At 70.9% G+C, this 461373-nt stretch carries 428 protein-coding genes, 3 tRNA genes and 4 riboswitches (2 of these 435 only partly in view); of the genes, 301 read left to right on the top strand and 130 right to left on the bottom strand.

Translation table 11 applies throughout. From position 1 onward, the window contains the following. From glyA to EXU32_RS10525, 15 genes are all read left to right on the top strand, one after another. Window positions 1–209, top strand: the end of a protein-coding gene (gene glyA, locus EXU32_RS10595) for a serine hydroxymethyltransferase (RefSeq protein WP_130629876.1). It extends 1069 nt beyond the left edge of the window; 209 of the gene's 1278 nt are visible here — the last part of the coding sequence; its start codon lies beyond the left edge, outside the window; the stop codon is at window positions 207–209. 28 nt (window positions 210–237) lie between these two features. Next, on the top strand, window positions 238–1374 hold the full coding sequence (locus EXU32_RS10590) for an MraY family glycosyltransferase (protein ID WP_130629875.1): 1137 nt from the start codon (window positions 238–240) through the stop codon (window positions 1372–1374). Between the two features lie 118 nt (window positions 1375–1492). After that, complete coding sequence (locus EXU32_RS10585) at window positions 1493–1912, top strand: hypothetical protein (protein WP_130629874.1); 420 nt, start codon at window positions 1493–1495, stop codon at window positions 1910–1912. Next, a complete protein-coding gene (locus EXU32_RS10580) occupies window positions 1909–2292 on the top strand; it encodes an AtpZ/AtpI family protein (RefSeq protein WP_130629873.1) in 384 nt (127 codons plus the stop codon). Before EXU32_RS10585 ends, EXU32_RS10580 begins: the two co-directional genes overlap by 4 nt. Beyond that, entirely contained in the window at window positions 2289–3101 is an 813-nt protein-coding gene (gene atpB / locus EXU32_RS10575) for a F0F1 ATP synthase subunit A (protein ID WP_347400274.1), read from the top strand. Before EXU32_RS10580 ends, atpB begins: the two co-directional genes overlap by 4 nt. Window positions 3102–3198: 97 nt before the next feature. Beyond that, window positions 3199–3408 carry an ATP synthase F0 subunit C gene (locus EXU32_RS10570; RefSeq protein WP_174522284.1) on the top strand — a complete coding sequence of 70 codons (210 nt, stop codon included), beginning with the start codon at window positions 3199–3201 and terminating at the stop codon, window positions 3406–3408. A gap of 48 nt (window positions 3409–3456) precedes the next feature. Continuing rightward, window positions 3457–4107 carry a F0F1 ATP synthase subunit B gene (locus EXU32_RS10565; protein WP_130629872.1) on the top strand — a complete coding sequence of 217 codons (651 nt, stop codon included), beginning with the start codon at window positions 3457–3459 and terminating at the stop codon, window positions 4105–4107. A 23-nt stretch (window positions 4108–4130) separates the two neighbouring features. Next, on the top strand, window positions 4131–4916 hold the full coding sequence (locus EXU32_RS10560) for a F0F1 ATP synthase subunit delta (RefSeq protein WP_347400273.1): 786 nt from the start codon (window positions 4131–4133) through the stop codon (window positions 4914–4916). A gap of 70 nt (window positions 4917–4986) precedes the next feature. Next, complete coding sequence (gene atpA / locus EXU32_RS10555; protein ID WP_130629870.1) at window positions 4987–6621, top strand: F0F1 ATP synthase subunit alpha; 1635 nt, start codon at window positions 4987–4989, stop codon at window positions 6619–6621. A 132-nt stretch (window positions 6622–6753) separates the two neighbouring features. Next, entirely contained in the window at window positions 6754–7665 is a 912-nt protein-coding gene (locus EXU32_RS10550; RefSeq protein WP_130629869.1) for a F0F1 ATP synthase subunit gamma, read from the top strand. Window positions 7666–7682: 17 nt separating this feature from the next. Further along, complete coding sequence (gene atpD, locus EXU32_RS10545; protein WP_130629868.1) at window positions 7683–9137, top strand: F0F1 ATP synthase subunit beta; 1455 nt, start codon at window positions 7683–7685, stop codon at window positions 9135–9137. A gap of 113 nt (window positions 9138–9250) precedes the next feature. Then, entirely contained in the window at window positions 9251–9763 is a 513-nt protein-coding gene (locus EXU32_RS10540) for an NINE protein (protein WP_130629867.1), read from the top strand. After that, entirely contained in the window at window positions 9760–10239 is a 480-nt protein-coding gene (locus EXU32_RS10535; protein ID WP_130629866.1) for a DUF2752 domain-containing protein, read from the top strand. The genes EXU32_RS10540 and EXU32_RS10535 overlap by 4 nt, the downstream gene beginning before the upstream one ends. A 74-nt stretch (window positions 10240–10313) precedes the next feature. Further along, window positions 10314–10580 carry a F0F1 ATP synthase subunit epsilon gene (locus tag EXU32_RS10530; RefSeq protein ID WP_130629865.1) on the top strand — a complete coding sequence of 89 codons (267 nt, stop codon included), beginning with the start codon at window positions 10314–10316 and terminating at the stop codon, window positions 10578–10580. Between the two features lie 6 nt (window positions 10581–10586). After that, complete coding sequence (locus EXU32_RS10525) at window positions 10587–11018, top strand: DUF2550 family protein (protein ID WP_130629864.1); 432 nt, start codon at window positions 10587–10589, stop codon at window positions 11016–11018. A 74-nt stretch (window positions 11019–11092) separates the two neighbouring features. Here EXU32_RS10525 and EXU32_RS10520 read toward each other — a convergent pair whose 3' ends face one another. Next, window positions 11093–11725 carry a cob(I)yrinic acid a,c-diamide adenosyltransferase gene (locus EXU32_RS10520; protein ID WP_130629863.1) on the bottom strand — a complete coding sequence of 211 codons (633 nt, stop codon included), beginning with the start codon at window positions 11723–11725 and terminating at the stop codon, window positions 11093–11095. A gap of 175 nt (window positions 11726–11900) precedes the next feature. Between EXU32_RS10520 and EXU32_RS10515 the strand changes: the two genes are divergently transcribed. The 5 genes from EXU32_RS10515 (at window position 11901) to EXU32_RS10495 (ending at window position 16806) form a co-directional block, all read left to right on the top strand. After that, the gene (locus EXU32_RS10515; RefSeq protein ID WP_242612977.1) at window positions 11901–12239 is read left to right on the top strand and encodes an STAS domain-containing protein; all 339 of its coding nucleotides are present in this window, start codon (window positions 11901–11903) and stop codon (window positions 12237–12239) included. A 217-nt stretch (window positions 12240–12456) separates the two neighbouring features. After that, on the top strand, window positions 12457–13539 hold the full coding sequence (locus EXU32_RS10510; RefSeq protein WP_130629861.1) for an acyltransferase family protein: 1083 nt from the start codon (window positions 12457–12459) through the stop codon (window positions 13537–13539). A gap of 581 nt (window positions 13540–14120) precedes the next feature. Continuing rightward, complete coding sequence (locus EXU32_RS10505; RefSeq protein ID WP_242612976.1) at window positions 14121–16136, top strand: protein meaA; 2016 nt, start codon at window positions 14121–14123, stop codon at window positions 16134–16136. Then, the gene (locus EXU32_RS10500; protein WP_130629859.1) at window positions 16133–16396 is read left to right on the top strand and encodes a hypothetical protein; all 264 of its coding nucleotides are present in this window, start codon (window positions 16133–16135) and stop codon (window positions 16394–16396) included. Before EXU32_RS10505 ends, EXU32_RS10500 begins: the two co-directional genes overlap by 4 nt. Before the next feature lie 23 nt (window positions 16397–16419). After that, the gene (locus tag EXU32_RS10495) at window positions 16420–16806 is read left to right on the top strand and encodes a hypothetical protein (RefSeq protein WP_130629858.1); all 387 of its coding nucleotides are present in this window, start codon (window positions 16420–16422) and stop codon (window positions 16804–16806) included. 9 nt (window positions 16807–16815) lie between these two features. On the opposite strand, the gene nucS is transcribed toward EXU32_RS10495, so the two are convergent. Then, window positions 16816–17511 (bottom strand): endonuclease NucS, encoded by a 696-nt coding sequence (nucS, locus tag EXU32_RS10490; protein WP_130629857.1) that lies wholly within the window; start codon window positions 17509–17511, stop codon window positions 16816–16818. 107 nt (window positions 17512–17618) lie between these two features. On the opposite strand from nucS, the gene EXU32_RS10485 reads away from it, so the two are divergent. After that, a complete protein-coding gene (locus tag EXU32_RS10485) occupies window positions 17619–18827 on the top strand; it encodes a 3-hydroxyacyl-CoA dehydrogenase NAD-binding domain-containing protein (RefSeq protein WP_130629856.1) in 1209 nt (402 codons plus the stop codon). A gap of 142 nt (window positions 18828–18969) precedes the next feature. On the opposite strand, the gene EXU32_RS10480 is transcribed toward EXU32_RS10485, so the two are convergent. Further along, window positions 18970–19536, bottom strand: coding sequence for a DUF421 domain-containing protein (locus EXU32_RS10480; RefSeq protein WP_242612756.1), 567 nt, complete (start codon window positions 19534–19536; stop codon window positions 18970–18972). Between the two features lie 74 nt (window positions 19537–19610). Between EXU32_RS10480 and EXU32_RS10475 the strand changes: the two genes are divergently transcribed. From EXU32_RS10475 to EXU32_RS10465, 3 genes are all read left to right on the top strand, one after another. After that, window positions 19611–19895, top strand: coding sequence for a hypothetical protein (locus EXU32_RS10475; protein ID WP_130629855.1), 285 nt, complete (start codon window positions 19611–19613; stop codon window positions 19893–19895). A 129-nt stretch (window positions 19896–20024) separates the two neighbouring features. Further along, on the top strand, window positions 20025–21758 hold the full coding sequence (locus tag EXU32_RS10470; protein ID WP_130629854.1) for an ABC transporter ATP-binding protein: 1734 nt from the start codon (window positions 20025–20027) through the stop codon (window positions 21756–21758). Beyond that, complete coding sequence (locus tag EXU32_RS10465; RefSeq protein ID WP_130629853.1) at window positions 21755–23746, top strand: ABC transporter ATP-binding protein; 1992 nt, start codon at window positions 21755–21757, stop codon at window positions 23744–23746. Before EXU32_RS10470 ends, EXU32_RS10465 begins: the two co-directional genes overlap by 4 nt. Before the next feature lie 199 nt (window positions 23747–23945). Here the strand turns inward: EXU32_RS10465 and ccrA are convergent, their stop codons facing one another. Both ccrA and mce read right to left on the bottom strand, forming a co-directional pair. Further along, on the bottom strand, window positions 23946–25286 hold the full coding sequence (gene ccrA / locus EXU32_RS10460; RefSeq protein ID WP_130631154.1) for a crotonyl-CoA carboxylase/reductase: 1341 nt from the start codon (window positions 25284–25286) through the stop codon (window positions 23946–23948). 159 nt (window positions 25287–25445) lie between these two features. Then, a complete protein-coding gene (mce, locus tag EXU32_RS10455) occupies window positions 25446–25877 on the bottom strand; it encodes a methylmalonyl-CoA epimerase (RefSeq protein WP_130629852.1) in 432 nt (143 codons plus the stop codon). Window positions 25878–26097: 220 nt separating this feature from the next. Here mce and EXU32_RS10450 point away from each other — a divergent pair, with 220 nt between their 5' ends. Next, window positions 26098–27297 (top strand): acetyl-CoA C-acetyltransferase, encoded by a 1200-nt coding sequence (locus EXU32_RS10450; protein WP_130629851.1) that lies wholly within the window; start codon window positions 26098–26100, stop codon window positions 27295–27297. Window positions 27298–27299: 2 nt separating this feature from the next. Beyond that, window positions 27300–28262: a methylmalonyl Co-A mutase-associated GTPase MeaB gene (gene meaB, locus EXU32_RS10445; RefSeq protein WP_130629850.1), complete on the top strand. Its 963-nt coding sequence runs from the start codon at window positions 27300–27302 to the stop codon at window positions 28260–28262. A gap of 65 nt (window positions 28263–28327) precedes the next feature. On the opposite strand, the gene EXU32_RS17345 is transcribed toward meaB, so the two are convergent. Beyond that, on the bottom strand, window positions 28328–28801 hold the full coding sequence (locus EXU32_RS17345; RefSeq protein ID WP_207233956.1) for a hypothetical protein: 474 nt from the start codon (window positions 28799–28801) through the stop codon (window positions 28328–28330). Window positions 28802–29039: 238 nt separating this feature from the next. Here EXU32_RS17345 and EXU32_RS10435 point away from each other — a divergent pair, with 238 nt between their 5' ends. The 5 genes from EXU32_RS10435 to EXU32_RS10415 all read left to right on the top strand — a co-directional run bounded on the left by EXU32_RS10435 (window position 29040) and on the right by EXU32_RS10415 (window position 33530). Further along, window positions 29040–30482 carry a serine/threonine-protein kinase gene (locus EXU32_RS10435; protein ID WP_130629849.1) on the top strand — a complete coding sequence of 481 codons (1443 nt, stop codon included), beginning with the start codon at window positions 29040–29042 and terminating at the stop codon, window positions 30480–30482. A gap of 14 nt (window positions 30483–30496) precedes the next feature. Beyond that, complete coding sequence (locus tag EXU32_RS10430; protein ID WP_130631153.1) at window positions 30497–30799, top strand: thiamine-binding protein; 303 nt, start codon at window positions 30497–30499, stop codon at window positions 30797–30799. A 107-nt stretch (window positions 30800–30906) separates the two neighbouring features. Continuing rightward, the gene (locus EXU32_RS10425; protein ID WP_130629848.1) at window positions 30907–31548 is read left to right on the top strand and encodes a hypothetical protein; all 642 of its coding nucleotides are present in this window, start codon (window positions 30907–30909) and stop codon (window positions 31546–31548) included. Then, window positions 31545–32528 (top strand): hypothetical protein, encoded by a 984-nt coding sequence (locus EXU32_RS10420; protein WP_130629847.1) that lies wholly within the window; start codon window positions 31545–31547, stop codon window positions 32526–32528. Before EXU32_RS10425 ends, EXU32_RS10420 begins: the two co-directional genes overlap by 4 nt. Window positions 32529–32561: 33 nt before the next feature. Next, window positions 32562–33530 carry a tetratricopeptide repeat protein gene (locus EXU32_RS10415; protein ID WP_130629846.1) on the top strand — a complete coding sequence of 323 codons (969 nt, stop codon included), beginning with the start codon at window positions 32562–32564 and terminating at the stop codon, window positions 33528–33530. A 158-nt stretch (window positions 33531–33688) separates the two neighbouring features. On the opposite strand, the gene glgB is transcribed toward EXU32_RS10415, so the two are convergent. From glgB to EXU32_RS10400, 3 genes are read right to left on the bottom strand one after another with little or no spacing between them, the layout of a single operon-like run. Next, window positions 33689–35878 carry a 1,4-alpha-glucan branching protein GlgB gene (gene glgB / locus EXU32_RS10410; RefSeq protein ID WP_130629845.1) on the bottom strand — a complete coding sequence of 730 codons (2190 nt, stop codon included), beginning with the start codon at window positions 35876–35878 and terminating at the stop codon, window positions 33689–33691. Continuing rightward, entirely contained in the window at window positions 35875–37287 is a 1413-nt protein-coding gene (locus tag EXU32_RS10405; RefSeq protein WP_130629844.1) for a maltokinase N-terminal cap-like domain-containing protein, read from the bottom strand. The genes glgB and EXU32_RS10405 overlap by 4 nt, the downstream gene beginning before the upstream one ends. After that, window positions 37287–39338 carry an alpha-1,4-glucan--maltose-1-phosphate maltosyltransferase gene (locus EXU32_RS10400; protein WP_130631152.1) on the bottom strand — a complete coding sequence of 684 codons (2052 nt, stop codon included), beginning with the start codon at window positions 39336–39338 and terminating at the stop codon, window positions 37287–37289. Before EXU32_RS10400 ends, EXU32_RS10405 begins: the two co-directional genes overlap by 1 nt. A 70-nt stretch (window positions 39339–39408) precedes the next feature. On the opposite strand from EXU32_RS10400, the gene glgP reads away from it, so the two are divergent. Further along, complete coding sequence (gene glgP / locus EXU32_RS10395; RefSeq protein ID WP_130629843.1) at window positions 39409–41979, top strand: alpha-glucan family phosphorylase; 2571 nt, start codon at window positions 39409–39411, stop codon at window positions 41977–41979. A 436-nt stretch (window positions 41980–42415) separates the two neighbouring features. Here the strand turns inward: glgP and glgX are convergent, their stop codons facing one another. Further along, the gene (gene glgX / locus EXU32_RS10390) at window positions 42416–44584 is read right to left on the bottom strand and encodes a glycogen debranching protein GlgX (protein ID WP_130629842.1); all 2169 of its coding nucleotides are present in this window, start codon (window positions 44582–44584) and stop codon (window positions 42416–42418) included. Window positions 44585–44618: 34 nt separating this feature from the next. On the opposite strand from glgX, the gene EXU32_RS10385 reads away from it, so the two are divergent. The 11 genes from EXU32_RS10385 (at window position 44619) to EXU32_RS10335 (ending at window position 55209) form a co-directional block, all read left to right on the top strand. Beyond that, a complete protein-coding gene (locus EXU32_RS10385; RefSeq protein ID WP_130629841.1) occupies window positions 44619–45134 on the top strand; it encodes a T3SS (YopN, CesT) and YbjN peptide-binding chaperone 1 in 516 nt (171 codons plus the stop codon). Further along, window positions 45131–45910 (top strand): enoyl-CoA hydratase/isomerase family protein, encoded by a 780-nt coding sequence (locus tag EXU32_RS10380; RefSeq protein WP_130629840.1) that lies wholly within the window; start codon window positions 45131–45133, stop codon window positions 45908–45910. The genes EXU32_RS10385 and EXU32_RS10380 overlap by 4 nt, the downstream gene beginning before the upstream one ends. Then, window positions 45910–46872, top strand: a complete 963-nt coding sequence (locus EXU32_RS10375) for a class I SAM-dependent methyltransferase (protein WP_130629839.1) — start codon at window positions 45910–45912, stop codon at window positions 46870–46872. Before EXU32_RS10380 ends, EXU32_RS10375 begins: the two co-directional genes overlap by 1 nt. A gap of 13 nt (window positions 46873–46885) precedes the next feature. Next, a complete protein-coding gene (locus tag EXU32_RS10370; protein WP_242612754.1) occupies window positions 46886–47527 on the top strand; it encodes an acyltransferase in 642 nt (213 codons plus the stop codon). A gap of 1 nt (window position 47528) precedes the next feature. Beyond that, window positions 47529–47858: a hypothetical protein gene (locus tag EXU32_RS10365; protein ID WP_130629838.1), complete on the top strand. Its 330-nt coding sequence runs from the start codon at window positions 47529–47531 to the stop codon at window positions 47856–47858. Between the two features lie 163 nt (window positions 47859–48021). Further along, window positions 48022–48801: an electron transfer flavoprotein subunit beta/FixA family protein gene (locus EXU32_RS10360; RefSeq protein ID WP_130629837.1), complete on the top strand. Its 780-nt coding sequence runs from the start codon at window positions 48022–48024 to the stop codon at window positions 48799–48801. 31 nt (window positions 48802–48832) lie between these two features. Next, window positions 48833–49774: an electron transfer flavoprotein subunit alpha/FixB family protein gene (locus EXU32_RS10355; RefSeq protein ID WP_130629836.1), complete on the top strand. Its 942-nt coding sequence runs from the start codon at window positions 48833–48835 to the stop codon at window positions 49772–49774. Between the two features lie 205 nt (window positions 49775–49979). After that, complete coding sequence (locus EXU32_RS17490; protein WP_130629835.1) at window positions 49980–50924, top strand: hypothetical protein; 945 nt, start codon at window positions 49980–49982, stop codon at window positions 50922–50924. A gap of 206 nt (window positions 50925–51130) precedes the next feature. Continuing rightward, window positions 51131–52297, top strand: a complete 1167-nt coding sequence (locus tag EXU32_RS10345) for a tyrosine-type recombinase/integrase (protein ID WP_242612753.1) — start codon at window positions 51131–51133, stop codon at window positions 52295–52297. Next, on the top strand, window positions 52285–52611 hold the full coding sequence (locus tag EXU32_RS10340) for a helix-turn-helix domain-containing protein (RefSeq protein ID WP_130629833.1): 327 nt from the start codon (window positions 52285–52287) through the stop codon (window positions 52609–52611). The genes EXU32_RS10345 and EXU32_RS10340 overlap by 13 nt, the downstream gene beginning before the upstream one ends. A 1413-nt stretch (window positions 52612–54024) precedes the next feature. Continuing rightward, a complete protein-coding gene (locus EXU32_RS10335) occupies window positions 54025–55209 on the top strand; it encodes a hypothetical protein (RefSeq protein ID WP_130629832.1) in 1185 nt (394 codons plus the stop codon). Window positions 55210–55576: 367 nt separating this feature from the next. Here EXU32_RS10335 and EXU32_RS10325 read toward each other — a convergent pair whose 3' ends face one another. The 3 genes from EXU32_RS10325 to EXU32_RS10315 are packed head-to-tail and all read right to left on the bottom strand — an operon-like array spanning window position 55577 to window position 57647. Beyond that, window positions 55577–56068, bottom strand: a complete 492-nt coding sequence (locus EXU32_RS10325) for a hypothetical protein (RefSeq protein WP_242612752.1) — start codon at window positions 56066–56068, stop codon at window positions 55577–55579. Window position 56069: 1 nt separating this feature from the next. After that, the gene (locus tag EXU32_RS10320; protein WP_130629831.1) at window positions 56070–56942 is read right to left on the bottom strand and encodes a cytochrome c biogenesis CcdA family protein; all 873 of its coding nucleotides are present in this window, start codon (window positions 56940–56942) and stop codon (window positions 56070–56072) included. Next, on the bottom strand, window positions 56943–57647 hold the full coding sequence (locus EXU32_RS10315; RefSeq protein ID WP_242612751.1) for a DsbA family protein: 705 nt from the start codon (window positions 57645–57647) through the stop codon (window positions 56943–56945). It abuts the gene before it with no gap. Window positions 57648–57739: 92 nt separating this feature from the next. Between EXU32_RS10315 and EXU32_RS10310 the strand changes: the two genes are divergently transcribed. Further along, window positions 57740–58498 (top strand): GntR family transcriptional regulator, encoded by a 759-nt coding sequence (locus EXU32_RS10310; protein ID WP_165399645.1) that lies wholly within the window; start codon window positions 57740–57742, stop codon window positions 58496–58498. 45 nt (window positions 58499–58543) lie between these two features. On the opposite strand, the gene EXU32_RS17485 is transcribed toward EXU32_RS10310, so the two are convergent. Genes EXU32_RS17485 through EXU32_RS10285 form a run of 5 tightly spaced genes read right to left on the bottom strand, consistent with a single transcriptional unit; the run spans window position 58544 to window position 61776 of the window. Then, a complete protein-coding gene (locus EXU32_RS17485) occupies window positions 58544–58696 on the bottom strand; it encodes a rhodanese-like domain-containing protein (protein ID WP_242612974.1) in 153 nt (50 codons plus the stop codon). A 38-nt stretch (window positions 58697–58734) separates the two neighbouring features. Then, the gene (locus EXU32_RS10300) at window positions 58735–59325 is read right to left on the bottom strand and encodes a rhodanese-like domain-containing protein (RefSeq protein ID WP_130629828.1); all 591 of its coding nucleotides are present in this window, start codon (window positions 59323–59325) and stop codon (window positions 58735–58737) included. A 39-nt stretch (window positions 59326–59364) separates the two neighbouring features. Continuing rightward, the gene (locus EXU32_RS10295; protein WP_130629827.1) at window positions 59365–60174 is read right to left on the bottom strand and encodes a sulfite exporter TauE/SafE family protein; all 810 of its coding nucleotides are present in this window, start codon (window positions 60172–60174) and stop codon (window positions 59365–59367) included. A 13-nt stretch (window positions 60175–60187) separates the two neighbouring features. Then, on the bottom strand, window positions 60188–60367 hold the full coding sequence (locus EXU32_RS17480; RefSeq protein WP_130629826.1) for a hypothetical protein: 180 nt from the start codon (window positions 60365–60367) through the stop codon (window positions 60188–60190). 32 nt (window positions 60368–60399) lie between these two features. Then, window positions 60400–61776, bottom strand: a complete 1377-nt coding sequence (locus EXU32_RS10285) for an MBL fold metallo-hydrolase (RefSeq protein ID WP_207233776.1) — start codon at window positions 61774–61776, stop codon at window positions 60400–60402. A 75-nt stretch (window positions 61777–61851) separates the two neighbouring features. On the opposite strand from EXU32_RS10285, the gene EXU32_RS10280 reads away from it, so the two are divergent. Both EXU32_RS10280 and EXU32_RS10275 read left to right on the top strand, forming a co-directional pair. Beyond that, entirely contained in the window at window positions 61852–62262 is a 411-nt protein-coding gene (locus EXU32_RS10280; protein WP_130629825.1) for a DUF302 domain-containing protein, read from the top strand. Between the two features lie 19 nt (window positions 62263–62281). Continuing rightward, a complete protein-coding gene (locus EXU32_RS10275) occupies window positions 62282–62548 on the top strand; it encodes a metal-sensitive transcriptional regulator (protein WP_130629824.1) in 267 nt (88 codons plus the stop codon). 817 nt (window positions 62549–63365) lie between these two features. Here EXU32_RS10275 and EXU32_RS10265 read toward each other — a convergent pair. Continuing rightward, window positions 63366–64820: an MFS transporter gene (locus tag EXU32_RS10265; protein WP_242612750.1), complete on the bottom strand. Its 1455-nt coding sequence runs from the start codon at window positions 64818–64820 to the stop codon at window positions 63366–63368. Further along, entirely contained in the window at window positions 64817–65377 is a 561-nt protein-coding gene (locus tag EXU32_RS17475) for a TetR/AcrR family transcriptional regulator (RefSeq protein WP_165399644.1), read from the bottom strand. Before EXU32_RS17475 ends, EXU32_RS10265 begins: the two co-directional genes overlap by 4 nt. Window positions 65378–65477: 100 nt before the next feature. Here EXU32_RS17475 and EXU32_RS10255 point away from each other — a divergent pair, with 100 nt between their 5' ends. Genes EXU32_RS10255 through EXU32_RS10235 form a run of 6 tightly spaced genes read left to right on the top strand, consistent with a single transcriptional unit; the run spans window position 65478 to window position 70510 of the window. After that, entirely contained in the window at window positions 65478–66482 is a 1005-nt protein-coding gene (locus EXU32_RS10255; protein ID WP_165399643.1) for an ABC transporter permease, read from the top strand. Between the two features lie 51 nt (window positions 66483–66533). After that, on the top strand, window positions 66534–67718 hold the full coding sequence (locus tag EXU32_RS10250; RefSeq protein WP_130629822.1) for a cysteine desulfurase family protein: 1185 nt from the start codon (window positions 66534–66536) through the stop codon (window positions 67716–67718). Further along, complete coding sequence (gene mnmA / locus EXU32_RS10245) at window positions 67718–68893, top strand: tRNA 2-thiouridine(34) synthase MnmA (RefSeq protein WP_130629821.1); 1176 nt, start codon at window positions 67718–67720, stop codon at window positions 68891–68893. The genes EXU32_RS10250 and mnmA overlap by 1 nt, the downstream gene beginning before the upstream one ends. A gap of 44 nt (window positions 68894–68937) precedes the next feature. Next, a complete protein-coding gene (locus EXU32_RS17160) occupies window positions 68938–69180 on the top strand; it encodes a hypothetical protein (RefSeq protein WP_165399642.1) in 243 nt (80 codons plus the stop codon). Continuing rightward, on the top strand, window positions 69177–69536 hold the full coding sequence (locus EXU32_RS10240) for a type II toxin-antitoxin system PemK/MazF family toxin (RefSeq protein ID WP_165399641.1): 360 nt from the start codon (window positions 69177–69179) through the stop codon (window positions 69534–69536). The genes EXU32_RS17160 and EXU32_RS10240 overlap by 4 nt, the downstream gene beginning before the upstream one ends. After that, a complete protein-coding gene (locus tag EXU32_RS10235) occupies window positions 69533–70510 on the top strand; it encodes a methionine synthase (RefSeq protein ID WP_130629819.1) in 978 nt (325 codons plus the stop codon). The genes EXU32_RS10240 and EXU32_RS10235 overlap by 4 nt, the downstream gene beginning before the upstream one ends. Window positions 70511–70588: 78 nt before the next feature. Here the strand turns inward: EXU32_RS10235 and EXU32_RS10230 are convergent, their stop codons facing one another. After that, window positions 70589–72085, bottom strand: coding sequence for a long-chain-fatty-acid--CoA ligase (locus EXU32_RS10230; protein ID WP_130629818.1), 1497 nt, complete (start codon window positions 72083–72085; stop codon window positions 70589–70591). 122 nt (window positions 72086–72207) lie between these two features. Here EXU32_RS10230 and ligA point away from each other — a divergent pair, with 122 nt between their 5' ends. From ligA to EXU32_RS10205, 5 genes are all read left to right on the top strand, one after another. Then, on the top strand, window positions 72208–74364 hold the full coding sequence (ligA, locus tag EXU32_RS10225) for an NAD-dependent DNA ligase LigA (protein ID WP_431603026.1): 2157 nt from the start codon (window positions 72208–72210) through the stop codon (window positions 74362–74364). Window positions 74365–74450: 86 nt separating this feature from the next. After that, window positions 74451–75014: a hypothetical protein gene (locus EXU32_RS10220; protein WP_130629816.1), complete on the top strand. Its 564-nt coding sequence runs from the start codon at window positions 74451–74453 to the stop codon at window positions 75012–75014. Next, the gene (locus tag EXU32_RS10215) at window positions 75011–75487 is read left to right on the top strand and encodes a DUF664 domain-containing protein (protein WP_130629815.1); all 477 of its coding nucleotides are present in this window, start codon (window positions 75011–75013) and stop codon (window positions 75485–75487) included. The genes EXU32_RS10220 and EXU32_RS10215 overlap by 4 nt, the downstream gene beginning before the upstream one ends. 55 nt (window positions 75488–75542) lie before the next feature. Then, window positions 75543–77294 (top strand): DEAD/DEAH box helicase, encoded by a 1752-nt coding sequence (locus tag EXU32_RS10210; RefSeq protein WP_130629814.1) that lies wholly within the window; start codon window positions 75543–75545, stop codon window positions 77292–77294. After that, complete coding sequence (locus EXU32_RS10205) at window positions 77294–78298, top strand: class I SAM-dependent methyltransferase (protein ID WP_130629813.1); 1005 nt, start codon at window positions 77294–77296, stop codon at window positions 78296–78298. The genes EXU32_RS10210 and EXU32_RS10205 overlap by 1 nt, the downstream gene beginning before the upstream one ends. Window positions 78299–78441: 143 nt before the next feature. Here EXU32_RS10205 and tpx read toward each other — a convergent pair whose 3' ends face one another. Genes tpx through EXU32_RS10190 form a run of 3 tightly spaced genes read right to left on the bottom strand, consistent with a single transcriptional unit; the run spans window position 78442 to window position 80228 of the window. Continuing rightward, on the bottom strand, window positions 78442–78936 hold the full coding sequence (gene tpx, locus EXU32_RS10200; RefSeq protein WP_130629812.1) for a thiol peroxidase: 495 nt from the start codon (window positions 78934–78936) through the stop codon (window positions 78442–78444). A gap of 57 nt (window positions 78937–78993) precedes the next feature. Continuing rightward, window positions 78994–79788 (bottom strand): hypothetical protein, encoded by a 795-nt coding sequence (locus tag EXU32_RS10195; RefSeq protein WP_130629811.1) that lies wholly within the window; start codon window positions 79786–79788, stop codon window positions 78994–78996. Continuing rightward, window positions 79785–80228 carry an HIT family protein gene (locus EXU32_RS10190; protein WP_130629810.1) on the bottom strand — a complete coding sequence of 148 codons (444 nt, stop codon included), beginning with the start codon at window positions 80226–80228 and terminating at the stop codon, window positions 79785–79787. Before EXU32_RS10190 ends, EXU32_RS10195 begins: the two co-directional genes overlap by 4 nt. A gap of 22 nt (window positions 80229–80250) precedes the next feature. Here EXU32_RS10190 and EXU32_RS10185 point away from each other — a divergent pair, with 22 nt between their 5' ends. Both EXU32_RS10185 and EXU32_RS10180 read left to right on the top strand, forming a co-directional pair. After that, window positions 80251–80787 (top strand): type II toxin-antitoxin system RatA family toxin, encoded by a 537-nt coding sequence (locus tag EXU32_RS10185; protein WP_130629809.1) that lies wholly within the window; start codon window positions 80251–80253, stop codon window positions 80785–80787. Next, complete coding sequence (locus EXU32_RS10180) at window positions 80784–81623, top strand: carbon-nitrogen hydrolase family protein (RefSeq protein ID WP_130629808.1); 840 nt, start codon at window positions 80784–80786, stop codon at window positions 81621–81623. Before EXU32_RS10185 ends, EXU32_RS10180 begins: the two co-directional genes overlap by 4 nt. 72 nt (window positions 81624–81695) lie before the next feature. On the opposite strand, the gene EXU32_RS10175 is transcribed toward EXU32_RS10180, so the two are convergent. After that, entirely contained in the window at window positions 81696–82628 is a 933-nt protein-coding gene (locus tag EXU32_RS10175) for a DUF559 domain-containing protein (protein WP_130629807.1), read from the bottom strand. A 243-nt stretch (window positions 82629–82871) separates the two neighbouring features. Here EXU32_RS10175 and gatC point away from each other — a divergent pair, with 243 nt between their 5' ends. The 4 genes from gatC to EXU32_RS10155 are packed head-to-tail and all read left to right on the top strand — an operon-like array spanning window position 82872 to window position 87250. Further along, complete coding sequence (gatC, locus tag EXU32_RS10170; RefSeq protein WP_130629806.1) at window positions 82872–83168, top strand: Asp-tRNA(Asn)/Glu-tRNA(Gln) amidotransferase subunit GatC; 297 nt, start codon at window positions 82872–82874, stop codon at window positions 83166–83168. Window positions 83169–83182: 14 nt separating this feature from the next. Beyond that, the gene (gene gatA, locus EXU32_RS10165) at window positions 83183–84697 is read left to right on the top strand and encodes an Asp-tRNA(Asn)/Glu-tRNA(Gln) amidotransferase subunit GatA (RefSeq protein WP_130629805.1); all 1515 of its coding nucleotides are present in this window, start codon (window positions 83183–83185) and stop codon (window positions 84695–84697) included. A gap of 3 nt (window positions 84698–84700) precedes the next feature. Further along, window positions 84701–86275, top strand: coding sequence for an Asp-tRNA(Asn)/Glu-tRNA(Gln) amidotransferase subunit GatB (gene gatB, locus EXU32_RS10160; RefSeq protein WP_130629804.1), 1575 nt, complete (start codon window positions 84701–84703; stop codon window positions 86273–86275). Between the two features lie 57 nt (window positions 86276–86332). Then, window positions 86333–87250 carry a 2-hydroxyacid dehydrogenase gene (locus EXU32_RS10155; protein ID WP_347400272.1) on the top strand — a complete coding sequence of 306 codons (918 nt, stop codon included), beginning with the start codon at window positions 86333–86335 and terminating at the stop codon, window positions 87248–87250. A gap of 7 nt (window positions 87251–87257) precedes the next feature. Here EXU32_RS10155 and EXU32_RS10150 read toward each other — a convergent pair whose 3' ends face one another. Then, window positions 87258–88667 carry a hypothetical protein gene (locus EXU32_RS10150; RefSeq protein WP_130629803.1) on the bottom strand — a complete coding sequence of 470 codons (1410 nt, stop codon included), beginning with the start codon at window positions 88665–88667 and terminating at the stop codon, window positions 87258–87260. A 54-nt stretch (window positions 88668–88721) separates the two neighbouring features. Next, window positions 88722–89816, bottom strand: a complete 1095-nt coding sequence (locus EXU32_RS10145; RefSeq protein ID WP_130629802.1) for a PQQ-dependent sugar dehydrogenase — start codon at window positions 89814–89816, stop codon at window positions 88722–88724. A gap of 55 nt (window positions 89817–89871) precedes the next feature. On the opposite strand from EXU32_RS10145, the gene EXU32_RS10140 reads away from it, so the two are divergent. The 4 genes from EXU32_RS10140 (at window position 89872) to ilvC (ending at window position 94172) form a co-directional block, all read left to right on the top strand. Further along, window positions 89872–90393 carry a SixA phosphatase family protein gene (locus EXU32_RS10140; RefSeq protein ID WP_130629801.1) on the top strand — a complete coding sequence of 174 codons (522 nt, stop codon included), beginning with the start codon at window positions 89872–89874 and terminating at the stop codon, window positions 90391–90393. A 310-nt stretch (window positions 90394–90703) separates the two neighbouring features. Further along, window positions 90704–92539 (top strand): acetolactate synthase large subunit, encoded by a 1836-nt coding sequence (locus EXU32_RS10135; protein WP_242612972.1) that lies wholly within the window; start codon window positions 90704–90706, stop codon window positions 92537–92539. Window positions 92540–92550: 11 nt separating this feature from the next. Further along, window positions 92551–93060 carry an acetolactate synthase small subunit gene (ilvN, locus tag EXU32_RS10130; protein WP_130629799.1) on the top strand — a complete coding sequence of 170 codons (510 nt, stop codon included), beginning with the start codon at window positions 92551–92553 and terminating at the stop codon, window positions 93058–93060. 83 nt (window positions 93061–93143) lie between these two features. Then, entirely contained in the window at window positions 93144–94172 is a 1029-nt protein-coding gene (gene ilvC / locus EXU32_RS10125; protein WP_130629798.1) for a ketol-acid reductoisomerase, read from the top strand. A gap of 523 nt (window positions 94173–94695) precedes the next feature. Here the strand turns inward: ilvC and EXU32_RS10120 are convergent. After that, window positions 94696–98223 (bottom strand): ATP-binding cassette domain-containing protein, encoded by a 3528-nt coding sequence (locus EXU32_RS10120; RefSeq protein ID WP_130629797.1) that lies wholly within the window; start codon window positions 98221–98223, stop codon window positions 94696–94698. A 434-nt stretch (window positions 98224–98657) separates the two neighbouring features. Here EXU32_RS10120 and ilvD point away from each other — a divergent pair, with 434 nt between their 5' ends. The 6 genes from ilvD (at window position 98658) to cimA (ending at window position 106122) form a co-directional block, all read left to right on the top strand. After that, window positions 98658–100499 carry a dihydroxy-acid dehydratase gene (ilvD, locus tag EXU32_RS10115; RefSeq protein ID WP_130629796.1) on the top strand — a complete coding sequence of 614 codons (1842 nt, stop codon included), beginning with the start codon at window positions 98658–98660 and terminating at the stop codon, window positions 100497–100499. 56 nt (window positions 100500–100555) lie between these two features. Further along, window positions 100556–101602, top strand: a complete 1047-nt coding sequence (locus tag EXU32_RS10110) for a 3-isopropylmalate dehydrogenase (RefSeq protein ID WP_130629795.1) — start codon at window positions 100556–100558, stop codon at window positions 101600–101602. Window positions 101603–101658: 56 nt separating this feature from the next. After that, on the top strand, window positions 101659–102759 hold the full coding sequence (locus EXU32_RS10105) for a branched-chain amino acid aminotransferase (protein ID WP_130629794.1): 1101 nt from the start codon (window positions 101659–101661) through the stop codon (window positions 102757–102759). 28 nt (window positions 102760–102787) lie between these two features. Beyond that, window positions 102788–103603 carry an HAD family hydrolase gene (locus EXU32_RS10100; RefSeq protein WP_130629793.1) on the top strand — a complete coding sequence of 272 codons (816 nt, stop codon included), beginning with the start codon at window positions 102788–102790 and terminating at the stop codon, window positions 103601–103603. After that, window positions 103600–104250, top strand: coding sequence for a GNAT family N-acetyltransferase (locus EXU32_RS10095; RefSeq protein WP_130629792.1), 651 nt, complete (start codon window positions 103600–103602; stop codon window positions 104248–104250). Before EXU32_RS10100 ends, EXU32_RS10095 begins: the two co-directional genes overlap by 4 nt. 291 nt (window positions 104251–104541) lie before the next feature. Continuing rightward, the gene (cimA, locus tag EXU32_RS10090; protein ID WP_130629791.1) at window positions 104542–106122 is read left to right on the top strand and encodes a citramalate synthase; all 1581 of its coding nucleotides are present in this window, start codon (window positions 104542–104544) and stop codon (window positions 106120–106122) included. 186 nt (window positions 106123–106308) lie between these two features. Here the strand turns inward: cimA and EXU32_RS10085 are convergent, their stop codons facing one another. Continuing rightward, window positions 106309–109731 carry a bifunctional proline dehydrogenase/L-glutamate gamma-semialdehyde dehydrogenase gene (locus tag EXU32_RS10085; protein ID WP_130629790.1) on the bottom strand — a complete coding sequence of 1141 codons (3423 nt, stop codon included), beginning with the start codon at window positions 109729–109731 and terminating at the stop codon, window positions 106309–106311. 82 nt (window positions 109732–109813) lie between these two features. Here EXU32_RS10085 and EXU32_RS10080 point away from each other — a divergent pair, with 82 nt between their 5' ends. Next, window positions 109814–110968 carry a PucR family transcriptional regulator gene (locus EXU32_RS10080; protein WP_165399640.1) on the top strand — a complete coding sequence of 385 codons (1155 nt, stop codon included), beginning with the start codon at window positions 109814–109816 and terminating at the stop codon, window positions 110966–110968. A gap of 132 nt (window positions 110969–111100) precedes the next feature. Here EXU32_RS10080 and EXU32_RS10075 read toward each other — a convergent pair whose 3' ends face one another. Both EXU32_RS10075 and EXU32_RS10070 read right to left on the bottom strand, forming a co-directional pair. Then, the gene (locus EXU32_RS10075; protein WP_130629788.1) at window positions 111101–111913 is read right to left on the bottom strand and encodes a DUF1353 domain-containing protein; all 813 of its coding nucleotides are present in this window, start codon (window positions 111911–111913) and stop codon (window positions 111101–111103) included. A gap of 31 nt (window positions 111914–111944) precedes the next feature. Next, window positions 111945–112814, bottom strand: coding sequence for a 3-methyladenine DNA glycosylase (locus EXU32_RS10070; protein WP_130629787.1), 870 nt, complete (start codon window positions 112812–112814; stop codon window positions 111945–111947). 36 nt (window positions 112815–112850) lie between these two features. Here EXU32_RS10070 and EXU32_RS10065 point away from each other — a divergent pair, with 36 nt between their 5' ends. The 3 genes from EXU32_RS10065 to EXU32_RS10055 are packed head-to-tail and all read left to right on the top strand — an operon-like array spanning window position 112851 to window position 114865. Next, entirely contained in the window at window positions 112851–113627 is a 777-nt protein-coding gene (locus tag EXU32_RS10065) for a fumarylacetoacetate hydrolase family protein (RefSeq protein WP_130629786.1), read from the top strand. Between the two features lie 2 nt (window positions 113628–113629). Continuing rightward, complete coding sequence (locus tag EXU32_RS10060; protein WP_130629785.1) at window positions 113630–113965, top strand: YnfA family protein; 336 nt, start codon at window positions 113630–113632, stop codon at window positions 113963–113965. A 3-nt stretch (window positions 113966–113968) separates the two neighbouring features. After that, window positions 113969–114865 (top strand): aminoglycoside phosphotransferase family protein, encoded by an 897-nt coding sequence (locus EXU32_RS10055; RefSeq protein WP_130629784.1) that lies wholly within the window; start codon window positions 113969–113971, stop codon window positions 114863–114865. 46 nt (window positions 114866–114911) lie between these two features. Here the strand turns inward: EXU32_RS10055 and EXU32_RS10050 are convergent, their stop codons facing one another. After that, window positions 114912–115691, bottom strand: a complete 780-nt coding sequence (locus tag EXU32_RS10050; protein WP_130629783.1) for an enoyl-CoA hydratase — start codon at window positions 115689–115691, stop codon at window positions 114912–114914. Window positions 115692–115751: 60 nt separating this feature from the next. Here EXU32_RS10050 and gltX point away from each other — a divergent pair, with 60 nt between their 5' ends. The 3 genes from gltX (at window position 115752) to EXU32_RS10035 (ending at window position 117642) form a co-directional block, all read left to right on the top strand. Then, the gene (gene gltX, locus EXU32_RS10045) at window positions 115752–117302 is read left to right on the top strand and encodes a glutamate--tRNA ligase (protein WP_130629782.1); all 1551 of its coding nucleotides are present in this window, start codon (window positions 115752–115754) and stop codon (window positions 117300–117302) included. Window positions 117303–117396: 94 nt separating this feature from the next. Beyond that, window positions 117397–117468: transfer RNA gene (locus tag EXU32_RS10040), tRNA-Gln, on the top strand. A 101-nt stretch (window positions 117469–117569) separates the two neighbouring features. Beyond that, a tRNA-Glu gene (locus EXU32_RS10035) sits at window positions 117570–117642 on the top strand. Window positions 117643–118017: 375 nt separating this feature from the next. Here EXU32_RS10035 and EXU32_RS10030 read toward each other — a convergent pair. Further along, window positions 118018–118767: an IclR family transcriptional regulator gene (locus EXU32_RS10030; protein WP_055992452.1), complete on the bottom strand. Its 750-nt coding sequence runs from the start codon at window positions 118765–118767 to the stop codon at window positions 118018–118020. A gap of 119 nt (window positions 118768–118886) precedes the next feature. Here EXU32_RS10030 and leuC point away from each other — a divergent pair, with 119 nt between their 5' ends. The 3 genes from leuC (at window position 118887) to EXU32_RS10015 (ending at window position 121952) form a co-directional block, all read left to right on the top strand. After that, window positions 118887–120314: a 3-isopropylmalate dehydratase large subunit gene (gene leuC / locus EXU32_RS10025; RefSeq protein ID WP_130629781.1), complete on the top strand. Its 1428-nt coding sequence runs from the start codon at window positions 118887–118889 to the stop codon at window positions 120312–120314. A 9-nt stretch (window positions 120315–120323) separates the two neighbouring features. Further along, complete coding sequence (gene leuD, locus EXU32_RS10020) at window positions 120324–120917, top strand: 3-isopropylmalate dehydratase small subunit (RefSeq protein WP_130629780.1); 594 nt, start codon at window positions 120324–120326, stop codon at window positions 120915–120917. Between the two features lie 303 nt (window positions 120918–121220). Further along, on the top strand, window positions 121221–121952 hold the full coding sequence (locus EXU32_RS10015) for an HU family DNA-binding protein (RefSeq protein WP_165399639.1): 732 nt from the start codon (window positions 121221–121223) through the stop codon (window positions 121950–121952). Window positions 121953–122018: 66 nt separating this feature from the next. Here EXU32_RS10015 and EXU32_RS10010 read toward each other — a convergent pair whose 3' ends face one another. After that, window positions 122019–122228 carry a hypothetical protein gene (locus EXU32_RS10010; protein ID WP_130629778.1) on the bottom strand — a complete coding sequence of 70 codons (210 nt, stop codon included), beginning with the start codon at window positions 122226–122228 and terminating at the stop codon, window positions 122019–122021. A gap of 88 nt (window positions 122229–122316) precedes the next feature. On the opposite strand from EXU32_RS10010, the gene EXU32_RS10005 reads away from it, so the two are divergent. Then, a complete protein-coding gene (locus EXU32_RS10005) occupies window positions 122317–123078 on the top strand; it encodes a lysophospholipid acyltransferase family protein (RefSeq protein WP_130629777.1) in 762 nt (253 codons plus the stop codon). After that, window positions 123075–124073, top strand: a complete 999-nt coding sequence (locus EXU32_RS10000) for an NAD(P)H-dependent glycerol-3-phosphate dehydrogenase (protein WP_130629776.1) — start codon at window positions 123075–123077, stop codon at window positions 124071–124073. The genes EXU32_RS10005 and EXU32_RS10000 overlap by 4 nt, the downstream gene beginning before the upstream one ends. A 6-nt stretch (window positions 124074–124079) precedes the next feature. Here the strand turns inward: EXU32_RS10000 and EXU32_RS09995 are convergent, their stop codons facing one another. Beyond that, complete coding sequence (locus tag EXU32_RS09995) at window positions 124080–125186, bottom strand: trans-sulfuration enzyme family protein (RefSeq protein WP_130629775.1); 1107 nt, start codon at window positions 125184–125186, stop codon at window positions 124080–124082. Window positions 125187–125217: 31 nt separating this feature from the next. Here EXU32_RS09995 and EXU32_RS09990 point away from each other — a divergent pair, with 31 nt between their 5' ends. Then, on the top strand, window positions 125218–126345 hold the full coding sequence (locus EXU32_RS09990; RefSeq protein WP_130629774.1) for a D-alanine--D-alanine ligase family protein: 1128 nt from the start codon (window positions 125218–125220) through the stop codon (window positions 126343–126345). A 24-nt stretch (window positions 126346–126369) separates the two neighbouring features. On the opposite strand, the gene EXU32_RS09985 is transcribed toward EXU32_RS09990, so the two are convergent. Beyond that, the gene (locus tag EXU32_RS09985) at window positions 126370–126828 is read right to left on the bottom strand and encodes a DUF3515 family protein (protein ID WP_130629773.1); all 459 of its coding nucleotides are present in this window, start codon (window positions 126826–126828) and stop codon (window positions 126370–126372) included. Window positions 126829–126884: 56 nt separating this feature from the next. Here EXU32_RS09985 and thiL point away from each other — a divergent pair, with 56 nt between their 5' ends. Next, entirely contained in the window at window positions 126885–127889 is a 1005-nt protein-coding gene (thiL, locus tag EXU32_RS09980) for a thiamine-phosphate kinase (protein WP_130629772.1), read from the top strand. A gap of 164 nt (window positions 127890–128053) precedes the next feature. On the opposite strand, the gene rpmB is transcribed toward thiL, so the two are convergent. Continuing rightward, a complete protein-coding gene (gene rpmB / locus EXU32_RS09975) occupies window positions 128054–128248 on the bottom strand; it encodes a 50S ribosomal protein L28 (protein WP_130629771.1) in 195 nt (64 codons plus the stop codon). Between the two features lie 196 nt (window positions 128249–128444). Between rpmB and EXU32_RS09970 the strand changes: the two genes are divergently transcribed. The 9 genes from EXU32_RS09970 to mutM all read left to right on the top strand — a co-directional run bounded on the left by EXU32_RS09970 (window position 128445) and on the right by mutM (window position 136601). Then, window positions 128445–130097: a DAK2 domain-containing protein gene (locus EXU32_RS09970; protein WP_130629770.1), complete on the top strand. Its 1653-nt coding sequence runs from the start codon at window positions 128445–128447 to the stop codon at window positions 130095–130097. Next, entirely contained in the window at window positions 130097–132316 is a 2220-nt protein-coding gene (locus EXU32_RS09965; RefSeq protein ID WP_130629769.1) for an ATP-dependent DNA helicase RecG, read from the top strand. Before EXU32_RS09970 ends, EXU32_RS09965 begins: the two co-directional genes overlap by 1 nt. A gap of 75 nt (window positions 132317–132391) precedes the next feature. Continuing rightward, a complete protein-coding gene (rsmD, locus tag EXU32_RS09960; protein WP_130629768.1) occupies window positions 132392–132967 on the top strand; it encodes a 16S rRNA (guanine(966)-N(2))-methyltransferase RsmD in 576 nt (191 codons plus the stop codon). Between the two features lie 50 nt (window positions 132968–133017). Next, window positions 133018–133575, top strand: coding sequence for a hemerythrin domain-containing protein (locus EXU32_RS09955; protein WP_130629767.1), 558 nt, complete (start codon window positions 133018–133020; stop codon window positions 133573–133575). Continuing rightward, a complete protein-coding gene (gene coaD, locus EXU32_RS09950) occupies window positions 133572–134054 on the top strand; it encodes a pantetheine-phosphate adenylyltransferase (RefSeq protein WP_130629766.1) in 483 nt (160 codons plus the stop codon). The genes EXU32_RS09955 and coaD overlap by 4 nt, the downstream gene beginning before the upstream one ends. 104 nt (window positions 134055–134158) lie before the next feature. Beyond that, window positions 134159–134755 carry a YceD family protein gene (locus tag EXU32_RS09945; protein ID WP_165399638.1) on the top strand — a complete coding sequence of 199 codons (597 nt, stop codon included), beginning with the start codon at window positions 134159–134161 and terminating at the stop codon, window positions 134753–134755. Window position 134756: 1 nt separating this feature from the next. Next, complete coding sequence (gene rpmF, locus EXU32_RS09940; protein WP_007927847.1) at window positions 134757–134951, top strand: 50S ribosomal protein L32; 195 nt, start codon at window positions 134757–134759, stop codon at window positions 134949–134951. Window positions 134952–134964: 13 nt separating this feature from the next. After that, entirely contained in the window at window positions 134965–135711 is a 747-nt protein-coding gene (gene rnc, locus EXU32_RS09935) for a ribonuclease III (protein ID WP_130629765.1), read from the top strand. Between the two features lie 17 nt (window positions 135712–135728). Then, complete coding sequence (gene mutM / locus EXU32_RS09930; protein WP_130629764.1) at window positions 135729–136601, top strand: bifunctional DNA-formamidopyrimidine glycosylase/DNA-(apurinic or apyrimidinic site) lyase; 873 nt, start codon at window positions 135729–135731, stop codon at window positions 136599–136601. 15 nt (window positions 136602–136616) lie between these two features. Here mutM and EXU32_RS09925 read toward each other — a convergent pair whose 3' ends face one another. Continuing rightward, window positions 136617–138536: an acyltransferase family protein gene (locus EXU32_RS09925; protein ID WP_130629763.1), complete on the bottom strand. Its 1920-nt coding sequence runs from the start codon at window positions 138534–138536 to the stop codon at window positions 136617–136619. A 70-nt stretch (window positions 138537–138606) separates the two neighbouring features. On the opposite strand from EXU32_RS09925, the gene EXU32_RS09920 reads away from it, so the two are divergent. From EXU32_RS09920 to ftsY, 9 genes are all read left to right on the top strand, one after another. After that, window positions 138607–138897: an acylphosphatase gene (locus EXU32_RS09920; protein WP_130629762.1), complete on the top strand. Its 291-nt coding sequence runs from the start codon at window positions 138607–138609 to the stop codon at window positions 138895–138897. Between the two features lie 93 nt (window positions 138898–138990). Further along, on the top strand, window positions 138991–139521 hold the full coding sequence (locus EXU32_RS09915; protein WP_130629761.1) for a DUF4262 domain-containing protein: 531 nt from the start codon (window positions 138991–138993) through the stop codon (window positions 139519–139521). 21 nt (window positions 139522–139542) lie between these two features. After that, the gene (locus EXU32_RS09910; protein WP_130629760.1) at window positions 139543–139860 is read left to right on the top strand and encodes a chorismate mutase; all 318 of its coding nucleotides are present in this window, start codon (window positions 139543–139545) and stop codon (window positions 139858–139860) included. After that, window positions 139857–140618: a type I methionyl aminopeptidase gene (gene map, locus EXU32_RS09905; RefSeq protein ID WP_130629759.1), complete on the top strand. Its 762-nt coding sequence runs from the start codon at window positions 139857–139859 to the stop codon at window positions 140616–140618. The genes EXU32_RS09910 and map overlap by 4 nt, the downstream gene beginning before the upstream one ends. A 112-nt stretch (window positions 140619–140730) precedes the next feature. Beyond that, window positions 140731–144354 (top strand): chromosome segregation protein SMC, encoded by a 3624-nt coding sequence (gene smc, locus EXU32_RS09900; protein ID WP_130629758.1) that lies wholly within the window; start codon window positions 140731–140733, stop codon window positions 144352–144354. 48 nt (window positions 144355–144402) lie between these two features. Beyond that, window positions 144403–144687 carry a hypothetical protein gene (locus tag EXU32_RS09895; protein WP_130629757.1) on the top strand — a complete coding sequence of 95 codons (285 nt, stop codon included), beginning with the start codon at window positions 144403–144405 and terminating at the stop codon, window positions 144685–144687. Continuing rightward, the gene (locus EXU32_RS09890) at window positions 144684–146672 is read left to right on the top strand and encodes a M13 family metallopeptidase (protein ID WP_130629756.1); all 1989 of its coding nucleotides are present in this window, start codon (window positions 144684–144686) and stop codon (window positions 146670–146672) included. Before EXU32_RS09895 ends, EXU32_RS09890 begins: the two co-directional genes overlap by 4 nt. A gap of 7 nt (window positions 146673–146679) precedes the next feature. Then, window positions 146680–147135, top strand: coding sequence for a DUF309 domain-containing protein (locus EXU32_RS09885; RefSeq protein WP_130629755.1), 456 nt, complete (start codon window positions 146680–146682; stop codon window positions 147133–147135). A gap of 191 nt (window positions 147136–147326) precedes the next feature. Beyond that, window positions 147327–148781 carry a signal recognition particle-docking protein FtsY gene (gene ftsY, locus EXU32_RS09880; RefSeq protein WP_130629754.1) on the top strand — a complete coding sequence of 485 codons (1455 nt, stop codon included), beginning with the start codon at window positions 147327–147329 and terminating at the stop codon, window positions 148779–148781. A gap of 103 nt (window positions 148782–148884) precedes the next feature. Here ftsY and EXU32_RS09875 read toward each other — a convergent pair whose 3' ends face one another. After that, the gene (locus EXU32_RS09875) at window positions 148885–149616 is read right to left on the bottom strand and encodes a DUF4333 domain-containing protein (protein WP_130629753.1); all 732 of its coding nucleotides are present in this window, start codon (window positions 149614–149616) and stop codon (window positions 148885–148887) included. A 202-nt stretch (window positions 149617–149818) separates the two neighbouring features. On the opposite strand from EXU32_RS09875, the gene EXU32_RS09870 reads away from it, so the two are divergent. The 7 genes from EXU32_RS09870 (at window position 149819) to EXU32_RS09840 (ending at window position 158395) form a co-directional block, all read left to right on the top strand. Next, window positions 149819–151258 carry an ammonium transporter gene (locus tag EXU32_RS09870; protein ID WP_130629752.1) on the top strand — a complete coding sequence of 480 codons (1440 nt, stop codon included), beginning with the start codon at window positions 149819–149821 and terminating at the stop codon, window positions 151256–151258. After that, entirely contained in the window at window positions 151255–151593 is a 339-nt protein-coding gene (locus EXU32_RS09865; RefSeq protein ID WP_130629751.1) for a P-II family nitrogen regulator, read from the top strand. Before EXU32_RS09870 ends, EXU32_RS09865 begins: the two co-directional genes overlap by 4 nt. 13 nt (window positions 151594–151606) lie before the next feature. Continuing rightward, window positions 151607–153961 (top strand): [protein-PII] uridylyltransferase, encoded by a 2355-nt coding sequence (locus tag EXU32_RS09860; RefSeq protein ID WP_130629750.1) that lies wholly within the window; start codon window positions 151607–151609, stop codon window positions 153959–153961. Window positions 153962–153998: 37 nt separating this feature from the next. Continuing rightward, entirely contained in the window at window positions 153999–155618 is a 1620-nt protein-coding gene (gene ffh, locus EXU32_RS09855) for a signal recognition particle protein (RefSeq protein WP_130629749.1), read from the top strand. 7 nt (window positions 155619–155625) lie between these two features. After that, window positions 155626–156426: an alpha/beta fold hydrolase gene (locus tag EXU32_RS09850; protein ID WP_130629748.1), complete on the top strand. Its 801-nt coding sequence runs from the start codon at window positions 155626–155628 to the stop codon at window positions 156424–156426. Window positions 156427–156525: 99 nt separating this feature from the next. After that, window positions 156526–157167, top strand: a complete 642-nt coding sequence (locus EXU32_RS09845) for an SDR family oxidoreductase (RefSeq protein ID WP_130629747.1) — start codon at window positions 156526–156528, stop codon at window positions 157165–157167. A gap of 139 nt (window positions 157168–157306) precedes the next feature. Next, a complete protein-coding gene (locus EXU32_RS09840) occupies window positions 157307–158395 on the top strand; it encodes an amidohydrolase family protein (protein WP_130629746.1) in 1089 nt (362 codons plus the stop codon). Window positions 158396–158437: 42 nt separating this feature from the next. Here EXU32_RS09840 and EXU32_RS09835 read toward each other — a convergent pair whose 3' ends face one another. Further along, a complete protein-coding gene (locus tag EXU32_RS09835) occupies window positions 158438–159361 on the bottom strand; it encodes a sulfite exporter TauE/SafE family protein (protein ID WP_130629745.1) in 924 nt (307 codons plus the stop codon). Window positions 159362–159526: 165 nt separating this feature from the next. On the opposite strand from EXU32_RS09835, the gene EXU32_RS09830 reads away from it, so the two are divergent. From EXU32_RS09830 to trmD, 5 genes are all read left to right on the top strand, one after another. Then, entirely contained in the window at window positions 159527–159988 is a 462-nt protein-coding gene (locus EXU32_RS09830; RefSeq protein WP_130629744.1) for an RrF2 family transcriptional regulator, read from the top strand. 226 nt (window positions 159989–160214) lie between these two features. Continuing rightward, on the top strand, window positions 160215–160748 hold the full coding sequence (gene rpsP / locus EXU32_RS09825; protein ID WP_130629743.1) for a 30S ribosomal protein S16: 534 nt from the start codon (window positions 160215–160217) through the stop codon (window positions 160746–160748). Window position 160749: 1 nt separating this feature from the next. Next, window positions 160750–160992, top strand: a complete 243-nt coding sequence (locus EXU32_RS09820; protein ID WP_055992297.1) for an RNA-binding protein — start codon at window positions 160750–160752, stop codon at window positions 160990–160992. A gap of 94 nt (window positions 160993–161086) precedes the next feature. After that, a complete protein-coding gene (gene rimM, locus EXU32_RS09815) occupies window positions 161087–161635 on the top strand; it encodes a ribosome maturation factor RimM (protein ID WP_130629742.1) in 549 nt (182 codons plus the stop codon). A gap of 3 nt (window positions 161636–161638) precedes the next feature. Further along, window positions 161639–162838, top strand: a complete 1200-nt coding sequence (trmD, locus tag EXU32_RS09810) for a tRNA (guanosine(37)-N1)-methyltransferase TrmD (RefSeq protein WP_130629741.1) — start codon at window positions 161639–161641, stop codon at window positions 162836–162838. A 9-nt stretch (window positions 162839–162847) separates the two neighbouring features. On the opposite strand, the gene EXU32_RS09805 is transcribed toward trmD, so the two are convergent. Continuing rightward, a complete protein-coding gene (locus tag EXU32_RS09805; protein WP_130629740.1) occupies window positions 162848–163207 on the bottom strand; it encodes a hypothetical protein in 360 nt (119 codons plus the stop codon). Between the two features lie 187 nt (window positions 163208–163394). On the opposite strand from EXU32_RS09805, the gene rplS reads away from it, so the two are divergent. The 9 genes from rplS (at window position 163395) to EXU32_RS09760 (ending at window position 170736) form a co-directional block, all read left to right on the top strand. Beyond that, window positions 163395–163751, top strand: coding sequence for a 50S ribosomal protein L19 (gene rplS, locus EXU32_RS09800; RefSeq protein ID WP_130629739.1), 357 nt, complete (start codon window positions 163395–163397; stop codon window positions 163749–163751). Window positions 163752–163785: 34 nt separating this feature from the next. Continuing rightward, a complete protein-coding gene (gene lepB / locus EXU32_RS09795; protein WP_130629738.1) occupies window positions 163786–164466 on the top strand; it encodes a signal peptidase I in 681 nt (226 codons plus the stop codon). A 108-nt stretch (window positions 164467–164574) separates the two neighbouring features. Next, window positions 164575–165396 (top strand): signal peptidase I, encoded by an 822-nt coding sequence (gene lepB / locus EXU32_RS09790; RefSeq protein ID WP_130629737.1) that lies wholly within the window; start codon window positions 164575–164577, stop codon window positions 165394–165396. 89 nt (window positions 165397–165485) lie between these two features. After that, window positions 165486–166178 carry a ribonuclease HII gene (locus EXU32_RS09785; protein ID WP_130631143.1) on the top strand — a complete coding sequence of 231 codons (693 nt, stop codon included), beginning with the start codon at window positions 165486–165488 and terminating at the stop codon, window positions 166176–166178. Beyond that, window positions 166175–166489, top strand: coding sequence for a DUF2469 domain-containing protein (locus EXU32_RS09780; protein ID WP_130629736.1), 315 nt, complete (start codon window positions 166175–166177; stop codon window positions 166487–166489). Before EXU32_RS09785 ends, EXU32_RS09780 begins: the two co-directional genes overlap by 4 nt. A 106-nt stretch (window positions 166490–166595) precedes the next feature. Then, window positions 166596–166973: a YraN family protein gene (locus EXU32_RS09775; RefSeq protein ID WP_130629735.1), complete on the top strand. Its 378-nt coding sequence runs from the start codon at window positions 166596–166598 to the stop codon at window positions 166971–166973. A 2-nt stretch (window positions 166974–166975) separates the two neighbouring features. Further along, a complete protein-coding gene (locus tag EXU32_RS09770; protein ID WP_130631142.1) occupies window positions 166976–168523 on the top strand; it encodes a YifB family Mg chelatase-like AAA ATPase in 1548 nt (515 codons plus the stop codon). Further along, window positions 168520–169707, top strand: coding sequence for a DNA-processing protein DprA (gene dprA, locus EXU32_RS09765; protein WP_130629734.1), 1188 nt, complete (start codon window positions 168520–168522; stop codon window positions 169705–169707). Before EXU32_RS09770 ends, dprA begins: the two co-directional genes overlap by 4 nt. Before the next feature lie 87 nt (window positions 169708–169794). After that, entirely contained in the window at window positions 169795–170736 is a 942-nt protein-coding gene (locus EXU32_RS09760) for a tyrosine recombinase XerC (RefSeq protein ID WP_130629733.1), read from the top strand. A 94-nt stretch (window positions 170737–170830) separates the two neighbouring features. Here EXU32_RS09760 and EXU32_RS09755 read toward each other — a convergent pair whose 3' ends face one another. From EXU32_RS09755 to EXU32_RS09745, 3 genes are all read right to left on the bottom strand, one after another. Continuing rightward, window positions 170831–171328, bottom strand: a complete 498-nt coding sequence (locus EXU32_RS09755) for a murein hydrolase activator EnvC family protein (RefSeq protein ID WP_130629732.1) — start codon at window positions 171326–171328, stop codon at window positions 170831–170833. Window positions 171329–171415: 87 nt separating this feature from the next. After that, on the bottom strand, window positions 171416–172573 hold the full coding sequence (locus EXU32_RS09750; RefSeq protein ID WP_130629731.1) for a pyridoxal phosphate-dependent aminotransferase: 1158 nt from the start codon (window positions 172571–172573) through the stop codon (window positions 171416–171418). 10 nt (window positions 172574–172583) lie between these two features. Beyond that, complete coding sequence (locus EXU32_RS09745; protein ID WP_165399637.1) at window positions 172584–173798, bottom strand: PucR family transcriptional regulator; 1215 nt, start codon at window positions 173796–173798, stop codon at window positions 172584–172586. 209 nt (window positions 173799–174007) lie between these two features. Here EXU32_RS09745 and EXU32_RS09740 point away from each other — a divergent pair, with 209 nt between their 5' ends. From EXU32_RS09740 to tsf, 7 genes are all read left to right on the top strand, one after another. Next, a complete protein-coding gene (locus EXU32_RS09740) occupies window positions 174008–174856 on the top strand; it encodes an ABC transporter ATP-binding protein (RefSeq protein WP_130629729.1) in 849 nt (282 codons plus the stop codon). Next, window positions 174849–175553 carry an ABC transporter ATP-binding protein gene (locus EXU32_RS09735; RefSeq protein WP_130629728.1) on the top strand — a complete coding sequence of 235 codons (705 nt, stop codon included), beginning with the start codon at window positions 174849–174851 and terminating at the stop codon, window positions 175551–175553. Before EXU32_RS09740 ends, EXU32_RS09735 begins: the two co-directional genes overlap by 8 nt. A gap of 12 nt (window positions 175554–175565) precedes the next feature. Further along, entirely contained in the window at window positions 175566–176441 is an 876-nt protein-coding gene (locus EXU32_RS09730; RefSeq protein ID WP_130629727.1) for a branched-chain amino acid ABC transporter permease, read from the top strand. Beyond that, window positions 176441–177517: a branched-chain amino acid ABC transporter permease gene (locus tag EXU32_RS09725; protein ID WP_130629726.1), complete on the top strand. Its 1077-nt coding sequence runs from the start codon at window positions 176441–176443 to the stop codon at window positions 177515–177517. The genes EXU32_RS09730 and EXU32_RS09725 overlap by 1 nt, the downstream gene beginning before the upstream one ends. Further along, window positions 177514–178845, top strand: coding sequence for an ABC transporter substrate-binding protein (locus EXU32_RS09720; protein ID WP_130629725.1), 1332 nt, complete (start codon window positions 177514–177516; stop codon window positions 178843–178845). Before EXU32_RS09725 ends, EXU32_RS09720 begins: the two co-directional genes overlap by 4 nt. 263 nt (window positions 178846–179108) lie before the next feature. Further along, on the top strand, window positions 179109–180068 hold the full coding sequence (gene rpsB / locus EXU32_RS09715; protein WP_130629724.1) for a 30S ribosomal protein S2: 960 nt from the start codon (window positions 179109–179111) through the stop codon (window positions 180066–180068). Window positions 180069–180120: 52 nt separating this feature from the next. Continuing rightward, the gene (tsf, locus tag EXU32_RS09710) at window positions 180121–180951 is read left to right on the top strand and encodes a translation elongation factor Ts (protein ID WP_130629723.1); all 831 of its coding nucleotides are present in this window, start codon (window positions 180121–180123) and stop codon (window positions 180949–180951) included. A 65-nt stretch (window positions 180952–181016) separates the two neighbouring features. Here tsf and EXU32_RS09705 read toward each other — a convergent pair whose 3' ends face one another. Both EXU32_RS09705 and EXU32_RS17615 read right to left on the bottom strand, forming a co-directional pair. After that, window positions 181017–181595 carry a TetR family transcriptional regulator gene (locus tag EXU32_RS09705; protein WP_130629722.1) on the bottom strand — a complete coding sequence of 193 codons (579 nt, stop codon included), beginning with the start codon at window positions 181593–181595 and terminating at the stop codon, window positions 181017–181019. Beyond that, entirely contained in the window at window positions 181592–183052 is a 1461-nt protein-coding gene (locus tag EXU32_RS17615; RefSeq protein WP_278044448.1) for a fatty acid desaturase, read from the bottom strand. The genes EXU32_RS09705 and EXU32_RS17615 overlap by 4 nt, the downstream gene beginning before the upstream one ends. Window positions 183053–183276: 224 nt before the next feature. On the opposite strand from EXU32_RS17615, the gene pyrH reads away from it, so the two are divergent. From pyrH to EXU32_RS09655, 9 genes are all read left to right on the top strand, one after another. Beyond that, on the top strand, window positions 183277–184005 hold the full coding sequence (gene pyrH, locus EXU32_RS09695) for a UMP kinase (protein ID WP_130629720.1): 729 nt from the start codon (window positions 183277–183279) through the stop codon (window positions 184003–184005). Window positions 184006–184081: 76 nt separating this feature from the next. Next, the gene (frr, locus tag EXU32_RS09690) at window positions 184082–184639 is read left to right on the top strand and encodes a ribosome recycling factor (RefSeq protein ID WP_130629719.1); all 558 of its coding nucleotides are present in this window, start codon (window positions 184082–184084) and stop codon (window positions 184637–184639) included. A gap of 1 nt (window position 184640) precedes the next feature. Then, window positions 184641–185516, top strand: a complete 876-nt coding sequence (locus EXU32_RS09685) for a phosphatidate cytidylyltransferase (RefSeq protein ID WP_130629718.1) — start codon at window positions 184641–184643, stop codon at window positions 185514–185516. Window positions 185517–185529: 13 nt separating this feature from the next. Further along, window positions 185530–186756: a 23S rRNA (adenine(2503)-C(2))-methyltransferase RlmN gene (gene rlmN / locus EXU32_RS09680; RefSeq protein ID WP_431603025.1), complete on the top strand. Its 1227-nt coding sequence runs from the start codon at window positions 185530–185532 to the stop codon at window positions 186754–186756. After that, window positions 186753–187628 (top strand): formyltetrahydrofolate deformylase, encoded by an 876-nt coding sequence (gene purU, locus EXU32_RS09675; RefSeq protein ID WP_130629716.1) that lies wholly within the window; start codon window positions 186753–186755, stop codon window positions 187626–187628. Before rlmN ends, purU begins: the two co-directional genes overlap by 4 nt. Before the next feature lie 51 nt (window positions 187629–187679). Next, on the top strand, window positions 187680–188849 hold the full coding sequence (locus EXU32_RS09670) for an ROK family transcriptional regulator (protein WP_130629715.1): 1170 nt from the start codon (window positions 187680–187682) through the stop codon (window positions 188847–188849). A gap of 115 nt (window positions 188850–188964) precedes the next feature. Then, the gene (locus EXU32_RS09665; protein ID WP_242612749.1) at window positions 188965–190068 is read left to right on the top strand and encodes an ABC transporter substrate-binding protein; all 1104 of its coding nucleotides are present in this window, start codon (window positions 188965–188967) and stop codon (window positions 190066–190068) included. A gap of 32 nt (window positions 190069–190100) precedes the next feature. Beyond that, complete coding sequence (locus EXU32_RS09660; RefSeq protein WP_130631140.1) at window positions 190101–190889, top strand: ATP-binding cassette domain-containing protein; 789 nt, start codon at window positions 190101–190103, stop codon at window positions 190887–190889. Further along, window positions 190886–192178 carry a sugar ABC transporter permease gene (locus EXU32_RS09655; protein ID WP_130629714.1) on the top strand — a complete coding sequence of 431 codons (1293 nt, stop codon included), beginning with the start codon at window positions 190886–190888 and terminating at the stop codon, window positions 192176–192178. The genes EXU32_RS09660 and EXU32_RS09655 overlap by 4 nt, the downstream gene beginning before the upstream one ends. A 167-nt stretch (window positions 192179–192345) precedes the next feature. On the opposite strand, the gene EXU32_RS09650 is transcribed toward EXU32_RS09655, so the two are convergent. From EXU32_RS09650 to EXU32_RS09640, 3 genes are all read right to left on the bottom strand, one after another. After that, the gene (locus EXU32_RS09650; protein WP_130629713.1) at window positions 192346–193500 is read right to left on the bottom strand and encodes an LOG family protein; all 1155 of its coding nucleotides are present in this window, start codon (window positions 193498–193500) and stop codon (window positions 192346–192348) included. A gap of 315 nt (window positions 193501–193815) precedes the next feature. Further along, window positions 193816–195207, bottom strand: coding sequence for an aspartate aminotransferase family protein (locus tag EXU32_RS09645; RefSeq protein WP_130629712.1), 1392 nt, complete (start codon window positions 195205–195207; stop codon window positions 193816–193818). Beyond that, complete coding sequence (locus EXU32_RS09640) at window positions 195204–195662, bottom strand: Lrp/AsnC family transcriptional regulator (RefSeq protein ID WP_130629711.1); 459 nt, start codon at window positions 195660–195662, stop codon at window positions 195204–195206. The genes EXU32_RS09645 and EXU32_RS09640 overlap by 4 nt, the downstream gene beginning before the upstream one ends. Before the next feature lie 169 nt (window positions 195663–195831). On the opposite strand from EXU32_RS09640, the gene EXU32_RS09635 reads away from it, so the two are divergent. The 6 genes from EXU32_RS09635 to EXU32_RS09610 all read left to right on the top strand — a co-directional run bounded on the left by EXU32_RS09635 (window position 195832) and on the right by EXU32_RS09610 (window position 202835). Next, the gene (locus EXU32_RS09635; RefSeq protein WP_130629710.1) at window positions 195832–197277 is read left to right on the top strand and encodes a gamma-aminobutyraldehyde dehydrogenase; all 1446 of its coding nucleotides are present in this window, start codon (window positions 195832–195834) and stop codon (window positions 197275–197277) included. A gap of 83 nt (window positions 197278–197360) precedes the next feature. Next, on the top strand, window positions 197361–198617 hold the full coding sequence (locus EXU32_RS09630) for an ABC transporter substrate-binding protein (RefSeq protein WP_130629709.1): 1257 nt from the start codon (window positions 197361–197363) through the stop codon (window positions 198615–198617). Further along, on the top strand, window positions 198617–199792 hold the full coding sequence (locus tag EXU32_RS09625; RefSeq protein WP_130629708.1) for an ABC transporter ATP-binding protein: 1176 nt from the start codon (window positions 198617–198619) through the stop codon (window positions 199790–199792). The genes EXU32_RS09630 and EXU32_RS09625 overlap by 1 nt, the downstream gene beginning before the upstream one ends. After that, the gene (locus EXU32_RS09620) at window positions 199789–200697 is read left to right on the top strand and encodes an ABC transporter permease (protein WP_130629707.1); all 909 of its coding nucleotides are present in this window, start codon (window positions 199789–199791) and stop codon (window positions 200695–200697) included. Before EXU32_RS09625 ends, EXU32_RS09620 begins: the two co-directional genes overlap by 4 nt. Continuing rightward, the gene (locus tag EXU32_RS09615; protein ID WP_130629706.1) at window positions 200698–201513 is read left to right on the top strand and encodes an ABC transporter permease; all 816 of its coding nucleotides are present in this window, start codon (window positions 200698–200700) and stop codon (window positions 201511–201513) included. A 14-nt stretch (window positions 201514–201527) separates the two neighbouring features. Next, the gene (locus EXU32_RS09610) at window positions 201528–202835 is read left to right on the top strand and encodes a saccharopine dehydrogenase family protein (RefSeq protein WP_130629705.1); all 1308 of its coding nucleotides are present in this window, start codon (window positions 201528–201530) and stop codon (window positions 202833–202835) included. Between the two features lie 34 nt (window positions 202836–202869). Here the strand turns inward: EXU32_RS09610 and EXU32_RS09605 are convergent, their stop codons facing one another. From EXU32_RS09605 to EXU32_RS09595, 3 genes are all read right to left on the bottom strand, one after another. Next, window positions 202870–203763, bottom strand: a complete 894-nt coding sequence (locus EXU32_RS09605) for a phosphatase PAP2 family protein (protein ID WP_130629704.1) — start codon at window positions 203761–203763, stop codon at window positions 202870–202872. Window positions 203764–203832: 69 nt separating this feature from the next. Further along, window positions 203833–204918, bottom strand: coding sequence for a threonine aldolase family protein (locus EXU32_RS09600; RefSeq protein WP_130629703.1), 1086 nt, complete (start codon window positions 204916–204918; stop codon window positions 203833–203835). Continuing rightward, the gene (locus tag EXU32_RS09595) at window positions 204915–207116 is read right to left on the bottom strand and encodes a DUF6421 family protein (RefSeq protein ID WP_347400271.1); all 2202 of its coding nucleotides are present in this window, start codon (window positions 207114–207116) and stop codon (window positions 204915–204917) included. Before EXU32_RS09595 ends, EXU32_RS09600 begins: the two co-directional genes overlap by 4 nt. Before the next feature lie 111 nt (window positions 207117–207227). Between EXU32_RS09595 and EXU32_RS09590 the strand changes: the two genes are divergently transcribed. From EXU32_RS09590 to EXU32_RS09580, 3 genes are read left to right on the top strand one after another with little or no spacing between them, the layout of a single operon-like run. Then, a complete protein-coding gene (locus tag EXU32_RS09590) occupies window positions 207228–208691 on the top strand; it encodes an NAD-dependent succinate-semialdehyde dehydrogenase (RefSeq protein ID WP_130629702.1) in 1464 nt (487 codons plus the stop codon). 18 nt (window positions 208692–208709) lie between these two features. Further along, on the top strand, window positions 208710–209156 hold the full coding sequence (locus tag EXU32_RS09585; protein WP_130629701.1) for a ribonuclease domain-containing protein: 447 nt from the start codon (window positions 208710–208712) through the stop codon (window positions 209154–209156). Next, window positions 209153–209512, top strand: coding sequence for a barstar family protein (locus tag EXU32_RS09580; protein ID WP_207233772.1), 360 nt, complete (start codon window positions 209153–209155; stop codon window positions 209510–209512). The genes EXU32_RS09585 and EXU32_RS09580 overlap by 4 nt, the downstream gene beginning before the upstream one ends. 129 nt (window positions 209513–209641) lie before the next feature. On the opposite strand, the gene EXU32_RS09575 is transcribed toward EXU32_RS09580, so the two are convergent. Continuing rightward, entirely contained in the window at window positions 209642–210382 is a 741-nt protein-coding gene (locus tag EXU32_RS09575; protein ID WP_130629700.1) for a ZIP family metal transporter, read from the bottom strand. 60 nt (window positions 210383–210442) lie between these two features. On the opposite strand from EXU32_RS09575, the gene EXU32_RS09570 reads away from it, so the two are divergent. From EXU32_RS09570 to EXU32_RS09550, 5 genes are read left to right on the top strand one after another with little or no spacing between them, the layout of a single operon-like run. Then, the gene (locus tag EXU32_RS09570; protein WP_242612748.1) at window positions 210443–210946 is read left to right on the top strand and encodes an acyl-CoA thioesterase; all 504 of its coding nucleotides are present in this window, start codon (window positions 210443–210445) and stop codon (window positions 210944–210946) included. Then, on the top strand, window positions 210943–212118 hold the full coding sequence (gene dxr, locus EXU32_RS09565) for a 1-deoxy-D-xylulose-5-phosphate reductoisomerase (RefSeq protein WP_130629699.1): 1176 nt from the start codon (window positions 210943–210945) through the stop codon (window positions 212116–212118). The genes EXU32_RS09570 and dxr overlap by 4 nt, the downstream gene beginning before the upstream one ends. A 43-nt stretch (window positions 212119–212161) precedes the next feature. Beyond that, on the top strand, window positions 212162–213496 hold the full coding sequence (locus EXU32_RS09560) for a M50 family metallopeptidase (protein ID WP_130629698.1): 1335 nt from the start codon (window positions 212162–212164) through the stop codon (window positions 213494–213496). A gap of 47 nt (window positions 213497–213543) precedes the next feature. Continuing rightward, a complete protein-coding gene (gene ispG, locus EXU32_RS09555) occupies window positions 213544–214701 on the top strand; it encodes a flavodoxin-dependent (E)-4-hydroxy-3-methylbut-2-enyl-diphosphate synthase (RefSeq protein WP_130629697.1) in 1158 nt (385 codons plus the stop codon). Between the two features lie 58 nt (window positions 214702–214759). Further along, window positions 214760–215605, top strand: coding sequence for a GNAT family N-acetyltransferase (locus tag EXU32_RS09550; RefSeq protein ID WP_130629696.1), 846 nt, complete (start codon window positions 214760–214762; stop codon window positions 215603–215605). Window positions 215606–215651: 46 nt separating this feature from the next. On the opposite strand, the gene EXU32_RS09545 is transcribed toward EXU32_RS09550, so the two are convergent. Further along, on the bottom strand, window positions 215652–216623 hold the full coding sequence (locus EXU32_RS09545) for a zinc-binding dehydrogenase (protein WP_130629695.1): 972 nt from the start codon (window positions 216621–216623) through the stop codon (window positions 215652–215654). Window positions 216624–216786: 163 nt separating this feature from the next. Between EXU32_RS09545 and poxB the strand changes: the two genes are divergently transcribed. The 7 genes from poxB (at window position 216787) to EXU32_RS09510 (ending at window position 222231) form a co-directional block, all read left to right on the top strand. After that, entirely contained in the window at window positions 216787–218529 is a 1743-nt protein-coding gene (gene poxB / locus EXU32_RS09540) for a ubiquinone-dependent pyruvate dehydrogenase (protein ID WP_130629694.1), read from the top strand. A gap of 11 nt (window positions 218530–218540) precedes the next feature. Next, window positions 218541–218933, top strand: coding sequence for a DoxX family protein (locus EXU32_RS09535; RefSeq protein ID WP_130629693.1), 393 nt, complete (start codon window positions 218541–218543; stop codon window positions 218931–218933). Window positions 218934–218937: 4 nt separating this feature from the next. Next, the gene (locus EXU32_RS09530; RefSeq protein ID WP_130629692.1) at window positions 218938–219813 is read left to right on the top strand and encodes a GNAT family N-acetyltransferase; all 876 of its coding nucleotides are present in this window, start codon (window positions 218938–218940) and stop codon (window positions 219811–219813) included. A 70-nt stretch (window positions 219814–219883) separates the two neighbouring features. Continuing rightward, entirely contained in the window at window positions 219884–220354 is a 471-nt protein-coding gene (locus EXU32_RS09525; RefSeq protein WP_130629691.1) for a nucleotidyltransferase domain-containing protein, read from the top strand. 20 nt (window positions 220355–220374) lie between these two features. Next, window positions 220375–220674, top strand: a complete 300-nt coding sequence (locus EXU32_RS09520) for a HepT-like ribonuclease domain-containing protein (RefSeq protein ID WP_130629690.1) — start codon at window positions 220375–220377, stop codon at window positions 220672–220674. A gap of 149 nt (window positions 220675–220823) precedes the next feature. Then, complete coding sequence (locus tag EXU32_RS09515) at window positions 220824–221600, top strand: SIR2 family NAD-dependent protein deacylase (protein WP_130629689.1); 777 nt, start codon at window positions 220824–220826, stop codon at window positions 221598–221600. Between the two features lie 4 nt (window positions 221601–221604). Beyond that, window positions 221605–222231, top strand: coding sequence for a M23 family metallopeptidase (locus EXU32_RS09510; protein ID WP_130629688.1), 627 nt, complete (start codon window positions 221605–221607; stop codon window positions 222229–222231). Between the two features lie 24 nt (window positions 222232–222255). Here the strand turns inward: EXU32_RS09510 and EXU32_RS09505 are convergent, their stop codons facing one another. Beyond that, window positions 222256–223176 carry an EamA family transporter gene (locus EXU32_RS09505; RefSeq protein WP_130629687.1) on the bottom strand — a complete coding sequence of 307 codons (921 nt, stop codon included), beginning with the start codon at window positions 223174–223176 and terminating at the stop codon, window positions 222256–222258. A gap of 71 nt (window positions 223177–223247) precedes the next feature. On the opposite strand from EXU32_RS09505, the gene EXU32_RS09500 reads away from it, so the two are divergent. From EXU32_RS09500 to EXU32_RS09490, 3 genes are read left to right on the top strand one after another with little or no spacing between them, the layout of a single operon-like run. Next, a complete protein-coding gene (locus EXU32_RS09500; protein ID WP_130629686.1) occupies window positions 223248–224156 on the top strand; it encodes a LysR family transcriptional regulator in 909 nt (302 codons plus the stop codon). A 51-nt stretch (window positions 224157–224207) separates the two neighbouring features. Next, window positions 224208–225983: a proline--tRNA ligase gene (locus EXU32_RS09495; RefSeq protein WP_130629685.1), complete on the top strand. Its 1776-nt coding sequence runs from the start codon at window positions 224208–224210 to the stop codon at window positions 225981–225983. Beyond that, on the top strand, window positions 225980–226786 hold the full coding sequence (locus EXU32_RS09490) for an HAD family hydrolase (protein WP_130629684.1): 807 nt from the start codon (window positions 225980–225982) through the stop codon (window positions 226784–226786). The genes EXU32_RS09495 and EXU32_RS09490 overlap by 4 nt, the downstream gene beginning before the upstream one ends. Window positions 226787–226793: 7 nt before the next feature. On the opposite strand, the gene EXU32_RS17155 is transcribed toward EXU32_RS09490, so the two are convergent. Together EXU32_RS17155 and EXU32_RS17150 are read right to left on the bottom strand one after the other, a co-directional pair. Then, window positions 226794–227216, bottom strand: coding sequence for a DoxX family protein (locus EXU32_RS17155; RefSeq protein WP_165399636.1), 423 nt, complete (start codon window positions 227214–227216; stop codon window positions 226794–226796). A gap of 3 nt (window positions 227217–227219) precedes the next feature. Then, the gene (locus EXU32_RS17150; protein WP_165399635.1) at window positions 227220–227921 is read right to left on the bottom strand and encodes a M50 family metallopeptidase; all 702 of its coding nucleotides are present in this window, start codon (window positions 227919–227921) and stop codon (window positions 227220–227222) included. 62 nt (window positions 227922–227983) lie between these two features. Between EXU32_RS17150 and EXU32_RS09480 the strand changes: the two genes are divergently transcribed. Beyond that, complete coding sequence (locus EXU32_RS09480; protein WP_130629683.1) at window positions 227984–228739, top strand: cobalt-precorrin-6A reductase; 756 nt, start codon at window positions 227984–227986, stop codon at window positions 228737–228739. Between the two features lie 13 nt (window positions 228740–228752). Here EXU32_RS09480 and cbiB read toward each other — a convergent pair whose 3' ends face one another. From cbiB to EXU32_RS09445, 7 genes are all read right to left on the bottom strand, one after another. Beyond that, entirely contained in the window at window positions 228753–229736 is a 984-nt protein-coding gene (cbiB, locus tag EXU32_RS09475; protein WP_165399634.1) for an adenosylcobinamide-phosphate synthase CbiB, read from the bottom strand. Then, window positions 229733–230278 carry a bifunctional adenosylcobinamide kinase/adenosylcobinamide-phosphate guanylyltransferase gene (locus tag EXU32_RS09470; protein ID WP_130629682.1) on the bottom strand — a complete coding sequence of 182 codons (546 nt, stop codon included), beginning with the start codon at window positions 230276–230278 and terminating at the stop codon, window positions 229733–229735. The genes cbiB and EXU32_RS09470 overlap by 4 nt, the downstream gene beginning before the upstream one ends. A gap of 2 nt (window positions 230279–230280) precedes the next feature. Beyond that, entirely contained in the window at window positions 230281–231057 is a 777-nt protein-coding gene (locus EXU32_RS09465) for an adenosylcobinamide-GDP ribazoletransferase (protein ID WP_130629681.1), read from the bottom strand. Beyond that, entirely contained in the window at window positions 231054–231812 is a 759-nt protein-coding gene (cobA, locus tag EXU32_RS09460; protein WP_130629680.1) for a uroporphyrinogen-III C-methyltransferase, read from the bottom strand. The genes EXU32_RS09465 and cobA overlap by 4 nt, the downstream gene beginning before the upstream one ends. Beyond that, entirely contained in the window at window positions 231809–234442 is a 2634-nt protein-coding gene (locus EXU32_RS09455; protein WP_207233770.1) for a cobyrinate a,c-diamide synthase, read from the bottom strand. The genes cobA and EXU32_RS09455 overlap by 4 nt, the downstream gene beginning before the upstream one ends. After that, entirely contained in the window at window positions 234436–235050 is a 615-nt protein-coding gene (gene cobO, locus EXU32_RS09450) for a cob(I)yrinic acid a,c-diamide adenosyltransferase (RefSeq protein ID WP_130629679.1), read from the bottom strand. The genes EXU32_RS09455 and cobO overlap by 7 nt, the downstream gene beginning before the upstream one ends. After that, on the bottom strand, window positions 235050–237143 hold the full coding sequence (locus EXU32_RS09445) for a VWA domain-containing protein (protein WP_130629678.1): 2094 nt from the start codon (window positions 237141–237143) through the stop codon (window positions 235050–235052). The genes cobO and EXU32_RS09445 overlap by 1 nt, the downstream gene beginning before the upstream one ends. Beyond that, a riboswitch (cobalamin riboswitch) is annotated at window positions 237139–237323 on the bottom strand. Its footprint overlaps the gene before it by 5 nt. 20 nt (window positions 237324–237343) lie before the next feature. Between EXU32_RS09445 and cbiE the strand changes: the two genes are divergently transcribed. Continuing rightward, window positions 237344–238561, top strand: coding sequence for a precorrin-6y C5,15-methyltransferase (decarboxylating) subunit CbiE (gene cbiE, locus EXU32_RS09440; RefSeq protein ID WP_207233769.1), 1218 nt, complete (start codon window positions 237344–237346; stop codon window positions 238559–238561). Beyond that, entirely contained in the window at window positions 238558–239343 is a 786-nt protein-coding gene (cobM, locus tag EXU32_RS09435) for a precorrin-4 C(11)-methyltransferase (protein ID WP_130629676.1), read from the top strand. The genes cbiE and cobM overlap by 4 nt, the downstream gene beginning before the upstream one ends. Before the next feature lie 11 nt (window positions 239344–239354). Here the strand turns inward: cobM and EXU32_RS09430 are convergent, their stop codons facing one another. Together EXU32_RS09430 and EXU32_RS09425 are read right to left on the bottom strand one after the other, a co-directional pair. Then, window positions 239355–240650 (bottom strand): class I SAM-dependent methyltransferase, encoded by a 1296-nt coding sequence (locus EXU32_RS09430; protein WP_165399633.1) that lies wholly within the window; start codon window positions 240648–240650, stop codon window positions 239355–239357. Window positions 240651–240694: 44 nt separating this feature from the next. Next, window positions 240695–241312 carry a dihydrofolate reductase family protein gene (locus EXU32_RS09425; RefSeq protein ID WP_130629674.1) on the bottom strand — a complete coding sequence of 206 codons (618 nt, stop codon included), beginning with the start codon at window positions 241310–241312 and terminating at the stop codon, window positions 240695–240697. A gap of 63 nt (window positions 241313–241375) precedes the next feature. Here EXU32_RS09425 and EXU32_RS09420 point away from each other — a divergent pair, with 63 nt between their 5' ends. After that, complete coding sequence (locus tag EXU32_RS09420) at window positions 241376–241933, top strand: acyl-CoA thioesterase (protein WP_130629673.1); 558 nt, start codon at window positions 241376–241378, stop codon at window positions 241931–241933. A gap of 89 nt (window positions 241934–242022) precedes the next feature. On the opposite strand, the gene EXU32_RS09415 is transcribed toward EXU32_RS09420, so the two are convergent. Genes EXU32_RS09415 through EXU32_RS09405 form a run of 3 tightly spaced genes read right to left on the bottom strand, consistent with a single transcriptional unit; the run spans window position 242023 to window position 245392 of the window. Beyond that, the gene (locus EXU32_RS09415; RefSeq protein WP_130629672.1) at window positions 242023–243594 is read right to left on the bottom strand and encodes a precorrin-2 C(20)-methyltransferase; all 1572 of its coding nucleotides are present in this window, start codon (window positions 243592–243594) and stop codon (window positions 242023–242025) included. Continuing rightward, on the bottom strand, window positions 243591–244259 hold the full coding sequence (locus EXU32_RS09410) for a precorrin-8X methylmutase (RefSeq protein WP_130629671.1): 669 nt from the start codon (window positions 244257–244259) through the stop codon (window positions 243591–243593). Before EXU32_RS09410 ends, EXU32_RS09415 begins: the two co-directional genes overlap by 4 nt. Next, window positions 244256–245392: a cobalamin biosynthesis protein CobG gene (locus EXU32_RS09405; protein ID WP_130629670.1), complete on the bottom strand. Its 1137-nt coding sequence runs from the start codon at window positions 245390–245392 to the stop codon at window positions 244256–244258. The genes EXU32_RS09410 and EXU32_RS09405 overlap by 4 nt, the downstream gene beginning before the upstream one ends. A 49-nt stretch (window positions 245393–245441) precedes the next feature. Further along, a riboswitch (cobalamin riboswitch) is annotated at window positions 245442–245504 on the top strand. 79 nt (window positions 245505–245583) lie between these two features. On the opposite strand from EXU32_RS09405, the gene cobN reads away from it, so the two are divergent. Together cobN and bluB are read left to right on the top strand one after the other, a co-directional pair. Beyond that, on the top strand, window positions 245584–249255 hold the full coding sequence (cobN, locus tag EXU32_RS09400; RefSeq protein WP_130629669.1) for a cobaltochelatase subunit CobN: 3672 nt from the start codon (window positions 245584–245586) through the stop codon (window positions 249253–249255). Next, a complete protein-coding gene (gene bluB / locus EXU32_RS09395) occupies window positions 249252–250994 on the top strand; it encodes a 5,6-dimethylbenzimidazole synthase (RefSeq protein ID WP_242612747.1) in 1743 nt (580 codons plus the stop codon). The genes cobN and bluB overlap by 4 nt, the downstream gene beginning before the upstream one ends. A 7-nt stretch (window positions 250995–251001) precedes the next feature. On the opposite strand, the gene EXU32_RS09390 is transcribed toward bluB, so the two are convergent. The 3 genes from EXU32_RS09390 to EXU32_RS09380 form a co-directional block, all read right to left on the bottom strand. Further along, window positions 251002–251562, bottom strand: coding sequence for a hypothetical protein (locus tag EXU32_RS09390; RefSeq protein WP_130629668.1), 561 nt, complete (start codon window positions 251560–251562; stop codon window positions 251002–251004). Window positions 251563–251970: 408 nt separating this feature from the next. Continuing rightward, window positions 251971–252804 carry a precorrin-6A synthase (deacetylating) gene (cobF, locus tag EXU32_RS09385; protein WP_130629667.1) on the bottom strand — a complete coding sequence of 278 codons (834 nt, stop codon included), beginning with the start codon at window positions 252802–252804 and terminating at the stop codon, window positions 251971–251973. Beyond that, the gene (locus tag EXU32_RS09380; RefSeq protein ID WP_130629666.1) at window positions 252801–254270 is read right to left on the bottom strand and encodes a cobyric acid synthase; all 1470 of its coding nucleotides are present in this window, start codon (window positions 254268–254270) and stop codon (window positions 252801–252803) included. The genes cobF and EXU32_RS09380 overlap by 4 nt, the downstream gene beginning before the upstream one ends. 38 nt (window positions 254271–254308) lie before the next feature. Between EXU32_RS09380 and EXU32_RS09375 the strand changes: the two genes are divergently transcribed. After that, window positions 254309–254911 (top strand): histidine phosphatase family protein, encoded by a 603-nt coding sequence (locus tag EXU32_RS09375; RefSeq protein ID WP_165399632.1) that lies wholly within the window; start codon window positions 254309–254311, stop codon window positions 254909–254911. On the opposite strand, the gene EXU32_RS09370 is transcribed toward EXU32_RS09375, so the two are convergent. Next, window positions 254908–256734, bottom strand: a complete 1827-nt coding sequence (locus EXU32_RS09370; RefSeq protein WP_130629664.1) for an alpha/beta-hydrolase family protein — start codon at window positions 256732–256734, stop codon at window positions 254908–254910. The genes EXU32_RS09375 and EXU32_RS09370 overlap by 4 nt on opposite strands. A 164-nt stretch (window positions 256735–256898) precedes the next feature. On the opposite strand from EXU32_RS09370, the gene EXU32_RS09365 reads away from it, so the two are divergent. From EXU32_RS09365 to EXU32_RS09355, 3 genes are all read left to right on the top strand, one after another. Continuing rightward, window positions 256899–258131 carry a sensor histidine kinase gene (locus EXU32_RS09365; RefSeq protein WP_165399631.1) on the top strand — a complete coding sequence of 411 codons (1233 nt, stop codon included), beginning with the start codon at window positions 256899–256901 and terminating at the stop codon, window positions 258129–258131. Between the two features lie 4 nt (window positions 258132–258135). Continuing rightward, window positions 258136–258801, top strand: a complete 666-nt coding sequence (locus EXU32_RS09360) for a response regulator (RefSeq protein ID WP_130629662.1) — start codon at window positions 258136–258138, stop codon at window positions 258799–258801. Window positions 258802–258870: 69 nt separating this feature from the next. After that, entirely contained in the window at window positions 258871–259893 is a 1023-nt protein-coding gene (locus EXU32_RS09355; RefSeq protein WP_130629661.1) for a pirin family protein, read from the top strand. On the opposite strand, the gene EXU32_RS09350 is transcribed toward EXU32_RS09355, so the two are convergent. Continuing rightward, window positions 259881–261860 (bottom strand): thioredoxin domain-containing protein, encoded by a 1980-nt coding sequence (locus tag EXU32_RS09350; protein ID WP_130629660.1) that lies wholly within the window; start codon window positions 261858–261860, stop codon window positions 259881–259883. The two genes, EXU32_RS09355 and EXU32_RS09350, sit on opposite strands and share 13 nt — an antisense overlap. Window positions 261861–262053: 193 nt before the next feature. On the opposite strand from EXU32_RS09350, the gene EXU32_RS09345 reads away from it, so the two are divergent. Next, window positions 262054–262977, top strand: coding sequence for an endonuclease domain-containing protein (locus EXU32_RS09345; RefSeq protein WP_130629659.1), 924 nt, complete (start codon window positions 262054–262056; stop codon window positions 262975–262977). A 120-nt stretch (window positions 262978–263097) separates the two neighbouring features. Here EXU32_RS09345 and EXU32_RS09340 read toward each other — a convergent pair whose 3' ends face one another. After that, window positions 263098–263997 (bottom strand): aminoglycoside phosphotransferase family protein, encoded by a 900-nt coding sequence (locus EXU32_RS09340; protein ID WP_130629658.1) that lies wholly within the window; start codon window positions 263995–263997, stop codon window positions 263098–263100. Next, window positions 263994–264845 carry a hypothetical protein gene (locus tag EXU32_RS09335; protein ID WP_130629657.1) on the bottom strand — a complete coding sequence of 284 codons (852 nt, stop codon included), beginning with the start codon at window positions 264843–264845 and terminating at the stop codon, window positions 263994–263996. The genes EXU32_RS09340 and EXU32_RS09335 overlap by 4 nt, the downstream gene beginning before the upstream one ends. Window positions 264846–264930: 85 nt before the next feature. Here EXU32_RS09335 and rimP point away from each other — a divergent pair, with 85 nt between their 5' ends. The 23 genes from rimP (at window position 264931) to proB (ending at window position 292312) form a co-directional block, all read left to right on the top strand. Next, window positions 264931–265491, top strand: a complete 561-nt coding sequence (gene rimP, locus EXU32_RS09330) for a ribosome maturation factor RimP (RefSeq protein WP_130629656.1) — start codon at window positions 264931–264933, stop codon at window positions 265489–265491. 3 nt (window positions 265492–265494) lie between these two features. Beyond that, complete coding sequence (gene nusA / locus EXU32_RS09325; protein WP_130629655.1) at window positions 265495–266592, top strand: transcription termination factor NusA; 1098 nt, start codon at window positions 265495–265497, stop codon at window positions 266590–266592. Then, entirely contained in the window at window positions 266589–266939 is a 351-nt protein-coding gene (locus EXU32_RS17650; protein WP_130629654.1) for a YlxR family protein, read from the top strand. The genes nusA and EXU32_RS17650 overlap by 4 nt, the downstream gene beginning before the upstream one ends. A gap of 134 nt (window positions 266940–267073) precedes the next feature. Further along, entirely contained in the window at window positions 267074–269956 is a 2883-nt protein-coding gene (gene infB, locus EXU32_RS09315) for a translation initiation factor IF-2 (RefSeq protein ID WP_130629653.1), read from the top strand. A gap of 190 nt (window positions 269957–270146) precedes the next feature. Beyond that, entirely contained in the window at window positions 270147–270653 is a 507-nt protein-coding gene (locus EXU32_RS09310; protein ID WP_130629652.1) for a DUF4190 domain-containing protein, read from the top strand. A gap of 80 nt (window positions 270654–270733) precedes the next feature. Next, window positions 270734–271222, top strand: coding sequence for a DUF4190 domain-containing protein (locus EXU32_RS09305; RefSeq protein WP_130629651.1), 489 nt, complete (start codon window positions 270734–270736; stop codon window positions 271220–271222). Window positions 271223–271314: 92 nt separating this feature from the next. Next, entirely contained in the window at window positions 271315–271770 is a 456-nt protein-coding gene (gene rbfA, locus EXU32_RS09300; protein ID WP_130629650.1) for a 30S ribosome-binding factor RbfA, read from the top strand. Beyond that, a complete protein-coding gene (gene truB, locus EXU32_RS09295) occupies window positions 271767–272687 on the top strand; it encodes a tRNA pseudouridine(55) synthase TruB (RefSeq protein ID WP_130629649.1) in 921 nt (306 codons plus the stop codon). Before rbfA ends, truB begins: the two co-directional genes overlap by 4 nt. Window positions 272688–272698: 11 nt before the next feature. After that, window positions 272699–273667: a bifunctional riboflavin kinase/FAD synthetase gene (locus EXU32_RS09290; protein ID WP_130629648.1), complete on the top strand. Its 969-nt coding sequence runs from the start codon at window positions 272699–272701 to the stop codon at window positions 273665–273667. 4 nt (window positions 273668–273671) lie between these two features. Next, window positions 273672–274796, top strand: a complete 1125-nt coding sequence (locus EXU32_RS09285; protein WP_130629647.1) for an FtsW/RodA/SpoVE family cell cycle protein — start codon at window positions 273672–273674, stop codon at window positions 274794–274796. Between the two features lie 109 nt (window positions 274797–274905). Further along, window positions 274906–276762: an AMP-dependent synthetase/ligase gene (locus EXU32_RS09280; RefSeq protein ID WP_130629646.1), complete on the top strand. Its 1857-nt coding sequence runs from the start codon at window positions 274906–274908 to the stop codon at window positions 276760–276762. Between the two features lie 148 nt (window positions 276763–276910). After that, on the top strand, window positions 276911–278890 hold the full coding sequence (locus EXU32_RS09275) for a TIGR03960 family B12-binding radical SAM protein (protein ID WP_130629645.1): 1980 nt from the start codon (window positions 276911–276913) through the stop codon (window positions 278888–278890). Window positions 278891–278952: 62 nt separating this feature from the next. Then, entirely contained in the window at window positions 278953–279138 is a 186-nt protein-coding gene (locus EXU32_RS09270) for a hypothetical protein (RefSeq protein WP_130629644.1), read from the top strand. Between the two features lie 58 nt (window positions 279139–279196). Further along, window positions 279197–282070, top strand: coding sequence for an FAD-binding and (Fe-S)-binding domain-containing protein (locus tag EXU32_RS09265; protein ID WP_130629643.1), 2874 nt, complete (start codon window positions 279197–279199; stop codon window positions 282068–282070). A gap of 86 nt (window positions 282071–282156) precedes the next feature. Continuing rightward, window positions 282157–282888 carry a TIGR03936 family radical SAM-associated protein gene (locus tag EXU32_RS09260; protein ID WP_165399630.1) on the top strand — a complete coding sequence of 244 codons (732 nt, stop codon included), beginning with the start codon at window positions 282157–282159 and terminating at the stop codon, window positions 282886–282888. A gap of 159 nt (window positions 282889–283047) precedes the next feature. Then, window positions 283048–286059 (top strand): Rne/Rng family ribonuclease, encoded by a 3012-nt coding sequence (locus tag EXU32_RS09255; RefSeq protein WP_130629642.1) that lies wholly within the window; start codon window positions 283048–283050, stop codon window positions 286057–286059. Between the two features lie 111 nt (window positions 286060–286170). Then, complete coding sequence (locus EXU32_RS09250; protein ID WP_130629641.1) at window positions 286171–287658, top strand: WXG100 family type VII secretion target; 1488 nt, start codon at window positions 286171–286173, stop codon at window positions 287656–287658. 10 nt (window positions 287659–287668) lie between these two features. Next, window positions 287669–288250 carry a hypothetical protein gene (locus tag EXU32_RS09245; protein ID WP_130629640.1) on the top strand — a complete coding sequence of 194 codons (582 nt, stop codon included), beginning with the start codon at window positions 287669–287671 and terminating at the stop codon, window positions 288248–288250. Next, complete coding sequence (locus EXU32_RS09240; protein WP_130629639.1) at window positions 288235–288825, top strand: hypothetical protein; 591 nt, start codon at window positions 288235–288237, stop codon at window positions 288823–288825. Before EXU32_RS09245 ends, EXU32_RS09240 begins: the two co-directional genes overlap by 16 nt. A gap of 157 nt (window positions 288826–288982) precedes the next feature. Further along, entirely contained in the window at window positions 288983–289291 is a 309-nt protein-coding gene (gene rplU, locus EXU32_RS09235; protein WP_130629638.1) for a 50S ribosomal protein L21, read from the top strand. 33 nt (window positions 289292–289324) lie between these two features. Further along, complete coding sequence (gene rpmA / locus EXU32_RS09230) at window positions 289325–289588, top strand: 50S ribosomal protein L27 (RefSeq protein WP_130629637.1); 264 nt, start codon at window positions 289325–289327, stop codon at window positions 289586–289588. 94 nt (window positions 289589–289682) lie between these two features. Next, window positions 289683–291191 (top strand): GTPase ObgE, encoded by a 1509-nt coding sequence (gene obgE / locus EXU32_RS09225; protein WP_130629636.1) that lies wholly within the window; start codon window positions 289683–289685, stop codon window positions 291189–291191. Continuing rightward, on the top strand, window positions 291191–292312 hold the full coding sequence (gene proB / locus EXU32_RS09220; protein ID WP_130629635.1) for a glutamate 5-kinase: 1122 nt from the start codon (window positions 291191–291193) through the stop codon (window positions 292310–292312). The genes obgE and proB overlap by 1 nt, the downstream gene beginning before the upstream one ends. Before the next feature lie 3 nt (window positions 292313–292315). On the opposite strand, the gene pdxY is transcribed toward proB, so the two are convergent. Beyond that, the gene (pdxY, locus tag EXU32_RS09215; RefSeq protein ID WP_130629634.1) at window positions 292316–293170 is read right to left on the bottom strand and encodes a pyridoxal kinase PdxY; all 855 of its coding nucleotides are present in this window, start codon (window positions 293168–293170) and stop codon (window positions 292316–292318) included. Between the two features lie 38 nt (window positions 293171–293208). Between pdxY and EXU32_RS09210 the strand changes: the two genes are divergently transcribed. The 8 genes from EXU32_RS09210 (at window position 293209) to EXU32_RS09175 (ending at window position 298732) form a co-directional block, all read left to right on the top strand. Then, complete coding sequence (locus tag EXU32_RS09210) at window positions 293209–294474, top strand: glutamate-5-semialdehyde dehydrogenase (RefSeq protein WP_130629633.1); 1266 nt, start codon at window positions 293209–293211, stop codon at window positions 294472–294474. Between the two features lie 461 nt (window positions 294475–294935). Next, on the top strand, window positions 294936–295139 hold the full coding sequence (locus tag EXU32_RS09205) for a hypothetical protein (protein WP_130629632.1): 204 nt from the start codon (window positions 294936–294938) through the stop codon (window positions 295137–295139). A gap of 17 nt (window positions 295140–295156) precedes the next feature. Continuing rightward, a complete protein-coding gene (gene nadD, locus EXU32_RS09200; protein WP_242612745.1) occupies window positions 295157–295729 on the top strand; it encodes a nicotinate-nucleotide adenylyltransferase in 573 nt (190 codons plus the stop codon). A gap of 10 nt (window positions 295730–295739) precedes the next feature. Then, window positions 295740–296129, top strand: coding sequence for a ribosome silencing factor (gene rsfS, locus EXU32_RS09195; protein ID WP_130629630.1), 390 nt, complete (start codon window positions 295740–295742; stop codon window positions 296127–296129). Then, window positions 296126–296800, top strand: coding sequence for a histidine phosphatase family protein (locus tag EXU32_RS09190; RefSeq protein WP_130629629.1), 675 nt, complete (start codon window positions 296126–296128; stop codon window positions 296798–296800). The genes rsfS and EXU32_RS09190 overlap by 4 nt, the downstream gene beginning before the upstream one ends. Window positions 296801–296880: 80 nt before the next feature. Continuing rightward, window positions 296881–296956, top strand: a tRNA-Ala gene (locus EXU32_RS09185). A 65-nt stretch (window positions 296957–297021) separates the two neighbouring features. Beyond that, the gene (locus EXU32_RS09180) at window positions 297022–298194 is read left to right on the top strand and encodes a benzoate/H(+) symporter BenE family transporter (protein WP_165399629.1); all 1173 of its coding nucleotides are present in this window, start codon (window positions 297022–297024) and stop codon (window positions 298192–298194) included. Between the two features lie 7 nt (window positions 298195–298201). Next, window positions 298202–298732, top strand: coding sequence for a DUF488 domain-containing protein (locus EXU32_RS09175; RefSeq protein WP_130629628.1), 531 nt, complete (start codon window positions 298202–298204; stop codon window positions 298730–298732). Window positions 298733–298751: 19 nt separating this feature from the next. On the opposite strand, the gene EXU32_RS09170 is transcribed toward EXU32_RS09175, so the two are convergent. Beyond that, window positions 298752–299327 (bottom strand): peroxidase-related enzyme, encoded by a 576-nt coding sequence (locus tag EXU32_RS09170; RefSeq protein ID WP_130629627.1) that lies wholly within the window; start codon window positions 299325–299327, stop codon window positions 298752–298754. A gap of 66 nt (window positions 299328–299393) precedes the next feature. On the opposite strand from EXU32_RS09170, the gene EXU32_RS09165 reads away from it, so the two are divergent. After that, window positions 299394–299726, top strand: coding sequence for a cupin domain-containing protein (locus EXU32_RS09165; protein WP_130629626.1), 333 nt, complete (start codon window positions 299394–299396; stop codon window positions 299724–299726). Continuing rightward, window positions 299723–300154, top strand: a complete 432-nt coding sequence (locus EXU32_RS09160) for a hypothetical protein (RefSeq protein WP_130629625.1) — start codon at window positions 299723–299725, stop codon at window positions 300152–300154. Before EXU32_RS09165 ends, EXU32_RS09160 begins: the two co-directional genes overlap by 4 nt. Here the strand turns inward: EXU32_RS09160 and EXU32_RS09155 are convergent. Further along, window positions 300137–300994 (bottom strand): amidohydrolase family protein, encoded by an 858-nt coding sequence (locus tag EXU32_RS09155; protein ID WP_130629624.1) that lies wholly within the window; start codon window positions 300992–300994, stop codon window positions 300137–300139. The two genes, EXU32_RS09160 and EXU32_RS09155, sit on opposite strands and share 18 nt — an antisense overlap. Before the next feature lie 30 nt (window positions 300995–301024). On the opposite strand from EXU32_RS09155, the gene EXU32_RS09150 reads away from it, so the two are divergent. From EXU32_RS09150 to leuS, 3 genes are all read left to right on the top strand, one after another. After that, window positions 301025–301660 carry a YgjV family protein gene (locus EXU32_RS09150; protein ID WP_130629623.1) on the top strand — a complete coding sequence of 212 codons (636 nt, stop codon included), beginning with the start codon at window positions 301025–301027 and terminating at the stop codon, window positions 301658–301660. Then, on the top strand, window positions 301657–302652 hold the full coding sequence (locus tag EXU32_RS09145; RefSeq protein ID WP_130629622.1) for a DUF2804 domain-containing protein: 996 nt from the start codon (window positions 301657–301659) through the stop codon (window positions 302650–302652). The genes EXU32_RS09150 and EXU32_RS09145 overlap by 4 nt, the downstream gene beginning before the upstream one ends. 61 nt (window positions 302653–302713) lie before the next feature. Then, window positions 302714–305623, top strand: coding sequence for a leucine--tRNA ligase (gene leuS / locus EXU32_RS09140; RefSeq protein WP_130629621.1), 2910 nt, complete (start codon window positions 302714–302716; stop codon window positions 305621–305623). A gap of 33 nt (window positions 305624–305656) precedes the next feature. On the opposite strand, the gene EXU32_RS09135 is transcribed toward leuS, so the two are convergent. Beyond that, a complete protein-coding gene (locus EXU32_RS09135) occupies window positions 305657–306124 on the bottom strand; it encodes a carboxymuconolactone decarboxylase family protein (protein ID WP_130629620.1) in 468 nt (155 codons plus the stop codon). 62 nt (window positions 306125–306186) lie between these two features. Here EXU32_RS09135 and EXU32_RS09130 point away from each other — a divergent pair, with 62 nt between their 5' ends. From EXU32_RS09130 to EXU32_RS09110, 5 genes are all read left to right on the top strand, one after another. Beyond that, window positions 306187–307044: a DegV family protein gene (locus EXU32_RS09130; protein ID WP_130629619.1), complete on the top strand. Its 858-nt coding sequence runs from the start codon at window positions 306187–306189 to the stop codon at window positions 307042–307044. A gap of 90 nt (window positions 307045–307134) precedes the next feature. Continuing rightward, window positions 307135–307995 carry a ComEA family DNA-binding protein gene (locus EXU32_RS09125; protein WP_242612744.1) on the top strand — a complete coding sequence of 287 codons (861 nt, stop codon included), beginning with the start codon at window positions 307135–307137 and terminating at the stop codon, window positions 307993–307995. Further along, the gene (locus tag EXU32_RS09120) at window positions 307992–310388 is read left to right on the top strand and encodes a DNA internalization-related competence protein ComEC/Rec2 (protein ID WP_130629618.1); all 2397 of its coding nucleotides are present in this window, start codon (window positions 307992–307994) and stop codon (window positions 310386–310388) included. The genes EXU32_RS09125 and EXU32_RS09120 overlap by 4 nt, the downstream gene beginning before the upstream one ends. Before the next feature lie 200 nt (window positions 310389–310588). Then, window positions 310589–311761, top strand: coding sequence for a DUF1611 domain-containing protein (locus EXU32_RS09115; RefSeq protein ID WP_242612743.1), 1173 nt, complete (start codon window positions 310589–310591; stop codon window positions 311759–311761). Beyond that, window positions 311758–313377: an ABC transporter transmembrane domain-containing protein gene (locus tag EXU32_RS09110; protein WP_130629616.1), complete on the top strand. Its 1620-nt coding sequence runs from the start codon at window positions 311758–311760 to the stop codon at window positions 313375–313377. Before EXU32_RS09115 ends, EXU32_RS09110 begins: the two co-directional genes overlap by 4 nt. A gap of 38 nt (window positions 313378–313415) precedes the next feature. Here the strand turns inward: EXU32_RS09110 and EXU32_RS09105 are convergent, their stop codons facing one another. Beyond that, complete coding sequence (locus tag EXU32_RS09105; RefSeq protein ID WP_130629615.1) at window positions 313416–314330, bottom strand: LysR family transcriptional regulator; 915 nt, start codon at window positions 314328–314330, stop codon at window positions 313416–313418. A gap of 240 nt (window positions 314331–314570) precedes the next feature. Here EXU32_RS09105 and EXU32_RS09100 point away from each other — a divergent pair, with 240 nt between their 5' ends. The 7 genes from EXU32_RS09100 to EXU32_RS09070 all read left to right on the top strand — a co-directional run bounded on the left by EXU32_RS09100 (window position 314571) and on the right by EXU32_RS09070 (window position 319702). Beyond that, complete coding sequence (locus EXU32_RS09100) at window positions 314571–316250, top strand: recombinase family protein (RefSeq protein ID WP_130629614.1); 1680 nt, start codon at window positions 314571–314573, stop codon at window positions 316248–316250. Window positions 316251–316253: 3 nt separating this feature from the next. Beyond that, complete coding sequence (locus EXU32_RS09095) at window positions 316254–316640, top strand: hypothetical protein (RefSeq protein ID WP_130629613.1); 387 nt, start codon at window positions 316254–316256, stop codon at window positions 316638–316640. A 337-nt stretch (window positions 316641–316977) separates the two neighbouring features. Then, window positions 316978–318069 (top strand): HTH domain-containing protein, encoded by a 1092-nt coding sequence (locus EXU32_RS09090; protein WP_130629612.1) that lies wholly within the window; start codon window positions 316978–316980, stop codon window positions 318067–318069. Then, complete coding sequence (locus tag EXU32_RS17680; RefSeq protein WP_130629611.1) at window positions 318066–318500, top strand: HNH endonuclease; 435 nt, start codon at window positions 318066–318068, stop codon at window positions 318498–318500. Before EXU32_RS09090 ends, EXU32_RS17680 begins: the two co-directional genes overlap by 4 nt. 79 nt (window positions 318501–318579) lie before the next feature. Then, window positions 318580–318846, top strand: a complete 267-nt coding sequence (locus EXU32_RS09080) for a hypothetical protein (RefSeq protein WP_130629610.1) — start codon at window positions 318580–318582, stop codon at window positions 318844–318846. Beyond that, complete coding sequence (locus tag EXU32_RS09075; protein ID WP_130629609.1) at window positions 318843–319049, top strand: hypothetical protein; 207 nt, start codon at window positions 318843–318845, stop codon at window positions 319047–319049. Before EXU32_RS09080 ends, EXU32_RS09075 begins: the two co-directional genes overlap by 4 nt. Then, window positions 319046–319702 carry a hypothetical protein gene (locus tag EXU32_RS09070; RefSeq protein ID WP_130629608.1) on the top strand — a complete coding sequence of 219 codons (657 nt, stop codon included), beginning with the start codon at window positions 319046–319048 and terminating at the stop codon, window positions 319700–319702. Before EXU32_RS09075 ends, EXU32_RS09070 begins: the two co-directional genes overlap by 4 nt. Window positions 319703–320400: 698 nt before the next feature. On the opposite strand, the gene EXU32_RS09065 is transcribed toward EXU32_RS09070, so the two are convergent. Further along, window positions 320401–321282 (bottom strand): hypothetical protein, encoded by an 882-nt coding sequence (locus EXU32_RS09065; RefSeq protein ID WP_130629607.1) that lies wholly within the window; start codon window positions 321280–321282, stop codon window positions 320401–320403. 98 nt (window positions 321283–321380) lie between these two features. Between EXU32_RS09065 and EXU32_RS09060 the strand changes: the two genes are divergently transcribed. Beyond that, window positions 321381–322346, top strand: coding sequence for a Sir2 family NAD-dependent protein deacetylase (locus EXU32_RS09060; protein ID WP_242612742.1), 966 nt, complete (start codon window positions 321381–321383; stop codon window positions 322344–322346). Here EXU32_RS09060 and EXU32_RS09055 read toward each other — a convergent pair. Together EXU32_RS09055 and lexA are read right to left on the bottom strand one after the other, a co-directional pair. Further along, a complete protein-coding gene (locus EXU32_RS09055; protein ID WP_242612741.1) occupies window positions 322327–322746 on the bottom strand; it encodes a glutaredoxin domain-containing protein in 420 nt (139 codons plus the stop codon). The genes EXU32_RS09060 and EXU32_RS09055 overlap by 20 nt on opposite strands. 28 nt (window positions 322747–322774) lie before the next feature. Next, on the bottom strand, window positions 322775–323524 hold the full coding sequence (gene lexA, locus EXU32_RS09050) for a transcriptional repressor LexA (protein ID WP_130629606.1): 750 nt from the start codon (window positions 323522–323524) through the stop codon (window positions 322775–322777). Between the two features lie 222 nt (window positions 323525–323746). On the opposite strand from lexA, the gene EXU32_RS09045 reads away from it, so the two are divergent. The 7 genes from EXU32_RS09045 to EXU32_RS09015 all read left to right on the top strand — a co-directional run bounded on the left by EXU32_RS09045 (window position 323747) and on the right by EXU32_RS09015 (window position 332844). Then, complete coding sequence (locus EXU32_RS09045) at window positions 323747–324121, top strand: LysM peptidoglycan-binding domain-containing protein (protein WP_130629605.1); 375 nt, start codon at window positions 323747–323749, stop codon at window positions 324119–324121. Between the two features lie 297 nt (window positions 324122–324418). Continuing rightward, complete coding sequence (nrdR, locus tag EXU32_RS09040; RefSeq protein ID WP_130629604.1) at window positions 324419–324880, top strand: transcriptional regulator NrdR; 462 nt, start codon at window positions 324419–324421, stop codon at window positions 324878–324880. Window positions 324881–325006: 126 nt separating this feature from the next. Continuing rightward, window positions 325007–327919 (top strand): vitamin B12-dependent ribonucleotide reductase, encoded by a 2913-nt coding sequence (locus tag EXU32_RS09035; RefSeq protein ID WP_130629603.1) that lies wholly within the window; start codon window positions 325007–325009, stop codon window positions 327917–327919. An 80-nt stretch (window positions 327920–327999) separates the two neighbouring features. Then, window positions 328000–328911, top strand: coding sequence for an HNH endonuclease (locus EXU32_RS09030; RefSeq protein WP_242612740.1), 912 nt, complete (start codon window positions 328000–328002; stop codon window positions 328909–328911). A 46-nt stretch (window positions 328912–328957) separates the two neighbouring features. Next, on the top strand, window positions 328958–329806 hold the full coding sequence (locus EXU32_RS09025) for a DUF3883 domain-containing protein (protein ID WP_130629602.1): 849 nt from the start codon (window positions 328958–328960) through the stop codon (window positions 329804–329806). Window positions 329807–329890: 84 nt separating this feature from the next. Continuing rightward, a complete protein-coding gene (locus tag EXU32_RS09020) occupies window positions 329891–331549 on the top strand; it encodes an HNH endonuclease signature motif containing protein (protein ID WP_130629601.1) in 1659 nt (552 codons plus the stop codon). Window positions 331550–332202: 653 nt separating this feature from the next. Then, entirely contained in the window at window positions 332203–332844 is a 642-nt protein-coding gene (locus tag EXU32_RS09015) for a nuclease-related domain-containing protein (protein WP_242612739.1), read from the top strand. 57 nt (window positions 332845–332901) lie between these two features. On the opposite strand, the gene EXU32_RS09010 is transcribed toward EXU32_RS09015, so the two are convergent. Beyond that, window positions 332902–333672: a hypothetical protein gene (locus EXU32_RS09010; RefSeq protein ID WP_130629599.1), complete on the bottom strand. Its 771-nt coding sequence runs from the start codon at window positions 333670–333672 to the stop codon at window positions 332902–332904. 89 nt (window positions 333673–333761) lie between these two features. Between EXU32_RS09010 and EXU32_RS09005 the strand changes: the two genes are divergently transcribed. The 3 genes from EXU32_RS09005 (at window position 333762) to EXU32_RS08995 (ending at window position 337402) form a co-directional block, all read left to right on the top strand. Then, complete coding sequence (locus EXU32_RS09005) at window positions 333762–335447, top strand: nuclease-related domain-containing DEAD/DEAH box helicase (protein ID WP_130629598.1); 1686 nt, start codon at window positions 333762–333764, stop codon at window positions 335445–335447. 14 nt (window positions 335448–335461) lie between these two features. Further along, on the top strand, window positions 335462–335962 hold the full coding sequence (locus EXU32_RS09000) for a hypothetical protein (RefSeq protein WP_130629597.1): 501 nt from the start codon (window positions 335462–335464) through the stop codon (window positions 335960–335962). Between the two features lie 111 nt (window positions 335963–336073). Next, window positions 336074–337402 (top strand): DUF2510 domain-containing protein, encoded by a 1329-nt coding sequence (locus EXU32_RS08995; protein WP_165399628.1) that lies wholly within the window; start codon window positions 336074–336076, stop codon window positions 337400–337402. A gap of 111 nt (window positions 337403–337513) precedes the next feature. On the opposite strand, the gene EXU32_RS08990 is transcribed toward EXU32_RS08995, so the two are convergent. Then, a complete protein-coding gene (locus EXU32_RS08990; RefSeq protein ID WP_130629595.1) occupies window positions 337514–338887 on the bottom strand; it encodes an L-serine ammonia-lyase in 1374 nt (457 codons plus the stop codon). 130 nt (window positions 338888–339017) lie between these two features. On the opposite strand from EXU32_RS08990, the gene EXU32_RS08985 reads away from it, so the two are divergent. Next, window positions 339018–339509, top strand: a complete 492-nt coding sequence (locus tag EXU32_RS08985) for a hypothetical protein (protein WP_130629594.1) — start codon at window positions 339018–339020, stop codon at window positions 339507–339509. A 42-nt stretch (window positions 339510–339551) separates the two neighbouring features. Here EXU32_RS08985 and EXU32_RS08980 read toward each other — a convergent pair whose 3' ends face one another. Then, window positions 339552–341030 (bottom strand): carboxyl transferase domain-containing protein, encoded by a 1479-nt coding sequence (locus EXU32_RS08980; RefSeq protein ID WP_130629593.1) that lies wholly within the window; start codon window positions 341028–341030, stop codon window positions 339552–339554. Window positions 341031–341071: 41 nt separating this feature from the next. Here EXU32_RS08980 and EXU32_RS08975 point away from each other — a divergent pair, with 41 nt between their 5' ends. The 9 genes from EXU32_RS08975 (at window position 341072) to EXU32_RS08935 (ending at window position 351750) form a co-directional block, all read left to right on the top strand. After that, window positions 341072–341440, top strand: a complete 369-nt coding sequence (locus EXU32_RS08975; RefSeq protein WP_130629592.1) for a hypothetical protein — start codon at window positions 341072–341074, stop codon at window positions 341438–341440. Then, complete coding sequence (locus EXU32_RS08970) at window positions 341427–341840, top strand: hypothetical protein (protein ID WP_130629591.1); 414 nt, start codon at window positions 341427–341429, stop codon at window positions 341838–341840. The genes EXU32_RS08975 and EXU32_RS08970 overlap by 14 nt, the downstream gene beginning before the upstream one ends. 47 nt (window positions 341841–341887) lie before the next feature. Beyond that, a riboswitch (SAM riboswitch) is annotated at window positions 341888–342000 on the top strand. An 18-nt stretch (window positions 342001–342018) separates the two neighbouring features. Continuing rightward, entirely contained in the window at window positions 342019–343335 is a 1317-nt protein-coding gene (locus tag EXU32_RS08965) for a bifunctional o-acetylhomoserine/o-acetylserine sulfhydrylase (protein ID WP_130629590.1), read from the top strand. Window positions 343336–343468: 133 nt separating this feature from the next. Further along, the gene (locus tag EXU32_RS08960; protein ID WP_130629589.1) at window positions 343469–343771 is read left to right on the top strand and encodes a hypothetical protein; all 303 of its coding nucleotides are present in this window, start codon (window positions 343469–343471) and stop codon (window positions 343769–343771) included. Then, entirely contained in the window at window positions 343771–345018 is a 1248-nt protein-coding gene (locus tag EXU32_RS08955) for a hypothetical protein (RefSeq protein WP_130629588.1), read from the top strand. Before EXU32_RS08960 ends, EXU32_RS08955 begins: the two co-directional genes overlap by 1 nt. 52 nt (window positions 345019–345070) lie before the next feature. Then, window positions 345071–346333 (top strand): GNAT family N-acetyltransferase, encoded by a 1263-nt coding sequence (locus EXU32_RS08950; RefSeq protein WP_130629587.1) that lies wholly within the window; start codon window positions 345071–345073, stop codon window positions 346331–346333. 31 nt (window positions 346334–346364) lie between these two features. Beyond that, window positions 346365–350186: an ATP-dependent RNA helicase HrpA gene (gene hrpA / locus EXU32_RS08945; RefSeq protein WP_130629586.1), complete on the top strand. Its 3822-nt coding sequence runs from the start codon at window positions 346365–346367 to the stop codon at window positions 350184–350186. Window positions 350187–350254: 68 nt separating this feature from the next. Next, window positions 350255–351166, top strand: a complete 912-nt coding sequence (locus EXU32_RS08940; RefSeq protein WP_130629585.1) for a proteasome assembly chaperone family protein — start codon at window positions 350255–350257, stop codon at window positions 351164–351166. Beyond that, window positions 351166–351750, top strand: a complete 585-nt coding sequence (locus EXU32_RS08935) for a hypothetical protein (RefSeq protein WP_130629584.1) — start codon at window positions 351166–351168, stop codon at window positions 351748–351750. Before EXU32_RS08940 ends, EXU32_RS08935 begins: the two co-directional genes overlap by 1 nt. Window positions 351751–351753: 3 nt before the next feature. Here EXU32_RS08935 and EXU32_RS08930 read toward each other — a convergent pair whose 3' ends face one another. Further along, window positions 351754–353427 (bottom strand): DNA polymerase, encoded by a 1674-nt coding sequence (locus EXU32_RS08930; RefSeq protein WP_130629583.1) that lies wholly within the window; start codon window positions 353425–353427, stop codon window positions 351754–351756. Window positions 353428–353495: 68 nt separating this feature from the next. On the opposite strand from EXU32_RS08930, the gene EXU32_RS08925 reads away from it, so the two are divergent. From EXU32_RS08925 to EXU32_RS08895, 7 genes are all read left to right on the top strand, one after another. Further along, window positions 353496–354236, top strand: a complete 741-nt coding sequence (locus EXU32_RS08925; RefSeq protein ID WP_130629582.1) for an EcsC family protein — start codon at window positions 353496–353498, stop codon at window positions 354234–354236. A gap of 107 nt (window positions 354237–354343) precedes the next feature. Then, window positions 354344–355879, top strand: coding sequence for an alanine/glycine:cation symporter family protein (locus EXU32_RS08920; RefSeq protein WP_130629581.1), 1536 nt, complete (start codon window positions 354344–354346; stop codon window positions 355877–355879). 101 nt (window positions 355880–355980) lie between these two features. Then, window positions 355981–356412 carry a YkvA family protein gene (locus EXU32_RS08915; RefSeq protein ID WP_130629580.1) on the top strand — a complete coding sequence of 144 codons (432 nt, stop codon included), beginning with the start codon at window positions 355981–355983 and terminating at the stop codon, window positions 356410–356412. A gap of 86 nt (window positions 356413–356498) precedes the next feature. Continuing rightward, window positions 356499–357566, top strand: coding sequence for a DUF4192 family protein (locus EXU32_RS08910; RefSeq protein ID WP_130629579.1), 1068 nt, complete (start codon window positions 356499–356501; stop codon window positions 357564–357566). An 85-nt stretch (window positions 357567–357651) separates the two neighbouring features. Then, a riboswitch (SAM riboswitch) is annotated at window positions 357652–357761 on the top strand. Between the two features lie 13 nt (window positions 357762–357774). Continuing rightward, a complete protein-coding gene (gene metX, locus EXU32_RS08905; RefSeq protein ID WP_130629578.1) occupies window positions 357775–358935 on the top strand; it encodes a homoserine O-acetyltransferase MetX in 1161 nt (386 codons plus the stop codon). 73 nt (window positions 358936–359008) lie between these two features. Then, window positions 359009–359407, top strand: coding sequence for a universal stress protein (locus EXU32_RS08900; protein WP_130629577.1), 399 nt, complete (start codon window positions 359009–359011; stop codon window positions 359405–359407). 177 nt (window positions 359408–359584) lie between these two features. Next, the gene (locus tag EXU32_RS08895) at window positions 359585–361129 is read left to right on the top strand and encodes an RNA polymerase sigma factor (RefSeq protein WP_130629576.1); all 1545 of its coding nucleotides are present in this window, start codon (window positions 359585–359587) and stop codon (window positions 361127–361129) included. A gap of 105 nt (window positions 361130–361234) precedes the next feature. Here EXU32_RS08895 and EXU32_RS08890 read toward each other — a convergent pair whose 3' ends face one another. From EXU32_RS08890 to EXU32_RS08880, 3 genes are read right to left on the bottom strand one after another with little or no spacing between them, the layout of a single operon-like run. Next, window positions 361235–363529 (bottom strand): transglutaminaseTgpA domain-containing protein, encoded by a 2295-nt coding sequence (locus EXU32_RS08890; RefSeq protein WP_130629575.1) that lies wholly within the window; start codon window positions 363527–363529, stop codon window positions 361235–361237. After that, window positions 363526–364740: a DUF58 domain-containing protein gene (locus EXU32_RS08885; RefSeq protein ID WP_130629574.1), complete on the bottom strand. Its 1215-nt coding sequence runs from the start codon at window positions 364738–364740 to the stop codon at window positions 363526–363528. The genes EXU32_RS08890 and EXU32_RS08885 overlap by 4 nt, the downstream gene beginning before the upstream one ends. A gap of 10 nt (window positions 364741–364750) precedes the next feature. Further along, on the bottom strand, window positions 364751–365746 hold the full coding sequence (locus tag EXU32_RS08880; RefSeq protein WP_130629573.1) for an AAA family ATPase: 996 nt from the start codon (window positions 365744–365746) through the stop codon (window positions 364751–364753). A gap of 323 nt (window positions 365747–366069) precedes the next feature. Between EXU32_RS08880 and mraZ the strand changes: the two genes are divergently transcribed. The 21 genes from mraZ (at window position 366070) to EXU32_RS08775 (ending at window position 387750) form a co-directional block, all read left to right on the top strand. After that, window positions 366070–366501 (top strand): division/cell wall cluster transcriptional repressor MraZ, encoded by a 432-nt coding sequence (mraZ, locus tag EXU32_RS08875; RefSeq protein ID WP_055991904.1) that lies wholly within the window; start codon window positions 366070–366072, stop codon window positions 366499–366501. Between the two features lie 231 nt (window positions 366502–366732). Further along, the gene (rsmH, locus tag EXU32_RS08870) at window positions 366733–367674 is read left to right on the top strand and encodes a 16S rRNA (cytosine(1402)-N(4))-methyltransferase RsmH (RefSeq protein ID WP_130631127.1); all 942 of its coding nucleotides are present in this window, start codon (window positions 366733–366735) and stop codon (window positions 367672–367674) included. A 3-nt stretch (window positions 367675–367677) separates the two neighbouring features. Next, complete coding sequence (locus tag EXU32_RS08865; protein ID WP_130629572.1) at window positions 367678–368253, top strand: hypothetical protein; 576 nt, start codon at window positions 367678–367680, stop codon at window positions 368251–368253. A gap of 58 nt (window positions 368254–368311) precedes the next feature. Continuing rightward, window positions 368312–370360 carry a peptidoglycan D,D-transpeptidase FtsI family protein gene (locus EXU32_RS08860; protein WP_242612738.1) on the top strand — a complete coding sequence of 683 codons (2049 nt, stop codon included), beginning with the start codon at window positions 368312–368314 and terminating at the stop codon, window positions 370358–370360. An 11-nt stretch (window positions 370361–370371) separates the two neighbouring features. Next, window positions 370372–371913: a UDP-N-acetylmuramoyl-L-alanyl-D-glutamate--2,6-diaminopimelate ligase gene (locus EXU32_RS08855; RefSeq protein ID WP_130629571.1), complete on the top strand. Its 1542-nt coding sequence runs from the start codon at window positions 370372–370374 to the stop codon at window positions 371911–371913. Continuing rightward, window positions 371910–373313: a UDP-N-acetylmuramoyl-tripeptide--D-alanyl-D-alanine ligase gene (locus EXU32_RS08850; RefSeq protein WP_165399627.1), complete on the top strand. Its 1404-nt coding sequence runs from the start codon at window positions 371910–371912 to the stop codon at window positions 373311–373313. The genes EXU32_RS08855 and EXU32_RS08850 overlap by 4 nt, the downstream gene beginning before the upstream one ends. Further along, window positions 373310–374392: a phospho-N-acetylmuramoyl-pentapeptide-transferase gene (gene mraY / locus EXU32_RS08845; RefSeq protein ID WP_130629570.1), complete on the top strand. Its 1083-nt coding sequence runs from the start codon at window positions 373310–373312 to the stop codon at window positions 374390–374392. The genes EXU32_RS08850 and mraY overlap by 4 nt, the downstream gene beginning before the upstream one ends. Further along, window positions 374371–375888 (top strand): UDP-N-acetylmuramoyl-L-alanine--D-glutamate ligase, encoded by a 1518-nt coding sequence (gene murD / locus EXU32_RS08840; protein ID WP_130629569.1) that lies wholly within the window; start codon window positions 374371–374373, stop codon window positions 375886–375888. Before mraY ends, murD begins: the two co-directional genes overlap by 22 nt. A gap of 2 nt (window positions 375889–375890) precedes the next feature. Then, a complete protein-coding gene (ftsW, locus tag EXU32_RS08835) occupies window positions 375891–377165 on the top strand; it encodes a putative lipid II flippase FtsW (protein WP_130629568.1) in 1275 nt (424 codons plus the stop codon). Then, entirely contained in the window at window positions 377162–378274 is a 1113-nt protein-coding gene (gene murG / locus EXU32_RS08830) for an undecaprenyldiphospho-muramoylpentapeptide beta-N-acetylglucosaminyltransferase (protein ID WP_130629567.1), read from the top strand. The genes ftsW and murG overlap by 4 nt, the downstream gene beginning before the upstream one ends. Further along, window positions 378267–379727 (top strand): UDP-N-acetylmuramate--L-alanine ligase, encoded by a 1461-nt coding sequence (gene murC, locus EXU32_RS08825; RefSeq protein WP_431603024.1) that lies wholly within the window; start codon window positions 378267–378269, stop codon window positions 379725–379727. The genes murG and murC overlap by 8 nt, the downstream gene beginning before the upstream one ends. 10 nt (window positions 379728–379737) lie before the next feature. Beyond that, the gene (locus EXU32_RS08820) at window positions 379738–380481 is read left to right on the top strand and encodes a cell division protein FtsQ/DivIB (RefSeq protein WP_130629566.1); all 744 of its coding nucleotides are present in this window, start codon (window positions 379738–379740) and stop codon (window positions 380479–380481) included. A 148-nt stretch (window positions 380482–380629) separates the two neighbouring features. Further along, complete coding sequence (ftsZ, locus tag EXU32_RS08815; RefSeq protein WP_130629565.1) at window positions 380630–381919, top strand: cell division protein FtsZ; 1290 nt, start codon at window positions 380630–380632, stop codon at window positions 381917–381919. 137 nt (window positions 381920–382056) lie between these two features. Then, window positions 382057–382788 (top strand): polyphenol oxidase family protein, encoded by a 732-nt coding sequence (locus tag EXU32_RS08810; RefSeq protein WP_242612737.1) that lies wholly within the window; start codon window positions 382057–382059, stop codon window positions 382786–382788. Then, window positions 382785–383495, top strand: a complete 711-nt coding sequence (locus EXU32_RS08805) for a YggS family pyridoxal phosphate-dependent enzyme (RefSeq protein WP_130629564.1) — start codon at window positions 382785–382787, stop codon at window positions 383493–383495. The genes EXU32_RS08810 and EXU32_RS08805 overlap by 4 nt, the downstream gene beginning before the upstream one ends. Window positions 383496–383543: 48 nt before the next feature. Continuing rightward, complete coding sequence (locus tag EXU32_RS08800; RefSeq protein WP_130629563.1) at window positions 383544–384014, top strand: cell division protein SepF; 471 nt, start codon at window positions 383544–383546, stop codon at window positions 384012–384014. A gap of 59 nt (window positions 384015–384073) precedes the next feature. After that, window positions 384074–384349, top strand: coding sequence for a YggT family protein (locus EXU32_RS08795; protein ID WP_130629562.1), 276 nt, complete (start codon window positions 384074–384076; stop codon window positions 384347–384349). 73 nt (window positions 384350–384422) lie between these two features. Next, entirely contained in the window at window positions 384423–385544 is a 1122-nt protein-coding gene (locus EXU32_RS17610) for a DivIVA domain-containing protein (RefSeq protein ID WP_207233768.1), read from the top strand. A 205-nt stretch (window positions 385545–385749) separates the two neighbouring features. Beyond that, the gene (locus tag EXU32_RS08785; RefSeq protein WP_130629561.1) at window positions 385750–386265 is read left to right on the top strand and encodes a TraR/DksA family transcriptional regulator; all 516 of its coding nucleotides are present in this window, start codon (window positions 385750–385752) and stop codon (window positions 386263–386265) included. Then, window positions 386238–386822 (top strand): signal peptidase II, encoded by a 585-nt coding sequence (lspA, locus tag EXU32_RS08780; RefSeq protein WP_242612736.1) that lies wholly within the window; start codon window positions 386238–386240, stop codon window positions 386820–386822. Before EXU32_RS08785 ends, lspA begins: the two co-directional genes overlap by 28 nt. Further along, a complete protein-coding gene (locus tag EXU32_RS08775; RefSeq protein ID WP_130629560.1) occupies window positions 386815–387750 on the top strand; it encodes an RluA family pseudouridine synthase in 936 nt (311 codons plus the stop codon). The genes lspA and EXU32_RS08775 overlap by 8 nt, the downstream gene beginning before the upstream one ends. A 64-nt stretch (window positions 387751–387814) precedes the next feature. On the opposite strand, the gene EXU32_RS08770 is transcribed toward EXU32_RS08775, so the two are convergent. Then, the gene (locus EXU32_RS08770) at window positions 387815–389347 is read right to left on the bottom strand and encodes an AMP-binding protein (protein WP_242612735.1); all 1533 of its coding nucleotides are present in this window, start codon (window positions 389345–389347) and stop codon (window positions 387815–387817) included. A gap of 171 nt (window positions 389348–389518) precedes the next feature. On the opposite strand from EXU32_RS08770, the gene dnaE reads away from it, so the two are divergent. Both dnaE and EXU32_RS08760 read left to right on the top strand, forming a co-directional pair. Then, entirely contained in the window at window positions 389519–394465 is a 4947-nt protein-coding gene (gene dnaE, locus EXU32_RS08765) for a DNA polymerase III subunit alpha (protein WP_130629558.1), read from the top strand. Next, window positions 394462–396609, top strand: a complete 2148-nt coding sequence (locus tag EXU32_RS08760; protein WP_130629557.1) for a S9 family peptidase — start codon at window positions 394462–394464, stop codon at window positions 396607–396609. The genes dnaE and EXU32_RS08760 overlap by 4 nt, the downstream gene beginning before the upstream one ends. A gap of 50 nt (window positions 396610–396659) precedes the next feature. Here EXU32_RS08760 and EXU32_RS08755 read toward each other — a convergent pair whose 3' ends face one another. From EXU32_RS08755 to EXU32_RS08725, 7 genes are all read right to left on the bottom strand, one after another. Continuing rightward, window positions 396660–397187, bottom strand: coding sequence for a TetR/AcrR family transcriptional regulator (locus EXU32_RS08755; protein WP_242612734.1), 528 nt, complete (start codon window positions 397185–397187; stop codon window positions 396660–396662). 68 nt (window positions 397188–397255) lie between these two features. Beyond that, window positions 397256–398038 (bottom strand): enoyl-CoA hydratase family protein, encoded by a 783-nt coding sequence (locus tag EXU32_RS08750; protein WP_130629555.1) that lies wholly within the window; start codon window positions 398036–398038, stop codon window positions 397256–397258. After that, window positions 398035–400077 (bottom strand): biotin carboxylase N-terminal domain-containing protein, encoded by a 2043-nt coding sequence (locus tag EXU32_RS08745; protein ID WP_130629554.1) that lies wholly within the window; start codon window positions 400075–400077, stop codon window positions 398035–398037. The genes EXU32_RS08750 and EXU32_RS08745 overlap by 4 nt, the downstream gene beginning before the upstream one ends. Window positions 400078–400084: 7 nt before the next feature. Next, entirely contained in the window at window positions 400085–401683 is a 1599-nt protein-coding gene (locus EXU32_RS08740; RefSeq protein ID WP_130629553.1) for an acyl-CoA carboxylase subunit beta, read from the bottom strand. After that, window positions 401680–402849: an acyl-CoA dehydrogenase family protein gene (locus EXU32_RS08735; RefSeq protein ID WP_130629552.1), complete on the bottom strand. Its 1170-nt coding sequence runs from the start codon at window positions 402847–402849 to the stop codon at window positions 401680–401682. The genes EXU32_RS08740 and EXU32_RS08735 overlap by 4 nt, the downstream gene beginning before the upstream one ends. After that, the gene (locus tag EXU32_RS08730) at window positions 402846–404579 is read right to left on the bottom strand and encodes an acyclic terpene utilization AtuA family protein (RefSeq protein WP_242612733.1); all 1734 of its coding nucleotides are present in this window, start codon (window positions 404577–404579) and stop codon (window positions 402846–402848) included. Before EXU32_RS08730 ends, EXU32_RS08735 begins: the two co-directional genes overlap by 4 nt. Further along, window positions 404576–405343, bottom strand: coding sequence for a TIGR03084 family metal-binding protein (locus EXU32_RS08725; protein WP_130629551.1), 768 nt, complete (start codon window positions 405341–405343; stop codon window positions 404576–404578). Before EXU32_RS08725 ends, EXU32_RS08730 begins: the two co-directional genes overlap by 4 nt. 77 nt (window positions 405344–405420) lie before the next feature. Here EXU32_RS08725 and EXU32_RS08720 point away from each other — a divergent pair, with 77 nt between their 5' ends. The 3 genes from EXU32_RS08720 (at window position 405421) to EXU32_RS08710 (ending at window position 409149) form a co-directional block, all read left to right on the top strand. Then, a complete protein-coding gene (locus EXU32_RS08720; protein ID WP_130629550.1) occupies window positions 405421–406566 on the top strand; it encodes an acyl-CoA dehydrogenase family protein in 1146 nt (381 codons plus the stop codon). A 130-nt stretch (window positions 406567–406696) separates the two neighbouring features. Beyond that, a complete protein-coding gene (locus tag EXU32_RS08715) occupies window positions 406697–407521 on the top strand; it encodes an SDR family oxidoreductase (protein ID WP_130629549.1) in 825 nt (274 codons plus the stop codon). A gap of 23 nt (window positions 407522–407544) precedes the next feature. After that, the gene (locus EXU32_RS08710; protein ID WP_130629548.1) at window positions 407545–409149 is read left to right on the top strand and encodes a class I adenylate-forming enzyme family protein; all 1605 of its coding nucleotides are present in this window, start codon (window positions 407545–407547) and stop codon (window positions 409147–409149) included. 1 nt (window position 409150) lies between these two features. On the opposite strand, the gene EXU32_RS08705 is transcribed toward EXU32_RS08710, so the two are convergent. Genes EXU32_RS08705 through EXU32_RS08685 form a run of 5 tightly spaced genes read right to left on the bottom strand, consistent with a single transcriptional unit; the run spans window position 409151 to window position 413780 of the window. Then, on the bottom strand, window positions 409151–410236 hold the full coding sequence (locus tag EXU32_RS08705) for a DUF4185 domain-containing protein (RefSeq protein WP_130629547.1): 1086 nt from the start codon (window positions 410234–410236) through the stop codon (window positions 409151–409153). Window positions 410237–410282: 46 nt separating this feature from the next. After that, entirely contained in the window at window positions 410283–410888 is a 606-nt protein-coding gene (locus EXU32_RS08700; RefSeq protein WP_130629546.1) for a response regulator transcription factor, read from the bottom strand. Then, entirely contained in the window at window positions 410885–412030 is a 1146-nt protein-coding gene (locus EXU32_RS08695; protein ID WP_130629545.1) for a sensor histidine kinase, read from the bottom strand. The genes EXU32_RS08700 and EXU32_RS08695 overlap by 4 nt, the downstream gene beginning before the upstream one ends. Then, window positions 412027–412785 carry an ABC transporter permease gene (locus EXU32_RS08690; RefSeq protein ID WP_130629544.1) on the bottom strand — a complete coding sequence of 253 codons (759 nt, stop codon included), beginning with the start codon at window positions 412783–412785 and terminating at the stop codon, window positions 412027–412029. Before EXU32_RS08690 ends, EXU32_RS08695 begins: the two co-directional genes overlap by 4 nt. Further along, on the bottom strand, window positions 412782–413780 hold the full coding sequence (locus EXU32_RS08685) for an ABC transporter ATP-binding protein (RefSeq protein WP_130629543.1): 999 nt from the start codon (window positions 413778–413780) through the stop codon (window positions 412782–412784). The genes EXU32_RS08690 and EXU32_RS08685 overlap by 4 nt, the downstream gene beginning before the upstream one ends. A gap of 162 nt (window positions 413781–413942) precedes the next feature. Here EXU32_RS08685 and EXU32_RS08680 point away from each other — a divergent pair, with 162 nt between their 5' ends. The 8 genes from EXU32_RS08680 (at window position 413943) to EXU32_RS08645 (ending at window position 420443) form a co-directional block, all read left to right on the top strand. Continuing rightward, window positions 413943–414308: a hypothetical protein gene (locus EXU32_RS08680; RefSeq protein WP_130629542.1), complete on the top strand. Its 366-nt coding sequence runs from the start codon at window positions 413943–413945 to the stop codon at window positions 414306–414308. A gap of 27 nt (window positions 414309–414335) precedes the next feature. Beyond that, on the top strand, window positions 414336–414872 hold the full coding sequence (locus EXU32_RS08675; protein WP_130629541.1) for a hypothetical protein: 537 nt from the start codon (window positions 414336–414338) through the stop codon (window positions 414870–414872). A gap of 50 nt (window positions 414873–414922) precedes the next feature. Further along, window positions 414923–415747, top strand: coding sequence for an MOSC domain-containing protein (locus EXU32_RS08670; RefSeq protein WP_130629540.1), 825 nt, complete (start codon window positions 414923–414925; stop codon window positions 415745–415747). 102 nt (window positions 415748–415849) lie between these two features. After that, window positions 415850–417055, top strand: coding sequence for an ABC transporter substrate-binding protein (locus tag EXU32_RS08665; RefSeq protein WP_130629539.1), 1206 nt, complete (start codon window positions 415850–415852; stop codon window positions 417053–417055). 34 nt (window positions 417056–417089) lie between these two features. Next, window positions 417090–417956, top strand: a complete 867-nt coding sequence (locus tag EXU32_RS08660; protein WP_130629538.1) for a branched-chain amino acid ABC transporter permease — start codon at window positions 417090–417092, stop codon at window positions 417954–417956. Beyond that, complete coding sequence (locus EXU32_RS08655; protein ID WP_130629537.1) at window positions 417953–418960, top strand: branched-chain amino acid ABC transporter permease; 1008 nt, start codon at window positions 417953–417955, stop codon at window positions 418958–418960. The genes EXU32_RS08660 and EXU32_RS08655 overlap by 4 nt, the downstream gene beginning before the upstream one ends. After that, window positions 418960–419739 (top strand): ABC transporter ATP-binding protein, encoded by a 780-nt coding sequence (locus EXU32_RS08650; protein WP_130629536.1) that lies wholly within the window; start codon window positions 418960–418962, stop codon window positions 419737–419739. Before EXU32_RS08655 ends, EXU32_RS08650 begins: the two co-directional genes overlap by 1 nt. After that, complete coding sequence (locus tag EXU32_RS08645) at window positions 419736–420443, top strand: ABC transporter ATP-binding protein (protein ID WP_130629535.1); 708 nt, start codon at window positions 419736–419738, stop codon at window positions 420441–420443. Before EXU32_RS08650 ends, EXU32_RS08645 begins: the two co-directional genes overlap by 4 nt. Before the next feature lie 147 nt (window positions 420444–420590). Here EXU32_RS08645 and EXU32_RS08640 read toward each other — a convergent pair whose 3' ends face one another. Together EXU32_RS08640 and EXU32_RS08635 are read right to left on the bottom strand one after the other, a co-directional pair. Next, window positions 420591–422339 (bottom strand): HNH endonuclease signature motif containing protein, encoded by a 1749-nt coding sequence (locus EXU32_RS08640; RefSeq protein ID WP_130629534.1) that lies wholly within the window; start codon window positions 422337–422339, stop codon window positions 420591–420593. Window positions 422340–422417: 78 nt separating this feature from the next. After that, window positions 422418–422777 carry a hypothetical protein gene (locus EXU32_RS08635; protein WP_130629533.1) on the bottom strand — a complete coding sequence of 120 codons (360 nt, stop codon included), beginning with the start codon at window positions 422775–422777 and terminating at the stop codon, window positions 422418–422420. A gap of 87 nt (window positions 422778–422864) precedes the next feature. On the opposite strand from EXU32_RS08635, the gene EXU32_RS08630 reads away from it, so the two are divergent. Then, window positions 422865–423665, top strand: a complete 801-nt coding sequence (locus EXU32_RS08630) for an alpha/beta hydrolase family protein (RefSeq protein WP_165399626.1) — start codon at window positions 422865–422867, stop codon at window positions 423663–423665. 2 nt (window positions 423666–423667) lie between these two features. Here EXU32_RS08630 and EXU32_RS08625 read toward each other — a convergent pair whose 3' ends face one another. The 3 genes from EXU32_RS08625 to EXU32_RS08615 are packed head-to-tail and all read right to left on the bottom strand — an operon-like array spanning window position 423668 to window position 427211. Then, on the bottom strand, window positions 423668–424930 hold the full coding sequence (locus EXU32_RS08625) for a kynureninase (RefSeq protein ID WP_242612732.1): 1263 nt from the start codon (window positions 424928–424930) through the stop codon (window positions 423668–423670). Then, window positions 424927–425712: a tryptophan 2,3-dioxygenase gene (kynA, locus tag EXU32_RS08620; protein WP_130631119.1), complete on the bottom strand. Its 786-nt coding sequence runs from the start codon at window positions 425710–425712 to the stop codon at window positions 424927–424929. The genes EXU32_RS08625 and kynA overlap by 4 nt, the downstream gene beginning before the upstream one ends. A 53-nt stretch (window positions 425713–425765) precedes the next feature. Beyond that, entirely contained in the window at window positions 425766–427211 is a 1446-nt protein-coding gene (locus EXU32_RS08615) for an MFS transporter (RefSeq protein WP_130629531.1), read from the bottom strand. A gap of 74 nt (window positions 427212–427285) precedes the next feature. On the opposite strand from EXU32_RS08615, the gene EXU32_RS08610 reads away from it, so the two are divergent. After that, window positions 427286–427855: a DapH/DapD/GlmU-related protein gene (locus EXU32_RS08610; protein WP_130629530.1), complete on the top strand. Its 570-nt coding sequence runs from the start codon at window positions 427286–427288 to the stop codon at window positions 427853–427855. Between the two features lie 3 nt (window positions 427856–427858). Here the strand turns inward: EXU32_RS08610 and EXU32_RS08605 are convergent, their stop codons facing one another. Then, entirely contained in the window at window positions 427859–429214 is a 1356-nt protein-coding gene (locus tag EXU32_RS08605) for an MFS transporter (protein ID WP_130629529.1), read from the bottom strand. Between the two features lie 114 nt (window positions 429215–429328). Between EXU32_RS08605 and EXU32_RS08600 the strand changes: the two genes are divergently transcribed. Beyond that, entirely contained in the window at window positions 429329–430552 is a 1224-nt protein-coding gene (locus EXU32_RS08600; RefSeq protein WP_130629528.1) for an FAD-dependent monooxygenase, read from the top strand. Here the strand turns inward: EXU32_RS08600 and EXU32_RS08595 are convergent. The 8 genes from EXU32_RS08595 to EXU32_RS08560 all read right to left on the bottom strand — a co-directional run bounded on the left by EXU32_RS08595 (window position 430542) and on the right by EXU32_RS08560 (window position 435789). Further along, on the bottom strand, window positions 430542–431693 hold the full coding sequence (locus EXU32_RS08595; protein WP_130629527.1) for a PucR family transcriptional regulator: 1152 nt from the start codon (window positions 431691–431693) through the stop codon (window positions 430542–430544). The genes EXU32_RS08600 and EXU32_RS08595 overlap by 11 nt on opposite strands. A 128-nt stretch (window positions 431694–431821) precedes the next feature. Beyond that, window positions 431822–432784: a cation diffusion facilitator family transporter gene (locus EXU32_RS08590; RefSeq protein ID WP_130629526.1), complete on the bottom strand. Its 963-nt coding sequence runs from the start codon at window positions 432782–432784 to the stop codon at window positions 431822–431824. Continuing rightward, complete coding sequence (locus EXU32_RS08585) at window positions 432781–433152, bottom strand: ArsR/SmtB family transcription factor (RefSeq protein ID WP_130629525.1); 372 nt, start codon at window positions 433150–433152, stop codon at window positions 432781–432783. Before EXU32_RS08585 ends, EXU32_RS08590 begins: the two co-directional genes overlap by 4 nt. Before the next feature lie 37 nt (window positions 433153–433189). After that, window positions 433190–433519, bottom strand: a complete 330-nt coding sequence (locus EXU32_RS08580) for a type II toxin-antitoxin system PemK/MazF family toxin (RefSeq protein WP_130629524.1) — start codon at window positions 433517–433519, stop codon at window positions 433190–433192. After that, window positions 433516–433752 carry a DUF2191 domain-containing protein gene (locus tag EXU32_RS08575; RefSeq protein WP_130629523.1) on the bottom strand — a complete coding sequence of 79 codons (237 nt, stop codon included), beginning with the start codon at window positions 433750–433752 and terminating at the stop codon, window positions 433516–433518. The genes EXU32_RS08580 and EXU32_RS08575 overlap by 4 nt, the downstream gene beginning before the upstream one ends. Beyond that, window positions 433749–434453, bottom strand: coding sequence for a DUF411 domain-containing protein (locus EXU32_RS08570; protein WP_130629522.1), 705 nt, complete (start codon window positions 434451–434453; stop codon window positions 433749–433751). Before EXU32_RS08570 ends, EXU32_RS08575 begins: the two co-directional genes overlap by 4 nt. Before the next feature lie 147 nt (window positions 434454–434600). Then, window positions 434601–435245, bottom strand: coding sequence for a DUF305 domain-containing protein (locus EXU32_RS08565; RefSeq protein WP_130629521.1), 645 nt, complete (start codon window positions 435243–435245; stop codon window positions 434601–434603). A 91-nt stretch (window positions 435246–435336) separates the two neighbouring features. After that, a complete protein-coding gene (locus tag EXU32_RS08560; RefSeq protein ID WP_130629520.1) occupies window positions 435337–435789 on the bottom strand; it encodes a hypothetical protein in 453 nt (150 codons plus the stop codon). Window positions 435790–436018: 229 nt separating this feature from the next. On the opposite strand from EXU32_RS08560, the gene EXU32_RS08555 reads away from it, so the two are divergent. Further along, window positions 436019–437959, top strand: a complete 1941-nt coding sequence (locus EXU32_RS08555) for a heavy metal translocating P-type ATPase (protein WP_431603065.1) — start codon at window positions 436019–436021, stop codon at window positions 437957–437959. Window positions 437960–438276: 317 nt separating this feature from the next. Beyond that, window positions 438277–439503: an IS110 family transposase gene (locus EXU32_RS08550; protein WP_130628815.1), complete on the top strand. Its 1227-nt coding sequence runs from the start codon at window positions 438277–438279 to the stop codon at window positions 439501–439503. On the opposite strand, the gene EXU32_RS08545 is transcribed toward EXU32_RS08550, so the two are convergent. The 12 genes from EXU32_RS08545 to EXU32_RS08495 form a co-directional block, all read right to left on the bottom strand. Next, a complete protein-coding gene (locus EXU32_RS08545) occupies window positions 439490–439831 on the bottom strand; it encodes a type II toxin-antitoxin system VapC family toxin (RefSeq protein ID WP_130629518.1) in 342 nt (113 codons plus the stop codon). The two genes, EXU32_RS08550 and EXU32_RS08545, sit on opposite strands and share 14 nt — an antisense overlap. Beyond that, entirely contained in the window at window positions 439828–440097 is a 270-nt protein-coding gene (locus EXU32_RS08540) for a type II toxin-antitoxin system VapB family antitoxin (RefSeq protein WP_130629517.1), read from the bottom strand. Before EXU32_RS08540 ends, EXU32_RS08545 begins: the two co-directional genes overlap by 4 nt. Before the next feature lie 155 nt (window positions 440098–440252). Further along, window positions 440253–441500: a fumarylacetoacetase gene (gene fahA / locus EXU32_RS08535; RefSeq protein ID WP_130629516.1), complete on the bottom strand. Its 1248-nt coding sequence runs from the start codon at window positions 441498–441500 to the stop codon at window positions 440253–440255. A 75-nt stretch (window positions 441501–441575) separates the two neighbouring features. After that, window positions 441576–442439, bottom strand: coding sequence for a hypothetical protein (locus EXU32_RS08530; RefSeq protein ID WP_242612731.1), 864 nt, complete (start codon window positions 442437–442439; stop codon window positions 441576–441578). Continuing rightward, window positions 442436–443656, bottom strand: a complete 1221-nt coding sequence (locus EXU32_RS08525; protein WP_130629514.1) for a homogentisate 1,2-dioxygenase — start codon at window positions 443654–443656, stop codon at window positions 442436–442438. The genes EXU32_RS08530 and EXU32_RS08525 overlap by 4 nt, the downstream gene beginning before the upstream one ends. 71 nt (window positions 443657–443727) lie before the next feature. After that, entirely contained in the window at window positions 443728–445617 is a 1890-nt protein-coding gene (locus EXU32_RS08520) for an FAD-dependent oxidoreductase (protein WP_130629513.1), read from the bottom strand. Next, window positions 445614–446969, bottom strand: coding sequence for an MFS transporter (locus EXU32_RS08515; protein WP_130629512.1), 1356 nt, complete (start codon window positions 446967–446969; stop codon window positions 445614–445616). Before EXU32_RS08515 ends, EXU32_RS08520 begins: the two co-directional genes overlap by 4 nt. Window positions 446970–447061: 92 nt before the next feature. After that, window positions 447062–447700 carry a LysR substrate-binding domain-containing protein gene (locus tag EXU32_RS08510; RefSeq protein WP_207233896.1) on the bottom strand — a complete coding sequence of 213 codons (639 nt, stop codon included), beginning with the start codon at window positions 447698–447700 and terminating at the stop codon, window positions 447062–447064. Beyond that, window positions 447601–448026, bottom strand: a complete 426-nt coding sequence (locus EXU32_RS17330) for a LysR family transcriptional regulator (RefSeq protein WP_207233895.1) — start codon at window positions 448024–448026, stop codon at window positions 447601–447603. Before EXU32_RS17330 ends, EXU32_RS08510 begins: the two co-directional genes overlap by 100 nt. 51 nt (window positions 448027–448077) lie before the next feature. Continuing rightward, entirely contained in the window at window positions 448078–448755 is a 678-nt protein-coding gene (locus EXU32_RS08505; protein ID WP_130629511.1) for an IclR family transcriptional regulator, read from the bottom strand. Between the two features lie 12 nt (window positions 448756–448767). Continuing rightward, window positions 448768–449643: a MerR family transcriptional regulator gene (locus EXU32_RS08500; protein WP_130629510.1), complete on the bottom strand. Its 876-nt coding sequence runs from the start codon at window positions 449641–449643 to the stop codon at window positions 448768–448770. A gap of 22 nt (window positions 449644–449665) precedes the next feature. Then, complete coding sequence (locus EXU32_RS08495; protein WP_130629509.1) at window positions 449666–450103, bottom strand: SRPBCC family protein; 438 nt, start codon at window positions 450101–450103, stop codon at window positions 449666–449668. Window positions 450104–450242: 139 nt separating this feature from the next. On the opposite strand from EXU32_RS08495, the gene EXU32_RS08490 reads away from it, so the two are divergent. The 9 genes from EXU32_RS08490 to EXU32_RS08450 all read left to right on the top strand — a co-directional run. Beyond that, complete coding sequence (locus EXU32_RS08490) at window positions 450243–451529, top strand: NAD(P)/FAD-dependent oxidoreductase (RefSeq protein WP_130629508.1); 1287 nt, start codon at window positions 450243–450245, stop codon at window positions 451527–451529. Further along, window positions 451526–452290 (top strand): DUF1365 domain-containing protein, encoded by a 765-nt coding sequence (locus EXU32_RS08485; protein ID WP_242612934.1) that lies wholly within the window; start codon window positions 451526–451528, stop codon window positions 452288–452290. Before EXU32_RS08490 ends, EXU32_RS08485 begins: the two co-directional genes overlap by 4 nt. Beyond that, window positions 452287–453564: an SAM-dependent methyltransferase gene (locus tag EXU32_RS08480; protein ID WP_130629506.1), complete on the top strand. Its 1278-nt coding sequence runs from the start codon at window positions 452287–452289 to the stop codon at window positions 453562–453564. The genes EXU32_RS08485 and EXU32_RS08480 overlap by 4 nt, the downstream gene beginning before the upstream one ends. Continuing rightward, window positions 453561–454316, top strand: coding sequence for an SDR family NAD(P)-dependent oxidoreductase (locus EXU32_RS08475; protein ID WP_068260344.1), 756 nt, complete (start codon window positions 453561–453563; stop codon window positions 454314–454316). Before EXU32_RS08480 ends, EXU32_RS08475 begins: the two co-directional genes overlap by 4 nt. Further along, window positions 454313–455704: a cryptochrome/photolyase family protein gene (locus EXU32_RS08470; protein WP_207233894.1), complete on the top strand. Its 1392-nt coding sequence runs from the start codon at window positions 454313–454315 to the stop codon at window positions 455702–455704. The genes EXU32_RS08475 and EXU32_RS08470 overlap by 4 nt, the downstream gene beginning before the upstream one ends. Then, entirely contained in the window at window positions 455701–456423 is a 723-nt protein-coding gene (locus EXU32_RS08465; RefSeq protein ID WP_130629505.1) for a CPBP family intramembrane glutamic endopeptidase, read from the top strand. Before EXU32_RS08470 ends, EXU32_RS08465 begins: the two co-directional genes overlap by 4 nt. A gap of 5 nt (window positions 456424–456428) precedes the next feature. Further along, window positions 456429–457850, top strand: a complete 1422-nt coding sequence (locus tag EXU32_RS08460; protein WP_130629504.1) for a tryptophan-rich sensory protein — start codon at window positions 456429–456431, stop codon at window positions 457848–457850. Window positions 457851–458029: 179 nt separating this feature from the next. Beyond that, the gene (locus EXU32_RS08455; protein WP_130629503.1) at window positions 458030–459583 is read left to right on the top strand and encodes a M20/M25/M40 family metallo-hydrolase; all 1554 of its coding nucleotides are present in this window, start codon (window positions 458030–458032) and stop codon (window positions 459581–459583) included. A gap of 109 nt (window positions 459584–459692) precedes the next feature. After that, on the top strand, window positions 459693–461373 hold the 5' portion of the coding sequence (locus tag EXU32_RS08450) for a LuxR C-terminal-related transcriptional regulator (protein WP_130629502.1). It continues 1091 nt past the right edge of the window; the window shows 1681 of its 2772 coding nt (coding positions 1–1681); its start codon is at window positions 459693–459695; its stop codon lies beyond the right edge, outside the window.

Genomic DNA, 461373 nt, shown 5'->3' with positions numbered 1-461373 from the left:
CGCAGAAGCCCTCGATCGCCTCGGGCATCCGCGTGGGCACCCCGTGCGTCACGACGCAGGGCATGGGCGCCGACGAGATGGTCAAGATCGCCGAGCTCATCCACACGGCCGTGACCACGGGCGACGCCGACCCCGACCACGAGGTGTCGCGCGAGGTGCGTGCTCAGGTGACCGACCTGGTCACCCGCTTCCCCGCCTACCCGCGCTGATCCTGCTCGGAGCAGGAGCAGGGGCGCCATGAGGGAGTACGTCTTCGTCTTCCTCGTCGCGCTCGCGACGACCTATCTGCTCGTCCCGCTCATGCGGGCGGCGGCGATCCGTCTGGGCGCCTTCACCGAGGTGCGTGAGCGGGACGTGCACGTCGTGCCGATGCCCCGGCTGGGCGGCGTGGCCATGTTCCTCGGCTACGCCGCCGCCACGCTCGTCGCGTGGCGGATGCCCTTCCTGCGGCAGGTCTTCGACTCGGGCGAGCTCATCGGGATCCTCATCGGTGCGGGCGTCGTCTGCCTCGTCGGGGCCATCGATGACATCCGCGAGCTCGATGCCCTGACCAAGCTGGGCGGGCAGATCGTCGCGGCGGCCGCCATCGCCTTCGGCGGGGTGCAGTTCTTCTCCCTGCCTCTCGGGGTGGTCACCGTGCTGCCAGCGCCGATCCTCGTGCTGCTGACCGTCTTCGTCGTCGTGCTGTGCATCAACGCGGTGAACTTCATCGACGGCCTCGACGGTCTGGCCGCCGGGCTCGTGGCCATCGCGGCGGTCGCCTTCTTCATCTACAGCTACGTCATCTCGGCCAGCTATGCGCCGCCCAATGTCTTCTCGTCGGCGACCTTCGTCTCTGCCGCTCTGGCCGGGGTCTGCCTGGGCTTCCTGCCGCACAACGTCTTCCCGACCAAGCTCTTCATGGGGGATTCGGGGGCCCTGACCCTCGGTCTGCTCCTCGCCGCGGCGACGATCCTCAACGTGGGGCAGATCAACCCCACCCAGGTGAGCACGAACCAGCTCGCGGCCACGATCCTCCCGCTGCTCGTCCCGATCTCGATCATGATGCTGCCGCTGCTCGACGTCGTGTGGGCCGTGGTGCGGCGGACCGCTCGTGGCCAGCGCCCCTGGCAGGCGGACAGCCAGCACCTGCACCACCGGATGCTCAAGATCGGCCACGGCCACCGGCGAGCGGTCATGCTGCTGTGGCTGTGGGGCTTCGTCATGGCCATGGGATCGGTGAGCTTCGTCGTGCTGCCGCCCCTCGTGGCCGGCATCGGGGGAGCGGTCCTGCTGGCCCTGGCCGCCGGCCTGACGACCTGGCTGCCCCGGTTCTCCGCCCCCGGTCACCGGCCCAAGACGTACGACCGGGGCGGCCGACGGGTGGACACGTGACCCAACGGGTGGGCGGATTGGTGGCCCTCCCGGCGCTTGTGTAAACTTTCACAAGCGCCCACCGATCGCGGTCGGGCCACCCCACGAGCACTTCCTGCTCCCGTCCCGAAGAGAGCCGATGTCGTCGACCTCCCGCCGCAGCCCCGTGCAGGGCATGCGCCGAGGTGTCCTCGTTGCCGGGGTCGTCGGGACCGCGCTGCTGACCATCGCCGGAGCCGTGGCGAAGGGGGCTGACGGTGCCCTCAGTGCACTGGCCGGCTCCTTGCTCGCCTTCGTCGTGATGCTCCTGGGCGTCATCGCCATCTCGCTCGTCGTCGCCGGTGATCCCGGCGCCTCGATGGCTGGTGCAGGCCTGGTCTTCATGGGCCAGATCATCGTCCTCATCGCTGCCATCGCGGTGCTGACCCAGATGGGTTGGCTCCAGGGGCCGGTCGCGGCCGCCGCCACGGTGGTCGAGGTCGTGCTGTTGCAAGTCGGCCAGCTGGTCGGCTATGTGCGTGCCCGCCACGAGGTCTACCCGCAGGGTGGCCACGCATGAGGGCCCAGGCACGACGCGCACACGTGCCAGCACCACGTCTGGTCACCAAGGCATCGGCGACGCCGGAGCAGGCCGCCGCGAGATCCGAGCGGTACACCGCAGACCCGAGCCTGCCCAGCCCCACGGCCAAGGCCGATGCGATGGGCTCGACGGTTCTCGCCTACCTGATCACCGGGCCGATCGTCTTCGGCGGGCTCGGTCTGCTGGCCGACCGCTGGCTCGAGGTGACCGGCCTTGTCGCGCTGGGGATCATCATCGGGATGGCCCTGTCGCTCTACATCATCTGGCTCCGCTACGGTACGTCCCAGGCACCCCTGACTGTTGACACCCGCAAGGGGCCGACGACGGCTGCCCAGCCACACAACGAGGAGATTCAGTGACCCTGACTGCGCTTGCTCCCGCGCTGCTGCCCGCTTCCGGCGGCGGCGAGAGCTACCAGCCCCCGACGCCGGCGATCTTCTGGCAGCCCCTCTTCGAGGTCGGTCCCATCACGGTGACCAACCAGATGGCCTGGGCCGCGATCATCACGGGCGTCCTGTCGCTCGTCCTCATCGTGCTGAGCAAGAACGCCGCCGTCGTTCCCAGCAAGGGCCAGTGGCTCCTCGAGGGTGTCTACAACTTCCCCCGCAACTCGGTGGCCCGCGACATGATCGGGACCAAGGAGTTCAAGAAGTTCGTGCCCCTGCTGGTCACGCTCTTCCTGATGGTGCTCTTCTACAACCTGGCGGGTTCCTTCTTCCTGACGATGAATCCCGTCACCGGCAAGGTCGGGTTCCCGATCGCCCTGACGCTGGTGGTCTATGTCGTCTACCACTGGGTCAGCATCCAGAAGATGGGCTTGGGCGGCTACTTCAAGCACATGATCCCGCCGGGCCTGCCCGCGTGGATCGTGCCCTTCGTCTTCCTGCTCGAGCTGATCACCTACTTCATCACCCGCCCGCTCACCCTCGCGCTGCGACTCTTCGGCAACATGTTCGCCGGGCACATGGTGATCTACCTCTTCGTCACCGGAGCCTTCTACTTCCTGCTCCAGGGTGACGGAATCCTCCTGCAGGCCCTGTCCGTCCCGACCTTCCTCATGGCGGGCGTGATGGTCATCTTCGAGATCCTGGTGCAGTTCCTGCAGGCCTTCGTCTTCACCCTCCTCGCGGCCAGCTACATCGCCGCAGCGGTCGCCGACGACCACTGATCGTCGGAACGCCAGACCTACAACTTCATAGCCCACCAAGAACTTCCCCTCGGGACGAACCCGTGGCGGATCACAGAAACACGAAAGAGGAATCATCGTGGAAATCACCGGCTCGCTTTCCCTCATTGGTTACGGTCTGTCCGCCATCGGCCCGGCCATCGCCGTCGGTCTGATCTTCGCCGCCTACATCAACGGTGTCGCCCGTCAGCCCGAGGCCCGTGGCCTCCTGCAGCCGATCGCCATCCTCGGCTTCGCCCTCGCCGAGGCACTCGCCATCTTCGGTCTGGTTCTTGCCTTCGTCCTCTGACTCGCCGGTAACGGCTTTCGACATCGGCACCAGTAACTAGGAGTACCCGTGCACATCACCGCAACCGTGTCATCGGTCGTGGCGCTCGCCGCGTCGGGCGGAGAGGGCGAGACCATGCCCCTCATCCCGGAATGGGAAGAGCTCGTCTTCGGTCTCGTCATGTTCGCGATCCTCTTCTGGGTCGTCGCGAAGAAGGTCGCCCCGAACCTCGAGAAGGCCTACGAGGAGCGCCACGCCGCCATCGAGGGTGGCATCGCCCAGGCCGAGAACGCCCAGGCCGAGGCCGAGGCCGCCAAGGCCCAGTACGAGGCACAGCTGGCCGAGGCCCGTGCCGAGGCCGCGAAGATCCGTGAGGACGCACGCGCCGAGGGCGCTGCGATCGTCGCGGAGATGCGCGGGCAGGCCCAGGACGAGTCCAACCGCATCACCGACTCGGCGCAGAAGCAGATCGCGGCCGAGCGGCAGCAGGCATCCGTGTCGCTGCGCAGCGAGGTGGGTCGTCTCTCGACCGACCTGGCCGGGCGCATCGTCGGTCACGAGCTGCAGGACTCCTCGAGCCGTCAGGGCCTGATCGACTCCTTCCTCGCCGAGCTCGAGTCGGGCAAGGTCCAGCCGGAGAAGGTCGGGGCCGCCGCAGCGCCCTCGGCCGCCGCCGAGCAGGGTCAGCTCGACCTCGGCGATGCAGGTCGTGACGCCTGATGCGAGGTTCTTCGCGCGCCGCCGTGATCGAGGGACGTCAGTCCTTCGAGACGGCACTGATGTCCGGTGACCCGGCCGTCATGGCGGACGAGCTCTTCGCCGTGACCGGGCTTCTCGACGACAACGCGACCCTGCGTCGCAGCGTCGCCGACCCCTCCCGTGAGGGCAGGGACAAGTCCGAGCTGATCACGCGACTGCTGGACGGCAAGGTCTCGAAGCAGGCCTCCGACGTCGTCTCGGTGCTGGTCGCCCAGCGCTGGGCGCGGGAGCGCGACCTCACCGACACCATCGAGCGGTTCGCCGTGGAGGCCTCCCTCAAGGGGGCCGAGGCCGGCGGCGCGCTCGACCAGGTCGAGGACGAGCTCTTCCGCTTCGAGCGGGTGGTGGCCGGCAACCCCGAGCTGCGCGACGCCCTGGGCAACCGCCTCGGCGACGCCGGTGGCAAGGCCGAGCTGGTCAACACCCTGCTGCAGGGCAAGACGCGCCCGGAGACGGTGCGACTGGCCCGCCAGTCCGTGCTCGCCCCCAGGGGCCGGCGCTTCGACGCGACGATCGAGGCATACCTCGACATCGCCGGCGAGCGCCGCCAGCAGCTGACCGCTGTCGTGACCACCGCAGTCGACCTGACGCAGGAGCAGCGCACCCGCCTGTCGGACGCCCTGCAGAAGATCTACAGCAAGCCCGTCCTGCTGCAGATCATCGACGACGAGGACGTCATCGGCGGGATCCGGGTCCAGATCGGCGACGAGGTCGTCGACGGGACCATCCTGCGACGTCTCGACGAGGCGAAGCGCCACCTGGCCGGCTGAGTCCGCTCAGACATCCCATGCAGACCACATATTCGGCCCGTAGTGCGGCCGGCAACGAGGAGAAGACAACATGACGGAGCTTTCGATCCGTCCGGAGGAGATCCGGGACGCCCTGGACGGCTACGTGCAGTCCTACAACCCGGGCGCGGCCTCCCGTGAAGAGGTCGGCCGCGTCACCGACGCCGGTGACGGCATCGCCCACGTCGAGGGACTCCCTTCGGCCATGACCAACGAGCTGCTCGAGTTCGAGGACGGCACCCTCGGCCTCGCGCTCAACCTCGACGTCCACGAGATCGGCGTCGTCGTCCTCGGCGACTTCTCCAAGATCGAGGAGGGGCAGCAGGTCAAGCGCACCGGCGAGGTCCTCTCGGTCCCGGTCGGTGACAACTTCCTCGGCCGCGTCGTCAACCCGCTCGGTCAGCCGATCGACGGCCTCGGCGACATCGAGTCCGCCGAGCGCCGCGCCCTCGAGCTCCAGGCCCCCAGCGTCGTCGACCGCAAGTCGGTCCACGAGCCGCTGCAGACCGGCCTGAAGTCCGTCGACGCGATGACCCCGATCGGCCGTGGCCAGCGTCAGCTGATCATCGGTGACCGCCAGACCGGCAAGACCACGGTCGCGGTCGACACGATCATCAACCAGAAGCAGTTCTGGGAGACCGGCGACCCGCAGAAGCAGGTCCGCTGCATCTACGTCGCCATCGGCCAGAAGGGTTCCACGATCGCGTCCGTCAAGGGCACGCTCGAGGAGGCCGGCGCCATGGAGTACACGACGATCGTCGCTGCTCCCGCGTCCGACGCCGCCGGCTTCAAGTACCTCGCCCCCTTCACCGGCTCGGCCATCGGCCAGCACTGGATGTACCAGGGCAAGCACGTCCTCATCGTCTTCGACGACCTGAGCAAGCAGGCCGAGGCCTACCGCTCGATGTCGCTGCTGCTGCGCCGCCCGCCGGGCCGCGAGGCCTACCCGGGTGACGTCTTCTACCTGCACTCGCGGATGCTCGAGCGGTGCGCCAAGCTCTCCGACGAGCTCGGTGCGGGCTCGATGACCGGTCTGCCGATCATCGAGACCAAGGCCGGGGACGTCTCGGCGTACATCCCGACCAACGTCATCTCGATCACCGACGGCCAGATCTACCTGCAGGCCGACCTCTTCAACTCCGACGTCCGCCCGGCCATCGACGTGGGTGTCTCCGTCTCCCGTGTCGGTTCTGCCGCGCAGACCAAGGCGATGAAGTCGGTCTCCGGTCGACTCAAGCTGGACCTCGCGCAGTACCGCTCGCTCGAGGCCTTCGCGATGTTCGCCTCTGACCTCGACCCCGCGTCCAAGCAGCAGCTGGCGCGAGGCGCTCGCCTCGTCGAGATCCTCAAGCAGAAGCAGGCCGACCCCTACCCCGTCCCGGAGCAGGTCGTCACGATCTGGGCCGGCACCACGGGTGAGCTCGACCCGATCGCCGTCGAGGACGTCAAGCGCTTCGAGGCCGAGTTCCTCGACCACCTGCGTCGCAACAAGCGGGAGCTGCTGGACGGCATCCAGGAGACCGGCAAGTTCGAGGACTCCACCCGGTCCGCGCTGGAGACCGAGATCGCCTCCTTCCGCGAGACCTTCCGCCCGACCGACGCGGACAACGTGCCGGTCGCCAACGAGGAGACCGGCGAGGACGCCCAGGAGTCCGAGCAGGTCCAGATCGTCAAGCAGAAGCGCTGATCCACCACCGGTGGGGCGTCGGCGACGACGCCCCACCGGGGAGCAGCACCGCAGCATCCGACCAGGCGGCGGCACCGGCCCTTCAGCCGATGACCACCAGCCGACCACGACCCACCAGAGAGGCGGCAGCACATGGGAGCACAGATCCGTGTGTACCGACAGCGCATCCGGTCCGTCACCGCGACCAAGAAGATCACGCGCGCCATGGAGCTCATGGCGGCCTCGCGGGTTGTCAAGGCCCAGCAGGCTGTGCGTGAGTCCACGCCGTACGCCCGTGCGCTGACGCGCGCGGCCTCGGCCGTTGCCACGTACTCCGACGAGGACCACCCGCTGACCACCGAGCCCGAGAACGTCACGCGCGCTGCGCTCGTCGTCGTCGCGGCAGACCGTGGTCTGGCCGGCGGCTACAACTCCAACGTCCTGCGGGAGGGGGAGCGCGTCGCCGCTGCCCTCCAGGCCGAGGGCAAGGAGGTCGTGCCCTACCTCGTCGGTCGCCGTGCGGTCTCCTTCTACTCCTTCCGCAAGCGCGAGTACGCGGCGGAGTGGACCGGTAGCTCCGAGAAGCCGACCTTCGAGAACGCCCGCGAGATCGGCGAGCGCCTCGTCGCGGACTTCATCAAGCCGACCGAGGAGGGCGGTGTGGACGAGGTCCACATCGTCTCCACCCGCTTCGTCTCGATGGTCAACCAGGAGGCCGAGGTCATCCGCCTGCTGCCCCTCGAGGTCGTCGAGGGCGTCGAGTCCGTGGACGAGAGCGGTGAGGACGCCGAGCTCTACCCGCTCTACGAGTTCGAGCCGAACCCCGAGGAGCTGCTCGACACGCTCCTGCCTCGCTACGTCAACGCGCGCATCTTCAACGCCCTGCTGTCGGCGGCAGCCTCCGAGCTCGCGGCGCGCCAGCGCGCCATGAAGTCGGCGACGGACAACGCCGAGGAGCTCATCAAGAAGTACACCCGGCTGGCCAACCAGGCCCGCCAGGCCGAGATCACCCAGGAAATCTCCGAGATCGTCGGCGGCGCCAGTGCCCTCGCCGATTCCAAGTGAGAAGGTAGAGAGAACAGATGACTGCCACCGTCACCGAAGACACCACCACCACCACAGGCGGGGTCGGACGCATCACCCGCGTCATCGGCCCGGTCGTCGACGTCGAGTTCGGCGCTGACACCATGCCCGAGCAGTACAACCTGCTCACCACCGAGGTCACCCTGGACGGGGTCGGCCGCAACCTGAACCTTGAGGTCGCCCAGCACATCGGCGACAACATGGTCCGCGCCATCTCCCTCCAGCCCACCGACGGCCTGGTCCGCGGTGCCGCCGTGCAGGACACCGGGGGCCCCATCTCGGTGCCCGTCGGCGATGTCACCCTCGGCAAGGTCTTCAACGCGACCGGCGACTGCCTCAACCTCGAGGAGGGCCAGACCCTCGAGGTCACCGAGCGCTGGGGCATCCACCGCCAGGCCCCGGCATTCGACCAGCTCGAGTCCAAGACCGCCATGTTCGAGACCGGCATCAAGGTCATCGACCTCCTGACGCCCTACGTGCAGGGTGGCAAGATCGGCCTCTTCGGAGGTGCCGGGGTCGGCAAGACCGTGCTCATCCAGGAGATGATCGCGCGTGTTGCCCGCAACCACGGTGGTGTCTCCGTCTTCGCCGGTGTCGGCGAGCGCACCCGTGAGGGCAACGACCTCATGGTCGAGATGGAAGAGGCCGGCGTCCTCGGTCAGACCGCCTTGGTGTTCGGCCAGATGGACGAGCCGCCGGGCACGCGTCTGCGCGTGGCCCTGTCCGCCCTGACCATGGCGGAGTACTTCCGCGATGTGCAGGGTCAGGACGTGCTGCTCTTCATCGACAACATCTTCCGCTTCACGCAGGCCGGGTCCGAGGTCTCCACGCTGCTGGGCCGCATGCCCTCCGCCGTGGGGTACCAGCCGACCCTCGCCGACGAGATGGGCACGCTCCAGGAGCGGATCACCTCGACGCGTGGTCACTCGATCACCTCGATGCAGGCGATCTACGTCCCCGCCGACGACTACACCGACCCGGCGCCGGCGACCACCTTCGCCCACCTCGACGCGACGACCGAGCTCAACCGTGAGATCGCGTCCATGGGTATCTACCCGGCCGTGGACCCGCTCACCTCGACGAGCCGCATCCTCGACCGTCGCTACATCGCGGAGGACCACTACACCACCGCGGTGCGCGTCAAGCAGATCCTGCAGAAGAACAAGGAGCTGCAGGACATCATCGCGATCCTCGGTATCGACGAGCTGTCCGAGGAGGACAAGATCCTCGTCAACCGCGCCCGTCGCATCCAGCGCTTCCTGTCGCAGAACACCTACGTCGCCAAGCAGTTCACCGGCATCGAGGGCTCGACCGTGTCCCTGCCGGACACCATCGAGGCGTTCACCAAGATCTGTGACGGCGAGTACGACCACGTCGCCGAGCAGGCCTTCTTCATGTGTGGTGGCCTCGACGACGTCGAGCGCCAGTGGGCGGAGATCCAGAAGAACCTCTGATCCCACGATCACGTGCACGGCTGCGGCCGCTCCCTTCGTCACGAAGGGGGCGGCCGCTCCCTTCGTCCGGACGGCATTGGGGTGCCGCCGGGCCGCGCACCTACACTGGCGCCATGACGAACTCTGGCGAGCAGTACAACGCGCCGGGCCCGCAGGGTCCGCCGCCCCCGCCCGGTCAGCCGCAGGGCGGCTACCAGCAGCAGGGCCAGCCTCAGCAGGGCCCCCAGGGCGGGTACCAGCCGGCACCCGTCCAGCAGCCGGCCAGCGGGCGCTACCACCTCAACGTCATGGGCCAGGAGTACGGGCCTTACGGGATCGGCGACCTCGCGGCCATGGCGACCAACGGCCAGCTCAAGGGCGACAGCCCGGTGCGTGGTGAGGGCCAGGCCAACTGGTTCCCCGCCTCCCAGGTGCCCGGTCTCTTCTCCAGCCGTGAGTGGATGACCACGCTCCTGCTGTCGATCTTCGTCGGCGGCTTCGGCGTCGACCGCTTCTACCTCGGCCAGACGGGCTTGGGCATCCTCAAGCTCATCACCTGTGGTGGCATGGGCATCTGGACGATCATCGACGTCATCTTCGTGGTGATGCGCAAGATGGTCGACGTCGACGGGCGCCCCCTGCGATGACCGTCCCGACCGCCCCGCCGGCCGAGCGCCGGGTCCACCTCGCCCGAGGCATCAGCCTCGGGCAGCGGGCCATCGTCCCGGTGCTTGCGCTGATCAGCCTCGTCGGGCTGATCGTGGCGCGGGTCTGGCCGGTGCCGTCCGTGGACTCGGGGGAGCCCACCTGCATCCTGCGCATCCTCACCGGGCTGCCCTGCCCGGGCTGCGGGATGACCCGCTCGTGGGTGCACCTGGCGCACGGCGACGTGGCGACGGCCTTCGAGTACAACCTCTTCGGGCCGTTGGCCATGGCAGCTGCAGCCGGGCTGGTCGTCTACACGGCCGTGGCTCTGGTGCGGCGACAACCCACCGAGAGACTCTTCGACCAGCTCAACCCCAAGGTCCTCATGGTCGTGATGGGACTGTGGCTGGGCTACTCCGCGATCCGCATGGTCAGCATCGGGATCGGCCAGGACTACTTCGCGCTCGTCGTCGCCTGAGGCGTGCGCGGACCCATCAGCGCGGCGGGCTACCATGAGAGCCTGCCGCTCTACCGAGACGAAGGATCCCCACCGTGAGCTCCCTCAATGTTGAACTCGTCGCCGCCGACCGCAAGGTCTGGTCCGGCGAGGCCTCCATGGTCCGTGCCCGCAGCACCGAGGGCGAGATCGGCATCCTGCCAGGTCACACCCCGCTGCTCGGCGTCCTCATCGAGGGTGACGTCGTCATCCACTCCGCTGAGGGCGACCAGACCGCGACCATCGATGGTGGCTTCCTGTCGGTCGACCACGACAACGTGACGATCGTCGCCGAGACCGTCCAGGCTCCGGTCAAGGCCTGATCCATCATGTCGACCCTGCAGGTGGTGGAGGTGGTCCTCCTTGCAGGGTGTCTGGTCGTCGCGCTCTGGTTGGTGCTCCTCTGGCTGCGCCGTCGAGCCCTCTCCGCACATGGCCCAGTCAGTCCCTGTGCCGTCCGACTGCCCGGGTCGCATCGATGGCGACTCGGGCTGTTGCGTCTGAGCTCCGGTCAGCTCGACTGGTTCAGCGTCAGCGGGATGACCACCAGCCCGACGATGTCGTGGTCCCGTGAGGGCCTGGACATCTCCACGCCGTCCACCGAGCTGGTCTCGATCCCCGGGCTGATGTCCGCCGTCTCCCTGACGCTCTCCGGGTCGTCGGGCGATCTGGCCGATCTCGCGCTCGAGCCCAAGATCTACCCGGCCGTGCGCTCCTGGCTCGAGTCGGCCCCGCCCGGCCGTGGGGTCAACGTCACCTGACCCACCGCATGTCCTTGAGGTCGTGCCAGGACGTGCGCATTTCCTTGAGGTCGTGCCAGGACGTGCGCATTTCCTTAAGGTCGTGCGGACTTCTCGGGTCGGTCCTCGCGGCCGCCGCCCGGCTGCCACAGGACGTCGCCGCCCACTGAGAGGTTGGCGACGCGGGCGAGGATGAAGAGCAGGTCCGAGAGCCGGTTGAGGTAGGTCGTGGTCAGGGGGTTGATGCCGCCCACGCCCCGCTCGTCGGCGACCTCGGTGCCGTACTCCTCACGGGCTGCCCAGGCCGAGCGCTCGGCCCGACGCACCACGGTCGTCGCGTGGTGCAGGTGGGCCGAGCCGGCGGTGCCGCCGGGGAGGATGAAGGAGCGCAGCTTCTCCACCCGCGTGAGGTACTCGTCGCAGTCGGCCTCGAGCTCGTCGATCCACTCCTGCTTGACCCGCAGCGGCGGGTACTCGGGATTGGCGAGAAGGGGGGTGCACAGGTCCGCGCCGACGTCGAAGAGGTCGTTCTGCACACGCGTCAGCGTGCCGACGAGATCCTCCTCCAGGCCTCCGGTCGCGACGGCCACCCCGATGACCGCGTTGGCCTCGTTGGTGTCGGCGTAGGCCTGCAGTCGGGAGTCGGTCTTGGAGGTCCGGCTGAAGTCACCGAGCGCGGTCGTGCCCTCGTCGCCGGTGCGGGTGTAGATCTTCGTCAGGTTGACCATGGGACCCATCGTGGCAGAGCCCTGGTGACGGGTCGGTGGCACGTCCGTGACCGGACGCTGGTCATCGTGTGATCACATCGTGATTGCGAGGTGGGTGCGCTCGCGTGTCACCCCCGTCACACTGGATGACAACGGACGCAGCAGCCAGGGGAAGCAGGTGACCGTCTTGAGCGCAATGACCGCGCTGACGCCGGTGGGTGGCGTAGGGGCCACCCGAGTGCGAGTGCACGTGCCCTTCGACCTGCGGCACAGCGCCGACCTACGACAGGGCTTCGTGACCGCGATCCGCGAGGGCAGCGAGCTGCTCGTCGACATCTCGGACTCGACCGTCGTGGACCAGGTCGGCTTCGCGACGCTCGTCGGAGCGCACGCCCGCGCCGCCCGTGCAGGTCGCCGGCTGCGCTTCACCGGTGCCGACGAGCGGACCACCCGGCTGCTGCGACGAGCCGGTCTCGTGCGCCTCCTCGACGACTCTCCCGCGCCGAGCCGGCTGCGGCCCTCGCTGGCGGGCTGACTCCGGATCCTCCCTTCGTCCTGGGTGGATGCCAACTCGCCGAGGATTCGTCCGCGCGTTGACCTCCACCCCGGTCTCGGTCATTGGGAGTGGATGCCGACTCGCCGAGGATTTGTCCGCGCGTTGACCTCCACCCGGGCTTGGGGCGCTCTCGAACGACAAGGAGCGGGGCGGCGGGCCACGTCCTAGACTTCGGCCAGACCCGACCGGCGGCACAGTGAGCCAGCAGACCGCGCGTCTCAGCGCGACCCAGATCGACCGCGACCACGTGGCCTACCCGTGGGAGCGCCGGCGGGACCCAGCGGTCGATCTCGTCCGGGGCGTGGCGATCGTGTGCATGGTCATCGCCCACGTCCGGGTCTGGGCGCCTGTGGACTCGACGCTCGTCACGGTCGCGCTGCTCGTCGTCAACAACGTGGCCTCCCCGCTCTTCGCGACGGTCATGGGGATCTCGGCCGGGATCGTCCTCACCCGGGGCAGCCACCGGTTGGTCGGCGCCACCTTCGTCGCCCGCAACCTCGTCCGCGGTCTCATCCTGATCGGCATCGGCGTGCTGCTCCAGCAGCTCGGCACCTTCGTCGCCATCGTCCTGATGTCCCTCGGCGCGACGCTCGTGGTCGCCTCGCCGCTCGCGCTGCTGCCCGTGCCGGCGCTGGCCGCGACCACCGTCGTGACCTTCGCCGTCGGACCCTGGGTCAACTCCGCCGCGCGTGCGGGGCTCGACCCGGCTCGCGTGTACAGCACTGCGTGGGTCGACCAGGTGCTCCAGTGGTTCGTGCTGTCCACCCACTATCGGGTGGTGAGCCTGCTCCCCTTCGTCCTGGCGGGGGTGCTGCTCGCCCGGTACCGGCTCACGGTCCGCACGGCACTGATCAGCATCGGCGTCGCAGTGATCGCCGGTGCCGCTGTCATCGTCCTGCGGCTGCTCGGCCACGGCCTGGGGGTGAGCGAGGTCGTCTCGGGAGGGGTGCCCGACGCCCTCCTCGACGTCGCGCTGACCGGCACCGCGCTGGGGATCATCGTCCTGGCCGCCCGCTCGTCCGTGCTGCAACCCGCGGTGACCGCGCTGGCGCCGGTCCGTGCTGCTGGCGCCATGGCGCTGACCTGCTACGTCCTGCACGTCGGCCTCATCGCCATCGCGCAGCGGGTCGGGGACCCTCGAGCGCCGTACGAGCACTGGCTCGCCTACGGGGGAGGGATCCTCGTCGTCACCGTGCTGGCCTGCTGGGCGTGGTGGCAGGTGATCGGCAAGGGACCGATCGAGCGGGTCATGGGGCTGGTGACCGACCGGATCGGGTGACTCCCCTCGGGCGCTGGAGGCTGCTCCCTTCGAGGTGACCGGGGGAGGAGGCGCGAGGAGGCGCGGGGATCTCCCTTCGTCCTGGGTGGATGTCGACTCGCCGACGAGTCGTCCGCGCGTATACCTCCATCCGGGTCTGGGTCATCGGGAGTGGATGCCGACTCGCTGACGATTCGTCCGCGCGTTTACCTCCACCCGGGGCCGGGGCGCGGGCGCGGTGGGCACTCTCCAAGGCGACCGGGGGAGGAGGCGCGGGGATCTCCCTTCGTCCTGGGTGGATGTCGACTCGCCGACGAGTCGTCCGCGCGTATACCTCCATCCGGGTCTCGGTCATCGGGAGTGGATGCCGACTCGCTGACGATTCGTCCGCGCGTTTACCTCCACCGGGGTCTGGGGCGCGAGGGACTGGGGCGCGAGGGACTGGGCGCGGGGAGGGGTGGCGGGCGGTGTGGCGGTATTCACCGCGGACAGGCCTGTGACACAAGGCGGCGCGAGGGTAACTTGCCACCATGGCCGACAGCATCGATGCCCCCACCCCTGCAGCCGAGGCTGCGCGCCCCGAGCGTGACCGCCCCTGGGTGATGCGCACCTATGCCGGGCACTCCAGTGCCGCGGCGTCCAACGAGCTCTACCGCCGCAACCTGGCCAAGGGCCAGACCGGTCTGTCCGTGGCCTTCGACCTGCCCACGCAGACCGGCTACGACCCCGACCACGTGCTCAGCCGCGGTGAGGTCGGCAAGGTCGGCGTGCCGATCAGCCACATCGGGGACATGCGCCGTCTCTTCGACCAGATCCCGCTGGACGAGATGAACACCTCGATGACGATCAACGCGGTCGCGATGTACATGCTCGCGATGTACCAGGTCGCCGCCGAGGAGCAGGCCGAGGCCGCCGGCCAGGACCCGGCCGAGGTGCGCGCGCGCCTGGCCGGCACGACGCAGAACGACATCATCAAGGAGTACCTGAGCCGCGGGACCTATGTCTTCCCGCCGGCTCCCTCGATGCGGCTGATCACCGACATGGTCACCTACACGGTGAACGAGATCCCCAAGTGGAACCCGATCAACATCTGCAGCTACCACCTGCAGGAGGCGGGGGCGACCCCCGTCCAGGAGATCGCCTACTCCATGTCGACCGCGCTCGCGGTCCTCGACGCCGTCCGCGACTCCGGCCGGGTGCCTGAGGAGGAGTTCGGCAAGGTCGTCGCCCGCATCTCCTTCTTCGTCAACGCCGGGGTGCGCTTCGTCGAGGAGATGTGCAAGATGCGCGCCTTCGTCGAGCTGTGGGACGAGATCTGCCGCGAGCGCTACGGCGTCACCGACGCCAAGCAGCGCCGGTTCCGCTACGGCGTCCAGGTCAACAGCCTGGGCCTGACCGAGGCGCAGCCGGAGAACAACGTCCAGCGGATCGTCCTCGAGATGCTCGCGGTCACCCTGAGCAAGGACGCCCGCGCCCGCGCGGTGCAGCTCCCCGCGTGGAACGAAGCCCTCGGCCTGCCGCGCCCGTGGGACCAGCAGTGGGCGCTGCGCCTGCAGCAGGTCCTGGCCTTCGAGTCCGACCTGCTCGAGTACGACGACCTCTTCGCCGGCTCGCCCGTCGTGGAGAAGAAGGTCGCCGAGCTGGTCGAGGGCGCCAAGGCCGAGATCGAGCGCATCCAGGACATGGGCGGCGCCGTCCCGGCCGTCGAGTCGGGGTACATGAAGAACGCCCTCGTCGCGAGCCACTCCCTGCGCCGTCAGCGCATCGAGGCTGGCGAGGACATCGTCGTCGGCGTCAACAAGTTCGAGACCACCGAGCCCAATCCGCTGACCGCCGACCTCGACACGGCGATCCAGACGGTCGACGCGGACGTGGAGGCCAAGGCCATCGAGGCCGTGCGCGCCTGGCGCACCCAGCGCGACGCCGACCCGGAGGGCGCCAAGGCGGCCACGGACTCGCTGGAGCGGCTCAAGGAGATCGCGGCCACCACGGACAACCTCTTCGAGGCGTCCATGGTCTGCGCCCGCGCGGGTGTCACCGTCGGCGAGTGGGCCCAGGCCCTGCGCGAGGTCTTCGGCGAGTTCCGCGCACCGACCGGTGTCTCCGGCTCCGTGGGCGTCGCCTCCGGCGGGTCCGCGGACCTCGCCGCAGTGCGCGACCGGGTCCGGGCCACCAGCGAAGAGCTCGGTGGCAGCCTGCGCGTGCTCGTGGGCAAGCCGGGCCTGGACGGCCACTCCAACGGCGCCGAGCAGATCGCGGTGCGGGCGCGTGACGCCGGCTTCGAGGTCATCTACCAGGGCATCCGCCTGACCCCCGACCAGATCGTCTCTGCCGCCGTGGCCGAGGACGTCGACCTCGTCGGCGTCTCGATCCTCTCCGGCTCGCACATGGAGCTCGTCCCCGACGTGATCGAGGGCCTGAAGGCACAGGGCGCGGGCGACATCCCGGTCATCGTCGGCGGCATCATCCCCGAGTCGGACGCGGCCAAGCTGCGCGAGATGGGGGTGGCGGCGGTCTTCACGCCCAAGGACTTCGGCCTCAACGAGATCATGGGGCGCTTCCTCGACATCATCCGCGACAACAGGGGCCTGCCCGCGCTCGAGACCACGGACGCGTGAGCGGCCGGGGCCGATCGGTCTCCTGGGGCCACGCGGTCGCGGCGGTCCCTGCCGCGGCGATCGTGTGGACCCTCCTCGCGCTGCTGCTGACGGGGGTCCTCGCTGACCTCGCGCTCGGCGGGTTGGTCGCGATCGGCATCATCGCCGCGGTCAGCTGCCTGCTGCTCCTCCTCCCTTCGCCCGCGACGAGGGGGAGTGGTCTCGGGGCCATCGTCACGATGATCCCGTGCGCGATCGGGCTGGCCCTCAGCCTGGTCTGACCCGGCGGGTCTAGTCTCGAGGTATGCCCCTGCACTGCCCGGCGATCCTGCTGGTCGCCGCCTCACCCCGTGACGCGAAGGGAGCCGACGAGCTCGTCGCAGCCCTCGCCGGTGAGCGGGTGCTGGCTGTCGTGCGGGCACCCGCTGATGATGTCGGTGGTCGGCTGGCGCAGACGCTCGACGTGCCGCTGGAGGACGAGCCCGGGCTCGCCGAGCCCACGCCGGGCAGGGTCGTGCTGGGGGAGATCGCCGACCTGCACCGCGGTGAGACGGTGCTCGTCCTGACCTCCGAGGGGGCGGGGGAGACGCCCTTCGAGACGGGCGCTGAGCGCCCTGCTCAGGGAGCGGTCGTGAGGAGGGGCGCTGAGCGCCCTCCTCAGGGAGCGTTCGTGAGGATGGAGCTGGACTGAGCCCGCTCTCTAGAAGAGGCGGTGCATGCTCGTGTCGATGCCCTTGAGCTCGTCGTAGTCGAGGGTGACGCAACGGATGCCGCGGTCCTCGGCGAGCGTGCGGGCCTGCGGCTTGATGACCTGGGCGGCGAAGACCCCCGTGACGGGACGCAGCCCGGGGTCGCGGTTCATCAGCTCGAGGTAGCGGGTGAGCTGCTCGACGCCGTCGATCTCGCCGCGGCGCTTGATCTCGATGGCGACGGAGACCCCCTTCGCGTCCCTGGCGAGGATGTCGACCGGGCCGATGGCCGTCATGTACTCGCGGCGCACCAGGGTGTAGCCGTCGCCGAGGGTCTCGATGTGCTCGGCCAGCAGCTTTTGCAGGTGGGCCTCGACGCCGTCCTTGACCAGGCCGGGATCGACGCCCAGCTCGTGGGCCGAGTCGTGGTGGATCTCGTGGAGCTTCACCCGCAGGCGGTCCTCGTTCTTGGCGTGCTGCACATTCCACACTGCGGTCACCCCCTCGGTGACCTCGGTCTCGTCCGGCTCGATCTCGGCCATGGAGCACGGGGGCGCCATCCAGTTCAGCGGCTTGTAGGAGCCGCCGTCACTGTGGATCAGCACCGATCCGTCCGCCTTGACGATGAGCAGACGGGTCGCCAGGGGCAGGTGGGCGTTCAGCCGCCCCTCGTAATCGACGCTGCAGGTCGCAATCACCACTCGCACCCCGCAGACCCTACGCGCACAAGGGAATTGTGTCGTGATCGTCCTGTGCGGACCGTCACGCCGCGAACCCCTACCAGCGGGTCATCCGGACTGCGATAGTGCCTGTCATGTCTGACTCCCGCGCCCTCGCCGACGCCCTCGTCTTCCCGTACCTGAACCACGCCGCCTCGATGTTCGAGGAGAAGTACGCGTCCCGTGAGGACGTCGACAACGGCATGCGGTTCGGCTGCGGCCTGCCCAAGGGCCCCCTCACCGTCATCGACGAGCTCGGTCTCGAGAGCGTCCGCGACGCGCTGGCCGCTCGGTTCGCCGAGACCGGCGACCCGCGCCACCAGCCCAACCCCGCCATCGAGCGGCTGATCTCCGAGGGGCGCACCGGCAAGGCCGCCGGGAAGGGCTTCTACACCTACGAGGGCGACGAGGTCGTCGACGACGAGCTCACCCCCGCCAAGACCGGCCAGGGCGACGCCCGCCCGATCAAGACCGTCGGTGTCGTCGGCTCCGGCACGATGGCGACCGGCATGATCGAGGTCTTCGCCGCCAACGGGTTCCCCGTCACCTACATCGCGCGCAGCCAGGACAAGATCGACGCCGTCGCCGCCAAGATCGCCAAGAACCTCGGCCGTCAGGTCACCAAGGGCCGGCTCGAGCAGGGTGACGCCGACGCGATCCTCGGCCGCCTCACCGGCTCCACCGAGCGCGAGGCGCTCGGTGACGTCGACATCGTCGTCGAGGCCATCGCCGAGGAGATCGGCATCAAGAACCAGCTCTTCGCCGACCTGGACCGCATCTGCAAGCCCGGCGCCGTGCTCGCCACGACCACCTCGTCGCTGTCCATCGCCGACCTCGCGGCGCAGACCAAGCGCCCGCAGGACGTCGTCGGCATGCACTTCTTCAACCCGGCACCGGTGATGAAGCTCGTCGAGGTCATCAACCACCCGAGCACCGGCCAGGACGTCCTCGACACCGTCCAGGACCTGTGCCGCAGCACCCGCAAGGTCGCCGTCAGCTGCGCCGACCGCTCCGGCTTCATCGTCAACGCGCTGCTCTTCCCCTACCTCAACGACGCCATCAAGGCGCACGAGGACGGCGCCGAGCTGGACGTCATCGACGGCGCCATCACCGAGCACTACGGCTACCCGATGGGTCCCTTCGCGCTCCTCGACGTCGTCGGCAACGACGTGGCCCTGGCCATCGAGGAGGAGCTGCTCGCCGAGTTCGAGCACGAGTCCCTGACCCCCGCGCCGCTGCTGCGCGAGGTCGTTGCTGCGGGCAAGCTCGGTCGCAAGACCGGTGAGGGCTTCCGCTCCTACTGAGCCTGATCACACGAGGGACTCCTGGTGCATCTCGTGGCGGACTCCGCCACAGATTGCACCGGGAGTCCCTTGTGTGTGCACAGCCTGGACCCGGGTACCGAGGACGGTCCGGCCCAGTTCGTCCCGGCCAGCCCGCCCTGTCTCACTCCGAGGGCGGATGGGGACGGTCGATCAGCAGGTCCTCAGGGACCAGGGCGGCGCCGACGACGCCGCTGAGCAGCAGCGGATCGATCTGCTCGCCGCGGCGCAGGACGCTGATCGTGCCTGAGGGCTCGAAGATCACTGCCACGACCTGTTCGTATCGGCTGACACCGGCCAGCCGCAGACGGGACTGGAGCTCCCCGGGCAGCACGTGGCAGCGGCGCATGTGCTCCTCGATGACGCGGGGCCCGGCCATGAGCAGGACCGGAGCGTTGACGACGGCGTGCTGGACCCACCCACGACGGCGCAGCATCCCGAAGAGCCCCTGGACGACGACGAGCGTCACCAGCGCCACCAAGCCCCCGCCGAGCACGGGTGCCTGACCGAGGGCCGCCCGCCCGATGATCGAGCCGAAGCCGATGACGGCGATGAGGTCGAAGCTGGACATGCCCGACAGCACGCGCTGACCCAGGATGCGCACCAGCACCACCATCGCGAGGTACATCCCCGACGTGGCGGTCGCCACGGCCAGGGCCTCGAGCGGGCTGATCCAGAGCAGGTCGTACACGGGGGGTCCTCGATCCGTCAGGTGAGTCAGCGGCGTGGCCCATGGTGCCTCAGGACATTTGCGAGACTGGACCCATGCCCAGGTCCAACCGCCGCCGTCGGGACGAGCACCGTCCGCTCGCTCTCGGAGGCTCCCCGCAGACGCGGGAGACGTGGATGGGGCGGGCATGGATCGTGCGCCGGCTGACCGGGCAGACGTCGACGCGCGTCTACACCTGCCCGGGGTGCACCCACGAGATCCAGCCGGGCACCCCGCACGTCGTGGTCTGGCCCGACGACGGACTCGGGGGAGCGGACGACCGTCGGCACTGGCACTCGCGGTGCTGGCAGGCCCGCGACCAGGGGCGCTACGGACGGTGAGGGTCCTCCCTTCGTGACGGCCGCGGGCGGCCTCCTCAGGGATCGGTGGTCGAGGTCGCGGACTGGCCTCCTCAGGGACCGGCGGGCAATCCGGTTGGGCAGAAGCCTGCACGGTGCAACAATCATCGAGTGCTCCTACGCCTCGTCCGCAACCACCTCAGCGGCACCGGCGGCCGGGTCGCGACGCTGCTCGTCCTGCAACTGACCGCGACCCTCGCCTCCCTCTACCTGCCCAGCCTCAACGGCGAGATCATCGACAACGGTGTCGCGACCGGCAACACCAGCTACATCGTGGGCCACGGCGGGCTGATGCTCGCGGTCTCCGTCCTGCAGATCATCACCACCATCGCCGCGACCTGGATCGGCGCCGGCCTGTCCGCCGGCATGGCCGCCCGGCTGCGAGCCGCCGTGTTCTCGCGAGTGGGCAGCTTCAGCGCCCAAGAGGTCGCCCGCTTCGGGGCGCCGACGCTCATCTCGCGGACGACCAACGACGTCACCCAGGTGCAGCTGGTCACCAACGTGGCGCTGACAATGATGGTCACCGCGCCGATGATGATGATCGGCGGCGTCATCATGGCGCTGCGCGAGGACGTCGGTCTCAGCTGGCTCGTGGCCGTCGCGGTGCCGCTGCTCGCCGTCTCGGTCGGCCTGGTCATCCGGGCGATGATCCCCAACTTCCGACGCATGCAGACCAGCGTCGACACGGTCAACCGGATCCTGCGTGAGCAGATCACCGGGGTGCGCGTGGTGCGGGCCTTCGTGCGCGAAGGGAGCGAGCGCGAGCGCTTCGAGGTGGCCAACACCGAGTACACGGGGTCGGCGATCGCGGTCGGCCGCCTGATGTCGCTCGCCTTCCCGATCGTCATGGTCATCCTCAACCTCTCGACCGTCGCGGTCCTGTGGTTCGGCGCCCAGCGCATCGACAGCGGCCAGATGCAGATCGGGTCCATGACGGCCTTCATGACGTATCTCATGCAGATCCTCATGTCGGTGATGATGGCGACCTTCATGTCGATGATGATCCCGCGCGCCGCCGTCTCGGCCGGACGCATCGACGAGGTGCTCTCGACCCGGTCCAGCGTCGTGCCGCCGAGCGACCCGCTGCCGATGGCGCAGGCCCGTCCCGACGTGGTGCTCGAGGACGTCGAGTTCTCCTACCCGGGCGCCGACTCGCCGGTGCTGTGCGACGTGAGCCTGCGGGCCCAGCCCGGGCGCACCACGGCGATCATCGGCTCGACCGGCGCGGGCAAGACCACCCTGCTCGACCTCGTGCCTCGGCTGCACGACGTGACCGGCGGGCGCGTGCTCGTCGGCGGCGTCGACGTGCGCGAGCTCGACCCCGACGCGCTGTGGGGCACCATCGCCGTCGTCCCGCAGAAGCCCTTCCTCTTCACCGGCACCATCGCCACCAACCTGCGTCAGGGGCGGCCGGAGGCGAGCGACGACGAGCTCTGGGACGCGCTGCGGATCGCCCAGGCCGAGGACTTCGTGCGCGACCTCGAGCTGGGTCTCGACTCGCCGATCGCCCAGGGCGGCACCAACCTCTCGGGCGGTCAGCGGCAGCGTCTGTCCATCGCGCGGGCCCTCGTGCGTCGCCCGGCGATCTACCTGCTCGACGACGCCTTCTCGGCGCTCGACCTGACGACCGATGCCAGGCTGCGCGCCGCCCTTCGTCCCGTGGTCGCCGACAGCGTCGTCCTCGTCGTCGCACAACGGGTGTCCTCGATCATCGACGCCGACCACATCGTCGTCCTCGACGACGGCCGGGTCGTCGGCGACGGCACCCACGAGGAGCTCCTCGCGAGCTGCCCGACCTATGTCGAGATCGTCGAGAGCCAAGCAGCACGGGAGGAGGCAGCATGAGCGAGGTCCCCACCGCCGAGGAGAAGGCGGCCCAGGCACGAAGGGGGCCGCCGCGGCGTGGCCCCATGTCCGCCGGGACGCCGGGGGAGAAGTCGAAGAACTTCCTCCCCTCGGCCAAGCGGCTCGTCGCGCGGCTGCGGCCGGAGCGCACCCGGGTGCTGACCGCGATCGTGCTGACCATCGTCTCCGTCGCGATGAGTGCGGTCGGGCCGCTCATCCTTGCCCGGGCCACCGACCACATCTTCGCCGGCTGGATCGGCTCGAAGCTGCCTGCAGGTGTCCCGCTGCCCACCGTCGTCGAGCAGCTGCGCGCGACGGGCGAGGGCAAGCAGGCCGACATGATCGCCTCGATGCCCTACCTCGTGCCCGGGCAGGGCATGGACTTCGGTACGATCGGCCGGATCCTGCTGCTGGCCCTCGGTCTCTACGTCGTCGCAGCGCTCCTCTCCTGGGTCCAGGGGCGCGTCATCGTGGGCGCGGTCAACCAGGTCGTCTTCGACCTGCGCGCCCAGGTCGAGGCCAAGCTGCACCGCCTGCCCCTGCCCTACTTCGACCAGCAGCCGCGCGGCGAGCTGCTCAGCCGGGTCACCAACGACATCGACAACGTCGCGCAGTCGCTGCAGCAGACGCTCAGCCAGCTGCTGACGAGCCTCATCACGGTCGTGGCGATGGTCTCGATGATGATCTGGATCTCGCCGCTGCTCGCCGTCATCGCCCTCGTGAGCATCCCGATCTCGATCGCGCTCACGGCAGCGATCGGCAAGCGCAGCCAGGGGCACTTCGTCCAGCAGTGGAAGTCCACCGGTGAGCTCAGCTCGGTCATCGAGGAGACCTACACGGGCCACTCGCTCGTCAAGGTCTTCGGTCGCCAGGCCGAGGTCGACGCCGCCTTCGCCGAGCGCAACGAGGAACTGCGGGCGGCCGGCTTCGGCGCGCAGTTCGTCAGCGGCATCATCATGCCGGCGATGATGTTCGTCGGGAACCTCAACTACGTGATCATCGCCGTCATCGGTGGTCTGCGCGTGGCGTCCGGCACGATGACGCTCGGCGACGTCCAGGCCTTCATCCAGTACTCCCGCCAGTTCACCCAGCCGCTCACGCAGGTCGCCTCGATGGCCAACCTCATGCAGTCAGGCGTGGCCTCCGCGGAGCGGGTCTTCGAGGTGCTCGACGCCCCCGAGCAGGTGGCCGACCCGACTGGTCCCGCGGGCACCGGCGAGGGTCACGGGCGGGTCGTCTTCGAGGACGTCTCCTTCCGCTACGACCCCGCCCGTCCGCTCATCGAAGGACTCAACCTCGTCGTCGAGCCGGGGCAGATGGTCGCCATCGTCGGTCCGACCGGCGCCGGCAAGACCACCCTGGTCAACCTGATCATGCGCTTCTACGAGCTGGACTCGGGCCGGATCACGATCGACGGCATCGACATCACGCAGATGTCCCGGGCGGACCTTCGCTCGCGCACGGGCATGGTCCTGCAGGACACCTGGCTCTTCGCGGGGACCATCGGCGACAACATCGCCTACGGGCGTCCCGGTGCCACCCCGGAGCAGGTGCGGGCGGCGGCGGAGGCGACCTACGTCGACCGCTTCGTCCACTCGCTCCCACGCGGGTACGACACCCACCTCGACGACGAAGGGGGCAACATCTCCGCCGGCGAGAAGCAGCTGGTCACGATCGCCCGCGCCTTCCTCGCCGACCCCAGCCTGCTCATCCTCGACGAGGCGACCAGCTCGGTGGACACCCGCACCGAGCGCCTCGTGCAGCAGGCGATGGCGGCGCTGCGCGGCGACCGGACGAGCTTCGTCATCGCCCACCGGCTCTCGACGATCCGCGACGCGGACCTGATCGTCGTCATGGAGGACGGGCACATCGCCGAGCAGGGCACGCACGAGGGGCTGCTCGCGGCTGACGGCGCGTATGCGCGGCTCTACCGCAGCCAGTTCACCGCGGCCGTCAACGAGCTGGACACCTCGGTCAGCCTGGCCTGACCCCCTTGACCCCGTCGCGACGAAGGGCGAAGGGGGATGGCTGCGCACATCAAGCCGAAGTCGGGAACGACAACGGGAGCGACCAGCGAACGAAGGACTTCGGCGGGCGCAGCCACCCCCCTTCGACCGGAGGTGACATGACGAAGGGGCCCCACCGGCTCGAGCCGGCGGGACCCCCCTTCGTCGGATCAGGCGGTGATCAGTTGTCGCGGAAGCGGTTGATCTGCTTCTCGAACTTCGCGCGCTTCTCCGGGTTGGTGACGCCCAGGCCGGCCTCGGGGGCGAGGGTGAGCACGCCGACCTTGCCCTGGTGCTTGTTGTGGTGCACGTCGAGAGTGGCCTGGCCGACCTCCTCGAGCTTGTAGGTGCGGCTCAGGGTCGGGTGCACGAGGCCGCGGTTGATCAGCTCGTTGGCCTCCCACGACTCGCGGTAGTTGGCGAAGTGGCTGGAGATGATCCGCTTGAGGTTCATCCACAGGTAGCGGTTGTCGTACTCGTGCATGTAGCCCGAGGTCGACGCGCAGGTGACGATCTTGCCGCCCTTGCGGGTGACGTAGACCGAGGCGCCGAAGGTCTCGCGACCCGGGTGCTCGAAGACCATGTCGACGTCGTGGCCGCCGGTGAGCTCACGGATCTTCTTGCCCAGGCGCTTCCACTCCTTGGGGTTCTGCTCGGTGTTGTCCTCGTTCCAGAACTTGTAGTCCTCCGCACGGCGGTCGATGATCAGCTCGGCGCCCATGGCGCGGCAGATCTCGGCCTTCTCGGGGGAGGAGACGACGCAGACCGGGGTGGCGCCGGCAGCGAGGGCCATCTGGACGGCGTAGGAGCCCAGACCGCCGGAGGCGCCCCAGATCAGGACGCGGTCGCCGAGCTTGAGGGCGCCACCGTTCTTGGAGATCAGCTGACGGTAGGCGGTGGAGTTGACCAGACCGGGGGAGGCGGACTCCTCCCAGGTGAGGTGGTCCGGCTTGGGCATCAGCTGGTTGGCCTTGACGATGGCCAGCTCGGCGAGGCCGCCGAAGTTGGTCTCGAAGCCCCAGATGCGCTGCTGCGGGTCCATCATCGTGTCGTCGTGGCCGTCAGCGTCCTCGAGCTCGACGGACAGGCAGTGGGCGACGACCTCGGTGCCCGGCTTCCACTTCGACACGTGCTCACCGGTGCGCAGGACGACGCCGGAGAGGTCGGAGCCGACGATGTGGTACGGCAGGTCGTGGCGCTTGGAGTACTTGTTCAGCTTGCCGTACCGCTCGAGGAAGCCGAAGGTGGAGACGGGCTCGAAGATCGAGGTCCACACGGTGTTGAAGTTGATCGCGCTGGCCATGACGGCGACGAGCGCCTCGTCGGGGGCGAGCTCCGGGATCGGCACGTCGTCCAGGTGCAGGGACTTGCGCGGGTCCTTGTCGCGGCTGGCCAGACCCTTGAACATCTCGACCTCGTCCTTGTGGACGGTGGTCGCGCGGTAGGTGTCCGGCAGGGGCAGGTTGGTGTAGGTCTCTTCGCTGCGGTCACCGGAGAGGATCGCGTCGCGGATCTGGTCGATTGCCATGTGAAGTGGGCTCCTCGGCCTCGTGGGGGGAAGGGTCAGGGGCGTGCGTTGCGTGCAACCTAGGTCGTCATGACGCCGAGGTGAGCGGTGTCATGACTCAGTTCACACGCGAGATCGTGGTGCCCGGCAACACCTCGGCGCCGGGCGAAGGGGTCAGTGCCCGGCGTCCGCAGCGGGCTCGACGAGCTCCACGAGGATGCCGCGGGCGTCCTTGGGGTGGATGAAGTTGACCCGGGAGTTGCTCGTGCCCCGCTTGGGGGTGTCGTAGAGCAGCCGCAGGCCGCGCTCGCGCAGAGTCGCGCAGACGGCGTCGATGTCCTCGACCCGGTAGGCGAGCTGCTGCATGCCCTGCCCGCTGCGGTCGAGGAACTTCGCGATCGTCGACTCGGGGGAGAGCGGGGCGAGCAGCTGGATGCAGGAGCCGGAGTCGCCGACGCGCATCATCGCCTCGCGCACGCCCTGCTCCTCGTTGGTCTCCTCGTGGGCGAGTTCCATGCCGTAGACGTCGCGGTAGAAGGCGATCGCCTCGTCGAGGTCGGGGACGGCCACGCCCACGTGGTCGATGGCAGTGAAGAGATCAGTCATGGCGGCAGCCTAGAGAGGCGAAGGGGGCGCGCGCGCCCCCTTCGCCTGTGGTCCTGCACACCCGGTCCGGCCGGGCCGAGGTCCGGCACGCCGGGCCGCGCTGTGGTGTCCACCACGAAGGGAGGCACTGCCCTCCCTTCGTCCTCGTCGCTAGGGTGAGACACAAGAGCCGCGACGTCCTGCCGGGCGCGCGCACCCCACGAATGTTGGAGGAATCCACATGTCTGACCGTCCCGTGTCCGTCATCGTCGCCGGCGCCCGCACCCCGATGGGCCGCATGAGCGGCTCCCTCAAGGGCTTTTCCGGATCCGACCTCGGCGGCATCGCCATCAAGGGCGCCCTGGAGAAGGCCGGCGTCAACGGCGAGGACGTCGACTACGTGATCATGGGTCAGGTGCTCACCGCGGGTGAGGGCCAGATCCCCGCCCGCCAGGCCGCGATCAAGGGCGGCATCCCCAAGGACGTGCCGGCGCTGACCGTCAACAAGGTCTGCCTCTCGGGCATCGACGCGATCGCCCTGGCCGACCAGCTGATCCGCGCCGGTGAGTTCGACGTCGTCGTCGCCGGTGGCCAGGAGTCGATGACCAACGCCCCCCACCTGCTCCCCAAGAGCCGCGAGGGCATCAAGTACGGCGACACCAAGCTCAAGGACTCGATGGCCCACGACGGCCTCTACGACATCATCACCGACCAAGCGATGGGCTCGCTGACCGAGAGCAAGAACGCCGAGAACTCCGAGTTCACGCGCGAGGAGCAGGACGCCTTCGCCGCCGCGAGCCACCAGAAGGCCGCCAAGGCCTGGGCCGACGGCAAGTTCGCCGACGAGGTCGTCCCGGTCGAGATCCCGCAGCGCAAGGGCGACCCGATCGTCTTCGCCACGGACGAGGGCGTGCGTGCCGACACCACGGCCGAGTCGCTGGGCAAGCTGCGTCCCGCCTTCGCCAAGGACGGCACCATCACCGCCGGCTCTGCCTCGCAGATCTCCGACGGTGCTGCCGCGGTCGTCGTGATGAGCAAGACCAAGGCGCAGGAGCTCGGTCTGACCTGGCTCGCCGAGATCGGCGCCCACGGCGTCGTCGCCGGCCCGGACTCGACCCTGCAGGCCCAGCCGGCCAACGCCATCGAGGCGGCCGTCAAGAAGGAGGGCATCTCCGTGTCCGACCTCGACGTCGTCGAGATCAACGAGGCCTTCGCCGCTGTCGGCCTGTCCTCGGCCAAGCAGCTCGGTCTGTCCGACGAGCAGGTCAACCCCAACGGTGGCGCGATCGCGATGGGACACCCGCTCGGCATGTCGGGCGCCCGCATCACCCTCGCCCTCGCGCACGAGCTCAAGCGTCGCGGTGGCGGCGTCGGCGCGGCCGCCCTGTGCGGCGGTGGCGGTCAGGGCGACGCCCTGATCATCCGCGTGCCGAGCGCCTGAGCTTGATCCGCACCGTCGACGTCCCCGCCCTGGTCGCTGAAGCCAGGGCGGGGACGTCCCGCGCTGTCGGGCGACTGATCTCCCTCGTCGACGACCAGCACCCCGCGCTCCCGGAGGCGATGGCGGCCCTCGCGCCGCACACCGGTGGAGCGCACGTCGTCGGCCTCACCGGGGCGCCCGGGGTCGGCAAGTCCACGACGACCAATGCCCTCGTGCGCGCACTGCGCGAGCAGGACCAGCGGGTGGCCGTCCTCGCGGTCGACCCGTCATCCCCCTTCTCCGGCGGTGCCCTCCTCGGGGACCGCATCCGGATGAACGAGTCCGCGAGCGACCCCGGCGTCTACATCCGCTCGCTCGCCAGCCGCGGACACCTCGGTGGGCTGTCCGTGGCGACGCCGCAGGCGATCCGGGTGCTCGACGCGGCCGGCTTCGACACGATCCTCGTCGAGACCGTCGGCGTCGGGCAGTCCGAGGTCGAGATCGCCGGCGCGGCCGACACGACGCTCGTGCTGCTCGCTCCCGGGATGGGCGACGGCATCCAGGCGGCCAAGGCGGGGATCCTCGAGATCGGGGACGTCTTCGTCGTCAACAAGGCCGACCGCGAGGGCGCCGACTCGACCGTCCGCGACCTGCGGCACATGATCCAGCTCGGTGAGGGGCTGACGCCGGGCGGTTGGCGCCGCCCCGTCGTCAAGGCCGCGGCCCTCGACGGCACCGGCGTCGACGAGGTCGTCGATGCCATCGCTCGGCACCTGGACTGGCTCGCCACGAGCGGCGTGCTGCGGCAACGCCGTACGGCTCGAGCGCGCGACGAGATCACGGCGCTGGTCATCGCCCGGCTGCGTGCCCGCATGGGCGATCTCGGCTCGGGCGGGACTCTGCAGACCCTCGCGGCACAGGTCGTCGACGGGGCGAGCGACCCCTACGCCGCGGCGGAGGAGCTGCTCACCACCCTCGGCGTCTGACGGGGTGACGACGACGAGCGCCGCCGGACCCCGAGGGGCCGGCGGCGCTCGTCGTGCGTGCTGGGTCAGTAGCCCTCGCGGACGCGGATCTCGTCGGCGTCGGAGACGTCGTAGACCGCACCGATGCAGGTGGGCGAGTAGTCCGTCGCTCCCGCATCGAGGTAGGTCGTGGTGCAGCTGACGTCGTCGATGACGTTGCCGTCCTTCATGAAGTAGAAGGTCAGGTAGAAGGAGTCACTCGTCCCGCTGTCGTTGCGCACCGTCAGGCCGCTGATGTCATCGGAGGTGACGCTCCAGCCGGACTGGACCGAGGCGCCGTCGACGACCACGGAGCCGCCCTCGCTGACCGCGAGCCCACTGGCAGCATCGGCGCTCTCGGAGGCATTGATCGAGGAGCTGAAGTCGGAGTACGAGTCGTCGGCCTGGTTGGCGCCCCAGACCACCGCGCCGGCGCCGGCGCAGCAGCAGAGCAGCACGACGCCGGCGATGATGCCGAGGATCCACCAGAGGGTGTTGTCCTTCTTGGGCGGCACGCCCACCGGCCCCCCTGAGCCATACGGCGCCCCTGAGCCATACGGCGCCCCTGAGCCATACGGCGCCCCTGAGCCATACGGCGCCCCCGCGTACGGATTGGGGTTGCCGGCACCGCCAGGCGGTGGCGGAGCTGGGTACGACATGGTGGATCCCCCTGCATGATGTGGCGACTGGAGCGGGCGATCGCCCGCGCGGTGGAGTCTACGTGCCGCTCACGGACCGAGCATCTACGCTGGCCGGGACATGACTGACGACACCACACCCGGGCTGATCGGCGACCGCTACGAGACCGTGCGGCCGATCGGGCGTGGGGGGATGGGCATCGTCTGGCTGGCCCGCGACACGGTGCTGGGTCGCCAGGTCGCCGTGAAGCAGATCGGTGACTTCCCCGGGGAGAGCGAAGGGGAGACCCGTCGCGCCATGCGTGAGGCCCGGGCTGCGGCCGCGCTCAACCACCCCAACGTGGTCGCCGTCTACGACGTCACCGAGCACGAGGGCACTCCGTGGCTGGTCATGGAGTACGTGGCCGGCCCCACCCTGGCCTCCGTGATCCGCGAGCGCGGACCGATGACTCCGAGGGGGGCTGCCGACCTGGGCGCGCAGCTCGCCGGTGCCCTGGCAGCGGCACACAAGGCCGGGATCGTGCACCGCGATGTCAAGCCCGCCAACGTCCTCATCGGCGGCGGCCGGCCCAAGCTGGGTGACTTCGGCATCGCGCGCTCCGGGACCGATGACCAGCTGACCCAGACGGGTCTCGTGACGGGCACCCCGAGCTACATGGCACCGGAGGTCGCCGTCGGCGACGACCACGGCGAGGCCGCAGACGTCTGGGCGCTCGGAGCCACGATCTACTTCGCGGTCGAGGGCAAGGACGCCTACCCGAGCCAGGGCAACGCACTGGCGACATTGCGCAGCATCGCCGCGCACCCGCCACGACGGCCCGACCGCGCCGGTCAGCTCGAGCCCGTGCTGGCGGACATGCTCTCGCGTGACGCCACCCGTCGTGGCTCGATGGCCCAGGCCTTGCGACGGCTGGAGAGCATCGCTGCCGGAGGGACGGGTGGGGCTCCTGCCACCGCCACGCACGTGATGCCGGCGGCCGCGCCTGCCGCGGCTCCCGCCCAGCACCACCCGGATCCCCTGGCGGCGCAAGGGGCGCCGCGACGGGGAGGCGGGTGGTTGTGGGTGCTCCTCGTGGCCGGCCTGGTCGCGCTGCTCGTGGCGGGCATCGCCTTCGCCATGTCCAGGGGTGCCGGCTCTGACGGCTCGACGGGGGCCTCGGGCACCGACCGGACCACCGAGACCACGACGACCAGCACGACGACGAGCGGGACCTCGACGACCTCGTCCGACACGACGTCCAGCACGACGTCCGGCACGACGTCCGAGGACGCCATCACCGAGGCCGAGGGGCGCCGCTTCGTCGAGGACTACTTCTCGACGGTCACATCCGACCGTGACGCCGCCTGGGCGATGCTCGCACCTGAGCGGCAGACCAACCGGGCGGGTTATGACGACTTCTGGAGCGACATCGACTCGGTCACGACGAGCGACATCAGCGTGGCCGAGGCGTCCGGCGAGGTCGCCGTGACCCTCACCTACCGGCCCAAGGGCCGGGACACCAGCGTCGAGCAGCACACCTACGATCTGACCCGCATCGACGGCCACATCCGCATGACCAGATGACCTCGGAGGTCCCTGTGCTCCTCGCCTTCTCGATCGCCCCGTCCTCGCCGGACGCCCATGGCTCGTACGCCGAGGCGGTGGCCGCTGCGCTGCGCGTCGTCCGCGACAGCGGCCTGCCCCACGACCTCGGCTCGATGTTCACCACCATCGAGGGTGAGTGGGACGAGGTGATGGCCGTCGTCAAGGGATGCGTCGACGCCATGGAGCCCTACGGCGACCGCGTCGGCCTGGTGATGAAGGCCGACATCCGGGCCGGTCGGACCGGCCAGATGGCCGCCAAGGTCGAGCGCGTCGAGGGCCTCCTCGGGCAGGACTGAGCACCACACGCTCCGTGACCGATTTGTGACATTCGGGCAACATTTGTCATGGTGGGTCGTCCGCTGCAGTCGGCGGACCCTCCTGATCTCCCACGGAAAGCACTGATGTGAGCACGCTCATCCAGCGCGTGGCCGGCGCGGCACTTGCCCTCGTCGGCCTCGTCGTCGCGATCGTCGGCGGTTGGTTCCTCGCCAACCTCGGCACGTCCGGCACGGCAACCTTCACCGCCGACCCCGGCCAGCGCGTCGTGGTCCTCGGACCCGACGTCCTCAACCGGGTCGACCACCCCGTCACGGTGACCGCGACCGGGACGGGCGACATGTGGGCCGGCACCTCACGTCCCTCCGATGTCGAGGCACTCCTCGGCGACGGTGCACGCGTGCAGGTCACCGGCGTCGAGGTCGGCGACTGGGCCCTGACGACCGCTGCGGCGGGCAAGGGCGATGCCGTCTCTCCCCGTGGCCTCGACATCTGGCAGGAGTCGGACAACGGCTCGGGCGAGATCACGCGCACCATCGAGCAGGCAGACGCACCGCAGTCGCTCGTCATCACGGCCCCCGAGGGAGCCGAGGTCGACCGGGTGACCATGACCGTCGAGGACGGAGGCTGGGGCACCACGGCCCTGACCACGCTCGTCGTCGGCCTCGTCCTCGTCATCGTGGGCCTGGCCCTGCTCGTCCGCACCGGGGCGCTGGGCGCCACCCGGGCGCGCTTCGCCCGCACCACTCGTGAGGAGGGCTCCTCATGAGCCGCACCAAGACCCCCTTCGTCGCGACCATGATCGCGCTGCCCGTCCTGCTGGGCGGCTGCGGTGTCGGCAGCTCGCTGGCCGGCATCCACGACGCACCCGCGGAGCAGACCGGCGGCGCATCGATCTCCGCCGACACCGCGAGCACGGTGAGCAAGCGCGTCATCGACGACGCCGTCTCGGTCTCCCGCACGAGCGGCGCCGCCGACGACGCGGAGCGCGACAAGACCCTCTCGGGGCTTGCCCTGCGCGAGGTCAACGCCTCGGTCGCGAGCAAGGACAGGGGCAGCCGCGCGGGCGAGGAGGTCGACGGGCTGAAGGTGCTCGCCGTCAGCCGTGGCAAGGACTGGCCCCGGGCCGTGCTCGCCACCTCGCAGACCAAGGACGTGCAGTACCTCCACGTCCTCGTGTCGCAGGCCGCCGACCAGCCGTACACGCTCTTCGCCGACGTCCCGATGGCCGCCGGGGCCAGCGTGCCGGCGCTGGCCCCCCTCGAGGAGGGCACACCGGTCAAGCTGACCAAGGCTCCCTCGCAGGACGTCACCTCGGCCGCCAGCTCCTGGGCGAAGGGAGTGGCCTTCCCCGCGGCCAAGAAGGCGCCCAAGGACGTCTCCGTCAGCGACGGCTTCTCCGCGGCGCTGAAGAAGAACGCGAAGAAGACCGACAAGGAGCTCGGCGCGCTGGCCGACTACAGCCAGAGCCAGGCGGTCGCCTCGGGCGAGAGCGTCGAGTTCGAGCTCGCCGACGGGGGCTCGCTCACCTTCATGCCGATGACGCGGACCGACACCATCACGGCCACCAAGAAGCTCAAGGAGCTGAAGATCAAGCAGCCCGCGCTCAAGCACGTGCTCGACGCGTCGACCGTCAAGAAGTCGCTGACGGTCAAGCACGTCGAGACGATCGGCTTCGTCACGCCGGCGGAGGGCAAGTCCCGGGTCGTCGCGGCCAGCGACGTGCTGCACTCGGCCAAGGGCCGCTGAGTCGCGCCACCTCCGGTGGGGGACAATGTGGTCATGAGTGATCCGACCCGAGCCCTGCGCGGAGCCGTCGATCTGTCCGGTCTCGGCGGCCCCGCCCGCCCCGCATCCACACCCGCTCCTGCGGGTGGTCCCACCGCCGCCGGTGGTGGCGCGCCCGCGGGTGCGCCACCTGCTGACGGTGGCGAGATCGACGGACTGGTCGTCGAGGCGAGCGACGCCAACTTCAACCAGATCGTCGGCCGTACGAGCATCGTCCCCGCGGTGGCCGTCGTCTGGTCCTCGCAGCAGCCCCAGAGCCGGGCGCTGCTCGACGACGCGATCGACATCGCCACCGCGCTCGAGGGGCGGGTGCAGGTCGTCGGGATCGACGTGGCCACCAACCCCGGCATCATGCAGGCCGTCCAGCCGCCCGAGGTCCCCCTGGCGCTCGGGCTCGTGAGCGGTCAGCCGGTCCCGCTCTTCAGCGGGATGGTCGACAAGGAGCAGTTCCGTGCGGTCGTCGACCAGCTGCTCCAGGTGGCCGTCCAGAACGGCGTGACGGGACGGGTCAGCGCGAGCGACGTGCCTGCCGAGTCGGAGGCGGACGAGCTCCCGCCGCTGCACCAGGAGGCCTACGACGCGATCGAGCGGGACGACCTCGACGCCGCGACCGCGGCCTACGAGAAGGCCATCGCTGCTGACCCCAAGGACACCGACGCCCAGCTCGGTCTGGCGCAGGTGGCGCTGATGAAGCGCACCCGGGACGTCGACCTGCAGGCCGCCCGCGAGGCGGCAGCCAGCGACCCGTCGGACGTCGACGCGGCGCTCGTCGTCGCCGACCTGGACGTCCTGGGCGGGCACGTCGAGGACGCCTTCGTGCGGCTGATCGACCTCGTCCGCGTCACGGCCGACGACGAGCGCGAGCGGATCAAGACGCGCCTGCTCGACCTCTTCGCCGTCGTGGGCAACCACGACGAGCGCGTCCGCAAGGGCCGCACGAGCCTGATGAGCGCGCTCTTCTGAGCCTCCGCCGTGCCACCCCTGAGTGCGCATGACCTCAAGGAGATGCGCCGGGGGTGCGCATGACCTTAAGGAGATGCGCCGGGGGTGCGCATGACCTTAAGGAGATGCGCCGGGGGTGCGTACGACCTTAAGGAGATGCGCCGGGGGTGCGCACGACCTCAAGCAGATGCGGGGGTGAGGTAGACGGCGCTGAGGGCGGCGACGTGGACCTCCACGGACCACGGCTGGTCCTGCCAGGCACGCGGCTCGGCGTCGAGCACGAGGCCGGCCTGGCTCGGTGAGCCAGCCGCGTCATAGCCCGAGGTGTCGAGACGGACCTCCCAGCGACCCCCCTTCGGCACCCCGATGCGAAGGGGGGAGCGCGCCGCCCCGCCGAAGTTGACGACGACCGCGACCACGTCGTCGCCCTGCTCGGCGAAGCGCAGGAAGGCCACGGTGTTGCCCTGGTTGTCGTCGGCGTCCAACCACCGGAACCCCGCCGGGTCGGCGTCGAGCGCCCACATCGCCCGGTGGCTGCGCGCGAAGGTGTTGAGCTCCGCGACGAGCTCGCCGGTGCGGCGGTGGACCGCGTGGTCGAGCAGGTGCCAGTCGAGCGAGCGACCGTCCGCCCACTCGCTCGTCTGCCCGAACTCGGTCCCCATGAAGATCAGCTGCTTGCCGGGGAAGGCCCACTGGTAGGCGAAGAAGGCCCGCAGCGTGGCGAAGCGCTCGTCGTCCCCGCCGGGGATCTTGTAGGGCATCGAGCCCTTGCCGTGGACGACCTCGTCGTGGCTGATCGGCAGCAGGTAGTTCTCGGCGTAGGCGTACATCATCGCGAAGCTGAGCAGGGTGTGGTGGTGCTCGCGGTTGACCGGGTCCTCGCCGAGGTAGCGCAGGACGTCGTTCATCCAGCCCATGTTCCACTTCAGGCCGAAGCCGAGCCCCCCTTCGTCGGTGGGGCGGGTGACGCCGGGCCAGGCGGTCGACTCCTCGGCCACCGTGACGATGCCGGGGGAGCGCCGGTAGGCGGTCGCGTTGACCTCCTGGAGCAGCGAGACGGCCTCGAGGTTCTCCCGGCCACCGTGGACATTGGGGATCCACTCGCCGGGCTCACGTGAGTAGTCCAGGTAGAGCATCGAGGCCACGCCGTCGACGCGCAGCCCGTCGATGTGGAAGTCCTCGAGCCAGTACAGGGCGTTGGCGACCAGGAAGTTGCGCACCTCGGGCCGCCCGAAGTCGAAGACGTAGCTGCCCCAGTCGGGCTGCCACCCCCGCCGCGGGTCCGGGTGCTCGTAGAGCGGCAGCCCGTCGAAGCGCACCAGCGCCCACTCGTCGGTCGCGAAGTGCCCCGGGACCCAGTCGAGGAGGACGCCGACGCCCGCGCGGTGGAAGGCGTCGACGAGGTGACGGAAGTCGTCGGGCGAGCCGAAGCGCGAGTTGGGCGCGAAGTAACTCGTCACGTGGTAGCCCCACGACGGCGGGTAGGGGTGGTCCATGACCGGCATGAGCTCCACGTGGGTGAAGCCGTGGCGCACGACGTGGTCGACGAGCTCGGTGGCCATGTCGCGCCAGCCCAGCCCCTGCCGCCACGAGCCCGGATGCACCTCGTAGATGCTCATCAGCGACGTGTGCGGGTCACTGCCCGCGCGCTGCTCCAGCCAGGCGTCGTCCTGCCAGACGTGGGTGCTGCTCGTGACCACGGAGCCGGTCGCGGGAGCCGTCTCGGCCAGACGGGCCAGCGGGTCGGCCTTGTGCCGCACCACGTCGTCCGCGCCGCGCACCGCGAACTTGTAGACGTCCCCGACGACCGCACCGGGCACGAAGACCTCCCACACGCCCGAGGCGCCGAGGGCGCGCATGGGGTGCGCCAGGCCGTCCCAGCCGTTGAAGTCGCCGATGACGTGCACGGCCTTGGCCCGGGGCGCCCACACCGCGAAGGAGACGCCGTCGACCCCGCCCATGGGGCCGTCGTAGGAGCGCGTGTGCGCTCCGAGGACGGTCCACAGCTGCTCGTGACGGCCTTCGTTGATGAGGTGCTGGTCGACCTCGCCCACGGTCGGGGCGAAGCGATAGGGGTCATCACCCAGGTGCTCGACGCCGTCCTCCCACGTGGTGACCACCCGGTAGTCCATCGTCCGCGTGCAGCCCGCGCGCACCCCGGAGAAGATGCCTTCGCCGTCGTGCTCGAGGTCGAGGTGCACACCGTCCTCGAAGCGCACGGTCACCCGCGTGGCGAGCGGTCGCCGCACGCGCACCCGCAGGCCGGCCTCCTCGAGGTGCTGCCCGAGCAGGTCGTGCGGCTGGGCGTGGCGGCCGTGGGCCAGCGCCCACAGGGCGCCGGTCAGGGCGGGGTCGGGGGTGGGGTTCACGAGCGGTCCTCCTGGAGGAGTCGGTCGATCGCGGTCGTGGGCAGCGAGAGCCACCCGGGTCGGTGGTGCGCCTCGTAGACGACCTCGTAGAGCGCCTTGTCGAGGACGAATGCGGTGAGCAGGTCACCGTACCCGCGCGGGTCCGGGCCGACCTCGGCGTAGCCGTCGAGGAAGGCGGTCTGCATCGCGGTGCACCACGCCCGGGCGTCGAGGCCGGAGTCCGAGCGCTCGAGCGTGCCCGCGGCGTAGTCCAGCGAGCGCAGGATCCCTGCGACATCGCGAAGGGGGGAATCCAGCTCGTTGCGCTCCGCCAGCGGGCGCAGCGGCTCACCCTCGAAGTCGATGAGCATCCAGCCGCGGCCGGGTACGTCGAGCACCTGTCCCAGGTGCAGGTCGCCATGGATGCGTTGCAGCGCAGGCCAGTCGGCTGTGGTGGCGGCGTCGAGGACGGCCGCGACGCGGGCGTCGTGGGCGGTCAGGCCGGGGACCTCGCTCGTCGCGCGGGCCGCCCGCCGTCGCATCGCGGCGACGCGTCGCTCGACATCGCCGGCGTCGGGAGCGCGGCTGGGCAGGGCCCGGGCGAGCGTCGCGTGGACGTCGGCGACCACGCGCCCGAGCTCCCGAGCGCGCTCGCGGAGGTCGGTGCCGGAGGCAGCCGTCTGCAGCGTCTCGCGCCAGGCGTCGGTGGCGCCCTCGAGGTACTCCTGGGCGAAGGCCAGCTGACCGAAGTCCCTGGCCTGACCGTCGGGTCGCTGCCAGGCGCCGGCGACGTGGCCCACGCTCGCCGGGACGGAGGGGGAGCCGGAGGCGGCCAGTGCGCCCTGCAGGGTGATGTCGGGGTTCTCCCCGGGGGAGAGGGTGCGGAAGACCTTGACGATGATCGGGGCCCCCGTGCCGGGGGCGGGGGTGACGATGATCGAGGTGTTGGACTGCTCGCCGCCCAGGACCCGGCTCGAGGCCATCACCGGGTCGCTCGGCCAGGCCGGGTGCGGAGCGCCGACGATGTGGGGGTCGGGGGTGTCAGAGGTCGAGCCTGCTTGCGCGGCAACGCGTCCGCAGAGCAGCTCGAGGAGCTGGGTGACGTAGACGGGGTCGTGCGGGGCGTCGTAGACCCATCGGTGCCCGAGGACGGAGTGCTCCATCTCGCCGACGAGCGCGGCCTCGGCACCCTCCAGCGGAGCGTCCCGGTAGGTGAGTGGGACCTGGTAGACGACCGGGGTGCTGCCGGCCTCGTCGAGCACGATGACCGTCTCGATGCCGACCTCGCCGCTCGGGTCGTCCAGGCGCCAGGAGTCGAGCCGGCGCAGCCGGGGCCGACTCGTGCCGACGAACCAGCGCTGCCCGCCCATCCACTCGGTGAGCAGCTCGAGCTTGGAGGGATGCAGCTCGGCCCGATGGATCGTGGCCATCAGGCGTGCCGCACGGAGACGATGTGCACCGGCTCGGTCTCGACGCCGACGCGCACATAGGTGGCCTCGCCCCAGACCCACTGGGCTCCGGTGACGAGGTCCTCGACGTGCAGCTGGGCGCCCCAGTCGAGGCCGAGGGCCTCCATGTCCAGCCGCAGCGTCGACTCACGGGTCGAGTGCGGGTCGACATTGGCGACGACGATGACCGTGTCGGTCGTGCCGTCGGCGAGGGTGCGCGACTTGGAGTAGGCCAGCAGGTTCTCGTCGTCGACGTGGTGGAAGGTGAGGTTGCGCAGCAGCTGCAGGCTGGGGTGCTCGCGACGCACCCGGTTGAGCATCGTCAGCCAGCCGATGAGCGACCCTCCGGCCTCGGTGACGTCATCCCACCGGCGGTCCTTGAGCTCGTATTTCTCGTTGTCGATCTGCTCCTCCGCGCCGGGACGGGCGACGTGCTCCATGAGCTCGTAGCCGGCGTAGATACCCCACGTCGGGACCATCGTCGCGGCGATCGCGGCCCGTACCTTCCACGCCGCGGGGCCGCCGAACTGCATGTAGGGCGTGAGGATGTCGTGGGTCGTCGGCCAGAAGCTCGGCCGCATGTAGGCCGCCGCCTCGCCGCTGAGCTCGGTGCCGTACTCGACTAGCTCGGGAACGGTGTTGCGCCAGGCGTAGTAGGTGTAGCTCTGCTGGAAGCCGGCCTTGGCCAGCGCGTGCATCATCGCCGGCAGGGTGAAGGCCTCTGCCAGCCAGATGACGTCGGGGTGCGACCTCGCGACATCACCGATCAACCACTGCCAGAACTCGACCGGCTTGGTGTGCGGGTTGTCGACGCGGAAGATCTTGACCCCGTGGTCGATCCACACCTGCACGACGCGGCGGACCTCGGCATAGATGCCGGCCGGGTCGTTGTCGAAGTTGATCGGGTAGATGTCCTGGTACTTCTTCGGCGGGTTCTCCGCGTAGGCGATGCTGCCGTCGGCACGCGTGGTGAACCACTCGGGGTGCTCGGTGACCCAGGGGTGGTCGGGCGAGCACTGCAGCGCCAGGTCGAGCGCGACCTCGAGGCCCAGACGGGTCGCGTCCGCGACGAAGGCGTCGAAGTCCTCGAAGGTGCCCAGATCGGGGTTGATCGCCTCGTGCCCGCCGTCGGGCGAGCCGATCGCGTAGGGGGACCCGGGGTCCTCCGGCCCGGCCTCGAGGGTGTTGTTGGGGCCCTTGCGCGCGGTCGTGCCGATCGGGTGGATCGGTGTCAGGTAGACGACGTCGAAGCCCATGCCGGCGATGGCCGGCAGCCGCTGCGCGGCCGTGCGCAGCGTGCCGGTGACCCACCGACCGGTCGCCGGGTCGACGTGGGCGCCCTCGCTGCGCGGGAAGATCTCGTACCAGGAGCCGAAGAGGGCCAGCTCCCGCTCGACGAGCAGCGGCAGGTCGGCGCTCGGGCTGACCAGCTCGCGGTGCGGGGTGGCCCCCAGCTCGACGGCGGCGGTGCCGGTCGTCACGAGATGCAGCGCGGAGGTCGCCTGATGGCCCTGCTCGTCGCGCAGCACGTCGGCAGCGGAGCGAAGGGAGCAGCGCCCCCCTTCGTCCCGGTCCGGGTCGGCAGCCGCCCGCTCCAGCACGATCGCCCCCTCGGCACGCATGAGGGCGGCGTCGATGTCGGCGGGGATCTTGATCGAGGCGTCGTGCACCCAGGTGGCCCACGGGTCGGACCAACCCTCCACCCGGTAGCTCCACATGCCCTCCCGGTCGGCGGCGACCTCGCCCTCCCAGATGCTCAGCCCGGGGTTGGTGCAGGTCATCGGCACGTGGTGCTCGACGCCGTCGGGGTCGGTGAGCACGATCGTCGCGTTGACCGCGTCGTGTCCCTCGCGGAAGACCTCGGCGCTGACGGTGAAGGGCTCACCGACGACCGACGTGGCGGGTCGCGCACCGTGGTCGACGCACGGGCGCACGTCCAGGACCGGGATGCGGCCGAGGGGCTGCTGCGGTGGTTCCGAGACGGGAACCGCGCTCAGGGGGGATGGGGCAACGGTGAAGTCGGTGCTCACCATCACCACGGTACCGTCGAAGACGCCGTCGAGGACTTGGCGTGCCGCCACCGGACCCCCCAAGATGGGCTGGGTGAAGGCCATTCGACGTTTCAGCGTCCGCACTGCCCTGCCCGAACCGATCTCCGCCCTGGGGGACCTGGCGATGAACCTGCGCTGGAGCTGGCACTCGCCCACGCGCCGGCTCTTCGCCGGCCTCGACCCGAGGCGCTGGGAGGAGGCCGGCCACGACCCGGTGCGTCTCCTCGCGACCTTCTCCGGCAGCGAGCTCGAGGAGCTCGCGCAGGACGAGGACCTCGTCGCCCGCGTGGGATCGGCCAAGGCCGGCCTCGACGAGTATCTGACCTCCCCGCACTGGTACCAGGAGCAGGGTGAGGCGGCCCCGGCGTCGATCGCCTACTTCAGCCCCGAGTACGGGATCACCGAGGTGCTGCCGCAGTACTCCGGTGGCCTCGGCATCCTCGCCGGCGACCACCTCAAGGCGGCCTCCGACCTCGGTGTGCCGATCGTCGGGGTCGGGCTCTTCTACAAGACCGGCTACTTCAAGCAGAGCCTCGACGCGGACGGCTGGCAGCGCGAGACCTACCCGGTCCTCGACCCGCAGGGGTTGCCGCTGACCCTCCTGCGCGAGGACGACGAGACCCCGAGCGTCATCACGGTCGGCATGCCCGGCGGTGGCCAGCTGCGGGCGCACGTGTGGCGCGCGCAGGTCGGCCGGGTGCCGCTGCTGCTCCTCGACTCCGACGTCCCCGGCAACGACGACGCGATGCGGGCGGTCACCGAGCGGCTCTACGGCGGCGCCGGCGAGCAGCGGCTCCAGCAGGAGATGCTGCTCGGCATCGGAGGTGTCCGCGCGCTGCGCCTGTGGTCCCGCCTGACCGGCGCGACCGCCCCGGAGGTCTTCCACACCAACGAGGGTCACGCCGGGTTCCTCGGCATCGAGCGGATCAGCGAGTTCACCCAGTCCGCAGGGATGAGCTTCGACGAGGCGATGGAGGCCGCCCGAGCCGGCACCGTCTTCACCACGCACACACCCGTGCCCGCCGGCATCGACCGCTTCGACGTGACGATGCTCGAGCGCTACTTCGGTGGGTCGCAGGAGCTGCCCGGGGTCCCTCTCGACAAGCTGCGAGCACTCGGCGCAGAGACCTACGAGGGCGGCTCCGAGGGCGTCTTCAACATGGCGGTCATGGGGCTGCGCCTGGCCGAGCGGGCCAACGGTGTCTCCCGGCTCCACGGTGTCGTCTCCCGCGGGATGTTCGACGGGCTGTGGCCCGGTTTCGACGACTCCGAGGTGCCGATCACCTCGATCACCAACGGCGTGCACGCCCCGACCTGGGTCGACGACTCCGTCTACGACATCGCCGCCCAGCACCTCGGCGGCCGTGACGTCGAGGCCTCCGGCCGCTGGAACGAGATCCCGGACGTGCCGGGGGAGGCGATCTGGTCGGCCAAGGCGCAGATGCGCTCGCGACTCGTCGACGACGTGCGCGCCCGCCTGCGCTCCAGCTGGGCCAAGCGGGGGGCAAGCGATGCCGAGCTCGGGTGGACCGACTCGGTCCTCGACCCGGCGGTGCTGACGATCGGTTTCGCCCGCCGCGTACCGACCTACAAGCGACTGACCCTGATGCTGCGCGACCCCGAGCGGCTCAAGGCACTGCTGCTCCACCCCGAGCGGCCGGTGCAGCTGGTCATCGCCGGCAAGTCGCACCCGGCCGACGAGACCGGCAAGCAGCTCATCCAGCAGATGGTCCGCTTCGCCGACCAGAACGACGTGCGCCACCGCATCGTCTTCCTGCCCAACTACGACATCGCGATGGCCCGCACCCTCTACCCGGGCTGCGACGTGTGGCTCAACAACCCCCTACGTCCCTTCGAGGCGTGCGGCACCTCCGGTATGAAGGCCGCGCTCAACGGCGGCCTCAACCTGTCGATCCTCGACGGCTGGTGGGACGAGTGGTACGACGGTGACAACGGCTGGGCGATCCCCACCGCCGACGGTGTCGAGGACGAGTCCCGTCGCGACGACATCGAGGCCGCGGCGCTCTACGACCTCATCGAGACCCAGGTGGCACCGCGCTTCTACGACGTCGACGAGAGCGGCCTGCCGCAGCGCTGGCTGTCGATGCTGCGGCACACGCTGACCACCCTCGGCCCCAAAGTCCTGGCCACCCGCATGGTGCGTGACTACACGGAGCGCCTCTATGCCCCCGCGGCCGTCCACAACGCGCGCGTCAACGGCGACGACCACGCGGGCGCCAAGGCGCTCGCGGACTACAAGGCCCGCGCCCGCGCCGGCTGGTCGTCCGTGCACGTCGACCACGTCGAGGGCTCGGGCGTCTCGGACAGCCCGCTCGTCGGGGAGTCGCTCAGCCTCGACGCCTACGTCACCCTCGACGGGCTGGCCCCGCACGAGGTCGACGTCCAGGTCGTCGCCGGCCGGGTCGCCCTCGGCACCGATGACCTCGTCGACTGGGACGCGACCTCGCTGTCCTTCGTCGAGGGCTACGAGGACGGCAAGGCGAAGTTCGCCGGGCAGGTCCCGATCGAGCGCACCGGCCAGTTCGGCTGGACCGTGCGCGTGCTGCCCAAGCACGAGCTGATGGCCTTCCCCGCGTCACTCGGGCTGGTGGCCAACGCCTGAGCTCCTGCTCCGCACGACCCGCACGACCCCGCTCGACCCCGCACGAGCCGCTCGGCCCAAGGCTCGCTCGGCCCGCGCGAGCCACGACCCATGGCCCGCACGACCCGCTCGGCTGGCTTGCGTACGCGGGCGGCCGCGAGCGGGGTGGCGCGCTGGAAAAGTCCGGACTGCTCTCCCTTCGTCTCACGACGAGGAGACGGTCCGGACTTTTCCTTGATGCGCGCCAGCCCCGCTCCCGCCTCCCGCTCCCGACGCCTCCCGCCTCCCCGCTTGGCTACTTGCGGGTACGACGTGCACTTGTGGTGAGAGGTGCTGACAGAACCGCAGAAAATCAGGGGTTGAGTCGTGCCGGTGCGCGCAAGTGGGTGTCGTACCCGCAAGTAACGACGGGTGCCGGGCCCCGGGCCCGGCCGTCGGCCCCGCCCCGGGCGCGCGCTCAGCTGGTGTAGAGGCGCAGGCTGAGAGGGGTGAGGGTCTCGGGTGGACGGGGACTCGCCGAGGATTCGTCGGCGGGTTCACCTCCACCGGGCGGGGTTGCTTCGTCCGCGCCCTCCGCGCCCTCCGCGCCCTCCGCGTCCTCCGGCCGCTCCCAGGCGCTGTCCCAGCGCAGCCGCAGCGGCCCCACGTCGGGGAGGGTCACGTCGACGGGACCCAGGCCGCCGTGCACGACCAGCAGGGCAGAGGGCTCACCGGCCAGGTGCAGCTGCAGCGTGCGGCGGTCGTCCTGCTCCCAGGTCTCGTCCGTCATGGGCTGACCGGCCTCGTCGTACCAGCCGATCACCGACTCGTCGTGGTCGCGCAGCACCGGGACCTCGCGGCGCAGCTCGGTCAGGTGCGCGGCCGTGGCGAGCAGGTCCGTGCGCGCCGTGTCGAGCTCCCAGTCCAGCCAGGTCATCTCGTTGTCCTGGCAGTACGGGTTGTTGTTGCCGTCGGTGGTCCGGCCGATCTCGTCGCCCGAGGCGATCATCGGGATCCCGGACGACAGCAGCAGCGTGCCGAGCAGGTTGCGCACCGAGCGTCGCCGCGCGAGCTGGATGACCTCGTCGTCGGTCGGGCCCTCCGCGCCGTGGTTCCACGAGCGGTTGTGGTCGTTGCCGTCGCGGTTGTCCTCGCCGTTGGCCTCGTTGTGCTTCTCGTCATACGCCACCAGGTCGGCCATGGTGAAGCCGTCGTGCGCGGTGACGAAGCCCACCGATGACAGGGGAGAGCGCTCGCCGAAGAGGTCTCGGCTGCCGACGAGCCGGGTGGCGATCTCACGCACGCCGTCACCACTGACCTCCCCGCGCGACAGTGCACCGGCGTCGGCCAGCCAGAAGTCGCGCGCGGCATCGCGGAAGCGGTCGTTCCACTCCGCCCAGGCCCCGGGGAACTGGCCGGTCCGCCACCCGTCCGGTCCCAGGTCCCACGGCTCGGCGACGTGCAGCACCTGCGACAGGACCGGGTCCTCCAGCACCGCCACGAGGAAGGGGTGGTCCGCCTCGTAGCCGAGGTCCTCGCCGCGCCCCAGGGCGACGGCCAGGTCGTAGCGGAACCCGTCGACGTGGCACTCGCTCACCCAGTAGCGCAACGAGTCGAGGACCATCTCGATGACGACCGGGTCGGTGAGGTCGAGGGTGTTGCCGCAGCCGGTCACGTCGACGTCGTTGCCCTCCTCGTCGAGCCGGTACCAGGTCGCCTCGCCGAGACCCCGCCACGAGAGGGTCGCGCCGCCGATGCTCTGCTCGGCCGTGTGGTTGTAGACGACGTCGAGGAGCACCTCGATGCCGGCGGCGTGCAGCAGCTTGACCATGCCCTTGAACTCGCGCAGCACCTCGTGCGGGTCCTGGTTGCTCGCGTACCGCGCGTGCGGGGCGAAGAAGCCCAGCGTGTTGTAGCCCCAGTGGTTGGTCAGGCCCCGCTCGACGAGGTGCGGCTCGTCGGCGTAGGCGTGCACCGGCAGCAGCTCGACCGTCGTCACGCCCAGTGCCTTGAGGTGCTCGATCGTCACCGGGTGGCACAGGCCCGCATAGGTGCCGCGCAGGTGCTCGGGCACCCCGGGCAGACGCATCGTCATCTCACGCACGTGCACCTCGTAGACGACCCGCTCGTCACGAGCGGGGGCCGGCGGCGCGTCGTCCCCCCACTCGAAGCCCGTGTCCAGCACCACGCACCGCGGGACGAAGGGGGCGGAGTCCAGGTCGGATCGGACGCTCGGGTCGCCTTCACCAGCCTCGTCGACGACGTGCCCGTAGACGGCCGGCTCGTAGGAGAGGCTCCCTTCGACGGATCGGGCCCACGGGTCCAGCAGGAGCTTCGCGGGGTTGTGCCGGTGGCCCTCGGTCGGCTCCCACGGTCCGTCGGCCCGCAGCCCGTAGCGCGTGCCCGGGTGGACGTCGGGCACGAAGCCGGCCCACCACCCGTCGTCGGCGGCAGGCAGCGCGACGCGGGTCTCGCCCCCCTTCGAGGTTCCTGCGTCGCGCCTCAGGACATCGCCTTCGTCGTCGAAGATGCACAGCCACACGGCGCTGGCCGCTGCGGCGTGGATCGCGACCTCGACGCCACCGTCGACGGGGTGGACACCGGGGGACGGGAGGTGGGGGAGCGCCTGCGCTGAGGTGGTCGACATGGCTCACAGCGTAGGCAGTCGGTACGTTGAGGGCATGAGCGATCCGACCGCCCTCCCGAACTTTGGCCCGACTCCCACCAACGGTGGTGCCCAGCCCGAGCCTGAGACCCCCCTGAGCGACCGCGTGCAGGACGCCCTGCGCGAGCTCGGTCTCGAGCCCTCCGTCGACGACGAAGGGGACATCGCCTTCCTCTTCTCCGAGCAGCAGATGTTCGTCCGCTGCCAGGACGACGAGTCCAATGTCCTGCGCGTCTTCGGCCAGTGGGCCCTCGAGGACCCGGTGCCCACCGACCCGATGGAGCGCCTGCAGGTCAGCAACGACCTCAACGTCGCCTTCAACCTCGTCAAGGCGGCCGTCGCCGGCGACACCCTCCTCGTCACCAGCGAGCACATCCTCCCGCGCGGCGCGGACGTGCGCGGCCTGCTCGGCCTGGCCCTCCCGCTCGTCCTGCAGGGCGTGCAGCTGTGGCACCAGCGCGCCACCGGCCAGGACCCCGATGCGCAGGGCGGGCCCGACGAGGCCACCCCCGACGCCGGGCCGCAGGCATGAGCGAGATCGTCCGTCTCGAGGTCGCCGACGGCATCGGGACGATCATCCTGGACCGTCCGAAGATGAACGCGCTCGACGCCGACATGCAGCGTCGCCTGGTCGCGGTGGCCGAGGAGGCCACCGAGCGTGACGACGTCAAGGCGGTCATCCTCTGGGGTGGCGAGCGGGTCTTCGCCGCCGGCGCCGACGTCAAGGAGATGGCGGGGATGTCCTACACCGACATGACCGCCCACGTGCGCCTGCTGCAGAAGTTCACCCGCGCGCTCGCCGCGATCCCCAAGCCGACCGTCGCCGCGATCACCGGCTTCGCGCTCGGAGGCGGGCTCGAGACGGCGCTCTGCTGCGACTTCCGCGTCGTCGCCGACAATGCCAAGCTCGGCCAGCCCGAGATCGCGCTCGGCATCATCCCCGGCGCCGGCGGCACCCAGCGGCTGCCGCGCCTCGTCGGCCCGGCCAAGGCGAAGGACATCATCTTCACCGGTCGCTTCGTCGACGCGCAGGAGGCGCTGGCCATCGGTCTGGCGGACCGGGTCGTCCCGGCCGCCGAGGTGCTGGCCACCGCCCAGGCGCTGGTCGCTCCCTTCGTCAACGGCCCGACCCAGGCGCTGCGTGCGGCCAAGGAGGCCGTCGACAAGGGTCTGGAGACCGACCTCAGCACCGGGCTGGAGATCGAGGCGCAGCTCTTCGCCGGCCTCTTCGCCACCCGGGACCAGAAGTCCGGCATGCGCAGCTTCGTCGACAACGGCCCGGGCAAGGCCACCTTCGAGGGCATCTGATGGTGTCCACCGGCGTCGCGAGCGCCGCGGAGGTCGAGCAGGCCTGGGCGGACAACAAGCTCGCCCAGGTGCTCTACCACGACTGGGAGGCGCAGACCTACGACGAGAAGTGGTCGATCAGCTTCGACGACCGCTGCACCACCGTCGTGCGCGACCGCTTCCTGCGGGTGCTGGAGTCCACGCGCCGGCCCGGCGAGTCCCTCCCGTACGGCAGGACCCTCGAGCTCGGCGCGGGGACCGGGTTCTTCTCGCTCAACCTCAAGCTGGCCGGCCTCGTCGACGAGGTCCACGTCAGCGACCTGTCCCCGGGCATGGTCGAGGCGGCGAAGGAGAACGCCCGCCGGCTCGGCTTCGAGATCGAGGGCCGGGTCGCTGACGCCGAGGCGCTGCCCTACGAGGACGACACCTTCGACCTCGTCGTCGGTCACGCGGTGATCCACCACATCCCCGACGTCGAGGGCGCCCTGCGAGAGGTCGTGCGGGTGCTCAAGCCCGGTGGTCGCTTCGTCATCGCCGGTGAGCCGACGACGATCGGGCACTGGTACGCCCGCCACATCTCCCGCGCCACGTGGGAGACGGCCACCCGGGTCAGCAAGCTGCCTCCCTTCCGCCAGAAGTGGGCCCGCGCGCAGGCCGAGCTCGACGAGTCGTCACGGGCCGCGGCCCTCGAGGCCGTCGTCGACCTGCACACCTTCGACCCGGGCGAGCTCGCCGCGACCGCCGCTCGGGCGGGCGCTGCCGATGTCGGCACGGCGACCGAGGAGCTGCTCTCGGCCGTCGCCGGCTGGCCGATCCGCACGGTCGAGTACGCGGTCGCGGAGGACGCGCTGGGCTTCGGCTGGGCGACCTTCGCCTACACGACGTGGAAGCGACTGATGAGGGTCGACGCCGTCCTCGGCCGCGTCGTGCCGCAGAAGTTCTTCTACAACGTGGGCGTCACGGGCACCAAGCCCGCCCGGTGAGGTCCGCGCACTGATGGCCGCCTCCCGCTTCACGTGGTGGCACTGGACCCGGTGGGTCATCGCCAACCGGGCCTGGAGCCACCACCACGTCCTGGGCTACCTGCGGATGGTCCGGGCCCGCGCCACCACCCCCGGACTGGTCTTCGAGGGGCCCTGCTTCATCGGGCCCGGCGTGCAGTTCCAGGTCACGCCGGGGACGGGCCGGCTCATCGTCGGCGCCTACACCCACATCGGCGGCGGGTCCGCGCTGCGTGCCCACGAGGGCACGCTGCGGATCGGCGCCAAGACCATCATCGGGATCCGCAACACCTTCAACACCTGGCTCGACATCGAGGTCGGTGAGGCCTGCCTCTTCGCCGACGACGTCTACGTGTGCGACTTCGACCACGTCACCACCGACCTCGACGTCCCGATCAAGGACCAGGGCATCGTCAAGTCGCCCGTGCGCTTCGGCGACGACGTGTGGGTGGCGACCAAGTGCGTCATCACGCGCGGCACCGACATCGGCGCGCACTCGGTCGTCGGTGCCGGCGCCGTCGTCAGGGGGAGCCATCCCCCCTTCGTCGTCCTCGGTGGGGTGCCGGCCAGGGTGCTCAAGCACCGCCAGCCCGTCGCCGTCGCCGAGGGCGAGCTCGACCTGCCGGCGGGGTGGTGAGGTGAGCGAGCGGGAGGCCCTCGACGTCCTCGTGGCGCACATCCCGGCCACCCACACCGAGGAGATCCTCAAGGCGCTCTTCGCCGTTGGGGCCGGTGCCGTGGGGGAGTACCGCGAGTGCGCCTTCGTGCAGCGAGGCGAAGGGAGGTTCCGCCCGGTGGGAGCCGCCAACCCCACCATCGGGACCGTCGGCGAGCTCGAGCACGTCGTCGAGGACCGGGTCGAGGTCACCTTCCCCAGGTCGCGACGAGCGGTGGTGGTGGGCGCGCTGCGCGCGGCGCACCCCTACGAGGAGCCCTCCTTCCACGTCCTCGTCAACGCCGCCGAGTGACGCATGTGGCGAAGGGCACCCCGGGCCGTCTTGGTGGTCCAGCATCCCGATGGATAGCGTGAGCGGACTGGGACCCTCCCCACAGTCCGCGCCCACAACGCGCGCCTGCTGAGAGGATCGCCCGGTACCCAGCCCCCTCACCCAGGAAGAGGACGATTCACCGATGAATATCGTCGTCTGCGTGAAGTACGTTCCGGACGCACAGTCCGACCGCGGATTCAACGAGGACAACACCACCGACCGTGAAGGTGTGGATGGTCTGTTGTCCGAGCTCGACGAGTACGCCGTCGAGCAGGCCCTCCAGATCGTCGAGGCCGGAGAGGGCGAGGTCACTGTGTTGACCATCGGCCCCGCCGACGCCGCCGAGGCCGTCAAGAAGTCGCTCCAGATGGGTGCCGACAAGGGCGTGCACATCTGCGACGACGCGATTGCCGGCTCCGACGCCCTCGCGACCTCGCTCGTCCTCGCCGAGGCCATCAAGAAGATCGGTACCCCGGACATCGTCCTCACGGGTATGGCATCCACCGACGGCACCATGGGTGTCGTCCCGGCGATGCTTGCCGAGCGCCTCGGCCTGCCCCAGGTCACCTACGCGTCGGAGCTGTCCGTCGACGGTGGCGTCGCCACGATGCGCCGTGACGGCGACACCGCGAGCGAGACCGTCCAGGCCTCTCTCCCGGCGCTGATCTCGGTCACCGACCAGATCAACGAGCCGCGCTACCCCTCCTTCAAGGGGATCATGGCCGCCAAGAAGAAGCCGGTCGAGGAGTGGACCCTCGCCGACCTCGGTGTCGACGCCGGTCAGGTCGGCCTCGCCAACGCGGCGACCGCCGTCGAGTCGACCACCAAGCGTCCTCCGCGCGAGCAGGGCACCATCGTCACCGATGAGGGTGACGGCGGCACCAAGCTCGCCGAGTTCCTGACCACCAACAAGTTCGTCTGAGCGACGACTCCGGACATCAAGGAGCAACAACATGGCTGAAGTCCTCGTCCTCATCGACCACGCGAACGGTGAGGTGAAGAAGCCCGCAGCGGAGATGCTGACCATCGCCCGTCGTCTGGGTGAGCCGTCCGCCGTCTTCATCGGCCCCGGTGCCGAGACCGCCAAGGACCTGCTCGCGCGCTACGGCGCCGACAAGATCTACGCGGTCTCCGACCCGGCCGCCCTCGAGCACCTCGTCGCCCCCCAGGCCGAGGTCCTCGCGCAGCTGGTCGCGGAGAAGCAGCCCGCCGCGGTGCTCATCCCGAGCAACGCTGCCGGCAAGGAGATCGGTGCGCGTCTGGCCGTCAAGACGGAGTCGGGTCTGCTGACCGACGTCGTCGACGTCCAGGCCGGTCCGGTCACCACCCAGTCGGTCTTCGCCGGCAGCTACAGCGTCCAGGCGAAGGTCACCAAGGGCACGCCGATCATCTGCGTCAAGCCCAACTCCGCTGCGCCGGAGCAGGCCAACGGCGCAGGTGCCTTCGAGGAGCTCTCCGTGAGCTTCACCGACGGTGCCAAGGCGGCCAAGATCACCGCGTCCGAGCCGAAGAAGGCGTCCGGTCGTCCCGAGCTCACCGAGGCGGCCATCGTCGTCTCCGGTGGCCGTGGCACCGGCGGTGACTTCAGCCCGGTCGAGGCCTTCGCGGACACGCTCGGTGCCGCTGTCGGCGCCTCGCGCGCTGCGGTGGACGCCGGCTGGTACCCGCACAGCTCGCAGGTCGGCCAGACCGGCAAGCAGGTCTCCCCGCAGCTGTACGTCGCCGCGGGCATCTCCGGTGCGATCCAGCACCGCGCCGGCATGCAGACGTCCAAGACGATCGTCGCGATCAACAAGGACGAGGAGGCCCCGATCTTCGAGCTCGTCGACTTCGGAGTCGTCGGTGACCTCTTCACCGTCCTGCCGCAGGCCACGGACGCCGTCAAGGGCAAGTGACCCTCGGTCCTTCCTGACGAAGGGGAGGTCGGCGCCCACGGGTGCCGACCTCCCCTTCGGCGTGCCCCGGGCCGTGCGGCCACGGGCCACGTGTGCGAGGTCTCCCCACATCGCCTTTACCAAAACGTGACTTTGGTATGAAGAACTCGCTATGGTGTGCGTGGCCGTGAGGCCAGTCCCTGTTTTCAACGCTTTGAGGTCTCGCGTGAGCACGTCCCGTTACGTCAGCCGCCACGGCGGCAGCCGTCGCCGCCCCTTCGCCCGTCTGGGCGGTCTGCCGTCCTCGGTCAGCGCCAACGGCGCCCGTGCGGCGGCCAAGACGGTCGCCGGTGTCGGCATCGTCCTGGGGTCAGGTGCCTTCGTCATCGCACCGAGCTCGGCCGCCGACACCTCGGCCTCGACGGACCTCGCCTCGATCAGCGCTGACAGCGCCACGGTCACCGAGCTCCTCGGCGAGCGTGCCAGTGACCCCGCTTCGCGCTCGGCGTCCCGTGCGGCCGTGGCCGTCACCGCTCCGTCGGGGACCAAGGCGAAGGACGTGCACGACACGGCCGGGGCCCTGGCCGTCGACCCGGTCGTGAAGCCCAAGCCCAAGCCCAAGCCGAAGCCCACGCCGAAGCCCGAGCCGGTGGAGCAGCCGGTGGACAAGACGGTGGACAAGCCGGACACGACCGCGGCCCCGCAGGCGAGCGAGAGCCAGGCGCCCGACCAGACCTCGCGCAGCTCGCAGCGTCAGAGCGCCCAGCCCGAGAGCACTGACAGCAGCGACCCGGAGCCGACGCAGGCGCCGAGCGGCTCGGTCAACACCAGCAACTACGCCTCGCAGGGCGCTGCCCTGGGCCTGGGCGCCAACGCCCAGGGGGTCTACTCGGCCGTGCGCACGCAGTTCCCCGACCTGACCAACATCGGTGGCTTCCGCGCCGGCGACCCGGGCGACCACGGCAGCGGCAACGCCGTCGACATCATGCTCACACCCTCGCGCGGTGACCAGGTCAACGCCTGGCTGCAGCAGAATGCCGGCAGCCTCAACATCAAGTACATCATCTGGCAGCAGCGCATCTGGTTCCCCAACGGCAGCTCCAAGATGATGTCGGACCGCGGCAGCGCGACGCAGAACCACTACGACCACGTGCACGTGTCGGTCAATTAGGCCAATTATAGAAACAGATGCACGATTCGTGCATCTGACGAACCCTGCAGGGGCGGGATTCTCAGTTCTGCGGGCTTCGTCGCTCGCACGCGCGCCATCGCCTCTGGGAAGACTCTGGGCCCGGCGATCCGGGGGTCCTTGCGGCCGGATTGCATCTGATGCAATGATCATGCATCGGATGACTCGGTCTTGAGATGGGTGAATGCGTGGGTGAGCGGGAGAGGAATCCTGGGTCTGCGTGGGACTTGCTGCGGGATGAGGTGGTTCACCTCGATCCTCAAGACGCGGTCTGGACGGCGATGCGCAGAGGCTGGGAGATTCAGCAGCAGTCGCGGATGCTCAGCCGTACGACGATCGATAGTCGTCTGAAGGCGGTCGATCGCTTCTTTGAATTCGCGGGCACCTATCCGTGGCAGTGGCAGCCGAGCGATGTCGAGGAGTGGACTGCTGTTCTGCGTTCGCACAAGCGGGCCTTCTCGACGGTTCGGGCGTATCAGGGTGCGGTCGCGATGTTCTGTGACTACTTGGTTGATCCGCGGTACGGGTGGGGCGATGCCTGCTTCGAGCAGTTCGGGGAGCACCCGGTGCAGGTCTTTCACGAGTGGAATATCGCGCGCCACACTAGCGAGTTCGAGGCCAACCCGGCGGTGCGCCCGTTCACTCGCACGGAGTTGCAGCGCTTGTTCGACTTCGCTGATGAGCAGGTCGAGCGTGCCGTTGCCTCGGGGCGCAAGGGCTCGCTTGCTGCCTTTCGGGATGCCGTGATGCTCAAGACGTGCTACGCCTACGGTCTGCGGCGGGCTGAGCTGGTCGGGTTGGCGCTTTCCGATTTCTACACCAACGCCGCCTCGCCCGAGTTCGGTGCGTGGGGGTCGTGCCTGGTGCGGTATGGGAAGGCGGCGAAAGGGTCACCGCCACGGCGGCGGACGGTTCTGACCGTGATGCCGTGGATCGTGGAGGTCCTGGAGGAGTACGTGACACGAGTCCGACCGTTGTACGAGGTCGGGCAGCGCACGATGATGTTTCCCACCGAGCGTGGCGGCAAGGTCAGTGCCAGTTACCTGGAGGCCCGGTTCAGGCAGTATCGGGAGGCAGCAGGCTTGCCCGCAGAGCTGAGACTGCACGGACTGCGCCACTCGTACATCACTCATCTGATCGAAGACGGCTGGGACGCCTACTTCGTACAACGTCAGGCTGGCCACGCGTGGGCATCGACCACCTCGATCTATGCCGGCGTCAGCTCAGACTTCATGAACACGACGCTGCGGGCCGCGCTGGACAGATCTGCCCCGGGGCTGCTGGAGAGTGCTTCGATCGTGGACGGCGATGCTGGTGAATCAACCGAGGGGAAGGACATGGAATGCGAGTCGTGAAGTATCACTGGAACCTGCGGCAGCTCATGGCTGATCGGGGTTTGTATGCCACGACGGACTTGTTGCCGTTGTTGGCCGATCGTGGGATCGAGCTGTCGGCCTCGCAGGCCTTTCGGCTGGTCACGGGCACCCCGGAGCGGCTCAGCTTGCCGATCATGGCCGCCTTGTGCGACGCCTTGGCGTGTGAACCCAGCGAGCTGTTCGAGCCGTATGCGGTAGCGGCCAAGGCTCGTACTCGGAGGGCGGCCGGCGAGACGAAGTCATCCCCTGCAGACCTGAAGCGGCCGACACCGGCGCGGATTGTCAAAGAGTGAGACTCGGTGGTCCCCACACGCGAGGCTGATGCCCTGCGCGCAGCCGACGTTGACCGACTGGTGAGCCTGGTTAGGGCCGTTGACCCAGAAGTCACCACTGCGACGATCGCGGCGGTGGTCGACGTGGTCGCCACGCCACCGAGAACGCTGAAGAGCCTGATCAGTCAGGTGGGAGCCAACCCAGGGCTGCTGACGGCGCCGGATGCGTCGACGTCGCGACTGGGCTTCGACTTCGTCGCGGCGCTCGATCGCGGCGGTGTCGCTGGGGTGGCCCATCTGAGCTGCCCGGCCTGCGGCCGTGATGACGTCCCGTTGCGTAACCCGCATCCGAAGGGGCGCCAGTGCGAGAGGTGCTACCGCAGGGCTGCCCGCGCCGAATGTGTCGGCTGCGGGCAGCTGCGGGCTGTCCGCACACGGGTCGATGGCCAGCCGTGGTGCAAGACCTGTACCGATGCTGACCCTCGAGGCTGGGCACCGTGCGCCGGGTGCGGGCAGGTCCGGGCCGTGATGGCGCGCAACGGGGAGGAGCCCCTGTGTCGTCCCTGCCGCCGTCGACAAAGCCCGTCCTGGGGCACGGACAGCGTGCAGCGTCAAAGGCGCCAGGTCCAGGTCATCGCGGAGGTGGTGGCCAAGGCCGCTGACCTAGCTGCTACCCCGTGGAGTGCCGCGGACACGAAGGAGGCCCTGGAGGACGTAGCGTCATCACCTTTGCGTCGGGCACAGTTGGCCAACCACCTCTCCGTCCACCCTGAGGCTCTGGTGAACGGCGAGCCCTTCGGGCCGCTCGTGGTGGGTGACTTCATCGACGCCCTGTCCGCCGCCGGGCTGGAATCGGTACGCCGTTGGGCCTGCCACCACTGCGGACGGATGGTTCGTCTGCTCCACCCCCAGGAGGGACGGCGTCGGGTGTGCGCGCGGTGCTTTAGTCACACCGTTGTCGCGGCGTGCGCTGTCTGTGGCGAGGAGAGGCGGGTGGCTGCTCGACGGGAGGGACGTGCCCTGTGCGCCCGGTGCCACCATAAGGCCAAGCCGCTGGAGGCGTGCAGCGTGTGCGGTCGATGGAAGCGAGTCGCTGACCGGCAGGGGAGTGCCGGTGGCCCCCGGTGTGCCCGGTGTCGTCGCCGGGATCGAAGCACGTGGCGCGAGTGTGGCCGCTGTGGCCGGGAGGCACCGGTTGCACGGACCGACCCGCGGACGAGGATTCCGCTGTGCCCCAACTGTTACGAGCAACCGACGAGCCGGTGTGACATGTGTGGGCGACTTGAATCCATCAGGTCACGCCGGGGCTTGAGCATCTGCGTGCGCTGTTACCGGGGCCCGTGGGCCCAGTGCTCCAGGTGCTCGAGGATCGACTGGTGCTACCACGAGGACGGGGAGACCCTCGTGTGTCAGCGCTGCCTGTTGCGATCGGCAATGGCCGATCTCGTGGCGGGGCCCACGCCCGCAACAGCGACGGGGTGGGAGCCACTCATCGAGATGCTGGTGGGGGCCCCGCACCCCAAGACGCAACTGCGGTGGCTACGCCACAGCGAGGCCGCCCGGATCGTGCGACGATTCGCCGAGAGCGGGATCCCCCCGAGCCATGACGTGCTGGATGAGGCGGCGGGCGCCCGAGGAGGCGCCGCGGGAGCGATCGAGCATCTGCGGTCACTGTTGGTCACCACCGGGGCCATCCCTGCCAGGGATAACCGGATCGCGCGGCTGGAGTCAGGGATCAAGCGCAAGCGCGCCGGCGCCCACCGAGAGGATCGGCGAGTTCTGGAGCAGTATGCCCGCTGGCATGTTCTGGCCAGAGCACGACGGAATGCCGAGACCGCGGGCCTGAGCCACGGCCGGCGGAACTCCGCAATGCATCAGGTCGGCGCCGTGGCCGACTTCCTCGCCTGGCTGCGCCGGATGGACAGCGCCCTGGATGATTGCACCCAGTTCCTGCTGGATCGCTACTTCGTCGACTTCCCCGCCCAGCGCCGCGAACTGCTGCGCTTCCTGCGTTGGGCCCGGCGACACCGACACCTACCGGACAACATCAGCGTCCCCAGCGATCGCTATCGGGCACCGCGGGCCCGGTTCACCCCGGGCGAACGCGAGCACCTCCTTCGACGTGCTTTGACCGACAAGGGATGGCCACCGCGAGAACGAGCGGCCGCCTGCCTGATCCTGCTCTACGGCTTGTCACCTGCACAGATCGTGACCCTGACTCACGACCAGGTACACCACGAGGGGAGACTCATCCGGTTGTCACTGGGGCGGGCGCCGATCGACCTCCCCCCTGGAGTCGCGGACCTGGTCCGTGGCCTACCGGAGGGCCATCGAGACGGCGCCCACGCCGGTGCGTTCGCATCGCTGGAGACGTGGTTGTTCCCCGGAGACCGAGTTGGCGCGCACTTGGACCCCACATCCTTGTCGCGGATGATGCGTCGGCGCGGGATCAGCCCGCGTCGTGCTCGCAACACCACTCTCTCCGACCTCGCCGCGGAAGTCCCGGTCCCAGTGCTTGTCCGGCTCTTGGGCGTCAACGCTGTCACGGCCGAGCAGTGGCGCGACACTCGAGGTCACGCCCCCGGATACGTCCGAGATCGACTGGATCTGGGTGGATAGATCGACGGGTAAGAGCCAACGCGGCCCTCGACACTTGTGTGCCCTTTGGAACTGTCGTCGGCGCTACGCTGCAATCCGGCGTTGCTTTGGGCAGACCTACCGAGCCAACGGGCTGTAGAAGGCGAGCCCTTTGCCCGTGTAGTCATAGAGCACGACACGCCGTTCGTGCGCGTCGTCATAGGAACCCTTCACGACACCGCCACCGTTGGCTTCGAATACTCGGGCTGCGGCATCGACATCGGTGGTCCTGATTCCCACGACGACCTCCCCCGGAAGGGGATCCCCTTACGGAGGTGAGTCTGCTGCTGGGCCGGTCTCTGTCGCCTGGTCCGCCAAGCCCGTCCGGCCCTGGTGCCGACACCAGACCTCAGATCCGGCAGTTTCGCTCTCGGCGTACCCGGACGACCAGCGCCCACAGGAGAACGGCGATGGCGGTCGCCGCGAGGAACGGCTGCACGGGGGCGAAGTACTGCAGGGTACCCGAGTAGCCGAGGGCGATCAGGACCAGCTTGTTGCACACGGGGCACCCCACGGCGAAGAAAGTCGTGAACCCTCCGACCATGCCCAGACGGGAGCCCCGGCCGCGCCCCACGTCCGGATCGCGCCGTGCGACGTAGGTGGCCGTGAGCATTCCGGCGAGCACTGAGGTGACCGTCAGCACCGGCCATGCCCACACGGTCGTCGGTATCTCCCGACTGAAGACCGGGGTGGGGATCATGGCGGTCGGGACCGCCGTCGCGAGCATCGTCAGGGCAGCGACTCCCACTGCGGCCCACCAGCGTCGCGCCGGCCAGGCGCGTAGCTCGTCGAGGACCGACGGCGTCGCCCTCTGCTCGTGGGGCCGGATCAGGATGTCCACGTCACTTCTTCCTGCTCATCAGGTCGGGGTCCGACGAGGCCGCCGCGGCGGCGGGCGGCGACTCCCGTCGCTGACTGCGATGGCGCCACAGCCCGACGCCGGCCAGGACGACGACGGCAGCGACGATGAACCAGACGTCCGAGACCCCCGAGCTCCAGGTGCTCAGCGCCGACTCGGCCGAGCGCTGGGTACTGATCGTGAAGACACCCGTGAGGTTGGCGGTGCCCTCGGTGACGATCAGGAGCACGCCGATGGCGATCGAGAGCAGGCCGGAGAGGATCATCGCCCACGTGTTGCGCCACGGGCCGATCGAGACCTCCCTGGGAGCGATGACGGCACGCCCACGCGCACCCAGACGCTTCCAGACGACCGCGAGCACGAAGAGCGGTACGGTCATGCCCAACGCGTAGAGGGCGAGCACGGAACCGCCGTAGATCGGGCTGCCGCTCACCGCGGCCACCATCAGCACCGACCCGAGGATCGGCCCGGCGCACACCCCGGCGACGGCGTAGACGGCCCCCAGGGCGAAGACCGACCCGATCGAGGTGCCGTCGCCCCGCCGGCTGCTGGAGCGGGACAGTCCCGGCACCGGCAATCCGGACAGCTGCCACAGGCCGAGGAGGATGACCACGGCCGCGGCCACGGTCACCAGGGTCATCCGGTGGGTCGTGAGCAGCGAGCCGAGCGAGCCGGAGAAGATGCCCAGCGGGACGAGGGTGACGCTCAGGCCGGCGTAGAAGATCGCCGTCCGGCCGATGAGCGCGGTCGGGGAGGTGAAGGCATAGGCGAAGAACGCCGGCAGCAACATGACCGAGCACGGGCTCAGGAGGGTGAGGATCCCCCCGAGGAAGGCCCCGGTGTACCCGATGTCCATCTACTCGTCTTCGACCGACGCGAGCTTCTCGTCGATGAGCTCCTTGAACGTCTCGGTCGGCTGGGCACCGACGACCCGCTGGTCACCGATGACGAAGGTCGGCGTGCCCGTCGCGCCCACCTCGGACCTCGCCTCCTGCGCGTCGGCCTCAACCTTCTTGCGCAGCTCCGGGTCATCGAGGTCCTTCTCGAACTGCTCCAGGTCGGGCACGCCGACCTCCTTCGCCCACTCCATGACCTTCTTGTCGGTGATCTTCAGGTGACCACGCTCGGGCGCGTCCTCGTACATCGCGTCGTGGTACTCCCAATACCTGTCCTGCTCACCGGCGGCCCGGGCGGCCATCGCTCCCGTCGTCGACTCCTCGCCGAAGACCGGGAAGTCTCGCCACTCGAAGCGCAGCTTCCCGCTGTCGATGTACTCCTGCTTCAGCTTCGGCATGGTGTCGCGGGCGAAGGCGCCGCAGAAGGGGCATCGGTAGTCGGAGTACTCGATGAGCACGACGGGTGCGTCCACATCACCCATGGCGGTGACGTCGTCGGCGTCCCGGCGCACGAGGCCGACCTCCTCCTCGCTGAGGCTCTGCTCCTCGGCGGACTCGCCACCCTCGCCCGAGGACTGGCTCGAGGAGGCGGCGTCGGAGGAATCCTCGTCATCACCGCGCTCGGAGAGCATCACGCCCGCCGCGAGGAGGGCGACGACTGCCACAGCAGCGACTATGGTCAGGACACGTCGGTTGATTCCCGTCATGACGACGACGGTACCTCAATGTATAGACATTCCAATCCAGAGGGGTGGACGTGCGAGCACTCCCACGGTGGCGCGAGATCAGCGACGATCTCCTGCGCCGGCTGCAGGACGGCGAGTTCGCCGACGGCTTCCCGGGCGAGCTCGCCCTGTCCGAGCGGTACGGGGCCAGCCGCGGCACGATCCGGCAGGCCCTGACCCCGCTGCGCGAGCAGGGGATCGTCGGCGGCGGTCGCGGTCGCCGGCCCTACGTGATCAATACCAGCCCCACCACCGGCTTCGGCCCGATGTACAGCCTGCGCGATGCCATCACCGCGCAGGGCGGCCACGAGACCTCCGAGGTCCTGGCGCAGCGCATCGTCACCAGCCCGGAGGTGTCCACCGCGCTCGGTCTGGCAGCGGACACCCCCTTCGTGCACGTGGCGCGGGTGCGCAAGGCCGACGGCGCCCCCTTCGCCATGGACCGGCTGTGGATCATCGCCTCCGCGGCCGAGGCCCTGCTCGAGGCCGACCTGACGGAGGCCTCCGTCTACGAGGTCCTCCGCTCCCGCTGCGGAGTCGAGTTCGACGCCGGCGTGGAGTACACCCACTCCGTCCCGGCGAGCACCGACGTCGCCGCGCGGCTCGGGGTGGACGAAGGGAGTCCCCTCCTGACCATCCGTCGCAAGTCCTGCCTCGCGGGCCGGCCTGCCGAGCTGCGCGACACCTGCGCCGTCGGTGATCGCGTCACCCTGACCCAGGTCTTCGGTGACGCCTCGGCCGTCCTCGACTGCAGCGGCCGAGGCCGCCCCATCGAGATCCCCTGGGACTGAGCGAGCCAGCTCGTCACCCGGCCCGCGCATAAGGCCCAGTCGTCGTCAGACGAGGACGTCCTCCCGCTGGGCCCAGGCGGCGTACCCGCCGACGAGATCGGTCACGTCCGCGTGGCCCGTCGAGCGCAGGAGACTGGCCGCGACGGATGAGCGCCACCCGCTGGCGCAGTGCACCAGCACGGGTCGCTCGCTCGCCAGCTCCTCGTGGCGGCGGGGCAGCTCGGCCAGGGGTCGTGTCAGTTGTGACCGTCGCGCAGCTGCGCGAAGACCGTCTCGGGGTCGGGTGTGTTGCGGCGGTTGTGCGGCAGTTTGGACAGGAGCATGCCCATGGCGCAGGTGTCGGTGAGCGCCGCGCCGGTCAACCCCGCACCGATGCCGGCGGAGAGCCACTTGGCCTGCGGCACGACGGTGCTCGCGACGATGCCGGTCAGGACGATGGAGCCGGCCACGAGGCGGACCTGGCGCTCGAGGTCCCACGTGCCCTCGCCGCGGACGACGTCGCCGCCGGCGCTCTCCCAGGCGGTGATGCCGCCGTCGAGGACGTGCAGGTTGGGCAGGCCGGCCTCGGCCAGGGCGCCCTCGGCGCGACGGGCGCGTGCCCCGGAGCGGCAGACGAGGACGACGTCGTCGTCGAGGTGCTCGGCCAGCTCACGGCGGTGCTCCTCGAGCAGGTCCAGCGGCACGTTGTAGGAGCCGGGGATGTGCACGTCGGCGAACTCACCGGGGGTGCGCACGTCGACGATGCGCGGGTCGGTGGGGCCGGCCATCCACTCGCGCACCTGCGCGGCGTCGAGGGTGGCGGGTCGGGCGGTGGTGTCGATGGTCAAGAGGGGTCCTTCCGGATGGATGGGGTGGGGTGATCGGGATCAGGCCAGCAGGGCCGGCACGGACTGCACGGCAGTGAAGGCGGCGATCCCCAGCACGAGGACCGCGAAGCCCTGGGAGAGTCGTCCGGCCGGCAGCCGGTCGGCGATGCGACTGCCGATCAGGCTGCCGACGACGGCAACTGCGGCGAAACCGAGGATGAGAGGCCAGTCGAGATCGCCGACCCCCTGCTGCGCCCGTGCCGCCAGCGCTGTCGCGCTGTTGATGGCGATGACGAGCAGGGAGGTGCCGACCGCCACGGGCATGGTGAAGCCGAGGACGAGCACGAGGGCGGGGACGAGCACGAATCCTCCGCCGACGCCGAGAAACCCGGTCAGCAGCCCGACGAGCGTGGCCGCGACCACGAGCTTGAGCAGACGCGGGCAGGCGCACGCCAGCGGATGGAGCGTGAGGATCGGCTCGTCGGGTCCGGCGTCGTCACCCGCCGAGGAACCACGTCGGCTGCGCCGCAGCATCAGGACGGCCACGACGACCATGAGCACGGCGAAGACGGTCATCAGCACCTCGCCGGGCACCGCCCGGGAGGCAGCCGACCCGGCGAACGAGCCAGCCGTGCCCAGCAGCCCGAACGTCACTCCCTGCCCGAAGCTCACCCGCTTCGCACGATGGTGCGCAGGCAGCGAGAGCAGCGAGGTGATGCCCACGATGATCAGCGAGCTGGTGGTCGCGGTGACCGGGTCCTGCCCCAGGACGTGCACGAGGGCGGGGACGGCGAGGATCGACCCTCCTCCGCCCAGGGCGCCGAGGGCGATACCGATGAGCAGGCCGAGGGGGATGACAGTCAGGGGCATGGTTCCGGGTGGCTCAGCCGCGCCCGAAGAGCCGGGCGAGCGGTCCGCGGGAGGCGCCGCCCCCCCTCGTCGGGGTGGAGTGACCCGGGCAGCGCTGGCTTCCGGGCACTACCTTCATCACCTGGTCGACGTGCTGGCCACAGCCGGCCCAGGTGGTCTTGCCGCACTGACGGCAGGTCGCTTGACGGCACATGGGAGCTCCTTGGAGTCGGGGGTGACGGTGTGTCAGTGGGAGGAGGTCAGGGGCAGGCCGGCGTCGCCGGCGTTGCCGAAGACGTCGTCGACGAGGACGACCCGGTGGCCACGCGCCGCGAGGACGGAGGCGGCGATCGAGGCCCGGTACCCGCTGCCGCAGTGGATCCACAGCTCGCGCTCGGGGATCTCGTCGACCCGGTCGAGGAGCTCGCCGATCGGGACGTTCTGCGCGCCCTCGATGTGGCTGTCCTCGTACTCGCCCACGAGGCGGACGTCGAGGATGTGCACGGGCCGGTGGTGGCGCACCTGGGACAGGTCGGCGAAGACGGCCGTCTCCAGCGTGCCCAGCGGACGGTCGGTCCAGTCCTCGGGCCCACCGGTGGCGGCACCGGTGATCCGGTCGAGACCGATGCGCACCATCTCGCGCTGCGCCTCGGCGACCTGCTCGGAGCTCTCACCGAGCAGCGTGACCGGCGCACCCCAGGGGATGAGCCACCCCAGGTAGGTGGAGAACTGGCCGTCCAGGCCGAAGTTCAGCGTCCCGGTCACGTGACCGGCCGCGAAGGCGGTGCGGGTACGCAGGTCCACGACCCACTCACCGACGTCGATGCGCTTCGCGAGCGTGTCCTTGTCGGCCCGCTCGGGGGCGCTCAGATCGGCCTCGCTCGGCCCCTCGGCGTTCGCCGGGGTCATGTGGACGTAGTAGGCCGGGTAGGCGTCGAGGCCGGCGAGGGTGTCGGCGACCCACTGCTCCTCCGCCTGGGTGAGTGCGGGGTTGAGGCGCTTCTCCGCGCCGATCGTCGACTCGGTGGAGCCTCCGGTGGACCCGGCGGAGCAGAAGGAGCCGAAGCCGTGGGTCGGCAGCACCTCCGCCTGCTCGGGCAGCTCGTCCGCCAAGCGGTGGATGGAGGCGAACTGGTGGCGCACGAGGGAGCCAGTGTGCTCCTCGCCGAGCAGGTCCGGGCGCCCGGTGGCGCCGAAGAGCAGTGAGCCCCCGGTGAAGACGGCCGAGGCGGTGGCGCCGGAGTCGGTGACCGTCTCCACCGCGTAGGACAGGTGGGTGAAGGTGTGGCCGGGCGTCGCGATGGCCCGCACGCGCATCGTCGGCGAGACGTCGATGACGTCCCCGTCGCGGATCGGCTCCCGGTCGAAGGAGACGTCGTCCTCGCCGTTGACGTGGTAGCGGGCGCCGAGGCGGCGCGCCAGGGCCAGCCCCCCGGTCACGTAGTCGTTGTGCAGGTGGGTCTCGAAGACGTCGGTGATCCGCACGCCGGCCTCGTCGGCGGCCTCGAGCACGCGGTCGATGTCCCGCTGCGGATCGACGACGAACGCGACCTCACCGTCATGGGCGAGGTAGGAACGGTCGCCCAGGCTCGGGGTCTCGATGGTCATGATCGTGGGTTCCATGCGTGACAAACTAATACCCCCTGGGGTATGATGTCAATCTCGGCCGCACGGGCCGTGCACCGAAGGGAGATCGACATGCAGTACGCCATCACCACCACGCTGGACGCCCCGTTCGACGAGACGCTCACCGCCGCTCGCGAGGTCCTGGCCGACCAGGGCTTCGGGGTGCTCACCGAGATCGACCTGGCCGCTACCCTCAAGGCCAAGGTCGGCGCCGACATCGAGCCGCACGTCATCCTCGGCGCCTGCCGACCCCAGCTGGCCGAGCAGGCCGTGGCCCGGGAGGCCTCGATCGGCCTGCTGCTCCCGTGCAACGTCGTCGTCCGGGCCGAGGGCGAGCGGCGCACCATCGTCGAGGCCCTCGACCCCGACATGATGGTCGGCGTGACGGAGAATGAGCAGCTGAAGGACGTCGCCAGCGACGCACGCACTCGACTCGACGCCGCACTGGCCGCGCTGCCGACCCGCGTCGGCCCACGCACCTGATCACGAAGGAGAAGACACAATGGTCACGTTGGACATGGAGGACATGGGGCCGGTCATCAACCGGCTGCGCCGGGCGCAGGGACAGATCGGCGGGGTGATCCGCCTCATCGAAGAGGGCCGCGACTGCAAGGACGTTGTCACCCAGCTCGCCGCGGCCAGTCGCGCCCTCGACCGGGCCGGCTTCGCCATCGTCTCCTCCGGCCTGCAGGAGTGCCTCTCCTCGCCGGACGGCGTGAACGAGGACGACAAGGCCGCGATGGAGAGGCTCTTCCTCACCCTCGCCTGACGCCCGACATCGGGCGCCCGGCCCCCAGCAGGACGGGCGCGCAGGCACTATCGCAACGCGCCCGGCTCGGATAATCTCGGAGCACCTCGAGGAGGGTGATCACGATGACCGAGGCACAGGACGTCGAGCGGCTCTCGGTGGACACCTGCTGGGCGCTGATGCGCACGACCGCCGTGGGGCGCCTTGCCATGCCGTGGTGGTCGACGGCCGACCGGACGTCTCCCCCTCAACTACGCGGTCGACCGGGGCGCCGCGGTCTTCCGCACGGGCGAAGGGAGCAAGGTCGCGCGCCTGGCGACGATTGCCCCGCCGGGAGCGATTAAGGAACGACAGACGGGAAAGCCGCAGGCGGCGAGCAGGCCCCTTCTCCGCACAGGAGGGGCGTCACCGCATAGGCCGTCCGGTGCGGCATCCCGGGACGCGGGCGTCCTGCAGCACACTCTGGCTGTCTCAGGAACCTAAAGCCTTCCGAGACGCTCGTGCGCACCGGGCTAGATGCCCATACTGGCTCCTAAGCCCCCGAACGGGTCCCATACCGTCTCATCAGCAGCGGGGAATCGCTCACTGGCCAAGGAGACTGGGGCATGCATTCATGAGGTTGGAATAATGCGCTCCACCAGTACTGACACCAGCCGCGCTCAGGCCCCACCATGCACCCGCGTGGTGGGGCCTTCGTCGTCCGTGCCCCACTCACAAAATGTGGCTGGCCACATGTGCGCTGGTCAGCCACAGCACGTGGTGTGGCTGACCACGGAAGGTGTGGCCAGCCACAGTTTGTGTGGAAGGGGGGAGGTGCCGGGCCGCGCGATCGGTCCGCTCAGCGACGGTCACGCTGGTCCTTGACCGCCACGGCGAGCGCCACGAGGACGACCAGCAGGATCACGCCGAAGCTCGTGGCCATCGCCACCGGCCAGCTGCTCACGGCGAGGGTGGCAAAGGCGACCGAGGTGATGACCGCGATGCCGATCGAGGTGCCGATGCGCTGGCCCGTCTGCATCACCGCACCCGAGCTGCCGGCATAGGCGAGGGGGACCTCCTCGAGGGCCAGCGCCTGGTTGGGGCTGATCACCGCGCCCTGGGCCGTGCCGACGAAGGCCAGGGTGAGCAGCAGCCACCACTCGCTCACGTGACCACCGGCCTGCAGGAGCACGACGGCGATGCTCGAGGAGACGCCGACGAGGGCGAGGACGAGGCCGCCGATGATGATCCGGTGGCCGTACCGGGGCACATTGCGCCCGGCCCAGCCGGAGGCGAGCGCGGCCATGATCGCCGACGGGACCCCGACGAGACCCGCCTGCAGGGCGCTCTTGCCGGTGCCGTCCTGCAGGTACAGGGCCACGAGCACCCAGATGCTCGTCATCCCGAGGAAGTACAGCAGGGCGATGATGCTGCCCTGGGTGAAGCTGCGGATCGAGAAGATCCCGAGGTCGACCATGGGCGTGCCACCGCTCGCCCGGTGGTGGCGCTCCCAGCGCACCCACCCCCATGCGAGGGCCAGCCCCACGGGCAGGGTGAGCCAGATGATCGGCGTGGACCCCCCTTCGACGAAGGGCAGCATGGTCGCCAGTACCGCGAGACCCAGCAGGAGCGAGCCGACGGGGTCGAGCGAGCGCCACCCGTGGGCGCGCTGCCCCTCGGCCGCGACGGGCCGTCGCAGCAGCGGCTTGGGGAACCACAAGAAGGCGAGCGCGATGCACAGCAGCCCGACCGGCACGTTGACGAGGAAGGTCAGTCGCCAGCCGATCTCGCTCCCGCCGAGCTCGATGAGCAGCCCACCGATGACGGGGCCGATCCCCACCGCCACGCCGACGACGCTGCCGAAGGCCCCGAAGGCCCGCGCCCGCTCGGCGCCCCGGAAGTACTGCTGGATCATCCCCACGCCCTGCGGGTTGAGCAGCCCCGACCCGACGCCCTGCACGAAGCGGGCGGCGTTGAGCGAGCCGGCCCCGGGAGCCAGCCCGGCGGCGACCGAGGCGAGGGTGAAGATCGTGGCCCCGATGACGAAGAGTCCGCCCCGACCGAGCAGGTCACCGGCACGGCCGCCGGCGACGAGGACGACACCGAAGGTCAGCGCATAACCGGACAGCACCCACTGGACGTCGGAGTCGCTGGCGCCGAGCCCGTGCTGGATCGAGGGGATGGCGACGTTGACGATGCTCACGCCGACGAGCGACATGAAGATCGCGACGAGCAGGACCGCGAGGATCCGCCAGCGCTGCGCGCTCGGGATCGCGGCGTCGTCCACGGCCTGGTCGGCGGGCAGCTGGGTCACCGGGGGCGCAGCCCCCGGACGAAGACGTCGACGAGCCAGTCGCCGACGTCGGGGACGAGGACCTTGGTCGCGGCGGGAAGGGGGCGGGAGACCACCGCGAGCCCCATCTGGAACTCCTCGGCCGAGACCGACGGGTCGACGAGTCCGGCATCCTGGGCGATCCCCAGGATGTGCTCGATCTCGATCAGCGCGCCCCGGCGGGTGTCCTTGAGCGTCGGGACGAGCTCGAGGACGTCGATCCCCTCGATCAGGCGTGGCATGAAGGCTGCGACGCGCATGCCGACCATGTCGGCGACGAAGCGGGGCCACGCGTCCGCAGGGTCGGTCTCCATGCGGGGACGCCATCGCTCGCAGACCGTGTGGATCTCGTCGCGCAACCACTCGACGATCCCGATGACGAGGTCCTGCTGGGTGGGGAAGTGCCGGTAGAGCGTGCCGACGCCGACGCCCGCCTCCTCGGCCACGGCGCTGAAGGGGATCTCGGGGCCGCGCTCTGAGTACAGGCGGCGGGCCGCGTCGACGATGGCGGTGCGGTTGGCGCGTGCGTCTGCTCGCACGGTGACTCCCTTCGTCGGCCGGAACTTGCCTCCCACCCTAACGGAGGAATACTCTCCACTTGTAACCGGAGCGAAACCCTCCACTTCACAGGAGCCAGTCATGTCCCACGCCGCACCCGCCGTCTCCGCGACGGCCCCGACGCCCACCGCGGACTCCCCGCGCAAGCTCGTCGCGATCGTCCTCGGCCTCGTCACCGTCCTCACGCTGATGCTGCTCGCCTTCGCCGCGCCAGCCCTGGGCTCGGGCCCCTCGGGCCTGCCGCTCGCGGTCAGCGGACCCCCGCAGGCGACTTCGCAGGTCGTGGCAGCGCTCGACGAGCAGGCTCCCGGGACCTTCGACGTCACGATGCATGCCACGGCCGACGAGGCCAAGCAGGCCATCCTCGACCGTGAGGCCATCGGGGGCATCGCCGTCGGGCCGCGGGGCGTGACGATCCAGACCGCAGCAGGCGCGGGCGCCGCCTACACGCAGCTGCTGACGGGCATCGGCTCCGGTCTGGAGGAGTCGGGCCAGCAGGTGACCCACGAGGAGCTCGCCCCGACGACCAAGGACGACCCCTCGACGATCGGCGTCGCCACCCTCGGCATGCCACTCGTCTTCGGCGGCATGGCCACGGCCGCGATCCTGCTCCTCGTCTTCAAGGGCTCCTTCGGCTCCCGGCTCCTCGGCGCAGGCTCGATCGCCGTCCTCGGGGGCCTCGTCGCAGCGGCGGTGCTGCAGCTCGGCTTCGGAGCCTTCGACGCCTCGTACTGGCAGGTCGCGCTCGCCATCGCCTTCGGGATCTTCGCCATCTCGAGCACCGTCCTCGGGCTCGGCACGCTCCTCGGCACTCCCGGGATCGGTCTCGGTGCCGTGACCATGCTCTTCGTCGCCAACCCGCTGTCGGGACTGGCCAACGGGCCGCAGTGGCTCCCTTCGCCCTGGGGTGAGGTCGGCCAGTACCTGCCCATCGGGGCCGCGGGCTCACTCATCCGCTCGGTCGCCTTCTTCGGCGGGGGTGGTGGCACCCACCCGGCGCTCGTCCTGGGGGCCTGGGTCCTGGCCGGGGTCGCTCTCGGTCTGATCGGCGTGGCGCGCTCCCCACGAACCGCTGGCGACGCCTGACCGCTGGTCGCCGCGGAATGAATCCGGGACCCGGCTCGTAGACTCTGGGTGATGACCACCTACCTCGACCACGCGGCGACCACGCCCATGACCCCGGCCGCCCGGGAGGCGATGGTCGAGCAGCTGGCGATCACCGGCAACGCCTCGAGCCTGCACGGTCCCGGCCGCGACGCCCGCCGGGTCGTCGAGGAGTCGCGTGAGCGCATCGCCGCCGCGCTGGGTGCGCGACCGAGCGAGATCGTCTTCACCTCCGGCGGGACCGAGTCCGACAACCTCGCCATCACCGGCAGCCTGCGCGCCGCGCGGACGGCCGACCCGCGACGCTCCCGCGTCGTCGTCAGCGGCGTCGAGCACCACGCCGTCCTCGACGTCGTCGACCACGCGGTCGAGCACGAGGGCGCGCAGGCGACCTTCGTCCCACCGGGGGAGTGCGGCACCGTCCACCCCGACGCGGTGCGCACGGCGATCGAGGAGGACGCGTCCACCGTCGGCCTCGTCTCGGTCATGTGGGCCAACAACGAGGTCGGGACCGTCCAGGACGTCGCCTCGATGGCGCAGATCGCCCACGAGCACGGGCTCGCCTTCCACACCGACGCGGTCCAGGCGGCCGGTCACCTGCCCGTGGACTTCGCCGCGAGCGGTGTCGACCTGATGAGCGTCAGCGCGCACAAGCTCGGCGGACCGATCGGCATCGGTGCGCTGGTGGCCAAGCGCGACGCGCGGCTCGTCGCCCTGAGCCACGGCGGCGGGCAGGAGCGCGGCATCCGCTCCGGCACCCTCGACACCCCGGCGATCCGCGCCTTCGCCGTCGCGCTCACCGAGGCCGTCGAGCACCGCGAGGCCGAGGCCGCGCGCCTCGGGGCGCTGCGCGACCGATTCCTCGCCGGCACCCAGGCCCTCGACCTGGGCATCCGCGTGACCGGCTGCTGGGAGGCCGGCGACATCACGACCCGCCTCCCGGGCAACGCCCACATCACCATCCCGGGCTGCGAGGGCGACTCGATGCTCTACCTGCTCGACGCTGCCGACGTCGCCGTCTCCACCGGCTCCGCGTGCCAGGCAGGGATCCCTCAGCCCTCCCACGTCGTCCTCGCGATGGGCCGGTCCGAGGAGGAGGCGAGGGGCTCCCTTCGCGTGTCCTTCGGCTGGACCTCCACGCAGGACGACGTCGACGCCGTGCTCGCCGCCCTCCCCGAGGCCGTCACCCGAGCCCGGCGGGCCAGCGGGGCCGCCTGATGCGCGTCGTCGCTGCCATGAGCGGGGGCGTCGACTCCGCCGTCGCCGCCTCCCGGATGATCGAGGCCGGCCACGAGGTCGTCGGCGTGCACCTCGCCCTGGCCAAGAACGCCAAGACCCTGCGCGAGGGCGCACGCGGCTGCTGCACCATCGAGGACGCCGGTGACGCCCGACGCGTCGCCGACCGGCTCGGCATCCCCTTCTACGTGTGGGACATGGCCACCCCCTTCGCCCGGGACGTCGTCGAGGACTTCGTCGCCGAGTACCAGGCCGGCCGCACCCCCAACCCCTGCCTGCGCTGCAACGAGAAGATCAAGTTCGCCGCCCTGCTCGACAAGGCCCTCGCGCTCGGCTTCGACGCGGTCGCGACCGGCCACTACGCCCAGATCGTCGAGGGGCCGCACGGGCGGGAGCTGCACCGGGCCGTCGACATGGCCAAGGACCAGTCCTATGTCCTCGGGGTGCTCGACGAGGAGCAGCTGGCGCGCGCCTTCTTCCCCCTCGGTGACACGACCAAGCCGCAGATCCGCGAGGAGGCCGCCGAGCGCGGCTTCGCCGTGGCCAAGAAGCCCGACTCCCACGACATCTGCTTCATCTCCGACGGCGACACCCGCGGCTGGCTGACCCAGCGCCTCGGTGAGCAGGAGGGCGAGATCGTCGACGAGGGCTCCGGCGAGGTCGTCGGCGGGCACCACGGCGCCTACGGGTTCACCGTCGGTCAGCGGCGTGGGCTCGGGCTGGACCGCTCGGACCTCGACGGCCAGCCGCGCTACGTGACGAGGGTCGAGGCCGAGACCAACCGGGTCTTCATCGGCACCGCCGACCTGCTCGGGGCCGACGAGATCGAGGCCGACCACGTGCGCTGGTGCGGGCCCGCCGCGTCGGGTCGCCACCGGCTCGGCGCGCAGATCCGCGCGCACGGCGAGGAGATCCCCGCGACCGCCGAGGTCAGGGGCGAAGGGAGCGACGCCCGCCTGGTCGTCCGCCTCGACAGCGCCGTGCGCGGAGCCGCTCCCGGGCAGTCGATCGTCCTCTACGACGGCACCCGGGTCGTCGGGTCCGGCACCATCGCACGCGCCGGTCGCGCTGCGCGTGCTCCCTCCGCGCCGGTTGGAGGTAAACCCGCTGACGAATCACCGGCGCGTTTACCTCCAACCAGGAGGACTTCGGCGTGACTCGGACGTTTACATTGCGGTCTACGCCACTGTAAACTGGATGCATGTTGCGAGTTGCTGATGAGACGCGTGAGCGGGTGCAGCGCCTTGCCCGGGATGAGTTCGGGGGCGCGAGCGCCGACGAGACGATCCGGCGGCTGCTCGACGAGCACTGGGAGGCGGCTGCGCTCGCGGCCGTGGAGCGGTACCGGACCGACGACCCTCAGGGCTGGGCGGACTACCTCGCCGAAGCCGAGCACCTGGCTGCGGCGGATGCGCCGGTCACCGACGAGTGGTCGCCGAGGTGAGCCGTGACCCCATCGAGCCCGGGTCGGTGTGGTTCTGCGACTTCGAGCCCGTGCGTGGTCGTGAGCAGGGCAAGGACCGCCCTGCCCTGGTGGTCTCGTCCGCCTTCCACCTGAAACTGACCGGCGGTGCGCTGGTCTCGGTGCTGCCGCTGACGACGGTGGAGCGTTCCGGGTGGCTGCACCGCATCCCGCTCACCACAGGTTCGGGCTGGGTGATCACCGAGCAGGTACGCATCCTCTCCGCCCAGCGCTTCCGCAGGCCCGCACCCGAGATCGTCGTGTCCGACGACGAGCTCGCAGAGGTGCAACGAGTCCTGGCGAAGATGCTGCACCTGCGAGCCGGGGTGACCGCGTGACCACCTCCTCTGGCGTAGGGTCGTGGCCCGGCACGCGACCGCGAGAGGCCGTCGTCGCCGTGCGCGACCTGCTCGGTGACGGCATCCCGCACCTGCCCGAGCTGCCAGCACGGGGCGTCGGTGCCGACATGGTCGGCCGGGCTGCCGCCCTGCTCGAAGGCCTGCACGTGGAGACCCAGCCCTACGGGTGGCGCTTCGCCGATCGTCCCGGCACGGACGAAGGGAGGGCCGCCGCCTTCCTGCGCGAGGACCTGGACGAGCTCGCCGAGGCCTATGACGGATGGACCGGGCCGCTCAAGGTCCAGGTCACCGGACCGTGGACGCTCGGGGCGAGCATCGAGCTGACGCGAGGGGAGCGAGCCGTCGCCGACCACGGGGCGAGGCGTGACCTCGCGAGCTCGCTCGCCGAAGGGTTGCGCTCGCACCTCGACGACGTCCAGCGCCTCGTCCCCGGTGCCGACCTCGTCGTCCAGGTCGACGAGCCGGGTCTGCCCGCCGTGCTCGAGGGACGTCTGCCCACCCAGTCCGGCTACGGGCGGCTGCGGGCCGTCGACCGTGCCGAGGTCCGTGACGGGCTGCGCGAGGTGCTCGACGCTGCGGGGGAGCGGCCCACGGTCGTGCACTGCTGCGCCGGTGATGTCCCGGTGGAACTGCTGCGAGAGAGCGGCGCCGGCGCGATCTCGCTCGACACCTCACTGCTGGATGAGGCCCGCTGGGGGCAGCTGGCCGAGGCTGTCGAGGCCGGGGTCGTGCTCTGGGCCGGCGCCGTCCCGACGACGGGCCGTGACTGGCGGACCGCCCGTGACCTGCTCGTCGGTCCCTGGCAGCGGATCGGCCTGCCGATGACTGCGCTGGGTGACCTCGTGGTCACGCCGACCTGCGGACTGGCGGGGACACCCCCTTCGTCCGCGGTGTCGGTGCTGCGCACGACGAGCGACCTGGCCTCGGCTCTCACCGACCTGGCCGCCGGGTGAGCACAAGAGGTCGTCCTGGTGCGATCCGTGGCGGATGAAGCCATCAGATGCACCAGGACGACCTCCCGTGCACGCGACTCAGGCGGGGGCGTGGATCTCCCGCTTGAGGATCTTGCCCGTCGGGCCCTTGGGTAGCTCGTCGAGGACCCACACCGTGCGCGGGTACTTGTAGGCCGCGACCCGGTCCTTGACGTACTGCTTGATCTCCTCGGTGTCAGCCGCAGCGCCCTCGCGCAGGGACACCGCGGCGCCGATGTCCTCGCCGAGCTCCGGGTGCGGGACACCCACGACGGCGCACTCGAGGACGTCGGGGTGGGAGTAGAGCACCTCTTCGACCTCGCGGGGGTAGACGTTCATGCCGCCGCGGATGATGAGGTCCTTCTTGCGGTCGACGATCGTGTAGTAGCCGTCCTCGTCGACGCTCGCGATGTCGCCGCTGCGGAACCAACCGTCGGGGATCGCCTCGGCGGTCGCCTCGGGGTTGCCCCAGTAGCCCTTCATGATGTTGTCGCCGCGGATCGCGATCTCGCCGACACCCTCACCGGGGCCGACCTCCTTGCCCTCGGCGTCGAGCAGCTTCATCTCGCAGCCGGGGATGGCGCGGCCGATGGTGCCCGGCTTGGTCGGCCGGTCGAGCATGTTGAAGGACGCGACCGGCGAGGTCTCGGACAGGCCGTAGCCCTCGAGCAGGCTGACCTTGAAGGTCTCCTCGAACTCGCGCAGCGTCTCGCCGGGGAGCGAGGAGCCGCCCGAGACACAGGTGCGCAGCGACGAGGTGTCGGTCTCGGCGACGCTGGGGTGGTGCAGCATGGCGCCGTACATCGTCGGCACCCCCTCGAAGATCGTCACCTTGTCGCGCGCGATGACCTCCAGGGCCTTGCCCGGCTCGAAGCGCGGGACGAGCGTCAGGGTCGCGCCCTGGCGCACGGCCGCGTTGAGCCCGCAGGTCAGACCGAAGACGTGGAAGAGCGGCAGGCAACCCATGATGACGTCGCCGGTCGAGATCTTGATGATGTCCTCGGCCGACCGCATCGCGTTGAGGTCGAGGTTGTCGTGGGTGAGCTCGGCGCCCTTGGGCCGACCGGTCGTGCCGGAGGTGTAGAGGATCACCGCGGTGTCGTCACCCGCGCGCTCGACGGGCACGGCGATCGCCTCGCCCGACGGCAGGTCCTCCTCGCTCGGGCCGACCGGGCCCGACGTGATGACCTTGGTCGAGGTGCCCTCGGCCCCGAGGTGCGCCTCGGCGGCGAAGTCACCCCACACGAAGGAGAACTTCGCCCCGGAGTCGGTGTAGAAGTACTCGATCTCCTGGCCCTTGAGCAGCGGGTTCATCGGCACGACGATGCCGCCGGCGAGCAGCGTCCCGTAGAAGAGGATGGGGAAGGCGGGGACATTGGGCAGGATCAGGGAGACCCGGTCGCCCTCCTGCAGACCTGCGGCACGCAGCGCGCCGGCGGCCTTGGCCGCGAGACCGTGCAGCTGCGCATAGGTCAGCTGCGCGTCATCGAGCTTGATCGCGACCGCGTCAGGGTGTTCCTGGGCGGTGGTGACCAGATTGGTCGCCAGGTTGGTCATCGTCGACTACTCCTCGGTAGGTCAGCGGGGTGTGAGGGCAATCTCTCACGACCGAGCATGCGAGCGGAAGGGGGGTGGCGTCACGGTGTCGCGGTGTCGGCAGGCTGCGGCAGGATGGACGGGTGAGCGAGATCCCCGACGACGCCCGACACGCATGGACCGACCTGGCCGAGCAGGCCACGGCGGCACAGTTCGCCTACCACGTCAAGGACGCACCGACGATCAGTGACGCCGAGTACGACCGGCTGATCCGCGGCCTGCAGGAGCTCGAGGAGGCGCACCCCTCCCTGCGCACCCCGGAGTCGCCGACGCAGACGGTCGGCGGGGCGATCTTCTCCACCGACTTCACCGCCGTCGACCACCTCGAGCGGATGCTCAGCCTCGACAATGCCTTCGACGGTGACGAGCTGCTCGACTGGGCGCGCCGCGTCGAGCAGGAGGTGAGCGGGTTCCACTACCTGTGCGAGCTCAAGATCGACGGCCTGGCCATCAACCTGCTGTACGAAGGGGGCAAGCTCACCCGCGCGCTCACCCGCGGCGACGGCCGCACCGGCGAGGACGTGACGATGAATGTCCGCACCATCGCGGGCATCCCCACCCGGCTCGACGACAGCGAGCACCCGGTGCCCGACCTGGTCGAGATCAGGGGCGAGGTCTTCTTCCGCCTCGAGGACTTCGCCGAGCTCAACGCCGGCCTCGTCGAGGCGGGCAAGCCTCCCTTCGCCAACCCGCGCAACTCTGCCGCAGGATCCTTGCGGCAGAAGGACCCTCGCGTCACCGCCCGCCGGCCGCTGCACATGCTCGTGCACGGCATGGGGCGGCGCGAGGGCTTCGACGTCGACAGCCAGAGCCACGCCTACGAGCTCATGGCCGGGTGGGGCCTGCCGACCTCGCCGCACTACACGGTCTTCGACTCGATGACCAAGGTGCGCCGTTTCATCACCGAGGTGGAGAAACAGCGCCACGAGTACGACCACGAGATCGACGGCGTGGTGGTCAAGGTCGACGAGATCGCCGTGCAGCGCCGCCTCGGCACGACCTCGCGGGCACCCCGCTGGGCCATCGCGTGGAAGTACCCACCCGAGGAGGTCAACACCAAGCTCCTCGACATCCAGGTCAACGTCGGCCGCACGGGGCGGGTCACCCCCTTCGGTGTCATGGAGCCGGTGACCGTCGCCGGGTCGACCGTCTCCCTCGCGACGCTGCACAACGGCCACGAGGTCAAGCGCAAGGGCGTGCTCATCGGCGACACGATCGTCCTGCGCAAGGCCGGCGACGTCATCCCCGAGATCCTCGGACCGGTCGTCGAGCTGCGTGACGGCACCGAGCGCGAGTTCGTCATGCCGACGCACTGCCCGTCGTGCGGCACCGAGCTCGGCCAGCAAAAGGAGGGTGACAAGGACATCCGCTGCCCCAACTCGCGCACCTGCCCGAGCCAGCTGCGCGAGCGACTCTCCTCGCTCGCCGGTCGTGGGGCCTTCGACATCGAGGCCCTCGGGTGGGAGGGGGCGGTCGGCCTGCTCGACTCCGGCGTGCTGACCGACGAGGGCGGGCTCTTCGGCCTGACCGCGCAGGACATCGCGCGGGTGCCCCTCTTCACCCGCGCGGCCAAGAAGACCGACCCGCACGAGGCCGTGCACGACGGCCGGGTGCTCTCGGCCAACGGCGCCAAGCTCGTCGACAACCTCCAGCAGGCCAAGGAGCAGCCGCTGTGGCGGGTGCTCGTCGCGCTGTCGATCCGGCACGTCGGGCCGACCGCCGCGCGTGCGCTGGCCCAGCACTTCGGCTCGATCGGCGCCATCCGTGACGCCGACGAGGAGGCGCTCGCCGACGTCGAGGGCGTCGGGCCGACCATCGCCGCCTCGGTGCGCGAGTGGTTCGACGGCGAGGGCAACGACTGGCACCGCGGCATCGTCGAGCAGTGGGCCGCCGACGGCGTGCGCATGGAGGACGAGCGTGACGAGTCGATCGCCCAGACGCTCGAGGGCGTCACCGTCGTGGTCACCGGCTCGCTCGAGCGCTACTCGCGTGACAGCGCCAAGGAGGCGATCCTCGAGCGGGGCGGCAAGGCCTCGGGCTCGGTGAGCAAGAAGACGCACTGGGTCGTCGTCGGTGACAGCGCCGGCACCAAGGAGGCCAAGGCCCGCGAGCTGGGCCGGCCGATCCTCACCGAGGACGAGTTCACCGAGCTGCTCGAGACCGGGACCGTGGCGCGCTTCGCCGAGCCCGAGGCCGAGGCCGAGCCCGAGCCTGAGCCGGAGCGGAAGGACGAGTCCTGACCGGGGCCGACGGAGTACCGGCGTCAGACTCTCCCTTCGGCAGTCCGCTCGCGGTCTGGTCGAGCCGGCACTACCGGACGAAGGGGGTGCCCCTCGCCGGTGAGTGGGAGGGGGAGCGGGGGGTCGCGCTCCCGCTGAAGCCACCGCCGTGGTGGTCCGTCCCGCTCTTCGGCCTGCTCACCACCGGCATCGTGGCCGCTCTCGTGGCCGGCGTGGTGCGCCTCGTGCGTGGTGGGACGACAGAAGGGCCGGTGTCGCTCGTCGCCGGGTTCGCGATCCTCCTGCTCTTCGCCTGGCTCTTCGCGCTCGCGACCCGGGAGTCGCTGCGGCGGCGACGGGAGCCGGGACGGATCCTGGTGACCCCGACCTGGCTCGTGGCCGAGCGGGTGCACGCGCAGTGGCAGATGATCGATGCGGTGCTGGCGCAGCAGCACAGCCGTCGCGGGCACGTGCGGTCGATCGATGTCGCCTCGGTGCATGTGGGGGGGAGCATGGTCCTGCTCTACGACGCGCGGCAGCTGGATGTCGAGCCGCGAGCCGCACTCGATGTCCTGCGGCGGTTGCACCAGGACCCGGCGCTGCGCGCCCGGCTGGCGACGGATGACGGGCCGACCATCTTCACCGGGTCGAGCGACAGGAGAGCGACATGACGACAGGCATCGATCGCGCCACCCTGCAGTGGTACGTCGACTCCGCGCTGGCCAAGCTGCTCGCGCGGGCGGACGAGCTGGACGAGGCCGGGGGAGCCGAGCTGCTCTGCCGTCGGCCCGACGTCGAGGGCGCCAACAGCGTCTATGCCCTGGTGGTCCACTGCTGCGGGGTGATGGAGCGGTGGGGCGGTGAGACGATCGCCGGTCGGTCGATCTCGCGGGACCGGGCGGCGGAGTTCACCGCGACGGGCACCCTCGAGCAGCTCGAGGCCATCGTCGCCGCCCAGCGACAGCGCTGGGTGGAGGACCTCGCCGACTTCGAGGCGGGCGCCGCTCCGCGCGGACCGGACGGCTGGGAGGACGGGGACCCGCAGCCGATCACGCAGGGCTTTGTCGTGCTGCACGTCATCGAGGAGCTCTTCCAGCACCTCGGACATGTCGACCTGAGCGTCGATCTGGTGCGTGGGCGGTGAGGGACACACGCGCCGCTGTCGCCGGGAGGCGCTCCGCCCGACTACCGTCGGGGGTGTGAGCGACGACAGTGTGACCACCCCAGAGCCCGACCAGCAGTCCTTTGCCGACCTCGGCCTCGACGAGCGCGTCGTGCGCGCGCTCAAGGACATCGGCTACGAGACCCCGTCCCCGATCCAGGCGGCGACCATCCCCGCGCTGCTCGAGGGACGCCACGTCGTGGGCCTCGCCCAGACCGGTACGGGCAAGACCGCGGCCTTCGCACTGCCGATCCTCAGCCGACTCGACGTCAAGCAAAAGCTGCCGCAGGCCCTGATCCTCGCGCCCACCCGTGAGCTCGCGCTCCAGGTCTGCGAGGCGATCGAGAAGTACGCGACCCGGATGCCCAATGTCAAGGTCCTGCCGGTCTACGGCGGTCAGGGCTACGGCGTGCAGCTCAGTGCGCTGCGCCGCGGGGTGCACATCGTCGTCGGGACCCCCGGACGCATCATGGACCACCTCGACAAGGGGACGCTGGACCTGTCGCAGCTGCGCTTCCTCGTGCTCGACGAGGCCGACGAGATGCTCAAGATGGGCTTCGCCGAGGACGTCGAGACGATCCTCGCCGACACCCCCGACGACAAGAACGTCGCGCTCTTCTCCGCGACCATGCCCTCGCAGATCCGGCGCATCTCCAAGAAGTACCTGACGGACGCGCTCGAGATCACGGTCGAGCGCAAGACCGCGACGGCACCCAACATCACCCAGCGCTACCTCTTCGTCTCGTACCCGCAGAAGGTCGATGCGCTGACGCGGATCCTCGAGGTGGAGAACTTCGAGGGCATGATCGTCTTCGTCCGGACCAAGAACGAGACCGAGACCCTGGCGGAGAAGCTGCGGGCGCGCGGCTTCTCGGCGGCGGCCATCAACGGCGACGTGGCGCAGGCACAGCGCGAGCGCACCGTCTCCCAGCTGAAGTCCGGCAAGCTCGACATCCTCGTCGCCACCGATGTCGCCGCCCGCGGGCTCGACGTCGAGCGGATCAGCCACGTCGTCAACTACGACATCCCGACCGACACCGAGTCCTACGTGCACCGCATCGGCCGCACCGGACGGGCCGGTCGCTCGGGTGACGCGATCTCCTTCGTCACCCCGCGCGAGCGTCACCTGCTCAAGTCGATCGAGAAGGCGACCCGCACCACCCTGGTCGAGATGCCGCTGCCGTCCCCCGAGGACGTCAACGCCACCCGGCTGGGTCGCTTCGACGACCGGATCACCGCCGCGTTGTCCTCCAGCGACCTCGCGGACTTCCGCGGTGTCGTCGCCCACTACGTGGCCGAGCACGACGTGCCCGAGGGCGATGTCGCGGCTGCCCTGGCGATCCTGCTGCAGGGTGACGAGCCCCTGCTGCTGGGTCCCGACCCGGTCCGTCCGCCGCGGCGCGAGCGGGACGACCGCGCGCCCCGTCGCGACGACCGTGGCGGCTCGCAGGGGCGGGGTGACCGGGGCGATCGTGGCCCGCGAGGCGACCGCGGATCGCGCGGCTCGTCGGGCCCGATGGCCACCTACCGGATCGCGGTGGGCAAGCGGCACAAGGTCGAGCCGCGCCAGATCGTCGGCGCGCTGGCCAACGAGGGTGGCCTGGGCCGCCAGGACTTCGGGCGCATCGACATCCGCGGTGACCACTCCCTCGTCGAGCTCCCCGCGACCCTGCCGGCCGGCACCAGCGACCGGCTCAGCCAGACGCGGATCTCCGGTCAGCTCATCGAGCTGAGCGAGACCAGCGAGCGCGCCGACAAGAAGCCGTACCGCAAGGGCCCGCGCACCTGATGGGTCCTGACCTCGACCCCGTGGACCGGCTGCTGATCGACGAGCTCGGGGACCTCCCTTCGGGCCGGATCGCGGTGGTCGGCGACGACCACGGAGCGCTCGCCGCAGCCGTGGCCGAGCTGGCCGGGACCGGCGTGGTCGCCCACAGCGACAGCCTCGTCAGCGAGAGGCGGGTGGCCGCGGCGGGAGTCGAGGTGACCCCCGACCTGGCCGCTGCGCTCACCGGTGCCCACCTCGTGGTGCTGCGCCTGCCGGGGTCCCTCGACGCCCTCGACGAGGTCGCGCGCACCGCGGTCATCGTGGGGGCGCCGGACGTCCGGGTCGTGGCGGGCGGACGGGTCAAGCACATGACCCGGTCGATGAACGACGTGCTCGCCGCGAGCTTCGAGCAGGTCAGCGCCAGCCTCGGTCGGCAGAAGTCGCGCGTCCTGCACGCCGCCGGCCCCCGCGAGGTCGAGCAGACCTGGCCCCGCTCACGTCACCACGACGGCCTCGACCTGACCGTGCACGCCCACGGCGCGGCCTTCGCCGGAACGCGCGTCGACGCGGGCACGGCCCTGCTCGTCAGCCAGCTGGACCAGCTCGCCGACACAGACGCCACCGTCGTCGACCTCGGCTGCGGCACCGGTGTCCTCGCCGCGCTCCTGGCGAGGCGCTTCGACGACGTGGTGGCGCTGGACGTGTCGGCTGCCGCGGTGGCCTCGACCCTGGCGACGACCGCAGGTGCCGTCGACGTGCGGCGCACCGACGGCCTGACCGAGCTGGCCGATGCCTCGGTCGGCGCCATCGTGAGCAACCCGCCCTTCCACGTCGGCACCGCCAAGGACTCGACGCCGACGCTGCAGATGATCGACGACGCGGCCCGGGTGCTCGTGCCCGGTGGCGAGCTGGTGCTGGTCTACAACGCGCACCTGCCCTATCTGCAGCGCCTGCGCGACCTCGGCCCGACCGATGTCCTCATGCGCGACCGCAGCTACATCGTCACGCGCACCGTCCTCGCCTGACAACGCATCTCCTCAAGGTCGTGCGCACCCGGGTGCGCACGACCGCAAGGAGATGCGCTTTCTCGGGCCGACCCTCCGGACATGACGAAGGGGGGATGCCGTCCGCGTGGACGACATCCCCCCTTCGAGCGGGTCGGGACCGGTCAGCCGAGTGCCTTGACGGCCGCGTCGTAGTCGGGCTCCTGGGTGATCTCGGGCACCAGCTCGGTGTGCAGGACCGTGCCCTCGGCGTCGAGGACGACGACCGAGCGGGCGAGGAGACCGGCCATCGGGCCGTCGGCCATCGTGACGCCGTAGTCCTCACCGAAGGAGGAGCGGAAGGTCGAGCCGACCTTGACCTTGTCGATGCCCTCGGCGCCGCAGAAGCGAGCCTGCGCGAAGGGGAGGTCCTGGGAGACGTTGACGACGGTCGTGTTGTCGAGGCTGGCGGCGAGCTCGTTGAACTTGCGCACGCTCGCAGCGCAGACACCGGTGTCGATGCTGGGGAAGATGTTGAGCACGACGCGACCGGGGACGTCGGCGGTGGTCAGCGCCGACAGTCCGTCGCCGACGAGGTCGAAGGCCGGAGCCGTGGCGCCGGGAGCCGGCAGCTCGCCGACGGTGTTGACGGGGTTGCCCTTGAATGCGGTGGTTGCCATGACTCATGCCTACACCCTCGGGGCCGGTGAGTCACGACCGGCCCGAGGTGTGGGCGCTCAGCCGGCGAGGTGCTTCGCGAGCAGGCCGAGGGGGACGAGGACGAGGGCGGACAGACCCATCGCACCCATGACGAGCGCGCCCTTGGACTCGGCGTCGAGCGTGGCCCGCCAGCCGGCCCTCGTCATGATCTCCCGGACGGGCTCGTTGATCTCCTCGGTGGAGAACTCGTAGTCGACCCGCTTGCGGAAGCCATCCGGCCCCAGCCCGTACTCGACCCGGCGGGTGCGGCCCCACTGCCGGCCGGACGAGACCCCGAGCTGGGCACCCAGACGCGTGGGTCCGGCGGAGGTCTCGAGCCGGCGCGACTCGTCGGTCCGCCGGATCACCCCCTGCGTGCCCGTGGGGGTGAAGCGTGCGACGAAGGTCTGCCGCAGGTGGTGGACGGTCGCGACGTGCTGCCAGCGCGCGTCGACGAGGTCGGCGTGCACGAGGATCGAGCGGCCGTTGCTGCGCACGACATAGGGCGTGCCTGCGAAGGCCTCCGCCAGCGCCGGGGCCAGCCACTCGACCGGCCACGGGTTCTTGCGGTCGGTCGCCGGGGGGAGGGGGTCGGCCGGGGGAGCGACGACGCTGTAACCCCCTTCGTCCACCAGTGCGGGGTCGGTCTCGCGGAGGAAGCCGACGAAGCCCGCGCACGTCACGGTGACCGCGACGGCGACGACGAGCGCCCACGCGAGGGCGGGCCACGGCTGGCCGTTGGCGACGAAGATCGCTGCGCCACCGCCGAGCATGATGACCAGGCCCGCGACGAGGGCAGCGAACATCGCGGCCTTCTTGCGGCGGGACATCATGCGGGCAGCGGCCCCGGGCCGGGAACGGTGGCCGCGTGACCGTCGGCGCGCAGGCGGGAGCGCAGTCGCTCGGCCACCTCGTCGAAGCGCTCGGCGGGCACGTCCTGCATGATCGCGTGCGGCTCGACCTCGGCGGCGGAGGCGACCGGCCACACGTGCACGTGCAGGTGGGGGACCTCGAAGCCCTCGAGCATCTGGGCGACCCGCGGGGTCTGCCACTCCGCCTGCTGGGACCGGCCGATGATCCGCGCGACCTCCTGCAGGTGTGCCCACGTCGCCGGGTCGGCGTCCGTCCACTGCTCGATCTCCTCGCGGGAGACGATCATCGTGTGGCCGTCGGTCACCGGCGCGATGGTCAGGAAGGCCACGCAGGTCTCGTCGGACCACACGAACCGCCCAGGGATCTCGCCGTTGATGATCTTCGTGAAGAGAGTCGCCATGCTCCCAGCCTAAGGTGGACGCATGCCCCAGGTCAGCGCCGACGTGCACGTCCCGATCAGCCCGGACCTCGCCTTCGCCGTGTCGCAGACGACCGGCGCGGTCCGCCGCCGCTGGGATCCCTTCATCCGTGAGCAGCGCTTCCTCGACGGCGCGCTCGAGCCGGGGGTGGGAGTGCGCACGTACACCCGCTCCTCCTTCGCCGGTCCGATCTCGCCGAGCATGGTCAGCGAGTACGTCTCGTGGCGCCCACCGACGTCGGTCGGGATGACCATGGTGCGCGGGCCGTGGTTCTTCGCGCGATTCGGCGGGGGGTGGCGCTTCCAGCCCGACGGCGACGGGACCCTCGCGGTGTGGAAGTACACCTACGACGTGCGACCCAGCTGGCTGCAGCGCATCGCCCACCCCATCGGCCAGTGGCTGCTCGGGCGGGAGATCCGCAAGCGGATCGACGGCTTCGCCGGCGGGTGCCGGGACGAGCAGGTGCTCGCGGCGGCCCGGGCGGACATGGCCCGTCGTGCCGGTGCCACCACCCAGGGCGAAGGGGGCGAGGTCGCGTGAGTGGCTCCCCTTCGAGGCTCCTTCGTCGCACCTCAGGACATCGCCTTCGTCTCGCGGGGTGCCAGTGGACCTCGACCGGTGACCCGGTCGCCAACCTCGCGCGCATCGACGAGCTCACCGGTCGCGCCGCTGCGTCCGGCGCGCGGCTGGTCGTCCACCCGGAGGCGGCGATGGCCTCCTTCGCCGGACGGCTCGACACGGTCGCCGAGCCGCTCGACGGACGCTTCGCCGACGGGGTGCGCGCCCTCGCCGCACGCCATGGCGTGAGCATCGTCGTCGGCATGTTCACGCCGGCCGACACGATCACGACCGACGAGGGCAGGCAGCGCTCGCGGGTGCACAACACGCTGCTGGTCACCGGCCCGGGCACCACCGAGGCGAGCTATCGCAAGGTCCACCTCTACGACGCCTTCGGCAACCGGGAGTCCGACACCGTGGCGCCCGGCGACGAGGTCGTCACGATCGAGGTCGACGGGTGGCAGGTCGGCCTGGCCGCCTGCTACGACGTGCGCTTCGCCGACCACTTCACCGCGCTCGGTCGGGCGGGGGCCCAGCTCGTGGTGCTGCCGGCGTCGTGGGGCGACGGGCCCGGCAAGGCCTCGCAGTGGGACCTGCTCACCCGGGCGCGCGCCCATGATGCGCAGGCCTGGCTGCTCGGGGTCGGGCAGGCGTGGACGGCGGACTCGGTGCGCGGCCCGTACGGGATCGGCCGGTCCGTGCTCGCCGACCCCACGGGTGAGGTCCGCGCGCGACTGGGCGGGGGAGAGGACGTGCTGGTCGCCGAGGTCGACCGCGATCTCGTCGACCGGACTCGGGCGACCATCCCGCTGCTCTAGTTACTTGCGGGTACGACGTGCACTTGCCGTGCCGCGTCGGTCTGCTGCCCCGGAAACCCGGGACCCAGGATGTCAGCCCGTCCGCAGGTGCACGTCGTACCCGCAAGTAGCTCGAAGGACGGTGCGCCGGACCAGTTCGCGGATCCGCTCCGGATGGTTCATCACCTGGTCCCAGCTGAACCGCAGCACGAGCCAGCCCTCGGCGACCAGCCGGTTGTAGCGGATGCAATCGCGTTCGAGTGCTTCCTTCTGCCCGTGCCACTCGAAGGAGTCCGCCTCCATCACGATCCGCAGTTGAACGTCCGCGAGGTCGACGATCCCGATGAGTCCAGCGTCGTCCGTGATGCGCACCTGCGGCCGGACGTCCAGGTCGGGGATGTCCGAGACGATCCAGCGCAGTACCGACTCGAAGGGGTTCGCCGCCTGTGGATCGGCGAACCGGATCAGTCCCTCGACCTTGCCGCGGTACAACGGGGCCAGGCCGGCAGCCGCGAAGAGGAGCTCGTCCCGGTCCACCGCGCCCTCGCGCAGCGCCGAGTCGAGCACCGCGACGGCCTCGTCCGGCGGAAGGAGGCTGGCGCAGTCGAGCGCCGTCCGCACGCGCGACGTCACCCAGCCGTCCTCGCGATCGCTCGATGACAGGTCGCGCATGCGCACGTCGAGGCGGCGCCGCACGCCGGGCGCGACCTTGCGATTGCGGGGGAGGGCGACCTGCGGCTTGGTCGGCAACCACTTGCTCGGCCACCCCCACCGGGCCGTGGCGCTCAGCAGGATCGCGGTGCCGGACACCTCGTGGGCCGCGCGCCGTCCGGCCTCGGCGAGCTCGGTGAGCTCTGCACGCTGACCGATCCTCGCGGTGGACGGCAGGGCATATCGCCCCCGGGACTGGCGGATGATGGTGCCGGCCGCCACGGCACGGCGCAGCGCACCCTCCGTGGATCGCGTGAGGAGCTCGGCGCGAGTGGCGACCCCACCGAGCTCGACCAGAACCTCCTCCGCCTGCATGTCAGCATCCTCGCGGGCGCGTGCGCAGCCCGCTCGGAGTCATCCACAGGTACGTGACGTGCGGGTACGACGTGCACCTGCGGAGCCTGGCGAAGCGAGAGGCCCGAGTTTGCGGGCATCTGCCGAGGCGTGGAGCGGGAGGTGCACGTCGTACCCGCAAGTAATAAGTGGTTGGCTCGCGCTCTGACCGGGCCACGGCGGCCGGGGGCTGCCACCACGGCGCCGGAACCTAGACTGTCCCGCATGGCTGACCTCTCTCGCGACGACGTGGCACATCTCGCCTCGTTGGCTCGTATCGACCTGTCCGACGCCGAGCTCGACACCATGGTGGGGGAGCTCGCGACGATCATCACCTCGGTGGCGGCCGTGCAGCAGGCGCCGATCGAGGGTGTCGAGCCGATGAGCCACCCGATGCCGATCGTCAACGTCACCCGCCCGGACGAGGTGCGCCCGTCGCTAAGCCCCGAGGCGGCGCTCGCGATGGCGCCCGCCTCCGAGATCGAGCGCTTCGCCGTGCCGCGCATCCTCACCGAAGACTGAGCCCGAAGGACACCATGAGCGACCCCACCCGCATGACCGCTGCCGCGCTCGCCGACGCGCTGGCCTCCGGTGACCTCTCCTCCGAGCAGATCACCCGCGCCCACCTCGATCGCATCGAGGGAGTCGACGAGCAGGTCGGCGCCTACCTCCACGTCGCGGGCGAGTCCGCCCTCGCGGACGCACGCGCCATCGACGACCGCCGGGCGAAGGGGGAGGACCTCCACCGTCTCGCCGGCGTCCCGATCGCCGTCAAGGACGTCATGACGACGACCGGCATGCCGACGACTGCCGGCTCCAAGATGCTGCAGGGCTGGATCCCGCCGTACGACGCGACCATCGTCGCCAAGCTCAAGGCGGCCGGCCTGCCGATCCTCGGCAAGACCAACATGGACGAGTTCGCGATGGGCTCATCCACGGAGCACTCGGCCTATGGCCTCACCCGCAACCCGTGGGACCTCGAGCGCATCCCCGGAGGCTCCGGCGGTGGCTCCAGCGCCGCCGTCGCCTCCTGGCAGGCGCCGCTGGCGACGGGCACCGACACCGGCGGCTCGATCCGGCAGCCCGCAGCCCTCACGGGCTCGGTCGGCGTCAAGCCCACCTATGGCGGCGTCTCCCGCTACGGGATGATCGCGATGGCCTCCTCGCTCGACCAGGGTGGTCCGTGCGCGCGCACAGTGCTCGACACCGCGCTCCTGCACGAGGTCATGGCCGGCCACGACCCGCTCGACTCGACCTCGATCGACCAGCCCGTCCCCGACGTCGTCGGCGCCGCCCAGCGCGCGGACGTCAAGGGCCTGCGGATCGGCATCGTCAAGGAGCTGTCGGGCGAAGGCTTCTCGCCGCTCGTCCAGGCCCGCTTCGACGAGTCGGTCCAGCATCTCGTCGACGCCGGTGCGGAAGTCGTCGAGGTATCCTGCCCCAACTTCGTCCACGCTCTGGGCGCGTACTACCTGATCATGCCGAGCGAGGCGAGCAGCAACCTCGCTCGCTTCGACGCGATGCGTTACGGCTTGCGCGTCTCCCCGGACGGAGTCGACGCCCCGAGCGCCGAGCAGGTGATGGCCGCCAGCCGTGACGCCGGCTTCGGTGACGAGGTCAAGCGCCGCATCATCCTGGGCACCTACGCCCTCTCCTCGGGCTACTACGACGCCTACTACGGCAGCGCGCAGAAGGTGCGCCGCCTCATCGCCGACGACTTCGCCGCCGCCTTCGGCCAGGCCGACGTCCTCGTCAGCCCGACGGCCCCCACGACCGCCTTCCGCTTCGGTGAGAAGTCGGACGACCCGATGGCCATGTACCGCGGCGACATCGCGACGATCCCGGCCAACCTCGCCGGCGTGCCCGGCATGTCGCTGCCGAGCGGTCTGGCGGAGGACGGTCTGCCGGCCGGCTTCCAGATCCTCGCGCCCGCCATGGCCGACGACCGCCTCTACACCGTCGGCGCCGCCCTCGAGCAGCGCCTCGTCTCCGCCTGGGGTGGGCACCTGCTGGAGCAGGCCCCCGAGCTGGCCATCACGAAGGGAGCCTGAGACATGGCGACGACCACCACCGACGACGTCCTCGGCTACGACGAGGCACTGACGACCTTCGACCCCGTCATGGGTCTCGAGGTGCACGTCGAGCTCGGCACCGCCACCAAGATGTTCTGCGGGTGCGCGACCGGCTTCGGCGCCGAGCCCAACACGCAGGTCTGCCCGGTCTGCCTCGGTCTGCCCGGCGCGCTGCCCGTCGTCAACGCGATCGGCGTCGAGTCGGCGATCCGCATGGGCCTGGCGCTCAACTGCTCCATCGCCGAGTGGTGCCGGTTTGCCCGGAAGAACTACTTCTACCCGGACATGCCCAAGAACTTCCAGACCTCGCAGTACGACGAGCCGATCGCCTTCGACGGCTACCTCGACGTCGAGATCCCGACCGCCTCCGGTGAGGGCACCGAGATCTTCCGCGTGGAGATCGAGCGGGCCCACATGGAGGAGGACACCGGCAAGAGCATGCACGTCGGTGGCGCCACCGGCCGCATCCAGGGCGCCGAGTACTCGCTCGTCGACTTCAACCGTGCCGGGATCCCCCTCATCGAGATCGTCACCCGGCCGATCGTCGGTGCGGGCGAGCGGGCACCCGAGGTCGCCAAGGCCTTCGTCGGGGCGCTGCGGGACCTGCTGCGCTCCCTCGAGGTCTCCGACCTGAAGATGGAGCAGGGCTCGATGCGCTGCGACGTCAACCTGTCGCTGCGCGCCAAGGCGGGCGATGGCCCGACCTCGCCGGAGCAGCTGGCCGTGCCCCTCGGCACCCGCTCCGAGACCAAGAACGTCAACAGCCTTCGCTCGGTGGAGCGCGCCGTCCGCTACGAGGTCTGCCGCCACGCCGCGGTCCTCACCTCGGGTGGATCGGTCCGGCAGGAGACGCGTCACTGGCACGAGGACACCGGCGTCACCACGAGCGGCCGCGAGAAGTCCGACGCGGACGACTACCGCTACTTCCCCGAGCCCGACCTGGTCCCCGTCGCGCCGAGCCGCGAGTGGGTCGAGGAGCTGCGCGCCGCCCTTCCCGAGCCGCCCGCACAGCGCCGCAAGCGGCTGCTGGGCGAGTGGGGCTTCTCCGACCTCGAGATGCGCGATGTCATCAACGCCGGTGCCATCGAGCTGATCGAGGCCACCGTCGCGGCGGGTGCCAAGGCGCAGTCGGCACGCAAGTGGTGGCTGGCCGAGCCCTCCCGCCGGGCCAACACCGAGGGCGTCGACCTGACGACCTATGCCGAGCAGGTCGGGATCACCCCGCAGCACGTCGCCGAGCTCGAGTCGATGATCGTGGCCGGCCGGCTCAACGACAAGCTGGCCCGCCAGGTCCTCGAGGGGGTCCTCGACGGCGAGGGCACCCCGACGGTCGTCGCCGATGCGCGCGGTCTCGAGCTGGTCCAGGACGACGGAGCGCTCGAGGCGGCGGTCGACACGGTCATCGCGGCCAACCCCGATGTGGCGGACAAGATCCGTGGCGGCAAGGTGCAGGCCGCCGGCGCCCTCATCGGCCAGGTCATGAAGGAGATGAAGGGTCAGGCCGACGCCGGGAAGGCCCGGGCGATCATCCTGACGAAGCTCGGGGTCGAGGGCTGACGACCGCCCACCCCACCCGAGGTACCGGAGACGGTCGGCATGCCTACGATGAAGGGCATGCTGACCGTCTCCTTCCCTGACCAGACCTGGCTCGACGACGTGGGACCGATCGAGGGGGTGGCCCCGGTCGTCTGGGACCCGACGCAGCCGCCGCCCGGTGAGGACGTCGAGGTCTTCGTCGCCCCCTACATGGCGCCGAGCGCCCTGCTCGAGCCGGTCCGCGACAAGCCCTCGGTCCGTCTGGTCCAGCTGCTCTCCGCCGGCGTCGACGCGGCCCTGCCGGTCGTCCCCGAGCACATCGCCATCGCCAACGCTCACGGCGTGCACGACGCCGCAACCGCCGAGCTGGCGGTGGCCCTCGTCCTCGCTGCGCAGCGTGGGTTCGACGAGTTCGCCGCTGCCCAGGCGAAGGGGGAGTGGCTGCCCCGTGAGTTCCGCCCCGGCCTGGCCGACAAGCGAGTGCTCGTCCTCGGCTACGGCTCGGTGGGCTCGGCGATCGCCAGGCGGTTGGCTCCCTTCGAGGTGGAGCTGACCGCGGTCGCGTCGCGGGCTCGTGGAGGTGATGACCTCGTCGACCGGATCCACGGCACCGACGAGCTGCTGGACCTGCTCCCGCAGCAGGACGTCGTCATCTCGGTGCTGCCCGGGACGGCCGCGACCAAGGGCGTGCTCGGTACCGAGACGCTCGCCGCGCTGCCCGACGGCGCGCTCGTCGTCAACGTCGGGCGGGGCCCGGCGCTCGACACCGACGCAGCACTGGCCGAGGCAGGACGGCTGCGCTTCGCCCTCGACGTCACCGACCCCGAGCCGCTGCCGGGTGACCACCCACTGTGGTCGGCCCCGGGCGTCATCATCAGCCCGCACGTCGGTGGGGTGACCGAGGCCTTCCGCCCGCGCATGGTCGCGCTGCTGCGCGAGCAGCTGAGCCGGCTCGCTGCCGGCGAGGAGCCGCTGCACGTCGTCGGCCGCGGCTGAGGTCGGCTCACTCCAGGGGGTAGACGCGCGCCCCGACGCGCAGGACGCCGTCGGCGATGCTCGAGGCTCCGTCGAGGGCGGCGCTGCCGCCGGTGAAGGGGCCGTGCAGCCTGCCCTCGGGCGAGATCGCCCACGTCACGCGGGTGCGCTCACCGACGATGTTGGTCGTGGAGCCGTCGACGGCCACCCAGCCGCTGCGGTCGGCCTCCGCGACCACGATGCGCGGGCCGCCCGGGACGCGCACGACCCGCTCGGTGCCGACCTTCCACAGGCCGGCCGAGGCGCCGCGGTGCACGGGCTGCCAGAGGACGTCGGCCCGCTGGTCGCGGACGACATCGGTGTCGGACACCCACTCGCCGGGCGGCTGGGTCTGCGTGATCTCCCCGGTCCGCAGGTCGAGCGCGGAGTAGTGGTCGACGACGCGGTCCTTGCCGTCCCTGCCCAGCTGATCGGGGATGTAGATGGTGCCGTCGCTGTCGGGGAGGGAAAACGGTCGGGCCCGCGCGACCCAGTCCTTGTCCCACTCGACCACGCCGGTGCTCACCGAGCGTCCGGTCAGCACGTCGGCGCCGTGCTCGACGTAGGTGTCTCCGACGACGCGGCCGTAGTTGAGGCAATCCAGTCCCCGCACGACGACCTTGCCGTCATCGACCCGGGCCAGGTCCACTCCCTTCGATCCACGCGATGACGAAGGGAGGAAGACCACCGACTGCTCCAGGTCGGGCGCGTCGAGGGTCAGCGGGGCGCCCTGCTTGCACTCCGTGCCGGCCCTGCGGGGGGAGGTCCACAGCTCGTCGCCGGTGGTCAGGTCGTGGCCGGCGGTGCCGGCACGTGTCGTGACGACGAGGACGCCGCCGTGCTGGGCGACGGCGGTCGGCCGTCCCGCGGTGGCGGTCCACCACACCTGTCGACCCGAGTCGACGAGGCGAGCCACCAGGCGCCGCCCCTCCTCACCCTCCATCGACTCCTCGAGGACGACGGTCTCGTCGGTCGTGGTCATCACGTGGCTGTCCTCGGGGGCCCGCCACCGCACCTCACCGGTCTGGGCGTCGCGCGCGACGCCCTCGGCGAAGAGGGTGCTGCCGAGGCGGAAGGAGTCGACCGCGAGCTGGCCGTGGTCGCTGCCCCCGTCCCAGTGCTCCGGGCCGCCCGGGAGACCGTGGAGGCCGAGCCAGGCGCCACCACCGACTCCGAGCGCGAGGGCCACGGTGGCGGCGATCGCGGGGGCGCGGCGACCCAGGAGACGCAGGAGCAGGAGGGCCGGGCCGACGACGAGCAGGGCGGCCCCGGCCAGGTAAGGCCAGCGTCCGAGGTCGGCCAGCACGGCGGCGACGACCAGGCCGACACCGATCACGGTGAGGACTGCGCCGACGACGACCGGGTGTCTGCTGAGCCATCGCACGACCTTGCTCACCATGGGTCGCAGTCTAGGTCGGGGGCCGTGGCCCGATCGGGCACCGCGCCGTGGGTGTCAGCGGAGGGTGAGCCTCAGGACTCGGTCGTCACCCTCGCGCGGCTCCCCACGGAAGGTGTTGCTCGTCAGGACCCACAGGCTCCCGTCGGGGGCCAGGTCGACGTCGCGCAGCCGACCGTGCTCACCCTCGAGGAGGCGCTGTGGCGTCCCGACCTGCAGGTCCTCGCCCGCGCCGGTCACCGGCACCCGCCACAGGCTCTGGCCGCGCAGCGCCGCGAGGACCACCGAGCCGTCCTCCGCCACCGCGATCCCGCTGGGCGACGCCTCGGCCGTCGACCACGTCGCCACCGGGTCGACGAACTCGCCCCCGTCACCCGTGCCCTCCACTTGCGGCCAGCCGTAGTTGCCGCCCGCCTCGATCCGGTTGAGCTCGTCCCAGGTGTCCTGGCCGAACTCGCTGGCCCACATCGTCCCGTCCTCACCCCACGCCAGTCCCTGCACATTGCGGTGGCCGGAGCTCCACACGGGGGAGTCCGGCTCGGGGTTGCCGGGCGCCGGCTCCCCGTCCGGCGTGATCCGCAGGATCTTGCCGCCGAGGCTGTCGGCGTCCTGAGCTGCGGCGGTGTCGCCTGCGTCGCCGGTCGCCACGTAGAGCTGGCCGTCGGGACCGAAGGCGATGCGTCCGCCGTTGTGGTTACCCGCCTTGGGGATGCCGGTGAGGATCGGCTGGGGAGTGCCAAGGCCGTTGTCTCCCAAGGTCATCCGCAGCACCCGGTTGTCCTCGGCGGTGGTCGCGTAGACGAAGACCGTCCGGTCCTGAGCAAAGGTGGGGGAGACCGCGAGACCCAGGAGACCCCCTTCGCCCTCGGCCACGACGCCGGGCACGCTCCCGACGCTGCTCACCGCCCCGTCCTCGACCCGCACCACCTCGCCCCGGTCACGCAGGGTGACGAGCGCGGCGCCGTCGGGGAGGAAGGCCAGGTCCCACGGCACGTCGAGGTCACCGACGACCTCGGTGACGTCCGGCTGTGCGGTGGGCGGGGACGTCGACGACGAAGGGGGAGGGGCGCCCCCTTCGTCCGAGGTGCACGCGACGAGCGCGGCGGGCACGGCCAGGCCGAGCAGGATCCGGGCCGCTGCGTGACGCGTCATGCACAGACGCTACCGAGGAGTGGCGCCGGAGTGTGTCTCGCGCCACACTCAAGGGATGACGACGTCAGCAGAGGACCGGACCCTGATCCTGCTGAGGCATGCGGAGCCCGAGGCGGGCCGTGCCGGTCAGGACGACCGCGAGCGACCACTGAGCGAGCGGGGACGAGAGCATGCCCAGGACATCGGGCGCTGGCTGCGCGAGCAGGGCATCGGGTGCGACGAGGTGATGTGCTCACCCGCCCTGCGGACCCGCGAGACCATGCAGGAGGTCGCGGAGGCGGGGTGCTCCGAGGCCGAGGTGCAGATCGAGCACCGGCTGTACAACGCCGACGCCCATGCGGTGCTGTCGGTCATCAGGGAGTCGGTCAACGACGCCAACGTCCTGCTCGTCGTGGGGCACGCGCCCGGCCTGCCAGCGGCGGCGAGCCTGCTCGCGGACGGCGAGGGTGACGACGACGCGCACGACCTGCTGAGCAACGGCTTCCCGCCCGGCGCGGCCGCCGTGCTGCGCTTCTCCGGGCACTGGGACGACCTGGACTTCGGCGCCGCCCGGCTCGACGACTACCGGGTCCCGTAACGCGGGCAGCGGCTCGCTCCTTCGCTGGCCGCACCCGTGAACCGTCCGCATCATGGACTTCGGTGTCTCAGACGTTGACACGGTGCGAGCGGCGGGGGAAGGTAGCCGCATGGCCCTCCTCCTCGTACTTCCCCGGCGCGCTGCCTGAGCGACGACACGTCGCCGACGCAGCGCGCGCCCTTCATGTCCGCACCCGGACTGAAGGGCTTTTTCATGCCGGGAGATGATCAAGGAGCACCAGCAGATGGCACGCCGAACCGAAGGACACACGGTGACTGACACGAGCAGCAGCGCCCCGAGCCCGGCCGCGATGGCCCGCAGGCCCGGGAACGCCCGACCGACCCCCGAGCAGGTGACCGGAGCGAAGAGCCTGGTCCTCGCCCTCGAGCACGTCGGTGCGGAGGTCGTCTTCGGCATCCCGGGTGGCGCGATCCTGCCGGCCTACGACCCGCTGATGGACTCCACCAAGGTCCGGCACATCCTCGTGCGCCACGAGCAGGGTGCCGGCCACGCCGCCGAGGGCTACGCCTCGGCCACCGGCAAGGTCGGCGTGTGCATGGCGACGTCCGGGCCCGGTGCCACCAACCTCGTCACCGCGATCGCCGACGCCCACATGGACTCGGTCCCGATCGTGGCGATCACGGGCCAGGTCGCCTCGAGCGCCATCGGCACCGACGCCTTCCAGGAGGCGGACATCCGCGGCATCACGATGCCGATCACCAAGCACAACTACCTCGTGACCGAGGCGGCGCAGATCCCGCGGGTCATCGCCGAGGCCTTCCACATCGCGAGCACGGGCCGACCCGGCCCGGTCCTCGTGGACATCTCCAAGGACGCACTGCAGGCCACCACCACCTTCGCGTGGCCGCCGCAGATCGATCTGCCGGGTTACCACCCGGTGACGCGTCCGCACGCCAAGCAGATCCGCGAGGCGGTGCGCCTGATGGCCGCCAGCCGACGGCCTGTCCTCTACGTGGGCGGCGGCGTCATCCGCGCCGGTGCCCATGCAGAGCTGCTCCGGCTCGCCGAGCTCACGGGCATCCCGGTCGTCACGACCCTCATGGCGCGGGGCGCCTTCCCCGACGGGCACTCACTGCACCTGGGCATGCCCGGCATGCACGGCTCGGTGTCCGCGGTGACCGGCCTGCAGCGCAGCGACCTGCTGATCACCCTCGGTGCCCGCTTCGACGACCGGGTCACCGGCCAGCTGTCGTCCTTCGCCCCGGACGCCCGGATCATCCACGCCGACATCGACCCGGCCGAGATCTCCAAGAACCGGGCCGCCGACGTGCCGATCGTCGGTGACGCCAAGGCGATCATCAGCGAGCTCATCACGACCATCGAGGCCGGCGTGGGCGATGCCGCCGACGTCAACCCGCACACCTACAGCGCGTGGGCGGCGACGACGAAGGGGTGGGCGCAGGAGTTCCCCGTCGGGTACACCGCCACCAGCGACGAGGCGCTCATGCCGCAGCAGGTGATCGAGCGCATCGGTGCGATCGCCGGTCCGGAGGCCGTCTACGCCGCCGGGGTGGGACAGCACCAGATGTGGGCCGCGCAGTTCATCGGGTACGAGCGCCCCAACTCCTGGCTCAACTCCGGTGGCGCCGGGACGATGGGCTACTCGGTGCCGGCGGCCATGGGGGCCAAGGTCGGCGAGCCGGACCGGGTCGTGTGGGCGATCGACGGTGACGGCTGCTTCCAGATGACCAACCAGGAGCTCGCGACCTGCGTCATCAACGACATCCCGATCAAGGTCGCGATCATCAACAACTCGAGCCTGGGCATGGTCCGCCAGTGGCAGTCGCTCTTCTACAACGAGCGCTACTCCAACACCGACCTGCACACCTCGGTCGGCAACCGGATCCCCGACTTCGTCAAGCTCGCGGAGGCCTACGGCTGCGTGGGCCTGCGGTGCGAGCGGCCCGAGGACCTCGACGCGACGATCGAGCAGGCCATGGCGATCAATGACCGCCCGGTCGTCATCGACTTCGTCGTCGAGCGCGACGCGATGGTGTGGCCGATGGTGCCCGCCGGCGTGAGCAACGACGCCATCCAGACGGCCCGTGACGCCGCCCCGGTGTGGGACCGGGAAGAGTCCGAGGCCGAGGAGCAGGACACCGACGCAGACCACGACGGCCAGTGAGGCACGAGACCATGAGCACCAAGCACACCCTCTCCGTCCTCGTCGAGAACAAGCCGGGCGTCCTCGCTCGCATCTCGGCGCTCTTCTCCCGCAGGGGATTCAACATCGACTCGCTCGCAGTCGGGCCGACCGAGAACGACGAGGTCTCCCGGATGACCGTCGTCGTCGACGTCGACCTGCTGCCGCTGGAGCAGGTGACCAAGCAGCTCAACAAGCTCGTCGAGGTGCTGAAGGTCGTCGAGCTCGACCCGCTCGCCTCGGTCAACAGCCAGGTGGTGCTCGTCAAGGTGCGCGCCGACGCGACCAGCCGCAGCGGGATCCTCGAGACGGCGCAGATGTTCAAGGCCAAGATCGTCGACGCCACGGCTGAGGCGATCGTCCTGCAGGCCGTGGGCAACGCCGACAAGCTCAACTCGATGCTCGAGATCCTCGAGCCGCACGGCATCAAGGAGCTCGTCCAGTCGGGTGTCGTGGCGATCGGCCGCGGCCCCCGCTCGATCACCGACCGTTCCAGACACTGACCCCCTTCGTCATGGTCGCGCCGGACGCGAGACGATGACACCCAGACGTGACTGCAGTACCTACACCACAAGGAGAACCGCACATGGCCGCCGAAATGATCTACGACGCCGACGCCGACCTGTCCATCATCCAGGGCCGCAAGGTCGCCGTCATCGGCTACGGCTCGCAGGGCCACGCCCACGCGCTCAACCTGCGTGACAGCGGCGTCGACGTGCGTGTCGGCCTCAAGGAGGGCAGCAAGAGCCGCGCCAAGGCGGAGGCCGAGGGCCTGACCGTCCTCACCCCGCGCGCCGCTGCAGCCGACGCCGACGTCATCGTCATCCTTGCGCCCGACCAGGTGCAGCGTCACCTCTACGCGGACGACATCGCCCCCGAGCTCAAGGACGGCGACGTCCTCGTCTTCGGTCACGGCTTCAACGTGCGCTTCGGCTACATCAAGGCGCCGGCCGGTGTCGACGTCATCCTCGTCGCGCCGAAGGCTCCCGGCCACACCGTGCGTCGCGAGTTCGTCGACGGCCGCGGCATCCCGGACATCATCGCCGTGGAGCAGGACGCCTCCGGTCAGGCCTGGGACATCGCCAAGGCCTACGCCAAGGGCATCGGTGGCACCCGCGCCGGCGTCATCAAGACGACCTTCACCGAGGAGACCGAGACCGACCTCTTCGGCGAGCAGGCCGTCCTCTGCGGTGGCATGTCGCACCTCGTGCAGGCGGGCTTCGAGACCCTCACCGAGGCGGGCTACCAGCCTGAGATCGCCTACTTCGAGGTGCTCCACGAGCTGAAGCTCATCGTCGACCTCATGTGGGAGGGCGGCATCGCCAAGCAGCGCTGGTCGATCTCCGACACGGCCGAGTACGGCGACTACGTCTCCGGGCCGCGCGTCGTCGACGCCAAGGTCAAGGAGTCCATGCAGGGCATCCTCAAGGACATCCAGGACGGCACCTTCGCCACGCGCTTCATCGAGGACCAGGACAAGGGCGCCGTCGAGTTCCAGCAGCTGCGCGAGAAGGAGGCCGGTCACCCGATCGAGGCCACCGGCAAGGCGCTGCGCGCGCACTTCGCGTGGAAGTCCGGCGACGACGACTACACCGAGGGCTCTGCCGCTCGCTGATCACAGACTCCCGCCGCGGTCACCCCCGCGTCGGGTCCCCACAGGGGGCGCCCACCGGCTCATCAGCCGGGGCGCCCCCTGTGTCATGCCCGGCCGGCGCTTGGTGGCTGGGTGGGGGTGCGGTTCGTGGGGGCGCGGCTGGTGGCTGGGTGGCTGGCAGATGGCTGGGTGGAGGTATACGCGCGGACGATTCACCGGCGCGCCCACCTCCACTGGCGAAGGGGGCGCCTCGGGTGGAGGTCGACGCGCGGACGATTCACCGGCGGGTATACCTCCACCCGGCGTCAGGGCGGGGCGTGGGGAGGTGCCGCAGGAGGGGAGCTGAGCGCGAAGGGGGAAGGCTGGGTGGAGGTATACGCGCGGACGTTTTGTTGGCGCGCATACCTCCACTGACGAAGGGGGGACGCCGGGTGGAGGTCGACGCGCGGACGATTCACCGGCGGGTATACCTCCCCCCGGCGTCAGGGGGGGGCGTGGGGAGGTGCCGCAGGAGGGGAGCTGAGCGCGAAGGGGGGAGGTGCCCTCAGCCGGCGAGGTGCCCCCATGCGGGGGAGAGCTCAGCCCAGGGGCCGACGGCGACGGCTCGACCTGCGACGAGCACGACGACCGAGTCGGCCTGCTCGAGCGCAGCGCGCTTGGAGGTGGCGCCGATGACCGTGGCCCCCTGCTCGCGCAGGCCCCGCCACAGGGCGATCTCGGTGGTCGCGTCGAGCGCGGAGGAGACGTCGTCGGCGAGCAGCAGCTCGGCCTCGGTGGCCAGCGCCCGGGCCAGGGCCAGGCGCTGCACCTGACCACCCGAGAGGCGCACGCCGCGGTGCCCGACGAGGGAGTCCGGCCCGCCGGCCGAGGACACGTCGTCGCTCAGCCGGGCCAGTGCGACCGGCTGCTCGAGCGGCCGCTCGTGCCCGAGCCGGACGTTGTCGGTGAAGGTCCCCGACAGCACCCGCGGCACCTGGGCGACGTGGGCGACCCGACCGGGTCGCAGGACGCGCTGCGGGTCGGTGACGGGCTGGCCGTTCCACAGGACGCTGCCGCGGTGGTCGATCAGGCCGGCGAGGGAGGCGAGCAGGCTCGACTTGCCGGACCCGACCTGGCCGACGAGCAGCACGAGCTGACCGGCGTGGACGGTCAGGTCGATGTCGGTGGCGCCGATGGTCCCGTCGTCGTGGACGACCGTGACATCTCGCAGCTCGAGGTGCCGCAGTGGCTCGCGCTCACCGGCGACCGGTGCCGGGGCGGTGCCCTCGACGAGGTCGACACCCTCGGGCAGGTCCATCAGGTCGGTGCCGCCCGCAAAGCGCGCGGTCTCGACCTGCCAGGCGCGGGTCCCCGGTGCCTCGGTGACGACCATGCTCGCGACGCGACCAAACCAGTCGAAGCCGGCCACGGCGCCCGAGACGAGGATCGCCGTGCCGAGCCCCCACCCGCCGGCGACGTGGATCCACCACGTCGCGACGACGCCGCACTGGACCATGATGAGAGGGACGGCGTCGAGGACGGCCTGCACCCGGTGCTCCTTGACCGCGGCGTCGACGCGCCCACCGTCGACCTCGCGCAGGTGGCGCCGGACGTACGGGGTGGCTGCGGCCAGCTTGATCGTGCGCACCGACTCCAGTGCCGAGACGACGGCCCGACCGAAACCTGCGCGGGCCGTGGACGCAGCAGCCGCCGAGCGACCGGCGATCGGACGGCCGAAGCTGGCCGCGACGGCGGAGGTGACCATGACGGTCAGGAGCACGGCACCGGCGACCCAGGTCCCGGCGAGCACGGAGGTGAGCGCCGTGATGACGAGGCCGTTGATGAAGTCGACCCACCGGTCGGCGTAGCGCGCGTAGCGGTCGGCATCCATGGAGCGGGCGACGACCTCCCCGGGAGGGGTCCGCGGCAGCCGCTCGGCGCGGGTCTGGCCGACGAGGACCGCCATCCGGGCGCGCAGCATGACCTCGATCCACCACCGTGGGTAGCGGGCGAAGGCCTGGGCGGTGAGGAAGGGGACGACGAGCAGGCAGACGGCGAGGGTGACCGCGAGCGCCGTCGGCGTGCTGCCGGCCTGCAGGTCTTCGACGATGCGGCCCCAGACCAGACCGGTGACGGCTCCCTGCGCGCCGAGGAGTGACATGGCCAGGAAGCAGAAGGCTCCGGCGATGCCCCAGGCAGGCGTGACCGACAGTGCGTGCACGATGCCGCGACCGAGCGACGGGCCGTCGCCGACCTCGGGCTGCTCGGGAGGGGTCGTCGTACGGCGTCGTCCGCCCACCGGGTCGAGGTCGGAGTGGTCGAGGTGCCCTTGGGCGGCGGGCAGGTCCGTCGCGGACTCGGTGCGGCTGTCGAGCAGGAGGCTGCGGAAGGGGCCCTCTGCCTCGGCCAGGTCGGTGCGGCGGCCCTGCTGGATGACCCGGCCGTGGTCGAGGACCACCACGTGGGGGGCCCGCTCGATGGTGTTGAGCCGGTGGGCGATGAGGATGCCGGTCCGGCCGACGAGCAGCCGGTCCGCGGCCGACACGACGCGGCGCTCGGTGAGCGGGTCCATGCGGGCGGTCGCCTCGTCGAGGACGACGACGCGGACGTCGCGCACGAGCAGCCGGGCGAAGGCGACCAGCTGCTCCTCCCCGGCGGACAGCCTCGTGCCCCCGGGGCCGAGCAGGGTGTCGAGGCCCGCGGGCAGTCCCTCGACCCAGTCGCGCAGGCCGAGCTCGACCACGGCCGCCTCGATGTCGGCCCGCGGGGTGTCGTCGAAGAGGGCGATGTTGTCCGCGAGGGTGGCTGCGACGATCTCGGTGCGCTGCGTGACGACCCCGACGTCGGTGCGCAGCTGCTGCAGGTCGATGTCGCGCACGTCGACGCCGCCGACGAAGACGCTGCCACGGGGCGGCTCGACCGCCCGCGAGACGAAGGACGCCAGGGTCGACTTGCCGGAGCCGGTCCGGCCGACGAGCGCGACGGTCTCGCCGGCGGGAGCGGAGAAGGTGACATCGCGAAGGGCGAAGCTGCCCTCGTCGTAGGAGAAGTCCAGGCCGCACACCTCGACGGCGACCTCGGCCCCTGCAGGGACCGGCACCCCACCTCGTGGTTCGGGCTCGACGGCGAGCATCTGGCGCAGTCGGATGACGGCACCCAGACCGGCCTGCAGGTCGGGCAGGTGGTTGGCCAGCTGGGTGACCAGCCCGACGAAGGTCGACGTGACGATGAAGAGGGTGACGAGCTCGCCGACCGACAGCGAGTCGTTCACAGTCAGGGCGATGCCGGCGATGCCGATGCCGGCGAGCAGCGCGTGGAGCAGCAGCCCGGCGCGACGGGCCAGCCGGCTCTCGAGGGTGACCACGTCACGGAAGCGTGCGTGGACCCGGGCGGTGAGCGTCGCCAGCCGCTGCACCATGTGCGCCTGCCCCAGGCTCGTGCGCAGGTCGTCGCGCCCGGCGATGCCCTCCTCGAGTGCGCTCGCGTGGTCGGTCCAGGCCATCTCCTCGATGACCTTGCGACGGGCGATCTCACCGAGCAGGGGTCGCACGGCCACGCCCGTCAGGCCCGCGAGCAGCGGGAAGATCAGCCACGCCGGCCACCAGGTCACACCGGCGACGATCCACATCGGGAGGACGGAGAAGGCGGTGCGGGCAAACATCCACAGCTGCCAGCGCATGAGGTTGCCGACCTCGTGGGTGTCGTCGTCGACCCGGTCGAGAATCTCGCCGGCGGCCTGCTCGGACAGCACCGCGACCGGCTGGGCCAGGGCCGCGTCGAGCAGGTCGTCGCGCAGCACGCCCTCGGCCCGGTCGGACAGGCCGACCCACACGACCTTGCCGATGTTGTCGATGAGCGCGCCGCCGACGACGAGGACGGCGAGCAGCTGGACGAGCGCGGTCGTCGGCGTCTCGGCGAGGCGACCGATGACGACCGTGCCGAGGGTGAGCAGGATCGCGGCCAGAGCCGAGCACGCGAGCGCCGCGCCTGCGGCGGGCGAGCGCATCCGGCGCCAGGTGACGGTGCGCTCCGGTGGTGTCGGGTCGGTCGTGGTCGGGTGCGGCGTGGCGGTCCGCTCAAGGGTCTGCGTCATGACCTGTCAAGGCTATGTCCACCCACCGACACGCGCCTCCGATTTATCTGGCGTCCACTCCCTGACGCGTCCGCCGGCGATCGTCTCGAGGGGTCAGACGCGCGTCCACCCTCTGGATGGGGCCTTCCGTCGCACCACCCGGCCCGCATACCGTCGCATGATCGCCCGGCCCACCCGGCCCCGCCCCCTTCGCACCATCGGCACCCCCACCCACGTCGTGCCTGCCCGCACCACCCCCGCTGCACGACCGAGGAGCCGTCATGAGCGACGAGGCCACCGAAGCCCGCCGCGCCCTCCAGGAGAGCCTGGACCGCCGCGACAGCGGCGAGTGAGCGCACCCGAACCAACCGACCGCCCCCGACCGTCTTGGTCGGGGGCGGTCTGGCGTGTGAGACGAGGTATCAACCCCCGGACCGGCGAACTACGGTGGAGGCATGCCTGAGCTGCGTTCTCGAACCACCACCCACGGTCGCAACATGGCCGGTGCCCGTGCCCTGTGGCGCGCCACCGGCATGGGGGAGGGCGACTTCGGCAAGCCGATCGTCGCGATCGCCAACTCCTTCACCCAGTTCGTCCCCGGGCACGTGCACCTGAAGGACATGGGCCAGCTCGTCGCGGGAGCGATCGAGGAGGCCGGGGGAGTCGGCAAGGAGTTCAACACCATCGCCGTCGACGACGGCATCGCGATGGGCCACCACGGGATGCTCTACTCGCTGCCGAGCCGCGAGGTCATCGCCGACTCGATCGAGTACATGGTCAACGCGCACTGCGCCGACGCCCTCGTGTGCATCTCCAACTGCGACAAGATCACGCCGGGCATGCTGCTGGCCGCGCTGCGGCTGAACATCCCGACCGTCTTCGTCTCCGGCGGGCCGATGGAGGCCGGCAAGGCGATCATCGGCGAGGACGGCGAGACCTTCACCCGCCTCGACCTCGTCGACGCGATGGTCAAGGCCGTCGACGACAACGTCAGCGACGAGGAGATCTCTGCGATCGAGCAGGCGGCCTGCCCCACCTGCGGCTCCTGCTCGGGCATGTTCACCGCCAACTCGATGAACTGCCTCACCGAGGCGCTGGGCCTCTCCCTCCCGGGCAACGGCTCGACGCTCGCGACCGCGGAGCTGCGCCGCGACCTCTTCCTCGACGCCGGGCGCCTCGTGGTCGACCTGTGCCGCGACTACTACGACAACGACGACGAGTCCGTGCTGCCGCGCTCGATCGCGACCAAGCCCGCCTTCGCCAACGCCATGCGCCTGGACATCGCGATGGGCGGCTCGACCAACACGATCCTGCACCTGCTCGCCGCGGCCCAGGAGGCCGAGGTCGACTTCGACCAGGAGGACATCGACGGGCTGTCGCGGGTGACCCCGTGCCTGGTCAAGGTCGCGCCCAACAGCAGCGACTACTACATGGAGGACGTCCACCGTGCCGGCGGCGTCCCCGCGATCCTCGGTGAGCTGCACCGCGGGGGCATGCTCGACACGGGCGTCCGCTCCGTGCACAGCAAGACCCTCGAGCAATGGCTCTCCGACTGGGACATCCGCTCCGGCGCGACGACCGCCAAGGCGTCCGAGCTCTTCCTCGCCGCACCCGGCGGGGTCCGCACGACGCAGGCCTTCTCCTCTACCAACCGGTGGACCAGCCTCGACACCGACGCCGAGACCGGGTGCATCCGCTCGGTCGAGCACGCCTACACCAGCGAAGGGGGCCTGGCCGTCCTCACCGGCAACCTCGCCCCCGACGGTTGCATCGTCAAGACCGCCGGCGTGCCCGAGCACCAGTGGAACTTCTCCGGACCGGCCCGCGTCGCCGAGTCCCAGGAGGACGCGGTGACGATGATCCTGTCCAAGGAGGTCCAGGAGGGCGAGGTCGTGGTCATCCGCTACGAGGGCCCCAAGGGCGGTCCCGGCATGCAGGAGATGCTCTACCCGACGTCCTACCTCAAGGGCACGGGCCTGGGCCCGAAGTGCGCGCTGATCACCGACGGTCGCTTCTCGGGCGGCTCGTCCGGCCTGTCGATCGGCCACGTCTCCCCGGAGGCCGCCTCGGGTGGCGCGATCGGTCTCGTGCAGGACGGTGACGTCATCGAGTTCGACATCCCCGGCCGCCGGGTCAACCTGCTCGTCGACGACGAGGAGCTGGCCCGTCGCCGTACCGAGCAGGACGCGAAGGGGTGGGCTCCCGTCAGCCGCGACCGTCCCGTCTCCGCCGCGCTGAAGATCTTCGCGAAGTTCGCCCAGTCCGCCGACAAGGGCGCCGCCCGCAAGGTCGACTGAGTCCGCATCGCGGGACGCGGGGTTCACATGTCGGGACGGCGACCTAGCCTGAGCACATGACCAGCGACGCGCAGCAGACCACGTTCGACATCGCCGTCCTCGGTGGTGACGGGATCGGCCCCGAGGTGGTCGCCGAGGGCCTGAAGGTCCTCGCTGCCACCGGCGTCGACGTCCGCACGACGGAGTACGACCTGGGCGCCGCCCGCTGGCACCGCACCGGTGAGACGCTGCCCGACTCGGTCGTCGAGGAGCTGCGCGGTCACGACGGGATCCTGCTCGGGGCCATCGGCGACCCGACCGTGCCCTCTGGTGTCCTCGAGCGCGGCGTGCTGCTCCCCCTTCGCTTTGCGCTCGACCACTACGTCAACCTGCGTCCGGCCAAGCTCTTCCCCGGCGTCACCAGCCCGCTGTCGACCGAGGTCACCGACAAGGGACTGGACTTCGTCGTCGTCCGCGAGGGCACCGAGGGTCCGTACGTCGGCAACGGCGGCGCGCTGCGCGTCGGTACCCCGCACGAGATCGCGACCGAGGTCAGCGTCAACACCCGCTTCGGCGTCGAGCGCGTCGTGCGTGACGCCTTCGCCCGCGCCCAGGGCCGCCCGCGCAAGCACCTGACGCTGGTCCACAAGCACAACGTGCTCGTCCACGCCGGTCACCTGTGGCGCCGCACCGTCGAGGAGGTCGGCGCGGAGTTCCCCGACGTCGAGACCGCCTACCAGCACGTCGACGCCGCGACCATCTTCCTCGCGACCGACCCGGCGCGCTTCGACGTGATCGTCACCGACAACCTCTTCGGCGACATCATCACCGACATCGCCGCGGCCGTCGCCGGTGGCATCGGCCTGGCCGCGAGCGGCAACATCAACCCCACCCGCGAGGCCCCGAGCATGTTCGAGCCGGTCCACGGCTCGGCCCCGGACATCGCCGGTCAGGGCAAGGCGGACCCGACCGCCGCGATCCTGTCCGTCGCGATGCTGCTCGACCACCTCGGTCGCACCGAGGACGCCCAGCGCGTCGAGAGCGCCGTCGCCGCCGACCTCGCCGAGCGCTCGGCCGAGCGGTCCACCAGTGCGATCGGTGATGCCGTGGCCGCGCGGCTCTGACGCCTCCCGTCCGGGGGGTAACCTGCAACACACCAGACCCCGAGGAGACGTGCCCGATGACCGCTGAGCTGACCTTCACCACCACTCGCAGCGAAGCCCCCATGTCCGCAGCCGAGCGGGAGGCCGTCCTGGCCAACCCCGGCTTCGGATCCACCTTCACCGACCACATGGTCACGGCGACGTGGACGAAGGGGGAGGGCTGGCACACCGGTGAGGTGCGCCCCTTCGGGCCCCTCCAGATCAGCCCGGCCGCATCCGTCCTGCACTACGCGCAGGAGGTCTTCGAGGGGATGAAGGCCTACCGCCACGAGGACGGCACGGTGTGGACCTTCCGGCCCGACCGCAATGCCGCCCGGATGGCCCGCAGCTGTGAGCGCCTCGCTCTGCCGGTGCTCTCCGAGGAGGACTTCATCGGTGGGATCAAGGCCCTCGTCGAGGTCGACCAGGCGTGGGTCCCCGCCTACGGCAGTGGCGAGATGAGCCTGTACCTGCGGCCCTTCATGTTCGCCTCCGAGGCATTCCTCGGCGTGCGACCGGCCAACGAGGTCACCTTCTCCGTCATCGCCAGCCCCGCGGGCGCCTACTTCCCGGGTGGCCTCAAGCCGGTCAACCTCTGGCTCAGCCGCGACTACGCGCGCGCCGGCGCCGGTGGCACGGGTGCCGCCAAGTGCGGTGGCAACTACGCCTCGTCGCTCGCCGGTCAGCTGGAGGGCATCGAGCACGGCTGCGACCAGGTGGTCTTCCTCGACTCCTCGACGCAGACCTACATCGAGGAGCTCGGCGGGATGAACCTCTTCTTCGTCACCAAGGACGGCCGCCTGCGCACCCCTGCGCTCACCGGCTCGATCCTCGAGGGCGTCACCCGCAGCTCGATCCTCGAGCTCGCGCCCGACCTGGGCCTCACGCCCGATGAGTCCCGCATCGAGATCGACGAGTGGACGCAGGGCGTGGCCTCCGGCGAGATCACCGAGGTCTTCGCCTGCGGCACGGCGGCGGTCGTCACCCCCGTCGGCGAGCTGAGGTGGGACGGTGGCTCGACTGCGTCCACTGCTGGCGAAGGGGGCGGGGAGTACACCCGCAGGATCCGCCAGGCCCTCCTCGACATCCAGTACGGCGTCGCCGAGGACACGCGTGGCTGGATGACCCGCCTCGCCTGACCCTTGCCTCGTGGCCGAGACTGGGGCCGTGACTCCACGGCTCATCGCGACCGATCTCGACGGCACCCTGCTGCGCAGTGACGGGAGCGTCTCGCAGCGCTCGGTCGACGCCCTTCGTGCCGTCGCCGACGCGGGCCTCGAGACGGTCCTCGTCACGGCCCGCCCACCCCGGTGGCTCGACGAGCTGGCGCACGTCGTCGGGGCACGCGGGGTGGCGATCTGCGGCAACGGTGCCTTCCGCTACGACGTCGCGGAGCGGCGGATCTTCGGCGTGCGGTCGATCCCGCGGGACGTCGTCACGTCGATCGTGCGCGACCTGCGCGAGCAGGTCCCGGGGACCGGCTTCGCCGCCGAGCGGCACAACGGGCTGGCCGCCGAGAGCATGTTCGCCGCGATCCACGACCACCCCGAGGACCTCGTGACGACCCCGGCGATCGAGCTGCTCACCGACGCCTCCGTCGGCAAGCTCCTGGCCCGCAACCCGCACCTGACCGACGACGAGTTCATCCGCGTCGCCACCGAGGTCGTGGGGGACCGGGCGATCGTGGCCTTCTCCGGGGCCGGGGGGCTCGCGGAGATCTCTGCCGTGGGCGTCACCAAGGCGGCGGCGCTCGCGGGCTGGTGCGCGGAGCTGGGGATCGACGCGACCGACGTGTGGGCCTTCGGTGACATGCCCAACGACCTGCCGATGCTCACCTGGGCGGGGCGCTCCTTCGCCGTGGCCAATGCGCACCCGGAGGTGCTGGCCGTGGCGACCGACCGGGCACCGGCAAACGACGAGGACGGAGTGGCGGTCACGCTCGAGCGGCTCCTCGCTCGCCCTACCGCTGCTGAGCCCCAGTGATCACCGCCCGCGACGTGATCCTGCGATCGTGGCGCGGACCCGCCCTTCCTGCTGACGGGTCGTGGGAGCGGATGGCTCCGTTGCGGGAGGGCCTCCATGCGGTCCTCGCCGTCCACGCGCACGCCGCGGTGAGCGCCCCGGACACGGTCACCGACGCCGAGCTGACGCAGTGGGGCGCCGACGGTCTGGGTGGCGCACACGACCCCCGGCTCATGACGCGGCTGGCGGGTCGGGAGGGAGTGGTCGACGTGCTGGATGTCGTCCTCGTCGCCACGGGGACCGGCTCCTCACCCCTCGTGGCGAGGCCCGACCTGGCGGACCATCCACGGGTCCGCTTCGCCCGGGAGACCCGCGAGTGCGTCAGGGTCCTCGACTGGCCCGGTCGTGACGACGTCGTCGTCACCGTGGGCGATTCCTTGGGTGGCCTCGCGGTCGTCAGCTACGAGATCGATGCGCCGGCACGCGGACACGGGCTGGGCACTCGCACCGTGGACGCCGCGCGCGGACTCGTCCCCGAGGGTGAACCCGTCGTCGTCCTCGTCTCCCCGGGCAACACACCGAGCCTTCGGGCAGCGTTGCGGGCGGGGTACGAGCCGGCCGGCTCCATCCAGCTGTACCGACCGGGTCCGGACCCGGCGATCCCATGATGCGGACGGGGGAGGCGGCCGCTGACCCGGCGGTGCCATGGTGATCAGGTGATGCCCCTGATGACGACCCGAGCTGCTACCGCAGCCGAGCTCATTATCTAGGCGCGACGAGCCACCTGCTCGTCGCGCAGACCTCCCGTACCCGGGGGGTCTTTTGCATATGTCGAGCAGGCAGCGACAGACGCAGACGGGTCCGGAGCATCACCCCAGCGACGGACGGGCGCGACGAGCAGGTGTCACACTGCCGCGGGAGGCGACCTCGCCCCCTTCGCCCCGACCGAGAGATCCACGATGCCCAGCTTCCACGTCTACGACACGACCATGCGTGACGGTGCCCAGCAGGAGGGCATCAACCTCTCGGTCGTGGACAAGCTGACGATCGCCCGTCACCTCGACGACCTGGGCGTCACCCACATCGAAGGGGGCTGGCCCGGCGCCAACCCCAACGACACCGAGTTCTTCGCCCGGGCCCGTACCGAGCTCGACCTGCACACCGCGACGCTCGCCGCCTTCGGTGCCACGCGCCGTGCGGGCAGCTCCGCTGCCAACGACCCGCAGGTGCAGGCGCTGCTCGACTCCGGCGCAGCGGTCGTCACCCTGGTGGCCAAGATGCACCCCGGCCACGTCGAGCGGGCGCTGAGGACCACCCGTGAAGAAAACCTCGCAATGATCACCGACACGGTGAGCCACCTGCGGGCGCAGGGCCGCACCGTCATCGTCGACGGCGAGCACTTCTTCGACGGCTACCACCTCGACCGCGACTACGCGCTGGCCTGCGTGCGCGCCGCCCACGAGGCGGGCGCCGAGGTCGTCGCCGTGTGCGACACCAACGGAGGGATGCTGCCCGGCCAGGTGAGCACCGCGGTGGCTGACGTCATCGAGTCGACCGGTGCGCGCCTGGGGATCCACTGCCACAACGACACCGGGTGCGCGGTGGCCAACACGATGGCGGCGGTCGAGGCCGGCGCCGACCACGTGCAGGGCACGGTCAACGCCTACGGCGAGCGCACCGGCAACGCCGACCTGATCACCGTCGTCGCCAACCTCCAGCTCAAGCTCGGGATGGACCTCGTGGAGCCGCACCGGCTGCAGGACGCCACGCGCATCGCGCACGCTGTGAGCGAGGTGGCCAACTTCCCGCACTTCTCCCGCCAGCCCTATGTCGGCTCGGGGGCCTTCGCGCACAAGGCCGGCCTGCACGCGAGCGCGATCAAAGTCGACCCGGACCTCTACCAGCACATCGAGCCCAAGGACGTCGGCAACGACATGCGCATGCTCGTCTCCGACATGGCCGGGCGGGCCACGGTGGAGCTCAAGAGCCGCGAGTTCGGCGTCGACCTCTCGGGTGACGACGCAGCCCTCACCCGGGTCCTGGCCAAGGTCAAGCAGCTGGAGCAGCAGGGCTACACCTTCGACGCGGCCGACGCGTCCTTCGAGCTGCTGCTGCGTCGGGAGCTGGAGGAAGGCGCCCTCGAGTACGCCACCATCGAGTCCTGGCGGATCATGATCGACGCGCGCGGTGGAGACCACGCCCTCTCGGAGTCGACGGTCAAGGCCGTCGCCGGCGGGCAGCGTCTCGTCGCGACGGGGGAGGGCAATGGCCCGGTCAACGCGCTCGACCAGGGGCTGCGCCAGGCGCTGTCGGTCGTCTACCCGGAGCTCGAGCGGATCGAGCTCATCGACTACAAGGTGCGCATCCTCGACGCCGCCCACGGCACCGACGCCACGACGCGGGTGCTCATCGAGCACAGTGACGAGCACACGTCCTGGACGACGGTGGGCGTCGCACCCAACATCGTCGAGGCCTCCTGGGAGGCGCTCGTCGACGGCATCACCTACGGGCTGATGCGCGCGGGCGTGCCCGTCCGCTGAGGCGCGGCGGCCCCACTTCGCCCCCCACCGCCGGGTGGAGGTAAACGCGCGGGTGATTCGTCGGCGAGCCCACATCCACCCGGGCGCCCCGACCGACGGGTGGAGGTATACACGCGGGCGAAAGGTCCGCGTGTATACCTCCACCCGGCGACCGGGGGACAGGGGCGGGGACGGAGGGTTCGAGCCTCAGGCGCCGGCCACGTGGCCGAAGCGGTGCCGGGTCGTGCTGACCGCCTGCTCCCTGACGAAGGGGAGGAGCTCGCGTCGTCCCGTGGCCAGGACCTCACCGGTGATGACGTCGACACCAGCGGCGACGAGGTCGTCGACGAGCGATGCCGGAGCGCCGCCGACGGCACGGACCCGCACGTCGCTCGCGTGCCCCGCCCGGGCGAGGAAGGCGCTGTCGCTCTCGGTGACGACCTGCACGTGCCCGATGCTGCTCGGCAGGCTGAGCGACGGGACCGCCGACACAGTGACATGGGCCCCGGTCAGGGTCGCTGCGGCGACGAGCCGTAGGACCTCGACCAGCCGGGCGCCCTCACCGGCCCGCACGAGCACCCGTGGGTGGGCGCGGTAGCGGAAGACATTGGTCTCGACGACGAGGTTGCTCTCGTCGTGCTCGACACCGAGCTCGCTCGCCCAGGCGGCGGCGTCACTGGCGATCGCCGCCTCGAGCCAGCCCCGCTCGTCGTCGGCCACGCGATCACCGAGCGCTGCCAGCTGCGCGTCGACGGTCGCGCGGACCGCGGAGGTGACGGACGCTCCCTTCGTCGGCAGTCCGTCGCTCGTCCACGTGCCGAGCTGGGCGATGTAGTTGGGGCCGCCCGCCTTGGCGCCGGGGCCGATGGAGCTGGCCTTCCACCCGCCGAAGGACTGGCGGCGCACGATGGCACCGGTGATGTGCCGGTTGACGTAGGCATTGCCGACCGCGGCCGCGTCCGTCCAGCGCAGGATCTCGCCCTCGTCGAGGCTGTGCAGCCCGCCCGTGAGGCCGAAATCGGTCGCGTTCTGCAGCTCGATGGCCTCGTCGAGGGAGTCGGCGCGCATGAGTCCGAGCACGGGACCGAAGACCTCGGTGAGGTGGAAGAAGGACCCGGGACGCACCCCGTCCTTGACGCCCGGCGACCACAGCCGGCCGGTGTCGTCGAGCTGCTTGGGCTCGACCAGCCAGGTCTCGCCGGGCTCGAGCGTGGTGAGCGCCCGGAGCAGCTTGCCGCTCGGCGCCTCGATGACCGGACCCATCCGGGTGCCGAGGTCGCTCGGCCAGCCGACGGCGATGGACTCGACGGCGTCGACGAGCTGGCGGCGGAACCGCGGGGAGTCGGCGATCGAGCCGACGAGGATGCCGAGCGAGGCGGCCGAGCACTTCTGCCCGGCGTGGCCGAAGGCGGAGGAGACGAGGTCGGCGACGGCCAGGTCGATGTCGGCGGACGGGGTGATGATCAGGGAGTTCTTGCCCGAGGTCTCGCCGAGGACGCGGGCACCCTCGGAAAGGCCGGCCCGCCACCCGGCGAAGAGCCGCGCGGTCTCGCTGGCACCGGTGAGTACGACGGCGTCGACACCGGGGTGGGCGACGAGGTGCTGACCGACCTCGTCCTCGTCGGTGCGCACGACCTGCAGCACGTCCTCGGGGATGCCCGCGGCGTGCAGCGCCGCCACGGTGACCTCGACGCACACGGGGGTCTGCGGGGCCGGCTTGATGATGACGGCCGAGCCCGCGGCGAGGGCCGCGAGCACGCCACCGATGGGGATAGCGACGGGGAAGTTCCACGGCGGGGCCACCAGCGTCAGGGCGAAGGGGGTGAACCTCGCCCCGTCGGTCATCGGCCCGTCCTCGAGCTCGAGGGCCCGGTCGGCGTAGTAGCGGGCGAAGTCGACGGCCTCCGAGATCTCTGGGTCGGCCTCGGCGATGGTCTTGCCGGCCTCCGCTGCCATGACCGCCAGCAGCTCCTCACGACGGCTGTCGATCTCACGAGCGGCCTTGCGCAGCAGGTCTGCTCGCTCCGTGGCGGGCCGCGCCGCCCAACTCTGCTGCGCGGTGCGCGCGACGTCGACGACGTCGTCGACCGCCTCGGTGATGGCCAGGTGGGGTGAGGTCGGTTCGGGGCGCGCGGCGGTGACGGCGCGGGCGGCCCACTCACGGGTGGCGGGCAGGGCCGGGTCGGAGTCGGGGGTGTTGTCGAAGTCGTCACCGATCGGGGCGCGCTCGGCGGAGCGGCGCGGGCCGACGGGGACGGACCCGATGTCCTCGATGCTGGCGCGGAAGCGGCGCTCCTGGTCGGGCATGGCGGCCGGGTCGTCGGCGAAGGAGGCGTGGATGTAGTTCTCCGGCGAGGCGGTCTCCTCGAGGCGGCGCACGAGGTAGGAGACGGCTGCGTCGAAGTCCTTGGGCGCGACGACCGGCGTGTAGAGGATCACCGTGCCGACCTCGTCGCGCACGGCCCGGGCCTGCGCGGGCGACATGCCCTGGAGCATCTCGACGTCGAGGGAGTCCTGGACACCACGGTGCTGCGCGAGCAGGTGCGCGGCGGCGACGTCGTAGAGGTTGTGCGAGGCGACGCCCAGGCGCAGGGCCCCGGCGAGCTCGGGGCGCAGCGCGCGCTCGATGCAGCGCAGGTAGTTGGCGTCGACGTCGGCCTTGGTCGGGTAGGGCGCCTGCTCCCAGCCGTGCATGGCCGCCTCGACGCGCTCCATCGCGAGGTTGGCGCCCTTGACGAGGCGGATCTTGATCGGAGCGCCGCCGGCGTCGCGGCGCCCGATCGCGAAGTCGACGAGCCGCTCCATCGCGGGCAGGGCGTCGGGCAGGTAGCCCTGCAGGACGATGCCGGCCTCGAGGTCGTGGAACTGCGGCTCGGACAACAGGGTCATGAAGACCTCCATCGTCATCTCGAGGTCGCGGTACTCCTCCATGTCGAGGTTGACGAAGGCGTGCGGCGTGGACGCCTTGGCGGTCTCGTAGAGCGGCCGCAGCCGGGTCAGGCAGCGCTCGACGGTGCCGTCGGTGTCCCAGGTACTGATCTGGCTGACGAGCGAGGAGACCTTGATCGAGGCGTAGTCGACGTCGGCGCGCTCGAGGATCTCGCGGGTGCGCTCGGTGCGCGCGGCCGCCTCGCTCTCGCCGAGCACGGCCTCGCCGAGGAGGTTGATGTTGAGTCGGAACCCGTCCTCGCGGGCGGCAGCCAGGTGCTTGCCGAGCTTCGGGTCACGGGCGTCGACGATGAGGTGGCCGACCATCTGCTTCATCCGGGCGCGGGCGGCGGGCACGACGACCTGGGGGGCGATCTTCGCCGCACGGGCACCGAGGCCGAGGAGGCTGCGGTCGAGGGTGCCGAGGAAGGACGCGGAGTCCGACGCGGTGATCCTGTTCAGCGCAGTCGCGGCGACCGTGTTGTCCTCGGGGCGGGCGACGCGGTCGACGAAGAAGACCGCGAGGTCGAGCCCGGCGTGGTCGGACAGCAGGGCGGCCAACTGACCGGTCGTCTGCGCCTCGCGCCTGGTCTCCCCGGCGTGGGCGGCAGCGGACCACCGCTCGGCGAGGGCGATCGCGTCCTCGACGAAGGGGGCGAAGGCTGCGGTGCTCGGGTCGGTCGGCGCAGAGGTGGTGGTCATGTCTTCGACGGTAGGTGCCGGTCGTGGCCATCGCCACAGACACCTGTCCTACCGAGTGGGTCGACTGGCATACATTTGTCTGATGGCAGACGTGCAGGACCTCGTCGACGAGGCGTCCGCGATCCTCCTCGCCCCGGTGACCCTGGAGGACCGGCGCTTCCGCCTGCTCGCCTTCGCCGCCCACGCGGGCGATGTCGACAGCGTGCGGGCCGAGACCGTCCTCTCCCGCGGGGCGCACCCGCGCACGCGCGAGTGGTTCGAGAGCTTCGGCATCGCCCGGGCGAGCGGCCCGGTGCACATCCCGGCCGACGAGGAGCGGGGGACCGCGGCCCGCCTGTGCTTGCCGGCCCGGTGGCGTGGCGTTGTCCAGGGATACCTGTGGGCGGTCGAGCCGCCCGAGGGCCTGTCGCTCGAGCGGGTCCGCGCCGCAGGCGTGCTCGCCGACCAGGCTGGCGAGCACCTTGCCCGGCTCGCCTCGCGCCGTCGTGAGACCGAGCGGCTCGTCCTCGACCTGCTCGACGCGGAGCCGGGTGCGCGCACCGGTCCGGCGCGTGAGCTCGCTGACGAGCTCGCCGTCGACCCGGCAACGCGGGCTGGTGTCGTCGTCCTCGGAGCGGCGCCCGGCGTCCGGCTGCGCGCCGAGGAGGTCCACGGGCCGCGTGGGCTGCCGCGCCGCATCGGGGTCGCCGAGCGCTCCGGCGATCTCCTCCTCGTCGTCCCGGCCGCCAGCGACGCCGAGGTCCAGTCCGCGGCCGAGACGGCGCTGCGCGCCGCCGACCGGGTCGTCGACGAGCAGGTCGTCGCCGGGGTGGGCGATCTCGTGCCCCTCACCGAGGTGGCTCGGTCCCTGCGCGAGGGGAGGGCCGCCCTTCGTGTCGTGCGTCCGACGAGCCCCGGTGCGCCATCGCTGCCGGCAGCCGCACGGGTCCACCCGTGGTCCTCGCTCGGCATCGAGCGGCTGCTCGGCGGCACGGCCGGTGACGAGCTGCTCGAGGCGGTGCGCACCCCGGCGGTCGCCGAGCTGCTCGCTGCCGCACCGGAGCTCGTCGAGACCGCCGCCGTCTACCTCGACGAGGCCGGCTCGATGGCCGCCACCTCGCTCCGCCTCGACCTGCACCGGCAGAGCGTCTACGCCCGCCTGCGTCGGATCGAGGCGATCACCGGCCTTGACCTCTCCCGCGGCCGCGACCGGCTCGAGCTGCACCTGGGGCTGCTCGTGCTCGGCGACCGACAGTGACCCTGGTCGCCGCATCCGGTGCTGCCGACGACGAAGGGTCGGCGCGCGCCGAAGTCCTTCGTTGTCCTGTCCGCGGCGGTTGTCGTGCCCGACTTCGGTTTGATGCGCGCCGACCCTCCTTCGTCGTCCGCCTCAGGTCTCCTCCGGAGTCGCTCGGGTCACCAGGCGCTCAGCGATCTGGTAGACGCCGGTCAGCAGCGCGACCGCCGCGGTCACGTGCAGCAGGAGCGCCAGCGCGACGCCGGCGATCATGCCGGCTGCTCGGAACCGGCCCCACAGCAGACCGAGGAGCAGGGGGACGACGACAGCCCCGATCGCGCCGGTGATGAGCTCGACCCACCACACTCGCTCCGCCATCCAAGGAACGCCACCGATGAGGGGGACCCGGACATCGAAGAGGTCAAGTGTGGCGATGACACCCAGCAACGCGGTGAGCGCGAGGGTGCCGACGGCAGTGACCCGCCAGCGCAGTCGCTCGGCCGCCGACCACATGGTGCTGCGGTCCTGGAAGATCGTCCCCAGCGTGACGGCCGTCCACATCAGCCAGCGCCTGATGAGCCCGGTCCCGGTGTCGGCCATGGCTGCTCGGAAGACGAGGTCCGCGCGCTCGCGGTCGATCGTCACCCCGGGCGCGGCGGTGAAGGACCCGCTGACGAGCCCGTCGTGCAGCAGGGCGGCCGGCAGGTGCCGGCCGAGCCGGGGGACGAGCCACAGGAAGATCGAGGGCACCGAGGTCAGGTCGGTGGAGAAGGTCGTCATGTCGACCGGCACGAGCAGCTGCCCGAGCTCCCGGTCGCGGTAGGCCAGCCGGCGCCCCATGTGGAACTCGTCGACGTCCATGTCGAGGGTCCGCTCGAGGACGATGAGCGGGGGCGCGGTCGGGTCGGGCCGGCCCCCGGCCGGCCCGCCGTCGTAGAAGCGACGAGGCTGGGTCTCCAGAGGCATGTCCACCACCCCAGCGTGACACCGACCGGCGTCACTCGGGCAGCAGCAGGTCGCAGACGTCGAGCAGCCGCCGGCGAAGGGAGTTGGACGTCACCATCAGCTCCCGCTGGCGGGCGACGTACTCCGCCTTGCCCTCGCTCGTCTCGATCGCGACGGGGTCCAGGTCGAAGTCCGAGACGTCGTAGGGGGAGGCCTGCATGTCGAGCCGCCGGATGCGCAGCGCGTGGCGGAAGGCGTCGAGCGTGATCTCCGACGGCATCGCCGGAGCGAGCTTGAAGGCCCACTTGTAGGTGTCCATCCCCGCGTGCAGGCAGGCCGGCTGCTCGTGCTCCAGCTGGTCGTCGCGGGTCGGGCGAAGGGAGTTGAGCCCCAGCGCTGTCGGTGTGAAGAAGCGGTATGCGTCGGCATGGCTGCACTTGATCCGGTGCGACTCCACGACGGCGTCGGTCTGCGCCCGGTCGAGGCGAAGGGGGAGCTGCTCGTGCCGCTGCTCGCCCGGCTGCAGGCCGTGGACCATCGCCCACTCGTGCAGCCCGAAGCAGTCGTGGGTCCCCGGCCGCGACAGCGTCGCGGTGAGCAACTGCCTGACGAAGGTGACGGTCCGCTCCCTTCGCCCCACGAAGCCGGCCACGTCCAGGCGGGCCGATCCGTCATCGTCGACGACGTAACCGGACCTCCCTTCGTACTCGGGGGCGTCCGCGAGCTCGACGCCCGGGCCGGGGTGCCAGCGCCGCAGGTGGGAGGGGCGGTGGGCGTAGTACTCGAAGAGGAAGTCCTCGACCGGGTGCCGCTCGCCACGGGCGCGACGACCACGGTGACCGGTGGTCAGCTCGTCGACCGCAGCCTCGTGCGCCCGGGCGCGGGCGAGCCACTCGTCGCGGGGCAGGGTCGTGGAGGTCATCGCAGACAGGGTAGGCAGTCGCCTAGTGTGGGGTTCGTGCGCATCGCGAGATATACCGAAGGTGACGACCCCGTCTACGGGCTCGTCGACGCAGACGGCAAAAAGATCGCCGAGGTGAGCGGGGACCCGTTCTACCAACGCATCGAGCTGACGGGCAAGGTCACGACGGTCGACGAGGTGCGCCTGCTGGCGCCCACCATCCCGCGCAGCAAGGTGATCGGCATCGGCCGCAACTACGCCGACCACGCCGCCGAGATGGGCACGGACGTCCCTGACGAGCCGATGATCTTCCTCATCCCCAACACCGCGGTGATCGGGCCCGGCGACCCGGTCGTCATCCCGACGAAGCTCACCTCGGAGGTCCACTACGAGGGCGAGCTCGCGGTCATCATCGGCCGGATGTGCAAGGACATCGAGCCGGAGGAGGCCAAGAAGGTCATCTTCGGCTACACGATCGCCAACGACGTCTCCGCACGCGACCTGCAGCGCGGCGATGGTCAGTGGGCGCGGGCCAAGGGCATGGACACCTTCTGCCCGCTCGGCCCGTGGATCGAGACCGACCTCGACCCCCAGGACGTCTCGATCCTCACCCGCCGCGACGGCGAGGTCGTCCAGGACGGCCACAGCTCCGACATGGTGCACGGCGTCGCGCACCTCATCAGCCACTGCTCCCGGGCCTTCACCCTGCTGCCCGGCGATGTCATCCTCACCGGCACCCCGGCGGGTGTCGGGCCGGTCGTCGCCGGTCAGCGCGTCGACATCGAGATCGACGCGATCGGCACGCTGTCCAACCCCTTCGTCAACGCCGAGTAGTCGTGGACGTCGCCCGCTCGGTCCCGCTCTTCGTCCTCGCGGCGCTGCTCGAGATCGGTGGGGCGTGGCTCGTCTGGCAGGGCGTGCGTGAGCACCGCGGCTGGTTGTGGATCGGGGCCGGCGTCATCGCGCTCGGCCTCTACGGCGCCGTCGCGACGCTGCAGCCCGATGCCAGTTTCGGCCGGATCCTCGCGGCCTACGGCGGGGTCTTCGTCGCCGGCTCGCTGCTGTGGGGGATGGCCTTCGACGGCTTCCGGCCGGACCGCTTCGACGTCACCGGCGCGCTGCTCTGCCTCGTCGGCGTCGCGGTGATCATGTACGCACCGCGCTCGGCCTGAGCCGTGTACCCGGACACGGTCGAGGTGACGACCGACCTCGTGACGGGCCTGCTGCGGCAGCAGGCCCCGGCGTTGCTCGACGGCCGGGCGCTCGCCCCCTTCGCCCACGGTTGGGACAACGAGATCCTGGCCCTCGGTGACGACCTGCTCGTCCGCTGTCCCCGGCGCGCGCTCGCGGGTGATCTCGTGCGGCACGAGCAGGAGGTGCTGCCGCTGCTCGCTCCCCGGCTGCCCGTGGCCGTGCCCGACATCGTCCACGCCGGCCGGCCGCAGGGGGACTACCCGTGGCACTGGTCGGTCGTGCGCCACCTGCCCGGCACGGTCGCCCTCGACGTGGTCGTGGCGGACCGGGCCCCCTTCGCCCCGCAGCTGGCGAGGGCTCTGACCGCCCTCCACCAACCTGTGGCGGTCGGCGAGCACCCGCCCACGAACGCCTATCGCGGCGTGCCGCTCGCCGACCGCGAGGACGCCACCCGGGAGGCGATCGCGGCTCTCGCGTCGCGACCCATCCACCTGCCGCACGGACGCGAGGTGGACGCCGGGGAGGTGACCCGGCGCTGGGAGTCCTGGTCGAGCGCTCCCGCATGGGGCGGCCCGCCGGTGTGGGTGCACGGCGACGTCCACGCGGGCAATGTCCTGCTGGACCCGGTGGCGCTCATCGACTTCGGCGATGTCACCAGTGGCGACCCGGCGTGCGACCTGGCCGCTGCCTTCCTCCTCTTCGACGCGAAGGGAGCGGACGACTTCATCGCCGAGGTCCAGGCGGTGCGGCCCCACGACGACGCGACGTGGACGCGGGCCCGGGCGTGGGCGCTGCGACTGGCGCTCGCCATCGGGCTCGGGCCCCAGGGCCGGCTGCGCGACGAGTGCGGTCGGGTGCTCGACGACCTCCTGACCTGACGCGGCGGACGAAGGGGGGGGCACCCCCTTCGTCCGGCACCTCACCTCAGACGCGGTGCTGCCACTGGGGCTCGCGCTTGTCGAGGAAGGCCCCGATGCCCTCCCGGGCGTCCGGGGTCAAGGAGTTGTCGACCATGACCTGGGTCATCTGCTCGTAGGCCGCCTCGATCGGCAGGTCGATCTGGTCGTAGAAGGCGCGCTTGCCGATGGCCACCGTGGCCGACGACGCGGTCGCGACGGTGCGCGCCAGCTCGGCGGTCGCGGTGACCAGGTCCTCGTCCGGGACGACGTCGGAGACCAGACCCATCGCGAGTGCCCGGTCGGCCGGGACCATCTCGCCGGTGAGCAGCATCCGCATCGCCTGCTTGCGGGGGACGGCGCGAGAGAGCGCGACCATCGGGGTGGAGCAGAAGAGCCCGATGCGCACGCCCGGCGTGGCGAAGCGAGCGGACTCAGCGGCGACCGCCAGGTCGCACGAGGCCACGAGCTGGCACCCGGCCGCAGTGGCGACGCCCTGGACCCGGGCGATGACCGGCTGCGGGATCTGCTGGACCAGCAGCATCATCCGCGAGCAGACCGAGAAGATCCGCTGCTGCTCCTGCCGGTCGGCGGCCCGGACCTCGGCGAGGTTGTGGCCCGAGGAGAAGACGTGCCCGGCCGTCGCGAGGACGACCGCGTGGACGTCGGTGCGCCGAGCCACCTCCTCGAGGGCGTCGATGACGGCCTCCATGACGGGCAGCGACAGGGCGTTGCGGGTCTGGGGCTGCTCGATGGTGATGGTCGTGACGGTGTCGGTGGTCTCGACGGTGACGAGTGGGGTGGCCATCGACGCAGCATCGCAGAGGGTTCCTGCGGGCGGAAGGGCGAGCGATAGCATCGAGCCATCATGAGCAGCCCCTCCGCAGACAGCCCCGCACCCGCCTCCGCCCCCCGCCTGCGCGTCGCGCCGTCACCGACCGGTGACCCGCACGTCGGCACCGCCTACATGGCGCTGTTCAACCTCGCCTTCGCGCGGCAGCAGGGTGGCTCCTTCATCCTGCGCATCGAGGACACCGACCGGGCGCGGTTCAACGAGACGAGCGAGCAGCAGCTCTACGACACCCTCGGGTGGCTCGGGCTGACCTGGGACGAGGGCCCGGACGTCGGCGGCCCCTACGCGCCGTACCGGCAGAGCGAGCGGCTGGAGACCTACCGCCCCTACGTCGACAAGCTCGTCGAGGACGGCCACGCCTACTACTGCTGGTGCTCCACCGAGCGCCTGACGGCGATGCGCGAGCGGCAGCAGAAGCTCAAGCTGCCCACCGGGTACGACCGCCTGTGCGTGGGCAAGACGCAGGAGGAGCGCGCCCAGCTCGAGGGCTACAACGAGACGCCGGTCGTGCGGATGCTCGTGCCCGACGACGCGCCGACGACGTTCGAGGACGTCATCCGCGGCACCGTCTCCGCGCCGCGTCCGGACGACCAGGTGATCCTCAAGGCCGACGGCTTCCCGACCTACCACATGGCCGTCGTCGTCGACGATCACGAGATGGGCATCACCCACGTCGTGCGCGGCGAGGAGTGGATCTCCTCGACGCCCAAGCACGTGCTGCTCTACCAGTGGCTGGGTCTGCAGGCACCGAAGTTCGCCCACATGCCCCTGCTGCGCAACCAGAACAAGTCCAAGATCTCCAAGCGCAAGAACCCCGAGGCGCGCCTGACGTGGTTCAAGGAGCACGGCTACCTGCCCGAGGCCGTCGTCAACTTCCTCGGCCTGCTGGCCTACCCACCGGCGAAGGGGGAGAGCGGCGAGGACGTCGAGAAGTTCACCGTCGAGGAGTTCAGCCGCGACTTCGCCTGGAGCAAGGTCAACACCGTCGGCCCGATCTTCGACCTCAAGAAGCTCGAGTGGCTCAACGGCGCGTGGATCCGTGGTCTGGAGCTCGAGGACTTCACCTCGCGGCTGCTGCCGTACCTGCAGGCCGACGGCGTGCTCGGTGACAACCCGTCCCTGGGGGAGCTGGCCCGGCTGAAGTCGGTCGCCGAGCTGATCCAGACCCGCATCGCCCTGCTCACCGAGGCCTCGGCCATGGTGCGGCCCTTCTACACGCAGGACGCGGCGCTGCCGATCGACGACGACGCGCGCGCCGGGCTCAAGGACAACGCGGGCGAGGTGCTCGACGCCGCGATCGTCGCGCTCGAGGGCCTGCAGGTGCCGGCCGGTGTGCTCTCGCAGGAGAGCCGCGACGGCAACGAGTGGCACGCCGAGCAGATCGAGGCGACGCTGCGCGCGGCGATCGTCGAGGGCCTGGGCATCAAGCCCAAGCTGGCCTTCGGCCCCCTTCGTACCGCGGTGTCCGGCGCGCGGATCAGCCCGCCGCTCTTCGAGTCGATGGAGATCCTCGGGCAGCCCTCGACGCTGGCGCGGCTGCGTGCGCTGCGCGCGTCGCTGGCTTGAGCGACGATTTGGGGTGGCGGGTGATGACGGGTAGCATCATCACTCGGTTCACAGCCCGCGCGGAGTTCGCTCCGAAGGGGCCGTGATACCCCCTTGGGGTATGGTGTAATTGGCAACACGGCTGATTCTGGTTCAGTTGTTCTAGGTTCGAGTCCTGGTACCCCAGCGAATCGAGTGCTTGCTGCCACTCGATTTCGGAAAGTGGCCTTCCTCCGGGTAGGGTTCTCTCCGTTGCCCAGCCGGTTCGCCGGTCTGGGAAGTGCATAGGGCCCCGTTGTGTAGCGGCCTAGCACGCCGCCCTCTCACGGCGGTAGCGCGGGTTCGAATCCCGTCGGGGCTACAGTGAGACAAGGCCCCCGCTCTTCGGAGCGGGGGCCTTTGTCGTGTCTGCTCGCACGCATCGTGCGCTCCTGGTCGGCAGGGGTGGCGCGCTGCCGATGTCCTTCGTCGTCGTGTGGTCACGTCGTCGTTCTCGACATCGGCTTGATGCTGCGCCACCCCTCCTGCCCGTACGCGCCGAGGGGGCTTGCCCGGGGCGCGTCCGTCTGCAGGTCAGGTCACTCCTTTGTCGTCCTGCTGCAGCCAGGTCCGTCGCCAAGCCCGGCGTCGTTGATGTCACCCGGATACCCCTCTCCGGGGGTCCGGGTGGCATCAACGACGACAGGTGGTCACGACGACGCCGGGCGACGAGGGCGAAGGGGGGAGCCCCCCTTCGTCACTCCGTGTCGCGGTCGGCGGCCTCGGCGGCCTTGGCGTGCTTGGCCAGGACCTCGGTCAACTTGTTGGCGCCGGCGATGACGGTCGCGGCGTGCAGCCGGCCGGGCTGACGGGAGAGGCGCTCGATCGGACCCGAGATGGACACGGCCGCGATGACGCGCCCGCTGGGGGAGCGCACCGGCGCGGAGACGGACGCGACGCCTGCCTCGCGCTCGCCGACGCTCTGTGCCCACCCGCGGCGTCGCACGCCCGAGAGCATGGTCGCGGTGAAGGCGGCCTCCTGCAGGCCGCGGTGGAGGCGGTCGGGCTCCTCCCACGCGAGCAGGACCTGGGCGGCCGACCCGGCGTGCATGGTCATGGTCGCGCCGACGGGGATCGAGTCGCGCAGGCCCACGGGGCGCTCGGCGGCCGAGACGCAGACGCGGTGCTCGCCCTGCCGGCGGAAGAGCTGGGCGGACTCGTTGGTGTGGTCACGCAGCGCGCCGAGCACGGGGTTGGCCGCGACGAGCAGCTTGTCCTCGCCGGCCGATGCGGCGAGCTCGCCGAGGCGCGGTCCGAGGACGAAGCGCCCCTGCATGTCACGCGCGACGAGCCGATGGTGCTCGAGGGCCACGGCCAGTCGGTGCGCCGTCGGGCGCGCCAGACCGGTCGCCGCGACGAGCTGCGCGAGGGTCGAGGGGCCTGCTTCGAGGGCACCCAACACGATGGCGGCCTTGTCCAGAACGCCAACTCCACTACCGTTGTCCATGGAGTGATACTGACATCTCATGTCGTGAGACGCAAGATCCGGGGCGTCCCGGACGTGGAAATGTCATCGGTGACACATCGTGCCCGCACCGCGGCACACGCAAGGATGGGAAGAGAGACATGGCTGGAACGCTGGCCGAGAAGGTCTGGGGCGAGCACGTCGTCCGACACGTCGACGGGGAGCCCGACCTCCTCTACATCGACCTGCACCTCCTGCACGAGGTGACGAGTCCGCAGGCCTTCGAGGGGCTGCGCATCGCCGGTCGCCAGGTCCGTCGACCCGACCTCACCCTCGCGACCGAGGACCACAACGTCCCGACGACGCCCGGGCCCATCACCGACCCGGTGAGCAAGATCCAGGTCGAGACGCTGCGGGACAACTGCGCCGAGTTCGGCGTGCGGCTCTACCCGATGGGGGATGCCGAGCAGGGCATCGTCCACGTCGTCGGCCCCCAGCTGGGTCTGACCCAGCCGGGCATGACCGTCGTCTGCGGCGACAGCCACACGAGCACCCACGGTGCCTTCGGCGCGCTCGCCTTCGGCATCGGCACGAGCGAGGTCGAGCACGTGCTCGCCACGCAGACGCTCTCGCTCAACCCCTTCAAGACCATGGCGATCAACGTGACCGGTGAGCTGCAGCCCGGTGTCACCGCCAAGGACGTCATCCTCGCGGTCATCGCCAAGATCGGCACTGGCGGCGGCCAGGGCTACGTCCTGGAGTACCGCGGCGAGGCCATCGAGGCGCTGTCGATGGAAGCCCGGATGACCGTGTGCAACATGTCGATCGAGGCCGGCGCCCGCGCCGGCATGATCGCCCCCGACGACACGACCTTCGACTACCTCAAGGGCCGCGACCACGCCCCGGCAGGGGCCGACTGGGACGCGGCCGTCGAGCACTGGCGCACGCTGCGCTCCGACGACGATGCCGTCTTCGACGCCGAGGTCGACATCGACGCCTCGACGCTCACCCCCTTCGTCACGTGGGGTACCAACCCCGCGCAGGGCTCGCCGCTCGGCGACGCGGTCCCCGACCCCGAGGCGATGCCCGACGAGAACGAGCGCGCCAACGCCGCCAAGGCGCTGGAGTACATGGGCCTGACGGCCGGCACCCCGCTGCGCGAGGTCGCGGTGGACACGGTCTTCGTCGGCTCGTGCACCAACGGCCGCATCGAGGACCTGCGCGCCGTCGCGGAGGTCATCAAGGGACGTCAGGTCGCCGACTCCGTGCGCATGCTCGTCGTGCCGGGCTCGGCCCGCGTGCGCCTGCAGGCCGAGGCCGAGGGCCTGGACAAGGTCTTCACCGAGGCCGGCGCCGAGTGGCGCCTGCCCGGCTGCTCGATGTGCCTGGGCATGAACCCCGACACGCTCGCGCCGGGGGAGCGCTCGGCGTCGACGAGCAACCGCAACTTCGAGGGACGCCAGGGCAAGGGCGGTCGCACGCACCTCGTCAGCCCGCTCGTCGCCGCGGCCACAGCCGTGCGCGGCACGCTGTCGAGTCCCGCCGACCTGGAGCCCACCCCCGCCGACGCCGACCTCGTGACGGCCTGAGGAGCAGCCATGGAAGCCTTCACCACCCACACCGGCACCGGTGTCCCGCTGCGCCGCAGCAATGTCGACACCGACCAGATCATCCCGGCCGTCTACCTCAAGCGGGTCTCGCGGACCGGCTTCGAGGACGGGCTCTTCGCCGCCTGGCGTAATGACGAGACCTTCGTCCTCAACCAGCCCGCCTACCGCGACGGCTCGGTCCTCGTGGTCGGTCCGGACTTCGGCACCGGCTCCTCCCGTGAGCACGCCGTCTGGGCGCTGAAGGACTACGGCTTCAAGGTCGTCATCTCCTCGCGCTTCGCCGACATCTTCCGAGGCAACTCCGGCAAGCAGGGTCTGCTGGCCGCGCAGGTCAGCCAGGACGACGTCGAGCTGCTGTGGAAGTACCTGGAGAACACCCCCGGCGGCGAGATCACCGTCGACCTCACGGCCAAGACCATCACCGCCGGTGAGATCGTCTGCGGCTTCGTCGTCGACGACTACACGCGCTGGCGCCTGCTCGAGGGCCTGGACGACATCGGCCTGACGATGCGTCACGAGCAGGACGTCACCGACTTCGAGACGACTCGTCCGAGCTGGAAGCCGGTCACGCACTCGGCGTGAGTCACGACAGCTCGGCTGTGCGCCGGTGAGGACGAAGGGGGTGCTGCGGCGCCCCCTTCGTCGTGCGGTGGGCGGTCGGTCACGAGGTCGATCGTCAAAGCCGTTGGGGCGCAGGCGAGTTCGTCCCGCTGCCCTGAAGTGGCCGATCTCGTGGCGACGAACGGGGTTGCGGCGCAAAAGAAATGGGGAGGCCCAAATCACACACGAGGCCTGCTGGCACCCCTACCGTCAGAACAGGTCGGGTGCACGACTCGGCTGTCCTTGCCGGAGGATGACCGGCGCCGTACCGCTACGGGAGTGACCGTGAACAAGGCAGAACTCGTCAAGGCTCTCGAGGAGAGGCTCGGCAGCCGCAAGGCCGCCCAGGAAGCGTTGGAGGTCGTGCTCGACACGATCGTCCGCGAGGTCGCCAAGGGAGGCCGAGTCGCCATCACGGGATTCGGCACCTTCGAGAAGGCGGCCCGGGCCGCCCGCACCGGCCGCAACCCGCGCACTGGTGAGGTCGTCAAGATCAAGAAGACCTCGGTCCCGCGCTTCAAGGCGGGCACGAGCTTCAAGGGCTATGTCGCGGACCCGCGCTCGCTGCCCAAGGCTGCTCCGGCCGCGGCACGTGCCGCGGCGGGCACGGTGACTGCCGTGGCCGGGACCGCCCTCGGCATCGCCGAGGGAGCGATCCCGGGACGCCGGTCGAAGAAGTCGGCATCGACGTCCACGGCTGCTCCGGCGAAGAAGAGCACGGCGAAGAAGGCTCCGGCCAAGAAGACCACGGCCAAGAAGTCCACGGCCAAGAAGGCCGCACCCGCGAAGAAGACGTCGACGGCCAAGAAGGCATCGACGACGAAGGCGGCGCCGGCGAAGAAGTCGTCGACCACGAAGAAGGCCACCCCGGCCAAGAAGACGACCGCGACGTCGTCCACGGCGAAGAAGGCGACCCCCGCCAAGAAGACGTCGACGGCCAAGAAGGCCACCCCGGCCAAGAAGTCGACGCCGGCGAAGAAGACCACCGCGCAGAAGGCTGACTCCAGCGGCAGCTGAGCCGACAGGGTGAGGGGCCGGTGACCATCGCGGTCACCGGCCCCTCACCCTCTGGGCCTCGCAGGGTCAGCCGATCGTCTCGCCGTCGCCGATGCCCACGATCCACACTCGGGTGACTGCGGAGCCCTCGACGGTGATGCTCACCCGCTGACCGGGGCGCAGGAAGCGCAGGCCGCTCGCGGCGAAGACGGACGGCTCGGCCGACAGCCGCAGACCGTCGTCGGTGACGACGACGGTGGCGCCGTCGGGGGCGTGGGAGAAGACGGTGGCTTGCACGAGATCGAGCGTATCCGTGGCTTAGTGTGAGGGCTCACAGAGGTGGCCCGGGGTCGAGGGACTCACGGGCGAGCGCAGAAGAGGTGACATGGTCGTCCACCGCACCCCCACCCCGATCATGTACCGGGTGGTCGCCGGGATCCTGCGCACGGGGATGCGTGCCGTGGCGCGCTACGAGGTCACCGGCATCGAGCACGTCCCCACGCAGGGTGGCTTCCTCCTCACGCCCAACCACGTGTCGCACGTCGACCCCTTCCCGTGGGCGCACGTCCTCTACAACCATGGCCACAGCCCGGTCTTCCTGGCCAAGGGCAGCCTCTTCGAGACCCCTGTCGTCGGCTGGGTCCTGCGTCACGCCAAGCAGGTACGCGTCGATCGTGAGACCGACCGGGCGCGCGAGGCCCTGCCTCACGCCGCCCGGGCGCTCGCGGCGGGGGAGTGCGTCGTCATCTACCCAGAGGGCTCGCTCACGCGCGACCCCGACCTGTGGCCGATGCGGGGCAAGACCGGCGCGGCCCGCCTGGCCCTGCAGACCGGGGCGCCGGTGATCCCGGTCGCGCAGTGGGGACCTCAGGACCTGCTGCCGCGCTACGCCCGGCGACCTCGGCTCTCCCGGCACCGCACCCTCATGCAGATCCGGTTCGGTGTGCCGGTCGGGCTGGGCGACCTGACCGGTCCAGAGGCTCCAGAGACCCCCGTCGCCGTCGCCACCGCGACCGACCGCATCATGGCCGCCATCACGCACGAGCTCGAGCAGCTGCGTGGGCAGCGCGCCCCGACGACCCGATTCGACCCCGCGGCCCATGGCCTGCGGGTCACCGGCAACTATCGATCAGGAGATGACCAATGAGTCACATCGCAGTCTTCGGTGCCGGGAGCTGGGGCACCGCCTTCGCCACGATCCTCGCCCACGGCGGCAACGACGTCCGGGTCTGGGGCCGTCGCCCCGAGCTCGTCGCCCAGATCAACTCCGGCGTCAACGAGGACTACCTGCCGGGTGTGGACCTCCCGTCGGGGATCAGCGCGTCGACCGATCCTGCCGAGGTGACCGACGGCGCCGAGATCGTCATCCTGTCGGTGCCCTCCCAGTCCCTGCGCACCAACCTCGCCGACTGGGGGCCGCTGCTGCACGACGACAAGATCGTCGTCTCCCTGATGAAGGGCATCGAGCTGGGGACCACCAAGCGGATGAGCGAGGTGATCCACGAGGTCGCCGGCGTCCCCAGCGAGCGCATCGCCGTGGTGAGTGGCCCCAACCTGGCCAAGGAGATCGTCCGGCAGCAGCCCGCGGCCAGCGTCGTGGCCTGCCCGGACCTCGAAGCGGCTGACACGGTGGCGGCGGTGTGCTCGACCTCCTTCTTCCGTCCCTACACCTCGACCGATGTCATCGGCGCGGAGCTCGGTGGTGCGGTCAAGAACGTCATCGCGCTCGCCGTCGGCATGGCGTCGGGGTTGGGCTTCGGCGACAACACCAAGGCGACGATCATCACGCGTGGTCTGGCGGAGACCACCCGGCTGGCGATGGCTCTCGGGGCCGACCCACGCACGATGTCCGGCCTCGCGGGCGTCGGTGACCTCATCGCCACCTGCATGTCGCCGCTCTCGCGCAACCACTCCTTCGGCGTCAAGCTCGGCGAGGGCATGTCCGTCGCCGAGGTCACCGAGCAGACCAAGCAGACGGCCGAGGGCGTGAAGTCCTGCGCCTCGATCCTCGACCTGGCCCGGGCACACGGCGTCGACGTGCCGATCACCGAGCAGGTCAACCGCGTGGTGCACGAAGGCGTCTCGCCCCAGGACATGGTCAGCGTGCTGCTCTCCCGTGCCCGCAAGCACGAGATGGACTGACTGCGGTCAGCCGATCGCGTCGAGGGCCTGCCGCAGGTCGGCCCACAGGTCGTCCACGTCCTCGACGCCGACGGACAGCCGCACCAGGTTGACCGGCACGGCCTCCGGCTCGCCGGGCTGGCGACGGCGGCGCTCGAGCTGCGACTCGACGCCGCCCAGGCTCGTCGACGCGGACCAGATCCGGGTGCCGGCGGTCAGTGCCTCGGCGGCCGCTGCGCCGTCGCCGTCACCCGCGACGTCCACGGAGACGATCGCCCCCCACCCGGGGTAGCGCACGCGCGCGATCCGCGGGTGGGTGCCCAGCCGCTCGGCGAGGTCGGCGGCGTTGGCGCACGCCCGCTCCAGACGAAGGGAGAGGGTGCGCAGCCCGCGCAGCGCCAGCCAGGCCTCCATGGGGCCGGCGATCGCACCGGCGAGGGTGCGCCGGCGCGCGAGCCGGGTGTGCAGCTCGCGCCCACCGTCGGTGTCGGCGGTGACGGTCAGACCGAGGATGACGTCGGAGTGCCCGGCGAGGTACTTCGTCGCGGAGTGCACGACCACGTCGACGCCGTCCTCCAACGGGCGCTGCAGCAGGGGCGTGGCGAAGGTGTTGTCGACCGCGACGAGCGCGCCCGCCTCGTGGGCCGCGGCGGTCAGGCCGGGGATGTCGGCGAGCTCCAGCAGCGGGTTGGAGGGCGACTCGAGCCAGAGCAGGTCGGCACCCGGCAGCGCCGCGATCACCGCGTCGCTGTCGGTGACGTCCACCCAGCGCACGGCGACCCGACCCTCGGCCTGCGCCTCGGTCAGGGAGACGACGACGCCGTTGTAGGCCGCCGCGGGAGCGACGACGGTCCCGCCCGTGGGGACGAGCGACAGCGCGGCGTGCACGGCCGCCATGCCCGATGCGAAGAGGAGGGCTCGCCCCCCTTCGAGCTCGCCGACGGCCTCCTCGAAGGGGGTCCACGTCGGGTTGTCGACGCGCGCGTAGTTGACCGCACCGTCCTGGATGTAGGTCGAGGTGAAGGTGACCGGGGGGTTCAAGGAGGCGCCGGGCGCACGCTGCGGCCGGCCGAGGGCCACGACCTTGGTGCGGGGGGACAGATCGGTCTGCGCGTCGTGCTCCTGCTGCTCCATGCTCCTGAGGCTAGACGTTAGTCTTCCCCCGATGAGCAGCCATCCCAGCCGCAAGCCCCGCGTCGCCGTCGTCTTCGGCGGCCGGTCCTCCGAGCACGCCGTCTCGTGCGCCACCGCCGCCGGCGTCCTGCGGGCGATCGACCGCGACACCTACGACGTCGTGCCCGTGGGCATCACGCGTGACGGTGCCTGGGTCCTGGCCGCCGACGACCCCGACGCGCTCATGCTCACGCCGGGGAGCACGCCCGAGGTGACCGACACCGGGACCGAGGTGATCCTGCCCACCCGCGTGGGGCAGTCCTCGCTCTCCGTCCACCGCCCCGGCGAGGCGCTCGAGGCCCTCGGCGAGGTCGACGTCGTCTTCCCGCTGCTGCACGGGCCCTACGGCGAGGACGGCACCCTGCAGGGGATGCTCGAGCTCACCGACATCCGCTACGTCGGCTCGGGCGTGCTCGCCTCCGCCGCCGGCATGGACAAGCACTACATGAAGGTCGTCTTCGAGGGGGCCGGCCTGCCCGTGGGCCCCTACGTGGTCATCACCGACACCCAGTGGCGTCGGGACAAGGCCGCGGCGATGGACTCGGTGGGCGCCCTGACCTACCCCGTCTTCGTCAAGCCCTGCCGCGCGGGGTCCTCGATGGGCGTGTCCAAGGTCGATGGCCCCGGCTGCCTCGAGGCGGCGATCGAGGCAGCCCGCGAGCACGACCTCAAGGTCATCGTCGAGTCGGGCATCGTCGGCCGGGAGATCGAGTGCGCCGTCCTGCAGGGGCGCGGCCTGGACGCCCCGCGGACCTCCATGCCGGGCGAGATCGTCGTCGAGGCCGGTCACGGTCACGACTTCTACGACTTCGAGGCCAAGTACCTCGACGAGGCCTCGGTCGTCCTGTCCTGCCCGGCCGACCTGCCGCCGGCGGTCGCCGACGAGGTGCGCCGCCTGGCGGCTGCGGCCTTCGAGTCGCTGGCCTGCGAGGGCCTGTCCCGGGTCGACTGCTTCGTCACCGAGAGTGGCGAGGTGGTCATCAACGAGATCAACACGATGCCCGGCTTCACCCCGCACTCGATGTACCCGCGGATGTGGCAGGCCAGCGGGGTCAGCTACCCCGAGCTCGTCGACGAGCTCATCCAGCTGGCCCTCGAGCGGCCGGTCGGCCTGCGGTAGCCGACCGCTGCTCGCGCTCGCGCGTCAGGTGCACGTGTAGTCGTTGGTCGGCAGCTCCTTGACCGCAGCCGAGAAGGCGGGCAGGAGCAGCGGGCCCGGCCCGTGCTCGCCAGGCACGATGACCTCGATGGCGGGGTCGCGACCGAAGGTGGTCAGGCGGGCGCCGTCACCGAGGTCCTCGGCGACCCACCCGATGCCGTTGACGACGACGCACTGCTCCTCCGTGGGCGGCATCGCGGGCATCCCGCACCGGGCGACGACCGCAGGATCGCCCCAGGCCTTGATCGCGGGGCTGCTCGGGGTGGTCTCGCGAGGCTCGAGTCCCGACACGTCCGTGGGCCAGCGCTCGGCCGCGGCCGTGCACGCCGGGCTGTCGGCGGCCGGTGGGATCCCGACCTCCACGGACCCGCCACACCCGGCGAGCAGCAGCGGGAGGGCGAGGGCACCGGCGAGCGCGGCGTGAGGTCGGCGAGAGGAGGGCACGGACGGGAGGCTACCGTGCGGTGCTGACCCCCCTTCGTCCGAGCGGAGCGTGACCGATGGCCCCCACCCGCCTGTCCGACCTGTCCGAGGGGGACCTGCTCGCCCGCCTCTTCCCGATCTTCGACGGGACGAAGGGAGCCGCCCCGCTCCTCCTCGGCCCCGGCGACGACGCCGCCGTGCTGGGGTCGCCGTCAGGAGCGGTCGTGCTGACGACGGACTCGATGGTCCGGGGCCGCGACTGGCGGGACGACTGGTCGTCCGGCCGCGAGGTCGGGCGCAAGGTCGTGGCGCAGAACCTCGCCGACATCGCCGCCATGGGCGCCGTGCCCACCGGCCTGCTCGTCGCGCTCGCGGCCGACCCGAGCACCGAGCTGGCCTGGGTCCTCGACCTGGCCGAGGGGATCGCCGAGGCCGCCCGGGAGGCCGGTGCACCGGTCGTCGGCGGCGACCTGTCATCGGCCGGCGAGGACATGCTCCTCGTGGCGATCACGGCGACGGGTGACCTGGACGGACGGGCGCCGGTGCGCCGGGACGGGGCGCAGCCGGAGGACGTCGTGGCGGTCTGCGGTGGGCTCGGTCGCTCCGGGGGAGGGCTGCAGCTGCTCCTCGAGGGCCGCGGGCGCACCCATGCCGACGGCGAGCCCGAGCCGGGCGACCGGGCCGTCCACGAGCTGTGTCTCGTGCACCGCACCGCTGGACGACCGCCCTTCGAGCAGGGACCGGTCGCTGCCCGCGCCGGCGCGACGTCGATGATCGACGTCTCCGACGGTCTCGTGCGCGACCTGGGCCGGGTCGCCCGGGCGAGCGGTGTGCGGGTCGAGCTGTCGGGTCGGGCGCTGACCCGGGCGGCAGCGGGCGCGCTCACCGAGGCGCTGGGGGAGGTCGACGCGCTGCGGCAGGTCCTCTCCGGTGGCGAGGAGCACTCGCTGGCGGCCACCTTCCCGGTGGGGGCGGTGCCGCCCGGATGGACGGTCCTGGGAACGTGCGTGGCGGGGGAGCCGGCCGTGCTCGTCGACGGCGCGGTCCCGACGGTCACCGGCTGGGACCATTTCCGGCCCTGACCCCCCCTTCGCCCGCATCTCCTTAAGGTCGTGCGCACCCTTGTCCGCATCTCCTTAAGGTCGTGCGCACCCTTGTCCGCATCTCCTTAAGGAGATGCGCACCTGGGCACGAAAAAGCCGCCGTCCCCCCGGGAGGGGGAGCGGCGGCTCTCGTCAGGCTCGGGTCAGCGCTTGACCTTGCCGGCCTTGAGGCATGAAGTGCAGACATTGAGACGCTTCGGGGTCACCCCGGCCTCGCCCACCTTGGCGCGAACGCGCTGGATGTTGGGGTTCCAGCGACGCTTGGTGCGGCGGTGCGAGTGCGAGATGGAGTGTCCGAAGGACGGTCCCTTGCCGCAGACGTCGCAGTTGGCAGCCACGGGTTTCTCCTGTGTTCGTCAGTAAGTGAGTGATGCTGCTCGATCGCTCCACCCGAAGGGGGCGCGTCACCGGGCAACCGGTACAGAGTAGCCGAGGTGCGACCGCAGGGCCAAAACGGTGCAGCGAGGCCCATTCCCAGCCGGTTGCGGTGGACCGATCGCCCGCGATGTCGCCCCTGTCGACTAACCTGAGCGCGTGCTGGAGGTCCTCGACGCAGAGTCAGTCCGTCGGTGGGTCGTCGTGACCCGAGCGGCCCTCGCCGCGCGACGGGCCGAGATCGACGCGCTCAACGTCTACCCCGTCCCCGACGGCGACACCGGCACCAACATGTACCTCACGCTCGACCAGGCCCTCGACACCGCTCGCACCGAGCAGGAGCGCGCGGGGACCTTCGGTGTGGTGCCGCTGCCGGTCGAGTCGGCCGCCCTCTCGCGAGCGGCCCTGATGTCTGCCCGCGGCAACTCCGGCGTCATCCTCAGCCAGATGATCCGCGGCGTCAGCGAGGTGGTGACGGCCGGCAACCTCGAGGTCGTCGACGCCGACGCGGTCGTCCGCATGGTGCAGCAGGGCGCCATGCGTGCCCGCGAGAGCGTCGTGCGACCGCAGGAGGGCACCATCCTCAGCGTCGCCGACGCCACCGCCCTCGAGGTCGCTCGGGTGCGGTCCGAGGGTGGCACCCTCGGTGACCTGACCAGGGCCGGTGTCGAGGCTGCGCGCACCGCCCTGGGCCGCACCCCCGAGCAGCTGCAGGTCCTCGCCGACGCGGGCGTCGTCGATGCGGGGGGCGCCGGGTACCTGCTCTTCGTCGAGGCCCTCGACCAGGTCGTCCACGAGCTCGGGACACCCTCCCGGTTTGCCGTCGACGAGTTCACCCTCAACCCCTCCCTCGAGCGGCGGGCCGACTGGTCACGCGATCGCGCCGAGGGCGCTGCCGCGCAGGTCCACGAGGGGCCGGCCCACGAGGTCATGTACCTGCTGCACGACGTGAGCGAAGGGGGTGTGGCCAGCCTGCGTCTGCGTCTCGACGAGATCGGGGACAGCGTCGTCGTGTCCACCGCCGAGGACGTGTGCCACGTCCACGTCCACACCGACGACATCGGTGCTGCCCTCGAGGCAGGGCTCGAGCACGGGGCGCCGAAGCGCGTCGCCGTCGCCCTGCTCGAGATCCTCGCCCCGCGCCTGCGCAGCGGGGTCAGCATCGTCGCCTGCGCGGCGGGCCGGGGCATCGCCGCGGTCCTCGAGGAGTCCGGCGCGATCACCGTGGCGTCGGGGCCGGGTCACCGGGCCTCGGCCGGTGAGATCCTCGCCGCGGTGCGGACGACGGGCAGCCAGGACGTCATCCTCCTGCCCAACGACCGCGACACCAGGATGGCCGCTGACGCCGCCGCCCACGCCGCCGAGCAGGAGGGTCAGTCGGTGCACGTCATCACCTCCAGCACGGCAGTCCAGGGGCTGGCCGCCCTGGCGGTCTTCGACCCGGGTGCCTCCACGCAGCACAACGTCCTGGCCATGACGCACACGGCGGCGGCCACCCGGCACGGGGCGGTCACCATCGCCGTCAAGGCGGGTCTGACCAGTGGTGGCCTCTGCGAGGTCGGTGACGTCCTGGGCGTCGTCAGCGGAGACATCACCATCGTCGGGTCCGACACCGAGCAGGTCACCTTCGAGGTCCTCGACGGCATCGTCTCCACCGGCACCGAGCTCGTCACCCTCGTCGTCGGCGAGGGCGCACCCGACGGGCTGGTCGAGGCGATCACCGCACGGATCGAGTCGCGTCGCTCCGGCATCGAGGTCGAGGTCATCGACGGCGGGCAGCGGCACTACCTGCTGCTCCTCGGGGCGGAGTAGTGGCGCAGGAGTCGACCCGGCTCAAGGGTCTGCTCGGCGGGCAGGCAGCGAGCAAGCTGGCCAAGCACCGGGGGATCGAGACCGTCGGGGAGCTGCTCGACTTCTGGCCCCGGCGCTACCGGTCGGCCGACGCCGACCTCGGCCACCCGCGGGTGGGCGACTACCTCGTGGCGGTCGCCCGCGTCGAGACGGCCAATGCCCGGCCGATGGCCAAGCGGCGCGGTCGGATGCTCGAGGTCGTCATCACCGACGGCCGCTCGCGGATGCGGGTGACCTTCTTCGACGCCCGTGGGCACGAGCACAAGCTGCTCCCCGGGCACGAGTTCGTCTTCGCCGGCATGGTCTCCGAGTTCAACCGCCAGCGCCAGCTGGCCCACCCCGGCTACGCGACCCTCGAGGAGGCGGCTGCCCTCGGTGAGCTCGGCGACGCCGACCACAGCGGGCTGCTCCCGATCTACCGGCACGTCCCGGGCGTCCACCCGTGGACGATCACGCGGTGCGTGCGACTGGTCCTGGGCCAGCTCGACGGTGTCGTCGACGTGGTCCCCGAGGCAGTGCGCGAGCGCCGGGGCCTGCTCGAGCGGGGCGCCGCCCTTCGCGCCATCCACGCACCTCGAGGCGACCGGGACGTCACCGCGGGCAAGCGGCGCCTGCAGTTCGAGGAGGCCTTCGTCCTCCAGTGCATCCTCGGCCAGCGCCGCCTCGCAGCGGCCGCCGTGGTCACCCGGGGACGCACCCCGCGCGAGGGCGGGCTGCTGGCCACCTTCGACCAGAGGTTGCCCTTCGACCTGACCGCAGGTCAGGAGCAGGTCGGGGCCGAGATCCTGGCCGAGATGGCCCGACCCACGCCGATGCACCGGCTGCTGCAGGGTGAGGTCGGCTCAGGCAAGACGATCGTCGCGCTGCGCGCGATGCTCGCCGCCGTCGACGCCGGCGGCCAGGCCGTCCTGCTCGCCCCGACCGAGGTGCTGGCGTCGCAGCACGCGGCATCCATCCGCTCCATGCTCGGCGACCTCGCCGAGGGCGGGATGCTCGGTGGCGACGAGCACGCCACCCGGGTGGCGCTGCTGACCGGGTCCATGTCGACCGCCCGTCGTCGCGAGGCGATGCTCGAGATCGCCTCCGGGGAGGCGGGCATCGTCATCGGCACGCACGCGCTCCTCGAGGACAAGGTGACCTTCGCCGACCTGGCGCTGGTCGTCGTCGACGAGCAGCACCGCTTCGGTGTCGAGCAGCGAGATGCGTTGCGCGCCAAGGGGATCACGCCTCCGCACCTGCTCGTCATGACGGCCACGCCGATCCCGCGCACGGTCGCGATGACCGTCTTCGGAGACATGGAGACCTCGACCCTGCGTGAGCTGCCGCGAGGACGCCAACCGATCACCACGCACGTGGTGCCGGTCAACCGACCGGGCTGGGTCGACCGGGCGTGGCAGCGGGTCGCCGAGGAGGTCGCCGCCGGCCGGCAGGCCTACGTCGTCTGCCCGCGCATCGGTGGTGACGACGACGACCTCGACGGCATCGACCTGGTGACCGAGGGCGACGCCGCCGACGACAACGACGACGGCGAGCGGCTCGAGGGGGACGGCGCCGAGCGCCCGGAGCGGCCGCTCGCCGCCGTGGAGGAGGTCGTCGAGACGCTGCGGGCCCACCCGGCCATGGCCGGCCTGACCCTCGAGGTGCTCCACGGGAGGATGGCACCCGAGGACAAGGACGCCGTGATGGCGAGCTTCCACTCCGGCGGTGTCGACGTCCTCGTCTCCACGACGGTCATCGAGGTCGGGGTCGACGTGCCCAACGCCTCGACGATGGTGATCCTCGACGCCGACCGGTTCGGTGTCTCCCAGCTGCACCAGCTGCGTGGCCGCGTCGGGCGCGGCGGCGAGCCCGGGATCTGCCTGCTCGTGACGGCGACCGAGAGCGAGAGCGCCGGCGAGCGCCTGACCTCCATCGCGCAGACCACGGACGGCTTCGAGCTCGCCCAGCTCGACCTCTCGCAGCGCCGCGAGGGTGACGTCCTGGGCACCGCCCAGCACGGTGTGCGCAGCCAGCTGCAGCACCTGTCGGTGCGCGACCACGGCGCGACCATCGAGCAGGCGCGCGAGGACGCCCAGGCGGTCCTCGCGGAGGACCCCGAGCTCGCCGGTCACCCCGATCTGCGCGAGACGATCGACCACTGGCTCGACGCCGAGCAGGCCGCCTACCTCCAAAAGGGCTGATCGCTCCCTTCGCCCGGTGCTCGGCTGCTGCTGCCCGGGTGGATCACGGCCGAGGCGATGGCGCATCATGGACGCGTGACTCGGATCATCAGCGGCGAGGCCGGCGGGCGGCGACTTCGCACGCCCACGGGCGACGGCACCAGGCCCACCACCGACCGCGTGCGTGAGGCGCTCTTCTCGGCGCTCGAGTCGCGCGACGCCATCGACGGCGCGCACGTCATGGACCTCTACGCCGGGTCCGGCGCCCTGGGGCTCGAGGCGGCCAGCCGCGGCGCGGCCAGCGTGCTGCTCGTCGAGTCCGACCGGGGAGCCTCGGCGACCATCCGCGCCAACATCTCCGACCTCGGGGTGTCCGGCGCCCGCCTCCAGTCCTGCTCGGTGGAGCAGGCGCTCAACCGGCCGGCCTCCCTTCGCTACGACCTGGTCCTGGCCGACCCGCCCTACGACGTCACCGAGGAGTCGCTGGCCGCCGTCCTCGAGATGCTGCTGGCCCACCAGTGGCTCGCGCAGGAGCCGGTGATCGTCATCGAGCGGTCCTCCCGGTCGCCCGAGCCGACGTGGCCCGACGGCATCGTCGCCGAGGGGTCGAAGTCCTACGGCGAGACCGTCCTGTGGTTCGCCACGCAGGTTGCACCCGACTACCAGATCTGAGCAGCGTCGCGCGCGTGTCGCAGCCCCCCGGATCGGGTAGGAATGGACCCATGACCGACTACTCGATCCCTCAGCCCACCTCCGGCGACGTCGTCGACCTGATCACCGCCGACCACCGCCTCCTCGAGGACCTCATGCGTGCCATGCGCGACGAGAGCGCTGACCGCGACGCGGCTCGGGTCGCCTTCGCCGACCTGCTCGTCGCGCACAGCGAGGCCGAGGAGGACAACGTCTACCCCAAGCTGAAGTCGAAGAAGGTCATCGACGGCGAGGAGGAGGAGCACGGCGAGAAGGAGCACGCAGCCACCAACGAGGCGCTGCTCAAGCTGCTCCAGGCCAAGGGCACCGACACGCAGAAGTTCGAGGACGCGCTCGAGGCCGTCGCGGAGGTGCTCAATCACCACATCGGCGAGGAGGAGCTGTCGATCCTCAACCCGGCCCGCGAGGACGCCCCCGAGACGACGCGCCAGGAGCTCGGCGAGAAGTGGCTGGCCAAGCGCAACCAGCTGCTCGAGAGCGGCGCGGGCTCGATCGACAACGTCGAGGCCATCGTCAAGAAGGCCTACGACGACGGCTTGCTGCCCAACGACGACCAGCCCGACGAGTGACCCGCGCCGTCTGCCCGGGGTCCTACGACCCGGTGACCATCGGGCACATCGACGTCTTCCGGCGCGCGTCATCGCTCTTCGACGAGGTCGTCGTCGCGATCCTGCACAACCCCGCCAAGCAGGGGACCTTCAGCGTCGACGAGCGGGCCGGCTTCATCCACGACCAGGTCGCCGACCTCGGCAACGTCCGGGTCGAGGCCTTCGCCAACCGGCTCATCGTCGACGTGTGCACCGAGCTCGACGCGCAGGTCCTGCTCAAGGGGCTGCGGGGTGAGACCGACTTCTCCTACGAGTGGCCGATGGCCCTGATGAACCGTCATCTGACCGGGGTCGAGACGCTCTTCATCCCCGGGGACCCGCGCCACGAGCACGTCTCCAGCTCGCTGGTCAAGGAGGTCGCCCGCTTTGGCGGCGACGTCTCCGGCCTCGTCTCCGACGAGGTGCGCGACGCGCTGGGGGAGCGGCTGAAGCGGCCCTGAGGCGGCTCCCTTCGGCCGGTTTGGGGCGAGGGGGAATCGCCGGTAGTCTTGGGCGTCGGTCTACGTCGTCGTGTCGTGGACCGATCTCTTCGGAAACTGGAGCCATGAACCGCAACGCCCCCGCCTCGTCCTTGGTGCTCGATGCCAAGAATGTCGGCCGCAGACCCGGGTCGATGCACGAAGTGGACTTCCAGGCCGAGGCGCCAGCTGATTTCGGCACGGATGTGCTGTCCGTCCCGCAGGGCCAGATGATGGACCTGCAGGTGCGGATGGAGTCCGTGCACGAGGGTGTGCTGGTGACAGGAACGGTCTCTGCCTCGGCGGTCGGACCCTGCGTGCGGTGCCTGGACGATCTCGACCTGCCGGTCAACAATCGCTTCCAGGAGCTGTTCGTGTGGCCGGATCGGGCACAGCACCACCGCGAGGTGGATGCAGAGGCCGATGAGCAGGACGAGCACCAGATCGTGGACGAGAAGATCGACCTCGAGCCGGTGCTGAGGGACGCGGTGCTGCCGAGCCTGCCGTTCCAACCGGTGTGCCGAGATGACTGCCCGGGACTGTGCTCCGACTGTGGAGCCAGGCTCGAGGACGACCCGGACCACCACCATGAGCTGATCGACCCCCGGTGGGCGGCACTCGAGGCACTCGCGCCTCTTGCGTCGCCGTCGGGGGATGTGGACAACGAAGAGAAGAGGAACTGACGTGGCCGTCCCGAAGCGGAAGATGTCGCGCTCCAACACCCGTAGCCGCCGCGCGAACTGGAAGGCGACGCCCACCGCGCTGTCGACCTGCCCCCAGTGCAAGTCGCCGGCGCCGGCCCACCAGGCCTGCCCGAGCTGCGGGACGTACAAGGGTCGCTACTACGCGACCGCAGACCGTACCGAGCACCAGGCCTGAGCTTCCTGTCGCAATGAGCGACAGGACCTCATCGCAGCAGCGGCCCGTCGAGGAGCTCTCCCGATACCTCACCGAGGTCACAGGGGAGCCCGTCGACGAGCCGCTGCTCATGCGTGCCCTCACCCACCGCTCGTACTCCTACGAGCACGGTGGTCTGCCGCACAACGAGCGGCTGGAGTTCCTCGGGGACTCCGTGCTCGGTCTCGTCGTCACCGACCACCTGCACACCACGCACCCCGACCTCACCGAGGGGGAGCTGGCCAAGCTGCGTGCCGCGGTGGTCAACATGCGCGCGCTCGCGCAGGTCGGCCGCACGATCGACCTGGGTGCCTTCGTCAGCCTCGGTCGTGGCGAGGAGACGACCGGCGGTCGCGACAAGGACTCGATCCTCGCCGACACCGTCGAGGCGGTCATCGGGGCGGTCTACCTGTCCACTCCCAGGCCGCGTGGCTTCGACGCCGCCGAGCTGCTCGTCCACTCCCTCCTCGGGCCGCTGATGAGGAGCTCCGCGACCCTCGGCGCGGGACTGGACTGGAAGACCTCGCTGCAGGAGGTCGCGGCAGCCCAGGACCTCGGGAGCGTCCACTACCGCACCAGCGACGAGGGCCCCGACCACGACAAGACCTTCACCGCAGAGGCGATCATCGCCGACGTGGCCCGCGGTCACGGCAGCGGCCGGACCAAGAAGATCGCCGAGCAGGAGGCCGCGGCCGACGCCTATGCCGCGCTCACCGCTGATCAAGCGGCCACCTCCGCCTGACGTGACGCTGGTGCGACATGCCTGAGCTGCCCGAGGTCGAGGTGGTCCGCCGGGGTCTCGCCGACCACGTGAGCGGCCGGACCATCCAGACGCTGGCCCTGAGCGGGCACCGGGTCGCCCGCCGCCACGAGCCCGGTCCGCGGGACCTCGAGGACCGTCTGGCCGGGCGCACGGTCACCGGGGCGCACCGTCGCGGCAAGTACCTGTGGTTGTCGCTCGCGGACGCACCCGAGGCGGTGCCCGACGAGGGCCTCATCGTCCACCTCGGCATGAGCGGCCAGATGCTCGTCACCGGCCCTGACGACCCCGAGGCGCGGCACACCCACGCGCGGGTCCGCTTCGCCGACGAAGGGAGCGAGCTGCGCTTCGTCGACCAGCGCACCTTCGGCGGCTTCGCCCTGGCCGACCTCGTCGACGGCGTGCCCTCGAGCGTCGCGCACATCGCCCTCGACCCCTTCGACCCGCACTACGACCGCGAGGCGGTCGTGCGTGACGTCAAGGCCAGACGCAGCGGCATCAAGCGGGTGCTGCTCAACCAGACCGTCGTCTCGGGCATCGGCAACATCTACGCCGACGAGGCGCTGTGGCGCGCCGGCGTGCACGGGGAGCGCCTGGCCAACGAGCTGACGAAGCCGGCCATCGGACGGCTGCTCGACCACGCGCGCGACGTCATGGCCGAGGCGCTCGCCCAGGGCGGCACCAGCTTCGACGCGCTGTACGTCAACGTCAACGGCGCCTCGGGGTACTTCGACCGGTCGCTGTCCGCCTACGGGCAGGAGGGGCGCCCGTGTCCCCGCTGCGGGGCGACGATGCGCCGCGAGCAGTTCATGAACCGCAGCTCCACGAGCTGCCCCCGCTGCCAGGTGCGTCCGCGCTTCGCTCGAGCCTGAGGACGGGCCCGCCGGTCAGGGGCGGGGGAGCGGCTTGAGCGTGACGGCCTTGCCGGTGTGCTTCGTGGACAGGTCGGCGAAGGCCTTGCGGATGGTCGCCGCGTAGGTGTGCGCACCACCGAGCGACGGGTGGATCCCGTCGGCCTGCAGGTCCTCGGCGGCCACGGCCGAGTCCCAGTCGGCGAGAGCGACATTGGGGTGCTTGTCGGCGATCTTCTTCAGCGCCGCGTTGTCGTCGTCGATGCGTGAGAGACGATCGGCGTGCAGGTTGACGATGACGACCATGCGGTCGTCCCCGATCTCGGCGAGGATCGCCTCGACGGTCTCGGGGTCGGTGCCGGCGTTGGTCCCGAAGGCGAGGACGACGGCCCGGCGCAGGGACGTGCCGGCCGACCCCACGGCGGCCAGCCCGTCGCTCCAGCGGCGGTTGGAGCGGGCGTCGATCTGGATGCCGGGGAAGTAGTACTCGAGGGCCGGGACCGAGCCGACGACCATCGAGTCGCCGAAGACGTCGATCTCGTCCCCGGTCGGCATCGTGAAGCTCTTGGTGCCGGAGAAGGTGGGGGCGGGCTCGGTCTTGCGCGGGGCGGCCGCCCGCGCCTGGTTCTGCTCGATGGTCCGCTGGGTCGTCGTGGTGTCCGGCGCCGTCACGAGGACGACACCCAGGACCAGGGCACCGGCGACGACGCCCCCGAGGACGATGCGGCGGGTGCGCACGGACCGCAGCAGGGCGAAGGCGCCGAGGATCCGGCGGCCGGTCTCGCGGAAGCCCAGTCGTCGTACCGGTGTCTCGACGAAGCGGAAGGACAGGTCGGCCACGGCGAGGGTCACGACGACCGCCCACACCCGGGTCCACACGAAGCCCGGGGTGCCCGCGTTGGTCGGGATGTCCTGGGCGACGATGAGGATGACCGGCCAGTGCCACAGGTAGATGCCGTAGGAGCGCTGACCGATCCAGGCCAGCGGCGGCAGCTCGAGGACTGCGCGCACCTTCCCGGGCCGCTCCACGGCGGCGAGCAGGAGGACGGCGGTGGCCACGGAGACGAGCGGGATGCCCAGAACGAAGGTCCAGGCGTGCTCCTCTCCGGCCAGCAGGAAGAGCGCGGCGATGGTGGCGATCGCCCCACCGACGAACCAGCGACGGTGGGCGCCCCAGCGGGGGTTGGTCGTGTAGGCGCGAAGGGGGCCGGTCCAGACGATCGCCAGGGCCGCCCCGAGCATCAGACCGAAGAGGTGGGTGTCGGTGCCGTAGTAGGCGCGGGTGGCATTGGCCCCGTCGTGGGTGAGGGCCATCAGGACGGCGGAGGCGACGCCGACGCCCAGCACGATCGTGGCGAGCGCGCCCTCGGTGAGAGCGAAGCGGCGGTGGAGCGTCAGCAGACCGAGCATCACCAGCGGCCAGAAGAGGTAGAACTGCTCCTCGACCGCGAGGCTCCAGAAGTTCATGAAGAGCTGCGGCGAGGTGGCGGCGAAGTAGTTGCTGCCCTGGGCGATCTCGAGCCAGTTGGTGGAGAAGGTCAGGGCACCGAGCGCCTGGCGGCGCACCCCGACGAGCAGGTCGGCCTCGACGGTGCGGGCGATGAGGATCGCGGCCGGCACGACGACGAGGAGCGCCGGCAGCAGCCTGCGGGCCCGGCGGGTCCAGAAGCCGCGCAGGTCGACGCGCCCGGTGTCACGGCGCTCCCGCACGAGGAGCGTGGTGATGAGGAAGCCGGAGATGACGAAGAAGACGTCGACGCCGAGGAAGCCTCCGGGCAGCCACGAGGGATCGAGGTGGAAGACGACCACCGCGATGACCGCGAGGGCACGCAGGCCGTCGAGTCCGGCGAGGTGCCCACGAGGGGATCGACGAGCACGCGTGGTGCTGACGTCGGGGGTGGCCGCGGCGGGCTCCGAGGTGACCTCGACGTCGGCGGTGGCGGTTGGCTGACCCACGCGGTCGACGCTATGCACTCGCGGGGTCAGGGTGGGGGAGGCGCACCGCAGGACCGGTAGTTTTGCGGGCATGAGCAGCACGGAGCGCGCGACCTTCTTCGTCCGTGGTCGGGTTCAGGGAGTCGGCTTCCGGTGGTGGACCCGAGCCCGGGCCCTCGAGCTCGGCCTCGTCGGTCATGCCCGCAACATGGACGACGGGAGGGTCGAGGTCGTGGCGGAGGGTCCCCCTTCGGCGCTGGAGCAGATCGAGGAGCTGCTGCGCGAGCAGCCCTCCACCACACGGCGACCCGGCAGCGTCACCTCCGTGGTCCGGCAGGACGCCAGCGCGAAGGGAGGGATCGCCGGCTTCGTCGAGAAGTGAGCCTCCCTGTGGAAAACCGCGGACCGCAGACCGCCCTCATCGATAGCGTCGTCAGCAGGGCGGCCACCGTGGTCGACGGTCGAAGGGGGAGACATGGACACCGAGGCGGCGCTCACCGCGTTCAGGGACCAGACGCGTCAACGGATGGCGATGGGCATCCGCGAGCTCGGGGTGTGGAACACGTACGTGGGTGGGGACTGCGAGTGCGGCACGTGTGCGGCGGTGCCCGCAGATGCTCGTGACGACGACGTGGCGGCGGAGAGGCCGCCCTTCGCCTACACCACCGGGCTGCACGGCGTGGGGCATCCGGAGCTCCTGGTCTTCGGGTTGTCCCCCGCGTCGGCCTGCGGCGTCCTCAATGCCGTCTCCGGGTGGGTGCACGCGGGACGCGACTTGGTGCCCGGTGAGCTGGTCGAGCTCGACGGACGATCGCTGCTCATCGAGGCCGTACCCAACCCCGGCGAGATCTTCTTCGCGGCCAACGGCTTCTACGAGCGGCCGCCCGAGTTCTCGGTGCTCGGGCTCCAGGTGACGTGGTCGGACGAGGCCGGGCGCTTCGCCTGGGAGGACGGGAGCCTGCTCGACCCCGCCGACCAGCCCCGACCCGGGGAGTTCCGGGCGTAGGCGTGACCTAGCCTTGACCGGGTGAGCGAGACACATCCCGAGCTGCTGCGGCTGCGCCAGTCCATCGACAACATCGACGCCGCCCTGATCCACCTGCTGGCCGAGCGCTTCAAGGCCACCCAGAGCGTGGGCATGCTCAAGGCCAGCATCGACCTGCCTCCGGCCGACCCGGCTCGCGAGGAGCGGCAGATCGCCAGGCTGCGCGGTCTGGCCCACGACGCGGGCCTGGACCCCGTCTTCGCGGAGAAGTTCCTGAACTTCGTCATCGCCGAGGTCATCCACCATCACGAGCAGATCGCGGGGCGCCAGGCCGACTCCGCAGAGGACGCAGACGCATGATCGAGCTGAAGACCCCACAGGAGATCGAGGCCATGCGGCCCGCGGGACGTCTCGTGCGTGACGTGCTGCAGCGGCTCACCGAGACGGCCACGGTGGGCACCAACCTGCTCGAGCTCGATGCGCTCGCGCACGACATGATCCGTGCTGCCGGAGGGAGCTCCTGCTACATCGACTACCACCCCTCCTTCGGGGCCAGCCCCTTCGGCAAGGTGCTGTGCACCTCGGTCAACGACGCCGTCCTGCACGGTCTCCCGCACGACTACCGGCTCCGCGACGGCGACCTGCTCTCCGTCGACTTCGCCGTGTCCGTGGGCGGTTGGGTCTGCGACGCCGCCCGCTCCTTCGTCGTCGGCACCCCCGACCCGGAGGACCTGCGCCTGATCGACACCACCGAGCGGGCGCTGGCTGCCGCGATCGAGATCGCCCGACCCGGCAAGAAGATCGGCGACATCGGCGCTGCCATCGCCGGCATCGCTCGCGCAGAGGGCTACTCGATCAACACCGACTTCGGTGGCCATGGCGTCGGCCGGGAGATGCACGGGGACCCGCACATCTCCAACGACGGTCGCGCGGGCCGCGGGATCCCGCTGCGGCCCGGCCTGACGATCGCCATCGAGCCGTGGTTCCTCGCCACCACCGACGAGATCTTCACCGACCCCGACGGCTGGACCCTGCGCAGCGCCGATGGCTCCCGCGGCGCCCACAGCGAGCACACCATCGCGATCACCGACGGCGACCCGATCGTCCTCACCGCCTGACGCCCGGGTCCGTCGCCGATCCCCCCGGCCAGCGCAGCAGCGGGCCCCGAGCGGGGCCCGCCACGTAGAGTGGCCCGGATCGTCCGCCGTCAGCCCGAGGAGCGTCCCGCTCGTGTACGTCAAGAGCCTCACCCTCAAGGGCTTCAAGTCGTTTGCCTCGGCGACCCACATGCGTCTCGAGCCCGGGATCACCTGCATCGTCGGGCCCAACGGCTCGGGCAAGTCCAATGTCGTGGACGCCCTCGCGTGGGTGATGGGGGAGCAGGGGGCCAAGACCCTGCGCGGCGGCAAGATGGAGGACGTCATCTTCGCCGGCACGACCGGCCGGGCGGCGCTGGGGCGCGCCGAGGTGACGATGACGATCGACAACACCGACGGTGCGCTGCCGATCGACTACTCCGAGGTGACGATCAGCCGCACGATGTTCCGCAACGGCGGCTCGGAGTACGCGATCAACGGCACCTCCTGCCGACTGCTCGACATCCAGGAGCTGCTCTCCGACTCCGGGATCGGCCGCGAGATGCACGTCATCGTCGGTCAGGGGCAGCTCGACGCGGTCCTGCGCGCGACCGCTGAGGAGCGGCGCGGGTTCATCGAGGAGGCCGCGGGCGTCCTCAAGCACCGCAAGCGCAAGGAGAAGGCGATCCGCAAGCTCGACGGGATGGAGGCCAACCTCTCCCGGGTGGCCGACCTGACCACCGAGATCCGTCGCCAGCTCGGGCCGCTCGGCCGCCAGGCGGAGACCGCCCGCAAGGCCGTCGTCATCCAGGCCGACGCCCGTGATGCGCGCTACCGGCTGCTCGCCGACGACCTCGTGCGGATGACCTCCGCCCTCGAGCAGGAGGTCGCCGACGAGCAGGCCATGCTCGAGCGGCGCAAGACCCTGGAGCAGGCGGTCCTCGCCGCCCGCACCCGCATCACCGAGCACGAGGAGGCGGGTGCCGCCGCGGCCGCCGACCTCGCCGCCGCCCAGCAGCGGGCCGTGCGCCTGGCCTCGCTCGGCGACCGCCTCACCGCCACCGCGTCGTTGGCCGCCGAGCGGGTGCGCCTGCTCGGGCAGGACGAAGAGGTCGAGACGACCAGCGGTCGTGACCCCGAGGCGCTGCGCGCCCAGGCCGCGCAGGCACGGGCCGACGAGGACGCACTGCGCGCCGAGATCGCGCGGATCACCGAGGAGCTCGCCGAGGCCGTGGCCGCCCGCGAGGGTCTGGAGAAGGCCTTCACGGCCGAGCAGCAGCGCATCGCGGCCCTCGCCCAGCGAGCGGCCGATCGTCGTGAGGGACTGGCCCGTCTGGCCGGCCAGGTCGGTGCTCGTCGTTCCCGGATCGAGGCCCGCGAGGCCGAGGTCGGACGCCTGGAGGAGAGCGTCGCCACCGCTCTCGCCCGGGCCAGCGAGGCGGAGCGTGAGTTCCACCGCCTCGAGGGCACGATCGCCGACGAGGAAGGGAGCGAAGAGGGCCTTGACGAGGTGTACGAGCGCGCGACCGACGCCCACGACTCCGCCGCTGACGAGGTCGAGCGGATCGTCGAGGCCGGTCGCACGGCTGACCGTGACCGCCAGTCGGCCCAGGCCCGCCTCGAGGCCCTCGAGCTGAGCCTGCGCCGCAAGGACGGGGTCGAGGCGCTGCGTGAGGCAGCCGACGGCGAGCACGAGATCCTCGGCTCGGTCGCCGAGCTGATCACGGTGAGTGGTGGCCACGAGGCCGCCGTCGCCGCAGCCCTGGACCAGGCCGGCAACGCGCTCGCCGTGGGCAGCATCGACGCCGCGGCGCGTGCGGTCGAGCGGCTGCGCGCGGACGACTCCGGCCGGGCGACCCTCGTCGTCGGGGCCACCGCACGCCCCTCCGACCGCGCCGGCTGGCCCGGGCTGCCCGAGGGTGCCGTGTGGGCCAGTGACGTCGTCGAGGCGCCCGACGGGGTGCGCCCCGCGGTCGAGCAGGTGCTCGAGCGCGTCGCCATCGTCGCGGACACCCCTGCCGCGCTGGCCCTCCTGGCCGAGGTCGGTGACCTGACGGCGGTGACCCGGGACGGCGACGTCTACGGACCCGGATTCGTGCGGGGCGGGTCGAGCGCTGCTCCCAGCCTGCTCGAGCTGCAGGCCGCCGTCGACGAGACCCGGGCGACCTTGCAGGACGCCACGCACAGGAGCGAGCAGTCGACCTTCGCCCTCACGACGGCCAAGGCCGTGCTGGCCGAGCGACGCGAGGCCCTGGACGCTGCCATGGAGGCGCTGCACGAGTCCGACGCCCGGATGGCTGCCGTCGCCGAGCAGCTCGGCGGGCTGGGCACCACGACCCGCACTGCGCGGGCCGAGGCCGAGCGCACGCGCGTCAAGATCACCGACATCACCACCGCGTTGGAGGCCGACAAGAGCGAGCTCGCCGAGCTCGAGCAGCGACTCGAGGACGCCTCCGCGGCACCCACCGAGGACGACGGCGAGGAGCCGGCCGACGACCGCGAGCGTCTCGAGCTGGAGGCGAGGTCGGCCCGCACCGCGGAGACCGAGGTGCGTCTCGCCCTTCGTACCAAGGAGGAGCGCGCCCGGTCGCTGCACGGTCGGGCCGAGTCGCTCGAGGGCGCTGCCCGCAACGAGATCGCCGCGCGCGAGCGGCTGCGGGCCCGACGGGAGCGCCGTCGCCGCGAGGCCGAGGTGGCTGCCGCCGTCGAGATCGCCGCTCGCTGGTCGGCTGAGCGCATCACCGCTGCCGCCACCGTCGCGGCCCAGCAGCGCGACAGCGGGGAGGCCGCTCGCGTGGAGCGCGACGAGGCCCTGCGGGGACTGCGCACCGAGCTGACCGGCCAGCAGGACGCGCTGCGCGAGCTGACCGACGAGGTGCACCGCGACGAGGTCGCGCGGGCCCAGCAGATCGCCCGGATCGAGCAGCTGCAGGCCAAGGCGATCGAGGAGCTGGGCGTCGACCCCGACGCCCTGATGGAGGAGTACGGCCCCCACCAGCTCGTCCCGCACGTCGCGGGACCCGACGAGAACCCGGATGCGGAGGACTTCCCGCAGCCGCAGCCCTATGTGCGCGAGGTCCAGGAAAAGAGGCTGCGCACCGCCGAGCGTGGGCTCAAGGCGTTGGGCAAGGTCAACCCGCTGGCGCTCGAGGAGTTCGCTGCCCTCGAGGAGCGGCACACCTTCCTCACCACCCAGCTGGAGGACCTGCGGCAGTCCAAGAAGGACCTGCTGTCGATCGTCGCCGAGATCGACGAGCGCGTGGAGCAGGTCTTCTCCGAGGCCTTCGCCGACACAGCCGAGCAGTTCGAAGGGGTGTTCTCCCGCCTCTTCCCCGGGGGAGAGGGGCGGCTGATCCTCACCGACCCGAGCAACATGCTGACCACCGGGATCGAGGTCGAGGCGCGGCCGCCGGGCAAGAAGGTCAAGCGTCTCTCCCTGCTCTCGGGAGGCGAGCGATCGCTGGTCGCGGTGGCCCTGCTCGTGTCGATCTTCAAGGCGCGGCCCTCGCCCTTCTACATCATGGACGAGGTCGAGGCGGCCCTCGACGACACCAACCTCGGCCGCCTGATCATGCTCTTCGAGGAGCTGCGTGACTCCAGCCAGCTGATCGTCATCACCCACCAGAAGAAGACGATGGAGGTCGCGGACGCGCTCTACGGCGTCTCGATGCGTGGCGACGGCATCACCACCGTCGTCAGCCAGCGGCTGCGCGATGTCGCACCGGAGGGTCGGGAGCAGCCAACCGACCTGCCATCGGCCCAGTCCGTCGAGGTCTAGTCGGCGGGTCGGGTTGAGCCGCCTGTCCTGAGAGAGGACGATGGGGCCATGACCGCCATGATCGTAGGACTGCTGCTGTGCCTCGCCCTGTCAGTCGCCGTCATGAGCCTGGTCGCCATCCCTGCCAGGCGCGAGGGCCGCGAGATCCTCACCGCCCGCGGTGAGCGGGTCGTGGTCAAGGTGCGCGAGGGGGCCGACGGCGCCGCGAGCCGCACCTCGGACCTGATCTCCAGCGCGACGTCCAAGCGGTCGGGGTCCGACAAGGCAGCCACGCTCGCCAAGGGAGCCGCCACGGACAAGCCGGTCACCCCCACCAAGCGACAGGCCTCATGAGCTCCGTGACCGACCGCGCACCCGGCTTCAGGGGACCCGTCGACCCGAGCGTGCGGCCCCAGGACGACCTCTTCGGTCATGTCAACAACCACTGGCTCGAGAGCGTCGAGATCCCGGCCGACCGAGGTCGCTACGGCGCCTTCGACGTCCTGCGCGAGCGGGCCGAGGAGGACGTGCGGGTCCTCATCGACGAGGTCGGCCAGCAGGTCCAGTCGGGCGAGATCGCGGCCGACGACGTCGCCGGCAAGGTCGGTGCCCTCTACCGCTCCTTCCTCGACGAGGCCCGCGCGGACCAGCTCGGGACCGCTCCGATCGCCGACCTCCTCGCGAGCGTCGACGAGGTCACGAGCGTCCCCGACCTCGTCGCCCTGACCGGCCGGCTGGCACGCGACGGCGTCAGCGGCTTCGTCCTTCCCTTCGTCAACACCGACGACCGCGACTCCTCGCGCTATGTCCTCTACCTCGAGCAGGGCGGCCTCGGTCTGCCCGACGAGTCCTACTACCGCGACGAGCAGCACGCCGAGACGCTCACCGCCTACCGCGGGCACGTCGCTCGCCTGGCCCGGCTGGCGCTCGGCCTCGACGAGGACGCCGCGGCCCAGATGTCCGACCGCGTCGTCGACCTCGAGAGCGACCTCGCCCGCGACCACTGGGACCGCGTGACCAACCGGGACCCGGTCAAGACCTACACGCTCGTCGACCCCGCCGGGCTGACCGAGCTCGCTCCGGCCGTCGACTGGGGAGCCTGGGCGGCCGGGCTGGGCAGCGCGACCCCCTTCGCCGAGGTCGTCGTGCGCCAGCCCGACTTCCTGCGCGGCCTCTCGCGCGCACTGGACTCCACCGACCTGGCGACGTGGCGCGACTGGCTGCGGCTGCGCATCGTCCAGGCCCACGCCGCCTACCTCGATGCGCGGATCGTCGACGAGGAGTTCGACTTCGTCGGGCGCACCCTCTCGGGCATCCCCGAGCAGCGTGCCCGGTGGAAGCGCGGTGTCTCCCTCGTCGGGGCCTCCCTCGGTGAGGCCGTCGGCGAGCTCTACGTCGCTCGGCACTTCCCGCCGGCCGCCCGTGAGCGGATGGCCGAGCTGGTGGAGCACCTCGTCGAGGCCTTCCGCCGCTCCTTCGCCACGTCCGAGTGGATGAGCGAGGCCACCCAGCAGGAGGCCATCGCCAAGCTCGAGGCCTTCACCCCCAAGGTGGGCCACCCCAGCACCTGGCGCGACTACTCGTCGGTCGAGATCCGCGAGGACGACCTCGTCGGCAATGTCCGCCGGGTGGCTGCCTACGAGGTCGACCGGGCCCTGTCCAAGCTCGGTGGGCCGGTCGACCGCGACGAGTGGTTCCTCACGCCGCAGACGGTCAACGCCTACTACAACCCCGGGCTCAACGAGATCGTCTTCCCCGCAGCGATCCTGCAGCCGCCCTTCTTCGACGCCGAGGGCGACGACTCCGACAACTACGGCGGCATCGGCGCCGTCATCGGGCACGAGATCGGCCACGGCTTCGACGACGCCGGCTCGACCTTCGACGGCCAGGGCAACCTGCGCGACTGGTGGACGCAGGAGGACCGCAGCGCCTTCGAGGAGCGACGTGACGCCCTCATCACCCAGTTCGACGGGCTGACGACGCGCAATGCGCCCGGCCACACCGTCAACGGCGCCCTGACCGTGGGCGAGAACATCGGTGACATCGGGGGCCTGGCCATCGGCCACGCCGCCTATCTCATCGCCGCCGGCGAGTCCGCGCACGAGGTCGACGCGGATGGCCTGACCGGCGAGCAGCGCTTCTTCAGCAACTGGGCCCGTGTCTGGTGCGGCGATGCCCGGCCCGAGGAGGCCGTGCGGTTGCTCGCGATCGACCCGCACAGCCCCCAGGACGTGCGCGCCAACGCCGTGCGCAACATCGACGCCTTCCACGCCGCCTTCGGCACGCGTGAGGGTGACGGGATGTGGCTCGACCCGCAGGAGCGGGTCTCGCTCTTCTGAGGCGCCGATGACTGTTGACCGGGACCGTGACGCCAGGGGACGGGCCGAAAATGCCAGGCCTCGCGACGGTCTGGGCCGGCCGTTGCCGCACGGCAGTGCCGGCGTGGAGCGGGTCGCGGCCCGTGACCGCACACCCGACGAGGCCATCGCCGATGCCCAGGGCTATCTCGACCGTGAGATGCCCTTCCACGCCCACGAGGTCCTCGAGGAGCAGTGGAAGGTCGCACCGCAGCCCGAGCGAGCCCTGTGGCAGGGCCTCGCCCAGCTCGCGGTCGGCCTCACCCACCAGCGCCGCGGCAACACCTCCGGCGCGACGAGCGTGACGACCCGGGGTGCTGACGCCATCTCTCGGTACGTCGCCATCGCGCCCCACGGCATCGACGTCGCCGGGCTGCTGTCCTGGGCACGCGCACTCGCGGCCGAGCCCGACGGCGACGTGCCGGTCCCCGCCCTTCGCTCCTGACGGCGTCCGGGGCAGCGACGGGGCCATCCGGACGCTCCCGTCCTGCTCCTCCTGGTGGGCCATGACACACCTGGAGGAGCAGAACGGGAGTCCCTGGACTGCCCCCTCGTGCCTCCCACCACCGGCAGCCACCACGCGGACTGCCCGGCGGTTCGTCGCTGTCGGGCGACCCTGCCAAGATGGGGCTCGTGATGGGTATCGACACACTGACCGAGTACATCGCCGTCGCCGTCGGCCTGCTGCTCCTCCTCGGAGGACTTGCGGTGGGCCTGCTGCGCGGCGGAGGCGGCAAGACCAAGGACCTCCCCAAGGAGCACCGTCCCCCGGAGCGCCCCAAGGGCGCGACCGACCACCGCAGCGGCACGATCGTGCTCGATCGGCCGAGCGACCACGCGCAGCCGCAGGCCCCACCGCAGGAGGCGAAGGGGGAGCAGCCGCCGGTCGCGCAGCCGGAGACGACGGAGGAGCAGCCGCAGGCCGCGCCACCCGAGCCGACCACGCCGCCGCAGCCGACCACGCCGCCGCAGCCGGACACCTCCGACGAGGACTTCACCCCGCCGGCGTCGGACGAGAGCGCCGAGCGGGCCCGGACGGTCCCGCCGGTCGCGCCCCCAGCAGAGACCCCGGCCGAGCCGGAGGCTCCGGCCGAGCCCGAGATCCTGACCGAACCCGAGGCCCCGGCCCAGCCCGAGGCCCCGGCCGAGCCGGAGCTCGACACCCCGGCCCCCACCCGCGACCGGATGCGGGCGCTGCGCTCTCGGCTGGCCCGCTCCAACGGCGCGATCGGCAAGGGCCTGCTCGCGCTGCTGTCCCAGGGCAAGCTGTCCGAGGAGGACTGGGAGGACGTCGAGGACACCCTGCTCGTCGCCGACCTGGGCATGGAGCCGACGACCGAGCTCGTCGACTCGCTCCGGGCGCACGTGTCCGTCGACGGCACCACGGACCCGGAGGTGGCCAAGGACTGGCTGTACTCCGACCTGCTCGCCCTGGTCGACCCGTCGATGGACCGAGGCCTGGCCGCCTCGCGCGTCGGCGACCGTCCGGCCTGCATCCTCGTCGTCGGGGTCAACGGCACCGGCAAGACGACGACCGTCGGCAAGCTGGCCCGCGTCCTCGTGGCCAACGACCGCGACGTGCTGCTCGGCGCGGCGGACACCTTCCGCGCGGCGGCCGCCGACCAGCTCGAGACCTGGGGTGCCCGCGTGGGCGTGCCCACCGTCCGCAGCGACCGCGACGGCGCCGACCCCGCAGCGGTGGCCTTCGACGCGGTCAAGGCCGCCGCCGACGCCGAGGTCGACGTGGTGATCATCGACACCGCGGGCCGGCTGCACAACAAGGTCGGCCTCATGGACGAGCTGGCCAAGGTCAAGCGGGTCATCGAGAAGCAGACCCCCATCGACGAGGTGCTGCTCGTGCTCGACGCGACCACGGGGCAGAACGGCCTGGCCCAGGCCAAGGTCTTCGCCGAGGCCGTCGACGTCACCGGTGTCGTGCTGACCAAGCTCGACGGCACCGCCAAGGGCGGCATCGTCGTGGCGGTCCAGCGCCAGCTGGGGGTGCCGGTCAAGCTCGTGGGCCTGGGTGAGGGCCCCGACGACCTGGCTCCCTTCGTGCCGGAGGCCTTCGTCGACGCGATCGTCGGCTGACCCCGCCACCCGCCGCACGCACAGGGCCCCGACCGCATCCGCGGCCGGGGCCCTGTGCGCACTGCCCCGGGCGTACTGCTGGGGCGTACTGCTGTCGAGCGACTCAGCTCAGCGGCTGGTGGAAGCTCAGGTAGTAGCGGGTGTCGGAGCCGACGTTGGCGGCCCACACGACCTCGACGGTGACGGTCGACGTCGTGCCGCTCTTGCCGGGCACCGGCGCGGTGCAGAAGGCCTTGCGGCCAGCCACGAGCACGAGGTCGGTCGGGCAGCTGATGTCGGACTTCGTGTGCCCGTAGGCCTTCATCCCCTTGGCGATCTGCGTCTCGACCTCGTCGGAGGGCAGCTTCAGCGAGGTGTTGGTGTTGGCCGTGGACCCTGCAGGAGTGGGCGGCGCGGACGAGCTCGGGGTCGGCGTGGTCGTCGAGCTCGTGGTGGTCGAGGTCGGCGGCACGCTCGTGCTCGAGGACTCGCTCGTGGTCGGGTCGGTGGTGCTCGTCTGCGTCGTCGTCGAGGAGGAGCTCGACGATTCGTCGTCGGAGAGCGCGACGACACCGATCCCACCGCAGAGGCAGAGCACGAGCACCAGGGCGATACCCCCGACGACCCAGGCCCAGACGGGGACGCCGCCCTTGCGCGGGGGAGGGCCGCCGGTGCCGTACGGCGCGCCGTAGGGGGAGCCCGCCGGAGGCTGCTGCCCGTACGGCGGCTGCTGACCAAAGGGCGGCTGCTGAGGCGGCTGCTGACCGTACGGCGGCTGCTGGCCGAAGGGCGGCTGGTTGTGGGGCTGTCCCTGCGGGCGGCCCGGCTGCCCGGGGCCGGGGGGCGGCATGCTCATGGTTCTCCCTGCTGGTACGTCGGGAGTGGCCGCACAGGCGTTCCCCCCGGGACAGTTGTGTCGTGCGGTCTCACCGTATGCCACCCGCGCGGCTCGCCGCTGACCGGCCGTGTCACGCAGCCTTAACCGGCCCGCCCCGGGCGAAACACCCTCGTAACGTGCGGCGCCCCGTGACGAAACGCCGCGCTCGCAGTCTGTCGTCATGAGCCCAACCATCGCGCCCCTCGCGGCGAGCCCACCCACGATCGACCCCTCGGCGACCGCCTTCATGATCATCTGCGCGGCACTCGTGCTGCTGATGACCCCGGGCCTCGCGCTCTTCTACGGGGGGATGACTCGCGCCAAGTCCGTGCTCAACATGATGATGATGAGCTTCGGCTCGATGGGCGTCGTCGGTGTCGTCTACGTCCTGTGGGGCTACTCGATGTCCTTCGGCGGTTCCGACATCGGCGGGATCCTGGCCAACCCCTTCGACAACTTCGGTCTCCGGGGCGTGGCCAGCACGGTGGAGGGCCTGACCAAGACGGTCGGTGCCGACGGCATGCCGGTCATCGACGTCTTCGGCGCGGATGTCTGGATCCCCGAGGTGCTCTTCGTCGGCTTCCAGCTGACCTTCGCGATCATCACGGTCGCCCTCATCTCGGGCGCCGTCGCGGACCGGGTGAAGTTCTCCACCTGGATGGTCTTCACGGCCATCTGGGTCACCATCGTCTACTTCCCGGTCGCCCACATGGTCTGGGGCGGCGGTCTGCTCTCCGGTGCCGAAGGGGGCATCCCCGCGAAGCTCTTCGGCGTCGCCGACGGTGTGGCGAAGGTCGTGCCGATCGACTTCGCCGGGGGCACGGTCGTGCACATCAACGCCGGCATGGCGGGTCTCGTGCTCGCCCTGGTCGTCGGCAAGCGGATCGGCTTCGGCCGCACCGCGATGCGCCCGCACAACGTCCCGCTCGTGATGCTCGGTGCCGGGCTGCTGTGGTTCGGGTGGTTCGGCTTCAACGCCGGGTCGGAGCTCGCGGCCGACGGCGTCGCCAGCCTCGTCTGGGTCAACACGACGGTGGCCACCTGCGCGGGCATCCTCGGCTGGTTGGTGGTCGAGCGGGTCCGTGACGGTCACGCGACCTCCATCGGTGCCGCGTCCGGCGTCGTCGCAGGCCTCGTGGCGATCACGCCGGCCTGTGGCGCGCTCTCGCCGGTCGGATCGATCGTCCTGGGCCTCGTGGCCGGCGCCCTGTCGGCGCTCGCGGTGGGCCTGAAGTTCCGCTTCGGCTACGACGACTCGCTCGACGTCGTCGGGGTCCACCTGGTCGCAGGGCTGTGGGGCACCGTCGGTGCCGGCCTGCTCGCGACCGAGACCGGGCTCTTCTACGGAGGAGGCCTCGACCAGACACTCGTCCAGGTCGTCGTGGCCCTGGCCTCGCTGCTCCTCTCGGGTGTGCTCACCCTCGTCATCGCCCTGGCGCTCAAGGCGGTCATGGGCTGGCGGGTCGCCGACGACGTCGAGGTCGCCGGCATCGACAGTGGGGAGCACGCGGAGTCCGGGTACGACCTCGTCGCCCGTGGTGGGCGCGTCGGCGTCACCAGCGGCGGCCTGCAGCACGATGCTCGTCACCACGAGGAGATCACCGAAGGAGCCACCTCATGAAGCTCGTCACAGCCATCATCAAGCCGCACCAGCTCGATGACACCAAGGAGGCCCTCGAGGCCTACGGCATCACCGGCATGACCGTCAGCGAGGCGAGCGGCTTCGGCCGCCAGCGCGGCCACAGCGAGGTCTACCGCGGTGCGGAGTACACCGTCGACTTCGTGCCCAAGATCCGCCTGGAGGTCCTCGTCGAGGACGTCGACGTCGAGGGCGTCCTCGCGGTCGTCGTCGCAGCCGCCCGCACCGGTCGCATCGGCGACGGCAAGGTCTGGGTCAGCCCGATCGAGGACGTCGTGCGCGTGCGCACCGGGGAGAAGGGAGTCGAGGCGATCTGAGCCTCGCTGCCCCATGAGCGCCATCGGAGACGACCTGCGAGCCACCCGGCTCGACCTCGCCGGCACCCGGGAGTTCACCCTCCCGGGTGCCGGCCCGGCGCGACGTACCGCCATCGCCGACGCGACCCGCGCCTGGCTGACCGAGCTCTACGCCGGTGCCGTCGGTGAGCAGGAGGGCATCGCGCTCGCAGCCGTCGGCTCCCTCGGACGCGGGTCGTCGGGCCCGTTGAGCGACCTCGACCTCGTGCTCGTCCACGACGGCCGCAGGACGAAGGGGGAGTCCCTCACCGCGATGGCCGATCGCCTCTGGTACCCGGTCTGGGACTCGGGACTCTCCCTCGACCACTCCGTCCGCTCGGGCCGGGAGTGCCGCGACATCGCCCGTCAGGACCTGTCGGCCGCGGTCGGCCTGCTCGATCTGTCCCTCGTCGCGGGCGACGAGGAGCTCGTCGCCGGGGTGCGCGCGACGGTCTCCCACGACTGGCGGTCAGGTGCCCGCACGCGGTTGCCGCAGTTCGTCGAGTCGGTCCGCGCGCGGCACCACCGGCACGGAGAGCTGAGCCAGCAGGTCGAGCCTGACCTGAAGGAGTCGCTCGGCGGTCTGCGGGACGTGACGGTGCTCGACGCACTGACCAGGGCCTGGCTGACCGACCGGCCCCACGGGTCGGTGGGCCCGGCCCTGGGTCAGCTGCTCGACGTGCGCGACGCCCTGCACGTCGTGACCGGTCGCGGGCGCGATCGCCTCCTGCGGGAGGAGCACGACGCCGTCGCGGCGCTGCTCGGCCTGGGCGACCGGGACGAGCTGCTCACCGCGGTCTCCACGTCGGCGCGCACCATCGCCTGGGCGCTGGAGGCGACGATGCGGCGAGCCGGGCAGAGCCAGCGGGCCCGCACCCTGCGGGTCGGTCCTCGGCGCCCGACCATGGCACCCCTCGGGTACGGCCTCTTCGTCCACGACGGCGAAGCGGTCCTCGGCTCCACCCGCCGCGTCGGGATCGACCCGACCCTCCCCCTTCGCGCTGCAGTGGTGGCGGCCCGCGCCGGGCTGCCGCTCGCCCCGCAGACGCTCACCAACCTCGCTGCCTGTCCCGACCCGGCGCAGCCGTGGGACCAGCAGCACCGGGACCTGCTCACCGACCTGCTGGCCGCGGACCGCGGCCTGGCGACGGTGTGGGAGGGGCTGGACCAGGTCGGCGTGATCGAGCGGTGGCTGCCCGAGTGGACGGGGGTGCGTGGCCGGCCACAGCACCACCCGGTCCACCGGCACACCGTCGAGCGGCACCTGCTGGAGACGGTCTCGCAGGCCACGGCCGTCGGGCGTGACGTCGCGCGGCCGGACCTGCTCCTGCTCGCCGCCCTCCTGCACGACATCGGCAAGATCGCCGGGGCCCGCGACCACTCACTCACCGGGGCCGACCTCGCCGATCGCGTGCTGCGGCGCTGGGGTCTGCCCGAGGACGAGCGCGCAACTGTCGTCCTGCTCGTGCGCGAGCACCTGACCCTCATCGAGACCGCCACCCGCCGCGACCTGGCCGACCCGGCGACCGTCGACTCCGTGTGCCGGCTCGTGGGGGATGACCCGCAGACCTTCGAGCTGCTGCGGGCACTGACGATCGCCGACGCGCGCGCGGCCGGGCCCACCGCATGGACCGACTGGCGGGCCAGCCTGGTCGACTCGCTGACCGGGCTGGTGCGAGAGCGCCTGACCGGCCGTGCTCCGCAGCCTCCGCCGCTGCCCCCTTCCCCGAGCGTGGACCCGGCGGCACTCGACGACCTGCGGGACGGTCGCGCGCACGTGCGGGTCGACCCCGGGCCGGGCGGGTGGACGCTGACCGTCCACTGCCGTGATCGGGCCGGGCTCTTCGCCGACACCGCGGGGCTCCTCGCCGCACACGGCCTGACCGTGCGCCGGGCCCGGCTCGCCACCGTCGACGGCGTCGCGGTGGACGAGTGGTTCGTCGAGTCCCCGGGCGGCGACGCCCCCGAGGCCAGCAGGCTCACGGCCGGGCTCGCCCGGCTCGACGCGGGCGACCGGACCGTCGTGGCCGGGTCGACGAGACGACGGGCGGACCCGGCGCGAGGGGTGCCTCCGCTCACCGCGGCCGGCACCAGCGCCTTCGTCCTGCCGAGCGCCGGCAGCGGCGCCACCGTCCTCGAGGTGCGCTCGCAGGACCGGGAGGGACTGCTGCACGACCTGGGGCGTGCCCTGACGCACGAGGGGCTGCGGATCCGGTCGGCCCACATCTCGACCTTCGCCGGGCAGACCCTCGACACCTTCTACGTGACCGACCAGCAGGGGGCGGAGCTGACCCCGGCAGCGGTGGGACGGGCCGTCTCGGCCGTCATCGACGCCTGCGACACCGCCTGAGCGAAGGGAGTGCCCGCGGGCAAGTACCCTTGGCCGGGTGTTCACCAGCCTGTCCGACCGTCTGACCGCGACCTTCAAGAACCTTCGCGGCAAGGGACGCCTGTCCGAGTCCGACGTCAACAAGACCGTCCGCGACATCCGGATGGCCCTCATCGACGCCGATGTCGCCCTGCCCGTCGTCAAGGAGTTCACCTCCGCGGTGCGCGAGCGGGCCACCGGCGCCGAGGTGAGCGGGGCCCTCAACCCCGCCCAGCAGGTCATCAAGATCGTCAACGAGGAGCTCGTGACGATCCTCGGAGGCAACACGCGGACCATCCAGTTCGCCAAGCGCCCGCCGACCGTCATCATGCTCGCCGGCCTCCAGGGCTCCGGCAAGACGACCTTCGCCGGCAAGCTCGGCGCATGGCTCAAGCAGCAGGGCCACACGCCGCTCCTCGTCGCGGCCGACCTGCAGCGACCCAACGCCGTCACGCAGCTCGAGGTGACCGGTGAGCGCGCTGGTGTCCCCGTCTTCGCCCCGGAGCGCGGCAACATGGGCGGCCACGATGCCGTGCTCGACTCGGGCGAGGGGACGCGCTCCTTCGGTGACCCCGTCTCGGTCAGCCGCGCGGGCATCGCCCACGCCCAGTCCCAGCTGCACGACGTCGTCATCGTCGACACCGCCGGTCGCCTGGCGGTCGACGCCGAGCTGATGCAGCAGGCTGCGGACATCCGCTCCGCGGTCAACCCCGACGAGGTCCTCTTCGTCATCGACGCGATGATCGGCCAGGCCGCGGTCGAGACCGCCCGGGCCTTCGCCGAGGGCGTCGACTTCACGGGTGTCGTCCTGTCCAAGCTCGATGGCGACGCCCGCGGTGGTGCGGCCCTGTCGGTCGCCGGGACCACGGGCCGACCGATCATGTTCGCCTCCACGGGTGAGCAGACCAAGGACATCGAGGTCTTCCACCCCGACCGGATGGCCAGCCGCATCCTCGACATGGGTGACGTGCTCACCCTCATCGAGCAGGCCGAGCGCGCCTTCGAGGCCGGCGAGGCCGAGGAGATGCAGCGCAAGTTCCTCGCGGCCGAGGACTTCACCTTCGACGACTTCCTCCAGCAGATGTCCGCGCTCAAGCGGATGGGCTCGCTGAAGTCGATGCTCAAGATGATGCCGGGCATGGGCCAGATGTCGGCCCAGCTGGACAACCTCGACGAGCGCGAGTTCGACCGGGTCGAGGCGATGGTCCGCTCGATGACCCCCTTCGAGCGGACCCACCCCAAGCAGATCAACGGCTCGCGCCGCTCGCGCATCGCCAAGGGCTCCGGCGTGACCGTCTCCGAGGTCAACCAGCTGCTCGAGCGCTTCGGCGAGGCGCAGAAGATGATGAAGCAGCTCGCCCGCGGCGGCGGCATGCCGGGCATGCCCGGGGTGCCCGGCATGGGCGGTGGCCGCAAGAAGCAGGTCAAGCAGCCGAAGAAGAAGGGCAAGTCCGGCAACCCGGCCAAGCGTGCCCAGCAGGAGCGCGAGGCCGCGGAGCGGGCAGCCGGTCGCGGCCCGGCAGGCCCTGCCGGCGCGGCCTTCGGCGGGGGAGCAGCGGACGGTCCGGCAGGCCCGCCGGCCGACCTCGACCCGAGCCAGCTGCCCAAGGGCTTCGAGAAGTTCCTCGGCGGCAGCTGAGATCGACGTGAGCTCCCCGACCCTCCACGCGGTTTCCTCGGGTGACACCGGTCCTCGGATCGCCTTCTGCCACGGGCTCTTCGGGCAGGGACGCAACTGGACCCAGATCGCCAAGGGCCTGACCGACATCGCTCGCCCGACGCTGCTGGACATGCCCGACCACGGGCGCTCCGGGTGGACCGATCGCTTCGACTACGTGGCCGACGCAGACATCGTGGCGGACACGCTGCGCGGCATCGACGCCGATGAGCCATGGGTCGTCGTCGGGCACTCCATGGGCGGCAAGATCGCGATGCTCCTCGCCCTGCGCCACCCCGAGCTGGTGTCACGGCTGTGCGTCGTCGACATCTCCCCGGCGGCCACGACGAGCTTCACCGAGTTCGAGACCTACATCGCCGCGATGCAGGCCATGGACCTCGACGCGATCGAGTCGCGCGCCGACGCCGATGCCGCCATGCAGGAGGCCGCGCCCGATGCCGGCGTGCGGGCCTTCCTGCTGCAGAACCTGCGACGCGAAGGGAGTGGCTGGCGCTGGCAGCCCAACCTCGAGGTCATCGGGCGGGACATCGCCACGATCGGTGGGTGGCCGCAGGACGAGATCGCGGGGCTGCCCCCCTTCGACGAGCCCGTGCTGTGGCTCTCGGGAGCCCGCTCGCGCTATGTCACCGACGAGGACGAGGCGCAGATGCGACGTCTCTTCCCGCGGATGCGGCACGTCACCGTCAAGGACGCCGGGCACTGGGTCCACTCGGAGCAGCCCGAGGTGACCGTCGCCGCACTGCGGGCACTGATCACCTCTGACCGCTGATCTCCTCTGACCGCTGATCTCGTCTGACCGCTGACGTCGCGATGTGATGAGGTGGAGGTGTCCGGCGCCCACCGGACCCTCACACCGGAAGGACTCGTCATGTCTCGCATCGTCGTCATCGGCGGGCACGGCAAGATCGCCCTGCTCCTCGCGCCGCTCCTCGTCGAGGAGGGCCACTCGGTCACCTCCCTCATCCGCAACCCCGCTCACGCCGCCGAGGTCCAGGCGGCCGGAGCCACCCCCGTCGTCGCCGACGTCGAGCAGCTCGACGTCGCTGGCATCGCCGAGGTCATCACCGGTCACGACGCGGTGGTGTGGTCCGCCGGCGCTGGCGGCGGCGACCCCGCACGCACCCGAGCGGTCGACCAGGACGCGGCGATCCGCTCGATGGACGCCGCGGTGCAGGCCGGGGTCCAGCGCTATGTGATGGTCAGCTACTGCGGTGCCGGCACCGACCACGGCGTGGATCCCAGCACCCCCTTCTTCGCCTACGCGCAGGCCAAGGCCGCCGCCGACGAGCACCTGCGCGCGACCGAGCTCGACTGGACCGTCCTCGGCCCGAGCGGGCTGACCCTCGACCCGCCCACCGGATCGATCGCGGTCGGCCGCGAGGGCAGCGGCAAGGTGTCGCGCGCCAATGTCGCCCGCGTCATCGCGGCGACGTTGCGCGCCAACGCGACCAGCCGACGGACCATCGAGTTCCACGACGGGTCCACGCCCATCGACGACGCGATCGGCTGACCCTTCGAGACGCTCGCGGAGCGAGCTCCTCAGGGGCCGTGGGCCTGGCTTCTCGGATGGCTCCTCAGGGGCCGTGGGCCTGGCTTCTCGGATGGCTCCTCAGGGGCCGTGGGCCTGGCTTCTCGGATAGCCTCGGGCCATGGCTGATGTGCTGCACGTCACGGGCGAGGTCCTCATCTCCGAGCACGAGAGCGTCCCTGAGCTGTGGGTGATCGACGGCGTCGTCTCCTTCACCCCGCCCACGAGCGGCGACGTCGAGACCGTGAGCGGGTTCGTCCTGCCGGGCTTCGTCGATGCCCACTGCCACGTCGGTCTCGACGCGCACGGGGCGGTCGACGACGCCACGAGCGAGGCCCAGGCCGTGGCCGACCGCGACGCGGGCACCCTGCTCATCCGCGACGCCGGCTCGCCTGCCGACACCCGCTGGATCGACGAGCGTGATGACCTGCCCAAGATCATCCGGGCCGGCCGGCACATCGCGCGGACCAAGCGCTACATCCGCAACTTCGCCCACGAGGTCGAGCCGGAGCAGCTCGTCTCCCGCGTGCGGGCCGAGGCCCGCGCGGGTGACGGCTGGGTCAAGCTCGTCGGTGACTGGATCGACCGCGGCGTCGGGGACCTCGCGCCCTGCTGGCCGCGCGAGGTCCTCGTCGAGGCCATCGCCGCCGCCCACGAGGAGGGCGCGCGGGTGACGGCGCACTGCTTCGGCGAGGAGTCGCTCGCCGACTTCGCGGCCGCCGGCACCGACTGCATCGAGCACGCGACCGGGCTCGTCCCCGAGACGATCTCGACCTTCGCCGAGCGGGGCATCGCCATCGTGCCGACCCTCGTCAACATCGAGACCTTCCCCCAGATCGCGGCCCCGGCTGCCGACAAGTTCCCCGACTACGCCCGCCACATGCTGCAGCTCCACGAGCGACGCTTCGAGACGATCGCTGCCGCCCACGACGCCGGTGTCCCGATCTACGTGGGCACCGATGCCGGTGGCTCGCTCCCGCACGGCCTGGTCGCCCAGGAGATGGAGCTGCTCGTGCGGGCCGGCTTCTCCACGCAGGAGGCGCTCGCCGCCGGGACCTGGTCCTCACGGACCTGGCTCGGTCGTCCCGCCATCGCCGAAGGCGAGGACGCCGACCTCGTGGTCCTCGCCGAGGACCCCCGCGAGGACGTGCGGGCCTGTGGCACACCCGAGCACGTGATCCTGCGGGGCAGGCGCGTCGGGGGGCGCTGACCCCCCTTCGCCCGGCCGTCCACATCCCGGGGGCCGGTGGGCTCAGGCGGGGTCGCCCACCAGCTCGCGCTCCGGCTCGGCGGAGCCGGCCGACTCCGCGGCCACCTCGGCGCGGTGGGCGCGCAGGCTGTAGAGCACGGCGCCGACCCAGACGACCCAGACGAGGGCGTAGACCAGCCAGGTGGCGCCGCCGTCGAGAGCCAGACCGTCCTTGCCGATGATCGTGCGGGCATTGGTCAGGACGATGACCCCGCCGACGAGCGAGCCGAGGATGCGCGGGGGGATGGTGCGCACGATCCAAGCCGCGATCGGGGCCGCGATGGCTCCGCCGACGAAGAGCATGGCCACCCACGAGAAGTTGATGCCCTGGGACCCGAGCGCAGCGAGGAAGCCGATGCTCGCGGCGACGGAGACGAGGAACTCGCTCGTGTCGATCGAGCCGATGACCTTGCGCGGCTCCAGCCGACCGCTCGCGAGGATCGCCGGTGTGCCGACCGGGCCCCAGCCGCCGCCACCGGTCGCGTCGACGAAGCCGCCGAAGAGACCCAGCGGGGTGAGGAAGCGCTTGCGCAGTGGAGTGCCGAGGCGGTCCTTGCGCAGGCCCTTGAAGGTGAAGCGGACCAGGACGTACAGGCCGAGCGCCAGCAGGATCCCGGACATCAGCGGCTTGGCGGTCGAGGTGTCGAGGCTGGCGAGGAAGGTGGCGCCGGCGAAGGACCCGAGGGCGCCCGGGACACCGATCTTGAGCACCACGGGCCAGTCGACGTTGCCGAAGCGCCAGTGCGAGGCACCCGAGACGAGGGTCGTCCCGATCTCGGCGAGGTGCACGGTCGCCGAGGCGGCGACCGGGTTGGTGCCGATGGCGAGCAGGAGGGTGGTCGTCGTGACGCCGTAGGCCATGCCGAGCGACCCGTCGACGAGCTGGGCGAGCAGGCCCACGATGGCCAGGAGGACGAGCTTGCGCATACGGAGGACTCTTTTCCGTGAGGAGTGTGCGGCGCGACGGGCGAGAGGATCTCCCACCTGTTGTGCAGGAGTTTGATCCAACATCTGCTTATGGGTCAAGTAACGCCGCGTTATGTCTCACGACGTGGGCGATCGCGACGGCTGCGAGCCGGGATACTGGGGGGCATGGACATCTCTGCCCGGTCGGACTACGCCGTCCGCGCGATGCTGACCCTCGCGGCCTCCGGCGAAGGGGGGACACCGGTCTCCGTCGTGCGGCTGGCCGCCGATCAGGACCTGCCGCGCAAGTTCCTCGAGGCGATCCTCGCCGACCTGCGTCGCGCGGAGCTCGTGACGAGCCGCATGGGGGCCAGCGGCGGGTACCTGCTCGCGCGGCCGGCGAGCGGGATCGCGGTCGGTGACGTCATCCGGGCCGTCGACGGCCCCCTCGCCGAGGTCCGCGGGGAGCGGCCGCAGGCGACCAGCTACGACGGCGCGGCCACGCACCTGCCGACGCTGTGGGTCGCGGTGCGCTCCAGCGTCCGGTCGGTCCTCGACGGCACGAGCCTCGCCGACGTGCTCGCGGGCGACTTCCCCGCTGCGGTCCGGACCGCCGTCGCCGCCCCCGGGGCCTGGGAGAACCGCTGACCGACGACGAAGGGGGGAGGCCACCGCGGCGGCGACCTCCCCCCTTCGTGCTGGTGCGTGTCCGCCGTCGCTGTTTTGGCCCTGCGGCGCCCCCGTGGAAGAATCCCCTGCGTACCCGTCCGCGCCGGTGATCTCTCCTGCGCGCCGGATGCCTACACCCCGAGCTCGATACCCCGTGCGACCAGCGCACGGTCTCGCCGTGCTCATGACTGAAGGGACCACTCACGTGGCCGTCAAGATCCGCCTGAAGCGTATGGGCAAGATCCACAAGCCGTTCTACCGCGTCGTCATCATGGACTCCCGCGCCAAGCGCGATGGCCGTGCCATCGAGGAGATCGGTCAGTACCACCCCACCGAGGAGCCCTCGGTCATCAAGATCGACGGCGAGCGCGCCCAGCACTGGCTCTCCCAGGGCGCCCAGCCCACCGAGGCCGTCGCCGCGCTGCTCAAGATCACCGGTGACTGGCAGAAGTTCAAGGGCGAGCCCGGCGCCGAGGGCACCCTGAAGGTCAAGGAGCCCAAGGCCTCCAAGAAGGACCTCTACGAGGCTGCCCTCGCGTCCTCCGACAAGGAGGCCGGCGAGCACGAGGCCATCACGGCGAAGAAGAAGGCCGACAAGGAGGCCGCTGACAAGAAGGCGGCCGACGCCAAGGCTGCCGAGGAGAAGGCTGCTGCCGACGCCAAGGCCGCCGAGGAGAAGGCTGCTGCCGAGGCTCCGGCCGAGGACGCTCCGGCCGAGGCCGAGACCACCGAGGCCTGAGATGCTCGACGAGGCGCTCGAGCACCTGGTCACCGGCATCGTCGACCACAAGGACGACGTCGTCGTGCGGAGCAAGAACCTGCGTCGCGGCGAGATCCTCGAGGTGCGCGTGCACCCCGATGACCTCGGTCGCGTGATCGGGCGCTCCGGCCGGACCGCCTCCGCGCTGCGCACCGTCCTCGGTGCGCTCGGCGGCGGCGACAACGTGCGGATCGACATCGTCGACACCGACCGCGAGCGCTGACACCCGGCGCTCACCTCGTGGCCGAATGGCCGCCATCCCCACGGGGAGGGCGGCCATTCGCCATGTCGGGGCCCGGCTGCATAGGTTGTCCCGCATGAGTCGCACCGATGGCCACGTGGTCGCCCGCATCGGCAAGCCCCACGCCCTGCGCGGTGAGGTCACCGTGCAGCTGCACACCGACGACCCCGAGGCGCGCTTCGTGCCCGGGACCGTCTTCGACACCCGCGCGAGCGAGGGGTCCGGCGTCCCCCGCCAGCTGACGCTCGCGACGACCCGCGTCCATCAGGGCGTCTGGCTGCTGGGCTTCGAGGGCATCCCCGACCGCACGGGCGCCGAGTCCCTGCGCGGCACCCGGCTGGTGCTGGCGCTGGACCAGCCGGACCCGACGCAGGACGACGAGGGCTGGTACGAGGAGGACCTTGTGGGCCTGCAGGCGGTCGACCCCTCCGGGACGGTGCTCGGCGAGGTCGTCGCCCTGGAGCTCGGCGCCGCCCAGGACCGGCTGCGGGTGCGTCGTCCCGACGGCTCGGAGGCGCTCGTCCCCTTCGTCGAGGAGATCGTCCCGGAGGTCGACCCCGCGGGCGGGCGGATCGTCGTCGACGCGCCCCCCGGGCTGCTCGACCTCGACGCGAAGGGGGAGTGAGCCGTGCGCATCGACGCGGTCTCGATCTTCCCCCAGTACCTCGACGCCCTCGACATCTCGCTCATCGGCAAGGCCCGACGTGACGGGCTGATCGACCTGCGCGTGCACGACCTGCGCGACTTCGCCCACGACCGGCACCGCACCGTCGACGACACCCCGTACGGCGGGGGAGCGGGCATGGTCATGAAGCCGCAGCCGTGGAGCGAGGCGCTCACCCACGTGCTCGACTCGGCGGACGAGAGCACGGGCGCTGCTCCCGTGCTGGTCGTCCCCGGCCCCGGTGGCGAGCGTTTCAGCCAGACGATGGCCAGGGAGCTCGCTGGGGCACCGTGGCTGGCCTTCGCCTGCGGTCGCTACGAGGGCATCGACGAGCGTGTCTACGAGTGGGCCGCCGACCGCATGGAGGTGCGGGTCGTCTCGCTCGGGGACTACGTGCTCAACGGCGGCGAGGTCGCCGTCCTGGCCATGGTCGAGGCCATCGGCCGGCTCCTGCCGGGAGTCGTCGGCAACGCCGAGTCCCTGGTCGAGGAGTCGCACGAAGGGGGCTTGCTCGAGTACCCCATCTACACCAAGCCGTCGTCCTGGACCGACGCCGCCGGCGTGGAGCGAGACGTCCCCGAGGTCCTGCTCGGCGGCAACCACGCGGCCATCGCGCAGTGGCGGCACGAGCAGCGGCTGACCCGCACGGCCGCCCGCCGTCCCGACCTGCTCAGCGTGGCGGCCACGACCAGGGAGCTCGCGGGTCTCGACCACTCCGTCGCCAGCCGGGCCGACGCCGCCGAGCTGGCGGTGCTGCAGAAGGCCTGCTGGATCGAGATGGTGACGCCGGAGCAGCACTGGTGGGGGGCCCCGGCGGAGGACGAGGCCGCCGTCGCCGACAACCTCGAGCAGTGGAGCACCCACCTCTTCCGGTCCCACGGCCGTCTCGTCGGGTCGGTGCGCGTGCGCCGCGACCCGCAGGAAGCGACCACCTGGCAGATCGGTCGACTGATGATCGCTCCCGACCTGCAGGGGCGCGGTCTCGGACGCGCTCTCCTCGCGCATGCCGAGGCGCTGGCACCGGCAGGGGTCACCACGCTGTGGCTCAACACCGGCGCCGACCAGCCGCGTCTGCTGAAGTTCTACAAGAAGGCCGGCTACCGCGTCGTGGGACCCGGCGAGGGGCCCGGCACGGTCGATCTCACCCGTCGCCTGCGTCCCTGACGGGCGAGCTCACGAGCAGCCGGGCACCCACAGGCGCAGGGCGACCTCGAGGGCGAGCGTGCCCAGGAGCGCACCCGCCAGCCACATCCATCCCCTGGCCCGGTGGGCCAGGGAGAGCAGGGCGACTGGGATCGCGATGACCAGGGCGATGGCCGGCAGGCCGAGCTGCACGATCGGCCACAGCAGGTCCGTGCCGCTGCAGAGGCTGCCCCCGGGCCGGTCGATCGCCACGAGGCCGTGGACGCGCGAGGCGAGGACGGCCGCTGCAGGAGCGATGAGCAGCAGCGTCAGCAGGCTGCCCACGGGGTGGCGGGTCGGCGTCTCGTCCTCGGGCGGCCGAGGCCGGACGGCATCGCGATTTCTGCTCACGCACTCCCCTCTGGCAGAATCGGACATCGCGCTCAACGACACCGCCCCTGCCACAGGGGGAGTGCCGAGACCAGGGCCCGCACCTCGTGCGGACCCGACCCACGGCACGCGGCGGTGGGCGCGACTCCTCATACATTACTGACGAGGGCGGACGGCCTGTGGCGTCTGCAGGAAAGCGACAAGCGCCATGCAGCGTTTCGACGAGATCGACAAGGCGTCCCTGCGGGACGACATCCCCGAGTTCCGGGCCGGCGACACCGTCAAGGTCCACGTCAAGGTCATCGAGGGCAGCCGCTCGCGTGTCCAGCTCTTCCAGGGCATCGTCATCCGCCGCCACGGCGGCGGCATCGGCGAGACCTTCACCGTCCGCAAGGTCTCCTTCGGCGTCGGCGTGGAGCGGACCTTCCCGCTGCACACCCCGGTCATCGAGAAGATCGAGGTCGCCACCCGTGGCGACGTCCGTCGCGCGAAGCTGTACTACCTGCGCAACCTGCGCGGCAAGGCCGCTCGCATCCGCGAGCGTCGCGAGACCCCCGCGAGCTGACCCACCTGCACCTGCGGGCCGTAGGCTGACCCCGATGTCGACCGAGCCCGCCCAGCATGACCTCTCGACCCCCGCCGGACCTCCGGTGGGGGTCGACGTGCGTCCCGCCCGCCGTCTCCTGGTCGAGATCGCGGTCGCAGTGCTGCTCGTGATGCTCGTGCGGATCTTCGTGATGGAGTCCTTCCACGTGCCCAGCGCCTCGATGGCTCCCACGATCGCTGCCGGGGACCGCGTCGTGGTCACCAAGATCGGTGCCTCGCAGGTCGAGCGGGGCGATGTCATCGTCTTCGACGGGACCTCGACCTTCGCCGCGGCCGACCGCACCCCCTTCGTCTCGGACGGACTCATCGGCAGGGTCCTCTCCGGCGCGGCCTCCGCACTGTCCATCGACCTGGGGGAGCAGGACTTCCTCAAACGGGTCGCCGGCGTCGGCGGCGACCGCGTGGCGTGCACGCCCGCGCGCGGTCTCGTCGTCAACGGCGCGTCGGTCGACGAGCCCTGGCTGGCGCCCGGCAGCCGTGCCTGCGACGCCCCCTTCGACGTCGTGGTCCCGCAGGGGCGCCTCTTCGTCCTGGGGGACAACCGCAGCGACTCGGCCGACTCCCGCGCCCACCTCGGCGACCCGGGCGGCGGCATGGTGCCGGTGGACGACGTCGTCGGCCACGTGTCGTGGCGGTACTGGCCCCTCGACCGCATCGGTGGTCTCGGCTCCTGAGCCGGTTGGTCGGGACACGGCGCCCGGGCTCACGTCAGCGCGGGCCCGGAGCGCGCATACTGGGGGCCGAGATGCCCGACCTGCCGGGCGCGCTAGAGGAAGAGACCCGTGGCACACGATCCTGATTCGGCTCACGCAGAGGCCGAGGACTCCCACAAGGACCGGGTCCGCGAGGAGCGAGTCCGCGACGAGCGGGGCGTCGGAGCGCGTCTGGGGGGTGCGGTGCGCGAGACCGTCGTCGTGCTCGCCATGGCCCTCACCCTCTCCTTCGTCGTCAAGACCTTCCTCATCCAGGCCTTCTTCATCCCCAGCGAGTCCATGCAGAACACCCTGCTCGTGGGCGACCGGGTCGTGGTGTCCAAGCTGACCCCGGGCCCCTTCGAGCTCAAGCGCGGCGACATCGTCGTCTTCGCCGACCCGGGTGACTGGCTCAGCCCGACCCCGGTGACCAACCGCGGTGCGGTGCTCAACGGCCTGCGCGACGCGATGATGTTCGTCGGCCTGCTCCCCGACACCTCCGAGGGCCACCTCATCAAGCGGGTCATCGGCATGCCGGGCGACCACGTGCAGTGCTGCGACGCCGAGGGACGACTGCTCGTCAACGGCGAGCCCATCGAGGAGTCCGCCTACCTCAAGCCCGGCGTCAACCCGAGCGACATGGAGTTCGACATCACGGTCCCGAGCGGCCGCATGTGGGTCATGGGTGACAACCGCAGCGACTCCTCGGACTCGCGCTACCACGACCCCGGCGGCACCGGCAGCGACGGATCCGTGCCCCTCGACCTCGTCGTCGGCAAGGCCGTCGTGACCGTGTGGCCCTTCGACCGCGCGGGCCGCCTGTCGACCCACGAGGACGTCTTCTCCCAGGTGCCGGACGCCGGCAGCAACCGCTCGCTCGGCCTGCCGGTGCGTGAGCCGCACTCGTCGTGACCACCGTCCGTCGAGCCACCCGTCCGGGGCGCCCCAGCCTGCGCGTCGAGCGTGAGCTGCAGCGTGCCGGCCACCGCGTGCTCGCCGGGATGGACGAGGTGGGTCGCGGGTCCCTGGCGGGACCGGTGAGCGTGGGGGTCGTCGTCATCGACGAGACCTGCCGCACGGCCCCCGCCGGGGTGCGCGACTCCAAGCTGCTGACGCCCGCCGCGCGGGTGGCGATGGTGCCGCGCCTGCGCCGGTGGGCGCTCGCACACGCCGTGGGCCACGCCGGGCCGGCCGAGATCGACGAGATCGGCATCATCGCCGCGCTGCGGCTCGCGGGGACCCGCGCCCTGGCGCAGCTGGACGTCGTCCCCGACCTCGTGCTTCTCGACGGCAACCACGACTGGCTGACTGATCCGCAGGAGGTCGGCCTCTTCGCGGGGCTGGGGGATGGCGCCTCGACCCCGCCCGTGCGCACCATGATCAAGGCCGACATGCGCTGCAGCAGCGTCGCCGCCGCCAGCGTCCTGGCCAAGGTCGAGCGCGACCAGCAGATGGTCGAGCTCGCGGACGTCTACCCCCACTACCGCTGGGAGGACAACAAGGGCTACTCGGCGAGCGCCCACCTGGACGCCCTGAGGGTGCACGGGCCCTGCGTCGAGCACCGCCGCTCGTGGTCCCTCCCGGGAGTGCCCCCGGTGCGCGGCCGCAGTGACGCGGTGGGAGATGATGAGGGTCGACCGGGCGAGGGCCATGACCTCCTCGCCGGCACGGTGAGCGAAGGGAGGTCCAGGTGAGCTCGGAGGACCTTGAGAAGTACGAGACCGAGATGGAGCTGGCGCTCTACCGCGAGTACCGGGACGTCGTGCACCTCTTCAGCCACGTCGTCGAGACCGAGCGACGCTTCTACCTGGCCAACAGCGTGGACGTCACGGTGCGCGGCGAGGGCGCCGAGGTCTACTTCGAGGTGACGATGCAGGACGCCTGGGTGTGGGACATCTACCGTCCGGCACGCTTTGCCAAGCAGGTGCGGGTGGTCACCTTCAAGGACGTCAACGTCGAGGAGCTGGCCAAGTCCGAGCTCGAGATGCCAGAGGGCGGCTTCTAGCCCGTCCACATCCCCCGCCGGTGCACCGCCCGTCGTCCACAGCGTCGCGAGGTGGCACCCGACGAGCACCGCGCGGCCCTTGACTGGGTCTCGGAGGTGGTCACCGATGACCCGCACGAGGACGGATGCCGAGCCCACACGGGCCAGCGTGGGAGCCGATGGTGAGGCCTTTGCCGAGCGCCATCTGACGCGAGCCGGCATGGTGGTGCTGGACCGCAACTGGCGGTGCAGCACGGGAGAGATCGACCTGGTCCTGCGCGACGGGGACACCGTCGTCGTCTGCGAGGTCAAGACCCGGCGCAGCCGCGCCTTCGGTGAGCCGATCGAGGCCATCACCAGGGCCAAGCTGGCCCGCCTGCGACGGCTCGCCGGGCGGTGGCTCGCCGAGCACCAGGTGTCCTCGCGCGGGGTGCGGATCGACATCGTCGCCCTGCACCGCGACCACGAGGGCAACTACGCCGTCCACCACGTCGTGGGGGCGTGACGATGGGCGTGGGCGTGACGCGAGGGGTGGCCCTGCGCGGCATCGCCGGTCATCTCGTCGACATCGAGTGCCACGTGGGGCAGGGCCTGCCCGCCTTCGAGATCAGCGGCCTGCCGGACACGGCCCTGCGGCAGGCTCCTCAGCGGGTGCGGGCTGCCACCATCTCGGCCGGGTTCTCCCTCAACTCGCGGCAGCTGACCTTCAACCTGTCACCGGCGGCGATCCCCAAGCACGGCACCGGCTTCGACCTCGGCATCGCGGTGGCGGCGCTCGCCGCCTGCGGTGAGCTGCCGGCCGACGCGGTGCGCCCCGTCGTCCACCTGGCCGAGCTGGGCCTCGACGGCCGGTTGCGCCATGTCGCCGGCGTGCTGCCGGCCGTGCTCGCGGCCCAGCGCGCCGGGTGCGAGCAGGTCCTCGTCGCTCCCGACGATGTGGCGGAGGCCCAGCTGGTCGAGGGGCTGCGGGTCTGCACCGCCCGCACCCTCGAGGAGGTGGTGCGGGGTTACGGCCAGACTGCGCGCGGCGGGAGCTTCCCCCCGGCGGCCGTCGCCGCCCCAGCGGCTGCGGCGGGTCGCGAGAGCGGGGCACGGCGGGTCGACCTCGCTGACGTGTCCGGCCAGCACGAGGCGCGTGCGGCGCTCATGCTCGCGGCGGCCGGGGGGCACCACGTCCTGCTCAACGGCCCTCCGGGGTCGGGCAAGACGATGCTCGCCGAGAGGCTGGTGACGATCCTGCCGCCGCTGACCCGGGAGCAGGCCCTGCAGACCCTCGCGGTGCGCTCGCTCATCGGTGCCGTGCCGACCTCCGGCATCGACCGACAACCTCCCTTCGTCGCCCCGCACCACTCCGCGAGCGTCGCAGCCCTCGTGGGCGGCGGGACCGGCGTGGTGCTCCCGGGGGCGGTGTCACAGGCGCATCACGGGGTCCTCTTCCTCGACGAGGCGGCGGAGTTCGGCGGGGCGGTCCTGCAGGCGCTGCGCCAGCCGCTGGAGTCGGGGCAGGTCGTCATCGCCCGCGCCCGTGAGCAGGTCGTGTACCCGGCGCGGGTGCAGCTCGTGCTGGCTGCCAACCCCTGCCCGTGCGGTGAGGGGCATGGCAAGGGCCTGCTCTGCCGGTGCCGGCCGACGGAGCGGCGCGCGTACGCGGCCCGGCTGAGCGGGCCGCTGCTCGACCGCGTCGACATCCAGGTGCAGGTGCCCAAGGTCAGCCTGGCCGAGCTGCACGAGGCCCCGTCGGACTCGAGTGCAGCGGTGGCGCAGCGGGTCCTCGTGGCGCGGGCCGCTCAGAGCCGCCGGTGGGCCGCGCACGGCTGGCAGCTCAACAGCCAGGTCCCGGGGCCGGTCCTGCGCCGTGCCCCCTGGCGCCTCCCGTCCGCCACGACCGCGACGCTGGACCGCGCTCTCGACCTCGGGCAGGTGACCCTGCGGGGATACGACCGGGTGTTGCGGTTGGCGTGGACGAGCGCCGACCTCAACGGCCGCCCGACACCGAGCCCGACCGACGTGGGTCTGGCCCTCATGTACCGGACCCAGGGCGCGGTGGCGGCATGAGCGGGCGGGGTGGATCGCAGCCCGACGCGGCGCAGGTGGCGCGGGCGCACGCGCAGGTCGAGACCGACGAGCGCCGCGCCCGGGTCGCGTGGTCGCGCGTGCTGGAGCATCGCCGCGAGCGGACCAGCGATGCTCGGGCAGAGCTGCTGGACGAGGTGATGAGCATCGGTCACGTCGAGGCCTGGCACCGCCTGGTCGACGGCGACCTGCCCCGGTGCGCCAGCGCCCGCGCCCATGTGGCCGGCGTCGATGTCGATGCCGAGCTCGACCGAGTGACCCGTCTGGGTGCGCGGGTGGTCATCCCCGGTGACGCCGACTGGCCGACGTGCCTGTCCCACCCCGACATCGAGCCCCACCTGCTCCACGTGCGCGGGCAGGGCTGCCTCGCCGATCTTGCCGCCCGGGCCGTCGCCGTCGTCGGGTCCCGGGCGAGCACGGGGTACGGCGAGGCCATCGCACGCGAGCTGGGGGCGGGCCTGGCCCATCGCTCGTGGACCGTCGTGTCGGGTGCGGCCTACGGCATCGACGCCGCGGCCCACCAGGGCGCGTTGACCGTCGACGGCCCTGCCATCGCGGTGCTGCCCTGCGGTCCTGATCGCGCCTACCCCGAGGGCAACCGTCGCCTGATCGACGCGGTGGCCGAGCGCGGGGTGGTCATCACCGAGCTCGCGACCGGGACGGTGGCCATGCGCCACCGGTTCCTGGCTCGCAACCGGATCATCGCGGCGCTCGGGGCGGCCACCGTCGTCGTGGAGGCGGGGCTGCGCTCGGGCTCGCTCAACACCGCCGGTTGGGCCGAGTCCCTCGGGCGGCCCGTCGGGGCCGTCCCCGGCCCCGTGACGCAGATGTCCTCGGCCGGCTGCCACGAGTGGATCCAAAAGACCCGCGCCCACCTCGTGACCGACACCGCAGACGTCCTCGCCCTGGCCGCCCGGGTCGGTGACGCCCTCGAGCAGCCGGTCGAGCAGCTGGGCCCGGCGCGCGAGCTCGACGCCATGACCACCGCCCAGCGACGTATCCACGACCTGCTCAGGGCTCGTGCGGGACGCTCCCCGGGAGTCGTGGCCCACGAGCTCGTCCTGCCCGTGGAGGAGGTGCTCGCCGAGCTCTCGGTGATGTCCTTGCAGGGTTGGGCCCGTCAGGACGAGGAGGGTGGCTGGCGCCGCGGGCCCGGACCCTCGTGACGGGTCGGTCCACGAGGTGCGCCCAGCGGGGTCGCTCCGACCGGGTCGGTCCACGAGGTACGCCCGGGCTCGTGGGACGGTGGTCGGGTGAGCACGCAGACGCACCCCCGAGCAGCGACCCCCACGTGGGTGGCTGGCTGCGTCGACGACTTCGTCACCCACCTGGAGCGGGAGCGTGACCGGTCCGAGCACACCATCCGGGCCTATGCGGGCGATGTCCGCGCTTGCCTCTCCTGGTGCGCGAGCGACGGCAGCCGCGCACTCGGTGAGATCACCCTGCACCAGCTGCGGGACTGGCTCGGCACGCTCGCTGCGGGCGGCGCCGCTCGCGCCACCCTCTCGAGGCGCTCGGCGGCGGTCCGGACCTTCTTCGCCTGGGCACGCCGCACCGGACGGGTCGAGACGGACCCGGCGCTGCGGCTGGCCTCACCCAAGCGCCAGCGCACCCTGCCCGAGGTCCTCAGCCGAGAGAGCGCGACGAGCGTGCTCGACATCGCCGCGGTCGCGGCGGACGACGACGATCCGATCCACCTGCGCAATCGCGCGGTGCTCGAGCTGCTCTACGCGACGGGCATCCGCGTCAGCGAGCTGACCGGCCTCGACGTCGACGACGCGGACCGGTCCCGTCGGGTGGTGCGGGTCCTCGGCAAGGGGCGCAAGGAGCGCGTCGTCCCCTACGGCGTCCCGGCGGACGAGGCGCTGGGGGAGTGGCTCGAGCGGGGACGCCCGAGGGTGGTCACCGACTCGTCGGGGCCGGCCCTCTTCCTGGGCCGTCGCGGCCGCAGGGTGGACCCGCGGCAGGTGAGAGAGGTCGTCCACGCACTCCTGGCGCACGTCCCCGACGCCCCGGACGTCGGACCGCACGGCCTGCGCCACTCGGCAGCGACCCACCTGCTCGAGGGCGGTGCCGACCTGCGCATGGTCCAGGAGCTGCTCGGCCACTCGTCCCTGGCGACGACCCAGATCTACACCCACGTCTCGCTCGACCGCCTGCGCCGCAGCTACGAGCAGGCCCACCCCCGCGCCTGACCGCGGGTGGAGGTCGACGCGCGGACGATTCGCCGGCGGGTGCACCTCCACCGGCGATACCTCCACCGGCGATACCCCACCGGCGTGGAGGAGGTCAGACCGAGGGCACCGGCAGCAGGATGACCCGTCGGACACCGAAGAAGGTCAGTGGATCCAGATAGGTCGCCCCCCGCTTGGCGCCGAGGTGCAGGCAGGTGGCCGGTGCGCAGTGGCCGGCCTCGTCGCCGACCCGGCCGATGCCCCGACCGCGCTCGACGCGGTCGCCCACCCGGAGCGTCGAGTCGACCGGCTCGTAGGTGCTGCGCACGCCACTCGCGTGCGTCACGGTGACGGTCCCGCGGCCGGCGATGCGACCGCGATGCGTCACCACACCCGTGTCGACGGCCGTGACCCGCTCGCCGACCGATGCCGCGAGGTCGATGCCCCGATGGCCGGGACCCCACTGCTCCTCCGGCGCGTCGAAGGGCGCCGCGAGCGCCGGTCGGTCCCCGTCACCCACGGGCCAGGACCAGCGGCTCCCGGACGTCGCGGGTGGTGGGCCGCCGACGAGGGCCCCGGCGACGAGGAGGGCGAGGAAGGGGGTGGTGCTCATGGGACCCAGCGTCCGCCCTTCGTCAGGAGCGAGCGCGGTCCGGGGTCGACCTGTGGACGGGGGCGCAGAGGCCGCCCGACGTGTGGATCAGCCGGTGAAGGCAGCCAGCCGCCGGCACCCCTCCTGGAGCACCTCGTCGCGTTTGCAGAAGGCGAAGCGCACCAGCGTGGCCGTCTCGCTCGGGTCGTCGCAGAAGACGGAGACCGGCACTGCGGCGACGCCGGCAGCGGCCGGCAGGTCCAGACACCACTGCAGTGCGTCGGTGACACCGAGCGGCGCGGCATCCGCGACGACGAAGTAGGTGCCCTGGGAGGGACGCACCTCGAGGCCAGCCGCCCTCAGGCCCGTCACGAGCAGGTCGTGCCGGGCGCGCAGCGAGTCGCGCAGGTCATCGAGTGGCTGGGGCCCCATCCGCAGGGCGTGCGCCACGGCGTGCTGGAAGGGGGAGGCGGTGGTGAAGGTCAGGTACTGACGGACCACCTGCGCGGCCCGCACGAGCTCGGCGGGCCCGCTGAGCCAGCCGACCTTCCACCCCGTGACGGAGAAGAACTTGCCGGCCGACCCGATCGTCAGCGTGCGCTCCCACATCCCCGGCAGGGTCGCGATCGGGGTGTGCGCCACCCCGAAGGTCAGGTGCTCGTACACCTCGTCGCTGATCACCCACGCGTCGTGGCGACGGGCCAGGTCGGCGACGACCTCGAGCTCCTTCGGGGAGAAGACCTTGCCGGTCGGGTTGTGGGGGCTGTTGACGACGACGACCCGGGTCCGCTCCGAGAAGGCGGCTGCCAGCTCGTCGGCATCGAGGGCGAGATCCGGCCAGCGCAGCGGCACGGTGCGCTTGACCCCGCCGGCGAGGGCGATGACGGCCGAGTAGCTGTCGTAGGAGGGCTCGATGACGACGACCTCGTCGCCGGGGGAGACCAGACCGAGGATCGAGGCGGCGATCGCCTCGGTCGCGCCCGTGGTCACGAGGACCTCGTCGGCCGGGTCGGGGCGAAGGGAGTGGTGGTGCGCCTGGTGCTCGGCGATCGCCTCTCGGAGCGCCGGGATCCCGATCGACGGCGGGTACTGGTTGTGCCCGCCCGAGATCGCGTCACGGGCGGCCCCGAGGACCTCGCTCGGGCCGTCGGTGTCGGGGAAGCCCTGGCCGAGGTTCACCGCGTCGTGCTCGAGGGCGAGCGCCGACATGGTGGCGAAGATCGTCTCGGCGAAGGGCTGCATCCGGGTCACCAGGGGATCGGTCATGGACCCGACCCTACGGAGTGGAGCGTTCGGGCTCGAGCGCCTCGCCCCCTCGGATGGCGAGCCAGGCCAGAGTGAGCATCAGTCGGTCGCGGGGAGCTTCGAAGGAGTAGCCGGTGAGGCCCTCGATGCGCTTCATCCGGTACAGGACCGTGTTGCGGTGGCAGACGAGGTCCTCGGCCGCCCCGGACGCGGACCCGCCGTGACGTACCGCGGCGCCGAGGGTCTCGAGCAGCGCCTGACGGGTTGCACCCGCCAGGTGGAGCAGGGGCGCGATCGTCTCCTCGACGAGGAGGGAGGCCAGCTCCGGGCTCCCCGCGACGATCGCCTCCGGCAGCTGCTCGACGATGTCGGCGACGCCGTCGCTCGACGGGGGAAGGTTGGTGGCCGCGGTCAGCGCATGGTGATAGACGGCGACGACCCCGGTGAGGCCCTCCCGGCACGTGGCGGTGCCGACCCGGCCCCTCACGGAGCGCGCCATGACCGCACGCAGCCGGCTCCAGTTGTCGGCCGATCCAGACGCGATCCCCACGGCATGCTCCCCGTGCATCCACCAGTGGGAGGCGTGCCCGGCGTTCAGCAGGCGCTCGCTCGCCAGCGAGGCGGAGGTGAGGGGCTGGCGGGGGAGCCACACGAGGCACAGCAGTTCGGAGTCAGCGTCGAGCCGGAGCACGCGGCGCGCCTCGGCGGCGAACTCCGGGTCGGAGCCGCGCCCCTGCAGCAGCGAGGAGAGCACCTCCTCCACCCGGGCAGCGTCCTGACCGTGCAGCACCAGCTCCTCGCGACGGTACCTCTCCCGGACGATCTGGCACTGGGTGTCGAGGTCGCTCCACAGGGTCTGACCGGTGCTCAGGAGGACCTCAGGAGCGACGCCCAAGGTCTGACCACTCTCGACCAGCGCGTCCCACAGCAGGCGAGTACCGAGGGTGTACGCATGCAGCACGACCGCGACCGGCACACCCTGCTGGGCTCGTCGCTGCCCGGTCTCGCGCCACAGATCGACGGCTCCACCGCGCACCTCCGTGTGGTCGGACAGCATGAGGATGCCGTAGCGGATGTGGGCACGGATGCTGGCACGCAGGTCGGCCCGGACCGCATCGCCTGCCGAACCGTAGGACGCCTCCTCGGTGGCGAGCAGCTCGTCGGTGATGGCGTCGGCGATCGAGTTGGACCTCGGGAGCAGGGCTGCGGCGGCCCTGGCCATCTGCTCGCGGTGCGTCTCGTCCATCGAGGGTCCATCTCCGTGAGGGGGCGGCGCGTGCGGCTCACCCGCACGGTCGTGTCCGATTGTCAGCCCCTCTTCCCGCGGCCAAGGTAACAGAGGGGCAGCATGCACAAACTCTTTTGTGCACGCCGCCATGGTGTGGGTCACGCATCCTCCGTCAGTCTCGTCACACCCGCACACCGTGGTGCGGGCCCTTCGAGGAAGGATGCCGCGTGACGGTCCCCACCGATCAGCAGGCCCTGCTCACGTTGGACGACATCGTCGTCCGCTTTGGGGGTGTCGTGGCCCTGGACGGCGTCCACCTGGACGTCCGTCCGGGAGAAGTCCATGGTGTCATCGGCCCCAACGGTGCAGGCAAGACGACCCTCTTCAACGTCGCGTGCGGGTTTGTCCCGCCCACCGAGGGGCGGATCCACTTCGCCGGCAAGGACGTCACCGGCTGGAAGCCCCACGACCTCGTCGACCACGGCGTGGCGAGGTCGCTGCAGGGCCTGGGCCTCTTCGACCGGCTGAGCGTCGAGGACAACGTGCTCATCGGCGCCGACCGGCACGCCCGCACAGGCTTCTTCTCCTCCCTCCTGTCGGCCCCGCGGGCGACACGCGACGAGGCGGCGCTCAAGGAGCGCGCCGTCGAGGTCCTCGACCGGCTGGAGATCGCCGACCTCGGTGGTCGCGTCGTCGGCAGCCTGCCCTACCCCCTTCGCAAGCGGGTTGCGCTCGCACGGGCCCTCGTCGCCGAGCCCCGGATACTCCTGCTCGACGAGCCCGCATCCGGCCTCTCCGAGACGGAGATGACCGAGCTCGGCGACATCATCCTCGACCTCTCTCGTGAGGTGTCGGTCCTCCTCGTCGAGCACCACATGGATCTCGTGATGCGCGTCTGCGGCCGCCTGACCGTCCTCGACTTCGGTCGGGTCATCGCTGGTGGCACGCCGGAGGAGATCAAGGCGAACCCGGTGGTCCTGGAGGCATACCTCGGCGCGGAGGTCGAGGACGCACCCACCCGCACCCCCGGTGACGCGCAGGCGAGCGGGACGACCAAGGGAGCAGGACGTGCTTGAGCTCAAGGGTGTGACGAGCAGGTACGGGCCGGTCACCGCACTGCAGGACGTGGACCTGGTCGCGGGGGAGGGGCGGGTCACCTCCGTCCTCGGCGCCAACGGCGCCGGCAAGACGACGCTGCTGCGGACCATCTCGGGGCTGCACCGCCCGGAGTCGGGCAGGGTGACCTTCGACGGCCAGGACATCACCCGGATGTCGGCCGACCGGATGACCCGGGCCGGGCTCGCCCACGTCCCGGAAGGGCGTGGGGTGATTACTGAGCTGACGGTCGACGAGAACCTGCGTCTGGGGCTCCTCGGCCGGTCCAGGCACCGGGAGCCGCTGTCGGTCTCGGACGTCGTGGACCTCTTCCCGATCCTCGGTGACCGCTCGCATGCGCTGGCCCACACCCTCTCCGGGGGTGAGCGACAGATGCTCGTCATCGCCCGAGCGCTGCTCGCCACGCCACGGATGCTGCTGCTCGACGAGCCCAGCCTCGGTCTGGCGCCTCGGATCAGCGCCCAGATCTTCGGGGTCATCCGGCAGCTGGTGGAGGAGCACGGCCTCTCGGTCCTGCTCGTCGAGCAGAACGCCCGCAGCGCCCTGTCCATCGCCGACGTCGGGATCGTGCTCGGTCTCGGCAAGGTCATCGCCTGCGATGACGCAGAGGTCCTCAGCGCCGACGAGAACCTGCGTCACGCCTACCTGGGCTACTGACAAGGAGACCCCGTGCAACTCATCAACACCCTCTTGGGGGGCTTCTCGGTCGGCATGATCTACGCCGCCTTCGCCCTGGCCCTCGTGCTCATCTGGCAGTCGACCCGGATCGTCAACTTCGCGCAGGCCCCGATGGCGATGATCACGACCTTCATCGCCCTCAAGGTCATCGAGTCGGGCGCGAGCTACTGGATCGGGTTCATCGTCGCGCTCATGGCCGGCCTCGTCCTCGGGGCCCTCGTCGAGCGCCTCGTGGTCCGGTACGTCGACCACGACAACCACATCAACCCGGTGATCCTCACGCTCGGCCTCTTCATCGTGCTCCACGCGCTGGCCGCGATTGTCTTCGGCAGCAGCTTTCGCTCCTTCCCCGCGGCCTTCGACCTCACCGGCGTCAAGGTCGGCGGGGAGACACTGGCCCTCACTCCCTTCAGCATCTTCACGATTCTCGTCGTCGTCGCCGTCATGGCCGCGCTGCGGCTGCTCTTCATGAAGACCGACCTGGGTCTGACGATGCGCGCGACAGCCTTCAACCGAGAGGTGGCCAGCGTCCTCGGGGTGAAGGTCAACCGTGCCCTGACGCTCGGCTGGGCGCTCGCCGCCCTCGTCGGCTCCCTCTCGGGTCTGCTCATCGCCGGAGGCGGCCTGGTCCACCCGGCCTACATGGACGGCGTGGTCGTCTACGGCTTCGTCGCCGCAGTGCTCGGCGGCCTCGACAGCGCGGCGGGCGCGGTCGTCGGCGGGCTGGTCATGGGCATCGTGCTCGCCCTCGTGAGCGGCTACCTCGGCTCCGGACTCGTCCCGCTCGCCGCACTGATCGTCCTCGTCGTCGTCCTCCTCGTGCGGCCGGGCGGCCTGTTCTCCACCACGAAGGAAAGGACGGTCTGATGCGCCGGATCGTCAGTTCCCCCCTGCTGCGTCGCGGTCTGGCAGCGATCGCGCTGCTCGTCGTCTCGGTCTTCCTGATCGACATGCTCTCCGACTACCGGCAGAGCCAGGTGTCATCCGTCGCCTACCTCGCGATCGCTGCAGGTGGGCTGAGCGTTCTCATCGGGCTCAACGGTCAGCTGTCCCTGGGGCACGGCGCCTTCATGGCGATCGGCGCCTACACCGTGGCCAAGATGCTGCAGGACGGCAAGGAGTCGCCGATGCTCGTGCTCCTCGTGGCCGCGGCCGTCGTCACCGCCCTCGTCGGTGCCGTCGTCGCTGTCGCAGCGGCCCGCCTGCAGGGGCCGTATGTCGCAGGCGCCACCCTGGCGCTGGCCGTCGCGGTGCCAGCCCTCGCGGTCCACTTCAGGGACACCCTCGGCGGCGAGCCCGGTCTGCGGGTCAGCAGCCCGGACGTGCCGACGGCCATCGACGACGCACTCTTCTTCTTCACCGGTACAGAGACCGGCACCTCGCAATGGCTGGCGACTGTCTCCGTCGCTTGCCTGGTCCTCACCTTCCTCCTGCTGCGCAACCTGTCGCAGTCCCGGGTGGGGCGGCAGTGGCGGGCCGTGCGCGATGACCCGGTCGCCGCGCAGCTCGCGGGGATCGATCTCGGGCGCAGCCGGATCGTCTGCTTCGTCGTGAGCGCAGCGTGCGCCGGTCTCGCCGGTGGCCTCATGGCCTTGGTGACCCGGGTCGCCGCACCGAGCGGATTCACTCTGATCCTCTCGCTCACCCTGCTCATGGCGGTCGTGCTCGGCGGTCTGGGCACGCTCACCGGCGCACTCATCGGCGCGGCGCTGCTCACCCTTCTGCCCACCTATGTCACCAATGCCGGCTCCAGCCTTGGCCTGTCGGACCTCCAGTCCGCGGAGCTTGCACCCCTCGTGCTCGGCCTGACGACCATCGCCGTCGTGCTCCTGGCGCCATCGGGACTCGTCGGGTCCATCGCACCGGCCCTGCGCCGACTGCGGACCCCCTCAACGGACACCAGCGTCACCACCACCACCATCACCAGAGGAGAACAATCATGAGCAGGAATCACCTGCGGGCAGCACTCGCCGCCAGCACGGCTGCGGTCGTGCTGGCCGGCTGCGGAGCCGGAGGGCGAGACGCGAGCTCGGGAGGGGACAGCGAGGGTGACACCACCGGGGTCACCGACACGACGATCTCCGTCGGCACCCATCAGCCCCTGACGGGCGTGGCTGCTCCCGGCTACTCCGAGATCAACACCGGCATGAAGGCCTACTTCGACTACGTCAACGAGGCGGGCGGCATCCATGGCCGCAAGCTCGAGCTGACCGTCAAGGACGATGGCTACAACCCGACCAACACCTCCAAGGTCGTCGACGAACTCGTCCTCAAGGACAACGTCTTCGCGATCCTCGGTGGCCTCGGTACCCCGACGCACACCGCCGTCGTCGACTTCCTCAACAAGGAAGAGGTCCCCGACCTCTTCGTCTCCTCCGGCGCCCAGCTGTGGGGCAACGACCCCGAGGCTCGTCCGTGGACCTTCGGCTGGCAGCCGGACTACGAGATCGAGGGCAAGATCATGGGCCAGTGGATCAAGGAGAACAAGCCCAACGCCAAGGTCGGCCTCTTCCTTCAGGGCGACGAGCTGGGCGGGGACGGGGAGAAGGGCCTACGTCGGTACGTCGACGACCAGATCGTCGAGAGGGTCGAGTACGCCTCCGGCAACACCGACATCGGTCCCCAGATCTCCAAGCTCAAGGCCTCGGGTGCCGACCTCGTGGTCGGCTTCAACACACCCAGCTACACCGCGCTGAGCCAGCTGGCGTCCATGAAGCTCGGCTACGACCCGACGTGGATGTACACCAATGTCGGCTCGGACCCGAAGCTCGCGGGGGAGCTGCTCTCCACCTTCTCCAAGGGCAAGGTCAAGGGCGGCGGTGCCCTCGACGGCGCCATGACGACCGAGTACATCCCCGGCGTGGGTGAGGAGAGCCCGTGGGTCGACCTCTGGGAGAAGGTCTGGAAGGAGCAGGGTGGCAAGGGTGAGCTGACGAACTACCGCGTCTACGGGATGTCCCAGGCCTACCTCTTCGCCTCCGCGCTCCAGGCGGCCGGCAAGGACCTCACTCGTGAGCGCATCGTCGACGTCATCGAGCAGGACGCCAAGAACTGGCCCGGTCCGAACCTGGCGCCCTTCCGCTACTCGGCCGACAGCCACCTGGGCATCTCCGGCATGCGGATGGCCAAGATCAAGGGGCTGAAGACGACCGCCCTCACCGACGTGCTCGTCACCGACCTCGGTGATGCCGAGATCACCAAGGACGAGACCGACGTCGCTGCGGTCGTGCCGCCGAAGGACGGACTGCCCGATGTCGAGGTGCTCAAGTGAGCGCCTGAGCGACGAGCGACGACGGCGGGTGCCCTGCGGGGCCCCGCCGTCGTCGTGCGGGAGGACGGGATTTCTCCCTTCGTCCCACCCGGCCGTAGGATGGAGGACACATCCAGTCTGTCTGGATGAATTCGCGTGCTCCTCACCGGATGACGAGATCTCTTCGATTCCGGGGCACACCACGGCAGTCCCGACCTCGGTCGGGCGGGGTGGGCTGGGGCACCAGGACACAACTGACAACCCTTCGACGAGAGGACTTCGGCATGGCCGTCGTCACCATGCGCCAGCTCCTTGAGAGCGGCGTCCACTTCGGGCACCAGACCCGACGCTGGAACCCCAAGATGAAGCGCTTCATCATGACCGAGCGCAATGGCATCTACATCATCGACCTGCGCCAGTCGCTGACCTACATCAACGACGCCTACGAGTTCGTCAAGCAGACGGTCTCCCACGGCGGCACGATCCTGTTCGTCGGCACCAAGAAGCAGGCCCAGGAGCCCATCGCCGAGCAGGCGACGCGCGTCGGGATGCCCTACGTCAACCACCGTTGGCTCGGTGGCATGCTCACCAACTTCCAGACGATCTCCAAGCGCCTCACGCGTCTGAAGGAGCTCGAGGAGCTGGACTTCGACACCGTGGCCGGCTCGGGCTACACGAAGAAGGAGCTCCTCATCCTTCGTCGTGAGCGCGACAAGCTGGACAAGACCCTCGGTGGCATCCGCAACATGGCCAAGGTCCCCTCGGCCGTGTGGATCGTCGACACCAAGAAGGAGCACCTCGCGGTGGACGAGGCCCGCAAGCTGGGGCTGCCCGTCATCGCGATCCTCGACACCAACTGCGACCCCGACGAGGTCGACTACAAGATCCCCGGCAACGACGACGCGATCCGCTCCGTCACGCTGCTGACCCGGGTCGTCGCTGACGCTGTCGCCGATGGTCTGATGTCCCGCGGTGGCGGCAACGCCAACGCTGGTGCGTCCGCCGAGGCCGAGCCGATGGCCGAGTGGGAGCGCGAGCTCCTGGCCGGCGAGGGCGAGACCCCCGCCGCGACCGAGGCCCCCGCGGCCGAGGCTGCTGCGACCGAGGCTCCGGCCGCGACCGAGGCCCCCGCGGCCGAGGGTGCGACCGAGACCGCGATCGCCGAGGCTCCGGCCGAGACCGAGGCTCCTGCCGCCGAGGCCACCCCGGAGGCTCCTGCCGCCGAGGCCACGCCCGAGGCCTGAGCGACACCTCAACCGACCACCGTCACACCTCACGAAGGAGAACGGGACACACATGGCGAAGAACTACACCGCCGCTGACATCAAGGAGCTGCGCGAGCGCACCGGCGCCGGCATGCTCGACGTGAAGAAGGCGCTCGACGAGACCGACGGCGACAAGTCGAAGGCCCAGGAGCTCCTGCGCATCAAGGGCCTGAAGGGCATCACCAAGCGCGAGGGCCGCACGGCCTCCAACGGTCTGGTCGTCGCACAGGCCGCTGACGGCGTGGGCACGCTCGTCGAGGTCCTCTGCGAGACCGACTTCGTCGCCAAGGGCAATAAGTTCGTCGCCCTCGCGGACGAGGTCCTCGCCGCGGCCGTCGCGGCCAAGGCCACCGACGCGGACAGCCTGCTGGCTGCCCCCGCCGGCGAGGCGACCGTCCAGGAGCTCCTGGACGACGCCAACGCGACCATCGGCGAGAAGATCGAGGTCAAGCGGGTTGCCCGCGTCGAGGCCCCCGTGGTCTCGGCCTACCTGCACAAGACCAGCCCGGACCTGCCGGCCCAGATCGGTGTCCTCCTGGGCACCGATGGTGGTGACGCACAGGTGGCTCGTGACGTCGCGATGCACATCGCGGCCTTCAGCCCCAACGTCCTCACCCGGGACGAGCTCGACGCCGACGTCGTCGCCAACGAGCGTCGGATCGCCGAGGAGACGGCCAAGGAGGAGGGCAAGCCCGAGGCTGCCCTGCCCAAGATCGTCGAGGGTCGCGTGCACGGCTTCTTCAAGGACAACGTCCTGCTCGACCAGCCCTTCGCCAAGGACGCCAAGAAGTCCGTCGGCAAGGTCCTCGAGGAGGCCGGTGCGAACGCCACGCAGTTCGCCCGCTTCCGCGTCGGTTCCTGAGGCGCAGCACCTCGAAGGGGGTCCCACCCGGTCACCGGGTGGGACCCCCTTCGTCATGCTCGGGCTCAGCCACTGCGAGGCAGCGTGTCGAGCACGGTCCGCACCATCCACGCGAGGTGCTCGGCGACGTCGGCCGGCGAGCCCGTCGGGTGCATGACCTGGGAGAGGGTGACGCGCACGATCACCTCGATGGTCGCGTCGATCCGGGCCTGCGGCAGGGGCAGCGCGAAGGGGGCGACCAGCCCCTGGACCGTTGCCGTCGCCAGCTCGAGGAGCTGCTCGGGTCGCGTCGTCAGGAGCGGCAGCAGCTCGGTGTCGGCGCCGTGAGCGGCTGCGACGACGCCGCGCACCAGGGCGCTGTCCGCGGCCCGCTCGAGGACGCGGGTGATGGAGCGCTCGATCGCGGTGGGCACGTCAGGCGCCTCGTCGAAGCCGGCGACCACCTCCGCGAGGAAGTGCTCGACCTCTCGGATGACGAGGGCCTCGGCGAGCTCGGCCTTGGTCCCGACCTCGGTGTGCACCGTCTGCCGGCTGACGCCGACGACCGATGCGACCTTGCCCATCGACACCGCCGCCCAGCCACCACCGACCGTGATACCAGCGGTGGCGTCGAGGATCCGCTCACGCAGCGCGGACTCGGTCATGCCGACCGCACGACGAAGTCGAGCTTGTCCCGCACCCCGCAGTCCGGGCAGGCCCAGTCGACCGGGATCTCCGACCAGGGGGTGCCTGCCGGGAAGCCTTCGTGCTCGTCCCCGGCGGCGACGAGGTACTCGTAGCCGCACCCCGGGCAGGCCGCCGACGCGACCTCGTCCGGAGCCTGCGCCGCTGGGGCCGTCAGTGCCGGGGCGAGCGCGCGGGCACCGGCAGCGTGCGTGACGAGGATGCGATCGCGCTTGCGCGGGTCGATGTTGGCGCGGGTGAGGTCACCGTCGAAGTGCGCCGCCACCCTCGGGTCCATGACCCGACGCCACAGCGGCGGGAGCAGGGCCAGCACGATCATCCCGGCGTACCCGGTGGGCAGCACGGGCGCGGACTCGTGGTCGCGCAGCGCCTGGTACCTGCGGGTGGGGTTGGCATGGTGGTCGCTGTGCCGCTGCAGGTGGTAGAGGAAGACATTGGTCGCGATGTTGTTGGAGTTCCACGAGTGGCTCTGCAGGACGCGCTCGTAGCGCTCCACGTCGCGGTGGTGGACCTTGGCCCGACGCATGCCGTAGTGCTCGAGGTAGTTGACGACCTCGAGCAGGCTCAGGCCGACGACACCCTGCAGGAGCAGGTAGGGCAGGACACCGATGCCGAGCCAGAGCATCATCGCGCCCCACAGCACGAGCGTCATCGCCCAGGCGTTGAGCACGTCGTTGCCCGGGTGGAGCACCGGCTTGCCCCGACGCCGCAGGCGGCTCGACTCGAGCCGCCAGGCGCTGCGCAGTGAGCCGAAGACCGTGCGTGGCCAGAAGGCGTAGAAGCTCTCGCCGAGCCGCGAGCTGGCCGGGTCCTCCGGGGTGGCGACACGCACGTGGTGGCCGCGGTTGTGCTCGATGTAGAAGTGGCCGTACCCGCTCTGGGCGAGGGCCACCTTTGACAGCCATCGCTCGTGCCTGGGCCGCTTGTGGCCCAGCTCGTGGGCGGTGTTGATCGCGATGCCGCCGACGCAGCCGATGGAGATCGAGGCCCCGATCCGCTCGATCACCGACAGCTCGAAGGGGGTCCCCAGCTGACCGGGGAGCAGGTCCAGCCAGCCGCCGAGCCCGAGCGCGTCCAGCACGTCCGGCACCGGGTTGCCACGGATGACGAGGTACATCGCCGCGGCGAACCCGAGGTACTGGATGGGGACGTAGGCGTAGACGATCCAGCGGTAGTAGGGGTCGGCCTCGAGGGCTTTGACGGCCTCCTCGGGCGGGTTGGTCCGGTCGCGGCCGACGAGCAGGTCGACGGCGGGGATGACGCCCAGGATGATGATCGGGCCGAGCCACAGCCACCATGACCAGCCTGTCAGCGCCCGACCGGCGAAGGCCACGAAGGCGAGCGACGGGACGACCAGGCCGATCAGCCAGAGGTACCTCTTGCCGTCGCGCCAGACGGCCGTGTCGGGGGACGTCACCGTTGTCGCCACACCGTGCTCCTCATCGTCGAGGTGTCCCTGCCGGACGGCGGAGACGTGTGGGGTCGACCGTAGTGACTTGCGAGTACCTTGACAACTGCACGGCGAATGTCAAGCGGGGGAGAGGCTCGGATTCCGCCCGCGGCCGGGCGAGGACGGTCATCGCCTCGTCTCGACCTGTGGAAGGATCGGGCGAACCCGCACACGACCCAGGGAGCACCACCGTGACCGACCAGAACACCCCCCCGGCCGACCGCAGGGTCCTCCTCAAGCTCTCGGGCGAAGCCTTCGGCGGCGGCAAGGTCGGGCTCAACCCCGACATCGTGCGCGGCATCGCCGAGCAGATCGCGGTCGCCGTGGGCCAGGGCGTCCAGGTCGCCATCGTCGTCGGCGGCGGCAACTTCTTCCGGGGCGCGGAGCTGCAGGAGCAGGGCATGGACCGCAGCCGCGCCGACTACATGGGCATGCTCGGCACCGTCATGAACTGCTTGGCGCTCCAGGACTTCCTCGAGCACGCCGGCGTCGACACCCGCGTGCAGACCGCCATCACCATGGGCCAGGTGGCCGAGGCCTACATCCCGCGCCGTGCCATCCGTCACCTCGAGAAGGGCCGGGTCGTCATCTTCGGCGCCGGCGCCGGCATGCCCTTCTTCTCCACCGACACCGTGAGCGCCCAGCGTGCGCTGGAGATCAAGTGCGACGAGGTCCTCATCGCCAAGAACGGCGTCGACGGCGTCTACGACTCCGACCCCCGCACCAACCCTGCGGCCGTCAAGCTCGAGCGCGTCACGTACGAGCAGGCCATCCAGCAGAACCTCAAGGTCGTCGACGCCGCGGCCTTCAGCCTCTGCCGCGAGAACCACCTCCCGATGCTCGTCTTCGGCATGGAGGGCGAGGGCAATGTGACCCGGGCGCTCCTCGGCGAGCCCATCGGCACCGTCGTGCACGCCTGAGTGAGAGACTGACCGCAGACCAACCGCGGCCCAGCCGCTCGCGAGGCCCTCTGGGCCGGACAAGGAGACCACGCACATGATCGAGGACGCACTGCTCGAGGCCGACGACAAGATGGAAAAGGCCGTGGAGGTGGCCAAGGAGAACTTCGCGGGCATCCGCACCGGCCGCGTCAACCCCGGTCTCTTCAGCAAGGTGACGGTCGACTACTACGGCTCGCCCACCCCGCTGCAGCAGCTGGCCTCCTTCCAGACGCCCGAGGCGCGGACCCTCCTGATCACGCCCTTCGACAAGTCCTCGATGACAGCGATCGAAGGCGCTCTGCGTGAGTCCGACCTCGGCGCCAACCCGAGCAATGACGGCACCGTCATCCGCCTGACGATGCCGGAGCTGACGGCCGAGCGTCGCAAGGAGTACATCAAGCTGGCGCACAACCAGGGTGAGGACGCCAAGGTCTCGATCCGCCACATCCGCCGGGCCGCCAAGGACACGATCGACAAGCTCGTGAAGGACGGCGAGGTCGGTGAGGACGACGGCAACCGGGGTGAGAAGGAGCTCGACGCCCTGACCAAGAAGTACGTGGACAGCGTCGACGCCCTTCTCAAGGCCAAGGAAGCCGAGCTCTCCGAGGTCTGATGTGACCGAGCCCCAGCCCGCGACCCGGCGCAGTATCAAGGCCGCCGCTCCCGCACCTGCCGGGCCCTCGAGTCGAGCCGGCCGCAACCTCCCCGTCGCCATCGCCTCCGGGGTGGTACTGGGGATCCTGGTGGCCGGCACTCTCGTCATCCACCCGGTGGCCTTCGCCGTCGTCGTCTGCGTGGCGATGGTCGTGGCGGTGTGGGAGATGCGCCAAGCGCTCGCCGTGGGCGGGCTCTTCGCCCCCTTCGCGCCGATCGCCATCGGCGCCGTCAGCATGATCGCCGCTGCCTACGTGCGCGGGGCGGAGGCCCTCGTCTTCGCCGCCGCGCTCACCCTGGTGGCCACGCTCATCTGGCGCGTTGCCGACGGGATGACGGGGGCGCTGCGTGACGTCGGCGCCGGCGCACTGATCCTGCTCTACCCGTGCTTCCTCGCCGGGTTCGCCGCGATGATGCTCGCCGAGCCCCAGGGGCAGTGGCGCATCTTCGTCTTCATCATCACCACGGTCTTCTCCGACATCGGGGGATACGCCTTCGGCGTCCTGCTGGGCAAGCACCCGATGGCCCCCAAGCTGTCGCCGAAGAAGTCGTGGGAGGGTTTCGCCGGGTCGGTCCTCTCGTGTGCCGTGGTCGGCGCGATCGTCATCCCGCTGACCCTCGACGGCGCGTGGTGGCAGGGCGCGGTGCTCGGTGCCCTCGTCGCGCCCGCGGCGACGATCGGTGACCTCATCGAGTCAAGCCTCAAGCGCAACCTCGGGATCAAGGACATGTCCAACATCATCCCGGGGCACGGCGGGCTCATGGATCGCCTCGACTCGCTCGTGATGGTGGTCCCCCTGGTGTGGGTGGCGCTTCGCATCATCGCCCCGCACTGAGACAATGGACCCGATGACCGATCTGCCCACTCCCTCGACCACCCGTCCGGTGCCCGGCCAGCTGACCATGACCGCGCCGCGGCGTGGCAAGCCGCCGCGCCATCTTGCCGACCTCGACCTCGCCGGTCGGGTCGAGCTGGCCAAGGAGCTCGGCCTGCCGGGCTTCCGTGCCAAGCAGCTGTCGACGCACTACTTCACGCACCACACGGACGACCCCGAGCAGATGACCGACCTGCCCAAGGCCGCCCGCGAGGAGCTCGTCGCCGCGATGCTCCCCCGCCTGCTCACGCCGGTGCGCACGATCACCGCCGACGAGGGCGCGACGCTGAAGTCGGTGTGGCGCCTGCACGACGGCGCGCTCGTCGAGTCGGTCCTCATGCGCTACCCGCGTCGCGCGACCATCTGCATCTCCAGCCAGGCCGGGTGCGGGATGAACTGCCCCTTCTGCGCCACCGGGCAGGAGGGCCTGACCCGCAACATGTCGACCGCCGAGATCGTCGATCAGGTCGTGGCCGCCAACCGGATGCTCGCCGAGGCGAGTGATCTGTCCGCACCCTCCGACGGTGGCGCCGAGCTCGGCGACGAGGCCGACGACGACGAGGAAGGGGGGTCCCTCCCTTCGTCCGGCGGCCGGCGGGTCTCCAACGTCGTCTTCATGGGGATGGGGGAGGCGCTGGCCAACTACAAGGCCGCCATCGGCGCCATCCGGCGCATGGTCGACCCCTCGCCCGAGGGCCTGGGCATGAGTGCCCGCGGCATCACGATGTCCTCGGTCGGGCTCGTGACCGGCATCGACCGGCTCACCGAGGAGGGCATCCCGGTGACGCTCGCCCTGTCCCTGCACGCCCCGGACGACGAGCTGCGCGACGAGCTGGTGCCGATCAACACCCGGTTCAAGGTCGACGAGGCGATCGACGCTGCCCACCGGTACTACCTCAAGACCGGGCGGCGGGTGAGCATCGAGTACGCGATGATCCGCGACATGAACGACCAGGCTTGGCGCGCAGACCTGCTCGCCAAGAAGCTGCTCAAGCGCGGCAAGGGTTGGGTGCACATCAATCCCATCCCGCTCAACCCGACACCGGGGTCCAAGTGGACCGCGTCGCGGCCCGGGGTCGAGCAGCAGTTCGTCGAGCGACTGCGCGCCCACGGCATCCCGACGACGGTGCGTGACACCCGTGGCAGCGACATCGACGGGGCCTGCGGGCAGCTCGCGGCGGCCACCTCGGGCGCGGAGTGAGCGCGCCTGCCGACCGCGGCCTCGGCCGCGAGGTCGTCCTGACCCTCAGCGGACCTGACCGACGCGGCATCGTGCATGCCGTCACGGGCGCGATGCTGGGCCAGGGGCTCAACATCCTCGACAGCCAGCAGTTCGGTGACCTCTCGACCGGGGAGTTCCACCTGCGCATGCACCTGCAGGGGGAGGCCGCACTGGATGCAGCTGCGCTCGAGGTGGAGCGGGCCGCCCTGGCCACGGAGCTCGGCGCCGACGTCAGCATCCACGACCCGCACGAGCCGCACCGCCTGCTGGTCATGGTCAGCCGTCAGGGGCATGTGCTCAACGACCTGCTCTTCCGCGTGCGCACCGGTCAGCTCAACGTCGTCGTGCCCGCGGTGGTCTCCAACCACGAGGACTTCCGGGCCGAGGTCGAGTGGCACGGCATCCCCTTCCACCACATCCCGGTGACGCGCGAGACCAAGCCGCAGGCAGAGGCCGCGCTGCGCGAGATCATCGCGGCCGAGCAGGTCGAGACGGTCGTGCTGGCCCGCTACATGCAGGTGCTCTCCGAGGACCTGTGCGCTGACTTCCCCGGCCGGATCATCAACATCCATCACTCGCTCCTGCCCTCCTTCAAGGGGGCGCGGCCCTACTCCCAGGCACACGAGCGCGGGGTCAAGGTCATCGGCGCCACGGCGCACTACGTGACCTCCGACCTGGACGAGGGGCCGATCATCGAGCAGGACTTCCGTCGGGTCGACCACCGGATGAGCCCGGCCCAGCTGGCAGCCACCGGTGCCGAGCTCGAGGCCATGGCCTTCGCCCGTGCCCTGCGCTGGCACGTGGAGCGTCGCGTGGTCCTGCGCGGTCGGCGCACGATCGTCTTCGACTGACGACGAGGGGCCCTCTCGCCTTCCGCGGGTGTTCTGCCTTAGATTTTGGTCATGAACACAGTCGGTCCGGCTCCGGGGTCCCAGTCCTCGCTGCGCCGTGCCAACCGTGAGCGGGTGGTCGAGACCCTGTCGACCAATGGCCCGTTGACCCAGGTGGAGATCGCGGGCGCGACCGGGCTGTCGCCCGCCACGATCTCCAACCTCGTGCGCGACCTCGACGGTGACGGGGCCGTCTCGTTGACCAACAGCGTCCGCAACGGCCGCCGGGCCGTCCTCGTCTCGCTCCTCGGAGGAGCGCCCCTGCTCGCGGGGGTTGCCTTCGGGGACAGGGACATCCGCATCGCCGTGGGGACTGGGCCCAACGACCTCATCGCCCGCCACCGCATGCCCCTGCCCCAAGACCACAACGCCGACGAGGGGCTGGACCGGGCCGCCCGGCTGCTGCACGAGGTCCTCGCCGACAACGGTCACACCCTCGCCGACCTGGAGCAGGTGGCGCTCGGCCTCCCGGCTCCTGTGGACTCGGTCAGCGGTGCCGTGGGGTCCGAGCTGATCATGCCCGGGTGGCGGGGAGTCCACGCCGCGGCCGAGCTGCAGGCGGCGTTGGCGACCCCGGTCATCCTGGACAACACCGCCAACTTCGCGGCCGAGGGCGAGCTGCTCGCCGGCGCACTGGGCGGGGTGGAGACCGGCGCCTACCTCAAGCTCTCCCACGGTGTGGGCGCCGGGCTGGTCATCGGCGGCACGGTCTTCCGGGGGAGCGCCGGTACCGCGGGGGAGATCGGCCACCTGACCATCGACGAGGCCGGGCCGGTGTGTCGCTGCGGCAACCGCGGTTGCCTCAACACCTACGTCGGGTCACCGGCGCTCATCTCGGCGATCGCGCCCTCCCAGGGCCCGATCCCCTTGCGCGAGATCGTCTCCCGGGCCCAGCAGGGCGACCCCGGGTGCCGGCGGGTCATCACCGACGCAGGCCGTCACCTCGGGGTCGCGCTCGCCGGTCTGGTCAACCTGCTCAACCCGGAGGTCATCGCCGTGGGGGGCCAGCTGGCCAGGACGGGGGACCTGCTGCTCGACGCGATGCGCGAGGGCGTGGAGCGTGGCGCGATCCCGAGCGCGGCGGCGAGCGTCACGCTCGTCCCGGGGGCGCTCGGGGACGACGCAGAGGTCCGCGGGGCGCTGCTGCGTGCGGCCGGTGCCAGGTCTGCCCGGGTCGGCTGAGGTTGCGGAATGACGACACATTGAATTCAAGTCTTGACGCCAAGGGTGCGGCGTTCTAGCGTCCACGTGAACGGGTCACACGGTGTGGCTCGGCCATCTCAATGAGGAGAGCGACATGTCCACTCGTTCGCACCGCCTGTCCCGCGCCATGGCGCTCCCGCTGGCACTCGCGCTGAGCGCCGGTGCCCTGGCCGCGTGCAGCTCGGGGGAGAGCAGCACCTCCGGATCCGGATCCGGGGCAGGAGCGGACAAGGCCGGGGCGCTGAAGATCGCGCTCCTGCTCCCCGAGTCCAAGACGACCCGGTACGAGTCCTTCGACCGGCCACTCTTCGAGGCGGCCGTCAAGGCGCAGTGCGCCGACTGCTCGGTCATCTACAACAACGCCGACCAGGACGCGACCAAGCAGCAGCAGCAGTTCGAGTCGGCGGTCACCGAGGGTGCCGACGTCATCGTCCTCGACGCCGTCGACGGCAAGTCCGCCGCCTCGCTGGTGAGCAACGCCAAGAGCCAGGACATCCCCGTCATCGCCTACGACCGCTTCATCGCCGGAGCCGACTACTACGTCTCCTTCGACAACCAGAAGGTCGGCGAGCTGCAGGGGCAGGCCCTGCTCGACGCCCTCAAGGCCGACGGCAAGACCTCGGGGGACATCCTCATGATCAACGGCGCCCCGACGGACGCCAACGCCGCCGACTTCAAGAAGGGCGCGCACTCCGTCCTCGACAAGAGCTCCTTCAAGATCGCCGGCGAGTACGACACCCCCGACTGGAGCCCGGACAAGGCGCAGTCCTGGACCGAGGGCCAGCTGTCCAAGGTCAAGGGTGACCTCGTCGGCGTCTACGCCGCCAACGACGGGACTGCGGGCGGTGCCATCGCCGCGCTCAAGGGCGGTGGGGTCGACCCCCTTCCTCCGGTCACGGGGCAGGACGCCGAGCTCGCCGCGATCCAGCGGATCATCTCCGGTGACCAGGACATGACGATCTACAAGGCCATCAAGCCGGAGGCCGAGGACGCCGCCAAGGCGGCCATCGCCCTCGGTGAGGGCAAGAAGCCCGAGGCCAAGGACGACAAGGACGGCGTGCCCTCCACCCTCCTGGACCCGGTCGTCGTCACCAAGGACACCGTCAAGGACACCGTCGTCAAGGACGGCTTCTACAAGCTCGAGGACATCTGCGCGGGCAGCGTCGCCAAGGCCTGCGCCTCCGCCGGCCTCAAGTGACCCTCTCCTGACGACGAAGGACTGACATGACCATGACCTCCACCGGGGACCCGGTGCTGTCCATCAGCGGACTGTCGAAGCGATTCGGCGCCGTGCAGGCACTGAAGGACATCGAGTTCGATGTCCACCCGGGGGAGGTCGTGGCCCTCGTCGGCGACAACGGCGCGGGCAAGTCGACCCTCGTCAAGGCGATCGCGGGCGTCTACGTCCCCGACGCCGGGCAGATCACGGTCAGCGGACGCCCGGCCAACATCACCAGCCCGACCGAGTCGCAGCGGCTCGGCATCGCCACCGTCCACCAGGACCTCGCCCTGTGCGACAACCTCGATGTCGTCGGCAACCTCTTCCTCGGGCAGGAGCGTCGCCGCCTCGGGGTCCTGGACGAGGTGACGATGGAGAGCGAGAGCTGGCGGCTGCTGCGTCAGCTGAGCGCCAAGATCCCCTCCGTGCGCATCCCCGTCGCGAGCCTCTCCGGTGGTCAGCGGCAGACGGTGGCCATCGCCCGCAGCCTCCTCGGTGAGCCCAAGGTGGTCATGCTCGACGAGCCCACCGCGGCGCTGGGCGTCGCCCAGACCGCGGAGGTGCTCAACCTCGTGGAGCGCCTGCGGGAGAACGGCCATGGCGTCATCCTGATCAGCCACAACATGTCCGACGTGATGGCCGTGGCCGACCGGGTGACCGTGCTGCGGCTGGGCCGCAACAACGGCACCTTCCACGTCAGCCAGACCACCTCGCAGGAGATCATCGCCGCGATCACCGGCGCGACGACCAACGCCGTCTCGCAGCGCGCCGAGCGCCGAGCCACCCAGGAGACCCGATGACCACGCCCAGCAACGACGTCGAGTCCACGTCCCCGGTCACGCCGGCCAGCACGGACGCGGCCGCGCTGCCCGCCGATCTGCAGGACGAGCGCCTCATCTCGGAGCACGGGATCTCGGGCTGGCTGTCGGCCACCTGGGGCCGCATCCGTACCGGTGACCTGGGCTCCCTTCCGGTGGTGATCGGCCTGGTCATCATCTGGATCGTCTTCCAGAGCCTCAACGGCAACTTCCTCTCCAGCCGCAACCTGGTCAACCTGACGCTGCAGTCCGCGGCCGTCGGCACGATCTCCGTCGGCGTGGTCCTCGTGCTGCTGCTCGGTCAGATCGACCTGTCGATCGGCTCGATCAGTGGCCTGTCGTCGGCGGTGCTGGCCGTCGGCTTCGTCAACCACGGGTGGTCGGCGCCGGTCGCGATCATCGCGGCGCTCGTCACCGGACTGGTCATCGGCCTGGTCTACGGCGCGATCTTCACCACCTTCGGGGTACCGAGCTTCGTCATCACCCTGGCCGGTCTGCTCGGCATCCTGGGGCTGCAGCTCCTCGTCCTCGGCGACGAGGGCACGGTCAACCTCCCCTTCGACTCCGGTCTGGTCAACTTCGCGCAGAAGACCTTCCTCGTCCCCGCGGCCAGCTATGCACTCATCGCTGCCGTCGTGGCCGTCTACGTCGCTGTCCGGCTGCGGGCCGGTGCCCAGCGCAAGGCCGCGGGCCTGTCGGCGCCGTCCACGACCGCGACCATCGTGCGGGCCGTGATGCTCGCCCTCATCCTCGGGGTGCCGGCCTTCGTCCTCAACCGTGACCGCGGCGTCCCGATGATGTTCCTGACCTTCCTCGCCCTGGTCGTCGTCATGGACCTGGCCCTGCGGCGGACCTCGTGGGGTCGGGCGGTCATGGCCGTGGGTGGCAATGTCGAGGCTGCCCGGCGAGCGGGGATCAGGGTCACGCGCGTGTACCTGTCGGTCTTCGCGCTGACGGCCACCTTCGCGGCGCTCGGCGGCGTCTTCGCGGCCTGCCGCCTGGCCGCCGCCAACCAGAGCAGCGGTGGCGCCGACACCAACCTCAACGCCATCGCCGCAGCGGTCATCGGCGGCACGAGCCTCTTCGGCGGGCGGGGCTCGGCCTACTCCGCGCTGCTCGGCGTCATCGTGATCCAGTCGATCAGCTCGGGTCTGAGCCTGCTCAACCTCGACTCGTCGGTGCGCTACATGGTGACCGGTGGCGTGCTGCTGCTGGCCGTCGTCATCGACTCGCTGAGCCGTCGCAGCCGCGCCGCCCACGGTCGCGCCTGAGCCCGACCCGCCCCTCACCCTCGACCAGACCCCGACCCCGGTGGAGGTATGCGCGCGGGCGGTTCGTCCGCGAGTCGGCCTCCAACCACCGGGGCGAGGGGCTGGGTGGAAGGGAGCTCGCCGAGCAATCATCGGCGAGTCGACCTCCAACCGGGGCGAAGGGGGAGTCAGCCCAGGACGATCTCGGCCGCCTCCTGCGGGGTCGCGACCAGGTGCAGCACGTCACCGAGCGGGCGGCCGGTGCCGAGCGCACGCAGGGCGGGCCAGACCGGCACCGTCTCGGTCCAGTGCTCGAGGCCGACGAGCACCAGCGGTGGGATGGGCAGGTCGTCCGGCGCGTAGTACAGCGGGGTCGCGGCCTGGAAGATCTCCTGCACGGTCCCGGCCGCGCCCGGCAGCACGACGAGCCCGCCCGTGCTCTGGGCCAGGAGGACGTCCTCGCGCAGGGCATTGGAGAAGTACTTCGCGATCCCGTCGCAGAAGACATTGGGCGGCTCGTGGCCGTAGAACCACGTGGGGATGCCGAAGCTGCGCGCCCCGCCCTCCGGCACGGCGAGCTCCGCGCGCACCGACAGGGCCAGGCCGGCCCACTCGTCGATCGACGGGCGGAAGCTCGGCACCTCGGCGAGCCGGACGAGGGCGGACTCGAGGCTCTCTCGGGTGGTGGCGAGGGCGCCGAGGTTGGCGGCCTCCATGGCTCCCGGTCCGCCGCCGGTGAGCACGGCGCGGCCACCCGCGGCGAGGGCATGACCCAGGCGGGCAGCGTCGATGTAGTCGCTGCTGCCGCGCTCCAGGGCGTGCCCGCCCATGACGCCCACGGCATCACGGCCGGTCAGGGCCTCGACCAGCGCATCGTGCACGGCGTCGTCGTGGACCGCGCGCAGGAGGGTGGCATAGGCATCGTGCAGCGTCCGCGTCTCGCGGCTCCATGCGTAGGCGCGCGCGTCGACCGTGCTCGCGTACCCCGCAGCCTCCATACCGCCGTAGAGGTCGGCGGGGGAGTACAGCCGCGCGCGGAAGGGCTCGACCGGGCAGCTCGGGTCCCGCGGGATGAGCACCGCTCCGCGGGCGACGAGGCTCTGGGCCAGAGCGTCGGGCACCTCGCCTCCGAGGACGACGAGGCCCCGGACATCGGCCCGGGAGAGGTGGTCGGCGTGGGGCTGCAGGTCCAGTCCCTGCAGGCGCCAACCGGCCAGCGACCCGCCGATCTCCGTCAACCGGCGCAGAGCCGTGGCGTCGTGGACCTCGCGGTAGGCGGGATCATCGGACCGGCGGCCGAGCCGGTCGCGCACCGGGTGCCTGCGAGTCTCCCTGTCGCTCATCCGCCCAACCTAACTTCTCCCCCCTTCGTACGACCTTAAGGAGATGCGGCTGGGGTGCGCACGACCTTAAGGAAATGTGGCCGGGGGTGCGCACGACCTTAAGGAGATGTGGCCGGGGTGCGCACGACCTTAAGGAGATGTGGCCGGGGGTGCGCACGACCTTAAGGAAATGTGGCCGGGGGTGCGCACGACCTTAAGGAGATGCGGCTGGGGTGCGCACGACCTTAAGGAGATGTGGCCGGGGGTGCGCACGACCTTAAGGAGATGTGGCCGGGGTGCGCACGACCTTAGGGAGATGCGAAGGGGAGGGTCGGGTCAGAGGTGGTTCTGCGCCTCCGTGAGGACCGAGCGCAGCCGCTGCTCGATGTCGTCGAACTCCGGCTGGCCGATGGTCAGCGGGGGAGCGAGCTGGACGACCGGGTCGCCGCGGTCGTCGGCGCGGCAGTACAGGCCGGCGTCGAAGAGCGCCTTGGACAGGAAGCCGCGCAGCATCGACTCGGACTCGGCCTCGGTGAAGGTCTCCCGGGTCACCTTGTCCTTGACCAGCTCGATCCCGTAGAAGAAGCCCTCGCCACGCACGTCACCGACGATGGGCAGGTCGAGCAGCTTCTCCAGGGTCTTGCGGAAGGCCGGACCCTGCGTCTTGACGTGCTCGTTGAGGCCCTCCCGCTCGAAGATGTCCAGGTTGGCCAGGGCGACGGCCGAGCTCACCGGGTGACCACCGAAGGTGTAGCCGTGGGTGAAGGTGTTGGCCCCCTTCTTGTACGGCTCGAAAAGGCGGTCGCTCGCGATCATCGCGCCGATGGGGGAGTAGCCGGAGGTCATCCCCTTGGCGCAGGTGATGATGTCGGGGACGTAGCCGAAGTCCTCGGAGGCGAACATCGAGCCGATCCGACCGAAGGCGCAGATGACCTCGTCGGAGACGAGCAGCACGTCGTACTCGTCGCAGATCTCGCGGACCCGCTCGAAATACCCGGGGGGTGGCGGGAAGCAGCCGCCGGCATTTTGCACCGGCTCGAGGAAGACGGCCGCCACGGTGTCGGGGCCCTCGAACTCGATCGCCTCGGCGATCCGGTCGGCGGCCCAGCGCCCGAAGGCCTTGGGGTCGTCGCGCAGCTCCTCGGAGGCGCGGTAGATGTTGGTGTTGGGCACCTTGTGCGCGCCCGGCACCAGCGGCTCGAAGTCCTCCTTCAGCGGCGGCAGACCGGTGATCGACAGGGCGCCGTGGGGCGTGCCGTGGTAGGCGATGGAGCGGGAGATGACCTTGTACTTCTTGGGCTTGCCGGTGAGCTTGAAGTACTGCTTGGCCAACTTCCACGCGGACTCGACGGCCTCGCCGCCGCCGGTGGTGAAGAAGACCCGGTTGAGGTCGCCGGGAGCGCCCTTGGCCAGTCGCTCGGCCAGCTCGATGGCGGCCGGGTGGGCATAGGACCAGATGGGGAAGAAGGAGAGCTTCTCCGCCTGCTTCATCGCGGTCTCGGCGAGCTCCTGGCGGCCGTGGCCGACCTGGACGACGAAGAGCCCGGCCAGGGCGTCGATGTACTCACGGCCGGTGTCGTCCCAGATCTTGTGGCCCTCACCGCGGACGATGATCGGGACCTTGCCGCCCTCCTCGTAGACGGAGTGGCGGGTGAAGTGCATCCACAGGTGGTCGCGCGCCGCCTGCTGCATGTCGGTGCCGAGAGCGGTGGTGGTCGGTTGGGTCATCGGGTCCCCCAGTTGTAGTGCTGCTTGTTGAGCTTGAGATAGACGAAGGTCTCCGTGGAGCGCACGCCCGGCAGGGTGCGGATGCGCCCGGTGAGCAGGGCGAGCAGCTCGTCGTCGTCCTCGCAGACGATCTCGGCGAGCAGGTCGAAGCTGCCGGCGGTGGTGACCACGTAGGACACCTCGGACATGGCCGCGAGCGCGTCGCCCACGGGACGCAGGTCGCCGTCGACGGAGATGCCGATCATGGCCTGGCGGTGGAAGCCCACCTGGAGCGGGTCGGTCACCGCGACGATCTGCATGACCTCGGCATCGAGGAGTCGCTGTACCCGTTGTCGCACAGCGGCCTCCGAGAGGCCGACGGCGCGGGCGATCGTCGCGTATGACTGGCGTCCGTCCTCTTGGAGGTGCTCGATGATCTGCTTGCTCATCGCGTCGAGCTGGACCGGGGCGGACATGCTGCCATCGTGGACCCATCCCGTGTCCTTGGCAAGCCGAGAGCGACGGAATCCGTCCCTCAGGCCTCCTTCAACCGTTGTTTTCACATGTTCTCCGCGTCGGGGCTGTCGATATCGCCATCGGCCGACTATGGTCGGGGTCACATTCCCGATCGGAAGGACCCCTCACGTGACCCAGCCACGGACCCTGCGCAACTTCATCGGCGGCGAGTACGTCGACGCCACGAGCGACGCGAGCATCGAGCTGGTCAACCCGTCGACCGGCAAGGTCGTGGCGAAGGCGCCGATCTCCCTCCAGGAGGACGTCGACGCGGCGTACCGGAGCGCCGAGACCGGCTTCGCGGAGTGGGGCGAGACGACGCCGGGGGAGCGACAGCACGCGATGCTCAAGTTCGCCGACGCCCTCGAGGCCCGTGCCGAGGACCTCATCCGGATCGAAGGGGAGAACACCGGCAAGCCGCACGCCCTCACCGCCTCCGAGGAGGTCCCGGTGATGTGCGACCAGCTGCGCTTCTTCGCCGGCGCCGCGCGCGTGCTCGAAGGGCGCGCCTCCGCGGAGTACATGAAGGGCCACACGAGCTGGGTGCGCCGCGAGCCGATCGGCGTCGTCGGTCAGGTGACCCCGTGGAACTACCCGATGATGATGGCCGCGTGGAAGATCGGGCCGGCCCTGGCGGCCGGCAACTCGATCGTCCTCAAGCCCAGCGACACCACGCCCGAGACCACGCTGCTCATGGCCGAGATCGCCAGCGAGTTCCTGCCGGCCGGCACCTTCAACGTCATCACCGGTGACCGCGACACCGGCCGCATGCTCGTCGAGCACGACACCCCGGCGCTCGTCGCGATCACCGGCTCGGTGCGCGCCGGCGTCGAGGTGGCCGCCTCCGCGGCCAAGAACCTCAAGCGCGCGCACCTCGAGCTCGGTGGCAAGGCCCCCGTCGTCGTCTTCGACGATGCCGACATCGAGGCGGCCGTCGAGGGGATCGCGACCGCCGGCTACTTCAACGCCGGCCAGGACTGCACCGCGGCCACCCGTGTCCTCGCGGCCCCCGGCATCCACGACGACTTCGTCGCGGCGCTCGCCGAGTACGCCCGCGACAACGCGAAGGTCGGCATGCCCGACGACGACGAGGCGCTGCTCGGTCCGGTCAACAACCGCGACCAGCTGGCCAAGGTCGCCGGCTTCATCGACCGCCTGCCCGACCACGCCACGCTCGCGCAGGGTGGCGAGCGGCTCACGGCCATGGGTGACGGCTTCTTCTACGCCCCGACCGTCGTCTCCGGCCTGCGCCAGGACGACGAGGCCATCCAGGACGAGATCTTCGGCCCGGTCATCACCGTGCAGCGCTTCACCGACGAGGAGGAGGCGCTCACCTGGGCCAACGGCGTCGAGTACGGCCTCGCCTCCTCGGTGTGGACCAAGGACTTCGGGCGGGCGATGCGCATGAGCAAGCGCCTCGACTTCGGCTGCGTGTGGATCAACACCCACATCCCGCTCGTCGCCGAGATGCCGCACGGCGGCTTCAAGAAGTCCGGCTACGGCAAGGACCTGTCCATGTACGGCTTCGAGGACTACACCCGCATCAAGCACGTCATGGCCAACATCGACAGCTGACCCTCCCGGGCCACCGCACGCGCGCACCCTCGCGCACCACAGGCGTCACCCCCTTCGCCCCTCCTCACGAGAGCGAGGTCCTCATGGACCGCTTTCGGCCGCCAGCCGATCCCGAAACCGCCGCGCTGATCCGGGCCGCGCGCTCCTCGGCGCGCTCCCGGTGGGGCCACGGCCCGAGCCGTCGCGACGCCCTCGGCCTCGCCGCGCTCGGGCTGGGCACGGCGGCGCTCGCAGGGTGCGCCCCACCGCCACCACCCAGCGGTGGGGCGGCCGCGCTCGAGCTGCCGCAGGACCTCTCCGACACGGAGAAGACGGTGCGGTGGGCCAACTGGACCGCCTACCTCGACATGGACGACGCGGGCAAGCGGTACCCGACCCTCGAGGCCTTCGAGAAGGAGTCCGGGCTGGCCGTGACCTACACCGAGGACATCGACGACAACGACACCTACTTCAACAAGATCGCGCCGCAGCTGCGGGCCAAGCAGGACATCAACCGCGACATCTTCACCTTCACCGACTGGATGGCCAACCGGATCATCCGCGAGGGCCTGTGCCAGCCGCTGGAGCTGATCCAGATGCCCAACGTCAGCCGCCTGCTCGCGCCGCTCAAGGAGGTCACCTTCGACCCCGGGCGCCAGCACTCGCTCACCTGGCAGTCCGGCTTCGCGGGCATCGGCTACCACAAGAAGAAGGTCGGCCGGGAGCTGAAGTCGCTCGAGGACCTGTGGGCCGACGACCTCAAGGGCCGTATCTCGGTGCTCAGCGAGTTCCGCGACACCCTCGGCCTGATCATGCAGGGCCAGGGCGTCGACCCCTCCGGCGACTTCACCCAGCAGCAGTTCGAGGCGGCGATCGGTGAGGTCGACAAGCGGCTCACCGACGGCTACATCCGCCGGATCAAGGGCAACAGCTACCTCAACGACCTCAAGAGCGGCAATGCCGTGGCGGGCATCGTCTGGAGCGGCGACCTCTTCATCCTGCGCGCGGAGACCGAGGACGAGGACTGGGAGTTCGTCATTCCGGAGTCCGGCGGGATGCTCTGGAGCGACAACCTCATGGTGCCGATCACCAGCCACCACCGGCGCAACGCGCAGCAGCTGATGAACCACTACTACGACCCCAAGGTGGCCGCCGAGGTCGCCGCGTGGGTCAACTACATCTGCCCGGTCGAGGGTGCCCGCGAGGAGATGGAGAAGATCGACCCCGAGCTGGCCGAGTCGCCCTTCATCTTCCCCGGCGAGGACTACATCGCGGACAACGACATCGTCGGCTTCAGGGCGTTGTCGGCCCAGGAGGACGCGGACTACAGCGCCCTGTGGGCGAAGGCGGTGGGCAACTGATGGGCATCTTCTCGCGCACGTCATCCGGTGCTGTCCGAGAGGCGAAGGGGGACCTGGTCCTGGAGTCGGTGACCAAGACCTTCGGCGACTTCACGGCCGTCGACGAGCTCGACCTGCGGGTGCCCCGCGGGTCCTTCTTCGCCCTGCTCGGCCCCTCGGGGTGCGGCAAGACGACGACGCTGCGGATGGTCGCAGGACTCGAGCAGCCTTCCAGCGGAAGGGTGCTCATCGGTGACGCCAACCTGACCGGATCGCGCCCCTACGAGCGGCCGGTCAACACCGTCTTCCAGAGCTATGCGCTCTTCCCCCACCTGAGCATCGCCGACAACGTCGCCTTCGGACCCAGGAGGCGTGGGCTCTCGGACGCGGGCCAGCTCGCGGACGACGCCCTCGAGCTGGTCCAGATGGGTCACCTGGCGGGGCGCCGACCGGCCCAGCTCTCCGGAGGGCAGCAGCAGCGGGTGGCGTTGGCCCGGGCCCTGGTCAACCGGCCCGAGGTCCTCCTCCTCGACGAGCCGCTCGGCGCCCTCGACCTGAAGCTGCGCCGTCAGATGCAGGTCGAGCTCAAGCGGATCCAGACCGAGGTCGGCCTGACCTTCATCCACGTCACCCACGACCAGGAGGAGGCCATGACGATGGCCGACACGGTCGCGGTGATGAACGGCGGGCACATCGAGCAGATGGGTGCGCCCGAGGAGCTCTACGACCTGCCGGGCACGGCCTTCGTCGCCGGCTTCGTGGGCCAGTCCAACCTCGTCCCTGCGACGATCACCGGCAGCGACGGCGAGCACCTCGTGGCCGATGCCGCCGGCACGAGCGTGCGGGTGCCGCGGGCCCGTGCGGCGGTCACCGAGGGGCGGGTGCTCTTCGGCGTCCGTCCCGAGAAGGTGCGGCTGCACACCCTTCGCCCCGACACCGCCGGCAACGACGTGCGGGCCAGCGTGGTCGACGTCTCCTTCACCGGGGTCGCGACGCAGTACCTCGTGACCGTGCCCTCCGGCGGCCAGTGGTCGGTCTACGAGCAGAACCTCGACGTCGAGCCGCGGGCCACCCGTCCCGGTGACGAGGTGTGGCTGTCGTGGAACCCCGCGCACGCCTTCGTCGTGTCGGCGCAGGACCTGCCCGAGGGCGCCGACGGCAAGGCCTTCATCGCCACCGCCGGGGCGTCGTCGTGACCACCGCGGTCACGACCACCGAGCGGAAGGGGGTGGATCCCGACGTCATCGAGGCCCGCCGCTCGCAGCGGCTGGCCCACCTGCTCCTGCTGCCCGGCCTCCTGTGGCTCGTCGTCTTCTTCGTCGTGCCGGTCGTCCAGCTCTTCACCGTCTCCCTGCAGAGCGACTTCCCGGGGTACCCCGGCTACTACTACCGCGACCTCAACCTCGGCAACTACGTCGACGCGCTCGTGGAGTTCTGGCCGCACCTGCTGCGGTCGCTGCTCTTCGGGGCGCTGGCGACCTTCTTCGCCTTCGTGCTGGCCTACCCGCTCGCCTACGCCATGGCCTTCAAGGCCGGCCGGTGGCGCTCGGTGATGCTCATCTGCGTCATCGCCCCCTTCTTCACCTCCTTCATCCTGCGCACGATCGCCTGGCGGCAGATCCTCGCCGACGACGGGGTGGTGGCCAATGTGCTGAGCACGCTGCACCTGCTGCCCGGCGGGCGGATCACCGAGACCTGGGTCGCGGTCGTCGCCGGCCTGACCTACAACTTCCTGCCCTTCATGGTGCTGCCGATCTACGCCTCGCTCGAGCGGGCCGATCCCCGGGTGCTCGAGGCGGGCGGGGACCTGTACGCCAACGGCCTGACGACCTTCGCCCGGGTGACCCTGCCGATGTCGATGCCGGGCGTGCTCGCGGGGACGCTGCTGACCTTCATCCCCGCGTCCGGTGACTACGTCAACGCCGAGCTCCTCGGCTCCGACCGCAGCACCAAGATGGTGGGCAATGTCATCGAGAGCCAGTTCTTCAAGGTGCCCGGTGGCTACGACACGGCGGCGGCGCTCAGCTTCACCCTCATGGCGCTGATCCTCGTGCTGGTCTTCTTCTACGTGCGCCGCTTCGGCACCGAGGAGCTGGTCTAGGTGCGCGCCGTGACCCGCTGGATCGGCGACCGCTTCGCGATGATCGCCGCCCTCCTCGTGCTCTTCTACCTCTTCCTGCCGGTGCTCTACACCTTCGTCTTCAGCTTCAACGACTACCGCAAGTCCAACATCACGTGGAACTCCAACGCCGGCCCGACGATCAAGCACTGGAAGAACCCGTGCGGTGCTCCCGGCATCTGCGACTCGCTCGCGACCTCGCTGCAGGTGGGGCTGATCGCCACCCTGGTCGCGACGGTGCTCGGCACGATGATCGCCTTCGCCATGGTCCGGCACCGCTTCCGCGGCAAGGCCACCGGCAATGTCCTCGTCTTCGTCCCGATGGCCACCCCGGAGATCGTGCTCGGCGCGAGCCTGCTGACGATCTTCGTGCAGGGCTTCTCCCGCGTGGGCCTGCAGCTGGGCTTCTGGACGATCGTCATCGCGCACATCATGTTCTGCCTCAGCTTCGTCGTCGTGACCGTGCGGGCCCGGCTGCAGAGCCTCGACCCGCGCATGGAGGAGGCCGCCCAGGACCTCTACGCCGGTCCCGGTGGCACCTTCTGGCGGGTGACCCTGCCGCTCGTACTGCCCGGCATCGTCGGCGCGGCGATGCTCGCCTTCTCGCTGAGCTTCGACGACTTCATCATCACCAACTTCGTGTCGGGCGACACGAGCACCTTCCCCAAGTTCGTCTACGTCAGCTACCTGCGCGGCATCCCCGCGCAGGCCAATGTCATCGGCTTCTCGCTCTTCGTCATCGCCGTCCTGCTCGTCGTGGTCGGTCAGCGCGTGGTGAGCAGCCGGACGTCGAAGTGAGTCAGGAGACTCGGATGCGCGTACTCATGATCGGTGCCGGCGGGGTCGGTGACGCGGCCGCCAAGATCGCGGCGGAGCGGGACTTCCACGAGCTGTGGGTGGTGGCCGACCACGACCTGGAGCGGGCCGAGGCGACGGTCGCCGCGGCGACGGCACGAAGGGAGGGACCCTCTCCCTTCGTCGCGGCCCGGGTCGACGCCTCCGACAGCGCGGCCGTCACCGCGCTGGCCCTCGAGCACGGGGCGACGCACGTCTTCAACGCGGTCGACCCGAGATTCGTCATGCCGATCTACGACGGGGCCCTCGCCGCGGGCGCCGACTACCTCGACATGGCCATGTCGCTGTCGACCCCGCACCCCGAGCGACCGCACGAGCTGCCCGGCACCAAGCTGGGCGACCGGCAGCTGGCGAAGGCAGGGGAGTGGGAGGCTGCTGGACGGCTGGCCCTGCTGGGCATCGGCGTGGAGCCGGGGCTGTCCGACGTCTTCGCCAGGTACGCGGCCGACGAGCTCTTCGACGACATCGACGAGCTCGGCACGCGTGACGGGGCCAACCTCGTCGTGCGCGACGAGGACGGCAACGAGGTCTTCGCACCCGGCTTTTCGATGTGGACCATCATCGAGGAGTGCCTCAACCCGCCGGTCGTCTGGGAGCGCGAGCGGGCCGGCGGTGACGTCGAGGCGGGCTTCGCGACGATGCCGCCCTTCGCCGAGCCGGAGATCTTCGACTTCCCCGAGGGGATCGGCCCCGTGGAGTGCGTCCACGTCGAGCACGAGGAGGTGCTCCTCATGCCGCGGTGGCTCGACGCGGGGCGGGTGACCTTCAAGTACGGCCTCGGGGAGCAGATGATCGCGATGCTGCGGATGCTGCACGAGCTCGGCCTGGACTCGACCGAGCCGGTGGACGTCAAGGGCGTGCGGGTCAGCCCGCGCGACGTGGTCGCGGCCGTGCTGCCCGACCCCGGGACGATCGGTCCGCGGATGACGGGCAGGACCTGCGCCGGGGTCCTCGTCACGGGGACCAAGGACGGCGCTCTCCGGGCGGTCTACCTCTACCACGTGGCCGACAACGAGGCCTCGATGCGCGACTACGACGCCCAGGCCGTGGTGTGGCAGACGGCCCTCAACCCCGTGGTCGCCCTGGAGCTGCTGGCCACGGGGGTCTGGTCGGGCACGGGGGCCAAGGGGCCGGAGGCCTTCGACGCCAGGCCCTTCCTCGAGCTGCTGGCGGCGCCCGCGCCGCAGGGGTACGGCTCGCCGTGGGCGATGGAGGAGCGCGACCCGGCCGCCCCCAACCGCAGTGCCGCAACCGCTCGACCCTGAAGACCGTGCATTGCCCCATGGCAATGCAGGCGGGTCAGCGGGGGGTGAGCACCTTGCGCTCGGGGGAGGCGGGAGCTGGCTGGCCGGGCACGAGGGTCGACCAGTCGGCCGCGAGCGGCTGGAGGTTGGTCACGGCCGGCTTCGGCAGGTCGAAGGGGTGGGTCCGCAGCCAGATCGCGGCGGGGACCGGCAGCGGCTGGGGACGGTGGGTGTCGCGGGCGGGCTCCGGCTCGGCGCTCGAGCGCTGCGGCAGGCGATAGCTCCACCCAAAGGGCAGGCCGCGTCGGGCGATGGCACGGTCGACGTTGACGATGCACCGCAGCACCAGGCCGCCGGCGAGGAGCCCGGCGACGAGGTCGGACGGCCAGTGGTACCCGAGGTAGAAGGCGACGACGATCGCGTTGAGCGCGATGAGGGCCACGAGCCAGGTCAGCCGACGGCGCAGGCGCGTGTCGGGACCGGTGTAGTACAGCAGCAGGTAGGCCGCGGCGCCGTAGATGAGCACCGCCTCGGCCGTGTGACCGGAGGGGTAAGCCATCCCGTACCAGCCGTAGGAGAAGAGGCCGCCCTCCAGGAAGCTGCCCTCACCGACCGCGGGCGCGGTGCGGCCGAGCAGCACCTTGAGGCCGCCGATGCCTGCGTAGAACCCGATCTCGGCGGCCACGACGACCGCCAGCGGGTGCCACGTGCGGTGCCGCCAGGCGATGAAGATCGCGACGGCCGCGAGGATGGGCAGGCAGACGGCCTGCCCGGCGATGGCATTGGGCACCGTGTCGAGGAAGAGCCACCAGTCGGGGGTGTAGCGCTTGGCCCAGTAGCCCTGGAACATCTGGTCGTAGGGGCGAAGGGGGCCGGCCGCCAGCATCGTGAGGACGACGAGCGCACCGGCGAGTACCGGTGCGCTGGTCAGTCGAGGAAGGCGGGCCACACTTCAGGTGTAGAGGATCAGTCTGGGAACTTCCTGCGCAAACCGCCGATTGTGAGCAATGGCACAGGGTCAGCCCAGCTCGGCACGGACCGCCTCGACGAAGCGGTCGACGTCGCCCTCGGTCGTGTCCCAGGCGCACATCCACCGCACCTGACCGGTCGTCTCGTCCCAGAAGTAGAAGCGGAAGCTCTCCATGAGCCGCTCGCTGGACTCGCGCGGCAGGATCGGGAAGACGGCATTGGCCTCGACCTCGTTGGGCAGGAGGAGACCCTCGACGCCGGCGACGCCATCAGCCAGGCGGCGGGCCATCGCGTTGGCGTGCTCGGCGTTGCGCCGCCACAGGTCGCCCTCGAAGAGCGCGAGCAGCTGCGACGAGACGAAGCGCATCTTGCTGGCCAGCTGCATCGACTGCTTGCGCAGGAAGGTCGTCCCGTGGACCCGCTCGGGCGACAGGACGACGACGGCCTCGGCCAGCATGGCCCCGCCCTTGGTCCCACCGAGGGAGAGGATGTCGACGCCGACGTCGGTGGTCAGCTCACGCAGCCCGACACCGAGCGCGGCCGCGGCGTTGGACAGGCGGGAGCCGTCGAGGTGCAGGACCCAGCCGAGCTCGTGGACGAGGTCGGCGATGGCGCGGATCTCGGCCGGCGTGTAGACGGTGCCGACCTCGGTGGAGTTGGTGATCGAGACGACGCCCACCTGGGCGAAGTGCTCGTCCTCGACCCGGGCCGGGTAGGCGCGGATGAGCTCCGGGGTCAGCTTGCCGTCCGGGGTGTCGATGACATTGACCTTGAAGCCGCCGACCCGCTCGGGGGCGGCCGCCTCGTCGACGTGGATGTGGGCGCTGCTGGTCGTGAGCACGGACGCCCACCGCGACGTGCAGGCCTGCAGCGCCAAGACATTGGCGCCGGTGCCGTTGAAGACCGGGAAGACCTCGACAGCCGTGCCGAAGACGTCACCGAGTACCTCGGTCAGGCGCGCGGTGTAGACGTCCTCGCCGTAGGCGACCTGGTGACCGCCGTTGGCCGCGACGATCGCCGCGAGGACCTCGGGGTGGATGCCGGCGTAGTTGTCGCTGGCGAAGCCCCGGGTCGACGGGTCGTGGAGGGGGGCGAAGGGGGAGGAGGTGCCGGTCTCGGCGGTCGTGTCGGTCACGCGGACATCTTCTCAGCGTCGCGGGCGGCCTCGTCGGCGCGGGGGTCGCGCGTGCCCGTGATGCCGCGGGTGGACTCGATGACCGGCGCCAGCTTCCCCCGCAGCGCCTCGTAGAAGACGTTGAGCGGGAACTCGTCGGGCTGGACGAGGTCGGTGAGTCCCTTGGGCGGGCCGTCGAGGGGGAGGTGCTCGGCCCCCTTCGCCCATGCCGACGCCGGGTGCGGCGCGACGTAGCCGGCGATGAAGCGGTGCGCGGCCATCCAGTGGCCGACCCGAGAGCGGTCGATGCCGTCGCGGTAGAGGGTCTCGACCTCGTCGGACAGGGCGACGACCACGGCCGGGACCTGCGCCCAGTCGAAGGTCAGCGTGTTGTCGGTCCAACGCAGCACGCCGTGCTTGTGCAGCCACGCGAAGAGCAGCTGTCCGCCGAGGCCGTCGTAGTTGCGCACCCGGTCGCCGGTGACGGGGAAGCGGAAGAGGCGGTCGAAGAGGATCGCCAGCTGCACGGCCCGGGCGTAGGGGTGGCCCGCCTCGGCCAGCGTCACGCCCTGCCGGAAGGTGTTGAGATCGCAGCGCAGCTCCTCGAGGGCGTACATCCAGAAGGGCATCCGCTGCTTGATCATGAAGGGATCGAAGGGAAGGTCCCCGTGGCTGTGCGTCCGGTCGTGGATGAGATCCCACATGGCGAAGGTCGCCTGCGCGACCTCCTGGGAGGCGACCAGCCGCTCGCCCTCAGGGGGCAGGTCGAGCCCGAGGACCTCGGCCGACGCGGCGGTCACGCGACGGAAGCGGGCGGCCTCGCGGTCGCAGAAGATCGCGCCCCAGCTGAACTTCGGCACCTCACGCACGGCGACCGTCTCGGGGAAGAGGACGGCCGAGTTGGTGTCGTAGCCGGGGGTGAGGTCGATGAAGCGCACCGGCAGGAACATCGGGTTGTCGTAGCGGGCCTCGACGTCGGCGAGCCACTGCGGCCACATGACGTCGAGGAGGACGGCCTCGAAGACGCGGTCGAGGTTGCCGTTCTGCGTGTACATCGGGAAGACGACGAGGTGCTGGGTGCCGTCGACCCGGTGCCGGTCGGGGCGGAAGGCGAGGAGCGAGTCGAGGAAGTCGGGCACGCCGAACCCACCGTCGACCCAGCGCTGCAGGTCCAGCGGCAGCGCCGCCAGGTAGTCGGCGTCGTGCGGGAAGTGCGGCGCCAGCTCGGCGATCCGCGTGGTCATCGTGGCGACGAGGGCGGTGGCGCGCTCGCGGTCGGCGTCATCACGCAGCGAACCGTCCGTGGTCTGCAGCAGGCGCAGCTCCTCGACGGCCGCCTTGAGGGCGAGCCACGCGGGATCGTCAGCTGCGACAACGCTGCTCGCGTCGACGACACCGTCGGTAGCCGGGGTCTCGGTCTCGAGTGCCCGTGAGCCGTTGCCCGCCCACGTCACGAGGTTGACCCACAGCTCCTCGTGGTCCAGCTCGCCGATCGAGTCGTCGCCGACGAGGTCGGAGTCGGCGAGGACGACCACGCGCCCCTGCCCGTGCTCGACGGTGACGGCGAGCGGCTGGCCGGCCGGGTGGGCGGTGGCGGAGCTGCGGACCAGGACGCGGGCCCCCTTCGCCCCGGAGACGTCGATGGTGCCGGCACGGTAGAAGCAGACCTCGCCGATGCCGGCCATGACGCCCTGCCCGGGACCGGTGCCCGTCTCGCCGAGGACCCAGGTCGCGTTGCCGAGATGGCGGCGGCCGCCGTCGGCGCGCTCGTGCACGAGGGTGGAGACGATGCCCAGACCGAAGGGAGCGAGCAGGTCGCCCAGGTTGTTGCCGTGGGCGTCGTGGTCGCACTCGGCGAGGACGACGAGACCGCCCCCCTTCGCCACATGGTCGGTGACCGCCGCGATCTCGGCGGAGGAGAGGACGGGCGGCAGGTCGCCGGCGACGCGCTCGCTGGAGGCCGCTGCGGGGTGGGCGATGACGAGGACGTCGGCGCCGTCGAGGGCCGCGGGGGTCAGCTCACCGTCGGTGTGGGCCAGCACCTGCGTGCCGCGCTCGCGCAGGACCGCGGCGGCCCGGGCCAGGCTCGCGTCGCCGGGGTTGGCCGGGTTCATCCGCGCGGCGAGGTCGGCATCGAGCGACCAGGCGCTGCTGTGGGCCTGGTCGAGGAGGACCCGGGCGAAGGGGGCGTTGGCGGTCATGACGGTCTCCGGAGGCATGTGCGGGAAGTTCAACGTCAATATCGTCTCAAAACCGAAGGATCTACGCCAGTTCGACGATTGGGCGCAGAGGCTGTGCCGTGAGGGCCACTTCCTCGTACCGTAGGGCCCATGGCATCCGTCACCCAGAAGTCAGCCCTCGAGTACGCCCCCACCCAGCTCCTCATCGGCGGTGAATGGCGCGACGCCGGCGAGGGGGCCACCTTCGCCGTGAGCGACCCCGCCACCGGCAAGACCCTCGTGGAGGTCGCCGACGCCACCGTCGCCGACGGCAAGGCCGCCCTCGACGCCGCTGTTGCGGCACAGGCCGAGTGGGCCGCGACCGACCCGCGGGTGCGCTCGGAGATCCTGCGCTCCGCCTTCGAGCTGCTCACCGAGCGGGCCGACACCTTCGCCATGCTGATGACGCTCGAGATGGGCAAGCCGCTCGCGGAGTCGCGCGGCGAGGTCACCTACGGCGCCGAGTTCTTCCGCTGGTTCGCCGAGGAGGCGGTGCGCATCCACGGCCGCTACGCCGTCGCCCCGTCGGGCGGCACCCGGCTGATGACGATGAAGCAGCCCGTCGGCCCCGTCTTCGCCATCACCCCGTGGAACTTCCCGCTTGCCATGGGCACCCGCAAGATCGGTCCGGCCATCGCAGCCGGTTGCACCACCGTGGTCAAGCCGGCCCACGAGACGCCGTTGACGATGCTGGCCCTCGGTCGGCTCCTGGAGGAGGTCGGTCTGCCCGCCGGCGTCCTCAACATCGTGCCGACGACCTCCTCCGGCGAGGTCAGCGAGCCGATCATCCGCGACCCGCGCCTGCGCAAGCTGACCTTCACCGGCTCCACGCCCGTGGGCAAGAAGCTCGTCGAGCAGTCCTCCGAGCAGCTGCTGCGCACGTCGATGGAGCTCGGAGGCAATGCCCCCTTCGTCGTCTTCGAGGACGCGGACCTCGAGCGCGCCGTCGAGGGCGCGATGCTCGCCAAGATGCGCAACATCGGTGAGGCGTGCACGGCTGCCAACCGGTTCATCGTCCACGAGTCGATCGCAGCCGACTTCGCCGCGGCGCTCGCCGACCGCATGGGTGCGCTGAGCATGGGCAAGGGGACGACGAAGGGGGTCGACGTCGGCCCGCTCATCACGGAGAAGGCGCGCGCCGGTGTCGCCGAGCTCGTCGACGACGCGATCGCCCAGGGCGCCACCGCACTCGTCGGGGGCGAGGTGCCCTCCGGCAAGGGCTGGTTCTACCCGCCGACCGTCCTCACCGACGTGCCGGCGAGCGCTAGGGTGCTCACCCAGGAGATCTTCGGTCCGGTCGCGCCGATCACGACCTTCCGCACCGAGGAGGAGGCGATCGCCCTGGCCAACTCCACGGAGTACGGCCTCGTCGCCTACGTGTTTACGGAACGCACGAGCCGTGTCATCAAGGTCGCCGAGGCGCTCGAGTTCGGCATGGTCGGCATCAACCAGGGCATCGTGTCCAACCCGTCGGCTCCCTTCGGCGGGGTCAAGCACTCCGGCTTCGGCCGCGAAGGGGGCTTCGAGGGCATCGAGGAGTACCTCGAGACCAAGTACGTCGGTCTGGCGCTCTGACGTGGCGCTGGTTCTGTCATGACCAAGACCTGGCGCACCCGGCTCCAGCTCGTCGGGGGCCTCCTGCTGATCCTGCTCGCGGCGTGGATCGTCGTGGCCGGGGGATCTGGCGGCGACTCCGGCCGTGACTCGGGTGGTGAATCATCGACGACCTCGTCCGGGAGCTCGACACCGGGCTCCGGTCTCGACACGATCGCCGAGTCCGCCCTGCCGGCCGAGGGCCGCGAGACGCTCGCCCTGATCCGCTCGGACGGGCCCTTCCCCTACGACCGTGACGGGATCACCTTCCAGAACAGGGAGGGGATCCTCCCTTCGCAGCAGCGCGGCTACTACCGCGAGTACACGGTGCCCACGCCGGGCGAGAGCGACCGCGGTGCCCGGCGGATCGTCGGGGGCGACGCCGGTGACCGGTACTACACGGACGACCACTACGACAGCTTCCGCCAGATCCGGGAGGGCCAGTGATCCACATCGAGGCCGCGGGGGTCGACGGGCTCCTCGCTCGGGCCGTCGCCGGGACCGACCACGTGCACCTCGTCGACGGGGGCGCCGACCGCGAGGAGATCTACGACCGCTTCGCCCGCGGGCTGCTCTTCCCCGCGCACTTCGGGCGCAACCTCGACGCGCTGATGGACTGCCTGCGCGACGTCGCCGACCGGCACGACGCGCCGTGGACCCTCGTGTGGCGGCCCGGTCACCACGACGCACCCGACCCGATGCACCCCGGCGGCGGCGTCGGGACCGATCCCGCGATCCTCGACGTGCTCTCGGACCTGGACGACGAGTACCCGGACCTGAGCATCGTCATCGCCGACCGCTGACCCGCACGACCTCAAGGAGATGCGGCTTGGGTGCGCACGACCTTAAGGAGATGCGAACCCCGAGCGCACGACCTTAAGGAGATGTGGCTTGGGTGCGCACGACCTTAAGGAGATGCGAAGGGAGGGGGGTCAGGTCAGCTTGGACAGGCCGGCCGCGAGGGCGAAGCCGACCGCGGTGGCCAGACCGGCGGCCGCGCCGGCCTTGGACCGGGCCTCGGGGATCATCTCGTCGACGAGCATGACGAGCAGGGCGCCCGCAGCGAAGCCGTTGATGACGGCGGCGCCGGTGTCGCCGGAGACGTCCGCGAGCGCGTACCCGCCGACGGTGGCGAGGGCGCACACGGTCGTGACCCCGGCCCACAGCAGCAGGATCGAGCGGCGCGCGGTCCCGTCGCGGCGCATGTCCGAGGCGGAGCCGATCGACTCCGGCAGGTTGGAGATCCACACCGCGACGAGCAGGGCGACGCTCACCGGGCCACCCGAGGCGAGCCCGATGCCCAGCACCGCCTGCTCGGGGATGCCGTCGAGGAAGGCACCGAAGGCCAGGCCCGTGCCCCCTTCGTCCTTGTGGGTCTCGCCGTCCTTGTGGGTCTCGCCGCGGTGGCGGCGCGCGCCCAGAGCCTGGATGCCCGCGTTGCCGCCGGCGAAGGCGAGCGCCCCGAGGGCGATGCCGATGGCCACAGGGACCGGGCCGCCCGTCTGCAGGCCCTCCTCGGCGAGCTCGAAGGACACGGAGGCGATGAGCGCACCCGCGCCGAAGGCGAGCACGAGGCCGACGAGACGGCCGGGCCAGGTGCGGGCCACGCCGAGCAGCGCGCCGACGAGCAGCGACGACGCGGCGAGCGCTCCCCAGAGCAGTGCGGCACCCATGTGGCCTCCTTCGGTGGTGACCTCACGATCATCGCACCGCCGACTTGCCATGATGGGGGAGTGACGACACCCACCGACACCCGGATCACCCTCTCCCGCGTCATGTCCCAGTCGGAGGCCAACCTCCTGGGCAATGTGCACGGCGGCAACATCATGAAGATGGTCGACGACACCGCGGGCGTCTCCGCCAACCGCTTCGCCCAGGGCCCGGCCGTGACCGCGGCGATGGACGAGATGGCCTTCCTCAACCCGGTGCGGGTCGGCGACGTGCTCCACGTGAGCGCGCAGGTCAACTGGGCCGGGACCTCCTCGATGGAGGTCGGCGTGCGGGCCGAGGTCGACCGGTGGGACGCCGTCACCGAGCGCGTCCACGTCGCGAGCGCCTACCTGGTCTTCGTCGCGGTCGATGCCGAAGGGGGGACCCGTCGCGTCCCCGAGCTGAGCATCGAGACCCCCGAGGAGCGGCGCCACTTCCGCGAGGCGGAGATCCGCCGCGCCAACCGGCTGGCTCGCCGCGAGGCAATCGACCACAGCCGCCGCGAGAGCGACGAGGCGACGGCATGAGCACCCGCGTCACGCTCCTGGGCTCCACCGGCTCGATCGGCACCCAGGGTCTGCAGGTCATCGAGGCCCACCCCGACCGATTCGAGGTGGAGGTGCTCTCGGGAGGTTCCAACATCGGGCTGCTCGCCGAGCAGGCCGCGCGTCATCTCCCTTCGCTCGTCGCGGCGGCGACCGGCACCCGCGACGCGCTGACCGCGGCCATCGCCGCGGCCGCGGACGCAGCCGGGGTGACCGGCTATGACCCCCAGGTGATCGTGGGGGAGGAGGCGGCGACCGAGGCGGCCGGCGCGCCCACCGACGTCGTGCTCAACGGCATCACCGGCGCCATCGGCCTGCGGCCCACGCTCGCCGCGCTGCGCTCGGGGGCACGTCTGGCCCTGGCCAACAAGGAGTCGCTGATCATCGGCGGACCGATCGTGCGTGAGCTCGCCGCGCCCGACCAGATCGTGCCCGTCGACTCCGAGCACTCCGCCATCGCCCAGGCCCTGCGCTCCGGCCGGACCGACGAGGTGCGCAAGCTCGTCGTGACCGCGAGCGGTGGGCCCTTCCGCGGCATGGACCGGGACGCGCTGCGCGAGGTGACCCCGGCTGCTGCCCTCAAGCACCCCAACTTCGCGATGGGACGGGTCATCACGACCAACAGCGCGACGCTGGTCAACAAGGGGCTGGAGCTGATCGAGGCGCACCTGCTCTTCGACGTGCCGATGGACCGGATCGAGGCGGTCGTCCACCCGCAGCAGATCATCCACTCGATGGTCGAGTTCCACGACGGCGCCGTCATCGCCCAGCTCGGGCTGCCGACGATGCTCGCCCCCATCGCGCTCGGCCTGTCGTGGCCGGAGCGGCTGACCGATGTCGAGACGCCGGTCGACTGGACCCGGGCGCAGGACTGGCGCTTCGAGCCGCTCGATGACGCGGCCTTCCCGGCCGTGCGGCTGGCGCAGCAGGTCGGCGCCGCCGGCGGCACCCACCCGGCGGTCTACAACGCTGCCAACGAGGTAGGGGTCGACGCCTTCCACGACGGTGTCTGCCGGTTCACCGACATCGTCGACACGATCGCCGAGGTGGTCGATCGGCACGACGGCGCGCAGTTCGACGCGCACACGGTCGACGGCGTGCTCGCCGCGGACGCGTGGGCGCGAGCCGAGGCGGCCGCGATCCTCGGGGGCTGACCGAAGGGAGGGACCTGTCAGGTCATCGTGAGACCATTTCGCCATGCTCTACGTCCTGGGGGTCCTTCTCGCCGTGCTGGGGATCGGTCTGTCGATCGCCCTGCACGAGATCGGGCACCTCGTGCCGGCCAAGAAGTTCGGCGTCCGCGTGCCGCAGTACATGGTCGGCTTCGGGCCGACCATCTGGTCGCGCCGCCGTGGTGAGACCGAGTACGGGGTCAAGGCGATCCCCCTGGGCGGCTACATCCGGATGATCGGCATGTTCCCTCCCGCCAAGGACCAGGCCGAGGGCACCATGCGCTCCTCCAGCACCGGCCGGATGAGCCAGCTCGTCGAGGAGGCGCGCCAGCAGAGCCTCGAGGAGGTGCAGCCCGGCGACGACGGCCGGATGTTCTACCAGCTGCCGATCTGGAAGCGGATCATCATCATGCTCGGCGGCCCGGTGATGAACCTGCTGATCGCGCTCGTGCTCTTCACCGGCATCTTCACCCTCCACGGTGTGTCCGTGACGACCCCGACGATCTCCTCGGTCAACCAGTGCGTCGACATCAAGCAGATGGGCCAGCAGGCCGCCGAGACCTGCACCGCCGACATGCCCGTGGCTCCCGCCAACGCGGCCGGCCTCAAGCCCGGCGACAGGATCACCGCGATCAACGGCACCCAGGTCACGACGTGGACCGACGTGCGGTTGGCGATCCGGGCCAACCTCGACAAGCAGCTGACGATGACGGTCGACCGCGCCGGGTCGACCACGACGCTCACCGCCGACCCGATCGTGCTCGACATGCCGGTCTACGGCGACGACGGCGAGCCCGAGAAGGACGCGACGGGAGCGATCCGCACTGAGCGTGCTGGCTTCCTCGGTGCCTCCGGCAGCGTCGAGACGCAGCAGCAGCCGATCACCGCGGTCCCGGGGCTCTTCGGCGACCAGGTCGGCGCCACCTACGAGCTGCTCGTCAAGATCCCGCAGAAGCTCGTCGGTGTCGCCGAGGCGGCCTTCGGCAGCAGCGAGCGCGACCCCAACGGTCCGATGTCCGTGGTCGGTGTCGGGCGGATCGCCGGTGAGGTCGCCAGCTCCGACCTCTTCGGTGACACGGGGGACAAGGCGATCCTCCTGCTGACCCTGCTCAGCTCGCTCAACCTCGTCCTCTTCGCCTTCAACACCGTCCCACTGCTGCCGCTCGACGGCGGCCACGTCGCCGGTGCGCTGTGGGAGGGTGTCAAGAAGGGCTGGGCCAGGGTGCGCGGACTGCCCGATCCCGGACCCGTCGACGTGGCCAAGGCGATGCCGCTGGCCTATGTCGTCGCCATCGCCTTCATCGGCATGACCCTGCTGCTCGTCTACGCCGACATCGTCAAGCCCGTCCGGCTCACCTGAGGCGGGTCCCAGCGAGTGTCCAGCCGCTGGGACGCATAATGGATGGCATGAGCGTCTCCCTCGGCATGCCCAAGGCCCCGGCCCCGGTCCTCGCACCACGTCGTCCCACCCGCCAGATCAAGGTCGGCTCGGTCGGTGTCGGCAGCGAGTCCCCGATCTCGGTGCAATCGATGACGACGACGCTGACCTCCGACGTCAACACCACGCTGCAGCAGATCGCCGAGCTCACCGCCGCCGGCTGCGACATCGTGCGGGTGGCCTGCCCCAGCCAGGACGACGCCGACGCGCTCGCCGAGATCGCCCAGCACAGCCAGATCCCGGTCATCGCCGACATCCACTTCCAGCCCAAGTACGTCTTCCAGGCCATCGAGGCCGGCTGCGCGGCCGTGCGCGTCAACCCGGGCAACATCCGCAAGTTCGACGACCAGGTCAAGGAGATCGCCAAGGCGGCCAAGGACCACGGCACCTCGATCCGCATCGGCGTCAACGCCGGCAGCCTCGACAAGCGCATCCTCGACAAGTACGGCAAGGCCACGCCCGAGGCCCTCGTCGAGTCGGCTGTGTGGGAGGCCGGGCTCTTCGAGGAGCACGACTTCCACGACTTCAAGATCTCGGTCAAGCACAACGACCCGGTGATCATGGTGCGGGCATACGAGCTGCTCGCCGAGGCCGGTGACTGGCCGCTGCACCTCGGTGTCACCGAGGCTGGGCCCGCCTTCCAGGGCACGATCAAGTCCGCGACCGCCTTCGGCGCACTGCTGTCGAAGGGGATCGGCGACACGATCCGTGTCTCCCTCTCGGCGCCGCCGGTCGAGGAGATCAAGGTCGGCCAGCAGATCCTGCAGTCCCTCGGCCTGCGTCCGCGCAAGCTCGAGATCGTCTCCTGCCCCAGCTGTGGCCGCGCGCAGGTCGACGTCTACAAGCTCGCCGAGGAGGTCACTGCCGGCCTCGAGGGCATGACCGTCCCGCTGCGCGTCGCGGTCATGGGCTGCGTCGTCAACGGCCCGGGCGAGGCCCGCGAGGCCGACCTCGGTGTCGCCTCCGGCAACGGCAAGGGCCAGATCTTCGTCAAGGGCGAGGTCATCAAGACCGTGCCCGAGAGCAAGATCGTCGAGACCCTCATCGAGGAGGCCATGCGCATCGCCGAGGAGATGGGCGAGCCCCTCGACGGCGAGGAGTCCGGCGCGACCGTCTCGGTGGGCTGACCGAAGGGGGTGACCCCCTTCGCCACCCGCGACGCGGCTGCCTCATTAGGCTGGCGGGGTGCTGCGCACCCGCCAACCCACCCGGCTCCTGGGCCCCGACGACGTCGATGCCGCCCTGGACCTGTGCGCGCGCGATCCCGCGGCCCACGTCTTCGTCGCCAGCCGCATCCTCGACGGCGGCCTGGGCTCCGGCTCCTCCGCTGCCTACGGCTGGTTCGACGACGGTGAGCTCGAGGCCCTCGTGTGGACCCTCGCCAATGTCGTGCCGGTGGGGACCTCGACCGCGAGCTGGGCCGCGCTCGCGGCACAGGTGCGCAAGGTGCGCCGCCGCTCTGCGTCCTTCCTCGGCCCGCGCGACGAGGTGCACGGGCTGTGGCGGGCCGCAGGCGATGACTTCCCGGCTCCCCGCACCATCCGGGCCGAGCAGCCCCTGCTCGCGTCGCACACACCCCCTTCGCAGCTGGGCGTGCGACTCGACCCGCGCGTGCGCCCCGCGACCATCGACGAGGTCGACCTCGTGCTGCCGGCGGCCGAGCACATGTTCACCCAGGAGATCGGCTACCGGCCCTACACGGGCAGCCCCGCCTTCTACCGCGACTCGATCTGGCGGCTCGTCCGCGCCGGCCGCACCTATGTCGTCGTGGAGGACGGTCGGGTGATCTTCAAGGCCGACGTCGGGTCGGTGGCCCTCGGTGCCTGCCAGGTCCAGGGCGTGTGGCTGACCCCGCAGCTGCGCGGGCAGGGGCTCGCCGCGCCGATGATGGCCGCTGCCCTCGAGCAGGCGATGCTCGACCACGCACCGCTGGCCACGCTCTACGTCAACGACTTCAACGCGCCGGCACTGGCGACCTACCGACGCATCGGCATGGAGCGGGTCGGGACCTTCTCGACGATCCTCTTCTGACACCTCGACCCCGCTCGCGGCGGGGTCGAGGTGTCAGCGATGCCTCTCAGAGGGTGAAGACGATCTTGCCGACGTGGTCACCGTCGACCATCTGGGCAAACCCGTCGCGGGCCTGCTCCAGCGGCATCTCGGCGTGCACCAGCGGACGGGTGCCCGTCGAGTGGAGCATCTGCACGAGCGCGTCGAGCTCGTCCCGCGTGCCCATCGTGGAGCCGATGACGCTCAGCTGGAGGAAGAAGATGCGCGTCAGCTCGGCGTCGTCGGGCTTGGGCCCGCTCGTCGTGCCGGCGATCACGATCCGGCCGCCGGGTCGCAGGGCGCGGATCGAGTGCGTCCACGTCGCCTGGCCGACCGTCTCCATGACGGCGTCCACCTTGACCGGCAGCCGCTCACCCGAGCCGAAGACCTCGTGGGCGCCGAGCTCGAGCGCGCGCGCCTGCTTGGCCTCGCTGCGCGAGGTGGCGTAGACCCGCAGCCCGGCGGCGCGCGCGAGCGTGATGAGCGCGGTCGAGACGCCACCGCCGACGCCCTGGACGAGCACGCTCTCGCCCGGGCGCATCGCGCCCCGGACGAAGAGCATCCGGTAGGCGGTCAGCCAGGCCGTGGGCAGGCATGCCGCCTCGACCATGCTCAGGCCCTCGGGCTTGGGGACGAGGTTGCGACGGGGGACGACGACCGTGTCGGCGAAGGTGCCCTGGTAGCGCTCCGAGAGAAGGGAGCGGCGCGGGTCCGTGGTCTCGTCGGCCCCGGTGAAGGCCGGGTCGTTGATGACCGCGTGGACCACGACCTCGTTGCCGTCCTCGTCGAGACCCGCTGCGTCGCAGCCGAGGATCATCGGCAGGGCGTCGGCCTTGAGGCCCTGCCCGCGCAGCGACCACACGTCGTGGTGGTTGAGCGCGGCGGCCTTGACGGTCACCGTGGCCCACCCCTCGGGTGCGACCGGGTCGGGGCGCTCACCGACGACGAGTCCGGCCAGCGGGTCCTGCGGGTTGATGCTCTCGGCGTACACGGCGCGCATCGGTGCGCTCCTCTCGGTCGGGAATCACTCCCTCCCACTCTGCCAGTTGTCCGGGGTGACCACCTGCGGGGGTCGACGGGGGCGCAGGCCGCTCAGCGACCGCGAGCCCCCGTGCGTCGGGATAGCGTGGAGCCGACCGGTATCCCCGTCGTCAGGAGTCACCATGGGCACGATCGCAGACAACGTCATCGCCACGCTCCGGGCCAACGGGGTGACCCGCGCCTACGGGGTGCCGGGGGACTCGCTCAACGGCTTCACCGAGGCCATGCGACGCGACGGGTCCATCACCTGGCGCCTGGTCCGCCACGAGGAGTCGGCAGCCTTCGCGGCCGCCGCCGACGCCGAGCTGACCGGTGAGCTCGCCGTCGTCCTCGGCAGCTGCGGCCCGGGCAACCTGCACCTGATCAACGGCCTCTTCGACGCCCAGCGCAGCCGCGTGCCGGTCCTGGCGATCGCCGCGCAGATCCCGAGCGCGGAGATCGGCAGCGGGTACTTCCAGGAGACCCACCCGCAAAACCTCTTCCAGGAGTGCAGCGTCTACTGCGAGATGGTCTCCGACCCCACGCAGATGCCGCGCATGCTGCAGACGGCCATGCGCGCCGCCATCCAGGAGCGCGGCGTCGCGGTCCTCGTCGTCCCCGGCGAGGTCGCCCAGGCCGAGGCCGTCGACGAGCGGGTCACCGTCATCGAGCGCGGCCGGGCCCGCGTCGTCCCCGCAGCCGACCAGCTCGACCGAGCAGCGCAGCTGCTCGGTGCCTCCAAGCGCACGACCCTGCTCGTCGGGGCCGGCGCCGCCGGCGCCAAGGACGACGTCCTCGCGCTCGCGGACCGTCTCGCGGCACCGGTGGTGCACACCCTTCGCTCCAAGCAGGAGATCGAGGGGGACAACCCCTTCGACGTCGGCCTGACCGGGCTGCTCGGCTTCGCGTCCGGGTACCGGGCGATGGAGGAGGCCGACACCGTGCTCATGCTCGGTACCGACTTCCCGTACCGCCAGTTCTACCCGCAGGGCGCGACCTTCATCCAGGTCGACCTGCGCGGTGAGCACCTCGGTCGTCGCGTGCCCCTCGACCTCGGTCTCGTCGGCGACGTCGGCGACACCATCCGGGCACTGCTCCCGCTGCTGCAGCCGGCGTCCGACCGCAAGCACCTCGAGGACGCCGTCAAGCACTACGGCAAGACCCGCGACAAGCTCGACGAGCTGGCGCAGCCGCCCAAGAAGGGGATCTTCGCCAAGAAGGGCCAGCCGATCCACCCCCAGTACCTGGCGCGCCTCGTGGACGAGATCGCCTCGGACGACGCGGTCTTCATCCCCGACGTCGGCTCGCCGGTCGTCTACGCGGCGCGCTACCTCGAGTGCCGCGGCGACCGCCGGCTCATCGGGTCCTTCATCCACGGCTCGATGGCCAATGCGCTCCCGCAGGCCATCGGCGCGCAGCTGGCCCACCCCGGCCGGCAGGTCGTCACGCTGAGCGGTGATGGTGGGCTCGCGATGCTCATGGGAGAGCTGCTCACGGTGCGCCAGCACGACCTGCCGATCAAGATCGTGGTGCTCAACAACTCCTCGCTCAACTTCGTCGAGCTGGAGATGAAGGCCGCCGGCCTGCCCGGCTTCGGCACCGACCTGCACAACCCCGACTTCTCGCAGGTCGCCGAGGCCTGCGGCATCAAGGGCTTCCGGGTGACCGAGTCCGCTGACCTCGAAGGGAGCCTGCGCGAGGCCTTCGCGCACGACGGCCCCGCCCTCGTCGACGTCGTCACCGAGCGCCAGGAGATGACGATCCCGCCCGCGATCTCGGCGGAGCAGGTCAAGGGCTTCACCCTCTACGCGCTGCGCACCGTCATGTCCGGCCGCGGCGACGAGCTGCTCGACCTGTCGCGGGTCAACCTGCGACAGATCTTCTGACAAGGAGTCCCATGCCCCGTCCCGACCTCCCGACCACCGGCCTCGCCGCCCTCCTCCTCGCCTCGGGTGTCATCCACCTGGTGCGCCCCCAGGTCTTCGAGCCGATGGTGCCCACCCCCCTTCGTCAGCATGACCGGCTCCTCGTCACGGGATCCGGCGTAGCCGAGATCGCTTGTGCTGCCGGCCTGCTCGTCCCGGCGACCCGACCTGCCGCCGGCTGGGCGAGCGCCGCGCTGCTCGTGGGGGTCTTCCCGGCCAATGTCCAGATGAGCATCGACCACGGCCGGCGGGCACAGCGCAAGCGCACCCCGCAGGCCGTCGGCGTCTTCGCCGCCGCGCTCGCCCGGCTGCCCCTGCAGTGGCCCCTGGTGCGTGTCGCGCTGCGGGCGGCGCAGCGCGGGTGACCCGGTGAGCCAGCTGCAGTGGTCACCGACCACGGAGGACGACCTCGACGCACTCGTCCGGCTCGGTGAGGCCTGCCTGGAGCGGGACGGCGGGTTGCCCGACCTGGCGGACCCGGAGCACATGCGCTCGGCCTTCGTCACCGATCTGGCGATCAGTGGCAGAGACGAGCTCGGCGACATCGTGGCGGCAGCCGCGGTCGGACGGGTTGGGGCCGGCGGGCTCACGGCGACCGGCCTGGTCGACCCGGCCGTCATGGGTCGCGGGATCGGGCGCGAGCTCGCCGACTGGATGGTCGCCAACAGCGTGGACCAGGTCCGCTTCGTCCTGGACTCGGTGAGTCCGGAGGCGGAGGAGCTCTTCGCCGAGCTCGGCCTGCACCGGGTCTTCGCGGAGACGGTGATGCGCCACTCGCTCAAGCACATCCCCTTCGTCCGCCGTCCCGAGGGGATCGTCACCCTGCCCTTCACCGACGACACGTCGGAGGCCTTCCAGCACGCCTACGCGGCGTCCTTCGGCGACCAGGCCGGCTACGACGCGGGCAGGTCGCGTGCCTGGGGCCGGTGGTTGCGCGAGCAGCGCGGCTTCCAGCCCGAGAACTCCCGGGTCGCGATGGACACCAGTGGTCACGTCGCCGGCTTCGTCACGGTCTCGGACGGGTGGATCGAGGAGGTCGGTGTCGTCCCGCAGTGGCGTGGTCGGGGCCTGGGCGCGCACCTCGTCGCCCGGACCCTCACCGCGGTCTCCCGCGACGAGGCCGAGGCCGCGTGGCTCGCCGTCGGCTGCGACAACCCGGCGCGGGCGCTCTACGAGCGCCTCGGTTTCCGCAGTCGTGGGACTCGAGGTCTGTTCGAGCAACGTGCGCCGGGCTACGAGGGCTGACTCCCGTGCTTGGTCGGCGCCGGCCGGGACGCCCTGGAGAAGAAATTATAGTATTTGCTATAGTGTCCTCATGGTCTCGGAACTGGCCAAGGTGGCTCGTCGCACTGATGAGGTCACGGCACGGGCTCGCGCCGATCTCGTTCGCGCGGTCCGATCGGCTGCCGCGCAAGGTATGACACAGGCCCAGATCGCCGAGCAGATCGGCCGCAGCCAACCTGAGGTATCGCGGCTGTTGCGGTTTCATGGCACGTCTCCGTTGGGACTCAAGCTGCGCCGGAACGCCGACCGCATCAGGCAGGTCGTGACCGAAGGCGGCGGAACCCAGATCCGGGTGTTCGGTTCGGTGGCGACGGGACAGGACCGGCCCGACTCCGACGTGGATCTTCTGTTCGTGATGCAGAGGCCACTCAGCCTGATGCAGTTGGGCCGTCTGGAGCAGCGGCTCGCGGATCTGCTGGGCGTGTCGGTCGACCTGGTTCCCGATTCAGCTCTTCGGCCCGACGTGCGTGAGCGGGTTCTGTCCGAGGCGGTGGCATTGTGAGTCGATCAACTCCGGAGCTGTTGGGTGAGGCACTCTTCCACCTGGAACTGGCTTGCGAGTACGCCGAGGGCGAGAATCTGGACCAACTCGTCATCGACGCCATTTGCATGAGGCTCTCCGCCGGGATCGAGGGATTGGAGCGGCTCGACCCAGACGTGCGGACCCGCTTGTTCGCAGACAGCTGGCAGTTCATGTGGGGGATGCGCAACCGGATCGCTCACGGCTACCTGCTGGTGGACTCCGACATCGTGCACCAGACGATCGAGATCGATCTGCCGGACATCGTTCGGATCATCAGGCACGAGCTTCCGGACGCCTGACGGCCACATCTGGCCGATAGCTCTGCAGGTCAATGGTGACTCGAGGCCAGCCCTGTGGGTCAGATCTGCTTCCTCGTGCCGCACGGGGCGCCCGCGGCTGCGACGATGTGGCAGTAGGCCCAGCCAGCGCACTTCGCCCAGGAGCAACGATGACCACGCCCACTGCCACCACCGCCGTCCCGGACGCCGTGATCGACGCCCTGCAGGGAGCCCGCCGGGTCCTCGTGCTCTCGGGCGCGGGGATGAGCGCTGAGTCCGGCGTGCCGACCTTCCGCGACGCCCAGACCGGGTTGTGGGAGGCCTTCGACCCCACCCAGCTGGCGACGCTCGAGGCCTTCCAGATGGACCCGCCCTTCGTCTGGGCCTGGTACGCGTGGCGGATGCAGCTCGTGGGCGCGGTCGACCCCAACGCCGGCCACGTCGCGCTCGCCGCGCTGGCCGGGCTGCGTGAGGTGACGATCTCGACGCAGAACGTCGACGACCTCCACGAGCGCGCCGGGTCGAGCGTCGCGGCGCACCTGCACGGCTCGCTCTTCGAGCCGCGGTGCAGCGAGTGCGACACCCCCTACGACGGTGAGGTGGAGCTGCCGCAGGAGCCGGTCGAGCGCCTCGACCCGCCCACCTGCCCGCAGTGCGAAGGGGACGTGCGCCCGGGTGTCGTGTGGTTCGGCGAGACCCTCCCCGAGCAGGCGGTCGAGGTCACCGAGGCGGCGGTCGAGGCCCTCGAGCCGGGCGACGTCGTCCTCGTCATCGGCACCTCAGGGCTGGTCTACCCGGCTGCGGGCTACCCGGCGATGGCCCGCGCCGAGGGTGCGACCGTCATCGAGATCAACCCCCACGAGAGCGAGATCTCCGACATGTGCCACCACGTGGTGCGCGGGCCGGCCGCCGAGGTGCTGGCCGCGATCGTCGGGGCCCTGCGCTGAGCCGATGGCTCCCGTCGTGCTCGACCTGCCCTTCCGGGGGAGCTGGCGCACGCAGATGAGCCCGGCGCGGCGGGTGCCGAGTCACGGCACGACGCTCTTCGGGACGAGCCACGCGATCGACTTCGTCAGGGTCGACGAGCGCGGACGCACGGCGCCGCGCGGCTGGCGCGCGGCGCTCGCGACCGAGCCGCCGGGGCACTTCGTCGGCTTCGCAGCGCCGGTCCTCGCACCGATCGAGGGCACGGTCGCGGCCGTGCACGACGGCGAGGACGACCACGAGGCGCGACGTGCCCCCTTCGCCCTCGCGGTCTACGCGCTCACCCAGGCGGGCCGGGTCCGGCAGGGGTACGCGGCGATCGCCGGCAACCACGTCGTCATCGACATCGGAGGCGCCGTCGTCCTGCTGGCCCACCTGCGCCGCGGGTCCGTGCGAGTGGGGGCGGGAGAGCGGGTCGTCGTGGGGCAGGTGCTCGGGGAGTGCGGCAACTCCGGCAACTCCACCGAGCCCCATGTGCACGTCCAGGTGAGCGACTCGGCCGACTGGGACCGAGCGCAGGGTGTGCCGCTGGCCTTCCGGCTCGACGACGGTGTGCGAGTGCCTGACGAGGGCGAGGTCGTCACCGCCCGGTAGCGCCCAGAGGGGAGCGCTGCGGGCTCACACCCGGTGGGCAACCGGCTGCGGCAGCGGCTCGGGCTCCGGCAGCGCGGCCGGGCGCTGGCGGGAGGCCCACAGCACCCCACCGACGACGAGCACCCCACCGGCGAGCTCGAGAGGCGCCGGGACCTCGCCCAGCGTCGCCCACGCCAGCGCGAGCCCGGTGACCGGGACGAGCATGGAGAAGGGCGCGACCGTCCCGGACGGGTGCCGCGACATCAGCCAGGTCCAGATCCCCGAGCCGATGACCGTGGCGATGATCGTCGTGTAGGCCAGACCCAGCCAGGCCGGGATCGCCGCGGCCGTCAGCGAGTCGGAGAAGGCGGCGCCGATGCGCTCGGGCCCTTCGACGGCGAGGGACAGCGCGAGCAGGGGGAGCGGCGGGACCACCGTCATCCACATCGTCAGGTGCAGCGGCTTGGGTGCCGCGGCCCGGCGGGCCGCGAGGTTGCCGAAGGCCCAGCCCAGACCGGCGAGCAACGTCAGGACGAAGGGGAGGAGCCCCGCCTCCGCCGACAGCCGCTGGGACCCGACGACCGCCATGCCCAGGGCGGCGACGCCCACACCGGTGGCGGCGCGGCCCGACAGGCGCTCGCCGAGCAGGACGGCCCCGAGGACGACGGTGAAGGGGGCGGAGCTCTGCAGCACGAGCGAGGCGAGGCCGGTCGGCATGCCGATGTCCATCGCGAGGTAGAGGAAGGCGAACTGCAGGATGCCGAAGCCGATGCCGTAGCCGACGAGCCAGCGCGTGGGGACCTGTGGGCGGGGGACGAGCAGCACCGTCGGGATGGCCAGCAGCAGGAAGCGCAGGGCCGAGCAGAGGAAGGGAGGGAAGATCGCGAGCGAGGCGTGGATGGCGATGAAGTTGGCGCCCCAGAGGACGGCGACGAGGACGGCGAGCAGGCGGTGGCGGATCGGCACCCCTCGATGGTGCGCCCAAAGACCGTGCAGGACAAGCGAATCATCCTGTGGTGACCCATTAGGGTTACTACATGGACATCCGCCACCTGGAGCTGTTGCGCGACCTGCGGGAGCGAGGCAGCCTCGCGGCGGTCGCCGCAGCGACCCACCGCACCCCGTCGGCACTCTCCCAGCAGCTGCGCACCGCCCAGCGCGCGGCGGGTGTGCCGCTCGTCGAGCCACACGGCCGGGGGCTGCGGCTGACCGAGGCGGGGGAGCTGCTCGCCGACGGCGCCGACGACGTGGCCGCAGCCCTCGCGCGGGTGGCCGCCCGGCTCGAGGAGCACCGGGGCGAGCCGGTCGGGACCGTGCGGATCGCCGGGCTGCCGAGCGGCCTGACCGCGCTGCTGCCCGGGGCCATGACCCTGCTCGCCGACGGCCACGTCTCCCTCGAGATCGACGACCTGGATCTCGCCGAGCACGACTACGCGAGCGCAGCGGCCGACGCGGACATCGTCATCGCCCACTCCCTGACGAGCGAGGTGCCCGCCGGCAGCGAGGGCCTGCGCAGCACCGTCCTCACCCGTGAGCCGCTCGACGTGGCCGTTCCTCCGGACCACCCGCTGGCGGGCCGGGCGGAGCTGCGGCCGCGGGATGTCGTCGACGAGGACTGGATCTGCGTCCCCGACCACTACCCCTTCGACACCGTGCTCCAGCGCATCGAGAGCGCCTGCGGGCGCGCGCTGCACCGGCGGCTGCGGATCCGCGACAACCACCTCGTCGCCGCGCTCGTCGCCTCGGGTGAGGGCATCGCGCTGCTGCCGCGGTGGACCACCCGCACGGCGGACGAGTTCGCGCTCGTCCCGCTCGTGGGTGTCCCGGCCTCCCGGTGGATCGTGGCGCTATCCCGGCCGGACCGTGCCGAGCGTGCAGCGGTCGCCCTCGTGACCCGGCAGCTGGCCGTAGCGGGGGCGGCGCTGATGGGGGAGCGGATACGCTGAGGTGGCACATCCCCCTTCGCCTCACCAGGAGTCCCTTCCGTGGTCACACGCATGTCGTCCTTCTTCCTTCGCACCCTTCGCGAGGACCCGGCGGACGCCGAGCTGCCCGGCCACAAGCTCCTCGTCCGGGCCGGTTACGTCCGGCGTGCGGCGCCGGGCGTCTACACGTGGCTGCCGCTGGGGCTGAAGGTCCTGCGCAAGGTCGAGGCGATCGTGCGCGAGGAGATGGAGGCCATCGGCGGCCAGGAGCTGTCCTTCCCGGCGCTGCTGCCCAAGGAGCCCTACGAGGCCACCAACCGCTGGACCGAGTACGGCGACAACCTCTTCCGCCTCACCGACCGCAAGGGCACGCAGATGCTGCTCGGCCCGACGCACGAGGAGATGTTCTGCCTCGCGGTCAAGGACATGTACACGTCCTACAAGGACCTGCCGCTGACCCTCTTCCAGATCCAGAACAAGTACCGCGACGAGGCCCGGCCGCGCGCCGGTGTCCTGCGCGGGCGCGAGTTCATCATGAAGGACAGCTACTCCTTCGACATCGACGAGGCCGGCCTGCAGAAGGCCTATGACGCGCACCGCGACGCCTACATCAAGATCTTCGACCGGCTCGGCTTCGAGTACGTCATCGTCCACGCCGACTCCGGCGCGATGGGCGGCAGCGCGAGCGAGGAGTTCCTCGCCGTCAGCCCCAACGGCGAGGACACCTTCGTGCGTGACGCCTCGGGCTATGCCGCCAATGTCGAGGCCGTCGTGGTGCCGCAGGCACCGCCCGTCGAGGTCACCGCGGGACCCGCGCACGTCGAGGACACCCCCGACACCCCGACCATCGACACGCTCGTGGCCGCGCTCAACGCCAACCACCCGCGCACCGACGGCCGTGCCTGGACCGCCGCGGACACGCTGAAGAATGTCATCGTCATGCTCGCCCACCCCGCCGACGAGGACCACGAGGAGCCGTGGCGCGAGCCGCTGGCCATCGGTGTCCCCGGCGACCGTGAGGTCGACCCCAAGCGACTCGAGGCGCAGGTCGCTCCGGCCGAGGTCGAGGGCTTCGAGGAGGCCGACTTCGCCAAGCACCCGACGCTCGCCAAGGGCTACATCGGCCCCGGTGTCCTCGGGTCGGAGCAGGCCAGCGGCATCCGGTACCTGCTCGACCCCTCCATCGCCGAGGGCAGCGCGTGGGTGACCGGTGCTGACGAGCACGGCCAGCACGTCATCGACCTGGTCCACGGTCGCGACTTCACCGCTGACGGCACCATCCAGGCCGCCGAGATCCGTGAGGGCGACCCGAGCCCGCAGGGCGAGGGCACGCTGACCTTGGCGCGCGGCGTCGAGATGGGTCACATCTTCCAGCTCGGCACCAAGTACGCCGAGGCGCTGGGGCTGAAGGTCCTGGACGAGAACGGCAAGCTCGTCACCGTGACCATGGGCTCGTACGGCGTCGGCGTGACGCGCGCAGTCGGGGTCATCGCCGAGGACAACCACGACGAGCAGGGCCTGATCTGGCCACGCGCGCTCGCCCCCTTCGACGTGCACGTGGTCGCCGCGGGCAAGAGCGAGGAGATCTTCGGAGCGGCCGAGGACCTGTCCGCCCAGCTCGAGGCGAAGGGCGTGAGCGTCCTCTACGACGACCGCGCGGGCAAGGTCAGCCCGGGCGTGAAGTTCAAGGACGCCGAGATCATCGGTGTCCCGACGATCCTCGTCGTCGGCAAGGGCCTGGCCGAGGGCGTCGTCGAGATCAAGGACCGTCGCACCGGCGAGCGCCGGGAGGTCCCCGTGGCCGAGGCCGTCGAGGCCCTGATCGGTGAGGTGCGGGGCCAGTCATGAGCGTCGACGAGATGCGTCACCCGCTGACCGTCCACGAGCGCCCGGCGGCCGGCCCGGTGCAGGCGGTGGTCTTCGACTGGGGCGGCACGCTCACGCCGTGGCACACCATCGACCTCGGGCAGCAGTGGCGCGTCTTCGCCCGCGAGGTCCACGGCATCCCGCTCGAGTCCGACGACGTGCCGCAGGAGGACCTCGACCGCGCGCAGGAGCTCGCTGACCGGATCCTCGCCGTGGAGGACCAGGCCTGGCGACGTGGTCGGGCGGACGACCGCTCGAGCGCGCACCTCGACGAGATCCTGCGCGAGGCGGGTCTGGACCCGCGCGAGGACCGTCACCACGTGGCCCTGGCGGCCTACCGCCGCTTCTGGGAGCCGCACACCCGCACCGACCCGCAGGTGCGCCCGCTGTGGGAGGGGCTGCGCGAGCGCGGTCTCAAGGTCGGCGTGCTGTCCAACACGATCTGGAGCGGGGACTACCACCGCGAGATCTTCGAGCGCGACGGCGTGCTCGACCTCATCGACGGGGACGCCTACTCATCGGAGATCGGCGTGGTCAAGCCGCACCGGGAGGCCTTCGAGGCGGTGGCCGCGCAGCTCGGTGTGCCGGTGACCAATGCCGTCTACGTCGGCGACCGGCTCTTCGAGGACGTGCTGGGCTCCCAGGAGGTCGGCATGCGCGCCATCTGGGTGCCGCACAGCGACATCCCGGCCGACCAGCAGGTCACCGTCGACGTGGAGCCCGACGGGGTGGCGACCCAGCTGCTCGACGTGCTCGACATCGTGGACGGCTGGCTCGAGGTCTGAGCGGACCTCAGGCGCGGTGCTCGTGGCGTCGGCGCCACCAGCCCACCGCATCCGTGCACCACAGGGCCCACACCACCAGGACGGGCTGGAAGAGCAGTCGCACCGCCCGGCTCGTGTCACTCGTCAGGCCGAAGGCGTCACGGTGCTCGGTGAGCTGGGCGATGTTGCCGGGGAAGACGGCGACGAAGAGGAGCGCGACCGCGCCCCCGACGATCGCCCGGTGCGGCTGACGCCACGCGAGCAGCAGCGCTGCCCCGCAGACGATCTCGACCACGCCGGAGGCGAGGACCACGAGGTCAACGTCGAGCGGCACCCACGGTGGGACCTGGGCCCTGAAGTCGGTCCGCGCGAAGGTCAGGTGGGCCGTGCCGGCGAGGACGAGGAAGGCGCCGAGGAGGACTTGGGCGGTGGCGCGCAGTGACGAGGACATGCCTCACGCTCCCATGGGGACGAGCAGGACCGTGACGACGACCCAGGTCGCGGCGGCGAGCACGACCACAAAGCTGACGACCCACAGCGCTGCCGGGACCCCGGTGGCCCGGGCGAGCACACCCGGGTCGCTGCCGATCTCGATGCGGGGGAGCATCGACCCGAGGTGCCGCCAGGCGCCGACGAGCAGCAGGACCCCGACCCCGACGAGCAGCCACGCCTGCAGGGTGTCCTCGCCCCACCACCACAGCGACGCAGCGCCGGCGACGGCCGCGAGCACGACGAGACCGGTGAGCGCCGATCGCACTCGCGTCAGGGCCGCGAGCAGGCCGACGACGAGCGCCGTCAACGCGGGTGCCGACCACCCGTGCGTGGCGAGCCAGATGAGCCCGGCCCCCACGATGCCCGGGGCGGGATAGCCCGCCCAGGTGGTGGCGATGACTCCGGCGCCGTGGGCGGGGCCGACGGTCACGGCATGGCCGGACATGTCCGAGCGCAGGACGAAGCCGGTGAACCGCCGGCCGCACAGCATCCCCACGAGGGCGTGCCCCAGCTCGTGGACGAGGGTCACGACCAGCCGCAGGACCCGCCAGGCCGGCCACCACGTCGCGGCGACACCGGCGAGCACGAGCACGGCGAGGAGCGTCCAACCGGCCAGGTCGGGTGTCGTGGTCGCAGGCGCGAGGCGGTCGATGATCTGGTCCACGCAGGTGACCGTAGGTGGTCAACCTGTCAGTCCGCCGGGGCGGGCGTGAGATTGTGGGCGGCATGACGCACGTGCTCCTCCTCGGCGGGACTGCCGAGGCCCGTGACCTCGCCGCCCACCTCGAGGCGAAGGGAGTGCCCTTCACCTCCTCGTTGGCCGGCCGGGTCGCACGTCCGCGGCTGCCGATGGGACCGGTGCGGATCGGCGGGTTCGGCGGGGTCGAGGGGTTGACCCAGTGGCTGCGCGAGCACGTCGTGAGTGCGGTCGTCGACGCCACCCACCCCTTCGCGGCGACGATGGGCAGCCATGCGGCACAAGCCTGCTCGTCACTCGGTGTGCCGCTGCTGCGGCTCGCGCGGCCCGGCTGGGCGACCCACCCCGATGCCGCGTCGTGGACGTGGGTGCCCGACCACGTGGCCGCGCGGGAGGCGGCGGACGAGGTGGGGGGAGTCCCCTTCGTCACGACCGGTCGACAGACCCTGCACCACCACGTCGACGCGTGGGCCGACCGACCGGTGGTCGTGCGGCTCGTGGAGCCGCCGGAGGCGCCGCTGCCGGCCGCGTGGACCGTCCTGCGGTCGCGGGGTCCCTTCGACGTCGCCGGCGAGGAGGCGCTGATGCGTGAGCACGGGGTGTCGGTGCTGCTCACCAAGGACTCGGGCGGTCGCTACACGCAGGCCAAGCTCGACGCCGCCCGCCACCTCGGTGTGCCGGTCGTCGTCGTCGCGCGGCCGGAGCGGGCGGCGGGGGTGGCGACGGCGGCGGACGCCGTGGCGGCAGCCACCTGGGTGACCTCGCTCGAGTCCCTCCGGTCGTGACTCACGGGGTGGATCACGAGGCACCGCGTGAGTCACGACCGGAGGCCCCGGCGCGACGCGTCACCATGGCGAGGCGCAGGCCGGTGGCCGCGACCAGCGTGATGATGCCGACCCGGCGAGCGAGCTCGACGGCTCGGGGCAGGTCGGTCGCGGTCGGAGCCGGCCCGACCCCCATGACGACGCGGTCCTCGGCGCCGCTGGCGTAGACCGTCCGGCCGCCTAGGCGGACCCCGAGCGCGGCGGCGAAGCCTGCCTCGACCGGACCGGCGTTGGGGCTGGGGTGCTCCCGACCGTCCCGCAGCGCAGTGCCCACGACCTCACGAGCGCGAAGGGGGCGTGCCGCGGCGGTCGCGAGCACGGTCACCCGCGCGGGCAGCCAACCGAGGACGTCGTCGAGCCGGGCCGCGGCCCAGCCGAACCGGGCATACCGGGGGGTGCGGTGCCCGTGCATGGCATCGAGGGTGTTGGCGCTCCGGTGGAGGAGCACGCCGAGCGGTCCGAGCAGAGCGCCCCACACGAGGGTCCCGATGACGGCGTCCGACGTGTTCTCTGCGACCGACTCGATCGCGGCGCGGGCCACCTCGTCCGGGCCCAGGTCGTCGGTCACCCGACCGACGAGGTTGCGCACCCGCCGCCGCGCGCCGGGCAGGTCGTCGGCCACGAGCAGGTGGTGGACGGCAGCGCCCTCACGACCCAGGCTCGTGCCCCCGAGGGAGGCCCAGGTGAGCGCCGCCATGGCGCCCGCGCGAGCGACCGGGGGCAGCCGGGTCGCGGCGGTCCCCAGCACGAGGACGGGCGTGAGCACGACCGCTTCGGTGAGGATCCCGGCGGTCCGCGAGTCGCGGTGCAGGCGCTGCTCGACCCAGCCGGCCCACGTGCCGAAGGCCGCTACCGGGTGACCACGCCGGGGATCCCCGAGGACCTCGTCGGCGAGCCAGCCCAGGGCCAGACCGACTGCGACGGGGTCGAGCGGGGTGTGCCGGGGGGAGCCGCTCACGCTCCGCCCTTGATGGTGAGCACCTGACCGGAGACGACCAGGTCCACCCGGTCGGCCGAGGCCGCGAGACGCTGGTTGAGCCAGCCGAGACGGTCGGCGAAGATCCGCCCGGACCGGTGCTCCGACACCAGGCCCCACCCGACCTCGTTGGTTACGGCGACGACGTGGTCGGTGGCGAGCCAGGCCGCCTCGAGGTCGGCGATGCGCTCGTCGAGGGTGGCACTCCAGTGGGTCTCAGGGGCCTCCCATGCGGCGATCTCGTCGAGCTGGGCGGTCAGCCAGGTGCCGAGGCAGTCGAGCAGGACCGGGCCCTGCGCGTCCCACAGGGCGCTCGCGGCGTCGGTGCTCTCGACCGTGCGCCACGACGCGGGGCGACGGGAGCGGTGCGCGTCGACCCGGGCGCGCCAGTCGGCGTCGTCGCCCTGCGGCCCCGTGGCCAGGTAGGTCACCGCGACGCCGGGATCCACGTGCGGCGGCAGGAGGAGGGCCTCCGCGTGGCGGGACTTGCCCGAGCGGACGCCGCCGGTGACCAGGTGCCGCATGGTCAGGCCACCGTGAGGGCGACGAGGACGATGAGCAGCGACATCTCGACTGCCGCTCCGAGGACGTCGCCGTTGACCCCGCCGAAGACGCGGGTGGCCCGCTCTCGCAGGACCATTGCAGCGACGTAGGTGATGGCGGTGGCGACGAAAACCATGCCCAGCGCGACGTCGGAGCCCAGGGCTGCGCGGGCCGCGAAGCCGACCAGCACCGCGAGGACGAGCATCGGCAGGAGCGCCACTGCGGGAGGGACCGTCCCGACGAAGGCCGCTCCCAGTCGTGACCCGGGGGCCGGTGTCGTCCCGCGCACGCAGAGAGGGGCACAGACCGCTCGCGAGATGACGACGGCACAGCCGACGACGAGGGCGCCCTGCCAGCCGGAGCCGAGCAGGTGGGCGATGGCCGCGACCTGCACGAGCAGGAGGAGCACCAGCGCCACCGCGCCCATCGGGCCGACGTCACCGCGACGCATGACCTCCCGCGCCCGCTCCTCGTCCCACCCGGCGCCGAGGCCGTCGACGGTGTCGGCCAGACCGTCGAGGTGCATGCCCCTCGAGCCGTACGCGAGGAGGGCGAGGGTCAGGCCGGCCGCGACGAGTGGTGGGGTCCCGAGCTCGACGCTCGCGGCGACGAGTCCCGCGAGTGCCGCGAGCGGCAGCACGGCGACGGGTGCCAGGAGCAGGGCCGTGCGCGCGGTGGCGGCGTCGAGCGCCACCGTCCCGCTGGGGATCCGGGTGAAGGTCCCCACGGCCAAGCGCAACCCGGCACCCGGACTGCTCATCCCGGCGCCCCGCCCAGCGCGTCGACGACCTCGCCGACGACGGTGATGGCAGGGGGAGCGAAGCCCCCTTCGTCCGCCGCGGAGGCGATCTCGGACAGGGCCGCGCGCATGGTGCGCTGCTGCGGGCTGGCGCCGTCGGCGATGCAGGCTGCGGGGGTGTCCGCGGGGAGACCGGCCGCGATGAGTGCCTCGGCGATCGACCCGAGGGTGGCGACGCCCATGAGGATGACGATGGTGAGGCGGGAGGTGGCCAGGGCGGCCCAGTCGACCTCGCTGCGCGGGTCCTCCGGAGCGACGTGCCCGGAGACGACGGCGACACCCTGGGAGAGGCCGCGGTGGGTCACGGGGATGCCGGCGAGGGCGGGGACGGAGAATGCGGAGGAGACACCCGGCACGATCTCGACGGGGATTCCGGCGGCCGTGCAGTGCTGCCACTCCTCGCCGCCACGGCCGAAGAGGTAGCCGTCGCCGCCCTTGAGCCGCACGACGACCTTGCCGGCGCGGGCGTGCTCGACGAGCAGCTCGTTGATCCGCTCCTGCGGGGTGAACTCGCCGCGGGGGATCTTGCCGACGTGGATGACCTCGGCCTGCGGGGCGTGCTCGGCGATCGCGGCGATCGGTGCGAGCCGGTCGGTGATGACGACGTCGGCGGCGATGAGCGCGTCGCGGCCGGCCACGGTGAGCAGCCCGGGGTCGCCGGGACCCCCGCCGACGAGCAGGACGCGCCCGGTGGGCGTGGTGATGGCGTCGGTCATGCGGTCCTCCGGTGGAGCAGGTGGGCCAGCTCTCGCAGCAGCCCGTCGATGGTGTGGGGGTCACGGACGGCGATCCGCACCCACGTGGGGTCGAGCCCGGGGAAAGTATCTCCCCTGCGCACGGCCCAGCCAGCCTCGCGCAGGGCAGTGTGCACACCGTCACCCACCTGCGCCAGGACGAAGGGAGCGTCGCTGCCCCCTGTCGGGATGGCCAGGAGGTGCAGTCCGGCGACGAGGTGGGTCCGCCACGAGGCGAGCTCCTCGGCGGCTCGCTCGGCCTCTGCCAGGGCGTGCGGGGTGGCGGTCTCGATCATGACGCGCAGCGCGAGCGAGCCGACCGACCAGTGGGGTTGGTGGGCCGCGAGAGCGGCGACCAGGTCGGGGTCGCCGGCGAGGTAGCCGGCGCGGATGCCGGCCACGGCCCAGGTCTTGGTGAGGGAGCGCACGACGAGCAGGCCGTCGAGGTCGCCGGTCAGGAGCGACTCGCGCTCGCCGGGGACGGCGTCGATGAAGGCCTCGTCCACGAGCACGACCCGCCCCGGTCGCACGAGCGAGCGGATGGCGTCGGCCGGGTGGAGCACGCCCGTCGGGTTGGTCGGGTTGCCGATGACGACGAGGTCGGCGTCGCCGATCTGCTCGAGCGCGCCAGCGGTGAGGGCGAAGCCGTCCTCGGGTCGCAGCAGTACCCGGCGCACCTCGTGACCGGCGGCTCGCAGTGCGGCCTCCGGCTCGGTGAACTGCGGGTGCACGACGACGGCGTCGCGTGGTGCCAGCGCCCGGGCGAGCAGCGTGAAGGCCTCGGCCCCACCGCTCGTCGGCAGCACCTGCGCCCGCGCCAGCCCGTGCCGAGCGGCCAGGGCATCCCGAGCCGTCGTCGGGTCGGGATATGCAGCCACAGAGGACAGCTCGTCGACGAGGGCAGCAGCCAACCACGCGGGCGGTTGCGTCAGCCGCACGTTGACCGCCAGGTCGACGAGGTCGGCAGCGACCTCAAGATCCCCATGGTGACGAAGGGGGTCGACCACGTCCGCCGAGGACGCGGATCGGGTGCGGGTGGCCCGACTCAAGGGCTGAGCCGGTTGCGAACGATCACGCGAGGACTCCGACATCCCGGGGCGCACGTGCGAAGCCCCTAGGGCCACCCCTCCCGGTCCGCGGCCGTCCCAGCCACGCGGGTGATCCGGCGACCCGGGGTGCACGTGCGAAGCCGCGGCGTCGACGAAGGAGGCAGCGACCGACGGGGACCCGGCCCAGTGGGTGTGCAGGTAGGACGCGACGAGCGTCGCCCGGCCGGTGCCGGCGGGGTCGAGGGCGAAGCCCTCCTCGCGGCCGTCGAGCGACCACGCGGCGGGCGTGCCGGCGGAGGGCTCGGTGGCCGTGCGGTGGAACTCGTGGCCCGTGACCCGGGTGCCGGCAGGGCCGAGGACCGAGTCCACGAGTGAGGTCGCCTCGCGGTAGCCGAGGGTCAGTCGCCGACCCATCGCGGTGTGCGCGGGCAGGGCGCCGACCATGGGGTGGTCGTCGAGGGTCTCGGCGAGGTAGAGCATCCCTGCGCACTCGGCGATGGTGGGCATGCCGGCCTCGATGGCGGCCTTGATCTGGTGCACGAGTGGGCGGTTGGTCGCCAGCGTCCGCGCGTGGACCTCGGGGAAGCCACCTCCGAGGTAGAGGCCCCGGGTGCCGTCGGGCAGGGCGACGTCACGGGCCGGGTCGAGCTCGACGACCCGTGCGCCGGCCGCCTCGAGCAGCTCGACGGTCTCGGGGTAGCGGAAGGTGAAGGCGCGTCCGCCGGCGACCGCGATGACGGGGGAGTCCCTTCGAGACGCTTGCTGCGCAAGCTCCGGGTCCTGAGGAGGCGCGCCAGCGCCGTCTCGAAGGGCAGGGAGCGTGAGGGCGGCGGTCGGGTCCCACGGCTCGGCGTCGAGCGTGGGGGCCGACGCCGCGGCGGCGAGCAGTCCGTCGAGGTCGAGGTGCTCCTCGGCGACGGCGGCGATGTGGTCCAGGGTCGCGGCGGCCTCGGCGCGCTCGGCGGCGGGCACGAGCCCGAGGTGGCGCGAGGGCACGTGCATGGCGGCGTCGCGCGGCAGGACACCCCAGACGGGGACGCCGACGGACTCGACCGCGCGGCGGGCCTCGTCGCCGTGGCGCGGGGTGCCGGCCTTGTTGAGCACCACCCCGACGACGGAGAGAGCGGGGTCGATGGTCGCCAGGCCGTGGACGGTCGCGGCCACCGTCCGCGAGGTCGAGCTGACGTCGACGACGAGCACGACGGGGGTGCGGGTCAGGGCGGCGACGTGCGCGCTCGAGGCGAAGCCGTCGGTCCCGAGGCGCCCGTCCATCAGGCCCATGACGCCCTCGAGGACCGCGATGTCGGCCACCGTCGGGTGGGTCGCGCCGCGCACGAGGAGGGGGGCGACCCTCCCTTCGCCCACGAGCCACGGGTCCAGGGTGCGGCTGGGTCGTCCGGTCGCCAGGGCGTGGTAGCCCGGGTCGATGTAGTCGGGGCCGACCTTGGCCGGGGCGACGGTGAGCCCGCGGCGGGAGAGGGCCGCCATGATCCCGACGGCGATCGTGGTCTTGCCGTGGCCCGAGGCGGGGGCCGCGACGAGCACCCGGGGGAGGGTCACCATTCGATGCCCTTCTGGCCCTTCTGCCCCTGGTCGAAGGGATGCTTGATCTTCGTCATCTCGGTTGCCACGTCGGCGATCTCGAGCAGCCGCGGGTGCGGGTCACGGCCGGTGATGATGACGTGCTGGTAGCCGGGGCGGTTGGTGAGCGTGTCGATGACGTCGTCGAGCTCGACCCAGCCCCACTTCATGACATAGGTGAACTCGTCGAGGACGTAGACGGTGTGGGTCTCCTCGGCGAGGCGACGCTTGATCTCCGCCCAGCCCTCGCGGGCGTCGGCGGCGTGGTCCTCCTCGCTGCCGACCTTGCGTGACCACGACCAGCCGGAGCCCATCTTGTGCCACTCGACCGGGCCCCCTTCGCCGGTCTCCTCGTGGACACGGCCGAGGGTCTTGTAGACCTCCTCCTCGCCGATGCGCCACTTGGCGGACTTGACGAACTGGAAGACGCCGATCGCCCAGCCCTGGTTCCAGCCGCGCAGGGCCAGACCGAAGGCGGCCGTCGACTTGCCCTTGCCGGTGCCGCCGTGGACGACCACGAGCGGGCGGTTGCGGCGCTGCCGCGTGGTGAGTCCGTCCTGGGGGGTGACGGGGGTCTGTCCCTGTGCCATCAGGCAGCGCTCCTTCGTGGGCCGGTGCGGTCGGTGACGATCTCGACGAGGCCGCTCGCGGCGACCTGCTCGAGGGCGATGTGCTCGGCGCCCATCCGGTGGGCGAGGTCCGCGGCCAGCCCCATGCGGAAGCGGCCGGACTCGCAGTCGACGACGACGGTGTCCGCGGTGTGCCCCCACGCGTCTGCGATGTGCTGGGCGCGCGCGAGGGCATCGGGTCCTGCGGTGGCCCGGCCATCGGTGACGATGATGACGAGCGCGCGCTGGTTGCGGTCGCGGATGCGCTCTCTCGCAACGACTCTGGCGACCTGCGTGAGGCCTTCCGCGAGCGGCGTCCGTCCGCCGTGGGGCAGCTCGGCCAGGCGCGCCGCGGCCGCGTCCACCGACGAGGTGGGCGGCAGGGCGACCTCGGCGCCGCTCCCGCGGAAGGTCACCAGCCCCACCCGGTCGCGGCGCTGGTAGGCGTCCAGGAGCAACGACAGGACGGCGGTCTTGACCTCGCCCATCCGCTTGCGGGCGGCCATCGAGCCGGAGGCGTCGACGGCGAGCAGCACGAGGTTGGCCTCGCGGCCGCGGGTGACGGCATGGCGCAGGTCGTCGCCGGTCACGCGGGCCGGCCCGGTGCGGGCCGCTCGACGAGCCGCAGAGGCGCGAAGGGTGGCGGTCAGGTGGACCGGAGCACCTGCCGGTTCGTTGCCGGCGGGGTGGACACCGACGACGCGACCGCGCGGGGTGAGAGCGGGGGAGCGGCGCCCGGTCGGTCCGGAGCCGACGCCGGAGAGCTCGAGGCGACGGGCGCGGTAGGGGGTGCTGGCGATGGCCGTGGCAGCGGGGGCAGACGCCCCTGAAGGGCTGGTGTCGGGCACTTCCGCCCGCTCCGGTTCTGCTCCTCGTGATGGGTCATCGGGGGCTGTGGTGGGCGACTCGCCGCGGTCGTCCGCTGACCCATCCGGTGGAGCAGGACGGGAGTCGCCGGACCGACCCTCCTCCTGCGCGCCGTCACCCGGTCCGGACTCGTCAGGGGAGGCGCCATCGACATCGCCGTCGCTGTCATCCCCACCAGTCGGTGGCACCGGCGGCTCCGGCTCGGGCTCCTCGTCGAGCAACCGGTCGAGCAGGTCCTCGTCGAGACCGGGAGCGTCGAAGGGGGCCCGCCGCCGACGGTGGGGGAGCGACAGGAGCGCGGCGGCCCGGATGTCCTCACGGGTCACGTGCTCGCGTCCGGCCCAGGCGGCGTGGGCCGCGGCCGTGCGCGCGGTGACGATGTCGGCGCGCATGCCGTCGACGTCGAAGCCGGCGCACACCCGGGCGATGGTCCGCAGGGTCACGTCCTCGAGCCGGATGCGCGCCACGCTCTCGCGGGCCGCGGCGAGCCGCTCGGTGAGCTGGGCCTCGGACGCGGCATAGCCGGCGGCGAAGCCGGCCGGGTCGAGGTCGGCCGCGAGCCGGCGCCGCACGACCTCGGCCCGCACGTGCGGGTCACGGCTCGCGGCGACGTGGACGGTCAGGCCGAATCGGTCGAGCAGCTGGGGCCGCAGCTCGCCCTCCTCGGGGTTCATCGTGCCGACGAGGGTGATCCTGGCGGGGTGCGAGATCGAGACGCCGTCGCGCTCGACGGTGTTGCGTCCCATGGCGGCCGCGTCGAGGAGCACGTCGACGAGGTGGTCGTGCAGCAGGTTGACCTCGTCGACGTAGAGGATGCCGCGATGGGCGTCCGCGAGCAGGCCCGGCTGGTAGGCCGCCTCGCCCTCGCCGAGAGCACGGCGCAGGTCGAGCGAGCCGACGACGCGGTCCTCGGTGGCACCGACGGGCAGCTCGACCAGACGAGCGGGGCGGGTGGTCGCCGGCCCCGTGTGCGGGCCGTCGGGGCAGTCATCGGCACGCTCGGGGTCGCAGCCGAATCGGCAGGAGAGCGCGACCTGCTGCTCGGGCAGCACCGCGGCGAGGGCGCGGACCGCGGTCGACTTCGCGGTGCCCTTCTCGCCGCGGACGAGGACGCCGCCGATCTCGGGGGAGATCGCGCTGAGCAGCAGTGCGGTGATCAGCTCGTCGGAGCCGACGAGGGCGGTGAAGGGGAAGACCGGAGCAGTCACGCCAAACCTCCTGGCGAGTGTCCACGCTCGCCGTCAAGACACGCCGGGCGGGCTCGCTCCGACGAACGCAGACCGATGTTCTGGCTGGGCCCACAGGGCCTTCACAGTGGCGGGACCGCTCCGGACTTGCACCGGATTCCTCGGTTGGCTGCGCCGAGCGCCAGCATGCCACAGCCGACGGGGGCCTATGGTTGGCGTCCGTGATCGACGTGGTGGGTATCGCAGACGATGGTTGGGCCGGCCTGGACGACGGGCGGCGCGGCCTCGTCGAGCGTGCCGCCACCGTCATCGGCGGGCAACGTCACCTCGATCTCGTGGCCGACCACGTCGCTGCCGGGGCCGAGATGGTGCGCTGGCCCAGCCCCCTTCGCGCTGCCCTGCCCGCCTTGCTCGACCGGGTCGGGGACGCGGTGGTGATCGCCAGCGGCGACCCGCTGCGCTCCGGTATCGGGACCACGCTCGTGGAGCTCCTCGGGGCCGACCGGGTACGGATCCACCCGGCCGTCGGCAGCGACGTCCTCGCTCGGGCCCGGCAGGGTTGGTCCGCCGAGGAGACCGTCGTGGTGACCGCTGTCGGTCGTGACCTGCGCGCGGTCCTGCCCCACCTCACGCCGGGCGCCCGCCTCGTCGTGCTCTGCTCCGACGGCGATGGGCCCGCACGACTGGCGACTCTGCTGTCCGAACGCGGTTGGGGGACAAGCCTGCTCACTGCACGCTGGCACCTGGGCGGATCGGACGAAGGCGCGCTGGCCCACCCCGCGCACGAGTTCACCGCGACCACCGCGGACCTCGTCGTCGTCTGCGTCGAGGCCAGGGCCGACGATCCGGTCCGCTCGTCGCGGACCGCCGGGACGGCTCCAGGGCGGCCCGAGAGCTTCATCGACCACGACGGGCAGCTGACCAAGCGCGACGTGCGGGCCTCGGCACTGGCGCGGCTGCGTCCCACACCCGGCGCCCACCTGTGGGACCTCGGGGCCGGCAACGGCTCGGTGGCCCTCGAGTGGTGCCTCGCCGCGGACCGGGCCACGGCCACCTGCGTCGAGCGCGACCCCGAGCGTGCCGCACGCATCACCGCCAACGCTGCGGCCCTCGGACTGGCCGGACGCGTCGAGGTCGTCGTCGGCGACACCACGACGACCGACCTCGCCGGGCTCCCCGACGCCGAGGCGGTCTTCGTCGGCGGGGGACTCGACGTCGACCTGCTCGAGCGGACGTGGACCTCCCTTCGCCCCGGCGGCCGCCTCGTCGCCCATGCCGTCACCCTCGAAGGGGAGTCGGCCCTCATCGCCACCCACAACCGAGCCGGGGGTGAGCTCACCCGGCTGTCCGTCGAGCACGCCGTCACGCTCGGACGCTTCCTGTCCTGGACGCCGGCGCGTGCCGTCGTCCAGCTCGCCACGACGAAGGGCACCTCATGACCGTCCACTTCATCGGCGCCGGTCCCGGCGCCGCCGACCTGCTGACCGTCCGGGCCACGCGCCTGCTGGCGGCGAGCCAGGTGTGTCTCTATGCCGGGACCTACCTCGACGCGGCCGTCCTCGAGCACTGCCCGCAGGGTGCCCGGCTCGTCGACACCCAGGTCCTGGACCTCGATGGCATCACCGCCGAGATCGTCGCCGCCCACGAGCGCGGCGAGGACGTCGCCCGCCTCTGCTCGGGGGACCCCTCGGTCTACTCCGCGATCGCCGAGCAGACCCGCCGGCTGGACGCGGCCGGGATCCCGTGGGACATCACGCCCGGCATCGCGGCCTACGCCGCGACCGCAGCCCGGCTGGGCCGCGAGCTGACCGTGCCCGAGGTGGCCCAGTCGGTCGTGCTGACCCGTGCCCAGCGCGATTCCACCGCTCTGCCGTCGGGGGAGTCCCTCGAGGCCTTCGCCGCGACCGGAGCGACCCTCGTGCTCCACCTGGCGATCCGCCGTGCCCGCGAGCTCGCCGAGCGGCTCGCCCAGCACTACGGCGCCGACTGCCCGGTCGCCGTGGCCTACCGCGTCGAGCAGCCGCAGGAGCTGATCCTGCGCGGGACGCTCGCCGACATCGCCGACCAGGTCGAGGCCCACGACCTGCGTCAGGCCGCGATCATCGTCGTCGGGTGGGCGCTGCGGGCCGAGGGCTTCGTCGAGTCGCACCTGTACTCGTGCCGGCGGCTGGCCGAGCGCGACGACCGTGCGGCCGCAGACGTCCCCGGTGGCCAGCGCTAGCTGGCCGCAGCTCAGCGGATCCAGCCCCACCGGACGATCCGCAGGCGGGCGGTGCCGCCGGCGGCGACGGTCGCCGTGACCTCCACGCGGTCGGCCTCGGGCACCTGAGCCCGTCGGGGGCCCGAGAAGGGTGGCCGATGGGCACCGGGCCGCAGCGAGGCGGTGTGCGCGACGGCGACCCGAGCCCGGTCCTGGTCGCTCGGCCGCCACCGCCACTCGCCGGCGGGACTCGCGTCGGGGCGACGGAAGGTCACCGTCACCTGCCGCACGTGCGTGACGTCCTCGACCTCGAAGGAGAGCCGCGCCCCCTCGACCGGGCCGGCGCCGGCCAGCGAGATGCCCACGCCACCGGTGACCTCGTCGCCGACGGCTCCGGCCTCGACCGCGACCCGGACCGTCTGGTCCGCGTCGTCGGGCGGCGTGACCCGGACCCCGGCGGTGGGTGGGGCGTCGCCCACGGCGCTCACCTCGAGGGTCCGCGTGGCGACGTTGTCGAAGCGGGTCGGCTGGGTCGGCACCGGGGTCAGGTCGGCCGGCAGCGCTACCTCGGGGTGGTCGGCGGCGCGGACCCGCAGCTGCGTCAGGCGCTCGTCCTGCCGCTGCGTGGGCACACCGGCGGGGCCGGCGAGGACGAGGACCCACTGGCCCACGAGGGGCTCGACGTGGTGGGCCGTCAGCCCGGCCCTCTCGAGCATGGACTGCAGCCGCTCCGCGGTGAAGATCGACAGGTGGCCCCAGACCTTTTCGAGCTTGCCCAGCAGCGGGACCGTGAAGAGCAGCTCGCCCCCCTCGGGCAACGCCCCGCCGATGGCCTCCAGGGCGGCCTCGGGGTCGGGCACGTGCTCGATGACCTCCGAGCAGACGACGAGGTCGGCGTCAACGAGATCACGGGGGGTGAGGGTGTAGAGGTCCTGCTGCCGGATGTGCCCGAGGCGGTCGCCGTGGCCGAGGGACTCGAGCACCGCCCGGGCGCTGCGCGCGTAGTCGGCGACGATGTCCATCGCGCTGTAGTGGCCAGCGCCGGCGGCGAGCAGCTGGCCGCCCACGAACCCCCGCCCGCACCCGATCTCGACGATGGCGTCGCCGTCGAGGACGTAGTCGGCGAGCCTCTCGAGGCGAGCCCGGTTGTTGGGGCTCTCCGGGACGGCCCGGTCGGCGGGGTCGATGACCTCGCTGCGCAGGGGCTGGTAGTCCCGCCTGCCGCGCTCGAGCTCGCTGCGGACGCGTCCGTCGAGGGCCTTGGGCGTGGCCTCGGCGAGTCGCACGAGGTCCCAGCCGCGGTCGGTGTCATGCATGGATGCAGTCACACCTGCCAACGTAGCGGGGTGCGGCCGCATGTCCAGCGAAACAGTCACTGCTGGGCGTAGACCTCTGCGGCTCCGTCGACATCTCCGACGCGACGGGGCTCGGGACCCACGACGTCGAAGAGCATGGCGGTGAACTGGCCGTCGCGCGCGAGCCGCACGCGCTCCAGGCGCAACCGGCGAGGCAGGAGCGGTGCGCCGGCGCCGAGGGTGACCGGTGTCTGGTGGATCCACACCCGGTCGAGCAGGCCGGCGTCGGCGAACTGACCGGCGAGGTCCCCGCCGCCGACGATCCACACGTCCTTGCCGGCGGCGGCCTCGGTCGCGGCGGCGTGCAGGTCGGTGATGTCGCCGGTGAAGCTCTGCACCCCCTCGGGCAGGTCGAGGTCGCGGTGGGTGACGACCCAGGACGGCTGCTCGTAGGGCCAGGTGAAGTCCGAGCCGTCGTGCGTCAGCTCGCGGTGCACCCACGCGTAGGTGTTGGCGCCGCAGACCACGGCCCCGACGGTCGGGAGGAACTGGTCGAAGTCGAGGCTGGCGTCGTCGCCGTAGCGGCCCTGCGGGTCCTGGTCGTGGCCGACGGTGGCGAAGAGCCACGACAGGCTCTCGTCGTCGTCGGCGATGAAGCCGTCGAGGCTCGTGGCGGTGCAGTAGATCGTGGCCATGCTCACAGCGTGGCACCGACTGCCGACAACGGTCGAGGGCGCGGGACGAGAGAGGATGCCGGGGTGAACAAGATCCTTCGCGTCGTCTGGACCGCGGCGACCGCCCGCCGCCGTGGCCGGGTCGGCCCCACCGAGCACGCCGTGCTCCCGCTGCGGGTGCTGCCCAACGACATCGACTTCGCCGGGCACATGAACAACGGCGTCTACTTCACGATGGCCGACCTCGGTCGGATCGACCTCGCGATCCGCTCCGGGTGGTTGCGTGCGCAGGTGCGTCACCGCGTCTCGCCGGTCGTCATGCAGGAGACGATGACCTTCCGCACCTCGCTGCAGCCGCTGCAGGCCTACGAGCTGCACAGCGCACTCGCCGGCTGGGACCGGATCAGCGTCTACTACGAGCAGCGGTTCGTCGTCGACGGCCAGGTCTGCGCCCAGGCCCTGGTGCGGATGCGCTTCCTGCGCAAGGGCAAGGGCGTCGACCCCGACCGCCTGTGGCAGCTGCTCGGCATCGACCCGCCTCCCTCGGCCGTCCCGGACTGGGCGAAGGGGTGGGGAGACGGGACCCGGCTCCCTTCGCCCCGTGCGGATGCGCCGGCAGGACCGGCGCCCTTCTGGGTCTGAGGCTCAGGCGCGCCGAGCCCGGCGTCGTTGAGGTCACCCGGTCCCCCCGAGAGGAGCAGCCGGGCGCCGTCAACGACGCCGGGCTCGCGTCAGCCCACCGAACGCGGCGTCCAGACCCGTCCGTCGCCCGTCGCACGGGTGGTGGACGCCCCGATGACGACGAGGCAGCCCATGTCGACGGAATCGACGTCGAGCTCGCCGAGGGTCGTCACGACGACCGACTCCTGGTCCCGTCCGACGTGACGCGCGACGACGACGACCCGCGTCGGGCCGACCGCCTCGACGAGCAGGTCACGAGCGCGTCCCAGGGTGTCCGGGCGCGAGGCCGAGCGGGGGTTGTAGAGCGCGACCGAGATGTCGTTGGTGGCGAGAGCGGTGAGCCGGTCGGCGAGGACCTGCCACGGCTTGAGGTTGTCGCTGAGGTTGACCAGCGCGTGGTCGCCGCCGAGCACGGCACCGACGAGGGCGCTGGCAGCATGCGCTGCGGTGACCCCGGGCACGACGCGGACGGGCACGTCCGCGTACCCGGCGTCGTCAGCCAGCGCGCTCTCACGCGACTCGAAGATCGCGGTCGCCATTCCGAAGACCCCCGCGTCGCCGCCGGAGACGATCGCGACGTCGTCGCCCCCCTTCGCCAGGTCGAGGGCCAGCCGGCCACGGTCGAGCTCGACGGTGTTGCCGGAGGCGTGGCGGGTCAGCCCCTCGCGCTGCGGCACCCGGGCGACGTACGGCGCGTAGCCGACGACGTGGTCGACGCGGGCCAGGACCTCGGATGCCTCGGGGGTGAGCCAGCGGTCCGGGCCGGGACCGAGACCGACGACGTGCACGGTGCCCGTGGTGTCCCGGGGAGCCGAGTCGTCGGGAGTCGGCGCCTCGTGCGCGGCCGTGATCCGGGCGAAGTCCGCGGCCCGGCCGGCGGCGTCGTCCCGCAGGTCGGCGCCGGGCACGACGACGATGGACATGTAGGGCACGCGCCCCTCGTCGACGTCGGCTGCCGGCACGACGACCTCGCCTGTGCCAGAGGCGCGCTCGACATAGACGGCCCGGTCGAGGACCCCCGCCTGACGCAGGGCCTCACGGACCCCGGCAAAGGTGCGGCCGAGCTTCATGATGACCGCCGCGTCGGTGTCGGCGAGCCGCCGGGCGAGCTCGGGCACGGGCAGGGTCCCGGGCAGCACGGTGAGGGTGTCCTCGTGCCGGCACAGGCCGGTCGCGACCGCGGCGGTGGCCGCTGACATCGCCGTGATGCCGGGGACGACCTCGGTGGGATAGCGGGGGCTCAACCGGTCGTGGACGTACATGAAGGAGCCGAAGAAGAGCGGGTCACCGACGGCGAGCACGACGACGGTCCGGCCCTGGGACAGGTGGGCCTCGAGCCGGGCGGAGCACTCGTCGTAGAACTCGGCCAGCGCTCCGTAGTAGCCGCCCGGGTGGTCGGTCATCCCGGTCGTCACGGGGTAGCGCAGCTCCTCCTCGAGGACGCCCTCGGGGATGAGGTCCGCGGCGATCCCCCGCGCCATGGACTGCTTGCCGACGCCGGAGTGGTAGGCGATGACGTCGGCGTCACGGATGAGCCGGGCCGCCTTGAGGGTGATCAGCTCGGGGTCGCCGGGGCCGATGCCCACACCGTAGAAGCGGCCGGTGCTCGTGGGGGCACTCATGCCAGCTCGTCCGGGTTTGCCAGCGCGTTGAGCGCGGCTGCGGCCATGGCGGAGCCGCCGCGGCGGCCGTGGACGACCAGCCAGGGGATCGACCCACCGGGCAGGTCGTGCTCTGCCAGAGCGGTCTTGGACTCCGCCGAGCCGACGAAGCCCACGGGCATCCCGACGATCGCGGCCGGTCGTGGGGCCCCGTCCTGGAGCATCTCGAGCAGGTGGAAGAGCGCGGTGGGGGCATTGCCGATCGCGACGACGGAGCCCTCGAGACGCTCGCCCCACAGAGAGACGGCAGCGGCGGCGCGGGTGGTGTCCCACTCGGCGGCCAGAGCCGGCACGCGCTCGTCGCGCAGGGTGCAGATGACCTCGTTGTCGGCGGGCAGGCGCCGGCGGGTGACGCCGGAGGCGAGCATGTTGCTGTCGGTGAGGACGGGCGCGCCGGCGAGGAGGGCGGCGTGCGCGGCGGCGGCGACCTGCGGGTGCCCGGCGATCTCGCTCGTGATCGCGACGTCACCGGCGGCGTGGATGATCCGCACGGCCGCGCCGTGGAGGTCCGTGGGCAGCCCGGACAGGTCGGCCTCGTCACGGATCATGCCGAAGGACCGGCGGTAGATCTCCTGGCCGTCGGTGACGTAGTCGTAGCGACTGGGCGGCTGGCGAAGGGAGGTCATGAGGACCTTTCGGTGATCGGAGAGCGTTGCGCGGCAACGACATCAGCCGCGGTCGAGGGGTTGAGGGAGATGGTGTGTGCTCGGGCGGGGTGACCGCAGGAGCGGTCGCACCCGATGACGTGGACGGGTGGTCCAGTGGGGTCGACCAAGGCTGCTGCGTCCCGCGCGAGGTCGCGGGTGGAGGTGGTGGTCCGCGCGCACGCGGGGGCCCCGGCGCAGGCGGTCAGGACGGTCCAGGGGGAGTCTGGCGCGGTGGCGAACCCGGCCGCGGCCAGGTCGTCGGCGAGGCCCGCCCCGCCCCGGACCACGATCGAGCGCCAGGGGGTGATCACGAGACGCTCGCTGAGGTGCGAGGAGCCCTGCGACGAGCCTCGAAGCGTGGTGAGGGCCGCGGCCATCCGCGGCGTCAGCAGCCCGAGCGGCACGAGCGCCACGAGGTAATCCCCGTCCGGCCCGGGGAGCGGTGGCGCCTCGGCCTCCACGACGAAGGGGGTCCCCTCCGGCAGCAGGGACCCCCGGGCAGCGGCGGGCAGGTCGCGCACATTCCATGTCTTGGCATCGGGGCGGACGGCCAGGAAGCGACGGGCGACGTCGAGAGCGGTCCGTGCCGCACCGTCGCGAGGGACGACGACACCGTGGTCGCCCACGAGGACGCGGACCGAACCCCCTTCGTCCACGACGGCGATGTCCCACGGCTCTCCGAGCACGGGACCGCCGGGCCGCGCGACCGCGAGGAGGAAGCGTCCCGGCAGCCCGGCCAGGGCCGGGTCCGCAAGGAGGGCCTCGTCCAGGGCCTCCACCAGGTCATCGAGCGATTCGTCGGGGTCCGCGACGATGTTGCGGGCCTTGTCGTGCTCACCCGACGGGACGAGGCCGAGGTCACCGATGGCGGTGACCAGCTCGCGGGGGAGCGGGTCGGGCAGGCCGCGCAGCTGCAGGCTGCCGCGTGAGGTCAGTGTGATGTCCGGGTCGCCGAATCTGACTGCGAGAGAAGAGATTGCGCGCACCGTCGCGGCGTCGACGCGACCGCCCGGCAGCCTGAGCCGCACCATCGCACCGTCCGCCGAGATGAAGGGGGTGAGCAGCCCCGGGCAGCGGTCAGCGCCGCTGCGGGATGACGAAGGGATGCTCACGCGCCCGCAGCATACGTGTCGGGTTAGGCTGCCCACGGCCGATGTCGTCGGAACCCGGTGCAAGTCCGGGACGGTCCCGCCACTGTGAGCGAGCACTTCGCGAGTCAGACACGTCGGGTCGGCCGGCCCGGGCGCACGCTCGGGTCCCTCTCGACCGCGGGGCGCGGAACCCCGCTCAAGGAGCTCACGACGTGACGACCGTCGCCCTGCTGTCCACCTCCGACACCGACCTGCTGAGCGCGCGCAGCGCGGGCGTCGACTACGTCGTCGCCAACCCCGCTCGCCTGACCGGCGAGCAGATCGCCGCACGGGTCGAGGGCGCCGACATCGTGGTGGTCCGCTACCTCGGCAGCCCGCAGGGCCTGTGGGAGGGCTTCGACGAGCTGCGCGCCGCGACCGCCCCGCTCGTCGTCCTCGGCGGCACCCAGGAGCCGGACGCCGCGCTCATGGAGCTCTCGACCGTCCCGCCGGGCACTGCCGCGGAGGCCCACCGCTACCTCGCCGAAGGGGGCCCGACCAACCTCGCGCAGCTCCACGCCTTCCTCGGTGACACCCTGCTGCTCACCGGCGAAGGCTTCGAGGCGCCGGCAGCGTTGCCCCAGTGGGGAGTCCTCGAGCGCGAGGAGCCCGCCGCCCTCGACACGGCCCCCGGCGACACCGCCCGCCGGCGCCCCCGCGTCGGGGTGCTCATCTACCGTGCCCAGTACGCCGCCGGCAACACCGACTACGCCCACGCGCTGGCCGACGCGATCGATGCGGCTGGTGGCCAGGGCGTGGTGATCCACTCCGCCTCGCTGCGCGACGCCCCCGACGGGCTCCTGGAGCACCTCGGCACCCTCGACGCGCTCGTCACCACGGTCCTTGCGGCCGGTGGCACCAAGCCCGCGACCGCCTCCGCCGGTGAGGACGACGAGGCCTGGGACGTCGAGGCCCTCGCCGCTCTCGACATCCCGATCCTCCAGGGCCTCTGCCTCACCTGGGGACGCCAGGACTGGCTGGACTCCGACGACGGGATGAGCCCACTCGACGTCGCGACCCAGGTTGCCGTCCCCGAGTTCGACGGTCGCCTGATCACGGTCGCCTTCTCCTTCAAGGAGTTCGACGACGAGGGCCTGCCGCACTACGTCGCCGACCCGGAGCGCGCCGCCCGCGTCGCCGGGATCGCGGTCAACCACGCCCGGCTGCGCTCCACCCCCGTGGCCGAGCGCAAGATCGCCGTCGTCCTGTCCGCCTACCCGACCAAGCACTCCCGCCTGGGCAATGCCGTCGGTCTGGACACCCCCGTCTCGACGATCCGGCTGCTGCGCGCGATGCGCGAGGTGGGCTACGACGTCGGTGACGGCTTCGTCGGGATGGACCCGCTCCCTTCGGTCGAGGGCGAGGCCCCCGACACGACGTCCGGCAATGCCCTCATCCACGAGCTCATCGCCGCCGGCGGCCAGGACGAGGAGTGGCTCACCCAGGAGCAGGTCGAGGGCGCCCAGGTGCGCATCCCCGCAGACCGCTACCGCGAGTGGTTCGACCGCTGCCCGGCCGACCTGCGCGAGGCGATGACGCAGCACTGGGGCGCCGCACCCGGTGAGGTCTTCGTCGACACCACCCAGGACGCGCAGGGCGAGATCGTCACCGCAGCCATCGTGCGCGGCAATGTCGCCCTGCTCGTGCAGCCCCCGCGAGGCTTCGGGCAGAACCCGATCGCGATCTACCACGACCCCGACCTGCCGCCCACCCACCACTACCTCGCGACCTACCGCTGGATCGAGGAGGAGTTCGGCGCGCACGCGATCGTGCACGTCGGCAAGCACGGCAACCTCGAGTGGCTGTCGGGCAAGAACCTCGCGATGTCCGCCTCGTGCGGCACCGACGCAGCGCTCGGCAACCTGCCGCTGGTCTACCCCTTCCTCGTCAACGACCCGGGGGAGGGCACCCAGGCCAAGCGCCGCGCGCACGCGACGATCGTCGACCACCTCGTCCCGCCGATGGCCCGCGCCGAGTCCTACGGCGACATCGCCCGGCTCGAGCAGCTGCTCGACGAGTACGGCAATGTCACCGCGATGGACCCGGCCAAGGCGCCGGCCCTGCGCGGCGAGATCTGGCAGCTGATCCACGCCGCGCAGATGCACGTCGACCTCGGCCTCGAGGACGTCGACCTCGATGACGCGGACGGCTTCGACGACCTCGTCATGCACGTCGACGGCTGGCTCTGCGAGATCAAGGACGTGCAGATCCGCGATGGTCTGCACGTCCTCGGCCAGGCGCCGCAGGGCGAAGAGCTCGTCAACCTCGTCCTGGCTGTCCTGCGCGCCTCGCAGGTCTTCTCCGGCCAGGTCGGGTCCGTGCCCGGCCTGCGGTCCGCGCTCGGCCTCGCCGAGGACGCCTCCTCCACCGAGACCGACGCTGTCGAAGGGAGGGCCCGTCACCTCGTCGAGGCCCTCGCCGCGACCGGCTGGTCCCCGTTTGCGGCGAGCGGCATCGTGGCCCAGGCGGAGCCCGCCCTCGACGCAGCCACCGCCGCCGAGGTCACTGCCGTCCTCGAGTTCGCCGCCACCCAGGTGGTGCCGCGGCTGGCCGCGACCGACCGGGAGCTGGCCATGGTGCTGCACGCCCTCGACGGCGGCTATGTCCCTGCGGGGCCGAGCGGGTCCCCCCTTCGTGGGCTGATCAATGTGCTGCCCACCGGCCGCAACTTCTACTCCGTCGACCCCAAGGCGATCCCGTCCCGGCTGGCCTACCAGACCGGTACGGCGATGGCCGACTCGTTGCTGGAGCGCTACCGCGAGGAGACGGGTGAGCTGCCCACCTCGGTCGGGTTGTCGATGTGGGGCACCTCCGCGATGCGTACGTCCGGTGACGACATCGGTGAGGTGCTCGCGCTGCTCGGCGTGACCCCGGTGTGGGACGAGCAGTCGCGCCGCGTCACCGGCCTCGAGGCCATCCCGCTCGCCGAGCTCGGCCGTGCCCGCGTCGACGTGACCGTGCGCATCTCGGGGTTCTTCCGCGATGCCTTCCCGCACGTCATCGCCCTCATCGACGATGCGGTCGAGCTGGTCGCCGGGCTCGACGAGTCGCCGCAGGACAACCCGGTGCGCGCGCACACCGCCGACGACCTGGCCGACCACGGTGACGAGCGCCGCGCTCGCACCAGGATCTTCGGCTCCAAGCCGGGCTCCTACGGGGCGGGCATCCTCCAGGTGGTCGAGTCGGGCAACTGGCGCAGCGACGACGACCTCGCGCAGGTCTACACCGTCTGGGGCGGCTTCGCCTACGGCCGCGACCTCGACGGCAAGCCCGCCGCCGAGGACATGGAGCGCACCTATCGCCGGATTCAGGTCGCGGCGAAGAATGTCGACAACCGCGAGTCCGACATCCTCGACTCCGACGACTACTTCCAGTACCACGGGGGTATGGTCGCGACCGTGCGCGCGCTGACCGGCACCGAGCCCAAGGCCTATGTCGGCGACTCGACCTCCCCGGACGCGGTGCGCACCCGCACGCTGCAGGAGGAGACCAACCGCGTCTTCCGCTCGCGCGTGGTCAACCCGCGGTGGATCTCGGCCATGCAGCGGCACGGGTACAAGGGAGCCTTCGAGCTGGCGGCGACGGTCGACTACCTCTTCGGCTTCGACGCCACGGCCGGGGTCGTGCACGACTGGATGTACGACCGCATCGCCAAGGACTACGTCCTCGACGAGACCAACCAGGACTTCATGCGCCGCGCCAACCCGTGGGCCCTGCGCGGGATCGTGGAGAAGCTCACCGAGGCCGCCGACCGCGGCCTGTGGGAGGAGCCCGATAGCGACGTCATGCGGGCGATGCAGCAGGTCTACCTCGACATCGAGGGTGATCTGGAGGATGACGAGTGAGTGACGAAGGGGGTCGGGCCCGCTATGCCCGACCCGTCCCGACGATCGGTGACACCAGCAGTGCCGCGCAGCGGCGCGATGACCCGTCGGGCTGGGCGATGGGGGAGTCCGTCACCGAGGCGCTGGCCGCCGTGGTCGCCGGGCGCCGGGACATCCGCCGTTACCGCCCCGACGCGGTGCCGGAGGACCTGATCACCTCGGTCCTCGAGGCCGGTCACCGCGCCCCGAGCGTCGGCCACTCGCAGCCATGGCGCTTCATCGTCGTCACCGACCCCACGACCCGTGACCGGGCTGCCGCGATGGCCGACAGGGCGCGGGTCGACCAGGCCGCGCACCTGGCCTCCGAGCGCGCCGCGCGCATGCTCGACCTCAAGCTCGAGGGTCTGCGCGAGGCGCCCGTGGGGATCGTCGTCGCGTGCGACCGACGCACTCCCGCAACGGGTGTGCTCGGTCGGGCGACCTTCCCCGACGCGGACATGTGGTCCTGCGCCACCGCGATCGAAAACATGTGGCTCACCGCCCGCGCCCACGGCTTGGGCATGGGGTGGGTGACCCTCTTCGACCCCGACGAGCTCGCTGACCTGCTCGGCCTGCCCGAGGGCGTCGTGACGCTCGGCTGGCTCTGCCTGGGGTGGCCCGACGAGCGCCCCCCGTCGCCGGGGTTGGAGCGGGCGGCGTGGTCGCGGAAGACTCCCCTCGAGCAGGTCGTCATCCGCGACCGGTGGCCTGCCGACGAGTCGGCCCCGCAGCAGCCGGTCTCACACCTGCGAGGCCCCGAGCCGGAGCGACTCGTCGGTGCGACCGATGCAGCCGACGAGCTGTTGTCGCCGCCGGACTCGTTGGGTGTCCTCGACCGGGCACTCAACCGGGTGCTCGCCGTCGGCGCCCACGACCTCACGGGCGGCACCCTCGTGCTGGCCGGTGCGGATCACCCGGTGACAGATCTCGACGTCAGTGCCTTTCCGATCGCGACGACGCGTGACGTGCTCGCCGCGACGGTGGCCGGGACCTCGCTCGGCGCGGCGTCCGCTGCTGGCGCCGGGCTGGCGGTCATCGCCGCCGACTGCGGTGTGGCACACGCGATCCCAGGCGCGCGTGACGCGCGGCCCGCGGGGGAACGGGGCGACCTCGCGGCGACCGACGCGATGAGCGACGCCGACGTCGCGGCACTCGTCGCGGCGGGCCGCGAGATCGGTCGCGAGGCCGCAGCCAGCGGGCTCGTCTGCCTCGGCGAGGTCGGCGTCGGCAACACGACGGTTGCTGCCGCGCTCGTCTGCGCCCTGCTCGACCTCGAACCCCAGGACGCCGTCGGCCTCGGCTCCGGCTCGGACGCCGACATGGTCGCGCGCAAGCGCGACGTCGTCGCTGCTGCGCTGGCCCGGACCAAGGGTGAGTCAGACCCCCTTCGCCTCCTCGCGAAGGTCGGGGGTCCCGAGATCGCCCTGCTCACGGGGGTCACCCTCGGTGCTGCTGCCGCAGGCGCCCCGGTGGTTCTGGACGGACTGGCGGGATCACTGCCGGGCGTCATCGCCAGCCGGATCGAGCCGGCGACGCAGGCCTACCTGCTTGCCGGTCAGGTCAGTCGCGAGCGCGCCCATGCCCTCGTCCTGCGCGAGCTCGGCCTCGAGCCCCTGCTCGACCTGCGGCTGCGCTCCGGCGAGGGCGTCGGTGCCTGCCTCGCCGCCTCGATGGTCCTCCAGGGCCTCGCCATCCGCCGCCTGGCCGCCCGCACCCGCTGAAGCGACCTCACGGTCGGGCGTGCGCACCCGGCATGACACCGGGTGGCAGCCTCCCCGAGTCGTCCCACAGCGAGGACGGGAGCATCGCGACTGACAGGTCGATGCGCAGGGTCGTGACGTCGAGCCACCAGTCGACGAAGGCGGAGTCCACGAAGAGCAGGCACGCGAAGGTGCTGTGCGAGGTCCCACCGAAGCCGAGCAACCGGCTCCCGGAGCGGGAGAACACCTCGTCCATCGCGCTCTCGCGCTCGGTGTCGGTCAGGTCCTGGGGACCAGGGAGCCTCTCGGATGCGGTGAGCACCACGGGCGGTGCGTCGTGATCATGGATGACGGAGGTTGGCCTCGCCGGCGTGATCCCGAAGCCGTCCCAGAGACCGGCGACGCGCCCCAACCCGGGCGTGAGGTTCTCGCCCGTCAGCGGGACTCGGCCACCCTCGACACGGCCGGTGAGACCGAATCCCTGATGAACCCATACCGACGGGCTCTCTCCGCCGGTGAGCTCCCCGGAGACGACCACCTCGTGGCCGGGCGTGATGACGCAGCGGCGTGCCGCTGACTCCGCTGTCACCTGATCAGTCCAAGACCCTCATGGACCACTTGCTCTCCGGAGGGCAACACACAGGTATAGGAACTGATGCCATACACGTATCCGGGATGTCCAGGCGTCGTCATTGCATAGCCTCGATTGTTGCAACTTTGTTTGGAAGAAAGTAATTGGTGTAGTACCAACGCCACTCTGCGGTAGGGGTCATGGCGATGCTCGAACGCAGCTGTCCTGAAGTGGACGCGGGGCCGGAGTGGGCTTGGACTGGTAGCCCTCCCACGAAGAAGAGGACACTCAAGACTGATACGCAGGTGGCTCGTAGAACGGCTCCCCCTCGAGGCGCGGCCCCTACGCTTCGGGACCCGTAGACCGGGATAGTAGAAGGGTCGTTGTCCGACGTCAAGGATTCTGCCTGCTGCACGATCCCACTACTCACGCAAGCCTTCCGCCGGTATGGACCGGCGCGGATGCGGACCCAAGGGCGTAGACGTCCATGACCCAACCGTGCCTCTCGCGCAGCCGGGCGCGCAGCTCGACGATCTCGTCGATGACGTCGGCGAGCCGCCCGGAGCGCAGCTCCTGCTGCGGCATGCCGACGTAGGCGCCCCAGTGGATGACCGTGTCCGGATGGGTGGCCGCGAGCTCGCGGCAGTGCAGGTGGCCGTCGAGCATGACGACGACGGTGCCGAGTGACAGGTCGGCAGCCTCCGCACGGGTCCACTCGTCGACGAGTCGGCGTCCTGTCGTGACGTGGATGGGCTCCCCGACGCGGTGAAGCACGATCCCGTGCGCCGCAGCCAGCGTCTGGAAGGCGGAGATCCCGGGGATGACCCGCACCGCGGTCGCGATGCGTTCGCCGATCGCGTCAACGATGCGGATGGTGCTGTCGTAGAAGGCGGGGTCGCCCCACACGAGGAAGCCCACGACCGCGTCGGTCGGCAGCCCCTCGATGATCCGCACGTAGGCGTCGGTGCGGGCCGCGTGCCAGTCGCGCACCCCCTGTGCGTACTCAGCGCTGTCGCGGTCGGCATCCGGACCGCGCTTCGGATCGGGCACGGTGATGAACTCGTAGGCATGCTCTGCGGGGATGAACCGGTCGCAGATCGCCCGCCGCACCGCGACCAGCTCGTCCTTGCTTCCGTCCTTGTCCGCGACGAGGAAGACGTCGACCTCGGCCAGCGCAGCGGCTGCCTCCGCGGTCACGTGCCCGGGGGAGCCGGCGCCGATGCCGATGACGTGGATCCGGCGGGCTGCGTTGTCGCTCAACGGGATTCCTTCGCGAGAGTGATGATGGCGTCGACGTCGACATGGGTCTCGAGGGCATCGGCGAGAGTGTCGATCATGCCTTCACGACGTGCGGCGAAGGGGGCCGCCCCCGGCTTCGCGGACCACGTCGACCCGGTCATCGCGGCCACGTCGGCGAGCAGTGCTCGGCGGTAGTCGTCGCACTCCAGGGTGCCGTGCCAGATCGACCCGCGCACGGCGCCCACGGCGTGCCCGCCGGGGAAGTCCTCACCGCCGGTCGGCGCGACGACCCCGTGGTGGATCTCGTAGCCGTCCACCTCATGGCCGCGCCATGCACCGCTCGGTCGCGCGAGCACCTTGTCCTCGTGGAAGACGACCCGACCGGGCAGCAGGCCGAGGCCGCGGACGGTTGTGGTAGAGGTGGACTCGCCCCCTTCGATCCCGTCGTCGACGATCTCGTCGAGCAGCATCTGGTACCCGCCGCAGACCCCGAGCACCGGCGCACCGCGACGGGCGCGGTCGAGCACGATGTCCGCCAGTCCGGTCCGTCGCAGCCACGCCAGGTCGCAGATCGTCGCCCGGGACCCGGGCAGCACGAGCAGGTCCGCCTCGCGCACGTGGTCGGCGTCGACGGTGACCCTCACGTCGACCCCCGGCTCGGCGGCCAGCGCGTCGACGTCCGTCCCGTTGGACGTGCGCGGCAGACGGACGACGGCCACCGACAGGCGCCGGTCCTCGGGGACGCCATCCGCGGCATCGCCCCAGGCGCCCATCGACAGGGAGTCCTCGGAGTCCAGCCACACGTCCTGCAGCCACGGCAGCACCCCGAGGCTCGGCATGCCCGTGCGCCGGCTGATCTCCTCAAGGCCCGGCTCCAGCACGGAGGCGTCCCCGCGGAACTTGTTGATCAGGTAGGCGCGCAGCAGCGGCCGGTCCTCGTCCGAGACGAGCGCCCACGTGCCGTAGAGCGCCGCGAGTACCCCTCCGCGGTCGATGTCCCCGACGAGCACCGTGGGCAGCGAAAACCGCTGCGCCAGACCGAGGTTGACGTAGTCGCCGGCTCGCAGGTTGATCTCGGCGGGGGAGCCGGCACCTTCGCAGACGATCACCTCGTGCTCCCCGGCGAGCTCCTCGTAGGCGGCAAAGGCCGCCTCCGCCAGGTGGCGACGACCCGTCGCGTACTCGCCGGCCATCAGCTCGCCGGCCGGCCGCCCGCGCACGACCACGTGCGCCCGCCGGTCGCTGCCCGGCTTGAGCAGGACCGGGTTCATCGCGGACGTCGCCTCGACACCCGCGGCCTGCGCCTGCAGGTACTGCGCGCGCCCGATCTCGGAGCCGTCACGGCAGACCATCGAGTGGTTGGACATGTTCTGCGCCTTGTAGGGCGCGACCGAGATCCCGCGCCGGGCGATGACTCGACACAGCCCCGTCACGACGAGAGACTTGCCCGCGTCGGAGGAGGTCCCGGTGATCAGCAGTCCGCTCACGAGCCGCCACTCTACGGTTCGCCGATAGCGTGGGCTGCGTGAGCCCGACACACGTGCACCTCATCCGTCACGGTGAGTCGACGTGGAACCGTGACGGTCTCGTCCAGGGCGCCCACCGGGGCCCCAACCAGGCGGTGCTCACCGACGAGGGGCGGGCCCAGGCAGCCCGAGCGGGACTCACCCTCAGTGCCCTGACAGGACCGCCGCGGCGCGAGCACTCCCTCGACCTGTGGACCAGCGACCTGGTGCGTGCCCTGCAGACCGCCGAGATCATCTCCGTCGCGCTGCGCCCCCTGCGGTGGAGCGCCTCCGTCCGGCACGAGGCGGGTCTGCGGGAGCAGGCTCTCGGTGAGTTGGAGGGGCAGCGGTCCGACTCCCTGCGCGAGCAGTCGGTGCCGGACGACACGCACATCAGCGAGGTGCGCTGGGGCGGTGGCGAGTCGATGCAGGACGTCTACGAGCGCGTCGGTGAGTGGTTTGCTCCCGCACTCATCGAGCAGCCCGACCGCCTGGTCGTCGTCAGCCACGAGCACACGATCCGGGCGGCCCTGGCCTGGCTGCGCTCCACATCGCACCGCGACATCGACTGGGACGAGCCGATCGCTCCCGGCTCGATCACCACGCACTCCGTCGTCGACTAGGGGCAGGTCTCCAGCCGATCTGCTGTGTCGGGTCCGTATCGGTGACCGTTGCCGTCGGGCACGTCGAGCGACCCCACGAGGTCAGCGGCCTCGTGCACGGCGCTCAGCACCGGCACCCACGGCCGGCCGTCGCCCGGTGGGAGCAGGAGGTCGCGCGGCGAGGCGTGCACGACGGGGTCGTCGTCGTTGGCGACCGCAGCCTCCCGCGGCAGGCCCACCCGGTGGTCGCCCGGCGTGCCCGTCCACAGGACCGAGCAGACCTCGTGCGCCCGGCGTGTGTCGGGTCCACCGAAGATCGCCTGGCCAGCCGTCGCCCCGAGGCTCTCCCCGTGGACGTGGACCTGCGGGCGCTGGTCCGCAGGCAGCTCCCGCACCCGCTCGGTGACCGCGTCGAAGAGCTGCGCCGTCGCACCCACGGCATCCTCCCGGCGGACGAGGTAGGAGACCCAGCTGGGCGCGTCGTCGTACTGCATCCCCACCGTCGCCACCTGCGAGCCGAAGCGCTCCTCCAGCCCTGCCACGACCTGCGGGTTGATCCACCCCGAGCCCGTCGGGACCGCGATGACGACGTGCTCCCGCTCCAGACCGCCCGCCTGCACCAGGTCGTCGGCGGCGCGCTCCGCACGGTCGCCCGGGACCTCCCCTCCGCGCATCTCGGCGTAGACCCGCACGGCGCCGACGGGGGAGGACTGCAGCAGCACCCGGTCCTCCGGCGCGGTGGCCACGCCGTGCACCGGCCCGCCGGAGAAGACCGCCGTCGAGGCGATCGCGATGACCGCAGCCGGGCGCCACGCGGTGCCTCGCCGCGACCACCCCCAGCGAAGGGAGCGGACCGCCAGCCACGCAGCCCCCACCACGGCGCCCACCGTCGCCCACCAGGTCAGGTCGGTGGGTGGCAGCCCGATCGCCAGACGCCGGGAGGAGAGGGCTGGTTGCGCCCAGCCGAGCGTCGCGAGAGCCATGGCCAGCACGCCGACCAGCGCCCACGAGCGACCGCGCGCGACGAGCCGCGCCGTGCCGGGCCGCAGCGCACGCACCAGGAGCACGCTGGCGCCGACGAGCACCGCCGTCAAACCGCCCTGCAGGACGGGTCCGTGGGGCAGGTGCCCGGGGGCGATGCTCACTGCGAAGCCCGCCACCGCGGCGCTCGCACCGGAGACCCGGGGCGCGAGGTCGGACATCCGCACCGTCAGCCGCGACCAGTCGACCCTGCGCCGTAGCCGCACCCCACCGAGCACGAGCGTCCCGGCACCGCCGACGAGGGTGAGCGCGCCCGCACCCGTCGCGCTGCGGGACAGGGCGTCCTCCGGCAGGGGAGCGGAGTCGTGCTGCCGGACCGAGTTGGCCCGGACGAAGAAGCCGGCGATGTCCGCCCATGCCGAGCACCAGCCGTGGGAGATCCCCTGGCGGCCGTTGCACGACGCGCGAGCAGAGGCGACGAGCTGGGCGTCGAGCTGCTGCCTCGCCGCCGTGGGCAGGGCGCCGCCCCTGTGGGCCGCGTGCCGCAGCAGGTCATATCCCAGGTCGTGCTGCCGGCACGGGCCCTCGAACTCGGCCGGCAGCGGCACGGGCGAGGAGCACGACCCGGTGGGGTTGACCAGCCGGCCGCGCTCGAGGCGCGGCGCATACCCGAGGTCGGTGACGAAGCCTGCCGGCACGGCGCCAGCTGCCCAGTCCGCCGGCCGGCTGGTCAGCGCGGCGACCGCCGCGCTCGACCCGGGGTCGGGCACCGCCGCGGGCGGCCTGCCCGCCATCATCAGGGCCGCCCAGAGCATGGCAGCGAGGAGGGTCAGCAGGGTGGTGCGGGAGAGGGCTGTCGTCATGGGACCGAAGCTCGCCGTCGGCCACCGCGTGCCACATCACCCGCCAGAGCGCTCCTGAGGTGGCCGTCAGGGGTCGCCCCACCACCGAGGTGCTACCTCAGGGTGACCTCGGATGGCTCCGGAGTATGACGACGAGGCCCCTGCCGGTCCGTAGCCTGAGTCCCATGCCCGACAACCCGAGACCCGCCCGTCAGCGGATGGGTCGAGCCCTGCGGCAGAGCGGTCGGGGGGCCCGATGGCTGACGCGGGGAACGAGGGCACACCCCGACGTCGCGGCGACCCTGCTCGCCGTCCTGATGTTCATCATCGGCTGGTCGACGATCTCGCAGAGCCATGCCGTCACCGCCTCGGTCATGCCGCTCCTCGCGGCGATGTCGGTGGCGCCGCTGCTCATCATGCGGCGGGCCCCCTTCGTCGCGTGGGTGGTGAGCGCGGTCGGAGCCCTCGTGTGGATCCCGTTGCCTCGCCTGGCGGACGCGCCGATGCCGTGGCCGGTCGTGCACTTCCTCATCCTGCTCGCCGCGATCCTCGTCGCCGCGATGTACGCGCAGCTGCGCCTGGTCGCCGCGGTCCTCGCGGGCTCGGTCCTGCTCTTCCTCGCCGCGATGCCCGACGGCATGAAGCCGTGGGCGCTCGGCGCCGCGATCATCGTGGCCTTCGGTCTGCTCACCCGCTGGCTCGTCCTCTCCCGCCGAGCGCTTGCGGTGCAGGAGGAGGAGACCGAGGTCGAGCGCGCCCGTCGAGCCGTCGTCGAGGAGCGCAGCCGCATCGCCCGAGAGCTCCACGACGTCGTGGCCCACCACATGTCGATGGTCGTCGTGCAGGCGCAGACCGCCCCCTATCGCGTTGCCGACCTCACCCCTGAGGCGAAGGGAGAGTTCGTCGCCATCGAGGAGTCGGCGCGGGCCGCGCTGCAGGAGGTCCGCGGCGTGCTCGGGGTGCTCCGCGAGGAGGGGGCGCCCGTGCAGACGGCCCCTCAGCCGACGCTCGCCGAACTGCCCGCTCTGCTCGAGTCCTCCCGCTCCGCTGGCATGGATCTCTCGTGGCACCTCGGCCTGCCCCACGAGGACTGCCCGCCCGGCACCGGGCTCGTCCTGCACCGGGTGCTCCAGGAGTCGCTCGCCAACGCCAGCCGGCACTCGCCGGGCGCGAGCGTCCGGGTCGACCTCGTGCGCGTCCACCCGGCTGACGCTCCCGCGGGTGCCCTGCTCACGGTGGCGACCTCCCCTTCGTCCTCGGCGGGCAGCCGGGAGCGGGGTGGAGGCAATGGCATCCCGGGCATGCGCACCCGGGTGGAGGCCGTCGGCGGGACCCTCACCGCCGGGCCGACCGCCGAGGGTGGTTTCGCGGTGACCGCGAGTGTGCCGCTCACCGACCGACCGCGGCTGGGAGAGTAGACGCATGACGATCTCGGTGGTCATCGTCGACGACCAGGCGATGGTGCGGCAGGGCTTCGGCGCGCTGCTCGACGCCCAGCCGGACATCAGTGTCGTCGGCGAAGCCGCGGACGGGGCACTCGGTGTCCGCGAGGTCGCCCGACTGGCACCTGACGTCGTCCTCATGGACGTGCGCATGCCGGAGGTCAACGGGCTCGAGGCCGCTGCGACGATCCTGTCCTCGCCGAGCCCCACACGTCCGCGGGTCCTCATGCTCACGACCTTCGACATCGACGACTACGTCTACGAGGCGCTGCGTCTGGGGGCGAGCGGATTCATGCTCAAGGACGCGCCCGCCGAGGAGCTGGTGCGCGCGGTGCGGGTCGTCGCGGCCGGGGACCAGCTGTTGGCGCCGAGCATCACCCGGCGACTCATCGAGGAGTCCACCCGACGTCGCGGCACGGTGCCCCGCCGCTCGCCCCGGCTCGAGCAGCTGACGGCCCGCGAGCACGAGGTCCTGGGGCTCGTCGCGGCCGGGTTGTCCAACGCCGAGATCGCCGGTCAGCTCTTCCTCGCCGAGCAGACGGTCAAGACGCACGTGTCGCGGATGCTCACCAAGCTGGCCCTGCGCGACCGGGCCCAGGCGGTCGTCTTCGCCTACGAGCACGGGGTCGTCGTCCCTGGGCAGTGAGTCCGGGCAATATCCGCGGCCTCCCCGGCGTTGACCGGGTCAGACCACTCGCACACGTCAGGAGCGCACATGAGCGTCAGCACGTCCACCGGCAGCGTCATCGAGATCGGCCACCCGTGGCGTGGTGTCGGCCCCTTCCTCTTCGCGGTGCACCACCTCGACGCCTACCCGCGCGGCAACGCCGACCTGGGCCCGGCGCAGGACATCTCGGACCGTCCGATCGGACAGGACTTCGGCAACCCGTCGGGCTGGAGCATGTACCACGGTGAGCAGGTCCCGGGCTTCCCCGCGCACCCGCACCGAGGCTTCGAGACGATCACGCTCGTGCGTCGCGGCGTCGTCGACCACGCCGACTCCACGGGCGCGACGGCCCGCTTCGGCGGCGGCGATGTGCAGTGGGTGACCGCCGGTCACGGCGTGAGCCACTCCGAGATGTTTCCGCTGCTCGAGCAGGACGTCGACAACCCCTTCGAGCTCTACCAGATCTGGCTCAACCTCCCGGCCCGCAGCAAGGGCGTTGACCCGGAGTTCAGGATGCTCTGGCACGAGGACATCCCGGTGATCGAGCGCGACGGAGCCCGCGTGACGGTTGTCTCCGGTGCCTACGAGGACCTCGCCCCGTTGGACCCGCCCGTGGCCTCCTGGGCGGCGGACCCGGCCTCCGATGTCGCAGTCTGGCTCGTCGACCTCGAGCCCGGCGCCTCGATCACGCTGCCTGCCACCCGGCGGGGCGAGACGCAGCGGCTGCTCTACGTGCACGGCGAGGACGGTGTCCACATCGACGGGACGTCCGTTGCCTCGGGAGCCGGCTGGGCCCCGGTCGCCGGTGCGGCGCCGACGGTCACCGCCGGCGACCAGCCGTCGGTCGTCCTCGTCCTGCAGGGCGTCGACCTCGGCGAGCCGGTGGCGGCCCACGGCCCCTTCGTCATGAACACGCAGGCCGAGATCGTCCAGGCCTTCGAGGACTACCAGCGCACCGAGTTCGGTGGCTGGGGCTGGGACAGCCGCTCGCCGGTGCACCCGCGCGACACCCCGCGCTTCGCCACCTACGGCGACGGGCGCACGGAGTGCCCGGGTGATCAGGCCAGCTGAGCGGCCAGCGCCTCGGGATCGGTGACCGGTCGGTCGCAGACGAATCCGCGGCACACGTAGGCCGCCGCTCGCCCGTCGACGAGCGGCCGGTCGGCGAGCAGCGGCTCACCCGGCGCATCGGGTGAGCCGGTCACGATGACCAGACCGGGGGAGGAGCTCGCTTCGGCCACCTGACGAAGGGGGCCGTCCTCCCCTTCGCCGACGATCGCCACCTGCAGCGGCCCGGTGAGCATCGCCTCGGCGACGGCCAGGCCCCAGCCGGCAAAGCGCGGGTCGTGCGTGATGATCCGCGACTGCGAGGCGATGGCCTCCTCCGCGAGGGAGCGGTGCGCGGTGTCGCCGGTGAGTGCGGAGTGGGTGAGCAGCGCCCCGGCGATGGCAGAGACGCCCGCGGGCTCGGCGTTGTCGGTGCGGCCGCGCGGGCGGGTGATGAGGGCCTCGCCGTCGTGCGCCGTGTCGTGCCAACCCTCCTCGTCGTGGAAGAGCTCGCGGGCCAGCTCGATGATCTCGCCGGCGCGGGTGAGCCAGAGGGTGTCGCCCGTGGCCCGGTGCAGCGCCAGCAGGCCCTCGGCGAGGTTGCCGTGGTCGTCGAGCACGGCGGGCGCCTCGCCCACGCGACCGGCGAGCGAGGTGCGACGCAGGCGGCCGTCGACCAGATGGGTGTCGAGGACGAGTCGCGCTGCGGCAGAGGCGGCCTCGACCAGCTCGGGGCGACCCAGCGTGACGCCGGTGTCGGCGAGGGCGGCGATCGCCAGGCCGTTCCAGGTCGTCACGACCTTGCCGTCGAGTGCCGGCTGCGGCCGGCTGTCCCGGGCGGCGAGCAGGCGCACCCGCACGTCCTCCCACCAGGCCGGGTCGCCGGGGTCCCGGAGGAGCTGGAGCGTCGACGCGCCGTGCTCGAAGGTCCCCTCGGGCGTCGCCTCGAGCAGCTCGGCTGCCCGGCGCCCGTCGGCCTCGCCGAGGACCTCGACGAGCTGCGCGGGTGTCCACACATAGGTGGCTCCTTCGACGCTGTGCCCGTCGACGAGGGTGTCCGCGTCGAGGGCGGAGGCGAAGCCCCCTTCGGCCGTGCGCAGGTCACGCAGCAGGAAGTCGGCGGTCGACCCGGCCACGCGGGCCGCGAGCTGCGAGCCGGTCTGCCGGTGCCAGTGGGCGTAGACCCGCAGCAGCAGCGCGTTGTCGTAGAGCATCTTCTCGAAGTGGGGGACCACCCAGTCGGCGTCGACGCTGTAGCGCGCGAAGCCGCCGGCGAGCTGGTCGTGGATGCCCCCGCGCGCCATCGCCTCGAGGGTGCGCTCGGCCATGGCCAAGGCGTCGGCGTCATCGGTGCGCGCGTGGTGGCGCAGCAGGTGCTCCAGGGTCATCGACGGGGGGAACTTGGGCGCCCCACCGAAGCCGGCCCGCGCATCGTCGAAGGTCTTGCGCAGCGAGTGCACCGCCAGCGCGACCTGCTCGTCCTCGATGCGGGAGCCGGGACCCGGGTCGGCGATGCCGGACAGCTGGGAGGCGATGCTCGTCGCGCTCGCCGTGAGGCGCTCGCGGTCCTCGCGCCATGCGGTGCCGGCCGCGTCGAGCAGCTGCATGAGCTGTGGCTTGGGCAGGTAGGTGCCGGCGAAGAAGGGCTCGCCGTCGGGGGTGACGAGCACCGTCATCGGCCACCCGCCCTGCCCGGTCATCGCCTGGGTCGCGAGCATGTAGACGGCGTCGACGTCGGGTCGCTCCTCGCGGTCGACCTTGATGCTCACCCAGCCCTGCGCGAGGGCCGCGGCCACCTGCTCGTCCTCGAAGCTCTCGTGCGCCATGACGTGGCACCAGTGGCAGGCGGCGTAGCCGACGGACAGGAAGATCGGGACATCGCGCCGCCGCGCCTCGGCGAAGGCGTCGTCGCTCCACTCCCACCAGTCGACCGGGTTGTCGGCGTGCTGGCGCAGGTAGGGGGAGAGGCTGTCGGCGAGTCGGTTGGCCATGCCCCCACGCTCTCACCTGCACCAAGGACGAAGGGGGGTGCCCGGCAGCGTTGTGGGCGCTTGTCGTCGTTGTGGTCACCTGGTTGCCCCGAGACGAGCAGCCAACCGCCGCTATCGACGACAGGCTCCGCCCCCTTCGCGCCCTGTGGAGAACTCGGGCCGCTCCTGAGCCGTAGCGACGACGATGGCGGGCATGCACCCCGTCATCCGTGCCGCTCTGGACGCAGGCCGCGGCGTCACCACCGGGTCCGAGCTGCTCCGGCGCGGAGCCGGCCGTCGCGACGTCGAGCGCGCCGTGGGCGCCGGTGACGTCGTGCGGGTCCGTCGCAATGCCCTCGTGGAGGGGAGTCTCTGGACGGAGTCCAAGCCGTGGGAACGCCACGAGCTGCGGGCGCTGGCCGTGGCCGGCGCACTCGGCAGCACGCCACCTCTGGTCCTCACCCACCACAGCGCCCTCGCGGTCCGCGGCATCGAGGTGCACGGCGTCGACGACCGCGTGCACGTGGCGCGCATCGGTCAGGGACGCGGCCGCACCGACGCGGGCCTCGCGAGCCACCGACCCCTGGCTGAGGCACTGACGTCGAAGCACCTCGACGTCCTCACCGTCCTGCCGGCGGTGGCCTGCGTGCAGGTGGCCGCCCTCTTCGGCGCCGAGGCCGGGCTCGTGAGCGCGGACGACGCGTTGCACCGGGGGCTGCTCACCCCGCAGGACCTGCAGGCGGCAATGGCCTCCCTTCGTCCGCAGCGGTGGTCACGTGAGCCGGCCAGCATGGTGGCTCTCACCGACTCCCGGGCCGAGTCTGCGGCCGAGTCACGCACCCGGTGGGCGCTGAAGACCCTCGGCTTCCGGATGCCGGAGCCCCAGGTGGAGATCCTCGACGAGCGCGGAGAGTTCGTGGCGAGGGTCGACTTCCTCTACGCGGACATCAAGCTCGTCATCGAGGTCGACGGACGCCTCAAGTACGACACGCCGCAGGCGCTGTGGGACGAAAAGCTGCGGGAGGACCGGTTGCGCGAGCTGGGGTACACGATCGTGAGGCTGACGTGGGCCGATCTCGACGATCCCCAGGTTGTGCAGAACAAGGTTCTTCGGGGCGCGACCCGAGCGGCGGCCTGACGTCGTTGTGGGCACCTGGCCCCCCTCCTGCGGGCAACCGAGTGACGACAACGCCACCGACTGACGACAACGCCGCCGGGCTCGAAGGGGGGCAGCCGGGGCAGCCAGCCACGCGTCGACTCAGTCACCGAGCGCCTTGATCAACGCGATCGCCTGCGAGACCCGCTCGGCGTCGCCGTCCTCGGTGGCCCAGACCGCGTTGACCACCTCGCGCAGCGCGCTCACCGACCGCACGGCCTCGTCGTCCAGGCCGGCGACGTCGCAGACCACCTCGACCCGCCGGCGCACCGACCAGCGCAGCGAGGCGCCGGTGCCCATCTCCTCGACCCGGTTGGTCAGCAGGGGCGCGACCTCCCAGGCGGGGTGGCCGGTGACCGGCTTGGGGTCGATCGCGACCCAGTCGGTGCCGTCGGACAGGACGTTGCCGTAGTGCAGGTCACCGTGCAGCAGCCGCTCGCCACCGAGCGACCCCAGCGAGCGAAGGGAGCCCCTCGCCTGCTCCACGAACCTGCGGGGCAGCCCCGCGACGGCAGGACGCGCCAGGATCTCCTCGACCCACGGCACGAGCGCCGGCACCTGCGGCAGGGGAGTGACGTGCAGGTCCGCGTAGAGGCCCGCGACGACCGCGACGGACTCCTCGTCCCACTGGTCCGTGAGGTCCTGCGTGGTCAGCCGCTCCAGCAGCAGCACCGAGCGGCGTGGGTCGGCCCGCAGCAGTCGCACGGCGCCGCGACCGTCCCAGGCGCGCAGGGCCAGGTGCTCGCCGTCGGCCTCGTGGTGGGGCCAGCCGAGCTTGAGCGCGGCCGATCCCTCCGGCCCGCGGACGGGCAGCACGAGCGCGCACTGCCCGGTCATCGCCTCGCCGTCGACCGTCAGCTCCCACGCCTCGAGCACGTCGACGAGCAGGTGGGGCAGGGCAGCGACCCAGTCACTGCCGGCCGGGCCCCCTTCGGCAGGTAGTGACGAGAGGCGCGCGACGAAGCCGGCGGGCACGAGGGCCGCGGCGTCCTCGACCCTCACGGCTGGTGCTTGCCGTCCCCGTACAGCGTGGGGAGGGTCTGGGGGAAGTGCGAGCGTGAGACCTGCTCGGCGGTGGCCATCCAGTGCGTGACCTCGAGGGCGGCGTCACGGTCGCTGTCCAGCCGACCGAAACAGCCCGCGTAGGCGGCCTGCAGCCGGATGAAGCTGCCGACCACCCACTCACGCCCGGCGGCGCCGGTGACGTCCTCGGGCCGCACGTAGCCGAGGGGGAGCGGCTGTACGGCGTCGCCCGCGGCCGTCGTCTGGCGGATGCTCAGGGCCGCCAGCTCCTGGCTGGCGGTGAGCGCGGCCTTGGCGACCGCGCCGGTGGTCTGGCCGGCCACGACCTCGAGGGCGTACATCGTCGCCCGGGTGGCGTCGAGGGCGGTGGTGGCGACCGCACCGGCGGACCAAGCGCCCGTGCCGGGAGGGGTCCACAGGGCGGCCTTGGCGCCGACGGGGGAGACGATGCGCTCGGTGGCGGTGAGCTGCCCGACGAGGCGCAGCAGCCCGGGGCCGCACTCGCGGACCGACGCCTCGAAGGCTGCAGCCACCTCGGCCGGTGACGTCGGCGCGGTGGCACCCGCGAGGACCGCGTCGGGGACCTGGGCCCCGCGCAAGGCGGTGCGCAGCAGGTCGGCGCGCTGCGAGGAGTGCTGGGCATCGCCGCTCTCGAGGGCGCCCAGGACGGCGAGCAGGGCCGACTCGCCGGGGATCGGCTCCCGCTTGGGGACGAAGGGGATGTCCGGCGCGTCGTCCTCGAGCCGCACCCCGCAGCCCGCCAGCGTCGACGCGGAGAGCGTCAGGGCTGCAGCGAGCAGGTGGCGGCGGCTGGGTCGGGCGGGCACGCCGTTGATCTTCGCATGTCTCAGGACGCCTCGATCATGACTAGAGTGACGGGCCAGAACGGCAACTCCACACGGAAGGCTTCCCATGGCTTTGGACCACGACATCCTCGAGCAGGTGTCCGGCGCGTTGGGTGACGACTTCACCGTGGCCTCAGTGACCGTGACCCCCGCAGGCAAGCGCCGCGTCGTCCGGATCACCGTGGAGCGACCGCTGCAGGACGCAGCCGGCGACACCCCGGTCGAGGCCCTCACGCTGGACGAGGTCGCCGACGCCACCCGGCTGGTGAGCGACGCGCTGGACGAGGGCGACCTGCTGGGCAGCCAGCCGTACACGCTCGAGGTGAGCACCCCCGGCACCGACCGTCCGCTCACCGAGCCGATGCACTTCCGCCGCGCCGTCAGCCGCCTCGTCGAGCTCACCCTTCGAGGCGACTCCGTCGCACCTCAGGGAGCGGGCGCCGACGGGTCCGTGACCGGCCGCGTCCTCGCGACGAGCGCCGACGGGGTCGACCTCGAGATCGCGGGCACCAAGCAGCAGGCGCCGCGCACCGAGCACATCCCCTTCGCCGACATCACCAAGGGCGTCGCCCAGGTGGAGTTCAACCGACCCCATGGCGCACCCGACGCCGACGAGACCAAGGACTGACCCATGGACATCGACATCCACGCCCTCAAGGCCCTCGAGCGCGAGCGCGAGATCCCCTTCGACATCCTCGTCGACGCCATCGAGGCGGCCCTGCTGGGTGCCTACCACCGCACCGAGGGCGCCTTCAAGAACGCCCGCGCCGAGCTCGGCCGCAAGGACGGTCACGTCGTCGTGTGGGCCCGTGAGGAGACCCTCGTCGAGGAGGAGGTCCCCGTCGAGGTGGACGAAGGGGAGGACCTGCCCCTCGATGTGGAGGGCAAGCCGCTGATGCGCACCCGCACCCGGCGCGAGCTGGGTCCGGAGTTCGACGACACCCCGACCAACTTCGGTCGCGTCGCCGCCGCGACGGCCCGTCAGGTCATCACCCAGCGGATGCGCGACCTCGAGGACGAGGCCGTCATGGGCGACTTCCGCGGGCGCGAGGGCGACATCGTCGCCGGCGTGATCCAGCAGAGCTCCAACCCGCGCAACGTCCTGGTGGACTTCGGCACGGTCGAGGGCTTCCTCCCTTCGGCCGAGCAGGTCCCGGGTGAGGTCTACAAGCACGGTGACCGGATCCGCGTCTACGTCGTCTCGGTCAAGCGCGGCATGCGTGGGCCCGAGATCGGCCTGTCGCGCACCCACCCCAACCTCGTGCGGCAGCTCTTCGCGATGGAGGTCCCCGAGATCGCCGACGGCTCGGTCGAGATCGCAGCGCTGGCCCGAGAGGCCGGTCACCGCACCAAGATCGCCGTCCACACCAAGATCCCCGGCCTCAACGCCAAGGGCGCGTGCATCGGTGCGATGGGCGCTCGGGTCCGGGCCGTGATGAGCCACCTGCAGGACGAGAAGATCGACATCGTCGACTACTCCGAGGACCCGCAGCAGTTCATCGCCGCGGCGCTCTCGCCGTCCAAGGTCGTGTCCGTGACGATCGTCGACCCCAAGCTGCGCTCCGCGCGCGTCGTCGTCCCTGACTACCAGCTCTCGCTCGCCATCGGCAAGGAGGGCCAGAACGCCCGACTGGCGGCCAAGCTCACCGGCTGGCGCATCGACATCCGCCCGGACACCGCACCGGACTCGAGCGGGGGAGTCGCCGTCCCCGGTCAGCCGGGCGCGTGACCGAGACGGACCCGGCAGGCGCTAGACTGTCGGAGGTCGACCGGGCTGGACTCCAGTCCGACGCCACTCCTGCGGGTCCCATCAGGACCTGCATCGGGTGTCGTGGACGGGATAGCCGGTCGACACTGCTGCGCATCGTCGTGGTGACGGACGACCGTGGGGAGACCACGGCCGCGCCGGATCCACGCAAGTGCTTGCCGGGTCGTGGGGCATGGCTCCATCCCGACATCGCCTGTCTGGACCTCGCCGTCCGGCGGCGGGCCCTCTCCCGAGCCTTCCGGCAACGGGTCGAGGGGACCGACGCCCTTCGTGCCTGGATCCAGGACGTGGGCAGCAGCCAGCAATGACGACCAAGTTCGCAGAAGCAACCGAGAGCGGGTTTGACGCTGATGAGCACCCGATGAGTACTCAGCAATGAGCATTCACCTCAACTGACGACGGTCCGCGCCTTCATCCGGTACGGACCAGATGAAGGAGAAACGTGGCTAAGGTCCGTGTCCATGAGCTCGCCAAGGAGCTCGGGGTTTCCAGCAAGGCCCTCCTCGCCCACCTGGGCGACATGGGGGAGTTCGTGAAGTCGGCGAGCTCGACGATCGAGGCGCCTGTCGTGCGTCGGGTGAAGGACAACCCGCCCGCCGCCGACCCCAAGGCGAAGAAGGCCGCGGCCAAGCCGGCTCCGGCTGGCAAGCCCGGTCCCAAGCCGGCGGCGACGCCGGTTGCCGAGGCACCTGCGGCACCCGCTGCACCGCAGCCGTCCGCATCCACCCCCGGCCCCGCGGCCCCGTCGGCAGCGCCGACGCCCGGCCCCAAGGCCCCCACCCCCCGTCCGCAGGCACCCAAGGCGCCTGCGGCCCCCGCGACCCCGGAGCCGGCTGCCCAGGCACCCGCCGCCGAGGCTCCGGCTGCTCCCGAGGCGCCCGCCGCCCCGGAGAAGCCGGCCGCCTCCGCGACCCCGGGCCCCAAGCCGGCCACCCCCGGCCCCAAGCCCCCGGCCGCCAAGACGCCGGCCGCCAAGCCGGGCGGTCCGCGTCCGGGCAACAACCCCTTCTCGTCCAGCCAGGGCATGGGGACCCGTCGCGAGGGCGGCAGCTCCCGTCCGGGCAACAACCCCTTCGCGTCCAGCCAGGGCATGCCCCGTCCGGGTCAGCGTCCCGCTGCTCGCGGCGGTGCCCCCGCAGGCGCCGGTGGACCGCGTCCGCCGGCCGGTGCTGGTGGTCCCCGTCCCGCTGCCGGTGCTCCGCGCCCCGGTGGTGCCCGTCCGTCGCCCGGCATGATGCCGGCCAGCTCGGCCGTCCCGCGGCCGGGTGAGCGTCCCGGCGGCCGTGGTGGCCCCGGTGCCGGTCGTGGCCGTCCCGGTGCTGCTGGCGCCGGTGCTCGTCCCGGTGGCGGTGGCCCCGGTGGCTACCGCGGCGGTCCCGGTGGCCGTGGAGGCACCCAGGGTGCCTTCGGTCGCGGTGGCGGCAAGCGCAAGCAGCGCAAGAGCAAGCGCGCGAAGCGGGCAGAGTTCGAGCAGATGTCGGCACCGTCGATCGGTGGCGTGATCGTCCCCCGCGGCAACGGCTCGACCGTGATCCGCATCCGTCAGGGCGCATCGCTGAACGACTTCGCCGAGAAGATCGATGCGAACCCCGCATCGCTGGTCACCGTGCTGTTCAACCTCGGTGAGATGGCCCCGGCTACGCAGTCCCTCGACGAGGTCACCTTCCAGCTGCTCGGAGCCGAGCTCGGCTACGTCATCGAGATGGTCTCCCCGGAGGAAGAGGAGCGCGCGCTCTTCGACGCCTACAACGTCAACCTCGACATCGGCCTCGAGCACGAGGACGACGAGGACCTGGTGGCTCGTCCGCCGGTCATCACCGTCATGGGTCACGTCGACCACGGCAAGACGCGTCTCCTCGACGCGATCCGCAAGGCCGACGTCGGCTCGGGGGAGACCGGTGGCATCACGCAGCACATCGGTGCCTACCAGATCCACACCGAGCACGAGGGTGTCGAGCGGGCGCTGACCTTCCTCGACACCCCGGGTCACGAGGCCTTCACGGCCATGCGTGCCCGTGGTGCCAAGGTCACCGACATCGCGGTCCTCGTGGTCGCTGCCGACGACGGCGTCATGCCGCAGACCATCGAGGCGCTCAACCACGCCCAGGCTGCGGACGTGCCGATCGTGGTCGCGATCAACAAGATCGATGTCGAGGGCGCCGACCCGGGCAAGATCCGCGGTCAGCTCACCGAGTACAACCTCGTGGCCGAGGAGTATGGCGGCGACACGATGTTCGTCGACGTCTCCGCCAAGCAGGGGACCAACATCGACACCCTGCTCGACGCCGTCCTGCTCACGGTCGACGCCGAGCTGGACATGCGGGCCAACCCCACTCGTGACGCCCGCGGTGTCGCGATCGAGGCCAACCTCGACAAGGGCCGCGGTGCGACCGCGACCGTCCTCGTCCAGTCCGGCACGCTCCACGTCGGTGACGCGATCGTCACCGGTTCGGCCTTCGGTCGTGTGCGCGCCATGCTCGACGAGCACGGCAACACCGTCGACGAGGCGGGCCCGTCCCGCCCCGTGCAGGTCCTGGGTCTGTCCTCCGTCCCGCGTGCCGGCGACACCTTCGTCGTCGCTCCGGACGACCGGACCGCGCGCCAGATCGCTGAGAAGCGTGAGGCCGCGGACCGTCAGGCCAGCCTGGCCAAGGCGCGCAAGCGGATCAGCCTCGAGGACCTCGACCAGGTCATCGCGGCGGGCAAGATCGACACCCTCAACCTCATCCTCAAGGGTGATGTGTCGGGTTCCGTCGAGGCTCTCGAAGACGCCCTCCTGCAGATCGACGTCGGCGACGACGTGGACCTGCGGATCATCGACCGCGGCGTCGGCGCGATCACGCTCAACAACATCAACCTGGCCATGGCTTCCGAGGCGATCATCCTCGGCTTCAACGTTCGGGCCGAAGGCCAGAACGCTGACGTGGCCGAGCGCGAGGGCGTCGAGATCCGCTACTACGGCGTGATCTACCAGGCGATCGACGACATCGAGCAGGCGCTCAAGGGCATGCTCAAGCCGGAGTTCGAGGAGGTCGAGCTCGGCTCGGCGGAGATCCGCGAGATCTTCCGCTCGAGCAAGTTCGGCAACATCGCCGGCTCGATCGTCCGCAGCGGTGAGATCAAGCGTGGCTCCAAGGCACGCATCACCCGCAACGGCGTCGTCATCACCGAGGGCCTCGAGCTCACCGGTCTGCGTCGCTTCAAGGACGACGTCACCGAGGTCCGCGAGGGCTTCGAGTGCGGTATCAACCTGGGCAGCTTCAACGACGTCCAGGACGGTGACCTCATCACCACCTACGAGATGCGGGAGAAGCCGCGCGCCTGATCACGCGCACATCTTCACCGCACCACGGCGACGGGGGACGGGCAGCGACACGCTGCTCGTCCCCCTTCGTCATGGGCCCGGTGAGGTGCGGCGAGATCGGGGAGTCCTCCCCTCCGCCCAATACGGAGAAGGGAGGTGCCCTCGCATTAGGGTGTGCCTGACCGCATCATCGACATCAAGGGGAGCGATCATGACGACGCCACCACCTCCGCCCGGCGGCGGGGGCAACCAGCCCTACGACCCGACCGGCAACAACAACCCCTACCCTTCGTCGGGTTCCGGGGACGGGCCGTCCAACCCGACCTCCGGCGCGCCGAGCTATGGCTCCGCCCCGGGTTACGGATCCGCCCCCGGTGGCGGCATGCCGCCGCAGGCTCCTCCGCCGGCTGGCGGTGGGTTCCCGCAGCAGCAGGGTGGCAGCGACTCCACCAAGATCCTGTCCCTGGTCTCGATGGGCACCGGAATCGCCGGTCTCGTCCTGTGCTTCTGCTGGGCGCTGCCGATCTTCCCGATCGCCGCGCTCATCACGGGGTTCATCGCGAAGAACCAGACCAAGACCGCTCCTCGTCCCGACCTGAAGACCTTCCTCATGGTGGGTCTCATCACGGGTGCGATCGGCCTGGTCATCGCGATCCTGTACTGGATCCTCCTGGCGTCCGGGGTCATCAACCTCGACACCTACTCCAACATGAGCTAGGTCGCCCCCCTCGACGCCCCCGGTGCCATGCGCGCCGGGGGCGTCGCACTACCCACACCAGCTTCGAGCCAGGACGCCGCATGAGCACGCCACCACCCCCGCCCGGCTACGGGACGCTTCCGCCCGACCCCTACGAGCCGCAGCCGAGCCCCTACCCGAGCGGGCAGACCCCCGGCCAGCCCTACCCCGGCGCACCAGGACCCGCGGGCCCGCAGTACGGCCAGCAGCCGAACCCGTACGGGACCTCGCCGGCCCCCTACGGGTCGACGCCGGCCCCCTTCGGGGCGCCGCCGCAGCGCACCAGCACTGCGATGACCCTGGGCTATGTCTCGCTCGGCATGGGCATCTTCGCGATCCCCGCCGGGTGCTGCTGCTGGTTCCTGGCGTGGATCCCCGCGCTGGCCGCGCTGGGGACCGGCGCCTTCGGCCTGAGCGAGATCAAGAGCGACCCGTCGGCCGCAGCGGCCAAGCCCTTCCTCATCGCCGGCATCGCCCTCGGCGGGATCGGTCTCTTCCTCACGGTCGTCACCGCGGTGTGGGGCGTCGCGAGCTTCTTCGCCGGCGTCTGATCGGACCGTCGCGGCCCGTGGTGGCGCGCGCGCACGAACCTTTCGCTTACCGTTGACCACGTCCCCACCCCAGCCCCTCACGGAGGTGTGCCATGGCCGACCCGGCCCGCGCCCGCAAGATCGCCGATCGCATCCAGGAGCTCATCGCAGCCAACCTGCAGCAGATCGTCAAGGACCCCGACCTCGGGTTCGTGACGATCACCGATGTGCGCGTCACGGGTGACCTGCAGAACGCATCCGTCTTCTACACGGTCTTCGGTGACGAGGCGCAGCGTGAGCGCAGCGCCCAGGTCCTCGAGGCCAACCGGGGCAAGCTGCGCTCCTTCGTGGGCAAGCAGCTCGGCATCCGGCTCACCCCGACCCTGGAGATCCTCCCGGACGGTGTCCCGGAGAACGCCTCGCACATCGACGACCTGCTCCGGTCGGCCCGCGAGCGCGACGAGGACCTGGCCCGCTCCCGCTCCGGGGCCACGCCCGCCGGCGACGCCGACCCGTACCGCACCAAGGACGACGAAGGGGAGCAGCCGCCCCCTTCGTCCGAGGCGTGAGCGACGGCCTCGTCGTCGTCGACAAGCCGGCCGGCTGGTCGAGCCACGACGTCGTCGCCCGGGGCCGACGGCTCTACCGGACCAAGAAGGTCGGCCACGCCGGCACCCTCGACCCGATGGCCACCGGCGTGCTCGTCCTCGGGGTCGGCCGCGGCACCAAGCTGCTGACCTTCCTCGTCGGCGCCGACAAGGAGTACACGGCGACGATCCGCCTGGGTCAGGCCACGGTCACCGACGACGCCGAGGGTGAGGTCACCACCGTCGGTGACGTCGCCGGGATCGACCGCACGGCGATCGATGCGGCCGTCGCGCGCCTGACCGGCGACATCCAGCAGGTCCCGAGCTCGGTGAGCGCGATCAAGATCAAGGGGGAGCGCTCCTATGCCCGCGTCCGCGCGGGGGAGGAGGTCGACCTTCCACCGCGCCCGGTGACCGTCGCCCGCTTCGAGGTCCTCGACGTGCGCCCCGCAGACGCCGACGGGCATGCCGTGCTCGACCTCGACGTGGTCGTCGAGGTGTCCTCCGGTACCTACGTGCGGGCGCTGGCCCGCGACCTGGGCGTCGACCTGGGCAGCCACGGCCACCTCACCGCGCTGCGGCGCACCCGCGTCGGAGGCCTCACGCTCGATCACGCCCACACGCTCGAGGAGCTCGCCGCACTGCGGGACGACGCGGGTGACGAGGCGGTCATGCCGCTGACGCCGCTGGAGGAGGCGGCTGCGGCTGCCCTGACCACCCGTGCCCTGACCGAGGGCGAGGCGCGCGCACTCGGCTTCGGGCAGCGCATCGAGAGTGCCCAGCCGGGCCGCGAGGAGCCGGTCGCGGCGCTCGCGCCGGACGGATCCCTGGTCGCGGTGCTCGACGAGAGCCGGTCCACTGCCCGGGCCCACGTCGTCTTCGCGCCGGCCAGTTCGTAGAGTGTGCTCTCGTGCAGCAATGGTCATCCCCGAGTGCCACCCCGTCGCAGCTGCGGCCGTGCGTGGCGACCTTCGGCAACTTCGACGGTGTGCACCGCGGACACCGTGCCATCCTCGACGAGCTGGTCCGGCAGGCGCGTGAGCGCGACCTGCCCGCCGTCGCGGTGACCTTCGACCCCCACCCGGTGGAGGTCATGCACCCCGAGCGGGCTCCCGAGATCATCTCGCCCGGACCGCTGCGTGACGACCTGCTCGAGCAGGTCGGCGTGTCCGGGCTGCTCGTGCTGCCCTTCACCATGGAGTTCGCGCAGACCAGCGCGGTCGACTACGTCGTCGACACCTTCGTCGAGGGCCTGCAGGCGAGCGTGCTCGTCGTCGGCGCCGACACCAAGGGCTTCGGCGCCGGCTACACCGGTGACGTGGACCTGCTGCGCGAGCTCGGCGCGGAGCACGGCTTCGAGGTCGTCGTGATCGAGGACCAGGGCGACGGCGAGCGGTGGTCCTCCTCGGCCGTGCGCACCCACCTGTCCGCCGGAGAGGTCGGCGAGGCAGCCGTGATCCTGGACCGCCCCCACCGGGTCGTCGGCACGGTCGTCCACGGCTTCCACCGCGGACGGGAGCTCGGCTACCCCACGGCCAACCTGGGCAGCGACAGCCTCGGCCTCATCCCCGCAGACGGCGTCTACGCCGGGTGGCTCGTCCGGCTCGACCTGCCCGAGGGCAGCGCCGACCGGCGGCTGCCGGCCGCGATCTCCGTCGGCACCAACCCGACCTTCGACCAGCAGGTCCGGGTCGTCGAGTCCTACGTGCTCGACCGCACCGACCTCGACCTCTACGGGGAGCGGGTGGCCGTCGACTTCGTCGAGCACGTGCGCCCGACCCTGAAGTTCGACTCCATCGACGAGCTGCTCGTCGCCATGGCCCGCGACGTCGAGCTGACCCGGACCTTCCTCGGCCTCCCGCCGACCGCACGACCTTAAGGCCGTGCGGGCCGAAGGGGGGTTCGCGCGGCAGCTGGCGCGCTCCGACCTCGTGCTCATCGCCGCGGCCCTGATCGCTTCGGGGCTGGGCGCGGTGCTCGTCCACTCCGCCACCAGTGCCGACTCCGGCTCGGCCTACCTCGTACGGCACCTGCTCAACCTCGGTATCGGGTTGCTCCTCGCCCTGCTCGTCGTCCGGCTGGACCGGTCGGTGCTGCGGACACTCGCCCCCTTCGTCTATCTCGCGGGGGTCCTCGGGCTGGGGCTCGTGCTCACGCCGCTCGGTTCCGAGATCAATGGCTCCCGATCCTGGATCCAGCTGCCGGGAGGCTTCTCGGTCCAGCCCAGCGAGCTGGCCAAGGTCGGGCTCTGCGTGGCCCTGCCGATGCTGCTGGCGCCGGCAGCCGAGCGCCGGCAACGGCCGAGGGCCCGCGAGATCCTCCTGGCGGGCGCCGTCACGGGAGTCCCGGTCCTGCTCGTCATGGCGCAGCCGGACCTCGGCTCGGCGCTCGTGCTCGTCGCCCTGGCACTCGGTGTACTCGTCGTCTCGGGAGCCGCGTGGCCGTGGCTCGCCGGGGTGCTGCTCGCGGGGGTCGCGGCGGTGACCGCGGCCTTCACGACGCCGCTGCTCAGCCCCTACCAGCGTGACCGGCTCACCGCCTTCCTCGACCCGGCCGCCGATCCGCTCGGCATCGGGTACCAGACCCAGCAGGTGCGCCGGGCGATCGCCGGCGGTGGCTGGGGTGGTCAGGGCCTGCACACGGGCGATCTGACGAGCTCGGGTGCCATCCCCTTCCAGGAGACAGACTTCGTCTTCTCCGCAGCAGGGGAAGAGCTGGGCTTCGTCGGTGCAGCCTTCGTCGTGCTGCTGCTCGGGCTCCTCGTCGGGCGCATCGCGCTGGCCGGGACACGCACCGAGGACCCCTTCGTCCGGCTCGTCTGCTGGGCGGTCGCGGCGTGGTTCGCCGTCCAGTCGGTGGAGAACATCGGGATGAATCTCGGTCTGCTTCCCGTCACGGGTCTCCCGCTGCCCTTCCTGTCCTATGGGGGCTCGTCGATGTTTGCGTGCTGGGCGGGCGTCGGCATCGTCATCGCCGTGGCGAGGCCACCGGGACGCGTGCGCGCCTGACCCCCCCTTGGTTACCAATCGGTCACCTAGTGGACAGACGGTGACAGGGGGGCCCTGCGTGGTGGATGATGCGCCCATCACCCGCAGCCCACGAAGGAGTGGACTCCCAGTGTCCGATCCCCGCCCCACCCGCGCTTCCGATGAGACCTTCGACGCCAGTGCCTTCGAGGACCGAGCTCCGTCCGTCGGTCACCTGCTGCGCCAGCGCATCGCCGACACACCCGACAACATCGCCTACTCCTACCCCTCCGGGGTCGCCTGGGCCGAGCTGACCTGGGCCCAGATCGGGGAGCGTGTCTGGGCCCTGGCCGCCGGCCTCGTCGAGCTCGGTGTCCAGCCCGAGGACCGGGTGGCCCTCGCCTCGAGCACCCGCATCGAGTGGGTGCTCGCGGACTACGCGATCATGGCCGCGGGCGCCGCGACGACGACGATCTACCCGACGTCGATCAGCGATGACGTCGCTTTCATCACCGACAACTCCGGGTCCAAGCTCGTCATCGCCGAGGACGCAGACCAGGTCGACAAGCTGCGCGAGGTGCGTGACGCCATCCCCGGCGTGACCCACGTGGTGGCGATCGACACCGACGGCGTCGACCTCGACGACTGGGTGATCTCCTTCGAGGACGTCGAGGCACGCGGCGCCGCCGCCCTCGCCGCCGACCCCGGGGTCGTCGACGCCCGCATCGACGGCACGGGTCCCTCGTCGCTGGCGACGATCATCTACACCTCGGGAACGACGGGCCGGCCCAAGGGCGTGCGCCTGCGCCACGACACCTGGACCTACCAGGGTGCCGCGATCCGCGCGACCGGCATGCTCTCGGCCGAGGACGTCCACTACCTCTGGCTCCCGCTCTCGCACGTCTTCGCCAAGGTCCTGCTGCTCATCAGCACCGACGTCGGCATGCAGACCGCGGTCGACGGGCGCATCGACAAGATCGTCGACAACCTCGGCGAGGTCCGACCGACCTTCATGGCCGCGGCGCCGCGCATCTTCGAGAAGGTCTACGGCAAGATCTCGCTGGGCATGGAGGAGGAAGGGGGCGCCAAGGCCAAGATCTTCGACTTCGCCTCCAAGGCCGCCCGCGACTACTCCCGGGCGCTCTCCGACAACCGCACGCCGGGCCTCCTGCTCGGCGTCAGGCACAAGATCGCCGACAAGCTGGTCTTCGGCAAGGTGCGGGACCGCTTCGGTGGTCGGGTGCGCTTCTTCATCTCCGGGTCGGCGGCCCTCAACCGGGACATCGCCGACTGGTTCAACGGCGCGGGCCTGCCGATCCTGGAGGGCTACGGCCTGACCGAGACGTCGGCGGCTGCCACGGTCAACCGGCCCTACGCCCTTCGTGTCGGCACGGTCGGGTGGCCCACCCCCCAGACGGAGATCAAGATCGCCGAGGACGGCGAGATCCTCATCCGCGGCGAGCACGTCATGGAGGGGTACCACAACAACCCCGAGGCCACGGCCGAGGTGCTCACCGAGGACGGCTGGTTCCACTCGGGCGACATCGGCGAGGTCGACGCCGACGGCTTCCTGAAGATCACCGACCGCAAGAAGGACCTCTTCAAGACGAGCAACGGCAAGTACGTGGCCCCCTCGATCATCGAGTCGACCTTCAAGGGCCTGTGCCCGTATGTCGGTCAGTTCCTCGTCCACGGCGAGAGCCGCCAGTTCGTGACGGCGCTGATCACCCTCGACGAGGAGGCCATCAAGCCCTGGGCCGAGGCCAACGGCCTGCCCGACGCCAGCTACACCGAGATCGTCTCCTCGCTCCAGGCGCGCGAGATGGTCCAGTCCTACGTCGACGAGCTCAACGCCGGACTCAACCGGCACGAGCAGATCAAGAAGTTCCACATCCTCGGCCGTGACCTGACGGTCGAGGACGGCGAGCTGACGCCGAGCCTGAAGATGCGCCGCAAGGTCGTCGCGGACAAGTTCAAGGGCGACATCGAGGAGATGTACCCGAGCTGACGGGCGTCGCAGGGGACGGACGAGGTCGAGGGTGCCCCGACTCAGGGAGTGAGGAACGAACGACCTAGGGGCACCCTCGATCCTCGTCCGGACCTACGCACAGGTGAAGTCGTTTGGGTGAGGTTCTCGACCCCCGTACCCTTGGCCCATGTCCGGTGAGTCGATCTTCAGCGCCCTCGAGCCTTTGCTCGAGAAGGTGAGCAAGCCCATCCAGTACGTCGGGGGCGAGCTCAACTCCACCGTCAAGGACTGGCACGTCGGTGGCCACGGCCCCGATGGCGAGGACCTCACGGTCCGCTGGGCCCTGATGTACCCCGACGCCTACGAGGTCGGCGTCCCCAACCAGGGCGTGATGATCCTCTACGAGGTGCTCAACGAGCGCCCCGACGCCCTCGCCGAGCGCAGCTACGCCGTCTGGCCCGACATGGAGGCCCTGCTCCGCGAGCACGGGCTGCCGCAGTTCACCGTCGACGGGCACCGCCCGATCGGCGACTTCGACGTCTTCGGCCTGAGCTTCTCGACCGAGCTCGGCTACACCAACATGCTCACCGCGCTCGACCTGGCCGGCATCCCGCTGCATGCGGCCGACCGCACCGACGAGCACCCGATCGTCGTCATGGGCGGGCACGCCTCCTTCAACCCCGAGCCGGTCGCCGACTTCATCGACGCCGCGATCGTCGGCGACGGCGAGGAGGCCGTGCTCGCGGCGACCGACATCATCAGCGAGTGGAAGGCCCGCGGCAAGCCCGGCGGACGCGTCGAGGTGCTGCGCCGGCTGGCGGCCACCGGTGGCGTCTACGTCCCCGCCTTCTACGACGTCGACTACCTCCCCGACGGGCGCATCCAGCGCGTCGCCCCGGCCGAGACCGGCGTGCCGTGGCGCGTCGACAAGCACACCGTCATGGACCTCGACGCGTGGCCCTACCCCAAGAAGCCGCTCGTCCCGCTCGCCGAGTCCGTCCACGAGCGGATGAGCGTCGAGATCTTCCGCGGCTGCACCCGCGGCTGCCGCTTCTGCCAGGCCGGCATGATCACCCGCCCGGTGCGCGAGCGGTCCATCACCGGCATCGGCGAGATGGTCGAGGCCGGCCTGGCCGCGACCGGCTTCGAGGAGGTGGGCCTGCTCTCCCTGAGCAGCGCCGACCACACCGAGATCGGTGACATCGCCAAGGGCCTGGCCGACCGCTACGAGGGCACCAACACCGGGCTCTCCCTGCCGAGCACCCGCGTCGACGCCTTCAACATCGACCTGGCCAACGAGCTGACCCGCAACGGTCGTCGCTCAGGTCTGACCTTCGCCCCCGAGGGCGGGTCCGAGCGCATCCGCAAGGTCATCAACAAGATGGTGACCGAGGAGGACCTCATCCGGACCGTCTCGGCCGCCTACGGCGCCGGCTGGCGCCAGGTGAAGCTGTACTTCATGTGCGGCCTGCCCACCGAGACCGACGAGGACGTCCTGCAGATCGCCGAGGTGGCCAAGCGGGTCATCGAGACCGGCCGTCAGGTCGCCGGGCACAACGACATCCGCTGCACCGTCTCCATCGGTGGCTTCGTCCCCAAGCCGCACACCCCCTTCCAGTGGGCTGCTCAGCTGGGCGCCGAGGAGACCGACGCGCGGCTGTACAAGCTGCGTGATGCCATCCGTGCGGACAAGCGCTACGGCCGCTCCATCGGCTTCCGCTACCACGACGGCAAGCCGGGCATCGTCGAGGGCCTGCTCTCGCGCGGTGACCGCCGGGTCGGCCGCGTCATCGAGCAGGTCTGGCGCGATGGTGGCCGCTTCGACGGCTGGAGCGAGCACTTCTCCTACGACCGCTGGATGGCTGCGGCCGAGACCGCCTTCGAGGGCACCGGCGTCGACGTCGCCTGGTACACCACCCGCGAGCGCGAGGAGTCCGAGGTCCTGCCCTGGGACCACATCGACTCCGGCCTCGACAAGGAGTGGCTGTGGCAGGACTGGCTCGACGCGATCGACGAGACCGAGGTCGACGACTGCCGGTGGACCCCGTGCTTCGACTGCGGCGTCTGCCCGCAGATGGGGACGGACATCGAGATCGGCCCCACCGACAAGACCCTGCTGCCGCTGACCGTCCTGGGCAGCGGCCGGCAGGACATGCTGCGCTCCTGACCCCCTTCGCTCCCCGCTCGTGACAGGCTGAGCCCGACGTCACCGAGCAGGGGAGCAGGGGCATGTCGGTCACGACCGGACTCGTCATCGTGGGGGTGCTCGCCATGGTCTACGGGATCGGTTTTGCCGTCCTGCCGATGCACCACTGGCCGCAGGAGCAGCGCTCGCGCTACACCGTGTGGGGCTCAGGCCTGATCGGGATGCTCGCGCTCGCGCTCGTGGTCATCCCGTGGTTCATCCGCGGGTAGCACCCGCACTGCGAGACCCTGCCCCCTCCGTCAACGACGAAGGGGGACAATGCCTCTCATGACCTCGCCGTCCACGCTGCTCACCGAGGCCCTGCACCGCGAGGGCGTGTCCGACGCCCGCACCGATGCCCTGACGATCGGCATGTACGCCACCGACGCGGGCATCTACCGCGTCCCGCCGCGCGCGGTCGTCTTCCCCCGGCACACCGACGAGATCGCCGCGACCCTGTCGGTCGCCCGCGAGCTGGGCATCCCGATCACCGCACGCGGAGCCGGCACCTCGTGCGCTGGCAACGCGGTCGGCCCCGGCATCGTCATCGACACCGCACGCCACCTCGGGCGGGTCCTCGAGGTCGACGCGGACGGTGCGGGCGGCGGGTCCGCTCTCGTCGAGGCCGGCACCGTCCACGCCACCCTGCAGGCCCGCGCCCGCGAGATCGGCCTGCGCTTCGGCCCCGACCCGAGCAGCCACAGCCGCTGCACCGTCGGCGGCATGATCGGCAACAACGCCTGCGGCAACCGGGCCCTCGGCTACGGCCGCACCAGCGACAACGTCATCGGGATGGACCTGCTGACGGCGGCCGGCATGCACCTCACGGCCACCACGGGGGTGGCGGGGGGGCGCCCTTCGCTCACCGGCGACGACGCCCTCGTGGCCCGCCTGACCCGGCTGGCCGACGACCACCTCGACACCGTGCGGACCAAGTTCGCCACCTTCGGTCGACAGGTCTCGGGCTATGCCCTCGAGCACCTCGCCCCCGAGCGCGGCCGTGACATCGGCCGGATGCTCATCGGCTCGGAGGGGACCCTCGCGGTCGTCACGCAGGCCCGCGTGCGCCTGGTCACCGACCCGCCGGCCACCAGCCTCGTCGTGCTCGGCTTCCCCGACATCTACGCGGCGGGAGACGTCGCCCACCTGCTCAAGGGGCTGGGCGCGGTGGCTGCAGAGGGCATCGACTCGCGCATCGTCGACGTCGTGCGCACCCGCCGCGGTGAGCACGCCGTCCCCGACCTGCCCCGCGGCGCCGCGTGGATGCTCGTCGAGGTCCCGGGCGAGGACGCTGCCGCCGCCCATGCTGCCGCCGAGCGGGTCCGCCGCGAGATCGAGCACACCGACTCCCTCGTCGTCACCGACCCGGCGCATGCCCGGGCACTGTGGAAGATCCGCGAGGACGGCGCCGGTCTGTCCGCGCGCTCACCGCGTGACCGTCCGGCCCACGCTGGCTGGGAGGACGCCGCCGTCCCGCCGGCGCGCCTGGGGGACTACCTGCGGGCCTTCGACGCCCTGCTCGAGGAGCACGACGTGCAGGGTCTGCCCTACGGGCACTTCGGCGACGGCTGCCTGCACATCCGCCTCGACATCGACCTCGACGCGCCCGATGCGACCGACCGCTACCGCCGGTTCGTCGAGGACGCGGCCGACCTCGTCGCGGCCCACGGCGGCTCGCTCTCCGGCGAGCACGGTGACGGCCGGGCCCGCTCGGCGCTGCTGCCGCGCATGTACGACGCCGAGACCATGGGCCTCTTCGGCTCGGTCAAGCGCGCCTTCGACCCGACCAACCTGCTCAACCCGGGCATCCTCGTCGACCCGGCGCCCGTCGACGCCGACATCCGCATCCCCGCGGCCCACAAGGTCACCGTGCCGCTCGCCTTCGGCTACCCCGAGGACGGCGGCGACTTCAGCCAGGCCGTGCACCGGTGCACCGGCGTCGGCAAGTGCCGCGCCGCCGGCACGTCGACGACGGTCATGTGCCCGAGCTATCTCGCCACGGGGGAGGAGAAGGACTCCACCCGTGGTCGCGCCCGCGTCCTGCAGGAGATGCTCAACGGCTCCACGATCACCGGCGGCTGGAGCGCACCCGAGGTCCACGACGCCCTCGACCTGTGCCTGTCGTGCAAGGGCTGCTCCAGCGACTGCCCGACCGGCGTCGACATGGCGACCTACAAGTCCGAGGCACTCCACCAGACCTACAAGGGCAAGCTGCGCCCGCGCAGCCACTACACGCTCGGCCGGCTGCCGCAGATGGCTCGCCTGGCGGCCCGCGCCCCCCGTCTCGTCAACGCCATGACCTCCCTGCCGGGGCTGAAGAAGCTCACCCTGCCCGCCGCCGGCGTCGACCCCCGCCGCAGCATCCCCAGCTTTGCGCGCACGACCTTCCGCTCGTGGGCGCGAGACGAAGGGATGATCGCCTCCGCCGCGCAGGCGACGGGCACCGACCACCCTGTCGCGCTCTTCGTCGACTCCTTCACCGACCACTTCTCGCCGCAGGTGGGGCGGACCACCGTGGCGCTGCTGCGCGAGGCGGGGTTCACCCCCTTCGTCCCGGCGGAGTCGCTGTGCTGCGGCCTGACCTTCATCTCCACCGGGCAGCTCGACGCGGCGCGGTCGACGCTCGACGACGCCGCCCGCACCCTGGGCCCGGTGGTCGCGGCCGGCATCCCGGTGGTCGGCATGGAGCCCAGCTGCACCGCGGCGCTGCGCCACGACCTGCCGCGCCTCGTGGACTCCGCGCTCGCCCGGCAGGTGGCCGGTGGGGTGCGCACCGTGGCCGAGGTCCTCACCACGGCCATCGACGAGGGCCGCTGGAGCGCGCCCGACCTCGCCGGCACCGAGGTCGTCGCCCAGCCGCACTGCCACCAGCACGCGGTGATGAGCTGGGCCGCCGACGAGGCCCTGCTGGCGCGCACCGGCGCCACGGTCACGCGGCTCGGTGGCTGCTGCGGTCTCGCCGGCAACTTCGGCGTCGAGCTGGGCCACTACGAGGTGTCGGTCAAGATCGCCGAGCAGCAGCTGCTCCCGGCGATCGACGCCGCGGGCAAGGACGCGGTCGTCCTGGCCGACGGCTTCTCCTGCCAGACCCAGATCGCCGACCTGTCGGAGCGCACCGGCATGCACCTGGTCGAGCTGCTCGCCCGCGTGAGCCCCCGCTGAGTGGAGGTATGCGCGCGGACGAATGACCCGCGCGTCGGCATCCACCCCCGGCGAGGGGCGAAGGGGGAGCACCTACCCTTGTCGCCATGGCCGCACAACGCACTCCCGATGGTCCGCCACCACCCCCGGCGGTGCAGAAGCTGCGCATCCAGTACGCCCGTCGCGGGCGGCTGCGCTACTCCTCGACCCGTGACTTCGGGCGCGCCCTCGAGCGCGCCCTGCGCCGCTCGGGCGTGCCGATGGCCTACTCGGCGGGCTTCCACCCGCACCCAAAGATCTCCTACGCCAACGGCGCGGCGACCGGCGCGGCCAGCGAGGCGGAGTACTTCGAGATCTCGGTGACCGAGCAGGTCGACCCCGACGCGGTCGCTGCCGCGCTCGACGAGGCCCTGCCCGAGGGCCTGGACATCGTCTCGGTCGTCGACGCCCAGCCCGGTGCCCTGGCCGATCGGCTGCAGGCCAGCCGGTGGCTCCTGGAGTTCCCCGGTGTCGAGCTGGCCGATCTGGAGCGTGCCGTCGCCGGGTTCATGGCCCAGGAGCACGTCGAGGTCGAGCGCATGTTCAAGAAGGGCCTGAAGAGCTACGACGCGCGCGGGCCGGTCGAGCGGGCCGTCACAGGGGTGGCTGAGGACGGTTGTGCGATACTGACGATGGTCGTGCGGCACACCACACCTGCCGTTCGCCCCGACGACGTCCTCAGCGCGATCGCCGCTGCCACCTCGTTCGTGCCACCGCGCTCGCCCAGAGCGACGCGACTGGCGCAGGGGATCTGGAGCAGCGAGACCGAGAGCGTGGCCGATCCACTGGCCGCCGACTGAGACGACGCCGGCCCTGACGGGGTGCCGCGCTCAGCGCGAGCCCCGCCGAGGCAACACGGATCTTTTCGCGGGCGCGACGCGCCCGCCACGCCGCACAGCGGTCGGGTTGCACCCCAGGGTGCCGGTGTCGGGATCCGGTCGAGGTGCAGGAGGTGCCGCATGGCCACCGACAACGACAACCAGCGTGACGAGTCCTTCGAAGAGGACGTCACCACCGCCGAGGACGAGACCACCCAGCAGCCGGCTCCGGTCGCGGCCGTGCCGTCCTTCGGACTGCTCTTCCAGCCGCCGACGACCGTCGCCGCGCCGCCGCGCCGCCGAGCCCCAGAGCCGGAGCCTGCGGACGAGGACTCCTACGAGGACGACGTCGACACGCGCGACGAGCGTGGCAGCGACCGCAATGATCGCGACGACCGCAATGATCGCGACGACCGCAATGATCGCGACGACCGCAACGATCGCGACGACCGCAGCGAGCGCGACGAGAGCAACGACTCCAGCGACTCCAGCGAGTCCAGCGACGACGACAACACCCAGGGCGAAGGGGGCCGCCGTCGCCGTCGTCGTGGTGGCCGGGGCCGCAACAGCAACAACCGCTCGACGGACTCCTCCGATGACGGCTCCGCCGCGTCCGGCGACGCCTCCTCGAGTGACACCACCTCGAGCGACGCCTCCTCGAGTGACAGCGACTCCTCGAGCGATGACACCTCGTCCGACACCTCGGACGACGACTCCTCCGACGAGGGCTCGGGCAACGGCAACAACGGCGGCGGCAGCAGCCGCAACCGGGGTCGTGGCCGCGGTCGGGGTCGGGGCAACAAGCAGCAGGACGAGCCCACCGACGACTCCGACGCCGACGACACCTCCGCCGAGGACGACTCCGACGACAGCGACGACTCCGACGACGACGGCGGCTCGAGCTCGCGTCGTCGCCGGCGTCGTCGGCGTGGTGGCAGCGGTGGCGGCAACAACAACGGCGGCAGCCGGCAGGAGGACCCGCCCGGCACCACGACCCGCGTGCGCGAGTCGCGCCGCGACGAGGTGCAGTCGATCAAGGGCAGCACCCGCCTCGAGGCCAAGAAGCAGCGTCGCCGCGAGGGCCGAGAGCAGGGTCGTCGCCGCACGATCATCACCGAGGCCGAGTTCCTCGCCCGCCGCGAGAGCGTCGAGCGCGTCATGGTCGTGCGCCAGCAGGGCGAGCGCACCCAGATCGCGGTCCTCGAGGACGGCGTGCTCGCCGAGCACTATGTCTCCCGTGAGACGACGTCGACCCTGGTCGGCAATGTCTACCTCGGTCGGGTGCAAAACGTGCTGCCGAGCATGGAGGCCGCCTTCATCGACATCGGCAAGGGCCGCAACGCCGTGCTCTACGCCGGTGAGGTCAACTGGGAGGCGCAGGGCGTCGGCAACGGCCAGGCCCGTCGCATCGAGAACGCCATGTCGGCCGGCGACTCGGTCCTCGTCCAGGTCACCAAGGACCCGGTCGGTCACAAGGGTGCGCGCCTGACCTCGCAGATCTCCCTGCCGGGCCGCTACGTGGTCTACGTGCCCGAGGGCAGCATGACCGGTATCTCCCGAAAGCTCCCGGACACCGAGCGCTCGCGGCTGAAGGCGATCCTCAAGCAGGTCGTCCCCGACAGCGCCGGTGTCATCGTGCGCACCGCTGCGGAGGGCGCCTCCGAGAAGGAGCTGACCGCCGACGTCGAGCGGCTCACCAAGGCCTGGGACAAGGTCAGCGAGGCGGCCGAGACCAAGAAGGTCAAGAAGGGCTCCTCCGGCGGTGCGCCCGTGCTGCTGCACGCCGAGCCCGACATGACCGTCCGGGTCATCCGCGACATCTTCAACGAGGACTTCGCCTCGATGGTCGTCTCGGGCGAGAGCGCCTGGCGCGAGATCAAGGGCTATGTCGACGCCGTGGCCCCGGACCTGTCCGACAGGCTCGAGCAGTGGACCGGTGAGGGTGACGTCTTCGGCGCGCACCGGGTCGACGAGGGGATCTCCAAGGCGATGGACCGCAAGGTCTGGCTGCCCTCGGGTGGCTCGCTCGTCATCGACCGCACCGAGGCGATGACCGTCGTCGACGTCAACACCGGCAAGTTCATCGGCTCCGGGGGCAACCTCGAGGAGACGGTCACCAAGAACAACCTCGAGGCGGCCGAGGAGATCGTGCGTCAGCTGCGGCTGCGCGACATCGGCGGCATCATCGTCGTCGACTTCATCGACATGGTCTTGGAGGCCAACCGCGACCTGGTCGTGCGTCGCCTCCTGGAGTGCCTGGGACGCGACCGCACCAAGCACCAGGTCGCCGAGGTGACCTCGCTCGGCCTGGTCCAGATGACCCGCAAGCGGGTCGGGGCCGGACTCATCGAGGTCTTCAGCGAGGAGTGCGAGCACTGCCAGGGCCGCGGCATCATCGTGCACAGCGAGCCCGTCCACCACGACCCGGGCGGTCACGCGGGGGGCAACCACGGCGGTAGTGGCGGCGGCAACGGCAACGGCGGCGGCAGGTCCCGTCGTGGCCGGTCGAAGGGAGAGTCCGACTCCTCCCAGCAGCGTCAGGAGCCCGTCGAGGAGACCACCGACGCCAACGGCCGCACCGCGGCCCAGATCGCTGCGGCGGCCCACGCCGCTGCGATCAAGAACATCTCGGGGGAGCCCGGCGAGGACGATGTCGCCGAGCTCGAGGTCCCCGCGCTCGACCAGCCCGTGGTCGAGGAGCCGGCGCCCGAGGAGGCGACGGCACCGGAGCCGGAGGCCCCGAAGCGTCGTCGTGGTGGCCGTCGCGCCGCCTCGAGCGCCGGCGCCCCGGTGGCCCTGGAGCCGGTCGACCTGACCCCGGCCACCGAGCCCGAGCCCGAGGTGGCACCGGAGCCGGTCGAGGCAGCAACGCCGGAGCCGGAGCCCGCGCTGGAGACCGAGCCGGAGCCGGAGCCGGAGGCCCCGAAGCGTCGTCGTGGTGGCCGTCGCGCCGCCTCGAGCGCCGGTGCGCCGGTCGCGCTGACGCCGGTGGATCTCACGGCCCCCGTCGAGACGCCGGCTGCCCCGATCACCAAGGTGGCGGGGGAGTCGGGCGAGGCCCCGACCACCCCGGTGGCCGACCCCGAGCCGGCTGCTCCGGCCCGTCCCAAGCGCAAGCGGGTGACGTCGCAGGCCGGTCCGCCGCAGGCCTGACCGCACCGGTTCTCCGGTGGCGCGACGACCACGGGCCCATGGGGAGTGTTCCCCATGGGCCCGTGGTCGTCGTCTGGGTAGGGTCGTGCTCGACGACAGGGGACACCACACGTGAATGCATCGGTGACGCACGGCGCGGACTCGACGAGACTGCGTGAGATCGGCGACCAGCTGATCGCCGAGGGCAGGTGGCTCAGGGAGTTCGAGCAGCAGGGCAGCGCACAGATCGCCGTGCTGGCGGACGCCTGGTCAGGGCAGGACTCCGCAGACTTCGCACGCGACTGGGACGTGGCGCGGCAGCGGCTGGAGGAGGCGGGAGCTCTCCTGCAGCACTCCGGCGCACAAGCTCGGGCACAGGCCGCGGACCAGGACTCGGCGAGCGGCGGCTCGGATGGGATCTCGCCACCGGTGCCGGGGCCCAAGGCGCCGCAACGACCGCCGGACGTCGCGGCGAACCTCCAGGACCGGCTGGAGGCCATGACACCGCAGGAGCGGGCGGCCTTCCTCGCGAGTGACGAGTTCCGAGACCTGGCGACCGCTGACCCGGAGGGGACCAAGGAGGCGCTCGACCAGGCCTTCGACGACGGGCTCTTCGAGGACGACCCACAGCCGTACGCGGACTACCTCGAGCAGTACTGGATCGACCAGGCCCTGCGTGAGGCGGGCATCGACCCGGCGGAGTGGGATCCGACGCAGGGGTTCGAGGGCAACGAGGAGATCATCACCAAGGTCTACGAGTACTACGGTCAGCTGTACCTGGACAACCCCGACCTCTCATGGGCGGCCATGGCCAACATGATCGGGCCGAGCTTCGCCGGTGGCTTTGCCGACCTCGGCATGATGCGCGAGATCGCGCAGCGCGTGGAGCAGGGGGCCCAGGTCCTCCCGGAGCCGGACCGCACCCTCATGCGCGAGCTGGCGTCGATGAGCGACGAGGACCTGAAGTTCTACGAGACGAGCCTGCTGTCCATGCAGCAGGAGATCTTCTTCGACCAAGGATCGATGCACCAGGCCTATGTGGACGGGGGCATCGAGGAGATCGAGCGGATGCACGCCGCCGGTCTTGTCGACGACAACTCACTGCAGGCCTGGGAGGGGATCGACTCCGGTGACCCGGATCGGGTGGCGGACGGCAACCACCGGCTCCTGTGGCGCGAGCAGAACCAGATCATCGTCGACGACTACCAGAACATGTACCACCACATGCCGACCGGGCCCGCCGTCACCTACGGGATGACCCTCATCGGTGCACCGACCATCCCCGGGGCGCGGACCTTCGGACAGGTCTTCCCGGTCACGGTGGACGTCGAGACCGCCGGTCCCCAGAACATCCCCTTCACGTCGCGGGACAACCCCCTGCAGGGGACGGTCACGGTGACCACACCCCTTCCCAACGGCAACGTCGCCGACCAGTCCTCGCGCTGGGCCCTGATCGAGCAGGACACCTGGCCGGCCTTCACGGACCTGTCCGAGGACGAGATCCGCACGATCGTCGAGTCCGACTTCGACACCCGGCTCCAGGAGGGCCGGCCCAGCCACAATGTCGACGAGATCGTCCTGCGCCTCCTGCGCGGGTTCGACGTCGACGCGCGACAGTAGGGTGCGACCCATGATGGACAGCTCGACCTTCTCGACCGCGGGTGTGGAGACGATCCACCGGGAGCGCGCGGCCGTCATCGACCTCACCCGCGGCTGGCCGGACGCCGAGCAGCTGCTCGGCGGAGACCCCGGTCCAGTCTGGGATGTCGATGCTCCCCTCGACCGGCCGGTCTCGGTCACGGTCATCGGCCCCGACGCGAGGCTGCGCGTGGACGCGACGACCATCCGCCTCCACCTGGGCGTCGACGGCACGATGTCGGTCGTCGGGCTCACCCGACCCTTCGACGACCGTGATGCGGCGGCCGACGAGGTTCGGCGCACCGCGCAGGCCGCAGGGATGGAGGAAGCCCCCACGGACGCGCTCGTCGCACGTCTGGCCTCGGGGCCGGTCGAGCGCCGGAGGCGACACGGACTGAGGGCCGGGGAGGCCCTCGGCGTGCGGGTCGGCCTCACGGTCCACCGCATGCCCGCCCGAGCCGACGTCCCCGCGCTGGAGGTGCTCGAGTGGTCGGTGACGCCCCTCGAGTCCGGGCCATCCACGACTCCCGAGGCACCCGCCGAGACCGAGGAGAGCCAGTGGCTGCGTCTGTGAGGGCGGTCGCCACGGGCGTCGCAGCGCTTGCTCTCACCGGCTGCTCGGCGAGCCTCGGGTCGTCCGACGGCGCCACCACGGGCACCGGGGACAACTCCTCCTTCACGGCGGCCGGGGTCGAGCACATCGAGGACGAGGGCCGGGCGGTCATCGACCTGCGTGCCCCCATCACGGCCACGGATCTCGGCGCCGGCGACGGGCAGGTCCTGCGCGACGTCGACGTCCGAGGCGAGGACCCGATAGATGTGACCGTCCGCGGCAGTAGGGGAGACCTCGTCGTGCCTGCCGATGTCATCAGGGTGCTCGTCGGCGCGGACGGCAGCGAGGTGCAGAGCATCGCCCTCTTCGAGGACCAGGACGACACGGCGGCGCTCACCACGCGTCTGAAGACGGTCGGCGACACCGTGGGTGTCGACGGATCGGCCCTCGACTCCTACGTCGCGTCCGTCGGGGAGGGCCGGCAGGAGGTCTGGCTCAACGGTGGTGAGAGCCTGGGTTTCACCGTCGGGCTGCACCCCGTGGACGAGCCGGACGGCGAGCACGTCCTCGAGTACCAGCTGACTGCGCCCGGGTGAGCGCACCCCCCTTCGGCCAGCGTTTTGCCGGTGGTGGGGGTGGCCGGTAGTCTTTGCTCTCGGTGCGCCCACCGAGCGGACGCTTCGTGCCTTGGCACGGGGACTGTTGGCCGGTCAGACAGAGCGAGTGCACCTGAACCGAAAGTGAGTTCCACTGATGTACGCGATCGTTCGCGCGGGTGGCCGCCAGGAGAAGGTTTCCGTCGGCGACACCATCCTCATCAACTCGATCAAGGGCGAGGCTGGCGACAGCATCGACCTCAAGCCGATCCTCGTCGTCGACGGCACGACCGTCACGAGCGATGTCGACAAGCTGGCCAAGGTCAGCGTCACGGCCGAGATCCTGGGTGCCGCCAAGGGCCCCAAGATCACGATCATGAAGTACAAGAACAAGACCGGCTACCGCAAGCGCCAGGGTCACCGCCAGCCGCTCACGCAGCTGAAGATCACCGACATCAAGGCCTGAGCCTTCTTCTTCAACAGTTAGGAACCCACTGACATGTCTTCCAAGAAGGGTGTGTCCTCGTCCCGCAACGGACGCGACTCCAACTCCCAGCGCCTCGGCGTCAAGCGGTACGGCGGCGAGATCGTCGGCACCGGTCAGATCATCGTGCGCCAGCGTGGCACCCACTTCCACCCGGGCGACAACGTCGGCCGTGGTGGCGACGACACGCTGTTCGCCCTCGCGGACGGCTCGGTGACCTTCGGCGCCAAGCGCGGCCGCAAGATCGTCAGCGTCCTGCCGGTGGACTCCGCCAGCTGACGCGACACCATGCATGCGCGAAGGGGGCGGGTCCGCTGACCTGCCCCCTTCGCCGTACCCGCACCAAACCCACAGATCAAGAAGAGGTGAGGTCGTGACGACCTTCGTCGATCGCGTCACCCTGCACGTCGAGGCCGGCAAGGGCGGCCACGGCGTGGCCTCCGTGCACCGCGAGAAGTTCAAGCCGCTCGGCGGCCCCGACGGAGGCAACGGCGGGCACGGCGGCGACGTCATCCTCGTCGTCGACGACCAGGTCACGACCCTCCTCGACTACCACCGCAGCCCGCACCGCAAGGCCACCAACGGCGCGCCCGGCGGTGGCGACGAGAAGAACGGCGCCAACGGCGGCGACCTCGTCCTGCCCGTGCCGGCCGGCACCGTGGTCACCGACGTGCACGGTGACGTCCTGGCCGACCTGGTGACCCCGGGGTCCCGCTTCGTCGCCGCCCAGGGCGGCCGCGGCGGGCTGGGCAACAAGGCGCTCTCCAGCGCCCGCCGCAAGGCGCCCGGCTTCGCCCTGCTCGGCGAGCCCGGGCAGTCCACCGACGTCGTGCTGGAGCTGAAGTCGCTCGCCGACGTCGCCCTCATCGGCTTCCCGAGTGCCGGCAAGTCCTCGCTCGTGTCGGTGCTGTCCGCGGCCCGACCCAAGATCGCCGACTACCCCTTCACCACGCTCGTGCCCAACCTCGGTGTGGTCACCGCGGGCGATGCGCGCTACACGGTCGCCGACGTGCCCGGTCTGATCCCCGGCGCGAGCGAAGGGCGGGGCCTGGGCCTGGAGTTCCTCCGCCACGTCGAGCGCTGCTCGGTCCTCGTCCACGTCATCGACTGCGCCACCCTCGACCCGGGGCGCGACCCGATGAGCGACCTCGACGTCATCGAGGCCGAGCTCGCCGCCTATGTCGCCGACGACACCCTCGGCGGCAAGCCGCTGTCGGAGCGCACCCGCATCGTCGTGCTCAACAAGTCCGACGTCCCGGACGCCCTCGACCTGGCCGAGATGGTCAAGGCCGACCTGGAGGAGCGCGGCCTGGAGGTCTTCATCGTATCCGCGGTCGCGCACACCGGGCTGAAGGAGCTGACCTTCGCCATGGCCCGCCACGTGCAGGCCGCGCGCGCGGAGATCTCGATCGACATCGTCCCGCAGCGCACCATCCTGCGGCCCAAGGCGGTCGACGACGCGGGCTTCGTCGTGCGCAAGGAGACCACCCCGGACGGCGAGGTCTTCCACGTGGTCGGCGACAAGATCACCCGCTGGGTCTTCCAGACCGACTTCGCCAACGACGAAGCGGTCGGCTACCTCGCCGACCGCCTCAACCGCGCTGGCGTCGAGGAGCAGCTGACCAAGGCCGGGGCGGTCGCCGGCTCGGCCGTGCTCATCGGGCCCGAGGACAACGCCGTCGTCTTCGACTGGGAGCCCACCATCGTCGGTGGCGCCGAGCTGCTCGGCGGTCGCGGCACCGACCTGCGCTTCGAGGACAACAGCCGCCGCACGACCCAGGAGCGTCGCGAGCAGTTCCACGCCCGCAAGGACGCGCAGACCGAGGCCCGCGAGGGCCTGTGGACCGAGCGCCAGGCCGGGCACTGGACCGAGGACGACTGATGCCGGCCGATGCCCGCGGAGCGGTCGCCCGCGCCGAGCGCATCGTCGTCAAGGTCGGCTCGTCGTCGCTGACGAGCGCCGCCGGGGGAGAGCTCGACGTCGCTCGCCTCACGGCGCTCGTCAACGCCCTGTCCGCCCGCCGGGGTGAGGGCACCCAGATCGTGCTCGTCTCCTCCGGCGCCATCGCGGCGGGCATCGGTCCGCTCGGCATGACCACCCGCCCTCGGGACCTGGCCCGCCAGCAGGCCGCGGCGAGCGTCGGCCAGGGGGTGCTGCTGTCGGCCTACGACCGGGCCTTCGGCCGGCACGGGCACCTCATCGGCCAGGTGCTGCTGACCGTCGACGACATCACCCGTCGCACGAGCTACACCAATGCCAAGCGCACATTCGACTCCCTGCTCGACCTCGGGGTCGTCCCGATCGTCAACGAGAACGACACCGTGGCCACGCACGAGATCCGCTTCGGTGACAACGACCGGCTCGCGGCCCTCGTCGCCCAGCTGATCCACGCCGACGCGCTGCTGCTGCTCACCGACGTCGACGCCCTCTACACCGCCGCGCCGGGCACCCCGGGCGCCGAGCGGGTCACCGTCGTCTCCGACCCGGCACAGCTCGAGGCGATCTCGATCGGGGGGACCGGGTCAGCGGTCGGCTCCGGCGGCATGACGACGAAGGTCGAGGCGGCGACGATCGCCAACGCCGCGGGGATCCCCGCAGTGCTCACCTCGGCCGACCGCGTCACCGAGGCGCTGGCTGGCGAGGACGTCGGCACCTTCTTCGCACCGCACGGACGCAAGCGCGGCTCCCGCGCCCTGTGGCTCGCCCACGCGACCACACCCCGCGGATCCATCCAGATCGACGAGGGTGCGGTCACCGCCCTTCGTGATCGTGGTCGCTCGCTGCTGCCCGCAGGCATCACCGGGTGCACCGGCTCCTTCGTCGACGGCGACCCGGTCGACGTCGTCGGCCCGGACGGCACGGTCATCGCCCGCGGCCTGGTCAACTACACCTCGGGCGAGCTGCCGCACCTCATGGGCCGCAGCACCAAGGAGCTGGCCCAGGCGATCGGGCCGCAGTACGAGCGTGAGGTCATCCACCGGGACCACCTCGCGCTCCTGTGAGCCTCAGCGCACCCGCGTGACCTCGAACTGCATCCGCGGGTGGGCGTAGGACTCCTGCGCCTGGACCAGCTGCAGCTCGCGCTTGCCGGAGTCGAGGGTGAGCTCCAGCAGGTCGAAGACCGCCGAGACGGTCGCGCCCAGCGACTCCTGCAGCGACCGGGTGCGCAGCCAGTGGCTCGTGAAGAGCGCCGCGGTGACGTCGCCCGAGCCGTTGGCCTTCAGCGGCAGGTGCGGGGTGCGCACGATCCACGCCTCGTCGTGGTGGCAGGCGAGCATCTCGATGGTGCCCTCGGGCCGGTCGGGGCGCAGCACCGAGGTGACGAGCGCCGTGCTCGGGCCCATCGCGCGGGCGGCATCGACGGAGGCGAGCGTCTCCTCGAGCGAGTGCGGCTCGGTGCCGGTGAGGTAGCCCAGTTCGAACTGGTTGGGCGTGATGAGGTCGGCGTGCGGCACGACCTTCTCGCGCAGGAGCACGGGGATCGACTCGTGGACGAAGCAGCCGGAGGTCTCGTTGCCCATCACCGGGTCGCAGGCGTAGATCGCCTCGGGGTTGGCCGCCTTGACCTGGGCGACCGCCTCGAGGATCGTCGCGCCGATGCCCTCGCCGCCCTGGTAGCCGGAGATGACGGCGTCGATGTCGCCGAAGGCCTCGCGCTCACCGATGCCCGTGATGACGTCCGCGACGTCGGCCGGGTCCATCAGCGGGCCGCGCCACGCGCCGTACCCGGTGTGGTTGGAGAAGTTGACCGTGTTGACCGGCCAGACCTCGACACCGAGGCGCTGCATCGGGAAGACGGAGGCGGAGTTGCCGACGTGTCCGTAGGCGACATGGGACTGGATGGAGAGGATCGTGGTCACCTCGGCATCATCTCACCGCCTCGGCCTACCCTGTGGCCATGAGTGACAGCACCGCCGTCGTCCGGGACCTCGCGCAGCGGGCCCGCACCGCCTCCCGCCACCTCGCCCTGCTGACCCGCGCCGACAAGGACGCCGCGCTCCTGGCGCTCGCCGACGCCGTCGACGCAGCCACCGACCGGGTCGTCGCGGCCAACGCCGAGGACCTGCAGCGGGGACGCGAAGGGGGGATGGCCGCCGGCCTCCTCGACCGCCTCGCCCTCGACGCAGACCGCGTGGCCGCCGTGGCGCAGGCCCTGCGGGACGTGGCCGGCCTGCCCGATCCGGTGGGGGAGGTCGTGCGCGGCTCGACGCTGGCCAATGGGCTGCAGATCCGCCAGGTCCGGGTGCCGATGGGCGTCATCGGGATGATCTACGAGGCCCGGCCCAATGTCACCGTCGACGCTGCCGGGCTGGGGCTGAAGTCCGGCAACGCGATGATCCTGCGCGGCGGCTCCGCCGCGGCGAGCACCAACCGGACCCTCGTCGACACGCTGCGCTCGGCGCTCGCGGCGCAGGGGCTGCCGCAGGACGCCGTCCAGCTCCTGGAGGGCGGCCACGACGCGGTGACCGCGCTGATGACCGCCCGCGGGCTCGTCGACCTGCTCATCCCGCGCGGGGGAGCGGGCCTGATCCGGGCCGTCGTGCTCGAGTCGACCGTCCCGGTCATCGAGACGGGCGTGGGCAACTGCCACGTCTACGTCGATGCGGCGGCGGACCTCGGCAAGGCGCTGGCCATCACGGTCAACTCCAAGACCCACCGCCCGAGCGTGTGCAACTCGGCGGAGTCCCTGCTCGTGCACCGTGAGGTCGCCGAGCAGTTCCTGCCCAAGGCCCTGGCCGAGCTCGCCGGCGCGGGCGTCGTCCTGCACGGTGACCCCGCGACCGCGCAGCTGGCCACCGAGGGGATCGAGGTCCTCCCGGCGACCGACGAGGACTTCGACGCGGAGTACCTGGACCTGCAGATGTCGGTCGCGGTCGTCGACGACATCGACGCGGCCATGGAGCACGTGCGCCGGCACGGCTCGGGCCACACCGAGGCGATCGTCACGGAGGACCGCGGCGCCGCTCGCCGCTGGACCGCCGAGGTCGATGCGGCGGCCGTGATGGTCAACGCCTCCACGCGCTTCACCGACGGTGGCGAGTTCGGCTTCGGTGCGGAGATCGGCATCTCGACGCAAAAGCTGCACGCCCGCGGCCCGATGGCGCTGCCGGAGCTGACCACTACGAAGTGGGTCGTGGAGGGCGACGGGCAGATCCGCGGCTGAGCCCCCCTGCGCGCACCACCCCTGACGCTGGCCGAGGGCCCTCTCCGTCGATGGAGAAGGCCCTCGACCGTGTCCGTGGCACGTTCCCTCGCGGGCCCTGCGGCGACTGCAGGCACGACATCGGGCACGAGGCCGCGACGTCGCGGTGACACGTGGACCAGGAGGCGCCGACACTGCTCGAGTCGCCGGTGCCCGGCACGGGGGTGGCCCCGTGCGGGCGTGCAATGTCGTTATCCCTGTGGTCCTGCCGGCCCCCGAGAGCGGGTGGGCACCCTCCCCGAGCGGCCGCGGTGTGAGGTCTGTTCTACGCGTCCTGGACCACTGACGGCAACAGCAGGGCGCACCCATCGCCGAGCGGACACCACCCACAGACCTGTCCACAGGAAGACCGGGATGTCCTCGCCGTCCCCCACCGGCCTGTGGATGACGACGGTGGACAACGTCCGGGTAGCATGGGCCTCATGCTGAGCACCTTCGCCTCCCTCGTCGCTGAGTCCAACGAGCTGCCTGTCCCGCCCGCCATGTACGGCCTGTTCGCCCTGCTGGTCTTCGCGATGATGCTCGGCGTCCTCTTCGCCTTCCGCCAGGCCGCGACCAAGCTCCCCGCCGAGCACAACACCGTGGCCCACGACGAGCACGGGCCCGACGCCGAGGACCAGCACTGAGCAAGCGCCTCGGCGTGATGGGTGGGACCTTCGACCCCATCCACCACGGCCACCTCGTGGCGGCCAGCGAGGCGGCGTCGCGCTTCGACCTCGACGAGGTCGTCTTCGTGCCGACCGGTGAGCCGTGGCAGAAGGCCGACAAGCAGGTCAGCCCGGCCGAGCACCGCTACCTGATGACGGTCGTGGCGACCGCCTCCAACCCGAGGTTCACCGTCAGCCGGGTCGATCTCGACCGTGACGGACCGACCTACACCAGCGACACCCTGCGTGACCTGCGTCGGGTGCGCCCCGATGACGAGCTCTTCTTCATCACCGGCGCCGACGCCCTCGCGCAGATCCTGTCGTGGAAGGACGTCGACGAGCTGTGGGACCTGGCCCACTTCATCGGCGTCACCCGTCCCGGGTACACCTTGAGCGAGTCGGGCCTGCCCGAGGACAAGGTGACCCTCCAGGAGGTGCCCGCCATGGCGATCTCCTCCACCGACTGCCGCCAGCGCGTCAGCGACGGCGAACCAGTCTGGTACCTCGTGCCGGACGGCGTCGTGCAGTACATCAACAAGTACGAGCTCTACACAGACGACCGGAAGTGACCGACACACCGTGGTAGCCACCCAGCACGCCCTCGACCTTGCGACCACCGCCGCCCGCGCGGCGGCCGACAAGCTCGCGACGACCATCACCGGACTCGACGTGTCCGGGCAGATGCCCCTCACCGACATCTTCGTCATCGTCTCCGCCGACAACGAGCGCCAGGTGCAGGCGATCTCCGAGGCGGTCGAGGACACCCTGCGCGAGGAGGCGGGCGTCAAGACGCTGCGCCGAGAGGGCCACGGCCCCGGCCGCTGGGTCCTGCTCGACTTCGGCGACATCGTCGTGCACTGCCAGCACGACGACGAGAAGGACTTCTACGACCTCGAGCGCCTCTGGCGCGACTGCCCGCACCTGGACCTCGGGGCGGTGGGCTCGCAGCAGGCCGAGGGCCAGCAGTGAGCGACGCCACCCGCCGGATCTCTGCGGAGGCCGTCGGCGGCACGAAGGGGGAGCCCCGTCGCCTCATCGTGCTGCGGCACGGTCAGACCGGCTCCAACCTCAAGGGCATCTGGCAGGGCCAGCTCGACCACGAGCTGACCGACCTGGGTCGTGAGCAGGCGCGCGCGGCCGCGGCGGCGATCGCCTCCCTTCGTCCCACCCGCGTGGTCTCCTCGGACCTCGTGCGCGCCCGCGACACCGCTGACGAGGTGGCTGCCGCCAGCGGCGGCCTGCAGGTGACCACGGACGAGCGGTGGCGCGAGATCCACGCCGGAGGCTGGCAGGGCCTCACGGCCGCGCAGGTGTACTCGCAGTACCCGCAGGACGCCGACAAGCTGATCAGCGGCGAGGACTTCAAGCGCGGCGGCCACGGTGAGTCCCTCGCCGATGTCGGCGCGCGCGCCCGCGCGGCCCTCGACGAGCTCCTGGCGTCGATGGACCCGGGGGAGTGCGTCGTCATCGCCACCCACGGCGTCACCGGACGCTCGCTCGTCGCCGAGCTCGTCGGGCTCGACCAGAGCACCGCCTGGCGGGTGCTCGGCGGCTTCGGCAACTGCCACTGGGCCAGCCTCGAGGAGGGGCGTGCCGGGTGGCGGATCACCCAGTGGAATGCCTCCGCCGAAGGGCTGTGAGCCCCCGGCGCCACTCGATTTGGTGATCGAGGGGGGCCTATGGATATAGTCTGGCAGTCCCCTTCGGGGGAAACCCACTCGGGGCTGTAGCGCAGTTGGTAGCGCACCTCCATGGCATGGAGGGGGTCAGGGGTTCGAATCCCCTCAGCTCCACCAGTGGTAGAGCACAAGGCCCGGACCGACACGGTCCGGGCCTTGTGCGTTCCCGTACCTTTGCGCCCATGCGCGATGTCACCCTCCGACCCGTGGGCGCCGGGGTGGTCACGGCCCTCGTCGGCTTCACGAGTGCCTTCGTCATCGTCCTGGCCGGTCTCGAGGCGGTTGGCGCGAGCCATGCCCAGGCCGCGAGCGGGCTCATGGCCGTCACGGTGCTCATGGCGCTGGGCTCGATCGTCCTGTCCCTGTCCACCCGCCTGCCGGTCACCATCGCGTGGTCGACGCCCGGCGCGGCGCTGCTCGCCTCCACCGGCGCCGTCGAGGGCGGCTGGCCCGCCGCCGTCGGAGCCTTCGTCGTCACGGGCGCCCTCGTCGTCATGACCGGGCTGGTCCCGGCGCTGGGCGCCCTCATCACCCGCATCCCCGCCGCCATCGCGCAGGCGATGCTCGCGGGCATCGTCCTGCAGCTCTGCCTGGGGCCCGTGACGGGCATGGCAGCCAACCCGTGGGCCGTGGGGCCCGTCGTGCTCGTGTGGCTCCTCGCGCTACGCTTCCTGCCCCGGTGGGCCTCGCCCCTCGCCTTCGTCGCGGCTGCCGTCGTCATCGCGGTCCACCTCTCCCTGGCGGGGACTCCCGTGCACGCGGCGGCCCTCGTGCCGAGGCTGGAGCTGACGGCGCCCGCCTTCACCCTCGGGGGGCTGGTCGGCATCGCCCTCCCGCTCTACCTCGTGACGATGGCCTCGCAAAACGTCCCGGGCATGGCGGTGATGCGCGGCTTCGGCTACGAGGTGCCGTGGCGGCGCTCGATGCTCGTCACCGGTGTCGGCACGGTCGTCGGTGCCCCGGCAGGTGGTCACGGCATCAACCTCGCGGCGATCAGCGCTGCGCTCGCGGCGGGCCCGGAGGCGGGGGAGGACACCTCGCGTCGGTGGATCGCCAGCGTGACCTCGGGCGTGCTGCTCGTCCCGGTCGGGATCGCCTCCGCGGCCTTCGCCACGCTCGTCTCCCTGGCCCCGGAGGGCGTCGTCCCGGCCGTCGCCGGGCTGGCCCTCGTGAGGACGCTCGCGGTCTCGCTCAAGGCGGCCCTCGCCGAGCCCGCGGACCACGTCCCGGCCGTCACCTCCTTCGTCATGGCCGCCTCGGGGATCGCCATCGCCGGCATCAGCGCCGCCTTCTGGGCGATCGTCGTCGGGCTCGTCGTCAGGGGAGTCCTGCGCTCGCACCGCGCGCGTGCATGATGGCTGGATGAGCACCGTCCACACGATCGGTCACTCGACGCGGCCCGTCGACGAGTTCATCACTCTGCTGCACGAGCTCGGCATCACGCGGGTCGTGGACATCCGCACCGTGCCCAAGTCGCGGCACAACCCGCAGTACTGGCATGACGCCCTCGAGGCGTCCCTGACCGAGGCGGGGCTCGGGTACACGCGCATCGAGGAGCTGGGCGGTCTGCGCAAGCGCCGACCGGACTCGGTCAACACGCAGTGGCGCAACGCCTCCTTCCAGGGCTATGCCGACCACATGGGCACCGAGGAGTTCGAGCGGGGCCTGGCCCGGCTGCTGGAGATCGCCGAGGCGGAGTCACCGGTCATCATGTGCGCCGAGGCGGTGCCCTGGCGCTGTCATCGCTCGCTCGTCGGCGACGCGCTGCTCGTGCGGGGCGTCACCGTCCTGGACATCATCGGGGACGGCGCGCCCAAGGAGCACACGCTGACCTCCTTCGCCGTCGTCGACGGAACCAGGGTGACCTACCCGGGCACCGCCGACGAGGACTGAGCCTCGACGAGGAGCGAGGTCAGCGCGCCTGCGCGTGGTACTCGTGGTTGGGGACCATGCCCAGGGCGCTGGAGACGCGGTTGGTCATGTTGAACATCCCGATGACCTGGACCGCCTCGAGGATCTCGTGCTCGTCCAGACCGGCCTCACGCATCGGTTCCAGGTCGGCGGCCTCCACGGAGCCCGGAGCCGTCGTGAGCAGCTCGGCGTACTCGGCCATCGCCCGCTGACGGTCGCTCAGCTCGGCCTGGCGCCAGTTGACCGCGACGAGGTCGGCCATCACCGGGTCGCCCGAGTACTCGCGCAGGGCCGCCCCGTGGGAGACGGCGCAGTAGGTGCACTGGTTGATGCCGCTGACGACGACCGCGATGAGCTCGCGCTCGGCATTGCTCAGGTGGCCCTCCTTGTTGACCAGGAGGTTGAAGTACTTCCACCACGCCTCGAACTGGGCGCCGTTGAGCGCCTGAGCGCGAAAGACGTTGGGGATGAAGCCGAAGGCCTCCTTGGACTTCGACCACAGCCGCTGGACGCCCTCGGGTACGTCGTCCACGTCGGGGACTCGGAGGAAGGAGATCGGACGCTGTTGTTGACCCATGACGGCAACGTACCGGGTCCGGGAGGGAGCACCATGGGAGGACACATCCCCGTCGAAGGAGCCATCATGGAGTCTCTGTCACTGACCGATCTGGCGCAGGAGCACCTGGGCAAGGCACGAGAGGGATCCGCCGGACGCAGCGCCGTGACGGTCCACGGTCACCATGACTTCGTCCTGCGTCAGACCCTCATCGCCCTCCTGCAGGACCAGGCCCTCGCCGAGCACGACAGCCCGCGGGAGGCGACGCTGCAGGTGCTGCACGGGCGGGTGCGCCTGACCGCTGGTGAGGACACCTGGGAGGGCGGCGTGGGGGAGATGCTCGTCATCCCGCCGGCTCGGCATGACCTGCTGGCCCTCGAGGACGCCGTCGTGCTGCTCAGCGTCGGCACCGGGGCGTGACGTCTGCTCGCGCGCTCACCGCCCTCGGGGCCTTGGGTGTGGTCGCGGGTGGGCTCGTCGCGGCCGTCACCGGTCCGATGGACTGGACGAAGGGGAGCTGGGCTGCGGCCTATCTCGTGCTCGTCGTCGGTGTGGCCCAGTACGTCATGGGTCGCTTCCGGGCGGTGGACGACGGGGACGACCGGGCCGGTTGGGTGCAGCTGGCCGGCTGGAACCTCGGCAGCGCCCTCGTGATCGGCGGCACCCTCGTCACGACGCCGCTGCTCGTCGACGGCGGGTCGGTGCTGCTCGTCGTCGCGTTGGTCCTCGCCCTGCGTGCCCGGGTCGCGAGGGTGCCGTCAGCGGCCGCGCTCGCCTACCGCGCCCTGCTCCTGGTCCTGGCGATCAGCATCCCCGTCGGGATGGTGCTGTCACACCTGCGCAGCTGAGATCTCGAAGAGCCGAGCAGCGTTGTCGTGCAACACCTTGCGCTCCCACTCGCCGCCCAGACCCAACCCCCGCACGGCGTCGACCGCGTGCTCGTAGGGGTAAGGGATGTTGGGGAAGTCGCTGCCGAAGAGCACCCGGTCACCGAGCGCGGCCAGGTCGTCCAGGCGCTCGCGGGGGAAGGGGGACGTCTCCTCGGTGAAGTCCGTGAAGGCCATCGTCGTGTCGAGGCGCACATCGGGGTGCTCGGCGCAGATGTCGAGGAAGTCGCCGTAGTCGGGCATGCCCATGTGGGCGATGACGAGCACGAGACCCGGGTGGCGCTGCAGCAGGTCGCGTACGGACTCCGGCCCGGTGAAGCGGCCGGGTGCCGGGCCGTTGCCCGCGTGCATGACGATTGGCGTGCGGCTGCGCTCCAGCACCGGCCACACGTCGTCCAGGAGCGGGTCGGCCAGCGAGTAGTCACCGACCTGAACGTGGGCCTTGAAGATCCGTGCACCGGCCTCGATCGCGGCCGCCGTGTAGTCCGCTGCGCCCGGCTCGGGGTAGAAGGTCGCCGAGTGCAGCACGTCGTCGTGCTGTGCCGCGAACTCGCTCGACCAGTCGTTGAGCCACTGGGCCATCCCCGGCCGGTGGGCGTAGTTGAGCGAGGTGAAGGCCCGCACACCGAGCGCTCGCAGGGTGGCCAGGCGGCTCCCTTCGTCCTCGCGGTACGTGATCGGCCACGCCCGCCCGAGGAGCGGACCGGCCGAGTCGAAGTAGGCCCACACCTTGTCGAGCACCCGCTGGGGCATGAAGTGGGTGTGGATGTCGATGATCTCCGGCAGGTCGCGCGCGTCCATGGGCACACCCTAGGCACTAGGTTCCGGGGCATGGACGGGACGCTGCTGGAGGTCATCGGCTGGCTCGGGTCTGCCGTCCTCGTCGTCTCGCTGCTGCAGACCAACCTGCACCGGCTGCGCTGGATCAACCTGGTCGGCTGCCTGGTGCTCATCGGCTACAACGGCGTGGTCGGGGTCTGGCCGATGGTCGGGCTCAACGTCGTCCTCGCGACGATCAACCTCTGGTACCTCGTGCGCAGCCACCACGAGCGGCACGACGAGCGGGCCTACGAGGTCCTGCAGGTGGACGGCGACGACACCTATCTGCGGTACGTCCTGCGGGTGCACGCGGCAGACATCCAGCGGTGGCAGCCCGGCTTCGTCCACGACCCCGCGGCCGGCGACGAGGCCTATCTCGTGCTCACCGGCGACGCGACCGTCGGTGTCGTCATCGTGCGACCGGGACCGGCGAAGGGGGAGGCCCAGGTCCTCCTCGACCACGTCACCGCGCGCTACCGCGACCGCACCCCGGGGGAGTTCGTCTTCGGCGAGCACGGTCCCTTCCGCCAGCGCGGCCACACCGTCGTGAGGACCCCGCGCGGCATGCGCGAGCCCTACTACGCCCGACTCGGGTTCACCCCCGAGGGCGACCACTACGTCCTGCACACCGACCCCGGAGCCTCATGAGCCTGCCCGAGCTGACCGCACCGGTCTCCCTGACCCGCAGCGACGGCCGGCTGAACCCCGCCGCCGTCGGCTGGGCCCGGCAGCCACTCGTCGAGACCGCCGGGATCGGCCGCGGGCGGGGTCGCAACAAGCGCTGGGAGTACTGGGGCGTCGTCACCCCCACCCACCTGCTCGGCGTGACCGTCTCGCACGTCGACTACGCCGCCGTGCACGAGGTGTGGATCCACGAGATCGACTCCGGTCGGGAGTGGCACCGCCAGGCGACGCTCGTGCCGCCGCGCGGAGCCACCCTGCCGACGACCCTGGGCGCGGGCCCGACACGGGCGAGGACCCGCGGGCTCGAGGTCGACATCGACGAGGTCGAGGGCGGCACCCGACTGCGGGCCCGCATCGACGGCGCGGTCATCGACGTCGTCGCGCAGCTGCCGCCCGGCCACGAGCGCCTCGCCGTCGTCGTGCCATGGAGCGAGACTCGCTTCCAGTACACGGTCAAGGACGTCGCCCGGCCGGCGAGCGGTCACCTCGTCCTCGACGGCCGGCGGGTCGACCTGTCCGAGGGGGCCAGCTGGGCGGTGCTCGACCACGGTCGCGGGCGCTGGCCCCACGACATCCGGTGGAACTGGGGCGCGGGCTCCGGCAGCACGCACGGACGCACCATCGGCCTGCAGGTCGGTGGCCGGTGGACCGAGGGCACCGGCTCGACGGAGAACGCGATGGTCATCGACGGGCGCCTGCACCACATCCCCGTCGAGCTGGACTTCGACTACGACCTCGAGCGCTGGCGGCAGCCGTGGCGGATCACCGGCGGTGGGCTCGAGGCGAGCTTCACCGCCTTCCACCGCAAGGCGACGCACACCGACCTCAAGCTCCTCGCCTCGCACACGGACCAGTGCTTCGGGCACTGGTCCGGGACCTTCACCGACGACGAGGGCAGGGTCACCCCCTTCGTCGACCTCGTGGGGTGGTGCGAGGAGGTGCACAACCGCTGGTGAGCGGGCCGGTAGTGTTTCGGCAGGCCACGTGGCCGCCGCAACCCATGGAGAACCAGCACTGATGAGCGAGACGCCCTACCGCTACACCGCGGAGATGGCCGGCCGGATCGAGACCGGCTGGCAGGACCGTTGGGAGGAGCTCGGCACCTTCCGGGCGCCCAACCCCGCCGGACCGTGGGCCGAGCCGGAGCGGGTGAGCCAGCACGACGGCCACATGCTCGTCCTCGACATGTTCCCCTACCCCTCGGGTGCGGGCCTGCACGTCGGTCACCCGCTGGGCTACATCGCGACGGACGTCTACGCGCGCTACCACCGGATGCTCGGCAAAAACGTCCTGCACTGCCTGGGCTACGACGCCTTCGGCCTGCCGGCGGAGCAGTTCGCCGTCCAGACCGGCCAGCACCCGCGGGTGACGACCGAGGCCAACATGGTGACGATGAAGCGCCAGCTGCGCCGTCTCGGGCTGGGCCACGACGACCGCCGCGCCTTCGCGACGATCGACCCGGACTACTACAAGTGGACGCAGTGGATCTTCCTGCAGATCTTCAACGCCTGGTACGACGAGGACGCCGAGCGTCCCGATGGCGGGCGGGGCCGGGCGCGGCCCATCGACGAGCTGATCGCTTCCTTCGCCGCCGGTGAGCGTCCCCTGCCGAAGGGGGAGACCCGCACCTGGGCGGAGCTGTCCGGCCCGGAGCGCTCCTCGGTCCTGGACGAGTACCGCCTCGCCTACACCAGCCACGCGCCGGTCAACTGGGCCCCGGGCCTGGGCACGGTCCTGGCCAACGAGGAGGTCACCTCCGACGGCCGCTCGGAGCGGGGCAACTACCCGGTCTTCAAGGCCAACCTGCGCCAGTGGATGATGCGCATCACCTCCTACGCCGACCGGCTGGCCGACGACCTGGACCGCGTGGACTGGCCGGACAAGGTCAAGGCCATGCAGCGCAACTGGATCGGTCGCAGCGAGGGCGCTGCGGTGACCTTCACCGCGGCCGGCGCCGATGGCTCCGAGCACGGCATCGAGGTCTTCACGACCCGCCCCGACACCCTCTTCGGCGCGACCTTCATGGTCCTCGCACCGGAGCACCCGCTCGTGGACGCCCTTGTCCCGCAGGGGGCTTGGCCCGAGGGCACCAAGGACGTCTGGACCGGTGGAGCAGCGACGCCCGGCGAGGCCGTCGCCGCCTATCGTGACGCGGCCGGTCGCAAGAGTGATGTCGAGCGCCAGATCGACACCAAGGACAAGACCGGCGTCTTCACCGGCGCCCTCGCGACCAACCCGGTCAACGGCGAGCGCATCCCTGTCTTCGTCGCCGACTACGTCCTGATGGGCTACGGCACCGGCGCGATCATGGCGGTGCCCGCGCACGACGCGCGCGACTTCGACTACGCGACCGCCTTCGAGCTGCCGATCCGACACGTCATCGCGCCGCGCGACGGCGAGATCGACGAGTCGGCCCCCTTCGTCGGGGACGGCCTGGCCACCGCCTCGAGCAACGACGAGGTGAGCCTCGACGGCATGGACGTCACCGAGGCCAAGGCTGCGATCACGGCCTGGCTGGACGAGCGCGACCTCGGCCAGGGGACGATCAACTACAAGCTGCGCGACTGGCTCTTCTCCCGGCAGCGCTACTGGGGCGAGCCCTTCCCGATCGTCTTCGACGAGGAGGGCGTCGCCCACGCCGTTCCCGAGTCGATGCTGCCGATCGAGCTGCCCGAGGTCGACGACTACAGCCCGCGGACCTTCGAGTCCGACGACGCGAGCAGCGAGCCCGAGCCACCGCTGGGCCGCGCGACCGAGTGGGTCGAGGTCGAGCTGGACCTCGGCGACGGGGTCAAGAAGTACCGCCGCGAGACCAACACGATGCCCAACTGGGCCGGGTCGTGCTGGTACTACCTGCGCTACCTCGACCCCGCCAACTCCGACGCGCTCGTCGACCCGGCCAACGAGGCCTACTGGGTCGGCCCGCGCGACGAGGCCGTGCCCGGCGCCCCCGCCGGTACCCGTGACCCGGGTGGCGTCGACCTCTACATCGGCGGTGTCGAGCACGCCGTGCTGCACCTGCTCTACGCCCGCTTCTGGCACAAGGTCCTCTTCGACCTCGGTCACGTGAGCAGCGAGGAGCCCTTCCGCAAGTACTTCTCGCAGGGCTACATCCAGGCCCACGCCTACCGCGACGACCGTGGACAGCCGGTGCCGGCGGCCGAGGTCGAGGAGCACGTCGACAAGCAGGGGCCGACGTCCTACCTGTGGCAGGGCCAGCCGGTCACCCAGGAGTACGGCAAGATCGGCAAGTCGCTGAAGAACGCCGTGAGCCCCGACGAGATGTACGAGCAGTTCGGCGCCGACACCTTCCGCGTCTACGAGATGTCGCTCGGCCCGCTGGAGCAGTCCAAGCCGTGGGAGACGCGCGCCGTCGTCGGGAGCCAGCGCTTCCTGCAGCGACTGTGGCGCAACGTGGTCGACGAGGAGAGCGGTGAGGTCGACGTCGTCGATACCGCGCTCGACACCGACACCGAGCGGCTGCTGCACCAGACGATCGCCGCGGTCACCCAGGACTACGGGTCGCTCGGCTTCAACACCGCGATCGCCCGGCTCATCGAGCTCAACAACGCGCTCACCAAGCTCGGGGACGTGCCGCGCGCGGCGGTCGAGCCGCTCGTGCTCATGGTCGCCCCGATCGCGCCGCACCTCGCCGAGGAGCTCTGGTCGCGTCTGGGTCACCCCGACTCGCTGAGCGCCGAGCCCTTCCCCGTCGCCGACCCGAGCAAGATGGTCGAGTCGAGCGTCACCTGCGTCATCCAGATCAAGGGCAAGGTGCGCGACCGCGTCGAGGTCCCGGCCGACATCAGCGAGGCCGACCTCGAGGCCCTGGCGCTCGACCGCGACAAGATCAAGGCCGCGATCGAGGGCGGCGTGCGCAAGGTCATCGTGCGCGCACCCAAGCTGGTCAACATCGTCACGGCCTGAGGGTCACTGCCTGGGGTCGTGACGGCGGGGTCGTCACGACCGCAGGCGCACCGGGTGCTCGCTGAGGATCGACACCCGGTTGAAGGCATTCATCGTCACGGCCGCCCACTCGACGGCCGCGAAGGTCTCGTCACCGAGCAGCTGCCGGGCCGCGGCGAGCGCCTCGCCGCGCGCCTGCGGGTCGGGGAGCGTCGTCGTCACCTCGGCGACGTCGAGGACTGCGCACTCCACGCTGTCGAAGACGGCGGACTCGCGCCATGCCGGCAGCTGGGCGATGCGCTGGACCGTCGCGCCGGCCTCGATGGCCAGGCGGGTGTGCATGTCGAGGCAGTACGAGCAGCCGTTGAGCTGCGAGATCCGCACATTCATCAGCTCGATCGTCTCGCGCTCCAGGCCGGCGGCCTCGGCCGCGGCGGCGACCTTGAGCGCGAGGGCGTTGAGCGCCTTCCACGCCTCTGGCACGGTCTTGTCGAGATACGGCAGGCGCGGTGTCGTGGACATGTTCGTCAGGCTATCCGCGGACGTCTCGTGCCCGGCTGCCGCGGTCTCGATACGCTCTCCTTGTGAATATCGCCGTCGTCACCGACTCGACCGCCTCGCTGCCGCACGAGCTGCGCACCGAGCACGGGATCGTCGTCGTGCCCCTCCACCTCGTCGTCGACGGGCAGGAGCAGGTCGAGGGTGACGACGTGGGCACCGACTGGGTCGTCGACGCGCTGCGCCGCAAGGTCGACATCTCCACCTCGCGACCGGCTCCCGTCAGCTTCCTGCGGGCCTACGAGCAGGCGGCGAAGGGGGGAGCCGACGCGATCATCTCCGTGCACCTGAGCGCCGCGATGTCGGGGACGGCCGACTCCGCGCGCTCGGCGGCACTGGAGTCGCCGGTGCCGGTGCACGTCGTCGACTCGCGGACGATCGGGATGGCGGTCGGATTCGCCGCCGTGTCGGCCAGTCGGGATGCAGCGGCCGGGCGCGATGTCGACGACGTGCTGGAGCGCCTGGAGCGGCGCCTGGACGCGTCCTCGGTGCGGCTGCTCGTGCACAGTCTCGAGCGGTTGCGCAGAGGCGGTCGCATCGGCGGCGCCGCGGCACTGCTCGGGTCGGCCCTCGCGGTCAAGCCGGTCCTGCACGTGCAGGACGGCCAGGTCGAGCCGCTGGAGCGGGTGCGCACGGCCAGCAAGGCGATCGCCCGGCTGCAGGCCCTCACCGTGGAGAACCACGACAACCTGCCCGAGTGGGCAGGGGGCGTCGACATCGCCGTGCAGCACGTCGACGCGGGCGAGCGGGCGCAGGGCCTGGCGCGCACCCTGGCCGATGCCCTGAGCACCAAGGTGGAGACCACCCGGCTGAGCGCGACGGTCGCCTCGCACGTCGGTCTCGGGACGATCGGCGTCGCCATGGTCCCGCGCATCGCCGACTGACGATCCACAGCCGCGCCCGGGTCACCGTGGCGATCCACACCGGAGCCCGGCAGCCGCCGCCGACCTGTGGGGCTGCCTAGCGTCGCTGCCATGAGCCGCGCCAGCGAACCCTCCCTCCGGGTGACCGAGATCCTCGACGAGGCCCATCACCCGCGGCCGCTCGAGCTGCCCTCGACGCTCGCCACCGGCCGCTACGCCGTGAGCCGGCAGGCGATCATCGGTGTGGCGCTGGTCGTCGCGCTCGCCGTGGCGCTGCTCGGCGGGCGGTACGTCATGGCACGGCAGGACGCCGCCCCGCAGCCGGTGGCGACGGGTCGAGCGAGCGACGTCGGTGGTCCCAGCGGCGGCGCGCTCCCCGGGGCGACGCCGACACCGGTGGGGGACGCAGCGACACGTGGCACGGCGAGCGACGCGGCGACGGGGGCAGGGACGAAGGGGGCGGCGACGACGGGGGCGGCGGCGCGCGTGACGGTCCACATCGTCGGGGAGGTCGAGCGCCCGGGGGTCGTGACGTTGCCTGCGGGCTCGCGGGTGGACGACGCGCTCGATCAGGCGGGTGGCGCAACCTCCGAGGCCGACCTGACGGGCGTCAACCTGGCCCGGCCACTCGTCGACGGTGAGCAGGTCGTCGTGCCCGCGCCGGGGGAGCGGGTCGTGGGGGCGCCCGGGGCGGGCACCGGAGCAGCATCGGGCGGCGCGGGGGCTGCAGGGGCGGGTGGCGCAGGGGTGGGTGACGCAGGCGCGGGCGGCGCCGCTGCGGAGCTGGTCAACCTCAACACGGCCGACCTGGCCACCCTCGAGACGCTGCCCGGCGTCGGGCCGGTGCTCGCGCAGCGGATCCTCGACTGGCGCACCGAGCACGGGCAGTTCACCGCCGTCGAGGAGCTCGGTGAGGTCAGTGGCATCGGGGACAAGATCTATGCGCAGCTCTCGCCCAAGGTCACCGTGTGACTCCCGAGCGGCAGCAGCCTCCGGTCCTCGACCTGAGGCTGCTCCTGCCGTGCCTGAGCGCCTGGGGACTCGGTGCATGGGCCCTGTCGTGGTCGGGGCAGCAGCGAGCCGTGGGCGCGCTGGGCGCGGTCGCACTCCTGCTCGTCGCGCTCGCCGCAGGGGTGCGTTACCGAGGGCGGCACGCCCGGCCGTCGTGGCGGCGTGACGGACCGGGCGTCGTCGCCCTGGGGCTGGTCGCGGCGGCGCTCGTGCTGGGCTCCTCGGCCGCTCACGAGTCCACTCGACGGGTCGGCCCGATCGACGAGCTCGTCGCCCAGGGCGCGATGGTGCAGGCGCAGGGCGTGGTCCTCACCGAGCCGATCGTCCGCGCCGGTCGGGCGAGCAGCGACTCGGGCAGCGACCCGCCCCGGCAGGTGCTGCTGCGGGTGCGCCTGGAGTCGGTGACCGCTCGTGGGGTGACCACATCGGTGAGCGCCCCGGTCTTCGTCCGGGCCAAGGAGTCGTGGGCCGACGTGGGCTGGCGCGACCGGATCTCGCTGACCGGCAAGCTCTCTCCCGCCGACCCCGCGGACCCGGAGGTGGCGCTGCTCAGTCCTCGTGGTCCACCCCGTCCGGTGGGCGAGCCGTCGGTGGTGCGCAGTGCTGCGGAGCACCTGCGCAGCGGGATGCGGACCGCAGTCGAGCCGCTGCCGTCCGACGCCCGTGCCCTGCTGCCTGCCCTGGTCATCGGTGACACCTCGCTCACCCCGCAGGAGCTCACCGACGACATGCTCGTGACCGGGATGTCGCACCTGTCCGCGGTCAGCGGCTCCAACGTCGCGGTCGTGCTGGCGGCGCTCGTCGGGGCCTGTCGCATCAGCGGCGTCCGTCGGCGGTGGCGGCCCTGGGTGGCCGGTGCCGGTCTGGCCTTCTTCGTCGTCCTGGCCCGTCCCGAGCCGAGCGTCATCCGGGCCGCGACGATGGGCGCGATCGGCCTGCTGGGGATGAGCTCCTCCCGTCGCGGATCCGGGACGCCGGCGCTGTGTGCGGCGATCCTCGTGCTGCTCGCCGTCGACCCGTGGTTGGCCCGGTCCTACGGCTTCGTCCTGTCATCGCTCGCGACGCTGGGCCTGCTGCTCTTCGTCCGGCCGTGGTCGGCGGCGATCAACGCACACCTGCCGCCGCGGCTGCACCTCGTCGGTCCCGCGATCGCGATCCCGCTCGCCGCCCAGCTCGTCTGCGGACCGGTGATCGTCCTGCTCCAGGGCAATGTCAGTCTCATCGCGGTGGCCGCCAACCTCGTGGCGGCCCCCTTCGTCGCCCCGGCCACGGTCCTCGGCGTGAGCATCGCCCTCGTCGCGGTGCTCAGCACGACCTTGGCGACGCTCGTCGGGTGGTGCGGGGCTCCCTTCGCCCTGGCCATCGCGTGGACCGCTCGGGTGAGCGCTGACGTGCCCGGCGGGGCGCTCCCGTGGCCCGACGGGGCGCCGGGGGCAGTGCTGCTCGCCCTCGTCACCACCCTCGGTGTCCTCGCCGGGCCGTGGGCGGTCCGGCGGTCGCGGGCCAGTCCGATCGTGGCGCTCGCGCTCGTCGTCGTGGTGGCCATCTCCGCCCTGCCACAACGCACCCTGGTCTGGCCGCCGGCGGGATGGCGCGTCGTCGCCTGCGACGTCGGTCAGGGCGACGGTCTCGTCCTCGCGTCGGGCCCCGGGCGCGCGGTGCTGGTCGACGTCGGCCCCGAGGGAGGGGGCATCGACGCCTGCCTGCGGCGGTTGGGGGTGCGCACGCTCGACGCCGTGGTGCTGACGCACTTCCACGACGACCACGTGGGCGACCTCGCGGCAGCGATCGACGACCGGCCGGTCGGGCGGATCCTCGTCACGCCCGTCGACGACCCGCAGTGGGCCACGCGGCAGGTGCAGGAGCTCGCCGCGGAGCGGTCGATCCCGGTGACCCGCGTGGTGGCGGGAGGGCGTCTCGAGATGGGCGAGGTGAGTGCCACGGCGTGGTGGCCGGGCCGGGTCGTCGCCGGCGGCTCCGCGGCCAACAACGCGAGCATCGTCCTGCACGTGCGTGTCGGGCAGACCTCCGCGCTCCTGCTCGGTGACATCGAGCAGGAGGCCGGTCACGCGATGCTCCTGGCCATGCGCCGGGACCCGATGATGGCCGCTGCGGCGGCCGACCTCGACGTGGTCAAGATGCCGCACCACGGGTCGAGCAACCTCGACGAGGACTTCATGGACCGGGTCGCCGCCCCCGTCGCGATCATCAGCGTCGGCGAGGACAACACCTACGGTCACCCGACGCCCGCGGCGCTGCGCTGGGCTCGCGACCACGGTGCCCGGGTGCTGCGCACCGACCAGGACGGTGACATCGCGGTCGTCGACGGACCGGCCGTCCTCACCTCCCGGTAGCAGTGCAGGGCCGGGCCCCCCTACAGGGCTGGGCCCTCGTTCGGGGACCCGGCAAACGGCAGGTGTCCGACCGATGAAGAGGTTCTCATCCTGACCTCATCATTGCTTCACCGCGGCGCGGTTGTCTGTACGTCGTGGCCGCAGGACCCCCCCTCGACCGCACCGAGACCGCCCCGGCGGCGCACCCACAGGAGCCCACGATGACGACGACCCACTTCATCCCGAGCGAGACCACCGACGAGCAGCCGAGCGCGCCCGCCGAGCAGCCGACCGCGGCGATGCGGCCGGGCCACCACACGGAGCCGATCGACCCCGTGCGCCTGCGCCGGGTGCTCAAGGCGTACACCACGCGGTTCGTCGCGGCCGCGATCGAGTCCGCCGGCGACGGCTACCACCTGGAGCTCGGCAGCGACGTCGTCCCGCGGGCCGGTGACGTCGTCCTCGCCCGCGTCGTCGAGATCGGCAAGCACACCCGCCTGGAGAGCCCCGTCTCGCGGCGCCAGCTGCTCTTCCCCGGGCGCGAGATCCTCGTGGCCTACGGCGACCGTTACGCCCCCGACCAGTTCCTCGCCCACGTCCCCTCGTCGCTCGCGCCGACCGACCTCGTCGCCGGTGGCGGCCTCGCCTCCGAGGTCATCGAGATGCACGCGAGCATCGACGGGGCGACCCGGATCGAGCCCCTCGGGCTCCTCGCCGACCGCCACGGGCGGGTCACCCTCGACCGGTTCGCCCCCCTCGGGTCCACCGCCACGCTGGCCGCGCCGAGGAGCGAGGGCCGCCCGCCCGTCATCGCCGTCTTCGGCTCGTCGATGAACTCCGGCAAGTCCACCGTCCTCGGCTCGATCGTCAACGGCCTCGTGGGCGCGGGCCTGCAGGTCGCCGCCGGCAAGTCGACGGGCACCGGGGCGGGCAACGACCCCCACCACTTCCGCGACGCAGGAGCATCGACGGTCCTCGACTTCACCGACTTCGGTCACGCCACGACCTACCGCCTCGGTGACCAGCGGATCCGGGAGATCTTCGTCGACATGGTCGACGAGCTGGCCGCCACCGGCCCCGACGTCGTCGTCATCGAGGTCGCCGACGGCGTCTACCAGGAGGAGACGCGTCGCCTCCTCGAGGACCCGGCCTTCCACGAGCGGGTCGACCGCGTCGTCTTCGCCTCGCAGGACGCGCTCGGTGCCGTCGCGGGCATGCAGGTGCTCGACGCGGCCGGCGTCACGACCGCCGCCGTCTCGGGCGTCGTCACGTCGTCCCCCCTGGCCACCAGCGAGGCCGGCCAGGTCCTCTCCGTCCCCGTCATCGGCACCTTCGACCTGCGCGAGCCGCACACCGCGCTCAGCCTGCTGCCGAGCGGTCACCTCGCATCGTGACCGACGACACCGAGCAGCTCGAGGCCGAGACCACCCCGCCGATGCCTCCGCTCCTGCGTGGGCACCGGCGGGGCGTCATGGCCCTCCTCGTCGCGACGGCCCTGGCCCACAGCGCCTGCGCCGTGGGCGTCGGGCTGCTCGTCGGGGTGCTGCTCGCTGACGTCGGGCAACCCACCTCCGCGGTGCTCACGGACCTGGCGGTCCTGGTGCTGGCCCTCCTGGGTCTCGGTGCCACCCGCTACGTCGACCGGGTCGCGGCCGAGCGGCTGGGACAGGACTATGTGCAGGAGCTCCGCCGCGGCCTCGTCGGCCACGCGATGACGTCGGCCTCGGCCCCCTCGCTCGGCATCACGATCGCCCGCTCCAGCAACGACCTGGCCAGTGTGCGCAACTGGGTCTCCCTCGGCATCGCACCGATCATCGCCCTGGTCCCGCTCGCCGTCGGGTGCCTCGCCGCGCTGCTGGTCGTCGCGTGGCAGCTCGCGCTCGTCGTCGCCCTGCCGCTGGTCGTGCTGGTCATCGTCTTCGTGCTCATCTCGGGCCCGGCCTACGAGCGGGCCCGCGAGCTGCGCCGTCACCGAGGCTCGCTGGCCGCCCGGGTCGCCGACACCGTGACCGCCGCGCCGGGCATCGCCGCCGCCGGTGGTGTCGAGCGTGAGCTGCGCGCCATCGACCGGACCGGGTCCAGGGTGGTCGACGCCGCCGTGCACCGGTCGCGGACCGCTGGGGCCCTGCGCGCCGTGGCGCTGGTCGCCCCGGTCGCCGGCTCGGCGGGCGCTGCCACGCTGGGTGCACTGGGAGTGGTCAGCACCGCGGCCGTCGCCGTGGCACTGACGATCATCGGCATCATCGCCGGGCCGGTCTCCGAGATGGGACGTGTCGTGGAGTACCGGCAGAACCACCGGGCGGCCCGCCGCATCATCGCGCCCCTGCTCGCGGAGAGCAGCCCCGAGTCGACCTCACCGGTGCACGACCCCGCGCCGAGCGCGGGTGGGCGGGTCCTCGTCAGCGGGCTGCAGGTCGACGACCGGCCGCTGCCGGGGCTCAGGGCCCAGCCGGGGGAGCGCGTCCTGGTGCGCAGCACCGCTCCGTGGCACGCGCGGGAGATCCTCGACCAGCTCGTCCTGCCCTCTCGCGATGGCCGGACCAGTGTCTGCGTCGACGGCAAGGACCTCGCCCACACCGGTCCCAAGAACCGCCGCCGCCGCGTCGGCCATGCCCGGGTCGGCGCGCGCCTGGAGCGGGGTGCCATCAGCCGCGCGGTGCGCTACCGCAGACCCGACCTCGACGAAGGGGAGGGCGCTGCGGCTCTCGCCGCGGTCGGCCTGGCCGAGCGGGTGGCCGCGCTGCCGCAGGGTGAGCGGACCTCCCTTCGCCGTGGTGGTGAACCGCTGACGCGGCAGGAGATCGCTCGGCTGTGGATCGCCCGGGCCATGCTCGGTCAGCCGGCACTCCTCGTCCTCGACCACGTCGACGACGACCTGGGCACGGACGGACGGGCCATGCTGCGCCGGCAGCTCGCGGACTACCCGGGTGTGGTCGTCCTCGCGACGGACCGCCCGGACGAGGTGCTGGACGCCGAGCAGGGCTGGCGGGAGTGGGGCCTGCAGGACTGAGGCGACCCGCCGGGTGGGACAGCGGTAGGCACAGCTGATCAGGCGGGCAGGGCCACCTGGGCCGAGGCGATCAGGGCCTGGAGCGTCGCGGCGACGGCGGGCACCTTGAGCAGGTCCTCGGTCGTCACGACGTGGATGCGTCGTCGGCTCTGCGGGTCGAGCGGCCGGATGACGACATCGGGGTTGGAGGTCGCGGCGCGGATGAGGTCGGGGATGAGCGCGACGCCCAGACCGGCCGCGACGAAGCCCTGCACCGCGACGTAGTCCTCGGTCTCGAAGGCGACCTTGGGGGCGAAGCCGGCGTCGTGAGCGATCTTGAGCAGGTGACCCCGGCATCGGGCGCAGCCGGCGATCCAGTCCTCGTCGGTGAGGTCGGTCATCGAGACCGTCTCCTTGCCAGCGAGGGGGTGGTCGCGCGGGAGGGCGACGCGCACCTCCTCGTCGAGCAGCGGGTGCACGACGAAGCCCTCGAGGTCCTCGCCCCGACCCAGGTCGCTGCCGTCATAGGTGAAGGCGACGGCCAGGTCGACCTCACCGGAGCGAAGGGCGGTCAGCGACTCCGGCGGCTCGGCCTCGGCGAACTGCACGGACAGGTCCGGGTACTCGGCTCGCACGGCGGCCAGGGCCCGGGGGACCAGGGTGACGGAGGAGGAGGGGAAGGCCATCAGCCGCACCCGACCGGCACGCAGTCCGGCGATCGCAGCGACCTCCTCCTCGGCGGCATCGAGCGCCGCGAGGACCGGGGCCGCGTGCCGCGCGAGGACGGCGCCCGCCTCGGTGAGCCGGACCGAGCGGCCGACCTTCTCGACCAGGACGGTCCCGGTGCGCTGCTCGAGGCGCTTGACCATCTGGGAGACGGCGGGCTGGGAGTATCCGAGCGCGAGAGCGGCCGCGGTGAAGCTGCCCTCCTCGGAGATGGCCCGCATCACGCGCAGCCCTGCGGCGTCGATCATGGGGCCATCGTAGGTCGGGCCCGTGCCGGGCGCCCATACTGGTCGGGTGATCGAGGACATCGCCCGTGTGCTGACGGCCGGACCGGCCCTCGTCCTGACCGGTGCAGGCATGTCGACCTACCTCCCACACCTACTTACACACTAAAATGAGGGCATGCCCTCAACACCTCACACCGCACCCCAATCCCCTTCTCTCCCAACGCTTTTCACCCGCCCGGCTGGAGTCGGCAGGTGGGAGCGGTGAGCGCCCCGACCGTCCAGTCCCGCCGCAGATCACAAGCGCGGTCGCGGAAGTCGTCGCAGACGAAGGTGAAGACGGCGGTCTACTGCCGTATCTCGCGTGACGCGGCCATGGAAGGGCTCGGTGTCGAGCGTCAGGAGCAGGCGTGTCGGAAGTACGCGGAGGCTCGTGAGTGGGAGGTGGACGAGTCGTGGGTGTTGGTGGAGAACGACACGTCTGCGACGAGGGGACGCCGCCCGAAGTTCGAGGCGCTGGTGGCGGCGATGAAGGCGGGTGAGGTGCGGGCGGTCATCGCGTACCGGCTGGACAGGCTGGTGCGGCGGTTGGACGACGCGGTGCGCTTTATCGAGGTCGCGAAGGAGCATGACGTGCTTGTCGCGACGGTCGGGGGAGACCTGGACCTGACGACAGCGCAGGGGAGAGGGCAGACAGCGCTGCTGGCGGTGGTCGCGAACATGGAGGCGGACGCGACGAGTGAGCGTGTGCTGCGACGCAACGAGCAGGCTCGCCTGTCAGGGCGCATGGCTCAGCGCGGTATGCGGCCCTACGGCTGGTCGAAGGACCACAAGCGGCCCCGTCCGACAGAGGCGCGGGTCGTCAAGGAGATGTGTGAGCGGCTTGCGGCAGGTGACTCGCTCTCAGAGATCGCGCGGTCGTTGAACGGGCGCGGCATCAAGACCGCTGGGGACCGAAGGTGGGACGTCCGGAAGGTCCGGGAGGTCGCTGGGAACCCGAGGCACGCGGGCTACATCTTCCACGGGCGGGAGATCGTCTATGACGACGCGGGGCACCCGGTCATGGCGGAGGGTGTCACGCCGATCATCTCCACGTCGCTGCATGACGAGGTGGTGCACGCGTTGGAGAACAGGCGGGTGGTCGTGGACAACTGGACGTCCACGCGGCGGCACCTGCTGTCGGGGACGTTGACGCGGTGCGGGACGTGCGGTGAGAAGTTGCTGCCGCACCAGCAGACGAACGGGAAGGTGTCCTACCGGTGTCGTGGGCACCTGTCGCGGGACCGTGACCAGACGGACCGGTACGTGCTGGATCAGGTGCGTGACTACGCGCTGAAGGTGGAGCCTCGCCGGGTCGAGTGGCGAGTCGAGGAGACGGTCGACCGGACGAAGGAGATCACCGCGTTGGAGGACCGGCTCGCGGACCTCGAAGACAAGTTCGTGAGCAACGGCGGCGACCCGGCCCGGCTGGCGCGGATGACGCAGAAGATCGAAGCGGAGATCGAGGCATTGCAGACCGAGCGGCGGGAAGCGCTGCAGATGCGAGCCGGCCACCGCATGGCCTCGCACGAGTACGGCCAGTTCGACCTCACGAAGGCGTTCGAGTACTCCGCGAGTCTGCTGCCGAACGGTGACGAGCGCGACGTTTGGACGCAGGAGCAGCAGAAGAAGTGGGATAAGGAGACCAAGGAGCAGAAAGCCGGGAAGGACGTCGTACCGGAGATCCCAGTCCTCACAGAGGCCCAGAAGAACAAGGCCGACGGGCTGAAGGAGCAGAAGGCCAAGGCGATCAACGCGCAGCGGTACTGGATCCGCATGTACGTCGAGAGGGTCGTCATCCACCCGACGAAGGTGCGAGGCCGGAAGTTCGACACCGACAGCATCGAGATCGTGTGGCGCGACCCGGACTCTTGGTACCTGCAGGGCACGGTGCTGGCGGACTGACCCGTGAACCTCGCGACGTGCTCGTACTCGCAGTTCACGCCGGACATGGGTGTCGCGGTCGGGACGAGCATCGGGAAGCACCCGCGATTCCGTGAAGCGGAGCAGTGCGACCCGCTGAAGCCGTGGACTGTCTTCCGGAAGATGGACGACCAGCCCCTGACCGTGCAGCGCGCCCGGTACTGGCGGCAGTTGGATGACACCGAGGCCCGAGTAGCCGCAGCCCTGCAAGACCTCACCGCGAGGCACCCGGGCCAACGGCTGGTCCTCATGTGTTGGGAAGTGCTGGACGGGACGAACGAGTGCCACCGCAGATGGGCCGCTGACTGGCTCGCTCGCCGCGGCCTGACCGTGCCCGAACTCGCCCCGGCCCCGCCGACGCTCTGGGACTGAGCCCAGGGCGACTGGCCACCGGGAGTACATCGAGCGCACATCGAGAGCGCCGCCCCCGTGGACATGCCGACGCCCCCCGTCGTGAAGTCCGGAGGGCGTCGAGACCGAAGGTCAGGCCGGTGAAAGGAAGTAAGCCCGGTGACGTTCTTCGCGGGGAGTCACTCCCGCGTGGAGCCCATTTTGCCATCAGCCCACGACACACCACGAGTCCTCCGAAGCGTGTCGCGTGGGTCTCCTAGGATTGGAGTTGCAACACCCTTTCTGGCGGAAGAGCGATCTAAGTGAATCGCCCCGCGCCGTCGCTAGTCACGACGGTCAGACCGAAAGGGAGGCCGTCATGGCCCATGAAGTTGGAGACCCACCCCAGCGAACGCCGCTGTCCCGCGAGATGCAGGACCGCCTACGCCATGGCATCGAAGATGACCCGCACAAGGCGTACCGGACGCTCGTCACGTCGATGGTCCAACACCACTGGACCGAACAGCAGATGCGCGAGGCACTGCTCGACCCTGAGCACCGCGGAGGCTGGTGGTACCGCCGCCTGGCCGAGCGCAACGGCGGACCAGCCGCCACCGGGGACCTCCGCTACCGCATCGAGAGCGCCCGAAAGTTCATCGCGGCCAACCCACCCGTCGTAGACCGACAGTCAGCGTCCGAGAAGGTCGCCCAGATCCACGCGAGCGCCGAAGCCCGACCGTGGAAGGGGCGCACCGGCACCACAGACCGACTCGTGCTCGATGCCCTGTGCCGACTCGCCCAAAAAGCAGGCGGACCGGTGCTCCGAGCGTCACTCCGACAGATCACCGAAGAAGCCGGACTCGGAAGCGCCGACACAGCACACCGGGCCACCCGAAGGCTCATCGACGCAGGCTGGCTGAAGAAGACCCACGACAGCACTGACACCACAGGAACCGGCTGGACCCTCCGGAAGCCCACGGAAGATACAGGGACAGTAGTCAGACTGTTCTCTGGTGCAGAGACTGTCCCTATATCTTCCGCCCACGACGCGTTCAGGCGTGGAGCCCTCGGAGGCACTGGGTACAGGGTGCTGCGGCTGCTCCTGATGACCGACGACCCGGCGTCCGCCCGAGTGATCGCGGAGGCGCTGGGAGTCACTGATCGCACGGTCCGAACCCGGCTAGGGGAGATGCATGGTCTCGGTCTGGTCGAGCGACTGGACGATGGGACGTGGAGGCCGCTGGTTACCGACGCTGAGGGACTTGCTCGACGCCTCGATGCGGTGGCGAAGTTCCGTCGCACGGCAGGCAGGGGCGAGAAGGTCCGGGAGCGTCACGACAAGGCCCGTGAGATGTGGCTGGACTGGGCGTCGGACCAACGACGCTCTCGACTCGGTGTGATCGCTGGTGGCCGTCCTCAGGGTCGCCCAGTGAAGTCGAATACGCAGGAGCAGCGGAGGGCGGCGCGATGAGCACCGCGAGCGATGCCGAAGAGTTCCGGACGTCAGTGCCTCCCGAGCACTGGGCGCGGATCGACGTGGACCGAGACACCGGGTGCTGGCGTGCTGTCCGTGGGGCACGGTCCGGGTGCGGAGCGCGGTACCCAGCGACGACGGGCGGGAGGCTGCTGCACCGCGTCCTGTGGGAAGCCGAGCACGGACCGACGAGCAAGATGCTGGTCCACGTCGTCTGTGGTGACCGGCTGTGCGTCCGCCCCGACCACTGCCGCGAGATGGACTGGAACGAGATGCACCTCCACCACCGGGGCTCCTGGGCGAATCGGCGACCGTCCGGCCACGTACAGGCGATCTCTGGGCCGAGCCCTCCCAACCACCCACCCGAGAGCGCCCCAGCCCGTCACGAGGCGTCTACGAGATCTGCTGGCACGGCGGACCGCCCGTAATACGTGAGCGGTGTCGTACCCGCCTCCCGACCGGTCCCGCAGAGACCCTGAGAACGTCCACCAACGAAGGAGCAAGACCATGACCACACCCCCGGACACCGCCCAGACGGTGCCGTACCCCACCCCGGTGAGCGGGCCGACGCCGTACGGCTACTACGGCCCGGGCCACGAAGGCATGGGCGACCCAGACCGACGCCCATCCGGAGTGAACATCTCCCGAGGGAGGTACGCCCGCGAGGCCCGCAACCGACGGTCCATGTCACCGCTCGTGCGGAAGATGCAGGCCGTGCAGGACGCGACTCCGGTCGGCAAGGCTCGCCGCGCACCCGGGAAGGCCAGCCGATGACGTACACGCCGCAGGCCAGCATTCGCGCCGGGCTCAACGACCCGCAGCGCGAGACCCTGACCCGGTTCGAGGAGATCACCGAGCCCACCGAGTGGCAGCGAGGCGTTCTGTCGAGCATCCGCCTGTGCGCGACGTCCACCGAGGACAAGATGCGCGCCGAGGCTGTCCAGCAGAAGTGGGCCGCGAAGAGGGAGCGGTCGTGAGCATCCTCGAAGAGCACCCGCGCTGGGTCGAGCACGAGCAGCGCGTGGCCGAACTGCAGGCGCGCCGCGCCAAGGTGTCCGCCGCCGCCCGGGAAGAAGCCGAGGCGTACCGGGCAGCGCTCGACGCTCACCGGGAAGCGGTGGAGAAGGCAGCGGATCAGGGCCATCCGATCCCGCAGGAAGCGCCCGAGAAGCCAGGGCGAGCGAACACCGACGCCATTCGGCACCTGCAGCGCGAGCACGACCTGCTGAGGGACGAAGAGAAGCGGCTGAAGGCCGAAGTCCTGCCCGATCTCGAAGCGGCTGCCCGGGGCAGGTGGGCTACCCGGCGAGATGACGTGGCCGCAGCGGTCGCGGTCCTCGCGGAAGCAGCGCAGGAACTGCGTCAGGACGCTCGCGTAGTCGCCGAAGCACGGACGCTCGCCGACAGCCAGAAGAAGGCGATCCCACGCCCGACAGCAGGGGAGCGGACCGTGACCCGGTGGGGCGTCGAAGAGGTTGTGGACGTCCTCCAGCATGGCCGCGACCCGTTCGCGCTGGTTCCGGTGGAGCGTGGTGGTCCGCGGATCATGGACGGTCACGGAGCGCCGGAGTCCACGCCGCCGCGTCGCCCGTCGTCGCGGACTCGACCTGCAGGCTTCGTCCGCCTGTGATGAGACCAGCGATGTGCACCGTGGTCCGGAGGCACGTCGTTGTCCCGTGAGAGTGGGTGGACTTCGCTCACGGGACCGTTGGTGGGGTCGGCGTTCGTGTCGGCCCCACCAGCGCGAGTAGCCGCAGCGCTCCACGCGATGTCGCGGCACCTACGGAAGGACTACTGCCTCCCGTGGCAGGGCGTGCACGTGAAGGGCGTCCCGATGGTCGCCGCCGCGGGCCGCCTGCTGCCGGTGCGGACGCTCGTCTGGATCCAGTCGCTGCACCGTCGAGTCCCGCCCGGGTTCACCGTCGCCACGACCTGCAGCCGCCCGGGCTGCGTCGCGGTCAAGCACATGACTTTGTGGCCCGTGGGACGCCTCGGGTCTAGGCGACGATGCGAGAAAGACGAAGAGGACACTCAACTGCCCGCCTGCTGCCCTCGCGGTCACGACCTCACCGATCCAGCCGTGGCCGCGTGGTCGGGAGGGAAGCGTCCGCGCCGACGCTGCAGGATCTGCGTGTTGGAGCGCTCGCGGGAGCAGCGAGCCGAGCACACGTGGGTTCACCCCGACCACCTGAGAGGCCCAGACGGGCGCTACCCGGTCTGTCGGCGCGGGCACCCGCTGGCCGGTGACAACGTGGTCACCGAGGCCAACGGGTCCCGCAGGTGCCGGACCTGCCTCCGGGAGCGACAGAACGCCGCCCGACGGATCAGTTAGGAGCCCGGCTTCTTCTGGACGAAGCCGCGCTGGAACCACTGAACGATCGTGATCGCAAGGAAGAGGACCGCCTCGGTCTCGTCCTGCTCAGCGGGCTCTGGTGCGTTGCCGTCGTGCTTCACGTGGCGCTGCTGGTTCTGCCAGATTGACTCCAGCATGGCGAGGAGCGTGTCCCTGGACTGCTGAACTTGGTCGTCCAGACCGGCGACAGTCCACTTCGGCCCTTGACTCCTGAAATCCCGGATTGCGGTTCCGAGCGTCGCTCTCGTGTTGTCCGGGCAGAACTTTGAGATGGCAACGCTTTCGACTGCGAGCACGGCCTTCCGGTAGCCCTCCGTGTAGTCCGCGTCATGCTTGAACGATGCCTGCCATGCCTCGGCTAGCAGCCGTCCCGCCGTGGTCCCGCTGTCGCGGACGTCCTCAAACGCGCGCGTCGTGGTCTCGTCCACGATCCGGCCCAGCATCCATGTCGGCTCCTGCTCGATGCGCCATGCCGAGTTGGCCTGAACGAAGTAGTCGTCAATCTCCACCCAAAACTTCGCGGCCTTGTTCGCGGTGAGGCTGCTGGAACTCCCCTCGGCATCTTCGAACTTGCTGCCGAGGATCTGAAGCACCATGTCAACGACCCGAAGGGCTGAGTCGTCTGTGTCAGACATGTATCCCCGAAGCGCGTCGTCTGGGTCCTCGCCCGTCTGGAACTGGAGGGTCCGGGCACAGATTCCGGGGATGTCTCGGAACGCGTAGAAGACCTCGTTGAGCCATCCCTCGACGCTTGGCCGCAGGTGGGGCGGCATGCCCTCGTGCAGGACGTTCCATCGGTCGTGCACCGCAGGGTCGTTGCTCATCCGCACGTTGAGGGGTACGAATCGTTCGGTCATGTTGTTGCTCCCGCCAGAGAGTTTGTCGTTGACCAGACGATAGATCGCGTCTCCGACAGTGGTGAACGCCGCCAGAGGCCACGGCCTAGCATCGAGACATGGTGGGTGAGCAAGATGAGGTGCTGTCCAAGATCGCTGACGTCCTGACCCAGCACGGACCGGCTCTGGTCCTGAGCGGTGCAGGCATGAGCGTGGGATCTGGGATCCCTTGCTATCGCCCGTGGCCCGAGCCCGGAGCCCCCGAGGAAGAGTTCGAGGCGGCTCGCCAGTGGCGCTTCACAAACACTGTTACTAACAACACCTACTCCACCGACAGTGGGATCCCTGACTATCGCGGGCCCGACGGCACGCGCCGGGTCACCCCGATGCACTACTCGGAGTTTGTCGGCAGCAGCGAGGCACGGCAGCGGTACTGGGCGCGCAGCTTTGTCGGCTGGCGCCGGTTCCACGCGGCGCGGCCCAATGTCTCGCACCACCTGGTCACCCGCTTGCAGCAGCTCGGCACGGTCGGTCCGCTCATCACGCAGAACGTCGACGGACTGCACCAGGCGGCCGGGACGAGGGAGGTCGTCGAGCTGCACGGCAACCTCGTCGAGGTCGTCTGCCTCACCTGCGGGGCCCGCATCGATCGCCCGACGCTCGACGCGCGGATGGCCAGGGACAACCCCGGCTTCGACGTCGACAGCGACGAGATCCGACCCGATGGTGACGTCCGGCTGGACAGCGTGGACGTCGAGCGGTTTCGCACCCCGACCTGCCAGGCGTGCGGGGCCGACACCCTCAAGCCGGATGTCGTCTTCTTCGGTGGATCGGTGGCCAAGCCGCTGGTGCAGCACTGCTACGACCTCGTCGATGCTGCGCCCAGCCTGCTCGTGCTCGGCAGCTCGCTGCAGGTGATGTCGGGGCTGCGCTTCGTCCGCCACGCGGCCAAGCGGGGGATCCCGGTCTCCCTGATCACCCGTGGTCCCACCCGTGGTGACGACCTCGTCGATCATCGCGTCGACGGGGAGCTGGGGGACTCCCTTCGCTCTCTCGTGGAGGAGCTCAGCGCAGCGCGGCTCTGACGAGGTCCGGCTCGGGGTTGGTGTGCACCTGCTCGCCGATGCGCACGGTCGGGACGACCTCGTTGCCGTCGTTGATCGAGCGGACGAAGGCGGCGGCCTCCTCGTCGGCCCAGATGTTGACCCAGGTCGCCTTGTCCTTGTCCTTGCCGAGGGCACCGCGCAGGCGCAGGCAGTAGACGCATCCCGGACGCCAGTAGACGACCACGGGGAAGTCCCCACGGTGTGCCTCGATGTCGGTGTGCCGCGGGCCCCCGCGTCCGTTGAGTGGTGACAGCCACCACGCGAGGACGAGGAAGCCCACGGCGAGCACGAGCAACGACAGGTCGCCGGTGAGTACCGTCTGCACGAGCAGGACGACGCTCGCGACCACACCGGTCATCGCCGGCCACCATCGACTCATGGGTTCAGCGTCTCAGAGAGCCAGCCGCTCAGAGGCGTCGCAGGACCGCGGTGACCTTGCCGAGGATCGTCGCGTGGTCGCCGTCGATCGGGTCGAAGGCGGGGTTGTGCGGCAGCAGCCACAGGTGGCCGTCGGTGCGCTTGTAGGTCTTGACCGTCGCCTCGTTGTCGAGCATCGCCGCGACGATGTCGCCGTTGTCGGCATTGGGCTGCTGGCGCACGACCACCCAGTCGCCGTCGCAGATGGCGGCGTCGATCATCGAGTCGCCGACGACCTTGAGGAGGAAGAGGGAGCCCTCGCCGACGATCTGCTTGGGCAGGGGGAAGACGTCGTCGACGACCTCCTCGGCGGTGATCGGCACGCCGGCGGCGATCTGGCCGAGGACGGGCACATAGCTGGCCTCGGGGCGGTGGTCACCGGAGCCGGTGGGGTCGACGACCTCGTCGGTCGTGCTGGCACCGCCGCGCATGCCGCCCAGGTCGGTGACCTCGGCCGGGGGAGCGGTGTGGCCGTCGGGAGAGATGACCTCGATGGCGCGGGGCCGGTGGGGGTCCCGGCGCAGGTAGCCCTTGCGCTCGAGGGAGGAGAGCTGGTGGGCCACGGAGCTGGGGCTGGTCAGGCCGACGAGCTCACCGATCTCGCGCAGGCTCGGCGGGTAGCCACGGGTGGCCACGGCATTGCGGATCACCTCGAGCACCTTGCGCTGGCGGACGGTCAGACCATCGCCCGTGTCCCGCTCGGGGAGCTGGTGGATGTTGTCCTCGTCCGTGCCGCTCATGCTCTCGACCCCTTCGTCCGTGTCCGGTGTGACCGAGGTGCAACCAGCGTTGTCGGTGCTCGCTGGTCAACTTCTCGGTAGTGAAGACAGTAGGACGTTCGAACACGCATTTCAAACATCTGTTCGAGCGTGTTGTTGATTTTCTTCGAACACCCGTGCTAGACATCGTACAGACGTTCTATCGAACACCGGTTCGACAGAACCGCACCGAGGAGGATTCGCATGACCGCTCTCACCGCCACCCCGATCCGCATCGACGTCCCCGCGCGCTCGCGCCACCTCGTCTCCATGCCCACCGGTGACGCAGTCGTCGCACGCCCGACCCCTCGCACGCGGCTGACCCGTCGTGGCCGCCTGGCCATCACCACCTCCGTGCTCGCCGCCGCGAGCATCGCCGGCGCGACCTTCGCCTTCGCCGGACCCGCCGCCGCGCCGCAGGAGATCACCGTCGAGCCAGGTCAGACGCTGAGCCAGATCGCCTCGAGCGAGCTCGTCGGCGTGCCGACGGCCGAGGCTGTGGCCGACATCCAGGTTGCCAACGGGCTCTCGACGACCTACATCCACGCCGGTCAGACGCTCACGATCCCGACGCGCTGACTGCACGTCGCCGGCGACGGCGACCCCCTTCCTCCCGGGCCCACCGACCCAGCCCGGGCCGGCCATCGGCCATCTCCGTCCCCCTCGGAGGTGGCCGATGTGCCGTTCACCGACGCATCTGGACGAGGACTTGCGTCGCGTGCCACGGAGGCGTCTAATGGTCACTACATCTAGTGGTTACACGGTTGTCATTCGTCCACATCTAGTGCACAGGCTGACAGCAGTTGTCCACAGGCGGAGCGGGTATATCCCCAGTTTCGTCCACCGCACCATCCACAAGCGAAGGGAGATTCGGCCGTGCACTGCCCGTTCTGCCGTCACACCGACTCCCGGGTCATCGACAGCCGCACGACCGATGACGGCAGCGCCATCCGGCGTCGTCGCCAGTGCCCCGAGTGCAGCCGCCGCTTCACGACGCTCGAGAGCGCCAGCCTGACGGTGACCAAGCGGTCGGGGGCGGCCGAGCCCTTCAGCCGGGCCAAGGTGCTCGCCGGTGTCCGCAAGGCCTGCCAGGGCCGACCGGTCACCGAGGACCAGCTCGCCCTCCTCGCGCAGCGCGTCGAGGAGAGCATCCGATCGCAGGGGAGCGCAGAGATCGATGCCCACGAGGTGGGCATGGCGATCCTGTCGCCGCTGCGTGATCTCGACGAGGTGGCGTACCTGCGCTTCGCCTCCGTCTACCAGTCCTTCGACTCGCTCGAGGACTTCGAGTCGGCGATCGCGACCCTGCGTCGCGAGCATGCCGCCACCACCCCCTAGGACCCCGGGTGCCGACACGCGAGTGGGCTGTCGGTACCCGGTGACATCGTCAGTAGCAGCCCGCAGCACCAGGCGCACCAGGCGCCACCGCAGCAGACCGAACCTTTCGGATCGAGGAGAAGCAGCATGACCGAGACCGCCGGCAAGCCCAGCACCCGTCGCGGGTCCCGCACCAAGGGCCTGACCATCGAGCGCATCCACACCACCGAGGGTGTGCACCCCTACGACGAGGTCACCTGGGAGAAGCGTGACGTCGTCCAGCAGAACTGGAAGTCCGGCGAGACGATCTTCGAGCAGCGCGGTGTCGAGTTCCCCGACTTCTGGTCGGTCAACGCCTCGACCATCGTCACGACCAAGTACTTCCGTGGGGCCGTCGGTTCGCCGGAGCGCGAGTCCGGTCTCAAGCAGCTCATCGACCGGGTCGTCCTGACCTATGTCAAGGCGGGCAAGGACAACGGCTACTTCGCCGCTGACACCGACGCCGAGATCTTCGAGCACGAGCTGACCTACGCGCTGCTGCACCAGATCTTCAGCTTCAACTCCCCGGTGTGGTTCAACGTCGGCACGGCCAGCCCGCAGCAGGTCAGCGCCTGCTTCATCCTCTCGGTCGACGACTCGATGGACTCGATCCTCAACTGGTACAAGGAGGAGGGCTTCATCTTCAAGGGCGGCTCCGGTGCCGGCCTCAACCTCTCCCGCATCCGCTCCTCCAAGGAGCTGCTGTCCTCCGGTGGTACCGCCTCCGGGCCGGTCTCCTTCATGCGTGGTGCCGACGCCTCCGCGGGCACCATCAAGTCCGGTGGCGCGACCCGTCGTGCGGCCAAGATGGTCGTCCTGGACGTCGACCACCCGGACATCGAGGAGTTCGTCGAGACCAAGGCGCGCGAGGAGCACAAGATCCGTGCGCTGCGTGACGCAGGCTTCGACATGGACCTCGGCGGGGCCGACATCACCTCGGTCCAGTACCAGAACGCCAACAACTCGGTGCGTGTCAACGACGAGTTCATGCGTGCGGTCGACGAGGGCACCGAGTTCGGTCTGACCTCCCGCAAGGACGGCTCGGTCATCGAGACCGTCGACGCTCGTGAGCTCATGGGCAAGATCGCCAAGGCCGCGTGGGAGTGCGCCGACCCGGGCATCCAGTACGACGGCACGATCAACGACTGGCACACCAACCCGGAGACGGGCCGGATCACCGCGTCCAACCCGTGCAGCGAGTACATGTCCCTGGACAACTCCTCCTGCAACCTCGCCTCGCTCAACCTGCTGAAGTTCCTCAAGGACGACGACACCTTCGACGCCGAGCGCTTCCAGAAGGTTGCCGAGCTGGTCATCACCGCGATGGACATCTCGATCTGCTTCGCCGACTTCCCGACCGAGGCGATCGGCGACACCACCCGCGACTACCGTCAGCTGGGCATCGGTTACGCCAACCTCGGCGCGCTGCTCATGGCGACCGGTCACGGCTACGACTCCGATGGTGGCCGCGCGCTGGCCGCGTCGATCACCTCGCTGCTCACCGGTGCGTCCTACAAGCGCTCCGCCGAGCTCGCCGGGATCGTCGGTGCCTACAACGGCTACGCCCGCAACGCTGACGCCCACAAGCGCGTCATGCGCAAGCACCAAGCGGCCAACGACCAGATCCGCACGATCCACACGATGGACAAGGACATCCACGCGGTGGCCACCAAGGCGTGGGACGCGGTCGTCAAGGTCGGCGAGAAGAACGGCTACCGCAACGCCCAGGCGTCGGTGCTCGCCCCGACCGGGACCATCGGCTTCATGATGGACTGCGACACCACCGGCATCGAGCCGGACTTCTCCCTGGTGAAGTTCAAGAAGCTCGTCGGTGGCGGCTCGATGCAGATCGTCAACCTGACGATCCCGCGTGCGCTGAAGAAGCTCGGCTACACCGAGGAGACCATCGAGGCGATCGTCGAATACATCGCCGACAAGGGTCACGTCATCGACGCCCCGGGTCTGAAGCAGGACCACTACGAGATCTTCGACACCGCCATGGGTGCCCGTGCGATCGCTCCGATGGGTCACGTGCGGATGATGGCTGCGGTCCAGCCCTTCCTCTCCGGTGCCATCTCCAAGACGGTCAACCTGCCTGAGTCGGCGTCGGTCGAGGAGATCGAGGACGTCTACATGCAGGGCTGGAAGCTCGGCCTGAAGGCGCTCGCGGTCTACCGCGACAACTGCAAGGTCGGTCAGCCGCTGTCCGACGGTGGGTCCACCGCCAAGGACGCGAAGGACGCCAAGGACGCCGCCGCTGCCGCGCCGGTCGAGAAGGTCGTCGAGTACCGCCCGCTGCGTCGCCGGATGCCCAAGCGTCGCTCCTCGCAGACGACGAGCTTCGCCGTCGGTGGGGCCGAGGGGTACCTGACCGCTGGCACCTACGAGGACGGTGACCTCGGTGAGCTCTTCCTGAAGTTCGGCAAGCAGGGCTCGACCCTGGCCGGCCTGATGGATGCCTTCTCCATCGCGATCTCGATCGCCCTGCAGCACGGTGTGCCGCTGGAGACCTACGTCGAGAAGTTCACCAACCTGCGCTTCGAGCCGGCTGGTATGACGGATGACCCGGACGTGCGGATGGCGCAGTCGATCATGGACTACGTCTTCCGTCGCCTGGCGCTGGACTACCTGGACTTCGACACGCGGTCCTTCATGGGCATCCACACCGCGGAGGAGCGCGCCCGTCAGCTGGAGACCGGCTCCTACGAGGCCTCGTCCACGGACAGTGACGACTCGGACTACGACGACGACAGCTACAGCCAGGGCGTCGCGACCAACGAGGTCAAGGAGGTCAAGTCCGAGGTAGCCACCAAGGACGAGACCATCACCGACCAGTCCGGTGCCGGTGCTGCCTCTGCCCGTGCAGTCGACGCCACCGTCCACTCCTCGGCCGAGCTCATGGAGAAGTTCCAGGGCAAGGCCTCGGACGCCCCCATGTGCATGACCTGCGGTACCAAGATGCGTCCCGCCGGCTCCTGCTACGTCTGCGAGGGCTGCGGCTCGACCAGCGGTTGCAGCTGATCTGAGTAGTTGATCGAAGGGGGGCCAACCGGTGAGTCCGGTTGGCCCCCTTCTCGTCGTTGGCCTGGCAAGCTCCAGTCATGGCGTGGGATCTGGACTACGAGCGGGCTTTTCGGGCAGCAGCCATGGGCTGGCTCTCGGACGCGGCTACGGCGGAGCGTGACTGGCTTCGTTCGGAGACTCTGCGGGCTTTCGAGTTCGACGGAGTTCGCGTACCTCTCGTCGATGCCCAGCGCGGGATTCGTAAACCGGCGGACGCCGTCGCTGCACTTTCGATCCGGACTGTGTATCGGCCGGAGGGGGCGGCGAGGCCCTACGAGGATGCGGTCGGTCCGGATGGCCGCCTCAGGTACAAGTGGCGTGGGACGGATCCAGAGCACCCGGAGAACAAGGCCCTGAGGGCGGCCATGAAGGCTGAGCTGCCCCTGATCTGGTTCTTCGGGGTCGGGCCAGGGGACTACAAGCCGATCTACCCGGTCTACATCGACGCAGAAGAATCACTCCAGCATCAGTTTGTTGTCGCAATTGATGAGGTCCAGCGTGACTCGATCTCTGACGCAGCCGATGAGCACGTGCGTCGTTACCTCAGGGTGGAGCGCAATCAGCGGGTCCACCAACGGGTCTTTCGCTCGACCGTCATGCGTGCCTACGAGACGCGGTGCGCCGTGTGCTCGCTGCGTCATGGTGACCTGCTTGATGCGGCACACATCGTCGAGGACCGCCATGACCTCGGCGTCGCCTCGGTGCGTAACGGACTGGCGCTGTGCAAGATTCACCACGCCGCGTTCGATGCCAACATCCTCGGCATCAGGCCCGATCTCGTGGTCCAGATCCGGGCAGACCTCTTGGAGGAGGTGGACGGGCCCATGCTTCAGTACGGCCTCAAGGAGCGGCATGACGAAAGGCTGATGGTGCTTCCGAGTCTCAAGCGAGAGCAGCCTGATGCCAGCTTGCTGGAGCTCTCCTACGAGCGCTTCAGGGCCGCCAGCTGACGCCGTCATCCGTTGGTCATATGGTTCGAGGAATCGAGGAGGCTGAGTGGCAACCAGGGAGGCGTGGTCCGCGGAGGAGAACAGCATTCTCGTGCACGCATATCTGGGGATGCTTCGCTCAGAGTTGAAGGACGAGAGCTTCGTCAAGGCTGATGTCAATCGGCAGCTTCAGGGCCTCCTTGACCGCGGCCGTGGGTCGATCGAGTTCAAGTTGATGAATGTGAGCGCGGTCCTTCGAGAGCTGAGTTTCCCCTTCGTCAACGGTTACAAGCCGTATCCCAATATCCAGGCCTCTCTGCGGGACTGCGTTCGCGAGGAGATCCTGCGACAGCAGGACCTGACAGACCTGGCCTTCGACAGCATGACGGCATCAATGCCTGACGTCGCTGATTCGGCGATCTGGAGGGAAGGCGAGCCACCCACGCTGGGGTTGCAGCCGAGCGAGGGTCTCCCCGGTCAGCGCGCAGGACGGTGGAACTTTGTCGAGCTGGAAGCGATGAACCGACAGTTGGGTGCCGCCGGAGAGCGTGCAGTCTTGGCTCGCGAGCGTCTGCTCCTTACCAGGGCCGGGCAGCACCACCTTGCTTCACGAGTCGATCACGTCAGCCAAACGGTGGGGGACGGTCTCGGCTTCGACATCCGGTCGTTCGAACCAGACGGCGCCGAAAAGCTGATCGAGGTTAAGACCACGAAGCGCGGAGCTCACTGGCCCATGGTCGTGAGTCGGAACGAGGTCGAGGTCAGCGGCGTTGAGGGGGAGCGATACCACCTCTATCGTCTCCACGACTTCCGGCCAGAAGCTGTGCGCTTCTACACGCTGCGCGGCGACCTTCGCCATGCTTGCGATCTAGCGCCTGAGTCGTACACGGCCCTTCCATCGCGCTCCTCAGAGTGAGCGACTGAGACGGGCCGACCACCAGTCCTGGGTCTCGGTGCACACACCAGAGCGTTGTCACACCCCGCTGGAAGACTAGGACGCATGTTCGATGAAGAGCTGACCGTGGTGGAGGAGTCCTTCCGAGGGCTGGGGCAGGCGCGAGCGGGGGTGACCGAGCGCGGTGGCCGAGCGGACGAGACGAGCCTGACGTGCGTCTTGCAGGCAACGGAGCGACTCAGACGCGCGGCTGATGCCCTGGAGCTGTCCGTGCTGGGGCAGGTCGTGCGCTGGGGCGAGGAGCGTGGCCCGGACGGCATCTACCGTCAGGTTCACCTGCGCGAGGGCGAGGTGGCCGAGTTCGCCGAGGACGCGGTCGCGATGGTCACGCACTCCAGCACCTGGGCCGCGGGGGAGCGGTGCGATCTGGCAGCCCGGGCGGTGACGGACCTGCTGCCCATCGCCGACCTCGTCGCGGAGGGCCGCGTCCCGACCAGGGCGCTCAGCATCGTGGCCAAGGAGACCAAGCGAGCCAGCCCCGAGGCCGTGGCGGCAGTCGTGGCTCACCTGCTTGCCCCCCTTCGTGGCAAGCCGGGGTCAGTCCGCATCGGTGAGCTCGAGGAGCGTGAGCTGCGCAAGGCCATCCGACGCGTCCTCCAGCGCGTCGAGCCGGAGCTCCTCGCGGAGAAGGCGCGTCGCAACCGTCGCGAGCAGACGGACGTGAGCTTCGCGGAGGGCCCGGTCGGCACCGCTCAGATGTTTGCGACCCTGCCCTCCGAGATGGCAGTCGCCCTCAAGGAGGCCATCGAGGTCGCCGCGAAGCTGCGTCGCGAGTCCGATCCGACGCTGACCGCCGGCGCCTCACGCGCCTACGGACTCGCCGACCTCGCGCTGAGGGGAGTGGAGGTCCGGGCGAGCATCCGCCTGGGTATCCCGGTCATCACGTCCGCTGCCTCCAGGCTGACCTTCGCCCCCTACCAAGGGGGCAAAGGCGGCGGCTCGAGCATTGGCCAGGACCTGCACGGCCCGACCGCTCGCGAAGGGCGCTTCGTCACCGGGGAGGGCGCCGACGCGGTCGACGTGCTCCCCGAGGAGTGGGCGGGCGACGCGGTGACCTCACAGGTGCCCGCCAGCCTGGGCCCGGGTGGTCAGGAGTGCTGGATCAGTGGCTGCGAGATCCCGGGCATCGGGTTCATCCCGGCGGACGTGGTCGCGGCACTGACGAGCAACCTGGAGACCAAGGTCTCCCGGGCGCTGGTCGACGCTCGCACAGGGACCCTCGTGGAGACGAGCAACCCGCGCTACGTCGTGACGGACGGGATGCGCGAGTTCGTCGCGGCCCGCGACGAGACCTGCCGCATGTGGGGCTGCAACCGTCGACTGATGACTGGCTGCACCGAGGACAACGCCGACCTCGACCACGCGACCGAGTGGCCGGAGGGCCAGTCCTGCCCGGCCAACCTGTCGGGACTGTGCCGCCACCACCACCGGCTGAAGCACACCCCGGGATGGACGCACAGGCTGCACGAGGACGGGCGTACCGAGTGGATCAGCCCGGCCGGCGTCGCGACGGGCACCTTCCCGAGCCTGTGGGTCCACACCGACGACGAGGACTCGCCCCCTTCAGAGGGGGCGAACGAGGCGAAGCCGCGGTACATCTGCGACGAGGACGAGGAGCGAGACGCCTTCTATGAGTCCCTGAAGCCGGAGTGCTTGGTCGGGGTAGGAGGACCGCAGGAGTACCCGGTCGACCCTCCCTTCTGACGGGCTCCCTTCGACCACGCAGCCCTCCACGAAGGTAACGCCATGCGTTTGCTCACCTGATGATCGACAAAGCTGCCTAGAGGTTCATCAGCGGTCACGACGAGTGCCCGGTGACCGGACTCGGGTGGATATCCGTGGGTGTCCTCGAGATCACGGTCCTCCCCGGCATCGGCGCCGACCGGCGGGTCCCAGTGGTCCGCGAGGCCGACGTCCTGCTCGTCAACGGTGGCGACGCGACGTACGGGCCTACGCCAGCGACGACCAGAGCGCCATTAGCGTCACGACGGCGCGGTCGACGTTCGTGTCCGAAGGGCGGTGGGAGCGGCTCGACCCGTCGTGACCTTCGCCCCCTGTGAAGAGGGCGAATCGCGGGCCTGTCGCGCCACGGCATTCAGCCCTATGCTCACGCGACATCAGCAGCGTGGGTGCTGGGGGAGTGGAGGACGATGTCGATGGACGCTTCAGAGGTGCCTGAGCCAACAGACCCTCCCTCGACGGACAAGAGGATGCGTCTGCGATACGCCGGAGTGTGTCGCCTGTGCGGCAGCGACCTTCCTGCCCACACGGCCGCGATCTATGACAAGACGACCAAAACCGTCCGCTGCATCGACTGTGCTCCAACGGATATTGCTTCGGAACCTCATCCGGCCCCCGTGGTCACCTCGAGGGCCGGCTCGTCCGCTCGCCGTGAGTACGAGCGACGCAAGACGAAGGACGAGGAGCGACTGCGCCAGAAGTGGGGCCGTCTCGGCGGCGTGGCCGTCGCCCTGTCGGACGAGCGCCAGAGCACCACGGCCTGGGCCACAGGGGCCCTCGGCGAGGAACGTCTCGGCGCCCACCTGGACGGCCTCGCCTCGCCCTCGCTCGCTGTGCTCCACGACCGTCGCATCCCGCGGTCCCGAGCCAACATCGACCACCTCGTCATCACGCCGAGCGGGATCTGGGTCGTCGACGCCAAGCGTTACAAGGCGCGCCCTCGTCTCGAGATCGAAGGGGGGATCCTGCGTCCTCGTGTCGACAAGCTCATCGTCGGCCGGCGCAACAAAACCAAGCTCGTCGATGACAACCTCAAGCAGATCGACCTCGTCCGGGGAGTCGTCGGTGAACTTCCCGTCACTGGTGCGCTGTGCTTTGTCGGTCCGGACAGGCCGCGGATCGGCGGGTCCTTCACGACCCGCGGGGTTCACTGGCTCTCGCCCAAGAAGTTGTCCAGGCTCCTGACCCGGCCCGCGGAGCCTCGCCTCGACGTCGCAGAGGTGTGCAGGATCCTCGAGACGAGCCTGCCTCCCGCATGAGGGTGGTTCGCCCCCTTCATAGGGGGCGAACGCAGATCTCGAGCGGAGCCGCCCGTCTCAGCCCTTTTCCAGATTGGTCACCGTGGCACGAGCGACCTTCTCCATCGCCTCACCGGCCGACCCAGCGCCGACGGTCGCGGTCGACACCGTCACGATCGTGTGGCCGGCTCGGATGAAGACCATGTCCAGGCCGACCGGCATCCCGTCCGCAGTGGCCGCCATCCTGATCGCTGCCGACTCCTCGCCGAGGTTCGGGAAGGACAGGCTGGAGGTCTTGAAGGTCGTGTCCACCCCGTCCTCCGTCGAGGTAAACTCTGGGCACGCGGTGAGCGCGTCGAGAGTCTTCGTGAAGACGTCGTCAGGCACCTCATCGGCAAAGGAGCTGATCTCGACGCCCATGAAGGGCCCGAGCATGCCGGCCATGTACGTGCGCGAGGCCTTGCCCGTCGGCTCGTCCTTCTGCTGGTCGGACAGGCCGTCCATGATTGCCTGACATTCGGCCGGCTCGATGGTCGCCTTCGAGTCTTCGTCGTCCGACTCGTCATTGAGGGTGTTCTCCGGATCCACGCTCCACCCCGTCGGCAGCGTAGAGACGGCGGGCAGGGCGGCCTTGGCCTGCTCGTCGGTCAGCTGCCGACCGACGGCGTCCAGCTCGACCTCCTCGCTCGACGCCTCACTCGAGGCGGCCGATGGCTCGACGGGGCTGGCGGACTCGTTGACGGTCCCTGCCCGCTCCGGTGGTGCGTCGCTACATCCTGCGAGCGTGCCGACGACGGCCAGCGCGGCCACGAAGGTGGACACCCGAAGTCGTCCATTGAATTGCGTCATGATCTGCTCCCCCAACACGTCCCCTGCTGATTGACTGTCGCTGGAGCCTAGGGGATGGCGGGGTGCGAGGAACTCGATACGTTGACCCCATGCCGCACCTGATCCCACAGGACCCGAGGTTCACCAACGAGTCCGAGCGCGTGGTGTGGACAAACCTGAGGGACTCCCTTCGCCAGCAGGACACGCTGATCGCCAACTTCCGCCTGACCGATGCCCGCAAGGACCACGAGGCGGACCTGGTCGTGGTCATGCCGGACATCGGGGTGATCGTCGTCGAGGTCAAGGGCAGCGGGGTGCGCGTCGAGGACGGCCAGTGGTCGATCAAGCGCGGCGGCCAGCGCAAGCGCATCGACCCGGTGGACCAGGTGCGCAGCACGCGCTACGCGATCCGGCAGTACGTGGAGTCCGACCGTCGGTGGGCCGACTCCTCACGCTCGAGGGTGCGGATCGCGCACGCGGTGGTCACTCCCTTCGTCGGTCTGGGTCTGGACTTCGACCTGCCCGACTGCCCGCGGTGGATGATCCACGACCGCGACGACATGGCGAGTCTCGCCGAGCGGCTGGCAGACATCCCCCTCGGCTTCGACACCCACCTGCGGGTGCCGAGCCAGGAGGACTGCGACACCGTCGTCGACATCCTTACCGCCCGCGGGACCGACGCGATCACGACCGTCGTCGACGAGGCCGACGAGCGCGAGGCCCGCGCCGACCGGCTCACCCAGGAGCAGGGGATGATCCTCGACGTCACCCGGCTGCTGCGACGGGTCGAGATCCGCGGCGGGGCCGGCAGCGGCAAGACCGTCCTCGCTCTCACCCAGGCCTCACAGCTGAGCGCCGGCCGCACCGGAGAGCTGCCACGACCCGCAGAGCGGGTGGCCCTGCTGTGCTACTCGATCGGGCTGGCGACCTACTTCAAGCGCGAGGTGGCGACCTGGCCGCGCCGCCGGCAGCCCGCCTTCGTCGGCACCTTCGAGGAGCTCGGCAACCGCTGGGGCGTCGCGTCGGGGACCCGCGACGACCCCGACTACTGGGAGGAGACCTTGCCCCGGCTCATGGCGGACCAGGCCGCCGGGCTGCCGCCGGGGGAGCGCTACGACTCCTTCGTCGTCGACGAGGCGCAGGACTTCGCCGAGTCGTGGTGGCAGCCGCTCATCGGCGCGCTCACCGACGAGAGCGAGGGCGGCCTCTACATCTACTCCGACGAGAACCAGCGCCTCTTCAACCGCTTCGGCCGCCCGCCGGTCCCGCTCGTGCCCCTCGTCCTCGACCACAACCTGCGCAACACCAAGCAGATCGCCGAGGTCTTCCGACCGCTCGCCCCGCTGCGGATGCGTCTCGAGGGCGGTGACGGGCCGGACGTCGTCTTCGTCCCGGCGACCTCCGAGGACGCTCTGGGAGTCGCCGACGACCAGGTCGACCTCCTGCTCGGCGAAGGGTGGAACCCCGGTCATGTAGCCCTCCTCACCACCGGCCGGCGGCACCCCGTCCAGGTCGAACGACAGGAGGAGCTCGGGCAGCGCGGCTACTGGGACACGTTTTGGGACAACGACGACGTCTTCTACGGGCACGTCCTCGGCGCGAAGGGGATGGAGCGTCGCGCCGTCGTGCTCTGCATCAACGAGAGCGGGACCATGGGCCGCTTCCGTGAGCGCCTGTACGTCGGTCTCTCCCGCGCGACCGATCGTCTCGTCGTCGTCGGGGACCTCGATGTGATCGGTGCCGCAGCCGAGCACGTGGCGCGAGCGTTGGGATCCGCAGGTACCCTTTCCCCGTAGACACAGGGGAGAACATGAACGAACACGCGCCCGGCTGGTACGAGCACGAGGGCGAAAGGCGCTACTGGGACGGCTCCCAGTGGACGCATTCGTCGTCGACGCCGGCCCCCTCGCCGACGCCACCACCGCCACCCGCACCGCTGTCCGCACCTCCTGCGGCGAGCCAGGTCGTGCCCTACGCGCCGCCGCCGGCCTACGGAGCGGGAGCACCCCCCTTCGGGCCGCCGCAGCCGCCCTACCCGGGTGGGATCCCGGTCGCCCGCAAGGAGCCGGCCATCGCGCTGGTCGTCTCCTTCCTCATCCCCGGCGTCGGGTCGATGATGAACGGCGACGTGGGCGCAGGGGTCGGGTTCCTGGGTCTCTACGTCTTCGGCCTCGTCCTGGTGATCTGCCTCGGCTGGATCATCATCGGCTTCATCGGGCTGCCGATGATGCTCGTCGCCTGGGGCTGGGGCATGTACCACGCCTACCAAGGGGCCGTGGACTTCAACCGCAGAGCCGGTTACCAGAACTGACGCAAGTCGGCACGGCATGGGGACTTCTCCCCATGGCACGGGGGTGCAGCGCAGGTAGTCTGGGCCCCGCACAAGACGATGACATTCACGAGACACGGGAGAGGGCCTGCGATGAGCAACTGGGCTGCCGGTTGGTATCAGGACCCTGACAATCAGGGTCAGATTCGCTATTGGGACGGCAACGGATGGACAGAGCACCGGCAGGCGACGCCTGACGGCTTCGGCGTCGGCGCGCCGGGCCCCGACTCGACGGGGACCGGCACCCGCCAGGACTCCGTCGGTTCCACCAGCGAGGTCGACGAGGCCACTCGGGTGCGCCCCAACGCCGACCGTTCGCCCGAGACGGAGTCCATCTCCACCGACAGCACGAGCTACGGCTCCTCGGCCGGCGCTGCAGGGGCTGCCGGGTACGGCGCCTCCGCCTATGGCCAGCAGGGCTACGACCAGCAGCAGCAGGGTTACGGCCAGCAGCAGCAGGGCTACGACCAGTCCAGCGCCTACGGCCAGCAGGCCGGCTACGGCCAGCAGGGCTACGACCAGTCCAACGCCTACGGCCAGCAGCAGCAGCCCGGCTACGGCCAGCAGGCCGGTGGCTACGGCCAGCAGCCGTCCTACGCAGCCGGCCAGCCCGCCAGCAAGAGCAAGCTCCCGCTGATCGCCGGTCTCGGCGTCCTGGGCCTCGTGCTCCTCCTCGCCCTGGGCTTCCTCGGCTTCAAGGTCCTCGGTAGCGGTGGCGACGACCCCACCACGGCCCAGCCGTCGACGTCGAGCCAGCCCACCGACCCGACGACGTCGACGACGACTGACGACCCGACGACGTCGACGACCACCAGCGACCCCACGACGTCGACCACCACGGACGGCCCGACGCAGAAGGCCGGCGCCAAGGTCACCAAGTGGAACACCACCTACACGGGCAAGGGCGCCGAGGAGCTGCGCGTCCCGGCCGGCGACGGTCCTGGTCTGGTGGAGTACACCTACGACGGCCAGAAGTACGACAGCCTGACGATCAAGGGTCTTGACTACAACGGCAAGAACTCCGAGTACATCCTCTCCTCGACCGACAGCAACAAGGGCACCGTCGCGTACAACCTGACGGGCTACAACACGAGCACCACCCAGATCGAGATGGACACCAAGGGCTCGTGGAGCGTGAAGTTCATGAAGATCGGTGAGGCCCCGACCTTCGGGTCCTCCGAGAAGGGCGACGGCGCCAAGGTCTTCAAGTGGGACGGCAAGAAGTCCGACATCGGCGTGAAGTACACGCAGCCCAAGGACTCCTTCATGGGTGACATCAAGATCCAGGCCGTCGGTGCCGCGGACTACCCGGACCGTCTCGTCAGCGAGTACGACAACTACGAGGGCACCTCGACCGTCCAGGACGGCACGAAGTACCTGGTCGTCTCCGCCTCGGGCGACTGGACGATCACCAAGAAGTGATCGCCTGACCAGCGAGCAGCACGAAGGCGCCGTCCCGTCGGGGCGGCGCCTTCGTCATGCCCGCCTTCGTCATGCCCGGCGACCGTCATGCCGGGCGAAGGGAGCGGACGCTCAGCACTCGATGACGTTGACCGCGAGACCGCCGCGGGCGGTCTCCTTGTACTTCACCTTCATGTCGCGTCCGGTCTCGCGCATGGTCTTGACGACCTTGTCGAGGGAGACGACGTGGGAGCCGTCGCCGCGCATCGCGGTGCGGGCGGCGGTGATCGCCTTGACCGAGGCGACGGCGTTGCGCTCGATGCAGGGGATCTGCACGAGTCCGCCCACGGGGTCGCAGGTCAGCCCCAGGTTGTGCTCCATGCCGATCTCCGCGGCATTCTCCACCTGACCGGGGCTACCGCCCATGACGGCGGCCATGGCGCCCGCGGCCATCGAGCAGGCGGAGCCGACCTCACCCTGGCAGCCGACCTCGGCGCCGGAGATCGACGCATTCTCCTTGTAGATCACCCCGATCGCGGCCGCGGTCAGCAGGAACCGGATGACGCCGTCGTCATCGGCGCCCGGGACGAAGTCGACGTAGTAGCGCAGCACCGCGGGGATGATGCCCGCAGCGCCGTTGGTGGGAGCCGTGACGACCCGGCCGCCGGCCGCATTCTCCTCGTTGACGGCCAGGGCGTAGAGCGTCAGCCAGTCCATGCCGCGCAGGGGGTCGGTGCTGTCGCCCTCGGACCGCAACCGCTGGTTCAGCTGGGGCGCGCGGCGACGGACCTTGAGGCCCCCGGGCAGCACGCCCTCGGTCCGGGTGCCGTTGTCGATGCACTCGAGCATGACCGACCAGATGTGCAGCAGCTCGCTGCGGACCTGCGCCTCGGTGCGCCAGGACAGCTCGTTGTCCATCATCACCTGGGCGATCGACAGGCCGGTCTCGCGGCAGATCGCGAGCAGCTGGTCGCCGGTGGTGAAGGGGTGGGCGACGGGCGTGGTGTCGGCGACGATCTTGGTCGACCCGGAGGCGTCCTCGCCGACCACGAAGCCACCGCCGACGGAGTAGTAGGTGTGGCTGCTGATCGGCTCCTCGCCCTCGCCCCACGCGGTGAAGGTCATGCCGTTGGGGTGCAGGGGCAGCGACTTGCGGCGGTGCAGCACGAGGTCGTCGTCCTCGACGAAGTCGATCTCGTGCTCGCCCAGGAGGTTGACCCGACGGGCGCTGCGGACCTGCTCCAGCTTGCCGCGGACCGAGCGGGGGTCGCACAGCTCGGGGCGCTCCCCGGACAGGCCGAGCAGCACCGCAGTGTTGGAGCCGTGCCCGTGGCCGGTGGCGCCCAGGGACCCGAAGAGCTCGGCCTTGACGCGACGCACGTCGGGGAGCAGGCCCTCGTCGCGCATCCTCTCGGCAAACATCACCGCGGCCCGCATGGGGCCGACGGTGTGCGAGCTCGAGGGGCCGATGCCGATCGAGAACAGGTCGAAGACGCTCAGTGCCACGGGTGGCTCTCCTGGGTGCTGGGGGTGGTCGCACGGACGACAGACGCACTGGGTGGGGCGTCGTGCCACAGATCACACTACCCACCCCCGCTGAGGGCACGCCCGCTCCCCGGGTGCCCGGAGGGCGCCTGTGGAAAAGCTCGCGGCCGTCGTGCTCGACGTGGCCATGATCAAGGGCATGACCTTCGAAGACCTGCCCAGTGACTGGCCCACCCGACCCCTCTCCGACGCGAGCATCGCGGCCGACGTCGTCGACCTCGTCGTGCGCGACAGCGACCGCGCCACAGGGTGCCTGAGCATCCTGCTGTGCGACGACAGCCTGCGGATGATCCAACCGATCTCGATCACCGACCTGGACATCGTCGGGCCGGAGCCGGGGGAGTACCAGCGGCCCTTCGACCTCGTCGTGGGGCAGTTCGCCGAGCGTCTGGGCGGGGTGGTCGTCGCGATCGGTCGACCGCTCGGGCACGAGCCCGACGACGAGGCCCGGGCCTGGCACGAGGCCGCCATCGCCGGCTGCCGCGAGCACGGGGTGCCGCTGCTGGGCACCTACCTGGCGACCGCCCAGGCGGTCACCGAGATGCCGCGGTGGGACCAGCAGTCGCTCCTCGCGACGGGGTGACCACGCCTCGCCACCGGGTGACCACGCCTCGCCACGGGGTGACTAGCCCTGGGCCAGCAGGCCATCGATCTCTGCCGTGATGGCCGACCCGATCGCGGCGGCGAAGGCCTCGGGGTCCTCGTGGGCGGCGGGGGACTCCGCGACGATGACGTCGACCAGCCCGTCCTCGAGCATCTGCCGGGCGCCCACCCGCTGACGGGCGGCGAGCAGGGGAGCGTGGTCGGTGTCCTTGAAGACGATCGCGCTGGCGCCCTCGGGCGGCAGCGGCGAGAGCCAGGCATTGCCGGCGGCGATGACCCGTCGTGCGGGGAGGAGCGCGAGGGCTCCACCACCGGTTCCCTCACCGAGCAGCACCGAGACGCTCGGCACGGTCAGCGAGGTCATGTCGGCGATGCAGCGAGCGATCTCACCGGCCAGCGCGCCCTCCTCGGCGTTGGGGGAGAGGTCGGCGCCCGGGGTGTCGATGACGGTGACGAGCGGGAGGCCGAGCTCGGTCGCCATCCGCATCCCGCGGCGGGCCTCGCGCAACGCGGCCGGGCCCATCGACTCCGACACCTGGTAGCGGCGGTCCTGGCCGACGAGCACGCAGGGCCGCCCGCCGAAGGAGGCCAGCGCGAGCATCACGCCCTTGTCGGACTCACCGAAGCCGGTGCCGTTGAGCGGGATGACGTCGTCGGCCGCGTACCTGAGCAGCTCACGCACGCCGGGACGGTCCTGCCGTCGCGTGGTCTCGATCGCGGCCCACACGGTGGCGATCTCCTGCTCGGTCGGCTCCGGCCGGGAGACGAAGGGAGCGACCGGCCACGTGGGGTGGTCCGACGGGTCGGCGGTGCTCCCTTCGGTCGTCGCGGACAGCAGGGTCAGCGCGCGGGCCGCGATGTCGGCCAGCCCCTCGGCCGGGACGACGGCGTCGACGATGCCCTTGTCCACGAGGTTCTCCGCGAGCTGGACCCCCTCGGGGAAGGGCACGCCGTTGACCGTCTCGTAGACGACCGGGCCGAGGAACCCGATGAGCGCGCCCGGCTCGGCGATCGTCACGTGACCCAGCGAGCCCCACGAGGCGAAGACCCCGCCGGTCGTGGGGTGCCGCAGGTACACGAGATAGGGCAGTCCGGCGCCCTTGTGCGCCACGACCGCCGCCGAGATGTCGACCATCGTCATGAAGGCCGGTGTGCCCTCCTGCATCCGCGTGCCACCGCTGGCGGTCGCCGCGATCAGCGGGAGGCGCTCGGTGGTCGCCCGGCGGATGGCGGCGACGATCCGCCCGGCGGCCGCCCGGCCGATCGAGCCACCGAGGAAGCGGAACTCGCCGACGATGAGCGCGACCTCGTGACCGCGGATGGTGGCCCGCCCGGTGAGGATCGACTCGTCGGTGCCGGCGCGCTCGGCTGCCTTGGCCATCGTCGCGCGATAGGTGTCGTCGAGGCCGTCCAGGTCGAGGGGCTGGTCCCACGAGACATGGCTGTCGGCATCGACCACGGAGGCGATGAGCTGCTGGGCACCGGGGCGCGAAGTACTCATGCCGTGATGGTCCCACCGCCGGGGCTGGGTAACCTTGCCCGGTGCTTGTGCCTCTGACCACCTTCGTGATGATCGCTGTCGGCGTGCTCGGGATCCTCTCCCTGGGTTACCTCGCGATCAACCGGCTCGTCGACGACGCGCTGCTCCTCGTGACCGCCGTCGTCGAGCTCGGCCTCGTCGTGCTCGCCGTCGTGACCGCGATCGTCCACCGGCAGGTCACCGGCACGGGGGAGGGCGCGACGATGCTCGCCTACGCCCTCACCCTGCCGATCCTGCCCCCGATCGTCGTCTTCATCGCGCTGAAGGAGAAGACCCGCTGGGCGATGGGCGTCGTCATCGCCGGCGCCTTCACCGTGGGCGTCATGACCTACCGCATCCTGCAGATCTGGCAGACCAGTGGCCCGGCCTGAGGTCAGCACCGGCACGGGGCCGGGTCGCATCGTCGTCGCCGTCTACGGCGTCCTCGCGCTCGCCGCGACCGGACGCTCGGTCCTGCAGATCACCGAGTACCTCGACCGGGCGCCGCTGGCGTACGTGCTCTCGGCCCTCGCGGCCGTGATCTACATCGTCGCGACCGTTGCCCTGGCGAAGGGGGGAGCCTCCGGTGCCCGCGTGGCCACCGGGGCGATCCTCGTCGAGGCCGTCGGTGTCCTCACGGTGGGGACGCTGTCCTACCTGCAACCGAGCCTCTTCCCGGACAAGACGGTCTGGTCCCACTACGGGTCCGGCTACGGCTACCTGCCGCTGGTCCTCCCCTTCGTCGGCTTGTGGTGGATCCACCGCGCGCGATCTGGACACTCCGCCCGCTAGGTGAGACAGGGCTGGTGGCCCGCGGCTCGTTTCCTATCATCGGAGCAGGTCTTGAGCGCCAGCGCACAGCCCCGGCTTGCTGGCCGGCAACCCTCCTCCGCGGTGGGGTGCCCCGGGAGACGACCCGGTCCGTGGCGTCCGCCACGGTCAAGCGCGCACCATGCACAGGAGTGAACCCATGACCGACCAGTCCACGTGGAGCTTCGAGACGAAGCAGATCCATGCCGGCCAGGCCCCCGACCCGACCACGGGCGCCCGGAACCTGCCGATCTACCAGACGACGTCGTACGTCTTCAAGGACACCGAGCACGCCGCCAACCTCTTCGGGCTCAAGGAGCTCGGCAACATCTACACGCGGATCATGAACCCGACCCAGGACGCGGTCGAGCAGAAGATCGCCGCGCTCGAGGGCGGCATCGCCGCCCTGATGACCGCCTCCGGCATGTCCGCGACCACCCTCGCGCTGATGAACCTCGCCGAGGCCGGTGACCACATCGTCGCCAGCGCCGCGCTCTACGGCGGCACGGTCAACCTCCTCCAGCACACCCTGCCCAAGTACGGCATCCAGGTCACGCTCGTCGAGGACCCGCACGACATCGAGCAGTGGAAGGCCGCGGTCAAGCCCAACACCAAGGCCTTCTTCGGCGAGACCATCGGCAACCCCAAGGACGTCGTCCTGGACATCGCCGCCATCGCCGACGCCGCCCACGCCGCCGGTGTCCCGCTGGTCGTCGACAACACGATCGCCACGCCCTACGTGCTGCGCCCGATCGAGCACGGCGCCGACGTCGTCGTGCACGCCGCCACCAAGTTCCTCGGGGGCCACGGCAACTCCATCGCCGGTGTCATCGTCGACGCAGGGAAGTTCGACTACGCGGCCGACCCGGAGAAGTTCCCCAACTACAACGAGCCGGACCCGGGCTACCACGGTCTGCGCTACGGCCCGGACCTGGGGATCAACGGCGTCATGGGCGCCAACCTCTCCTTCATCCTCAAGGCGCGCGTCCAGCTGCTGCGCGACCTCGGTCCGGCGATCTCGCCCTTCAACGCCTTCCTCATCGGTCAGGGCATCGAGACCCTCTCGCTGCGGATGGACCGTCACCTGGCCAACACCGCCAAGGTCGCCGAGTTCCTCGGTGGCCACGCGCAGGTCGACAAGGTCACGTGGGCCTCGCTGCCGACCAGCGCCAGCTACGACACCGCGCAGAAGTACACGCCCAAGGGCGCCGGCTCGGTCATCTCCTTCGAGATCTCCGGTGGGCTCGAGGCGGGCAAGAAGTTCGTCGAGGGGCTGACGCTGCACAGCCACCTGGCCAACATCGGTGACGTGCGCTCGCTCGTCATCCACCCCGCGTCGACGACCCACTCGCAGGGCCCGGAGGAGGACCGGCTCGCCGCCGGCGTCACCCCCGGCCTGGTGCGTCTGTCGGTCGGCCTCGAGAGCGTCGACGACATCATCGCCGACCTCGAGGAGGGCTTCGCCGCCGCGAAGTGACCAACGCTCCCTGAGGAGCCTGATCCTCCTGGATCCCTGAGGAGGTTGCGCAGCAACCGTCTCGAAGGGTCCGCGCCGCTGGGCCTGTGGAAATCTCCACGGGCCCAGCGGCGTTCTTTCGTACCGTCGGGGCATGGGCGGACAACGCATATCGATCGACAGCGCGGGCATCGAGGGGCTGGGGCGGCAGCTGTCCAGCATCGCCGACTACCTGGAGGAGAAGGCGGCCAAGGCCAACAACGACCTCGTGGAGACCTTCGGCTTCCCGAGCTTCGAGGGCACCAACGCGTACGAGGGAGCCATCGGGGACTACGAGCTGGAGCGCACGCGGGTGTGCAAGCAGCTGCGTGAGCTGGCCCGCCTGGCCAAGGACGCCGGGTCCTGGTACGTCGAGACCGAGGACCTCGTCGACCAGCGCAACCGAGGGATCCTCTGATGGCGCTCTACGACCCGGGGACCATCGAGGAGGGCGACCCCGCCATGATCCGTGCGGAGGCCGACGAGCTGAAGACCGTGGCCGCCAACATCCACACGGTGGCCGCGATGCTGCGCACGGTCTCGACGAAGGGGGTGTGGGACTCCTGCGCGGGGACCACCTTCGACGCCGAGGTCGGCGCGACCCCTGACGACCTCGTGGCCATCGCCAACCGGCTCGCCGGGACCGAGCGGATCATCCGTCCGTACGCGGAGCGGCTCGAGACGAGCCAGGCCGCGCTTACGCGCATCCGTGCCCGCTACGACGACAACGTCACGACCTCGCAGGACCGCAAGGCGACGCTGGCGACGATGACGCCCGAGGACCCGCAGTACGCCAGGGTCGACCGGGAGTACCGGGCGGCGAGCAACGCGAGAGAGACCAACAAGCGCGAGTTCACCCGTGAGGCCGAGGAGGCCAGTGCCGACGAGCGCGCCGTGGCGACCCGGCTGGGTGACGTGGCGCCGGAGCTGACCGACCCGAGGGCCTACAACGCCTTCGAGAAGTCGAGCCGCACGGGCACCAGCTCACTGGTCCACAACCCGGTCGTCGACTGGATCCCCACCTTCAGGCCGATGTCCGTCCTCGGCGTGGGGGATCCCATCGGCAAGCTCGGCCGCCGCGTCGTCTACGGCGAGGGCAGCTACAAGGACGTCAGTGCGAGCACCGTCGTCGCAGGCCTGAACACAGTCCTCCCCACGAGCAAGAAGGTGGCCGCCAAGAACACCTTCCGCGGGAGTGGCCGTGCGGAGCGCCTGCGGGGGATCAAGGCTGCCGACAAATCCACGAACCCGATCGCACGCAAGCGGATCGTGGCCAATGCAAAGGTCTCCACGCGACACCAGGTGGCCACGTCGAAGGTCAGGCTGAAGGACAAGGTCAGCGACACGGTGGCGCAGAAGTCCGGTGCCCGCCTCATCGACGACTTCGCGACCGACTGGGCGGCGGTCGCCGGCTCGGGCCGGGTCCGCAAGGGTGGCGTGGTCATCAAGTACTCGGTGAGGGCGACGAACCACACCATCACGCAGGTCGACGCGGCGAAGAAGCACAAGGAGAGCTACGACCGGCTCACCGAGACCTCCGCGGAACGCACGGCCCGGCAGGAGCAGGAGGCGGCCGCCGAGCGCCGGAAGGTGGCCGATCAGCAGCGCCGCGATGCAGCGGTCGACGACCTGACGACGCGACCGGTCGCGAGTCCGATCCCGTGAAGGCCGCCAAAACTCCGTTGCGACGCCGTCATCCGGGTGCGAGCGTGACGCCATGCCCTCCGACATCCACGTCACCCGCATCGACCCCGCCGACGACGCAGCCGTCCAGCAGATCCTCGACCTCGACGAGCTCGTCTGGTCCGCGTCCGGCCGGGTGCCACGGGCGGATGCGCTGCGCGACACCCCACGGCGGGCCGGTTTCGTCGCCACCCGTGACGGGGAGCCAGCGGGCATCGCGGGCTCGTGGGACGTCGAGCTGTCCGTCCCGACGGCGAAGGGGGGCGCCTCCCTTCGCCCCGCAGAGGGCCTGACCTGGGTGGGTGTGCACCCCGACCACCGGCGCCGTGGGGTGCTCGGCGCGATGATGGCCCACCACCTGCGCTGGACCCGTGACGAGCAGGGGCGCTCGATCGCCGTGCTCAAGGCGTCCGAGCCGGGGATCTACGGCCGGTTCGGCTACGGCGTCGCCAGCTCCGAGCTGATGTCCAGCTTCGCGCGGGGCACGAAGTTCGCTGCGCCGCAGTCGGTCCGCGACATCGCCGAGCTCACCACCCTGAGGACCACGACGGCGAGCCCGGACCAGGGCGCGCGATGGCACGCCCTCGCGCGCGAGTGCGCGACCACCCTGCCCGGGCACCTCGTGCGCAGCGCCGAGGACAGCCAGCGGCTGCTCACCGACACCCCGGAGAGTCGCGGGGAGCGAGAGCCGGCCCGGTTGCTGTGGGCGACCCGCGACGGCCACGACGTCGGGTGTGCCTACTTCCACCGCACGCCCAAGTGGGACGACGGGAGCGCCGCAGGCAAGGTGGGGGTCTTCTTCCTCCTGTCGGTGGACGCGGGGGCACGCCTCGCGCTCGCCGAGCGGCTCGTCGACCTCGACCTGATGGGCAGTACCGAGTACTGGGTGGCACCCGACGACGTCCTCGCGCTCTGGCAGCCCTCGCTCCGGTCGATGAGCGTCAGCGGCGTGGCCGACAACCTGTGGGTCCGCCTCGTCGACCTGCCGACCGCCGTCGCCGAGCGCGGCCACGCGGTGGACGTCGACGTCGTCGTGCAGGTGCGCGACGAGATCCTCACCGACCAGGCCGGCACCTGGCGCTGGACCGCCGGCGCGGGCGTCGGGGCGCTGGTCCGCAGCGACCTCGAGCCGGACGTCGTCCTCGACATCAGCGACCTCGGCGCGGTCTGGTTGGGTGGGCAGTCACTGGCCGCCCGGGCCGCCGCCGGCCACGTCACCGGCGATCGCGACGCCATCACGCAGCTGGACCTCGCCCTGCGCACCCCGATCGGCCCCGTCGGGACCATCGACTTCTGACCCCTCGAAGATCGCACGTATCCTGACCGCCATGCCCATCCCCCTTCGCGAAGCCATCCCCGCGGAGGACCTGCACTACCCGCAGGACCTGCCGGTCGTCGCGCGCAAGGACGACATCGCCGCAGCGATGCGGGACCACCAGGTCGTGATCGTCGCGGGGGAGACCGGGTCCGGCAAGACGACCCAGCTGCCCAAGATCGCCCTCGAGATCGGCCGCGGACGCACCGGGCAGATCGGTCACACCCAGCCCCGTCGGATCGCCGCGCGCTCGGTCGCCGAGCGGATCGCCGAGGAGCTGCGCCTCGAGCTCGGTGGGCTCGTCGGGTACCAGGTGCGCTTCACCGACCACAGCAGCGACGCCACCGCGGTCAAGGTGATGACCGACGGCATCCTGCTCAACGAGATGCAGCGCGACCGTGACCTGCGCCGCTACGACACGATCATCATCGACGAGGCGCACGAGCGCTCGCTCAACATCGACTTCATCCTCGGCTACCTCAAGCAGCTGCTGCCGCGCCGCCCCGACCTCAAGGTCGTCATCACCTCCGCGACGATCGACCCGGAGCGCTTCGCCGCGCACTTCGCCGGCCCCGACGGTGAGCCCGCGCCGATCATCGAGGTCTCGGGCCGCACCTACCCCGTCGAGGTCCGCTACCGACCCTTGGGCGACGACGAGGAGGACGACGGCGACGGCGACCAGCTGACCGGCATCTGCAAGGCCGTCGAGGAGCTGTGGACCGAGCCCCACGGCGATGGCCCGCGAGACGCGCTGATCTTCCTCTCCGGCGAGCGGGAGATCCGCGACGCGCAGGAGGCGCTGACCTCGATGCAGCTGCCCGACACCGAGATCATCCCGCTCTACGCGCGGCTGTCCGCAGCCGAGCAGCACCGCGTCTTCGCCCAGCACCGCGGACGCCGGATCGTGCTGTCCACCAACGTCGCCGAGACGTCACTGACCGTCCCGGGCATCGGCTACGTCATCGATGTCGGGACCGCGCGCATCTCGCGCTACAGCCAGCGCACCAAGGTCCAGCGCCTGCCGATCGAGCGGGTCTCGCAGGCCTCCGCCAACCAGCGCGCCGGGCGCTGTGGCCGCATCGCCGAGGGCATCTGCATCCGCCTGTACTCGCAGGAGGACTACGAGTCCCGGCCCGAGTTCACCGACCCCGAGATCCTGCGCACCAACCTCGCCAGCGTCATCCTCCAGATGACCTCGCTCGGCCTCGGCGACGTGGCCCGGTTCCCCTTCCTCGAGCCGCCGGACTCCCGCCAGATCACCGACGGCGTCCGCCTGCTGCAGGAGCTGCAGGCCTTCGACACCGAGAGCGCGGCCATCCGCGAGGCCCAGCAGGCGAAGGGAGGACGCCGCGGCGGTGGTCGTCGGCTCACCCCGACCGGCAAGACCCTCGCGCGCCTGCCCGTCGATCCGCGGCTCGGCCGGATGCTCATCGAGGCCGACAAGCTCGGCTGCACCACCGAGGTGCTCGTCATCATCTCGGCCATGTCGATCCAGGACCCGCGCGAGCGGCCGATCGACAAGCGCCCGCAGGCCGACCAGCAGCACGCGCGCTTCCGTCAGGAGGGCTCCGACTTCGCCAGCTGGTGGCACCTGTGGATCTACCTCAAGGACCAGCAGAAGTCGTTGTCCGGCAGCGCATTCCGCCGGATGTGCAAGCGCGAGTACCTGCACTTCCTGCGGATCCGTGAGTGGCAGGACCTGCACTCCCAGCTCGTGCGCGCTGCCAAGCAGCGGGGGATCGACACCCGGCAGCGCACCTCGGCGGACGACGCCGAGCCCGACTGGGACCGGATCCACCAGGCACTGCTCACCGGGCTGCTCAGCCACATCGGTCTGCGCGACGAGGACAAGCGCGACTACCTCGGGGCGCGCGGAGCGCGCTTCTCGATCCAACCCGGCACCACGAACTTCAAGCGGCAACCCCCCTTCGTCATGGCGGGGGAGCTCGTCGAGACCTCACGGCTGTGGGCGCGCTCGTCCGCCCGCATCGACCCCGTGTGGGCCGAGCGGGCCGGCGCCCACCTCGTCAAGCGCACCTACTCCGAGCCGCGGTGGAGCAAGAAGGCGGCGTCGGTCATGGCGACCGAGCGGGTCACCCTCTTCGGTGTCCCGCTCGTCGTCGGCCGCTCGGTGTCCTACGGCAGGATCGACCCCGTCGTCAGCCGCGAGCTCTTCATCCGGCACGCGCTGCTCGAGGGCGAGTGGGACGGCCGGCACGAGTTCCTCGCCGCCAACCGCAAGCTGACCCGCCGCCTCGAGCAGCTCGAGGAGCGGGCCCGCCGCCGCGACCTGCTCGTCGACGACGAGGACGTCATCGCCTTCTACGACGCGCGGATCCCCGCAGAGGTCGTCTCCGGCGCGCACTTCGACACCTGGTGGAAGTCCGCCCGGCGGGAGCAGCCCAACCTGCTCACCCTCACCGAGGACCTCTTGACCCGCGAAGACGCGGCCCAGGTCGACCAGCGGGACTACCCGCGACGCTGGCGCACCGACGGGCTGGAGCTGGCCGTGACCTACCAGTTCGAGCCCGGCACCGAGGACGACGGCGTCACCGTCCACGTCCCCGTCGCGGTGCTCAACCGGCTGACCGCCGACGGCTTCGACTGGCAGGTGCCCGGCCTGCGCGCCGATCTGGTCACGGCGCTCATCAAGTCGCTCCCCAAGGCCACCCGCCGCCACCTCGTCCCGGCTCCGGACCACGCCCGCGCGGCGCTGGCCGAGCTGGACGCCGACGCGGGCACCACCATCACCTCGCAGCTGTCGAGCGTGCTCGGCCGGCGCGGCGGCATCCGGATCGACGAGGCGGAGTGGGACTGGGCCAAGGTGCCCGACCACCTGCGGGTCAGCTTCGCCGTCGAGGACGGCAACCGGCGCCGCCTGGGCCACGGCAAGGACCTCGAAGCCCTGCGCGAGAGCCTCGCCGGCCATGTCCAGCAGGGGATGTCGCGCGCCGGCGCCTCCATCGAGCGCACCGGCCTGACGACGTGGGACCTCGACGAGCTGCCGAGCACCTTCAGCACGCGGACGGGCAAGCACACCGTCGTCGGGTACCCGGCCCTCGTGGACGAAGGGAGCAGCGTCGCCGTCCGCGTGCTGCCCGACGAGCAGCAGGCGATCGCCGCCCATCGCGCGGGCGTGCGCCGGCTCCTGCTGCTGTGCACCACCCCTCCGTGGAAGAGGGTGCTCGCGCGCCTGACCAATGCGCAGAAGCTGGCGCTGGCCGACAACCCGCACGGCTCCGTCCCGAAGCTCCTCGACGACGCCCTCGCGGCCGCCGTGGACGACATCGTCCTGCAGCACGTCACCGGACCGGTGCGTACCCGGGCCGACTTCGACCAGGCGCTCACGGCCACCCGCACCCATGTCGCCCAGCGGGTGCTCACCGCCGTCTCCGAGGTCGAGCCGGTCCTGGCGCAGCGCACCGCGGCCCTCGCGCTGCTCGAGCGCATGACTGCGCCTGCGCTCGGCGTGACCGTCGCCGACGTGCGGGCCCAGCTCGACGGGCTCGTGCGCCCCGGCTTCATCGCCGACACCGGGCTCGACCGGCTGCCGGACCTGCGGCGATACCTGCGCGGGATCTCCCTTCGGCTGGAGCGCGCCGCGGAGAACCCACGCCGCGACGCCACCCACCAGGAGGCGATCGACGGGGTAGAAGCCGCCTACGCCGACCTGCTCGACGCACTGCCGCCCCTGCGCCGACGCTCGCCGGACGTGGTCGACATCGGGTGGATGATCGAGGAGCTGCGCATCTCGCTCTTCGCGCAGTCCATCGGGACGGCCCGCTCGGTCTCGGCCAAACGGGTCCGGTCCGCCATCGCCGCCATCTCGACCTGACGTGGGAATGGCCGGATCGTCCCGGTCGTTGCCACAATGAGAGTTTCACCGACCAGGAGGTCCCCGACGTGACCGAGCGTCTCTACCGCTACGAGGCCGACACCGACACCGCGCTGCTGCAGCCCGGACCGGTGATCGTGGCCTTCGACGGCTTCTTCGACGCGGGCATGGCCCAGCGGCTGCTCGTCGACCACCTCCTCGAGGCGGGCGACCCGACCGTGGTCGCCTCCTTCGACGTGGACTCGCTGATCGACTACCGCAGCCGCCGGCCGGTCATCACCTTCGACGCCAACCGGTACACCGACTACTCGGATCCCTCGCTGGTGCTCTACCACCTGCTCGACCGTGACGGCCAGACCTACTACATCCTCACCGGGCCCGAGCCCGACTACCGGTGGGAGGCGGTCATCGACGCCGTCACCACCCTCATGGACGAGATCGGCATCTCGATCGCGGTGCACGCCCACGGCATCCCCATGGCCGTCCCGCACACGCGCCCGGTCGGCATGACCGTCCACGGCTCCGACGAGCGACTCATCGGTGAGCACAAGCCGGTCTTCGGCACCGTGCAGGTCCCGGCCTCGCTCGCGGCGCTGCTCGAGCTGCGGCTGGGGGAGTCCTCCCGCGACGCCGTCGGCTTCAGCATCCACGTGCCGCACTACCTGGCGCAGTCGTCCTTCCACGACGCCGCGCTCACCGCGCTCAACGCCATCGTCGACGTCACCGGGCTCAACCTGCCCAACGACGCGCTCGCCGAGGCCGCCCGCGAGGGACGGCTGCAGATCGAGCGCGAGGTCGAGGAGAACGACGAGGTCAAGGAGGCCGTGCAGGCGCTCGAGCGCCAGTACGACGTCCACCTGCGCGGGCTCGAGCGGCCCAGCCTGCTCGCCGGCGAAGGGGACGACCTCCCGTCCGCCGACGAGATCGGCGCCGACTTCGAGGACTTCCTGCGCACGGTCGACGAGACCGACAACCCCTAGTGGGTCGGCGGGCGCGCCGGGCAGCTCGCGCGATCGAGCGAGGACGGCCGGTCGCGCTGACCGCGCAGAGCGGGCGTGACCTCGCAATCCTCGTCGGGTGCCTGCTCTTCGCTCTCGTCGGCCTCGCGATGATCGGCAACGGGCTCTTCGGTCTCGAGCCGGGGCAACGTCGTCACTACGCGGGCATGGACATCCTCCCCGCCGGGATCTTGGTGCTCCTCCTCTTCGGCGTCGTCGGGGTGCCGATCGCGATCTGGAACCTCCGCGGCAGCCTGAGGACACTCGTCCTCGACCATGACGGCCTGGTGATGCACACGTGGTGCCGCCTGCCGTGGTCCGCGATCGTCACGGCCGGGGTCTCGGGTGAGGGTGAGCACGCGTACGCGTGGGTCGAGCTGACCGCCGAGGGCGCCGCTGCCAACCGCCGGCTCGTGGACGATGCGGCCGAGGTCTTGTCGATGAGGGATGTGACGGGCGCGCCGGCCACGGCAGTGCTCCTGCCCGGTCACCTGGGCTCGGTCACCCTCGACGAGCTGGCGGAGCTCGTCCGCCTGGCCGGGACCGGTCGACGAAGGGCGGGCTGAGCCCTACTTCGCCTCGGACCAGCGCCGCACGATCGAGGTGTCGGAGACGAAGCGCACCTGCTCACCACCGAGCCAGCGTCGTGCGGCGTCGGTGAGGGCGCGATCGACCACCGCGGCCGCCTCGTCGGCGCGCTCCTGAGGGACGTGCACGAGCAGCTCGTCGTGCAGGCACAGCACGATCCGCCCCTCCAGCGGTCGCACGGCCACCCGCACGGTCGCGGCCCAGGCCTTGAAGAGCTCGGCCGCGGACCCCTGGATGACGGCATTGCGGGCAAAGCGCCCGCGAGAGGCCGCGAGGCCGTCGCGGCCCTCGTCGTCGAGCCCGCCCACGCCGAAGTCGGTGCGCACGAGCCGCCCACCGAAGGTGCGCACGGGCTCACCGCGCCGGCCGCGGTCCTGGGCGCGCTGCAGGTGGGCCATGGCGACCGGGTACTCGCGCTCCAGACCCTTGAGGGCCTCGGCCGCCGGACCCGACCGCTGGCCGTACATCGCGGCGAGGACCGCGATCTTGGCCACCGGCCGATCGACACCCAGGCGGGCGGCCACGGGTGCGTAGAGGTCGTCCTCACGCGTGGCCGCCGCGAAGGCCTCGTCCCGGGAGACCGCCGCCAGCACCCGGGGCTCGACCTGCCCGAGGTCGGCCCGCACGAGGACGTGGCCGTCGTCCGCGGCGACCGCGGGCCGCAGCTCTGCCGGGAGGTTGTGCAGGCCCGCCTGGGCGGTCATCCGTCCCGCCGCGCCGTCGCAGGCGGCCCACGCCCCGCGCAGCCGGTCGTCGCTGCCCACGTGCTCGCGCAGCCACCGCCAGCCGTAGGTCGTCGCGATCCGCTCACGCTTGCGCCACTCGAGCAGGGCCGGGACGACGGGGTGGGTGGCGACGTGCGCCTCCAGGACCCACTTGCGCGTGGAGGGCACGTCGATGCCGGCCCGAGCGAGCATCGCCTTGACCTGGGCGGGGTTGCGCAGGTCGACGTGACCGGTCCCGGGCAGTGCCGCGAGGACCGGGGCGTCGCGGGTCACCCGGGCGGCCAGCTCCTCCTCGAGCGTGTGCGGCTCGGCGCCGGCCGCGTCGGCGACGAGTGCCCGCGCGGTCGCGCGGTCGATGGGCAGGCCACCCTGCTCGAGCTCGACGCACAGCACCGCCGCGGCCGACTCGGCGTGCGCGGTGGCGAGCACGCGAGGACCGCGGGCGGTCATCCCTTCGTGCTGTGCGGTGGCGACCTGCCGGGCCGCCTCCGCGAAGGCCGCGCACCGCTGCGGCGTCGTCAGCCAGGCACCCGTGACGGCATCGGCGCGCAGGTAACCGTCGTCGAGGACCAGCTGCTCGCGCGGCACCTCGTCCGCGAGGAGGTCGAAGAGGTCGCCGCTCGGCGCGGTCGGTGCGGCTGACGCGTCGAGACCGTGGACGGCTGACCAGGCCCGCTCCGGCCCCGCCGCCCAGCCCCCGTGGACGAGCCGGTGGACCTCCGCGACGTCCCAGGTGCGATCGAGGACCGCGCCGGCGGCGATCAGGGGAGCGACCGACGCCGCCGACCAGGTGACATACCGGGTCCCTGGGGAGAGGGCGGCCACGAGCGAAGGGAGGTCCCGCGCCAGCACCGCGGGGCCCTGCGAGGGCAGCACGGCACCCACACCGTCGACCCCGACGACGACGGCTCCCGGCTCGGCTGCACCCACGATGCGTGAGGCTACCCGTGGCAGGATGCCCGGCAGGACCACCACTGCACCTGGAGAGAGGACATCGCATGGGATTCATCTCCGACCGTCTCGGATTCGGCCGCAAGAAGCAGGTCAAGGACACGCGCACCGCCTTGGAGCAGGCCAAGGACCCCAAGAACGAGGGAGCGCTCGCGTCGTCGTCGCTCAAGCTCGTCGAAAACCTGCTGGACACCGGCATCGACGGCCGCGGGCCCTTCGACTCCGCGACCAAGGTCGCGGACACGGCGCGCGCCAAGCACGCCGGTGACGTGGACAAGGCCGTCGACGAGGTCATCGCCGACCACCTCAAGCTGGCGGGCGCGGCCGGCTTCGTCACCAACCTCGGTGGCTTCGCGACGATGATCGTCGCGCTGCCGGCCAATGTGCTCGGCTTCTACGTCCTCGCCACGCGCATGTCGGCGGCCGTCGCCGCCCTGCGCGGTTATGACCTCAAGCAGCCCGAGATCCGGTCCGCGGTGCTGCTCAGCCTCGTCGGTGCCGACGCCCAGGACCTGCTCGCCAAGGCCGGCATGGTCGCGCCCACCGGGCGACTGGCCGGGCTGGCCGCCCAGCGACTGCCCGGTCCCGCCCTCATGGTCGTCAACAAGGCCGTCGGCTTCCGGATCCTCTCCTCGGCCGGCAAGGGCGTCTTCGCCCGCTTCGGCAAGGCCGTCCCCGTCGTCGGCGGTGCCGTGGGCGCCGGGATGGACGTGTGGCTGATGCGCCAGCTCGCGCAGCACGTGCGCTCGGAGTTCCCGCGGGCGATCGCGAGCACACCGGGGGCCTGAGGCCGCTCATCAGGACGCCGCGCGAGTTTTCGCGCTGACACGGGGACGCTGCTGCGGTAGCGTCCCCGTGGTTTGTCCTGACATAGCCCCTGAGAGTGAGTTGTTCCATGTCCTTCGCCGAGCTCGTCGACGCCACCAACGGGGTGGTCTGGTCGATCCCCCTGGTCGGGCTGTGCCTGTTGGCCGGTCTGTACTTCACCGTCCGCACCAGGGCCGTCCAGGTCTCGTTGCCCGACATGATCGCCCAGCTGCGGGACGGGGAGAAGTCGGTGAACGGCACCTCGTCCTTCCAGTCCCTGATGATGTCGCTCGCCAACCGCGTCGGCATGGGCAACATCGGCGGCGTCGCGACGGCCATCGCCTTCGGTGGCGCGGGCGCCGTCTTCTGGATGTGGACGGTCGCGCTGCTCGGTGCCGCCACGTCCTTCGTCGAGTGCACCCTGGGCCAGATCTACAAGGAGCAGGACCCCGACACCGGTGAGTACCGCGGTGGTCCGGCGTACTACTTCGAGAAGGCCTACGCGCACAAGGCGAAGACCTTCTCGCTCGTCTACGCGATCGCCTTCGCCGTCGTCACCGTCTTTGCGATGAGCTTCTTCCTCCCGGGCGTGCAGGCCAACGGCATGGCGTCGGCGATGAACTCCGCGTGGGGTCTGCCCACCTGGGTGACCGCGATCGGCATCGTCATCGCGATGTCCTTCATCGTCGTCGGCGGCGTCAAGCGCATCGCGACCTTCGCCGCCCTCGTCGTGCCCCCGATGGCGATCCTGTACATCCTCGCGTCCTTGGTCGTGTTCTTCCTCAACTTCGATCAGATCGGTCAGGTCTTCGGTGAGATCTTCGCCGGCGCCTTCGGCACCCACGCGGTGTACGGCGCGATCATCGGGCTGGCCATCAAGTGGGGCGTGCAGCGCGGCATCTACTCCAACGAGGCGGGTCAGGGCACCGGTCCGCACCACGCAGCGGCGGCCGAGGTCTCGCACCCGGCCAAGCAGGGCTTCGTGCAGGCCTTCTCGGTGTACATCGACACGCTCTTCGTCTGCACCGCAACGGCCTTCATCATCCTCTCGACCGACATGTACACCGTCTTCAAGAACGAGGAGTTCGGCAGCGCGACGCACTACGTCGGCAAGATCGGGACCGATGTCGAGCCGGGGCCCGGCTTCGTCCAGGCCGGCTTCGACACCCTGGCGCCCGGGCTGGGGTCGAGCTTCGTGGCGCTGGCGCTGGCCTTCTTCGCCTTCACCACGATGATCGCGTACTACTACATGGCCGAGGTCAACCTGTCGTACCTGACCCGCAAGATCAGCAGCGGCGTCGTGCGCCGCGGGATGATCCGCGGTCTCCAGCTGCTCATCCTGTGCTCGGTGGCCTATGGCGCGGTGACCACGGCCGGATCCGCGTGGGGTCTCGGCGACATCGGCGTGGGCACGATGGCCTGGCTGAACATCGTGGGGATCCTCGCCCTGCAGGTCCCGGCACTCAAGGCGCTCAAGGACTACCGAGCGCAGAAGAAGCAGGGCCTCGACCCGCAGTTCGACCCGCGGGACCTCGACATCCAGGGTGCCGACTTCTGGGTGGGCCGGGCCGACGCCCGGGTGACCCACGGGGCGCTCGACGAGAGGGTCTCGCCGCGGGAGTGAGCGCGGCCCCTGCCGAGGGCGGGGAATCCGGGACGGGCGCGCTACGTTGGATCCTGCGGGAGCGCGCCCGGACCGGGAGCGCCCGAGCACCAGGAGATCCCATGGCCACTCGCCGCGTCCGCAACGCCGCCCACCTCGCGTCGGCCGTCCGCACGGCTGCCCGCCCCGGTGGGCCCAGCCTGTGGCAGCGCCTGCGCGCCGTGCCGCGGATGATCCGCGCCGTCCGCTCGGGGGAGTACCCCGGCCTGTCCTCCGGCCGCCTGCTCATGCTGCTCGCCGGAGTCGGCTACATCGTCTCGCCGATCGACGTCGTGCCGGAGGGACTCTTCCTCGTGCTCGGTCTCGTCGACGACGTGATGGTCATGGGGTGGGTCGCGGCCACGCTCGTGCGCGAGACCGAGGACTTCATCGCCTGGGAGCAGGGGATGACAGCGCGTGAGGAGTGGACCCCCTCGGCCGCGGAGCAGCCGCGGCAGTCGTCGGCCCACGGCCCGAGGGAGCAGACCGTCCCGTCGTACGTCGTGCCCGACTGATCCACAGGCCCAGGGCGCCCTCACGGCACGTCCACACCATCGTCCTGGCCCCTGCCGAGCACCTCGGCAGGGGCCAGATTCGATGCATGACAACCTTCGCCAGACCACGCAACCCGCTCGAGCTCGCCGTCCTGCTCCCGTACCAGCTCGGGTACCACCCGGGCCCGTCCGTCGTCCTGGTCGTGATGCAGGAGTCGCGGTTCGGCATGCTGCAGCGCCACGACCTGCCCGACGACCCGCATGACGGGCTCGCCGTCGCCCGCCACGCACTGTCGGTCGCCGTGCGCGAGGGCGCGACGAGCATCATGCTCATCGCCTTCGAGGACGACGCCCGGGAGTCCGCGCCCCTCGTCGAGGCACTCGTGGCCGCCGCCGACGAGGTCGCCGTCGAGGTCGGTCTCCAGCTCGTCGTCAGGGACGGCCACGGTCACCTCACCGGTCAGCGCGGGCCCACGATCGTGCGTCCGCTGCCGCCGCCGGAGGACGTCCCGGCCGTCGCCCCCTTCGTCCACGCGGGGGTCTACCCCCTGCCGAGCCGCGACCACCTGATCAGGGGCGCGCTGCCGGCGCGCGACGAGCACCGGGCCGCAGCCGTGGCCGCGGCCGGGCGCACGTCCGGTGCACCGGACGACAAGGCGGTCACGCAGGTCTGGGGGAGGGTGCTGGATCCGTCCGCCGGCGCGCTCGCCGTGGCCGACCTGACCGACGACGAGCTGCACCTCCTGGCCACGTCGGTGCTCGACGTCGACTGGCGCGACGCGCTCCTGGCCGTCCTGTGCCCCGGCACCATCTCGTGGGCAGCCCTCTCCGCCCCCCACATCACCAGGGCCCGCCACGCCAGCACCCGGTGCGCCTGGACAGAGGGGGTGGACGCGGCCCGCAGTGGGCACCAGGACGACCTGATGGCCGTGCGGCTGCGCCTGGGGGAGCTGACGCGACTCGTGCCCCTGGAGCTGACCCCCTCGCTCCTGACCATCACGGCACTCCTCGCGTGGTGGACCGGTGACGGCACCGTCGCGGGGACCTGCCTGGAGCGCGCGCTCGAGGTCGACCCCGGGCACAGCCTGGCGGACCTGCTGCTCAGCCTGCTGTCCGAGGGAGTGCGTCCGTGGGAGCGGACCGGGCTCGCGGCCGTGCCGGACCCGGCCGCCTGAGACGACCGGGACGGCTGCGCGAGGCCGTCCGCACACCGGACCCGGGCTCGATCGCGGGTCGCTCCTGCGGCTAGCATGGTCGGCAGGTCATGAGCGCCAGCGTCAAGCCCCGGCTCGCTGGCCGGCAACCCTCCTCGCGACGGGGTGCCCCGGGTGATGACCAGGCTGCATCGCAGTGATGTGGCAAGGCGAGCCGGGAGTCATCCTGATGAGTGTTACCACCACACCCCCCACGGGCACCGCGCTGTGGCGCGACGGCGACCCGCCGGGCGACCGCATCTTCCACGCGATCGGTGACCTCACCCTCGAGTCCGGGGACCACCTGCCCGACGTCGTGCTCGCCTACGAGACCTGGGGCGAGCTCAACCCGGCCCGGGACAACGCCATCCTCGTCGAGCACGCCCTCACCGGCGACAGCCACGTCGTCGGCCCCACCGGTCCGGGCCACCCCACGGCCGGATGGTGGCCGGACCTCGTCGGACCCGGCGCCCTGCTCGACACCGACGAGCACTTCGTCGTCGCGGTCAACGTCCTCGGCGGCTGCCAGGGCAGCACGGGTCCCGGCACCCTCGCCGCCGATGGTCGCCCCTGGGGCAGCCGCTTTCCCCGCGTCACCATCCGTGACCAGGTCGCCGCCGAGGCGCGACTGGCCGATGCCCTCGGGATCGACCGGTGGCACACCGTGGTCGGCGGGTCGATGGGGGGCATGCGCACGCTCGAGTGGGTCGCGTCCTTCCCCGACCGGGTGCGCACCGCCGTGGCGCTGGCCTCGAGCGGCTACGCGACGGCAGAGCAGATCGCCTGGAGCCAGGCCCAGATCCTCGCGATCCAGAACGACCCGTGGTTCGCCGGTGGCGACTACTACGACAACGCGCAGGGCCCCGAGGTCGGGCTCGGGATCGCGCGGCGCATCGCGCACGTCACCTACCGCAGCGAGCTCGAGCTGCACGAGCGCTTCGGCCGCGACGCGCAGGACGAGGCGCCGGGGGAGAGCGGCCGGCCGCGCTACACGATCGAGAGCTACATGGACCACCACGGCAGCAAGCTCGCCGGACGCTTCGACGCCAACTCCTACATCGTGCTGTCCGAGGCGATGAACTCCCACGACATCGGTCGAGGACGCGGCGGGCTGTCCGCGGCACTGGCCCCCTTCGCCGGTCGTCTGGTACTCGTCCCCGTCGACTCCGACCGGCTCTACCCGCCGCGGTTGTCGCGGGAGGTGGCGCTGGCGCACCCCGAGTCCGAGCTCGCGACGATCAGCTCGATCGTCGGGCACGACGGCTTCCTCACCGAGACCGATCAGGTGGCCACGCTCCTGCGCGAGGTCGTCTCGGGCGCAAGCGCGCACGACACGACGAGCACGGAGTGAGACAGGTCACGCCGGCGCGGTGTAGCGTCTGGCGCAGGTCCATCCGCACCAGTAGATCTGCCGAGGAGCAACGATGACGATCGTCGTGGGATACGTGTCCACCAAGGAAGGCGAGGCCGCGCTCGAGCGAGCCTTCGAGGAGTGCCGCCTGCGCAAGGACAACCTCGTCGTCATCCACTCCGACCGAGGGGGCACCAGCCTGAGCGGCGACAGCGCCCGCAAGAACGAAGATGACCTCAAGCAGGTGCGCAGCCGTCTCGAGGAGGCGGGCGTCGAGGGCGAGGTCCGCGGACTCGTCCGCGGCAAGGAGCCGGCAGAGGACCTCATCGTGGTCGCCGAGGAGACCGACGCCAGCCTGATCATCATCGGTCTGCGCAAGCGGACGCCGGTGGGCAAGCTGATCCTGGGCTCCAACGCGCAGCGGGTGCTGCTCGACGCACCCTGCGACGTGCTCGCCGTCAAGGCGCGCTGATCTCCCGATCGACCACCAGCGGGCGCCCTTCGGGGCGCCCGCTGCGGCGTTCGGGGCAGACTCGTTTTATAATGGTGCTGAGCCCAACGCACAACGTCCGGGCGAGTCGGGTCGATGAGGCTCTCACGCCAACCTCATCGATCACCCGGCGACATCCCCCGTGACGAAAGGTTGTTGGTGACTGCTGTGTCCCCACGGTCCGAAGGGGCGCAGGGCTCCCTTCCCAAGGAGTTCTCGCACCCATCGCTCCAGGAGCTGGTCCGAGTGGGCCACACGACCGGATCCATCACCAGCGATCAGCTGCAGACCGCCTTCGGCGAGGCGCAGGTCAGCCCCAGCCGCGGACGCATCGTCCTGCGGGCGCTCGACGACCAGGGAATCGAGGTTCAGGTGCCAGAGACAACAGGCAAGAAGGCCACGGCCAAGAAGGCCCCCGCCAAGAAGGCGGCCGTGAAGAAGGCAGCCGTGAAGAAGGCGGCGGTGACGACGACCAAGAAGGCCGCCGCCGCGCCCGCGAAGAAGGCTGCGACCAAGAAGACGGCCGCGACCACGTCTGCCGCTGCTGCCGCCGCCGCGCCCGCCGCCAAGAAGGCTGCCGTCAAGAAGACGGCCGCCAAGAAGGCCGCCGCGAAGAAGGCTGCGGCCAACCCGACGACGACCACGGCCGAGGAGCCGGCACCCGGTGAGGACGATGTCCTGCACGAGGAGCCCAAGGCCAAGGAGAAGCCGGAGGAGCAGGACGAGAAGGCCGGCTTCACCATCAGCAACGATGACGAGGACGACGCGCCTGTGCAGCAGGTCGTCACCGCCGGTGCCACCGCTGACCCGGTCAAGGACTACCTGAAGCAGATCGGCAAGGTCGCTCTCCTCAACGCCGAGCAGGAGGTCGAGCTGGCCAAGCGCATCGAGGCCGGCCTCTTCGCCGAGGAAAAGCTGTCCTCGGGCGAGAAGATCGACATGAAGTTCAAGCGCGAGCTGTGGTGGATCTCCCAGGACGGCAAGAACGCCAAGAACCACCTGCTCGAGGCCAACCTGCGCCTCGTCGTGTCGCTCGCCAAGCGCTACACGGGTCGCGGCATGCTCTTCCTCGACCTCATCCAGGAGGGCAACCTCGGTCTGATCCGTGCGGTCGAGAAGTTCGACTACACCAAGGGCTACAAGTTCTCGACCTACGCGACCTGGTGGATCCGGCAGGCCATCACCCGCGCCATGGCCGACCAGGCCCGCACCATCCGCATCCCGGTGCACATGGTCGAGGTCATCAACAAGCTCGCCCGCGTCCAGCGACAGATGCTCCAGGACTTGGGTCGCGAGCCCACCCCGGAGGAGCTGGCCAAGGAGCTGGACATGACGCCCGAGAAGGTCGTCGAGGTCCAGAAGTACGGTCGCGAGCCGATCTCGCTGCACACCCCGCTCGGCGAGGACGGTGACTCCGAGTTCGGTGACCTCATCGAGGACTCCGAGGCGGTCGTCCCGGCCGACGCGGTGAGCTTCACGCTCCTGCAGGAGCAGCTGCACTCGGTCCTCGACACGCTCAGCGAGCGTGAGGCCGGTGTGGTGTCGATGCGCTTCGGCCTGACCGACGGCCAGCCCAAGACGCTCGACGAGATCGGCAAGGTCTACGGCGTGACGCGTGAGCGCATCCGTCAGATCGAGTCCAAGACGATGAGCAAGCTGCGTCACCCGAGCCGCTCGCAGGTCCTGCGCGACTACCTCGACTGAGGTCGCACACAGTTCGAAGGGAGGCGCTCACTTTTGTGGTGGGCGCCTCCCTTCGTCGTCATGGCGCCGGGTGGAGCTGGACGCGCGGACGAATCGTGGGCGGGTCTACTTCCGACCGGGGAGGCGGTCCAGCACTGCGCGTCCCCATGACCGCCAGACGTCGACGCCGTCGCGCGGCCACAGGATCGATCGCAGCTGGGCCGAGCGCTGCCGGCTGGAGCGGACCCGGCCCACGAGCGCGTCGACCTCGTGGGAGACGTCGGGGAGGTCCTGGCCGGGCGCGGCGTAGCGGGCCCGCTCCAGGGTCGCGACGACGTGGTCGAGCTGCTCCTGCAGGGGCTCCTCGAGGTGCATCCGGTGGCCGATCCAGCGTCCGGCCTGCCGTGGGGTGGCCCCCACGGGCGTCCTGACGCCGAGATCGTCGAGCTGGGTGACCAGCTCGCGCCACTCGCGCTCGACGCGCTCCGCGGAGTCGCGGGCGGTGCGCCGCTCCCTTCGTCGGGCGAGCCATCCGGTGAGCGGCAGGATCGCGAGCACCGCCAGCAGGCCGGCGAGGCCGAGGAGCCACCAGACCCAGCGAGGGGTGCCGGTGTCCGCGGTGGCGGCGGGGTCGGCGACAGCGGTCTCGTCGGTCGGCGAGGTGGACGTGCTCGAGGAGCTCGTCGGCTCGCTCGTGCTCGACGTGGTGTCGGTGCTGGTGGCGTCGTCGACGTCGATCGAGTACCCGGGCACGCTGGCCGCCCGCTGGCCCGGAGTCGGCTCGAAGCGCGTCCACCCCACGCCTTCGAAGTACAGCTCAGGCCAGGTGTGGGCGTCGCTGGCGCGCACGATCCGGTCGCGGCCGTTGGTGCTCGAGCCGGGGAGGAAGCCGACGGCCACCCGGGCCGGGATCCCGCGGGCGCGGGCGAGCAGCGTCATGGTGGCCGCGAACTGCTGGCAGTAGCCGACCTTGGTCTGCAGGAAGTGGACGATCGGGTCGCGACCCTCGGGCCTCTCGGGCAGCTCGAGGTTGTAGGTGAAGTCGGGGCCACGCAGGTATTTTTGGATGGCCTGGGCGACCTCGATCGGGGTGGCGTCGATCCCGGCCAGGGACTCGGCCACGCGGGAGACCTCGACGACGGATCCGCTGTCGAGGCTCAGGTAGGCATCCCGGTAGGCGGCGGCGTCGACGACCGTGTCGGGGTCCAGCGAGTCACGCGGGGTGAAGTCCTCGTCCTGCGGGTCCAGCTCGACGAAGGAGGCCGAGTAGGTCCCGGGGGTGCGCTGGACCTGCGCGGTCCCGTCGGCGCCCAGCGACCACGGGATGCCGCCCAGGTCGGCCGACCGGGTCAACCACGGCAGGGGCAGCTGCGGGGCGGCGATGCCGTTGTCCTCGACGACGATGGTGCGCAGGTCGCGACCGATCGAGTCCGGCACCGTGGCCACCGGGTCCGTGGGGGTGAATCCCTCCTGGGGCTCCTGCGCGCGGGAGCGCATCCGGCCCATCCCTCCGTCGAAGTCCTCGACGACGGCGACCCGCAGCGGCCCCGGCGTCGGGTCGTCGGTGGTGTAGCGCAGCACGGGTGTCTGGCTGGGGGACTCGAGGCTGCGTCGCAGGTCGAGCTCGGTGGACAGCCGCAGACCGGCCGCGCCTCCTGCCCCGCCCCCGCCTCGGCCGAGGCCGTCGAGGACGTATCGCGTCGGCAGGTGCGGCACGAAGGTCGCGACCGCCACGGCCACCACGACCGCGAAGGCACCCACCCGGGCCGCCTGCCAGCGGTGCGATCGTGAGGCGACCTCGTCGCCGTCGCCCTCAGCCATGAGGGGGATGGACGTCGCCCACCCGCGCAGGTCCGTGTCGGACTGGTGGGCCACCATCGCCAGCCACAGCGCGGCGGCGACGACGAACCACAGTCCGTGCAGCGAGCCCGCGGAGTTGGCGGCGGACACGAGGAAGAGCGAGAGAAGGGGGAGACCCGCCACGGCGGGCGTGGCGGCGGTGACGCTCGACAGGTCCACGGCCAGAGCGACGACGACGACGATGATGACGAGGGCGACGACGATGCCCGGCGTGGCTGGCGCGGGAGCCGCGTAGGTCGTGATCGTGTCCTGGGCCTGCTCGAGATGGGCGGCGAGCGTCGTGATGGTCCGAGGCGTCGGCAGCACGAGCAGACGGGTGGTCTCGCCCAGCTGGGTGACCAGCAGGTAGCCGGCGCCCACGAGTGCCTGCCCCAGGATGATCAGCCCGGCCCGCTGGGTCAGCGCGCGCAGGACCATGCCCGAGGCGGCGACCACGACCACCCCGAGGACGGACGGGACGAGCCACGGGGAGGTCTCGAAGAGGCCCCGCATCGGGAGCATGACGACGACGGTCGCGGCGGCGGCGAGGAGCCCGGCGACGATCCTGGGGTCGTGCCTCATCGCAGCACCCCCACCCCGACGGTCGTCCGGGCCCAGATCTGGGCGAGGTCGGCGCCGGGCCGCACGACCTCGGCCCGCCACCCGCCGCTGGTGAGCCGCTGGACCGTCGCGTCGGCGGGACCCGGTGCGCTGCCTCGGTCGGTGAACCCGCCATGGTCGATGACCATCGCGATCCCGCGACGGTTGCTGGCGGTGAAGAGGGCCGCGACCTCGTCGTCGAGCGCGCCGAGCACCCCGACGACCATGCCGCCGCCGTGCTGGGTGAACTCGTCGAGGGCCTCCGACAGCCCGCGCGGCGAGGTCGTCCCGCTCGGTTGCACACCGGCCAGGTCGTCGAGGGCGTGGTCCAGGCCCTCGACGGGCACGACGCCCCCGGCCTCGTCGGACGCGCGGCACAGGTGGACCTGGAAGCCCTCACCGAGCAGCAGCGTGACCACGGAGGCCACGGCCGTCACCGACCACTCGAAGGAGCCGCCGTCGCCGGTCCCGGCGTGCGCCGAGGCCCGGTCGTCGAGCAGGACCAGGGCGCGGCGGCGGGTGGGCTGCTCGTCCTGGCGCACCATCATCTGGCCGGTCCGTGCCGTCGAGCGCCAGTGGACGCGACGCAGGTCGTCGCCGACCCGGTACTCACGCACCCCGACGTCCTCCTCGCCCTGGAGGGCGACCCGCGGTGAGGTGGAGGTGTCGCCGCCGCCGCTCGCGGGGACGCCGCGCACCGGGCCGAGGGGGAGGACCCGTGGCAGGACGACGAGTACGGTCTCGCCCGGCAGGGCGACCGCGCGGGTGGCCAGACCGAAGGGGTCGTTGACCCGGATCGTCAACGGTCCGATGCGGTGGCGTCCGCGCACGTGCGACCGCACCCGGTAGGTCACCCGGCGGCTCTCGTCGTGATCGAGCTTGGGGATGAGCAGGTGCGGCCGGTCGCCGAGGGCGAAGGCCAGACCCTCCTCGCCGCGCAGGAGAGGTGTGCGCAGGCGGCTGGAGTTGTGGACCCGGACCGTGACGTCGGCGTGGGCGTCGGCCGTCACCCGGAGCGGCGCGACGGTCCGGGAGACCTCCAGGTCGAGGTCGCGTCGGGCGAGCATCGCCGCGAGCGCCGGCAGGAGGAGCAGCAGGACACCGATCTTGGTCAGGTCGGGCAGGCCCAGGACGAGTCCGGCCACGGTGACGCAGGCCCCGGCACCGAGGAAGAGACGTCCTCGCGTCGTCACCGGGATCTCCTCATCTCGCAGCCGGGACCCGGGTGCGGCGCACGAGCTCGGTGACGATCTCCAAGGGCTCGCGACGGGCCAGCTGGGCCTCGCTGCTCAGCAGCAACCGGTGGGCGAGCACGACGGGGGCGATGGCCTGCACGTCGTCGGGCAGGACGTGGTCGCGCCCGGCCAGGGCGGCGCGGGAGCGGCTGGCCCTCAGCAGGTGCAGGGTCGCTCGCGGGGAGGCTCCCAGCCGGATGAGGGAGCTCGTGCGCGTCATCGCCGCGATGTCGACGATGTACTGCCGCACGGCGGGTGAGGCGTGGACGGTGCGCACGGCGTGGCTGAGGTGGCCGATGCCGGCCGCGTCGGTGACCGGGCGCAGCCGGTCGATCGGGGAGCTCGCCCCGTGGTGGTCGAGCATCGCGACCTCGGCGGCGGCCGTCGGGTAGCCCATCGACAGGCGGGCCATGAAGCGGTCGCGCTGGGCCTCGGGCAGGGGATAGGTGCCCTCCATCTCCACGGGGTTCTGCGTCGCCATGATCATGAAGGGGTGGGGCAGCTCGTAGGTGTGGCCGTCGACCGTCACCTGCGACTCCTCCATGCACTCCAGGAGCGCCGACTGCGCCTTGGGCGAGGCGCGGTTGATCTCGTCGCCGACGACCACGTTGGCGAAGACCGCACCGGGACGGAACTCGAAGTCGTGCCGCTCCTGGTTGTAGATGCTCACCCCGGTGATGTCGCTCGGCAGCAGGTCGGGCGTGAACTGCACCCGGCGCACCGACAGGTCGATGCTGCGCGCGAGGGTCTTGGCGAGCATCGTCTTGCCGACGCCGGGGACGTCCTCGATGAGGAGGTGACCCTCCGCCAACAAGGCGGTGATGGCCGTCAGCACGACATCGGGTTTGCCCTCGATGACGGAGTTCATCGCGTCGGCGAGCGCACCCCCGACACGCACGACGTCCTCGAGGTCCGCGCTGGTCGATGGCGTCGCCGAGGGCGCGCTCTCCCTGCTGAGGGTCACCAGGTCTCCGATCCGGACGAGCTCGCCGCCCCACTTCGCTCCGCTGTCCCCCCGACCCTAAGGGGCGCGACGCGCCGCGCCGCCGAAAAGGCGGTCACCACCCGGTCACGGTGGCGCACGGACCGGGGGAGCACCCCCCTTCGTCCGGATTGGCGGTGAATCTGCCCCACTTTGCACCACCCCTGATTTATCAGGGAAAACTCAGCAAGTTTTTGCGTTCTGACCCCTCTCTGGGGTGTGCTTGAGGGCAGTAGTGGAGTAAAGTGGTGGAACAAGGAAGAGCAGGGAGCCATGAGGGTCGACACGAAGGGGAGGTGGGCGCGATGTTTCTCGGTACCCACACCCCGAAGCTCGACGACAAGGGCCGCCTCTTCCTCCCCGCCAAGTTCCGCGACAAGCTCGCCGGCGGTCTGGTCATGACCCGCGGCCAGGAGCGTTGCCTCTACGTCTTCCCGATGGAGGAGTTCGTCAAGGTCACGCAGAAGTTCCAGGAGGCCCCCACCTCCAGCAAGGCCGCACGTGACTACATGCGCGTCTTCCTCTCCGGCGCCAGCGACGAGATCCCCGACAAGCAGGGGCGGGTCACCGTGCCCGCCGCGCTGCGCCAGTACGCCGGCCTCGACCGTGACTGCACGGTCATCGGCACCGGCTCGCGGGTCGAGGTCTGGGACACCACCGCGTGGAACGACTACCTCGCCAGCACCGAGCAGGCCTTCGCCGACCAGTCCGAGGAGGTGATCCCCGGACTCATGTGAGGCAGCTGCCATCCGGCCTCCAGCCGTGACGGCGCCGACCCGACTTCCCCCGGGCCGGATCGTCCCGGATGGGGACCAGGTGGCAGCTGCAGGACTGACCGGAGATCACCCCCACCACGCACCACCACCACGAACCACCACCACCGAGCCGAGACGAAGGGAGTGCCCGTGGACGACGCAGACGCCCGACCCGACGAGGGTCGCGACGCCGCCTCCCGGCACGTCCCCGTCATGCTCACCGAGGTCCTCGACCTGCTCGCGCCCGCGCTCTCCACGCCGGGCGCGATCCATGTCGACGGCACCCTCGGCATGGGCGGCCACGCCGAAGCCGCCCTCGAGGCCGACCCGCAGGTGCGCCTCATCGGTATCGACCGCGACCCGCAGGCGCTGCGCCTCGCGGGGGAGCGGCTCGCCCGATTCGGCGAGCGGGTGACGCTCGTGCACGCGGTCAACGACGAGATCGGCTCGGTGCTCGACGATCTCGGCATCGAGACCGTGACCTCCGCCTTCTTCGACCTCGGGGTCTCCTCGCTGCAGCTCGACGAGACCGAGCGCGGCTTCGCCTACGCCCACGACGCACCGCTGGACATGCGGATGGACCCCACGACCGGGATGACCGCCGCCGAGGTGCTCAACACCTACGACGGCCGCGAGCTCGCCCGGATCCTGTCCCAGTACGGCGAGGAGCGGTTTGCGCAGAAGATCGCCCGCGCGATCGTCCGCGAGCGGGAAGAGGCTCCCTTCGACCGGTCGGCTCGGCTCGTGGAGCTGCTGCGCGCGACCATCCCGATGGCCTCCCAGCGCGGCGGTGGCCACCCGGCCAAGCGGACCTTCCAGGCCCTGCGCATCGAGGTCAACCAGGAGCTCGCCGGCTGGGCCCGGGCGATCCCCGTGGCCCTGGACCGGATCGCCGTCGGAGGTCGCATCGCGGTCCTGTCCTTCCACTCCCTCGAGGACCGGATCACCAAGCGCGCCCTCGCCGCCGGTGCTGTGTCCACCTCCCCGGTCGACCTGCCGGTCGAGCTGCCCGAGCACGCGCCGCGGCTGCGCCTGCTCAGCCGCAGGGCACTGACCCCCAGCGAGGCAGAGCTCGCGACCAACCCCCGCTCCGCCTCGGTCCACCTGCGTGGGGCCGAGCGCATCCGTCCACCCCGTCGCACGAGAGGCGCCTGACAGATGAGCCAGTCGACCGTCGCCACCACCGTCGCGCGTCGCGCGCCCGCCAGCCGGCAGCGCGCCTCGTTGCAGGTGGTCACCCCCACCGACCGCGCCAGCTCGGTGTGGTTCCCCGTCGTCTGCGTGGCCCTGCTCCTCGCCGGCCTGGCAGCCGTCCTCGGCTTCAACACGTCGATGGCACAGGACTCCTTCAAGGTCTCGGCGCTCGAGTCGCGCTCGGCGACCCTGGCCGACAACGAGGACGCGCTCGCCCAGTCGATCAACTCCAAGGCCGCACCCCAGCGTCTGGCCGTCCGCGCCGACGAGCTCGGGATGGTGCCGGCGAGCAGCGCCGCCTTCATCGACATCGACAAGGACAAGGTCCTCGGCGTGGCGGAGGTGTCCAAGGCGTCGGACGGATTTAACGTGGGAGGAGCCGCGACGAGCACCGCGGACGAGCCCAGCGCATCAGCCAAGGCCAAGGCCGACAAGGCCAAGGCCGACAAGGCCAAGAGCCCGACCAAGAGCAAGGCCGACAAGGCCAAGAGCCCGACCAAGAGCAAGGCCGCGAAGAAGAACTCTTCGGCAAAGAACTGATCGTCACCGACCGCCACGCCACTGACCGCCACGACGCCGACCACGAAGGGGCCGTACGTTGAGCAAGCGCCGACCTGAGCGCCCCCGGGGCACCGGCCGCCCCGCGCCTGGACAGCGGCCCGTCAAGAAGGCAGCGGCGAAGCGGCCGACGGCGAAGAAGGCGGCACCCGCCAAGAAGGCAGTGCCCACCGCCAAGAAGGCCACATCGGCCCGTCGGCCCGCTGCCCGCCCCACCGCACGGCGGCCCGCTGCACGTCCCGCGGCCCGGCGCCCGGCCACTCGTCCGGCCGCCGTCGGCAACCCGCGCGCCCGCATGCGCGGCCTGATGGTCGTCTCGCTCATCGTCCTCAGCCTCTTCGCGGCCCAGCTCGTGCGCATCCAGGGCTTCGACTCCCAGGCCGTGGCGGCGGACGCCCTGGCCCAGCGCACCCAGACCGAGGCGATCCCGGCGCACCGCGGCACGATCTACGACGCCAACGGCACCGTGCTCGCCCAGAGCCAGGAGCGACGCACCGTCGTCATCGACCAGACGGCGGTGCCCGAGTACGAGAAGAAGGTCGCCGGGACCCACACCAAGGTCGGCGTCGAGGGCGCAGCCAAGGACCTGGCCGAGGTCCTCGGCGAGTCGGCCCGCGAGCTGGAGCCGAAGCTCACCGGGACGCAGCGCTACCGCATCGTCGCCAAGAACATCTCGCCGCTCACCTGGCGCCGGATCAACGCCCTCGGCATCCCCGGTGTCTACTCCGAGCGCAGCTCGCAGCGCACCTACCCGCAGTCGACGACCGTGGCCTCCCTCGTGGGCTTCGTCCAGCCCCAGGACCAGACCGCCGGCGGTGGTCTGGAGCTGCAGTTCGACGACATCCTCAAGGGCACGCCGGGCAAGGCCACCTACGAGATCGCCCAGGACGGCTCGCGGCTGCCCAATGCCTCCGACGACGTCAGCTCGGCGACCGCCGGCAAGGACATGCGCCTGACGATCGACAACGACATCCAGTGGTACGCACAAAATGCCCTGGCCAACCAGGTCACCAAGACGCAGGCACTGTCCGGCACGATCGTCGTGCAGCGGGTCGACACGGGTGAGCTCGTGGCCCTCGCGTCCTACCCGACCTTCGACCCAAACAACCTCGGCGACGGCAAGGGCGTCTACTCCAACCTCGCCTTCAGCGACGTCTTCGAGCCCGGCTCGACGTCGAAGATCATGACGGTCGCGGCAGGCCTCGAGGAGGGAAACATCACCCCACGCACGCCGATGATCCTCCCGGACTCCATGGAGCGCGGCAACCGGGTCCTGAAGGACTCGCACCCCCACCCCGACCAGTACCGCACCGTCGCCGGCGCCCTCGCCGAGTCGAGCAACACCGGGGCGATGCTCATCGGCGAGACGATGACTCCCAAGACCATGGAGGAGTACCTGCGCCGCTTCGGGCTCGGGAGCACCAGCGGCTCCGGGTTCCCCGGTGAGTCCGCCGGGTTGCTGCCCAGGTCCGAGACGTGGAGCGGCTCCCAGCGCGCGACCATCACCTACGGGCAGGGCGTCTCGACGACGGCGGTGCAGGTGACCAATGTCTTCCAGGCGATCGCCAACGGCGGGGTCCGGATCAGCCCGACCTTCGTCAAGGAGGTCGGCGACGGGCAGGGCGGCTGGGACCCTGCCCCGGCCGGTACGCGTACCCAGGCCGTCTCCAAGAAGTCCGCCGACCAGGTCGCCCGCATGCTCGAGGGCGTCGTGTCCGACGAGGGGACCGCCCCCGAGGCGAAGATCGAGGGCTACCGCGTCGCGGGCAAGACCGGCACGGCCGACCGCTACGACCCCAAGGCCGGTGGCTACTCCGGCAAGACGGCCAGCTTCATCGGCTTCGCCCCGGCGGACGACCCGCAGCTGGTCGTCTCGGTGATCCTGCAGCGTCCGATCAAGGGCTACTACGGCGGCACCGTCGCGGCGCCGGTCTTCAAGGACGTCATGACCTACGCCCTGCAGAAGGAGAAGGTCCCGCCGACGCCGCAGGACGAGAAGGCTCCCAAGGTCAAGACCAAGCTGCCGGGGCGTCCCGCTGCCGACACCCCTGGTCTGCTCTTGGACCGTGGTTCTCCGAGCGCCGGGTAGGCTCGGCCGCCGTGCCTTTCCCTCGCCCCGAGCGGGCCCTCCCTCTGACCCTGCGCACCGTCACCGACCTCGTCGGCGCCGGTGCCCGGCTGACCCACGGTGACCCCGAGACCGTCGTCACCGGCGTCTCGCTCGACACCGCCACCCTGCGCCCGGGCGACCTGTGGGCGGCCCTTCCGGGTGCGCGCGCCCACGGCGCAGACTTCGCGGACCTGGCCCTCGAGGCCGGTGCGGTGGCCGTGCTGACCGACGCCGACGGGGTCTCCCGGCTGACGGCGAAGGGGGTCGAGCTGCCCGTCGTCGAGTGCGAGACCCCGCGCGAGGTCCTCGGCCGGGTGGCCGCGGCCCTCTACGACAGCGGCGACCAACGGCCCACGATGTTTGGCATCACCGGGACCAACGGCAAGACGACGACCGCCTACCTCATGGTCTCGGCGCTCGAGGCGCTGGGCCACACGACCGGGCTCATCGGCACGATCGAGACGCGCATCGGCGACGAGCGGATCCGCTCGGTGCGCACGACCCCGGAGACGACCGACCTGCACGCGCTGCTGGCCACGATGGGGGAGCGGGGCATCGACGACTGCGTCATGGAGGTCTCGAGCCACGCGCTGAGTCTCCACCGGGTCGACGAGGTCGTCTACGACGTGGCCCTCTTCGCCAACCTCAGCCAGGACCACCTCGACTTCCACGGCACCATGGAGGACTACTTCCTGGCCAAGGCCAGCCTCTTCACGCCCGAGCGCTCCCGCCGCGCCGTCGTCTGCGTCGACGACGAGTGGGGGCAGCGGTTGGCGCAGGAGGCCACGGTGCCGGTCACCACGGTCACCTCCCGGCTGGACGTCGAGGCCGACTGGATCATCGGCGGCGACCCCCGCGAGGCCCAGCTGAGCCTGACGGGCGCCGACCACGTCCTCCACCTCGAGTCGGCCCTCCCGGGCGACTTCAACCGCGTCAACACCGCGATGGCCGCCGTCGCCCTCGTCGAGGCAGGGATCTCGCCGGAGCAGGTCGCCGAGGCCGTCCTCACCCGCCCCCAGGTCCCCGGCCGGATGGAGGTCGTGCTCCCGAGCGACCCCGACCGCGAGGACCTGCCGAGAGCGATCGTCGACTTCGCCCACACCCCCGACGCGGTGGGTGCCGCGCTGGCCGCGCTGCGTCCGCAGACCAACGGCGTGCTCGTCGTCGTCCTCGGTGCCGGCGGCAGCCGCGACCCCGGCAAGCGACCGGGCATGGGTGCCTCGGCCGCGGCCCACGCCGATGTCGTCATCGTCACCGACGACAACCCGCGCGAGGAGGACCCCGCTGCCATCCGTGACGCCGTCGCGGAGGGTGTGTGGCCCCGGTCCCGCGCGAGGCTCGAGGTCATCGAGGGCCGGGTGAGCGCCATCGAGCGCGCGGTCGAGATCGCCCACGAGTCCGGCCCCGGCGCGACCGTCGCGGTCCTGGGCAAGGGCCACGAGCAAGGACAAGAGGTCCGCGGGCAGATCCGCGACCACGACGACCGGGCGGTCCTGCGGGCCGCCCTCGACCGCCGGAGCATCAGCGGATGATCCCCATGACCTTGGGCAGCCTGGCCGCCATCACCGGCGGGCGCCTCCACGGCTGCAGCCCGGCGGAGGCAGCGGCGATCACCATCGACGGCCCCGTCGTCACCGACTCGCGTGAGGCCGGCCCCGGCAGCCTCTACGTCGCCCGGATCGGCGAGAGCGCCGACGGGCACGACTTCGTCCCCGGCGCGGCGCAGCTGGGAGCCGTCGCGGCCCTCACCACCCGCCCCGTCGACGCCCTGCCGTGCGTGGTCGTCGACGACGAGCAGGTGGGCTTCGTCGCCCTCGCCCGGCACCTCGTCGACTCGCGCCCCGACCTGACGGTCATCGGCATCACCGGGTCCTCGGGCAAGACGAGCACCAAGGACCTCCTGGGGTCCGTCCTGTCGACCGCCGGCGAGACCGTCGCCCCCGTGGGGTCCTACAACTCCGAGGTCGGTGTCCCGCTCACCGTCTGCCGGATCACCCCCACGACCGCACACCTCGTCGTCGAGATGGGGGCACGCGGCATCGGCCACGTCGACTACCTCGCCCGCATCGCGCCGCCGCGCATCGGCGTCGTCCTCAACGTCGGCCACGCGCACGTCGGCGAGTTCGGCTCCGTCGGGGCCATCGCCGAGGCGAAGGGAGAGCTGCCCGCCTCCCTTCCCGCCGACGGGGTGGCGGTGCTCAACGCCGACGACCCGCTCGTCGCCGCGATGGCGCAGCGGACCGCGGCCACCGTCGTGCTCGTCGGTGAGTCCGAGTCGGCGCAGGTGCGTGCCGTCGACGTGACCCTCGACGAGCTGGGCGCTCCCTCCTTCACGGTGCAGGCCCCCTTCGGCAGCGCCCGCGTGCAGCTCTCGCTCGTCGGTCGCCACCACGTGGGCAACGCGCTGTCCGTCATCGCCGCGGCGCACGCCGCCGGGATGACGCTCGACCAGGTCGTCGCCGCCCTCGCCGACGCCCGGCCGATGAGCCGCTGGCGGATGGAGGTCACCCGCCGCGACGACGGCGTCGTCATCGTCAACGACGCGTACAACGCCAACCCCGACTCGATGTCGGCCGCCCTGCGCAGCGTGGCGGGGATGGCCACGACCGGACGCCGGTGGGCCGTGCTCGGCGCCATGCTCGAGCTGGGGGAGGACTCGGCCCGGCTGCACGCTGCGGTGGGGCGCGAGGCCGCGCAGCTCGGCTTCGACGAGATCCTCGTCGTCGGCGAGTCGGCGGCACCGATCGCCACCGGCGCGGGGGAGACTGGGGCCGGCGACGTCCACGTCCGGGTCGTCCCCGACGCCGAGGCGGCAGAGGCCGTCCTGGCGACCGAGCTCGCCACGCCGGACATCGCCGTGTTCAAGTCGAGCCGTGATGCCGGACTACGGTGGCTCGGAGATCGCATCGTCGACAGGGAGGCCCGCTCGTGAAGGCAGTCGTCATCGCGTCCGTCGTCTCTCTCGTCCTGGCGTTGCTCGGGACACCGATGTTCATCAAGTACCTCGTCAAGCAGGGGTACGGACAGTTCATCCGTGACGATGGACCCACCTCGCACCACACCAAGCGGGGTACGCCCACCATGGGTGGCGCCGTCATCATCCTCGCCACGGTGCTGGCCTACACGCTCGCGCACCTGGTGCTGTGGCAACCCCCGACCGTGAGCGGTCTGCTCGTCCTCTTCCTCATGGTGGGCATGGGGGCCGTCGGGTTCGCCGACGACTTCATCAAGATCAGTCGCCAGCGCAGCCTGGGTCTGAAGTCGGGTCAAAAGCTCATGGGGCAGGCCGCGGTGGGCATCGTCTTCGCCGTGCTCGCCCTCCAGTTCCCCAACGACGCCCTGCGTCGCCCGGCGTCGACACACATCTCCTTCGTGCGGGACACGGCGATCGACCTGGCCTTCGCCGGGCCGGTCATCGGGATGATCCTCTTCATCCTCTGGGCCAACCTGATGATCGCCGGGACGTCCAACGGGGTCAACCTCACCGATGGTCTCGACGGCCTGGCCACCGGCTCCTCGGTCATGGTCTTCGCTGCGTACGTCGTCATCTCGATCTGGCAGTTCAACCAGAACTGCCAGACCAACCCGGGGATCAACTGCTACGACGTGCGAGATCCCCTCGATCTCGCGGTCGTCGCGGCCGCGGGCACCGGCGCCTGCTTCGGCTTCCTCTGGTGGAATGCCTCGCCGGCCAAGATCTTCATGGGTGACACCGGGTCGCTCGCCCTCGGTGGTGCCCTCGCCGGGCTCGCGATCCTCTCGCGCACCGAGCTGCTCATCGTCATCCTCGGCGGTCTCTTCGTCACGATCACGGCCTCGGTCATCATCCAGGTCGCCTCCTTCAAGACCACGGGCAAGCGGGTCTTCCGGATGGCCCCCCTCCAGCACCACTTCGAGCTGCTCGGGTGGGCCGAGGTCACGATCGTCATCCGCTTCTGGATCATCGCCGGACTCTTCGTCGGCGCCGGGCTGGCGCTCTTCTACGGCGAATGGGTCGTGGGAGCACCGTGAGCGGTGCCCACCCGCGCGGAGCACGGCTGGCCGGTCTGACCAGCAGCGAGGCCGACTGGAGTGGCCTGCGCGTCGTCGTGACGGGGCTCGGGGTGAGCGGCTACGCCGCCGCGGACGCCCTCCTCCAGTACGGGGCCGACGTGCACGTCGTCGATGCCAAGACGCCCGAGGCCGGCACGTCCATGGCGCAGCGGGCCCAGATCCTCGAGGTCCTCGACGCGCACCTGCACCTCGGCGACGGGGCCGAGAGCGCGCTGCCCGTCCCCGCGGACGAGATCGACCTCGTCGTCACCTCGCCCGGCTGGCCCCCGCACCAGCCCCTGCTGGCCGCAGCCGCCGAGGCCGGCATCCCGATCTGGGGCGATGTCGAGCTCGCCTGGCGGTTGCGCCCGAGCGAAGGGGGAGCCCCCTGGCTCCTCGTCACCGGCACCAACGGCAAGACGACCACCGTGCAGATGCTCACCTCGATCCTGCGCGCCGCGGGGCTGCGCGCCGCGAGCGGCGGCAATGTCGGCACCCCGGTCCTCGACCTGGTCCAGCACCCGGACCCCTACGACGTCATCGCCGTCGAGCTGAGCAGCTTCCAGCTGCACTGGAGCGACTCCCTTCGTCCCCAGGCGGCCGCCTGCCTCAACATCGCGCCCGACCACATCGACTGGCACGGCTCCTTCGAGGAGTACGCCGCGGCCAAGGGCAAGGTCTACGCCAACACCGAGATCGCCTGCGTCTACAACGAGCAGGACCCGGCCACCCGCCGCCTCGTCGAGGAGGCCGATGTCATCGAGGGCTGCCGCGCCGTCAGCTTCACCCTCGGCAGCCCCGGCCCGTCGATGCTCGGCCTGGTCGACGACGTGCTCGCCGACCGAGCCTTCGTGGAGGACCGGGCCGCGACCGCGGCCGAGCTCGGCACGCTCGCTGACCTGCAGGGCGACGCGCCGAGCGTCCCGCCGCACCTCGTCGCCAATGCCCTCGCCGCTGCGGCCCTCGCGCGTGCGCACGGCGTCCCGCCCGTCGCCGTGCGCGACGGACTGCGGGCCTGGCGGCCCGAGCCGCACCGCATCGCCCACGTCGCCACTCACGGCGAGGTGCACTGGGTCGATGACTCCAAGGCGACCAACCCCCACGCCGCGCAGGCCAGCCTGACCGCCTACGAGCACGTCGTGTGGGTCGCCGGTGGACTGCTCAAGGGGGCCGATGTCGACGAGCTCGTCGCAGCCGCCGCGGGACGACTGCGAGCTGCCGTCCTCATCGGGCGCGACCGGGAGCGGATCGCGGCCGCCTTGGCACGACACGCGCCCGAGGTCCCGGTGATCGACGTCGAGGCAACGGACACTGGTGCGATGGATCTCGTCGTCCGCCACGCGGGTGAGCTCGCGCGGCCGGGTGACGTGGTGTTGCTCGCCCCGGCAGCAGCATCCATGGACATGTTCGACAACTACGGGGCGCGCGGCGATGCCTTCGCTGCCGCGGTGGATCGATACCTGCAGGAGGGGTGAGAGTGAGCAGCAGCGCATCGACCAGCCGTCGCGCCGGTACGCGGCCCGCTCGCACCCGGATCGAGCAGTGGACGGCCCGCTTCGAGTCGCCGACGACGACCTACTACCTCCTGCTCGGTGTCATCAGCCTGCTCGTCGGCATCGGACTGGTCATGGTCCTCTCGGCGTCGATGATCGTCTCCCTGAGAGAAAACGACTCGTCCTTCACGATCTTCCTCAAGCAGTTCGTCTTCGCTCTCGCCGGTGGGGCCGCCCTGTGGTGGGCCTCGCGGCGCAGTGTGCTCTTCTGGAAACGCTTCGCACTGCCCGCGGTCTTGGTCTCCTTCGTCCTGCTCGGCCTGGTCCTCACCCCGCTCGGCTTCGGGTTCCAGGGCAACCGCAACTGGATCGGTGTCGGGTCGCTGTCGGTCCAGCCGAGCGAGATCGCCAAGATCGGGCTCGTGCTCGGTGGCGCGCTCGTCCTCGAGCGCAAGCGGGAGCTACTCGGCTCGATCAAGCACGCGCTCGTCCCCCTCGTCGCGCCGATAGCCCTGGGCATGGTGCTGCTGGTCATGCTCGGGAACGACCTCGGAACCGCCATGGTCATCGTGGCGATCGTCGTCGGCATGCTCTTCGCGGCCGGGATCCAGCTGCGCTGGTTCGTTCTCGGCGGCGGTGTCCTGGCCGTCCTCGGCTTCCTGGCGGCCAGCATCGGCAACAACCGCATGGAGCGCATCCAGGTCTGGCTCGACCCGGCCCAGTGCGCACCGGGCACGGAGTCCTTCTACGGCATCTGCCGGCAGTCCATCCACGGCCGCTACGCCCTCGCCGACGGCGGCTGGCTCGGTGTGGGCCTCGGGGCCAGCCGCGAAAAATGGGGCTGGCTCGCGGAGCCGTACAACGACTTCATCTTCGCGATCATCGGCGAGGAGCTGGGCCTGCTCGGCACGCTCGCGATCCTCGCGCTCTTCGCCGCCTTCGCCCTGGCCGGTCTGCGGCTCGTGACCCGCACCGACGACTTCTTCGTGCGCATCGCCACCGCCGGCATCTGTACCTGGGTACTCGTGCAGGCGATCATCAACATCGGCGCCGTCATCGGGATGCTCCCGGTCATCGGCGTCCCGCTGCCCTTCGTCTCCTCGGGCGGATCCTCGCTCGTCACCTCGATGCTCGCTGTCGGCGTCCTGCTGAGCTTCGCTCGTGCCGAACCGGGCTGCTCTGAGATGATCGCGGCAAAGCCCTCCCGTGCGCGCGCTCTGCTCGCCCGGTTCCCCAGCAGGAGGACATCCACGCGATGACGCTCACCCGCCCCGCACGCATCCTGCTGGCGGGTGGTGGCACCGCGGGACACGTCTCCCCGCTGCTCGCCCTCGCCGACTGCCTCCGCCGACGTGATCCCGAGGTCGCCATCCTCGCGCTCGGGACGGGCGAAGGGCTGGAGTCGCGCCTCGTCCCCGAGCGCGGGTACGACTTCGCGACGATCCCCAAGGTGCCGCTCCCGCGCCGCCCGTCCGGCGACCTCGTGCGCCTCCCGGTCAACCTGCGTCGCGCCGTGGCCTCAGCGGGTCGCGCCATCGAGCAGATCGACGCCCAGGTCGTCGTCGGCTTCGGTGGCTACGTCTCGACGCCGGCCTACCTCGCCGCCCGCAAGGCCGGCGTGCCGATCGTCATCCACGAGCAGAACGCGCGTGCCGGCATCGCCAACAAGGTGGGGGCGCGGTTCACCGACCACATCGGCGTGACCTTCCCCGGCACCAAGCTGGCCGGCGGTCGGGTCATCGGCATGCCGCTGCGGCCCGAGATCGTCGCCCTCGACCGAGCCGCGGTGCGGGCGCAGGCTCGCGCGGGCCTCGGCCTGCGCGAGGACCTGCCGGTCCTCCTGGTCACCGGCGGATCGCTCGGCGCCAAGCGGCTCAACGACGCCTTCGCCGCCAGCGTCGCCATCCTGCGTGACGCTGGGGTGCAGGTGCTGCACGCCACCGGCGCAGGCAAGGACTTCATCGCGCTCGGCGGTGACGAGTCCGTCCCCTACGTGGTCATGCCCTATGTCGACCGCATGGACCTGGCCTATGCGGCGGCCGACGCCGTCGTCTGCCGTGCCGGGGCCAACACCGTCTGCGAGCTGACCGCGGTCGGCCTGCCCGGTGTCTACGTCCCCCTGCCCATCGGCAACGGCGAGCAGCGGCTCAACGCCGCCGACGTCGTGGCGGCCGGTGGCGGTGTCCTCGTCGAGGACGCCGACGTCGACCCGGCCTGGGTCGCGCGCGAGATCGTGCCCCTGCTGCAGGACCGGTCGCGGCTGGAGGCCATGTCGCTCGCCGCGGCATCGGTCGGTCACCGCGACGCGGACGAGACCCTCGCTGACATGGTCACGCAGGCCTGGCAGGCCGGGGGCAGCCGTGGGTGACACGCCACGGGCTCCTGGGTCGGCTCTGCCTCCGGTCCCGCGCAACCCGCGCTTCGACGTGCTCGCCCCGCGCGTGCCGATCGCCGACCTCGGCGTCGTCCACGTGCTGGCCGCCGGCGGTGCCGGAATGTCAGCGATCGTGCGCCTGCTCCTGGACGCCGGCGTCCGGGTCCGCGGCAGCGACGCCAAGGACTCGCCACTGCTGGAGCGCCTGCGCGAGCGCGGCGCGACGATCTGGGTCGGGCACGACCCCGAGCGCCTCGAGGGGGCCGACACCGTCGTCGTCTCCTCCGCGATCCGCGAGGACAACGCCGAGCTCGCTGCCGCCCGGGCCCGCGGTCTGCGCGTGCTCCACCGCAGCCAGGCACTGGCGTCGGCGATGGGGGAGCAGTCCCGTGTCGCCATCGCCGGTGCCAACGGCAAGACGACCACGAGCTCGATGCTCACCGTCGCCCTGCTCGAGGCCGGCGAGGCCCCCTCCTTCGCACTCGGGGGTGAGCTGTCCACCCAGGGCGTCAACGCTGCCCTGGGGGAGGGCGTGGCCTTCGTCGCGGAGGCCGACGAGTCCGACGGCTCCTTCCTCGCCTACCAGCCCGATGTCGCCGTCGTGACCAATGTCCAGCCCGACCACCTCGACTTCTACGGGGACTTCTCGACCGTCGAGGCGGCCTACCTCGAGTTCGCCGCGACGATCGTCGACGGTGGGCTCCTCGTGGTCTGCGCCGACGACGCGGGGTCGCAGCGACTGGGCCGGCGAGCGTCCGCAGCCGGCCGTCGGGTCGTGCGCTACGGCTTCGCCGACGATGCCGACGTGCGCCTCGTCGACCCGGTGCTCGACGGCACGAGCGCCCGCGCCGTCCTCGTCGAGGCAGGCGTGCGGCGCGAGCTGGCGATCACCGTCCCCGGCCGGCACAACCTGCTCAACGCCGCGGCCGCCTACACAGCGGCGGCCCATGGCCTCGGCGTCGACCCGCAGTCGGTCCTCGACGGGCTGGCCGCCTACGGGGGCACTCGCCGCCGCTTCGAGACCAAGGGCGAGGTCCGCGGGGTCACGGTCGTCGACGACTACGCGCACAACCCCGGCAAGGTCGAGGCGGTCGTGCGCACGGCCAAGGAGATCGCCGGCGAGCACCGGCTCTTCGTCATCTTCCAGCCGCACCTGTACTCGCGCACCCGTGACTTCGCCACGGCCTTCGCCGCGGGGCTCTCGCCGGCCGACGAGATCCTGCTGCTCGACATCTACGGTGCCCGCGAGGAGCCGATGGACGGGGTCACCTCCGAGCTGATCGCCGGCCCCCTCGTGCAGGCCGGCCGCTCGGCCCGGGTCGTCGACGTCGAGACCGCCCTGGCCAGCGTCGCGCACGCCGCGCAGCCCGGCGACCTCGTCCTGACCGTCGGCGCCGGTGACGTCACATGGGTGGGCCCGCAGCTGCTCGAGGTCCTGCATCGATGAGGGCGGGCCGGTGAGCCGGGGGAGCGGCACGAGGGAGGCGACCGAGGAGCGCTTCGCCGAGCGGGCGGCCATGGTGCGCGCGCACCGGGTGCGCCGCTGGGCGGTCGCTCTCCTCGTCGTCGTCGTGCTCCTCGCTCTCGCCTGGGTGGTCGGCTTCTCGTCCGCCCTGGACACCCGCCAGGTCGCGGTCACGGGAGCCGACCCGACCGACCGGCGGCAGGTGGAGCGGATCGCCGAGGACGCGATCGGCACCCCTCTCATGCGGGTGGACGGTGATGCGCTGGCCCGACGGATCACCGAGGAGGTGCCAGGCGCGGCGGCGGTCTCGGTCGACCCGGACTGGCCCCATACCCTCGATGTCAAGGTGACCTCGAGGGTTCCGGCGCTGGCCGTGCGGGCGGGCGGCGGTGCCTACCGACTCCTCGACCTCGAGGGCGTCGTCATCCGGACCGTCTCCACGGCACCGACCGGCGTGCCCACCGTCTCCGCCGATGGCGGGGCGCGGGTCTCCGGTCACGGGGTGCGCGCGGCCCAGGGCATGCTCGCGGCGATGCCGCAGGAGATGCGCCGCACGGTCAAGGGGATCGCGGTCGACTCGGCCGACCAGATCAGCTTCACCCTCGGCTCGACCAAGATCATCTGGGGCGATGACCACACGCCGGAGGTCAAGGTCAAGGTGATCCAGATACTTCTGGCCAAGAAGCCCGAGGTCATCGACGTCTCCGCCCCCGACACGCCGGTGACGAAGGGGTAGTCTGACGACACGCGCGTGCAGCGTTTGCCCCAGCGGCCCGGGCCGCATAACGTCAGCACACATCGAGCGTGACCAAACTGTAACCCTGAAGTTCACCTTGAGTTTCGGGACCAGGACAGCACCGAGCACCAGCAATCAGGAGTCCCCCGTGGCATCAGCCCAGAACTATCTGGCCGTTATCAAGGTCGTCGGCATCGGCGGCGGTGGCGTCAACGCCGTCAACCGGATGATCGAGGTCGGCCTCAAGGGCGTCGAGTTCATCGCGATCAACACCGACGCCCAGGCGCTCCTGATGTCTGACGCCGACGTCAAGCTCGACGTCGGTCGTGAGCTGACCCGCGGGCTCGGTGCCGGCGCGGACCCCGAGGTCGGCAAGAAGGCGGCCGAGGACCACGCCGAGGAGATCGAGGAGGTCATCAAGGGGGCCGACATGGTCTTCGTCACCGCGGGCGAGGGCGGCGGCACCGGCACGGGCGGCGCGCCCGTCGTGGCCAAGATCGCCAAGAGCCTCGGTGCGCTCACCATCGGTGTCGTCACGCGGCCCTTCACCTTCGAGGGTCGTCGTCGGGCCAACCAGGCCGAGTCCGGCATCAGTGCGCTGCGCGACGAGGTCGACACCCTCATCGTCATCCCCAACGACCGGCTGCTCTCGATCAGCGACCGCGCGGTCAGCATGCTCGACGCCTTCCGCAGCGCCGACCAGGTGCTGCTCTCCGGTGTCCAGGGCATCACCGACCTGATCACCACGCCGGGTCTGATCAACCTCGACTTCGCCGACGTCAAGTCCGTCATGCAGGGCGCGGGATCCGCCCTCATGGGGATCGGGTCGGCGAGAGGAGAGGATCGCGCCGTCCAAGCAGCGGAGCTGGCGATCTCCTCGCCGCTGCTCGAGGCCAGCGTCGACGGCGCCCACGGCGTCCTGCTCTCGATCCAGGGTGGCAGCGACCTCGGCCTCTTCGAGATCAACGAGGCCGCCCGCCTCGTGCAGGAGGCCGCCCACCCGGAGGCCAACATCATCTTCGGTGCCGTCATCGACGACGCCCTCGGCGACGAGGTGCGCGTGACGGTCATCGCGGCCGGCTTCGACGGAGGCGCACCCACCCAGCGTCCCGACGACCGGGCGCTCGGTCAGGTCCAGTCCGGCGGCCAGGGCCGTCAGGCCCCCCAGCAGGTCGCCCCGGCGCGGCAGGCGCCGGCGCAGCAGTCCCAGCCCCAGCAGCAGCGACCGGCCCAGGCGCAGCCGCAGCAGGTGCCCGCTCAGCAGCAGGCTCCTCAGCAGGTGCCGGCTCAGCAGGCTCCTCAGCAGGTGCCGGCCCAGCAGGCTCCTCAGCAGGTGCCCGCGCAGCAGGCGGCCCCGGCGCAGCAGCAGGCCGCACCGCCGCGCCAGGTGACCTTCGACGACGGCGACGACCTGGACGTACCCGACTTCCTGAAGTGACCGACGGCTGAGGCCGCACCCGCTCCACCCGAGACCCTCCCTTCGCACGCGTGTCGATCCCTTGCGAAGGGAGGGTCTCTCGCGTGACCCGGCACTCGGGTGGCAGGTGGCTCGACCCCGCAGAGTAGGTTGCAGACGTGTTTGCCTGGAGAGACGACGACGCGGGCCTCGTGCGCGCCTTCACCGACCGCCACGACGGGGTGAGCGTGCCTCCCTTCGCCGGCCTCAACCTCGGCGCGCACGTCGGTGACGAGCCGGCCGCGGTGGCCGCCAACCGGGCTCGCCTCGAGGAGGCGGTCGGCATGCCGACGGTCTGGGCCGACCAGGTCCACGGCAGCGACGTCGTCCACGTGGACGCCGAGCTGCTGCAGGGCCCCCGGACGCCGACCGGTGCCGTGGGCACCGGCGACGCGATGGTCACCGACCTGCCGGGGATCGCGCTCGGCGTGCTCGTCGCCGACTGCACCCCCGTCCTGGTGCACGACGAGGCGAGCGCGCTCGTCGGCGTGGCCCACGCGGGCCGTCCGGGGATGGTCGCCGGCGTCGTCCTGCGCCTCGTCGAGGCCATGCGCGGCCTCGGCGCCACCCGCCTGACCGCCGCGGTCGGCCCCTCCGTCTGCGGCCGCTGCTACGAGGTGCCCACCGAGATGCGCGCCGCCGCCGCGCAGGTCGCTCCCGTCTCGGCCGCGGTCACGTGGTCGGGGACCGCCGCCATCGACGTCGCCAGCGGTGTCGTCGACCAGCTGCAGGGGGCCGGGGTGCCCGTCCAGTGGGTCGCCGGGTGCGCGCGCGAGGACGACGCCTACTTCTCCTACCGGCGCGACGGGCAGACCGGACGCTTCGCCGGGGTCATCGGGAGACGGGCATGACCCAGGAGCCGGGGCGGCGCGAGGAGCTCGCCGCCAACCTCGCCGATGTCGAGGGGCGGATCGCGGCCGCGTGCGCTGCCTCCGGCCGACCCCGCGAGGGCGTGCAGCTGGTCGTCGTGACGAAGTTCTTCCCCCGCAGCGACCTCGACCTGCTCGCCGGGCTGGGCGTCACCGAGATCGGCGAGAACCGTGAGCAGGAGGCGTCCGCCAAGCTGGCCGAAGGGGGGACCCCGCCCGGGGTGCGTACCCACTTCATCGGTCAGCTGCAGTCCAAGAAGGCCACGGCCGTCGCCCGATGGGCCGATGTCGTCCAGTCCGTCGACCGGGACAAGCTCGTCGGTGCGCTGGCCCGGGGTGCCGAGACGGCCGGGCGCGAGGTGACCGCGCTCATCCAGGTCAACCTCGACCCCGATGCCGGGGCCGGGCGTGGGGGAGCGGACCCGTCCGACGTGCCGGCGCTGGCCGACCGGATCGCGGGCAGCTCCCTTCGCCTGGGCGGACTCATGGCCGTCGCCCCGCTCGACGCCGACCCCGACGCCGCCTTCGAGCGGCTCGCGCGGCTGCATCAGCCGCTCCTGGCCGACCACCCGCGGGCCCGCATGCTCTCGGCCGGGATGAGTGGCGACCTCGAGGCCGCGGTGCGTCATGGCGCGACACACCTGCGTGTCGGGACGGCAATCCTCGGAACTCGCCTGTCACACCGGTAACTTCGGTGACACCGACGAGGCAACAGTTTGATGTGAGGATTTGAGGACATGACGGCACTGCGCAACGCGATGGTGTACCTCGGGCTGGCCGAGGACGACAAGCGCTACGACGAGTACGACGAGTACGTCGACGACTACGAGGGCGGCCACGAGCTCGTCGAGGACGAGCGCGCTGCCGAGGTCACTCCGCTGCGTCGTGTCCCGAGCACGCCGGCCGTCCGTGAGGTGGAGGTCACCCCGATGAACCGCATCACGACGATCCACCCGAGCACCTACAACGACGCCCGCGCCATCGGCGAGAGCTTCCGCAGCAGCACCCCGGTGATCATGAACCTCACCGACATGGACGACTCCGACGCCAAGCGCCTCGTCGACTTCGCGGCCGGCCTCGTCTTCGGCCTGCACGGGTCCATCGAGCGCGTGACCAACAAGGTCTTCCTGCTCTCGCCCGAGCACATCGAGGTCGACTCCGAGGGCGGCGAGCCGGTGGCTCCCCGCGCGCTGTTCAACCAGAGCTGACCGCGGCCCCGCCGTCCACTCCCAGCGGGGCCACAGGGCGCCGACCTTAGGCTGGTTGCATGTCGATCGTCCGCAGCGTGCTGCACCTCGTGCTGTACGTCTACTTCCTCATCCTCATCGGGCGCCTCATCCTCGACTGGATCCAGGTCTTCGCGCGCCAGTGGCGCCCCACCGGTGTGATCCTCGTCGTCGCCGAGGCCATCTTCACGGTCACCGATCCACCGCTGAAGGCCCTGCGCAAGGTCTTCAAGCCGCTGCGTCTGGGTGGGATCGCCATCGACGTGTCCTTCCTGGTGCTCATCGTCGCGGTCTCGCTGCTGCTGAGGATCGTCTAGGCTGACGTCGATGCCCGTGCGCGCCGATGCGCGTCACTGGCGTGCAACCTGTCCGATCGCATACGGAGGAACAATGGCGCTCACGCCCGAGGACGTCCTCAACAAGACCTTCACCCAGACCCAGTTCCGTCGTGGGTACGACGAGCGCGAGGTCGACGACTTCCTGGACGAGGTCGTCGCTGAGATGCGCCGCATGGTCAAGGACTCGGAGGACCTTCGGGCCCGCGCCGAGGACGGCGGCCCGACCACGACGTCCAGTGCTGCCGCCCCCGCGGCCGCCGCTGTCGCCGGGTCCGGCAAGGCCGACGAGGCCCTGACCCGCGAGAACCGCGACCTGCGGGCGCGTCTCGACAAGGAGGCCGCGGCCCGCGCCGCAGCCGACAAGCGCATCAGCGAGCTCGAGCAGTCGGGCCGGGCCCGTGACGAGCAGGCCAAGGGCGACGACGCCCGTCTCGGCAAGGCCCAGCAGGGCGCCGACGAGCGCATCGCCACGGTCAACGCTCGCGCCAAGGAGGCCGAGGAGAGCGCGCAGCAGCGCATCGCGGCCGCCAACGCCGCTGCGGACAAGGCCGAGGCGGAGGCCAAGGCCCGCCAGGACGAGTCCGCCAAGGCAGCTGCCGCACAGCCGGTCGCCGACACCGACGGTGGCGCCGGCCAGATGGCTGCCGCTGCGGGTGGTGGCGCCGGCGCGTCCGGTCTCATCGCCCTCGCCCAGCGCCTGCACGACGAGCACGTCGCCGAGGGCACGACCCAGCGCGACAAGCTCATCGCCGAGGCGCAGCGCAAGCACGACGAGCTGGTCGCCAGCGGTCAGGGCAAGCACGACGACTTCGTCCGGACGGGTCAGGCCAAGCACGACGACTTCGTCAAGACGGGTCAGGGCAAGCACGACGAGTTCCTCAAGACCGGTCAGAGCAAGCGCGACCAGTTCGTCGGCGAGGGCACGACCCAGCGCGACAAGCTGATCTCGGACGCCCAGGCCAAGAGCACGACGATGGTCACCGAGGCCGAGGCCCAGCGCAAGAAGATCCTCGACGACCTCAACGAGCAGAAGTCCAGGCTCGAGGCGCAGGTCGCCGAGCTGACCACCTACGAGCGCGACTACCGCCGCAAGCTCAAGGACTTCATCGGCTCCCAGCTGAAGGGTCTGGAGACCAACGCGTCCGTGGCGCCGGAGCCCAGCTCCAAGGTCTGATCTCCACCACGCACGACCCACGAGGCAACCCACGAGGCGGCGGTCTCCCGACATCGGGAGGACGCCGCCTCGTCGGGCCCCGACCCCTGCCGGAGCGCGCGCGACGACACGGGGCTGGTCAAGTCTGATATCTGGGCGAAAACGTCGTACCCTTCGGTGACTCTGCACCGTACTGCGGTACGGGCCCACTGAACTGAGGACGGTCATGGCGGCGAAGAAGACGGCCACGAAGACGCCGGCAGCGAAGGCACCGGTCAAGAAGGCTGCGAGCAAGACCACAGCGACCGCGGCCCCGGCGAAGAAGACCCCGGCGAAGAAGACCGGACCCGGCAAGCTCGCGGTCCGTGAGGACGAGAGCCCCTGGACGGCCAAGGAGCTCAAGGAGGTCCGGGTCGAGCTCGAGTCGGAGATCGAGCGGCTCACCGCCGAGGTCACCGCAGCGGAGACCGACCTGAGCGAGTTCCTCAAGGAGCCCATCGACGGCGCCGGCGACGACCAGGCCGATGCCGGAGCCAAGTCCTTCGAGCGCGAGCACGAGTCGACGCTCGTCGCCGGTGCCCGCGCAGGGCTGGAGCAGAACGTGCGCGCGCTGGCCCGGCTCGAGGACGGGACCTACGGGACCTGCGAGTCCTGCGGCAACCCGATCGGCAAGCTTCGACTGCAGGCCTATCCTCGTGCGACCCTGTGCATGACATGCAAGAGCCAGCAGGAGCGGCGCTGAGCGCCCCACGCACCCCAGACGACGATGGCACCCCGGCGGCGAGCGCCCGCCCCGGGGTGCTGCGTCGGTATGCCCTCGCAGCGATCATCGCCCTGGTGCTGGACCAGGCGTCCAAGGCCTGGGCGCTCGGCGCACTGGCCGACGGCCGGGTCCGCCCACTCATCGGTGACGTGCTCTCCCTTCGCCTGATCCACAACTCCGGGGCCGCCTTCTCCATCGGTGACTCGATGACCTGGGTGATGACGCTCATCGCCGTGGCGGTGACCCTCGCGATCCTGTGGGCCTCCCGACGGGTCGGGTCCATGCGCTGGGCCGTGGCCCTCGGGCTGCTGCTCGGTGGCTCGCTCGGCAACCTCGTCGACCGGTTCTTCCGGGACCCGGGGCCGCTGCGCGGACGGGTCGTGGACTTCATCGACTACGGCGGGCTCTTCGTCGGCAACATCGCCGACATCGCCATCGTCGCCGGGGCGTGCCTGCTCATCTGGCTCGTCTTCAGCAACGTGGGCCTGGACGGGTCCCGGCCCCAGCACGCCGCAGGAGGCGCCACCGATGAGTGAGACCCGCAACGTCCTCGTCCCCGAGGGACTCGAGGGTGAGCGCGTGGACGCCGCGGTGGCCCGCCTCTTCGGTCTCTCTCGCACCCGCGCCGCGGAGATGGCCGCCGACGGGACGATCCTCGTCGATGGTGCCAGCGTGGCGAAGTCGGCCCGGGTCATGGCCGGCTCCCACGTGGAGATCACCCTGCCCTCGGCCGACGAGACCCCCGTCCTCGCCGTCGTCGCCGAGCCCGTCCCCGGCATGCGGATCGTCCACGACGACGACGACATCGTCGTCGTCGACAAGCCCGTCGGGGTCGCGGCGCACCCCAGCGTCGGCTGGTCGGGTCCCGACGTCCTCGGCGGCCTGGCCGCGGCTGGCTACCGCATCTCCACCAGCGGGGCGAGCGAGCGGCAGGGCATCGTCTCGCGCCTGGACGTCGGCACGTCGGGCCTGATGGTCGTGTGCAAGAGCGAGCACGCCTACAGCGTGCTCAAGCGCGCCTTCAAGGAGCGCACCGTCGACAAGACCTACCACGCGCTCGTCCAGGGACTGCCCGACCCGCACGTCGGCACCATCGACGCCCCGATCGGACGCCACCCCAGTGGGGACTACAAGTTCGCGGTCATGGACTCGGGCAAGCACGCGATCACCCACTACGAGCTCCTCGAGGCCTACCGCCACGCCTCCCTGCTCGAGGTGACGCTCGAGACCGGCCGCACCCACCAGATCAGGGTGCACATGGCCGCCCTTCGGCACCCCTGCGTCGGGGACCCGACCTATGGGGCCGACCCCACCCTGGGCAAGAAGCTCGGGCTGGAGCGGCAGTGGCTGCACGCGATGGGACTGGGCTTCGTCCACCCCGGCACCGGCGACTACGTGCACTTCGAGAGCACCTACCCGGACGACCTGCAGACCGCGCTGGACCGCCTCGCCGACATGTCCTGACCGCCTCAGCGCGAAGGGGGAGCCTCCCGTCGCCCGGGAGGCTCCCCCTTCGCTGCGTGCCGGGTCAGTTGACCTGGCGCTCGCGGCCCTCCCAGTAGGGGGCGCGCAGCTTGAACTTCTGCAGCTTGCCGGTCGCGGTGCGGGCCAGCTCGTCGCGGAACTCGATGGAGGTCGGCGCCTTGTAGCCGGCCGCCTTGGACTTGCACCAGGCGATCAGGTCGGCCTCGGTGGCCGTGGAGCCCTCCGAGACGACGACGAGAGCCATGATCGTCTCGCCCCACTTGTCGTGCGGGACGCCGATGACGGCGACCTCGGTCACGTCCGGGTGGGAGAAGAGGACGTCCTCGACCTCGACCGACGAGACATTTTCGCCGCCGGTGATGATGACGTCCTTCTTGCGGTCGCTGATCGTCACGTAGCCGTCGTCGGAGATCGTGCCGCCGTCGCCGGTGTGGAACCAGCCGCCGTCGAAGGTCCGCTCGGTCTCCTCGGGCAGGTCCCAGTAGCCCTCCATGACCACATTGCTGCGGGCGAGGACCTCGCCGCTCTGCTCGTCGACCTTCATCGTGCAGCCGATGGCGGGGGATCCGGCGCGCACGAGCTTGGCGGCGCGATCCTGCGGCGACAGGTCGTCCCACTCGGCGCGGGTGCGGTTGATCGTCAGCAGGGGAGAGGTCTCGGTGAGGCCGTAGATCTGGATGAACTCCCAGCCCAGCTCCTCCTCGACGCGGGCGATCGTCTGCGTGGGCGGCGGCGCGCCGGCGACGATGATGCGTACCGTGTCCCGCCCGGGGATCTCGCCGTCCCACTCGGCCGCCGCCGCCAGCACGGAGTTGACCACGGCCGGGGCCGCGCACATGACGGTCACGCCGTGCTTCTCGACGCGGCGCAGGATCTCGGCGCCGTCGATCTTGCGGATCACGATGTGCTGGGCGCCCACACCCGTCATGGCGTAGGGCATGCCCCAGCCGTTGGCGTGGAACATCGGCAGCGTGTGCAGGTAGACATCACGGTCGCTGATGCCCGCGTGCAGGCCGAAGGTGACCGCATTGGTCCAGATGTTGCGGTGGGTGATCTGCACGCCCTTGGGGCGAGCCGTCGTGCCCGAGGTGTAGTTGATCGTCGCGATGGCCGACTCGTCGGCCTCCCACGGACGCGGCTGGGCCGTCGCGGGGTCGATCCCACCGAAGAGGTGCTCGTCCTCGCCGATGACGAAGGTGTGCTCGGCCGAGACCTCGTCGATGAGGGAGGTCAGCTCGGGGTCGATGTAGAGCACGCGGGCACCGGAGTGCTCGACGATGAACTTGACCTCCTCGGGCGCGAGGCGGAAGTTGATGGGCACCAGGACGCGACCGGAGCCGGAGACGCCGAAGAAGCTGGTGAGCAGTCGGGCCGAGTTGTGCGAGACGACCGCGACCCGGTCACCGACCTCGATGCCCAGCGAGTCCAGGTGAGCCGCCTGTGCGTTGGCGAGCTGACGCATGCGGGCGTAGGTGACGTCCTGCAGGGACGGTGCCGGCTGGTCCGGCTCGTCGACGACGGCGACGCGCTCTCCGTAGACGGCCGCAGCGCGGCCGATGAAGTCGTTGACGGTCATGGGGACGAACATCCCGGGGCCCTCCGTGGGTGTAGACAGCGGTGTCACTCCTGACGTTAGCCCCCCACCGCCTCGGCGGGAAGCAGGCATTCCATCTCGACGCGCCGAGTGTCGGCCGCGAGCGACCGACGGCGTGCGGGGTTGTCGCAGGGGCGATCTAGACTCGGGTCGATGTCCGAGCTGCCGCGTTCCGAAAACTTCGTCCACCTGCACAACCACACCGAGTACTCGATGCTCGACGGGGCTGCGCGGATCAAGGACATGTTCTCGACCGCCCAGGAGATGGGCATGCCGGCGATCGCGATGACCGACCACGGCTACCTCTTCGGGGCGCACGAGTTCTGGAAGACGGCGCAGTCCTACGACGTCAAGCCGATCATCGGGCTCGAGGCCTATGTCGCGCCCGGCACGCACCGCACCGACAAGACCCGCGTCAAGTGGGGCGACGAGCGCACCAACCCCCGTGACGACATCTCCGGTGGTGGCGCCTACACGCACATGACCCTGCTGGCGCGCAACAACACCGGCATGCACAACCTCTTCCGGATGGGCTCGCGGGCCTCGCTCGACTCCGTCTTCGCCAAGTGGCCGCGCCTGGACCGCGAGCTGCTGTCGCAGTACGGCGACGGGCTCGTCGCCACCACGGGCTGCCCCTCGGGCGAGATCCAGACCCGGCTGCGGCTGGGTCAGTACGACAAGGCCGTCGAGGCGGCCTCGGAGTTCCGCGACATCTTCGGCAAGGAGCACTACTTCCTCGAGCTGATGGACCACGGCAACGAGATCGAGCGCCGGGTGCGCGAGGACCTCATGCGCCTGGCCAAGGATCTGCAGCTGCCGCTGCTGGCGACCAACGACCTGCACTACGTCGCCCAGGGCGACGCGATCGCCCAGGACGCGCTGCTGTGCATCAACTCCGGGTCCAAGCTGCACGACCCGGACCGTTTTTCCTTCGACGGTGAGGGCTACTACCTCAAGTCGCCCGCCGAGATGCGTCACCTGTGGCGCGAGCTGCCGGACGCGTGCGACAACACGCTCCTCGTGGCGGACATGTGCGAGGTCTCCTTCGTCGAGGGCGAAGGGCGGTACATGCCGCGCTTCGAGTGCCCTCCGGGGGAGTCGGAGCAGTCCTGGTTCATCAAGGAGATCCAGACCGGGCTCGGCCGCCGCTTCCCCGACGGCATCCCCGAGTACGCGCAGAAGCAGGCCGACTACGAGATCGACGTCATCGTCGGCAAGGGCTACCCCGGCTACTTCCTCGTCGTCGCCGACTTCATCAACTGGGCCAAGGACAACGGCATCCGGGTCGGCCCCGGCCGTGGCTCCGGTGCCGGCTCGATGTGCGCCTACGCCATGGGCATCACCGACCTCGATCCCGTGCCGCACGGCCTGATCTTCGAGCGCTTCCTCAACCCCGAGCGCAAGTCGATGCCCGACTTCGACGTCGACTTCGACGAGCGCCGACGCTCCGAGGTCATCCGCTACGTCTCCGACAAGTACGGCGACGACCGGGTCGCGATGATCGCCACCTACGGCACGATCAAGGCCAAGCAGTCCGTCAAGGACGCCGCCCGCGTCATGGGCCACCCCTTCAACGTCGGCGAGCAGCTGACCAAGGCGATGCCCGCCGACGTGATGGGCAAGGGTGTGCCGCTGGCCAAGATGTGGGACAAGGACCACGACCGCTTCGGCGAGGGGCAGGAGTTCCGCGAGCTCGTCGAGTCGGAGAAGCACCTGGGTGAGGTCGTCGACCTGGCCAAGGGCCTCGAGGGCCTCAAGCGCCAGTGGGGCGTGCACGCCGCCGGCGTCATCATGTCCAGCGAGCCGCTGATCGACGTCATCCCGATCATGCGCCGCCTGCAGGACGGGCAGGTCCTCACGCAGTTCGACTACCCGACCTGCGAGACGCTCGGCCTGGTCAAGATGGACTTCTTGGGTCTGCGCAACCTCACGATCCTCGACGACGCCCTGATCAACATCACGGCCAACCGCGGCGAGGACATCGACCTCGACGCCCTGAGCAAGGACATGACCGACAAGGCGACCTACCGCCTGCTCTCGCGCGGTGACACGCTCGGCGTCTTCCAGCTCGACGGTGGCGGCATGCGCACCCTGCTGCGGCTGATGCAGCCGGACAACTTCGAGGACATCTCCGCCGCCCTCGCGCTCTACCGACCCGGCCCGATGGGTGTCAACGCGCACACCAACTTCGCCCTGCGCAAGAACGGCCGCCAGGAGGTCGTGCCGCTCGACCCGCAGCTGAAGGGCAAGCTCCAGCCGCAGATGGAGGACGCGCTCGGGCCGATCCTGGGCACCACCTACGGGTTGTGCGTCGCGGGCGAGACGCCGATCACCGACGCTGACACCGGCGAGCGGGTCCGCGTGGACGAGCTCGAGCAGCGTGTCCGTGACGGCTTCTTCACCTTCGGGGTGGACGGCGACGGCAAGGTCGTGCGGCGTCGCGTCACCCATTGGTGGCAGATGCCGGACAAGCCCGTCCTCGCTGTCCACACGTCCTCAGGACAGATGCTGCGGCTGTCAGGTGATCACAAGGTCCTGACTCCCCGGGGCTGGGTCCCGGCGGGCGAGCTCGTGCCGGGTGTCGACCGGATCGCCCGGCCGCGAGACGTGCAGGAGTGGACGCATCCGTCGTCGGTGACGCCGGATGAAGCGGCGCTGCTCGGGTATCTCGTGTCCGACGGGTACATCACCCTCTACGAAAACACGTTCATCAGCTCCAGCCCGCAGCTGCGTGCAGAGGTCATCCGTCTCTCCCGCGGGCTCTTCGACGACACCCACCCGGTCGTCGACTGCCTCGATCGCTCCGCGCCCCGGGTGCGCTTCGCGGCATCACCTGCGGGCACGGGCAACGGCGGCAACCAGCAACGCGGCGGCTTCTCCTCCATCGGGATCAACCGATGGCTGCGCGAGCTCGGTTACGTCGACAAGACGACGGCTGCTCACAAGTTCGTCCCTGAGGCCGTCAAGCGAGCGAGTGTCCTGTCGCGCACCCGGATGCTGGCTGCCCTCTGGGACGGGGACGGCCACGTCGGCCAGAAGCTGGCCTACTACAAGACGATCAGCCACCAGCTGGCCACGGACGTCCAGGAGCTGCTCGCCGGCCTCGGCATCCCGTCCCGTGTCGCGCATGCCGACAGCTATGTGTCGGCCCGCCACGGCATCCAGGACGCGTGGACGGTGCACGTCTACGACGAGCGCTTCTGGCAGATCATCACGCCCGTCATGGTCCACCGGAGCAAGATCTCCCCGCGAGATGTGCTGACGAAGGCGTCCCGCAGCCGGGGAGTCGGGCTGGAGCACATGCTCGTCCACGCCGGGGACGTCGTTCGGGCCGCCACGGCGCCGGCAGCCCGCGCCAGCCTGCGGTCAGGGGCAGCCACCCTTCCCGCCCTGCGACGCCACCTCTGGCGTGAGGGACACGTCGACTCCGCCAAGACGACCCATCCCGTGTACGACGGTTCTGGCCTCTACCCGCTCAACGAGACCTCGCTGGCCTACCTCGAGGCCATGGGAACGGCGGAGGACCACTTCGACGCATCCTTCGACTGGGTGCGCGTCGAGCAGGTGGTGACTGGTCCGCCCGAGCCGGTGTACGACATCACCGTCGACGACGTCCACAACTTCGTGTCCACCGGCATGGTGCTCTCCAACTGCATCTACCAGGAGCAGGTCATGGAGATCGCGCAGAAGCTGGCGGGCTACACGCTCGGCAATGCTGATCTGCTGCGTCGTGCCATGGGCAAGAAGAAGAAGGAGGTCCTCGACGCCGAGTACGTCCCCTTCTCCGAGGGGATGAAGGCCAATGGCTACAACGAGGCCTCCATCGCCGCGCTGTGGGGCGTGCTCGTCCCCTTCTCCGACTACGCCTTCAACAAGGCGCACACCGCCGCCTACGGTCTCGTCTCGTACTGGACGGCCTACCTCAAGGCCAACTACCCGGCCGAGTACATGGCGGCGCTGCTGACCTCGGTCGGCGACGACAAGGACAAGTCGGCGCTCTACCTCAACGAGTGCCGCCGCATGGGCATCAAGGTGCTGCCGCCATCGGTCAACGAGTCGGTCGGGACCTTCGCCGCCGTCGGCAGCGACATCCGCTTCGGCCTGCACGCGATCCGCAACGTCGGCCGCAACGTCGTCGACGGGATCGTCTCCGCGCGCGAGGAGAAGGGAGCCTTCACCTCCTTCGACGACTTCCTCGCCAAGTGCCCGGCACCCGTGTGCAACAAGCGCACCATCGAGTCGCTCATCATGGGCGGAGCCTTCGACGACCTCGGGCACCCGCGCCAGGGCCTGGTCATGGTCCACGAGGAGTACGTCGACGCCTTCGTCGGGGTCAAGCGCCAGGAGGCCATCGGCCAGGACTCGCTGTGGGACATGTTCGGCAGCGACGACGACCAGGCCGAGGCGCCCGGTGCCGGCATCGAGGGGATGGGGCTGCGGCCGGTCCCGGACGTCGAGTGGAGCAAGCAGACCAAGCTGACCAACGAGCGCGAGATGCTCGGCCTCTACGTCTCCGACCACCCGCTCTTCGGCGTCGAGCACGTGCTGCAGCGCGCCGCCGACACCTCGATCGCGGCGCTCACCCAGCCCGACTCCGGGGTCAAGGAGGGCAGCCACGTCACGGTCGCCGGCCTCGTCACGGGTCTGAGCGTCAAGCGCACCAAGAAGGGCGACCTCTGGGCGATCGCGACCGTCGAGGACCTCGAGGGCGCGATCGAGTGCCTCTTCTTCCCCAAGACCTACCTGACGGTGCAGACGATGCTCACCCAGGACATCGTCGCCGTCGTGCGTGGCCGGGTCAATGCGCGCGACGACACGGTCTCGCTGTATGCGGAGGACCTGACGATCCCCGAGATCACCGACGGTCCCCGCGGGCCCGTCGTGCTCACCCTCGACTACGCCCGGGCGACGACCGGGCGCATCGAAGAGGTCAAGCAGGTGCTCGCCCAGCACCCCGGCAGCACTGACGTGCAGATCAAGCTCGTCCAACCCGGCCGCTCGGTGACGATGTCCGTCGACGCGAGCTATCGGGTCGAACCCACCGAGGCGCTGATCGGCGACCTCAAGGTCATCCTCGGAGCACGGGCGGTATCAGCATGAGTGCAGCACCGGGGCAGCGCCCCACACCTCCCATCGCGGCGCAGCAGCCGTGGACCCGCACCCACCACGGCGAGGACGTCGCCGACCCCTACGAGTGGCTGCGTGACGGCGAGGCTCCCGAGGTCATCGCGCACCTCGAGGCCGAAAATGTCTACGCCGAGGCGACCACGGCGCACCTGGCCCCCCTTCGTCAGCGGCTCTTCGACGAGATCAAGGAGCGCACCCTCGAGACCGACCTGAGCGTGCCCGTCGCCGCCGGGGAGTGGTGGTACTACGCCCGCACCGTCGAGGGCAGCCAGTACGCGATCCAGTGCCGTGCGCCGCTCACCGACCGCGCGGCCGTCCCCGAGCTGGACCCCACGCAGCCGCTGCCGGGCGAGCAGGTGCTCCTCGACGGCAACGAGCTCGCGCAGGGGCACGAGTTCTTCTCCCTCGGCGGCTTCGAGATCAGCGCCGACCACTCCCGGATGGCCTACGCGGTCGACGTGACCGGAGACGAGCGCTTCGACGTCGTCGTCATGGACATCGCCACGCGTGAGGTCCTCGACCAGGCCGTGACCGGGGCCGGCTACGGGCTCGCGTTCTCCCACGACGCCCGCCACCTCTTCCACATCACCGTCGACGACGCATGGCGCCCGCACGAGGTGTGGCGCCACGAGGTCGGCACCGCCCGCGAGGCCGACACCCTCGTGCACCGCGAGGACGACGAGCGTTTTTGGATGGGTCTGGGCGCCAGCCGCGATGAGCGGTGGATCATGCTCGGCCTCGGCAGCAAGACCACCTCCGAGGTCCACCTCATCGACGCCCACGACCCCACAGGTCCCATGCGCTGCGTCGCCCCCCGGCGCGATGGCATCGACTACGACATCGAGCCCGCCGACGACCACCTGCTCATCGTGCACAACGAGCGCCAGCCCGAGGGCGACCTCGCCTGGGCACCGCTCGACGCCACCAGCCACGAGCAGTGGCAGCCCCTGCTCGAGCGCGCGGAGGGCGAACGCTTCGTCGGGATCGACGCCTTCGACGACTTCGCGGTCCTGTCGCTGCGCGCTGACGGGCTCCCGGCGCTACGGATCCTGCCGCGGGTCGCGCGCTCGGCTCCCTTCGTCGGGTCTGACTACGGCTCGCCGACCATCGTGGGCTTCGACGACGAGCTGCACAGCGTGGCCCTCGGTCCGGTCTCGGATCCTGACGCCGACCGCATCCGCGTCATCCACGAGTCGTGGGTGGCGCCGCGCTCCGTCCTCGACGTCGTCGTCGCGACGGGGGAGCGCACCGTCCTCAAACGCCAGCCCGTGCTCGGCGGCGTCGAGCTGAGTGACTACGAGCAGCAGCGCACCTGGGCGACCGCGCCCGATGGCACGCAGGTCCCGGTGTCGCTCGTCATGCGCCGCGGCACCGTTGCCGACGGCACCAACCCCGGACTGCTGTACGGCTACGGCAGCTACGAGATGAGCTTCGACCCGTACTTCTCGATCGCTCGGCTGTCGCTGCTCGACCGAGGGCTGGTCTACGCCGTGGCGCACGTGCGCGGTGGCGGTGAGCTCGGTCGGCACTGGTACGACGACGGCAAGATGCTGGCCAAGCGCAACACCTTCACCGACTTCGTCGCGGCGGCCGAGCACCTCCACGAGACCGGCTGGGTGGCCCGTGAACGCCTCGCTGCCGAAGGGGGGTCCGCCGGCGGTCTGCTGGTCGGTGCAGCGACCAACCTCGCACCCGATCGCTTCGTGGCCGTGCTCGCGGCAGTGCCCTTCGTCGATGCGCTGACCACGATCCTGCGCCCCGACCTGCCACTGACGGTGGGCGAGTGGGAGGAGTGGGGCAACCCGCTGTCGGACCCCGAGGTCTATGCCTACATGCGCGGGTACAGCCCCTACGAAAACATTGCGCCCGTGAAGTACCCGACAATCCTCGCCACGACCTCCCTGCACGACACCAGGGTCTACTTCACCGAGCCGGCCAAGTGGGTGGCCCGGCTGCGCGAGGTCACCGCGCACGATGCCGAGCGTCCGATTCTGCTGCGCACGGAGATGAGCGCCGGGCACGGTGGCCGCTCGGGCCGCTATGACGCCTGGGAGCAGACGGCCTGGGAGTGGGCGTGGTTGCTCGAGCAGGTCGGCGCCGACACCCTCAACCCGTGACGCGCTGAGCCCCCGACGTGGTCGACCCCGTCAAGGGTCGGGTCTCGAGATCAGGCCTCGGAGATCAGCTCGTGGGCCAGCATCGCTGCCCAGGTGTCGACGATGCGCTGACGACGCTTGGAGTCGTCGCTGAGCAGGTCGGCCAGCGCCAGGCCACGCGCCAGGTCGAGCGTGGTCTGGATCAGCGTGCGAGCGTGCGGGTCGTCGTCATCGACCTCGAGGTGCTCCACGGCCGCCGCGTGCACCGCCCGGGCAAACCGGCGCTCCAGGGGCTGGATGATCTCGAGCATCTGGGGGTCGGCCGCCGCAGCCACCCAGGCCTGCAGGGCCGCCCGGAAGAGGTCGCCCATGTACAGCTCGACGAGCGTGTGGACGACGACGTGGACGCGCTCCGCGCCGGTCAGCTGCGGCGGGGCCATGGCCTCGACCATGAGCCGCCGCTCGTCGAACATGTGCTCCAGGGCAGCGACGACGAGTTCTTCCCGGGTGGGGAAGTGGTGCTGCAGTGCCCCGCGGCTGATCCCGGCATCTGCCGCGATGACGGAGACCGTCGCCGCGGACCACCCGCGGGTGGCCACGCAGTGAACGGTCGACTCCAGGAGACGCTGACGGGTGGCCCGGCTGCGATCCTGCTTCGGTGCGAGACTCACGCCGACCAGCGAGGAGCCCGCCGCTCCAGGAAGGCGGTCATGCCCTCCCTGGCCTCTTCACTGGAAAACAGTCGGGAGGACTGGGTGGCGACCCGGTCACGGTGCTCGTCCAGGTGGACGAGCAGCTCGTGGGTGACGAGCGACTTGGACTCGCGCAGGCCCTGCGGGGAGCACTTCGCGAGGTCGCCGGTCAGCTCGGCCAGGGCCGCGCTCAGGTCCTGCGGGGCCTGGGTGACCAGCCCGATGCGGGCCGCTTCGGCCGCATCGAACTTCTCGCCGGTGAGGAAGATCCGCGACGCCGCGCGCGGATCGATCCGGGGCAGAACCGTCAACGAGATGACGGAGGCCGCCAGACCGAGTCGCGACTCGGTCAGGGCGAAGGTCGAGCTCGGTCCGGCGAGGACGATGTCGCAGGCGGCGACCAGACCCATGCCACCGGCCCGCACGTGCCCGTCGATGACGCCGACGACCGGCTTGGGCACGGTGACGATGAGCCGTAGCAGGTCGACGAGCTCGTCGGCACGAGCGCGGGCCGGGTCGTCCTGCGGCGCAGCCGAGGCCTCGGACAGGTCCGCACCGGCGCAGAAGGTGCCACCGGTGTGGGTGAGCACGACCGCACGCACGGACTCGTCGGCCGCTGCGGCCTCGAGGGCCTCGCGCAGCTGCTCCACGAGCAGACCGGACAGGGCATTGCGGTTGTGGGGTGAGTCCAGCGCCACCGTGGCGATGCCACCCTCGGTGGTCACGCTCACGCGTCGCTGGGTGTCCTGGGTGCTCATGCTTCGTCCTCTCCCTGGCTCTGGTCCTCGACCACGGCCAGCGTGGCCCCCTGCTCGACCTGCTGACCGACGGAGACCGAGATCTCGACGACCGTGCCGGAGGCCGGGGCAGCCACCTCGTGTTCCATCTTCATGGCCTCAAGGTAGAGCAGTGGCTGGCCGGCGGTCACTTCGTCGCCGACCTGCACAGCGACACCGATGATCGAACCCGGCATCGGTGCGACGAGGGTGCCCGCCGGCTTCTGGGCAGCGGGATCGACGAAACGTGGCAGCACCCGAAGCGTCAGGGAGCCCATCGGGGAGTCGATCGCGACCGCAGCGTCGCCGCCGTCACCGGCCGGGATCGGCGCGACGTCGAAGCGTCGGCGCACCCCGTCCAGGTCGATCACCACCGACCCCGCGGTGGCCTCGATGATGTCGACGCTCGTCACCCCCGCCGGGAGTGCCTCCACCTCCAAGCCCTCGTGACCGAGCCGGTGACCGACATGCAGCTCCTGCTCACCGTGGGCATACCCCCGGCGCTGGAAGATGCTCGGCACATTGCGGAAGCCACCGCCCACCGGGCCCAGGACCTGCCGCTGCGCCCGGGTGCGCGCACCGTCGGCGATCGAGGCGATGAGTGCCGCGAGGTCGGGCGCCAAGGACGCGTCAGCCGTCAGCGAGGTGGGGTCGTGACGGTCGTAGAAGCTCGTGTCCGCGGTGCCGGCGAGCATCTCCGGGTGGAGCAGGCTGGCCACGAGCAGGTCGCGGTTGCTCGCCAGACCGTGGACCCGACCGCGCCGCAGCGCAGACGCGAGCTCACGGGCGGCCTCGGCGCGGGTCGGCGCGAAGGAGATCACCTTGGCGATCATCGCGTCATAGTGCGTGCCGATGACCGAGCCGGCCTCGACACCGGAGTCCAGGCGAAGCCCGTGGTGTGCCGGGATCTCGAAGTGCGAGGTCACCCCGGGCAGGTCGAGGGCAGCGATGGTCCCCGTCTGGGGACGCCAGTCGTCGTTCGGGTCCTCGGCGTAGAGCCGGGCCTCCATCGACCACCCTCGGGGGGTCGGCTCGTCGCCGGTGAGCTGGCGCCCCTCGGCGACCTCGATCTGGAGGGCGACGAGGTCGGTGCCGGTGACGCACTCGGTGACCGGGTGCTCGACCTGGAGGCGAGTGTTCATCTCGAGGAAGAAGAAGGACCCGTCCGGCATGGCGAGGAACTCGACGGTCCCGGCGCCTCGATAGTTCACGGACGCCGCCGCATTGCGTCCCGCGTCGAGCAGCGCGGTGCGCATCTGCTCACCGACCCGGTCCACGAGGGGGGAGGGCGCTTCTTCGATGACCTTCTGGTGACGTCGCTGCAGCGAGCACTCGCGCTCACCCAGGGCCCACACGGTGCCGTGGGCATCCGCCATGACCTGGACCTCGACGTGGTGACCGGACTCGAGATAGCGCTCGACGAAGACGGTCGGGTCGCCGAAGGCGGAGGCCGCCTCACGTGAGGCCGAGGCGACGGCATCGTCGATCTCGGTCAGGGAGCGCACGATCCGCATCCCGCGGCCACCGCCACCGGAGGAGGCCTTGACGAGCACCGGCAGGTGCTCTTCGGTGACCTCCGCCGGGTCGAGCCGGTTGAGCACCGGGACACCGGCGTCGGCCATGCGCGCCTTGGACTCGACCTTGCTGCCCATGAGGCGGATGGCATCGGGGTCGGGCCCGATCCACGTCAGCCCGGCTGCCTGGACCTGCTCGGCGAAGTCGGCATTCTCCGACAGGAAGCCGTAGCCGGGGTGGATCGCGTCGGCGCCCGCCCGCTGGGCGGCCTCGATGATGAGGTCGCCGCGCAGGTAGGTCTCGCCCGGCGCGTTGCCGGGCAGGTGCACGGCAGCGTCGGCGTCGGCGACGTGCGGGCTGTGGGCGTCGGCGTCGGAGAAGACCGCGACGGTGGCGATGCCACGTCGGCGGCAGGCGGCGAAGACGCGTCGGGCGATCTCGCCGCGGTTGGCGACGAGGACGCTGGTGATGGGCGTGATGCTGGAGATCTCGGGCTGGTTGGTCATCTTTTCCTCACATCCGGAAGACGCCGAAGGAGGACGTCCCCTCGACCGGTGCGGTGTGGATCGCGGACAGGGCTACTCCCAGGACATCTCGCGTGTCCCTGGGGTCGATGATGCCGTCGTCGTAGACGAGTCCCGACAGGACCATGGGCATGGCCTCGGCGCTGATCTGCTTCTCGATGGCAGCGTGCATGGCCGCCGCGCCCTCTTCGTCGAAGGGCTTGCTCTGGGCCAGGGCGGAGGCTCGGGAGACATTCGTGATCACATCGGCCAGCTGGGTGGCGCCCATGACGGACGAGCGCGCCGAGGGCCACGTGAAGACGAACCTCGGGTCATAGGCCCGGCCGCACATCCCGTAGTGACCGGCCCCGTAGGAGTTGCCCAGGAGCAGCGAGATGTGCGGGACGGTCGAGTTGGACACGGCGTTGATCATCATCGAGCCGTGCTTGATGATCCCGTTCTGCTCGTACTCCTTGCCGACCATGTACCCGGTCGTGTTGTGCAGGAAGAGCAGCGGGGTGTTCGAGCGGTTGGCGAGCTGGATGAACTGCGTCGCCTTCTGTGACTCCTCGCTGAAGAGCACGCCGCGGGCGTTGGCCAGGATGCCGACGGGGAAGCCGTGCAGCTGGGCCCAGCCGGTGACGAGCGAGGAACCGTAGAGCGGCTTGAACTCGTCGAAGTCGCTGTCGTCGACGATCCGGGCGATGACCTCGCGCGGGTCGAAGGGGGACTTCAGGTCCGGGGGCACGATCGACAGCAGCTCGTCCGCCGGGTAACGCGGCGGCTTCGGGTCGCTCGTCGCCGGGCCCGAGGCCTTGCGGTGGTTCAGTCGCGAGACGATGTTGCGCCCGATGCGGATCGCGTCCTGCTCGTCCAGGGCGTAGTGGTCGGCCAAGCCGGAGACGCGGGCGTGCATGTCCGCGCCACCGAGGGACTCGTCGTCGGACTCCTCACCGGTGGCCGCCTTGACGAGCGGGGGACCGGCGAGGAAGACCTTGGACTGCTGCTCGATCATCACGACGTGGTCGCTCATGCCGGGCAGGTAGGCGCCGCCGGCGGTGGAGTTGCCGAAGACGAGGGCGATCGTCGGGATGCCCTCCTTGGACAGGCGCGTGAGGTTGCGGAAGGTCGCCCCACCGGGGATGAAGATGTCCTTCTGGGTCGGCAGGTCGGCGCCGCCGGACTCGACGAGGGTGATGACCGGCAGGCGGTTCTGCAGAGCCACCTCGTGCATCCGCAGGGTCTTCCTCAGGCCGGGGGGGTTGCTCGTCCCGCCCTTGACCGTGGGGTCATTGGCGAGGATGAGGCACTCGACCCCGGAGACCAGGCCGATGCCGGCGACGATCGAGCCGCCGACGGTGAAGTTAGACCCGTAGCCCGCCAGCGTGGCCAGCTCGAGGAAGGGGGACTCCAGGTCGAGCAGGAGCTCGATCCGCTCACGTGCGGTGAGCTTGCCGCGCTTGTGGTGGCGGGCGGTGTACTTTTCGCCGCCACCGGCAACCGACTTGGCGATCTCCACACCGATCTCGGCGAGGGAGGCCTTCATCGCCGCCGCCGCCTCCTGCGCCTGGGGGCTGCTCGAGTCGAGCGTGCTGCTGAGGATTGTCATGCCACGAGTCCCATCCGTCGTGCGGCCATCTGGTTGAGGATCTCGACGGTGCCACCGCCGATACCGAGGATGCGCATGTCGCGGTACTGCCGCTCCACCTCGCACTCGGTCATGTAGCCCATCCCGCCGAAGAGCTGGAGGGCTTCGCTGGCCACCCACTCACCGGTGCGCGTGGCATTGTTCTTGGCGAAGCACACGGCCGGGATCAGCGAGCCCAGGTCCTCGCCCGCCATGGAGCGGTCGATCAGGGCCCGCGTGTAGGTCCGGGCGATGTCGATGCGCCCGGCCATCTCGACGAGCGTGTTCTGCACGGACTGGCGAGAGATGAGGGGTGCGCCGAAGGTCGTGCGCTCACGGCACCACTGCGTCGCGAGGTCGAGGCAGCGCTGGGCCTGGGAGTAGGCCTGCGCGGCCAGCGCGATCCGCTCGGTGAGGAAGGCGCTGCCGATGAGCAGGAAGCCGGCGTTCTCCGGGCCGATGAGGTGGCTCGCCGGGACCCGCACGTCGGTGAAGGACAGCTCCGCGGTGTCCGAGCAGCGCCAGCCCATCTTGTCCAGGCGGCGGCTGACCTCGAAGCCCGGCATGCCCTTCTCGATCACCATCAGGGACAGGCCCCGACTGCCGGGATTGTCCTGACCACCGGTACGCACTGCCGTGGTGACGAAGTCGGCGCGCACACCAGAGGTGATGTAGGTCTTGGACCCGTTGACGATGTAGTCCTCGCCGTCGCGGCGGGCCGTGGTGCGCAGACCGCCGACGTCCGAGCCGCCGTCGGGCTCCGTGATGCCCAGCGCGCCGATCTTGTGGCCGGCCAGGGTCGGGGCGACCCAGCGGTCGATCTGCTCCTGGTTGCTGGCGGTGACGATGTGTGGGCAGGCGATCCCGGCGGTGAAGAGAGAGGCATACAGGCCGCCTGCGGCCCCCGCCTCGTGGAGCGCCTCGGCCACGGTGATCGCGGCACGCTCTCCGCCGCCCCCGCCTCCGGCGTGCTCCGGGAAGCCGACGCCGATGAGTCCCAGCTCTCCGGCCTTGACGTGCAGGGAGCGGGGCAGCTCGCCCTCCCGTTCCCACTCGTCCTGGTGGGGGAGGACCTCGCGCTTGACGAACTCGCGGGTGGTCGCCCGCAGCGCCGTCATCTCTTCCGAGGACCAGTCGTCGTAGCTCATGCGTCGTTCTCCGTCGGGTGAGGGATCAGGGGGAGGGGGATGGCGACATGACGAGAGCGCAACCACTCACCCAGGCCCTTGGCCTGGGGGTCGAAGCGGGCGTTGTAGGCCACGCCCTCACCGAGGAGGTCCTCGATGACGATGTTGACGGCCATCAGGTTGGGCAGGTGAGTGACCTTCACGGGCAGATCCTCGGCCTCCGGGATCAGCTCTCGCACGCTCTCGGGGGTGATGAGCGCGGACAACCAGGGCCAGGCGGCCTCGTCGCGCACCCACACGCCGACATTGGCGTGACCGCCCTTGTCACCGGAGCGGGCGCCGGCCAGCGTGCCCAGCGGTGCCGCACAGGTCGGCTCGTCCTGAGCCCGGGCCCGGGTCGCAGGCTCGCCGAGCAGCGGTTGGAGTGCCTGGGTCTGCTGCGGGGGAGCGATGACCTCCACGGTGCCGTCGTCCAGGACGACCTCGTGCTCGGGCACGGACTGAGCCACATATCCGGGGGTGAAGACCCCGTAGGGCGATCCGGCGGACGGGGGCGCGAGGGTGTGGCAGCCCGGGTAGGTGCCCAGGGCGATCTCGATGCCGGCCTGGGTGAAGGCACGGCCGACGACCTTGGGGTCCTGGTCGCGGGCGACGACCGTCAGCAGCGCCGCGGCCTGCTGCTGGGTCGGCGCGTTCGGGGTGTCCGTGCGCGCCAGTGTCCACGTCAGCTCCGCAGGGGAGGTCGTCAGCTCGGACATGAACTGACGCTCGACGAGCTCGGCCTTCGCCTTGATGTCGAGGCCGGTGAGGACCATCGTCATCTCGTTGCGGAAGCCACCGAGGGAGTTCAGCGAGACCTTGACCTCGGGCGGTGGAGCCTCACCGCGGATCCCGGTCATGGACACCCGGTCGGTGTCCTGCTGCTCGAGCGTGATCGTGTCCAGGCGCATCGTGACGTCCGGTCCGGGGTAGCGCGCGTCCGAGATCTCGTAGAGCAGCTGGGACTTCACGGTGTCGACCGTGACGGCGCCTCCGGTCCCCGGGTGCTTGGTGATGACACTGGAGCCGTCACGGTGGATCTCGGCGATGGGGAAGCCCGGGTGGTCGAGGTTGTCGATCTCGGTGAAGAAGGAGTAGTTGCCCCCGGTGGCCTGGGTGCCGCACTCGATGACGTGCCCGGCTGCGGTGGCCCCGGCGAGCGCGTCGTGGTCCTCACGGCCCCACCCGAAGTGGGCGATGGCGGGCCCGACGATGACGGAGGCGTCCGTGACCCGGCCGGTGACGACGATGTCGGCACCGGAGGCGACCGCGCGAGCGATGCCGAATCCGCCGAGGTAGGCGTGTGCCCCCATCGGCTGGCCCAGACCGAGCTCCTGCGCCCGCGGCGTCAGGTCGTCCCCGCGCACGTGGGCAACCTTCGGGCTCAGACCCTGGCTCGTCGCGAGCTCGCGGATCGCGGTGACGAGGCCCGGAGTGTTGACGCCACCGGCATTGGCCACGATCGTCACGCCCTGCTCGAGGGCCAGGCCGAGGCAGTCACCCAGCTGCAGAAGGAAGGTCTTGGCGTAGCCGGTGTCGGGGTCCTTGAGGCGGTCGCGCCCGAGGATGAGCATCGTCAGTTCCGCGAGCCAGTCGCCGGTGATGACATCGACCTGACCGCCCTGAAGCATCTCGCGCATCGCGGACAGTCGGTCCCCGTAGAAGCCGGAGCAGTTGCCGACCCGCAGCACGTCCTGATCGGCGGCCCTCACTTGCCGGCCCCACGCGGAGCGCCGGCGAACACCTGGGCGATGGCGAGCCACTCCTTGGCCTCGCCGGTGGCGACGAGGTCGGTGTCGCCGGTTTCGCGGCGTTGCGTGACGACGAGGCAGAAGTCCTGCGCGGTACCGGTGACCGCGTGCTCGCCCGACTCGTCCTCACCCCAGGTCCACAGGTCCCCGTCGGGACCGGTCAGCTCGATGCGGAAGGGCTGCGCCGGGGGAGTGCGGTCGTTGATGAGGTAGGCGAAGTCTCGCGTGCGCACCCCGAGATGGCAGATGTCCCGCAGCCGCGAGGTGGCGGTGCGGGTGACTCCGAGTGCGTCAGCGACGTCCTGTCCGTGGGCCCACGTCTCCATCAGGCGCGCGGTGGCCATCGAGCGCGGGCTCATCGGCGGCCCGAACCACGGCAGCTTGGTGTCGGCGGGGGCGTCGCGCAGGGTTTGCGCCAGCCGCTCCCGGCCGGCACGCCAGCGAGCGAGCAGCTGCGCGGGAGTGGCCCTCGCGCCCTCCTCGGTGCGGGTGTCCACATGACCCATCGGGTCCTGCTTGGCGACTTCGATCTCGGCGGCGAAACCCTGCGGATCGGTGGCTGCGACGTCAGCGATCTCGTCGGTCCACGCCAGGTGCGCGATCTGGTGGGTGATGGTCCACCCGGCGGCGGGGGTCGCGCGGGCCCAGGTCGGTTCGTCGAGGTCGGCGACGAGCGCGTCGAGGTCGGCGCACTCGTCGAGGAAGGAGGCCACGGTGTCACTCATGGGGTGAGCGTGGCACGTGGACGATTAACAATCAAGCGTGCTTGCTTGTTTGCCTTTTCGTCAGTAGCGTCCGTGTCATGCGCCTCACAGATGAGCACCAAGCCTTCCGCGCCAGCGTGCGCTCCTTCGTCGAGTCCGAGATCAACCCGCACGCGGACAAGTGGGAGGCTGCCGGGATCTTCCCCGCGCACGAGCTCTTCCCCAAGGCCGCTGCGCTGGGCCTCTTCGGACTCGAGTACGACGAGGAGTTCGGGGGGGAGGGTGCTGACCACTCCTTCCAGATGATCGCCGCCGAGGAGCTCGGCCGGTGTGACTCCGGGGGCGTCTCGATGGCCATCGGTGTCCAGTCGATGATGGCCACCCCCTCGCTCGCGCGGTTCGGTTCTCCCGAGCTGAAGAAGGCCTACCTGGCACCCGCCCTGGCCGGCCGCTCCGTCGGCGCGATCGCGGTCACCGAGCCCGACACCGGCTCGGACGTGGCCCGACTGCGGACCAAGGCGACCCGCGACGGTGACGACTGGGTCATCACCGGCCGCAAGACGTACATCACCAACGGCACCCAGGCGGACTGGCTCTGCCTTCTGGTGCGCACCTCCGACGAGGGCGGCTACCGCGGGATGTCGCAGGTCATCGTTCCCACCGACACGCCCGGATTCTCTGTCGCCAAAAAGCTCGACAAGCTCGGCAACCGCAGCTCGGACACCGCAGAGCTCGTGCTGGACGAGGTGCGCGTGCCCGTGGCCAACACGATCGGTGAGATCGGCCGCGGCTTCCAGCAGCAGATGATGCAGTTCGTCATCGAGCGCATGTTCGTCGCGTACTCCACCGTCGGCAGTTGCGATCGTGCCCTGGAACGCACTCGTGCCTACATCGCCGAGCGCGAGGTCTTCGGACAGCCGCTGGCGACGAAGCAGTACGTCACCTTCCGGCTCGCGGAGCTGCAGGCACAAGTGGAGCTGCTGCGCAGTCACAACGCCGCTGTCTGCGAGGGCTACATGGCCGGTGACGACATCATCCGTGGCGCGAGTGTCGCCAAGCTCACCGCCGGCCGGCTCGTGCGCGAGGTCGCCGACACCTGCATCCAGTTCTACGGCGGCATGGGCTACATGGAGGAGACGTGGACCGCTCGCTTCCTGCGGGACACCCGGCTCGGCTCCATCGGGGGCGGCGCTGACGAGGTCATGCTCCAGGTCCTCGCCCGCCTTGACGGGATGCCCGCCTGAGCGGAGATGACCGAGCACGGACACGAAGGGTGAGCACCACCCTTCGCGCACGACGGGGTGGCCGCCATCCCCGGGCACGACGGCACCAGCCGAGATGTGATTCGTCACCGAGAACCAGGAGTTGTTGATCATGACCGGGACACTTGCCGGACGCACCATCCTCATGTCGGGCGGTAGCCGCGGCATCGGCTTGGCGATCGCGCTGCGCGCGGCCCGGGACGGGGCGAATGTCGCCCTGCTCGCCAAGACCGACCAGCCCCACCCCACGCTCGAGGGGACCGTCCACACCGCCGCGGAGGCCATCGAGGCCGCCGGCGGCAAGGCGCTGCCCATCGTCGGCGATGTCCGTGACGAGGAGTCGGTGCGCGGCGCCGTCGCCTCGACGGTCGAGCGCTACGGCGGCATCGACATCGTCGTCAACAACGCGAGCGCGATCGATCTGTCGAAGACGGCCGACCTGCCGATGAAGAAGTACGACCTCATGCAGGACATCAACTGCCGCGGGTCCTTCCTCCTGGCGAAGGCGGCCCTGCCGCACCTGATCGACTCGGACCACGCCCACGTGCTGTCACTCTCCCCGCCGATCAACCTCGCGCCGCACTGGGCCGGGGGTCACCTGGGCTACACCATCGCCAAGTACGGGATGAGTCTGGTGACGCTCGGGCTCGCGCAGGAGTGGCGCGAGCACGGCATCGCAGCCAACAGCCTGTGGCCGCGCACGGCGATCGACACCGCAGCCGTGCGCACCTTCATGGGCGCCGAGACGGCCGACACCCGCAGCCGCACCCCCGAGATCATGTCCGATGCCGCCCACGCGATCCTCGTGCGCGACCCGGCCGAGTGCACCGGAGAGTTCTTCATCGACGACGACGTGCTGGCCCAGGAGGGCATCACCGACTTCAGTGCCTATGGCCCCGATGTCAGCCAGCTCGTGCCCGATCTCTTCCTCGACTGACCCCACCACCACAAGGACATCCAATGAAGCCTGACCTGTCGCTCGTCGATCCCCTCGAGTACAACCTCGCCACCCGCAACAACGCCGGCGACGTCCTCGTCCGCTCCGCCGCGCTCTTCCCCGACCGGGTCGCCGTCGTCGACGGCGGCCGCGAGGTGACCTACCGGGAGCTCGCGGAGACCGCGGATCGTCTGGGGCACGCGCTCCTGCGCCTCGGGCTGCCCGCCGGCAGCCCGGTGGCCGTGACGATGATGAACTCGTGGCGGCTGCTGGCGACCTACTACGCCTGCGCCCGCGCAGGCCTGGTCTGCATGCCGCTGAACTTCCTGCTCTCCGGACAGGACCAGGGGTGGATCCTCCAGGACTCCCAGCCGCCGGTGCTCGTCACGGACTCCGTCTTCCGTCCGCTGCACGAGCAGGTGCTGCCATCGGTGCCCGTCGTCCAGAACGTCATCGTCACCGACGAGGACGACCCCGAGCCTGTGGCCGGCCTGTCGACGCACAGCTGGCAGGGCCTCGTCGACGATGCCCCGTCCACACCGCTCGAGGTCATCGTCGACGATCGTGACATCGTGCAGTGCCTCTACACCTCCGGGACGACGTCACGGCCGAAGGGGGTGCTCGTCAGCCACACCTCGCTGGTCACCTCGCTGCTGTCCAATGCCCTGGTCACCCGCCAGTCCTGGGGGCCGAACTCGCCGGTGATGCTCGTCGTGCTGCCCATGTTCCACGTCACGGCGTTGAACACGGTGACGATGCCGGTGCTGATGATGGGTGGCACGGCGGTCCTGGGACCGATGGCCTTCGACCCCGTCGCCAGCCTCGACCTCATCGAGCGCCACCGGGTGACGCACATGATGATGCTGCCGATGATGCACCGCGCCTGCGTCGGCGTGCAGCAGCAGCAGCCGCGTGACCTGAGCTCGGTCACGACCGCCATCTACGCGATGGCACCCATGCCCTCCGAGCTGCTCGACGCCGTCGACGCGATGTACCCCAACGCGGATGTCATCCTCGGCTCCGGTCAGACCGAGGTCGTGCCGACGACCGTCATGCAGTGGCCCGAGCACCGCCACAGCGCGCCCGAGTCTTGGGGGCCCCAGTCGGTCTCCGTGCTGGCCAAGACCATGGACGCGACCGGCGAGGTCCAGGGCCCGGGGGAGACCGGTGAGATCGTCTACCGCGCCCCCAACGTGTGCAGCGGCTACTGGAACAACGCGGAGGCCAACCAGGCGGCCTTCGCCCACGGATGGTTCCACTCCAGCGACATCGGACACCTCGACGACGCTGGTGTCGTGTGGTTCACCGACCGCCTCAAGGACATCATCAAGTCCGGTGGGGAAAATGTCTCCTCCGTGGTCGTCGAAGGAGTGGTCCTCGGGGCGCCGGGGGTGGCCGAGTGCACGGTCATCGGCGTGCCGGACGAACGGTGGGGCGAGGCCGTGTGTGCCGTCGTCGTGCCGGACGGCAGCGTCGCCGAGCCGGACCTCGAAGCCGGGGTCATCGCCCACGCGAAGGCCAAGCTGGCGGGCTTCCAGGTACCCAAGCAGGTCCGTGTCGTCGACGGACTGCCCAAGACCGCCACCGGCAAGATCCAGAAGCACGAGGTCCGCGGCCTGATCCGCTGACCTACTCCAGGTCCAGCGTGATGAACCGTGGCCGGTAGAGCGTCGGGTCGCGTGTCAGCTCGTCGAAGTCGAAGGTGTTGACGTTGTACGAGATGAGCAGCTGGCCGTCCTCGCTGATCTCCGGGTGGCCGTGCGCGTTGTACGTGAAGTGCTTGCCCACCCCGGACTCCGGCGTCTCGTAGATCGTCTGTCGGTCCCGCCACGGACCCTGTGGCGAGCACGCCGTCCACGCATTGATCTTGGGGCTGAAGGGCGCGGAGGTGTCCGAGGAGATCATCAGGTAGCCGTCGCGGTAGCGCGAGACGCTCAGCTCGTTGGCGACCCCGTCGGTCAGGCGGGCACTCTGCAGAACATCGGGTGACCAGCCATCAGCGGTGCGGTACTCCCAGTGGGAGCGGTCGGTGAGGTTGCCGGCAGGCACCCGCGCGAGGTGGAGGTGCTTGGTCTGCTCGAGGTCCTCGACGCCGTAGACGTAGGTGTGCGTCGGCGTGGTCATCACCCCGGCCCCCCACGCGACGTGGTCCTGCCCCGCGCCGGGGTCGATGATCTCGGTGACCTCAAGGTCGGGCAGGGAGACCCGCGCGATGGCGTTGTGGTCCCACGCGAACCCCTGCTCGCCCACGGCGCGGGTCAAGGACAGGAAGACGACGAGCTCGTCACCCTCGACGGCCGCGTCCTGCACCCAGTAGTAGCTGTCTTCGCTCGGGTCCGCGAAGAAGGACTCCGGTCCCTCCGCGGTGCGCGTGCTCAGCCGACCCGAGTCGCTCTCGGCCACGAGCGCGTTGTGCACCATCGCCATGCCGGGCGCCGGGCGGCCGCTGCGAGAGACCTCCCCGATGAAGGAGTCGCTGAAGAGCCACAGCGTGCGCTCGTCCGGCAGCTGCACCGAATAGGTGGAGTCACCGCCGATCCACCCTGGTCCCGTGAGGTCGAAGCGCTCGTCGTCCGCGGGGGAGGGACTGGCCCACGAGAAGTCGGCAGCGGTCGCGTCGCAGTCGGCCTGCGCCCCGTCGTCGGTGCAACCCACGAGCAGACCGGCCCCCACGGCGAGAGCGGCGAGGGCCGCGGCCGGGCGGGTCGGGCGCATGCACGCTCCAGGCTGGTGGTCTCGGACACGGGGAGGACGAAGGGGGTCAGAGCCAGCCTAGGTCCTGGGCCCGCCGCGCGGCCTCCACGCGGTTGCTCGTGCCCGTCTTGCCGATGGCCGAGGACAGGTGGTTGCGCACCGTGCCGGGGGAGAGGTGCACCCGGGTGGCGATCGCCGGGGCGGAGTGGCCCTCGAGCGCCTCACCGAGCACCTGGCGCTCGCGGTCGGTCAGGGGATTGGGGCCCCCGATGACGACCTCGGTGGCCAGCGACGGGTCGACGACCCGCCCACCGGCCGCGACCGTGCGCACCGCCGCGGCCAGCTCGTGCGACGGCGTGTCCTTGACGACGAAGCCGCTGGCCCCCGCGTCGAGGGCCCGGCGCAGGTAACCCGGTCGACCAAAGGTCGTCACGATGAGCACCCGGGTCCCCGGCAGCTCCCGCGTCAGCTGCGCGGCAGCCGAGATGCCGTCGAGCCCGGGCATCTCGACGTCGAGCACCGCGACATCGGGGTGGGTGCGTCGGGCGGCCTCGAGCACCTCGTCGCCCGACCCGACCTCGGCGACGACCTCGAGGTCCTCCTCGAGGCCGAGCAGCGCGGCCATCGCGCCCCGCACGAGGGCCTGGTCATCGGCCAGCAGCACCCTGATCACGGCAGCTCCACCCGCAGCCGCGTCCCGGGGCCGTTGCGGCCCGGGAGTCCCTCACCGACGTCGAGATGGCCCCCGACCCCGGCGAGCCGCTCGCGCAGCCCGGTGAGGCCGCTGCCCTCCCGACGGCCGCTCAACCCGCGACCGTCGTCGATCACCTCCAGCCAGGTCGGACCCCACGCCACGTCGACGCGCTGGGCGCCGCTGTGCCGGATGACATTGGTCGTCGCCTCGCGCAGCGCCCAGGCGACGGTGATGCGGTGGGCGGGGTCGACGACGTCGTAGTCGTCGGGGACCGACGCCTCGATCCCGGCATCGGCCAGCGCGGCCAGGGCGGCATCGCGCTCGTCGGCCAGCCGGGTGATGCGCAGGCCGGCGACGGTCGCACGGATCTCTGCCAAGGATTGTCGGGTGAGCGATCGGATGGCGGCGATCTCTCCCTTCGCCCGCTCCGGGTCGATGTCGACGAGGCGCTCGGCCAGGTCGGCCTTGAGCGAGACGACCGTCAGGGAGTGCCCGACGACATCGTGGACGTCGCGCGCCACCCGGTCGCGCTCGGCCGCGACGGCCAGGGTGCGCTGCAGGACCTCTCGGCGCTCGTCGCCGAGGATCATCCGCCGCAGCAGCAGACCGAAGGAGCCGATGAGGGCCGGCAGGAGGAGCAAGGGCCACAGCTCGTCGAGGGATTCGGTGACGACGAGGGTGAGGGCACCGGCGACGGTCACCGCGATCACCGCCACCACGGCGCTGCGCAAGGGGAACCCGAAGGCCGCGAGGCTCGCGAGGAAGGCGCTCACGCCGAGCACGTCGGCCCCGATGATCGGCCAGAGCAGCGCCATGATGAGGACCAGGCCCACGAAGCCGCCGTAGACGCTCGCCAGCCGCGTGCGGTCCCAGCCGCCGTGCAGACCGATCTGCGAGCGCATGAAGGCCAGGATGTAGACCGCGGCGAAGGCCACGATGAGCAGCAGCCCGGTCGTGCGCAGGAGGGGCTGGCCGACGGTCGTGTCGACGACGGCGCTGGCGGGGAACCCGAGGAAGACCAGCCACACGGCGGCGAGCAGCCAGCCGTGCCGGGCCCACGGGTCCGGTGCGCCGCCGTCGAGGTCGACGGCGGCGCACCGGGAGCGGAGCGGGTTGGTCACTGCCGGTCCCGACCCCGCCGCACGAGGTAGACCGTCAGGAGCGCCAGGATCAGTGTCCACACGCCCACGTTAACCAGTGGCACCCACAGGGCCTCATGGGAGAGCTTGCCGTCCATGTCGACCGCGTAGCCCTCGGTGAGCGGGTACCGGGCCAACGAGACGATCCCGTAGAGCGGGGTGAACTTCGCGATCGTCAGCATGACGCCCGACAGGGGGATGAAGATGTTGCCGAGGAAGGCGAAGACCACGAGCGACCCGCTGGCCGCCCCGACCGCGGACTCGGACTTGAAGGCCATCCCGAAGATCAGCCCGTAGAGCGCGAAGAGGCACGCGGCGAAGAGCGTGATCCCGGCAGTGGCGAACCAGACCCAGGTGTCGCCCTTCGCGCCGGTGCCGATCCCGATCGCGTAGATCAAGGCGATCGGGATGCAGGCGATCACCATGGCCAGCACGGCCTTGGTCCCGACATAGGACACGTCCCGAAGGGGGGTCAGCCCCAGCTGTCGTCCCCAGCCCTGCATCCGCTCGACCGCGGCGGACCCACCGACCGAGACGGTCGCCGTGACCGCGCCGTACACCGCCATCGAGATCATGATGTAGAGCGAGACGTTGCCGCGACCGATGTCCTCCTTGCCGAAGGACTGCGCCGCCCCGAAGACGACGTACATGAAGGCGGGCAGCACGGCGATGAAGAACAGGCCGACGTAGTCGCGGCAGTAGCGCTTGAGCTCCAGGCCGATCAGTGTGGGGTTCATCGGGTCTCCTCCGTCGCGTCGTCCTCGTCCTCGTCCATCGCCCCACCCGTGATGGCCATGAAGGCCGCGTCGAGGGAGGCCGTCGTCACCTCGAGGTTGGTGCCGCCCAGCTCGACCAGCAGCATCCGCGCCAGGGCGTCGGAGTCCTCGCCGATGGCGGTGACGCGCTCGCCGTTCGTCGTCACCGCGGCAGTGCCGGCGAGCCCGCGCAAGCGCTCGACGGCGGCGCCGACGTCCCCCCTGCGGACGTCGGCGCTCACCGTGCGACCGCTGGCGCGGGCCCGGATCTGCTCGGTGGTGCCGTCGGCGACGACCCGCCCGCCGGCCATCATCACGATGCGGTCGGCGAAGTGGTCGGCCTCTTCGAGGTAGTGGGTCGCGAAGAGCACGGTGCGGCCGTTGGACGCGTCCTCGTGCATGGTGCGCCAGAAGTCGCGGCGAGCGGTCAGGTCCATCCCGGCGGTCGGCTCGTCGAGGACGAGCAGGTCCGGGTCGGGCAGCAGCGCGAGGGCGAAGCGCAGCCGTTGCTGCTCACCGCCGGAGAGCTTGGAGACCAACCGATCGGCCTTGTCCGCCAGCCCGGCTCGCTGCAGGACCTCCTCGACCGGCTCGTGCCGGGGGAAGGTCGAGGCGATGTAGCGCACCGTCTCCCGCGCGGTGAGGTCGCGCAGCAGACCGCCGGTCTGCAGGACGGCCGAGACCCTCCCTTCGTGCACGGCGCGTCGCGGAGCCGCGCCGAAGGAGGTGATCCGACCAGACGTCGGGTCGGTCAGCCCCAGCACCATGTCCAGGGTGGTCGTCTTGCCGGCCCCGTTGGGACCGAGCACGGCGACCACCTGACCGGGCGCGATGCTCAGGTCGACACCGGCCACGGCGTGGACGGTCTCGCCTCCGGAGCGGAAGCTCTTGGTCACCCCCTCGAGGTGGATCCCGTCGGTGGTCGGTGGGGGAGACGCTGCCGTGGTCCCCGTCGGTGCACTGCTCGTCGTGGTCATGGCTCCACACTGCTGCCGAAGGGAGGACCCCCACCATCCCCCGATGTCACGACTGCGCAATGACAGCTGTCATGGTGCAGACAGGGCACAGGTGAGGCGGGCATCATGGAGGTGAGGGCCCGGTTGCCCGACCGGACCGACGGACACCAGGAGGTACCCCCGATGGGCGCAGCAGTCGAGATCAGCACCGGAACCATCGCACCGGAGCACGTGAGCGGCAAGCACGTCATGCTCGGGTCGACCGACCTGGGGGTCCTCGACGGGACGCGTTCTGTGGTCCGCTTCGACATCCCCGCCGGTCGGCACATCCTCTATCTCAAGGACGGCCTGACCACCTCAGGCGCGGTCGGCTTCTTGGTCCAGACCGGCCACTGCGCGCAACTCGTCCTCAAGGACGTCGACGCAGGCATGTTTGCCGCACTGTTCGGTGGTTGGTACGCGCTGAAGCGCACCGGGGACCAGCACCTCGAGCCGGGCACGCCCGGGGCAGAGGAGATCTCGCCCGACGAGGTGCCCGTCCGCGCCTGATCTGGCGCTCGGGAGATGATTGCTCCCATGAGCACCAACCACGCAGCCAGGCTCGCCCGCGGCGAAGAGCTCCACTTCCGCACCGCCCGGACCGGCATGATCTTCCTGCTGATGATCTGCGGCGGATTCACCATCATCGGGTTGTGCATCCTCGGTGGCAGCGACGGGCTGCTGCGGATGCTCGGCATCGCACTGGCTGTCTTCTTCGGGCTCGTCGGGATCCCCTTCGCCGTCTGGCGGCTGATCCGTCCGGCCCTCGAGCTGACCATCAGTGCCGACCGTGGCGTCCGGGTCGCCCGCGAGGGCACGGCGCCCTGGATCCCGTGGGCAGACATCATGCAGGTCGACCGCGAGGTCCTGGCCGCCAGGCCGACCGTGGTGCTCCGGCTGGTGCCCCAGGCCCAGGAGCGCTGGGACGCGGACCGACGTGCGACCCAAGCCGTGGTCGAGGAGGCGCCCGGGGGGCCGGGCGTCGTCATCCCGCAGACCATCGCCGCCGCTCCGGAAGAGGTCCTGCGGGCGCTCGAGGCCGGCCACGACGCGTGGAGCGCCCGCAGCGCCTGAGCGACGTCGCTGGTCGGTGCGGTGACCTGCCGGGCGGATATCGTCGAGGGATGCGCGTCACCCAGCTGCGGCTCTACCCGGTCAAGTCCCTCGGCGGCATGGACATCGAGTCCGCCCGCGTCGAGCCCTGGGGGATCGAGGGCGACCGCCGGTGGGGCCTCGTGGACCCGTCCGGTGAGAAGGTCACGGCTCGTGAGGAGCACGCGCTCCTGCGGCTGCGGGCCGAGCAGGTCGACGACGAGACGATCCGCATCCACGACGGGGGAGAGAGCATCCTCGTCGACATCCCCCTCGGACTGCCGCCGATCCCGGTGAGCCACTCGCGGCAGGGCTTCGCCCCGCCGGCGGACCTCGACGTCAGCGAGTGGATCAGCGACCGGGTGGGGCGCCCCCTTCGCCTGGTGTGGCAGGAGGAGCCCCGGATGCGGCGGATGTCCGGTGCCCACGGCGGGCTCGAGGGCGACACCCTCTCGCTCGCCGACGCCGGGCCGCTGCTGATGACCTCGCAGACCTCGCTCGCCCGGCTGCAGGAGTGGGTCGACGAGCGGGCAGCCGAGGAGGGCGAGAGCGCGCCGACCGAGCCGCTGAGCATGATCCGGTTCCGCCCCAATGTCGTCATCGACGGCGGGGCGGCCTTCGCCGAGGACGGCTGGCCGACCGTGCGCATCGGCGACGTCGACTTCCGCACCGCCGAGGTCTGCGACCGCTGCGTCATGACGACCATCGACCCCGAGACCCAGGCGAGCGGCAAGGAGCCGGTCCGCACCCTGGCGCGGCACCGCGCGTGGGAGGGCAAGACGTGGTTTGGTACGCGGCTGGTCCCGCTCGCCGACGGCGAGCTGCACGTCGGTGACGAGGTCGTCCCCGGCGCCTGAGCGCCTTCCCGTTGACATCTGTGACGAGCGCCACTACCTTCGGCGGGAGTTGAATCTGAACCCAGATTCACGTCACAAGACATCTCAACGAGGAGATTCCTGATGGCCCCAGCATCATCGTCCCGCCTGCGTCGTTCCTTCGTCCTGGTCGCCAGCGGCAGCCTCGTGGCTGCGCTCGCCGCATGCGGTGGGGACGGGGGCGGGGGGTCCGGGAGCGACACGCTCGTCATCGGGTACTCCGCGGGCATCAGCGGAGGCGCCGCGGAGTACGGCCTCAATGTCCAGAACGGCCTGAAGATGGCCGTCGACGACCTCAACGCGGAGGGCGTGGAGATCGACGGCAAGAAGTACACCCTCAAGCTGGAGAGCCTCGACGACCAGTACCAGCCGAGCACGACCGGCACCAACGCCCAGCGTCTCGTGCAGAAGGACGGCGCCAAGATCGTCTTCGTCCCGCACGCCGGTGGCATCAAGGCAGCCCAGGAGCTCAACACCACCCGCGACAAGTTCCTCATCGGCGCCTACAGCTCCGACCCGGACATCCTCGCCGCCAAGAACCCGCTCACCGTGATGATCCCGCCGTCCTTCACCAGCTACATCGACCCCTTCATCGACAAGCTGGACACCAAGGGCAAGGGCAAGCTCGGCCTGCTCACCACCTCGAGCGAGTTCGGCCAGGAGTGGACCAAGGCCGCCACCAAGACGTGGAAGGAAAAGGGCGGTCAGGTCCAGGCCAACAACAACATCGACTACGGCTCGGTCTCCGACTTCGCCGGTCCCGTCTCCAAGACGCTCGCGGGCAAGCCCGACGTCATCCTCGTCGGCGGTCCCTCGCAGCCGACGGCCCTGATCATCGAGGAGGCCCGCAAGCAGGGCTACAAGGGCGCCTTCATGGTCATCGACCAGGCCAAGTTCGAGGAGATGGAGGAGTTCACCGACCCCAAGAACCTCAACAACTCCGTCGGCATCGCCCCCATCACCGAGTTCGACGGCACCGAGGACTTCATCTCCCGCTACAAGAAGAAGTTCTCCTCCGACAAGCCGGTCAACGCCGACATCGCGCTGAACTACCAGTCCCTCCCGGTCTTCGTCGAGGCCATGAAGGAGGCCGGCACCGTCGACGACCCGCAGGCGATCCGCGACGCCATGCCCGACGCCGTCGGCAAGGTCGACGACAAGTTCAAGGTGGCCTTCGCCCCCGACAGCGTCAGCGCGGGCGGCCACTTCGTCTCCCACGGCCTCAAGGCGGCCTACCGCAACGACAAGGGCGAGTACGAGACCTTCGCCATCGACCAGCCGAAGGAGTGAGGCCGATGATCCCGGTCCTCCACGGGGGTGACGGATGACCCTCTTCGTCCAACAGCTCATCAACGGCCTGTCCCTGGGCGGCATCTACTGCCTGGCCGCCATCGGTCTCACCCTGGTCTTCGGCGTGCTGGGCTTCCCCAACCTCGCCCACGGTGCGCTCTTCATGGTCGGCGGCTACGTGACCTACACGCTGCTCGTCGACGTGGGGCTGCCCTACGTCGTGGCGATCGTGTGCGCCGCGCTGGTCCTGGCCGTCATCGGTGTCGTCTTCGAGCGGCTGATCTTCCACCCGCTGCGCAACGCACCGCACACCCACCACATGATCGCGACGGTCGGGGTCATGTTCTTCCTGATCTCGCTCGTCCAGGAGATCTGGGGGTCGGGATTCCTGCGGATGGAGTCCCCCTTCGACGGTCGGATGACGGTGGCGGGTGCACAGATCTCGTCGCAGCGCATCATCATCATCCTCACGGCCATGGTCGTCCTCATCGCGCTCACCCTCTTCCTCAAGAGGTCCGTGCACGGCCAGGCGATCGAGGCCATCGAGCAGGACCGCACCGGCGCCGCGCTCGTGGGCATCAACGCCAACGTCGTCTCGATGGTGACCTTCGCGGTCTCCTTCGCGCTCGTCGCGATCTCTGCGGGACTCGTCGCGCCGATCCAGCTGCTCTCGCCGGGCATGGGGGAGTCGCTCAGCCTCATCGTCTTCGCGATCATCATCCTCGGCGGTCTCGGCTCCCTTCCCGGGGCGATCATCGGAGGCTTCGTCATCGCGATGGCGGAGGTCATGGCCTCGACCTACATCTCCGTCGGCGCCGGGCAGGCCGCGGTCTTCATCGTCCTCATGGCGGTGCTGGCGATCAAGCCGACGGGACTCTTCGGGATGGTGGAGCAACGATGACGACCCTGCTGCGACCACGACTCCTCGGGGTGGCCGTGATCGCCATCGCCTTCCTCGTGGCCCCCTTCCTCGTCTCGGGCCAGCCGTACCTGCTGCGCATCGTGACCACCGCCGCGATCTACGCGATCGCGGCCTACGGGCTCAACCTCATCCTCGGGCTCACCGGGCAGCTGTCGCTGGCCCACGGCGCCTTCTTCGGGGTCGGCGCCTACATCGTCGGCCTGGCGACGACCGACCACGACTGGTCCTTCTGGACCGCCTTCGTCGTCGCCGTCGTGGTCACCACGGTGATGGGGTACGCCTCGGGCCTGATCGCGCTGCGCACGCAGGGTGCCTACTTCGCGATCTTCACGATGGCCCTGGGCTTCCTCATCTACATCATCATCATCCGCTGGGAGACGGTCACCCACGCCCACTCCGGTGTCAGCGGGATCAAGCTGCCCGAGGGCATCGGCCCGCTCGACTTCAGCGAACCGGTGGTCCTGTACTACCTCGTGCTGCTCTTCCTCGGAGTCGTGGCGTACACGACGCACGCGATCCTGCACTCCAACGCGGGTCGTTCGCTCGTGGCCATCCGCACCTCCGAGGACCTGGCCAAGTCGATCGGTGTCAACGTCGGCGTCAGCAAGCAGCTGGCCTACACCGCCTCGGCGGGCATCGCCGGCCTGGCCGGTGGCCTCTTCGCGACCCTCAACGGGTTCATCGGCGCGGACTCGGCGTCGATCGACCTGACCTTCCAGTTCCTGCTCTTCCTGCTCATCGGTGGCATGGGGACTGTCATGGGCCCGGTCGTCGGCAGCGTGCTCGTCGCATTCCTCTTCGAGATGCTGCAGGGACTCGAGGCCTACCGCTTCATCGTGCTCGGCCCGATCATCGTCCTGCTCGTGATCTTCGCCCCGCGCGGCATCGTCGGCTACCTCAACGAGTTCCTCGCGTCCCGTCGCTCACGGCGGGCAGCGCGCACCACCGGGACCACCACTGCCACGAGCGAAGGGAGACTCTGATGCTTCTCGAGGTACGTGGGCTCAGCAAGGCCTTCGGTGGCCTGCACGCGGTCCAGGACGTCGACTTCGACGTCCCCGAGGGTTGCGTCACGGCGATCATCGGACCCAACGGCGCCGGCAAGTCGACCCTCTTCAACCTGCTGGCCGGGTTCTACCGGCCGACGGCGGGGACGGTCACCTTCGACGGCAAGGACATCACGGGCATGCAGCCGCACCAGACGGTGCGCGACGGCATCGCCCGCACCTTCCAGACGACGCACCTCTTCGACGGTGCGAGCGTCCTGGACAACGTGCGCGCGGCGTGTGTGGTGCGCTCGAGGTCCAATGCCCTCGACGCCGTGCTGCACACCCCGAGGTTCCGCAAGGACGAGAGGCGCAGCCTCGACAGGTCGATGCACGAGCTCGAGTTCGTCGGTGTGGCGCACCTGCGTGACGAGATCGCCTCGACCCTCCCGCAGGAGGCGCAGAAGCGCATCTCGATCGCCCAGGCCCTGGCCACGGAGCCGAAGCTGCTGCTCCTCGACGAGCCCGCTGCGGGGACCACCGACGAGGAGACGGAGTCCTTCGGCACCCTCATCCGGGAGATCGTCGCCCGGGGGGTCACCGTCTGCCTCGTCGAGCACAAGATGTCGATGGTGATGAACCTCGCCGACCAGATCGTCGTCCTCGATCACGGACAGCGGATCGCCGTGGGCACCCCGGACGACATCAAGAGCAACCCCCAGGTCATCGAGGCATACCTCGGCACCGGTGCGGGGACGACGGGAGCGACGACATGATGACCATCACCGACGTGAGCGTCGGCTACGGTGCCGGCGACGTCCTGCACTCGGTCGACATCACCGCCGCGGCGGGGGAGCTGACCGTCATCCTCGGGGCCAACGGGTCCGGCAAGTCCACGCTCTTCCGCACCGTCAGTGGTCTGCTGCGTCCCCGATCTGGTCGCGTCGAGTTCGAGGGGGAGGAGATCACCCGCAGTCGATCGGCAGCGATCGTGCGTCGGGGACTGGCCCACTGCCCGGAGGGTCGCCACCTCTTCCCACGGATGTCCGTGGAGAAGAACCTCACCCTCGGTGCCTATGTGGGACGCCGGGACCGCAAGCGGGTGCGAGCCCTGCTGGAGCGCAGCTACGAGCTCTTCCCGATCCTGCAGGACAAGAGCAACCAGAATGCCGGCTCCCTCTCCGGCGGCCAGCAGCAGATGGTGGCCATCGGCCGGGCTCTGATGTCCGACCCCAAGATGCTCATCCTCGACGAGCCATCGATGGGTCTGGCTCCGCTCGTCACCGAGCAGGTCTTCGAGGCCATCGTCGGGATCAACCGTGAGGGCATCGGTGTGCTGCTCGCGGAGCAGAACGCCCGGTCAGCGCTCAAGATCGCCTCCACCGGGTACGTCTTGGCCGAGGGGCGAGTCGTCCTCTCCGGAGCCGCCGAAGACCTCGCTGACGACCCGGCGGTGCAGCAGGCCTACCTGGGCGTCTAGCGAAGCTGGGGTCTGGCGACGCTGGGTCTGGCGAGCTGGCGTCGAGCAGGGCCCAGCCTCCGGCACGACAGCCCCGCTCCGGCACGACGCCCCAGGCCCGGCACACCGGCCCCGCGAGTCAGATGACTTCTGGCTGGCGGGGCCGGTCTATGCCCGTCGGTGGAATGCGAGCGACACGGTCCGACGGGCCAGCCTCGTGATGACGTAGGTCCACAGGGCGCTGTCGATCATGTGGTGGTGGGTGCCGCAGAGAGGAACGGCGTTGTCGAGATCGGTCCTGCCACCGGTTTCCCACGGCTTCAGATGATGGGTCTCGGTCCACGCGAAGGGCCGGTCGCACCCCTGCGCCGCGCACTCGCTGTAGCGCCCGGCCAAGGCCATTCGCTGGTTGTCGGTGAAGAGTCGTCGTTGTCGCCCCAAGTCAAGGGGTACCGAGTCTCCGTCGAGAACGGCCGGCAGCAGACCTGCTCCGCAGGCCAGCCGCCGCGCCGCACCAGCGCTGAGGACGTCCGGCATGTCCGTCGTGGCGACCTTGGTCCCAGCGGCTTCGAAGTTGTCCATCAGGTCCGACAGCCGCGTCGTGATGAGCATCGTGGCCGAGACTTTGGTGTGCAGGTGATCGGTCGGGATGCGCGTCAGCAGGTCAGCGAAGGCCAGGCCCCGCCGGTGCTGCCAGTCGAGGTAGCGGTCCTTGCTGGTCGAGCCGGTGCCGGCACGGCCGTGCGTGGCCGTCCCTCGTGCTGCGCCGTCCGTGCCCGTCCCGCGTGCTGCGCCGTCGGTGCTCGTCCCGCGTGCAGTGCCGCCCGTGCCCGTCCCGCGTGCCGCGCCGTCCCGACCAGCCTTGTCGTCGCTCCCACGGCGGCGGGGAGCGGTCATGGCGTCGATGATCTTCTTGAGCATCATCCCGGAGACCCACGGCACGGTGAAGTGGCCCGTCACTGTCCCGTCCTGGTTGTCCTTGAGCCAGAAGGCAGCCTTGTCCCGCGCCTGCTCCTCCTCGTCTGCAACGAGGTCGTCTTCGTGCTGGTCGACCGCCTCAGGCTCGGGCTCGATGGCCTCGAGCACTCGTCGTGCGGCCCGTCGCAGCTGACCAGGGGAGCGGTTGACGCACAGCAGGAGCAGCTCCTCCTCGCAGTGACGTCGCTGCTCGTCGGTGACTGACTCGGGCAGGTCGTCGAGCGCCCGCATGATGACCTGGGCGTGCGCGGCGCTGATCGTGCCGGCATCGAGTGCGGCGCTCGTCGCCGTCAGGAGCGGTCGCCCGTCGGCGCGACGGCCTGCTGCCCGACGATCTTCTGTGCCAGAGCCGCACGCGTCACCGTCACCGTCACCGTCCGCCGGGCGGTCATGCTCGTCACCTGCTTCGGCTGCGTCACCTGCTCCGGCCGCGTCACTTTGGCCAGCCGCCCCATCAGCCGTGGCGTCACCTTGGCCGGCCGCCCCATCACCCGTGCTGTCACCCGCCGGCTCGCCACCGCCAGCAGCATCGCTGTCGGACCCGGCTGCGGCAGGCGTGTCGCCCAGCGCATCTGCCAGGGCTGCCTGGCCAGCAGCCTGCCGACGGTCACTGTCGGTCGCGCCGGCCAGCCAGGAACCGGAGTCGAGCTCGCCATCGGCCTCGTGGGCCCTGGTCCGGGACGCCTTGGCGGTCAGGTGCAGCTGGACGGCCTCGATCCGTCGCTTGAGCCGCTCCACCTCGGTGACCTGCTCCCTCAGGGCGGCGACGTCAGCCTCCTCGTCGACCAGCCGCTCCATCATGCGGTCGACCTCGCGGTGCGCGCGCTGGATGGTCTCGGCCATGCCCTGCGGGAACTCGATCGGACGGCGCATCGTGTGCAGGTCGATACGACGCAGTGTCTGCGTCAGCATCTCCTCGAACCCCGATGTCCCGTCCATGCATCCACGCTAGTCGAACAGGTGTTCGAGCACAAGGGGTGGTGTGGACTGTGTGGACAAGAGCTGCGCGGACGTCGATCAGGCCAGCTGCTCGGCCACGATGATCGCCAGCCAGATGCCCGCGCCGCACCCGATCCCGGTCAGGCCCAACCCGGCCACCTGGGCGCCCCGGACGAGACGAGTGCTTCCCGATCGGCAGACGGCGTAGGCCACCATCGTGACGAAGCTGGCGATGAGCACCCCGGCGAGCAGGGCGATCGCCGCCACGGCAGCGGCGGCGAAGGGCGCCCCCGGCCGGGTCGCGATGTCGGCGTCAGCGATGCGGAAGGTCGCCACCAGCACGTACAGGGGGTAGGCGAGCGCGCCCACCACGAAGGCGAGCACCGGGACCGCATGGACCCAGCCCCGGTCGGGGTGTCGCATCGCTACCGTCGTCATGGCTCGACAGTAGGCGTAGGCACCGACGACGTCACTGGGTAGATCTCCTCAACGCGCCGGTTGCGGATCCAGTGGGAGGCTGGGGCGGTGACTGCCGAGGACGCTGCTCTGGACCGACTGCTGGACGAAGGGAGTACCCTCGCCTGCCCCGTGACCGCCTACGGTTCGCAGCCCGACCAGGTCTACGAGACCTGCACCCCCGACGCAGCAGCCCCGGCCTCCGACGCAGCAGCCCCCACCGCCAGCACCCCGCCCACCCTCATCGTCGTGCACGGCGGCTACTTCCGACCGGCGATCGACCGCACCCATGCTCGCCCGATGGCTCGGGCCCTCGCTGCAGCCGGGTGGCGGGTCGTGCTCGCCGAGTACCGACGGGTCCCGGGCGACCCGACCGCCACCACCGACGACCTCACGGCGCTCGACACCCACCTGCGCGAGGCCGGCCACGAGATCGCCTGCTGGGTCGGCCACAGCGCCGGAGGAGCCCTCGTCATGTGGCGTGCCCTGCACCACGCACTGCCCCCGACCCGCGCCGTCGCGCTCGCACCGGTCGCCGACTTCGACACAGCCGTCGCCGATCACCTGGGCAACGACGCGGTCCGCGACTGGATCGGCGCCGACCCCCAGCAGGCACCCGACCTCTACGCGCAGCTCGACCCGACGAGGCTCGCCGCGGCCGCCGATCTCGCCGCACCCAACCTCACCGCAACCAACCCCGCTGCGGCGCAACGCATCACGGTCCTGCACGGGGAGGACGACGCGACGGTCCCCCTTCGTCTGACCCAGGGGTGGGAGCGCACGGTCCTGCCCGGTGCACACCACTTCGACGTCATCGACCCGGCCTCGTCGCACTGGCCGTCGGTCGTCGCCGCACTCACCCAGGGCTGATCTCACCCAGCGCTGAGCAGCGCCTCGATCCGCACGAGCGCCTCGGCCACCTCGGCGTAGGACGTGCTCAGCGGCGACAGGCCGAGCCGGATCCCGTCGGGTTCGCGGAAGTCCGGCACGACGTCCTGCGCCCACAGCTCGCGGTACACCTCGCGGAACCGCGGGTGGGCCAAGGTCACGTGCCCGCCCCGCTGCTCGTCGACGAGCGGTGAGGTGACCCGCACCCCGTGCCCGGCCAGCAGCTCGTCGACGGACTCGATGACGAAGCGGCCCAGCCGAGCGGCCTTGTCCCGCACCGCATCCAACCCGACGGACTCGATGAGGTCGACGGTGTCCTCGATGCCCACCATCCCGAGCACCGGGGGAGTGCCCGAGATGAACCCGCGCATCCCCGCGCCCGGTCGGTAGTCGGGTCCCATGACGAAGGGTTCGGCGTGGCCCATCCAGCCCTGGATCGGCTGGCGCAGCCGCTCGTGGTGACGCGCCGCGACATAGCCGAAGGCCGGTGCGCCGGGTCCGCCGCCGAGGAACTTGTAGGTGCACCCCACCGCGAGGTCGACGTCGTGCTCGTCGAGATCGCTGGGCACCACACCGACCGAGTGGCACAGGTCCCACAGGACGAGCGCGCCGGCGTCGTGCAGCCGTCGGGTGATCTCCGGCAGGTCCGCGATCCACGCGGACTTGTAGGCGACGTGGGACAGCAGGACGACACCGGTGCGCTCGGTGAGTGCGGCCTCGACGAGGTCGGGGGTGACCCCCTTCGCCGGGTCCGGCTCGACCCAGACCAGCCGCGCTCCGGTCTCGTCCGCAATGCCTTGTGCGACATAGCGATCGGTCGGGAAGTTCTCCGTGTCGACCACGATCTCGGGCCGCTCGGGACCGGCCGCGGCGACGGCTGCCCGGAGCAGCTTGTAGAGCATGACGGTCGTCGAGTCGCCGACGACGGTCTGGCCGGCGGCCGCACCCAGGCAGACCTCGCCGATCCGGTCGCCGAGGCGCAGCGGCAGGTCCATCCACTGCTCGTCCCACGACCTGATCAGCCGGGTGCCCCAGTCGTGCGCGACGAGGTTGGTGATCCGCTGCGCGGTGGCGCGGAGGGGGCGACCCAGCGAGTTGCCGTCGAGGTAGGCGACGAGCCCGTCTGCGGGGACGTACAGATCCCGGCAGTGACGAAGGGGGTCAGTCGCGTCGAGCGCAGCCGCCTTGTCCCGCAACGCCGCCGGTCCCGTACCGCGACCCCCGCTCACGACCTGATCTCCGCTCACGACCCGATCTCCGTCCGCACGGCGAAGAGCTCGGGGAAGAAGGTCAGCTCGAGTGCCTTCTGCAGGAACCCGACGCCGGAGCTGCCGCCGGTGCCCGTCTTCATCCCGATGACCCGCTGCACGGTCTTGAGGTGGCGGAAGCGCCACAGCTGGAAGTTGTCCTCGAGGTCGACGAGCTCCTCGCAGGCCTCGTAGACGTCCCAGTTGTCCTCGGCCTCGGCGTAGATCCGCGTGAGGACGCGGGTCAGCTGTGGGTCGAGCTCGTGGGCGCGCGTGACGTCCCGGGTGAGCACGTGCTCGGGGATCGCGTAGCCGCGCCGGGACAGATAGCGGAGGAACTCGTCGTAGAGACTCGGCGCCTCGAGCAGCTCGGTGAGCACCGCGTGCGCCTCGGGGTCGGCCTCGTGCACCCGCAGCATGCCGGCGTGCTTGTTGCCCAGGGCGAACTCCACCGCGCGGTACTGCCAGGACTGAAAGCCCGACGCGTGCCCGAGATAGGGGCGGAACTCCTGGTACTCGGTCGGGGTGAGCGTCGCGAGCACGGACCACTGGTCGGTGAGGGTGCGCTGGATGTGCTTGACCCGCGCGATCCGCTTGAGCGCCATCCGCATCTCGTCGGCGGCGAGCAGCGCCATCGCCGAGCGGGTCTCGTGCAGCACGAGCTTGAGCCACAGCTCCGAGGTCTGGTGCTGGATGATGAAGAGCATCTCGTCGTGGTGCTCGCTCACCGGGCGCTGCGCGTCGAGCAGCGTCTCGAGCGCCAGGTAGGACCCGTAGGACATCTCCTCCCGGAAGTCTTGGTGGACGCCTGCCTCGATGTCTCGCGTGTTGCCGGTCACCCGTCCACGGTACGGCTTCGCAGCGCGATCGCCGCGAGCGCTCCGCCCGCGGCGATGACGAGCGCGCAGGCGATCATCGCCGCCCGGAAGCCGGCGTCGAAGGCCGCGGGGTCCTCGACGACCTGCCCGGTCAGCCCGGCCAGTGCCGGCACGGCAGCGATCCCGATGAGGCCTCCGGTGCGAGCCACCGCGTTGTTGACCCCGGACGCGAGCCCGGCGTGCTCGTCGGGTGCCGAGGCCAGCGCGGTGGAGGTGAGCGGGGCGACCATGGCGGTGAGCCCGATGCCGAAGACGAGGATCCCCGGCAGCACGTCGAGCACGTAGTCGGTGTCGCTGCCGACGCGCAGCAGGAGCAGGATGCCCGCGGCCATGACCAGCGGCCCGACCCCCATCTGCAGGCGTGGTCCGATGCGGTCGGCCAGCACGCCCGAGCGGCTCGACCCGAGCATCATCAGCGCCGTCGTGGGCAGGCTCGCGATGCCGGAGGCCAGCGGGGACCAGCCGGCGACGACCTGCAGCTGGAGGACGAGGAGGAGGAAGACCACGCCCATCCCGCCGTAGACGAGGAAGGTCACCGCGTTGACCGTCGCGAAGGTCCGTGAGGCGAAGATCGTCAGTGGCAGCATCGGGTGGGCGGTGCGGTGCTCGTGCCGGATGAAGGCCGCTGTCCCGATCACGCCCACCACCGCCGCCCCGATGGCGAAGGGGGAGAGCTTGCCTCCGCCGATCTCGGTGAGGGCGTAGGTGGCACCGGCCAGGGCGAGCACCCCGAGGCCGGCGCCGAGGACGTCCAGGCGAGGTGGCCTGCCCACCGGCCGGGCGAAGGGGGGAAGTCCCCGCGCGATGAGCAGCACCACGGCCGCGACGGGCAGGTTGATGAGGAAGACCCAGCGCCACGAGGCGACCTCGACGAGCCAGCCGCCGACGAAGGGCCCGACCGCCATGGCGACGCCGCCCAGGCCGGCCCAGGTGCCGATCGCGCGTGAGCGGTCCTCGCGGACGAAGGCCGACTGCAGCAGCGCGAGGCTGCCGGGGGTGAGCAGCGCGCCGCCGATGCCCTGCAGGGCGCGGGCCGCGACGAGCGTGCCGGCGGTCGGGGCGAGTCCGCAGGCCAGCGACGCGAGGGTGAACCACACGACCCCGATGACGAAGACGCGCAGCCGACCCAGGCGGTCGCCGAGCACCCCGCCGAGGAGGATGAAGGCGGCCAGGGTGAGCGCGTAGCCGGTGACGACCCACTGCAGGGTGGTGAAGGAGGTCTCGAAGGAGCGCCCGATCTGGGGGAGTGCGACATTGACGATCGTCGCGTCGATCCCGGCCATGCCCGAGCCGAGGATCGTCATGACGAGCAGCCAGCGGCCGCGAGCCGAGTCCAGACGCAGCCCGGTGCCGCCACCGAGGTCGCTCCCGTCACCCAGCCCGGACCTGTCCCCACTCGTCATGCGTTCGGCTCCCACGAGGCCATCGTCCTCCATCGTCGGGGCTCTCCTCACCACACGCCTGCCACAGTGGACCCATGGACATCGACGTACTCATCGCCGAGCTCGACGCCGGCCGGACGATCCCGGGAGGATCCCCCCTTCACGCCGTCATGCACGAGGCGAGCCAGGCAGCGATGCGGGTCACCGGCGAGCTCAACGGTGGCTACCACGAGCCGGGGCGCGTCCGTGAGCTCCTCGCGCAGCTCACCGGCCGTCCGGTGCACGAGAGCGTGACGCTCTTCCCGCCCTTCACCGCGGACTTCGGCCGCAACATCCACCTCGGCGAGCGGGTCTTCATCAACTCCGGCTGCCGGTTCCAGGACCAGGGCGGTGTCACCATCGGCGACGACAGCCTCATCGGCCACAACGCGGTGCTCGCGACCCTCGACCACGACGTCCACCCGGACCGTCGGGCCGACATGCACCCGGCTCCGATCGTCATCGGCCGCAAGGTCTGGATCGGCGCCAATGCGACGATCCTCAAGGGCGTGACCATCGGCGACGGCGCCATCGTGGCGGCCGGGGCGGTCGTCACCAAGGACGTGCCTGCGGACTCGATCGTCGTGGGCGCGCCTGCGCGCGTGGTGCGCTCGGTCCACGACTGAGCCTCAGGCGCCGCGCGAGACCTCCGCCAGCCGGGTCGACGAGACGACCCCCAGCACGCCGAGCGCCGCGAGGAAGAGCAGGGCCCACACGATGCCGAAGCCAGCGATCGCCGAGCTGATGGCTCCGACGACCAGCAGGATCACGCCCATCGCCGAGTTGGAGACGGCGACATAGGTGGTGCGCTGGTCGCCCTCGGCCATGTCGATGACATAGGTCTTGCGCCCGACCCGCACCCCGGTGTGCAGCATCGTCACGAGGAAGTAGCCGCTGACGAAGACCACGTAGGTGAGCAGGCTGCCGCCGTCGAGGTCGAGCAGCGTGACGAGCAGGACGAGGGCCACGAGGACGATCGACGCGAGGCCGGCCCCGATCGTCATCAGCCACTTGCTGGACCGGTCGGCCAGCCGCCCGAAGACCCGTCCGCCGAGGAGCGCGGCCAGGCCCGAGGCGATGATGAAGCCCCCGAGCCCGGTGAGCGCCGGCGCGCCCGACTGCACCGCGAGCGTGACGATGAAGGGCGGGCTGAGCGAGGAGACGAGCAGGAACCCGCGGACTGTGACGAAGGAGCGGAAGGCCCGGTCCTCACGCAGCAGCGTCACGGTCTGCGCGAACCACCCCGGCCCCTCCTCCCGCTCCCTGAGGAGTTCGCCCCGCGACCGTCTCGAAGGGTGCTCCTGCCCACTCTCCTCGACCGGCTCCCGGATCCCGGAGTAGACCAGCGCGACGAGCACCCACAGCACGGCACCGAGGCCGAGGATCGCGGCGAGGACGGCGACGTCGAGCCGGTCGCCGAGTGCCCGCACCGCGAGGCCGAGGGTGATCGCGACCAGCCCGGAAGCCGTCGTGGCGAGGCCGTTGACCTGGCCGCGCTCTCCCTTCGGCATGGTGCGGCCCTGCACGTCCTTGGACGAGATCGAGCACAGGCACCGGCCGAGGGAAAACACGGCGAGCGCCGCGACGATGATGATGCCGGCCACCAGCCCGCTGGCGAGCGCGGCCGTGGCGGCCATGACCGCCACGCAGACCGCCTGGACGACCGCGCCGGCGACGAAGACGTTGGTGCGCCGCCGGACCCGGACGACGAGGGGAGTGAGGAATGCCTGGGGGAGCATCGAGCCGGACTCGCGGATCGGGACCAGCAGACCGGTGAGCACGGCCGGCACCCCGAGCGCGTGGAAGAGCCACGGCAGGACGGTCGAGGCGTTGACCGCCTGGTCCCCCGAGGACTGCAGCGCGTTGGCCCCGATGAGGCGAAGGGAGTTGCCCGGCAGGTCCTCGCGCACAGCCGTGGGCAGCTCGGCCTCCGCGTCGGGGTCGCGTCGCACCAACCGGGAGAAGAGCGCGTCTGCGGAGGTCACGGACGGAGCATGCCACCTCGATGGGCGATCCGACACCGTGTCGGATGATCAACCGGTCAGATGCGTCATCCAGCCCGATGACAGCGACACCGCGTCGCCCCTAGCGTCGTCCACATGGACCAGCAGACTCCCCACGACGACGTGGTGATCATCGGCGCCGGCATCGGCGGCCTCACCCTTGCCCTCGCCCTGCGCGAGCGCGGCATCGCCGCGACGATCCTCGAGCGCACCGCGGAGCTGCGCGAGGTCGGCGCGGCGGTCGCGCTGTCGGCCAATGCCAACAACCTCTTCGCCCGCCTCGGTGTCCTCGACGCCCTCGAGGAGGTGTCCTGGGCGCAGACCGACCTGGTCTTCCGCGACGGGCGCTCCGGCGCGACGCTCGGCCGCACCCCGGTCGGCCGGGGCTACCGCGAGCGCTTCGGCTCCGACTACCTGGGCGTGCACCGCGCCGACCTGCAGCGGATCCTCTCCGAGGCCGTCGGCCCGGACCGGATCCTGCTCTCCCACCACGTCACCGGTCTGCACGAGGACGGCGACCGGGTCCTGCTGGACCTGGCCGACGGCACGCAGCGCAGCGCCGGCATCGTCGTCGGAGCGGACGGGGCCCGCTCCATGGTCCGTCAGTGGGTCGTCGGGCACGACGACGCGATCTACTCCGGGCACTCCGGCTTCCGCGGGATCATCCCCACCGAGCAGCTGACCGAGCTGCCCGACCCGCACGCCATCCAGTTCTGGATCGGTCCGACCGGCCACCTCCTGCACTACGCGATGGGCGGCGACGGTCAGGACGTCAACTTCCTCGCGGTGAGCCGCGACCCGCAGGAGTGGACCGCCGACCAGTGGGTCGTGCCGGCGCGCGACGAGGACAAGTTCGCCCCCTTCGCCGGGTGGCACCCCGCGGTGACGCAGATGCTCGGGGCGGTCGAGGTCACTCAGCGCTGGGCACTCATGCGTCGCCCCCCGCTGGCCAGCTGGCACAGGGGGAGGGTCGTGCTCCTCGGCGACGCGGCGCACGCGCTCGTCCCGCACCACGGGCAGGGCGCCAACCAGGCCATCGAGGACACCTGGGCGCTCGCGGAAGAGCTGGCGACGGTCGGCTCGGGTGACCCGACGGCGGCCTTCGAGGCATTCGAGGGCAGACGCCGGATGCGCACTCGCGCAGTGCAGTTCGCGTCCGCCCAGGTCGCGGAGGTGCTCCACCTGCCCGACGGGCCGCAGGCTGACGCGCGCAATGCCGCGATGGCGGGCGCCGACTGGTTCGAGGACAGGCTGGCGTGGATCCACGGCTACGACCCGACGGTCGACCGCGGGATCCGGCCGGGGTCGCTCAGCCGCTGAGCAGCCCGGCGAGACGGGCGACCCGCAGCCCCGTGTGCAGGTCGCGGCGCACTCGACCGTCGCCGAGGTCGGCCCGGGTCGTCTCCCGGATCCGGGTGAGCCGGTAGTACAACGTCGAGCGGTGGATGCCCAGGGCGACGGCGCTCGCCTGCGCGTCCCCTCCCGCGTCGAGGTAGGCCTCGAGCGTCGGCACGTCGACCTCGCGGTGGTCCGACGCGATGAGCCGGGTGACCGGCTCGGGCAGGTCGTCGAGGTCGAGCCGGTCCAGGGGCAGGGCGAGCAGCAGCTTGTCGATGCCGAGCCCCGACCACTCCGTGACGCGCGGGTGGGTCAGCGGGTCGAGACACGCGGCACGCCAGGCCCGGCGGGCCTGTTCGTGGGAGGTGGCGACGGACAGCAGGTCGTCGACGACCCCACCGATGCCCGCGCGCACGTGCGCCAGCCCGGGCGCGCCGAGCACCCGCTCGAGCCGGTCCTGCACGACCGGCCGGGGGAAGACCAGGACGCCCAGCCCTTCGACGACGCCCCCGACCACCGTCGCCGTGGACGTCCGGGAGACGAAGTCCAAGGTGGCGTCCACCGCCCGGCGCGCCTCCCAGTCCCCACCAGGGTGGCCCGGCGGTACGGCGAGGACGACCGCGCAGTACTGGCCCGCTGACCCGACGAGCTCCTCGTCGACGAGAGCCCTTGCGGCAGAAGCGCGCCCGATCTCGGTGGAGTGCTCGCCGAGCAGCTCCGTGAGCAGCCCGCGAGCCCGCGCAGCGTCCCGCTCGGCGTACATCGTGCGCAGCGACAGGAGCACACCCAGCTGCGCGGCGCCCTCGGTGAGGACGTCCTCGGGAGGCGAGGGGACCCCCTTCGCCCGCACGTGCAGGAGGTGGCCGACCCGGTGACGATCATCGCGAAGGGGGTGCAGCACCCACTGCGTCCCGTCGCTCGCAGTGTGGGTGCCGACCCCGTCGGTACCGGCGGCCGGCGCCTGCCAGGTGTCGCTGTGGGCGAGCAGGTGCGACAGGCGGGCGCGGTCTGGTTCGCTCTCGTGGATGGAGTAGGCGATGACCCGCATGCCCTCGTCGAGCACGACGAGGCGCTGTTGCACGGCTTCCGAGAGGTCCTGCAGGGCGTCGTCGAGGTTGGTCACGTCGTCTCCCTCACGGCGGTGGGTGGTGCGGACCGAGCGTATCGGGCTTCACCGTCCGACATCTCGGACGCATCTACCGTTCCCCACAATGACGAAGGGCCTCGTGAGCAGTGTTCACGAGGCCTTGGTCATCTCACATTCGCCATGACCCGGACGGTCATTTCGTCAACATTCGGCATGCGTTTCTTCACCGCGGCCTCGGCATCCTCTGCCAGGTGGTCGGCCTCGGCCAGGCTTGTCGCCGAGGTGCGGACGAGGGCGTCGCCGTGGAGGCGGTGGCCGACCCAGCGCAGCCGCACGCTCTCAACTGACTCGACCTCTGCCAGGTGCTGCAGCGCATGCTCGGCGCGGTCGACCAGCTCGGGCTCGATCCCGTCCATGAGGCGGCGTCCGACCGAGCGGACGGTGCCGATCAACAGTACGGCGATCATGGCCGAGATGAGTAGCCCGACGATCGGGTCGGCAAGCGGGAAGCCGAGCACGACCCCGATGCCGCCGACAACCACGGCCAGGGAGGTGAACCCGTCGGTGCGGGCATGGACGCCATCGGCGACAAGGGCCGCCGAGCCGATCTTCTTGCCCACTCGGATGCGGTAGACGGCGACGGCCTCGTTGCCGAGGAAGCCGATGACGCCTGCGGCGATCACCCAGCCGATGTTGTCCATCGGCCTCGGGTTGATCATGCGGTCGATCGCCTCGTACGCGGCCACGATCGAGGACAGGGCGATCATGAGCACGATGAACAGGCCAGCGAGATCCTCTGCCCTGTTGAACCCGTAGGTGTACTTCCGCGTCGCCACGCGGCGGGACAGCACGAACGCGATCCACAGGGGTACGGCGGTGAGCGCGTCGGAGAGATTGTGGATCGTGTCGGCGAGCAGCGCGACAGAGCCGGAGAACGTGACGATCACCGCCTGCACGACGGTCGTGCCAAGCATGAGCACGAGGCTGATCTTCAGCGCTCGGATGCCCTCGGAGTGCGCCTCCATAGCGTCGTCGATCGAATCGGCAGCGTCGTGGGAGTGCGGCACGAAGATCTCGTAGAAGAAGCCCTTGAACCCTGCCGGGTGCGAGTGGCTGTGCTGGGTCATGCTCGGTCTCGAGCCTCGTGGTGGTGCGCCGGGGCGTGCCCGTCGGCGACTGAGTGTTCGGCCTGGAAGATCGCGTCGGACACCAGCTGCGAGGCGTGCTCATTTTCCAGGCGGTAGAACACCCGCTGGCCCTCCTGCCGGGTCGACACGATCCTGGCCATCCGCAGCTTCGCCAGATGCTGGGAGACCGCAGCGGGCGACTTGACGACGGCCTCAGCGATTCGGTTGACCGACAGCTCATCCTCGCGGCGCAGGGCCAGGATGATCCGGACCCTCGTCGCGTCGGCGAGGAGTCCGAACACTTCGACGGCAAGCTCCACGTACTGACTGTCCGGATTTAATCCGCATATCTGCTTATATGCGTCCATACGCAGATTATTGCATAAACCCCAGATCACGGCTGAGTCAGGACGAGCAGTCGACCGCGATCGCGAGAGCCGCACACACTTCGCGCATGCGCGCATCCGACAAGCGGCCGATCCGTTCGATGAGGACGGCGACGGAGACGCTCTCCACCGAGTCCAGGTTGACGGCCGAGCGCAGGGGGATGGGGTCCTCGCCCGGCTCAAGGTGGACCTCGCTCGCCAGAGCGCGGATCGTCGTCGTGCACGGGGCCACAAGGGATCGGCGTAGACGCGGGATGACCGAGTCGCGGGAGAGCACGACGACGGGTCTTCGCCCGATCCCGGCCATCTCGCACCACCACACCTCACCCCGAGCGGGTAGCGCCGTCATGATCGGCTAGCGGCTTCGCGGAAGGATGCGAGATCACCCCAGGCATCCGGCTCATCAAGTGGGTGATCGTCATACGCGACATAGCCGGCCTCGATCTCGGCAGCGCGGTGACGCGTGACGAGGGCCGACAGAGCCTCATCGAGCATCTTGGCGTCCGTGAGCCCGGGGAGGGCGCCGCGAGCACTGGCGAGCAGCTCGGCGTCGACGGTCGTGCTGAGTCGTGTTCTAGTCATGCCACGATTGTGGCATAGACGTCATTCCCGGGAGCGACCCAGCAGGGCACACGCAGTCGCAATGCTGCCGCGCGCACCGAGCCGTCCGCAAGGACTCCCAGCGTCGCCACTCCGCGGCGATGCTCACGCCCGTTGCCGTTTCCGTAGTGACCGAAGCTGAGGAAGCCGAAGGCGTCGAAGGGGATGGGACGGCGGGCGCTGCGGGTCAGATCTTCTGATCGGAGGCCTTGGCCACCTTCGCGAAGACGCTCGGCTCCCCATGGGTGATCAGCATGACGGAGTAGGGGTCGAACCGGTCGCCCTGCTCCATCCCCGGCGTCCCCACGGGGCATGGCGGGCACGCTGAGGCCGCGGCCTCCCTGCGGCGGGTCCGCGAGGTACTCCACGACGTGCCGGGCGGGGACGTGACCGACGAAGAGGTGGCCGTCGGGGTTGCGCGCGAGGTGGCACGACTGGAGGTCCAGCGCGACGTCGTGGTCCTGCCAGACCGTCGCCAGTGACTCGGGGTGCTCGGTCGTGATGGTGAAGCCGTGCTCCTCGGCGTGGGTGACCCACCCGCCGCAGCAGCCGCACGACGCGTCCTTGTAGACGGTCATCGTCAGCTGCTCGGCGTCGACGCCGTGGGCTGCTACATCGGCAGGTAGGGAGGTGGGCTCGGCGTTCGGTCCGGCCGGGTCCGCGCAGGCGGACAGGGCAGTCATCGCGCCAGTGCCGGTCAGGAGAGGAGCCCGCGGCGGCCGATCCGGGCGCGGGAGTGGTGGGTGGTCATGGTGGGCCTTTCGGGGGAGCGACGACGAAGGGAGGGCCCGGCCGGCGATCGACCGGCCGGGCCCGGGGCGAGGTTCGGGTCAGAGCCCGGAGCGCATCGTGCGCATCTTCGTGATCTCGGCCTTCTGGTCCGTGATGACCGTGCTGGACAGCTTGAGGGCCTCGGGGTTCTTGCCATCCTTGCGGTGCTGCTGGGCCATCGCGACCGCGCCCTCGTGGTGCTCGATCATCTGGGTGAGGAAGAGCGTGGAGGCGGCCGGGCCATCGGCCTGCTTCAGCGCGGTGATGTCCTCGGCGCTGACCATGCCGTCCATGCCGTCCGTGCCGTCCGTGCCGTCCGTGCCGTCCGTGCCGTCCGTGCCGTCCATGCCGTCCATGCCGCCCATCGATTCGTGATCCATGGAGCCCTGGCCCCAGTCCTCGAGCCAACCCTGCATCGTGGTGATCTCCGGGCCCTGAGCCTTCTTGATCTCCTTGGCCAGCTTCGTGACGTCGGGGTCGACACCGCTCTTGTCGAGGACGAGGTCGGACATCTCGACGGCCTGCTGGTGGTGCATGGTCATGCCCTGGGCATAGGTGACATCGGCCTGGTTGAAGTCGGCTGCCGTCTGGCTGCTCGCGGAGGGGCCGGTGTCGCGAGAGTCGTCGCTCGCGGAGCAGCCGGTGACGATGAGGGCGGCCGCCGCGGCGGTCGCTGCGGTGGTGATGAAGCGGAAAGTGCGCATGTTGGATCGATTCCTTGTCGTGTGGTGCGGGACGGGCAGGTCGCGTCCGGTGTCATCTCCGCGTTCGAGGGTCGCCGGACGGGGAGGCTGCTCACGTCCGACTGATGCACAACCTGATCAAGGACACGTCCGGTCCGGTGGGCGTCGCGCAGGGTGGGTGATGCGGTGCCATGGCCTGCCACGGGGGTTGCCAGCGCCAGGAGCGTCCGAGACGCCCGGACAGGACGAGGGCCAGGGTCAGCAGCACGAAGAGGCACAGCATCGTCGTGGAGTCGTCGCAGTCACCCGCCGTGCAGGACGTCGCGATCCCGTCCGTGGGTGCTGCGAGGGCTGCGTGCTCTGCTGTGGTGTGTGCAGTTGTGGAGTCCGCGCCAGAGGCTGCTGCGACCGAGGCGAGTGCCGGTGCGTGGTGCCCGGCCGAGAACCCGTGCATCGACAGGATGCCGGCGATGACCGCAGTGGCCAGGCCCAGCAGGACCAGTCCCCACAGCGTTCGCGGAGCGCCGAAGGACCGGGACATGCCTGCTTCCAGATCCACGGTCATGACTCACATCCTAAGCATCGCCGTTCAGGGGAACACGACTGGGAGTATACCCCCCTAAGGTATATGTTCACCGAGTATGACTGACCTACACGATCACCACGCTGACCACGGCCAGCCCGCCAGTCACGATGCGCACGCCGATCATGTGGATCACGCGGGGCACGGGGATCACTCGGGTCACGGCGGTCACGGTGACCATGTGGGCCAGTTCCGTCGCCTCTTCTGGATCATGCTCGTGCTGTCGATCCCGGTCGTGGGCTTCAACGACATGTTCGCCGACCTCATCGGCTACGACCTGCCGCAGGGGGAGTGGGCGCGGTGGGTGTCGCCGGTCCTCGGGACGGTGATGTACGTCTGGGGTGGTCGCCCCTTCCTCACCGGCGCAGTGTCCGAGGTCCGCACGCGCAAGCCCGGGATGATGCTGCTCATCGCACTGGGCATCACGGTGGCCTTCGTCGCCTCCTGGGGTGCCAGCCTGGGTGTGCTCCACCACGAGCTGAGCTTCTGGTGGGAGCTGGCGCTCCTGGTCGTCATCATGCTGCTCGGCCACTGGATCGAGATGCGCTCGCTCGCCCAGACCACCTCTGCCCTGGACTCCCTCGCCGCGCTCCTGCCCGACGAGGCGGAGCGGGTCGAGGGTGACGAGATCGTGACCGTCGCCCCGGCCGACCTCCAGGTCGGTGACGTCGTCATCGTCCGTCCGGGTGCCGCGGTCCCCGCGGACGGCACCGTCGTCGACGGCTCGGCGAGCATGGACGAGTCGATGGTCACCGGCGAGTCCAGGACGGTGCGCCGGACGAAGGGGGATGCCGTCGTCGCCGGGACCGTCGCCACCGACTCCGGGTTGCGCGTGGAGATCACCGCGACGGGCGACGACACTGCGCTCGCCGGGATCCAGCGGCTCGTGACCGACGCCCAGGCCTCGTCCTCGCGCGCCCAGCGCATCGCCGACACGGCTGCCGGTTGGCTCTTCTGGTTCGCCCTCGGCTCTGCCGCCATCACGGCTGTGGTCTGGTCCCTGCTGGGTCTGCCGGACAGTGCCGTCGTCCGCACGATCACGGTGCTGGTCATCGCCTGTCCCCACGCCCTGGGCCTGGCGATCCCGCTCGTGGTCTCCATCGCGACCGAGCGCGCTGCTCGAGGTGGGGTGCTCGTCAAGGACCGCCTCGCCCTGGAGTCCATGCGCACCGTCGACACCGTGCTCTTCGACAAGACGGGCACCCTGACCAAGGGCGAGCCCACGGTCACCGGCATCGAGCCCGTGGGCGACCACTCCGAGGACGAGGTCCTCCTGCTGGCTGCTGCGGCCGAGGGCGACAGCGAGCACCCGCTGGCTCGCGCGATCGTCGGTGCCGCGACCTCACGTGGTCTCGATGTGCCTGCGGCAGTGGACTTCTCGTCCTCGCCCGCGGTGGGTGTACGGGCCACGGTGGCAGGCACGGTCACCGAGGTCGGTGGTCCCTACCTGCTCGAGCAGTACGACCTCGCCGAGCTGCCGGCGGTCGAGACCTGGCGGGATGAGGGCGCGATCATCCTGCACGTGGTGGCCGACGGTGAGGTGATCGGCGCGCTGCGTCTGGCCGACGAGGTCCGACCCGAGTCCCGCGATGCCGTCGACGCACTGCACGCTGCGGGCGCGCAGGTCGTGATGATCACCGGCGACGCGCAGGCCGTCGCGCAGACGGTCGCCGCGGACCTGGGCATCGACCGCGTCTTCGCCGGTGTGCGCCCCCAGGACAAGGCGGCCAAGGTCGCCGAGCTGCAGGGCGAAGGGAGGAAGGTCGCCATGGTCGGAGACGGCGTCAACGACGCTCCTGCCCTTGCCCAGGCCGACGTCGGCATCGCGATCGGCGCCGGCACGGACGTGGCCATCGCCTCGGCCGGCGTGATCCTCGCCAGCTCCGACCCGCGCTCGGTGCTCTCGGTCATCGAGCTCTCCCGCGCCTCGTACCGCAAGATGAAGCAGAACCTGTGGTGGGCGGGCGGCTACAACCTCATCTCCGTCCCGCTGGCTGCGGGTGTCCTGGCGCCGATCGGCTTCGTCCTGCCGATGAGCGTCGGGGCGATCCTGATGTCACTGTCGACCGTCGTCGTCGCGCTCAACGCCCAGCTGCTGCGCCGGCTCGACCTCACCCCTGAGCGGAGCGCGGCCCACTTCCTCGGGCGGTGAGGCGGTCGGACCTCGGTGCGCTCGGGCCAGCGCTGGAACGATGTCGGTATGGGTGAAGTCCTCGCCGACGAAAAGCAAGGGCTCACCTGCCGCCACCGACACTGATGATGGAATCAGGGTCCGAGGGGTCGTGACTCACCCTCCGACTGGCGCCCTGTTGGGTTGCCTTCCAGTTGATCTGTCCGGCCCCTCGGGCTCGCCGCCGGCCGGGGCGGTCATGACCTGATAAGAGCTTGGCAGTTCCTCACCAGTGTCCTGTCTGACCGCCCACGGCCGACGTCACCCAGTCGACGACAGCCGAGAAGGGCGCTTCCAGCATGACAGCAGCAGCACCGACATACCCAGACCACGAAGCCGTGGAGGAGGTCGTCGGCGGCATCGACACCCACGCCGACACCATCCACGTGGCCGTGGTGACCGTTGTAGGGCGCGATGTCGCCGACGAAGAATTCCTCACCACGCTCGCCGGGTACCGCGCAGCGACCGACTTCCTTCAGGCCCATGGCGTGATCGAGCGTGTCGGGATCGAGGGCACCAGCTCCTACGGGGCAGGCATCGCCCGGGCCTGCGCCGCGGCCGGTATGGACGTGCGGGAAGTCCTGCGACCCGACAAGACCGTGCGCCGCAAACAAGGCAAGTCCGACCCCATCGACGCCTACCACGCAGCCCGCGCCGTGCTGTCGGGGCGATCGACCTCGGCGCCCAAGGACGAGAAGATCCTCGGTCTGCGCGCCCTGCACACCGCGCGACGCTCAGCCGTCAAGGCCCGCACCGCGACGATCCACCAGATCCAACAACTCCTGATCACCGCCCCCGACGGCATCCGGGAGAAGTACCGCGACCTGAACAACGCTCGACTGGTCGAGACACTCGCTCGCTGTCGCCCCAACCGGGATGACCTGGTCGGTGGCGCCGTGCTGCGAGCGATGAAAGACCTCGCCGCCCGCCACGCCTTCTTGGACGAGCAGGCCAGCGACCTCGAAGCCGACATCACGGCCATCGTCCGCACGCTCAACCCCGGCCTGCTCGGCGCCCACGGCGTCGGCCCGGACACCGCAGCACAACTGCTGATCACCGCCGGGGGCAACCCCGAACGCCTCAGCCACGAGGCGTCGTTCGCCGCGCTGTGTGGGACTGCGCCCGTACCCGCGTCCTCGGGCAAAACCAACCGCTACCGGCTGTCGCGAGGAGGAGACCGCGCGGCCAACAGCGCACTACACCGCATCGCTCTGGTGCGCATGGTCAGCCACGCCCAGACCCGCGGCTACGTCCAGCGACAACGCGACAAAGGCCGCTCCAGCAAGGAGATCCTGCGCCGCCTCAAGCGAGCCATCGCCCGCGAGATCTTCAAATACCTCACCCGGACCATCACCGTGCCCGCCATCGACGACCTACGACCGATGAGACAGGCCAAGAACATCACCTTGACCAGCGCCGCCCAACACTTCGGCGTCTGGCCCGCACGCATCTCCACCCTCGAACGAGGCACCAGACGAGACGACGACCTCGCCAACGCCTACCGCGCCTGGCTCACCGCCGCTTGACAATCAATAGGAGCATCAGCGCGTAGGCGAAGCAGTCGCCGAAATTGAGCCGTGCGGGTGATCCGGAGCCGCGTCCGTACCTCTGGTATGCCCGCCGCGCAATCTCCCCTTCGTGCTCCGTCACCGGCTCGATAACGATCTCGAGCGCGGTGATGAGCTCGTCCAGGCGAGCTCCGTGCGATGTGGATCGGGCGTCGGCGACGATGGATACCTCGAGTCGGGCGGCCACGGACATCCGGCACCGGGACGAGGCCGCCGCGCGCACCAAGTCGTTGGACCCGGGCTCGTCCTCGAGGATGGCCATCAGGGCCGAGGAGTCCACGATCATCGGGGGAGTCCGGTCCGCTCGTCGAAGAGGTCCTCGACTCGGTCGATCTCACGATCGGCGTTGCGTGGGGTGTCGAGGTAGGCGCGGACGATGCCGTGCACCCGGTCGACCTTCGCCGCCACTCGTCGCTGCTCGGGGTCGATGTCGTGGTCGGCCAGCAAGCGCGTCAAGGCCTCCTCGATCGCCGCGGTCTGAGACTTGCCCGTGACCGCGGCCGCCTGCCGTGCGAGGTCGTGGACGCGCTCGTTCTTGATGTTCAGCCCCATGGAGTCAATCTACCCTTCGAAAAGGGTAGATATCTACCCCCTGGGCCACGCGTCGGCGTCCGCCGTTGTGCTGGAGCCAGGTGATGGAGCGCCTTCGTCTCTGGTGCGCGACACGCACCAGGGACGAGGGCGAAGGAGTGCTTGGCGGAAGCCCCTCAGGCAGTCCCACCCGTGGCGGGCGTGATCGTCCCCACGCACTCACCGAAGTCGATGACCGACCCGTTGGCTCCGGGGGCGGTGCCCCGCAGCGTGACGGTCTGGCCGTCCTGCAGGAAGGCCTGCTCGCGGCCGTCGGCCAGCTTCAGCGGCTCCTTGCCGCCCCACGACAGCTCCATGAAGGAACCGCGCTGGTCGACCTCGGTGCCGGAGACCGTGCCGGAGCCGAAGAAGTCGCCCGGGCGGATCGAGGCGCCGCCCACGCTCATGTGCGCGACCATCTGCGGCGCAGTCCAGTAGAGCGTCCTGGCCGGCGGGTGCGAGAGCACCTGACCGTCGAGGTCGACCTCCATCGTGATGTCCAGACCCCACGGCCCGTCCACCGAGTCGTCGAGATAGTCGGCGAGCTCGTGCTCGCGAGCCGGCGGCGCGACGCGAGCGGCGGCCAGCGCGTCCCACGGCGTGACCCACAGCGAGATCGTCGAGGCGAAGGACTTGCCGAGGTAGGGGCCGAGCGGCACGTACTCGTAGCCTTGGATGTCACGGGCGGACCAGTCGTTGAAGAGGACGACGCCAAACAGGTGCTCGGCGCCGGCCCGAGCCACGGACACCTCGCCGTGCGGGGCGGAGCCGCCGAGCACGAAGCCCAGCTCGGCCTCGATGTCGAGGCGACGCGAGGGACCGAAGCTGGGGGTCCCCCCTTCCTCCGGGCGCAGGCCCTTGGGGCGCGGGATGTCGGTGCCCGAGGCGATGACCGTGCCGGCGCGGCCGTGGTACCCGACCGGCAGGTGCTTCCAGTTGGGCAGCAGCGGCGCCTGGTCGGGGCGGAACATCTTGCCGATGTTGGAGGCGTGGTGCTCGGAGGCGTAGTAGTCGACGTAGTCCGCGACGGTGAAGGGCATGTGCAGCTCGATGTCGGACACAGGGGTGGCGACGGCCTCGACGACGCCGTCGAGACCGTCGGTCGTCACGACCTCCTGCAGCCACGCGCGCAGCGGCCGCCAGACGGTGTGGCCGGCGGCGAGCAGCGGGTCGAGGTCGTCGGCGGAGGCGGCGTTGCCGGCCTCGACGAGCAGTCGCGGCCCGCTCGCGGCGGCCACCGCGGCGACGAGGTCGCGCAGCGAGATCGCCAGATCACCCAGGCGCACGCCCAGTCGCGGGTCGCCGCCAGCGGGGGAGAAGGAGGCGTAGGGCAGGTGGTCGGGGCCGAAGCCGGTGGTCGAGAAGCGCTGCGCTGCAGTCGTCATGGAGTGGGGACCTCTCAGGTCAGGGGTGGACGAAGGCGTCGTCCTGAGGTGCGAGGGACGAGCCACGAAGGGGGGTCAGGCCGGGAAGAGATCAAGGCGCCGCAGGGCGTCGGCGGGCTCGCCGACGCTGCACGTGCCGAAGGACGTGAAGGACTCGCGCCACGACCCGTCGGAGGTGGCGCCGGCCTGGGCGAGCCGGGACGGGTCGGTCTCGGCGAGCCACCCGGCGACGACCGCACGGTCCTCACCGGCACGCGCGGCCTGGGTGGCCAGTGCGATGTTGAGGAAGCCGTGGTGGGTGAATCCGGTCGTGGCGTTGGTGTAGCGGATCGCCTCGTGCAGACCGGCGGTCAGCTTGAAGGGCAGCCCCGCGGCCACTGCTGCGGTGAGCACGTCGGCGAGCTGCTCGGGGGTGGGGAAGAGGCGCGCCTCGATGCCGCCGGTGCGGTACTTCAGCCGCAGCCCGGTACCGGCCAGCAGGTCGAGGGCGCCGTCGGCCACCTGGCCGGCCGTCAGCTCGACGTAGACCGGCAGGTCGCGGACGGCTGCGGCCTGCCGCACCTGCTCGGTCCAGGTGGCCCGGTCGCCCGGGTCGGTCTTGAGCTCGACGGCGACGATCCGCAGCTCGGGGGCGAGCGCCCGCGCGGCGGTGAGGGCCTCGTCGAGCGCGCCGGCAGGCGTCACCACCGAGACCTCCACGGGGCCGCCCGACAGGTCGAGACCGGCCGCGATCTCGCGTGCCCGGGGCAGGTCCGCGAGAGCGAGCACCGCGGGTCCCACGGCACTGACGAAGGGAGCCGACCGTCGCGCCACGTGGTCGGTCACCGCCTGCTCGACCGGCGCGAGGCCGGGCGGGAAGGTCGCGGCGTCGTCGAAGAACTCGAGGAACTGCTGGGGCACGGCCTGCTCCGGGACGGTGCCCCCCTTCGTGCTCGTCATGCGCCGTCCTCGTCGGTGATCCACCGGCCGCCGGTCCACGAGCGCGCGTAGACGCCGTCGTCGGTCGCGACACCGCCGACCCCGAGGTCGAGCGGGCGGAAGGTGTCGACCATGACCGCGGTCTCGTCGAAGTACTCGGCGCCGAGCGAGGCCTCGACGGCACCCGGCTGCGGACCGTGGGCGTGCCCGCCCGGGTGCAGCGAGATCGAGCCCTTGGCGATGCCCGAGCCCTTGCGCGCCTCGTAGTCCCCGTCGACGTAGAACATGACCTCGTCGGAGTCGACATTGGAGTGGTAGTACGGCACCGGCACGGAGAGCTCGTGGTAGTCGACCTTGCGCGGGACGAAGTTGCAGATGACGAAGTTGTTGCCCTCGAAGACCTGGTGGGCCGGCGGCGGCTGGTGCACCTTGCCCGTGATCGGCATGTAGTCGCGGATGTTGAAGGTGTAGGGGTAGAGGCACCCGTCCCAGCCGACGACGTCGAAGGGGTGCTCCGGCACCGTGTGCACGGTGCCGGTGATGCCGCTCGGGCCGCGACCGCGGTGCTTGATGTGGACCTCGACGTCCTGCTCCTCGCGCAGCAGGGGCTCGGTGGGGCCACGCAGGTCGCGCTCGCAGTAGGGCGCGTGCTCGAGGAGCTGGCCGTACCGGGAGAGGTAGCGCTTGGGCGGGGCGATGTGGCTGGTGGCCTCGATGAAGTACAGCCGAGCGGTCTCGCCCTCGCGCAGGACCCAGCGGTGGATCATCGCCCGCGGGATGATCACGTAGTCACCCTCGCTGGCCTCGAGCGCCCCGAGCTGCGTCTCGACCAGGGCCGAGCCGCGCTCGACGTAGACGCACTCGTCACCGATCGCGTTCTTGTACAACGGTGAGGTCGCGCCGACGTGGGCGTAGGAGATGCGCACGTCCGCGTTGCCCAGGACGAGCTGGCGGCCGGTCACCGCGTCGGTCGTGGCCGCCTGCGCGTCGGTGAAGAGGTCGTGCGGTTTGAGGTGCCGGGGGAGCAGTGGCTCGTTGGGCGTGAGTGTCTGGTCGGGCAGCTCCCAGTGGCGCGCACCGACGATGCCCGAGGGGATGTGGCGGTGGTAAAGCAGCGAGCTGTCCGAGCTGAAGCCCTCCTCGCCCATGAGCTCCTCGTAGAGGATCGAGCCGTCGTCGTCCTTGAAGAGGGTGTGCCTCTTGTCGGGCACGGGTCCGACCTGGCGGTAGTGGGCCATGAGTGTTCCTTCACCTCGTTGTGCGGGAGAGTGTGCGATATATGCTCTCGATCGTGCGCTCAGCGCACATTCTATCGAGTGGCGGGTGCCGGGGTCAACGCCTCCGTGCGCCCGGCGGGGGCGACCTCGGCCAGGGCTGCGCGCAGTCGTTCAGGACCGACCTCGGCGCCGAGGACGAAGGCGAGTCGGGCCAGCAGCCCCTCCCGGTCCTGCGTGCCGTCAAGCGCGTCGGAGAGGTCGAGCCACACCTGCTCGCGCTCGTCGAGCACGGCCACCTCGCCGTCGATGCTGCTCGTCTCGCCCCCGCCGAGCAGTCGCTCGCCCAGGCCGACGAGCTCGTCCGTGCGACCGCGCGCCAGCACCAGGCCGTCCGGGCGCACCACGACGATCTCTCCAGCCGGCACCGACCAGGACTGTGCCGTACCGCCGTCGTCGAGGACGGTGACCGCATCAGGGGTGACGGTGCCCCCGAGGGCGATCGTGGTGACCTGCTCGTGCGGGAGGACCGAGCGCAGCTGGTCGGCCACCCGCGTGGCCCCGACGAGGTCGATGGCGCTGGGCTCGATGACGTACACGCCGAATCCGGGGCCGCGGACCTCGTGCAGGCTGCTGCCCCCTTCGCTCGTCGTGATCGCCCGGTCCTCGAGGGGGTCGCCCGGCTGCAGGCCGTCACTCGCGGCGCATCGCTGTGTGAGTACGGAGGTGCGGGCGTGCGTGGCGCTGCTCTGCCGTGGGTCGATGAGGTGGCTGAACTCGGGGCGCACCAGGGACAGGCCGAGGAGGGCATCGCGCGTGGTGCGGTAACCCTCGGTGCCCGGGGTCATGATGAGCGTCGACTTACCGGCGTTGCTGATGTTTTGCTGCCAGGCGTGGTGACGCTCGCGCGAGTAGGCCTGCAGCAGCTGGTCGCTGGCATCGTCGTGCACGACCGCGGCGAGCATCCACGCCAGCGTCTCGGCGTCCTCCATGCCGGAGTTGAGGCCCCGCACGCCGAAGATCGGCACGAGGTGCGCGGCGTCGCCGGCGAAGAGCAACCGCCCGTGGACGAAGTCGTCGAGGGCGAGAGCGCGCGCCTTGTAGAACCCGTGCCACTCGAGGGTCCAGGGCCCGGAGCCGTCGACGCCGACCGACCGCTCCAGCCAGGCCAGGTGCTGCGCGATCCGCTCCCGGATGCGCTCCTCGGTGGTCTCGACGTCGGCGTCGTCCTCGGGGGAGAGCTGGTAGTCGATGCGCCAGATGTCGTCGGGCTGGCGGTGCATGATCACCGTCGAGCCGGGGTTGCTCGGCGGGTCGAACCAGACCATCCGCTCGGTCGGTAGCGCCGACTCCCAGTGGATGTCGGCGATGACGTAGCGGCCCTCGTAGGCGGTGCCCTGCAGGCGCAGTCCGGCGAGCTCACGCATCCGGGAGCGTCCACCGTCTGCGGCCACGACCCAGTCCGCGTGCACGGTCGCCGGCCCGGCCGCGGTGTCCACGTCCAGGGCGACGCCGGACTCGGTGCGGGTCATCCCGGCCACCGGTGTGCCCCAGTGCAGGTCGATGAGTGGCTCGGCCTGCGCGGCGTCGGCCATGACCTGCTCGATCTCCGACTGGGAGATGTTGACCATCGGCGGGCGGGTGTGGTGCGGGTCGTGCGGCATGAGGAAGTGCAGGACCTCCTGGTCGCCGTAGAAGGTGCGGCCACCGGTCCAGGGCAGCGCCCGGTCGGCCAGCGCGGTGTCGACACCGAGCCGGGAGGCCACCTCGAGGCTGTGCCTCGAGATGCAGATGGCTCGGCTACCGAAGGAGACCGCGGTCTCGGCCTCGAGGACGGTCACCGGGACACCCCGGCGGGCGAGTCCGAGGGCGGTGGCCAGACCGACCGGCCCGGCCCCGACGACGACGACGCGAAGGGGGGACCCCTGCGGTGTCGGGTCGAGGACGGAGGGGGTGTGGTGGGTCGGCTGGAAGTACGGGCTCATGATGCCGCGACCTCGGACGCGGTGATGGTGGTCAGGGTGTCGGGCTCGGCCTCGTGGGGGCGGCGCAGGAGCACGGCGCTGCAGGTGAGGCTGATCAGGCTCGCGGCGACGCAGTAGCCGGTGACGGCAGCGCTCGTGCCGAAGCTGTCGAAGAGCCAGGTGGCGATGATCGGCGCGAGGCCGCCACCGAGGATCGCGCCGACCTGATAGGCGAGCGAGGCCCCGCTGAAGCGGACGGCGGCGGGGAAGAGCTCGGCGAAGACCGCTGACTGCGGGCCGACGGTCAGGCCGAGGAAGAAGGCCATGAGCATCTCGGCGACGACGAGCACGGGCAGGCTCCCGGAGTCGACCATCGGGAAGAAGACCGCACTGACGACGAGCAGGCCGACGGCGGCGCCGACGTAGACGGTGCGGCGACCGAGGACGTCCGAGTAGTGCGCGGACAACGCCATGCCGAGCATCCACAGGGGGACGGAGGCGATGAGCGCGAAGAGCATCGTGTCGCGGGAGAAGCCGAGCTCGGCGGTGCCGTAGGAGAGGAGGAAGACCATGAAGACGTTGGCCACACCGTTGGTGGCGATGAAGCTGCCGGCGGCGAGGAGCACCTTGCGCCAGCTCTTCGACAGGACCTCGACGATCGGTGCCTGACGCACCTCGTTCTTCGCGGCGACGGCCCGGAACTCCGGGCTCTCCATGACCCCCAGGCGGATCCACATGGCGGCACCGATGAGGAGGAAGCTGAAGAGGAAGGGCAGGCGCCAGCCCCAGGCGAGGAACTGCTCCGTGGTCGTCACGCTGGTGATGGTGAAGAAGGTCAGGTTGGCGAGCAGCACGCCGACCGGGACGCCGAGCTGGGGCGCGACGCCGTAGAGGCCGCGCTTGCCCTTCGGCGCGTACTCGGTGGCCATGAGGACGGCTCCGCCCCACTCGCCGCCGACACCCAGACCCTGGATGAAGCGGCACAGCACGAGCAGGATCGGGGCCCAGACGCCGATCTGCGCGTAGGTGGGCAGCAGCCCGACGGCGACGGTGGCGGTACCCATGAGGAGCATGGCGATGACGAGCATCGACTTGCGCCCGACCCGGTCGCCGAAGTGGCCCATGACGACGCCGCCGACGGGGCGGGCGACGAAGCCGACGGCGTAGGTGCCGAAGGCGGCCATCGTGCCGGCGACCGAGGACTCGCCCGGGAAGAAGAGCGGGCCGAGCACCAGGGCGGCGGCCGTGCCGTAGATGAAGAAGTCGTACCACTCGATGGCGGTGCCGACGAAGCTGCCGAGCACGGCGCGACGGGCGTGGGCCCTGCTCGCGGGTGGTCCTGCGGCCACGGTGGGGACGGTGGTGGTGCTCATGAGAAGCCTTTCGGGTTCGACGCCGTTGTCAGACCCGAGAAGAGTGGCGGATGACCACTGTCCTGAAAAGCGGAGGTTTTGAGGCTGGAACCTCAAGAAACCTGTGGTTCGGCAGGGTCGAGCGGCCCACCGACGAGCGAGCTCCCGTGCGCCAGCGTGTGGCTGACGAAGGTGCGCGAGGCCCGGTTGAGCATCGCGCGAGGGTGCCAGAGCACGCAGACCTGCACCGTGGGCAGGGCCGGTGCGGCGATCTGCTTGACGACGACCTCGCGTCCCTCCGCGGTCTCGAGGCTGGCGGCACGCGAGACGAGCAGGGTCCACCCGTAGCCGCGCCCGACGAAGGCGCGGACGGTCTCGTACGTGCGGGCTCGCAGGGCCACCTCGGGCACGAATCCCGCTGCACGGCAGCAGTCGTGGGCGTGCTTCGCGCTCGGGGCGACGTCGAGCAGGACCATGGGGTCGCCCGCGAGGTCGCCGAGGTCGATCGCGTCCGGACCGTCGGCGAGCGGGTGGTCGCGCGGCAGGATCACGTGAGGCACGAGACTGGCGAAGGGGGCCCGCTGCCAGCCGTCGGGCAGGTCGAGGTCGTAGGTGATCGCGAGGTCGAGAGCGCCCTCCTCGAGGGCGGCGGTCAGGTGGTCGGGTGCGGCCTCGAGGACCTCGATGGTGGCGTCGGGGTGCAGGTCGTGGAACCCCGACAGGAGCCCGGGCAGGACATTGGGGAGAACCACGGCGAGCAGCCCAGGCGCACCCGCCCCGAGACTCCGGCGTCGGTGCCGTGGGCGTCGGCCTCGAGCTCGGTGGCCTGGTGGAGCAGCAGTCGCGCTCGGGGCAGGAGCAGCTCGCCCGTGGGGGTGAGGCGGACCCCCTTCGCCCGCAGCCGGTGGACCAGCTGAGCGTGCAGCGTCCGCTCCAGCTCCGTGAGGGCGGCCGACACGGCGGAGGGGGAGGCGTGCAGCTGCTCGGCGGCCCCGACGATCGTCCCCGCGTCAGCGACGGCTGCGAAGACGGCGATCTGGTTGAGCGTGAACGCTGGGGCTCCGTCGACCTTGGCCATCCGGCCACGCTATCGCCCGGCCCGGCCCGCCGCGCGGCCACCGGCGGAGCCTCAGTACAGGCGGGCGATGCGCTCGCGGGACTCGTGCAGCAGCGGTAGCAGGCGCTCGACGTCGAGGTCGTCGGGGTGGCCGAGCGTGATGAGTCCGATGGAGCTCTCGACATCGGTGTCGGAGGCGGCACCGGTCGCCACGGCGAGGCCTGCGGTGCCCGGCTGGATCTCGCCGCGGGAGAGCCCGAAGCCCCGCTCGCGGGCGGTGCGCACCGCCTCGATGTCATCGGGGGCCTCGGGGCGCAGGGCGAGGATGGCCAGCCCGTCGGCACCGTGCTCGAGGGGGTGCCGCGTGCCGACCTGGTAGCTGACACCGATGGGACCGCGGGTGGAGGGCTCGGCGACTGCGATGGCCACGGACTCCTCGCGGTCGGCGATGGCCACGAAGGCCGTGTGCCCGGTGCGGTCGGCGAGGTCCTGGACGACCGGTTGTGCGGCAGAACGATATTGGCTCATGAAGCGGCCGGCGACGACCAGCGCGCCGCTGCCGAGACGGTAGCGGCCGTCTTCGCCCTTCGTGACGAGGTGGCGCTGCTCCAGGGTCGCGAGGATGCGGTAGGCGCCGGCCCGGTGAACGCCCAGCTCGTCGGCGAGTGCCGCGGGCGAGATGCCGCCCGTGCGACGGGAGACGATGTCCATCGCCTCGAGGCCGCGGTCGAGCGTCTGCAGGGTGCTCATGATGTCGGGAGTCTACGCAGGCAGCAGGGCGGCGACCTCGGCGGCGGCCGGGCCGATGAGGTGCCCCAGACGCGTGGTGCGCGTGCCGTCGAGCTCGTCCTGGTGCCCTCCTCCGACGAGGATCGTCAGGGTGTCGTCGACGTCGTGCAGCGCCTCGACGACCTCTCGGGCGGGCCGGGCGTCGCGTCGTCGCGGCACCCCGAGCACCGCGCAGCTCGCGCCGTGGGTCTCGAGCGCGTCACGCCAGGCAGGCGCGGGCAGGTCAGGCCCGAGGTAGACCACGTCCACCCCGTGTCGGCGCAGGACGACGGCGAAGGCGAAGATGCCCAGCTCGTGGTGCACCCCGGCGGGCAGTCCGACGAGGACCCGCGGACCGCCGGGACGGCCCGGGGCGGCGTCGAAGGCAGCAGAGAGCCGGCGCAGTACCGCGTGCGCGACGAGGTGCTCGCCGGCGATCGAGACGCGCCCGTCCTCCCAGGCCTGCCCGACCTCCTCGAGCGTCGGCATGAGCCAGTCGTCGACGACCGACTCGAAGGGGGTGCGGGCGAGCTGCTCGTCCAGGACCCGGGAGACCTCGGCCGGGTCCATCGCGGCGGCGGCCGCGACGAGCTCGGCGGTGGCGGTCGGGCCATCCGTCGCCGGCGAAGGGGGGAGTGTCGCGCTGTCGGGACCGAGGAGGCGATGCACCTCTGCCGCAGCGGTGCTCGCGCTCCAGCCGTCGGCGATGAGCGTCGCCATCCGGGTAACCCGGGCGACGGCCTCGTCGTCGTAGAGGCGGTAGCCGGCGTCGGTGCGCCGCGGCTCGACGAGGTCGTAGCGGCGCTCCCAGGCGCGCAGCGTGGCGGCGGGGACGCCGGTCAGCTCGGCGGCGCGTTTGATCGTGTACATCAGGGGCGGTCCTCGATCTCCTCTACACGTGCGGCAGCTCGCGGGCGAGAGCCGCCTCCGCCTCGTCCCCCAGCCGGGTCAGCTGGCCGCGGAGGAAGGGGGTGGCCAGCTTGGCGAGTCCCTTGAAGGTGAAGTCCGCCTCGTAGACGAGCACGGTACCGGTGCCCCGCTCGTCGCGGCTGATCGACATGGTGTCCCGGGCGATGACGCTCTTGTTCTCACCTCGCATGACGACGAGGCGGTCCGGCTGCAGGTCGATCGTCTCGTAGACGAGCTCGGTCTGCCGACCGCGGAAGACCGAGCGGTTGCGGTAGCGGCTGCCGATCCCGCCATCGCCCTCCACGAGGGTCGTCTCCAGGGTCCCCGGGTCCCACTGCGTGCTCGTCGTGAAGTCGGCGAGATAGGCGTAGACCGCCGACGGTGGGGTATCAGCGACGTTGATGGTGCGGGTGATCTTCATGGCTGCACATCCTTGAACAAACATTTGACAGCGCGGTCAAGGTGACTCTAGCGTCTTGGACAAAGGTTGAACAATCCTTTGGCGCGGTCGGCTCCGAACCCATCGTGCCCCCCTTCCTCTCCCAGCAGGAGCATCCGTCGTGACCGAGCACCACCCCGACCGCCCGAGCGTCGCCGTCATCGGCGCGGGCGTCTCCGGTTTGACTGCGGCGTATGTCCTGTCGCAGACCCACGACGTCACCCTCTTCGAGGCCGACGACCGGCTCGGCGGGCACGCCCACACCCACACCGTCCCCACGAGCGGCGGCGGTGAGGTGCGCGTCGACAGCGGCTTCATCGTCCACAACGAGCGCACCTACCCCCACCTGCTGCGCCTCTTCCGCGAGCTCGACGTGCCCACCCGCCCGACCGAGATGAGCATGTCGATCACCTGCGACGGGTGCGGTCTCTCGTGGGCGGGCGGCGCCGGGCTCGGCGCGGTCCTCGCTCAGCCGCGGCGGCTCGCCGACCCGCGCTTCCTGCGGATGCTGCTGGAGATCCCGCGCTTCCACAAGGCCGCCCGGGCGGTCCTGGCCGACACCGGCGGCAGCGGCTCGGGCGACGACCCGACCTGGGGCGAGTTCCTGCAGCGCGGCAGCTTCTCGGAGCACTTCATCGCCCACTTCGCGCTCCCGCTCGTCTCGTGCGTGTGGTCCTCCGGCGACGAGGACTCCCTCGACTACCCGGCCCGGCACCTCTTCGCCTTCCTCGAGCACCACGGCATGCTCAGCATCAGCGGGTCCCCGACCTGGCGCACCGTCGTCGGCGGGTCCCGGACCTATGTCGACGCCCTCGCGTCCCGGCTGCGTGACGTGCGCACCAGCGCGGCCGTCACGTCCGTGACCCGGCGCCCCGACGGGGTCGACGTGCGCACCGCCGCCGGGGTCACCCCCTTCGACAAGGTCGTCATCGCCACCCACGCCGACCAGGCGCTGGCGCTGCTCGCCGACGCGACCCCGCAGGAGAAGGAGGACCTCGGCGCAATCCGTTACTCCCGCAACGCGACCGTCCTCCACCGCGACACCACCCACCTGCCGAGCGCGACGCGGGCCAAGGCCTCGTGGAACTACCGCAGCGAGAGCTGCGGCGGGGCCAGCCGGGCGCGGGTCAGCTACTGGATGAACCGGCTGCAGGGCTTCGACGAGGACGGCGACCAGCTGCTCGTCACGCTCAACTCCCCGACCCCCTTCGACGAGGCGGACGTGGTCGCGCGGATGGACTACGCGCACCCGGTCTTCACCCGGGAGGCCGTCGCAGCGGCCGCCCGGCTGCGCACCGCCGGCGGCGACCGGCTGGCCTTCGCCGGCGCGCACCTCGGCTGGGGGTTCCACGAGGACGGGTGCCGCTCGGGCGTCGAGGCGGCGCAGCGACTCGGGGCGACGTGGTGACCACCGCGCCCACGCTCACCGAGCTGCCGACCCTGCCGAGCCTCGTCGTCGGCACCGTCAGCCACACCCGCCGCACGCCGGTCGAGCACGCCTTCGCCAACCGCCAGTACCAGTGGCTCGTCGACGTCGACGACCTGCCACGCCACCGGTGGCCGCTGCGCGCGCTCACCCGGATCGAAGCGCGTGACCACCTCGACGGGGGCGAGCAGGGTGGCGGCATCCGCGGTGACCTGACGCGATTCCTCGCCCACCGGGACATCACGCTCGCTGCCGACGACCGGGTCGTCATGCTCGCCAACGCGCGGGTCCTGGGCCACGTCTTCGACCCGCTGACCGTCTACTGGTGCCTCGCGCCGGACGGGCGCCTGCGGGCCTGCGTCTTCGAGGTGCACAACACCTACGGCGAGCGGCACGCGTACCTGCTCGAGGTCGACGAGAGCGGGCGGGCACGCACCGACAAGGCCTTCTACGTCTCGCCCTTCAACGACACCAGCGGCGAGTACGCGGTGAGCCTGCGCCTGGAGCGTGACCGCGTCGTCGTGACCGTCGGCCTGGATCGCGACGGCGAGCGGATCCTCACCGCGACGACGAGCGGTGTCCCACGCGCAGCGACCGACGCCACCGTCGTGCGCACCGCCGCCCGCCACCTGCTCATGACCTGGCGCGTCAGCGCCCTGATCCGCGTCCACGGCATCTGGCTGTGGACGCGCCGACTCCCCATCCAGCCTCGTACCCCGCACTCGCAGGAGGACCTCCGATGACCGCTTCTGTCCCCACCCTCGACCAACCGATCTGCCTGCGCCGACCCGCCCTTCGCCCGTGGTGCCTGCGGGCCCGTCTGGCCCGACCGATCCTCGCCGCGGTGCTCGACCGGGCGCCGGTGCGGGTGACGATGCCCGACGGGACCACCCTGGGTGGCGGTCGGGAGGCCGACGCCCCGACCTTGCAGATCGTGCACCCGACGGCACTCTTCGAGCGGATGGCGCACCACCCCAAGATCGGCATGGGGGAGGGCTACATGGCCGGGGACTGGGAGGCGGCTCCCGGGACCGACCTGGCGGACGCGCTGCTGCCCTTCGCCCAGCGGATCACCACCCTCGTCCCCTCGGGACTCGCGCGCATGAAGCGCGTTGTCGACCGGCGCATCCCGAGCGGCACGCGCAACACGCTGCTCGGCTCGCGCAAGAACATCGAGGCGCACTACGACCTGAGCAATGACCTCTTCACCGCCTTCCTCGACGAGACCCTCAGCTACAGCTCCGCGCTCTTCGACCGCTCTCGTCCGCTGGCGGAGCAGACCCTCGTCGAGGCCCAGCACGCCAAGATCGATGCGGTCCTCGACGCCGCCGATGTCACGGCCGGCAGCCGGGTGCTGGAGATCGGCACCGGGTGGGGCTCGCTGGCCATCGCCGCCGCCCGCCGCGGCGCCACCGTCACCTCGATCACCCTCTCGCACGAGCAGGCCGCCCTGGCCCGTGAGCGCATCGCCGCGGCCGACGTCGACGAGCCGGGTCTCGCGGCTCGGGTCGAGGTGCGGCTGCAGGACTACCGCGAGGTGAGCGGGCAGTTCGACGCCATCGTCAGTGTCGAGATGATCGAGGCCGTCGGCGAGGAGTACTGGCCGACCTACTTCCGCGCGATCGACGACCTGCTCGCGCCCGGGGGCATCGCCGCGATCCAGTCGATCCTCATGTCGCACGATCGCTACCTGGCGACGCGCCGCTCCTACGGGTGGATCCAGAAGCACATCTTCCCCGGCGGGCTGATCCCCTCCAGCGAGGCGATCGAGGAGACCACCACCGAGCACACCTCGCTGCGGGTGACCGCGACGCACCGCTTCGGCCGCGACTACGCCGAGACCCTGCGCCGCTGGCGCCGCACCTTCATCCAGGAGTGGCCCACGATCGCTGCGAGCGGGTTCGACGAGACCTTCCGCCGCAAGTGGGAGTTCTACCTCGCGTACTGCGAGGCCGGCTTCGCCGCCGACTACATCGACGTGGCGCAGATCCGTCTCGAGCGGGTGGAGGCAGCATGAGCAGCCTTGTCGGACAACGTATCTGGCTGGTCGGCGCCTCCAGCGGCATCGGTGCGGCACTGGCCGAGGAGCTGCAGCGCCGTGGCGCGATCGTGGCGATCAGCGCCCGCCGGGCGGAGCGGCTCGACGAGGTCTCGGGCGGACGCATGGTCACGGTCCCGCTCGACGTCACCGACCGGAGCGCGTGCTGGGCCGCTGCCGAGCGGGTGCGCACGGCGATCGGGGGTATCGACATGGTGATCTGGTGCGCCGGGTACTGGCACACCTACACCGCCACCGACTGGCAGGCCGACGAGTTCGTGACGCATGTCGAGGTCAACCTCCTGGGGCTCAACAACGTCATCGCCGCGACCCTGCCGCAGATGGTCTCGCACCGCAGCGGGCACCTCGTCGGGATCGCCTCGGTCGCCGGCTACCGCGGCCTGTCCGGGGGAGAGGCCTATGCCGCGACCAAGGCGGCGCAGATCAACCTGCTGGAGTCGATGCGCGCATCCTTGTCGACCAAGGACGTGCAGGTCACGACGGTCTGCCCGGGCTTCGTGCGCACCGACATGACCGAGACCAACTCCTTCCCCATGCCCTTCATCATCGAGCCGGAGGAAGCGGCCACCGAGATCGCCGACGGGCTCGAGGGTGGCAAGGTCGAGATCGTCTTCCCCCGCCGGATGGCCGTGACGATGAAGGTCGCCCGTGTGCTGCCGGTGCGGCTGTGGGCGGCGATCACCGCCCGCGTGGCACGCTCGTCCTCGTGACCGCCCTCATGTGGTTCCGCCGGGACCTGCGACTGTCGGACCACCCGGCGCTCCTGGCCGCAGCCGACGAAGGGGAGGTCCTCCCCTTCGTCGTCGTGGAGCCACGGCTGCTCACCGACCGTCGCCCGCCGGCCGTCCGGATGCTGCGCTCGATCGTGGCCCTGCACGAGGCGACCGGCGGAGCGCTGGTCGTCCGCTGCGGCGACCCGGTGGACCTCGTGCCGCAGGCGGCCGCGGCAGTCGGCGCCGAGCGGGTGCACGTCACGCGGGACACGACGCCCGCGGGACGGGAGCGGGACGAGGACGTCGCCGGGCGGCTGCGGGAGCAGGGCGCGGAGCTCGTCACGACCGGCAGCCCCTACGCGGTCGGTCCCGGGCTGGTCCTCACGGGTGAGGGCACGCCGTACAAGGTCTTCACCCCCTTCGCCCGGGCCTGGCGCGACCACGGCTGGCCGGCGCCCGCCGACCGGGTCGGCGACGACGTGTGGCTGACGGACGGTGCCGACCTGCTCGCCGAGGTCGGCGAGGACGCCCTCGAGCGCGTGCTCGCCGCCGCGGACGAGGACGCCGTCGACGGGCCCGCGGGGGAGGAGGCGGCGCTGGAGCGGTGGCGCAGCTTCGTCCAGGACGACCTCGACGGCTACGACGCCGACCGCGACCGACCCGACCTCGACGTCACGAGCCGGATGTCGATCCACCTCACCCACGGCGAGATCCACCCCCGGACGATGCTCGCGGACATTGCGGCCCACCCGCAGGCGGACGGCGATGCCGCCCACCGCTACGTCACCGAGCTCGCGTGGCGCGAGTTCTACGCCGACGTGCTGTGGCACCGCCCCGACTCGGCGTGGGCCGACCTGCGGGAGGCCCTCGCTGCGCTGCCCTACGACGAGGGCCCGGAGACCGACCGGCTCGTGGAGGCGTGGCGGCAGGGGCGCACCGGCTACCCCTTCGTCGACGCGGGGATGCGCCAGCTGCTCGCCGAGGGGTTCATGCACAACCGGGTGCGGATGGTCGTCGCGAGCTTCCTCACCAAGGACCTGCACGTGTGGTGGCCGGTCGGGGCGCGGCACTTCCTCGACCACCTGCTCGACGGCGACCTGGCCTCCAACAGCCACGGCTGGCAGTGGGTGGCGGGCACCGGGACCGACGCGTCACCGTACTTCCGGGTCTTCAACCCGATCACCCAGGGGGAGCGCTTCGACCCCGACGGCGCCTACGTGCGTCGCTGGGTGCCCGAGCTCGCCCACCTGCCGGGCAAGGCCGCCCACACACCGTGGACCCACCCCGACGGCGCCGCCCACGGCTACCCCGAGCGCGTCCTCGACCACGCCGAGGAGCGCCGCGAGGCGCTGGACCGGTACGAGATGGCGCGGGCGCAGACGTGATCCACCCGGTCAGGGAGCTGCGCTCCTTCGTCGCCGCCGCGCTCGTGGCGCCGGTCCCGAGGGACCACCACGAGCCGGACGCACTGGTGCGCCGCCGCCGGGTGGTCACGGTCGCGACGCTCGTCGTCGGGACCCTGGTCCTCGCGGTGACCCTGCGCATCCCACCGGGGGACGACAGCTTCTACCTCGGCGGGCTCGCGCTGGCCCTGGTGTGGATCGTCGGCGGCCTGGCCGCCGGTCGCCTCCACGTCGGCTGGGCGCACACCCGCGAGTCCGGCTATGCCCGACCGGTCGTGCAGCCGATCGCGCTGGCGCTGCTCGCCGTCGCGATCTTCCTCGCCGGCGCCCTCGTCATGGGCCGGGTGCCGTGGCTGGCGAGCCTCGTCGACGAGGTGCTCGACCACGCGCGCTACGGGTCCCTGCCGATCGTCTGGGCGATCACCGTCGTCACCGGCATCGGCGAGGAGCTCTTCTTCCGCGGGGCGCTCTTCGCCTCCGTCGGTCGGCGGCGACCCATCGCGATCACCACGCTCGTGTACGTGCTCGTCACCGCCGCGACCGGCAACCTCCTGCTGACCTTCGCCGCGCTCCTGCTCGGGGTGCTCGTGGGGGCGCAGCGCCGGGTCACCGGCGGCGTCCTCGCACCGATCATCACGCACGTCATCTGGTCCAGCTCGATGCTCTTCCTCCTGCCACCCGTCCTCGACCTCCTGAGGTGACCGACATGTCCACGTCCACAGCCACTCCCTTCGCCTCCGGCACGGTGCTCGTCACCGGGGCCACCGGCTACATCGGTGGCCTGCTCGTGCCCCGCCTCCTGGATGAGGGGTGGACGGTGCGCGTGCTCACCCGCTCCGCCGACAAGCTCGGTGCGCACGACTGGGGCGATCGGGTCGAGGTCGTCGAGGGCGACGCGACGTCCGGCGACGACCTGCGGCGAGCCCTGTCGGGCACCGACGTCGCCTACTACCTCGTGCACTCGATGGACGGCGGCGGCGACCTCGCGCGGCGAGACCGTGAGCTGGCCGAGGGCTTCGCCACGGCAGCGACCGACGCCGGGGTCAGCCGCATCGTGTACCTCGGTGGGTTGCACCCCGAGGGCGCCGACCTGTCGGTGCACCTCGCCTCGCGCGTGGAGGTCGGGCAGGTGCTGCTCGACGCGCCCGTGCCGGCCGCGGTGCTGCAGGCCGCCGTCGTCCTGGGTGACGGGTCGGTCTCCTTCGACATGCTGCGCTACCTCACCGAGCGGCTGCCGGCGATGGTCGCCCCGCAGTGGCTGCGCAACCGGATCCAGCCGATTGCCGTCGACGACGCGCTCCACTACCTCGTGGGTGCGGCGCGGCTGCCCGAGGACGTCAACCGCACCTTCGACATCGGCGGACCCGAGGTCCTGACCTACGAGCAGATGATCCAGCGCTTCGCCGCGGTCAACGGGCTGCGGCGACGGCTCATCGTCGGGGTTCCCGTGCTCACGCCGTGGCTGGCCAGCCACTGGGTCGGGCTGATCACCCCCGTCGAGGCCGACGTCGCCAAGCCGCTCGTCGGCAGCTTGGTCCACGAGGTCGTGCGACGGGAGCAGGACCTCGACGACCACGTCGGGCTGCCGGAGGGCGGGCTCGTCGGGTTTGACGACGCGGTGCGCCGGGCGATGCGTACCGCGCAGCCCGACCACGTGCTCCGCGACGTCCTGACGGTCACCGCGGCGACGGTGGGCGCCGCGGCGCTGGGCGCGGCGGCCACCCAGCCCGACAGCCGGTGGTACCGGTCGCTCGACCTGCCGTCGTGGCAGCCGCCTCCGCTCGCCTTCCCCCTGGTGTGGACACCGCTGTACGCCGACATCGTCGCCACCTCGGTCGCCACCCTCGCCCGGCTCGAAGGGGAGGGGAGACCCGACGAGGCAGCGGCCTACCGACGGGCACTGTGGGGCAACCTCGTGCTCAACACGGCGTGGAGCGTGCTCTTCTGGCGGGTGCGTCGGCCAGCCGTCGCGGCGGTCGAGGCCGGGGTGCTCGCCGCCAGCTCGACCGACCTGGCACGGCGCGCTGCGGCCGCCGGTGGGCGGGGCGGTTGGGCGCTGGTGCCCTACGCGGCGTGGACCGGCTTCGCCGCCGTGCTCTCGACGGCGATCGCGCGCCGCAACCGGTAGGCCCGAGGGTCAGGGTCTCGTCAGGGGACACCAAAGCGTGGGTCAGCTTCAGCTTCGGCCGATCGCTCGTCCGTCGGTCGCGAAGGGGGCACCGCTCGCCTCACTACCGGGCGGTCACCCTTGGGGTGCACGGGGGCTCGGCGGCAGCCTGCGCGGACCACCGACAAAGGAGTCGCCACATGCACACCACACCCGACGAGACCCCCCGCACCCTCCCTCGCCGCACCTTCCTCGGAGGCGTCGGCGTGGCCGTCCTGGGGGCCGCCACCGCCGGAGGGGCGAGCGCCTACGCCCGCACGACCTCCCCTTCGTCCGGTCTGACGGGAGCCGCGATCCCGGCCGCTGACCTGGATCCGCTCGACCTGCTCAAGCGGATGCTGTCCTTCGACACGCAGAACTTCGGCAAGGGCGCCGACACCCGGCCCCACGCAGAGATGCTCAAGGCGGTCTGGGAGCGGGCCGGCGTGCCCGTCGAGATCATCGAGACCCCGCAGCCCGACAACGTGCACCTCATCGCCCGGATCCCGGGGACCGGCTCGGCGGAGTCACTGCTCATCCTGGGGCACTCCGACGTCGTGCCGGTCGAGGAGGACAACTGGGACGTCGACCCCTTCGCCGGGGAGGTCGTCGACGGTGAGGTCTACGGCCGTGGCGCCCTGGACATGAAGGGCGCCAACTCCGCGATGATCAGCGCGCTCCTGCGACACCTCGACGAGGGCGCGACCTTCGACCGCGACATCATCGTCCTCACCGACTGCGACGAGGAGGCCGGCGACTACGGCTCGGGCTGGCTGGCGAAGAACCACTGGGACAAGATCGACGCCGGTGCGGTCCTCACCGAGGGCGGCTGGTTCCTCGCCCAGAGCGACCAGACCACCCCGATGCTCATCACCGCGACCCGCCAGGACAACGTCTACTTCAACCTCGACCTCGTCGCGAAGGGGACGGCGACCCACTCGTCGAAGCCGATGCCCGACGACTCGGCGGTCGTCAAGGTCTCGCGGGCGATCGCCGAGCTCGGCGACTGGGAGGCTCCGGTGCACCTGACCGAGGTCACCCGCGAGTACTTCGAGGCGCTGGCCGACGCGACGAGCGACCACGGACTGGCCAAGGCGATCCGGCTGATGCTGGGGGCGAAGAGCCAGCCGTCCCGTGAGCGGGCGGCCGCCCTCGTGGTGCAGCGCTCCGACTACCCCCACCTGCACCGGGCGCTGCTGCGCACGACGCACGCCTTCGTCATCCAGGAGGCGGGCTACAAGGAGAATGTCATCCCGTCCGAGGCGACGACCCGGGTCAACTGCCGCGGCATCCCCGGCGGGGAGAAGCCCCGGGAGTTCGTCGCCGCCGTGCGCGAGCTGCTCAAGGACCGGGACGTCGAGGTCAAGGTCATCGGCGCTGCGGGGGAGAGCGAGGAGCAGGCGCTCGCGCGCCTCGACGAGACGTGGGCGACCGCGCCCGCGGACCTCGACACCGACCTGTGGCGGGCCCTGTCGGACGCGTCGGAGGCGACCTACGAGGACACCCCCTTCGCCCCGGCGCTCTTCGAGGCGGGCACGAGCCTGGGGCCGTGGCGTGAGAAGGGGGTACCCGGCTACGGCGTGTACCCCTATGTCCTGAGCAACGAGCAGCTCATCGGGATGCACGGCAACAACGAGCGCATCTTCGTCGAGGCGCTCGCCCAGGGCAGCGACTACATGTACGAGGTCTTCGCGGCCTTCCGCACCAAGGGCTGACACCACCTGCGCCGGGGTCGGCGGCTGGCGACCCCGGCGATAGTCTGGACCCGTCGAGGAGGCCGGACATGCTGGGACGAGCGCTGCGGCGATCACGGGTGGAACTGCCGTGACGCCAGGCCACGACGACCCCGCCCTCGAGCGCGCGCTGCACGCGGAGTGGCCCTTCCGCGGACGCGCGGACGAGCTCGACGTGATCACCCGGACGCTCGGGGACGGCACGTCGCGGCCGGCCGGAGCGGTCGTGGTCGCTCCCGCAGGAGTCGGCAAGACCCGACTGGTCCGGGAGGTCGGCCGGTGGGCCAGCGAGCAGGGGATGACCACGCTGTCCATCATCGCCACCGAGGCGGGGGCACTGACCCCCTACGGGGCGGTCCTGCACCTGCTGCCCGAGGGGACCCACGACCCGATGGACCGGGCAGCGTGGCACGCGGCCTTCGCCTCGGCGATGCGCTCCGAGCGGGGCACCGTGCTCCTCGTCGACGACGCCCAGCACCTCGACCACGGCAGCGCCGCGCTGCTGCTCCAGCTGTGCCTCGACGGGGTCATCGTCCCGGTCGTCTCGGTCCGTCGGGGGGAGCGGGTGCCGGACCCGATCACCTCCCTGTGGAAGGACGGCCTGACGCTGCGGGTCGACCTGCAGCCCTTCTCGCACAAGGAGATGGGCGAGGTGATCGGTCACGCGCTCGGCGGGCTGGTCAGTGCCCGCACCCTGACGCGGCTGGCGACGGTCAGCGGAGGCAACATCCTCTACGCGCGGGAGCTGGTCACCGCCGCCGTCGAGCACGGGTCGCTCGTGCAGCGCGACGACGTGTGGGTCTGGGACACCGAGGTGGTGCTCGCCCCTCGCCTCGTCGACGCCGTCTGGGCCCGGCTGGCGCTGCTCGACCCCGAGCAGAGACGGGCCCTGGCCCTCGTGGCCCTCGGTGAGCCGCTGCCGCTGGAGGTCGCAGAGCGCGTCGCCCCGACCGAGGTGCTCGCCTCGCTCGAGGAGGCCGACCTCGTCCACGTCGACGGGCAGATCGGGCGCGGTGTGCTGCGCCTGGCCCATCCGCTCTACGGCGAGGTCGTCCTCGACCGGGTCGGGCGGGTCTCCCGGCGCCGGCTCGTCGGCGACCTGGCCGACGCCTATGCGGCCGCGGACCCGCAGCTGGCCCGGGCCGAGGCCGTGCGGATCGCCCGGTGGCGCCTCGAGGCAGGTCAGCCGGTCTCGCAGGACGCGCTGCTCGAGGCGGCTGCGCGGGCCAACCACGCCTTTGCCCATGATCTCGCCGAGCGGCTGGCGCGCTCGGCGCTGGCCGCGGGCGCCGACCACCACACGCCCGTCCGTGCCCGCCTGGTCATCGAGCTCGCGCGCGCCCTCGTCGGCAGCAGCCAGATCGACGAGGCGGACCAGCTGCTCGCCCGCCTCGAGCCCGCGGTGCTCGCCGACGGTGACCAGGACTCGGTCGACGACTACGTCGACGTCCGCTACTGGGTGACGGGTCTGGCGCTCGGGCGCGCTGACGAGGTGCTCGCTGTGCTGGACCGGGTCGCGGGTCGGGTGGGGGCCGACGGTGCCCCGGCCGGGGCCGACGGTGTCCAGACCGGGGCGGGGAGCCGCGCCGCGGACCGGGTCGCGGCCTACCGCGCGGCCCTCGCCATCGGCCGCGGGCGGGCACGGGAGGCGCTGGACATCGCCGAGCCGCTCCTCGACCGCTCGGACCTGCCCGTGCCGCAGCAGGTGCTGCTCCTGGAGACCACTGGTGAGGCCCTCGCGGTGCTGGGCCTGCACCGGCGCGCCGCGATCG

The sequence above is a fragment of the Janibacter limosus genome (assembly GCF_004295485.1).
Lineage (GTDB): Bacteria > Actinomycetota > Actinomycetes > Actinomycetales > Dermatophilaceae > Janibacter > Janibacter limosus_A.
This window is presented reverse-complemented; position numbering and strand designations above follow the sequence as displayed.

Coding starts and splice junctions, on each gene's coding strand:
- EXU32_RS10590 (WP_130629875.1), top strand. CDS start 238: ATGAGGGAGTACGTCTTCGTCTTCCTCGTCGCGCTCGCGACGACCTAT.
- EXU32_RS10585 (WP_130629874.1), top strand. CDS start 1,493: ATGTCGTCGACCTCCCGCCGCAGCCCCGTGCAGGGCATGCGCCGAGGT.
- EXU32_RS10580 (WP_130629873.1), top strand. CDS start 1,909: ATGAGGGCCCAGGCACGACGCGCACACGTGCCAGCACCACGTCTGGTC.
- atpA (WP_130629870.1), top strand. CDS start 4,987: ATGACGGAGCTTTCGATCCGTCCGGAGGAGATCCGGGACGCCCTGGAC.
- EXU32_RS10550 (WP_130629869.1), top strand. CDS start 6,754: ATGGGAGCACAGATCCGTGTGTACCGACAGCGCATCCGGTCCGTCACC.
- atpD (WP_130629868.1), top strand. CDS start 7,683: ATGACTGCCACCGTCACCGAAGACACCACCACCACCACAGGCGGGGTC.
- EXU32_RS10540 (WP_130629867.1), top strand. CDS start 9,251: ATGACGAACTCTGGCGAGCAGTACAACGCGCCGGGCCCGCAGGGTCCG.
- EXU32_RS10535 (WP_130629866.1), top strand. CDS start 9,760: ATGACCGTCCCGACCGCCCCGCCGGCCGAGCGCCGGGTCCACCTCGCC.
- EXU32_RS10525 (WP_130629864.1), top strand. CDS start 10,587: ATGTCGACCCTGCAGGTGGTGGAGGTGGTCCTCCTTGCAGGGTGTCTG.
- EXU32_RS10520 (WP_130629863.1), bottom strand. CDS start 11,725: ATGGTCAACCTGACGAAGATCTACACCCGCACCGGCGACGAGGGCACG.
- EXU32_RS10515 (WP_242612977.1), top strand. CDS start 11,901: ATGACCGCGCTGACGCCGGTGGGTGGCGTAGGGGCCACCCGAGTGCGA.
- EXU32_RS10505 (WP_242612976.1), top strand. CDS start 14,121: ATGCGCACCTATGCCGGGCACTCCAGTGCCGCGGCGTCCAACGAGCTC.
- EXU32_RS10495 (WP_130629858.1), top strand. CDS start 16,420: ATGCCCCTGCACTGCCCGGCGATCCTGCTGGTCGCCGCCTCACCCCGT.
- EXU32_RS10485 (WP_130629856.1), top strand. CDS start 17,619: ATGTCTGACTCCCGCGCCCTCGCCGACGCCCTCGTCTTCCCGTACCTG.
- EXU32_RS10475 (WP_130629855.1), top strand. CDS start 19,611: ATGCCCAGGTCCAACCGCCGCCGTCGGGACGAGCACCGTCCGCTCGCT.
- EXU32_RS10465 (WP_130629853.1), top strand. CDS start 21,755: ATGAGCGAGGTCCCCACCGCCGAGGAGAAGGCGGCCCAGGCACGAAGG.
- mce (WP_130629852.1), bottom strand. CDS start 25,877: ATGACTGATCTCTTCACTGCCATCGACCACGTGGGCGTGGCCGTCCCC.
- EXU32_RS10450 (WP_130629851.1), top strand. CDS start 26,098: ATGTCTGACCGTCCCGTGTCCGTCATCGTCGCCGGCGCCCGCACCCCG.
- EXU32_RS10435 (WP_130629849.1), top strand. CDS start 29,040: ATGACTGACGACACCACACCCGGGCTGATCGGCGACCGCTACGAGACC.
- EXU32_RS10420 (WP_130629847.1), top strand. CDS start 31,545: ATGAGCCGCACCAAGACCCCCTTCGTCGCGACCATGATCGCGCTGCCC.
- EXU32_RS10415 (WP_130629846.1), top strand. CDS start 32,562: ATGAGTGATCCGACCCGAGCCCTGCGCGGAGCCGTCGATCTGTCCGGT.
- EXU32_RS10405 (WP_130629844.1), bottom strand. CDS start 37,287: ATGGCCACGATCCATCGGGCCGAGCTGCATCCCTCCAAGCTCGAGCTG.
- EXU32_RS10400 (WP_130631152.1), bottom strand. CDS start 39,338: ATGGTGAGCACCGACTTCACCGTTGCCCCATCCCCCCTGAGCGCGGTT.
- glgX (WP_130629842.1), bottom strand. CDS start 44,584: ATGTCGACCACCTCAGCGCAGGCGCTCCCCCACCTCCCGTCCCCCGGT.
- EXU32_RS10385 (WP_130629841.1), top strand. CDS start 44,619: ATGAGCGATCCGACCGCCCTCCCGAACTTTGGCCCGACTCCCACCAAC.
- EXU32_RS10380 (WP_130629840.1), top strand. CDS start 45,131: ATGAGCGAGATCGTCCGTCTCGAGGTCGCCGACGGCATCGGGACGATC.
- EXU32_RS10375 (WP_130629839.1), top strand. CDS start 45,910: ATGGTGTCCACCGGCGTCGCGAGCGCCGCGGAGGTCGAGCAGGCCTGG.
- EXU32_RS10370 (WP_242612754.1), top strand. CDS start 46,886: ATGGCCGCCTCCCGCTTCACGTGGTGGCACTGGACCCGGTGGGTCATC.
- EXU32_RS10360 (WP_130629837.1), top strand. CDS start 48,022: ATGAATATCGTCGTCTGCGTGAAGTACGTTCCGGACGCACAGTCCGAC.
- EXU32_RS10355 (WP_130629836.1), top strand. CDS start 48,833: ATGGCTGAAGTCCTCGTCCTCATCGACCACGCGAACGGTGAGGTGAAG.
- EXU32_RS10340 (WP_130629833.1), top strand. CDS start 52,285: ATGCGAGTCGTGAAGTATCACTGGAACCTGCGGCAGCTCATGGCTGAT.
- EXU32_RS10335 (WP_130629832.1), top strand. CDS start 54,025: ATGGCCGATCTCGTGGCGGGGCCCACGCCCGCAACAGCGACGGGGTGG.
- EXU32_RS10320 (WP_130629831.1), bottom strand. CDS start 56,942: ATGGACATCGGGTACACCGGGGCCTTCCTCGGGGGGATCCTCACCCTC.
- EXU32_RS10295 (WP_130629827.1), bottom strand. CDS start 60,174: ATGCCCCTGACTGTCATCCCCCTCGGCCTGCTCATCGGTATCGCCCTC.
- EXU32_RS17480 (WP_130629826.1), bottom strand. CDS start 60,367: ATGTGCCGTCAAGCGACCTGCCGTCAGTGCGGCAAGACCACCTGGGCC.
- EXU32_RS10285 (WP_207233776.1), bottom strand. CDS start 61,776: ATGGAACCCACGATCATGACCATCGAGACCCCGAGCCTGGGCGACCGT.
- EXU32_RS10280 (WP_130629825.1), top strand. CDS start 61,852: ATGCAGTACGCCATCACCACCACGCTGGACGCCCCGTTCGACGAGACG.
- EXU32_RS10275 (WP_130629824.1), top strand. CDS start 62,282: ATGGTCACGTTGGACATGGAGGACATGGGGCCGGTCATCAACCGGCTG.
- EXU32_RS10255 (WP_165399643.1), top strand. CDS start 65,478: ATGTCCCACGCCGCACCCGCCGTCTCCGCGACGGCCCCGACGCCCACC.
- EXU32_RS10250 (WP_130629822.1), top strand. CDS start 66,534: ATGACCACCTACCTCGACCACGCGGCGACCACGCCCATGACCCCGGCC.
- mnmA (WP_130629821.1), top strand. CDS start 67,718: ATGCGCGTCGTCGCTGCCATGAGCGGGGGCGTCGACTCCGCCGTCGCC.
- EXU32_RS17160 (WP_165399642.1), top strand. CDS start 68,938: ATGTTGCGAGTTGCTGATGAGACGCGTGAGCGGGTGCAGCGCCTTGCC.
- EXU32_RS10230 (WP_130629818.1), bottom strand. CDS start 72,085: ATGACCAACCTGGCGACCAATCTGGTCACCACCGCCCAGGAACACCCT.
- EXU32_RS10215 (WP_130629815.1), top strand. CDS start 75,011: ATGACGACAGGCATCGATCGCGCCACCCTGCAGTGGTACGTCGACTCC.
- EXU32_RS10205 (WP_130629813.1), top strand. CDS start 77,294: ATGGGTCCTGACCTCGACCCCGTGGACCGGCTGCTGATCGACGAGCTC.
- tpx (WP_130629812.1), bottom strand. CDS start 78,936: ATGGCAACCACCGCATTCAAGGGCAACCCCGTCAACACCGTCGGCGAG.
- EXU32_RS10195 (WP_130629811.1), bottom strand. CDS start 79,788: ATGATGTCCCGCCGCAAGAAGGCCGCGATGTTCGCTGCCCTCGTCGCG.
- EXU32_RS10190 (WP_130629810.1), bottom strand. CDS start 80,228: ATGGCGACTCTCTTCACGAAGATCATCAACGGCGAGATCCCTGGGCGG.
- EXU32_RS10185 (WP_130629809.1), top strand. CDS start 80,251: ATGCCCCAGGTCAGCGCCGACGTGCACGTCCCGATCAGCCCGGACCTC.
- EXU32_RS10175 (WP_130629807.1), bottom strand. CDS start 82,628: ATGCAGGCGGAGGAGGTTCTGGTCGAGCTCGGTGGGGTCGCCACTCGC.
- gatC (WP_130629806.1), top strand. CDS start 82,872: ATGGCTGACCTCTCTCGCGACGACGTGGCACATCTCGCCTCGTTGGCT.
- gatA (WP_130629805.1), top strand. CDS start 83,183: ATGAGCGACCCCACCCGCATGACCGCTGCCGCGCTCGCCGACGCGCTG.
- gatB (WP_130629804.1), top strand. CDS start 84,701: ATGGCGACGACCACCACCGACGACGTCCTCGGCTACGACGAGGCACTG.
- EXU32_RS10155 (WP_347400272.1), top strand. CDS start 86,333: ATGCTGACCGTCTCCTTCCCTGACCAGACCTGGCTCGACGACGTGGGA.
- EXU32_RS10150 (WP_130629803.1), bottom strand. CDS start 88,667: ATGGTGAGCAAGGTCGTGCGATGGCTCAGCAGACACCCGGTCGTCGTC.
- EXU32_RS10145 (WP_130629802.1), bottom strand. CDS start 89,816: ATGACGCGTCACGCAGCGGCCCGGATCCTGCTCGGCCTGGCCGTGCCC.
- EXU32_RS10140 (WP_130629801.1), top strand. CDS start 89,872: ATGACGACGTCAGCAGAGGACCGGACCCTGATCCTGCTGAGGCATGCG.
- EXU32_RS10135 (WP_242612972.1), top strand. CDS start 90,704: ATGGCCCGCAGGCCCGGGAACGCCCGACCGACCCCCGAGCAGGTGACC.
- ilvN (WP_130629799.1), top strand. CDS start 92,551: ATGAGCACCAAGCACACCCTCTCCGTCCTCGTCGAGAACAAGCCGGGC.
- ilvC (WP_130629798.1), top strand. CDS start 93,144: ATGGCCGCCGAAATGATCTACGACGCCGACGCCGACCTGTCCATCATC.
- EXU32_RS10120 (WP_130629797.1), bottom strand. CDS start 98,223: ATGACGCAGACCCTTGAGCGGACCGCCACGCCGCACCCGACCACGACC.
- ilvD (WP_130629796.1), top strand. CDS start 98,658: ATGCCTGAGCTGCGTTCTCGAACCACCACCCACGGTCGCAACATGGCC.
- EXU32_RS10110 (WP_130629795.1), top strand. CDS start 100,556: ATGACCAGCGACGCGCAGCAGACCACGTTCGACATCGCCGTCCTCGGT.
- EXU32_RS10105 (WP_130629794.1), top strand. CDS start 101,659: ATGACCGCTGAGCTGACCTTCACCACCACTCGCAGCGAAGCCCCCATG.
- cimA (WP_130629791.1), top strand. CDS start 104,542: ATGCCCAGCTTCCACGTCTACGACACGACCATGCGTGACGGTGCCCAG.
- EXU32_RS10085 (WP_130629790.1), bottom strand. CDS start 109,731: ATGACCACCACCTCTGCGCCGACCGACCCGAGCACCGCAGCCTTCGCC.
- EXU32_RS10080 (WP_165399640.1), top strand. CDS start 109,814: ATGGCAGACGTGCAGGACCTCGTCGACGAGGCGTCCGCGATCCTCCTC.
- EXU32_RS10075 (WP_130629788.1), bottom strand. CDS start 111,913: ATGCCTCTGGAGACCCAGCCTCGTCGCTTCTACGACGGCGGGCCGGCC.
- EXU32_RS10070 (WP_130629787.1), bottom strand. CDS start 112,814: ATGACCTCCACGACCCTGCCCCGCGACGAGTGGCTCGCCCGCGCCCGG.
- EXU32_RS10050 (WP_130629783.1), bottom strand. CDS start 115,691: ATGGCCACCCCACTCGTCACCGTCGAGACCACCGACACCGTCACGACC.
- gltX (WP_130629782.1), top strand. CDS start 115,752: ATGAGCAGCCCCTCCGCAGACAGCCCCGCACCCGCCTCCGCCCCCCGC.
- EXU32_RS10030 (WP_055992452.1), bottom strand. CDS start 118,767: ATGGACAACGGTAGTGGAGTTGGCGTTCTGGACAAGGCCGCCATCGTG.
- leuC (WP_130629781.1), top strand. CDS start 118,887: ATGGCTGGAACGCTGGCCGAGAAGGTCTGGGGCGAGCACGTCGTCCGA.
- leuD (WP_130629780.1), top strand. CDS start 120,324: ATGGAAGCCTTCACCACCCACACCGGCACCGGTGTCCCGCTGCGCCGC.
- EXU32_RS10005 (WP_130629777.1), top strand. CDS start 122,317: ATGGTCGTCCACCGCACCCCCACCCCGATCATGTACCGGGTGGTCGCC.
- EXU32_RS10000 (WP_130629776.1), top strand. CDS start 123,075: ATGAGTCACATCGCAGTCTTCGGTGCCGGGAGCTGGGGCACCGCCTTC.
- EXU32_RS09995 (WP_130629775.1), bottom strand. CDS start 125,186: ATGGAGCAGCAGGAGCACGACGCGCAGACCGATCTGTCCCCCCGCACC.
- EXU32_RS09990 (WP_130629774.1), top strand. CDS start 125,218: ATGAGCAGCCATCCCAGCCGCAAGCCCCGCGTCGCCGTCGTCTTCGGC.
- thiL (WP_130629772.1), top strand. CDS start 126,885: ATGGCCCCCACCCGCCTGTCCGACCTGTCCGAGGGGGACCTGCTCGCC.
- EXU32_RS09955 (WP_130629767.1), top strand. CDS start 133,018: ATGACCGACTACTCGATCCCTCAGCCCACCTCCGGCGACGTCGTCGAC.
- EXU32_RS09945 (WP_165399638.1), top strand. CDS start 134,159: ATGAACCGCAACGCCCCCGCCTCGTCCTTGGTGCTCGATGCCAAGAAT.
- rnc (WP_130629765.1), top strand. CDS start 134,965: ATGAGCGACAGGACCTCATCGCAGCAGCGGCCCGTCGAGGAGCTCTCC.
- mutM (WP_130629764.1), top strand. CDS start 135,729: ATGCCTGAGCTGCCCGAGGTCGAGGTGGTCCGCCGGGGTCTCGCCGAC.
- EXU32_RS09920 (WP_130629762.1), top strand. CDS start 138,607: ATGAGCAGCACGGAGCGCGCGACCTTCTTCGTCCGTGGTCGGGTTCAG.
- EXU32_RS09915 (WP_130629761.1), top strand. CDS start 138,991: ATGGACACCGAGGCGGCGCTCACCGCGTTCAGGGACCAGACGCGTCAA.
- map (WP_130629759.1), top strand. CDS start 139,857: ATGATCGAGCTGAAGACCCCACAGGAGATCGAGGCCATGCGGCCCGCG.
- EXU32_RS09895 (WP_130629757.1), top strand. CDS start 144,403: ATGACCGCCATGATCGTAGGACTGCTGCTGTGCCTCGCCCTGTCAGTC.
- EXU32_RS09890 (WP_130629756.1), top strand. CDS start 144,684: ATGAGCTCCGTGACCGACCGCGCACCCGGCTTCAGGGGACCCGTCGAC.
- EXU32_RS09885 (WP_130629755.1), top strand. CDS start 146,680: ATGACTGTTGACCGGGACCGTGACGCCAGGGGACGGGCCGAAAATGCC.
- ftsY (WP_130629754.1), top strand. CDS start 147,327: ATGGGTATCGACACACTGACCGAGTACATCGCCGTCGCCGTCGGCCTG.
- EXU32_RS09875 (WP_130629753.1), bottom strand. CDS start 149,616: ATGAGCATGCCGCCCCCCGGCCCCGGGCAGCCGGGCCGCCCGCAGGGA.
- EXU32_RS09870 (WP_130629752.1), top strand. CDS start 149,819: ATGAGCCCAACCATCGCGCCCCTCGCGGCGAGCCCACCCACGATCGAC.
- EXU32_RS09865 (WP_130629751.1), top strand. CDS start 151,255: ATGAAGCTCGTCACAGCCATCATCAAGCCGCACCAGCTCGATGACACC.
- EXU32_RS09860 (WP_130629750.1), top strand. CDS start 151,607: ATGAGCGCCATCGGAGACGACCTGCGAGCCACCCGGCTCGACCTCGCC.
- EXU32_RS09845 (WP_130629747.1), top strand. CDS start 156,526: ATGTCTCGCATCGTCGTCATCGGCGGGCACGGCAAGATCGCCCTGCTC.
- EXU32_RS09840 (WP_130629746.1), top strand. CDS start 157,307: ATGGCTGATGTGCTGCACGTCACGGGCGAGGTCCTCATCTCCGAGCAC.
- EXU32_RS09835 (WP_130629745.1), bottom strand. CDS start 159,361: ATGCGCAAGCTCGTCCTCCTGGCCATCGTGGGCCTGCTCGCCCAGCTC.
- EXU32_RS09830 (WP_130629744.1), top strand. CDS start 159,527: ATGGACATCTCTGCCCGGTCGGACTACGCCGTCCGCGCGATGCTGACC.
- EXU32_RS09820 (WP_055992297.1), top strand. CDS start 160,750: ATGCTCGACGAGGCGCTCGAGCACCTGGTCACCGGCATCGTCGACCAC.
- rimM (WP_130629742.1), top strand. CDS start 161,087: ATGAGTCGCACCGATGGCCACGTGGTCGCCCGCATCGGCAAGCCCCAC.
- rplS (WP_130629739.1), top strand. CDS start 163,395: ATGCAGCGTTTCGACGAGATCGACAAGGCGTCCCTGCGGGACGACATC.
- lepB (WP_130629738.1), top strand. CDS start 163,786: ATGTCGACCGAGCCCGCCCAGCATGACCTCTCGACCCCCGCCGGACCT.
- EXU32_RS09785 (WP_130631143.1), top strand. CDS start 165,486: ATGGACGAGGTGGGTCGCGGGTCCCTGGCGGGACCGGTGAGCGTGGGG.
- EXU32_RS09775 (WP_130629735.1), top strand. CDS start 166,596: ATGACCCGCACGAGGACGGATGCCGAGCCCACACGGGCCAGCGTGGGA.
- EXU32_RS09770 (WP_130631142.1), top strand. CDS start 166,976: ATGGGCGTGGGCGTGACGCGAGGGGTGGCCCTGCGCGGCATCGCCGGT.
- dprA (WP_130629734.1), top strand. CDS start 168,520: ATGAGCGGGCGGGGTGGATCGCAGCCCGACGCGGCGCAGGTGGCGCGG.
- EXU32_RS09755 (WP_130629732.1), bottom strand. CDS start 171,328: ATGAGCACCACCCCCTTCCTCGCCCTCCTCGTCGCCGGGGCCCTCGTC.
- EXU32_RS09750 (WP_130629731.1), bottom strand. CDS start 172,573: ATGACCGATCCCCTGGTGACCCGGATGCAGCCCTTCGCCGAGACGATC.
- EXU32_RS09745 (WP_165399637.1), bottom strand. CDS start 173,798: ATGGACGAGACGCACCGCGAGCAGATGGCCAGGGCCGCCGCAGCCCTG.
- EXU32_RS09725 (WP_130629726.1), top strand. CDS start 176,441: ATGCGCCGGATCGTCAGTTCCCCCCTGCTGCGTCGCGGTCTGGCAGCG.
- EXU32_RS09720 (WP_130629725.1), top strand. CDS start 177,514: ATGAGCAGGAATCACCTGCGGGCAGCACTCGCCGCCAGCACGGCTGCG.
- rpsB (WP_130629724.1), top strand. CDS start 179,109: ATGGCCGTCGTCACCATGCGCCAGCTCCTTGAGAGCGGCGTCCACTTC.
- tsf (WP_130629723.1), top strand. CDS start 180,121: ATGGCGAAGAACTACACCGCCGCTGACATCAAGGAGCTGCGCGAGCGC.
- EXU32_RS09705 (WP_130629722.1), bottom strand. CDS start 181,595: ATGACCGAGTCCGCGCTGCGTGAGCGGATCCTCGACGCCACCGCTGGT.
- frr (WP_130629719.1), top strand. CDS start 184,082: ATGATCGAGGACGCACTGCTCGAGGCCGACGACAAGATGGAAAAGGCC.
- rlmN (WP_431603025.1), top strand. CDS start 185,530: ATGACCGATCTGCCCACTCCCTCGACCACCCGTCCGGTGCCCGGCCAG.
- EXU32_RS09670 (WP_130629715.1), top strand. CDS start 187,680: ATGAACACAGTCGGTCCGGCTCCGGGGTCCCAGTCCTCGCTGCGCCGT.
- EXU32_RS09665 (WP_242612749.1), top strand. CDS start 188,965: ATGTCCACTCGTTCGCACCGCCTGTCCCGCGCCATGGCGCTCCCGCTG.
- EXU32_RS09660 (WP_130631140.1), top strand. CDS start 190,101: ATGACCTCCACCGGGGACCCGGTGCTGTCCATCAGCGGACTGTCGAAG.
- EXU32_RS09655 (WP_130629714.1), top strand. CDS start 190,886: ATGACCACGCCCAGCAACGACGTCGAGTCCACGTCCCCGGTCACGCCG.
- EXU32_RS09650 (WP_130629713.1), bottom strand. CDS start 193,500: ATGAGCGACAGGGAGACTCGCAGGCACCCGGTGCGCGACCGGCTCGGC.
- EXU32_RS09645 (WP_130629712.1), bottom strand. CDS start 195,207: ATGACCCAACCGACCACCACCGCTCTCGGCACCGACATGCAGCAGGCG.
- EXU32_RS09640 (WP_130629711.1), bottom strand. CDS start 195,662: ATGTCCGCCCCGGTCCAGCTCGACGCGATGAGCAAGCAGATCATCGAG.
- EXU32_RS09630 (WP_130629709.1), top strand. CDS start 197,361: ATGGACCGCTTTCGGCCGCCAGCCGATCCCGAAACCGCCGCGCTGATC.
- EXU32_RS09625 (WP_130629708.1), top strand. CDS start 198,617: ATGGGCATCTTCTCGCGCACGTCATCCGGTGCTGTCCGAGAGGCGAAG.
- EXU32_RS09610 (WP_130629705.1), top strand. CDS start 201,528: ATGCGCGTACTCATGATCGGTGCCGGCGGGGTCGGTGACGCGGCCGCC.
- EXU32_RS09595 (WP_347400271.1), bottom strand. CDS start 207,116: ATGCCTCCGGAGACCGTCATGACCGCCAACGCCCCCTTCGCCCGGGTC.
- EXU32_RS09590 (WP_130629702.1), top strand. CDS start 207,228: ATGGCATCCGTCACCCAGAAGTCAGCCCTCGAGTACGCCCCCACCCAG.
- EXU32_RS09585 (WP_130629701.1), top strand. CDS start 208,710: ATGACCAAGACCTGGCGCACCCGGCTCCAGCTCGTCGGGGGCCTCCTG.
- EXU32_RS09575 (WP_130629700.1), bottom strand. CDS start 210,382: ATGGGTGCCGCACTGCTCTGGGGAGCGCTCGCCGCGTCGTCGCTGCTC.
- dxr (WP_130629699.1), top strand. CDS start 210,943: ATGAGCACCCGCGTCACGCTCCTGGGCTCCACCGGCTCGATCGGCACC.
- EXU32_RS09560 (WP_130629698.1), top strand. CDS start 212,162: ATGCTCTACGTCCTGGGGGTCCTTCTCGCCGTGCTGGGGATCGGTCTG.
- ispG (WP_130629697.1), top strand. CDS start 213,544: ATGAGCGTCTCCCTCGGCATGCCCAAGGCCCCGGCCCCGGTCCTCGCA.
- EXU32_RS09545 (WP_130629695.1), bottom strand. CDS start 216,623: ATGCGCGCCGTGTACGCCGAGAGCATCAACCCGCAGGACCCGCTGGCC.
- poxB (WP_130629694.1), top strand. CDS start 216,787: ATGGGCACGATCGCAGACAACGTCATCGCCACGCTCCGGGCCAACGGG.
- EXU32_RS09535 (WP_130629693.1), top strand. CDS start 218,541: ATGCCCCGTCCCGACCTCCCGACCACCGGCCTCGCCGCCCTCCTCCTC.
- EXU32_RS09525 (WP_130629691.1), top strand. CDS start 219,884: ATGGTCTCGGAACTGGCCAAGGTGGCTCGTCGCACTGATGAGGTCACG.
- EXU32_RS09515 (WP_130629689.1), top strand. CDS start 220,824: ATGACCACGCCCACTGCCACCACCGCCGTCCCGGACGCCGTGATCGAC.
- EXU32_RS09510 (WP_130629688.1), top strand. CDS start 221,605: ATGGCTCCCGTCGTGCTCGACCTGCCCTTCCGGGGGAGCTGGCGCACG.
- EXU32_RS09500 (WP_130629686.1), top strand. CDS start 223,248: ATGGACATCCGCCACCTGGAGCTGTTGCGCGACCTGCGGGAGCGAGGC.
- EXU32_RS09495 (WP_130629685.1), top strand. CDS start 224,208: ATGTCGTCCTTCTTCCTTCGCACCCTTCGCGAGGACCCGGCGGACGCC.
- EXU32_RS09490 (WP_130629684.1), top strand. CDS start 225,980: ATGAGCGTCGACGAGATGCGTCACCCGCTGACCGTCCACGAGCGCCCG.
- EXU32_RS17155 (WP_165399636.1), bottom strand. CDS start 227,216: ATGTCCTCGTCACTGCGCGCCACCGCCCAAGTCCTCCTCGGCGCCTTC.
- EXU32_RS09480 (WP_130629683.1), top strand. CDS start 227,984: ATGACGCACGTGCTCCTCCTCGGCGGGACTGCCGAGGCCCGTGACCTC.
- EXU32_RS09470 (WP_130629682.1), bottom strand. CDS start 230,278: ATGCGGCACCTGGTCACCGGCGGCGTCCGCTCGGGCAAGTCCCGCCAC.
- EXU32_RS09465 (WP_130629681.1), bottom strand. CDS start 231,057: ATGAGCAGTCCGGGTGCCGGGTTGCGCTTGGCCGTGGGGACCTTCACC.
- cobA (WP_130629680.1), bottom strand. CDS start 231,812: ATGACCGACGCCATCACCACGCCCACCGGGCGCGTCCTGCTCGTCGGC.
- EXU32_RS09455 (WP_207233770.1), bottom strand. CDS start 234,442: ATGGTGACCCTCCCCCGGGTGCTCGTCGCGGCCCCCGCCTCGGGCCAC.
- cobO (WP_130629679.1), bottom strand. CDS start 235,050: ATGGCACAGGGACAGACCCCCGTCACCCCCCAGGACGGACTCACCACG.
- cobM (WP_130629676.1), top strand. CDS start 238,558: ATGACCGTCCACTTCATCGGCGCCGGTCCCGGCGCCGCCGACCTGCTG.
- EXU32_RS09425 (WP_130629674.1), bottom strand. CDS start 241,312: ATGGCCACGATCTACTGCACCGCCACGAGCCTCGACGGCTTCATCGCC.
- EXU32_RS09415 (WP_130629672.1), bottom strand. CDS start 243,594: ATGAGTGCCCCCACGAGCACCGGCCGCTTCTACGGTGTGGGCATCGGC.
- EXU32_RS09410 (WP_130629671.1), bottom strand. CDS start 244,259: ATGACCTCCCTTCGCCAGCCGCCCAGTCGCTACGACTACGTCACCGAC.
- EXU32_RS09370 (WP_130629664.1), bottom strand. CDS start 256,734: ATGACGACAGCCCTCTCCCGCACCACCCTGCTGACCCTCCTCGCTGCC.
- EXU32_RS09365 (WP_165399631.1), top strand. CDS start 256,899: ATGCCCGACAACCCGAGACCCGCCCGTCAGCGGATGGGTCGAGCCCTG.
- EXU32_RS09360 (WP_130629662.1), top strand. CDS start 258,136: ATGACGATCTCGGTGGTCATCGTCGACGACCAGGCGATGGTGCGGCAG.
- EXU32_RS09355 (WP_130629661.1), top strand. CDS start 258,871: ATGAGCGTCAGCACGTCCACCGGCAGCGTCATCGAGATCGGCCACCCG.
- EXU32_RS09350 (WP_130629660.1), bottom strand. CDS start 261,860: ATGGCCAACCGACTCGCCGACAGCCTCTCCCCCTACCTGCGCCAGCAC.
- EXU32_RS09345 (WP_130629659.1), top strand. CDS start 262,054: ATGCACCCCGTCATCCGTGCCGCTCTGGACGCAGGCCGCGGCGTCACC.
- rimP (WP_130629656.1), top strand. CDS start 264,931: ATGGCTTTGGACCACGACATCCTCGAGCAGGTGTCCGGCGCGTTGGGT.
- nusA (WP_130629655.1), top strand. CDS start 265,495: ATGGACATCGACATCCACGCCCTCAAGGCCCTCGAGCGCGAGCGCGAG.
- EXU32_RS09310 (WP_130629652.1), top strand. CDS start 270,147: ATGACGACGCCACCACCTCCGCCCGGCGGCGGGGGCAACCAGCCCTAC.
- EXU32_RS09305 (WP_130629651.1), top strand. CDS start 270,734: ATGAGCACGCCACCACCCCCGCCCGGCTACGGGACGCTTCCGCCCGAC.
- rbfA (WP_130629650.1), top strand. CDS start 271,315: ATGGCCGACCCGGCCCGCGCCCGCAAGATCGCCGATCGCATCCAGGAG.
- EXU32_RS09275 (WP_130629645.1), top strand. CDS start 276,911: ATGTCCGGTGAGTCGATCTTCAGCGCCCTCGAGCCTTTGCTCGAGAAG.
- EXU32_RS09270 (WP_130629644.1), top strand. CDS start 278,953: ATGTCGGTCACGACCGGACTCGTCATCGTGGGGGTGCTCGCCATGGTC.
- EXU32_RS09265 (WP_130629643.1), top strand. CDS start 279,197: ATGACCTCGCCGTCCACGCTGCTCACCGAGGCCCTGCACCGCGAGGGC.
- EXU32_RS09260 (WP_165399630.1), top strand. CDS start 282,157: ATGGCCGCACAACGCACTCCCGATGGTCCGCCACCACCCCCGGCGGTG.
- EXU32_RS09255 (WP_130629642.1), top strand. CDS start 283,048: ATGGCCACCGACAACGACAACCAGCGTGACGAGTCCTTCGAAGAGGAC.
- EXU32_RS09245 (WP_130629640.1), top strand. CDS start 287,669: ATGATGGACAGCTCGACCTTCTCGACCGCGGGTGTGGAGACGATCCAC.
- rplU (WP_130629638.1), top strand. CDS start 288,983: ATGTACGCGATCGTTCGCGCGGGTGGCCGCCAGGAGAAGGTTTCCGTC.
- rpmA (WP_130629637.1), top strand. CDS start 289,325: ATGTCTTCCAAGAAGGGTGTGTCCTCGTCCCGCAACGGACGCGACTCC.
- proB (WP_130629635.1), top strand. CDS start 291,191: ATGCCGGCCGATGCCCGCGGAGCGGTCGCCCGCGCCGAGCGCATCGTC.
- EXU32_RS09210 (WP_130629633.1), top strand. CDS start 293,209: ATGAGTGACAGCACCGCCGTCGTCCGGGACCTCGCGCAGCGGGCCCGC.
- EXU32_RS09205 (WP_130629632.1), top strand. CDS start 294,936: ATGCTGAGCACCTTCGCCTCCCTCGTCGCTGAGTCCAACGAGCTGCCT.
- nadD (WP_242612745.1), top strand. CDS start 295,157: ATGGGTGGGACCTTCGACCCCATCCACCACGGCCACCTCGTGGCGGCC.
- EXU32_RS09180 (WP_165399629.1), top strand. CDS start 297,022: ATGCGCGATGTCACCCTCCGACCCGTGGGCGCCGGGGTGGTCACGGCC.
- EXU32_RS09175 (WP_130629628.1), top strand. CDS start 298,202: ATGAGCACCGTCCACACGATCGGTCACTCGACGCGGCCCGTCGACGAG.
- EXU32_RS09170 (WP_130629627.1), bottom strand. CDS start 299,327: ATGGGTCAACAACAGCGTCCGATCTCCTTCCTCCGAGTCCCCGACGTG.
- EXU32_RS09165 (WP_130629626.1), top strand. CDS start 299,394: ATGGAGTCTCTGTCACTGACCGATCTGGCGCAGGAGCACCTGGGCAAG.
- EXU32_RS09155 (WP_130629624.1), bottom strand. CDS start 300,994: ATGGACGCGCGCGACCTGCCGGAGATCATCGACATCCACACCCACTTC.
- EXU32_RS09150 (WP_130629623.1), top strand. CDS start 301,025: ATGGACGGGACGCTGCTGGAGGTCATCGGCTGGCTCGGGTCTGCCGTC.
- EXU32_RS09145 (WP_130629622.1), top strand. CDS start 301,657: ATGAGCCTGCCCGAGCTGACCGCACCGGTCTCCCTGACCCGCAGCGAC.
- leuS (WP_130629621.1), top strand. CDS start 302,714: ATGAGCGAGACGCCCTACCGCTACACCGCGGAGATGGCCGGCCGGATC.
- EXU32_RS09135 (WP_130629620.1), bottom strand. CDS start 306,124: ATGTCCACGACACCGCGCCTGCCGTATCTCGACAAGACCGTGCCAGAG.
- EXU32_RS09125 (WP_242612744.1), top strand. CDS start 307,135: ATGAGCCGCGCCAGCGAACCCTCCCTCCGGGTGACCGAGATCCTCGAC.
- EXU32_RS09115 (WP_242612743.1), top strand. CDS start 310,589: ATGACGACGACCCACTTCATCCCGAGCGAGACCACCGACGAGCAGCCG.
- EXU32_RS09105 (WP_130629615.1), bottom strand. CDS start 314,330: ATGATCGACGCCGCAGGGCTGCGCGTGATGCGGGCCATCTCCGAGGAG.
- EXU32_RS09090 (WP_130629612.1), top strand. CDS start 316,978: ATGGCCCATGAAGTTGGAGACCCACCCCAGCGAACGCCGCTGTCCCGC.
- EXU32_RS17680 (WP_130629611.1), top strand. CDS start 318,066: ATGAGCACCGCGAGCGATGCCGAAGAGTTCCGGACGTCAGTGCCTCCC.
- EXU32_RS09080 (WP_130629610.1), top strand. CDS start 318,580: ATGACCACACCCCCGGACACCGCCCAGACGGTGCCGTACCCCACCCCG.
- EXU32_RS09075 (WP_130629609.1), top strand. CDS start 318,843: ATGACGTACACGCCGCAGGCCAGCATTCGCGCCGGGCTCAACGACCCG.
- EXU32_RS09065 (WP_130629607.1), bottom strand. CDS start 321,282: ATGACCGAACGATTCGTACCCCTCAACGTGCGGATGAGCAACGACCCT.
- EXU32_RS09060 (WP_242612742.1), top strand. CDS start 321,381: ATGGTGGGTGAGCAAGATGAGGTGCTGTCCAAGATCGCTGACGTCCTG.
- EXU32_RS09055 (WP_242612741.1), bottom strand. CDS start 322,746: ATGAGTCGATGGTGGCCGGCGATGACCGGTGTGGTCGCGAGCGTCGTC.
- lexA (WP_130629606.1), bottom strand. CDS start 323,524: ATGAGCGGCACGGACGAGGACAACATCCACCAGCTCCCCGAGCGGGAC.
- EXU32_RS09045 (WP_130629605.1), top strand. CDS start 323,747: ATGACCGCTCTCACCGCCACCCCGATCCGCATCGACGTCCCCGCGCGC.
- EXU32_RS09035 (WP_130629603.1), top strand. CDS start 325,007: ATGACCGAGACCGCCGGCAAGCCCAGCACCCGTCGCGGGTCCCGCACC.
- EXU32_RS09030 (WP_242612740.1), top strand. CDS start 328,000: ATGGCGTGGGATCTGGACTACGAGCGGGCTTTTCGGGCAGCAGCCATG.
- EXU32_RS09020 (WP_130629601.1), top strand. CDS start 329,891: ATGTTCGATGAAGAGCTGACCGTGGTGGAGGAGTCCTTCCGAGGGCTG.
- EXU32_RS09010 (WP_130629599.1), bottom strand. CDS start 333,672: ATGACGCAATTCAATGGACGACTTCGGGTGTCCACCTTCGTGGCCGCG.
- EXU32_RS09005 (WP_130629598.1), top strand. CDS start 333,762: ATGCCGCACCTGATCCCACAGGACCCGAGGTTCACCAACGAGTCCGAG.
- EXU32_RS09000 (WP_130629597.1), top strand. CDS start 335,462: ATGAACGAACACGCGCCCGGCTGGTACGAGCACGAGGGCGAAAGGCGC.
- EXU32_RS08995 (WP_165399628.1), top strand. CDS start 336,074: ATGAGCAACTGGGCTGCCGGTTGGTATCAGGACCCTGACAATCAGGGT.
- EXU32_RS08980 (WP_130629593.1), bottom strand. CDS start 341,030: ATGAGTACTTCGCGCCCCGGTGCCCAGCAGCTCATCGCCTCCGTGGTC.
- EXU32_RS08965 (WP_130629590.1), top strand. CDS start 342,019: ATGACCGACCAGTCCACGTGGAGCTTCGAGACGAAGCAGATCCATGCC.
- EXU32_RS08960 (WP_130629589.1), top strand. CDS start 343,469: ATGGGCGGACAACGCATATCGATCGACAGCGCGGGCATCGAGGGGCTG.
- EXU32_RS08955 (WP_130629588.1), top strand. CDS start 343,771: ATGGCGCTCTACGACCCGGGGACCATCGAGGAGGGCGACCCCGCCATG.
- EXU32_RS08950 (WP_130629587.1), top strand. CDS start 345,071: ATGCCCTCCGACATCCACGTCACCCGCATCGACCCCGCCGACGACGCA.
- hrpA (WP_130629586.1), top strand. CDS start 346,365: ATGCCCATCCCCCTTCGCGAAGCCATCCCCGCGGAGGACCTGCACTAC.
- EXU32_RS08925 (WP_130629582.1), top strand. CDS start 353,496: ATGGGATTCATCTCCGACCGTCTCGGATTCGGCCGCAAGAAGCAGGTC.
- EXU32_RS08920 (WP_130629581.1), top strand. CDS start 354,344: ATGTCCTTCGCCGAGCTCGTCGACGCCACCAACGGGGTGGTCTGGTCG.
- EXU32_RS08915 (WP_130629580.1), top strand. CDS start 355,981: ATGGCCACTCGCCGCGTCCGCAACGCCGCCCACCTCGCGTCGGCCGTC.
- EXU32_RS08910 (WP_130629579.1), top strand. CDS start 356,499: ATGACAACCTTCGCCAGACCACGCAACCCGCTCGAGCTCGCCGTCCTG.
- metX (WP_130629578.1), top strand. CDS start 357,775: ATGAGTGTTACCACCACACCCCCCACGGGCACCGCGCTGTGGCGCGAC.
- EXU32_RS08900 (WP_130629577.1), top strand. CDS start 359,009: ATGACGATCGTCGTGGGATACGTGTCCACCAAGGAAGGCGAGGCCGCG.
- EXU32_RS08890 (WP_130629575.1), bottom strand. CDS start 363,529: ATGAGGCACGACCCCAGGATCGTCGCCGGGCTCCTCGCCGCCGCCGCG.
- mraZ (WP_055991904.1), top strand. CDS start 366,070: ATGTTTCTCGGTACCCACACCCCGAAGCTCGACGACAAGGGCCGCCTC.
- rsmH (WP_130631127.1), top strand. CDS start 366,733: ATGCTCACCGAGGTCCTCGACCTGCTCGCGCCCGCGCTCTCCACGCCG.
- EXU32_RS08865 (WP_130629572.1), top strand. CDS start 367,678: ATGAGCCAGTCGACCGTCGCCACCACCGTCGCGCGTCGCGCGCCCGCC.
- EXU32_RS08850 (WP_165399627.1), top strand. CDS start 371,910: ATGATCCCCATGACCTTGGGCAGCCTGGCCGCCATCACCGGCGGGCGC.
- murD (WP_130629569.1), top strand. CDS start 374,371: ATGGGTCGTGGGAGCACCGTGAGCGGTGCCCACCCGCGCGGAGCACGG.
- murG (WP_130629567.1), top strand. CDS start 377,162: ATGACGCTCACCCGCCCCGCACGCATCCTGCTGGCGGGTGGTGGCACC.
- EXU32_RS08805 (WP_130629564.1), top strand. CDS start 382,785: ATGACCCAGGAGCCGGGGCGGCGCGAGGAGCTCGCCGCCAACCTCGCC.
- EXU32_RS08800 (WP_130629563.1), top strand. CDS start 383,544: ATGACGGCACTGCGCAACGCGATGGTGTACCTCGGGCTGGCCGAGGAC.
- EXU32_RS08795 (WP_130629562.1), top strand. CDS start 384,074: ATGTCGATCGTCCGCAGCGTGCTGCACCTCGTGCTGTACGTCTACTTC.
- EXU32_RS17610 (WP_207233768.1), top strand. CDS start 384,423: ATGGCGCTCACGCCCGAGGACGTCCTCAACAAGACCTTCACCCAGACC.
- EXU32_RS08785 (WP_130629561.1), top strand. CDS start 385,750: ATGGCGGCGAAGAAGACGGCCACGAAGACGCCGGCAGCGAAGGCACCG.
- lspA (WP_242612736.1), top strand. CDS start 386,238: ATGCAAGAGCCAGCAGGAGCGGCGCTGAGCGCCCCACGCACCCCAGAC.
- EXU32_RS08775 (WP_130629560.1), top strand. CDS start 386,815: ATGAGTGAGACCCGCAACGTCCTCGTCCCCGAGGGACTCGAGGGTGAG.
- EXU32_RS08770 (WP_242612735.1), bottom strand. CDS start 389,347: ATGACCGTCAACGACTTCATCGGCCGCGCTGCGGCCGTCTACGGAGAG.
- dnaE (WP_130629558.1), top strand. CDS start 389,519: ATGTCCGAGCTGCCGCGTTCCGAAAACTTCGTCCACCTGCACAACCAC.
- EXU32_RS08760 (WP_130629557.1), top strand. CDS start 394,462: ATGAGTGCAGCACCGGGGCAGCGCCCCACACCTCCCATCGCGGCGCAG.
- EXU32_RS08750 (WP_130629555.1), bottom strand. CDS start 398,038: ATGAGCACCCAGGACACCCAGCGACGCGTGAGCGTGACCACCGAGGGT.
- EXU32_RS08745 (WP_130629554.1), bottom strand. CDS start 400,077: ATGACCAACCAGCCCGAGATCTCCAGCATCACGCCCATCACCAGCGTC.
- EXU32_RS08740 (WP_130629553.1), bottom strand. CDS start 401,683: ATGACAATCCTCAGCAGCACGCTCGACTCGAGCAGCCCCCAGGCGCAG.
- EXU32_RS08735 (WP_130629552.1), bottom strand. CDS start 402,849: ATGAGCTACGACGACTGGTCCTCGGAAGAGATGACGGCGCTGCGGGCG.
- EXU32_RS08725 (WP_130629551.1), bottom strand. CDS start 405,343: ATGAGTGACACCGTGGCCTCCTTCCTCGACGAGTGCGCCGACCTCGAC.
- EXU32_RS08720 (WP_130629550.1), top strand. CDS start 405,421: ATGCGCCTCACAGATGAGCACCAAGCCTTCCGCGCCAGCGTGCGCTCC.
- EXU32_RS08715 (WP_130629549.1), top strand. CDS start 406,697: ATGACCGGGACACTTGCCGGACGCACCATCCTCATGTCGGGCGGTAGC.
- EXU32_RS08710 (WP_130629548.1), top strand. CDS start 407,545: ATGAAGCCTGACCTGTCGCTCGTCGATCCCCTCGAGTACAACCTCGCC.
- EXU32_RS08705 (WP_130629547.1), bottom strand. CDS start 410,236: ATGCGCCCGACCCGCCCGGCCGCGGCCCTCGCCGCTCTCGCCGTGGGG.
- EXU32_RS08690 (WP_130629544.1), bottom strand. CDS start 412,785: ATGAACCCCACACTGATCGGCCTGGAGCTCAAGCGCTACTGCCGCGAC.
- EXU32_RS08685 (WP_130629543.1), bottom strand. CDS start 413,780: ATGACCACGACGAGCAGTGCACCGACGGGGACCACGGCAGCGTCTCCC.
- EXU32_RS08680 (WP_130629542.1), top strand. CDS start 413,943: ATGGGCGCAGCAGTCGAGATCAGCACCGGAACCATCGCACCGGAGCAC.
- EXU32_RS08675 (WP_130629541.1), top strand. CDS start 414,336: ATGAGCACCAACCACGCAGCCAGGCTCGCCCGCGGCGAAGAGCTCCAC.
- EXU32_RS08670 (WP_130629540.1), top strand. CDS start 414,923: ATGCGCGTCACCCAGCTGCGGCTCTACCCGGTCAAGTCCCTCGGCGGC.
- EXU32_RS08665 (WP_130629539.1), top strand. CDS start 415,850: ATGGCCCCAGCATCATCGTCCCGCCTGCGTCGTTCCTTCGTCCTGGTC.
- EXU32_RS08660 (WP_130629538.1), top strand. CDS start 417,090: ATGACCCTCTTCGTCCAACAGCTCATCAACGGCCTGTCCCTGGGCGGC.
- EXU32_RS08655 (WP_130629537.1), top strand. CDS start 417,953: ATGACGACCCTGCTGCGACCACGACTCCTCGGGGTGGCCGTGATCGCC.
- EXU32_RS08650 (WP_130629536.1), top strand. CDS start 418,960: ATGCTTCTCGAGGTACGTGGGCTCAGCAAGGCCTTCGGTGGCCTGCAC.
- EXU32_RS08645 (WP_130629535.1), top strand. CDS start 419,736: ATGATGACCATCACCGACGTGAGCGTCGGCTACGGTGCCGGCGACGTC.
- EXU32_RS08640 (WP_130629534.1), bottom strand. CDS start 422,339: ATGGACGGGACATCGGGGTTCGAGGAGATGCTGACGCAGACACTGCGT.
- EXU32_RS08635 (WP_130629533.1), bottom strand. CDS start 422,777: ATGACGACGGTAGCGATGCGACACCCCGACCGGGGCTGGGTCCATGCG.
- kynA (WP_130631119.1), bottom strand. CDS start 425,712: ATGTCCTACGGGTCCTACCTGGCGCTCGAGACGCTGCTCGACGCGCAG.
- EXU32_RS08615 (WP_130629531.1), bottom strand. CDS start 427,211: ATGACGAGTGGGGACAGGTCCGGGCTGGGTGACGGGAGCGACCTCGGT.
- EXU32_RS08610 (WP_130629530.1), top strand. CDS start 427,286: ATGGACATCGACGTACTCATCGCCGAGCTCGACGCCGGCCGGACGATC.
- EXU32_RS08600 (WP_130629528.1), top strand. CDS start 429,329: ATGGACCAGCAGACTCCCCACGACGACGTGGTGATCATCGGCGCCGGC.
- EXU32_RS08590 (WP_130629526.1), bottom strand. CDS start 432,784: ATGACCCAGCACAGCCACTCGCACCCGGCAGGGTTCAAGGGCTTCTTC.
- EXU32_RS08585 (WP_130629525.1), bottom strand. CDS start 433,152: ATGGACGCATATAAGCAGATATGCGGATTAAATCCGGACAGTCAGTAC.
- EXU32_RS08580 (WP_130629524.1), bottom strand. CDS start 433,519: ATGACGGCGCTACCCGCTCGGGGTGAGGTGTGGTGGTGCGAGATGGCC.
- EXU32_RS08575 (WP_130629523.1), bottom strand. CDS start 433,752: ATGACTAGAACACGACTCAGCACGACCGTCGACGCCGAGCTGCTCGCC.
- EXU32_RS08570 (WP_130629522.1), bottom strand. CDS start 434,453: ATGACTGCCCTGTCCGCCTGCGCGGACCCGGCCGGACCGAACGCCGAG.
- EXU32_RS08565 (WP_130629521.1), bottom strand. CDS start 435,245: ATGCGCACTTTCCGCTTCATCACCACCGCAGCGACCGCCGCGGCGGCC.
- EXU32_RS08560 (WP_130629520.1), bottom strand. CDS start 435,789: ATGACCGTGGATCTGGAAGCAGGCATGTCCCGGTCCTTCGGCGCTCCG.
- EXU32_RS08555 (WP_431603065.1), top strand. CDS start 436,019: ATGCTCGTGCTGTCGATCCCGGTCGTGGGCTTCAACGACATGTTCGCC.
- EXU32_RS08550 (WP_130628815.1), top strand. CDS start 438,277: ATGACAGCAGCAGCACCGACATACCCAGACCACGAAGCCGTGGAGGAG.
- EXU32_RS08545 (WP_130629518.1), bottom strand. CDS start 439,831: ATGATCGTGGACTCCTCGGCCCTGATGGCCATCCTCGAGGACGAGCCC.
- EXU32_RS08540 (WP_130629517.1), bottom strand. CDS start 440,097: ATGGGGCTGAACATCAAGAACGAGCGCGTCCACGACCTCGCACGGCAG.
- fahA (WP_130629516.1), bottom strand. CDS start 441,500: ATGACGACTGCAGCGCAGCGCTTCTCGACCACCGGCTTCGGCCCCGAC.
- EXU32_RS08530 (WP_242612731.1), bottom strand. CDS start 442,439: ATGACGAGCACGAAGGGGGGCACCGTCCCGGAGCAGGCCGTGCCCCAG.
- EXU32_RS08525 (WP_130629514.1), bottom strand. CDS start 443,656: ATGGCCCACTACCGCCAGGTCGGACCCGTGCCCGACAAGAGGCACACC.
- EXU32_RS08520 (WP_130629513.1), bottom strand. CDS start 445,617: ATGAGCCCGTACTTCCAGCCGACCCACCACACCCCCTCCGTCCTCGAC.
- EXU32_RS08515 (WP_130629512.1), bottom strand. CDS start 446,969: ATGAGCACCACCACCGTCCCCACCGTGGCCGCAGGACCACCCGCGAGC.
- EXU32_RS17330 (WP_207233895.1), bottom strand. CDS start 448,026: ATGGCCAAGGTCGACGGAGCCCCAGCGTTCACGCTCAACCAGATCGCC.
- EXU32_RS08505 (WP_130629511.1), bottom strand. CDS start 448,755: ATGAGCACCCTGCAGACGCTCGACCGCGGCCTCGAGGCGATGGACATC.
- EXU32_RS08500 (WP_130629510.1), bottom strand. CDS start 449,643: ATGTACACGATCAAACGCGCCGCCGAGCTGACCGGCGTCCCCGCCGCC.
- EXU32_RS08495 (WP_130629509.1), bottom strand. CDS start 450,103: ATGAAGATCACCCGCACCATCAACGTCGCTGATACCCCACCGTCGGCG.
- EXU32_RS08480 (WP_130629506.1), top strand. CDS start 452,287: ATGACCGCTTCTGTCCCCACCCTCGACCAACCGATCTGCCTGCGCCGA.
- EXU32_RS08475 (WP_068260344.1), top strand. CDS start 453,561: ATGAGCAGCCTTGTCGGACAACGTATCTGGCTGGTCGGCGCCTCCAGC.
- EXU32_RS08460 (WP_130629504.1), top strand. CDS start 456,429: ATGTCCACGTCCACAGCCACTCCCTTCGCCTCCGGCACGGTGCTCGTC.
- EXU32_RS08455 (WP_130629503.1), top strand. CDS start 458,030: ATGCACACCACACCCGACGAGACCCCCCGCACCCTCCCTCGCCGCACC.